At 69.0% G+C, this 458,677-nt stretch carries 432 protein-coding genes, 4 tRNA genes, 1 other RNA gene and 3 pseudogenes (2 of these 440 running past the window's edge); 277 read left to right on the forward strand and 163 right to left on the reverse strand.

Annotated elements, in window-relative coordinates:
* Positions 1-447, reverse strand: partial view of an iron uptake transporter permease EfeU gene (efeU, locus tag HD599_RS03870; protein WP_184233789.1) — the 5' portion only. The gene continues 417 nt to the left of window position 1, outside the view; 447 of the gene's 864 nt are visible here — the first part of the coding sequence; the start codon lies at positions 445-447; its stop codon lies beyond the left edge, outside the window.
* 88 nt (positions 448-535) lie between these two features.
* On the opposite strand from efeU, the gene HD599_RS03875 reads away from it, so the two are divergent.
* The 4 genes from HD599_RS03875 to HD599_RS03890 all read left to right on the forward strand — a co-directional run bounded on the left by HD599_RS03875 (position 536) and on the right by HD599_RS03890 (position 4,583).
* Positions 536-1,714, forward strand: coding sequence for a PIG-L family deacetylase (locus HD599_RS03875; protein ID WP_221420433.1), 1,179 nt, complete (start codon positions 536-538; stop codon positions 1,712-1,714).
* Positions 1,715-1,762: 48 nt separating this feature from the next.
* Positions 1,763-2,089 (forward strand): ferredoxin, encoded by a 327-nt coding sequence (gene fdxA, locus HD599_RS03880; protein ID WP_184233793.1) that lies wholly within the window; start codon positions 1,763-1,765, stop codon positions 2,087-2,089.
* A 1-nt stretch (position 2,090) separates the two neighbouring features.
* Positions 2,091-3,197, forward strand: coding sequence for a succinyldiaminopimelate transaminase (dapC, locus tag HD599_RS03885; RefSeq protein WP_184233795.1), 1,107 nt, complete (start codon positions 2,091-2,093; stop codon positions 3,195-3,197).
* A gap of 99 nt (positions 3,198-3,296) precedes the next feature.
* Positions 3,297-4,583, forward strand: a complete 1,287-nt coding sequence (locus HD599_RS03890) for a citrate synthase (protein ID WP_184240282.1) — start codon at positions 3,297-3,299, stop codon at positions 4,581-4,583.
* A gap of 87 nt (positions 4,584-4,670) precedes the next feature.
* Here the strand turns inward: HD599_RS03890 and HD599_RS03895 are convergent, their stop codons facing one another.
* Positions 4,671-5,117, reverse strand: coding sequence for a hypothetical protein (locus tag HD599_RS03895; protein WP_184233797.1), 447 nt, complete (start codon positions 5,115-5,117; stop codon positions 4,671-4,673).
* Between the two features lie 116 nt (positions 5,118-5,233).
* A complete protein-coding gene (gene dapD / locus HD599_RS03900; RefSeq protein ID WP_184233799.1) occupies positions 5,234-6,196 on the reverse strand; it encodes a 2,3,4,5-tetrahydropyridine-2,6-dicarboxylate N-succinyltransferase in 963 nt (320 codons plus the stop codon).
* 32 nt (positions 6,197-6,228) lie between these two features.
* Here dapD and dapE point away from each other — a divergent pair, with 32 nt between their 5' ends.
* The 3 genes from dapE to HD599_RS03915 all read left to right on the forward strand — a co-directional run bounded on the left by dapE (position 6,229) and on the right by HD599_RS03915 (position 8,821).
* Entirely contained in the window at positions 6,229-7,326 is a 1,098-nt protein-coding gene (dapE, locus tag HD599_RS03905; RefSeq protein ID WP_184233801.1) for a succinyl-diaminopimelate desuccinylase, read from the forward strand.
* A complete protein-coding gene (locus HD599_RS03910) occupies positions 7,308-8,567 on the forward strand; it encodes a hypothetical protein (RefSeq protein WP_343061870.1) in 1,260 nt (419 codons plus the stop codon). The genes dapE and HD599_RS03910 overlap by 19 nt, the downstream gene beginning before the upstream one ends.
* A gap of 80 nt (positions 8,568-8,647) precedes the next feature.
* Positions 8,648-8,821, forward strand: coding sequence for a DUF3117 domain-containing protein (locus HD599_RS03915; protein WP_184233803.1), 174 nt, complete (start codon positions 8,648-8,650; stop codon positions 8,819-8,821).
* A gap of 96 nt (positions 8,822-8,917) precedes the next feature.
* Here the strand turns inward: HD599_RS03915 and HD599_RS03920 are convergent, their stop codons facing one another.
* Positions 8,918-9,550, reverse strand: a complete 633-nt coding sequence (locus tag HD599_RS03920) for a class I SAM-dependent methyltransferase (RefSeq protein ID WP_184233805.1) — start codon at positions 9,548-9,550, stop codon at positions 8,918-8,920.
* A gap of 64 nt (positions 9,551-9,614) precedes the next feature.
* Between HD599_RS03920 and HD599_RS03925 the strand changes: the two genes are divergently transcribed.
* Positions 9,615-9,986: a twin-arginine translocase TatA/TatE family subunit gene (locus HD599_RS03925; protein ID WP_184233807.1), complete on the forward strand. Its 372-nt coding sequence runs from the start codon at positions 9,615-9,617 to the stop codon at positions 9,984-9,986.
* A 63-nt stretch (positions 9,987-10,049) separates the two neighbouring features.
* Here HD599_RS03925 and HD599_RS03930 read toward each other — a convergent pair whose 3' ends face one another.
* The 6 genes from HD599_RS03930 to HD599_RS03955 form a co-directional block, all read right to left on the reverse strand.
* Entirely contained in the window at positions 10,050-11,600 is a 1,551-nt protein-coding gene (locus tag HD599_RS03930) for a succinic semialdehyde dehydrogenase (protein WP_184233809.1), read from the reverse strand.
* Positions 11,601-11,644: 44 nt separating this feature from the next.
* A complete protein-coding gene (locus HD599_RS03935) occupies positions 11,645-12,574 on the reverse strand; it encodes a LysR family transcriptional regulator (protein WP_184233811.1) in 930 nt (309 codons plus the stop codon).
* A 316-nt stretch (positions 12,575-12,890) separates the two neighbouring features.
* Positions 12,891-13,406: a putative glycolipid-binding domain-containing protein gene (locus tag HD599_RS03940; protein WP_184233813.1), complete on the reverse strand. Its 516-nt coding sequence runs from the start codon at positions 13,404-13,406 to the stop codon at positions 12,891-12,893.
* Positions 13,407-13,441: 35 nt separating this feature from the next.
* Positions 13,442-14,560, reverse strand: a complete 1,119-nt coding sequence (locus HD599_RS03945; protein ID WP_184233815.1) for a P-loop NTPase — start codon at positions 14,558-14,560, stop codon at positions 13,442-13,444.
* Positions 14,557-15,072: a DUF1003 domain-containing protein gene (locus tag HD599_RS03950; RefSeq protein ID WP_184233817.1), complete on the reverse strand. Its 516-nt coding sequence runs from the start codon at positions 15,070-15,072 to the stop codon at positions 14,557-14,559. Before HD599_RS03950 ends, HD599_RS03945 begins: the two co-directional genes overlap by 4 nt.
* The gene (locus tag HD599_RS03955; protein ID WP_184233819.1) at positions 15,059-16,378 is read right to left on the reverse strand and encodes a magnesium transporter MgtE N-terminal domain-containing protein; all 1,320 of its coding nucleotides are present in this window, start codon (positions 16,376-16,378) and stop codon (positions 15,059-15,061) included. Before HD599_RS03955 ends, HD599_RS03950 begins: the two co-directional genes overlap by 14 nt.
* Before the next feature lie 36 nt (positions 16,379-16,414).
* Here HD599_RS03955 and HD599_RS03960 point away from each other — a divergent pair, with 36 nt between their 5' ends.
* The 3 genes from HD599_RS03960 (at position 16,415) to HD599_RS03970 (ending at position 18,044) form a co-directional block, all read left to right on the forward strand.
* Positions 16,415-16,912, forward strand: a complete 498-nt coding sequence (locus HD599_RS03960; protein ID WP_184233821.1) for a general stress protein — start codon at positions 16,415-16,417, stop codon at positions 16,910-16,912.
* An 11-nt stretch (positions 16,913-16,923) separates the two neighbouring features.
* Positions 16,924-17,487, forward strand: a complete 564-nt coding sequence (locus tag HD599_RS03965) for a TetR/AcrR family transcriptional regulator (RefSeq protein WP_184233823.1) — start codon at positions 16,924-16,926, stop codon at positions 17,485-17,487.
* Positions 17,488-17,684: 197 nt separating this feature from the next.
* Complete coding sequence (locus HD599_RS03970) at positions 17,685-18,044, forward strand: ArsR/SmtB family transcription factor (protein ID WP_184233825.1); 360 nt, start codon at positions 17,685-17,687, stop codon at positions 18,042-18,044.
* 51 nt (positions 18,045-18,095) lie between these two features.
* Here the strand turns inward: HD599_RS03970 and HD599_RS03975 are convergent, their stop codons facing one another.
* Both HD599_RS03975 and HD599_RS03980 read right to left on the reverse strand, forming a co-directional pair.
* On the reverse strand, positions 18,096-19,586 hold the full coding sequence (locus HD599_RS03975) for an aminopeptidase P family protein (protein WP_184233827.1): 1,491 nt from the start codon (positions 19,584-19,586) through the stop codon (positions 18,096-18,098).
* Between the two features lie 51 nt (positions 19,587-19,637).
* Complete coding sequence (locus HD599_RS03980; RefSeq protein ID WP_184233829.1) at positions 19,638-20,651, reverse strand: endonuclease/exonuclease/phosphatase family protein; 1,014 nt, start codon at positions 20,649-20,651, stop codon at positions 19,638-19,640.
* Between the two features lie 59 nt (positions 20,652-20,710).
* Between HD599_RS03980 and HD599_RS03985 the strand changes: the two genes are divergently transcribed.
* Positions 20,711-21,565, forward strand: coding sequence for a PHP domain-containing protein (locus HD599_RS03985; protein ID WP_184233831.1), 855 nt, complete (start codon positions 20,711-20,713; stop codon positions 21,563-21,565).
* Here HD599_RS03985 and HD599_RS03990 read toward each other — a convergent pair whose 3' ends face one another.
* Both HD599_RS03990 and HD599_RS03995 read right to left on the reverse strand, forming a co-directional pair.
* Positions 21,566-22,075, reverse strand: a complete 510-nt coding sequence (locus HD599_RS03990) for a DUF805 domain-containing protein (protein WP_184233833.1) — start codon at positions 22,073-22,075, stop codon at positions 21,566-21,568.
* A gap of 104 nt (positions 22,076-22,179) precedes the next feature.
* Complete coding sequence (locus HD599_RS03995; protein ID WP_184233835.1) at positions 22,180-23,610, reverse strand: DEAD/DEAH box helicase; 1,431 nt, start codon at positions 23,608-23,610, stop codon at positions 22,180-22,182.
* Positions 23,611-23,765: 155 nt separating this feature from the next.
* On the opposite strand from HD599_RS03995, the gene HD599_RS04000 reads away from it, so the two are divergent.
* Positions 23,766-24,482 (forward strand): ferritin-like fold-containing protein, encoded by a 717-nt coding sequence (locus HD599_RS04000; protein ID WP_184233837.1) that lies wholly within the window; start codon positions 23,766-23,768, stop codon positions 24,480-24,482.
* 50 nt (positions 24,483-24,532) lie between these two features.
* Here the strand turns inward: HD599_RS04000 and HD599_RS04005 are convergent, their stop codons facing one another.
* Both HD599_RS04005 and HD599_RS04010 read right to left on the reverse strand, forming a co-directional pair.
* On the reverse strand, positions 24,533-24,829 hold the full coding sequence (locus HD599_RS04005) for a hypothetical protein (protein WP_184233839.1): 297 nt from the start codon (positions 24,827-24,829) through the stop codon (positions 24,533-24,535).
* A gap of 2 nt (positions 24,830-24,831) precedes the next feature.
* Positions 24,832-25,056 (reverse strand): DUF3107 family protein, encoded by a 225-nt coding sequence (locus HD599_RS04010; protein WP_184233841.1) that lies wholly within the window; start codon positions 25,054-25,056, stop codon positions 24,832-24,834.
* Between the two features lie 131 nt (positions 25,057-25,187).
* Here HD599_RS04010 and HD599_RS18270 point away from each other — a divergent pair, with 131 nt between their 5' ends.
* Positions 25,188-28,367, forward strand: coding sequence for a PD-(D/E)XK nuclease family protein (locus HD599_RS18270; protein ID WP_184233842.1), 3,180 nt, complete (start codon positions 25,188-25,190; stop codon positions 28,365-28,367).
* On the forward strand, positions 28,364-31,588 hold the full coding sequence (locus HD599_RS18275) for a UvrD-helicase domain-containing protein (RefSeq protein ID WP_184233844.1): 3,225 nt from the start codon (positions 28,364-28,366) through the stop codon (positions 31,586-31,588). The genes HD599_RS18270 and HD599_RS18275 overlap by 4 nt, the downstream gene beginning before the upstream one ends.
* Positions 31,589-31,899: 311 nt before the next feature.
* Here the strand turns inward: HD599_RS18275 and HD599_RS04025 are convergent, their stop codons facing one another.
* Positions 31,900-32,898 carry a phosphotransferase gene (locus HD599_RS04025; protein ID WP_184233846.1) on the reverse strand — a complete coding sequence of 333 codons (999 nt, stop codon included), beginning with the start codon at positions 32,896-32,898 and terminating at the stop codon, positions 31,900-31,902.
* A gap of 67 nt (positions 32,899-32,965) precedes the next feature.
* Between HD599_RS04025 and nudC the strand changes: the two genes are divergently transcribed.
* On the forward strand, positions 32,966-33,895 hold the full coding sequence (gene nudC / locus HD599_RS04030; protein WP_184233848.1) for an NAD(+) diphosphatase: 930 nt from the start codon (positions 32,966-32,968) through the stop codon (positions 33,893-33,895).
* Positions 33,892-35,625, forward strand: coding sequence for an ATP-dependent helicase (locus HD599_RS04035; RefSeq protein WP_184233850.1), 1,734 nt, complete (start codon positions 33,892-33,894; stop codon positions 35,623-35,625). The genes nudC and HD599_RS04035 overlap by 4 nt, the downstream gene beginning before the upstream one ends.
* Positions 35,626-35,800: 175 nt before the next feature.
* Here HD599_RS04035 and HD599_RS04040 read toward each other — a convergent pair whose 3' ends face one another.
* Complete coding sequence (locus HD599_RS04040; protein WP_184233852.1) at positions 35,801-36,415, reverse strand: hypothetical protein; 615 nt, start codon at positions 36,413-36,415, stop codon at positions 35,801-35,803.
* Positions 36,416-36,484: 69 nt separating this feature from the next.
* Entirely contained in the window at positions 36,485-37,849 is a 1,365-nt protein-coding gene (locus HD599_RS04045) for a zinc-dependent metalloprotease (RefSeq protein WP_184233854.1), read from the reverse strand.
* 140 nt (positions 37,850-37,989) lie between these two features.
* On the opposite strand from HD599_RS04045, the gene HD599_RS04050 reads away from it, so the two are divergent.
* The 5 genes from HD599_RS04050 to HD599_RS04070 all read left to right on the forward strand — a co-directional run bounded on the left by HD599_RS04050 (position 37,990) and on the right by HD599_RS04070 (position 44,791).
* Entirely contained in the window at positions 37,990-39,102 is a 1,113-nt protein-coding gene (locus HD599_RS04050) for a PDZ domain-containing protein (RefSeq protein ID WP_184233856.1), read from the forward strand.
* 89 nt (positions 39,103-39,191) lie between these two features.
* Positions 39,192-42,101, forward strand: coding sequence for a UPF0182 family membrane protein (locus HD599_RS04055; protein ID WP_184233858.1), 2,910 nt, complete (start codon positions 39,192-39,194; stop codon positions 42,099-42,101).
* A gap of 4 nt (positions 42,102-42,105) precedes the next feature.
* Complete coding sequence (locus tag HD599_RS04060) at positions 42,106-42,939, forward strand: methyltransferase domain-containing protein (protein ID WP_184233860.1); 834 nt, start codon at positions 42,106-42,108, stop codon at positions 42,937-42,939.
* A gap of 67 nt (positions 42,940-43,006) precedes the next feature.
* Positions 43,007-43,080: transfer RNA gene (locus HD599_RS04065), tRNA-Met, on the forward strand.
* Between the two features lie 409 nt (positions 43,081-43,489).
* Positions 43,490-44,791, forward strand: coding sequence for a glycoside hydrolase family 30 beta sandwich domain-containing protein (locus tag HD599_RS04070; RefSeq protein ID WP_184233862.1), 1,302 nt, complete (start codon positions 43,490-43,492; stop codon positions 44,789-44,791).
* Positions 44,792-44,845: 54 nt separating this feature from the next.
* On the opposite strand, the gene HD599_RS04075 is transcribed toward HD599_RS04070, so the two are convergent.
* The 6 genes from HD599_RS04075 to HD599_RS04100 all read right to left on the reverse strand — a co-directional run bounded on the left by HD599_RS04075 (position 44,846) and on the right by HD599_RS04100 (position 53,263).
* Positions 44,846-48,133 carry a glycoside hydrolase family 3 C-terminal domain-containing protein gene (locus HD599_RS04075; protein ID WP_184233864.1) on the reverse strand — a complete coding sequence of 1,096 codons (3,288 nt, stop codon included), beginning with the start codon at positions 48,131-48,133 and terminating at the stop codon, positions 44,846-44,848.
* 193 nt (positions 48,134-48,326) lie between these two features.
* Entirely contained in the window at positions 48,327-49,004 is a 678-nt protein-coding gene (locus HD599_RS04080) for a cation efflux transmembrane domain-containing protein (RefSeq protein WP_184233866.1), read from the reverse strand.
* Positions 49,001-49,354, reverse strand: coding sequence for a Cd(II)/Pb(II)-sensing metalloregulatory transcriptional regulator CmtR (gene cmtR, locus HD599_RS04085; protein WP_184233868.1), 354 nt, complete (start codon positions 49,352-49,354; stop codon positions 49,001-49,003). Before cmtR ends, HD599_RS04080 begins: the two co-directional genes overlap by 4 nt.
* Positions 49,355-49,432: 78 nt before the next feature.
* Complete coding sequence (locus tag HD599_RS04090) at positions 49,433-50,005, reverse strand: NADPH-dependent F420 reductase (RefSeq protein ID WP_184233870.1); 573 nt, start codon at positions 50,003-50,005, stop codon at positions 49,433-49,435.
* Positions 50,006-50,128: 123 nt separating this feature from the next.
* Positions 50,129-51,193 carry an AI-2E family transporter gene (locus HD599_RS04095; protein WP_184233872.1) on the reverse strand — a complete coding sequence of 355 codons (1,065 nt, stop codon included), beginning with the start codon at positions 51,191-51,193 and terminating at the stop codon, positions 50,129-50,131.
* A 150-nt stretch (positions 51,194-51,343) separates the two neighbouring features.
* Positions 51,344-53,263, reverse strand: coding sequence for a BglG family transcription antiterminator (locus tag HD599_RS04100; protein WP_184233874.1), 1,920 nt, complete (start codon positions 53,261-53,263; stop codon positions 51,344-51,346).
* A gap of 163 nt (positions 53,264-53,426) precedes the next feature.
* Between HD599_RS04100 and HD599_RS04105 the strand changes: the two genes are divergently transcribed.
* The 10 genes from HD599_RS04105 to HD599_RS04150 all read left to right on the forward strand — a co-directional run bounded on the left by HD599_RS04105 (position 53,427) and on the right by HD599_RS04150 (position 62,995).
* Positions 53,427-53,780, forward strand: a complete 354-nt coding sequence (locus tag HD599_RS04105; RefSeq protein ID WP_184233876.1) for a PTS sugar transporter subunit IIB — start codon at positions 53,427-53,429, stop codon at positions 53,778-53,780.
* The gene (locus HD599_RS04110) at positions 53,773-54,036 is read left to right on the forward strand and encodes an HPr family phosphocarrier protein (protein WP_184233878.1); all 264 of its coding nucleotides are present in this window, start codon (positions 53,773-53,775) and stop codon (positions 54,034-54,036) included. The genes HD599_RS04105 and HD599_RS04110 overlap by 8 nt, the downstream gene beginning before the upstream one ends.
* On the forward strand, positions 54,033-55,733 hold the full coding sequence (gene ptsP / locus HD599_RS04115) for a phosphoenolpyruvate--protein phosphotransferase (RefSeq protein WP_184233880.1): 1,701 nt from the start codon (positions 54,033-54,035) through the stop codon (positions 55,731-55,733). Before HD599_RS04110 ends, ptsP begins: the two co-directional genes overlap by 4 nt.
* Positions 55,734-55,738: 5 nt before the next feature.
* On the forward strand, positions 55,739-57,289 hold the full coding sequence (locus HD599_RS04120; RefSeq protein ID WP_184233882.1) for a PTS mannitol transporter subunit IIBC: 1,551 nt from the start codon (positions 55,739-55,741) through the stop codon (positions 57,287-57,289).
* A gap of 56 nt (positions 57,290-57,345) precedes the next feature.
* Positions 57,346-57,780, forward strand: coding sequence for a PTS mannitol transporter subunit IIA (locus HD599_RS04125; protein WP_184233884.1), 435 nt, complete (start codon positions 57,346-57,348; stop codon positions 57,778-57,780).
* Positions 57,777-58,901 (forward strand): mannitol-1-phosphate 5-dehydrogenase, encoded by a 1,125-nt coding sequence (locus tag HD599_RS04130; protein WP_184233886.1) that lies wholly within the window; start codon positions 57,777-57,779, stop codon positions 58,899-58,901. Before HD599_RS04125 ends, HD599_RS04130 begins: the two co-directional genes overlap by 4 nt.
* Positions 58,902-58,941: 40 nt before the next feature.
* A complete protein-coding gene (locus HD599_RS04135) occupies positions 58,942-59,742 on the forward strand; it encodes a carbon-nitrogen hydrolase family protein (protein ID WP_184233888.1) in 801 nt (266 codons plus the stop codon).
* A gap of 59 nt (positions 59,743-59,801) precedes the next feature.
* Positions 59,802-60,845, forward strand: a complete 1,044-nt coding sequence (locus tag HD599_RS04140; RefSeq protein WP_184233890.1) for a response regulator — start codon at positions 59,802-59,804, stop codon at positions 60,843-60,845.
* Positions 60,846-60,872: 27 nt separating this feature from the next.
* Positions 60,873-61,250, forward strand: a complete 378-nt coding sequence (locus HD599_RS04145; RefSeq protein WP_184233892.1) for a response regulator — start codon at positions 60,873-60,875, stop codon at positions 61,248-61,250.
* Between the two features lie 68 nt (positions 61,251-61,318).
* A complete protein-coding gene (locus HD599_RS04150; protein WP_184233894.1) occupies positions 61,319-62,995 on the forward strand; it encodes a sensor histidine kinase in 1,677 nt (558 codons plus the stop codon).
* A 194-nt stretch (positions 62,996-63,189) separates the two neighbouring features.
* Here the strand turns inward: HD599_RS04150 and HD599_RS04155 are convergent, their stop codons facing one another.
* Positions 63,190-64,386, reverse strand: a complete 1,197-nt coding sequence (locus HD599_RS04155) for a pyridoxal phosphate-dependent aminotransferase (RefSeq protein WP_184233896.1) — start codon at positions 64,384-64,386, stop codon at positions 63,190-63,192.
* A gap of 168 nt (positions 64,387-64,554) precedes the next feature.
* On the opposite strand from HD599_RS04155, the gene HD599_RS04160 reads away from it, so the two are divergent.
* The 4 genes from HD599_RS04160 to HD599_RS04175 all read left to right on the forward strand — a co-directional run bounded on the left by HD599_RS04160 (position 64,555) and on the right by HD599_RS04175 (position 68,628).
* On the forward strand, positions 64,555-65,046 hold the full coding sequence (locus HD599_RS04160) for a hypothetical protein (protein WP_184233898.1): 492 nt from the start codon (positions 64,555-64,557) through the stop codon (positions 65,044-65,046).
* A gap of 35 nt (positions 65,047-65,081) precedes the next feature.
* On the forward strand, positions 65,082-65,903 hold the full coding sequence (locus HD599_RS04165; protein WP_184233900.1) for a PKD domain-containing protein: 822 nt from the start codon (positions 65,082-65,084) through the stop codon (positions 65,901-65,903).
* Between the two features lie 118 nt (positions 65,904-66,021).
* Complete coding sequence (locus tag HD599_RS04170) at positions 66,022-67,440, forward strand: S1C family serine protease (protein ID WP_184233902.1); 1,419 nt, start codon at positions 66,022-66,024, stop codon at positions 67,438-67,440.
* 138 nt (positions 67,441-67,578) lie between these two features.
* On the forward strand, positions 67,579-68,628 hold the full coding sequence (locus tag HD599_RS04175) for a glycosyltransferase family 2 protein (RefSeq protein ID WP_184233904.1): 1,050 nt from the start codon (positions 67,579-67,581) through the stop codon (positions 68,626-68,628).
* A 51-nt stretch (positions 68,629-68,679) separates the two neighbouring features.
* On the opposite strand, the gene HD599_RS04180 is transcribed toward HD599_RS04175, so the two are convergent.
* On the reverse strand, positions 68,680-70,200 hold the full coding sequence (locus HD599_RS04180; RefSeq protein ID WP_184233906.1) for a CDP-glycerol glycerophosphotransferase family protein: 1,521 nt from the start codon (positions 70,198-70,200) through the stop codon (positions 68,680-68,682).
* Positions 70,197-71,459, reverse strand: a complete 1,263-nt coding sequence (locus HD599_RS04185; RefSeq protein WP_184233908.1) for a CDP-glycerol glycerophosphotransferase family protein — start codon at positions 71,457-71,459, stop codon at positions 70,197-70,199. Before HD599_RS04185 ends, HD599_RS04180 begins: the two co-directional genes overlap by 4 nt.
* A gap of 97 nt (positions 71,460-71,556) precedes the next feature.
* Here HD599_RS04185 and HD599_RS04190 point away from each other — a divergent pair, with 97 nt between their 5' ends.
* Positions 71,557-72,849: a CDP-glycerol glycerophosphotransferase family protein gene (locus HD599_RS04190; RefSeq protein ID WP_184233910.1), complete on the forward strand. Its 1,293-nt coding sequence runs from the start codon at positions 71,557-71,559 to the stop codon at positions 72,847-72,849.
* A gap of 14 nt (positions 72,850-72,863) precedes the next feature.
* Here HD599_RS04190 and HD599_RS04195 read toward each other — a convergent pair whose 3' ends face one another.
* Positions 72,864-73,139, reverse strand: a complete 276-nt coding sequence (locus HD599_RS04195; protein ID WP_184233912.1) for a hypothetical protein — start codon at positions 73,137-73,139, stop codon at positions 72,864-72,866.
* Between the two features lie 99 nt (positions 73,140-73,238).
* On the opposite strand from HD599_RS04195, the gene HD599_RS04200 reads away from it, so the two are divergent.
* Positions 73,239-74,207, forward strand: a complete 969-nt coding sequence (locus tag HD599_RS04200) for a DNA topoisomerase IB (RefSeq protein ID WP_184233914.1) — start codon at positions 73,239-73,241, stop codon at positions 74,205-74,207.
* A gap of 3 nt (positions 74,208-74,210) precedes the next feature.
* On the opposite strand, the gene HD599_RS04205 is transcribed toward HD599_RS04200, so the two are convergent.
* The 4 genes from HD599_RS04205 to HD599_RS04220 all read right to left on the reverse strand — a co-directional run bounded on the left by HD599_RS04205 (position 74,211) and on the right by HD599_RS04220 (position 77,394).
* Positions 74,211-75,056, reverse strand: a complete 846-nt coding sequence (locus HD599_RS04205; RefSeq protein ID WP_343061873.1) for a hypothetical protein — start codon at positions 75,054-75,056, stop codon at positions 74,211-74,213.
* Positions 75,053-75,814: an ATP-binding cassette domain-containing protein gene (locus HD599_RS04210; protein WP_184233915.1), complete on the reverse strand. Its 762-nt coding sequence runs from the start codon at positions 75,812-75,814 to the stop codon at positions 75,053-75,055. The genes HD599_RS04205 and HD599_RS04210 overlap by 4 nt, the downstream gene beginning before the upstream one ends.
* A 21-nt stretch (positions 75,815-75,835) precedes the next feature.
* Positions 75,836-76,633 (reverse strand): ABC transporter permease, encoded by a 798-nt coding sequence (locus HD599_RS04215; protein ID WP_184233917.1) that lies wholly within the window; start codon positions 76,631-76,633, stop codon positions 75,836-75,838.
* Between the two features lie 68 nt (positions 76,634-76,701).
* The gene (locus HD599_RS04220) at positions 76,702-77,394 is read right to left on the reverse strand and encodes an NTP transferase domain-containing protein (RefSeq protein WP_184233920.1); all 693 of its coding nucleotides are present in this window, start codon (positions 77,392-77,394) and stop codon (positions 76,702-76,704) included.
* A 213-nt stretch (positions 77,395-77,607) separates the two neighbouring features.
* Between HD599_RS04220 and HD599_RS18280 the strand changes: the two genes are divergently transcribed.
* Genes HD599_RS18280 through HD599_RS04235 form a run of 3 tightly spaced genes read left to right on the forward strand, consistent with a single transcriptional unit; the run spans position 77,608 to position 81,106 of the window.
* Positions 77,608-79,266, forward strand: a complete 1,659-nt coding sequence (locus tag HD599_RS18280; protein WP_343061875.1) for an ABC transporter ATP-binding protein — start codon at positions 77,608-77,610, stop codon at positions 79,264-79,266.
* The gene (locus tag HD599_RS04230; RefSeq protein WP_184233926.1) at positions 79,242-80,810 is read left to right on the forward strand and encodes a hypothetical protein; all 1,569 of its coding nucleotides are present in this window, start codon (positions 79,242-79,244) and stop codon (positions 80,808-80,810) included. Before HD599_RS18280 ends, HD599_RS04230 begins: the two co-directional genes overlap by 25 nt.
* A 38-nt stretch (positions 80,811-80,848) precedes the next feature.
* A complete protein-coding gene (locus HD599_RS04235) occupies positions 80,849-81,106 on the forward strand; it encodes a DUF3039 domain-containing protein (protein WP_184233927.1) in 258 nt (85 codons plus the stop codon).
* Positions 81,107-81,189: 83 nt separating this feature from the next.
* Here HD599_RS04235 and HD599_RS04240 read toward each other — a convergent pair whose 3' ends face one another.
* Entirely contained in the window at positions 81,190-82,488 is a 1,299-nt protein-coding gene (locus tag HD599_RS04240) for a nicotinate phosphoribosyltransferase (RefSeq protein WP_184233928.1), read from the reverse strand.
* Between the two features lie 60 nt (positions 82,489-82,548).
* Here HD599_RS04240 and HD599_RS04245 point away from each other — a divergent pair, with 60 nt between their 5' ends.
* From HD599_RS04245 to rdgB, 4 genes are read left to right on the forward strand one after another with little or no spacing between them, the layout of a single operon-like run.
* Positions 82,549-84,018 carry a cryptochrome/photolyase family protein gene (locus tag HD599_RS04245; RefSeq protein ID WP_184233929.1) on the forward strand — a complete coding sequence of 490 codons (1,470 nt, stop codon included), beginning with the start codon at positions 82,549-82,551 and terminating at the stop codon, positions 84,016-84,018.
* Positions 84,019-84,029: 11 nt separating this feature from the next.
* Complete coding sequence (gene murI, locus HD599_RS04250; protein WP_184233930.1) at positions 84,030-84,887, forward strand: glutamate racemase; 858 nt, start codon at positions 84,030-84,032, stop codon at positions 84,885-84,887.
* Positions 84,884-85,609, forward strand: a complete 726-nt coding sequence (gene rph / locus HD599_RS04255; RefSeq protein ID WP_184233931.1) for a ribonuclease PH — start codon at positions 84,884-84,886, stop codon at positions 85,607-85,609. Before murI ends, rph begins: the two co-directional genes overlap by 4 nt.
* Entirely contained in the window at positions 85,606-86,187 is a 582-nt protein-coding gene (gene rdgB, locus HD599_RS04260; RefSeq protein WP_184233932.1) for an RdgB/HAM1 family non-canonical purine NTP pyrophosphatase, read from the forward strand. Before rph ends, rdgB begins: the two co-directional genes overlap by 4 nt.
* On the opposite strand, the gene HD599_RS04265 is transcribed toward rdgB, so the two are convergent.
* A complete protein-coding gene (locus HD599_RS04265) occupies positions 86,168-87,988 on the reverse strand; it encodes a hypothetical protein (protein WP_184233934.1) in 1,821 nt (606 codons plus the stop codon). The two genes, rdgB and HD599_RS04265, sit on opposite strands and share 20 nt — an antisense overlap.
* Positions 87,989-88,122: 134 nt before the next feature.
* On the opposite strand from HD599_RS04265, the gene HD599_RS04270 reads away from it, so the two are divergent.
* Genes HD599_RS04270 through HD599_RS04285 form a run of 4 tightly spaced genes read left to right on the forward strand, consistent with a single transcriptional unit; the run spans position 88,123 to position 91,593 of the window.
* Positions 88,123-89,055 carry a cation diffusion facilitator family transporter gene (locus tag HD599_RS04270; protein ID WP_184233936.1) on the forward strand — a complete coding sequence of 311 codons (933 nt, stop codon included), beginning with the start codon at positions 88,123-88,125 and terminating at the stop codon, positions 89,053-89,055.
* A gap of 36 nt (positions 89,056-89,091) precedes the next feature.
* Positions 89,092-90,339, forward strand: a complete 1,248-nt coding sequence (locus tag HD599_RS04275; protein ID WP_184233938.1) for an Nramp family divalent metal transporter — start codon at positions 89,092-89,094, stop codon at positions 90,337-90,339.
* Positions 90,339-91,025, forward strand: a complete 687-nt coding sequence (locus HD599_RS04280; RefSeq protein WP_246376084.1) for a metal-dependent transcriptional regulator — start codon at positions 90,339-90,341, stop codon at positions 91,023-91,025. The genes HD599_RS04275 and HD599_RS04280 overlap by 1 nt, the downstream gene beginning before the upstream one ends.
* A gap of 7 nt (positions 91,026-91,032) precedes the next feature.
* Entirely contained in the window at positions 91,033-91,593 is a 561-nt protein-coding gene (locus tag HD599_RS04285) for a HEAT repeat domain-containing protein (RefSeq protein WP_184233940.1), read from the forward strand.
* Positions 91,594-91,596: 3 nt separating this feature from the next.
* On the opposite strand, the gene HD599_RS04290 is transcribed toward HD599_RS04285, so the two are convergent.
* Together HD599_RS04290 and HD599_RS04295 are read right to left on the reverse strand one after the other, a co-directional pair.
* Complete coding sequence (locus HD599_RS04290; protein WP_184233941.1) at positions 91,597-92,328, reverse strand: VTT domain-containing protein; 732 nt, start codon at positions 92,326-92,328, stop codon at positions 91,597-91,599.
* A 180-nt stretch (positions 92,329-92,508) separates the two neighbouring features.
* Entirely contained in the window at positions 92,509-93,183 is a 675-nt protein-coding gene (locus tag HD599_RS04295) for a response regulator transcription factor (RefSeq protein ID WP_184233943.1), read from the reverse strand.
* 150 nt (positions 93,184-93,333) lie between these two features.
* Here HD599_RS04295 and HD599_RS04300 point away from each other — a divergent pair, with 150 nt between their 5' ends.
* Entirely contained in the window at positions 93,334-93,657 is a 324-nt protein-coding gene (locus HD599_RS04300) for a DUF7882 family protein (RefSeq protein WP_184233944.1), read from the forward strand.
* On the opposite strand, the gene HD599_RS04305 is transcribed toward HD599_RS04300, so the two are convergent.
* Together HD599_RS04305 and HD599_RS04310 are read right to left on the reverse strand one after the other, a co-directional pair.
* Positions 93,654-93,872: a hypothetical protein gene (locus HD599_RS04305; protein ID WP_184233946.1), complete on the reverse strand. Its 219-nt coding sequence runs from the start codon at positions 93,870-93,872 to the stop codon at positions 93,654-93,656. The genes HD599_RS04300 and HD599_RS04305 overlap by 4 nt on opposite strands.
* 121 nt (positions 93,873-93,993) lie before the next feature.
* Positions 93,994-94,075, reverse strand: a tRNA-Leu gene (locus HD599_RS04310).
* 152 nt (positions 94,076-94,227) lie between these two features.
* Here HD599_RS04310 and HD599_RS04315 point away from each other — a divergent pair.
* The 9 genes from HD599_RS04315 to HD599_RS04360 all read left to right on the forward strand — a co-directional run bounded on the left by HD599_RS04315 (position 94,228) and on the right by HD599_RS04360 (position 102,125).
* The gene (locus HD599_RS04315) at positions 94,228-95,466 is read left to right on the forward strand and encodes a hypothetical protein (RefSeq protein ID WP_184233948.1); all 1,239 of its coding nucleotides are present in this window, start codon (positions 94,228-94,230) and stop codon (positions 95,464-95,466) included.
* 83 nt (positions 95,467-95,549) lie between these two features.
* Entirely contained in the window at positions 95,550-97,403 is a 1,854-nt protein-coding gene (locus tag HD599_RS17895; protein WP_246376086.1) for a chaplin family protein, read from the forward strand.
* A 187-nt stretch (positions 97,404-97,590) separates the two neighbouring features.
* A complete protein-coding gene (locus HD599_RS04330) occupies positions 97,591-98,820 on the forward strand; it encodes a TadA family conjugal transfer-associated ATPase (RefSeq protein WP_184233950.1) in 1,230 nt (409 codons plus the stop codon).
* Positions 98,817-99,677, forward strand: a complete 861-nt coding sequence (locus HD599_RS04335; protein ID WP_184233952.1) for a type II secretion system F family protein — start codon at positions 98,817-98,819, stop codon at positions 99,675-99,677. Before HD599_RS04330 ends, HD599_RS04335 begins: the two co-directional genes overlap by 4 nt.
* Positions 99,674-100,612, forward strand: a complete 939-nt coding sequence (locus HD599_RS04340) for a type II secretion system F family protein (RefSeq protein ID WP_184233954.1) — start codon at positions 99,674-99,676, stop codon at positions 100,610-100,612. The genes HD599_RS04335 and HD599_RS04340 overlap by 4 nt, the downstream gene beginning before the upstream one ends.
* On the forward strand, positions 100,609-100,806 hold the full coding sequence (locus tag HD599_RS04345) for a hypothetical protein (RefSeq protein ID WP_184233957.1): 198 nt from the start codon (positions 100,609-100,611) through the stop codon (positions 100,804-100,806). Before HD599_RS04340 ends, HD599_RS04345 begins: the two co-directional genes overlap by 4 nt.
* A gap of 11 nt (positions 100,807-100,817) precedes the next feature.
* The gene (locus tag HD599_RS04350; RefSeq protein ID WP_343061876.1) at positions 100,818-101,219 is read left to right on the forward strand and encodes a TadE/TadG family type IV pilus assembly protein; all 402 of its coding nucleotides are present in this window, start codon (positions 100,818-100,820) and stop codon (positions 101,217-101,219) included.
* Entirely contained in the window at positions 101,194-101,691 is a 498-nt protein-coding gene (locus HD599_RS04355; protein WP_246376088.1) for a hypothetical protein, read from the forward strand. Before HD599_RS04350 ends, HD599_RS04355 begins: the two co-directional genes overlap by 26 nt.
* A complete protein-coding gene (locus tag HD599_RS04360; RefSeq protein WP_343061877.1) occupies positions 101,688-102,125 on the forward strand; it encodes a pilus assembly protein TadG-related protein in 438 nt (145 codons plus the stop codon). The genes HD599_RS04355 and HD599_RS04360 overlap by 4 nt, the downstream gene beginning before the upstream one ends.
* Before the next feature lie 121 nt (positions 102,126-102,246).
* On the opposite strand, the gene HD599_RS04365 is transcribed toward HD599_RS04360, so the two are convergent.
* The gene (locus HD599_RS04365; RefSeq protein ID WP_184233959.1) at positions 102,247-102,987 is read right to left on the reverse strand and encodes an SDR family NAD(P)-dependent oxidoreductase; all 741 of its coding nucleotides are present in this window, start codon (positions 102,985-102,987) and stop codon (positions 102,247-102,249) included.
* A gap of 333 nt (positions 102,988-103,320) precedes the next feature.
* Here HD599_RS04365 and HD599_RS04370 point away from each other — a divergent pair, with 333 nt between their 5' ends.
* From HD599_RS04370 to HD599_RS04395, 6 genes are all read left to right on the forward strand, one after another.
* Entirely contained in the window at positions 103,321-104,274 is a 954-nt protein-coding gene (locus tag HD599_RS04370; protein ID WP_184233961.1) for a phosphate/phosphite/phosphonate ABC transporter substrate-binding protein, read from the forward strand.
* A 66-nt stretch (positions 104,275-104,340) separates the two neighbouring features.
* Positions 104,341-105,165 (forward strand): phosphonate ABC transporter ATP-binding protein, encoded by an 825-nt coding sequence (gene phnC, locus HD599_RS04375; RefSeq protein WP_425489153.1) that lies wholly within the window; start codon positions 104,341-104,343, stop codon positions 105,163-105,165.
* On the forward strand, positions 105,162-106,853 hold the full coding sequence (locus tag HD599_RS04380; protein WP_221420437.1) for an ABC transporter permease subunit: 1,692 nt from the start codon (positions 105,162-105,164) through the stop codon (positions 106,851-106,853). The genes phnC and HD599_RS04380 overlap by 4 nt, the downstream gene beginning before the upstream one ends.
* Positions 106,850-107,998, forward strand: a complete 1,149-nt coding sequence (locus HD599_RS04385) for a TIGR03364 family FAD-dependent oxidoreductase (protein WP_343061878.1) — start codon at positions 106,850-106,852, stop codon at positions 107,996-107,998. The genes HD599_RS04380 and HD599_RS04385 overlap by 4 nt, the downstream gene beginning before the upstream one ends.
* 22 nt (positions 107,999-108,020) lie before the next feature.
* On the forward strand, positions 108,021-108,701 hold the full coding sequence (locus HD599_RS04390) for an HAD family hydrolase (protein ID WP_184233962.1): 681 nt from the start codon (positions 108,021-108,023) through the stop codon (positions 108,699-108,701).
* Positions 108,702-108,730: 29 nt separating this feature from the next.
* Positions 108,731-109,417, forward strand: coding sequence for an SDR family NAD(P)-dependent oxidoreductase (locus HD599_RS04395; protein ID WP_184233964.1), 687 nt, complete (start codon positions 108,731-108,733; stop codon positions 109,415-109,417).
* Positions 109,418-109,530: 113 nt separating this feature from the next.
* Here the strand turns inward: HD599_RS04395 and HD599_RS04400 are convergent, their stop codons facing one another.
* Entirely contained in the window at positions 109,531-110,811 is a 1,281-nt protein-coding gene (locus HD599_RS04400) for an MFS transporter (RefSeq protein ID WP_184233966.1), read from the reverse strand.
* 63 nt (positions 110,812-110,874) lie between these two features.
* Between HD599_RS04400 and prfB the strand changes: the two genes are divergently transcribed.
* The 5 genes from prfB (at position 110,875) to smpB (ending at position 114,673) form a co-directional block, all read left to right on the forward strand.
* A complete protein-coding gene (prfB, locus tag HD599_RS04405; protein WP_184233968.1) occupies positions 110,875-111,981 on the forward strand; it encodes a peptide chain release factor 2 in 1,107 nt (368 codons plus the stop codon).
* 5 nt (positions 111,982-111,986) lie between these two features.
* Positions 111,987-112,373: a RidA family protein gene (locus HD599_RS04410; RefSeq protein WP_184233970.1), complete on the forward strand. Its 387-nt coding sequence runs from the start codon at positions 111,987-111,989 to the stop codon at positions 112,371-112,373.
* A gap of 120 nt (positions 112,374-112,493) precedes the next feature.
* Positions 112,494-113,225 (forward strand): cell division ATP-binding protein FtsE, encoded by a 732-nt coding sequence (ftsE, locus tag HD599_RS04415; RefSeq protein ID WP_184233972.1) that lies wholly within the window; start codon positions 112,494-112,496, stop codon positions 113,223-113,225.
* Positions 113,222-114,139 carry a permease-like cell division protein FtsX gene (ftsX, locus tag HD599_RS04420; RefSeq protein ID WP_184233974.1) on the forward strand — a complete coding sequence of 306 codons (918 nt, stop codon included), beginning with the start codon at positions 113,222-113,224 and terminating at the stop codon, positions 114,137-114,139. The genes ftsE and ftsX overlap by 4 nt, the downstream gene beginning before the upstream one ends.
* 57 nt (positions 114,140-114,196) lie before the next feature.
* Positions 114,197-114,673 (forward strand): SsrA-binding protein SmpB, encoded by a 477-nt coding sequence (gene smpB / locus HD599_RS04425; RefSeq protein WP_184233976.1) that lies wholly within the window; start codon positions 114,197-114,199, stop codon positions 114,671-114,673.
* Between the two features lie 13 nt (positions 114,674-114,686).
* Here smpB and HD599_RS04430 read toward each other — a convergent pair whose 3' ends face one another.
* The 3 genes from HD599_RS04430 to HD599_RS04440 all read right to left on the reverse strand — a co-directional run bounded on the left by HD599_RS04430 (position 114,687) and on the right by HD599_RS04440 (position 118,837).
* Positions 114,687-116,444: an L-aspartate oxidase gene (locus tag HD599_RS04430; protein WP_184240300.1), complete on the reverse strand. Its 1,758-nt coding sequence runs from the start codon at positions 116,442-116,444 to the stop codon at positions 114,687-114,689.
* A gap of 165 nt (positions 116,445-116,609) precedes the next feature.
* A complete protein-coding gene (locus tag HD599_RS04435; protein ID WP_184233978.1) occupies positions 116,610-118,025 on the reverse strand; it encodes an HNH endonuclease signature motif containing protein in 1,416 nt (471 codons plus the stop codon).
* 140 nt (positions 118,026-118,165) lie between these two features.
* Positions 118,166-118,837, reverse strand: a complete 672-nt coding sequence (locus tag HD599_RS04440) for an SIMPL domain-containing protein (protein ID WP_184233980.1) — start codon at positions 118,835-118,837, stop codon at positions 118,166-118,168.
* A 123-nt stretch (positions 118,838-118,960) separates the two neighbouring features.
* Here HD599_RS04440 and ssrA point away from each other — a divergent pair.
* Together ssrA and HD599_RS04450 are read left to right on the forward strand one after the other, a co-directional pair.
* Positions 118,961-119,335: a transfer-messenger RNA gene (gene ssrA / locus HD599_RS04445) on the forward strand.
* Positions 119,336-119,634: 299 nt separating this feature from the next.
* Positions 119,635-121,818, forward strand: a complete 2,184-nt coding sequence (locus HD599_RS04450) for an acyltransferase family protein (protein ID WP_184233982.1) — start codon at positions 119,635-119,637, stop codon at positions 121,816-121,818.
* A gap of 49 nt (positions 121,819-121,867) precedes the next feature.
* Here HD599_RS04450 and HD599_RS04455 read toward each other — a convergent pair whose 3' ends face one another.
* From HD599_RS04455 to aroA, 3 genes are read right to left on the reverse strand one after another with little or no spacing between them, the layout of a single operon-like run.
* Complete coding sequence (locus tag HD599_RS04455; RefSeq protein WP_184233984.1) at positions 121,868-122,671, reverse strand: inositol monophosphatase family protein; 804 nt, start codon at positions 122,669-122,671, stop codon at positions 121,868-121,870.
* Between the two features lie 11 nt (positions 122,672-122,682).
* Positions 122,683-123,732: a ribosome small subunit-dependent GTPase A gene (gene rsgA, locus HD599_RS04460; RefSeq protein ID WP_184233986.1), complete on the reverse strand. Its 1,050-nt coding sequence runs from the start codon at positions 123,730-123,732 to the stop codon at positions 122,683-122,685.
* A gap of 4 nt (positions 123,733-123,736) precedes the next feature.
* A complete protein-coding gene (aroA, locus tag HD599_RS04465) occupies positions 123,737-125,158 on the reverse strand; it encodes a 3-phosphoshikimate 1-carboxyvinyltransferase (RefSeq protein ID WP_184233988.1) in 1,422 nt (473 codons plus the stop codon).
* A 122-nt stretch (positions 125,159-125,280) separates the two neighbouring features.
* On the opposite strand from aroA, the gene HD599_RS04470 reads away from it, so the two are divergent.
* Together HD599_RS04470 and HD599_RS04475 are read left to right on the forward strand one after the other, a co-directional pair.
* On the forward strand, positions 125,281-125,955 hold the full coding sequence (locus HD599_RS04470; RefSeq protein WP_246376089.1) for a sigma-70 family RNA polymerase sigma factor: 675 nt from the start codon (positions 125,281-125,283) through the stop codon (positions 125,953-125,955).
* Positions 125,952-126,191: an anti-sigma factor family protein gene (locus tag HD599_RS04475; RefSeq protein WP_184233990.1), complete on the forward strand. Its 240-nt coding sequence runs from the start codon at positions 125,952-125,954 to the stop codon at positions 126,189-126,191. The genes HD599_RS04470 and HD599_RS04475 overlap by 4 nt, the downstream gene beginning before the upstream one ends.
* A gap of 86 nt (positions 126,192-126,277) precedes the next feature.
* Here the strand turns inward: HD599_RS04475 and HD599_RS04480 are convergent, their stop codons facing one another.
* Entirely contained in the window at positions 126,278-130,156 is a 3,879-nt protein-coding gene (locus HD599_RS04480) for a multifunctional oxoglutarate decarboxylase/oxoglutarate dehydrogenase thiamine pyrophosphate-binding subunit/dihydrolipoyllysine-residue succinyltransferase subunit (RefSeq protein WP_184233992.1), read from the reverse strand.
* Between the two features lie 131 nt (positions 130,157-130,287).
* On the opposite strand from HD599_RS04480, the gene guaB1 reads away from it, so the two are divergent.
* From guaB1 to HD599_RS04495, 3 genes are all read left to right on the forward strand, one after another.
* The gene (guaB1, locus tag HD599_RS04485; RefSeq protein WP_184233994.1) at positions 130,288-131,727 is read left to right on the forward strand and encodes a GMP reductase; all 1,440 of its coding nucleotides are present in this window, start codon (positions 130,288-130,290) and stop codon (positions 131,725-131,727) included.
* Between the two features lie 113 nt (positions 131,728-131,840).
* Positions 131,841-133,169 carry a hemolysin family protein gene (locus tag HD599_RS04490; RefSeq protein WP_184233996.1) on the forward strand — a complete coding sequence of 443 codons (1,329 nt, stop codon included), beginning with the start codon at positions 131,841-131,843 and terminating at the stop codon, positions 133,167-133,169.
* Positions 133,166-134,206 carry a hemolysin family protein gene (locus tag HD599_RS04495; RefSeq protein WP_184233998.1) on the forward strand — a complete coding sequence of 347 codons (1,041 nt, stop codon included), beginning with the start codon at positions 133,166-133,168 and terminating at the stop codon, positions 134,204-134,206. Before HD599_RS04490 ends, HD599_RS04495 begins: the two co-directional genes overlap by 4 nt.
* A 52-nt stretch (positions 134,207-134,258) precedes the next feature.
* On the opposite strand, the gene HD599_RS04500 is transcribed toward HD599_RS04495, so the two are convergent.
* Entirely contained in the window at positions 134,259-135,335 is a 1,077-nt protein-coding gene (locus HD599_RS04500; protein ID WP_343061879.1) for an NADH:flavin oxidoreductase/NADH oxidase, read from the reverse strand.
* A gap of 49 nt (positions 135,336-135,384) precedes the next feature.
* The gene (locus HD599_RS04505; RefSeq protein WP_184234002.1) at positions 135,385-136,002 is read right to left on the reverse strand and encodes an HAD family hydrolase; all 618 of its coding nucleotides are present in this window, start codon (positions 136,000-136,002) and stop codon (positions 135,385-135,387) included.
* A gap of 23 nt (positions 136,003-136,025) precedes the next feature.
* Between HD599_RS04505 and HD599_RS04510 the strand changes: the two genes are divergently transcribed.
* Complete coding sequence (locus tag HD599_RS04510) at positions 136,026-136,847, forward strand: ADP-dependent NAD(P)H-hydrate dehydratase (protein ID WP_184234004.1); 822 nt, start codon at positions 136,026-136,028, stop codon at positions 136,845-136,847.
* Here the strand turns inward: HD599_RS04510 and HD599_RS04515 are convergent.
* The 3 genes from HD599_RS04515 to HD599_RS04525 are packed head-to-tail and all read right to left on the reverse strand — an operon-like array spanning position 136,844 to position 139,304.
* Positions 136,844-137,581, reverse strand: a complete 738-nt coding sequence (locus tag HD599_RS04515) for an ATP-binding cassette domain-containing protein (protein ID WP_184234006.1) — start codon at positions 137,579-137,581, stop codon at positions 136,844-136,846. The genes HD599_RS04510 and HD599_RS04515 overlap by 4 nt on opposite strands.
* Positions 137,578-138,447 (reverse strand): amino acid ABC transporter permease, encoded by an 870-nt coding sequence (locus HD599_RS04520; protein WP_343061880.1) that lies wholly within the window; start codon positions 138,445-138,447, stop codon positions 137,578-137,580. Before HD599_RS04520 ends, HD599_RS04515 begins: the two co-directional genes overlap by 4 nt.
* Before the next feature lie 26 nt (positions 138,448-138,473).
* Positions 138,474-139,304, reverse strand: a complete 831-nt coding sequence (locus tag HD599_RS04525; protein WP_184234008.1) for an ABC transporter substrate-binding protein — start codon at positions 139,302-139,304, stop codon at positions 138,474-138,476.
* Between the two features lie 95 nt (positions 139,305-139,399).
* Here HD599_RS04525 and HD599_RS04530 point away from each other — a divergent pair, with 95 nt between their 5' ends.
* From HD599_RS04530 to HD599_RS04540, 3 genes are read left to right on the forward strand one after another with little or no spacing between them, the layout of a single operon-like run.
* Positions 139,400-140,755: a glycosyltransferase 87 family protein gene (locus HD599_RS04530; RefSeq protein WP_184234010.1), complete on the forward strand. Its 1,356-nt coding sequence runs from the start codon at positions 139,400-139,402 to the stop codon at positions 140,753-140,755.
* Between the two features lie 2 nt (positions 140,756-140,757).
* A complete protein-coding gene (locus HD599_RS04535; protein WP_184234012.1) occupies positions 140,758-141,099 on the forward strand; it encodes a thiamine-binding protein in 342 nt (113 codons plus the stop codon).
* Positions 141,096-142,313: an MFS transporter gene (locus tag HD599_RS04540; RefSeq protein ID WP_184234014.1), complete on the forward strand. Its 1,218-nt coding sequence runs from the start codon at positions 141,096-141,098 to the stop codon at positions 142,311-142,313. Before HD599_RS04535 ends, HD599_RS04540 begins: the two co-directional genes overlap by 4 nt.
* 34 nt (positions 142,314-142,347) lie before the next feature.
* On the opposite strand, the gene HD599_RS04545 is transcribed toward HD599_RS04540, so the two are convergent.
* From HD599_RS04545 to HD599_RS04565, 5 genes are all read right to left on the reverse strand, one after another.
* The gene (locus tag HD599_RS04545; protein WP_184234016.1) at positions 142,348-143,016 is read right to left on the reverse strand and encodes a response regulator; all 669 of its coding nucleotides are present in this window, start codon (positions 143,014-143,016) and stop codon (positions 142,348-142,350) included.
* A gap of 66 nt (positions 143,017-143,082) precedes the next feature.
* A complete protein-coding gene (locus tag HD599_RS04550; RefSeq protein ID WP_246376091.1) occupies positions 143,083-144,351 on the reverse strand; it encodes a hypothetical protein in 1,269 nt (422 codons plus the stop codon).
* Positions 144,348-145,511: a sensor histidine kinase gene (locus HD599_RS04555; protein ID WP_184234018.1), complete on the reverse strand. Its 1,164-nt coding sequence runs from the start codon at positions 145,509-145,511 to the stop codon at positions 144,348-144,350. The genes HD599_RS04550 and HD599_RS04555 overlap by 4 nt, the downstream gene beginning before the upstream one ends.
* 225 nt (positions 145,512-145,736) lie before the next feature.
* Positions 145,737-146,942 carry a homoserine O-acetyltransferase MetX gene (gene metX, locus HD599_RS04560; RefSeq protein ID WP_184234020.1) on the reverse strand — a complete coding sequence of 402 codons (1,206 nt, stop codon included), beginning with the start codon at positions 146,940-146,942 and terminating at the stop codon, positions 145,737-145,739.
* Positions 146,943-147,080: 138 nt separating this feature from the next.
* Positions 147,081-148,487 (reverse strand): bifunctional o-acetylhomoserine/o-acetylserine sulfhydrylase, encoded by a 1,407-nt coding sequence (locus tag HD599_RS04565; protein WP_281381821.1) that lies wholly within the window; start codon positions 148,485-148,487, stop codon positions 147,081-147,083.
* A 60-nt stretch (positions 148,488-148,547) separates the two neighbouring features.
* Here HD599_RS04565 and HD599_RS04570 point away from each other — a divergent pair, with 60 nt between their 5' ends.
* Positions 148,548-149,117 (forward strand): PadR family transcriptional regulator, encoded by a 570-nt coding sequence (locus HD599_RS04570; protein WP_184234025.1) that lies wholly within the window; start codon positions 148,548-148,550, stop codon positions 149,115-149,117.
* Positions 149,114-150,616: an MFS transporter gene (locus HD599_RS04575; RefSeq protein ID WP_184234027.1), complete on the forward strand. Its 1,503-nt coding sequence runs from the start codon at positions 149,114-149,116 to the stop codon at positions 150,614-150,616. The genes HD599_RS04570 and HD599_RS04575 overlap by 4 nt, the downstream gene beginning before the upstream one ends.
* Here the strand turns inward: HD599_RS04575 and HD599_RS04580 are convergent, their stop codons facing one another.
* A complete protein-coding gene (locus tag HD599_RS04580; protein ID WP_184234029.1) occupies positions 150,617-151,762 on the reverse strand; it encodes an acyltransferase family protein in 1,146 nt (381 codons plus the stop codon).
* A gap of 32 nt (positions 151,763-151,794) precedes the next feature.
* Here HD599_RS04580 and HD599_RS04585 point away from each other — a divergent pair, with 32 nt between their 5' ends.
* Entirely contained in the window at positions 151,795-152,568 is a 774-nt protein-coding gene (locus HD599_RS04585) for an SDR family NAD(P)-dependent oxidoreductase (RefSeq protein ID WP_184234031.1), read from the forward strand.
* On the opposite strand, the gene HD599_RS04590 is transcribed toward HD599_RS04585, so the two are convergent.
* Entirely contained in the window at positions 152,543-154,024 is a 1,482-nt protein-coding gene (locus tag HD599_RS04590; protein ID WP_184234033.1) for an MFS transporter, read from the reverse strand. The two genes, HD599_RS04585 and HD599_RS04590, sit on opposite strands and share 26 nt — an antisense overlap.
* A gap of 58 nt (positions 154,025-154,082) precedes the next feature.
* On the opposite strand from HD599_RS04590, the gene HD599_RS04595 reads away from it, so the two are divergent.
* Genes HD599_RS04595 through HD599_RS04620 form a run of 6 tightly spaced genes read left to right on the forward strand, consistent with a single transcriptional unit; the run spans position 154,083 to position 158,405 of the window.
* Positions 154,083-154,628, forward strand: a complete 546-nt coding sequence (locus HD599_RS04595) for a phosphoribosyltransferase (protein ID WP_184234035.1) — start codon at positions 154,083-154,085, stop codon at positions 154,626-154,628.
* A complete protein-coding gene (locus tag HD599_RS04600) occupies positions 154,625-155,329 on the forward strand; it encodes a Type 1 glutamine amidotransferase-like domain-containing protein (RefSeq protein ID WP_343061881.1) in 705 nt (234 codons plus the stop codon). The genes HD599_RS04595 and HD599_RS04600 overlap by 4 nt, the downstream gene beginning before the upstream one ends.
* An 8-nt stretch (positions 155,330-155,337) precedes the next feature.
* Positions 155,338-156,015 carry a uracil-DNA glycosylase gene (locus tag HD599_RS04605; RefSeq protein WP_184234037.1) on the forward strand — a complete coding sequence of 226 codons (678 nt, stop codon included), beginning with the start codon at positions 155,338-155,340 and terminating at the stop codon, positions 156,013-156,015.
* A 40-nt stretch (positions 156,016-156,055) separates the two neighbouring features.
* Positions 156,056-156,961 carry an ATP-binding cassette domain-containing protein gene (locus tag HD599_RS04610; RefSeq protein ID WP_184234038.1) on the forward strand — a complete coding sequence of 302 codons (906 nt, stop codon included), beginning with the start codon at positions 156,056-156,058 and terminating at the stop codon, positions 156,959-156,961.
* Positions 156,958-157,785 (forward strand): ABC transporter permease, encoded by an 828-nt coding sequence (locus HD599_RS04615; RefSeq protein ID WP_184234040.1) that lies wholly within the window; start codon positions 156,958-156,960, stop codon positions 157,783-157,785. The genes HD599_RS04610 and HD599_RS04615 overlap by 4 nt, the downstream gene beginning before the upstream one ends.
* 41 nt (positions 157,786-157,826) lie before the next feature.
* Positions 157,827-158,405, forward strand: coding sequence for a GNAT family N-acetyltransferase (locus tag HD599_RS04620; protein ID WP_184240310.1), 579 nt, complete (start codon positions 157,827-157,829; stop codon positions 158,403-158,405).
* 19 nt (positions 158,406-158,424) lie between these two features.
* On the opposite strand, the gene HD599_RS04625 is transcribed toward HD599_RS04620, so the two are convergent.
* The 6 genes from HD599_RS04625 to HD599_RS04650 all read right to left on the reverse strand — a co-directional run bounded on the left by HD599_RS04625 (position 158,425) and on the right by HD599_RS04650 (position 162,385).
* Positions 158,425-158,751 carry a DMT family transporter gene (locus tag HD599_RS04625; RefSeq protein ID WP_184234042.1) on the reverse strand — a complete coding sequence of 109 codons (327 nt, stop codon included), beginning with the start codon at positions 158,749-158,751 and terminating at the stop codon, positions 158,425-158,427.
* Positions 158,751-159,557: an SDR family NAD(P)-dependent oxidoreductase gene (locus HD599_RS04630; RefSeq protein WP_184234044.1), complete on the reverse strand. Its 807-nt coding sequence runs from the start codon at positions 159,555-159,557 to the stop codon at positions 158,751-158,753. Before HD599_RS04630 ends, HD599_RS04625 begins: the two co-directional genes overlap by 1 nt.
* 48 nt (positions 159,558-159,605) lie before the next feature.
* Complete coding sequence (locus HD599_RS04635) at positions 159,606-160,235, reverse strand: hypothetical protein (RefSeq protein ID WP_184234046.1); 630 nt, start codon at positions 160,233-160,235, stop codon at positions 159,606-159,608.
* A 91-nt stretch (positions 160,236-160,326) separates the two neighbouring features.
* Entirely contained in the window at positions 160,327-161,106 is a 780-nt protein-coding gene (locus tag HD599_RS04640) for a hypothetical protein (RefSeq protein WP_184234048.1), read from the reverse strand.
* Positions 161,103-162,008, reverse strand: a complete 906-nt coding sequence (locus tag HD599_RS04645) for an ABC transporter ATP-binding protein (protein WP_184234050.1) — start codon at positions 162,006-162,008, stop codon at positions 161,103-161,105. Before HD599_RS04645 ends, HD599_RS04640 begins: the two co-directional genes overlap by 4 nt.
* Positions 162,005-162,385: a GntR family transcriptional regulator gene (locus HD599_RS04650; protein WP_184234052.1), complete on the reverse strand. Its 381-nt coding sequence runs from the start codon at positions 162,383-162,385 to the stop codon at positions 162,005-162,007. Before HD599_RS04650 ends, HD599_RS04645 begins: the two co-directional genes overlap by 4 nt.
* A gap of 59 nt (positions 162,386-162,444) precedes the next feature.
* Between HD599_RS04650 and HD599_RS04655 the strand changes: the two genes are divergently transcribed.
* Entirely contained in the window at positions 162,445-163,860 is a 1,416-nt protein-coding gene (locus HD599_RS04655) for an amidase (protein ID WP_184234054.1), read from the forward strand.
* Between the two features lie 22 nt (positions 163,861-163,882).
* On the opposite strand, the gene HD599_RS04660 is transcribed toward HD599_RS04655, so the two are convergent.
* Entirely contained in the window at positions 163,883-165,388 is a 1,506-nt protein-coding gene (locus HD599_RS04660) for an MFS transporter (RefSeq protein WP_184234056.1), read from the reverse strand.
* 101 nt (positions 165,389-165,489) lie between these two features.
* Between HD599_RS04660 and HD599_RS04665 the strand changes: the two genes are divergently transcribed.
* Positions 165,490-166,131 (forward strand): TetR/AcrR family transcriptional regulator, encoded by a 642-nt coding sequence (locus HD599_RS04665; RefSeq protein ID WP_184234058.1) that lies wholly within the window; start codon positions 165,490-165,492, stop codon positions 166,129-166,131.
* 38 nt (positions 166,132-166,169) lie between these two features.
* Here HD599_RS04665 and HD599_RS04670 read toward each other — a convergent pair whose 3' ends face one another.
* From HD599_RS04670 to HD599_RS04680, 3 genes are all read right to left on the reverse strand, one after another.
* A complete protein-coding gene (locus HD599_RS04670) occupies positions 166,170-166,697 on the reverse strand; it encodes a hypothetical protein (RefSeq protein WP_184234060.1) in 528 nt (175 codons plus the stop codon).
* Positions 166,698-166,770: 73 nt separating this feature from the next.
* On the reverse strand, positions 166,771-167,568 hold the full coding sequence (locus HD599_RS04675) for a hypothetical protein (RefSeq protein WP_184234062.1): 798 nt from the start codon (positions 167,566-167,568) through the stop codon (positions 166,771-166,773).
* A 129-nt stretch (positions 167,569-167,697) separates the two neighbouring features.
* A complete protein-coding gene (locus HD599_RS04680) occupies positions 167,698-168,747 on the reverse strand; it encodes an LLM class flavin-dependent oxidoreductase (protein ID WP_184234064.1) in 1,050 nt (349 codons plus the stop codon).
* An 88-nt stretch (positions 168,748-168,835) separates the two neighbouring features.
* Here HD599_RS04680 and HD599_RS04685 point away from each other — a divergent pair, with 88 nt between their 5' ends.
* Complete coding sequence (locus HD599_RS04685) at positions 168,836-169,192, forward strand: siderophore-interacting protein (RefSeq protein WP_184234066.1); 357 nt, start codon at positions 168,836-168,838, stop codon at positions 169,190-169,192.
* Positions 169,193-169,536: 344 nt separating this feature from the next.
* Here the strand turns inward: HD599_RS04685 and HD599_RS04690 are convergent, their stop codons facing one another.
* The 3 genes from HD599_RS04690 to HD599_RS04700 all read right to left on the reverse strand — a co-directional run bounded on the left by HD599_RS04690 (position 169,537) and on the right by HD599_RS04700 (position 172,480).
* Positions 169,537-171,057 (reverse strand): HNH endonuclease signature motif containing protein, encoded by a 1,521-nt coding sequence (locus HD599_RS04690; RefSeq protein WP_184234068.1) that lies wholly within the window; start codon positions 171,055-171,057, stop codon positions 169,537-169,539.
* 167 nt (positions 171,058-171,224) lie between these two features.
* Complete coding sequence (locus HD599_RS04695; protein WP_184234071.1) at positions 171,225-172,034, reverse strand: SDR family NAD(P)-dependent oxidoreductase; 810 nt, start codon at positions 172,032-172,034, stop codon at positions 171,225-171,227.
* Complete coding sequence (locus tag HD599_RS04700; protein ID WP_343061882.1) at positions 172,031-172,480, reverse strand: hypothetical protein; 450 nt, start codon at positions 172,478-172,480, stop codon at positions 172,031-172,033. The genes HD599_RS04695 and HD599_RS04700 overlap by 4 nt, the downstream gene beginning before the upstream one ends.
* A gap of 22 nt (positions 172,481-172,502) precedes the next feature.
* Between HD599_RS04700 and HD599_RS04705 the strand changes: the two genes are divergently transcribed.
* Positions 172,503-173,735: a glycosyltransferase gene (locus HD599_RS04705; protein WP_184234073.1), complete on the forward strand. Its 1,233-nt coding sequence runs from the start codon at positions 172,503-172,505 to the stop codon at positions 173,733-173,735.
* Between the two features lie 8 nt (positions 173,736-173,743).
* Here HD599_RS04705 and HD599_RS04710 read toward each other — a convergent pair whose 3' ends face one another.
* The 9 genes from HD599_RS04710 to HD599_RS04750 form a co-directional block, all read right to left on the reverse strand.
* Complete coding sequence (locus HD599_RS04710) at positions 173,744-175,177, reverse strand: dihydrolipoyl dehydrogenase family protein (RefSeq protein WP_184234075.1); 1,434 nt, start codon at positions 175,175-175,177, stop codon at positions 173,744-173,746.
* A gap of 66 nt (positions 175,178-175,243) precedes the next feature.
* Positions 175,244-176,044, reverse strand: coding sequence for a crotonase/enoyl-CoA hydratase family protein (locus HD599_RS04715; RefSeq protein WP_184234077.1), 801 nt, complete (start codon positions 176,042-176,044; stop codon positions 175,244-175,246).
* Between the two features lie 128 nt (positions 176,045-176,172).
* Complete coding sequence (locus HD599_RS04720) at positions 176,173-177,000, reverse strand: arginase family protein (RefSeq protein WP_184234079.1); 828 nt, start codon at positions 176,998-177,000, stop codon at positions 176,173-176,175.
* A complete protein-coding gene (locus HD599_RS04725; protein WP_184234094.1) occupies positions 177,001-177,651 on the reverse strand; it encodes an NADPH-dependent F420 reductase in 651 nt (216 codons plus the stop codon).
* Between the two features lie 62 nt (positions 177,652-177,713).
* The gene (locus HD599_RS04730) at positions 177,714-178,454 is read right to left on the reverse strand and encodes a PspA/IM30 family protein (RefSeq protein WP_184234096.1); all 741 of its coding nucleotides are present in this window, start codon (positions 178,452-178,454) and stop codon (positions 177,714-177,716) included.
* Positions 178,455-178,522: 68 nt separating this feature from the next.
* The gene (locus HD599_RS04735) at positions 178,523-180,535 is read right to left on the reverse strand and encodes a TPM domain-containing protein (RefSeq protein ID WP_184234098.1); all 2,013 of its coding nucleotides are present in this window, start codon (positions 180,533-180,535) and stop codon (positions 178,523-178,525) included.
* Positions 180,536-180,613: 78 nt separating this feature from the next.
* Entirely contained in the window at positions 180,614-181,381 is a 768-nt protein-coding gene (locus tag HD599_RS04740) for a hypothetical protein (protein ID WP_184234100.1), read from the reverse strand.
* Positions 181,371-181,898, reverse strand: coding sequence for a sigma-70 family RNA polymerase sigma factor (locus HD599_RS04745; protein WP_343061884.1), 528 nt, complete (start codon positions 181,896-181,898; stop codon positions 181,371-181,373). The genes HD599_RS04740 and HD599_RS04745 overlap by 11 nt, the downstream gene beginning before the upstream one ends.
* A 151-nt stretch (positions 181,899-182,049) precedes the next feature.
* Positions 182,050-183,897: a phosphoenolpyruvate carboxykinase (GTP) gene (locus HD599_RS04750; RefSeq protein WP_425489154.1), complete on the reverse strand. Its 1,848-nt coding sequence runs from the start codon at positions 183,895-183,897 to the stop codon at positions 182,050-182,052.
* Positions 183,898-184,008: 111 nt separating this feature from the next.
* Between HD599_RS04750 and HD599_RS04755 the strand changes: the two genes are divergently transcribed.
* Positions 184,009-185,439 carry a helix-turn-helix domain-containing protein gene (locus HD599_RS04755; RefSeq protein WP_184234104.1) on the forward strand — a complete coding sequence of 477 codons (1,431 nt, stop codon included), beginning with the start codon at positions 184,009-184,011 and terminating at the stop codon, positions 185,437-185,439.
* An 86-nt stretch (positions 185,440-185,525) separates the two neighbouring features.
* Here the strand turns inward: HD599_RS04755 and HD599_RS04760 are convergent, their stop codons facing one another.
* On the reverse strand, positions 185,526-186,632 hold the full coding sequence (locus HD599_RS04760; protein ID WP_184234106.1) for a glycerate kinase: 1,107 nt from the start codon (positions 186,630-186,632) through the stop codon (positions 185,526-185,528).
* Between the two features lie 36 nt (positions 186,633-186,668).
* Here HD599_RS04760 and HD599_RS04765 point away from each other — a divergent pair, with 36 nt between their 5' ends.
* Both HD599_RS04765 and HD599_RS04770 read left to right on the forward strand, forming a co-directional pair.
* A complete protein-coding gene (locus HD599_RS04765) occupies positions 186,669-186,842 on the forward strand; it encodes a hypothetical protein (RefSeq protein ID WP_184234108.1) in 174 nt (57 codons plus the stop codon).
* 208 nt (positions 186,843-187,050) lie between these two features.
* A complete protein-coding gene (locus tag HD599_RS04770) occupies positions 187,051-187,494 on the forward strand; it encodes a GNAT family N-acetyltransferase (RefSeq protein ID WP_343061885.1) in 444 nt (147 codons plus the stop codon).
* Here the strand turns inward: HD599_RS04770 and HD599_RS04775 are convergent.
* The 4 genes from HD599_RS04775 to HD599_RS04790 all read right to left on the reverse strand — a co-directional run bounded on the left by HD599_RS04775 (position 187,484) and on the right by HD599_RS04790 (position 189,415).
* Positions 187,484-188,254 carry a putative protein N(5)-glutamine methyltransferase gene (locus tag HD599_RS04775; RefSeq protein WP_184234110.1) on the reverse strand — a complete coding sequence of 257 codons (771 nt, stop codon included), beginning with the start codon at positions 188,252-188,254 and terminating at the stop codon, positions 187,484-187,486. The two genes, HD599_RS04770 and HD599_RS04775, sit on opposite strands and share 11 nt — an antisense overlap.
* The gene (locus HD599_RS04780; RefSeq protein ID WP_184234112.1) at positions 188,251-188,673 is read right to left on the reverse strand and encodes a VOC family protein; all 423 of its coding nucleotides are present in this window, start codon (positions 188,671-188,673) and stop codon (positions 188,251-188,253) included. Before HD599_RS04780 ends, HD599_RS04775 begins: the two co-directional genes overlap by 4 nt.
* Positions 188,674-188,754: 81 nt before the next feature.
* A complete protein-coding gene (locus HD599_RS04785; protein ID WP_246376093.1) occupies positions 188,755-189,153 on the reverse strand; it encodes a PPOX class F420-dependent oxidoreductase in 399 nt (132 codons plus the stop codon).
* A 25-nt stretch (positions 189,154-189,178) separates the two neighbouring features.
* Entirely contained in the window at positions 189,179-189,415 is a 237-nt protein-coding gene (locus HD599_RS04790) for a DUF1272 domain-containing protein (RefSeq protein WP_221420649.1), read from the reverse strand.
* A 157-nt stretch (positions 189,416-189,572) separates the two neighbouring features.
* Here HD599_RS04790 and HD599_RS04795 point away from each other — a divergent pair, with 157 nt between their 5' ends.
* Positions 189,573-191,339, forward strand: coding sequence for a S8 family serine peptidase (locus HD599_RS04795; RefSeq protein ID WP_184234116.1), 1,767 nt, complete (start codon positions 189,573-189,575; stop codon positions 191,337-191,339).
* A gap of 9 nt (positions 191,340-191,348) precedes the next feature.
* On the opposite strand, the gene HD599_RS18165 is transcribed toward HD599_RS04795, so the two are convergent.
* Positions 191,349-191,471 (reverse strand): hypothetical protein, encoded by a 123-nt coding sequence (locus HD599_RS18165; RefSeq protein WP_281381823.1) that lies wholly within the window; start codon positions 191,469-191,471, stop codon positions 191,349-191,351.
* Positions 191,472-191,587: 116 nt separating this feature from the next.
* On the opposite strand from HD599_RS18165, the gene HD599_RS04800 reads away from it, so the two are divergent.
* Positions 191,588-192,493, forward strand: a complete 906-nt coding sequence (locus tag HD599_RS04800) for an HAD family hydrolase (RefSeq protein WP_184234118.1) — start codon at positions 191,588-191,590, stop codon at positions 192,491-192,493.
* A 13-nt stretch (positions 192,494-192,506) separates the two neighbouring features.
* On the opposite strand, the gene HD599_RS04805 is transcribed toward HD599_RS04800, so the two are convergent.
* Genes HD599_RS04805 through HD599_RS04815 form a run of 3 tightly spaced genes read right to left on the reverse strand, consistent with a single transcriptional unit; the run spans position 192,507 to position 195,375 of the window.
* Entirely contained in the window at positions 192,507-192,899 is a 393-nt protein-coding gene (locus HD599_RS04805; protein WP_184234120.1) for an SHOCT domain-containing protein, read from the reverse strand.
* Positions 192,900-192,917: 18 nt separating this feature from the next.
* Positions 192,918-193,829, reverse strand: coding sequence for a formylglycine-generating enzyme family protein (locus HD599_RS04810; RefSeq protein WP_184234122.1), 912 nt, complete (start codon positions 193,827-193,829; stop codon positions 192,918-192,920).
* Positions 193,830-193,833: 4 nt separating this feature from the next.
* Complete coding sequence (locus HD599_RS04815) at positions 193,834-195,375, reverse strand: arylsulfatase (protein WP_184234124.1); 1,542 nt, start codon at positions 195,373-195,375, stop codon at positions 193,834-193,836.
* Between the two features lie 148 nt (positions 195,376-195,523).
* On the opposite strand from HD599_RS04815, the gene HD599_RS04820 reads away from it, so the two are divergent.
* On the forward strand, positions 195,524-195,949 hold the full coding sequence (locus tag HD599_RS04820; protein WP_184234126.1) for a DUF6325 family protein: 426 nt from the start codon (positions 195,524-195,526) through the stop codon (positions 195,947-195,949).
* Between the two features lie 11 nt (positions 195,950-195,960).
* Positions 195,961-196,275 (forward strand): SHOCT domain-containing protein, encoded by a 315-nt coding sequence (locus HD599_RS04825; protein WP_184234127.1) that lies wholly within the window; start codon positions 195,961-195,963, stop codon positions 196,273-196,275.
* 18 nt (positions 196,276-196,293) lie between these two features.
* On the opposite strand, the gene HD599_RS04830 is transcribed toward HD599_RS04825, so the two are convergent.
* Positions 196,294-196,704 carry a VOC family protein gene (locus tag HD599_RS04830; protein ID WP_184234128.1) on the reverse strand — a complete coding sequence of 137 codons (411 nt, stop codon included), beginning with the start codon at positions 196,702-196,704 and terminating at the stop codon, positions 196,294-196,296.
* 93 nt (positions 196,705-196,797) lie between these two features.
* Between HD599_RS04830 and HD599_RS04835 the strand changes: the two genes are divergently transcribed.
* Entirely contained in the window at positions 196,798-198,078 is a 1,281-nt protein-coding gene (locus HD599_RS04835) for a low temperature requirement protein A (RefSeq protein ID WP_343061887.1), read from the forward strand.
* Positions 198,079-198,160: 82 nt separating this feature from the next.
* On the forward strand, positions 198,161-198,814 hold the full coding sequence (locus tag HD599_RS04840; RefSeq protein WP_184234130.1) for a hypothetical protein: 654 nt from the start codon (positions 198,161-198,163) through the stop codon (positions 198,812-198,814).
* A gap of 16 nt (positions 198,815-198,830) precedes the next feature.
* On the opposite strand, the gene HD599_RS04845 is transcribed toward HD599_RS04840, so the two are convergent.
* Positions 198,831-199,700 (reverse strand): helix-turn-helix transcriptional regulator, encoded by an 870-nt coding sequence (locus tag HD599_RS04845; RefSeq protein ID WP_184234132.1) that lies wholly within the window; start codon positions 199,698-199,700, stop codon positions 198,831-198,833.
* Between the two features lie 101 nt (positions 199,701-199,801).
* Between HD599_RS04845 and HD599_RS04850 the strand changes: the two genes are divergently transcribed.
* Positions 199,802-200,494, forward strand: a complete 693-nt coding sequence (locus HD599_RS04850; protein ID WP_184234134.1) for an SDR family NAD(P)-dependent oxidoreductase — start codon at positions 199,802-199,804, stop codon at positions 200,492-200,494.
* Here the strand turns inward: HD599_RS04850 and HD599_RS04855 are convergent.
* Genes HD599_RS04855 through HD599_RS04865 form a run of 3 tightly spaced genes read right to left on the reverse strand, consistent with a single transcriptional unit; the run spans position 200,491 to position 202,548 of the window.
* Positions 200,491-201,480, reverse strand: coding sequence for a bile acid:sodium symporter (locus tag HD599_RS04855; RefSeq protein ID WP_184234136.1), 990 nt, complete (start codon positions 201,478-201,480; stop codon positions 200,491-200,493). The two genes, HD599_RS04850 and HD599_RS04855, sit on opposite strands and share 4 nt — an antisense overlap.
* A 9-nt stretch (positions 201,481-201,489) precedes the next feature.
* Complete coding sequence (locus HD599_RS04860; RefSeq protein ID WP_184234138.1) at positions 201,490-202,281, reverse strand: alpha/beta fold hydrolase; 792 nt, start codon at positions 202,279-202,281, stop codon at positions 201,490-201,492.
* A gap of 9 nt (positions 202,282-202,290) precedes the next feature.
* A complete protein-coding gene (locus tag HD599_RS04865) occupies positions 202,291-202,548 on the reverse strand; it encodes a hypothetical protein (protein ID WP_184234140.1) in 258 nt (85 codons plus the stop codon).
* A gap of 137 nt (positions 202,549-202,685) precedes the next feature.
* Here HD599_RS04865 and HD599_RS04870 point away from each other — a divergent pair, with 137 nt between their 5' ends.
* The 3 genes from HD599_RS04870 to HD599_RS04880 all read left to right on the forward strand — a co-directional run bounded on the left by HD599_RS04870 (position 202,686) and on the right by HD599_RS04880 (position 204,694).
* Entirely contained in the window at positions 202,686-203,294 is a 609-nt protein-coding gene (locus HD599_RS04870) for a hypothetical protein (RefSeq protein ID WP_184234142.1), read from the forward strand.
* Between the two features lie 246 nt (positions 203,295-203,540).
* Positions 203,541-204,161 carry a hypothetical protein gene (locus tag HD599_RS04875; RefSeq protein ID WP_184234144.1) on the forward strand — a complete coding sequence of 207 codons (621 nt, stop codon included), beginning with the start codon at positions 203,541-203,543 and terminating at the stop codon, positions 204,159-204,161.
* Entirely contained in the window at positions 204,152-204,694 is a 543-nt protein-coding gene (locus HD599_RS04880; RefSeq protein WP_184234146.1) for an RNA polymerase sigma factor, read from the forward strand. The genes HD599_RS04875 and HD599_RS04880 overlap by 10 nt, the downstream gene beginning before the upstream one ends.
* 483 nt (positions 204,695-205,177) lie before the next feature.
* Here HD599_RS04880 and HD599_RS04885 read toward each other — a convergent pair whose 3' ends face one another.
* A complete protein-coding gene (locus HD599_RS04885) occupies positions 205,178-206,125 on the reverse strand; it encodes an NADP-dependent oxidoreductase (RefSeq protein WP_184234148.1) in 948 nt (315 codons plus the stop codon).
* Positions 206,122-207,039, reverse strand: a complete 918-nt coding sequence (locus HD599_RS04890; protein ID WP_184234150.1) for an NmrA/HSCARG family protein — start codon at positions 207,037-207,039, stop codon at positions 206,122-206,124. Before HD599_RS04890 ends, HD599_RS04885 begins: the two co-directional genes overlap by 4 nt.
* A gap of 152 nt (positions 207,040-207,191) precedes the next feature.
* On the opposite strand from HD599_RS04890, the gene HD599_RS04895 reads away from it, so the two are divergent.
* Positions 207,192-207,800, forward strand: a complete 609-nt coding sequence (locus tag HD599_RS04895) for a TetR/AcrR family transcriptional regulator (protein ID WP_184234152.1) — start codon at positions 207,192-207,194, stop codon at positions 207,798-207,800.
* Between the two features lie 100 nt (positions 207,801-207,900).
* Here HD599_RS04895 and HD599_RS04900 read toward each other — a convergent pair.
* A pseudogene (locus HD599_RS04900) lies at positions 207,901-208,492 on the reverse strand (recombinase family protein).
* A 224-nt stretch (positions 208,493-208,716) separates the two neighbouring features.
* Between HD599_RS04900 and HD599_RS04905 the strand changes: the two are divergent.
* Positions 208,717-210,099, forward strand: a complete 1,383-nt coding sequence (locus HD599_RS04905; protein ID WP_221420439.1) for a DUF1214 domain-containing protein — start codon at positions 208,717-208,719, stop codon at positions 210,097-210,099.
* 567 nt (positions 210,100-210,666) lie between these two features.
* Here the strand turns inward: HD599_RS04905 and HD599_RS04910 are convergent.
* Both HD599_RS04910 and HD599_RS04915 read right to left on the reverse strand, forming a co-directional pair.
* Entirely contained in the window at positions 210,667-211,449 is a 783-nt protein-coding gene (locus HD599_RS04910) for an alpha/beta fold hydrolase (protein WP_184234156.1), read from the reverse strand.
* Positions 211,450-211,762: 313 nt separating this feature from the next.
* Positions 211,763-211,837: transfer RNA gene (locus tag HD599_RS04915), tRNA-Arg, on the reverse strand.
* 70 nt (positions 211,838-211,907) lie between these two features.
* Here HD599_RS04915 and HD599_RS04920 point away from each other — a divergent pair.
* Together HD599_RS04920 and HD599_RS04925 are read left to right on the forward strand one after the other, a co-directional pair.
* Complete coding sequence (locus HD599_RS04920; protein ID WP_184234157.1) at positions 211,908-212,567, forward strand: pyridoxine/pyridoxamine 5'-phosphate oxidase; 660 nt, start codon at positions 211,908-211,910, stop codon at positions 212,565-212,567.
* A 46-nt stretch (positions 212,568-212,613) separates the two neighbouring features.
* Entirely contained in the window at positions 212,614-213,408 is a 795-nt protein-coding gene (locus HD599_RS04925; RefSeq protein WP_184234159.1) for a transglutaminase-like domain-containing protein, read from the forward strand.
* A 21-nt stretch (positions 213,409-213,429) separates the two neighbouring features.
* On the opposite strand, the gene HD599_RS04930 is transcribed toward HD599_RS04925, so the two are convergent.
* Positions 213,430-214,041, reverse strand: a complete 612-nt coding sequence (locus HD599_RS04930) for an RAD23 family protein (protein ID WP_184234161.1) — start codon at positions 214,039-214,041, stop codon at positions 213,430-213,432.
* A 78-nt stretch (positions 214,042-214,119) separates the two neighbouring features.
* Between HD599_RS04930 and argS the strand changes: the two genes are divergently transcribed.
* The 10 genes from argS (at position 214,120) to prmC (ending at position 226,929) form a co-directional block, all read left to right on the forward strand.
* The gene (argS, locus tag HD599_RS04935; protein ID WP_184240323.1) at positions 214,120-215,778 is read left to right on the forward strand and encodes an arginine--tRNA ligase; all 1,659 of its coding nucleotides are present in this window, start codon (positions 214,120-214,122) and stop codon (positions 215,776-215,778) included.
* Positions 215,779-215,825: 47 nt separating this feature from the next.
* Positions 215,826-216,647, forward strand: a complete 822-nt coding sequence (locus HD599_RS04940; RefSeq protein ID WP_184234163.1) for an LmeA family phospholipid-binding protein — start codon at positions 215,826-215,828, stop codon at positions 216,645-216,647.
* Between the two features lie 49 nt (positions 216,648-216,696).
* Positions 216,697-217,500, forward strand: a complete 804-nt coding sequence (locus tag HD599_RS04945) for an LmeA family phospholipid-binding protein (protein WP_184234165.1) — start codon at positions 216,697-216,699, stop codon at positions 217,498-217,500.
* A gap of 88 nt (positions 217,501-217,588) precedes the next feature.
* Positions 217,589-219,052, forward strand: coding sequence for a diaminopimelate decarboxylase (locus HD599_RS04950; RefSeq protein ID WP_184234167.1), 1,464 nt, complete (start codon positions 217,589-217,591; stop codon positions 219,050-219,052).
* Positions 219,052-220,374 (forward strand): homoserine dehydrogenase, encoded by a 1,323-nt coding sequence (locus tag HD599_RS04955; protein WP_184234169.1) that lies wholly within the window; start codon positions 219,052-219,054, stop codon positions 220,372-220,374. The genes HD599_RS04950 and HD599_RS04955 overlap by 1 nt, the downstream gene beginning before the upstream one ends.
* Before the next feature lie 18 nt (positions 220,375-220,392).
* On the forward strand, positions 220,393-221,469 hold the full coding sequence (thrC, locus tag HD599_RS04960; protein WP_184240325.1) for a threonine synthase: 1,077 nt from the start codon (positions 220,393-220,395) through the stop codon (positions 221,467-221,469).
* Positions 221,466-222,419, forward strand: a complete 954-nt coding sequence (gene thrB, locus HD599_RS04965; protein WP_184234171.1) for a homoserine kinase — start codon at positions 221,466-221,468, stop codon at positions 222,417-222,419. The genes thrC and thrB overlap by 4 nt, the downstream gene beginning before the upstream one ends.
* Positions 222,420-222,620: 201 nt before the next feature.
* Entirely contained in the window at positions 222,621-224,867 is a 2,247-nt protein-coding gene (gene rho / locus HD599_RS04970) for a transcription termination factor Rho (RefSeq protein ID WP_184234173.1), read from the forward strand.
* 2 nt (positions 224,868-224,869) lie between these two features.
* Entirely contained in the window at positions 224,870-225,952 is a 1,083-nt protein-coding gene (gene prfA, locus HD599_RS04975) for a peptide chain release factor 1 (protein ID WP_184234175.1), read from the forward strand.
* 107 nt (positions 225,953-226,059) lie between these two features.
* Entirely contained in the window at positions 226,060-226,929 is an 870-nt protein-coding gene (prmC, locus tag HD599_RS04980; protein WP_184234177.1) for a peptide chain release factor N(5)-glutamine methyltransferase, read from the forward strand.
* Between the two features lie 9 nt (positions 226,930-226,938).
* Here the strand turns inward: prmC and HD599_RS04985 are convergent, their stop codons facing one another.
* Positions 226,939-227,553, reverse strand: a complete 615-nt coding sequence (locus HD599_RS04985; protein ID WP_184234179.1) for an HAD-IA family hydrolase — start codon at positions 227,551-227,553, stop codon at positions 226,939-226,941.
* Positions 227,550-228,161 carry an HAD-IA family hydrolase gene (locus tag HD599_RS18285; RefSeq protein ID WP_184234181.1) on the reverse strand — a complete coding sequence of 204 codons (612 nt, stop codon included), beginning with the start codon at positions 228,159-228,161 and terminating at the stop codon, positions 227,550-227,552. Before HD599_RS18285 ends, HD599_RS04985 begins: the two co-directional genes overlap by 4 nt.
* 75 nt (positions 228,162-228,236) lie before the next feature.
* On the opposite strand from HD599_RS18285, the gene HD599_RS04995 reads away from it, so the two are divergent.
* From HD599_RS04995 to HD599_RS05060, 14 genes are all read left to right on the forward strand, one after another.
* Positions 228,237-228,914 carry an L-threonylcarbamoyladenylate synthase gene (locus HD599_RS04995; protein WP_184234183.1) on the forward strand — a complete coding sequence of 226 codons (678 nt, stop codon included), beginning with the start codon at positions 228,237-228,239 and terminating at the stop codon, positions 228,912-228,914.
* Positions 228,905-230,086 (forward strand): MraY family glycosyltransferase, encoded by a 1,182-nt coding sequence (locus tag HD599_RS05000; protein ID WP_184234185.1) that lies wholly within the window; start codon positions 228,905-228,907, stop codon positions 230,084-230,086. The genes HD599_RS04995 and HD599_RS05000 overlap by 10 nt, the downstream gene beginning before the upstream one ends.
* Complete coding sequence (locus HD599_RS05005; protein ID WP_184234187.1) at positions 230,079-230,573, forward strand: Cg1360 family ATP-synthase-associated protein; 495 nt, start codon at positions 230,079-230,081, stop codon at positions 230,571-230,573. The genes HD599_RS05000 and HD599_RS05005 overlap by 8 nt, the downstream gene beginning before the upstream one ends.
* 185 nt (positions 230,574-230,758) lie before the next feature.
* A complete protein-coding gene (atpB, locus tag HD599_RS05010) occupies positions 230,759-231,571 on the forward strand; it encodes a F0F1 ATP synthase subunit A (protein ID WP_343061891.1) in 813 nt (270 codons plus the stop codon).
* Between the two features lie 53 nt (positions 231,572-231,624).
* Complete coding sequence (atpE, locus tag HD599_RS05015) at positions 231,625-231,855, forward strand: ATP synthase F0 subunit C (protein ID WP_184234189.1); 231 nt, start codon at positions 231,625-231,627, stop codon at positions 231,853-231,855.
* A 14-nt stretch (positions 231,856-231,869) separates the two neighbouring features.
* Complete coding sequence (locus tag HD599_RS05020) at positions 231,870-232,427, forward strand: F0F1 ATP synthase subunit B (RefSeq protein ID WP_184234191.1); 558 nt, start codon at positions 231,870-231,872, stop codon at positions 232,425-232,427.
* Positions 232,427-233,215 carry a F0F1 ATP synthase subunit delta gene (locus HD599_RS05025; RefSeq protein WP_184234193.1) on the forward strand — a complete coding sequence of 263 codons (789 nt, stop codon included), beginning with the start codon at positions 232,427-232,429 and terminating at the stop codon, positions 233,213-233,215. The genes HD599_RS05020 and HD599_RS05025 overlap by 1 nt, the downstream gene beginning before the upstream one ends.
* A gap of 41 nt (positions 233,216-233,256) precedes the next feature.
* On the forward strand, positions 233,257-234,894 hold the full coding sequence (atpA, locus tag HD599_RS05030; RefSeq protein WP_184234195.1) for a F0F1 ATP synthase subunit alpha: 1,638 nt from the start codon (positions 233,257-233,259) through the stop codon (positions 234,892-234,894).
* 48 nt (positions 234,895-234,942) lie between these two features.
* Positions 234,943-235,842, forward strand: coding sequence for a F0F1 ATP synthase subunit gamma (locus HD599_RS05035; RefSeq protein ID WP_184234197.1), 900 nt, complete (start codon positions 234,943-234,945; stop codon positions 235,840-235,842).
* A gap of 24 nt (positions 235,843-235,866) precedes the next feature.
* Positions 235,867-237,330: a F0F1 ATP synthase subunit beta gene (gene atpD / locus HD599_RS05040; RefSeq protein ID WP_184234199.1), complete on the forward strand. Its 1,464-nt coding sequence runs from the start codon at positions 235,867-235,869 to the stop codon at positions 237,328-237,330.
* 2 nt (positions 237,331-237,332) lie between these two features.
* A complete protein-coding gene (locus tag HD599_RS05045; protein WP_184234201.1) occupies positions 237,333-237,593 on the forward strand; it encodes a F0F1 ATP synthase subunit epsilon in 261 nt (86 codons plus the stop codon).
* 17 nt (positions 237,594-237,610) lie between these two features.
* Positions 237,611-238,171: a P-loop nucleotide/nucleoside kinase family protein gene (locus tag HD599_RS05050; RefSeq protein WP_221420441.1), complete on the forward strand. Its 561-nt coding sequence runs from the start codon at positions 237,611-237,613 to the stop codon at positions 238,169-238,171.
* Between the two features lie 6 nt (positions 238,172-238,177).
* A complete protein-coding gene (locus HD599_RS05055; protein WP_184234205.1) occupies positions 238,178-238,921 on the forward strand; it encodes a YaaA family protein in 744 nt (247 codons plus the stop codon).
* Positions 238,922-238,986: 65 nt separating this feature from the next.
* Complete coding sequence (locus HD599_RS05060; RefSeq protein ID WP_184234207.1) at positions 238,987-239,484, forward strand: DUF5684 domain-containing protein; 498 nt, start codon at positions 238,987-238,989, stop codon at positions 239,482-239,484.
* Positions 239,485-239,499: 15 nt separating this feature from the next.
* Here HD599_RS05060 and HD599_RS05065 read toward each other — a convergent pair whose 3' ends face one another.
* The gene (locus HD599_RS05065; protein WP_184234209.1) at positions 239,500-240,039 is read right to left on the reverse strand and encodes a CGNR zinc finger domain-containing protein; all 540 of its coding nucleotides are present in this window, start codon (positions 240,037-240,039) and stop codon (positions 239,500-239,502) included.
* A 122-nt stretch (positions 240,040-240,161) separates the two neighbouring features.
* Here HD599_RS05065 and HD599_RS05070 point away from each other — a divergent pair, with 122 nt between their 5' ends.
* Positions 240,162-240,803: a LysE family translocator gene (locus HD599_RS05070; RefSeq protein WP_343061892.1), complete on the forward strand. Its 642-nt coding sequence runs from the start codon at positions 240,162-240,164 to the stop codon at positions 240,801-240,803.
* Positions 240,804-240,877: 74 nt separating this feature from the next.
* Here the strand turns inward: HD599_RS05070 and HD599_RS05075 are convergent, their stop codons facing one another.
* Both HD599_RS05075 and HD599_RS05080 read right to left on the reverse strand, forming a co-directional pair.
* Positions 240,878-241,483, reverse strand: a complete 606-nt coding sequence (locus HD599_RS05075) for a DNA-3-methyladenine glycosylase I (protein WP_184240331.1) — start codon at positions 241,481-241,483, stop codon at positions 240,878-240,880.
* A gap of 58 nt (positions 241,484-241,541) precedes the next feature.
* Positions 241,542-242,075, reverse strand: a complete 534-nt coding sequence (locus HD599_RS05080) for a methylated-DNA--[protein]-cysteine S-methyltransferase (protein ID WP_184234211.1) — start codon at positions 242,073-242,075, stop codon at positions 241,542-241,544.
* A 114-nt stretch (positions 242,076-242,189) separates the two neighbouring features.
* On the opposite strand from HD599_RS05080, the gene HD599_RS05085 reads away from it, so the two are divergent.
* The 3 genes from HD599_RS05085 to HD599_RS05095 all read left to right on the forward strand — a co-directional run bounded on the left by HD599_RS05085 (position 242,190) and on the right by HD599_RS05095 (position 244,401).
* A complete protein-coding gene (locus HD599_RS05085) occupies positions 242,190-243,152 on the forward strand; it encodes an aldo/keto reductase (RefSeq protein ID WP_184234213.1) in 963 nt (320 codons plus the stop codon).
* 95 nt (positions 243,153-243,247) lie between these two features.
* Complete coding sequence (locus HD599_RS05090) at positions 243,248-244,258, forward strand: DUF4192 family protein (RefSeq protein WP_184234215.1); 1,011 nt, start codon at positions 243,248-243,250, stop codon at positions 244,256-244,258.
* Complete coding sequence (locus tag HD599_RS05095; RefSeq protein ID WP_184234217.1) at positions 244,243-244,401, forward strand: hypothetical protein; 159 nt, start codon at positions 244,243-244,245, stop codon at positions 244,399-244,401. Before HD599_RS05090 ends, HD599_RS05095 begins: the two co-directional genes overlap by 16 nt.
* A 16-nt stretch (positions 244,402-244,417) precedes the next feature.
* Here HD599_RS05095 and HD599_RS05100 read toward each other — a convergent pair whose 3' ends face one another.
* Complete coding sequence (locus HD599_RS05100; RefSeq protein ID WP_184234219.1) at positions 244,418-245,017, reverse strand: TspO/MBR family protein; 600 nt, start codon at positions 245,015-245,017, stop codon at positions 244,418-244,420.
* A 51-nt stretch (positions 245,018-245,068) separates the two neighbouring features.
* Entirely contained in the window at positions 245,069-246,157 is a 1,089-nt protein-coding gene (locus HD599_RS05105; RefSeq protein ID WP_343061894.1) for a hypothetical protein, read from the reverse strand.
* Positions 246,158-246,264: 107 nt separating this feature from the next.
* Here HD599_RS05105 and HD599_RS05110 point away from each other — a divergent pair, with 107 nt between their 5' ends.
* Positions 246,265-246,684 carry an NUDIX domain-containing protein gene (locus tag HD599_RS05110; protein WP_184234221.1) on the forward strand — a complete coding sequence of 140 codons (420 nt, stop codon included), beginning with the start codon at positions 246,265-246,267 and terminating at the stop codon, positions 246,682-246,684.
* Positions 246,685-246,817: 133 nt separating this feature from the next.
* Here the strand turns inward: HD599_RS05110 and HD599_RS05115 are convergent, their stop codons facing one another.
* The 4 genes from HD599_RS05115 to HD599_RS05130 form a co-directional block, all read right to left on the reverse strand.
* Entirely contained in the window at positions 246,818-247,150 is a 333-nt protein-coding gene (locus tag HD599_RS05115) for a YciI family protein (RefSeq protein WP_184234223.1), read from the reverse strand.
* An 88-nt stretch (positions 247,151-247,238) separates the two neighbouring features.
* Complete coding sequence (locus HD599_RS05120; RefSeq protein WP_184234225.1) at positions 247,239-248,585, reverse strand: FAD-dependent oxidoreductase; 1,347 nt, start codon at positions 248,583-248,585, stop codon at positions 247,239-247,241.
* Positions 248,586-248,592: 7 nt separating this feature from the next.
* Positions 248,593-250,005 carry an aspartate aminotransferase family protein gene (locus HD599_RS05125; protein WP_184234226.1) on the reverse strand — a complete coding sequence of 471 codons (1,413 nt, stop codon included), beginning with the start codon at positions 250,003-250,005 and terminating at the stop codon, positions 248,593-248,595.
* Positions 250,006-250,007: 2 nt separating this feature from the next.
* Positions 250,008-250,526: an Lrp/AsnC family transcriptional regulator gene (locus HD599_RS05130; protein ID WP_184234228.1), complete on the reverse strand. Its 519-nt coding sequence runs from the start codon at positions 250,524-250,526 to the stop codon at positions 250,008-250,010.
* 157 nt (positions 250,527-250,683) lie between these two features.
* Here HD599_RS05130 and HD599_RS05135 point away from each other — a divergent pair, with 157 nt between their 5' ends.
* From HD599_RS05135 to HD599_RS05195, 13 genes are all read left to right on the forward strand, one after another.
* Positions 250,684-251,322, forward strand: a complete 639-nt coding sequence (locus HD599_RS05135; protein ID WP_184234230.1) for an FHA domain-containing protein — start codon at positions 250,684-250,686, stop codon at positions 251,320-251,322.
* A 27-nt stretch (positions 251,323-251,349) separates the two neighbouring features.
* Positions 251,350-252,195 carry a protein phosphatase 2C domain-containing protein gene (locus HD599_RS05140; RefSeq protein ID WP_184234231.1) on the forward strand — a complete coding sequence of 282 codons (846 nt, stop codon included), beginning with the start codon at positions 251,350-251,352 and terminating at the stop codon, positions 252,193-252,195.
* A 53-nt stretch (positions 252,196-252,248) separates the two neighbouring features.
* Positions 252,249-253,733, forward strand: coding sequence for a protein kinase domain-containing protein (locus HD599_RS05145; RefSeq protein ID WP_184234233.1), 1,485 nt, complete (start codon positions 252,249-252,251; stop codon positions 253,731-253,733).
* A 10-nt stretch (positions 253,734-253,743) separates the two neighbouring features.
* Entirely contained in the window at positions 253,744-259,623 is a 5,880-nt protein-coding gene (locus tag HD599_RS05150; RefSeq protein WP_184234235.1) for an Ig-like domain-containing protein, read from the forward strand.
* Between the two features lie 16 nt (positions 259,624-259,639).
* Positions 259,640-260,611 (forward strand): AAA family ATPase, encoded by a 972-nt coding sequence (locus HD599_RS05155; protein WP_184234237.1) that lies wholly within the window; start codon positions 259,640-259,642, stop codon positions 260,609-260,611.
* Positions 260,608-261,963: a DUF58 domain-containing protein gene (locus HD599_RS05160; RefSeq protein ID WP_184234239.1), complete on the forward strand. Its 1,356-nt coding sequence runs from the start codon at positions 260,608-260,610 to the stop codon at positions 261,961-261,963. Before HD599_RS05155 ends, HD599_RS05160 begins: the two co-directional genes overlap by 4 nt.
* On the forward strand, positions 261,960-264,416 hold the full coding sequence (locus HD599_RS05165; protein ID WP_184234241.1) for a transglutaminase TgpA family protein: 2,457 nt from the start codon (positions 261,960-261,962) through the stop codon (positions 264,414-264,416). The genes HD599_RS05160 and HD599_RS05165 overlap by 4 nt, the downstream gene beginning before the upstream one ends.
* A complete protein-coding gene (locus tag HD599_RS18290; protein WP_184234243.1) occupies positions 264,413-265,171 on the forward strand; it encodes a zinc-ribbon domain-containing protein in 759 nt (252 codons plus the stop codon). The genes HD599_RS05165 and HD599_RS18290 overlap by 4 nt, the downstream gene beginning before the upstream one ends.
* A 92-nt stretch (positions 265,172-265,263) precedes the next feature.
* The gene (locus HD599_RS05175; protein WP_184234245.1) at positions 265,264-268,170 is read left to right on the forward strand and encodes an FtsK/SpoIIIE domain-containing protein; all 2,907 of its coding nucleotides are present in this window, start codon (positions 265,264-265,266) and stop codon (positions 268,168-268,170) included.
* Between the two features lie 225 nt (positions 268,171-268,395).
* Positions 268,396-269,604 carry an ABC transporter substrate-binding protein gene (locus HD599_RS05180; protein WP_343061895.1) on the forward strand — a complete coding sequence of 403 codons (1,209 nt, stop codon included), beginning with the start codon at positions 268,396-268,398 and terminating at the stop codon, positions 269,602-269,604.
* A gap of 26 nt (positions 269,605-269,630) precedes the next feature.
* Entirely contained in the window at positions 269,631-270,830 is a 1,200-nt protein-coding gene (locus tag HD599_RS05185) for an ABC transporter ATP-binding protein (protein ID WP_184234247.1), read from the forward strand.
* Between the two features lie 2 nt (positions 270,831-270,832).
* On the forward strand, positions 270,833-271,750 hold the full coding sequence (locus HD599_RS05190) for an ABC transporter permease (RefSeq protein ID WP_184234249.1): 918 nt from the start codon (positions 270,833-270,835) through the stop codon (positions 271,748-271,750).
* Positions 271,747-272,556 (forward strand): ABC transporter permease subunit, encoded by an 810-nt coding sequence (locus tag HD599_RS05195; protein WP_184234251.1) that lies wholly within the window; start codon positions 271,747-271,749, stop codon positions 272,554-272,556. Before HD599_RS05190 ends, HD599_RS05195 begins: the two co-directional genes overlap by 4 nt.
* Before the next feature lie 74 nt (positions 272,557-272,630).
* Here HD599_RS05195 and gabT read toward each other — a convergent pair whose 3' ends face one another.
* Positions 272,631-273,983, reverse strand: a complete 1,353-nt coding sequence (gabT, locus tag HD599_RS05200; RefSeq protein ID WP_184234253.1) for a 4-aminobutyrate--2-oxoglutarate transaminase — start codon at positions 273,981-273,983, stop codon at positions 272,631-272,633.
* Positions 273,984-274,047: 64 nt separating this feature from the next.
* On the opposite strand from gabT, the gene HD599_RS05205 reads away from it, so the two are divergent.
* The 6 genes from HD599_RS05205 (at position 274,048) to ispG (ending at position 280,481) form a co-directional block, all read left to right on the forward strand.
* Positions 274,048-274,521 (forward strand): OsmC family protein, encoded by a 474-nt coding sequence (locus HD599_RS05205; protein WP_184234255.1) that lies wholly within the window; start codon positions 274,048-274,050, stop codon positions 274,519-274,521.
* A gap of 57 nt (positions 274,522-274,578) precedes the next feature.
* Positions 274,579-275,595, forward strand: coding sequence for a DUF2330 domain-containing protein (locus HD599_RS05210; protein WP_184234257.1), 1,017 nt, complete (start codon positions 274,579-274,581; stop codon positions 275,593-275,595).
* 154 nt (positions 275,596-275,749) lie between these two features.
* Positions 275,750-276,715: an FKBP-type peptidyl-prolyl cis-trans isomerase gene (locus HD599_RS05215; RefSeq protein WP_343061897.1), complete on the forward strand. Its 966-nt coding sequence runs from the start codon at positions 275,750-275,752 to the stop codon at positions 276,713-276,715.
* Positions 276,716-276,792: 77 nt separating this feature from the next.
* Complete coding sequence (dxr, locus tag HD599_RS05220) at positions 276,793-277,875, forward strand: 1-deoxy-D-xylulose-5-phosphate reductoisomerase (RefSeq protein ID WP_184234261.1); 1,083 nt, start codon at positions 276,793-276,795, stop codon at positions 277,873-277,875.
* A gap of 52 nt (positions 277,876-277,927) precedes the next feature.
* Positions 277,928-279,292: a site-2 protease family protein gene (locus HD599_RS05225; protein ID WP_184234263.1), complete on the forward strand. Its 1,365-nt coding sequence runs from the start codon at positions 277,928-277,930 to the stop codon at positions 279,290-279,292.
* A 40-nt stretch (positions 279,293-279,332) separates the two neighbouring features.
* Complete coding sequence (gene ispG, locus HD599_RS05230; protein WP_184234265.1) at positions 279,333-280,481, forward strand: flavodoxin-dependent (E)-4-hydroxy-3-methylbut-2-enyl-diphosphate synthase; 1,149 nt, start codon at positions 279,333-279,335, stop codon at positions 280,479-280,481.
* A 205-nt stretch (positions 280,482-280,686) separates the two neighbouring features.
* Here ispG and HD599_RS05235 read toward each other — a convergent pair whose 3' ends face one another.
* Positions 280,687-281,562 (reverse strand): alpha/beta hydrolase fold domain-containing protein, encoded by an 876-nt coding sequence (locus HD599_RS05235; protein ID WP_184234267.1) that lies wholly within the window; start codon positions 281,560-281,562, stop codon positions 280,687-280,689.
* A gap of 64 nt (positions 281,563-281,626) precedes the next feature.
* Between HD599_RS05235 and HD599_RS05240 the strand changes: the two genes are divergently transcribed.
* The 11 genes from HD599_RS05240 (at position 281,627) to rbfA (ending at position 293,541) form a co-directional block, all read left to right on the forward strand.
* Positions 281,627-283,390 carry a proline--tRNA ligase gene (locus HD599_RS05240; protein ID WP_184234268.1) on the forward strand — a complete coding sequence of 588 codons (1,764 nt, stop codon included), beginning with the start codon at positions 281,627-281,629 and terminating at the stop codon, positions 283,388-283,390.
* Complete coding sequence (locus HD599_RS05245; protein WP_184234270.1) at positions 283,387-284,400, forward strand: AAA family ATPase; 1,014 nt, start codon at positions 283,387-283,389, stop codon at positions 284,398-284,400. The genes HD599_RS05240 and HD599_RS05245 overlap by 4 nt, the downstream gene beginning before the upstream one ends.
* 7 nt (positions 284,401-284,407) lie before the next feature.
* Positions 284,408-285,295 carry a DUF58 domain-containing protein gene (locus HD599_RS05250; protein ID WP_184234272.1) on the forward strand — a complete coding sequence of 296 codons (888 nt, stop codon included), beginning with the start codon at positions 284,408-284,410 and terminating at the stop codon, positions 285,293-285,295.
* Entirely contained in the window at positions 285,282-285,749 is a 468-nt protein-coding gene (locus HD599_RS05255) for a hypothetical protein (RefSeq protein WP_184234274.1), read from the forward strand. The genes HD599_RS05250 and HD599_RS05255 overlap by 14 nt, the downstream gene beginning before the upstream one ends.
* Positions 285,740-286,729 carry a VWA domain-containing protein gene (locus HD599_RS05260; protein WP_184234276.1) on the forward strand — a complete coding sequence of 330 codons (990 nt, stop codon included), beginning with the start codon at positions 285,740-285,742 and terminating at the stop codon, positions 286,727-286,729. The genes HD599_RS05255 and HD599_RS05260 overlap by 10 nt, the downstream gene beginning before the upstream one ends.
* Positions 286,726-287,772, forward strand: coding sequence for a vWA domain-containing protein (locus HD599_RS05265; protein WP_184234278.1), 1,047 nt, complete (start codon positions 286,726-286,728; stop codon positions 287,770-287,772). Before HD599_RS05260 ends, HD599_RS05265 begins: the two co-directional genes overlap by 4 nt.
* Positions 287,769-288,539, forward strand: a complete 771-nt coding sequence (locus tag HD599_RS05270; protein WP_184234280.1) for a tetratricopeptide repeat protein — start codon at positions 287,769-287,771, stop codon at positions 288,537-288,539. The genes HD599_RS05265 and HD599_RS05270 overlap by 4 nt, the downstream gene beginning before the upstream one ends.
* 91 nt (positions 288,540-288,630) lie before the next feature.
* Positions 288,631-289,635, forward strand: a complete 1,005-nt coding sequence (nusA, locus tag HD599_RS05275) for a transcription termination factor NusA (RefSeq protein WP_184234282.1) — start codon at positions 288,631-288,633, stop codon at positions 289,633-289,635.
* 191 nt (positions 289,636-289,826) lie between these two features.
* Positions 289,827-290,102 (forward strand): YlxR family protein, encoded by a 276-nt coding sequence (locus HD599_RS05280; protein WP_184234284.1) that lies wholly within the window; start codon positions 289,827-289,829, stop codon positions 290,100-290,102.
* 45 nt (positions 290,103-290,147) lie between these two features.
* A complete protein-coding gene (infB, locus tag HD599_RS05285; RefSeq protein WP_184234286.1) occupies positions 290,148-292,961 on the forward strand; it encodes a translation initiation factor IF-2 in 2,814 nt (937 codons plus the stop codon).
* Between the two features lie 76 nt (positions 292,962-293,037).
* Complete coding sequence (rbfA, locus tag HD599_RS05290; RefSeq protein WP_184234289.1) at positions 293,038-293,541, forward strand: 30S ribosome-binding factor RbfA; 504 nt, start codon at positions 293,038-293,040, stop codon at positions 293,539-293,541.
* Between the two features lie 83 nt (positions 293,542-293,624).
* Here the strand turns inward: rbfA and HD599_RS05295 are convergent, their stop codons facing one another.
* Positions 293,625-294,488: an HhH-GPD family protein gene (locus HD599_RS05295; protein WP_184234292.1), complete on the reverse strand. Its 864-nt coding sequence runs from the start codon at positions 294,486-294,488 to the stop codon at positions 293,625-293,627.
* Positions 294,489-294,521: 33 nt separating this feature from the next.
* On the opposite strand from HD599_RS05295, the gene HD599_RS05300 reads away from it, so the two are divergent.
* On the forward strand, positions 294,522-295,196 hold the full coding sequence (locus HD599_RS05300; RefSeq protein ID WP_184234294.1) for a nucleoside/nucleotide kinase family protein: 675 nt from the start codon (positions 294,522-294,524) through the stop codon (positions 295,194-295,196).
* A 22-nt stretch (positions 295,197-295,218) separates the two neighbouring features.
* On the opposite strand, the gene HD599_RS05305 is transcribed toward HD599_RS05300, so the two are convergent.
* On the reverse strand, positions 295,219-296,214 hold the full coding sequence (locus HD599_RS05305) for a ketopantoate reductase family protein (RefSeq protein WP_184234297.1): 996 nt from the start codon (positions 296,212-296,214) through the stop codon (positions 295,219-295,221).
* A 132-nt stretch (positions 296,215-296,346) separates the two neighbouring features.
* Between HD599_RS05305 and truB the strand changes: the two genes are divergently transcribed.
* The 4 genes from truB to HD599_RS05325 are packed head-to-tail and all read left to right on the forward strand — an operon-like array spanning position 296,347 to position 299,072.
* Positions 296,347-297,264: a tRNA pseudouridine(55) synthase TruB gene (truB, locus tag HD599_RS05310; RefSeq protein ID WP_184234300.1), complete on the forward strand. Its 918-nt coding sequence runs from the start codon at positions 296,347-296,349 to the stop codon at positions 297,262-297,264.
* Positions 297,261-297,629 carry a hypothetical protein gene (locus HD599_RS05315; RefSeq protein ID WP_184234303.1) on the forward strand — a complete coding sequence of 123 codons (369 nt, stop codon included), beginning with the start codon at positions 297,261-297,263 and terminating at the stop codon, positions 297,627-297,629. Before truB ends, HD599_RS05315 begins: the two co-directional genes overlap by 4 nt.
* Positions 297,630-297,639: 10 nt before the next feature.
* Positions 297,640-298,104: a hypothetical protein gene (locus HD599_RS05320; RefSeq protein WP_184234306.1), complete on the forward strand. Its 465-nt coding sequence runs from the start codon at positions 297,640-297,642 to the stop codon at positions 298,102-298,104.
* 2 nt (positions 298,105-298,106) lie between these two features.
* Positions 298,107-299,072, forward strand: coding sequence for a bifunctional riboflavin kinase/FAD synthetase (locus tag HD599_RS05325; RefSeq protein WP_184234309.1), 966 nt, complete (start codon positions 298,107-298,109; stop codon positions 299,070-299,072).
* Here HD599_RS05325 and HD599_RS05330 read toward each other — a convergent pair.
* The gene (locus HD599_RS05330) at positions 299,069-299,344 is read right to left on the reverse strand and encodes a hypothetical protein (protein ID WP_184234312.1); all 276 of its coding nucleotides are present in this window, start codon (positions 299,342-299,344) and stop codon (positions 299,069-299,071) included. The genes HD599_RS05325 and HD599_RS05330 overlap by 4 nt on opposite strands.
* 17 nt (positions 299,345-299,361) lie before the next feature.
* The gene (locus tag HD599_RS05335; protein ID WP_184234315.1) at positions 299,362-299,997 is read right to left on the reverse strand and encodes a hypothetical protein; all 636 of its coding nucleotides are present in this window, start codon (positions 299,995-299,997) and stop codon (positions 299,362-299,364) included.
* A gap of 42 nt (positions 299,998-300,039) precedes the next feature.
* Here HD599_RS05335 and HD599_RS05340 point away from each other — a divergent pair, with 42 nt between their 5' ends.
* Positions 300,040-301,284 carry an MFS transporter gene (locus tag HD599_RS05340; RefSeq protein ID WP_184234317.1) on the forward strand — a complete coding sequence of 415 codons (1,245 nt, stop codon included), beginning with the start codon at positions 300,040-300,042 and terminating at the stop codon, positions 301,282-301,284.
* Between the two features lie 192 nt (positions 301,285-301,476).
* On the opposite strand, the gene HD599_RS05345 is transcribed toward HD599_RS05340, so the two are convergent.
* Positions 301,477-302,436: an ROK family protein gene (locus HD599_RS05345; protein ID WP_343061898.1), complete on the reverse strand. Its 960-nt coding sequence runs from the start codon at positions 302,434-302,436 to the stop codon at positions 301,477-301,479.
* Between the two features lie 65 nt (positions 302,437-302,501).
* On the opposite strand from HD599_RS05345, the gene HD599_RS05350 reads away from it, so the two are divergent.
* Together HD599_RS05350 and HD599_RS05355 are read left to right on the forward strand one after the other, a co-directional pair.
* The gene (locus HD599_RS05350; protein WP_184234319.1) at positions 302,502-303,983 is read left to right on the forward strand and encodes an SDR family oxidoreductase; all 1,482 of its coding nucleotides are present in this window, start codon (positions 302,502-302,504) and stop codon (positions 303,981-303,983) included.
* 31 nt (positions 303,984-304,014) lie between these two features.
* Positions 304,015-304,719 (forward strand): CAP domain-containing protein, encoded by a 705-nt coding sequence (locus HD599_RS05355; RefSeq protein ID WP_184234321.1) that lies wholly within the window; start codon positions 304,015-304,017, stop codon positions 304,717-304,719.
* A 17-nt stretch (positions 304,720-304,736) separates the two neighbouring features.
* Here HD599_RS05355 and HD599_RS05360 read toward each other — a convergent pair whose 3' ends face one another.
* Positions 304,737-306,083, reverse strand: coding sequence for a M20/M25/M40 family metallo-hydrolase (locus HD599_RS05360; protein WP_184234323.1), 1,347 nt, complete (start codon positions 306,081-306,083; stop codon positions 304,737-304,739).
* A 73-nt stretch (positions 306,084-306,156) separates the two neighbouring features.
* On the opposite strand from HD599_RS05360, the gene HD599_RS05365 reads away from it, so the two are divergent.
* Positions 306,157-307,734 carry a stealth family protein gene (locus tag HD599_RS05365; RefSeq protein ID WP_184234325.1) on the forward strand — a complete coding sequence of 526 codons (1,578 nt, stop codon included), beginning with the start codon at positions 306,157-306,159 and terminating at the stop codon, positions 307,732-307,734.
* 23 nt (positions 307,735-307,757) lie between these two features.
* Here the strand turns inward: HD599_RS05365 and HD599_RS05370 are convergent, their stop codons facing one another.
* Positions 307,758-308,756 (reverse strand): phosphodiesterase, encoded by a 999-nt coding sequence (locus HD599_RS05370; RefSeq protein WP_184234327.1) that lies wholly within the window; start codon positions 308,754-308,756, stop codon positions 307,758-307,760.
* 166 nt (positions 308,757-308,922) lie between these two features.
* Between HD599_RS05370 and HD599_RS05375 the strand changes: the two genes are divergently transcribed.
* Together HD599_RS05375 and HD599_RS05380 are read left to right on the forward strand one after the other, a co-directional pair.
* A complete protein-coding gene (locus HD599_RS05375) occupies positions 308,923-309,273 on the forward strand; it encodes a DUF6804 family protein (RefSeq protein ID WP_184234330.1) in 351 nt (116 codons plus the stop codon).
* 201 nt (positions 309,274-309,474) lie between these two features.
* Positions 309,475-311,622, forward strand: a complete 2,148-nt coding sequence (locus tag HD599_RS05380) for a DEAD/DEAH box helicase (protein WP_184234333.1) — start codon at positions 309,475-309,477, stop codon at positions 311,620-311,622.
* Between the two features lie 50 nt (positions 311,623-311,672).
* Here the strand turns inward: HD599_RS05380 and HD599_RS05385 are convergent, their stop codons facing one another.
* Together HD599_RS05385 and HD599_RS05390 are read right to left on the reverse strand one after the other, a co-directional pair.
* A complete protein-coding gene (locus HD599_RS05385; protein ID WP_184234337.1) occupies positions 311,673-313,022 on the reverse strand; it encodes a DUF2510 domain-containing protein in 1,350 nt (449 codons plus the stop codon).
* Positions 313,023-313,145: 123 nt separating this feature from the next.
* Entirely contained in the window at positions 313,146-314,384 is a 1,239-nt protein-coding gene (locus tag HD599_RS05390; RefSeq protein ID WP_343061900.1) for a DUF2510 domain-containing protein, read from the reverse strand.
* 280 nt (positions 314,385-314,664) lie between these two features.
* Here HD599_RS05390 and HD599_RS05395 point away from each other — a divergent pair, with 280 nt between their 5' ends.
* Positions 314,665-316,188, forward strand: coding sequence for an aspartate ammonia-lyase (locus HD599_RS05395; RefSeq protein ID WP_184234342.1), 1,524 nt, complete (start codon positions 314,665-314,667; stop codon positions 316,186-316,188).
* A gap of 21 nt (positions 316,189-316,209) precedes the next feature.
* On the opposite strand, the gene HD599_RS05400 is transcribed toward HD599_RS05395, so the two are convergent.
* Both HD599_RS05400 and HD599_RS05405 read right to left on the reverse strand, forming a co-directional pair.
* Positions 316,210-316,860, reverse strand: a complete 651-nt coding sequence (locus HD599_RS05400) for a protoporphyrinogen oxidase (RefSeq protein ID WP_184234346.1) — start codon at positions 316,858-316,860, stop codon at positions 316,210-316,212.
* A gap of 31 nt (positions 316,861-316,891) precedes the next feature.
* Positions 316,892-319,348, reverse strand: a complete 2,457-nt coding sequence (locus HD599_RS05405; protein ID WP_184234349.1) for an ATP-dependent DNA ligase — start codon at positions 319,346-319,348, stop codon at positions 316,892-316,894.
* 76 nt (positions 319,349-319,424) lie between these two features.
* Between HD599_RS05405 and ku the strand changes: the two genes are divergently transcribed.
* Positions 319,425-320,321 carry a non-homologous end joining protein Ku gene (gene ku / locus HD599_RS05410; protein ID WP_184234352.1) on the forward strand — a complete coding sequence of 299 codons (897 nt, stop codon included), beginning with the start codon at positions 319,425-319,427 and terminating at the stop codon, positions 320,319-320,321.
* Here ku and HD599_RS05415 read toward each other — a convergent pair.
* Genes HD599_RS05415 through HD599_RS05430 form a run of 4 tightly spaced genes read right to left on the reverse strand, consistent with a single transcriptional unit; the run spans position 320,318 to position 323,581 of the window.
* On the reverse strand, positions 320,318-320,581 hold the full coding sequence (locus tag HD599_RS05415) for a DUF7218 family protein (protein WP_184234355.1): 264 nt from the start codon (positions 320,579-320,581) through the stop codon (positions 320,318-320,320). The genes ku and HD599_RS05415 overlap by 4 nt on opposite strands.
* 5 nt (positions 320,582-320,586) lie before the next feature.
* On the reverse strand, positions 320,587-321,600 hold the full coding sequence (locus HD599_RS05420; RefSeq protein WP_343061901.1) for a YihY/virulence factor BrkB family protein: 1,014 nt from the start codon (positions 321,598-321,600) through the stop codon (positions 320,587-320,589).
* Entirely contained in the window at positions 321,597-322,091 is a 495-nt protein-coding gene (locus tag HD599_RS05425) for a DUF6328 family protein (RefSeq protein ID WP_343061902.1), read from the reverse strand. The genes HD599_RS05420 and HD599_RS05425 overlap by 4 nt, the downstream gene beginning before the upstream one ends.
* Positions 322,088-323,581: a DNA-3-methyladenine glycosylase 2 family protein gene (locus tag HD599_RS05430; RefSeq protein WP_184234358.1), complete on the reverse strand. Its 1,494-nt coding sequence runs from the start codon at positions 323,579-323,581 to the stop codon at positions 322,088-322,090. Before HD599_RS05430 ends, HD599_RS05425 begins: the two co-directional genes overlap by 4 nt.
* 87 nt (positions 323,582-323,668) lie before the next feature.
* Between HD599_RS05430 and HD599_RS05435 the strand changes: the two genes are divergently transcribed.
* From HD599_RS05435 to HD599_RS05445, 3 genes are all read left to right on the forward strand, one after another.
* The gene (locus HD599_RS05435; RefSeq protein WP_343061903.1) at positions 323,669-325,060 is read left to right on the forward strand and encodes an FAD-binding oxidoreductase; all 1,392 of its coding nucleotides are present in this window, start codon (positions 323,669-323,671) and stop codon (positions 325,058-325,060) included.
* Between the two features lie 78 nt (positions 325,061-325,138).
* The gene (locus tag HD599_RS05440) at positions 325,139-325,900 is read left to right on the forward strand and encodes an MDR/zinc-dependent alcohol dehydrogenase-like family protein (protein ID WP_184234364.1); all 762 of its coding nucleotides are present in this window, start codon (positions 325,139-325,141) and stop codon (positions 325,898-325,900) included.
* Positions 325,901-325,953: 53 nt separating this feature from the next.
* A complete protein-coding gene (locus HD599_RS05445; protein WP_184234367.1) occupies positions 325,954-327,150 on the forward strand; it encodes a PrsW family intramembrane metalloprotease in 1,197 nt (398 codons plus the stop codon).
* A 3-nt stretch (positions 327,151-327,153) separates the two neighbouring features.
* Here the strand turns inward: HD599_RS05445 and HD599_RS05450 are convergent, their stop codons facing one another.
* The 5 genes from HD599_RS05450 to HD599_RS05470 all read right to left on the reverse strand — a co-directional run bounded on the left by HD599_RS05450 (position 327,154) and on the right by HD599_RS05470 (position 331,504).
* On the reverse strand, positions 327,154-328,245 hold the full coding sequence (locus HD599_RS05450) for a hypothetical protein (protein ID WP_184234370.1): 1,092 nt from the start codon (positions 328,243-328,245) through the stop codon (positions 327,154-327,156).
* 154 nt (positions 328,246-328,399) lie between these two features.
* Complete coding sequence (locus tag HD599_RS05455; protein ID WP_184234373.1) at positions 328,400-328,912, reverse strand: hypothetical protein; 513 nt, start codon at positions 328,910-328,912, stop codon at positions 328,400-328,402.
* The gene (locus tag HD599_RS05460; protein ID WP_221420443.1) at positions 328,905-330,209 is read right to left on the reverse strand and encodes a signal peptidase I; all 1,305 of its coding nucleotides are present in this window, start codon (positions 330,207-330,209) and stop codon (positions 328,905-328,907) included. Before HD599_RS05460 ends, HD599_RS05455 begins: the two co-directional genes overlap by 8 nt.
* Positions 330,206-330,847, reverse strand: coding sequence for a SipW-dependent-type signal peptide-containing protein (locus HD599_RS05465; RefSeq protein WP_184234376.1), 642 nt, complete (start codon positions 330,845-330,847; stop codon positions 330,206-330,208). Before HD599_RS05465 ends, HD599_RS05460 begins: the two co-directional genes overlap by 4 nt.
* A gap of 9 nt (positions 330,848-330,856) precedes the next feature.
* The gene (locus HD599_RS05470; protein ID WP_184234379.1) at positions 330,857-331,504 is read right to left on the reverse strand and encodes a SipW-dependent-type signal peptide-containing protein; all 648 of its coding nucleotides are present in this window, start codon (positions 331,502-331,504) and stop codon (positions 330,857-330,859) included.
* Between the two features lie 207 nt (positions 331,505-331,711).
* On the opposite strand from HD599_RS05470, the gene HD599_RS05475 reads away from it, so the two are divergent.
* The 3 genes from HD599_RS05475 to HD599_RS05485 all read left to right on the forward strand — a co-directional run bounded on the left by HD599_RS05475 (position 331,712) and on the right by HD599_RS05485 (position 335,996).
* Positions 331,712-333,949: a UvrD-helicase domain-containing protein gene (locus HD599_RS05475; RefSeq protein WP_184234382.1), complete on the forward strand. Its 2,238-nt coding sequence runs from the start codon at positions 331,712-331,714 to the stop codon at positions 333,947-333,949.
* A gap of 149 nt (positions 333,950-334,098) precedes the next feature.
* A complete protein-coding gene (locus tag HD599_RS05480) occupies positions 334,099-335,028 on the forward strand; it encodes a nuclease-related domain-containing protein (protein WP_184234384.1) in 930 nt (309 codons plus the stop codon).
* 50 nt (positions 335,029-335,078) lie between these two features.
* Positions 335,079-335,996, forward strand: a complete 918-nt coding sequence (locus HD599_RS05485; protein ID WP_184234386.1) for an NADP-dependent oxidoreductase — start codon at positions 335,079-335,081, stop codon at positions 335,994-335,996.
* Here HD599_RS05485 and HD599_RS05490 read toward each other — a convergent pair.
* The gene (locus HD599_RS05490) at positions 335,993-336,763 is read right to left on the reverse strand and encodes an SDR family NAD(P)-dependent oxidoreductase (protein ID WP_184234388.1); all 771 of its coding nucleotides are present in this window, start codon (positions 336,761-336,763) and stop codon (positions 335,993-335,995) included. The genes HD599_RS05485 and HD599_RS05490 overlap by 4 nt on opposite strands.
* Before the next feature lie 49 nt (positions 336,764-336,812).
* Here HD599_RS05490 and HD599_RS05495 point away from each other — a divergent pair, with 49 nt between their 5' ends.
* Entirely contained in the window at positions 336,813-337,919 is a 1,107-nt protein-coding gene (locus HD599_RS05495) for a Gfo/Idh/MocA family protein (RefSeq protein ID WP_184234390.1), read from the forward strand.
* Positions 337,920-337,922: 3 nt separating this feature from the next.
* On the opposite strand, the gene HD599_RS05500 is transcribed toward HD599_RS05495, so the two are convergent.
* From HD599_RS05500 to HD599_RS05525, 4 genes are all read right to left on the reverse strand, one after another.
* A complete protein-coding gene (locus HD599_RS05500; RefSeq protein WP_184234392.1) occupies positions 337,923-338,477 on the reverse strand; it encodes an HdeD family acid-resistance protein in 555 nt (184 codons plus the stop codon).
* A gap of 81 nt (positions 338,478-338,558) precedes the next feature.
* Positions 338,559-339,854 carry a BTAD domain-containing putative transcriptional regulator gene (locus HD599_RS05505; protein ID WP_184234395.1) on the reverse strand — a complete coding sequence of 432 codons (1,296 nt, stop codon included), beginning with the start codon at positions 339,852-339,854 and terminating at the stop codon, positions 338,559-338,561.
* A gap of 68 nt (positions 339,855-339,922) precedes the next feature.
* On the reverse strand, positions 339,923-341,230 hold the full coding sequence (locus HD599_RS17780) for a hypothetical protein (protein ID WP_221420445.1): 1,308 nt from the start codon (positions 341,228-341,230) through the stop codon (positions 339,923-339,925).
* A 138-nt stretch (positions 341,231-341,368) separates the two neighbouring features.
* Positions 341,369-342,556, reverse strand: coding sequence for a MarP family serine protease (locus HD599_RS05525; RefSeq protein WP_184234405.1), 1,188 nt, complete (start codon positions 342,554-342,556; stop codon positions 341,369-341,371).
* A gap of 270 nt (positions 342,557-342,826) precedes the next feature.
* Between HD599_RS05525 and HD599_RS05530 the strand changes: the two genes are divergently transcribed.
* Both HD599_RS05530 and HD599_RS05535 read left to right on the forward strand, forming a co-directional pair.
* Positions 342,827-344,122: a S1C family serine protease gene (locus HD599_RS05530; RefSeq protein ID WP_246376097.1), complete on the forward strand. Its 1,296-nt coding sequence runs from the start codon at positions 342,827-342,829 to the stop codon at positions 344,120-344,122.
* A 79-nt stretch (positions 344,123-344,201) separates the two neighbouring features.
* Positions 344,202-344,936: a dienelactone hydrolase family protein gene (locus tag HD599_RS05535; RefSeq protein WP_184234409.1), complete on the forward strand. Its 735-nt coding sequence runs from the start codon at positions 344,202-344,204 to the stop codon at positions 344,934-344,936.
* Positions 344,937-344,962: 26 nt separating this feature from the next.
* Here HD599_RS05535 and HD599_RS05540 read toward each other — a convergent pair whose 3' ends face one another.
* On the reverse strand, positions 344,963-345,421 hold the full coding sequence (locus tag HD599_RS05540) for a pyridoxamine 5'-phosphate oxidase family protein (protein ID WP_184234413.1): 459 nt from the start codon (positions 345,419-345,421) through the stop codon (positions 344,963-344,965).
* 222 nt (positions 345,422-345,643) lie between these two features.
* Here HD599_RS05540 and HD599_RS05545 point away from each other — a divergent pair, with 222 nt between their 5' ends.
* The 4 genes from HD599_RS05545 to HD599_RS18295 all read left to right on the forward strand — a co-directional run bounded on the left by HD599_RS05545 (position 345,644) and on the right by HD599_RS18295 (position 348,920).
* The gene (locus HD599_RS05545) at positions 345,644-346,546 is read left to right on the forward strand and encodes a nuclease-related domain-containing protein (RefSeq protein ID WP_184234416.1); all 903 of its coding nucleotides are present in this window, start codon (positions 345,644-345,646) and stop codon (positions 346,544-346,546) included.
* Between the two features lie 150 nt (positions 346,547-346,696).
* The gene (gene rpsO, locus HD599_RS05550) at positions 346,697-346,966 is read left to right on the forward strand and encodes a 30S ribosomal protein S15 (RefSeq protein WP_184234419.1); all 270 of its coding nucleotides are present in this window, start codon (positions 346,697-346,699) and stop codon (positions 346,964-346,966) included.
* Between the two features lie 81 nt (positions 346,967-347,047).
* A complete protein-coding gene (locus HD599_RS05555) occupies positions 347,048-347,839 on the forward strand; it encodes a fructosamine kinase family protein (RefSeq protein WP_184234422.1) in 792 nt (263 codons plus the stop codon).
* Between the two features lie 16 nt (positions 347,840-347,855).
* Complete coding sequence (locus HD599_RS18295; protein WP_184234425.1) at positions 347,856-348,920, forward strand: FUSC family protein; 1,065 nt, start codon at positions 347,856-347,858, stop codon at positions 348,918-348,920.
* Here the strand turns inward: HD599_RS18295 and HD599_RS05565 are convergent.
* Both HD599_RS05565 and HD599_RS05570 read right to left on the reverse strand, forming a co-directional pair.
* The gene (locus HD599_RS05565) at positions 348,883-349,530 is read right to left on the reverse strand and encodes a methyltransferase domain-containing protein (RefSeq protein WP_184234428.1); all 648 of its coding nucleotides are present in this window, start codon (positions 349,528-349,530) and stop codon (positions 348,883-348,885) included. The genes HD599_RS18295 and HD599_RS05565 overlap by 38 nt on opposite strands.
* Positions 349,527-350,471: an NAD(P)/FAD-dependent oxidoreductase gene (locus HD599_RS05570; protein ID WP_184234430.1), complete on the reverse strand. Its 945-nt coding sequence runs from the start codon at positions 350,469-350,471 to the stop codon at positions 349,527-349,529. Before HD599_RS05570 ends, HD599_RS05565 begins: the two co-directional genes overlap by 4 nt.
* A 66-nt stretch (positions 350,472-350,537) precedes the next feature.
* On the opposite strand from HD599_RS05570, the gene HD599_RS05575 reads away from it, so the two are divergent.
* From HD599_RS05575 to HD599_RS05595, 5 genes are all read left to right on the forward strand, one after another.
* Positions 350,538-351,128, forward strand: coding sequence for a helix-turn-helix domain-containing protein (locus HD599_RS05575; RefSeq protein WP_221420446.1), 591 nt, complete (start codon positions 350,538-350,540; stop codon positions 351,126-351,128).
* A 42-nt stretch (positions 351,129-351,170) separates the two neighbouring features.
* The gene (locus HD599_RS05580; protein ID WP_184234436.1) at positions 351,171-351,608 is read left to right on the forward strand and encodes a hypothetical protein; all 438 of its coding nucleotides are present in this window, start codon (positions 351,171-351,173) and stop codon (positions 351,606-351,608) included.
* Positions 351,609-351,738: 130 nt separating this feature from the next.
* Entirely contained in the window at positions 351,739-352,863 is a 1,125-nt protein-coding gene (locus HD599_RS05585; protein ID WP_184240347.1) for an LLM class flavin-dependent oxidoreductase, read from the forward strand.
* Entirely contained in the window at positions 352,860-353,489 is a 630-nt protein-coding gene (locus tag HD599_RS05590; RefSeq protein WP_184234439.1) for an FMN reductase, read from the forward strand. The genes HD599_RS05585 and HD599_RS05590 overlap by 4 nt, the downstream gene beginning before the upstream one ends.
* Positions 353,490-353,560: 71 nt before the next feature.
* A complete protein-coding gene (locus tag HD599_RS05595) occupies positions 353,561-354,415 on the forward strand; it encodes a fumarylacetoacetate hydrolase family protein (RefSeq protein ID WP_184234442.1) in 855 nt (284 codons plus the stop codon).
* 17 nt (positions 354,416-354,432) lie between these two features.
* Here HD599_RS05595 and HD599_RS05600 read toward each other — a convergent pair whose 3' ends face one another.
* The 3 genes from HD599_RS05600 to HD599_RS05610 form a co-directional block, all read right to left on the reverse strand.
* Entirely contained in the window at positions 354,433-355,251 is an 819-nt protein-coding gene (locus tag HD599_RS05600; protein WP_184234445.1) for an alpha/beta fold hydrolase, read from the reverse strand.
* A 26-nt stretch (positions 355,252-355,277) separates the two neighbouring features.
* The gene (locus tag HD599_RS05605) at positions 355,278-356,336 is read right to left on the reverse strand and encodes a glycoside hydrolase family 6 protein (protein WP_184234448.1); all 1,059 of its coding nucleotides are present in this window, start codon (positions 356,334-356,336) and stop codon (positions 355,278-355,280) included.
* 106 nt (positions 356,337-356,442) lie between these two features.
* Entirely contained in the window at positions 356,443-357,345 is a 903-nt protein-coding gene (locus tag HD599_RS05610; RefSeq protein ID WP_184234451.1) for a LysR substrate-binding domain-containing protein, read from the reverse strand.
* 80 nt (positions 357,346-357,425) lie between these two features.
* Here HD599_RS05610 and HD599_RS05615 point away from each other — a divergent pair, with 80 nt between their 5' ends.
* From HD599_RS05615 to HD599_RS05625, 3 genes are all read left to right on the forward strand, one after another.
* Complete coding sequence (locus HD599_RS05615) at positions 357,426-358,643, forward strand: MFS transporter (RefSeq protein WP_184234454.1); 1,218 nt, start codon at positions 357,426-357,428, stop codon at positions 358,641-358,643.
* Positions 358,644-358,918: 275 nt separating this feature from the next.
* Positions 358,919-361,198 (forward strand): polyribonucleotide nucleotidyltransferase, encoded by a 2,280-nt coding sequence (locus HD599_RS05620; protein ID WP_184234458.1) that lies wholly within the window; start codon positions 358,919-358,921, stop codon positions 361,196-361,198.
* Between the two features lie 225 nt (positions 361,199-361,423).
* Positions 361,424-362,389 carry an aldo/keto reductase gene (locus tag HD599_RS05625; RefSeq protein ID WP_184234461.1) on the forward strand — a complete coding sequence of 322 codons (966 nt, stop codon included), beginning with the start codon at positions 361,424-361,426 and terminating at the stop codon, positions 362,387-362,389.
* Positions 362,390-362,402: 13 nt separating this feature from the next.
* On the opposite strand, the gene HD599_RS05630 is transcribed toward HD599_RS05625, so the two are convergent.
* Positions 362,403-362,732, reverse strand: coding sequence for a hypothetical protein (locus HD599_RS05630; RefSeq protein ID WP_184234464.1), 330 nt, complete (start codon positions 362,730-362,732; stop codon positions 362,403-362,405).
* An 87-nt stretch (positions 362,733-362,819) separates the two neighbouring features.
* Here HD599_RS05630 and HD599_RS05635 point away from each other — a divergent pair, with 87 nt between their 5' ends.
* Positions 362,820-364,178: a M16 family metallopeptidase gene (locus HD599_RS05635; protein WP_184234466.1), complete on the forward strand. Its 1,359-nt coding sequence runs from the start codon at positions 362,820-362,822 to the stop codon at positions 364,176-364,178.
* Between the two features lie 35 nt (positions 364,179-364,213).
* Positions 364,214-364,816, forward strand: coding sequence for a histidine phosphatase family protein (locus HD599_RS05640; RefSeq protein ID WP_184234469.1), 603 nt, complete (start codon positions 364,214-364,216; stop codon positions 364,814-364,816).
* 61 nt (positions 364,817-364,877) lie between these two features.
* Here the strand turns inward: HD599_RS05640 and HD599_RS05645 are convergent, their stop codons facing one another.
* A complete protein-coding gene (locus HD599_RS05645; protein ID WP_184234472.1) occupies positions 364,878-365,372 on the reverse strand; it encodes a GNAT family N-acetyltransferase in 495 nt (164 codons plus the stop codon).
* 52 nt (positions 365,373-365,424) lie between these two features.
* Between HD599_RS05645 and dapB the strand changes: the two genes are divergently transcribed.
* Both dapB and HD599_RS05655 read left to right on the forward strand, forming a co-directional pair.
* A complete protein-coding gene (gene dapB / locus HD599_RS05650; protein ID WP_184234474.1) occupies positions 365,425-366,171 on the forward strand; it encodes a 4-hydroxy-tetrahydrodipicolinate reductase in 747 nt (248 codons plus the stop codon).
* Complete coding sequence (locus HD599_RS05655; RefSeq protein WP_184234477.1) at positions 366,168-366,614, forward strand: tetratricopeptide repeat protein; 447 nt, start codon at positions 366,168-366,170, stop codon at positions 366,612-366,614. Before dapB ends, HD599_RS05655 begins: the two co-directional genes overlap by 4 nt.
* Here HD599_RS05655 and HD599_RS05660 read toward each other — a convergent pair.
* The 4 genes from HD599_RS05660 to HD599_RS05675 all read right to left on the reverse strand — a co-directional run bounded on the left by HD599_RS05660 (position 366,601) and on the right by HD599_RS05675 (position 368,897).
* Positions 366,601-367,485 carry a TIGR01777 family oxidoreductase gene (locus HD599_RS05660; protein WP_184234479.1) on the reverse strand — a complete coding sequence of 295 codons (885 nt, stop codon included), beginning with the start codon at positions 367,483-367,485 and terminating at the stop codon, positions 366,601-366,603. The genes HD599_RS05655 and HD599_RS05660 overlap by 14 nt on opposite strands.
* Entirely contained in the window at positions 367,485-367,910 is a 426-nt protein-coding gene (locus tag HD599_RS05665) for an OsmC family protein (protein WP_184234482.1), read from the reverse strand. Before HD599_RS05665 ends, HD599_RS05660 begins: the two co-directional genes overlap by 1 nt.
* Before the next feature lie 66 nt (positions 367,911-367,976).
* A complete protein-coding gene (locus HD599_RS05670) occupies positions 367,977-368,465 on the reverse strand; it encodes a DUF4395 domain-containing protein (RefSeq protein WP_184234485.1) in 489 nt (162 codons plus the stop codon).
* 9 nt (positions 368,466-368,474) lie between these two features.
* Positions 368,475-368,897: a thioredoxin family protein gene (locus HD599_RS05675; RefSeq protein ID WP_184234488.1), complete on the reverse strand. Its 423-nt coding sequence runs from the start codon at positions 368,895-368,897 to the stop codon at positions 368,475-368,477.
* Positions 368,898-369,000: 103 nt separating this feature from the next.
* On the opposite strand from HD599_RS05675, the gene dapA reads away from it, so the two are divergent.
* The 26 genes from dapA to HD599_RS05805 all read left to right on the forward strand — a co-directional run bounded on the left by dapA (position 369,001) and on the right by HD599_RS05805 (position 399,562).
* Positions 369,001-369,978: a 4-hydroxy-tetrahydrodipicolinate synthase gene (gene dapA / locus HD599_RS05680; protein WP_184234491.1), complete on the forward strand. Its 978-nt coding sequence runs from the start codon at positions 369,001-369,003 to the stop codon at positions 369,976-369,978.
* A 64-nt stretch (positions 369,979-370,042) separates the two neighbouring features.
* Positions 370,043-371,719: a ribonuclease J gene (locus HD599_RS05685; RefSeq protein ID WP_184234494.1), complete on the forward strand. Its 1,677-nt coding sequence runs from the start codon at positions 370,043-370,045 to the stop codon at positions 371,717-371,719.
* A gap of 260 nt (positions 371,720-371,979) precedes the next feature.
* The gene (locus tag HD599_RS05690) at positions 371,980-372,909 is read left to right on the forward strand and encodes an efflux RND transporter periplasmic adaptor subunit (protein WP_184234497.1); all 930 of its coding nucleotides are present in this window, start codon (positions 371,980-371,982) and stop codon (positions 372,907-372,909) included.
* Entirely contained in the window at positions 372,906-373,631 is a 726-nt protein-coding gene (locus HD599_RS05695) for an ABC transporter ATP-binding protein (RefSeq protein ID WP_184234500.1), read from the forward strand. Before HD599_RS05690 ends, HD599_RS05695 begins: the two co-directional genes overlap by 4 nt.
* Entirely contained in the window at positions 373,628-374,977 is a 1,350-nt protein-coding gene (locus tag HD599_RS05700) for an ABC transporter permease (protein ID WP_343061904.1), read from the forward strand. Before HD599_RS05695 ends, HD599_RS05700 begins: the two co-directional genes overlap by 4 nt.
* A 62-nt stretch (positions 374,978-375,039) precedes the next feature.
* Entirely contained in the window at positions 375,040-377,835 is a 2,796-nt protein-coding gene (locus HD599_RS05705; RefSeq protein ID WP_184234503.1) for an FtsK/SpoIIIE family DNA translocase, read from the forward strand.
* Between the two features lie 57 nt (positions 377,836-377,892).
* Positions 377,893-378,492: a CDP-diacylglycerol--glycerol-3-phosphate 3-phosphatidyltransferase gene (gene pgsA / locus HD599_RS05710; RefSeq protein ID WP_184240362.1), complete on the forward strand. Its 600-nt coding sequence runs from the start codon at positions 377,893-377,895 to the stop codon at positions 378,490-378,492.
* Positions 378,479-378,967 carry a CinA family protein gene (locus tag HD599_RS05715; protein ID WP_184234506.1) on the forward strand — a complete coding sequence of 163 codons (489 nt, stop codon included), beginning with the start codon at positions 378,479-378,481 and terminating at the stop codon, positions 378,965-378,967. The genes pgsA and HD599_RS05715 overlap by 14 nt, the downstream gene beginning before the upstream one ends.
* Positions 378,968-379,111: 144 nt before the next feature.
* Positions 379,112-379,429 (forward strand): helix-turn-helix domain-containing protein, encoded by a 318-nt coding sequence (locus HD599_RS05720; protein ID WP_184234509.1) that lies wholly within the window; start codon positions 379,112-379,114, stop codon positions 379,427-379,429.
* Between the two features lie 155 nt (positions 379,430-379,584).
* Positions 379,585-379,809 carry a DUF3046 domain-containing protein gene (locus tag HD599_RS05725; RefSeq protein WP_184234512.1) on the forward strand — a complete coding sequence of 75 codons (225 nt, stop codon included), beginning with the start codon at positions 379,585-379,587 and terminating at the stop codon, positions 379,807-379,809.
* A 309-nt stretch (positions 379,810-380,118) separates the two neighbouring features.
* The gene (recA, locus tag HD599_RS05730) at positions 380,119-381,336 is read left to right on the forward strand and encodes a recombinase RecA (RefSeq protein WP_184234515.1); all 1,218 of its coding nucleotides are present in this window, start codon (positions 380,119-380,121) and stop codon (positions 381,334-381,336) included.
* 2 nt (positions 381,337-381,338) lie between these two features.
* Positions 381,339-382,181, forward strand: a complete 843-nt coding sequence (locus tag HD599_RS18300) for a regulatory protein RecX (RefSeq protein WP_343061905.1) — start codon at positions 381,339-381,341, stop codon at positions 382,179-382,181.
* A gap of 86 nt (positions 382,182-382,267) precedes the next feature.
* A complete protein-coding gene (gene miaB, locus HD599_RS05740; protein ID WP_184234518.1) occupies positions 382,268-383,902 on the forward strand; it encodes a tRNA (N6-isopentenyl adenosine(37)-C2)-methylthiotransferase MiaB in 1,635 nt (544 codons plus the stop codon).
* Positions 383,889-384,821: a tRNA (adenosine(37)-N6)-dimethylallyltransferase MiaA gene (gene miaA, locus HD599_RS05745; RefSeq protein ID WP_184234522.1), complete on the forward strand. Its 933-nt coding sequence runs from the start codon at positions 383,889-383,891 to the stop codon at positions 384,819-384,821. Before miaB ends, miaA begins: the two co-directional genes overlap by 14 nt.
* Positions 384,818-385,693 carry a diaminopimelate epimerase gene (gene dapF / locus HD599_RS05750; RefSeq protein WP_184234525.1) on the forward strand — a complete coding sequence of 292 codons (876 nt, stop codon included), beginning with the start codon at positions 384,818-384,820 and terminating at the stop codon, positions 385,691-385,693. The genes miaA and dapF overlap by 4 nt, the downstream gene beginning before the upstream one ends.
* A gap of 30 nt (positions 385,694-385,723) precedes the next feature.
* The gene (gene fgd, locus HD599_RS05755; RefSeq protein ID WP_184234528.1) at positions 385,724-386,743 is read left to right on the forward strand and encodes a glucose-6-phosphate dehydrogenase (coenzyme-F420); all 1,020 of its coding nucleotides are present in this window, start codon (positions 385,724-385,726) and stop codon (positions 386,741-386,743) included.
* 161 nt (positions 386,744-386,904) lie between these two features.
* Complete coding sequence (locus HD599_RS05760; protein WP_184234531.1) at positions 386,905-388,059, forward strand: LLM class flavin-dependent oxidoreductase; 1,155 nt, start codon at positions 386,905-386,907, stop codon at positions 388,057-388,059.
* A 56-nt stretch (positions 388,060-388,115) separates the two neighbouring features.
* Positions 388,116-389,747 (forward strand): ABC transporter substrate-binding protein, encoded by a 1,632-nt coding sequence (locus HD599_RS05765; protein WP_184234534.1) that lies wholly within the window; start codon positions 388,116-388,118, stop codon positions 389,745-389,747.
* Between the two features lie 21 nt (positions 389,748-389,768).
* Positions 389,769-390,740, forward strand: coding sequence for an ABC transporter permease (locus HD599_RS05770; RefSeq protein WP_184234537.1), 972 nt, complete (start codon positions 389,769-389,771; stop codon positions 390,738-390,740).
* Positions 390,737-391,657 carry an ABC transporter permease gene (locus tag HD599_RS05775; protein WP_184234540.1) on the forward strand — a complete coding sequence of 307 codons (921 nt, stop codon included), beginning with the start codon at positions 390,737-390,739 and terminating at the stop codon, positions 391,655-391,657. The genes HD599_RS05770 and HD599_RS05775 overlap by 4 nt, the downstream gene beginning before the upstream one ends.
* The gene (locus tag HD599_RS05780) at positions 391,654-393,297 is read left to right on the forward strand and encodes a dipeptide ABC transporter ATP-binding protein (protein ID WP_184234543.1); all 1,644 of its coding nucleotides are present in this window, start codon (positions 391,654-391,656) and stop codon (positions 393,295-393,297) included. The genes HD599_RS05775 and HD599_RS05780 overlap by 4 nt, the downstream gene beginning before the upstream one ends.
* The gene (locus HD599_RS05785; RefSeq protein WP_184234546.1) at positions 393,294-394,304 is read left to right on the forward strand and encodes an alpha-hydroxy-acid oxidizing protein; all 1,011 of its coding nucleotides are present in this window, start codon (positions 393,294-393,296) and stop codon (positions 394,302-394,304) included. Before HD599_RS05780 ends, HD599_RS05785 begins: the two co-directional genes overlap by 4 nt.
* Positions 394,301-395,698, forward strand: coding sequence for an FAD-binding oxidoreductase (locus tag HD599_RS05790; RefSeq protein WP_184234549.1), 1,398 nt, complete (start codon positions 394,301-394,303; stop codon positions 395,696-395,698). Before HD599_RS05785 ends, HD599_RS05790 begins: the two co-directional genes overlap by 4 nt.
* Positions 395,695-396,894, forward strand: coding sequence for an aminotransferase-like domain-containing protein (locus HD599_RS05795; RefSeq protein WP_184234553.1), 1,200 nt, complete (start codon positions 395,695-395,697; stop codon positions 396,892-396,894). Before HD599_RS05790 ends, HD599_RS05795 begins: the two co-directional genes overlap by 4 nt.
* Positions 396,891-398,300 carry an LLM class flavin-dependent oxidoreductase gene (locus HD599_RS05800; RefSeq protein ID WP_184234556.1) on the forward strand — a complete coding sequence of 470 codons (1,410 nt, stop codon included), beginning with the start codon at positions 396,891-396,893 and terminating at the stop codon, positions 398,298-398,300. The genes HD599_RS05795 and HD599_RS05800 overlap by 4 nt, the downstream gene beginning before the upstream one ends.
* Positions 398,297-399,562: an LLM class flavin-dependent oxidoreductase gene (locus HD599_RS05805; protein ID WP_184234559.1), complete on the forward strand. Its 1,266-nt coding sequence runs from the start codon at positions 398,297-398,299 to the stop codon at positions 399,560-399,562. The genes HD599_RS05800 and HD599_RS05805 overlap by 4 nt, the downstream gene beginning before the upstream one ends.
* Before the next feature lie 93 nt (positions 399,563-399,655).
* Here the strand turns inward: HD599_RS05805 and HD599_RS05810 are convergent, their stop codons facing one another.
* A complete protein-coding gene (locus HD599_RS05810) occupies positions 399,656-400,264 on the reverse strand; it encodes a class I SAM-dependent methyltransferase (protein WP_184234562.1) in 609 nt (202 codons plus the stop codon).
* 42 nt (positions 400,265-400,306) lie between these two features.
* Here HD599_RS05810 and hflX point away from each other — a divergent pair, with 42 nt between their 5' ends.
* The 4 genes from hflX to HD599_RS05830 all read left to right on the forward strand — a co-directional run bounded on the left by hflX (position 400,307) and on the right by HD599_RS05830 (position 406,210).
* Positions 400,307-401,830: a GTPase HflX gene (hflX, locus tag HD599_RS05815; RefSeq protein ID WP_184234565.1), complete on the forward strand. Its 1,524-nt coding sequence runs from the start codon at positions 400,307-400,309 to the stop codon at positions 401,828-401,830.
* Between the two features lie 220 nt (positions 401,831-402,050).
* Positions 402,051-403,004, forward strand: coding sequence for a methylenetetrahydrofolate reductase (locus HD599_RS05820; protein WP_246376098.1), 954 nt, complete (start codon positions 402,051-402,053; stop codon positions 403,002-403,004).
* 9 nt (positions 403,005-403,013) lie between these two features.
* Positions 403,014-405,347: a 5-methyltetrahydropteroyltriglutamate--homocysteine S-methyltransferase gene (gene metE / locus HD599_RS05825; protein ID WP_184234571.1), complete on the forward strand. Its 2,334-nt coding sequence runs from the start codon at positions 403,014-403,016 to the stop codon at positions 405,345-405,347.
* A 71-nt stretch (positions 405,348-405,418) separates the two neighbouring features.
* Entirely contained in the window at positions 405,419-406,210 is a 792-nt protein-coding gene (locus HD599_RS05830; protein ID WP_184234575.1) for a DUF4184 family protein, read from the forward strand.
* 7 nt (positions 406,211-406,217) lie between these two features.
* Here the strand turns inward: HD599_RS05830 and lexA are convergent, their stop codons facing one another.
* The gene (gene lexA / locus HD599_RS05835) at positions 406,218-406,922 is read right to left on the reverse strand and encodes a transcriptional repressor LexA (protein WP_184234578.1); all 705 of its coding nucleotides are present in this window, start codon (positions 406,920-406,922) and stop codon (positions 406,218-406,220) included.
* A gap of 300 nt (positions 406,923-407,222) precedes the next feature.
* On the opposite strand from lexA, the gene HD599_RS05840 reads away from it, so the two are divergent.
* The 7 genes from HD599_RS05840 to HD599_RS05870 all read left to right on the forward strand — a co-directional run bounded on the left by HD599_RS05840 (position 407,223) and on the right by HD599_RS05870 (position 412,140).
* Positions 407,223-407,603 (forward strand): hypothetical protein, encoded by a 381-nt coding sequence (locus HD599_RS05840; protein WP_246376100.1) that lies wholly within the window; start codon positions 407,223-407,225, stop codon positions 407,601-407,603.
* Positions 407,604-407,674: 71 nt separating this feature from the next.
* Entirely contained in the window at positions 407,675-408,082 is a 408-nt protein-coding gene (locus HD599_RS05845; RefSeq protein WP_184234581.1) for a phage holin family protein, read from the forward strand.
* 35 nt (positions 408,083-408,117) lie between these two features.
* Positions 408,118-409,206, forward strand: a complete 1,089-nt coding sequence (locus HD599_RS05850; RefSeq protein WP_184234584.1) for a histidinol-phosphate transaminase — start codon at positions 408,118-408,120, stop codon at positions 409,204-409,206.
* 76 nt (positions 409,207-409,282) lie between these two features.
* Positions 409,283-409,891: an imidazoleglycerol-phosphate dehydratase HisB gene (hisB, locus tag HD599_RS05855; RefSeq protein WP_184234587.1), complete on the forward strand. Its 609-nt coding sequence runs from the start codon at positions 409,283-409,285 to the stop codon at positions 409,889-409,891.
* Positions 409,888-410,523 (forward strand): imidazole glycerol phosphate synthase subunit HisH, encoded by a 636-nt coding sequence (gene hisH / locus HD599_RS05860; RefSeq protein ID WP_184234590.1) that lies wholly within the window; start codon positions 409,888-409,890, stop codon positions 410,521-410,523. Before hisB ends, hisH begins: the two co-directional genes overlap by 4 nt.
* A gap of 70 nt (positions 410,524-410,593) precedes the next feature.
* Positions 410,594-411,343, forward strand: a complete 750-nt coding sequence (gene priA / locus HD599_RS05865) for a bifunctional 1-(5-phosphoribosyl)-5-((5-phosphoribosylamino)methylideneamino)imidazole-4-carboxamide isomerase/phosphoribosylanthranilate isomerase PriA (protein WP_184234593.1) — start codon at positions 410,594-410,596, stop codon at positions 411,341-411,343.
* Positions 411,344-411,345: 2 nt separating this feature from the next.
* Positions 411,346-412,140: an SseB family protein gene (locus HD599_RS05870; protein ID WP_184234596.1), complete on the forward strand. Its 795-nt coding sequence runs from the start codon at positions 411,346-411,348 to the stop codon at positions 412,138-412,140.
* A 2-nt stretch (positions 412,141-412,142) separates the two neighbouring features.
* Here the strand turns inward: HD599_RS05870 and HD599_RS05875 are convergent, their stop codons facing one another.
* Positions 412,143-412,430: a DUF1129 domain-containing protein gene (locus tag HD599_RS05875; protein ID WP_184234599.1), complete on the reverse strand. Its 288-nt coding sequence runs from the start codon at positions 412,428-412,430 to the stop codon at positions 412,143-412,145.
* A gap of 47 nt (positions 412,431-412,477) precedes the next feature.
* Here HD599_RS05875 and HD599_RS05880 point away from each other — a divergent pair, with 47 nt between their 5' ends.
* The 7 genes and pseudogenes from HD599_RS05880 (at position 412,478) to HD599_RS05905 (ending at position 418,734) form a co-directional block, all read left to right on the forward strand.
* The gene (locus tag HD599_RS05880; RefSeq protein ID WP_184234602.1) at positions 412,478-413,425 is read left to right on the forward strand and encodes a CE1 family esterase; all 948 of its coding nucleotides are present in this window, start codon (positions 412,478-412,480) and stop codon (positions 413,423-413,425) included.
* Positions 413,418-413,897, forward strand: coding sequence for an NUDIX domain-containing protein (locus HD599_RS05885; protein WP_184234605.1), 480 nt, complete (start codon positions 413,418-413,420; stop codon positions 413,895-413,897). Before HD599_RS05880 ends, HD599_RS05885 begins: the two co-directional genes overlap by 8 nt.
* Positions 413,898-413,930: 33 nt before the next feature.
* Positions 413,931-414,004 (forward strand) — tRNA-Pro (locus HD599_RS05890).
* Positions 414,005-414,505: 501 nt separating this feature from the next.
* Positions 414,506-414,607, forward strand: a pseudogene (locus tag HD599_RS17910) (hypothetical protein); the annotation flags it as partial.
* A 320-nt stretch (positions 414,608-414,927) separates the two neighbouring features.
* Complete coding sequence (locus tag HD599_RS17915) at positions 414,928-415,455, forward strand: tyrosine-type recombinase/integrase (RefSeq protein WP_246376102.1); 528 nt, start codon at positions 414,928-414,930, stop codon at positions 415,453-415,455.
* Between the two features lie 798 nt (positions 415,456-416,253).
* Positions 416,254-416,517, forward strand: a pseudogene (locus HD599_RS05900) (helix-turn-helix domain-containing protein); the annotation flags it as partial.
* A 252-nt stretch (positions 416,518-416,769) separates the two neighbouring features.
* Positions 416,770-418,734: a hypothetical protein gene (locus HD599_RS05905; RefSeq protein ID WP_184234611.1), complete on the forward strand. Its 1,965-nt coding sequence runs from the start codon at positions 416,770-416,772 to the stop codon at positions 418,732-418,734.
* Between the two features lie 525 nt (positions 418,735-419,259).
* Here HD599_RS05905 and HD599_RS05910 read toward each other — a convergent pair.
* The 3 genes from HD599_RS05910 to HD599_RS05920 form a co-directional block, all read right to left on the reverse strand.
* Positions 419,260-422,313, reverse strand: a complete 3,054-nt coding sequence (locus tag HD599_RS05910) for a hypothetical protein (protein ID WP_184234614.1) — start codon at positions 422,311-422,313, stop codon at positions 419,260-419,262.
* Between the two features lie 109 nt (positions 422,314-422,422).
* Positions 422,423-423,424, reverse strand: a complete 1,002-nt coding sequence (locus tag HD599_RS05915) for a GTP pyrophosphokinase (protein ID WP_184234617.1) — start codon at positions 423,422-423,424, stop codon at positions 422,423-422,425.
* Positions 423,411-424,472, reverse strand: a complete 1,062-nt coding sequence (locus HD599_RS05920) for a nucleoid-associated protein (RefSeq protein ID WP_184234620.1) — start codon at positions 424,470-424,472, stop codon at positions 423,411-423,413. The genes HD599_RS05915 and HD599_RS05920 overlap by 14 nt, the downstream gene beginning before the upstream one ends.
* Before the next feature lie 648 nt (positions 424,473-425,120).
* Here HD599_RS05920 and HD599_RS05925 point away from each other — a divergent pair.
* Both HD599_RS05925 and HD599_RS05930 read left to right on the forward strand, forming a co-directional pair.
* Positions 425,121-425,441, forward strand: a complete 321-nt coding sequence (locus tag HD599_RS05925; RefSeq protein WP_184234623.1) for a nucleotide pyrophosphohydrolase — start codon at positions 425,121-425,123, stop codon at positions 425,439-425,441.
* Positions 425,428-427,188: a DUF2075 domain-containing protein gene (locus HD599_RS05930; protein ID WP_184234626.1), complete on the forward strand. Its 1,761-nt coding sequence runs from the start codon at positions 425,428-425,430 to the stop codon at positions 427,186-427,188. The genes HD599_RS05925 and HD599_RS05930 overlap by 14 nt, the downstream gene beginning before the upstream one ends.
* A gap of 341 nt (positions 427,189-427,529) precedes the next feature.
* Here HD599_RS05930 and HD599_RS05935 read toward each other — a convergent pair whose 3' ends face one another.
* Both HD599_RS05935 and HD599_RS05940 read right to left on the reverse strand, forming a co-directional pair.
* On the reverse strand, positions 427,530-428,213 hold the full coding sequence (locus HD599_RS05935; protein ID WP_184234629.1) for a GDSL-type esterase/lipase family protein: 684 nt from the start codon (positions 428,211-428,213) through the stop codon (positions 427,530-427,532).
* A gap of 159 nt (positions 428,214-428,372) precedes the next feature.
* Complete coding sequence (locus tag HD599_RS05940; RefSeq protein ID WP_184234632.1) at positions 428,373-428,777, reverse strand: hypothetical protein; 405 nt, start codon at positions 428,775-428,777, stop codon at positions 428,373-428,375.
* Between the two features lie 191 nt (positions 428,778-428,968).
* Here HD599_RS05940 and HD599_RS05945 point away from each other — a divergent pair, with 191 nt between their 5' ends.
* Both HD599_RS05945 and HD599_RS05950 read left to right on the forward strand, forming a co-directional pair.
* Positions 428,969-429,397: a DUF1801 domain-containing protein gene (locus tag HD599_RS05945; RefSeq protein ID WP_184234635.1), complete on the forward strand. Its 429-nt coding sequence runs from the start codon at positions 428,969-428,971 to the stop codon at positions 429,395-429,397.
* 117 nt (positions 429,398-429,514) lie between these two features.
* Positions 429,515-429,925 carry a hypothetical protein gene (locus HD599_RS05950; protein WP_184234637.1) on the forward strand — a complete coding sequence of 137 codons (411 nt, stop codon included), beginning with the start codon at positions 429,515-429,517 and terminating at the stop codon, positions 429,923-429,925.
* 2 nt (positions 429,926-429,927) lie between these two features.
* Here the strand turns inward: HD599_RS05950 and HD599_RS05955 are convergent, their stop codons facing one another.
* Together HD599_RS05955 and HD599_RS05960 are read right to left on the reverse strand one after the other, a co-directional pair.
* A complete protein-coding gene (locus HD599_RS05955) occupies positions 429,928-430,722 on the reverse strand; it encodes an MBL fold metallo-hydrolase (RefSeq protein ID WP_184234640.1) in 795 nt (264 codons plus the stop codon).
* A 63-nt stretch (positions 430,723-430,785) separates the two neighbouring features.
* A complete protein-coding gene (locus tag HD599_RS05960) occupies positions 430,786-431,844 on the reverse strand; it encodes a LacI family DNA-binding transcriptional regulator (RefSeq protein ID WP_184234643.1) in 1,059 nt (352 codons plus the stop codon).
* Positions 431,845-432,194: 350 nt separating this feature from the next.
* Between HD599_RS05960 and HD599_RS05965 the strand changes: the two genes are divergently transcribed.
* From HD599_RS05965 to HD599_RS06065, 21 genes are all read left to right on the forward strand, one after another.
* Positions 432,195-433,547, forward strand: a complete 1,353-nt coding sequence (locus HD599_RS05965) for an ABC transporter substrate-binding protein (protein ID WP_246376103.1) — start codon at positions 432,195-432,197, stop codon at positions 433,545-433,547.
* Between the two features lie 81 nt (positions 433,548-433,628).
* Entirely contained in the window at positions 433,629-434,585 is a 957-nt protein-coding gene (locus HD599_RS05970) for a carbohydrate ABC transporter permease (protein WP_184234646.1), read from the forward strand.
* Complete coding sequence (locus HD599_RS05975) at positions 434,582-435,499, forward strand: carbohydrate ABC transporter permease (protein ID WP_184234649.1); 918 nt, start codon at positions 434,582-434,584, stop codon at positions 435,497-435,499. Before HD599_RS05970 ends, HD599_RS05975 begins: the two co-directional genes overlap by 4 nt.
* 2 nt (positions 435,500-435,501) lie before the next feature.
* Positions 435,502-437,511: a beta-galactosidase gene (locus HD599_RS05980; RefSeq protein WP_184234652.1), complete on the forward strand. Its 2,010-nt coding sequence runs from the start codon at positions 435,502-435,504 to the stop codon at positions 437,509-437,511.
* Positions 437,508-439,643: a beta-galactosidase gene (locus HD599_RS05985; RefSeq protein WP_246376104.1), complete on the forward strand. Its 2,136-nt coding sequence runs from the start codon at positions 437,508-437,510 to the stop codon at positions 439,641-439,643. The genes HD599_RS05980 and HD599_RS05985 overlap by 4 nt, the downstream gene beginning before the upstream one ends.
* Positions 439,644-439,741: 98 nt before the next feature.
* A complete protein-coding gene (locus tag HD599_RS05990) occupies positions 439,742-441,148 on the forward strand; it encodes a glucose-6-phosphate dehydrogenase (RefSeq protein ID WP_184234654.1) in 1,407 nt (468 codons plus the stop codon).
* 206 nt (positions 441,149-441,354) lie between these two features.
* Complete coding sequence (locus HD599_RS05995) at positions 441,355-443,097, forward strand: collagen-like protein (RefSeq protein ID WP_184234657.1); 1,743 nt, start codon at positions 441,355-441,357, stop codon at positions 443,095-443,097.
* A gap of 193 nt (positions 443,098-443,290) precedes the next feature.
* On the forward strand, positions 443,291-444,268 hold the full coding sequence (mvk, locus tag HD599_RS06000; RefSeq protein WP_184234660.1) for a mevalonate kinase: 978 nt from the start codon (positions 443,291-443,293) through the stop codon (positions 444,266-444,268).
* On the forward strand, positions 444,265-445,260 hold the full coding sequence (gene mvaD / locus HD599_RS06005) for a diphosphomevalonate decarboxylase (RefSeq protein WP_343061908.1): 996 nt from the start codon (positions 444,265-444,267) through the stop codon (positions 445,258-445,260). Before mvk ends, mvaD begins: the two co-directional genes overlap by 4 nt.
* A complete protein-coding gene (locus tag HD599_RS06010; RefSeq protein ID WP_184234663.1) occupies positions 445,257-446,339 on the forward strand; it encodes a phosphomevalonate kinase in 1,083 nt (360 codons plus the stop codon). Before mvaD ends, HD599_RS06010 begins: the two co-directional genes overlap by 4 nt.
* Positions 446,336-447,379 (forward strand): hydroxymethylglutaryl-CoA reductase, encoded by a 1,044-nt coding sequence (locus HD599_RS06015; RefSeq protein ID WP_184234666.1) that lies wholly within the window; start codon positions 446,336-446,338, stop codon positions 447,377-447,379. The genes HD599_RS06010 and HD599_RS06015 overlap by 4 nt, the downstream gene beginning before the upstream one ends.
* Positions 447,376-448,539, forward strand: a complete 1,164-nt coding sequence (locus HD599_RS06020; protein WP_184234669.1) for a hydroxymethylglutaryl-CoA synthase — start codon at positions 447,376-447,378, stop codon at positions 448,537-448,539. The genes HD599_RS06015 and HD599_RS06020 overlap by 4 nt, the downstream gene beginning before the upstream one ends.
* A 176-nt stretch (positions 448,540-448,715) precedes the next feature.
* Positions 448,716-449,732, forward strand: coding sequence for a TerC/Alx family metal homeostasis membrane protein (locus tag HD599_RS06025; protein ID WP_184234672.1), 1,017 nt, complete (start codon positions 448,716-448,718; stop codon positions 449,730-449,732).
* Between the two features lie 95 nt (positions 449,733-449,827).
* Positions 449,828-451,291, forward strand: coding sequence for an HNH endonuclease signature motif containing protein (locus HD599_RS06030; RefSeq protein ID WP_184234675.1), 1,464 nt, complete (start codon positions 449,828-449,830; stop codon positions 451,289-451,291).
* Between the two features lie 121 nt (positions 451,292-451,412).
* Entirely contained in the window at positions 451,413-451,988 is a 576-nt protein-coding gene (locus HD599_RS06035; protein ID WP_184234678.1) for an HhH-GPD-type base excision DNA repair protein, read from the forward strand.
* Positions 451,989-452,054: 66 nt separating this feature from the next.
* A complete protein-coding gene (locus HD599_RS06040; RefSeq protein ID WP_184234681.1) occupies positions 452,055-453,497 on the forward strand; it encodes an ion channel protein in 1,443 nt (480 codons plus the stop codon).
* Entirely contained in the window at positions 453,494-454,873 is a 1,380-nt protein-coding gene (locus HD599_RS06045) for an ATP-binding protein (RefSeq protein ID WP_184234684.1), read from the forward strand. Before HD599_RS06040 ends, HD599_RS06045 begins: the two co-directional genes overlap by 4 nt.
* Before the next feature lie 280 nt (positions 454,874-455,153).
* A complete protein-coding gene (locus HD599_RS06050; RefSeq protein ID WP_184234687.1) occupies positions 455,154-455,816 on the forward strand; it encodes an ion channel in 663 nt (220 codons plus the stop codon).
* 91 nt (positions 455,817-455,907) lie between these two features.
* Positions 455,908-456,315, forward strand: coding sequence for a DUF7144 family membrane protein (locus HD599_RS06055; protein ID WP_184234690.1), 408 nt, complete (start codon positions 455,908-455,910; stop codon positions 456,313-456,315).
* Positions 456,316-456,350: 35 nt separating this feature from the next.
* Positions 456,351-457,448, forward strand: a complete 1,098-nt coding sequence (locus HD599_RS06060; RefSeq protein WP_184234693.1) for an SDR family oxidoreductase — start codon at positions 456,351-456,353, stop codon at positions 457,446-457,448.
* A 111-nt stretch (positions 457,449-457,559) separates the two neighbouring features.
* Positions 457,560-458,396 (forward strand): alpha/beta fold hydrolase, encoded by an 837-nt coding sequence (locus HD599_RS06065; RefSeq protein WP_184234696.1) that lies wholly within the window; start codon positions 457,560-457,562, stop codon positions 458,394-458,396.
* A gap of 52 nt (positions 458,397-458,448) precedes the next feature.
* Here the strand turns inward: HD599_RS06065 and HD599_RS06070 are convergent, their stop codons facing one another.
* Positions 458,449-458,677, reverse strand: the 3' portion of a protein-coding gene (locus HD599_RS06070; protein WP_184234699.1) for a DEAD/DEAH box helicase. The gene runs 1,565 nt beyond the window's last position; 229 of the gene's 1,794 nt are visible here — the last part of the coding sequence; its start codon lies off the right edge, out of view — the gene reads right to left on this strand; its stop codon occupies positions 458,449-458,451.

The following is a 458,677-nucleotide window of genomic DNA, read 5'->3' on the forward strand; positions in this document are numbered from 1 at the left end:
GAGCGGCAGCGTGGTCGACCCGCTCGCCTGTACGGCGGCCCAGATGAACAGGGCGGTCTCGATGCCCTCGCGGCCGACGGCGAGGAACGCGACCAGGACCAGCCCCCAGCCGGCACCTGAGAGGTGGCTGTCGATCTCGCTGCGAAGCTCGCGGGACAGCCCGCGGGCCGTGCGCAGCATCCAGAAGATCATCCAGGTGACGAACCCGGCCGCGACGATCGACAGCAGGCCGCCGATGAGCTCCTGCGCCTGGAACGAGAGCCCGTACGTGCCGAACGTCAGGATGCAGCCCAGAGCGAGCGACAGGAACACGGCGAGGCCGACGCCGAGCCAGATACGGGGGAGCACGTCGCGCCGGCCGATCTTGACGACGTACGCGATGAGGATGCCCACGACGAGCCCCGCTTCGAGGCCCTCGCGCAGGCCGATCAGAAAGTTTGCGAGCACGGGTCTTTTCCGGGAGAAATGAGGGGGAATTTGGTAAGGCTTACCTAAGAGATCTCACACTAATGAGCTTTGTCTAAGCTGTCCAGTGATGTCTGAGCGAACTGAACCGACCGAGGCACCGGAGCGCGTGCTCTTCGTGCACGCCCACCCCGACGACGAGAGCATCACCACCGGCGGCACCATCGCGACCCTCGTCGATGCGGGCGCGGTCGTCACCGTCCTCACCTGCACCCGCGGAGAGCAGGGCGAGGTCATCCCCGGCGAGCTGCAGTATCTCCTCGAGTCGCCCGACGCTCTCGGCGTCTACCGCGAGACAGAGCTCGCCACGGCCATGCACGCGCTCGGCGTCGCCGACCACCGGTTTCTCGGGGAGGCGAAAGCCCGTTGGGTCGACCTGCCCCCTCGCCGGTACGCCGACTCGGGCATGCGCTGGGGCGCCTCCGGAGCGGAAGCCCGCGACATCCTCGACCCCCGCTCGCTCTCGGCCGCCGCCCTCGCCGACGTGGCCGCCGATATCGCGGCCGTCATCGCCGACACGGGCGCGACCGCGGTGGTCAGCTACGACGGCAACGGCGGGTACGGACACCCCGACCACATCCGAGCCAGGGAGGCCGCCCAGCGCGCAGCCGAGGTGATGGGCGTCGATTTCTTCGAGATAGTGCCGGATGACGCGGGCCCCATCGTCGTCGACGTGGCACCGGTGGCCTCCCGCAAGAGGGCCGCGCTCGCCGCCCACGCGACACAGCTGACGATCGACGGCGACGAATTCGCCCTGTCGAACGGCGTCTCGCAGCCGATCGGCTCGACCGAGTCGTTCCGCCGGGTCGTTCCGGAGACCGACCCGCCGACGCTGCCCTTCCGCGAGCAGTCGGTTGCCACCAAGATCTTCGCCGGGGCCCTGGCCGTCGTCTTCGGCGCGCTCGTCGGCGCCCTGATGACGGCGGTGCACCAGTCGTCGGTCGTCGTGGGCGACATCGCCGTGCCGTGGGGCCTCGTGCTCGCGCTCGTCGCCACCACGGGGCTCATCGTGGGACTGCGCATCGTCACGCGCGGTCGCGTGCTGCCGATCCTCGCGGCCCTCGCGGTGATCGGCACCACGGCGATCCTCGCGTCGCCGACCATCGGCGGCTCGGTCATCGTGCCCGCCAACACCGCGGGCTACGTCTGGACTTTCGGCCCGTCGCTGCTCGTGCTGCTCACGATCGCCTGGCCGAACCTGCCGCAGCCGCAGGCGACGACGCGCGGGCACCGGACGTCCAGCAAGTGACGGCTAGAATTATCTAGTTATCGTGCAGTGAAAGGACAATCGACTCAAGTGACCTACGTCATCGCCCAACCCTGTGTCGACGTCAAAGACCGCGCCTGCATCGACGAGTGCCCCGTCGACTGCATCTACGAGGGCGACCGGATGCTCTACATCCACCCCGACGAGTGCGTCGACTGCGGTGCCTGCGAGCCGGTGTGCCCCGTCGAAGCCATATACTACGAAGACGACGTGCCCGACCAGTGGGCCGACTACTACAAGGCGAACGTCGAGTTCTTCAGCGAGGTCGGCTCGCCCGGCGGCGCTGCGAAGGTCGGAGTCATCCACAGCGACCACCCGCTCGTGATGGCCGAGCCCTTCAACGGCCACGCCGAATAGCATGGCGCGCACCCCGCTCGCGCTGCCCGACTTTCCCTGGGACGCGCTGGTTCCCTACGCCACGATCGCCAAAAAGCATCCCGGCGGCATCATCGACCTCTCCGTCGGCTCGCCCGTCGACCCGACGCCCGCGGTCATCCGCGACGCACTGAACGCCGCGACCGACGCGCACGCTTACCCGCAGGTCGCCGGCACGCCCGCCCTGCGCGAGTCGATCGTCGACTGGTACTCGCGCCGCCGCGGCGTGCACGATCTCACCGTCGCCAACGTCCTGCCGTCGATCGGCTCCAAGGAGCTCATCGCCTGGCTGCCTCTCATGCTCGGCCTCGGTGCCGACGACGTCGTGGTGCACCCCGCCGTCGCCTACCCCACCTACGCTATCGGCGCCGCGCTCGCCGGCGCCTCCGTCGTCGCGAGCGACGACCCCGCCGAGTGGCCCGAGAACACCAAGCTCGTCTGGGTGAACTCGCCCGGCAACCCCGACGGCCGCGTGCTCGACGTCGACGGCCTCAAGCGCGCCGTCGCGCGTGCCCGCGAGCTGGGCGCCGTGATCGCGAGCGACGAGTGCTACGCCGAGCTCAACTGGGAGGGCGACGAGCCCACCCCATCGATCCTCGACCCGCGCGTCATCGACGGCGACCGCAGCTCGGTGCTCTCGGTGTACTCGCTCAGCAAGCAGTCGAACCTCGCGGGCTACCGCGCCGGATTCGTCGCCGGCTGCAGCGATCTCATCGCCGAGCTGCTGGGCATCCGCAAGCACGCGGGCCTCATCCCGCCCGCTCCCGTGCAGGCCGCGATGATCGCCGCGCTCGGCGACGAGGCGCACGTGGCCGCGCAGCGCGAGCTGTACCGCGCGCGCCGCGACCGCGTGAAGACCGCCGTCGAGGCCGCGGGCTTCCGCGTCGACCACAGCGAAGCGGGACTCTACCTCTGGGCGACCCGCGGCGAGCCCTCGTGGCAGACCGTCGCCGCGTTCGCCGAGGTCGGCGTCCTCGTCGTGCCCGGTTCGTTCTACGGCGACAACGCGCCCGAGCACGTGCGCATCGCCCTGACGGTGACCGACGCCCAGGCCGAGGCCGCGGCGGAACGTATCGCGCAGTTGGCATAACCCCTCCCGAGGTTGGAGAAATCCTCCAACCTGTTTGGCGGGCATTTGGGCGATGCGGCGGTAGTGGCTCCTGCCTAATAGGCTGTAGGCGTGAATGACATGGCGCCAGGTACAGAAAAGGCCACGCTGCACTTTCCGGGGGGAACAGCGGAGTTCCCGGTCATTCGCGGCGTAGACGGCCGCGACAGCATCGACATCTCCACTTTTATGAAGCAGACGGGCTTTACGACGCTCGACCAGGGCTTCGTGAACACCGCCTCGACGAAGAGCGCGATCACGTACATCGACGGCGACGCGGGGATCCTGCGCTACCGCGGGTACCCGATCGAAGCGGTGGCGAAGAACTCCACCTACCTCGAGACCGCGTGGTTGCTCATCTACGGCGAGCTGCCGTCGGCGAGCGAGCTCTCGGAGTTCGACGAGCGGATCCGCCGGCACACGCTGCTGCACGAGGACCTCCGTCGTTTCTTCGACGCCCTGCCGCACAACGCGCACCCGATGTCGGTACTCTCGAGCGCCGTCTCCGCGCTCTCGACCTACTACGAGGGATCGCTGAGCGTCAAAGACCCCGAGCAGATCGAGATGTCGATCGTGCGCCTACTCGCCAAGCTCCCCGTGATCGCGGCCTACGCGCACAAGAAGAGCCTCGGCCAGGCGTTCCTCTACCCCGACAACTCGCTGAGCTTCGTCGACAACTTCCTCAAGCTCAACTTCGGCACGATGGCCGAGCCGTACGAGGTGAACCCGGTGCTCTCCAAGGCGCTGGACCGGTTGCTGATCCTGCACGAAGACCACGAGCAGAACGCGTCGACCTCGACCGTGCGGCTCGTCGGTTCGACCGAGGCCAACATCTTCGCGTCGGTCTCCGCCGGCATCAACGCGCTCTACGGCCCGCTGCACGGCGGTGCCAACGAGGCGGTGCTCAAGATGCTGCAGGAGATCAAAGACTCGGGCGACGACGTCACCAAGTTCGTCGAGCGCGTGAAGAACAAGGAAGAGGGCGTGCGCCTGATGGGCTTCGGCCACCGGGTGTACAAGAACTTCGACCCGCGGGCGACCCTCGTGAAGGAGAGCGCCGACGAGGTGCTCGAGGCGCTCGGCGTGCAGGACGACCTGCTCGACATCGCCAAGGAGCTCGAAGCCGTGGCCCTCGCCGACGACTATTTCGTCGAACGCAAGCTCTACCCGAACGTCGACTTCTACACGGGCGTCATCTACAAGGCGATGGGTTTCCCGCCGCGCATGTTCACCCCGCTGTTCGCGATCGGACGCCTGCCCGGCTGGATCGCGCACTGGCGCGAGATGAACCTCGACCCCGCCACCAAGATCGGACGCCCGCAGCAGCTGTACGTGGGCGAGCCCGAGCGGTCCTGGCCGGAGCGCTAGGGACGGGAAACGACCATCGGATGCCGCGGCCGGCGCCCTGCAAGGGGTGTCTGCCGCGGCATCCGGCGTTGACGATCGCTGCCGACGTCAGTCGAACTGCCGGGCGATGATCTCGGCGTTCCGGAAGCCGATGCCGATCTCGCCCTCGCCGTTCGGGATGCAGCGGATGCCGAGCGTCACCTCGGGGATGTCGTAGACGGCCGACGACCCGATGCGCGTCCAGCGACCGGTGGGCTCGACGGCAGAGACGATCTGGTCGATGTACCCGATGCGGCCGGTCGTGTCGACGAGACCGCACTCGAGCATCGCGGTCGGAGAGGTCGAGAAGAACTGCACGAGAGCGCCATAGCCGAGCAGGTAGCTGCCGGGCTCGACCGTCCGGGTCGCGAGCGTGATCCGCGACGGGGGACCGTAGTAGCCGACGATGAGCGCGGCGCCGGGGAGCGTCGGCTGCGAGTACGCCCACGACGCGCCCGCGACAGCGAGCGCCACGACCGAGGCCGCGGCGACGACCGCGGTCATGCGCCCCTGCATGCCCCGATCGTAGCGCCGCGACCCCGCACACTCGACAGGCCTGGATGTGCCTGTCGCCCGCTCGACAGGACGGATCGGCCGGCGGCCGGCGCGCGATCCTGTCGAGCGGCCGTGGTCTACGCGTGCAGGGCGGAGTTCAGCTCGATGCCTGTGCCGGAGCGGCCGAGAACCTCGACCGCGCCGGTGAGCGAGTTGCGGCGGAAGAGCAGGTTCGGCACACCGCTGAGCTCGGCGGCCTTGACGGTGCGCGGCCCGTTGACGGGGTCGGCGATCTCCGACTTGGGCGGCACGATGACGACCTTGGTTCCGGCCGTGACGTAGAGGCCGGCCTCGACGACCGAGTCGTCGCCGATCGAGATGCCGATGCCCGAGTTCGCGCCGAGCAGCGCCCGCTCGCCGATCTCGACGCGCTGCTTGCCGCCGCCCGAGAGGGTGCCCATGATCGAGGCGCCACCGCCGATGTCGGAACCGTCGCCGACGACGACGCCCTGCGAGATGCGGCCCTCCACCATCGAGGTGCCGAGGGTGCCGGCGTTGAAGTTGACGAAGCCCTCGTGCATCACGGTGGTACCGGGAGCGAGGTGGGCGCCGAGGCGCACGCGCGAGGCGTCGGCGATGCGCACGCGCGGCGGCACCACGTAGTCGAGCAGGCGCGGGAACTTGTCGATGCAGTGCGCGGAGATGCCGGCGCGCTGCAGCACGGGGCGCAGGCGGGTGAAGTCGTCGGGGTGCATCGGGCCGGCGGTCGTCCACGCGACGATCGGCAGGAAGCCGAAGATGCCGTCGAGGTTGATCGTGTTCGGGGCGACCAGCAGGTGGCTGAGCAGGTGCAGACGAAGGTAGGCGTCGGGGGTGGACGCGGGGGCCGCGTCGAGGTCGATCTCGACCGTGAGGAAGTCGACGCGCACGTTGCGGCGGTCGTCGGCACCGAGCAGACCCTCCAGCTCGGTGGGTGCGATGTACGGGTCCGTGCTCTCGGGGCGCGCGCCCAGCTGGGGAGTCGGGAACCAGGTGTCGAGGATCGTGGAGTCGGAAGCTGTCGTGGCGAGGCCGTAGCCCCAGGCGGCGCGAGAATTCATGCCTCCAGCGTACCGACCCTAAACTTGTCAGCATGCCCGAGACCCCCCTGACCCTGCCCGTTCTCGACCTCGGGCAGACGTCCATCGACATCACGCGCCAGCTGTGCGACATCGAGTCGGTCTCGGGCAATGAGAAGACCATCGCCGACGCCGTCGAGGCCGCTCTCGCCGGGGCCGCGCACCTCGAGGTCGTGCGCGACGGCAACACGATCGTCGCGCGCACGAACCTCGGACGCGAGCGCCGGGTCGTGATCGCCGGGCACATCGACACCGTGCCGCTCAACGACAACCTGCCCACCCGCTACGAGGAGATCGACGGCGTCGAGTACCTCTGGGGCCGCGGCACCGTGGACATGAAGGCCGGCGTCGCCGTGCAGCTCAAGCTCGCCGTCGAGCTCGCGGAGCCCGCGGTCGACGTGACCTGGATGTGGTACGACAACGAAGAGGTCGCCTCCGAGCTCAACGGCCTCGGACTGCTCGCGGCCACCCGCCCCGACCTGTTCGCCGGCGACTTCGCGATCCTCGGCGAGCCGACCAACTCCGACATCGAGGGCGGCTGCAACGGCACCGCCCGCATCGAGGTGCGCACGTTCGGTCTCCGTGCCCACTCCGCACGCGCGTGGGTCGGGCACAACGCGATCCACGACGCGGCGGCGGTGTTGAACATCCTCGCCGCCTACGAGCCGCAGCAGATCGAGGTCGAGGGGCTCGTGTTCCGCGAGGGGCTCAACGCGGTCGGCATCACCGGCGGGATCGCCGGCAACGTCATCCCGGACGAAGCGGTGGTGACCGTCAACTTCCGCTTCGCGCCGAGCCGCAGCGGCGACGAGGCCGTCGCGCACCTGCGCGAGCTGTTCGCCGGCTTCGACGTCACCGTGACCGACCTGGCCGAAGGGGCCCGCCCCGGGCTCGACGCCCCGCTCGCGCAGAACTTCATCGCCGCCGTCGGGGGAGAGGCCAAGCCCAAGTACGGCTGGACCGATGTCGCGCGCTTCTCCGCCCTCGGGGTGCCCGCCGTCAACTACGGTCCAGGCGACCCGCTCAAGGCGCACGCGGACGACGAGCGGGTGGCGCTGCACCAGATCACCGCCTGTGAGGACGGTCTGCGCGCGTGGCTGCAGACGGGCTGAGGTTCGACGCCCTCGTCGGGCCGCCCTCGACCGAGCGGCGCCGCCGAAGCGGCCTCGCCGTCTGGGCGGCGGTCCGCTACCGCCTGACCCCGTGGTGGGCGCGGGTGCTGGTGGTATTCGTGGCCTCGCGTGTCGTGACGACCGCGATCATGCTCTGGTTCGCCAGCCGCCAGCAGTACAACGCGTGGAGCGGCGCGCATCCGTCGTACCTCGAGTTCGCCAAGTTCTGGGACGGCAACTGGTACTACATCATCGCCGTGTCCGGGTACCCGGACGAGCTGCCCGTCACGGCGGAGGGCCACGTCTCCGAAAACGCGTGGGCGTTTATGCCGGGCTACCCGGCGGTCGTCCGCGGCCTGATGTTCGCGACGGGGCTCGACTACCGCACCATCGCCGTGGTCGTCTCGGTAGCCTTCGCCCTCGGCACCGCGTTGCTGTTCTACAGGCTGATGAACCTCGTGCTGCCGTCCGGCACCGCGCTGTTCGCCGTCGTGCTCTACTGCTTCGCCCCGCTCTCTCCGATGCTGCAGGTCGCCTACGCCGAGTCGATGCACGCGTTCTTCCTCACCCTCGCGCTCTACCTGCTGTTGAAACGCGACTATTGGCGGCTCCTCCCGGTGGTGGTCGTGATGTCGCTGACCCGGCCGAGCGGGCTCGCCTTCGCCCTCGCGATGGGACTGCACGTGGTGCACCGGTGGGTCACGCGCGAGCGTGATCCATTCGGTCGGCGCGAGGTCGCGGCATCCGTCACCGTCGTTCTGGTGAGCGTGATCAGTGGTTTCGCCTGGTTGCTGATCGCCGCGGCGGTCACCGGATCGTGGACGGCGTACACCGACACGGAACTGGCCTGGCGCGCCGCGTACATCGGCTATCAGGAGCTGATCCCGCTCACGCCGTGGATCCTCGGTGCGAACTGGTGGCTGCCGGGCGGGCTCGGCATCGTGCTCTTGGTGCTGCTCGTCGTCGCGTTCACGGCGTTCATGTTCTCGCCGTGGGTGAAGCGGCTCGGCCCCGACATCCGGTACTGGGTCGCCAGCTATGCGCTCTACCTGCTGGCCGTGTTCTTCCCGCAGTCGAGCACGTTCCGGCTGCTGATGCCGGTGTTCCCGCTGTGGGGAGCAATCGCCCAACCCCGGTCGTGGATCTACCGGCTCGCCGTCGTGCTGCTCTGTATCGCCGGTCAGATCGGCTGGATTCACATCGCGTGGTGGTCCGACGGGTATGACTGGACACCCCCGTAAACGTTACTCAAGGAGACCTCGGTTTTGAGAGACCGATTAATGGTCGATAATAGATACGTACCTACGAAAGGGGACTTCTCATGGCAGCCATGAAACCGAGGACCGGAGACGGCCCAATGGAGGCTGTGAAAGAAGGACGCCTCATCATCGTTCGTGTTCCACTCGAGGGTGGCGGCCGACTCGTAGTGTCGGTCAACGACGCTGAGGCAAAAGAACTTCACGATGCTCTCGCGGGCGTAGTCGCAACCGCGTAGCACCTCCACCAAAACCCGCGTGCAGCTATCCGGCGGCACGCGGGTTTTGTGTGCCCGGAAACGGGCGGGCCGACGCCCGCCCGCTCGCCGGAGAGCTCAGTCCGCGATCTTGGTGAGCTGCAGCAGCCCGTCGCCCACGGGCGAGAGCGAGCTGATGACGGCGGCCGAGTCGGCCACCTCGCGCAGAATCGTGCGGAAGTTCGTGACGGTGTCGTCGCGCTGCGCCGGGTCGGCCACACGGCCGCGCCAGAGGGCGTGGGCCACGACGACGGTGCCGCCGGTGCGGACCATGCGCAGGCCGTGTTCGACGTACTCGATGACCGAGTGCGGATCGGCGTCGACGAGCACGAGGTCGTAGCTCGACTCGTTCATGCGCGGCAGCACGTCGAGGGCTCGGCCGGCGATGAGCCGGATGCGGTTGGCCGGGATGTCGGCTGCCGTGAAGTTGACCTTCGCGAGCTGCTGGTGGTCGATCTCGGAGTCGATCGACGTGAGCACGGCGTTCGGGGCGCCCTGGAGCATCCAGAGCCCGCTGACGCCGAGACCGGTGCCGATCTCCATGATGTTCGTCGCCTTCGACGCTGCCGCGAGCACAGCCAACTGCGCACCGGTGGCGGGCGACACGGGTTCGACACCCACCTCGACGGAGTGTTGGCGCGCGAGCGCGATCTCCGGCCGCTCGACGACGAACTCTTCTGCGAACTTCCAGCTCGACTCTTTACCTGCCACCAAATACTCCTTGTTCCTCCCCACTGTAAGTCAGCCCACGGCAACGAGGGACTATTCTGAACGGGTGTCCTTTGGGTTGACGTTCGAGAAGCTGCTGATCATCGGGATCGTGGCTGTCTTTCTGCTCGGCCCCGAACGCCTCCCCTACTACGCCTCCCAGCTCGCGCGTCTGACGAAATCGTTGCGTGCCATGGCGAACGGTGCCAAAGAGCGCATGCGCGAGGAGATGGGCCCCGACTTCGACGACGTCGACTGGAAGAAGCTCGACCCCCGTCAGTACGACCCCCGCAGGATTATCCGAGAAGCCCTGATCGAGGATGACGCGGCCGCCGCTCCGGCACCGGTGATCAAACCCCCGATCGAGTCGGCGTACGCGCAGCGGCAGCGGTTCCTCCGTGAGGGCAAGCCCGCCCCCTTCGATACCGAGGCGACGTAGCACCGTCAGCTGATTGAGCTTGTCGAAATCCTGGTTTCGGGGTTTCGACGGGCTCAACCCGCTCTACTCGCGCCGCAGCGCCTTAAGCCCCACGAGCATCGCCACCATGACCCCGGTCATCACCGCGAACTCGGCACCCGTGCGCGGCAGCGTGATGCGCCCGGTCGACTCCGCGACCGTGCGGGCCTCGACGAAGCGCAGCAGCCCTTCCGGCCCGTTGCGGCGGCCCAGCCCCGAGTGCTTCATCCCGCCCATGGGCGCGTCGATGCTGCCGAAGCTCGCCCGGTAGCCCTCGTTGATGTTGACGCTGCCCGCGTCGAGGCGGTCGGCGACGCGGCGGGCACGAGCGACCGAGCCGCTGAACACCGACGCGTTGAGTCCGAACTCGGAGGAGTTGGCGGCGACGACCGCCTCGTCCTCGCTCTGCACGACGTGGATCGCGACCACGGGTCCGAAGGTCTCGCCGCGGGCGCAGAGCATGTCGTCCGTGACGTCGACGAGCACGGTCGGCTCGTAGAAGAAGGGTCCGAGGTCGGGGCGGGCGCGGCCACCGGTCAGCACGCGAGCGCCCTTGGCGACCGCGTCGTCCACGTGTGCGGAGACCCGTTCGAGCTGCGCGGCCGAGGTGAGAGAGCCGACGTCGGTGCTGAAGTCGAGCGCCGAGCCCTGCTTCAGCTGCGCGACGCGTTCGACGAACGACCGGGTGAACGAGTCCGCGACGGCGCGCTGCACGTAGATGCGCTCGATCGACACGCAGAGCTGCCCCATCGAGGAGTAGCACGAGTAGACCGCGTTGGCGGCGGCGGTGGCCGGCTCCACGTCGTCGAGCACGAGCAACGGGTTCTTGCCGCCGAGCTCGAGCGAGGCGCCGATGAGACGCTCGGCAGCGCGGACCCCGACGGCTGTTCCGGTTTTCGTCGAGCCCGTGAAGCAGACGTAGTCGGCGACATCCACCACCGCATTGCCGATCTCGGCCCCGTCGCCGGCGACGACTGCCCAGAGCGCGGCGGGTACACCGGCGTCGATGAACGCGCGGCGGGACGCGAGGATGCTCAGCGCGCCCTGGTTGTCGGCCTTTTGCACGACCCCGTTGCCGGCGGCCAGCGCGGGTACGACGTCCATGAGGCTGAGCGAGAGCGGGTAGTTCCACGGGGTGATGACGCCGACGAGGCCCTTGGGCTTGTAACTGACGCGCGTGCGGACGACGAGGGGGATGCCGGAGCGGCGACGGGCGGTGGCGAGCACCCCCGCGGCGGAGACCGCGTAGTAGCGCGTCACGCTCGCGCCGCTGAAGACCTCCTCGAACGCCTGACCGCGGGTCTTGCCGGTCTCGGTCTGCAGGATGTCCATGAGCTCTTCGCGGCGCTCCAGGAGCAGATCGTGGGCCTTGAGAAGCACGCGGCGGCGGTGGGCGTGGCCGGCGGCGCGCCAGGCGCGCTGTGCCGCGCGTGCGGTCGCCGCGGCATCCACGACGTCCTGGGCCGTGCCCTGCGGAAGGTCGTGCAGCACCTCGCCGGTAAACGGTGCGATGACGGGGATCGTGGCGGACGCATCGCCCGCGAGGTCGCCGACGAGGTCGGAGACGGCGGCGCGATCGGCGGTGAAGGCTGGCATGGCTACAGCCTATGACCGTGGCGGGCGTCGAACCCGTTTTGCGCTCAGGTTTGTGGCGACTCGGTCTTGTGCTCGGCGACGAAGCGCTGGGCCTCCGCGCGCAGGGCCTCTGCGACGAGCCGCACCGACGGCCGCTCGGCCCGGTCGGGACGCATCAGCGCGGAGATCTGACGGATGGCGCGGACCCCGGTGAGCGGGCGGGTGACGAGCCCGTTCTCGTGGTCGCGCGTCGTATAGCGCGGCAGGATCGCGATGCCGTGCCCGGCCGCGACCACCGACTCGACGATGCCGTTGTCGACGAAGCGCTGCAGAACGCGGGCCGGGGTGCCGTTGACGGTCTCGACCTGCCGCAGGATGCGGTCGAACGGGAATCCGACCGGCACACCGATCCACGACTCGTCGACGAGGTCCTTGGGGGAGAGCGTCTTCTTCTCCGACAGCGGGTGCCCCTCGGGCAGGGCCACGTCGAGCGGCTCGGTCATCAGGGGCAGCACGGCCAGGCCGCGCTCGCGCCACGACGGCAGGATGGCGGGCGCGTCGGCCACGACGATATCGAAGTCGGGGGTGAGGTCGGCGAAGTCGGGCAGCAGCGGATCCTGGTCGGAACACATCAGGGTGAGGCCCGGAACGTCCTCGATCGCGGCGAGCAGACCGGGCAGCAGCATCTGTCCGCCGGTCGGGAAGATGGTCAGCGACACGTCGCCGCTCGGTGCCTGTTTGAAGTCCTCCCACAGGGCGTCGGCGCGCTGCAGGGCGACGGCGACGTCGGTCGCGGTCTGCGCGAGCATGCGTCCCGCGCCGGTGAGCACGACGCCCCGGCCGCGGCGCTCGGTCAACGGGATGCCCGCCTCGCGCTCGAGCACCTTCAGCTGCTGGGAAACCGCAGATGAGGTGCGATTTGTGGCGGTCGCGACGGCGGTGATGCTGCCGCGCTCGGCCAGTTCACGGAGCAGTTCGAGTCGTCGCACATCCATGTAGCAACTCTACATATATGCACAAGCATTATGTGATTGTGCTAAACGGTTGTCGGTTGTTGAATTGATTCAGACCTAGAGAAAGAAACACCAGCCCATGCTCATCGAAATCGCCCTCATCGCAGCCCTGTCCGTCGCCGGAATCATCGGAGCCGTCATCGTCACGCTCCGCGACGGCTACCGTCGCGTTCCCACGCGTCGCGCCTGAGCGCCGCCCGGCGGGCCGAGCCCGCACCCCGAAGTGCAGTCGTATTCGCGACTGCACTTTCGTCGTTAACGGGGCGCGAGTCGTAAGAAGCGCGATGGATGCCGCGGCTCACGTCCGGCGGAACAGGCCCGGGTAGTCCAGCACGAAGCCGTCGTCGTCGACCTCGATCTCCCGCGTGAAGTCGGAGTCGAGCGACTCGTAGCGGTACAGGTGCTCGCCGAGGCGCGTGTACCGCTGCGGGTCGGACGCGGTCGTGAGTTCCGGCACCGCGACGTACGCCGTGACGATCTCCGCGCTCGTGCCGACGGGAAGGGCGAGCCGCGCGATCGCCAGGGTATTGGTGAGCGGGGTCGCGCTGATGTCTACGTCGAGGGCGCCGTCCAGGTGGGGGAGTGCGCGCCCCTCGCCGTCGCTCCAGCGGCCGCGGCCGTCGGCGAGCAGCTCGATCGACCGCTCCCTCGTCGCCACGCGCACCGCCCGGGTTGCCCAGCCCTCGTCCGCCGTCAGGGAGTAGCGCACGGCGGGCGTGCCCTCGACGAGCGCTTCGACGTGCCACCCGTCGGGCGATGCCGACACGACGGCGGTCTCGGTCGTCGTCTCGCTCGTCCAGCGCAGTCTCGTCATCCCACCGGTCTACCGCGCGGGGCGCGATCTCTCAATCAGTTGACCGTGAAGCCCAGCTTGCGGCCGGCGAGCCCGCGTGCGCGCACCCCGAGGCGCGCGGCGAGTGCGGCGATCGCCTGTGCCGCCGGGTCGTCGGGGGTGGAGAGCACGATCGGCCGGCCGGTGTCGCCGCCCTCGCGCAGGGCGATCGACAGCGGAATCGCGGCCAGCACGTCGACCGGCTCCTCGGGAGTGGAGAGGCGGGCCGCGGCATCCGCCCCGCCCCCGCTGCCGAACAGCTCGAGGACCGAGCCGTCGGGCTGCACGAGCCCCGACATGTTCTCGATCACGCCGATGACCTTCTGCCCGGTCTGGCGCGCGACGAGGGCGCTGCGCTCGGCGACCTCCGCCGCGGCGGGCTGCGGCGTCGTGACGACGATGATCTCGGCCTGGGGCAGCAGCTGGCCGATGGAGATCGCGATGTCCCCGGTGCCGGGCGGCAGGTCGAGCAGCAGCACGTCGAGGTCGCCGAAGTACACGTCGGTGAGGAACTGCTGGATCGTGCGGTGCAGCATGGGCCCGCGCCACGACACCGCCGTGTGCTCGTCCACGAACATGCCGATCGAGATGACCTTCACATCGTGGGCGAGCGGCGGCAGGATCATCTCGTTCACCTGGGTCGGCTTGGCGCCGGCGATACCGAGGATGCCGGGGATCGAGAACCCGAACACGTCGGCGTCGACGATCCCGACCCGGAGCCCGCGCTGCGCGAGAGCCACCCCGAGGTTGGCGGTGAGCGTCGACTTGCCGACGCCGCCCTTGCCGCTGGTGACCGCGTAGATGCGCGTGAGCGAGTCGGGGCCGAACTGGAGCGTCTTGGGTCGTCCGCCCCGCAGTTTGTCGGTCAGGGCGTCGCGTTCGGCGCGGGACATGATCCCGACGTCGACGCTCACCTCGTGAATACCCGAGACGGATGCCGCGGCCTCACGCACATCGCGTTCGATGGTGTCCGCGGCCGGGCAGCCCACGATCGTCAGCTTCAGCGCAACCGTGGCGGCACCGCCATCCACTCTGACGCCGGAAATCATGTCGAGGTCGACGATCGGCTGCCGGATCTCGGGGTCGATGACCCGGCGGAGGGCGGTGAGGACTGCGGCTTCGAGTGCCTCAGTCAATCCGCGGTCTCCTTGGTGCCGTCGCGCTCGTCGAGCTCGGCGAGCAACGCTCGCAGCTCGCTGCGGATGAACTCCTTCGACGCCATGTCCTTCATCGCGAGCCGCAGCGCCACGACCTCGCGGGCCAGGTACTCGGTGTCGTTGAGGTTGCGCTCGGAGCGCTGACGGTCCTGCTCGATCTGAACGCGGTCGCGGTCGTCCTGCCGGTTCTGCGCGAGCAGGATCAGCGGGGCCGCGTAGGAGGCCTGCAGCGACAGGATGAGCGTGAGGGCGGTGAAGCCGATCGCGGCCGAGTCGAAGCGGATGCCCACCGGAGCCAGCGTGTTGTAGAGCATCCAGATCACCACGAAGACCGAGAGGCCGAAGAGGAACCACGGGGTTCCCATGCCGCGGGCGATCGACTCGGTGAAGCGGCCGAAGCGGTCGCGGCTCTCGAACCGGAAGGCGGTGCGGAGACCCTTGGGGGAGTCGAGACGGGCGTCGGCCCGGTTGATCCGGTTAGTGCGTGCCATTGGTCGTCCTCCTTCCCTTTACAGGAATGCTCGAAGTGGTTGCGGGTACGGGTTCGAGATCGGGTATCTCGTCGTCGGAATCGGTACTTCGCCAGTCGTCGGGCAACAGGTAGTCGAGGACATCGTCAATGGTCACCACCCCGACCAGCCGGTGGTTCTCGTCGATGACGGGGACGGAGACGAGGTTGTAGCTCGCGAGGATGCGGGAGACCTCGGCGGCGCTGGCGCTCGCGAGCACGGGTTCCAGGTTCGTGTCGAGCAGCGTGCCGAGGCGCTCGTTCGGCGGGTAGCGCAGCATGCGCTGGAAGTGCACCATGCCCAGGTAGCGGCCCGTGGGTGATTCGAACGGCGGCAGCGTGACGCAGATTGCGGCACCGAGCGCGGGGGCGAGTTCGTGGCGACGGATGAGCGCGAGGCCCTCGGCGACGGTCGCGTCGGCCGAGACGATGATCGGCTCGGTGGTCATCAGGCCACCCGCGGTGTCGGGGGCGTAGGCGAGCAGGAAGCGCACGTCCTCCGCTTCCTCCGGCTCCATGAGGTCGAGCAGGGCCTCGCCGCGCTCGTTGCTGAGGTGGGCGATGAGGTCGGCCGCGTCATCCGGCTGCATCTGGTCGAGCACGTCGGCCGCACGGTCGTCGTCGAGCTGGTTCATGATGTCGACCTGCTCGCTCTCCGGCATCTCTTCCAAGACGTCGGCGAGGCGGTCGTCGCTGAGCTCTTCGGCGACCTCGTACATACGCTGCTCGGAGAGGTCGAGCATGGCGTTGGCGAGGTCGGCGGGCAGCAGGTCGGCGTAGCTCGCGACGAGCTGTGTGGCGGACTGGGCCTCGCCCGTGGTCTTCTCGCGGATCTCTTTCCAGCGGACGAAGACCGTGGCGCCCTTGGCGAACGGTGCGCCGGTGGTCTTGGGGAGGCGGCAGAAGAGCTGCGAGATCTCCCACTCGCCGAGACCGGTCTCCTCGATCGCGACGTCTTCGATCGTGGCGTCGCCGGAGCCGTCGGCCAGCGTGACCTTGCGGCCCAGCAGCTCGGACATGACCCGGATCTCGCCGCCGCGCTGCTCGAAGCGGCGCAGGTTGATCAGGCCGGTCGTGATGATCTGGCCCGAGCCGATGCTGGTGACGCGGCCGATGGAGAGGAAGACCTGCTTCTTTCCGGGCACCTCGACGATGAAACCGATGACGCGCGGGGGGAGATTATTGCGGTAGACGACGAGAACGTCGCGCACTCGGCCGACTTTGTCGCCGTTGGGGTCGAAAACGGAGCACCCGGACAGGCGGGCAGCAAAAACTCTCGTGGCGCTCACACTAAAACCCTACCGCCGCAATGGGACAATGGAATCGTGAGCAACGAGAGCGCATTCGGACGCAGACCCCAGGCCCAGCCGGCATTGCCCAAAGGCGATGTTCTCGGTACCTATGAGACCTACGTCGAGGCGCAGAGCATCGTCGACCGGCTCTCCAAAGCGGAGTTCGAGGTCAAGCAGCTCGTCATCGTCGGCAACGACCTGAAAACGGTCGAGCGGGTTACCGGCAAGCTCACCTACGGCCGAGCGGCGGCCACGGGTGCCGCGAGCGGAGCCTGGCTCGGACTGTTCTTCGGCATCCTGCTGTTCCTGTTCACCACCTCGCCGCAGATCGGATTCGTGATCGCCGCGGCGCTCATCGGCGCCGGGTTCGGCATGCTGTTCGGCATCGTGAACTACGCGCTCAATCGCCGGCGCCGCGACTTCACCTCGACCCACCAGGTGCTGGCGTCGAACTACCAGATCATCATCGATCCGGAGCTCACGGCAAAGGCCAATCAGGTGCTGTCTCAACCAGAGCATCCCTCGGTATAGTTCAGGCAATCATGGTTGACGCACGAATTCTCAATACAGAGGCCGCCCTCTCCTCGGCGATCATCTCCCTCGCATCCGCGACGCCCGTCTCACGGATCACCGTGTCGGACGTCACGCGCGAGGCCGCCATCAACCGCGCGACGTTCTACAGCCACTTCGCGTCGCCGTCGGAGCTGCTCGCGAGCGTGCTCACCGCGGACCTCAAACGCATCCAGGTGCTCGACCACGAGGCGCGGGCGAGTGGCGAGGAGCCGGCGCCCATCGTCACCCGCCGAGCGATCGAGAACTCGGCCAACCACATCGACCGCTATCTCTCGGTATACCGCCTGGCACTCAGCGACTCGACCGACGGCACCATCCACCACGTGCTCGGCACCGAGTTCATGCAGTCGTCGCTCGAGCACATCCTCAACTCGGTCCCGCCCGAGAAAGTGCCGGGCGACCCCCGTCTCGTCGCCGCCTTCGTGGGCTACGGCCTCGTCGGCGCGATCGAGTTCGCGGTCGCCTCGGACGAGTGGGACAAAGACCGCGTCGCCGACGTGCTGATGGCGATGCTGCCGTCGTGGTGGGACTGAGCACTCTCAGTTCGGCCCGGCTCTAACGCCGTTCGGCACTCGGGTCTCCGTTTTCCGTATGCCACGCTCAGGTGGCATAGCGAAATCGCAGATCTGTTCCGGCTGCGCCTCTCCTCCACCGTCTACCGGCGCGACGGCTCTTCCGCAGATCGCCGCTCGGGGCCTCGGTGATTTCCCTGACGGGTTACATATAGAAGATGAACTCGTTCGAGGTGCTGTCCCACCCGGTGAGATTTCGCATCGTCCAGATTCTCGCATCGGGCGAGCACATGTCGGGCGAGATCTCCGACGCCGTCACCGGTAACTACGGCGTCGGGCGCTCGGCCGTCTCGAAGCACCTCGCGGTGCTGCGCGACAGTGGCTGGGTCGACGTCCAGGTGGAGGGGCCGGTGCGCTGGTACAAGCTCAGAGACGAGTGGTGGCGGCTCGTCGACAGAGTCCTCGAGTGGCTCAGATACCTTTGGAAACGCCGCATCGGAACGCTGTCGAAGAACGACACCAACCCGGCATACGCCTCCACGGGAGACCCCTTCCGGCCGACGCCGCTGGACGGCTGACGCCACCGGACGAGTCAATACGAGCGACCGGCACGGAAGGGGCTGCGACGGCTAGCGCGCCAGCCAGGCCTCGACCTCGGCGACCGTGCGCGGGATGCCGGCCGACAGGTTCTCGGCGCCCGTCGCCGTGACGACGATGTCGTCCTCGATGCGCACGCCGATGCCGCGGTATTCCTCGGGAACGGTGAGGTCGTCGGGCTGGAAGTACAGGCCGGGCTCGATCGTGAAGACCATGCCGGGCTCGAGCACGCCGTCGAGGTAGAGGTCGCGGCGGGCGGCGGCACAGTCGTGCACGTCGATGCCGAGGTGGTGGCTCGTGCCGTGCACCATGTACCGGCGGTGGTACTGGTGGTCGGGCTCGAGGGACTCCTCGGCGGAGACGGGCAGCAAGCCCCACTCGGCCGTCTTGGCGGCGATGACCCGCATGGCCTCGGCGTGGATCTCGCGGAACCGGATTCCCGGGCGCACGATCGCGAGAGCGGCATCCGCTGCTTCGAGGACTGCCTCGTAGACGCGGCGCTGCACGTCGGTGAACGTGCCGCCGATCGGCAGCGTGCGCGTGATGTCGGCCGTGTAGTAGCTCTCGAGCTCGATACCGGCGTCGAGCAGGATCAGGTCGCCGGGCACGACGGGTCCGTCGTTGCGGGTCCAGTGCAGGATGCAGGCGTGGGGGCCGGATGCCGCGATCGTGTCGTATCCCACCGTGTTGCCGTCGGCGCGGGCACGGCGGTTGAACGTGCCCTCGACGAGTCGCTCGCCCCGCTCGTGCGCGACGATCTGGGGCAGGTCGGCGATGACGTCGTCGAATCCGCGCTTGGTCACGTCGACGGCGAGGCGCATCTGCTCGACCTCGTAGTCGTCCTTGACCAGGCGCAGCTCGCTGAGGTCGCGGGCGAGGTCGTCGTCCCCGCCGCTCTCGCCGTCGAGGACGTCGAGCGCGTCGGTCGCGGCGGAGAGCAGGCGGCGGCCGTCGACCTGGTCGGTGATGTCGCGGTCGGCCTCGCGCACGAGCAGCGTGTCGGCGTCGACGGTGTCGAGCACGGCGGAGAAGGCCTCGAGGTTCGCGGTGGCGAGGCCGAGGTCGGCGGCGACGTGGGCGAGCGAGGGACGCGGGCCGGTCCAGAACTCTCCGACGTCGGAGTTGGCGTAGAACTCGTCGGAATCACGGCCGGCCGCCTCGCGGAAGTACAGGGTGGCGATGTGGCCGTCGGCGGTCGGTTCGAGCACGAGCACGCTGCCGGAGACGGCGTCGGCGCCCCATCCGGTGAGGTGCGCGAACGCGGAGTGCGCGCGGAACGGGTAGTCGGTGTCGTTCGAGCGCACCTTGGCCGCGCCGGCGGGAACGATGAGGCGCTTGCCCGGGTGCAGCTCGGAGATGCGGGCGCGACGGGCCACGGCGAACGCGGACTGGGCGCGGGGTTCGGGTGCGGCATCCGCCCGCTCTGCCCAGCCGGACGAGATGAAGTCGGTGAACGCCGACGACTTGGGAGTGGTGGAACGGTTGGAGGTGGCGCGCGGGGCGTCGGAAGTCGTGTCAGCCATACCTCTATTGTGCCCCCGGACGGCTGGGCGGGGCGGTGACGATGAGTCGCGTCAGTCGGCGGGCTGCAGCTGCGCGACGATCGGGCGGTGGTCGCTGCCCGCGGTGTCGCGGTCCTGCAGCACGCGCATGCCGATGACGCGCCAGTTCTCGGTCGCCATGATGTGGTCGATCGGCGACCCGAGTAGCGCGGGGATCGTCGTCGGCCAGGTGCCGACGGCCGCGTTGCCGGTCGCGAGTGCCGTGTCGGCGCAGTCGCCGAGGGTCGTCTCCGCCGTCGTGCCGAGGCCGGTCATGTGGTCGAGGGTGGAGTTGAAGTCGCCCGCCATGATGACGTTGTCGCCGCTGCAGGCCGCGGCCAGCCAGTCGAGGTCGGCGCGCCAGTTGTCGAACTCGCCGGGAACGGGTGCCACGCTGTGCACGGAGATGATGGTGGGGCCGCTGCCGTCGTCGGGGCGCAGCACCACCGTGGGCAGGGTCGCGGTGTTGCCGATCTCGGTGTCTTGGGAGTACTCGCCGAGCTCGGCACTGGTCAACACCGACGTCGACCGGGCCTTGGAGACCTGGTCGAAGGCGACGGTATGCACCCACATCGGGCGCCCTTCGGCCTTCATCAGGATAGAAACCTCGAGCGCCATCGCCTCGGTCGTCTCCGGCAGCGTCACGATATCCGCACCCTCGTCGAGCGCGATCGTGGCGATGGTGTCGGCGCTCGGTACGTCGCCGAGGGTGTTCCACGACAGCACGGTGACGCCCGACTCGGTCTGCGTCTCGGCGCTCGCGTTGCCGAAGCCGCGCACCGACAGCACCGCGGTGTTGATCAACGCGAAGACCAGCAGCAGCACGGCGAGGCCGGCGAGGAGGCGCCGCGGGGTGTGGAAGAGGAGACCGATCAGGGTGAAGATCACCATCAGGCCGACCGCGACCACCGCTGCGACGGCGCGGAACGACACGACGTGGGCGACGCCCACCGCCTGCTGCAGGCCGAACAGCTGCGGCCACGCGAGAACGAGCAGCACGGCCGCGACCACGACGAGGACGACGGCGGCGAGGAGACGGCGAAACATGGCCCCTCACCATACCCGTTCGGGCTGAAGAGACTCCGCCGCGGCAATAGAGTTGCAGGATGCCTACCGGACCGATCGATCTCCACACGCACAGCAGCGTGTCTGACGGCACAGAGACGCCGGCCGAGCTGATCGGCGCGGCGGTGTCCGCGGGTCTCGGGACGGTGGCGTTGACCGACCACGACTCGACCGCGGGCTGGGCGGAGGCTGCGGCCGCGGCATCCGGCACCGGCTTGATGCTCGTGCCCGGCATGGAACTCAGCACCAACCAGGGGCAGGCGAGCGTGCACATGCTCGCGTACCTGTTCGATCCCGACGACGCGACGATCATGCGGGAGACCGCGCGCATCCGCGACGGCCGGCTGCACCGGGCCGAGCGCATCGTCGAACGCATCGCCCGCGACTACGCGATCACCTGGGACGACGTGCTCGCGCAGTCGTCCGACGGCGGCTCGCTCGGGCGCCCGCACATCGCCGACGCCCTCGTGGCCCGCGGCCACGTCGTCGACCGCAGCGCCGCGTTCGCGAGCATCCTGCACTGGCAGGGCGGCTACTACGAGAAGTACTACGCGCCGAGCCCGCTCGAGGGCGTGCGCATGATCGTCGCCGCCGGGGGAGTGCCGGTGCTGGCACACCCGGCCACCCACGATAAATACCGGCCCATGGATGACGGGACCATCGCGCAACTCGTCGACGCGGGTCTCGTCGGGCTCGAGGTCGACCACCGCGACAACACCGAGATCGGCAAGGATCGGCTGCGCGCGCTCGCCGCGCGCTTCGGGCTCGTGCTCACCGGGGCGAGCGACTACCACGGAACGGGCAAACCGAACCGGCTGGGCGAGAACACCACGAGCCCCGCGGCGCTCGAACGCATCCTCGCCGCCGGTACCGGTTCGGCGCCGTTCTACTCCTAGCTAGCGCGGCCCGTCGAAGCGCGCGCCCTCGGGCTGCGGCGGCAGCACGGCGAGGATCAGCATGATCAGGCTGCCCAGCGACGGGATGAAGTTGAGCAAGTAGAAGAGTCCCGACAGGTTCGCGTCGTGCAGGCGGCGCACGCTGAGCGCGATGAACGGCACGATGCTCGCGAGGGTGATCAGCAGGATCGGGATCACGAAGACGAGAATTGCGCCGCCCGGCTGGTACTCGCCGTACTGGTCGACCGTGCGCGTCGCTGAGCCGACGACTCCGGCGAGCACCGAGAGCACGATGATAACCAGGTAGAACGCGAGGGTGGTCCACCAGTACTCGGCGCGGCTGGCGCGGCCGGAGAACACGGCGTAATTCTGGAAGAAGCGCTTGACCGCCGTGACGGGGCCGGCGCCGTAGTAGGGCAGGGAGAGCGGATGCTCTCCCTCGGCGACGGGGGTGACCGGCGGCAGGGGCGGGGCGGTCGGAGGAGTGAAGCGCGCGTTGTTATCGGTCATCGCCCCATACTGTCAGTTTTCGAGTCAATGTCGAGTTCGACAGCCGGAAGCGACAAACGCCCCGCTCCGCCGAGGGGCGGGAGCGGGGCGTTCGGGGCGTGACGCTACTCTGCGGCCGGTGTCGACGGGCGGCGGGTGCGCGTGCGGTTGCGGCTGCGCGGGGGACGGGCGGTGCCGTCCGCCGCGGGAGCCGCCGCCGGCGCGCTGCCGGAGGAGTTCGAGCGGGCGGGGCGCTGGCCGCCACCGCTACGGTCGCCGCCACCGTTGCGGTCACCACCGCTGCGCTGGCCGCCACGGCCGCCGTCGCGTGAGCCCGACGCTGCCTGCGGCTCGCGCACGCGGGGCGGGCCCGCGGTCTTGAGCCGGCCCTTCGAGCCCTCGGGGATGTCGAGGTCGGTGAAGAGGTGCGGCGAGGAGGAGTAGGTCTCCATCGGCTCGGGGATGCCCATCTCGAGCGCCTTGTTGATGAGCGACCACTTGTGCATGTCGTCCCAGTCGACGAACGTCACGGCGATACCGGTCTTGCCGGCACGGCCCGTACGGCCCGCGCGGTGCAGGTAGGTGTCGTGGTCGTCGGGGATGGTGTGGTTGATCACGTGCGTGACGTCGTTGACGTCGATACCGCGGGCCGCGACATCCGTGGCAATCAGGATGTCCTTCTTGCCGGCCTTGAACGCTGCCATGGCGCGCTCGCGCTGGTCCTGGTTCAGGTCGCCGTGCACGGCGGCGGCGTTGAAGCCACGGTCGTTCAGCTCTTCGACCAGCTTGGCGGCGGCGCGCTTGGTGCGCGTGAAGACGACGGTCTTGCCGCGGCCCTCGGCCTGCAGGATGCGGGCGATGACCTCGTCTTTGTCGAGCGAGTGCGCGCGGTAGACGACGTGCTTGATGTTCTTCTGCGTGAGGCCCTCGTTGGGGTCGGTCGCGCGGATGTGGATCGGCTTGTTCATAAAGCGACGGGCGAGGGCCACGATCGGGCCGGGCATCGTCGCGGAGAACAGCATCGTGTGGCGGGTCGCGGGCGTCTGCGCGAACAGCTTCTCGATGTCGGCGAGGAAGCCGAGGTCGAGCATCTTGTCGGCCTCGTCGAGGACCATGACCTTGATGTCCTTGAGGCTCAGCATGCGCTGGCTCGCGAGGTCGAGCAGGCGGCCGGGGGTACCGACGATCACCTGGGCTCCGGCCTTGATCTGCTCGACCTGGCCCTCGTAGGCCTTGCCGCCGTAGATGGCGGCGACGGTGGTCGAGCGGTTGGATGCCGCGAGCGTGAGGTCTTCGGCAACCTGCACGCACAGCTCGCGGGTCGGGACCACGACGAGGGCCTGCACGCCGGGAGCCGGGTCGATGCCGAGTTCCTGGAGGAGGGGGAGACCGAAGCCGAGGGTCTTACCGGTACCCGTCTTGGCTTGGCCGATGATGTCCTGGCCGGCGAGACCCATGGGGATGGTCTGCTCCTGGATGGGGAAGGGCTCGACGATGCCCTTGGTTGCGAGTGCGTCGACCATGTCCTGGTCGATCTTGAGATCAGCGAATGTCAATGTACGTGTGCCCTTACGGTCGAGGTACGCCCGCTTTGTCCTGGGGCGCAGGGCCCCCGCCAGATATGGGGGGCATTATGCATAGTTTAGCGGTGCAGCCTGCGAAAGCGGCTCAGCCGCGCAGTGCGGGCGCCGGCGCCCCGTAAGCTGGGGTCGTGGTCAATTGGTTTTCGCGCAAGGGCAAGCGCGTCGAAGTCCCGCGTCTTCGTCCCCGGTCTGAGTCCGAACCGACGACCAAGGTGGACCTCGTCGAGCTCACCCCCGACCTGCTGACCTTCCTCGGCAAGGCCGCGTACCTGCAGCTGACGATCTTCGAGAACCTCGGTTCCGCCATCGCCTCCGCGCCCACGACCGACGCGAAAGAGCTGCTCGCCCGCGTCGCCGCACTCTCGCTCGCGAAGCACCACGGGCTCACCGCCGAGATCCGCCGCCACGGCGAGGAGCCGGGGGCCGTGATGGAGCCGTTCACCGCCGACATCGACGCGTTCCAGGCCACGACCCGGGGAGGCGACTGGAGCGAAGAGCTCGTCGCCTGCCACATCACCGCCGGATTCCTCGACGACTTCTTCGTGCGCCTCGCTGCCGGCCTGCCCGCCGACTACGCGACGCGCGTCACCACGGTGCTGCGCGCAGACTCGGGATCCGACCTCCTCGCCGAGGAGATCCGCGGCGTCATCGACGACGACGAGAAGCTCGCGTCACGACTGGCCATGTGGGGCCGCCGCCTCGTCGGCGACACCATGCTGATCGCCCGCTCGACGCTCGCGTCGAGCGCGAACAGCCTGTCGGACGAAGAGCGTATCGAGCCGGTGTTCACCGAACTGATCGCCTCGCACACGCGGCGCATGGACGGCCTCGGCCTTACCGCGTAGGCAGGCAAAAACCCCGCCGGCCGGGCCGACGGGGTTCTTGGAACGACAGGTCAGGCGCGCCCGCCCGACAGCTTGGTCAGCAGCGTGCGGTCGGAAGCGTAGCGGCGGGGCGGCACGATGAGCGCGACAGCCAGTGCCGCGAGCGAGCCGAGGACGAGGCTGATCAGCCAGATCCAGCCGCCATCGAAGGTGAAGCCCAGCCAGAGCAGACCCACCCAGACGACGGACGAGACCGCGGCGGCCACGGCCGCGGGGAGCACGATCCCGTAGGTCTCGCGGCCCTTCAGCACGTAGGGGAGGATGAAACCCACGCCGGCTGCGATCAGCACGACGAAGAGCAGCTCCATGGTTAGGCCACGAACCCGACGCGGCGGGTCGACTCGGAACCGACCTCGACGTAGCCCAGGTTGGCGACGGGGACGATGTAGAGCTTGCCCTTGCTGTCGACGAGCTTGATGAACTTGCTCTCCGACTCGAGCGCGGTCGCGATGATGGTCTCCACCTCGCTCGCCGTCTGCGACGACTCGAAGTTGATCTCACGGGGGCTGTTGGTAATACCGATGCGAATGTCCACGAGCCAAGATTACGACACCCGCCGGTCGCGTGGCCGACACGTTCGCCCGCGGCAGAACCGGGCGGCACCGACGGCGCGAACCGCGGCGGTGCTCGACGGCCGTGTCGGTGCCTGCCGGTACCGTTGAGGCCGTGACCATCCGCGGATTCCAAGCAGCGACGACGCGCGGTGCCGTCCCCGTCGTCGCGGCTCTCGACGACTCCCAACGCGCTGTTCTCGGGCTCCCCGACGGCGAATCGGCCGCGGTCATCGGGGCCCCGGGCACGGGCAAGACGACCACCATGATCGAACTGGTGGCCGACCGGGTGCTGGGCCGTGGCTGGACGGCCGACGAACTCGTCGTGCTGACTCCCAACCGTGCCTCGGCGACCCGGTTGCGCGACACCCTGGCGGTGCGCCTCGGCGTCGCCACCAACGGGCCGATCGCCCGCACCACCAACTCCATCGCCTTCGAGCTCGTGCAGCACGCGGCGACCGTGTCCGGTGCCGACCGTCCCAAGCTGCTCACTGGCGGGGACCAGGACCAGCTCATCAAAGAACTGCTGCTCGGCCACATCGAGGAGGGCACGGGGCCGGCGTGGCCGCCGATCCTCGCGCCCGAGGTGCGCCAACTGCAGGGATTCCGTACCGAACTGCGCGAGCTCATCATGCGCTCCACCGAGTTCGGCGTGACGCCCGACCGGTTGCGCGAACTGGGCGCGCGGCACGGCCACGAGGAGTGGACCGCGGCCGCCGACTTCGTCGACGAATACCTGCGCGTGCTCGGCTCCCTGCAGCACAACTCGCTCGACGCCGCCGAGCTGATGGCGTTCGCCACGGCGGCGCTCGACCCCGCGACGAACGACGGCGGCATCGGCGACAAGCTCGGCCGGCTGCGGCTCGTCGTCGTCGACGACCTGCAGGAGACCACCGAGGCCACCATCGGTATGCTGCGCGCCTTCGTCGCCCGTGGCGTCGCCGTCGTTGCCTTCGGCGATCCGGATGTCGCGACCAACGCCTTCCGCAGTGGCGAACGCGACGCGCTGGGAACCCTGTCCACGCGACTCGGGCTCCCGGGGCTGCGCACCTTCATCCTCTCGACGGCCCACCGGCAGGGCACCGAGCTGCGTGCCCTCACCAGCGCGGTCACGGACCGCATCGGTACGGCCGCCGCGGGGCGTCAGCACGCCGCGGTCGCGGGAGGCCCGTCGTACGAGCAGCCCGTCGTCACGGTGCGCGCGGCTACGCCGGCACGCGAGGTCGCCGCGATCGCGCGGCTGTTCCGCCAGCACCACCTGCTGCGAGGCGTGCCGTTCGGCCGCATGGCGGTCGTGGTGCGCACCGGATCGCTGATCCGCCCGATCAGCCGGGCGCTCGCGCTCGCCGAGGTGCCCACGCGTACCCTCGCCGGCGGCACGGCGCTGCGCGACGACCAGGCCGCCCGTGCGCTGCTGACCGTTGTCGACGTCGGGCTGGGCCGCACCGAACTCTCCCCGGCCCTCGCCACCGAGATCATGCTCGGCCCGTTCGGCGGCTTCGACCGGCTCGCCCTGCGCCGCCTGCGGGTGGCGTTGCGCGCCGAGGAGCTCGACGGCGGCGGCAACCGCGGCAGCGACGAGCTGCTCGTCGAGGCGCTGAGTGCGCCGGGCCGTTTCGCCACGATCGACCACCGCATCGGTCGCAACGCCGACCGCATCGCCCAGACCCTCGCTGCGACCGCCGAGCTCGCCGCCGACAACGGGTCGATCGAGCAACTGCTCTGGCTGGTCTGGGAGCGCTCGGGTCTCGCCAAGGTCTGGTTCGAGCAGGCGCTCGGCACCGGGCTCACCGCGGCCGACGCCAACCGCAACCTCGACGGCGTGATGGCCCTGTTCACCGCCGCCCGCCGCTTCGCCGAGCGCCGCCCGAACGACGGGCCCCGGCTGTTCATCGACGACCTGCTCGGAGCCGAGGTCCCCGAAGACACCCTCGCCCCGCAGACCAACGACGAGTCGGTGCTCGTCACCACCCCCTCCGGAGCCGTCGGCCTGGAGTTCGACGTCGTCGCCGTCGCGGGGCTGCAAGACGGCGTGTGGCCCAACCTGCGCATCCGCGGCTCGCTGCTCTATCCGCAAGATCTGGTCGCGGCATCCACGGGTCAACTCGTCGCGCGCGACGACGACGGCGCCTCGGCGGCCGACGACCGCAAGCAGGTGCTCGGCGACGAACTGCGCATGTTCGCGCTCGCCGTGTCGCGCGCGACCACGCAGGTGATCCTCACCGCCGTCGCCAACGAGGACGAGGCGGCGTCGGTGCTGTTCGGGCTCGTGCCGCCGGGCATCGGCGAAGAACTCGACGCGACCGAGTGGCACCCGCTATCGCTGCGCGGAGTCACGGGGCGGCTGCGGCGCGAACTCGTGCGCCCGCGGCCCGACATCCCGGCCGCGTTCGCGACGGCAGACCGGGCGGATGCCGCGGCCTCCCTCGCGCGCCTGGCCCGGGCCCGCGTGCCCGGTGCCGACCCCGCGGAGTGGCACGGACTGCTCGAACCGTCGACCACCGGCCCGCTGCACGACCTCGACGACCCCGAGGTGACCGTCGGCGTCTCGCCGTCCAAACTCGAGGCGTTCGAGGCGAGCCCGCTCAACTGGTTCATCGACGTGATGAGCGGCTCGCAGTCGAGCACCGCGATGGGCATCGGCACCATCGTCCACTGGGCGATGGAGACGGCCACCGACCCGTCGGTCGAGGCGCTCTGGGCGGCGGTCGAGTCACGCTGGAGCGAACTGCTCTTCGAGTCGCCCTGGCTCGCCGAGAAGCAGCGGCGCGCGGTGCGGGTGTTGACCGCGGGGCTGTCGGAGTACCTCACCGACTTCCGCGGCGCGGGCAAAGAACTGGTCGCGGCCGAACCGTCGTTCAGCGTCGTCGTCGGACGCGCAAAGCTCAACGGCAAGATCGACCGGGTCGAGAAGCACGACGACGGGTCGATCGTCATCGTCGACCTCAAGACCGGCCGGGCCGAGACCAACCAGGCCAAGATCGACGCCAACGCGCAGCTCGGCGCCTACCAGCTGGCCTACGACCACGGCGTGCTCGAAGAACTGCCCGAGGGGCATAAGGCCGGGGGAGCGAAGCTGCTCTACGTCGCGTCGGGCAAGGGCGGCAAGCTCTACCGCGAGGCCGTGCAGGGTCCGCTCGTGGGTTCCGAGCTCGACGAACTGCGCGCCCGCATCGAGCTGGCCGCGATCGGCATGGCGGCGGCCGAGTTCGCCGGTGTGCTCAACCTCGACGCGTACGGGCCGGGCAACGACCCCAAGTACCGCATCCACCTCGTGAAGGCGGTGACCGCGTGAGCATCGACCTTCAGGTGGGCGCGCGGGTGAGCGCGCTCGAGATCGCGGCGGCGATCGACGGCGATCCGCCCACGCCGCAGCAGCAGGCCGTGATCGAGGCCGACCTGGCGCCGGCACTCGTCATCGCGGGCGCGGGCAGCGGCAAGACCGAGACCATGGCCAACCGCGTGCTCTATCTGCTCGCCAACGGCATGGTGCAGCCGAGCGAGGTGCTCGGCCTCACCTTCACCCGCAAGGCGGCAGGCGAACTCGCCACGCGCATCCGGGAACGCATCGAACAGCTCGCGGCGGCCGGACTCGTCGGCGACGACTACGACGTCTTCGACGCCCCCACCGTGGCGACCTACAACTCGTTCGCCAATTCGATCTACCGCGACAACGCCGCCCTCATCGGGCGCGAGAGCGACGCGGCCGTCCTGAGCGAGGCATCCAGCTGGCAGCTCGCCCGCTCGATCGTGGTCGCGAGCCACGACGAACGGCTCGCCGACCTCGACAAGAGCGTCGACGTGGTGACCAAGGCGGTCATCAACCTGAACCACGAGCTCAGCGAGATCGAGCGCGACTCCGACGACGTGCGGCGCATGGTCGGCGAGCTCGGGTCGGTGCTGGAGCTGCCCTACGGCGGACGCTCGAACGCACGCTACCCCGAGGTGCGCAAGGCGATCGAGGCGGTGCAGGGTCTTCCGGTGCTGCTCGACCTCGCCGACGCGTTCGCCGCCGCCAAGGCGAACCGCGGCCTCGTCGAGTACTCCGACCAGGTAGCGCTCGCCCTCACGGCGACCGAGCGCGTGCCGAAAATCGCCGAAGAGCTGCGCACCCGTTTCGCCGTCGTGCTGCTCGACGAGTACCAGGACACCTCGGTCGTGCAGACCCGTCTGCTGCGACGGCTGTTCCGCGACCACGCGGTGATGGCGGTCGGCGACCCCCACCAGTCGATTTACGGATGGCGCGGCGCGAGTGCCGCGAACCTCGGCGGTTTCCCCGCCGACTTCAGCAGCGCGCCCGGCTCGGTCGCGAAGTTCGACCTGTCCACGAGCTGGCGCAACGGCCACGCGATCCTCGCGTCGGCGAACGCCCTCGTCGAGAAGCTCAACCTCGTCACCACCGTCGAGGTCGGGTCACTCACCGCGAGCCCGGCCGCGTCCGACGAAGACCTCTCCGTCGTCTTCGAGGAGACCGTGACCGACGAGGCGGCGGCCACCGCGGCCTGGCTCAAGGCGCAACTCGCCGTGCCGTCGAAGAAGGGCACGCAGCGCACGGCCGCGATGCTCATGCGCACACGGTCGACGATGTCGGTGTTCACGGCCGCGCTCGACGACGCCGGGGTGCCGTACCACGTGCTCGGAATCGGCGGCCTGCTGCAGGAACCCGAGATCGTCGACCTCGTGAGCGCGCTCTGGGTGGTCAATGACCCGACGGCCGGGTCGCAGCTGATCCGGCTGCTCACCGGGTCGCGCTGGCGCCTGGGCGTGCAAGACGTCAACGCCCTCAGCCGGCTCGCGTCGTGGTTGCGCGACCGCGACTACGCCCAGCAGCCGCTCGCCGACGACCTGCGCGAGGCGATGCGTGCCTCCGTCGCCGAGGCCGAGGGCGGTTCGATCGTGGAGGCGCTCGACTTCATTGCGCACACCCGCCGGGAGCACGGCGCGCTGAAGAACTTCAGCGAGGCAGGCCTCGACCGGCTGCGCGACGCGGGGGCCACCTTCGCGCGGCTGCGCTCGCGCGCCAACCTCGAGCTCGTCGACTTCGTCACGCTCGTCGAGCAGGAGCTGATGCTCGACATCGAGGTCGCCGCGAACGACCGGCTGCCTCTCGGCAACGCGAACCTCGAGGCGTTCTTCGACGCGCTCGGCGGCTACCTCTCCAGCGACGACCGCGCCTCGCTCGGCGGGTTCCTCTCCTGGTTGAGCGTCGCCGAGTGGCGCGACAGCCTCGGGCCTCGGCCCGAGGACCCCGAACCGGGCACGGTCCAGCTGCTGACGATCCACGGGTCGAAGGGGCTCGAGTGGGACATCGTCGCGGTGCCCCGCCTCGTGGAGGGCGAGCTGCCCGGCGCCGCGAAAGACGGCTACAACGGCTGGCTGTCACTCGGCGCTCTGCCGTACGAATTCCGCGGTGACGCGAGCGAGCTGCCGCTGCTGCGCTGGCGGGGCATCGAGACCCAGAAGGAATTCGACGACAACCGCAAACAGTTCAAGCTTGACCTCGAGACGCGGCACCGGCTGGAGGAACGCCGGCTCGCCTACGTCGCCGTCACCCGCGCGCGGCACTCGCTGCTGTTGAGCGGCTCGTTCTGGTCGAAGCAGTCGAAGCCGCGCAGCCCGAGCGAGTTCCTGCTCGACCTCGAGGCGTCCGGCGTGATCGGCGAGCTGCCGACCGAGAGCGAGCACGAGGAGAACCCGCTCGGTACCGAACCCGAGCTGCTGCTCTGGCCGGTCGACCCGCTCGGCGTGCGCCGCGGCCGGGTGGAAGCGGGAGCCGCCGCCGTGCGGGCCGTGCTCGACCGCGAACCGGCCGACGACGACCTGCCCGGCAAATGGGCCGACGACCTCACCCTGCTGCTGCGCGAACGCGAGCAGCGACTCGGCGCGAACGAGCTCGTGCCGGTGCCAGCGCGCGTGTCCGCCTCGCGGTTCAAGGACTTCGTCACCGACCCGGCGGCCGTCGCCTCGTCGCTGCGCCGCCCCATGCCCGAGCGCCCGTACAAGGCGACCCAGATCGGTACGCTCTTCCACGCCTGGGTCGAGGAACGCTACGGCGTCGGCGGCACGGGCGAGGAGCTCGACGCCTTCGCGCTGGAACTCGACGACGGCGGCCTCGACGGCGAGATCACCAGCGATGCCGAACTCGTGCGCCTGCAAGACACCTTCGCCCGCTCGGCGTGGGCCGGCCGCAAGCCGATCGACGTCGAACGCGAGATCCACCTGCCATTCGACGGCCGCGTCGTCATCTGCAAGATCGACGCCGTCTATTTCGACGGCGAACGGTACGAGGTGGTCGACTGGAAGACCGGCAAGGCTCCGAAGGATGCCGCCGACCTCGAGCGCAAGCAACTGCAACTCGCGCTCTACCGACTCGCCTACGCGCGCTGGAAAGGCATCGACCCGCAGCTCATCGACGCCGTGTTCTACTTCGTGGCCGACGACACAGTGGTCACGCCCGAGCGCATCTTCGACGAGGCCGAGCTGATCGCCCTCTGGCGCGCCAGCTTCGGTCGCTGAGCCTGTCGAAGCGCCCGGTCGCTGAGCCTGTCGAAGCGCCCAACCGGTCAGAATTACACGCGCAAGCATCCACCGGTGAAGATTCGCTTCGCCGAACACATCGACAGCATCGAGCAGGCATTCTTGCGCGAGAAGCAGGTTCAGGGCTGGAGTCGCGCAAAAAAGCTGGCGTTGATCAACGGGCGGCTGGGGGATCTGCCCGGGCTCTCTGTGACTGAGGTAGCTGGCCCTTCGACAGGCTCAGAGACCGGCAGTGTGACTGAACCGGGTGCTGGCCCTTCGACAGGCTCAGGGACCGGGGGTGGCGAGGGCTAGACCGCGCGCTCGGTGCGGTCGAGCAGCGCCTCGACCTCGTCGACCGCCATGACCTCCATGGTCTGCGGGTTGAGCGGGTTCATCACGTCGTTGAGCGTCGAGTCGACCAGCGCGCTGAGCATCTCGACAGCGTCATCCACGATCTCGGTGCTTCTCGTGTCGGTGCCGTGCAGCAGCCACTTGGCGATCTCCAGCTCCGCGTAGAGCTTGGCGCGCTGGCGTACGTGGCGGTCGCCCGAGCCGCGGACCGACTGGTACGCGTCGAACGCGCTGTCGGCGACGGCTTCGGGGGCACCGAGCAGCCAGGCGAGGTCGCGGGCGGGGTCGCCGACGCGCAGTTCCTGCCAGCCGAGCAGTCCGGTGACGATTCCGTCGGACGAGAGGAAGGAGTCGGCGCTCAGCGCGTTGTTGATCACGGTGGGCTGGAACTGCCAGAGCTTGCTGTCTTCGGTGGCGCGTTCCCAGCGGCTGAGCAGCTGCGGCGGCACCAGGCCGGTGGCGCCGGCGCGGTCCATCACCGAGACGGAGGCACGCAGCGCCTCGCCGGAGGAGAGCATGGGCAGGCCCGCGTCGGTGACGAAGCTGGTCGGCAGGTTGTGCACGGCGGCGATGCCCGACCCGATGGACGCTGCGAGACCGTTCGGCCCGGCGTCGAGACGGCTCAGGCCGACCTTGGTGCCGTAGACGAACTCGTAGATGATGGCGCGGGTGCCCGAGACAGGCACCTGGCCGACGTACTGCGAGACCGCGAACGGCAGGCGAGTGCGCACGCCGTTGCTGATGGCGCGCAGGGCGACCAGATCGGCCGACTGCTCGACTTCGGCGCGCTCGTTGCGGGGGACGCGGATGATGAGGTGGCGACCGTCACGGGCGGTCAGCAGGGCGGAGTCGAACTCGTTGTGCAGCGCAGAGCCGAAGCTCGAGGTCTCCACGAGGTCGAGGCCGTCGACGGCAGAGGTCGCGAGCGCGGCTAGAGTGAGGTGGGATCTGGCCATACCCAACAGGGTAGATCGCCAGTGCCCCGGTTTCCCCGAACGCCACGCACTTCTGATGGGTCGCAGCATGCCAGATTCTTTCCTCTCGCGACTTCCACTGTCTCGATTCGAGGTCGACCGCGACTACCTGACGAGAGAACGTCCGGATGTCGTCGCCGAACTCCTCGCGGACCCTGCGACGAGACTCCTCCCGATGTTCCAGGGCACCGCGCTGCTGTCGAGCCCGACGAGCCTCGCGCTCGTCCCCGTGTCGGCGGTGCCGCCGGCCGAACTGCTCGTCTACCTCGGCCGTTCCACGTCGACGACCAGTCCCGAGCCCGTCGGTACCCCGATCCTCGCCGCGGTGCTCGCCGACGCCGGGCACCTCGCCGAGTCGGACTGGGGCAATCTGCGCAAACTCGGCAGCGTGCTGAGCGACCGCGACACCGGGCTGTTCACCGAGGCCCTCGCGATCGTCAACTGGCACGAGTCCCACCTGTTCTCGCCGCGCACCGGCGTGCCGACCATTCCGGGCAAGGCCGGGTGGGTGCGCATCGACCCGACCACGGGCGCCGAGCTCTACCCGCGCACCGACTCGGCGATCATCGTCGGCATCACCGACGCCGACGACCGCCTGCTGCTCGGTTCGAACGCGCTCTGGGAGAGCAACCGGTTCTCGCTGCTCGCCGGTTTCGTCGAGCCGGGGGAGTCGCTCGAGGCCGCCGTCATCCGCGAGATCTTCGAGGAGTCGGGGCTCCACGTGGTCGACCCCGTCTATCTGGGCAGCCAGCCGTGGCCGTTCCCCGCCTCGCTCATGCTCGGCTTCACCGCGCGGCTCGACCCGTCGATCGAGGCCGACCTCACGCCCGACGGCAACGAGATCCTCGAGCTGCGCTGGTTCAGCCGCGACGAGCTCCGTGATCAGCTCGGCGACATCCTTCTGCCCGGGCCCACCTCCATCGCCCGCTCGATCATCGAACGGTGGTTCGGCGGCCCGATCGACGACGGCGCCGTATGAGCCAGACCGAGATCCGCAGCGCGGAGAGCCTGCTCGCCGGCCTCGACGACCAGCAGCGCGTCGCCGCCGAAACCCTGCTCGGCCCGGTCTGCCTCCTCGCCGGTGCCGGGACGGGCAAGACCCGCGCCATCACCCACCGCATCGCCTACGGTGTGGCGACCGGCGTCTACCCTCCCGGGCGCGTCATGGCACTCACCTTCACGAGCCGCGCCGCGGGCGAGCTACGCTCCCGGCTGCGCCACCTCGGGGCGGCCGGAGTCTCGGCGCGCACCTTCCACGCGTCCGCGCTCGCGCAGCTGAACTTCTTCTGGCCGCAGGTGGTCGGCGGCACGATGCCCCGGCTCATCGACAGCAAGGCCCGTCTGCTCGCGCAGGCCGCCGAGACGATCCGCCTCAAGCTCGACACCCCGACCCTGCGCGACACCGCGGCCGAGATCGAGTGGCGCAAGGTGTCGAGACTCAGCATCGAGCAGTACGGTGCCGCCGCGGCATCCCGGAATCTGCCCCCGGCACTGACGATCGACAAGGCCGTCGCCCTGCAGCAGGCCTACGAGAACCTCAAGGACGAACGCCGCCAGCTCGACTTCGAAGACGTGCTGCTGGCCACCGCCGGCATGATCGAGACCGAGGCGCGGGTGGCGCAGCAGGTGCGGGAGCAGTACCGCTTCTTCGTCATCGACGAATACCAGGACGTCTCGCCCCTGCAGCACGACCTGGTCAAACTGTGGATGGGGGAGCGCAACGACCTGTGCGTCGTCGGCGACGCCAGCCAGACGATCTACTCGTTCGCCGGGGCGACGCCCGAGTACCTGCTCGGATTCGCGAGCGCCTACGACGACGCGACCGTGGTGCGGCTGGAGCAGAACTACCGGTCCACCCCCGGCATCATCGAGGCCGCCAACCGCCTGATGAAGGGCCGCCCGGGCGCGCTCACCCTGCATTCGCCGCCCGAGACCGGCGACACCGTCGTGTCGCCCGCGGCCGCCCGCCCGCCGCTGGTCGACGGGTTCGACAGCGACACGAGCGAAGCGCGCGCTGTGGCAAAGGCAGTCGCCGACGAGATCGCCGGCGGCACCAAACCCGAGGACATCGCGATCCTGTTCCGCATCAACGTGCAGGCGGCCGCGATCGAGGCGGCGCTCAACACTCTCGGCGTGCCGTACCTGGTGCGCGGCGCGACCCGTTTCTTCGAACTGCGCGAGATCAAGGAGGCGCTGATGATGTTCAAGGGCGCCTCGGTCTCGATCGTCGGAGAACCGCTGTTCAAAACGGTGAGCGACGTGCTGCGCTCGCTCGGCTGGACGCAGGAGGCCCCCGAGGCCCGCGGCGCCGTGCGCGACCGCTGGGAATCGCTCAACGCCCTGATGGGACTGGCCGAGCAGACACCCGCCGGCACCACCCTCAAGGACTTCGTCGACGACCTGTTCGAGCGACAGGCCGCGCAGCACGAACCGACTCTCTCTGCCGTGACCATCGCCACCCTGCACTCGGCCAAGGGCCTCGAGTGGGAGTCGGTGCACCTCGTCGGCCTCAGCGAGGGTCTCGTGCCGATCACCTACGCCAAGACCGACGAGGCCGTCGACGAGGAGCGCCGCCTGCTCTACGTCGGCATCACGCGGGCACGGCGGAAGCTGAGCCTGTCGTGGGCGGCGACCGGGTCGAACTCCGGCGGCTCGTTCCGTCCCGGCCAGCGTCAGGCGAGTCGCTTTCTCGCCGAACTGCAGCGCTGACCTCGTCGTTCTGACAGCCGCACCCCGGGTGGGGCAGCCAGGCCGTCGTCGAGACGGCACCCGAGTCGGCCGCGATGGTCGTCGACACGTGGGCGGATGACGCCTTCCCGGCCGTCAGCCGGGCGAGAGCCAGGCGGCTCACGGTCGCGGCGACCTCGATCGATTCGAGCGGTGTCTACGTCGCGCCGTGGCGTCCCCATAGCTGCGCCGAGATCGCCGGCCACGCGGCATCCGCGTCGGTGCGGTAGCGCTGCAGGCAGTACAGACAGGGGCCCGACCCCGGTTCGACGACCGGCCCGATCTCGACGGTGGTGTCGGTGAACAGCACGGGCAGGTGCGGGATGTCGCGCCGCAACCACAGCCCGTGAAGCTCGGGCGCGAGCACGAAGTGGCCGACCGCGATGGCGAGGTCGCACCGTGACTGGGTCGCGGCCTCCTCCGCCGTCACCACCGTCACGGTGAGGCCGGCCGCGCGCAGCACGTCGGCGATGCGCGCGACGGTGGGCCCGCCGCCCACCACTGTCACGGACCACGGGGGAGCGGCGGTCCGTGGCGCGAGCGCCGGCGCGAGCTGGTCGAGCAGGGTCTCGACGGCCGAATCGTCCGCGCCCGCGGCGTGCGCGATCATCGTGAGACCGGGCTCGGTGACGCCCACGGTGAGTGCCGCGATCATGCGCTCGTCGGCCGAGGTCACGTCGCCGAGCACGACGACCGGCGCGGCAACACCGAACTGCAGGCTCGTGGGTGACCGCCAGACGAGCGGGTATCGCGGGTCGATTGTGAGAACCATGCCGAGAGGATGGCACGGGGCGTCGACACCGCGCGCAATCTATCCACAGCCCACTGGAAAGCGGGTGCGCTACTGCTCGGTCGGCCGCTCGCTCGTGTCGTCGTTGAGCAGGTCTTCGATCGCCTGGTCGATGTCGTCGGGCGCCGGGGTCCCCGCGGTGAGGCGGGCGACGAGCGCCGTCGGGTCGGTGATGTCCTCGGCGGTGGGCACCAGGTCGGGGTGCGACCACAGGGCGTCCCGCGCCTCGGCGCCCACGGCGTCGGACACGGCCTGCCACATCGCGGCCGCCTCGCGCAGCCGGCGCGGTCGCAATTCGAGACCGACGAGCGTGGAGAACGCGGACTCGGCGGGGCCGCCCGACGCGCGGCGGCGACGCACGGTCTCCGCGATCGCGACGCTGGAGGGGAGGCGCGAGGTGGCCTGGGCGGTAACGACGTCGACCCAGCCCTCGATCAGGGCGAGCATGGTCTCGAGGCGGCCGAGTGCGGCCAGCTGCTCCTCGGACTTCGGCGGGATCAGCGCACCGCTCGTCATCGCAGCGCGCAGCTCTTCGGGGTTCGACGGGTCGAAATCGGAGGCGAGCTCCTCGAGCCGGTCGGTATCGATGCGGATGCCGTGGGCGAACTCGGTGATCGAGGTCATGAGTTGCAGCCGCAGCCACTTCGCGTGGCGGAACAGACGGGCGTGGGCGAGCTCGCGCACCGCGAGGTAGAGCTGCACCTGGTCGACCGGCACGTCGAGACCGGTCGCGAAAGCCGCGACGTTCTGCGGGATCATCGCCGCGAACTGGTCGGATTCGCCGTGCTCGGACGCGCTGATCGCCCCGAGCAGCGGGATGCCGATGTCGCCGCCGGAGACGACCTCGCTCGAGAGCTGCCCGACGACCTGGCCGAGCTGCATCGCGAACAGGGTGCCGCCGACGTTGCGCATGAGCTGGCTCGCGCCGGCGATCATGTCGGTCATCTCTTCCGGTGCCTGGTCGCGCAGCACGCTGGTGAGCGAGTCGGCGATGCTCGTCGCGACGGGTTCGGAGAGCTGGATCCAGACCGGCATGGTCTCGGTGACCCACTCGGTGCGGCTCATCAGCCGCGGCTGCGAGGTCAGTTCGGAGATGTCGGTGGCCTCGGCGAGCCAGAGCGACGCGACGTGGAACGCCTGCTCGATCTGCGAGCGTTCGGCGGGAAGCGACACCACCGTCGACCGCGAGGCGAGCGATTTCGCCTGGTCGAGTGCGAGGCCCCAGTTGATGCCGTCGCCGCTCGACTGCATCGCACTCTGCAACTGCGCGATGAGCTGGGCGACCAGCTCGGGGTCGTTGGGCAGACCGGCCGCGCTGGCCAGTTTGCTCGGGTCTAGGTCGGTGTTCCCCGCGAGAAACGCGCGCAGCATCTCACGGAACTCCTCATCGGGCTCTTCCCGCGAATCTTCAGCCATGCAAACTACGCTAGCCGCTGCACGGTTGGCGGGGCTGGGTTTTCGCCTAGGCTGAACCGACTGGCTGTGCGCCCGTGGCGAACACTCTCCCCGGCTCGCCGCGCCAGCGGCGTTTCCCGCTTCGAACAACAAGGATTACCGTGGCGCTCTTCGCCAATTCAGACCTGCCCGCTGCCAGAAGGCGCTCCCGCGCGTCCACCGTCGGCTGGTCTCTTCTCGGAGTCTCCCTCGCCGTGACGGTCGTCGTGGCGCTCGTGCCCGCGCCGTACGTGATCGAGCAGCCCGGACCGGTCTTCGACGTGTTGGGCGACGTCGAGGTCGGCGGCGACACCGTTCCGCTCATCGACATCGCCGACGCCGAGACGTATCCCACCAGCGGATCGCTCAACATGCTTACCGTCTCGATCAGCGGCAGCCGCGAGACCCCGCTCAACTGGTTCCAGGTCGCCACCGCGTGGTTCGACACGAGCAAGGCCGTCGTTCCGATCGACAACGTCTACCCCGTGGGCGTGACTGTGGAACAGTCGAACGAGCAGAGCCAGATCGCGATGCAGAACTCGCAGCAGGAGGCCGTCGCCGCGGCGCTTACCGACCTCGACTACGACTTCACCACCAACCTCTCCGTCGCCGGCGTCAACGAGGGCAGCCCCGCCGACGGTTCGCTCGAGGCGGGCGACACGATCGTCAGCGTCAACGGAGAGACCTTCACCGACGTCACCGGCCTGCAGTCCACCATCGCCGCGAACGGCGTCGACAGCCCGGCGACGGTCGTGGTGACCCGGGACGGCGACGAGAAGACCTTCGAGATCACCCCGGTCATGAGCGAGGCGTCGACGCCCACCGCCATCCTCGGAATCACGGTCCAGGGCGACTTCGACTTCCCGATCGACGTCACGATCCAGCTCGAGAAGGTCGGGGGTCCGAGCGCGGGCCAGATGTTCGCACTGGGCATCATCGACAAGTTGACGCCCGGCGAGCTCACGGGCGGTCAGGATGTCGCGGGCACGGGCACCATCACCGGCGAGGGCGTCATCGGGGCGATCGGCGGTATCCGGCAGAAGATGTACGGCGCCGTGCGGGCGGGCGCGGACTACTTCCTCGCTCCGGCGTCCAACTGCGACGAAGTCGTCGGGCACGTCCCCGACGGGCTGACGGTCTTCGCCGTCGGCGAACTCTCCGATTCCATGGCGGTGCTCGACGCGCTGTCCACCGGCGCCTCCACCGATGACCTGCCCACCTGTACCGCGGAATAGCCTGTCAACCAATGTGACAGCTGTGGGCGGACTCGCAGTCCGCCCCGTTAAGATGACCGTGACCGACCACTAAGGCCAGGAGCAGTCGCTTGACTTCCACAGCAAACCCACCCGCCAGTAAGACGAGGGTCACCCTCGCGATCACCGCCGCGATCGTCGCCGTTCTGGTGGTGATCTTCTTCATCGTGGCAGGGCTCTACACCGACGTACTCTGGTTCGACCAGCTCGGGTTCTTGAGCGTCCTGACCACCCAGTGGATCGCGACCGCCGTGATGTTCCTCGTCGGATTCGTCGCGATGGCAGTCCCCGTCTGGGTCAGCATCGAGATCGCTTTCCGATCGCGCCCCGTGTACGCCAAGCTCAACTCGCAGCTCGACCGCTACCAGCAGGTCATCGAGCCGCTGCGCCGCCTCGCGATGTTCGGCATTCCCGCGGTCCTCGGCCTCTTCGCCGGCGTCTCCGCGGCCACCCGCTGGCCCGTCGTCCTGCAGTACTTCAACCGCACCCCCTTCGGCGAGACCGACCCGCAGTTCGGCCTCGACGTGTCGTTCTACATCTTCGAGCTTCCGTTCTTCCGCGGCGTCGTCGCGTACGCGTCGGCAATCGTGCTGATCGCCGGTATCGCGGCGCTCGCCACGACTTACCTGTACGGCGCCATCCGCGTCTCCGGGCGCGAGGTGCGCATCTCCAAGTCGGCGCGCATCCAGATCGCGGTCACCCTCGCGATCTACGTCGCCCTGCAGGCCGTGAGCATCTGGCTCGACCAGTACACGACCCTGACCTCGCCGAGCGCCGGATACCTGCAGACCGGTGCCGGCTACACCGAGGCCAACGCGACGATCCCCGGCCGCGCCATCCTCGCCGGCATCGCCGCCGTCGTCGCCATCCTCTTCATCGTGACCGCCGTCATCAAGCGCTGGCGCCTGCCGATCATCGGCACCGCGCTGCTGCTGATCAGCGGCATCGTGCTCGGCGGCATCTACCCGTGGATCGTGCAGCGCTTCCAGGTCGAGCCGAGCTCGCGCAGCCTCGAGGCCGACTACATCGACCGCAGCATCGAAGCCACCCGTGACGCCTACGGCGTCGACGAGGTGACCGAGCAGTCCTACAACGCGACCACCGACGCCGAGGCGGGCGCACTGCGCGCCGACGCCGAGACGACCGCGAACATCCGCATCATCGACCCCGCCCTGGTGTCGAACTCGTTCGCCCAGCTCGAGCGCGTGCGCCAGTACTACCAGTTCTCCCCGAACCTCGACGTCGACCGCTACGAGATCGACGGCACCGTACAGGACACGGTGATCGCGGTCCGCGAACTGGATCAGGAGGGCCTCGGCGACTCGCAGACGCCGTACTCCAACGCGTTCGTCTACACCCACGGCTACGGCGTGGTCGCCGCCTACGGCAACCAGCGCACGACCGACGGCCAGCCCGTGTTCCTCCAGTCCGGCATCCCGTCGACCGGCGCGCTGAACATCGACGAGCCCCGCGTGTACTTCGGCGAGTCGTCGCCGACCTACTCCGTCGTGGGCGCACCCGAGGGATCCACCGCGATCGAACTCGACTACCCGTCGGGCGACGAGGAGAACAGCGCGTCGAGCGCCACCACCACCTTCGACGGTGACGGCGGCCCCAAGCTCGACAACGTGTTCAACAAGCTCGTCTACGCGATCAAGTTCCAGTCGGAGCAGATCTTCCTCTCGAACGCCGTCACGTCGGAGTCGCAGATCCTCTACGACCGCGACCCGATCGAGCGTGTCTCCAAGGTCGCGCCGTACCTGACCCCCGACACCGACACGTACCCCGCAGTGGTGGACGGCCGGATCGTCTGGATCGTCGACGCGTACACGACCAGCGAGAACTACCCGTACTCGCAGGTCGAGACGCTGAGCGACACGATCGTCGACACCAACACGCAGGCGCTGCCCTACGCGGTGGACAACCTCAACTACATCCGCAACTCGGTCAAGGCCACGGTCGACGCGTACAGCGGTGAAGTGAAGCTCTACGCGTGGGACACGGAAGACCCGATCCTGCAGACCTGGCAGAAGATCTTCCCGTCGACGCTGCTCTCGGCCGACGACATGGACGCCGAGCTGCTCGACCACGTGCGCTACCCGTCCGACCTGTTCAAGGTGCAGCGCGCCATCCTCGGTTCGTACCATGTGACCGACGCCAACACCTTCTTCTCGGGCAACGACCAGTGGGTCACCCCGAACGACCCGACGTCGCCGGCCGCGAGCCCCACACTGCAGCCGCCGTACTACCTCACGATGAAGGTTCCCGGCACCGACGCTCCCGCGTTCACGCTGTACTCCACGTTCATCCCGCGTGCGTCGTCCACGTCCACCTCGAGCGTGCTGAGCGGGTACCTCGCCGTGAACTCCGACGTCGGGGAGGACTACGGCAAACTCACGCTGCTCACACTGCCGAGCGGGGATACCGTGCCCGGCCCCGGGCAGGTGCAGAACAGCTTCAACTCCGACACCGAGGTGGCGAGCCAGCTCGCGCTGCTGTCGCGCGGTGATACCGAAGCGATCCAGGGCAACCTGCTGACCGTCCCGGTCGGCGGGGGACTGCTCTACGTGCAGCCGGTCTACGTGCAGTCGACGAGTGGCACGAGCTACCCGCTGCTGCGCAAGGTGCTCGTCGGCTTCGGCGACCAGATCGCCTTCGAGGACACCCTCGACGAGGCGCTCGACGCGCTGTTCGGCGGCGACTCCGGAGCGGCTGCCGGTGACGGCGGAACCGTCGTCGACCCCGACCCGAGCACCGAGGTGCCCGACACCGACGTGCCGGACACGGACGTGCCCGACACCGAGGAGCCCGCCACCGGCACCGTCGACGAGACCGCGCTGGCCGAGGCTCTGGCCGACGCCAAGGACGCGCTCGACGACCGCGAAGCGGCCTACGCCTCGAACGACCTCGTCGCCGCAGCCGAGGCGGACAACCGCCTCACCGCCGCGCTGACCGCAGCACTCGCCGCCAGCGGCGAGTAGCACCGTGGTCGACCTCGGTTCAGGCGACTGGCTCGACGCCAACCGCGCGCAGTGGGACGAACGCGTCCCACTGCACGTGGCGAGCGAGTTCTACGACCAGTCGGCCCTGCGCGCGGGTCACGGCGCGCTCTACCCGATCGAGGAGCGCGAGCTCGCGGACTACTTCCCGGAGGGACTCGAGGGCAAGCGGATACTGCACCTGCAGTGCCACTTCGGTGCCGACAGCCTCGTACTCGCCCAGCGCGGCGCGACGGTGGTCGGCATCGACTTCTCGAAGCCGGCCGTCGTGCAGGCCCGGGCGCTCGCGACCGAGGTCGGTCTCGCCGACCGCGCCCGGTTCGTGAATGCGAACATCTACGACGCGCGGCACACCCTGCCGGAGCCGGAATCCTTCGACATCGTCTACACGACCTGGGGCACCATCGGCTGGCTGCCCGACGTCGCCGAGTGGGCGCGCATCGTCGAGTGGTATCTCAAGCCCGGCGGACGGCTGTATTTCGCCGACGGCCATCCCGCCGCCTGGACGCTCGACGGCGGCGAGAACGAACTGCCGACCCTGCAGTACGCCTACGAGACCGACGGTGTCGCCGACGTGATCGAGGACGACCAGGACTACGCCGTCGAGGATGCCGGTCTGACCAACACCCGCACGTACGAGTGGCCCCACCCGCTGAGCGAGACCGTCACGGCTCTGCTCGCGACGGGCTCCGCCTGGACTTCCTCCACGAGCACTACGAGATTCCGTGGAAGATGTTCGGCTCGCTCGAGCCCACGGACGATCGGCTGTTCCGGTGGCCGGATACCAAATGGATGCCGCTCGCGCTCAGTCTGGGACTGAGCAAACCGTCCGCCTGACGCACGGTGGTGAGGGCCTCCCGAATACCGTGCTACTGTTGATCTTGCAGCGCGGGGTGGAGCAGTTCGGTAGCTCGCTGGGCTCATAACCCAGAGGTCGCAGGTTCAAATCCTGTCCCCGCAACAGAGAAGAAGTCCCGGTCACTTGTGACCGGGACTTCTTGCTTTAACCGGCGGCCCTCGGTCATAGGCAGGATCGGCACGGGCTTGCCGCGCGGGACGCCCGTCGGCGACGATGGGACGACCACCGCGGCGTCGCCGGCTGCCCGACTCGCCGCGCCCCACCTAGGGAAGCTCAGGCCCCCGTGAGAACTCTCCTCGCCAACCGCCCCCGGCTGGCGCGATCACCGAACCGGCTCGTCTGCGTCACGGCAGCCGCCCTGGCGGTGCTGTGTGTCGCGGGCTGCACGCCGTCGGACGATTCAGACCGAAATCCGCCGCGATCCCGGGTGCAGGCATGGGTGACGACGGCGGACAGGGATCATCTGCTGGCTGAGCTCCCCGTCGTCACGGATGGCGACGCAGAGGACGTCGTGACCATAGACACAGACAGCGCTCGGCAGACCGTCGAGGGATTCGGCGCCGCCCTCACCCATTCGTCCGCCCGGCTGTTGACCGAGATGCCGGCTGCCGCACGGTCCGATCTGCTGCACGAGCTGTTCGCGCCCGACGGTCCGACCCGCTTGTCGGTGATCCGGGTGCCGCTGGGCGGCTCGGACTTCGTCGCGGAGCCGGCGTACACCTACGACGACCTCCCGGCGGGGGAGGAAGACTGGGATCTCGAGCGCTTCAGCACGTCGGCCGACGATGACGAGCTTCGCCCCGTTCTGCGGGAGATTCTCGACATCTCGCCGGAGTTGCGGATCGTCGCCTCGCCGTGGAGCCCGCCCGCGTGGTTGAAAGATTCGGGGCGTCTGGACGGCGGCCGGCTCCGCGACGACGACCGGGCCTACTCGGCCTATGCGGAGTATCTCGTCCGTGCGGTCGAGGAGTCCGCCGCGGCCGGCGTGCCGATCGACTACCTCACGGTGCAGAACGAGCCCCAGGCCCGGTACCCCGACGGCTATCCGGGCACCGACATGCCCGTCGCCGACCAGGTGCGGCTGATCGAGGAGCTCGGCCCGCTGCTCGAGGAGCGTGCGCCCGACGCCCGCATCCTCGCCTACGACCACAACTGGTCGCTGCACCCCGCGGACGCCGCGGACGGAGCGGCGACCGACTACCCGGCGGAGGTGCTCCGCAGCGGCGCGGCGCAGTGGGTCGCCGGTGTCGCCTACCACTGCTACGCCGGCGAACCCACGCGGCAGTCGGCGCTCTACGACGAGTTCCCCGCGGCATCCGTCCACGTGACCGAGTGCTCGGGCTCGCACGCCGAGGGAGACAGCCCGGAGAAGATCTTCTCCGACACGTTCGGTTTCCAGTCCCGGACGCTGCTGATCGGATCCCTCGGCAACTGGGCCAGCACCGTTCTCACGTGGAATGTGGTGCTGGATGCCGCGGGCGGGCCTCATATCGGCGGGTGCGAGACCTGCACCGGGGTCGTCACCGCCGGAACAGACGGCGGGTTCTCGCGGAACGCCGAGTACTACGTGCTCGCCCACGCCGCGAGATTCGTCCCGCCGGGGTCGACGGCGGTGAACACCGCGGGAGACGCCGGGTCCCCGCTCAGCCATACGGCGTTCCGGACGCCGGACGGCTCGATCGTCACGCTCGTATTCAACGATGCGACAGAGGCCCGGGAGACGCGGGTGGTCGCGGGCGAGACCGAGGCGACCGTCAGGCTTCCGGGGAGGTCGCTGGTCACGGTCGTGATGGCGCCGGCCGCGGCATCCTGAACTACCAGAAAGGCGGCGGCGGGATTCGCTCCCGCCGCCGCCTCTCCTCTCTGGCTACCGGGTGACCCGGATCGACGCCGAGCCCTTCGCCGGCTCCACCAGGTCGCTGCCCGAGTACGTCACCCTGATGCGGTGTGTGCCTCGGTCTTGCTCACCGATCGGGATGTCGACCGTGCCATTGGCGAGGGTCCCGATGAACCGCTGGCTGTCGACCCGGAGGGTCACTGTGCCTTCGGCGACGACCCCCTCCTGACGGGGCGCCACCGTGACGGTCACCGTGAACTCGGTGTCGGTGTCACCGCGCGCCGGGTCGGGGGTGACCGTCACCTCGGCATCGGTCCTCACCGTCACGGGCTCGCTGGCCGCGACGCCCGCGGGCCCGATCTCGGGCGTCGCGGTGACCTGGACGCTGAGCTGCGCGCCCCGGTCGGCCTCCTGCACGCGGTAGCGGTCGTCGTCGGCGCCGGGGATCGGCTCGCCGTCGCGCAGCCACTGGTAGGAGAAGTCGAGCGACTCCTGATCCCACACGCCGGTGTCGGCCCGCAGCCGCTTGCCGACCGTGGGGTCGCCCGTGATGGCCGGCAGCGTTGTCGCGACCGGCGCCACGGGCGTCGGGGCTGCCTGCAGTTCGCCGGTCAGCCGGATGTCGGACGAGGAAGTCCCCACGTAGAGCGGTACCGCACCCGCGGGTGTGACCCACGTGTCGGCGTCGACGTCCCAGTAGGAGAACGAATCGGGATCGAGTGAGACCTGGACCCGCTTCCGTTCTCCGGGCTGGAGATCGACCTGTGCCCAGCCGGCGAGCGACTTCGGAGCGGTCTCGACCGCGTCGGTCGGCAGCGGTCCCGCGTACACCTGGACTGTCTCGGTGCCGGCGACGTCGCCCGTATTCTCGACCCGCACATCGACGCTGTACCCCTCGCCCGCGGCGGCCTCCACGCCGTCACTGCGAACCCGCAGCCGCGAGTAGTCGTACGTCGTGTACGACAGGCCGTGGCCGAACGAGTACTGCGGTTCGATGCCGAACTGCTCGTAGCCGCGGTACCCGACGAAGATGCCCTCGGAGAAGGACTGGTCGAGGCCGGTGCCGGGATACTGGGCCGGCGAACTCACGGGGGTGCTCGCTTCGTCCACCGGAATGGTGATCGGCAGGCGGCCCGACGGGTTCACGTCGCCGAACAGGATTCGGGCGATCGCGTTGCCCTGTTCCTGTCCGCCGTACCACGACTGCAGCACGGCGGGGACACTGCCGTCCCACTCGCTGGTCTGCACGGCCGCGCCGGAGGTGAGCACCACGATCGTGCGCGGGTTCGCGGCCGCTACCTGCTGGATCAGCCTGTCCTGCCCGTTCGGCAGGTCGAGGCTCGGCCGGTCGGAGCCCTCCGAGGAGTAGTCGCGGGCGACCACCACGGCGATGTCCGACTCGGCGGCGAGATCGGCCGCCGCTTGGGCCTGTGGTGCGACCACGCCCTCCGGTGCGGTCCACGCCAGCTTCACCGCGGGTCCGGTGTCGGTCTCGGCCGGCACGTCGTTGACGTACTCGACGCGCAGGGTGTGCGATTCGCCCGCGACCAGCGGGATATCGACCGTGCGGATCTCGGCCGTGCCCGACGGGGTGGTGGTGAACACCGCCTCATCGTCGAGATAGACGGTGGTCGTTCCCTTCGACACCAGCGCCAGCTGGTAGGTGCCGTCGACGGGCGCCGTCAGGGAACCCGACCAACGGATCGAGAGGTCGGTGGTGTTGAGAGCGCCCGTCTGGAGCGGGAAGTGCGGGGACGACGAGTTGAAGCCCTCGTAGAGCAGGAACCCGCCGTTGACGCCGACGTACGGTTCGACCCGGTCCTCGGTCGGCTCTCCCGAGAAGTCCTGGTTTGCGAAGTACTCGGCGTAGAGACCCTGGCCCTCGCCGATCGACGGTGTCAGGTAGTCGGACGGAATCGGCTGGGGCCCGGGCAGGAGCGCGGTACCGGTCACGGGATCCGCGCCGGCGATGTGCGTCACCGCGACGTCGTCACCGGCCCGCTCGGAGATGCCCTGCAGCGGGCTCACCGTGTAGGTCGGCAGCACTTGCGAGCTGCCGCCGCCCTGCACCGCGACATCCGCATCCGCTCCGATCACGGCGATCGACGCGGCGTCTCCGGCCAACGGCAGGAGATCGTCGTTCTTGAGCAGCACCATTCCCCGTTCGGCGAACTCACGTGCCTGCGCTCCGTGCTCGGCCTCCGGCAGGGGCTGGACCACGGGACGCTGGTCGAACAGGCCCAGTGCGAACATCGGGCGCAGAATGCGCGTCACGGCATCGTCGACACGCGCGATCGGAACCTCGCCGGCATTGACGGCGTCGATCAGCGGCTGGCCGAAGAAACTGGTTCCCGGCTGCTCATCGGGGCTGAAATTGCCCGGCATCTCCTGGTCGAGACCGGCCATGATCGCGGCGGTGGTGCTGTGCGTCGCACCGTAGTCGCTCATCACCCAGCCTTGGAAGTCGAACTGCTCCTTCAGGATCGTCGTCAGGATGTCGGGACTCTCGCAGGCGTAGAGGCCGTTCACCTTGTTGAAGGCGCACATCGCCGAACCCGGATGCCCGCTCTCCACTCCGATGTCGAACGGGCGCGAGTAGATCTCCTGAAGCGTGCGCTCGTCGACGACCGCGTTGCCGCCGACGAGGCGGTTCTGCTCCTGGGTGTAGACGTTGTAGTGCTTGACGTCGCCGATCACCGGCTGGGACTGGATGCCCTGAAGGTTGTTGGCACCCATCGTGCCGGAGAGCAGCGGGTCCTCGCCGAACGCCTCGAAGGCACGGCCCGCGAGGGCGACGCGGGCGATGTCGACGGCGGGGGAGAGCAGCACGTTGTGGCCGCTGCTGAACGCCTCTTCCGCCGCGAGCTGGCCGTACTGCTCGCTCAGTTCTTCATCCCATGTCGCCGCCATGAGCAGCGGCGAGGGCAACTCGGTCGAACGCTTGCCGTTCACCTCGGGATTGGCGATGCGGGTACCGGCGGGGCCGTCGGCCATGGTGAGCGCCGGGATCCCGAGCCGCTCGATCGGCGCGTTGTAGAAGCCGTAGTAGTTGTTGAGCTCGCCGTGCAGCATGTCGACCTTCTCCTCGAGGGTCATCTGGGCGAGTAGCGCTGCAGCGCGGTCAGTGGCTTCTTGATTGTCTTCCCAACCGGTCGACGGCACCGCGGCTTGTAGCGAAACCTCGTCGCCAGCGACCGGGTCGTCGGGGTCGGTCGCTGCCGAGACAATGCCCGGCGAAGCGAGAAGAAGGGCGGCGGCGGTGACCGCCGCGAGCGAAATGCCGACCCGTCGGTATCCGGGACGTGAACGCAACATCATTGTTGGACTCCTCAAAATAGGTTGAGGTCCGCACGTGTTATCGGGAATGCATCGCGATCGGTCTGCGGGGCAACGACGTCGTAATGCCTGCACAACGGGCTTCTAATGAAACAAGTTCGTCACTGGACGCGAGCGGTGTCAACAAGTGTGAGACGCTCCTAATGAACGGGCAGCTCGTGCAGCGGTCGCGACGTCAGCAGCAGTCGCAGGCCTCGACCTCGCGCTCGCCGGTGAGAGCGGAGACCGGTACCGTGCAGGCCTCGCCCCGCCACGCTTCGAGACCCTCGCGCACGGCGAAGACGGCGATCACCAGTGCGGCGACCGAGTCCGCCCACGCCCAGCCCAGCAGCGAGTTGAGCAACAGTCCGACGAGCAGTGCCGCCGACAGGTAGCTGCAGATCAGGGTCTGCTTCGAGTCCGCGATTGCGGAGGCCGAGCCGAGTTCCCTGCCGGTGCGGCGTTCGAACCAGCTCAAGACGGGCATGACCGCGAGGCTCACCGCCGCGAGCGCGATACCGACCGGGCTGTGTTCCGCTCCGCGCGGACCGAAGAGCGAGAGGGCGGCGTCGACGACGACGTAGGCGGCGAGGCCGAAGAACGAGAACGCGATGACCCGCAGCGCTGCCCGCTCGCGCTTCTCGGGGTCGGGCGCCGAGAACTGCCAGGCGACTGCCGCCGCGGAGAGAACCTCGACGAGCGAATCGAGGCCGAACCCGATCAGCGCGGCCGACGAGGCGACACTGCCCGCGGCGAGAGCGACGATCGCCTCGACCACGTTGTAGGCGATCGTGATCCCGACGATGATGCGGATGCGGCGCTGGAGGGTTGTCTTGCGCTCGGCACCGAGCGGGCGCAGAGCCGTGGCGGTCACGCGGCGTCCCCGCAGCAGAACGGCACGTCGCAGTTCTCCTCCGTGCAGGCTTCCCCGTCGTCGACGGCGAGCACGACGTCGACCAGCGAAGCGAGAGCGCGGGTGAGGTGCGGGTCGGCGATCTCGTACCGCGTTTGCCGGCCCTCGGGCACCGCGGCGACGATGCCGCAGCCGCGCAGGCAGCTCAGATGGTTGGACACGTTGGTGCGGGTGAGGCCGAGATCGCGTGCCAACTGCGCGGGATACCCGGGGGCGTCGAAAAGACTCATCAGGATGCGCGACCGGTTGGGATCGGCCATGGCGCGGCCCAGGCGGTTCATGACATCGAGACGGCTCGCAATGGTCAGCATGCGCTGACTATACAGCGTACACTGACCCATCCACCAGCGACCCCGCTCCGACGAGCGGGGCCACGTGCGGTGACGGGGCTACTTGACGATGCCGAAGCCGCCGGTCCAGCTGATCTTCTCGCCGGCGGCGAGAGTCAGCTGGAGGAAGCCGATGGCCTCGAGCTCGTGCGCGCGCGACAGCGAACCGGCGTCGATGGCCTGGACTCCGCCGGCCTCGATGAGGCCCACGACGGTCTCCTTCGCCGCGGCGTCGTCGCCCGCGATGAGCACCGTCGTCGCGAGGTCGCCGACCTTCTTCGAGGCGAGGGTCGCGGCGAAGGTGGTGTTGAACCCCTTCAGGACCGTGCTCGAGGGCAGTGCGGCGGCGAGCTCGGCGGTGGCGGAGCTGCCGGTCGGAACGACGAGGCCGTCGAAGGTCGCGAAGTCGAGAGGGTTCGTTGTCTCGACGACGATCTTGCCCGCGAGCTGGTCGGCGTACTTCGCCGCGATGTCGGCGAGGGCGGTGTACGGCACGGCCAGGACGACGACGTCGCCGGTGATGGTGCCGGTCGCGCCGGTGCCGATGTGGTCGACGGAGGCGCCGCCCGAGGCGAGGACGCCCGCGATGGCGCTACCCATGTTGCCGGTTCCGAAGATGGTGACGGTGGTCATGTGATGCTCCTTGTCTGGGGCCCGGAGGGCCGGAATTCGTTCTACGAGCAACCTACGCCCATTTAGTTGTTGCGACAACCATTTCTCTGACAGCGAAACGACGTGGCAGGGCGGGCGTGCCCGTCACGTGCGGTCCGGGGGTGCCGCAGGCTTCGGCCGCGCCATCCGGGGGACCACCACCTCGTTGACGATGAGAACGACGGATGCCACGACCGGAATGGCCACGAGGGCTCCGAGTAATCCCAGCAGGCTGCCGCCCACCATCGCGCCGATGAGCACGAGCGAGGCGGGGATCGCCATCGCGCGGCTCATGATGCGCGGGCAGAGCACGTACGCCTCCAGCTGCATGTACGCGATGAGCGCGACGGCGGCGACGAGCGCGGCGGTGGGGGAGGTGAACAGGCTGATCGCCACGACGATGACCGTGCTGACTACGCTGCCGACGAGCGGGATCATCGTGATGATCAGGGCGAGCGCCGCGAGGATGCCGGCGAAGGGCACGCCGAGGATCAGCAGCAGCACGAGCGTGAACAACGCGTTGAGCACGCCCATCAGCGCCATGCCGCCGAGGTAGCGTCCGATCGACCGGGCGATGCGCTCGGCGAGCCCGACGAACGTGGGGCGGGAGTCGATCGGCACGAGCGAGTACACGGCGCGCGTGATCGCGGGAAGCGAGCCGAGGAAGAACAGCGTCAGCACGACGATGAAGATGCCGAGCACGGTGCCGTTGAGCAGGCCGATGCCGGCCTGCAGCACGCCGCCGCCCACCGAGAGCCAGGTGTCGGGGTGCCCGACGAAGTCGATCACCGCCGCCTCGATCGCGGTGAGCACGCCCTCGGTCGACTCGTCGAGCGCGATGAACCACGGCTGGCTGCTCAGTTCGCGCAGGTACGCGGGTGCGCCGTTCACGAGGTCGACCGCCTGCGCGGAGACGACGGGCACGATCGCCCAGCCGAGCAACGCGAGCACGGCCGCGAAGACGACCACCACGATCGTCACTCCGCCGGCGCGGGGGACGCCCCGCGCTTCGAGCCGGGCGACGAGGGGGTCGAGTCCGAGGCTGATGAACCCCGCGGCGGCGATGCAGGCGAGGATGCCGCCGAGACTCGCGGCCGCCAGCGCGAGGGCGATCGCGAGGAGGGCTCCGACCGTCGCGGAGAACCCGATTGTGAATGCCCGACCAGACATCGTCGCCATCCTCTGCAGTGAGGGCAGTGAAACGATCCCAGAGTAGACCCGGGCGGCCGCCCGCCGACAGGACGGAATCGTCCGGTCGGCCGCTCGACAGGACCAATCGGGCGGCGTGCGCCGCGGCATCCTGTTGGCCGACGAAGCGAGTTACTTGTCGATGACCCGCACGAGCTCTTCGATGAACTCGGTGAACCCGGTCGACCGGCGGATCAGCTCGAGCACGTCGGCGCGGTCGGCGAACACCTCGACGAACTGGTCGAACACGTTCTGGAACGACGCGCGCCCGCTCGACGAGAACGCGATGAGGGCGATCACGTTCACCCGGTTCTCGCCCCACGGCATCGCCGTCTCGTTCACCGCGATGGCGATCGAGGTGCGGGTGGCGCTCATGGCCATGGCGTGCGGCACGGCGATCGACTCGGTGAACGCCGTCGACGACAGGGCCTCGCGCTCGATGGCGCCCGTGATGTAGCTCTCGTCGATGATCCCGCGCTCGAGCATCAGGTCGCCGAGCTTGCGGATCATCGCAGCCTCGCTGTCGGCCTGCTCGTTGCGCAGGAACAGCGCCTCGTCGAAGTAGAGCAGCAGGTCGTCCTTGATGCGGATGCGGCGACGGTGGCGGCGCAGCTTCGAGATCGCGCGACGGATGTTCTCCACGTCGCCCTCGGTGAGGAACGGCTGGATGACCACGACGTTGTCGGCCGCGCCCTTCACCGCGATGGTGGTGAGCACCAGGTCGGTGACGAACTCGCTCCAGTTGACGTCGGTGCGGGTGACGACCACCTCGATCGAGACCTCGTCGCCGAGCGCCTTCTCGATGTGCTGGCGCAGGATGTCGTGCATGTCGTAGTAGCCGGGCGATACGATCGCGACCGTGAGGCGTTCTTCGCTGCGCGACTGCCGTTCGAGGTGTGAGCCGATGTGCATCGCGATGTACGAGATCTCGTCGTCGTTGATGGTGATCGACTTCTCGCGCTGGATCTGGCTCGCCATAAACACGGCGACGTCGTAGATCATCGGGTACGACGTCTTGATCGAGCGCACGAGCGGGTTGCGCGAGTAGGAGTTGTCCTGCGCCCGAGCGATGAGATTGCCGACGTGCAGCGCGAACCGCACCATAAACGCCTCGTCGTCGAGGTCGAGCAGGTACTCCTCGCCCACCTGCGCGACCACGCGGCGCACGGTGTCGAGGTGCTCCGGCACGACGTAGTTGTCGACGACCGACTGCACCGGCTCGTTCTGCCCCGGCGTGATGACGCGCGTCGTCAGCAGCTTCGCCAGGTACTCGATGTCTGTGCGGTCGAGCTGCACCCCGAAGTGATCGAGAGTGAGCTCGGAGAGCGCGGCGGTCACGGGTGCGTCCGGCTGGCTCGCGGCATCCGTTGCCGTCGACGGCGGCGAATTGGGGCGTCGGATGACGCGGTCCACGGCGATCGCGACGTGCAGCAGCACGCTGTTGACGCCGTATTCGTTGACGAAGTAGCCCTGGGAGTCGAGCATCGCGATCAGCCGGGTCTTGAAGACGCCGAGGTCTTCGGAGACGAACTCCTTCTGCACGGTCTCGAGCTCGAGGAAACCCTGCGCGCTCTCGCGGCGGAAGATCTTGCTGAGCACACGGCGGTACTCGGCCTCTGAGCCGGTCAGCGTCACGATGCTGCCCTGGCGGCTGAGGGTGAGCCCGGCGTCTTCGCCGAGCGCCTTCACCTTGCGCAGGTCGGTTTCGATCGTCGATTCGCTCACATAGAGGCTGTCGGCGAGGTCGTGGATGTCGAGGCCGCCGGGTGCGTCGGTGAGACGCCGCACCAAGTGGTGTACCCGGTCGCGCGGGGTCTCGCCCTCGTGGCCGCGACCGCCGGACGCGAACGTGGCGTAGGCCTCCCGGTTGAGCCGGTAGCCGTTGGTCGACGACGAGATGATGCTGAGCGGGTGGGCCGCGGCTTTGGCGGCGGTGACGTAGCTGCGCACACTGCGGGTCGTGACACCGAGGTGTTCTGCCAGCTCTGCCGCTGTCACCCGGGTGTCGCTCTGCGAGAGGTAGTCCAGCAGGCGCTCGTACTTATCGCTCATTTACAGCAACTTAACCATGTTCTTCGGGGGCGTCGCGCACGGGAAGCCCATCTTTCCGCGAGTGCGGAAAGGAAACTACTGGATCGCTGCGTTGATTAGTTCAAAGATAGAGGCCTAAGCACGTCGATTCGCTGTATCACCAGGGAACGCAAGGAGGCGATCCATGACTACCGTTCTGATCGTCTGCGGTGCCGGCGCTTCGAGTACCTTCCTCGCCAGCCGCATGCGCGCGATCGCCCGCACCCGCGGCGTCGACGTCACCGTCCAGGCCGCGAGCGACGACGAGATCGACGAGCGTCTCCCCTTCGTCGACGTGATCCTCGTCGGGTCGCACCTCTCCGGCAGCTTCGATGTCATCCGTACCCGCGCCGCCGAACACGGTGTGCCCGCTGGCCTCCTCGACGCGTCCGTCTTCGGTCCCACCGGCGCCGACGACGCCTTCGACCTTCTCTCGACGCTGGCCCCACACGGGCTGGCGGATTCCCGCACCCTAACAAAGGAAACTCCCCATGCCTGATCGCAGTGTCGTTATCGCCTCGGCCAACGGCCTCCACGCCCGACCGGCGTCGCTCTTCGTACAGGCCGTCGCGGCTTCCGGACTCGCCGTCGAGCTCACCCGGGGCGACAAGACGCTCAACGCGTCGAGCATCCTCGGACTCATCTCCCTCGGACTGCAGCACGGCGACGAGGTCACCCTGCACGCCGAGGGCGACAACGCGGACGCCGTCCTCGACGACCTTGCCGGCTTCCTCGGAACGGACCACGACGCATGAGCGACTCCGTCTCCCTCTCCGGCGTAGGAATCGGCCGCGGCCTCGCCCTCGGCCCGATCCTGCGCATGCCCGACCCGCTTCCCGAGCCCGCGGACGTCGCGAGCACCGTCGGCGCTGACGCCGAGAAGGTCCGCTCTGCCGGTGCCCTCGCGGCGACGGCCGCCGACATCCGTCTGCGCGGACAGCGCGCCGGCGGCGCGGCCAAGGACGTGCTCGACGCCCAGGCGTTTATGGCCGAAGACCCCACGCTCAAGGACGACGTCGACGCCCGCATCACCTCCGGCAAGACCGCGGAGCGCGCCGTCTACGAGGCGTTCGCCGCCTTCCGTGACCTGCTCACCAGCATGGGCGGCTACATGGGGGAGCGCGCGACCGACCTCAACGACGTCTCACAACGCGTCGTCGCCCACCTCCAGGGCGTCTCGGCCCCCGGCGTGCCGGATCCCGACTACAAGTTCGTCCTCGTCGCCCGCGACCTCGCTCCGGCCGACACCGCCCTGCTCGACCTCGACAAGGTGCTCGCGCTCATCACCAGCGACGGCGGACCGACCTCGCACACGGCGATCCTCGCCCGCGAGAAGTCGATCGTCGCGGTCGTGGGCGCAACCGGCGCCCTCGAGCTCACCGACGACCAGACCGTCATCGTCGACGCCACCACGGGCGCCGTGACCGTCGACCCGACCGACGAGCAGAAGGCAGCGGCCGAGGCGACCATCGCCTCCCGTGCCGCAGCCGCCGATGTGCCCGTCGGACCGGGCGCGCTCGCCGACGGCACCGCGGTGCCGCTGCTCGCGAACCTCGGCTCCGTCGACGGCGCCGAGCCCGCGATCGAGAAGGGCGCGGAGGGCGTCGGCCTGTTCCGCACCGAGTTCCTCTTCCTCGACGCCGACCGTGCCCCGACCGTCGCCGAGCAGCAGGAGAAGTACACCCAGCTGCTCACCGCGTTCGCCGGCAAGAAGGTCGTCGTGCGTGCGCTCGACGCCGGAGCCGACAAGCCGCTCAGCTTCCTCAACGACGCGCCGGAGGAGAACCCGGCCCTCGGGCTGCGCGGCATCCGCGCGCTCCGTGCCAACGAGCCGATCCTGCGCGACCAGCTCACCGCCCTCGCGAACGCCGACGCGGCCACCGACGCCGACCTCTGGGTCATGGCGCCGATGGTGTCGACCGTCGAGGAGTCGCGCTACTTCACCAAGCTGGCGAAGGAACTCGGCATCAAGACCGCCGGCGTGATGATCGAGGTCCCCGCGGCGGCACTGCTCGCCGACCGAATCCTGCCCGAGACCGACTTCGCGAGCATCGGAACCAACGACCTCACGCAGTACACCCTCGCGGCCGACCGCCTCCTGGGCTCGGTCGCCTCGTTCCAGGACCCGTGGCACCCCGCCGTTCTCCGCCTGGTCGGAGAAGTCGGCCGTGCAGGCGCGTCGCTCGGCAAGCCCGTCGGAATCTGCGGCGAGGCCGCGGCCGACCCGCTGCTCGCCGTCGTGCTCGTCGGCCTCGGAGCCACGTCCCTCTCGATGTCGCCCGCGGCTCTCGCCGACGTGCGCGCCGAACTGGCCCGGTTCAGCCTGGATCAGGCCAAGGAATTCGCCGAACTCGCACTCTCGGCAAATAGCGCAGTAGAGGCCCGCGTCGCCGTGGTCAACGCTGCGAACGCATTCACCACTTCCATCTCAACCATCACAGAATCGGAGTAAGACCCATGACAACGACGTCCTCACCCACGCGCGGATCAGCGAAAGTAGGTGTTCAGAAGTTCGGCACGTTCGTCAGTGGAATGGTGCTGCCGAACATCGCCGCCTTCATCGCCTGGGGCCTCATCACCGCCCTCTTCATCGAGACCGGATGGCTTCCGCTGCTCGGAATCGACGCCACCTGGGTACAGCAGCTCGGTGGCTGGAGCAGCGACCCCGACGTGGTGAACACGGGCCTCGTCGGCCCGATGATCACCTACCTGCTTCCCCTCCTGATCGCGAACACCGGTGGCCGCATGGTCTACGGTCTCCGCGGCGGTGTGGTCGGAACCATCGCCACCATGGGTGTCATCGTCGGAGCGGGCATCCCGATGTTCCTCGGCGCGATGATCGTCGGCCCCGGTGCCGCGTGGGTCATGAAGAAGGTCGACCAGCTCTGGGCCGGCAAGATCAAGGCCGGCTTCGAAATGCTCGTCGACAACTTCTCCGGCGGAATCGTCGGAGCGGCCCTCGCGGTGCTGTCGTTCTTCGTCATCGCCCCGGCGGTCACGGCGATCAGCAGCTTCCTCGAGTGGGTCGTCAAGATCCTGGTCGACACGTCGCTGCTGCCCCTCGCCAGCGTCTTCGTCGAGCCCGGCAAGATCCTGTTCCTGAACAACGCCATCAACCACGGTGTCTTCACCCCGCTCGGCACCATCGAGTCGGAGCGCACCGGACAGTCGATCCTCTTCCTCATCGAAGCGAACCCCGGCCCCGGCCTCGGCCTGCTGCTCGCCTTCGCCGTCTTCGGTGTCGGCCTGCTGCGCGCCAGCGCTCCCGGCGCGATCCTCATCCAGTTCGTCGGCGGTATCCACGAGATCTACTTCCCCTACGTTCTGGCGAAGCCGCTCCTCATCGTCGCCGTCATCGCCGGTGGCGCGAGCGGTGTGCTCACGAACGTGATCTTCCAGTCGGGACTGCGCGCACCCGCGTCGCCCGGCTCGATCATCGCGATCCTCGCCCAGACGCCTCCCGGAAGCTTCGTCGGCGTCATCCTGTCGGTCATCATCTCGGCCGGTGTCTCGTTCCTCGTGGCGTCCATCATCATCCGCGCGAGCCGTAAGACCGACCTCGAGGCCATCAACGCCGGCAACGACACCGCTCTCGCGGACGCCGTCGCCAAGAACGCCGCCAACAAGGGCCGCGACAGCCAGGTCGGTTCGCTCCTCGGCGACGCGGCAGCTGCTCCCGCCGCCGCGACCGCGACTGCCGCGACCAGCAACGCGCCGATCACCTCGATCGTCTTCGCCTGCGACGCCGGCATGGGCTCGAGCGCCATGGGTGCCACGGTCATGCGCAACAAGATCAAGAAGGCCGGAATCGAAGGGGTCACCGTCGTCAACCAGGCGATCGCGAACCTAGACGGCACCGCCGACCTGGTCATCACGCAGCGCGAACTGACTCCCCGTGCCACGGAGAAGTCGCCGAACGCGCAGCACGTCTCTGTCGACAACTTCATGAACAGCCCGAAGTACGACGAGGTCGTAGCGCTGCTCGAGTCCCAGAAGGCCTCGAAGTAACACCCACCACCAGCTCCACCAGCACCACCGAATAGCCAGGAAGAAAGAGGAATCGCATGAGCAACGTGCTTGAACTTGCACAGATCAATCTGCACGGGTCGGCCACGACCCCCGCGGAAGCGATCGACGAAGTAGGAAAGCTGCTCGTCGCCTCGGGCGCCGTGACCGACGATTACATCGCCTTCATGCACGACCGTGAAGCGACCGTATCGACGTACATGGGCAACTTCCTGGCTATTCCGCACGGCACGAACGAGGGCAAGGACACGATCTCGAAGTCCGCGCTCTCGTTCGTGCGGTACGACAACCCCATCGACTGGGGCGGCAACGAGGTGCGATTCGTCGTCGGCATCGCCGGCAAGGACGGCGGCCACATGGAGGTCCTGTCCTCCATCGCCATCGTGTTCAGCGAGGACGACGACGTGGCCAAGCTGCTCGCCGCCCAGACCCCCGAAGAAATCATGGAGATCCTCGGGGACGTGAACGCGTGAAGGCCGTACATTTCGGCGCCGGAAACATCGGCCGCGGCTTCGTCGGGCTGATCCTGCACAAGGCCGGCTACGAGGTCGTCTTCGCCGACGTCAACGCCGAGCTCATCGACGCCCTCGCGTCGACGCCGAGCTACGTCGTGACCGAGGTCGGCGACGGCGGCACCGAGTGGACCGTCGACAACTACCGCGCCCTCAACAGCGCCACCCACGAGGACGACGTCGTCGCCGAGATCGCGTCGGCCGACATCGTCACCACTGCCGTCGGACCGAACGTCCTACGCTTCGTCGCCCCGCTCATCGCGAAGGCGATCGAACAGCGCTCCGCCGACCTCGCGCCGCTCGTCGTAATGGCGTGCGAGAACGCGATCAACGCCACCGACCTGCTGCGCATCGAGGTCGAGAAGACCCTCCCGGGCGCGGGCGCCGTCTTCGCCAACACGGCGGTCGACCGCATCGTCCCCGGCCAGGACCCCGACGCCGGACTCAACGTCACCGTCGAGTCCTTCTTCGAGTGGGCCATCGAGAGCACCCCGTTCGGTGACTCGACCCCCGTGATCCCCGACGCCCACTTCGTCGAGGACCTCGCCCCCTACATCGAGCGCAAGCTCTTCACCGTCAACACGGGACACGCCACCGCCGCGTACCACGGCTTCGCGGCCGGAGTCGCGTCGATGTCGGACGCCTTCTCCACGCCGGCGATCGCCGACGAGGTGCGGGCAGTGCTCGCCGAGACCAAGGCCCTCCTCGTGGCGAAGCACGGCTTCGACCCCGAGGTGCAGCAGGCGTACATCGACAAGAACATGGTGCGTTTCGCGAACCCGCAGCTGAGCGACACCGTCGACCGTGTCGGTCGCCAGCCGCTGCGCAAACTGAGCCGCAACGAGCGCTTCGTCGGCCCGGCGGCGGAGCTCGCGGAACGCGGCATCCCGTCTGATGCCCTCGTGCGCACCATGGGCGTCGCCCTGAAGTTCGACGTGCCGGAGGACCCGCAGAGCGTCGAGCTGCAGCAGCTGCTCGCGACCGCGACCCCCGAGGAGTTCGTGGCGCAGGTCACCGGCCTCGACGAGTCGCACCCGCTCTACGCCGCCGTCGTCTCCGTCGTCCGTGCCCACACGAGCTGAGCCCACACGGCCCGCCCCACGCACGCCCTAGGCTGAGGGGATGAGCCTTCCCGAGTCCGCGATCGCCGTCGCCCAATTCGCGCCGGTCGCGGATTCGGCGGCGAACCTCGCCAGCATCCGCCTCCTCGCCGAACGCGCGGCGGGCAGGGGAGCGACGCTCGTCGTGTTCCCCGAATACTCGTCGTATTTCACGCCCACGCTCGATCAGGGCTTTGTGGATGCCGCGGAAGAGGTTGACGGCCCGTTCGTCACCGGGCTCGCCGCCCTCGCCGCCGAGCTGGGTGTACACCTCGTGGCGGGTCTCGTCGAGAAGACCGGGGAGGCGTCGCGGTTCTCGAACACCCTGGTCGTCCTGGACCCGGCCGGTCAGCTCATCGCGGTGTACCGCAAGATCCACCTCTACGACGCGTTCGGCGGCAAGGAGTCGGACTGGGTCGTCCCGGGGCCCCTCGACGCACCGCAGACCTTCGGATGGGGCGGCTTCACCGTCGGGTTGCAGACCTGCTACGACATCCGCTTCCCCGAAGTCACCCGCCGTCTCGTCGACGCGGGCGCCGACCTCGTGCTCGTTCCGGCCGAGTGGGTCCGCGGCCCGCTCAAAGAGCACCACTGGCGCACCCTGCTGACCGCCCGCGCCATCGAGAATACGGTGTACCTCGCGGCCGCCGACCAGGCGCCGCCGATCGGATCCGGCAACAGCATGGTGCTCGACCCGATGGGCATCGAACTCGCCACAGTCGGGGAATCCACAGATATAGCGGTCGCATGGGTCTCGCCGCAACGAATCGCCGAAACCCGCGTAATAAACCCCGCATTAGTTCTCCGACGCCTCGGTAAATGAACCCGGGGGCCGTCGCCGTCGAATAGAGTTAGCGAAGTACTTTCGGGGGAGGACCTGCCATGGCCGAGGCCTATCGAGTTGTGATCGTCGAAGACGACGCTGACGTCGCGTTCTACACCAAGACGGTGTTGGAGAAGCGAGCGGGATGCGTGGCGGTTACCGTCGCCGACCCGTTCCTCGCGCGCGCCGTCATCGCGGAGTTCGGTCCCGACGTCGTCGTGACCGACATCGAGATGCCCGGCATGACCGGCCTCGAGCTCATCCAGCAGATCCGGGCGGACAAGCCCGAACTGCCCATCATCGTGATGACCGCGCACATCTCGGTCGACTACGCCGTCGGCGCGCTGCAGGCCCAGGCCGACGAGTTCCTGCTCAAGCCGATCGGCGCGTCCGACCTGGTTTCCGCGGTCACGCGCCTCGCGTCGGAGGGCCGCCTCACCGAGGCCACCGACCGTCCGCGCCGCCACATCCTCGCCATCGGCGCCTACCCCGACGACGTCGAGATCGGCGTCGGCGGAATCCTCGCGGCCCACCGTGCGGATGGCGACACCGTCACCATCCTGACCCTCGCCCGCACGCGCGACGACGACACGATCACCGATTCGCAGCATGAGTCGCTGGCTGCGGCAGAACTGCTCGGCGCGCGTCTGTTCCTCGAAGACCTGCAGGGCGGCGACATCCTCAACGGCGCAGCCGTCGAACTCATCGAGCGTGTCGTCCGCGAGGTCGGCCCGACCACCGTGTACACGCACAGCCCGAACGACAGCGACCCCGTGCACCGCGCAGTGTTCGAGGCGGCGACGGTCGCCGCGCACACCGTGCCCGGCTTCGCGTCATTCCAGAGCCCCTCGGCCACGATCGACTTCCGCCCGTCGAAGTTCGTCTCGATCGACGGACACACCGACACCAAGCTCGCACTACTGGCGAACTACGCGTCGCAGGCCGACCACCGCGACTACCTCGAAGCCGAATCGGTGCTCGCCAACGCGCGCTACTGGGCCCGCTACGGTGACGGCGCGACCGTCGAGCCGCTCGAGGTCGTCCGCGAACAGTCCGACGAATCCACCTCGGGCCTCACGGCATCCGACGCAGCGCGACCGTAGGCCATCATTACCATTCACGACATCGCAATGACCGACAGCATCCACGACTCGCGCGTGCGGGTGCTGATCGTGGACGACAGCGAAGACCAGCGTCACCTGCTCCGCCGTTATTTCGAGCGCGCGGGCTGCACCGTGGTCGTCGCCGCCACGGCGGAGGACGCGATTGTCGCCTACGGCGAGGACATCCCCGACCTCGCGGTCATCGACCTGATCCTTCCCGGCATGGACGGATGGGAACTGACCCTGCGACTGCGCACGGACAACCCCGACTGCGCCATCGCCATCACTTCCGTGCTCGACGAAGAGGATTATCCGACGGCGCAGGCGGCCCTGCCGAAGCCCGTCACGGGCGCGCAGATTCGTCAGGTGCTACGCGACTGGGTTCCCAAGTGGACCGAGTCGTAAGGGCCTATCGTTTCGTCCGCGATTCCATCCGCGTCGACCAACCTTCCCCGTTCCTCAAGCAGGCACCGATGGCGGTGGCCTTCTTCGCCGCCGTCGTGCTCGTGCTGGTTTCGCCGAACATCGACTTCACCGTCTGGCCGGCTGCGCTCCTCGGCATGTGGGGCATCATCATCGCCACGGCGATTTCAGCCCTCTTCAGCTACCAGCCGTCGCTCAGCCGGCTCGCGATCCTCGTGCCGGTGCTCGACCTGCTGGCCCTCAGCCTCTTCCGTGCCGGTACGGGCGGCGGCGCGTCCCCGTTCAGCTCGCTCATCATCATCCCCGTGGTCTGGATCGCGGCCGAACACGGGCGCCGCTACATCTTCATCGCCGCGCTCGGCACCGCCGTCGCCCTCAGCGACCTGTTCGGGTTCGGCGCCACGGCGACCCAGAACGACCTCCTGCGGTCGGTCTTCGCCCCGGTCATTTTCGCCATGGCCGCGGCGATCATCAACGAGCTCTCCCGCCAGGGTCGCGTGCAGGTCGAATCGATCCGCCGACTCGCCGAAGAACGCGAGCTCATGCTGCGTGGGGCCGAGGACTACACAAAGCGCCTGCGCGAGAACGAGGCGCAATTGCGGGCTGCCGACAAGCTGACCCGCAGTGTGCTCGACGCCGTCACCGAGCAGTCGGTCATCGGTACCGATGTCACCGGCCGTATCGACGTCTGGAACCCGGGCGCCGAGCGTATGCTCGGCCTCATCGCCGCCGAGACCCAGAACAAGCGCTTCATCTACGAGTTCCATCTCGACGAGGAGCTTGACGAGCGCTCGCGCGAGTTGAACTACCCGCCCGGAGAGACCGTGCTCACCCCCGGCTTCTCGGCGCTGGTCGAATCGGCGCGACTCGGCACTCCCGAGGTGCGCCAGTGGACCTATCGCCGCACCGACGGCCTGCAGCTCGCTGTCGAGGTCGCCGTCACCCGCCGCGTCAACGACGCGGGCGAGACGGCCGGCTACCTGTTCGTCGCCACCGACGTGACCCAGGCGCTCGAGGTCTCCCGCCTCAAGGACGAGTTCGTCGGACTCATCTCGCACGAACTCCGCACGCCGCTCAGCTCGATCCTCGGCTACCTCGAACTCATGCGCGACGACGCCGACGATCCGCTCTCCGACGAGCAGATGATGTACCTCGGCATCGCGGAGCGCAACGCGCACCGACTGCTCCGCCTCGTGGGCGACCTGCTCTTCACGGCCCAGGTCGGTGCGAACTCGTTCTCCATCGATGTGGCGAGGCTGGATGTCGCACCAATCGTGCGCGCATCGATCGAGTCGGCGACGCCGGTGGCGACGGCCCAGAACGTGAGTATCTCTGCGACCGTTCTCGACGGCGTCGCGGTCGTGATGGGCGACGTCACGCGCATCGGCCAGGCGGTCGACAACCTGCTGTCGAACGCCATCAAGTTCACGCCGCGCGGCGGCAGCGTGGCGATCACGCTGACGTGCGACGGTGACAACGTCATCATCCGCCTCACCGACACCGGAATGGGCATCCCCGCAGGCGAGCTCGACCAGCTTTTCTCGCGCTTCTTCCGGGCCTCGACAGCGACGCGGGCAGCAGTCCCGGGAGTCGGTCTCGGACTGACCATCACCAAGGCGATCGTCGACGCGCACGGGGGAGACCTCGACGTCGAGAGCGAGGTCGGCGTCGGGACCACGTTCATCGTGCGCCTGCCGAAGGCCGCCGACGAGGTAGCCGCCGCCTGACCCGGCACCCCACGGTCATCGGTCGTCCGTCGATCACCGTGCGTCCGTTTGTGCGACGCTCAGCGTCGTCGAGCGCGCGGAGGTTTGTAGCGCGTCGGCTGAGGTTTGTGGCGCGCGCGGACGCACGAACAGGCGCGCCCGCGACAACGCTCCGCGCTCCGCGCGACGCGCGACGCGCGACCCGTGATATGGCGTCAGTGGGCGAGCGCTGCCAGCCGGCCGACTGCATCCTCGAGCACCGATTCGCGCTTGCAGTACGCGAATCGCACGAGGGAGGCGTACTCGGGACGGTTGTCGTGCCGCACGAACGCGCTGATCGGTACCGCGACGACCCCGGCCAGCTCCGGCATCCGGCGGCAGAAGTCTTCGGCGTCGGCGAAGCCGAGGGGTGCGGCATCCGCCACCACGAAGTAGCCGCCCTGCGGCTGGGTGACGGTGAAACCGGCAGCGACGAGGCCGGCCGAGAGCACGTCGCGCTTGTGCTTGAGGCTCGCGGCGACTCCGGTGAAGAACGAGTCGGGCAGGCCGAGCCCCACGGCGATCGCGGGCTGGAAGGGTGCCCCGTTGACGAAGGTCAGGAACTGCTTGACCGCGAGGATCGAGACGACGAGCTCCGGGGGAGCGACGATCCAGCCGATCTTCCACCCGGTGGTGTTGAACGTCTTGCCGGCGCTCGAGATGGTGACGGTGCGTTCGCGGGCACCCGGCAGGGTCGCGACGGGCACGTGCGGCGCGTCGAACACGAGGTGCTCGTACACCTCGTCCGTGACGATGACAGCGTCGTGCTTCGTCGCGAGTTCGACGATGAGCTGCAGGGTCTCCCGCGGCAGCACGGTGCCGGTCGGGTTGTGCGGGTTGTTGATCAGGATGAGACGGGTACGGTCGGTGATCGCCGCACGTAGGTCGTCGTGGTCGGGCTGGAACGCGGGAGCCCGGAGCGCGACGGTGACGTGCTTCGCGCCGCCGAGGCCGACGATCGCGCCGTAGGAGTCGTAGAACGGTTCGAGAGTGACGACCTCGTCGCCCGGTTCGGTGAGGGCGAGGATCGTCGAGGCCAGCGCCTCGGTCGCGCCCGCGGTGACGAGCACCTCGCGGTCGGCGTCCACGTCGAGCCCGTAGAAGCGCTTCTGGTGGTCGGCGATCGCGTGGCGTAGCACGGGCATCCCGGTGCCGGGCGGGTACTGGTTGATGCCGTCGCTGATGGCCTGGCGGGCGGCCTCGAGCACCTCGACCGGGCCGTCCTCGTCTGGGAAACCCTGCCCGAGGTTGATCGCACCCGTGCGAATGGCGAGTGCGGACATTTCCGCGAAAATCGTGGGGCGCAGTTGCCCGTCGGCGCCGAGGAGCATGGCTCCGCGTGCGGCCTGCTGCCAAGAACCGGAGACTGTCATCGTGCCTAAAAGCCTATCGACTCGGGCGATGGCCGAACGCCGCGTGCGGGCTGTGGATAAGTTCCGAGGCTCCCTCGCCGACTGATCTACCGTGATGGGATGCGACCCCTCGTACGCGCAGCCGGACTAGCACTCGTCATCGGAGCTGCGCTGTCGTCGAGCGCGTGCGTGACTCAGACGGAGCCACAGCCTGAGCCGTCGCCCACCGAGTCTCCGCTGTTCGCCTCGGACGAGGAGGCGCTGGCGGCGGCGGAGGAAGCGTATCGCGCCTATCTGGACGTGGAGAACGTCATCTTTGCAGAGGGCGGTGTGCAACCAGAACGCATTGAGGAGGTGGCGGTTCGCGAGGCGCTTCAAGCGGCACGTGAAGGGTTCGAGTCTATGAAAGAAAAGGGTTATCGCGCGATCGGTGAAGCAGCCTTCGATTCAGTTGAGCTGCAGCAGTACGCGTCCAGCCAGGCCAGCGAACAAGATTTGGTTTTCGTGTACATGTGTTTGGACTTTACAAATCAAGACGTTCTCAACCTCGAGAACAAGTCAGTCGTTAACCCCGATCGGCAAGATCGACAACCGGCTGAAGTTGGCTTTGACCGATCGGCGGATGGATCCGGCCTGATCTTGTCTTCAAGAAATCCGTGGACGGGAGAAGAGGTGTGTTGAATACATCCATCCGAAAAGGGGCAATTCCGTTTTTCGTGTCCACGCTCGCTTCGCTTGCACTCGCACCGGTCGACCCGGCTTTATGTGATGCGCTTGAATTCACCCTTGGGGATTGTTCCCCTGCTATCAATGCGAACACGAATGGCGACGCTGTCGACATCACCGCCACCGACAACAACAACGGCGGCTCCGGAACCCGTGGCGATTCCGGCGGCGGCCGCACCTACGTGCCCGCCGGCCCGCGCGTCCTCACCTGGGAGCAGATCCAAGACCCGGCGGTCAACGCCACGATCGAAGAGACACAGATGTATCTCGTTTCCCACGGCTACGGATCCGTGCGTGACGACTTCATCACCGTGTCGGCCCCGCTGCCCGAGCTCACTCTCAGCGATATCGCGAGCTTCGCGCCGGGCGTCGGCTCGCAGCACATGGAACCGAGCGGCTGGATCGTCACCGGGCTGCCCACCAACTTCTACTCCGACTCGACGAACAGCACGGTGACCGGCACCCTGCTCGGCTACGCGGTGGCGGTGCGCTTCACGGCTGCGGCCTGGCGCTGGGACTACGGCGACGGATCGAGCACCACCTCCTCGACACCGGGCGCGAGCTGGGCGGCTCTTGGGCTGCAGGAGTTCGACGCGACCGCGACCAGCCACGTCTTCGCGACGCCGGGCGCGTTCACCATCACGCTCTCCGTCGGGTTCTCCGCCGAGTACCAGTTCGCCGGGCAGCCGTGGAAGGCGATCGCGGGAACGCTGTGGGCCGATGCGCCGCCGCTGACAGCAGTGTCGGGCGACGCGGACACGGTGCTCGTGGCGCGCGATTGCCTCGCGAATCCGGGCGGTCCAGGCTGCTGACCAAGGCTGCCGCGGGGGTGAAAAACGGTTATTCTCACAGCAGAGGTTTGCTCCCAGCGCTCGCATAGACAACGTTCAGCTTCGCGCGCAATGCTTACTTCGCTGGAAGGAGCACCTCATGACCGACACCCCCGAGATTCCCGCAACACCCGTCAACGCAACACCCCCCGTACCCCCGCAGCCGCCCGTACCCCGCGCGCTTGCCGAGGCTCCTGCTGCACCCAGCGCTACGACGCTCGCGTACACCCAGCCTCTGAACGACGCACCTCCCGCGCCGCCGACGTCGCCGCCCGCCGCGCCCAAGAACTCCGGCGAATCGTTCCGCCGCACCCGCCCCGTCGTGCTCGTGGCGGCCATCGCCGTCGCAGCCCTCGTCGGCGGCGTCTCCGGCGCGGGCGTCACGCTCCTCGCCTCGAACAACAACTCCGGCTCGACGGTCACGGCGATCACCACGCCCGCCAACGTCACGGTCAACAACCCCGAGAACGCGACCACGGTCACCGGTGTGGCAGCGAAGGCTTCCGCGTCCGTCGTGACGATCTCCGCGACATCCAGCGACTCTGGCGGCACCGGTTCCGGCGTCGTCTTGAGCAAGGACGGCTACGTCCTGACCAACACGCACGTCGTGACCCTCGACGGTGCGACCGGCGACGCGACCATCTCCGTGCAGACCAACGACGGACGCCTCTTCACCGCGACCGTCGTCGGCACCGACCCGATCTCCGACCTCGCGGTCATCAAGCTCGACGGCGCGACCGACCTCCAGCCGGCTACGTTCGCCGACTCGAGCGAGCTCAACGTCGGCGACGGCGCGATCGCTATAGGCGCCCCGCTCGGCCTCTCCGGCACTGTCACCGACGGCATCGTGAGCGCGATCAACCGCAGCATCACGATTGCGTCCTCCGCGGCCCCGACCGAGACCCAGTCGGAAGACGACTCGACCACCCCCGGCGAATCCAGCCCGTTCGACTTCTACATTCCGGACGAGGAGAACCCGACCGCGCCGACCACGAGCTCGTCGACGATCTCCCTCGCCGTTATCCAGACGGATGCCGCGATCAACCCGGGTAACTCAGGTGGTGCGCTGCTCAACACCGACGGCGAGATCATCGGCATCAACGTCGCGATCGCCAGCGCGGGCGGCACCAGCGCCGCGTCGCAGTCGGGCAGCATCGGCGTCGGCTTCGCCATCCCGTCGAACCTGGCCGAGCGCGTCTCCAAGGAGATCATCGCCAACGGTTCCGCCACCCACGGCCTCCTCGGCGCCTCGATCGTCGACGTGACCGAGGACGACACCCAGACCGACAGCGCGACCGTCGGAGCGAGCATCCGTGAAATCTCGGCCGGTGGAGCCGCCGAAGCAGCCGGTCTGAAGGTCGGCGACATCGTCACCGGCATCGACGGCCTGCCCATCACCGGCAAGACGGACCTCACCGCCCAGGTGCGTGCCCTCGCCGGCGGCGCCAAGACGACCATCACCTACGTCCGCGACGGCAAGTCCGCGAACACCGATGTCACTCTGGGCACCCTGAGCTAGGCACGGCAGATCGCCACGAAAGGCACGGAGCGCATCGTCGCCCCGTGCCTTTCGGCGTTCCGCGACGTCGGCGTCTCAGGTGGCTCTGCCCCGGCTGATAGGCTCAACCGACCCACCCCAGCACGAGTATTGGATCACATGGCCGACACGGCAGACGCGATTTCCGGAGTGTCCTACGTGATGCCGGTTCTCAACGAGGCTCTCTACATCGAGAACGCCATTGAGACGGTTTTCAGTCAGGACTTCGGCGGCGAGAAGGAGCTCATCCTCGCTCTCGGCCCGTCGACGGATGGCACCGACGCGATCGTCGAGCGACTGGTCGCGGCCGACCCGCGCATCCGCACCGTGCACAACCCCGAGACCGACATCCCGGTGGGCCTCAACCTCGCCATCCGCGCCAGCTCGTACCCGATCATCGTGCGGGTCGACGCCCACTCCGAGCTCGAACCGGGATACACCCGCCGCGCGATCGAGACGCTCGCCCGCACCCAGGCCGCCAACGTCGGCGGCGTGATGCACGCGCGCGGCAAGACCCCGTTCCAGAGCGCCGCCGCCCGCGGCTACAACAGCCGCTTCGGCCTCGGCGGTGCCCGCTACCACTCCAGCGGCAGCGAGGGTCCGGCCGAGTCCGCCTACCTCGGCGTCTTCCGCCGCGAGGTGCTCGACGAGGTCGACTACTTCGACGAGACGCTGCGCCGCGGCGAGGACTGGGAACTCAACCTGCGCATCCGCGGGGCGGGACACACGGTCTGGTTCGATCCCGCGCTCAAGGTGACCTACTGGCCGCGCGAGAGCTGGTCCAAGCTCGCGCGCCAGTTCTGTGCGACCGGCATCTGGCGCGGCGAGCTCGTGCGCCGCTACAAGGGCCGCAACCCGTGGCGCTTCTTCGTGCCGCCGGTGCTCGTGCTGACCGTGCTCGCCACCCTCGTGGTGCTCGTTCTGCAGCTGACCGGTGTGCTCGACGGCTGGCTCAGCCTGGCGGCATCCCTTATCTACCTCGGCCCGCTCGCCTACATTCTGCTCGTCGCCTGGCTCGCCTTCGTCGCCGACCGGGGAGCCAGCCTGCTCGACCGCTGGTTCTTCCTCGTCGTGCTGCCGACGATGCACCTCAGCTGGGGCGTCGGCTTCATCCTCGGCCTCGTGCGCGGCGCGCGCGACTCCGTCGACACCTCGCGCACCGAGATCTAGCTAGCACCGAGATCTAGCTAGCACCGCGATCGGGCTAGTACCGGGATCTCGCTAGCCGACCGCCCCGCGCTTCAGCAGCCGGGCCACGACGCGCGCGGCCGAGCCGCCGTCGTCGCGCGGGTTGAACCGTTCGCGCCACGCGGCGTACTTCTCCGCATAGAGGCCGGATGACGCGTCCCGGTCCCGCACGAGACCGACGAGTTCCGCGGCGTCCTGCACCACCGGTCCCGGAGCGGCCGCGTCGAGGTCGAAGTAGAACCCGCGCAGCTGCTCGCGGTAGTGGTCGAGGTCGGGGGCGAAGAAGAACATCGGCTTGCCGGTGACGCTGAAGTCGAACATGACCGACGAGTAGTCGGTGATGAGCGCGTCGGCGACGAGGAACAGCTCGGTGACGTCGGGGTAGCCGGTGACGTCGAGGATGTTGCTCGCGCGCACGTCGCGCCCGGGGAGCAGCGTGCGGGAGTGGCCGCGGATCAGGGTGACGTAGCCCGGTCCGAGTGCGTCGGTGAACGCCGCGACATCCAAGTGGTCGATGTGTTCGGGCCGGTCGTCCCGCCAGGTCGGCGCGTACAGCAGCACGGTGACGTTACGGGGGAGCCCGAGGCGCTCGCGCACGGCGTCGGGGTCGGGGGAGACCAGGGCATCGTCGCGCGGATAGCCCTCCTGCCAGATCGGGCCGAGGAACGCGTAGGCGGAGCGGAAGACCGCCGTGCTGTGCGCGTTCTGCGACAGCATGATGCTCCAGCGGCCGCGTTCGCGGATGGTGGCGAGCGCGGTGCGCAGGCCGACGCCCGGGCGGCCGAGCGCGATCTTCTTGAGCGGGGTGCCGTGCCAGGTCTGCAGCACGGTCTGGAACCGGCGCCTGGCGAACCGGTTGCGCAGCCAGTCGTTGACGACGAGCAGACGCGCCGACCCCCGGATGCGCCACCACTCGGCGCTGCCCTCGATCAGCGCGACGGACCCCTCGGGGACCTCGACCGAGGCGTCGACGACGCTCCAGTAGCGGGCGATGTCGGGGCGCGTCGCCGCGAACTCGCGGTCGAGCGCGAGCGGGTTGCAGGTCGCGCTCTGGCCGTAGAAGCTCTCGAAGAAGACGGCGTCGAGCGGGGCGCGCTTGGCCGAGCGGTAGTCGTTCTCGAGGGCGGCCTGGTTCTCCCGGCCGCGTTCCGCGTCGGTGAGCGGCGGCACGAGCTCGAGGCGGAGGACGCCGTCCACGACGGCCGCGGTGGCGCGGAGCCAGCCGGGCACGAGGATGTCGTCAGAGGTCTGCTCCGCGGCGTGGAGGGGCGCGGCCGACCCGTCGTCGGCGAGCTGCACCGCGGTGTAGCTGCCCGAGGGCGCGGGCAGCAGGGCTCCGCGCCAGCGCGACACGAGCAGCGGGAACTCGGCCCGCCAACCGTCCCCGTCGACGATGACGGTACCCGGCAGGTCCTGGCGCGGACCGCGCAGCACGAGTGCGCCCGGGCGGCCGGTGCCGGACAGCGTGAGCGTCGGGCGTTCGCCGGGCACGAAGCGGGCGGACTCGACCGCCACGTCACGCGCAACCGGGCCGGCGGGAGGTGTCGCGCTCATTCGTGCTCTTTCAGCCGGGTGATGATCTGGGAATACACTCTGACAGTATTCTCGCCGTCCCGGAACGCGTGGTGCGCCGTGGCGAGCGCGTCGGAGTGGCGCTCGAGCCGAGCCCGGGCATCCGGCTCGTCGACGGTCGCGACCAGATCGAGCACCGCGCCCCAGTCGCGCACCTCGGCGCCGCCGCTGAACGTGTCGTAGGGCACGTAGAGCCCGCGGCTCGCCTCGTACGTCTCGACGTCGGGGCTGAGGAACAGGATCGGACGGCCGGTGAGCGCGAAGTCGAACGCGATGGACGAGTAGTCGGTGATCAGCACGTCGACGGCGGGAAGCACGGGGGTGACGTCGGTGCGCTGCTGCGCGCCGAGCAGGCGGATGCGCGGGCTGAGCGCGAAACCGTCCGCATAGTCGCCGACCCCGTGCGGGTGCGGCCGCACGACGAGCAGGGAGTCGGTGCGCTCGAGCACGCCGACGATGCGCCGCCACTCGTCGGCCGTCGGGATGCCGGGATCGATTTCGCCGTCGCGCCAGGTCGGGGCATAGAGCAGCACCCGCTGCCCGGTCGGCTCGAGCCCGAGGGAACCGAACAGCAGGGCGCGCGCTGTCGCGGTGCGTTCGGACTCGGTCCCGGCCACCATCACGTCGTCGCGCGGGTCGCCGGTGACGACCACGCGGTCGGCGGGCAGGGCGAAGGCGCTGCGCAGACGTGAGGCCGAGACGGCGGATGCCGCGGGCATCAGGTCGATCGCCCGGGCGCCGCCGCGGTACATGAACCGCATCAAGCGGCGCACGAGCGCGGAGTCCGGGAGCAACCGCGTACGCACCGTCGCGGGGGAGTCGAGGTTGATCAGCTTCAACGGGATGCCGTGCCAGAGCTGCACGACGAACGCGCCACGGATTCCGTACCGGTTCGCGTCGCCGAACCCGTGCGTCACCACCACCACGCGGGCGCGCAGGGTCGCCAGAAGTCCCTGCCGCGACGACTTCAGCACAGCGGGGATGCCGAGCGCCTCGGCGGCGTCGAGATCGCGCTCGTCGCGCGCGAGCCAGAGCAGGCTGAGCGACGGATCGGACGCGCGAACGACACGGTAGAGCGCGAGAGCCCCCTCGCCGATTCCCGGGCCGGAGCCGAACACCCAGAGGTCGCGACGGCGGGGAATGACACCGCTCGCCAGCGCGCCGAGAGCGTAGCCGGGGAGGGCGAGGATCTTCTTCGCGTTCCCCGCGGCGAAGGTGAATCCCGGCGCGGTCTGAGGCACGCCCTAGAGTAACAGCCGCCGGCTGGGCCGGTATCAGGTGGGTAACGGTGCGCCCCGCGTGCGGCACCCGTGCAGGGGGTACTGATTTAATCGGGGCGTGCCACTCCTCAAAGACGTCAGAGCCGCTCGACGAGTGCTCCTCAACATCATCCGTTCCCGCAGTTCCCGGGCCGAGCTCGCCCGACGCCTGCCGACGGTGCCGAAGCCCGAGAACGGCTCGGTGCAGGTCGTCGTCTACTTCGCCGACTCCCGCGTCAACATGTACCAGATCCGCCAGTGGTACGCGCCCCTCGCCGAGCTGGCGAAGACCCGGCAGGTGGCGATCATCGCGCGCTCTCCCGGCACGATGCTGACGCTGCTCGACGAATCGCCGGTCGCCGCCGTGTATCTGCGTCAGGTGGCAGACCTCGAGCGCTTCATCCACTCGCAGGACATCAAGATCGTCTTCTACGTCAACCAGAACGCCAAGAACTTCCAGATGTTCCGGTACGGCCGCATGTGGCACGTTTTCATCAATCATGGTGAGAGCGACAAGATGTACATGACGACGAACCAGTTCAAGGCGTACGACTACGCACTCGTCGCGGGGGATGCCGCGAAGGAACGTCTCGCGCGCAAGCTCTGGGACTTCGATGTCGAGCGCCGCGCCATCCCGATCGGACGCCCGCAAGCCGACCACTTCGCCGGCGCGCAGCCGTACCCGGCCGACGGCCGCACCGTCGTGCTCTACGCCCCCACCTGGGAGGGCGACCGCCCCTCCGCCGCCTACGGATCGATCGCCACGCACGGTGTCGCGCTCGTCGGCGCGCTGCTCGCCAGCCCGCAGCACCGCGTGGTCTACCGTCCCCACCCGCGCAGCGGCGTCATCGACCACGCGTACGGCGCGGCCAACCGGTCGATCATCGCCGCCATCGCCGCGGCCAACGCCGCCGACCCGGCCGCGCACCACGTGTTCGACGACGGCAACGAGCTCGGCTGGCAGCTGGCGGGGGCGGATGTCGCCATCACCGACGTTTCGGCCATGGTCTACGACCGGCTCGCCACCGGGAAACCGCTGATCGTTGCACGGCCCGTCTCGCCCGCCGCCGACGTGGACGAGTCGGGGTACCTCGGCGCCGCCGAGTGGCTCACCAGCGAGGCCGCCGGCGACATCGTCGCCATCGCCGACCGCGTTCAGCACAGCGCGGAGGCGCAGGAGAACCTGCACTTCTGGGTCGAACGCCACTTCGGCGACACCGGCCCGGGCGCCGCGACCGCGCGCTTCCACGCCGCCGTCGAGCAGCTCGTCGAGCGGTGGGACGAACACGCCGCGCTGCACGAGGGCGACGCCGACTCGAGCGAGGACCCGTTCGACGACGACGTGGACGAAGACGCCATCGGCGAGGACTGACGCCCGGCGTCGCATCAGAAGCTCACCCGCCAGAGGTACTCGTCGCCGTTCGGGCGGAACCAGCGCACGATGACGACCGAGTCGCGAGCGAGGTTCTCGCCGCGCGGCGCGAAGGCCAGAGCCGTGCCCGGTGCGAGTCGCCGTCGGCTCAGCGGCAGCAAGAAGCCGGAGCCGAGCAGACTGAGCCGGATTCTCTCCAGCGTCTCGTCGCTGTGGTTGACGAGGTAGTAGTGGTCGGGCGCGCGTGAGCGGTCGACGGCGAATGGAACGCGGTAGGCGAGTGGATGCATGCCCGCACGGTAGGCGGAGCCAACGACGCGGAACGGCCTCGTGTGCAAGCCCAAAACGCCGATTCGTCTGGGGAGGAGAGGCGGCGTAACGTCGGCCCCATGCCTCGACTACGCAGGAGCCAGCTCACCTCTCCCGGCTACGGCCGGATCCGCAAGGGAAAGGGCTTCTCGTTCCGGGACGCCGACGGCGACAAGCTCGACGACGACACCGTGCGCGCCCGCATCGACGCTCTGGCGATTCCGCCGGCGTGGACCGACGTCTGGATCGCACCCCACCCCAACAGCCACATCCAGGCCACCGGCGTCGACGAGGCCGGCCGGCGCCAGTACATCTACCACCCGTTCTGGCGGGAGAAAAAGGACAAGGCGAAGTTCGAGCGCGCCCTCGAGCTCTCCGGGTCGTTGCCCGCCGCCCGTCGACGCGTGACGACCGATCTGCGCGGCGACGGCCTGACGCGCACCCGCGTGCTCGCCGGCGCCTTCCGCATGCTCGACACCGGCGCGCTGCGCATCGGCTCCGAGCGCTACGCGCAGACCAACGGAAGCCACGGCCTGTCCACCCTGCTCTGCGCCCACGCGAAGGTGAGCGGCTCCACGATCACGCTCAAGTTCCCGGGCAAGAGCGGTCAGGAATGGAGTTCCGAGATCACGGACGTCGACCTCGCGGCCCTCCTCTCCGCACTCAAGCGCCGCGGCCCCACCGCGCGCCTGCTGGCCTACCGCGACGGCGACGACTGGCACCCGCTCGGCGCGGAGGAGATCAACGACTACCTGCGCGAGCGCACCGGGGGAGACTTCTCCGCCAAGGACTTCCGCACTCTCCGCGGCACGGTCGCCGCGGCCCTCAGCCTCGCGAAGAGCGGCAAGGCGCGCACGCGCACCAAGCGCACCCGCGCCGTCGCCCAGGCGATGCGCGACGCGGCGTCCGTGCTCGGCAACACCGCATCGATCGCGAAGAAGAGCTACGTCGACCCCCGGGTCGTCGACAAGTACCGCCGCGGCCAGATGATCGACGCCGCACGGCCCGATTCGGCCGAGGCGCAGGTGCGCGACCTGCTCGGAGCGTAGGGGCTACTCCGCCGGGTCGACGCGGAAGTCGCGCTGCGCCTTCTCGAGTGCCTTCTGCGCGCGCGAGGGCTTCGGCGTCTTCGCGCCGCGCAGTGCCTTCGGCGGGCGTTCCGCGCGCGGGAGCTTGGGCGCTTTCGGGGCCTTGACCCGGAGCGCGAGCGCGGGCGGGAATTCCGCGGGAGCGGCCCGGAACGCCTCGCGCGAGCTGCGGATGATCTGGCGGCCGAGCAGGTTGTTCCCGGCCCCGCCGACGACGGCGCCGATGCCGAACGGGATGGCGCGTCCGACGGCGTTCGTGCCCTGCGTGACGGCGAACCGCTTGATGAAGGTCTTCTTGAGGCGGTCGGCGATCTGGCCCATGGCCGCCTGCGGGAGGTTCTTGGTCACGAGCTCGCCCCAGAAGCGTCCGCGCTCGGGACCGGTGCCGGATACCTGGCCGGCGAGCTGCTTGACGAGGTCGCTGCCGGCGGAGCCGAGGATCAGCGTCATGACGAGCGTGCGGGCCCGGTCGGGGTCGTCGACCGCTATGCCGTGCACCTCGGTGACCGACTGCGCGAACAGCGCGCTCGCCTCGAGGAAACCGCCCGTCTCGACCGTCGACAGGGCGAGCGACGCGCCCACCCCGACCGCGGGGATGACGGCGCTGGCACCGACGAGCGCGCCGCCGGTGGTCACCGCCGCGAGGTAGCGCTTCTCGAGCACGCGGATGACCTCTTCGGGCGAGGCTTCGGGATGCCGCGACCGGATGCTGTGCAGGTGGGCGAGTACGACGGGCCGCTGCACGGTGAGCACCCGGTCGATTCCCGTCACGACGAACCTGTTGGACTGGGGAATCTGGGGACTGGTCACTTCACTCCGTAGTCGGCGTTGTAGCGTTCGAGGACCTCGGCGATGGGAGCGTCGAGGACGAGGCGGCCCTTGTCGAGGTAGAGCCCGCGCGTGCAGAAGCGGCGCAGGTCTTTCTCGCTGTGGGAGACGATGAAGAGGGTGCGGCCGCCGGCGAGCAGCTCGTCGATGCGGCGGTAGCACTTCTCTTTGAACGCGCGGTCGCCGACCGCGAGCACCTCGTCGACGAGGATGATCGGTTCCTCGAGCCGGGAGACGACGGAGAAGGCGATGCGCACCTTCATGCCGCTGGACAGATGCTTGTACGGGGTGTCGAGGAAGTCGCCGATCTCGGCGAACTCGATGATCTCGTCGAACTGCGCGGCGATGTCGGCCTTCTTCATGCCGTGCAGACCGGCCGTGAGGTAGACGTTCTCGCGCACCGAGAGATCGTTGACGAACCCGCCGGTGATCTCGATGAGGGGCGCGACGCCGCCGTGCACGCCCACCGACCCTTCGTCGGGCAGGACGACCTCGGCGACGAGCTTCAGCAGCGTCGACTTGCCCTGGCCGTTGCGGCCGACGACACCGATGGCCTCGCCGGGGAGAACGTCGAAGGTCACGTTCCTCAGCGCCCAGAACTCTCCGGGACGCGTCTTGCGCGCGCGGGCGCTGAACAGGTCCTTGAAGTTGCGGCGGGAGCGACGGTTGCGACGGTAGCGGATACCGGCATCCTTCACGGAGATCACGGCGGACCCGCTGTCGACGGCCGTCGTCTCCACTGCTTCACTCTGCGACACGGATCAGATCTCCTTCAGCACCGAGCGGATGCTGCGTTTGAAAACGAGGAGTCCGATGCACAGGATGACGATACTCATGCCGGCTGAGATTGCAACCATCGCCCAGTCGAGTTGCGCGGGGAAGAACGCCGACCTGTAGAGGGAGAAGATCCCACTGAGCGGGTTGAACGCGGCCCAGAAGTGCAGTTGCTCGGGGAGGTCGGTCACGCCGTAGATGATGGGCGACGCGTAGAAGAGGAAACGAAGCGCGAGCTTCACTGCGCGCTCGAGGTCACGGAAGAAGACGACGAGCGGGGCGACGATGAGCCCCACGCCGATCGTGAGCAGGGCCTGGATGGCGATGCCGAGCACGAAGAAGACGACGTTGCCGTTAACGCTGCCGTTGCCGAGGATGACGAAGAGCGCGAGCACCGGCAGGCTCGCGATGAACTCGATGCCCTTCGACAGCACGAGGCTGACGACCCAGATAGTGCGGGGGATCTTGGTCGACCGCACGAGCTTCGCCTCGCGGATGAACGCGCGGGTCGAGTCGGAGACGGCACCGGTGAACCAGGTCCACGGCAGGAGGGCCGAGAGCAGGAAGACGATGTACGGCTCTTCGCCCACCCCGCGGCCGAACACGACGGTGAAGACGAACCAGTAGATGCCGGCCATGACCAGCGGGTCGAGGATCGACCAGAAGTACCCCAGGGCGGACGTGGAATACCGCACCCGCAGATCACGCTTGGCGAGGAGCCAGAGGGAATGCCAATAACGGGAGACTGGCGACCGATACGCTCGCTCGGGTGGTGCAACGGTCACGTGGATCCTCTAGGGCTTCTGGAATGCTCCGTGGTGTCGACGCCCCCAGTGGCCCCGCTGACTAGCGATCAGACGAAAAGGTTCGCCCGCTCGAGGTCTTCAGCGAAGTCGATCTCCACAGCGTAGAGATCGGAGATGTCTACCGGCTCGATGTGCAGTTTGTCCTGCTCAATGGCCAACTCTATGCCACGTTCGAAGTAGTCCTGATCGGCGACGCGCTTGAGCTGGCGCAGCAGAACTGCCTTGTCGTCGCGCGAGATGTAGTTGATGCCGACGGCCTCGCCGAGACCGTTCTTCACGGTCTTCGAGAGCTCCTTGATGTAGCCCTCGGCGTCGGTCGTGTACTTGACCTCTTCGTCGGACACCTTGGCGGTGTTGACCGAGACGAAGGACTGGTCGCGGGCGACGAGCTTGGCGGCACGGACGAGAGCGGTGGGGTCGAAGACCACGTCGCCGTTCATCCAGAGCACGCCGCCGGTTGCCGATGCCTGCAGTGCACGCATGAGGCTCTTCGACGTGTTGGTCTGGTCGTACTGCTCGTTGTAGACGAAGGACGCCTCGGGGAACGCCTCGATGATGTGCTCGAGCTTGTAGCCGACAACCACGGTGACCTGGGCATCCTTGCCGAAGGCGTGGCGGATGTTGTCGAACTGCTGCTTCATGATGGTGCGTCCATCGGCGAGCTCGGTGAGTGGCTTCGGCAGCGAACGGCCGAGACGACTGCCCATACCGGCGGCCAGAATCACGATCTGCGTGGTCACGATGAGTCTCCTTGTTGACAATCTATTGCTCCAAGGCAACAACACACTGTGGCAAGTTTGCCTGTTGTTTACCTGAAGGTGAATATATGTACACGACCCTGTGTTCGAATCACCTTAGCCGCGGCCCCTGTCCGCGGGCCAGAGCGACCCGGTTGTTGTTGTCGTTTCGTGATGGAACCTCTGGGAGTCGTCGACGGTTGGTACGGTGGACTGGTGGATTCCGAACCCGACCTGCCAGAGGCCCAGCACGAGCCTCAGGCCAGCCCTCCGGCCGCGCGTAAAACGACAGCTCGGAAGCCCGCGACTCCGCGTTCCACGGCTGCGAGAAAGCCGAAAACGACGGGGGCGGATGCCGCGTCCGACGCCGCGCCCACACCCGGCGCCCCGGCCAAGACCCCGGTGAAGCGCACGCCGACGCCCCGCACGACGACGGCCTCCAGGGCTGCCGCCGGCGCCACCCCGGCCGCCGCGAAGCCCACGCCGTCTCCGCGCAAGCCCACGGCCGCGAAGCCGGCCGCCCCGAAGCCGACTCCCGCGAAGCCCGCGGCAGCGAAGACCGCCGCCGCGAAACCGACGACGGCCAAGCCCGCCGCGAAGCGCGCACCCGCCAAGCCACGCGGAACCGCCGCGCCCACCGCCGCCGAAGCCCGTGCGGCGACCGACGAGAGCGTCGCCGCGCTCTCGGTCGTCACGAGCCCGACGGTCGCGCCGTCCGAGCCCGTCAACGTCAGCGAGCCCGCAAACGTCACGGAGGTGCCCGAAGCCCCCGGGACGACGACGCCCCCACGCAAGCCAGCCACCAAGCGCACGACCACCTCCCGCTCCCGCACCCGTACCACCATCACGGCAGACCCGGTCGTCGAATCGGAGGCGCCCGCAAGCCAGCCCGAACCCGAGGTAGAGGTCACCGTGCCCGTGCCCGAGCCCGAGGTAGAGGTAGAGACAACAGAGCCCGAACCCGAAGCCGCAGAGGCCGTAGTGCTCGAGCCCGAGATCGTCGAGGCGATCGAGAACCTCGCGGTCGTCGAAGAGGTCGCGCCCGAGACTCCCGCCGCCGAGACCCCCGCCGCCGCGACTCCAGCAACCGATGTCGCCGTCGCCGAGACGCCCCGCGAAATCGTGCTGAAGATCACCGGTCTGGTGAAGCGCTTCGACGACACCACGGCGGTGGCCGGAATCGACCTCGACATCGCCGCGGGATCGTTCTTCGGCATCGTCGGACCGAACGGGGCGGGAAAGACCACGACGCTCTCCATGGTCACCGGCCTGCTGCGTCCCGACGCGGGCACCGTCACCGTGCACGGGGCCGACGTGTGGAGCAACCCCGTCGTCGCCAAGCGCACCATGGGCGTGCTGCCCGACCGTCTGCGACTGTTCGACCGCCTCACCGGCGCGCAATTGCTCTACTACTCCGGCATCCTGCACGGTCTCGACAAGAAGGTGGTGCGTAGTCGCAGCGCCGACCTCGCGGTCGCGTTCGGCCTCGAAGACTCCCTCGACCGTCTCGTCACGGACTACTCGGCCGGCATGACGAAGAAGGTCGCGATCGCCGCGGCGATGATCCACTCGCCGCGCCTGCTCGTTCTCGACGAGCCGTTCGAGTCGGTCGACCCCGTCTCGGCGGCGAACGTCGTCGAGATCCTGCAGAAGTACGTGGCGGCCGGCGGCACCGTCGTGATGTCGAGCCACACCATGAGCCTGATCGAGCGCATCTGCGACTCGGTCGCGGTCGTCGTGAACGGCGCGGTCCTCGCGACCGGAACCATGGACCAGGTGCGCGACGGCAAATCCCTCGAAGACCGGTTCGTCGAACTCGCGGGCGGTCGCAAAGCGGCGGAGGGCATGGAGTGGTTGCACAAATTCTCCGACTGAAGCTCCGGCTTCTCGGCAACTCGTTCCGTCGCAGCCCGTGGCAGCTTCTCGGCCTCGGTCTCGGTGCGCTCTACGGCTTCGGCACCGCCGTGCTCGTGCTGGGCGGGCTCGTCTCCCTGCGCTTCTTCGACGTCGACGTGGCGACCAGCGCGGTCGTCGTGCTCGGCTCCGTCGTGCTCGTGGTCTTCACGGTGCTCCCGTTGATCCTGGGCATCGACGACACGCTCGACCCGCGCAAGTTCGCGCTCTTCGGCATCCGCAACAACACGCTCGCGTTCGGTCTCGCCGCGGCATCCTTCATCTCGGTGCCCACGATCGTGGTCGCCATCATGGCGTTCGCGCAGATCGCGACCTGGAGCCGTGACGCGCTCTCGGCCGGCCTCGCCGTCGTCGCGGCCGTGCTGATCATCGTGACCTCGGTGCTGTCGGCGCGCATCTCGACCTCGGTCGCCGCGTTCCTGCTGGCCACCCGGCGGGCCCGCGACATCACCGCGATCATCGGCCTCGTCGCGCTCGTGAGCCTGTCGCCCGCCATCATCGCTCTCGTCTCGGTCGACTGGGCGAAGGACGGCCTCGACGTGCTCGCCAAGTTCGCGGGCGTGCTGAGCTGGACGCCGTTCGGTGCGGCGTGGTCGATACCGGCGGATGCCGCGGCCGGCGATCCCGGAACGTCGATGCTCAAGCTGCTCATCGCCGTCGCGTGGGTGGCGGTGCTCGCGCTCGGCTGGCGCGCCCTCGTCGCGGCGATGCTCGTGACCCCGCAGCGCCAGGCGCAGGCGAAGAAGTACTCGGGCCTGGGGTGGTTCGGTCTCGTCCCCGGCACGCCCACCGGCGTCATCGCCGCCCGCAGCATCACCTACTGGCTGCGCGACTCGCGCTACGGCACGTCGCTCATCGTGATCCCGCTGATCCCGCTGTTCATGGTGATCGCGCTCTCGATCGGCGGAATACCGCTCGCCCAGCTCGCGCTGCTGCCCGTGCCGGTGATCTGCCTGTTCCTCTCCTGGTCGGTGCACAACGACGTCGCGTTCGACAACACCGCCGTGTGGCTGCACCTCTCGGCGAGCACGAGCGGTCGCGCCGACCGCTGGGGCCGACTGCTGCCCGCGCTCGTGCTCGGCATCCTGGTCATCGGAATCGGCGGGGTCGTGAGCGCCGCCGTGTTCGGCGACTGGTCGGTGCTGCCGTCGATCGTCGGCGTGAGCACGAGCGTGCTGTTCACCGGGTTGGGACTGTCGAGCATCATGTCCGCGCGCTTCCCGTACCCGGCCGTGCGCCCCGGCGACAGCCCGTTCGCCCAGCCGCAGAGCGGAAGCCCGGCGGGACTCATCCAGGCGCTCTCCTTCTTCGCGATCCTCCTCCTCACCGCTCCCGCGCTCGTCGCGGCGGCGCTCGGCTTCCTCCAGGGCGGCCAGTGGCCGCTCGTGTCGCTCGCCGCGGGCGTCGTGATCGGTGTCGCCGTTCTGCTCGGCGGAGTCGCGGTCGGCGGCCGGGTCTTCGAGCGCCGCGGGTCACAGATCCTCGCGTTCTCGATGCGCAGCTAGGGCCAGCGCCCCGCCGCCCGAGAAACTACACTTGCGGCATGACTGATACCGAGCACACCGGCGGAGGAACCTCGACCCTCGATCGCGAACTCGAGGAACTGCTCAACAGCGAGCAGGTGGAAGAAGGCGACCACGAGCGCTTCTCCCACTACGCACCGAAGAACAAGATCATGGAGTCGGCACTGACCGGCAAGCCCGTCCGCGCGCTCTGCGGCAAACTCTGGACCCCGGGTCGCGACCCGCAGAAGTTTCCGGTCTGCCCGACGTGCAAAGAGGTCTACGAGACGCTGAAGTAGCGCGTCCTTCGCCTTCGCGGATTGAGCCTGTCGAAATCCTCAACGTCATCGCGTGCGGGGATTTCGACGGGCTCAATCCAGTCCTAGTTCGCGACGTAGACCGTCGGGATCGCCGGCTCGCCGCGTCCCAGCCGGAACGCCTGGTCGGACAGCTCCGCGATCGCCGCCGCGCGGTGCGTGCGCGCGACACCCGTGCCGTGGGCGCCGAGGTACTCGGCCACCGGTTCGCCGTCGACCATGAGCGGCACCAGCAGCGGCCGCTCGTTCGGCGCGGCGGCCGGCTCCTCGCCGACGTAGATCGTCTCGGCCACGGCCACGCCGTTCTCGAGGGTGCGCACGGGGTGCTTGCGTCCGCCGACGGTGGCCTTGGCCGCGGACTTTTTCGCGACCGAGACCCATTCGCCCGCGTCATCCCGGCGTGCCACCAGTTTGTAGACCATGGATGCCGCGGGGTGGCCCGATCCCGTGACCACCGAGGTGCCGACACCGTACGAGTCGACGGGCGCGGCGCGCAGGGAGGCGATCGTGTACTCGTCGAGGTCGTTCGTCACGGTGATCTTGGTGTTGACCGCGCCGAGCGAGTCCAGCTGCGCGCGCACCGCCGCGACCTGCGCGGGGAGGTCGCCCGAGTCGATGCGGACCGCGCCGAGACCGGTGCCGGCGACCTTGACCGCGAGGGCCACCGCCGTGGGCACATCGTAGGTGTCGACGAGCAGCGTCGTACCGGAGCCGAGGGCCGCGACCTGGGAGCGGAACGCCTCCTCCTCGCTGTCGTGCAGCAGCGTGAACGCGTGCGCGGCCGTGCCCATCGTGGGGATACCCCACTCGAGACCGGCCTCGAGGTTGCTGGTGGCGCCGAATCCCGCGACGAAGGCGGCGCGGGCGGCGGCGACGGCCGAGCGCTCGCCCGTGCGACGCGAGCCCATCTCGGCGAGCGGACGCCCGTCGGCCGCGGAGACCATGCGGGCGGCGGCACTCGCGATCGCGCTGTCGTAGTTGAGCACGCTGAGCGCGAGGGTCTCGAGGATCACGGCCTCGGCGAAGGTGCCGTCGACCACGAGGATGGGGGAGTTCGGGAAGTACACCTCGCCCTCGCGGTAGCCGGTGATCGTGCCGCGGAAGCGGTAGTCGGCGAGCCAGTCCAAGGTCGCGGTCGTGACGACGCCGTGGTCGCGCAGCCAACCGAGCTCCTCGTCGCCGAAGCGGAACTGGCGCACGAGGTCGAGCAGGCGGCCGGTGCCCGCGACGATGCCGTAGCGCCGACCCTCGGGAAGGCGGCGGGCGAAGACTTCGAACACGCACTCCCTGTCGTGCAGACCGCTGCGCATCGCTGCGTCGATCATCGTGAGTTCGTAGCGGTCGGTCAGCAGGGCGGTGCTCATACTCCGAGCCTATCGAGCGGAACGCGCCCGGACGTCGGAGGAACGGCCTACCGTGGGCAGATGACTCACGTGCGCTGGATTTTCGCCGGGCAACTCGGGGAGCTCTTCGACGACGGCGGCCCGATGCTGCTCGTCGAAGCGCGGTCGGTCTTCCGTCGTCGGCCGATCCACCGAGCCAAAGCGCACCTCATCCTGTCTGCGATCCGTCACCGCGCCGCCGAACTGGGCGACCGCGTGGAGTTCCACCAGGTCGAGCACTACTCCGAGGTGGTCGACGGACGCGACGACCTCGAAGTGATCGACCCCACCTCCTGGGCGGCGCGGAGGACGGTGCGCCGGCTGGGCGCACGCATCCTGCCGAGCCGCGGATTCGTCACGAGCGAGGAGGAGTTCGCTGCCTGGGCCGCGACCCGCGGCACCGGCCGGCTGCTGTTGGAAGACTTCTACCGCGACACCCGGCTGCGCACCGGCCTGCTGATGGAAGGACAGTCCCCGGCGGGCGGGCAGTGGAACTACGACCACGACAACCGGCAGCGGCCGCCGAAGAACGCGGTGTCGCTCGGGCTGCCCGACCCGCGCTGGCCGGTCGAGGACGACATCGACGCCGGCGTGCGCGCCGATCTCGACCGGTGGCAGGCCGCGGGCGAGATCAGGCTCGTCGGCGACGACGGGCCCCGCAGGTTCGCCGTGACAGGGGCGGAGGCGCAGGCGGCGCTCGACGACTTCGTCGAAACCCGCCTCGGCGACTTCGGCCCGTTCGAGGACGCGACGCTCACGGGCGACTGGACGATGGCGCACTCGCTGCTCAGCGTGCCGCTCAACCTGGGGCTGCTCGACCCGCGGCACGTCGTCGACACCGTCGCGGCCGAGTACGAGCGGGGCAACGCGCCGCTGTCGAGCGTCGAGGGGTTCGTGCGCCAGATCGCCGGGTGGCGCGACTACGTCTGGCACCTGTACTGGCATCTCGGCGAGGGATACCGCACCGGGCACAACACCCTGCGCGCCACGGTCGACCTGCCGCGCGAGTTCAGAGAACTCGACACCGACGCCATCGAGGCGAACTGCCTGCACCACTCGATCGGCGGCCTGCGCGAGCACGGGTGGACGCACCACATCCAGCGGCTGATGGTCATCGGCAACTGGGCGCTGCAGCGCGGGTACGACCCCGTGCAGCTCAACGACTGGTTCACCGACATGTTCGTCGACGGCACCCCGTGGGTGATGCCCGCCAACGTCATCGGCATGAGCCAGCACGCCGACGGCGGCATCGTCGCCACCAAGCCGTATGCGGCGGGCGGTGCCTACATCGACCGGATGACCGACTACTGCGGCGGATGCCGCTTCGACCCGAAGGTGCGGTTGGGGCCCGACGCGTGCCCCTACACCGCCGGATACTGGGCGTTCCTCGACCGGGTGGAGCCCGCGCTGCGCGGCAATCACCGCATGGCGCAGCCGCTCGCCGGCCTGCGCGGGCTCGTCGACCGCGAGGCGGTCGTGCAGCAGGAACGCGAGCGGGAAGGCTTCCACTAAACTCGACGCTTGTGACTGATGCGCCGATTGGAGTCTTCGACTCGGGGGTCGGCGGCCTGACCGTCGCCCGGGCCATCATCGACCAGCTGCCGCGCGAATCGATCACCTACGTGGGCGACACCGCGCACTCCCCGTACGGCCCCAAGCCGATCGCCGACGTGCGCCGCTACGCGCTCGAGGTGATGGACGATCTGGTCGCCCAGGGCGTCAAACTGCTGGTCATCGCCTGCAACACCGCGTCGTCGGCCATGCTGCGCGACGCCCGGGAGCGGTTCACCGGCGGGTACGGGATCCCGGTCGTCGAGGTCATCCAGCCCGCGGTGCGGGCCGCGGTGCGGCAGACCCGCAACAAACGCATCGGCGTGATCGGCACGGTCGGCACGGTGCAGTCGCTCGCCTACGAGGACGCGTTCGCCGCGGCATCCGACCTCAAAATCTTCGCCCAGGCCTGCCCCCGCTTCGTCGAGTTCGTCGAGGCAGGGGTGACCAGCGGCCCCGAACTGTTCGCCGTCGCCGAGGAGTACCTCGCGCCGCTCAAGGCCGCGGACATCGACACCCTCGTGCTCGGCTGCACGCACTACCCGCTGCTCGCCGCGGCGATCCAGTACGTGATGGGCGAGGATGTCACCCTCGTCTCGAGCGCGGAGGAGACCGCGTACGACGTCTACCGCATGCTCGTGAAACACGGCCTCGAACGCACCAGCGCCGCGGCGCCCGCCTACACCTTCGAGGCGACCGGGGGCAGCCAGCAGGAGTTCCTCACGCTCGCGTCGCGCTTCCTCGGTCCGGAGGTCACCCGCGTCGACCTCGTCGAGACCGGGACGATCCACTTACCACCACTCGCCCTACCGAAAGCAGACAGCAGATGACCCGCTCCGACGGACGTACCGCCACCGACCTCCGCCCGGTCACCATCGAACGCGGCTGGAGCGCCCAGGCCGAGGGCTCGGCGCTCATCTCGTTCGGCAACACCAAGGTGCTGTGCACCGCGTCGTTCACGAACGGCGTTCCGCGTTGGCTCAAGGGCAAGGGCACCGGGTGGGTCACGGCCGAGTACTCGATGCTGCCGCGCTCGACGAACGACCGCATGGACCGCGAATCGGTCAAGGGCAAGATCGGCGGCCGCACCCACGAGATCTCGCGCCTCATCGGCCGCAGCCTGCGCGCCGTCGTCGACATGAAGGCACTCGGCGAGAACACCATCGTCATCGACTGCGACGTGCTGCAGGCCGACGGCGGCACCCGCACCGCCGCCATCACGGGCGCGTACATCGCGCTCGCCGACTCGCTCGAGTGGGGCCGCGCCAAGGGCTTCATCGGCAAGAACTCGAAGCCGCTCATCGACAGCGTCGCCGCGGTCTCCGTCGGTATCGTCGGGGGAGAGCCGCTGCTCGACCTCGCCTACGTCGAAGACGTCAAGGCGGAGACCGACATGAACGTCGTCGTCACCGGCCGCGGCCTGTTCGTCGAGGTGCAGGGCACCGCCGAGGGCGCGCCGTTCGACCGCGACGAGCTCAACGCGCTGCTCGACCTCGCGCTCGGCGGCACCGCCGACCTGACCGCGATGCAGGTCGCGTCGCTGGCATCATGACCGTCCAGCTCGTCCTCGCGACCCACAACGCGCACAAGGTCGAGGAACTGCGTCGCATCCTCGGTGCGCAGCTCGACGGCATCGAGCTGATCGGGTACGACGGGCCGGAACCGGTGGAAGACGCCGACAGCTTCGGCGGCAACGCGCTGATCAAGGCGAGGGCCGCCGCCCTGCACACGGGTCTCGCCGCGATCGCCGACGACTCCGGGATCTCGGTCGACGCTCTGGGTGGTGCCCCCGGCATCCACTCTGCACGCTACGCGGGTCACCGCGACGACCGCGAGAACCTCGAGCTGCTGCTCGCCAACCTCGCCTCGGCGACCGACCGCGCGGCCCAGTTCACCTGCGCCGCGGCGCTCGTCGTCGGCGACTTCGAGCACGTGGAGCTCGGCGTCTGGCCCGGCTCCGTGCTGCGGGAACCCGCGGGTGCGGGCGGGTTCGGCTACGACCCCGTCTTCCAGCCCGAGGGGATCGACGTGAGCGCCGCGCAGCTGACGGCCGACGAGAAGAACGCGGTCAGCCACCGGGCGCGCGCCTTCGGGCAGATCATGCCGGTGGTCAGGGCGCAGCTGCTGTAGACGTGCCAGGTGTGGCTCCCACGACGAATCGTGCGGAGCCGCCCGCGCACCAGTCGTCGATGCCCGGTTCGAGCTCGGCGTTGTCGGTGTAGACCACGGCGGAGATGTCGGGGTCGCGCAGCACGGCGCACAACGAATTGGCCGCGTCCGGCCTGTGCTCGCCGAACTGGCGGAAGCCGGCGTAGTCGCGGAATGCGAAGCGGCGCAGCACCGGGTCTTCGCCGAGGGCGCCGCCCGCGGCATCCATCGCCCAGAAGTTCACGAACCCCTCGTCGGGGTTGTCGGTCTGCCAGACGATTCCGACCTCGTCGCGCTCGGCCAGCGCGAGGATGATCTTCACCGACTCATCGCCGTCGACCCAGACGTGGCCGCCGAGCATGCGGTCGACCGGCTGGCGGGCCTCGTACCCGACGGGTAAGCCGAGCGGGGCGAACGCGGCGATGGCGACGGTCCCGGCCGCGGTGATCGTGACTGCCGCCACGGCGACCGACCACGGGCGGATCCTCGCGAGGCAGCCGAGGGCGAGCGAGAGTGCAACGGGTAGGAGGATGACGCAGACGGTCCAGGCCAGCTTCACCGGATAGTACGCGGTCCACGGGTCGTACAGATCGCGGACGACGAACAGCATGAGCGCGATGCCGAGGTAGCCGGCCGCAATGAGTGCGACGATTCCGGAGAACACCGGCAGCGTCGACCGGGAGCGCAGGAAAGCGGCGCTCAAGAGCGCCACGACGATGCTCGGCAAGATGACGTACCAGGTCGAAGGGTAGCCCATGCTCGGCGCCTGGAACGCGCTCGACTGCACGAAGTAGGTAGGCACGGTGAGGAAGATCGTGTACATGAGGACCACCACGACCGAGGCGAGCGGTACCGCGAGCTCCCACCGGCGCAGGGTCAGGAATTCGCGGCGTTCGCGCACGACCACAATGACGCCGAGGAACACCGGCACGAGGATTACGGGGCTCCAAGTGACCAGCAGCAGCGTCGATGCGCCGACGAGCGCGACCGCCGCGGCGACCGGAGCGCGCGCGGACCCGATGTAGAGGAGCCAGCACGCCAGAGCGACCGGGATCACAAACGGCACATTGAAGAATCCGAAGTCGATCGGAAGTCCGCCGACAAGCCAGGTGAGCGGGAGCAGCGAGCCCATCGCGCTCGCGACGGCCACAAGACGCGGCTTCGCCGGGTCGATGGCGGATGCCGTGACCGCACCCATCGCCACGCACCCGATCGCCAGAACGACGAGCCAGCTCCAGCCGAATACCGCGATGTCGACTCCCAGCGCATCGCCGCCGGGCAGCAGCCGCTCGAGGGAGAGCGGGATGGCGAGTACCGCCGCCGGCAACGGCACCGGATTCTCGCCGGAACCGAAGAGCACACCGTGATCGGCGATGATCCTGCGGGCGAATCCCAGGGTGTTCGTCGAGTCGCCCTCCATTGTCCAACTCAGGTAGGCGGCCCCGGGCACGAACTGCGATGCCGCGCGGGCGGCAACCCACACGGTCGCACCGAGCAGGGCGGGGATCCAGATGGCGAGGGCGTGCACCGACGGCCGAAGACGAACTGCCGGATTCCGGACGAGGACGACGATGCCGAGGGCGCTCGCCGCGGCGAGGGCGCCAACGGTCGCGAGCCCGATGTCCACTCGGAACACCGGAGTGACGGCGAGGAGGAGAAGGAATCCGACCGCCGTGGCCACGGAGACGATCGGCACGGCCAGGAGACGTCCCCAACGGGAGCCGGCGATCGGTATCCAGACGAGGAGGCAGGTCGTGGCGAGCACGATGAGTACGGTGCTCACCGCTTCAGCCTAAGCGGGCCGTGCGAGCGTGGCGCTCCCCAGAACTGGGGCACCGGCGCTTGTCGATAACGCCCCTCATTCCTATCTAGCGCGAACGGCTAGTAGCGCACCGGAAGCCGACCTACGCTGTATCCGTGAGCAAAAACGAGGGGCACAATCACGACCACGCGGCGGGGATAACCAACCGTGCGCGTCTCGTCGTGGCGATCGCGATCGTCGGTGTCTTCCTCGTGGTCGAGGTCGTCGGCGCGGTGCTGTCGGGTTCGCTCGCGCTGCTCGCCGATTCCGGCCACATGCTCTCCGATCTGCTCGGTCTCGTCGTCGCGCTCGTGGCGCTGTCGATCGCGGCGCGGCCCGCCACCGACCGTCAGACCTTCGGATACCAGCGCGCGGAGGTGTTCGGCGCCCTGCTGAACGGCGTGCTGCTGGCAGGGGTCGCGATCTTCGTCGCCGTCGAGGGCATCGGCCGCCTGTTCCGGCCCGAATCCGCCGAGGTCTTGAGCGCACCGATGCTCGTCATCGCTGTCGTCGGACTGGCCGCCAACGTCGCGTCCCTGCTGGTGCTGCGCGGGGGTGTGGAAAAGGGCGGTTCCATCGGTATGCGAGGTGCCTACCTCGAGGTGCTCGGCGACCTGTTCGGCTCGGTCGCGACGATCATCGCTGCCGTGGTCATCATCACGACCGGCCTGGTGCAGGCCGACGCGGTCGCGTCCCTCGTCATCGCCGCCCTCATCGTGCCCCGCGCGTTCAGCCTGCTGCGGGACGTCTTCCACGTTCTCAGCGAGTCGGTGCCGACGCACATGAACATCGAGGAGATCCGCCAGCACCTGCTCGGCACCCCCGGCGTCGTCGACGTGCACGACGTGCACGTGTGGGCGATCACCTCGGGCGCCCCGGTCTTCTCCGCCCACATCGTCGTCTCGAAAGAACTGTTCGAGGCCGGCGGCGTCGGCGCCCTGCTCGACGAGCTGAGCGGGTGCCTCACCGGCCACTTCGATGTCGAGCACTCGACGTTCCAGATCGAACCGACCGAGCACGCTGCCCACGAGGACCAACTGCACCGTTAGATTTCGGCAAGCCGAAACTTTTGCTAAAGTTTCGGCATGCCTAAAAGTCCCGTCCTCCAGTCACGGGGCGCTCCCGCGCGGTCTTCGCTCTTCTTCCTCCTCGGTCCGGCCTTCGTCGCCGCCATCGCCTACGTCGACCCGGGCAACGTCGCCGCCAACCTGACGGCGGGAGCACGCTACGGCTACCTGCTGCTCTGGGTACTGATCCTCGCCAACCTCATCGCGGTGCTGGTGCAGTACCAGTCGGCGAAGGTGGGCCTGGTCACCGGGCGCAGCCTCGCCGAACTGCTCGGCGAGAAGCTGAAGACCGGACCGCGCCGCTTCTACTGGGGCCAGGCCGAACTCGTCGCGGCGGCGACCGACATCGCCGAGGTCATCGGCGGCGCGATCGCCCTCAACCTGCTCTTCGGGGTGCCGCTGCTGCTCGGCGGCGTGATCGTCGGCATCGCGTCGATGGTCCTGCTCGCCGTCCAGACGCGCAACGGCCAGCGCGCGTTCGAGGTGGTGATCGTCACACTACTCGCCGTCATCGTCGTCGGATTCGTCTCCGGCCTGTTCTTCAGCCACCCCGACCCCGCGCAGATGCTGGCCGGGATCGTTCCGCGGTTCGAAGGCACCGATTCGGTGCTGCTCGCCTCGAGCATGCTCGGCGCGACCGTGATGCCGCACGTCATCTACCTGCACTCGGCGCTCGCCCGTGACCGGCACGGGGTGACCGCGGACGCGGGACGCATCCGCCGACTGTTGAAAGCCACGAGATGGGATGTCGGCACTGCCCTGCTCATCGCCGGTGCTATCAACATCTCGATGCTGCTGCTCGCGGCATCCGCCCTTCGTGGGGTCGACGGCACTGACTCCATCGAGGGCGCACACGCGGCCATCGTCGACGCCCTCGGGCCAGCCCTCGGCGTCGTGTTCGCGGTCGGCCTGCTCGCCTCCGGCCTCGCGTCGACCAGCGTCGGCACCTACGCGGGCGCGTCGATCATGGGCGGCCTGCTCAAGGTGAAGGTGCCGCTGCTACTGCGGCGGGTGATCACTCTCGTGCCGGCGCTCGTCGTGCTCGGTGTCGGGTTCGATCCCACCCGCGCGCTGGTGCTCAGCCAGGTGGTGCTGAGCTTCGGCATCCCGTTCGCGCTCGTGCCCCTCGTGCGCTTCGCCAGTTCGAAGACGCTGATGGGCGAATTCGCCAACGCGGCCTGGCTGCGCTGGGTGAGCTGGATCAGCACCGGCGCCATCATCGCCATCAACGTCGTTCTCATCGTGCTCGTGATCGGAGGCAACTGATGCCCGCCACTCCCGCGACCTACCCGATGGCGTTCGAGGACTACGTCAAGGTCATCTACGCCCACACCGAGTGGCAGCCCGAGCCGATCACGAGTTCGGTGCTCGCCGGACGATTGGGTCTCGCCGCGTCATCCGTCACCGAAATGGTCAAGAAGCTCGGCGCCAACGGGCTCGTCGACCATGTTCGCTACGGCGCGATCACATTGACCCCGGATGGCGCGGCCCTCGCCCTGCGGATGCTGCGACGTCACCGGCTCATCGAGACCTGGCTCGTGCAGCACTACGGGTACGCCTGGGACGAGGTGCACGACGAGGCGGAGGTGCTCGAGCACGCGCTCAGCGACCGGCTGCTCGACAAGATCGACGACGAACTCGGCCGGCCGACCCGCGACCCGCACGGCGACCCGATCCCGAGCAAAGCGGGCGTGATCAGCCAGCCGGCCGCACTGCTGCTGCGCGACGCCGTGGTGGGGGAGCGGGTCGTGGTCGTTCGGATCTCCGACCGCGACTCGTTGCTGCTGCGCCACCTGGAGGCCGAGTCGGTCGTGCTCGACCGGGCGCTCGAGGTGCGGTCGCGCGACCCGTTCGTCGTGCAGCTCGAGGTCCAGGACGGCGAACGCACGCTCGCGCCGGACGCCCTCGTCTCGATCTGGGTGAGCCGCGAGGAGCCCAGCCGCGTAAAGTAGCAGCGCTATGACTACACACACTCCCAAGAACCAGCCCAACGACGATTCCCCCGCAGAGCGCATCGCGAAGGTCGTCGCCGAGCTGGGGGAGGACGAGGTGGTCGCGCGTGCGACAGCGCTCATCGCGGGCCTCAATGCCGGCGAGGAGTTCCTGCTCGCGGTCGGCGGGCGCCACGCGCAGGGCATCCTCGACGGAGCCCCGCCGCTGTACTGGCCCGAGGTATGGGGTGCCCGCACGTTCCTCTACATCTGGAACGACTCGGCGATCCCCGCCGTGCTCGCGGGCCTCGGCAATCAGGCCTGGCGCGTGCGCGAAATGAGCGCCAAGGTCGTCGCACGCCGCGAACTCGCCTACCCGGCCGAGGTCGCCCTGCTCGCGACCGACGAGGTCGCCCGTGTCCGTGCGCAGGCCGCCCGCGCGCTCGGCGAGATCGGCCGGACCGAAGACATCGACGTGCTGCGTTCGCTGTTGAAGGACCCCGAGATCGAGGTCCGTCGCGAAGCCGGCGGAGCGCTCAAGAAGCTGCGCGCGAAGGCGCCGACGGTCGAACCCTCCACCGAGGACTAGTCGCTACTTCGGGTCGTTGCTCTTGTCCTGGTCGAACAGGGTCTGATCGAGGACCAGGCTGCCGGTGTCGGTGGTCGCGGCGGCCTCGCGGTTCTTCTTGGCTTTCCGCATCGACTGGATGTAGTGGTAGGCCGTGGGGAGAAGCGTCACGGCGACAGCGCCGAGAAGGATGATGTCGATGTAGTGCGTCACGAAGTCGCGCAGCGGCGGGATGAACCCGACGATGTAGCCGACCATGGTGACGCCGATGCCCCAGGCGATCGCGCCGATCAGGTTGTACAGGCTGTACTTCTTGTAGTTCATGTGGCCGACGCCCGCGGCGATCGGAGCGAACGTTCGTACGATCGGTACGAAGCGGGCGATGATGACCGCGAGTCCGCCGAAGCGCTCGAAGAAGGCGTTGGTGCGCTTGACGTTCTCGACCGAGAACAGCCCGGACTCTTTACGCTCGAAGATGCGGGGGCCCGCCTTATGGCCGATGAAATATCCGACCTCACCGCCGACGAACGCCGCGAATCCGATAGCGAGGGCCACCCACCAGATGTCGATGTCGATGACGCCGGTGGCGACGAAGACACCGGTGATCACGAGCAGGGTGTCGCCGGGGAGCAGGAATCCGATCAGCAGGCCGGTCTCGGCGAAGACGATGAGGCAGACGCCGAGGAGGGCGAACGGTCCGAACCCGTTGATGAGGTTTTCCGGATCGAGCCAAGGGATGAGAGCGGACGAAAACACTGACAATTCTCCAGTCGTCGGTTGCCGTTGAGGTCAATCGGCGGCGGCCATGGTTATATCTGTTGTCAGGTTACTCGTTGTCGACACCCAGCTAGCTGCAAATCAGTCGGTTTCGCGAGACTTCATCCCAGCGACGTAGTACTGCGGGCCCTCCCCGGCAATGCAGGCCCGGTGACGGGGTCACAGGCTTCCGTGCGTCCAGTCGTCGATCCGGTGCTGGTTCGGCGAGAAGCCGTGGGCGACGCCCCAGAGCACGGCCTGTGTGCGGCTGGCCGCTCCGATCTTCCGGTAGATGTTGCGGATGTGCGTCTTGACGGTGTTCGGGCTCGTGTAGGTGATCGACGCCACCTCGGCGTTGGTCTTGCCCTGGGTGATCAGCGCCAGAATCTCCGACTCGCGGTCGGTGAATCCCTCGTGGCGCCCCGGCCAGTCGAGTCCCGATACCGCTCCGGCGCGGCGCGGCACGTCGCTCACGACGAACTCCCCGGCGTGGACGGCCTCGAGCGCCGTGACCAGATCGCGGGCGGGCAGCGTTTTGGACAGGTACCCGCTGATGCCGATCTTCGACGCCTCGGCCACGAGCTCGGGCTGGAAGTTCCAGGTGTAGACGACGACGTGGTCGGCCCGGCCGCTACGGACGAGCGCGCCGATCTCTTGGTGGTCGGTCTCGGGCTGGGCGAAGGAGTCATAGAGCGCGATGTCGACGTGCGCCTTCAGATCGGTGTTAACGTCGATCTCGGCGACCTCGATGCGGTCGGCGTAATGGTCGAACATGTGCGCGAGCCCCGCGAGCACCACGTCGTAGTCGTCAACCAGAGCGACACGGATCGGGCGTGCGTTCGGTGTCTGGCCCATGCCGTCCACGGTACAGGGCAGACGGGGGTGATTTCTCACCCCTAGGGGTGAAGAACCGCCCGTCGGCAATTGTTTGAATGGTACGTCTGCCGCTCGAGGTGTCTCTGCTCCTCCGAGGCCGCGCGGTGACGGATTGGATCTATACCGCCGATGGGCAAGCTTCTGTACGCCGGCGGGACGGCGAGTATCGAGATCGACGACAGGCCTCTCGCCCACATCCGTACGGTGATCCTGGCGAAGCTGCGGCGCAACGAGTCCCTCGCCTTCACGTGGGAATCGGGCTCCTACGGCCACCCGGGCAAGAGCACGATCTGGATCCACCCCGCGATGCCGCTGCAGTTCGACTTCTACGGCAGTCGCGAGGTCATGCTCAACCGGCGTTGGCTGGACGAGATGATGGCCTCGGCGAACAGCCACGCGGGACTATACGTGAGTGCGGAACCGTCGTTCGACGTGACCGTCGAGGAAGCCTAGCCGGCCGTATTCTCGCTGTAGAAGGCACGCTGGGTTGCCTCGTGCCACAGCAGCAGGTCCCAGACGCCCTCGGTTTCACCGATGCCCGCCACGATCGGGTCGATCAGGCGGTCGAGCGGACGTTCGTCGGGCTCGAGGTAGCGCACGAGCACCTGCCCGGTTGTGTCCCACAGCGCAGGATCCTCGACCACCGCCAGATATACCTCGGTACTCAACTGCCACGCTCCCTACTTCGGGGAACCCGGCACAGTGTCGACCGGGTTCCGTCACCTATAGGACGAGTGGCGGAGCTCATTCGTCACGAAATCGGTGACGGGTCGCAGTCGGAAAACGGAGTGCGGGAGAAGGGACTTGAACCCTCACGCCTTTCGGCACAGGTACCTAAAACCTGCGTGTATACCAATTTCACCACTCCCGCGAGCGCTCATAAGTGTAATGGCTGACGGCGACGCTCCCCGATCGGGCTGACTGGCCATCGCCTGAAAAGGATGGACAACCGGCATCCCGAGTGCTTCACTCAAAGTGAAAGCTTTTCTCTATCGAACGTAAGTCGAGGGGAGGTCGACGACGATGCATGCTTCACGAGCGCGCTCGCCCCTTGCCCTCCTGCTCCTCGCCGGAGTCGCCACGGCCCTCTGGTTCGTGCTGAGCCTCGTCTTCGCGAGTCCCTCCGCGTCCGCCGATTCGCCCGAGGACTCGCTCACCGGCGTTCTCGGTTCGACCTCGCAGACAGTGGCGGATGTCGCGGCTCCCGCTGTCGCTCCGGTTGCAGCCGTCGCGGCTCCCGTTGTGCAGGCGGTCGCGGCGCCGGTTGCCCCAGTGGTGGAACAAGTCGCGGCACCCGTTGCTCCCGTCGTCGCCCCGGTTGCGGCTCCCGTCGCGCCGGTTGTTGCCGTGGTCGCCGCCCCCGTCGCCCCGGTCGTGTCGGCTGTCGCCGCGCCCGCTGCACCGGTGGTCAGTGCCGCGGTCGTCCCGGTTGCCCCCGTCGTTTCCGTGGTCGCGCCGATTGCCCCGGTCGTGTCGGCTGTCGTGGCCCCGGTCGCGCCGGTGGTCGACGCGGTCGTGGCGCCGATCGCCCCGGTCGTCGCGCCCGTCGGAACGGTCGTGGCACCTCTCGTCCCCGTCGTCGACGCGGCCGTCGCACCGCTGACGCCGGTGGTCGACGCTGTCGTCACCCCGCTCGAGCCGGCCGTAGAGCCACTTGCTCCGATCGTCGACGCGGTTCTCCCCGTCGTCGAGCCTGTTCTCCCGGACGTTGTCCCGGTTTTCCCTGTTCTCCCGGGAGTCGTTCCTGGTCTCCCGGGTATCGTGCCGATTCTCCCGGGCATCGACTCGGTTCTCCCGGGAGGTTTGCCGGCACTCCCCGGGATCGATGTCTCCGTCCCGTCCGTTTCCGCACCCTCTGGCCCCGAGTCGCCGACCACCGCTGCCGTCGCCACTACCCAGCTTGTCGCCGGAACCTCGGTCGCCGCGGCGGGTGGCGCGGCAGCGGCCTCCGGCGCGGGTTTCGGAGGCGACTACCTTCTAGCGAGCGCTGCCTCGCGGGTCGCGGTCGGTGTGCCCGCGGCATCCATCGGTCGTCTCGACCGGGCGCCCGCCACGGGCGAGCCGCTATCGGCACCGGTCGGTCCCGCTGCGCCCACCGGATCGTCGGGCGGCGCTGCCGGAGCACAGACGGGCGGCGTTTCGGCGGGCGTCGTCGTCGGCGCGTTCGTGCCGTCGGCTGCCGCGTTCTTTACCGCGGCCACGGACTTCGACGACGACCTTCCGTCGTCCCCGACTTTCGAATCAGACGCGACTCCTGACTGAGTGAGGCCATCCCTGCGCGAGCAGGCACGGTCAACCGCTTCCGCCTGGAAGCACCCATTCACTCAACAAGGAGTACGACAACCATGTCAAAATCTGTCTCACGGGGTCTCTGCCTCGTGCTATTCACCGGGGGGCTCACGCTTCTCGGGGCGGGCATCGCGAATGCCGCCGACACAACGGGGGAGGACGGCGTGCTATCCGGCACGCAGGTCGTCGCCCCGATCAGCGCTCCGGTCACCGTCACGGGCAACGCGGTCAGCGTGCTGGGCGACGTCGTGGCGGCTCCGGCTGCTGCGCCCGCTGCGGCTCCGGCTCCGGCTCCCGCGCCGGCTCCGGTCAGGACCAGCGGCTCGGACTCGCTGCTCGGTGGCACGCAGGTGCTGCCGATGGTGAGCGTTCCCGTCACGGTGGGCGGCAACGCCGTCAGCGTGGTGGGCGATTCGGCGGCGGCTCCGGCCCCGGCCCCGGCGGCCGCTCCGGCTCCCGTTGCGGCTCCGGTCGCGGCGCCGACGACGTCGGGTTCCGACGGTGTCGCGGGCGGCACGCAGGTGCTGCCCGACGTCACGATCCCGGTGGACCTCGGAGGCAACGCGATCAGCGTCCTCGGCGATTCGTCGTCCGAGGGATCGGCCGCTGCCGCTCCGGCTCCGGCCCCCGCACCGGCCTCCGGTAGTGGGGCGACGACTTCCGGCAGCGACAGTGTCGCCGGCGGAAGCCAGATCGTCCCGGTCGTCGCGGCTCCCGTGACGGTTGGCGGCAATGCGGTCAGCCTGACCGGTGACTCGTCGTCGACCGGTTCGTCGACCGCGGTCACGCCGTCGTCGGGCGCCGGTTCTGGTGCGTCGACGTCCGGTTCTGACGGCATCGCCGGCGGCACCCAGGTGGTGCCGGATGTCGCGGCTCCCGTCACCGTCGGAGGCAACGCCGTCAGCCTGACCGGCGACTCGTCGTCCGAGGGCACCTCGTCGGAGGTCGTCTCGACTCCGGCCGCCGGTAACGGTGCGACGACTTCCGGTAGCGACAGTGTCGCCGGCGGAAGCCAGATCGCTCCGGCCGTGTCGCTTCCCGTCACCGCGGGTGGCAATGCGGTCAGCCTGACAGGCGACTCGTCGACAACCGGTTCGACGACCACGGCGACGCCGTCGTCGGGAACCGGCACCGGGGCATCCACTTCGGGTTCTGACGGAATCGCCGGCGGTACCCAGGTCGTGCCGGATGTCGCGGCTCCCGTCACCGTCGGCGGCAACGCAATCAGCATTCTGGGGGATGCTGAGTCCACGGGTACCGTCACCACCACCGCAACAGAGGGTACGAGCGGTGGAGTGACGACCGGGGACAGCGGGATTCTCGGCGGGACGCAGATCGTTCCGTCGATCCAGCTGCCGATCGTCGTCGGGGGCAACGCGATCAGCGTTCTGGGCGACTCGGAGGTCGAGCCGGTCGACGGTACTCCCGTCGATCCGACCGACCCGGTTCTGCCGGTCGATCCGACCGACCCGGTTCTGCCGGGCGATCCGACCGACCCGGTTCTGCCGGTTGACCCGACCGACCCGGTCGTGCCGGTTGACCCGACCGACCCGGTTGTCCCAGTCGATCCGACCGATCCGACCGATCCGACCGATCCGACCGCCCCGGTCGTCCCGGTCAACCCGACGACGCCGACCACCCCGGTCGACGGCACCGGCAACGGCGTCGGCAACGGCAACATCGACGGCAACGTCGACGGCACCGTGTCGATCGACGGCTTCCCGTCGACGATCGCTGCGGATGGCAGCGTCTCCGTCGCGGCCCGTGCCGGCGTGGCCTCGGCGGCGGCGATGTCCGTCGTGCGTCTCGCGTCGACCGGTCTCGAGATCGCACCGATCCTAGGAACGGTCGGCCTGTTGCTGGTCGCCGGTATCGCCCTGATGGTCCTGGGACGCCGCCACCACGCGTGACGGCAACCATGTACGACAGCGCGGAGAGATAACGCCTGGGCAGACCACCGCCTAGACGGCAGAACGCCGGGTGCCCCAGCGAGGCACCCGGCTTCGCCGCGCCGCGAATCGGCAGCGGTCGCAACCCCGCACCGTGCGCCTGTGGATAAGTTGCTCGTCGGCCGCGTCATCCGATCACAATGTGGGGATGTCGCACGCGGAGTCGATCATCACGGACCAGGTCCGTGAGCGCGTGCGCCGTGACGGCGTCGACCTCCGGGCCGACCGCGACCTCGCCGACCGTTACGTGCGCGACGCCGTGCAGCGCTACAGCGAGCGGGCGCTCGGCGGGTCGATGCCCCTGCTCGCCGACGAAGCGCACACCACCCGGCAGATCGTGGCGACGCTCACCGGATTCGGGGCCCTGCAGCCGTTCTTCGACGACCCCGAGGTCGAAGAGCTGTGGATCAACGGTCCGAACCGTGTCTTCATCGCCCGTAACGGCGTGCCCGAGTTGACCGGTGTCGAGCTGACCGACGGCGAGGTGCGCGATCTCGTCGAGCGCATGTTGCAGTCGTCGGGACGCCGGGTCGATCTGTCGTCCCCGTTCGTCGACGCGTCGCTTCCCGACGGGTCACGTCTGCATTGCGTCATCCCGGATGTCACCCAACGGCACTGGGCCGTCAACGTCCGCAAATTCACGAAACGCATCCGCGACCTGCAGATGCTCGTCGCGCTCGGCTCGCTCACGCACCAGTCGGCCGAATTTCTGCGCATGTGCGTGCTGTCGGGCCAGAACATCCTCGTCTCGGGCGCGACACAGAGCGGCAAGACGACGATGCTCAACGCGTTGCTCTCGAGCGCCCGGCCCACCGAGCGAATAGTCACCGTCGAGGAGACCTTCGAGCTCGACCTGAGCGCGCGCGACCGGGTCGCGATGCAGTGCCGGCAACCGAGTCTCGAGGGAACCGGCGAGATCACTTTGCGCCGGCTGATCAAAGAGTCCCTGCGAATGCGGCCCGACCGCCTCGTGGTCGGCGAAGTGCGGGAGGCCGAGTCGCTCGACCTGCTGATCGCGCTCAACAGCGGGTTGCCGGGTATGTCGTCGATCCACGCGAACAGCGCCCGCGACGCCCTCGCGAAACTGTCGACGCTGCCGCTGCTCGCGGGCCGCAACATCGACTCGGCGTTCGTCGTACCGACCGTGGCCGGATGCATCGACGTGGTGGTGCACTGCGAGATCGGCCGGCACGGCGCCCGCCGCGTTGTCGAGATCGTCACCCCGAGCGGCCAGGTGAGCGGATCGGTCATCGAGGCGAGCACGATCTTCGCGATCGACGCCGGGGTGCTGACGGCCACGGGCGGGTATCCGACCAAGACGGCCAAGTTCCGTACGGCGGGGTTCGACCCGGCCGCCATTCTCGGGGAGCGGCGATGACTCTCCTGCTCGGCGTGACCCTCGGCCTCGGGCTGCTGCTGGTGGTTGCTCCCGCGCTTTGGCCACGTCCGGCCCGCCTCCGGATCGAATCGCGGCTCGTCGACCTCGCCCGTGTGCGGCTCGTGCAGGCCGGGCTCGGCCGGGTCTCGGTGCCGACGTTCCTCGTGGTGTCCGCGCTGCTCGCTGTCGCGGCATCGGCCGTCGTTTTCACCCTCGTGCCCGTGGTGGCGCTGGCGATCGCCGCGGGAATCGTCGCGCTGGTGCTGCCGTTCGCGCTCGTGCGGTCGCGGGCGCGATCCCGACGGAGGGCGGCGCGCGTCGTCTGGCCCGACGTCGTCGACCACCTCGTGTCGGCGGTGCGGTCGGGCCTCGCGTTGCCCGACAGCGTGGTCACGCTCGCCCGCGCCGGCCCCGAGACGACCCGGTCGGCGTTCGCCGCCTTCGAGGCAGACTACCGAGCCACCGGCAACTTCTCGCTCAGCCTCACCCAGTTGAAGGACCGCCTCGCCGATCCCGTCGCCGACCGCCTCATCGAGACGCTGCGTATGTCGCGCGAGGTCGGCGGAAGCGAGCTGACCCATGTCTTGCGTAACCTCGCCGTGTATCTGCGGAACGAGGCGGCGATTCGGTCGGAGGTCGAGGCCCGGCAGTCGTGGGTGGTCAATGCCGCCCGGCTCGGGGTGGCGGCCCCGTGGATCGTGCTGCTCCTGCTCTCGACCCGGCCGGAGGCGGCCGCGGCCTACAACACAGCGGCGGGCGCGGTGCTGGTGACCGCAGGGCTCGCGCTGTCGGTCGTCGCGTACCGCATCATGATCGCGGTCGGGCGGATCCCCGAGCAGCAGCGGTGGTTCCGATGACGCCCGCGATCGCCTGGGCCGTGGTGTGCGGGCTCACGCTCGGCATCGGACTCTGGGCGCTCGTCAGCATGATGCCGCGCCTCAGCCGGCCGCGGCTCGTCGACCGGGTGGCGCCCTACGTGCTCGACGTCTCGGAGGGGGCCCGCGAACTGGTCGCCCGCCGCCCGGCCGACCCGTTGCCCGTGCTCGGCTTCGTATTCGCCCCGCTCGTGGGCGCCCTGCGACGGGCCCTCGGGGTGATCCTGGGCGGGCCGGATGCCACGGGCCGACGCCTGCGGCAGGCGGGCTCGGCGCTCTCCGTCGAGGATTTCCGCGGGAGGCAGCTCGTCTGGGGCGCGACGGGCGCTGGCATCGGAGTGCTCGCGGCGGCGGCCGCGGGCCGGGCCAACTCCCTGCCGCTGCTGGCGCAGCTCGGCATCGTGCTGGTCTTCGCCGCCGGCGGGGTCGCGCTGCGGGACTACCTGCTGCAGCGCGCCGCGAAGGCACGGCTCGCGCGCATGGCCGGCGAGCTGCCGACCGTGCTCGAGTTCCTCACCCTCAGCCTGTCGGCGGGGGAGGGCATCCTCGACGCGGTGCGCCGCATCTCCCGCATCAGCACCGGCGAGCTCTCGGGCGAACTCGGTCGCGTGGTCGCCGACGTGAACACCGGGCTGCCGTTCGCCGAGTCGCTCGACGGCGTCTCGCGCGATCTCGACCTGCCGCCGTTCACCCGGTTCGTCGAGCAGGTGACCGGGGCTCTGGACCGCGGCACCCCGCTCGTCGAGGTGCTGCGCGCGCAGGCGCAGGACTCCCGCGACGACGCCAAGCGCGAGCTGCTCGAGGTCGCCGGCAAGAAGGAGGTCGCGATGCTGATCCCGCTGGTCTTCCTCATCCTGCCGATCACGATCGCCTTCGCGATCTTCCCCGGCATCCTCGTCCTGCGGATGGGCCTATGACCGACAACCACACGAAAGAGAGGCACGACATGAACTGGAGAGAGCTGAGCACCGACGAACGCGGCGACGTGCCCGGGTGGGTTCTGATAACACTGATGACGGCCGGTCTGGTGATCATCATCTGGGGCCTCGCCGGGCCGGCGCTGAGCGAGGTGTTCCAGCAGGCGATCGACCGCGTGACCGGCTTCGAGTGACGCGGCTTCGAGTGACGCGGCTTCGACTGACCCGACTGCGCGACGAGCGCGGTTCGGCTCCCGCCGAGTTCGTGATGGTCGGTGCCCTGCTGACGATCCTCACGCTGTCGGTGTTGCAACTGGGGCTTGCCCTGCACGTACGCAATACGGTGCTGGATGCCGCGGCCGAGGGCGCCCGCTACGGCGCACTCGCGGACAACACCGGCGACGACGCGGTCGCCCGCACCCGCGACCTGATCACGACCGCGATCGGGGCCGGGTACGCGCGCGACGTGTCGGTCGGCATGGTCGACTACCGCGGACACCCGGCGGTCGAGGTGCGGGTGCGCACACCCCTGCCGTTGCTCGGCCTCGTCGGTCTCGATGACGGGCTGGAGGTGACCGGCCATGCCGCGGTCGAGACGCTGGACTGACCGGCGCTGCACCGGGCGGCCCCGAACTGACCTGGCGAGCGACGAATCCGGCTCCGCCTCGCTCGAGTTCATCACGACGGGGCTCATCCTGCTGGTGCCGCTCGTCTACCTCGTGCTCGCCATGGCGCAGCTCCAGGGCGGGGCGATGGCGGTCGAGGGGGCATCGCGGCAGGCGGCGCGGGTCTTCGTCGAGTCGCCGACCGCAGAGGAGGCGGTGCTGCGGGCCGAACGCGCGGTGGAATTCGCGCTCGCCGACTACGGACTCGACGCGGCCGACGTGGAGGTGACCGTCGAGTGCAGCCCACAATCCGCGCGGTGCCTCACCCGCCGCGGCTACGTGACCGTCACCGTGGCGAGCCGGGTCGCGCTGCCCCTCGTGCCGACGGTGCTCGACCTCGACGACCGGGCGAGCGTCGCGGTGCACTCCAGCGCCACCCAGCAGGTCTCGCGCTTCTGGAGCGCCGACCGGTGAAGCGCCTGCGCGACGACGAGTCGGGCTCGATCCTCCCGCTGACGATCTTCTACGGGTTCCTCGCGCTCGTGCTCATCCTGCTGGTGGTCGCCGCGACATCCCTCTATCTCGAACGCAAGCGCCTGTTCTCGCTCGCCGACTCGGCGGCGCTCGCCGGAGCGGAGGCGTTCACGCTCGAGGGCGTCGCGGTCACGGCGGGCGGTGCGCGGCCGTCCCTGCAGACTCCGGATGTCGCGTCCGCCGTCGACTCGTATCTCGATGCCGCGCCCACCGACGAGTTCACCGGCCTCGAGGTCGTCGAGGCCGCGAGTCACGACGGCCGCAGCGCCACCGTCACGCTCTCGTCGTCTTGGCGTCCGCCGCTCGTGACGCTGCTCGTGCCGGAGGGTCTGCGCATCGAGGTGACGGCCCGCGCGCGGTCGGTGTTCGGCTGAGCCCGGAAAACACGAACGCCCGACAGGCCGCGCCGCCTGCAAACGGGCGATACGTCCTGTCGGGCGTTCGAGGGGCCGCATCCGTCCTGTCGTAGGGGCGAAGCGGGGGATGTGGAGCTGCTTACGCGGCGGTGAATCCGCCGTCGACGGCGAACTCGGCACCGGTGATGAAGCTGGCCTCGTCGCTGAGGAGGTAGGTGACCATCGAAGCGATCTCCTCGGGCTTGCCGAGGCGCTTCATGGGGACGGTTGCGGCGAGGGCCTCGCGTGGGGCGCCCTCGAGGATCGGGGTGTCGATGAAGCCGGGGTGCACCGAGTTGACGCGGACGCCCGACTCGACCCACCAGAGCGCGGCGTTCTTGGTGAGGAGGCGCACGGCGCCCTTGGCCGCCTGGTACGCGGGGCCGGCGGCGGATCCGCCGACGAGGCCGTAGATCGAGCTGATGTTGACGACCGAGCCGTTGCCGGAGGCCTTGAGCGCGGCGCTGGAGGCCTTGAGGCCGAGGAAGACGCTGGTCTGCGTGACGGCGATGGTCTTGTCCCAGACCTCGATCGTGGTGTCTTCGATCGACCGGGCGTCGCCGATACCGGCGTTGTTGACGAGCAGGTCGAGGCCGCCGAAGGTCTCGACGGTGGTGGCGACCGCGGCGTTCCAGGCATCCTCGCTCGTGACGTTGAGCGAGACGAAGATCGCCTTGCCGCCGTCGGCGGTGATCTGGTCGACGACGGTCTGGCCGGACTCAGCGTTGATGTCGGCGATGACGACGGACGCGCCCTCGGACGCGAGACGCAGTGACGTGGCCTTGCCGATGCCGCTGGCGCCACCGGTGACGATGGCGGTCTTTCCCTGGAAACGGGACATGGTTGTGCTCCTAGTTCGTGAGTATGGTGAAGTCCCGCGGAAACGGGGCACACAAGGGACACACGGGTCGGATGCACGTCACGATTCGATAATCGGAACTCTTTATAACTTACACCTGTTGGATAGGCAATAGTCCGTTGGACCCCGATCGATACGCCTTCTGCGACGGCCGATGCGCCAATCCCCGCTGTTCACTCGCGATCAACCACGAGGTCGTCTCGCGTCTATTCGACCCTTCTAGCCTCGTCAGCGTCTGGACCCCGGAACGCTTCTGCGCGCCTCGCCCGGTCCGGCGAATTCCTTCGAACGCCAGCCATGAAAGGCCACGCTCCCATGAAGTCCGCAATCACCAGAGGCATCGCTGTCACAGCAGCACTGACCATCGCGCTCGGCCTCGCCGCCTGCGCCACCGAGACCGACGCGGCCAGCACCGACGCCGACACCGTCTCCGAGACCGGCACCTACGCCAAGGACGAGAACACGCTCGTTATGGGCATGGTCCCCGATCAGCAGTCGGTCGAGAACAACTTCCAGCCGCTCGTCGACTACATCGCCGCGAAGTCCGGCAAGGAGGTCGAGGTCATCGAGTCGACCAACTACGCCGCGCTCGTCGAGGCTGCGATCGCCGGCCGCATCGACATCGGCAGCTTCTCCGGCTTCACCTACGTCGCCGCCACGAACGGCGGCGCCGGCCTCACGCCGATCGGCGTCCAGGTCACCGAGGAGGGCGAGGAGCCCGGCTACGAGTCGCTCGCCGTCGTCCCCGCCGGTTCCGACATCGCCTCGATCGAGGACATGGCCGGACACAACATCTGCTTCGTCGACCCGGGTTCGACGTCCGGCTACCTCTACCCGAGTGCCGAACTGCTCGCCGCGGGCATCGACCCCGAGACGGACATCACGCCCGTCTTCGCCGGCGGTCACGACGCCTCGGCTCAGAAGACCGCCCAGGGTGTCGAGTGCGACGCCGGATTCGCCGAGGACGCCGTCGTCGAGCAGACCGGTGTCGAGCAGGGCCTCTTCGCGGATGGCGACCTCGAGGTCATCAACCGCGTCACCGTGCCCGGTGCCCCCGTCGTGATGTCGACCAACCTCCCGCAGTCCGTGCAGGACGAGCTCCTCGCCGACCTGCAGAACATCACCATCGACGACATCGAGGCCGAGGGCGTCGACGTCACCGACGCGTTCCGCGCCTACTTCTACGAGATGGTGCCGGTCGAGGACTCGTACTACGACTCCGTGCGCAAGGTGTGCGAGGAGACCGGCGCCGCCCAGTGCCAGCCGTAACCCTCGAGCACTGACCAGTAGCAGTACAAGAACACAGGGATAGGTGTTGTGAGCTCCACTTCGGTAGTGACGTTGACCGACGTCAAGAAGAACTTCGGAAAGACCCGCGCGCTGCAGGGTGTGTCGCTGACCATCGAGCAGGGGGAGATCGTCGTGCTTCTCGGCCTCTCCGGCTCGGGCAAGTCGACGCTGCTGCGCCACTTCGACGGCCTCGAGACGCCGACCTCCGGGTCGGTCGAGGTGCTCGGCGAAGACGTTTCCGCACTCCGGGGCAAACCGCTCCGCCAGCTGCGCAGCCGCGTCGGGTTCATCTTCCAGCAGTTCGAACTCGTCGGTTCACTGTCGGTACTGGAGAACGTGCTCACGGGAGCCCTGGCGCGACTCACCGGCCCGCGCCTGGGGCTCCCCACCTATCCCGCCGCCCTGCGCTCCACGGCCTTCGACCTCCTCGAGGAAGTCGGCCTCGGAGCGCAGGCCTTCCAGCGCGCCGACACGCTGTCGGGCGGCCAGCAACAGCGCGTCGCAATCGCCCGCGCGCTGATGCAGGACCCCGAGATCCTGCTCGCCGACGAACCGGTCGCCTCGCTCGACCCCGAGTCGAGCGAGCAGGTGATGAACCTCATCCGCGAGATCGGCATGAAGCGCAACCTCACGGTCATCTGCAGCCTGCACCAGGTCGAGCTCGCGCTCTCCTGGGCCGACCGCATCGTCGGCCTGCGCCACGGCCAGGTCGTGCTCGACACCCCGTCGGCCGGGCTCAGCAAGCAGCAGGTGATGGAGGTCTACGGCCGCGTCGCCACCTCGACGAGCGAGATGCAGGCCGTGGCCGTCGAATTGGCGGATGCCGTGGCCGAACTGCACGCGATGGCCGAACTGGACTCCGACCGGTGACGACCCTCACGCCGGCACCCCCGCGTCAGAAGCCACCCGTCGCGCCCGTCGCGCGGCGGACCCTCGCCGCCCCGTCGCGCAACACGGTCACCGCCACCGTCATCCTGCTCGCCCTGCTGGCGTTCTCGGCCTGGTCGCTCGGCGAGATGGATCTGCGGATCGACTTCAGCTACGCGCTCTCGTTCCTCGAGCGCACCGTTCCGTTCGTCTGGCCGTCGGTCGGCGACATCCTCTGGTTCTCGGTCCTGACGCTCGCGATCGTTATCAGCGGCACGGTCATGGCGGCCGCTCTGTCGGTTCCCGTCGCCTACCTCGCCGCGCAGAACACGACGCCGTTCCGGGCGACCCGCTGGCTCGGACGTTTTCTCAGCGTGACCTCGCGCGCCGCCCCCGACGCGATCATGGCGATGATCTTCGCCCTCGTGATCGGACAGGGCGCGCTCGCCGGCGTGCTGGCTCTCGGCCTGCACTCCGTCGGCATGATCAGCAAACTCACCGCGGACGCGATCGAGCAGATCGACGAGGGCCCCCGCCTCGCCCTGCGCGCCGCGGGCGCCACCAAGGGGCAGGAATTCTGGGGCGCCGTCTGGCCCCAGATCATGCCGTCGTTCGTCGCCACGGTGCTGCACCGCACCGACATCAACCTACGGGTCTCCGTCATCCTCGGCTTCGTCGGGGTAAGCGGACTGGGCTACGAACTAAGCCACGCCTTGAACACTCTGAACTATCGCGAAGCGATGCCATGGGCCATCATCATCTTTGTGCTCTGTGTCGGATTCGAGGTGATCTCCTCGGTCGTGCGCAAGACGCTACTCGGGGTGCAGCCCACCGGCCGTGGACTCGGCGACCGCATCGTGCGGCGCGCATCGGGTGTCTCGCCGACCGTGCCTGCGGGGCCGGTCGTGCACAGCCGGGTCCGCCCGTGGACCCGTGACCGCGTCACTACGACGTCGTTCGCCTGGATCGCGGTCGTGGCCGTCGTCGCCTCGGTCTGGATCTCCGCGACCCAGGGCAGCAACTTCACGAACTTCTGGCTCAACGCCGGCATCGCGTTCAACCGGCTCTGGCCGCCGGCACTCGCCGAGAGCAACTGGGAGGCCACCGCCGAGAAGCTGTTCGAGACCGTGCAGATCGCCGGAGCCGCCACGCTGCTGGCGCTCGTCTTCTCGATCATCATCGGCTCGTTCGCCGCCCGCAACGTCGCCCCGAACGGTGCGGTGCGCACCGGTTTCCGGTTCTTGCTCGTCGGAATCCGCGGCCTTCCCGAGCTGCTGCTCTGCATCTTCTTCATCATCCTCACGGGCCTCGGCCCCGGTGCCGCCGTGATCGCGCTCGGCATCGGCGGCGTCGGCCTGCTCGGCAAGCTGATGGCCGACTCGCTCGAAGAGGTCGACCCGGGACCGGAGCACGCGCTGCGTGCCACCGGCGCGACCCGCGCGCAGATCTTCGTCTCGGCGACCCTGCCGCAGGCGGCGCCCGCGTTCGTCGGGCACGCGCTCTACCTGTTCGACACCAACATCCGCGCCGCGACCATCCTCGGCATCGTGGGAGCCGGCGGCATCGGCTACATGCTCGCGGGAGCGGCGCGCATCAACCAGCACGAGCTGCTGGTGCTGCTGCTCTGCGTGCTCGTCATCGTGTTCGTCGTCGAGGCGATCTCGTCCTGGGTGCGGCAGCTGATCAAGTGAGCTCCGATTTTTCCCCGGTGGCGGCGAACCCGGTGACCACCCACGACTACGACCTGATCGTCGTCGGTGCCGGCATCGTCGGCTTGGGCGCGGCTCTCGAGGGCGTCGACCGCGGGCTCCGGGTCGCGGTCGTCGAGCGGGCGGCGGCGATCACCGGTTCGTCGGTGCGCAACTTCGGGCACATCGGTGTGACGGGGCAATCGGGCGCGGCCCTCGAGTACGCACTCGAGACGCGGTCGCGGCTGCTGCGGCTCGGCCGCGAGGCCGGATTGTCGGTGTCGCAGCGCGGCGCGACCATCGCCGCGCGCGGCAGCGACGAGCTCGCGCTGCTCGCCCTGCTCGCCGAAGAACGGGGGAGCGACCAGGTCGTGCTCGCGACGGCGGCCGAGTTTGCCGAGACCACCCCCGTGCGCGACCCGTCGCTCAGCGGCGGGGCGTACCTGCCGCTCGACCTGCAGGTCGACCCGCGTACCGCGGCACCGCAACTGGCGGCCTGGCTCGAGGAGCGCGGCGTGACCTTCCACTGGCGCCGCGCCGTGCTCGGCATCGAACCGGGAACCGTGCACACCGCCGCGGGCGAACTGCACGCCGAGCGCATCGTCGTCGCGGTCAACTTCGACGTCGACCAGTTCTTCCCCGAGGTCGCGGCCGCCGCGCAGCTGCGTCGCTGCGGGCTCGACATGCTCGCGCTCGACTGGTCGGGCCGCCGTCCGCTCGACCGGCCGCTGCTCACCGGCTCGTCGATGCTGCGCTACTCCGCCTTCGCGCAGCTCGACGGGTACGCCGCGCTGCGCGACCGCTACCGCCGCGATTTCCCGGCCGTCGTCGACCTCGATATCAATCAGATGTACACGCAGCGGCCCACCGGGCAGCTGATCGTCGGCGACACCCACTACCGCGGCGACGCGATCCTCCCGTTCCAGGCCGAATCGTCGTTCGACGAGCTGCTCGCCCTGACCCGTGGGCTGTTCGGCGTCGACGACCTGCGCGTCGTCGAGCGCTGGCAGGGCGTCTACGCGAGCGCCCCCGACGAATTCCTGCTGCACTCGCCCGGCGACGGCGTGCGGGTCGCGTCGGTCACGACCGGCATCGGTATGACGACCGGGCTCGGGCTCGCGGCATCCGTCGTTCGAGAACTTCTCTAAACACCAAGGAAAGGCACCACCCATGACCGACATCACCCTCGCCGTCCTCGACATGGCCGGAACCACCGTGAGCGACGACGGCGTGGTCGAGCAGTCGTTCGCGGATGCCTACGACGCGACGCCGGTGCTGCACGGCTTCGGCACCCGTGACGCGGTGCGCGCCTACGCGAAGGCGACCATGGGCCAGTCGAAGATCGAGGTCTTCGGCGAGCTCACCTCGAGCTACGACGACGCGGTCGTGGCGAACCTCGCGTTCGAGAAGGCCTTCGCCGACCTCGTCGCGTCGGGCGCCTGCACCCCGTTGCCCGGAGCGGTCGAGACGATCACGCGGCTCCGCGACTCGGGCATCGCCGTGGTGCTCACCACCGGGTTCTCGAAGCAGACGCAGGACGCGCTGATCGACTCGCTCGGCTGGGGCGACCTTGTCGACCTCGCGCTCTGCCCCGCGGACGCCGGCCGCGGACGCCCGTTCCCCGACCTCAACCTGACCGCGCTCATCCGCTCGCGGACGCTCGGGGTGCAGAACATGCTCGTCGCCGGCGACACCTCGACCGACATGCTGAGCGCCACCCGCGCCGGAGCCGCCTACGCGGTCGGCGTGCTGAGCGGCGCGCACGACGAGGAACTGCTGCGCGCGAACGGGGCGACCGACATCCTGGCGGGCGTCGCCGGGATCCCCGCGCTGCTCGGCCTCGACGGCTGATACGGCTGACACGGCCATAGGGTGAGGTCATGACGGATCTCGCCGGAAAGAACATCCTCGTCGTCGGCGCCACCGGGGCTCTCGGGTCCCGGCTCGCGCGACGGCTGGCCGACGCCGGTGCCACGCTGGTGCTGACCGGCACCGACAGCTCTCGCCTGGCACAGCTCGACGTGCCGGGCCGACGACTGGTCGTCGATCTGACCGACGGGCCGGATGCCGCAGCGACACTGGCCGCGGAATCCCTCGGGGGTCTCGACGGCGTCGTCGTCGCGGCCGGCGTGGTCGCCTTCGGCCCCGCGGGCGCGCTCGACCCGGCGACCGTCGCCCGGCTCTTTGCGGTGAACGCGGCGGGTCCGATCGCGCTCATCGCCGCGGCTCTGCCGCTGCTCGCCGAGTCCGCCACCGAGGCGCGGGAGCCCTTCGTCGTGACGATCAGCGGCGTCGTCGCGGAGTCGCCGACAGCGGGTCTCGCGGCTTACTCCGCGTCAAAAGCGGCGCTGGCGGCGTTTATGGCCGCGGCGTCCCGGGAAATGCGGCGCAGCGGCATCCGTCTGCTCGACGCGCGCCCCGGGCACATCGAGACCGGCCTGGCGACGCGGGCGATCGCGGGCACCGCGCCCGCGTTCCCCACCGGACTCGACCCGGACGCGGTCGCCGACCGAATCGTCGCCGCCATCGAGGGCGACGAAAAGGACCTGCCCAGTACCGCTTTCTGACCCCCGCCGTGCACCGCGGTCGACAGGATCGCCCGGCTCCCAGAAGCCAATCGGTCCTGTCGAGCGCGTGGCCCGACCGGATGATCCTGTCGAGCGGGTGGAGCAGGGGGTCGCTACCGCAGATTCCGCGGCACGTGTGGCGCATACCGCGGCACGTAGCGCAGCAGGATGCCCGCGCCCACGAGTCCGAGCACGCCCATCACCCCGGCGGCCGCCGCGATCGAGACCGCACCGGTGATGCCCGCGATCAGCAGCGGACCCGTCGCGCTGCCGAGGTCGCCCGTGAAGCGCCACGCCCCGAGGAACGGGGCGGGGTTCTTTTTGTCGGCCAGGTCGGCACCGAGGGTCATGAGGATGCCGCTGCCGACGCCGTTCGCGAGTGACATGAACATCGCGGTCGAGATGAACCAGACGACCGTCGAGGGCAGATCGTGGCTGAACGCCAGTGCGAGGTGCCCGAGGCCGAGCCCGACCATCGACGGCACGGCGCTCCAGAGCCGGCCGAAGCGGTCCATGATCTGGCCGCTCGCGTAGAACAGGGCGAAGTCGATTCCCGCGGCGATGCCGATGATGAGGGCGGTGTTCGGCTCGCTGATGCCGATGCTGACGGCCCAGAGGGGGAGGATGATCATCCGGCTGGCGCGCAGCATGCCGATGAGTGCCGCTCCCGTGCCGAGCTTGGTGAGCACCGCGCGGTTGTCGTAGATGGTGCGGAACAGGCCGCGTGCCTCCTGCTCGACGAGCGCCTCGCCCTCGCGCAGCTCGGCGCCCCGTGCGACGCCCGCCTCGCCGCGCACCTTGCCGACCGAGCCGAACGACGCGGTGGGGTCGCGCAGCAGCATCAGGCTGACGGCCGCCGCGAGGCAGCAGACGATGTGGATCCAGAACGACGATGCCGCCGTTCCGGTCAGGTGGATGACCGCGGCGGTGATGAACGGGCCGACGAAGGCACCGGCGCGGAAGGTGCCGCCGAGGGTGGAGAGTGCGCGGGCCCGGTAGGCGACCGGCACGAAGCTCGTCATAAACGCGTGCCGAGCGAGGGCGAAGACCGCGGTCGCGAGCCCGACCAGGAAGATTCCGAAGCCGAGCGCGACCGGGTTCGGCGCGATCACGCAGACCACGAGTCCGACGATCGACAGCAGCGCGGCGCCGATCATGGCGGGGCGTTCGCCGACCCGTGCAACGAGCCAGCCGCTCGGGATGTCGCCGAGCAGCTCGCCCAACATCAGCAGGGCCGCGACGAACCCGGCGATCGCGAGAGTCGCGCCGAGGTTGCCGGCCACGATCGGGATCATCGGGATGATCGCACCCTCGCCGATCGAGAACAGCAGGGTGGGGAGGAGCGCCGGAAGTGCGATCGATCGCCAACGGAACGGTTGCTCGGCGGTAGTCACTCGTTCGACTGTACTCCCGCGCGCGGAAGGTCCCCGACGGGCAGCGGGTAGACTCGCACCGACATGGACGAGCTGGATTTTTCTGTAGAGATTGCTGCCCTTCGATCGACGTTCGCGGATATCCGCTCGGTCGTCGGCGTTGACCGACTCGAGGCGGAGATCGCCGACCTCAGCGAACAGGCCGGTGTCCCCGACCTCTGGGACGACACCGACAAGGCGCAGAAGGTCACGAGCGACCTGAGCCACCGCCAGGCCGAGCTCGCCAAGATCGTGAGCATCGCCTCGCGTCTCGACGACCTCGAGATCATGGTCGAGCTGGCCAACGACGAGTCGGATGCCGCGGCCGCCGACGAGGCGAAAGCCGAACTGAAGTCGATCGAGAAGATCCTCGGCGACCTCGAGGTGCAGACGCTTCTCGACGGCGAGTACGACGCGCACCCCGCGGTCATCACGATCCGCGCCGGAGCCGGGGGAGTGGACGCCGCCGACTTCGCCGACATGCTCTTCCGCATGTACCTGCGCTGGGCCGAGAAGCACGGCTACTCCGCCACCGTCATGGACACGAGCTACGCCGAAGAGGCCGGCATCAAGTCGGCCACCTTCGAGATCGACGCGCCCTACGCGTTCGGCACCCTGAGCGTCGAGGCCGGCACCCACCGCCTCGTGCGTATGTCGCCGTTCGGTGCGGCCGGCAAGCGTCAGACCAGCTTCGCCGCGGTCGAGGTCATCCCGCTGCTCGAAGAGGCCGTGGCCATCGACATCCCCGAGAACGACCTCCGCGTCGACGTCTTCCGTTCCTCCGGCCCCGGCGGCCAGTCGGTCAACACCACCGACTCCGCCGTGCGCCTCACCCACATCCCCACCGGCACCGTCGTCTCGATGCAGAACGAGAAGAGCCAGATCCAGAACCGCGCCGCCGCCATGCGCGTGCTGCAGTCGCGACTGCTCATCATCCAGAAGGAACAGGAAGCCGCGACCAAGAAGGAGTTCGCCGGTGTGATCACCGCGAGCTGGGGCGACCAGATGCGCAGCTACGTGCTCGCCCCGTACCAGATGGTCAAGGACCTCCGCACCGAATACGAGGAGGGCAACCCCTCCAAGGTGTTCGACGGCGACCTCGACGGATTCATCAACGCCGGCATCAAGTGGCGTAAGAGAGACAAGGACTAGACAGCATGCGCGAACTCATCACCTCCGGTTCCCCGTGGGAGGCGAAAATCGGGTACTCGCGTGCCGTCGTGGTCGGCGACACGATCTACATCTCCGCGTCGGCCGCGACCGGCCCCGACGGAAAAGTCGTCTCGCCCGAGCTCTACGCGCAGACTAAGCACGTGCTCGGGATGCTGTCCGGCATTCTGGATGACGCGGGCTTCAGCATCGCGGACGTGGTGCAGAGCCGCCTCTACGTCTCCGACTTCGAGAACTGGTCGGAGGCCACCCGCGCCCACGGCGAGGTCTTCGGCGACATCCGCCCCGCGTTCGCGCTCGTGCACGCCTTGCCGTTCATCGACCCCGAGATCCTCGTCGAGGTCGAACTCACCGCGGTCCGCGAATCGCTCTAGCCGTCGGCATCCGTCGTTCGTATAAAAACGCGCCGCCGACGCGTCCGTTCCTGTGAACGTTGCATTCCCGGGGGTGTCGCTAGAGGCATCCGCCGATCGCATGCCTAGGCTCATCACGAAATGATTCGCTTTGATTCCGTCTCCAAGTTGTACTCGGGGAACACTCGTCCGGCGCTCAACAACGTCAGCCTCGAGGTTCTCAAGGGTGAATTCGTCTTCCTCGTCGGCGCGTCCGGGTCGGGCAAGTCGAGTTTTCTGCGTCTCGTCCTGAAGGAAGAGAAACCCTCCCAGGGGCAGATCCACGTGCTCGGGCAGCAGCTCGGCACCATTTCGAACCGCAAGGTTCCCTACTTCCGCCGCAACCTCGGGGTCGTCTTCCAGGACTTCCGTCTGCTGCCGCAGAAGACGGTCTTCGACAACGTCGCCTTCACCCTCCAGGTGATCGGCAAGAGCCGCGGATTCATCCAGGAAGCCGTCCCCGACGTGCTCAAGATGGTCGGACTCGCCGGCAAGACCGCGCGCTTCCCCCACGAACTCTCCGGTGGCGAGCAGCAGCGCGTGGCGATCGCGCGCGCGATCGTCAACAAGCCCGCCATCCTGCTGGCCGACGAGCCGACGGGAAACCTCGACCCGGTCACCAGCGCGGGAATCATGACGCTGCTGCAGCGCATCAACCTCGGGGGCACCACCGTCATCATGGCAACACACGACGCGGGCATCGTCGACCAGATGAAGCGCCGCGTCATCGAACTCACCAGCGGCCAGATCGTGCGCGACGAGCGGGAGGGCGGCTACCAGACCCAGGCCATCCCCGTCCAGCAACTCGGGCTCGAGGGTGAGGCCGCACGATGAGGCTCGGACTCGTTCTCGGCGAGGCGGCGAGCGGCCTGCGCCGCAACGTCTCGATGGTCATCTCCGTCGTGCTCGTCACGTTCATCTCGCTCACCTTCGTCGGTGCGGCGATCCTGCTCCAGATGCAGATCGGCGAGATGAAGGGCTACTGGTACGACCGTGCCCAGGTCGCCGTCTACATGTGCACCGCGACCGACAACACCGGCAACTGCGCACAGCAGGAAGCGACACAGGAGCAGATCGACCAGGTCGAGGCGCAGCTGGAATCACAGACCCTCGCCCCGTTCATCGACCGCTTCGAGTACGAGACGCACGAGCAGGCGTTCGCCAATTTCCAGGAGCAGTTCTCCGACAGCCCGATCACCGGGTTCGTCACCGCGGAGATGCTGCCAGAGAGCTTCCGCGTCAACCTCAACGACCCGACACAGGCCGACATCCTCATCGAGAGCCTGTCGTCGAGCGCCGGGGTGCAGGCGGTCGAAGACCAGAGGCGGTACCTCGACTCGATCTTCGCCGTGCTCAACGCCGCCAGTTTCACCGCCATCGGTCTCGCGACGCTCATGCTGATCGCGGCCGTGCTGCTCATCGCCACGACCATCCGGCTCAGTGCCTTCTCGCGCCGGCGGGAGCTCGGCATCATGCGGCTCGTCGGTGCGTCGAACCGGTTCATCCAGACGCCGTTCATCCTCGAGGGCGTCTTCGCGGCGCTCATCGGATCGGTGCTCGCCGGCGGTGCCGTGCTCGCGATCGTGCAGTTCTTCGTCAAGGGGTATCTCGCCGAAACGCTGGGCAGTACCACGACACTCGTCGGCCTCGACGAGGCCATCATCGTGGTGCCGATACTCATCGTCGTGGGCGGTGTGCTTGCCGCGGCATCCGCCGGATTTGCCATCAGCCGCTACCTCAAGGTCTAACCGGGGCTAGACTGAACGGCTGCGCCCAAGTCGGGGCGCACTGATAGGGACGAAAGCATGCCACGCGAAAAGGGCCAGAAGGTTGTTGCCAGCAACAAGAAGGCGCGCCACGACTACCTGATCGAAACCACGTACGAGGCCGGACTGGTCCTCACGGGGACCGAGGTCAAGTCGCTGCGTGCCGGTCGGGCGACCCTTGTCGACGGCTACGGCTTCATCGAGAGTGGCGAGGCGTGGCTCGACGCGGTGCACATCCCCGAGTTCAACCACGGGTCGTGGAACAACCATCCCGTACGGCGCAAGCGCAAGATGCTGCTGCACAAGGAGCAGATCCTCAAGATCCATAACAAGATCAAGGACGGCGGATACACGCTGATCCCGCTCTCGATCTACTTCTCGAACGGCAACGCCAAGGTCGAGATCGCGATCGCCAAGGGTAAAAAAGAGTACGACAAGCGCCAGACGCTGCGCGAACGCCAGGACAAGCGCGAGTCGGACCGCGCCATGTCGGCCCGCCGGCACCTGGGCGACTGACCCGTTTCGCCCGCTACTCCAGCAGCTTTCCCGCCACCGACACCTCGTCGCGCATTAGCTCCGCGATCTCGGCGGGCACCTCGGGGATCGCCTCCCGGGCCACCGTGCCGTCGAGCGACCAGACCAGGTTGACCTGCAGCGACGGGTCGAGCTCCGGGTAGTCGCTGCGGTTGTGCGCGCCCCGCGTCTCGCGACGCTCGAGGGCGGCCTGCAGCGTCGCCCGTGCGGCGATCGCGGCGGCCTTCAGGTCGAACGCGTGGGCCAGATCCTGGAACCCTGCGACATCCGGGTGGATGCCGAGCCCGGCGAACCTCGCTTCGATGGCGTCCAGCTCGGCCAGGCCGGCGACGAGGCCCGCCTCGTCACGCACGACTCCAGCGTGCTCGGTCATGGTGTTCCGGATGGCGCGCTGGAGGGCCCGCACGTTCTCTTCGCCGTCCGCGGCGAGCAGCCCGGCGATCTCGGCGCGGGCCTCGTCGACGGCCTCGGGGGAGCGCTGCTGGCTCAGCAGGCCGGCGCTGTACTCGGCAGCGGCCTCGCCGACGATACGGCCGAAGACGAGCAGCTCAATGAGCGAGTTGCCGCCGAGCCGGTTGGCTCCGTGCAAGCCGCTCGACGCTTCGCCGATCGCGTAGAGGCCGGTGACGTCGGTGGAGTGGTCGTCGGGGCGCACCCACACGCCGCCCATCGAGTAGTGCGCGGTGGGCGCGATCTCCATCGGCGTGGTCGTGACGTCGAGCATCTGCAACTCGAGCATCGTCTGGTAGACGCGGGGGAGTTTCGTCATGATCGTCTCGCGCGGCAGGTGCGAGATGTCGAGCAGCACGGCGCCTTTCTCGGTACCGCGCCCCTCTTTGATCTCGGTGTACGCCGCGAGGGCGACCCGGTCGCGCGTGGATAGTTCCATGCGCTCGGGGTCGTACTTCTCCATAAACCGTTCGCCGAGCGAGTTGTACAGGTGGCCGCCCTCGCCGCGCGCCGCCTCGCTGATGAGGGTGCCGGCGGCGTTCTCGGGTTCGATGATGCCGCTCGGGTGGAACTGCACGAGTTCGGGGTCGCGGATGCGGCCTCCCGCGAGCACCGCGAGGCGGAACGAGTCTCCCGTATTCTCGTCGCGGCGGCTCGACGTGCGGCGCCAGATGCGGTTGTGGCCGCCGGCCGCGAGGATGACCGCGTCGGCGTGGATGAGCACGCGCGACCCGTCGTTGAGGTTGAAGCCGTAGGCGCCGAAGACCACGTTGTCCTTCACGAGGATGCGGGTGATGTACACCGAGTCGAGGATCGGGATGTCGAGCTGCGTCGCACGGTTCACGAGTGTGCGCTGGATCTCGAGGCCGGTGTAATCGCCGGCGAACGCGGTGCGGCGGTACTTGTGCGCGCCGAAGAAGCGCATGCTGATGCGGCCGTCTGCCTCGCGGGCGAACGGCATGCCGTAGCGCTCGAGGTCTTCGATGCCGCGGCGGGCGCCCTTGGTCACGATCTCGACGGTGTGCGGGTTGGCGAGCAGGTAGCTCTCCTTGATGGTGTCCGCGGCGTGCTGCTGCCAGGAGTCCTCGGCGTCCATCGTGCCGAGAGCCGCGTTGATGCCGCCGGCGGCGAGCGACGTGTGTGCGTCGTTCTTCGGCCGCTTGCCCACCGCGAGCACGTCGACACCCCGCTCCGAGAGCTCGATCGCGGCACGGAGCCCCGACCCTCCGGTGCCGATCACCAGGACCGAGGTGGAGATGCGGCGTTCCGGCGTAGCGTTCCGGTTCGCTGCCTGCTGGTTCATTGTCTGCGCTGACACGGTGTTGCTTCCTTTGTTCGGGGTTAGGTAGACCTAACTCCGACGGTACGCGCGCCTCGTCGGGGCAGACAGGGACTTAAGTCCCGACTGGCTGGCAATCGGGTGTGCACCCGTTGCCCCGGCCGCGGTCGGCCAGCGTCGAGACGGCTGCTACTCCAACCGCCGCTGCAGCGCCAGATTGACCCCGATACGCGACCGCCCGACCAGAATGGGCGTCCGTTGCTCGTCGATGAACGCGGGCGGCACCAGGTGCGGGCGTCCGCCGATCATGCGCATCTCGAAGTCGGAGCGGTGCAGCATGCGGTGGTGGTGCGGGCAGAGCAGCACCCCGTTGTCGATGTTCGTGGGTCCGCCCTTCGAAAACTCGACGACGTGGTGGCCGTCGGCCCACGCGGCAGGGGAGTGGCAGCCTGGCCACACGCAGCCGCCGTCGCGCACCGCGAGGGCCCGCATCTGCTGCTCGCTGAAGTACCGGCGTCCGCGGTACAGGTATAGCGGCTCCCCGTTCTCGCCCATCACGACGAGCGACATCCCGTTGGCGCAGACGAGTTCCCGCACGGTCGACGCCGCGACCGGCTCGTCTGCTCCGTCGATCCAGCCCACGCCGACTCCCCGTTCGAGTTCTTCGAGCGTGATGACGGCCGACACGTGGGCGGTCGACCGCATGTCGACGGGAGCGTTACCCGAGGCCCGCACGCCGGCCGTGATGAGCCCGGCGAAGATGTCGTACCGACGCTGGTCGCGCGTGCGCCCGTCGACGATCTCGGTCGTCGGTTCGCCGTCGTCGCCGGTCACGGTGCGGATGCCGCGGGCTTCGTCGCCCTCGGCGAGGAACCGGGGCGTGGTGCCCGGCTTCTCCGCTTCGTCGAACGCCGCCTGCAGGAGCGCGGCGTCGACGCCCACGAGGGTGCCGTGGAAGGAGCGCATGCCCTCGGTCTCCCGCCCCAGGATGAACGACCGCCGGCGGTAGATCTGTTCGTCGCGCGGTTCGGCGCCGTCGGGGTCGAGCGCCTCGCGCCAGGCGCGGGCCTGCACGGCGACCTCGTCCGCGGGCGCGTGCCGCGCGGTCTCGACGAGCTCGCGCTCCGCGACGTCGCGGTTCCCGGCCGCGTCGAGCGAGCTGCCCGCGCGCTGCGCGGCCTGGTCGAGGTTGCGGACGATCGCCTCTGCGGCATCCACCCCTATCTCGCCGGCTTCCAGGGCCGAGCCGACCCGCGGGTGCTGCGCCGAGAGCAGCACTCCGTCGAACCCGCGGTCGCGGCGGATCGACTCGCCGAGACGGATGCGCCGGGCCGCCTCCCGCGGCGACACCAGCGTGAGCGCCTCGACGAGCATGGCCGCCTTACCGTGACCCAGCCGGAACGCGAGCGATTCGTTGCCGAGCCCGAACCGCGAGCGGTGCGCGAGCTCGGCGGCGACGCGGAGGCGGGCGGTGTCCATTAGGCGGCCGGCTCGCTCCAGTTCGACCGCGGCCGCGCACAGCTGCTCGTCGCTCATCCCGTCGAGGGGCGCGCTGGCGAACGTGTCGCTGTCGAGCGTCGCGCTGCTCGTGAACACGGTGTCCATAGACACACTGTGACCCCCACCACCGACACTGCTGTTATTGCTGGTCAGAAGGGGTTTTAGCCGTGGATAACCGCATCGAGTTGCCGTCTGTGGAGGACACGGCGGGGAGGGTGCGGGGCTGGTCTATCGGTGGGCTGCCCTCACCGCGCCACGAACCGCGCGTCCACCACCGCTGACACCTCGATGTCCTCGGGCTTGAGCGACAACTCGGGTTCCGAGCCGCCCGACGCCTTCATCGCCCGCATGGAGCCGGCGTCGGTCAGGGACTGCCCGTGCACCTGGTCCCCGAGCATCCCCGGGTCGGCGATCGCGACAGCGGTCACCGTGCCGAGCCCGATGCTCTGCGCGTACACGCTCGCCTTGGCGACCGCGTCCTTGACCGCGCGCGACCGCACCTCCGCCGTCACGCCCGTGCGGCGCGCGTCGGTGAGCGCCCACGCGATCGATCCGACCGAGACGCTGTCGGTCGCGGACACCGCTTCGATCCAGCGCGCGAGCGCCTCGAAGTCGCTGAACTTCACGGTGAACCCGATGCGCGCGTGATAGACGAGCGGAAGCTGCTTGCCCTCGTTGTTCCACGGCTTCTCGGTCCAGACCTGAATGCTGTCGCTGGCCCACCAGGTCACCGGCCCCGCCGCGGGGTCGTGCAGCGCGACGATGCTCTCGCGCACGGTCGTGGACGCGGCCAGGGCGCCGGCGAACGCGGGCTCGCGCTTGGCAGCCTCGCGGTGCACCGAGACCGAGACGGTCGCGCGCTCGGCGGGGTAGAAGGCCGAGAATTTTCCCTGCACCGTGATGATCGTCTCGCTCATTTTTTCCTCTCGGGACTGCGCAGCGCCGCATGCGTGTTCTAGAATAGAGGGCTGCATCCGATGGAAGCAGCTTTGATAACTCAACAGCGCGCGACAGTGCCACACTCTTCACAGGGTGAACATGGGGATGATCGGTTTCGACATTGCCTGCAAAACTGTGAGAAGCGGGTCGAGGATGCAGGCTTATCTCGTAAACGATGTCTGCAAACTATAAGTGCCGATTCCAAGCGCACTGACTTCGCCCTCGCTGCCTAAGCGAGCGCACTAAAGAAGTCCGTCAGTCCGAGGATGCTCTCTACTCGGGGGCTGGCGTAATTTAGAGAGATTGCTGCGTGGTTACGCCTTAGGGCTACGCGGGACTTGAACTATGGCTGGGCTCGTTGACCTAGATGCTCGCAGCAAAGGTCAGAGCCAAGTAGAACGTCTTTGCGAGCTACACCCGTAGAAGGCACAGAATTACAGCAGTGGACCGGGGTTCAATTCCCCGCATCTCCACCATGGGCGCTGTCGCGCGTTGTTGATCACACTCGCGTTGTCGATCAGACTCCGGGATGCCGCGGCGCAGGGCCCCGCCCGAGAGCACTTTCCCGTCCCGTGCGGCCCGCCGCCACCGGCATCCATTCGGCTATTTAAATTTGTACCCCCCACACGGGGTACAACCCGGCTATCATTTCACAATCACCTCTTCGCGTAAGCGAGAGCGTCGGTCACAGGCTGGACACCGTGCCGTCGACGAGAGGATCTTCCGCATCGACGCGGCCTCACCGACCACGCCCCTCCAGTGCAAAGGCCCTCCAATGACCGATGTCATCCGACCGACCCGTTCCGACGGAACGCCCGCGGACAACCACACCGACGACCGCCCCCACGCCCTCGCCAACGACGAGCAGGGCCGCCCGGTCTTCGTCAAGACCGGCGAGCCCGAGCGGCCGAAGTCGGTGCTGCGGCCCGAGATCCAGGCGTTGCGGGCCGTCGCCGTGCTCGTCGTCGTGGTGTACCACCTGTGGCCGGGCACCCTGACCGGCGGTTTCGTGGGCGTCGACGTATTCTTCGTGATCTCCGGATTCCTCATCACCGCGCACCTGCTGCGCGAGGCCGACCGCACCGGACGCATCTCGTTGCCGCGCTTCTGGGCCAGGCGCATCCGCCGACTGCTCCCGGCCTCGCTCACGGTGCTCGCGGCATCGGCGGCGGGCGTCGTGATCCTCGTGCCGCAGATGTACTGGGCGCAGTTCTTCAAGGAGATCGCGGCGAGTGCCGTCTACGCGCAGAACTGGGTGCTCGCGGCCAGCAGCATCGACTACCTCGCCGCGGAGAACGTGGCGTCACCCGTGCAGCACTTCTGGTCGCTCTCGGTCGAGGAGCAGTTCTACCTCGTCTGGCCGATTCTCATCGGCGCGGTCGTCGTCATCGCGCACCGGCTGGGAAAGACCACCCGGCGCTGGCTCGTCTTCGCCGCGCTGGCGGCCGTCGCGGCCGCATCGTTCTACTTCTCGGTGAACTACACACAGAGCAACCCCGGCGAGGCGTACTTCGCCACCACCACCCGGGCGTGGGAGTTCGCCGCCGGCGGCCTGCTCGCCGTCGTCGGCACCGCGACCCTGCGCGCCGCGAGCCCCGTGCGCACACTGGTCGCCTACGCCGGCTGGGTAGGCATCGCCTACGCCGTCGTCACCTATTCGGGCGCGACGCCGTTCCCCGGGTCGGCCGCCGCCGTTCCCGTGCTCGCCACGCTGGCGGTCATCTGGGCGGGCGCCCCCTCGTCGGCGCTCTCGCCGAACCGGCTGATGGGCACGCCGCCCGTGCAGTTCGTCGGCGCCGTCTCCTACTCCGTCTACCTCTGGCACTGGCCACTGATCGTCTTCTTCACTTTCGTCTTCACCGAGCTGGAGGACTCGACCCGGATCGCGATCATCGTCGCCTCCATCGCCCTCGCCTGGCTGACGACCGTGCTGATCGAGAGCCCGGCCCGCAACCGGAAGACCCTCGTCGGACGCAAGCCGCGCTGGACGCTGCTCGCGATGGTGCTCGCGGTCGCGCTGGTCGCGGTCCCCGCCGTCCTGGGCGCACGGGCGATGGTCGACCAGGCGGCCGCCGACACCGCCCGGGCGGCGACCGCCGTCGCGTCGGCGGACGAGTGCTTCGGCGCGGCGGCCTTCGCCGTGCCCGAGGGTGCCTGCGACGGCGTCGAATACGAGACTCTCACCCCGTCCGCCGCGTTCGCCGCCGACGACGAGGCGGAGGTGTACACCAACGGCTGCTACTCCGACCTCGTCACCCCCGACCTCAACACCTGTGTGGTGGGGGATGCCGCGTCCGACGTACGCGTCGCCCTTATCGGGGATTCGCACGCCGCGTCGTGGTACCCGGCACTGAAGACGATCGCCGAAGAGAATTCCTGGTCGCTCTCGCCGTTTATGAAGTCGGCCTGCCCGATGTCGACGGCGACGAAGCAGGATGACGCGGCCGAGACCGAGCGCTCCTGCTCGACCTGGAACGACTCGCTGGCCGAGGAATTGGCCGCTCAGGCCGAGCCCTTCGACGTCGTCGTGCTCGCCCACAGTGCGAGCGGGGACGGCAAGTACGACTCCGACGCCGCCGCGATCGAGGGCTTCCGCGAGGCGTGGGCTCCTCTCGTCGAGAGTGGCACCCCGGTGGTCGTGATGCGCGACATCCCGCAGCTGACCGAGGAGACCAACCTCTGCGTCGCGGAGACCTCGGGGGAGGACGGGGCGTGCGACGTGCCGGAGAGCGACGCGCTGAACGGCGACCTGCTCGTGGAGGCGGCGGAGGGCGAAGAGGGCGTCACCGTCGTCGACATGAACGACTTCTTCTGCCGCGACGGGTCATGCACTCCGGTGGTCGGCGGAGTCGTCGCCTACCGAGACAGCCACCACGTGACGGCGACGTACGCGGTGACGATGGCGCCGTACCTGGACGAGCGGCTGCTGGGGGCGGTGCCCGCGCTGGCGGCGCGGTAGTAGCCGGTCGCGCCCTGCTGTCCGTGGCGCCCTGGTCGCCGGCGGTGCCTCAGGCGTTCTGGTCGGTCGACTCCAGCAGGTGCAGCACGGCCTCGTGCAGCACGCCGTTGGTGGCGAGGGCGTTGCCGTGCCACGGTCCGGGTTCGCCCGTGACCGAGGTGAACGTGCCGCCGGCTTCCTGCACGATCGGGATCAGCGCCGCCATGTCATACGGCTGCAGGTCGAACTCTCCGACGATGTCGATCGCGCCCTCGGCGAGCAGCATGTACGCCCACATGTCGCCGATGGCGCGGGCACGCCAGACGCTGCGCGACAGGGCGAGCACCGATTCGAGGCGGCCGGCGCCGTCCCAGCCGGTGATGCTGTTGTAGCTGAGCGCCGCGTTGTCGAGGGAATCGATGCCGCTCACCCGGATCTGTTTCGCTTCCTCGCCGTGCGCCTGAGCCCAGGCGCCGTGGCCGGTCGCCGCCCACCAGCGCTTGCCGAGGGCGGGGGAGCTGACGACGCCGACCACGGGGACGCCGTCGATCGCGAGCGCGATGAGCGTGCCCCAGATCGGCACGCCGCGCATGAAATTGGTGGTGCCGTCGATCGGGTCGATGATCCACTGGCGCGAGCCGGTGCCCTCGGTGCCGTACTCCTCGCCGAGGATCGAGTCGTGGGGACGGGCGGCGAGGATGCCGGAGCGGATGGAGCGCTCGACCGCCTGGTCGGCGTCGGTGACCGGCGTGCGGTCGGGCTTCGTCGTCACGACGAGGTCGAGCGAGGTGAACCGGTCGTGCGAGATCAGGTCGGCGTTGCCGGCGAGGGCGAGGGCGAGGCTGAGGTCGTCGGCGAGGCTGTAGTCGTTCATCGGGCTCCAGGCTAGAAGGCGGTGTTTTTGGCGGCGAGCATGGTGAGCAGGCGTTGCAGGCTGTCGAGGCGCAGCACGCCCATCTCGCCCAGGTCGCCGGCCTCGACGTGCTCGATGATGGCGCAGTCGGGCGAGTCGGGGAGGTGCGTGCAGCCGCGCGGGCACTCGAGCGACAGTTCGGCGAGGTCGGTGAACGAACCGAGGATGCTCGCCGGGTCGACGTGGCCGAGCCCGAACGAGCGCACGCCGGGGGTGTCGACGATCCAACCGCTGCCGATGCGCAGCGACACGGTCGACGACGAGGTGTGCCGGCCGCGGCCGGTCACGTCGTTGACGCGGCCGATCGCACGGTTCGCCTCGGGCACGAGCGCGTTGACGAGCGTCGACTTGCCGACGCCGGAGTGGCCGACGGCGACCGTGGTGTGGCCCTGCAGCGCCTCGGTGATCTCCTCGATCGGGAAGTCGTCGTCGCGGCTCTGGAACACCCGGAACTCGAGTCCCGCGAAGTTGGCGAGGAACTCGGCCGGGTCCGCGAGGTCGGTCTTCGTGATGCACAGGATCGGCGTGATGCCGGCATCGAACGCGGCGACCAGGTAACGGTCGACGAGCCGGGTGCGCGGCTCGGGGTTCGCCGCGGCCACGACGATGAGCATCTGGTCGGCGTTCGCGACGATGATCCGCTCGACGGCGTCGGTGTCGTCAGCGCTGCGGCGCAGCAGCGTGGTGCGCTCCTGGATGCGCACGATGCGCGAGAGGCTGCCCTCGTCGCCGCTCGTATCGCCCACGAGATCGACCCAGTCGCCGGTGACGACCGACTTCTTGCCGAGTTCGCGGGCGCGCGTCGCGACGAGCTGGCGTTCCTCCGGCGTATTCTCGGCGACCCAGACGCCGTAGCGTCCGCGGTCGACGCTGAAGACGCGGCCGCTGACCGCGTTCTTGTGCTCCGGGCGGATCTTGCTGCGCGGCTTGTTCGCCTTGGGGTTCGGGCGCACGCGGATCGACGATTCGTCGTACTCGGCGTAGTCGCCGTCGTCTTCGTCGGGGTCGGACATCCAGCTCATGCGGTCACAGCAGCAGGGTGTCAGTGGTGACCGTGGTGACGATCTCGTCCGGATCGCGCACGAGCGCGGCCCACAGCTCGGGGAACTGCGGGAGCGTCTTGGCGGTGGTCGCGATGTCGTCGACGAGCACGCCGTCCACCGCGAGTCCGACGATGGCGCCGGCGGTCGCCATCCGGTGGTCTTCGTAGCTCTTCCACTCGCCGCCGTGCAGCGCGCGCGGCTCGATCGACAGGCCGTCTTCCAACTCGGTGACGGCACCGCCGAGGCCGTTGATCTCGGCGGCGAGGGCGGCGAGGCGGTCGGTCTCGTGCCCGCGCAGGTGACCGATGCCGGTGATGCGGCTCGGGCCGGTGGCGAGGGCGGTGAGAGCGACGAGGGCCGGGGCGAGTTCGCCGCCAAGGCCCAGGTCGATGTCGACGCCGGGCAGCTCTGCACCGCCGCGGATTCCGACGCCGCCGTCGACGACGAGGGAGTCGCCCTGCCGGGTCGCCGTCGCGCCGAAGAGCGGGAGCAGCGTCTCGAGGTGGGCGCCGACCTGGGTGGTCTCCCACGGCCAGCCGCCGATCGACACGGTGCCCCCGGCCACGAGGGCGGCGGCCAAGAAGGGTGCCGCGTTCGACAGGTCGGGCTCGATGTCGACCTCGATGCCGCGGATCTCGGCGGGCGGCACCACCCAGACGCCGGGCTCGGGGCTCTCGACCACGACGCCACGCGCGGCGAGGGTGGCAATGGTCATCTCGATGTGCGGCATGCTCGGCAGCTTCTCGCCGGTGTGGCGCAGCGTGAGCCCCTCGGTGAACCGGGGTGCCGCGAGTAGCAGGCCTGACACGAACTGGCTCGACGCGGAGGCGTCGATGGAGAGTTCGCCGCCGCGCACGGCGCCCGTCGCGTACAGGCTGAAGGGAAGCGCGCCGCGGCCGTCGTCGTTGACCTCGACACCGAGTCCGCGCAGGGCCTCGATCGTGGTGCGCATCGGACGGCGTCGGGCACCCTCGTCACCGTCGAACGCGACCGGCCCGAGGGCGAGAGCGGCGACGGGCGGCAGGAAGCGCATGACCGTGCCGGCGAGGCCGCAGTCGATCGACGATCCGCCGAGCAGCTCCTCGGCCGGGGTGATGCGCAGGTCGGGGCCGTAGCCGCCGGTGCCGGGCACTTCCTCGATGACGGTACCGAGGGCACGCAGCGCCTCGATCATCAGCGCGCTGTCGCGGGAGTGCAGGGGAGCACGCAGCAGCGACGGGCCGCTGGCGAGCGCGGAGAGCACCAGTTCGCGGTTGGTGAGGCTCTTCGACCCGGGCAGGCGAACGGATGCCGCGAGGGCACGCTTCGCGACGGGAGCGGGCCACGCGCCGGGCTCGCCGCCCACGATGAGCCCTTCGTCTCCGTAAGGGTTGAACTCTGGCTTGGAATACTTGGATACCAACATCGGTTACCAGAGTATCGGCAGTTTCGGCCGATCGATTGGAGACAGGCATGACAGTGCTTGAAGCGATACCCGAGAGGGCGATTCGGGAGCAGCGGACGCTGGGCGATCTAGAATTGGCCCTGATGACTACCGACATGCCAGAAGAGCAGACGACCCCCGACGAGACGCCCGCGGATCAGGCGCCCGTCGAGCACTCTGACGAGCCAGAAGAGACGGGCGACGTGCGCGCGCTGTTCGAAGAGCAGGCCCTGCAGTACATGGACCAGCTCTACGCCGCCGCGATGCGCATGACCAAGAACCCCGCGGACGCGGCCGACCTCGTGCAGGAGACGTTCGTCAAGGCGTATACCGCCTTCGGCCAGTTCCAGCAGGGCACGAACCTCAAGGCCTGGCTGTACCGCATCCAGACCAACACCTTCATCAACAACTACCGCAAGAACCAGCGCAACCCGTACCAGGGAACCATCGACGATCTGGAGGACTGGCAGCTCGGCGGCGCCGAGTCGGTCACCCAGCACACGTCGACCCGGTCCGCGGAAGCCGAGGCGATCGACCACCTCCCCGACAGTGCTGTCAAGGACGCCCTCCAGTCGATCCCCGAAGACTTCCGTCTCGCCGTCTACTTCGCCGACGTCGAAGGCTTCTCCTACCAGGAGATCGCCGACATCATGAAAACCCCCGTGGGAACCGTCATGAGCCGCCTCCACCGCGGCCGACGCCTCCTACGGGGCCTACTAGCTGAATACGCGAGCGACCGAGGAATCGCCGCCGCGCCTGCCACAGGGAGAACGAAATGACCGATTGCGGTTGCGACAAAGCGAAAGCCGAGCTCGAGGAGTACATCCACAACGAGCTGACAAAGGGTGAAGCGGCGGATATCGCCGAGCACATGGCCACCTGCACCGACTGCTCCGGCGAACACCTCGTCGGACTCACCCTCACCGCAAAGGTGCGCGAGGCGTGCAACGAGAAGGCGCCGGCCGATCTGCGCAACGAAGTGCTACTCAAGCTGCGCGAGATCCAGTCGGTCTGACCCGTTAGTCGAGTAGGTCGCTCAGCGACCGTATCGAGACCAGGTTTCGATACGGCCGCGGGCGGCCTACTCGACCACCGCTGTCGCTACAGCGTCAGCGCCTTGGCGATCAGGTCGACCTGCTCCTGGCCGCTGCGCTTGTTCGAGCCGGTCGCGGGCGATGCGGAGGCCGGACGCGACGACACCTTGATGGTGCGTCCCTGGAGATGCTTCGCCAGTTCGAGCGACATAAACGGCCACGCGCCCTGGTTCTCGGGCTCGTCCTGTGTCCAGACCAGGTCGGCGTTCGGGTAGTTCGCGAGGATGCCGTTGATCTCGGCAATAGGCAGCGGGTAGAACTGCTCCATCCGCACGACCGCGATCGCCTTCTCCTCGCGCTTGTCCAGTTCCGCGATGATGTCGTAGTAGATCTTGCCCGACGTGAGCACCACGCGCTTCACCGCCGCCTTGTCGGCCACGCGGCTGTCGTCGATCACCGGCAGGAACTTTCCGCTGGTGAAGTCGGCGATCTCGCTCGTCGCACCGCGCAGTCGCAGCATCGCCTTCGGCGTGAAGACGATGAGCGGGCGGCGGGGACGCGCGTACGCCTGACGGCGCAGCAGATGGAAATACGACGCGGGCGTCGACGGACGAGCCACGGTCATGTTGTTCTCGGCGCACAGCTGCAGGAAGCGCTCGATGCGGGCCGACGAGTGGTCGGGACCCTGGCCCTCGTAGCCGTGCGGCAGTAGCATGACCACGCTCGAGCGCTGGCCCCACTTCTGCTCGGCCGACGAGATGAACTCGTCGACCACGGTCTGCGCGCCGTTGGCGAAGTCGCCGAACTGGGCTTCCCAGAGCACGAGCGCGTCGGCGCGCTCGACCGAGTAGCCGTACTCGAAGCCGAGTGCCGCGTACTCGCTCAGCAGCGAGTCGTAGATCCAGAACCGGCCCTGGCCCTCTTTGAGGTTGCCGAGGGGGAGCCACTCCTGGCCGTTCATGCGGTCGTGCAGCACGGCGTGGCGCTGCACAAAGGTGCCGCGGCGCGTGTCCTGCCCGGCCATGCGCACGGGGGTTCCCTCGAGCAGCAGCGAGCCGAGCGCGAGCAGCTCGCCGAAGCCCCAGTCGACGCTGCCGGAACGGCTCATGTCGACACGCTTCTTCAGCATCGCCTGCAGTTTCGGATGCACGCTGAAGCCGGCAGGCGGGTTGTTGTGGGCGTCGCCGATGAGCTGGATGACGCCCTCGTTGACACCGGTCGACTCGGGTTCGCCCACGAGGTCGTCCTGCTGCGATTCCGGGCGTTCCAGATCCGATACGGCATTCGCGTCATCCGGAATCACGGCGATCGAGCCGGTCTGGGCGGCGTGGGTCTCCGCGAAGGCCCGCTCGAGGCGGTCCTGGAAGTCCTGGTGGCTCGCCTCGTACTCCTCGGCCGTGATGTCGCCGCGGCCGACGAGGCCCTCGACGTACAGCGTGCGCACGGAACGCTTGGCCTCGATCAGGTTGTACATGAGCGGCTGCGTCATCGAGGGGTCGTCGCCCTCGTTGTGGCCGCGTCGGCGGTAGGAGACGAGGTCGATGACCACGTCGCGGTGGAATTCCTGACGGTATGCGAGGGCCAGCTGCGCGACGCGCACCACAGCCTCGGGGTCGTCGCCGTTCACGTGGAAGACCGGAGCCTGGATGGTCTTGGCGACGTCGGTCGAGTAGATCGACGTGCGGCCCTCGCCGGGAGGCGTGGTGAAGCCGACCTGGTTGTTGACGACGATGTGCACGGTACCGCCGGTGCGGTAGCCGCGCAGCTGCGACATCTGCAGGATCTCGACGACGATGCCCTGTCCGGCCATCGCCGCGTCGCCGTGCACCATGACGGGCAGCACGCTGTAGCTGCCGATCGGGCGGCGGTCCTGCTTGGCGCGCACGATTCCCTCGAGCACGCCGTCGACGGCCTCGAGGTGCGAGGGATTGGCGGCGAGGTAGACGGGGATGGTGGTGCCGTCGGCGGCGGTGAACGTTCCCTCGGTGCCGAGGTGGTACTTCACATCGCCGGACCCGTGCACGGTGCGCGGGTCCTGCGTGCCCTCGAACTCGCGGAAGATCTGACCGTAGGTCTTTCCCGCGATGTTGGTCAGTACGTTCAGCCGGCCGCGATGGGCCATGCCGATCGCGACCTCTTCGAGGCCGTCCTCCGCGGCACCCTGCAGGATGGCGTCGAGTACGGCGATCGTCGACTCGCTGCCCTCGAGGCTGAATCGCTTCTGCCCGACGTACTTGGTCTGCAGGAAGGTCTCGAACGCCTCGGCCTCGTTGAGCTTGCCGAGGATGCGCATCTGCTCGTCGTGGCCCGGCTTGGTGTACGGGCGCTCGACGTGGTCCTGCATCCACTTGCGCTGGGCGGGATCCTGGATGTGCATGTACTCGATGCCCACGGTGCGGCAGTACGAGTCACGGAGAAGACCGAGGATGTCGCGGAGGAGCGCCGAACGCTTGCCGCCGAAGCCGCCCGTGACGAACTCGCGGTCCAGGTCCCAGAAGGTGAGGCCGTGGCTCTCGATGTCGAGGTCGGGGTGCGTGCGCTGCACGTATTCGAGCGGGTCGACGTCGGCCATGAGGTGGCCGCGCACGCGGAACGAATTGATGAGCTCCTGCACGCGGGCGGTCTTGTCGACGTTGTCGGCGACGTCGACGCTGATGTCCGCGGCCCAGTGGATCGGGGCGTAGGGGATTCGCAGCGCGGCGAAGATGTTCTCGTAGAAGTCGTGCTGGCCGATGAGGCGCTCGTGGATCTTCTTGAGGAACTCGCCCGAACCGGCACCCTGGATGACGCGGTGGTCGTAGGTGCTCGTGAGCGTGATGGTCTTGCCGATACCGAGGTCGGAGAGGACCCGGGTCGACGAGCCCTGGAACTGGGCGGGGTACTCGAGCGCACCCGCGCCGACGATGGTGCCGGCGCCGCGCATGAGCCGCGGTACCGAGTGCTCGGTGCCGATGCCGCCCGGGTTGGTCAGCGAGATCGTGTTGCCCGCGTAGTCCGCGGCGGTGAGCTTGTTGTTGCGGCCGCGGAAGACGACGTCTTCGTACGCCGCGAGGAACTCGCCGAATTCCATCGTGTCGCAGCGCTTGATGCCGGGGACCACGAGCGAGCGGCTGCCGTCGGGCTTGGGGATGTCGATCGCGATGCCGAGGTTGATGTGCGCCGGGGTGACGACCGACGGCTTGCCGTCGACCTCATCGTAGAAGACGTTCTGGCTCGGGAATTCCTTGAGGGTTTCGACCATGGCCCACGCGATGAGGTGGGTGAACGAGACCTTGCCGCCGCGGGCGCGCTTGAGGTGGTTGTTGATGACGATGCGGTTGTCGATCATCAGCTTCGCCGGGATCGTGCGCACGCTCGTCGCGGTGGGCACCGTGAGGCTCGCGTCCATGTTGGCGGCGAGGGCCTTCGACGCGCCCTTGAGCACGGCGGTGACGTTGGCGTCCGGGGCGGGAGCCTCGGTGTCGACCTTCGACGGGATCGGGCTCGTGGCGTTCGACGGGGCCTGAGCCGGAATCGGCTGGGGCTTGGCCGCGATCGAGGTGGTGCGCGCGGCGGGCTGGCTCGAGGTGGTGACCGGCACCGGTGCCGCGACCTCGGGTGACGCCGTGACCTCGTCGGGGATCTGCGCCTCGCCGCCGGTCTGCGACTCGGCGGCGGGAGCCTTCGGCTCGGCGGCGGGCGCCTGCTCGGGAGCGGCGTCGGGGATCACGGTGATCGCGCTGGTCGGCGTCGGATCGGTGTGGGGGGTGTCAGCGGGCGGGGTGTCCGTGCCGGTGGGCTCGAAGCTCTCGGGCTTGTAATTGTCGAGGATCGGCCACCACGATTCGTCGACCGAGTTCTTGTCGATCACGTACCGTTCGTACATTTCGTCTACGAGCCATTCGTTGGCCCCGAACTCGCCAGAAGATCCGTCTTCTGCTGCAAGTCCGGTCACTTGGCTTGACACAGCCGACCGCCCACTCTCAGTTCACTAGTTTCGCTTCACGGTAGTAGCGACCGTCACTGGTCGTACCAATGACAAGCGTAATCACATTCTTAACCGCCTGCGGGCACACTCGAAGGTCTAACGTGAAATTTATGGAGTTCTACGAGACAACGCCGCGGCACGACCTGACATATTCCGATGTGTTCCTCGTTCCGTCGAGGTCGGGAGTGAAAAGCAGGCTTGACGTGTCGCTGGAACCGCGCGATGGAACGGGCGCCACGATCCCGATCGTCTCGGCCAACATGAACTCGGTGACCGGCCCGCGGCTCGCCGCGGCGCTCGCTCGGCGCGGCGGCATCGGCGTGCTGCCGCAGGACATGCACCTGCAGGACCTCGACGCGGCGATCCGCTGGGTGAAGGCGCAGCCCGTCGCGTGGGACACCCCGCTCGAACTCGGCGCCGACGACACCGTCGCGACCGCGCTGACCCTGTTGCCGCCCGTCGCCGGCCAGGGCATCGTCGTGCGCGGAGACCGTAACGAACTGCTCGGCTTCGTGCCAGCCGTACGCCTCGCGACCGCCCTGCCCGACGCGCGCCTCGGCGACCTGCTGCACGGCGCCCTCGCCTCGCTCGACGCCGACGACATCGACAGCCCGCGCGCCGCCTTCGACCTCATGGTCGCCGCCGACCTCGACTTCGCGCCCGTCCTGCACCACGGCAACCTCGTCGGAACGCTCAGCCGCACCGGAGCACTGCGCTCGACGATCTACGACTCCGCGGTCGACGGAGACGGCCGGCTCGTGGTCGGCGCGGCCATCGGCATCAACGGCGATGTCGCCGCAAAGGCCATCGCCCTGATCGCGGCCGGCGTCGACGTGCTCGTCATCGACACGGCGCACGGACACCAGCGCGGCATGGTCGAGGCGATCGCCGCCGTCGCGAAGCTCAACCTCGGCGTGCCGATCGTCGCCGGCAACGTCGTGACGGCCGCGGCGGTGCGCGACCTCGTCGGGGCCGGTGCCACCATCGTGAAGGTGGGCGTGGGCCCCGGCGCCATGTGCACCACCCGCATGATGACCGCGGTCGGCCGCCCGCAGTTCTCCGCCGTGCTCGAGACGGCGGACGCGGCCCACGACATCGGCGCGCACGTCTGGGCCGACGGGGGCGTGCGTTACCCGCGCGACGTCGCCTTGGCGTTGGCCGCGGGTGCGGCATCCGTCATGATCGGTTCTTGGTTTGCCGGGACGATCGAGGCACCCGGCACTCTCGCGACCGACTCGGCCGGGCGGCTGTACAAAGAGAGTTGGGGGATGGCGTCCACCAAAGCCGTGCAGGAACGTTTCGACCGGCTCGATCCCTACGAACTCGCGCGCAAGACGCTCTTCGCCGAGGGCATTTCCAGCTCGCGCATCTACCTCGACCCGCTGCGCCCGTCGGTCGAAGACCTGCTCGACATGATCACCTCCGGGGTGCGCAGTTCGCTCACCTACGCGGGGGCCCGCTCGCTCTCCGAGTTCCACCAGCGCGCACTCGTCGGGGTGCAGTCGGCGGCCGGCTACGAAGAGGGCAAGGCGCTGCCGGTCAGTTGGTAGGGCGGTTTCGCGCAGCCCGCAGAAATACTGGCAATCGCTCGATATACTCGATCAGATAATGGACGACCCCCCTTCACATCAGCCCGCCGCCCCGTCACTCCTAGTCAGCCGCCATGTCTGAGTGGATCCTTCTGGGTATAGGGCTCATCCTGACCGTCGGAACCGGCCTCTTCGTCGCCTCCGAGTTCTCCCTCGTCAACCTCGACCGTTCCGACCTCGAAGTGCGGCAGTCGAAGGGCGAGAAGGGCCTCGGTATGTCGATCAGCGCTCTCAAGCGCACGTCGACCCACCTCTCCAGCGCGCAGCTGGGCATCACGCTCACCACGCTGCTCACCGGCTACACGCTCGAACCCGCGTTCAGCATCTTCCTCGCGCCGCCGCTCACCGCGATCGGGCTGCCCGAGGCCGCGATCCCGACCACGGCGTCGATCGTCGCCGTCGTCGTCGCGACCCTGCTGTCGATGATCATCGGCGAGCTCGTGCCCAAGAACTTCGCGCTCGCCCTGCCGTTGCGCACCGCGAAGCTCGTCATCCCGTTCCAGATCGGGTTCACCGCCGTGTTCCGTCCGGCCGTCGCGCTGCTCAACAACACGGCGAACGCGATCATCCGCTCGTTCGGCATCGAGCCGAAGGAGGAGCTCTCCGGCGCCCGCACCGCGGAGGAGCTCTCGTCGCTCGTGCGCCGCTCGGCCCGCGAGGGAAGCCTCGAGACCGACACGGCGACGCTGCTCGCGCGTACCCTCGCCTTCTCCGACCTCACCGCGCAAGACGTGATGACGCCCCGGCCGCGCCTGAAGAGCGTGGACCGCACCGACACGGCTTCCGACGTCATCGAGCTCGCCCGCACGACAGGGCTCTCCCGGTTCCCCGTGCTCGACGACAGCATCGACGACGTCGTCGGCATCGTGCACGTCAAGCAGGCGGTCGCCGTGCCGCGCGAGAAGCGCGGAGACGTGCCCGTGTCGGCGCTGCAGTCCGAACCGCTGCGTGTGCCCGAGACGATGAAGCTCGACTCCCTGCTCGCCGAACTCCGCGGCCGCGGCTACCAGATGGCGGTCGTACTCGACGAGTACGGCGGAACCGCCGGTGTCGCCACCCTCGAGGACCTCGTCGAGGAACTGGTCGGCGAGGTCTCCGACGAACACGACCGCACTAAGGCCGACGTCGTGCGGTCGCGGGACTGGTTCACGTTCCCCGGCAGCCTCCGTCCGGACGAGCTGCTCGAACGCACCGGAGTGCTGGTGCCGGAAGAAGGGCCGTACGAGACCGTGGCCGGCTGGCTGATGAGCGAGCTCGGGCGCCTCCCCGTCGTCGGCGACGTCGTCGACACGGAACTCGGCCGGTTCCGCATCGAACGGCTCGACGGCCGCCGGATCGACCGCGTGCGCTACACCCCGATTCCCCAAGAGACGACCGAGCAGAGCGAGGTGAGTGCCCGATGAGCGAGTCTCTTCCCGGCATCCTCTGGCTGGTCGTGCTGTTGCTCGTCAACGCCTTCTTCGTCGGCGCCGAGTTCGCGGTCATTTCCGCGCGCCGGTCGCAGATCGAGCCCAAGGCGGAGGCGGGTTCGCGAGCCGCGAAGACGACGCTCTGGGCGATGGAGCACGCGACGCTGATGCTGGCGACCAGCCAGCTCGGCATCACGATCTGTTCGCTGCTGATCCTCAACGTCTCCGAGCCGGCGATCCACCACCTGCTCGAGGTGCCGCTGCACGCCACCGGCATCCCGGAGGAGGCGAGCGGCGTCATCGCTTTCGCCATCACGCTGCTGCTGGTGTCGTTCCTGCACGTGATCATCGGCGAGATGGTGCCGAAGAACCTGTCGTTCTCCATGCCCGACCAGGCCGCGCTGCTGCTGGCGCCCCCGCTCGTCTTCGTCGGCAACGTGTTCAAGCCCGTGATCGTCGCGCTCAACGCGACCGCCAACGGGGTGGTGCGCCTGTTCGGCGTCACCCCGAAGTCGGAGGCGACGAGCGTCTACACGCTCGGCGAGGTCGCGAACATCGTCGCGCAGTCGACCAAGGAGGGTGTGCTCACCGACTCCACGGGTGCGCTGCTCGCCGCGTTCGAGTTCACCGAGAAGAAGGTGCAGGACATCGCGATCGGTCTCGACGCGCTCGTCACGCTGCCGGAGGACGCCTCGCCGTCCGACGTGGAGCGCGCCGTCGCCCAGCGCGGGTTCTCGCGCTACATCCTGGTGAACGACGAGGGCGAGCCGACCGGCTACCTGCACCTCAAGGACGTCATCGACCTCGACGAAGACGAGTTCACCGAACCCGTGCCGCCGAAGCGCATCCGCCAGCTGATCTCGATCTTCCGCAGCACCGACCTCGAGGACGCCCTCGCCACCATGCGCCGCTCCGGCGTGCACGTGGCCCGCGCGTTCGACGAGAACGGCGCGACTCAGGGTGTGCTGTTCCTCGAGGACATCATCGAGGAGCTCGTGGGCGAAGTGCAGGACGCGACGCGGCGCAACTAGCGACGGCGGGTCGAGCCTGTCGAAACCCGGGTTTCGACAGGCTCAGCCCGCTTCACCGCCATTTGGCACGCGTGTACGCCTCCGGCCAGTAGTCGAGCTCGACGCCCAGTTCGTGCGCCGCCCGTAGTGCGAAGTGCGGGTCACGCATCATCTCGCGGCCGAGCATCACGGCGTCGGCCTGTCCGGTGGCGACGATGCGCTCGGCCTGTGCCGCCTCGGTGATGAGTCCCACCGCGTTGACCGGCACACCGGCGGTCTCGCCGACGAACTCGGCGAACGGCACCTGGTAGCCGGGACCCAGCGGGATGGTCACGCCGGCGATGTTGCCACCGGTCGAGATGTCGAAGAAGTCGGCGCCGGCCTCGTGCGCCCACGCGGCGACCGTCGCGGTGTCCTCGCGGTTCCAACCGCCCTCGGCGTAGTCGGTGGCGGAGAAACGCACGAAGACCGGAACCTCCTCGCCGACCGCCGCACGCACCGCGCGCACGATCTCGAGCACGAAGCGGGCGCGGTTCTCGAGACTTCCGCCGTAGCCGTCGGTACGCAGGTTCGACAGCGGGGAGAGGAACTGGTGCACGAGGTACCCGTGCGCGGCATGGATCTCGACCAGGTCGAAGCCGGCTTCGACCGCGCGGGTGGCCGCCTCGGCGAACTCGCCGACGACATCCGCGATCTCGTCGGCCGTGAGCTCGCGCGGTGTGGCGTAGCCGTCGAACGCGACCGCGGACGGCCCCACGGTGGGCCAGCCGCCGTTCGCGGCCGACACCGAACCGGTCTCCGCGTCCCAGCCGCGGTGCGTCGACGCCTTGCGGCCGGCGTGGGCCAGCTGGATGCCGGCGACGGCGCCCTGCCCGTGCAGGAACGCGGTGATGCGCGACCACGCCGCGACCTGCTCGGCGTTCCAGATGCCGGTGTCCTGCGGCGAGATGCGGCCGACGGGGGAGACCGCGGTCGCCTCGGTCATCACGAGCCCGGCGCCGCCCATCGCGAACGCGCCGAGGTGCACGAGGTGCCAGTCGGTGGGCACGCCGTCGCGCTTCTCGACCGAGTACTGGCAGAGCGCCGGCACCCAGAGGCGGTTACGGAAGGTCGTCGAGCGGATGGTGAGCGGTTCGAACAGGGCAGACACGGATCTCCTGGTGGTGCGAGGGGTGGGGCGAGGGGCGGGACGCGCGTGCTCAGTCAGCCAGCGCGGTGAGGAAGTCGCGGAGCCCGGCGACGGTGGTGAAATGATGAACGGTCGCGCCGAGTGCCGCCGCGGCATCCGTATTGATCTTCTTGTTGTCGATAAAGACCATCTGCGCGGGCGTTATTCCCAGCTCGTCGGCCACCTCGAGGTAGATCGAGGGGTCGGGTTTGAGGTCGCTCATCTCGGCGCTCACGAACATGCGCTCGAAGAACTGAGCCATCGGCGAGAAGCGGAAGGGACCGGCGAAGTCGAATCCGGCATTGGAGAGCAGCGCCACCCGCGTGCCGCCGGCGTGGAGTTCGGCGATGAGGTCGATGGTGCCGGGTTCGACCGTGATCCAGCTGGTGAAGTCGGCGGCCCAGAGGCGCTGCACGGTGGATGCCGACCAGTCGGCCCCGGTGTCGGCCGCGATGAGCGCCCAGTATTCGACGACGCTCACCGTGCCGCGGTCGAGACCGTCGCGGTGCGACCAGTAGCTGGCCCAGAACCGCTCGGCGTCGACCTCAGCGATGCCGACGAGTCTGGCCCGGTCGTGCTCGTTCGGCGACACGGAGATCACCTCGCCGTAGTCGAAGACGACAACCCGGTCGGAGATTCGCAACGTCATGTCCCCACGTTAGCCTGAACGATATGACCGACTTCAAAGCGTGGGCTGCGGATGACGCGGCGCGACACATCCGGATCCCCGACGAGAGCGACGACAAGTATTCCCGCGGCGTGCTGGGCGTCATCACCGGCAGCGACCAGTACCCCGGTGCCGCCGTGCTCGGGGTCGAGGCGGCGCTGCGCACGGGCGTCGGTATGGTGCGCTACCTCGGCGGCGAACGGGTCTCGTCGCTCGTGCTGCAGCGCCGGCCGGAAGCGGTGGCCAGCGAGGGGCGCGTGCAGGCGTGGCTCATCGGCTCGGGAACCGACCACGCCAACCGCGAGGACGCGGCGCACGCCCTCGCCGCCGTGGCGATCGCCCAGGCGCTGCCCACCGTGCTCGACGGGGGAGCGCTCGAACTGCACGACGGTGCCACGGGGCCGGTGGTCATCACGCCGCACTACGGCGAACTCGCGCGGGTGCTCGGCGTGCCCAAGGACGACATCGTCGCCGACCCCGCGGTCTGGGCCGTGCGCGCCTCCGAGGAGCTCGGCGTGACCGTGCTGCTCAAGGGGCACCGCAGCTACGTGGCGGGCGGAGGGGTGGCGCTCGTCGCCGCGTCGGCGCCGAACTGGCTCGCGACCGCGGGCGCGGGGGACGCGCTCGCCGGTATCCTCGGCGCGCTCGTCGCCACGCACACCGCGGAAATCGCGTCGGTCGAGACCACGCTGGCGCGGCTCGCGGCGTCGGCCGCCGTCATCCACGGTCTCGCGGCGCACCGCGCGAGCGCGGGCGGACCGCTCACGATCCTCGACCTCGCCGAGGCCGTGCCCGGCACGATCGCCGGGCTGTTGCGGCACGGCTAGGCCAAGAACCGATCCAGGAACTCTTTCGCCCGCTCCGTCGTCGGCGCCGTGAACATCGTCGCCGGCGGTCCCTGCTCGGCGATCACGCCGGCGTCGAGGAACACCACGTGGTCGGCGACGTCGCGGGCGAACGCCATCTCGTGCGTCGCCATCACGATCGTGGTGCCGTCGGCCTTCAACCGGCGCACCAGGTCGAGAACCTCCCCGACGAGCATCGGGTCGAGCGCGCTGGTGATCTCGTCGAGCAGCAGCAGTTCGGGGTCGGTCGCGATGGCGCGCACGATCGCGACGCGCTGCTGCTGGCCGCCGGAGAGCCGGTCGGGGTAGTCGCGCGCCTTGTCGGCGAGGCCGACGCGGTCGAGCAGCTCGACGGCGCGCTGCTCGGCGAGCGTGCGGTTGACGCCGAGCACCCGACGCGACGCGATCGTCACGTTGTCGAGCACCGAGAGGTGCGGGAACAGGTTGAACTGCTGGAATACGACGCCGATGCGTGCCCGCACCGCGTCGACCTTCGTGGTCGGCGTACTGATGTCGACGCCCCGCAGCCAGATCTGGCCGTCGTCGAGCCGCTCGAGCAGGTTGACCGTGCGCAGCAGCGTCGACTTGCCGGAGCCCGAGGCACCGATGAGGGCGACGACGTCGTGCGCGTGCACGGTGAGGTCGATGCCGCGCAGCACCTCGGTGCCGCCGAACGACTTGTGCACGTTCTCGAGCTGGAGGACGACCTCGTTCACAGCACCGCTCCGATCTGCTCGCGGGCACGCAGCCGCGCGGTGTACCAGTCGGTGAGTCGGATCAGCGGCAGGGCGAGCAGCACGAACAGCAAGCCTGCCACCACGTACGGCGTGAAGTTGAACGCGGACGCCGTTTCGATCTGCGCGGCGCGCACCGCGTCGACGGCTCCCAGGACGGAGATCAGTCCGACATCCTTCTGCATGGCGACGAAGTCGTTCATCAGAGCGGGCGTCACCTTGCGCAGCGCCTGGGGCAGCACCACGATGCGCAGCGTCGTGCCGTGGCTGAGGCCGAGCGAGCGGGCGGCGAGGATCTGCGACGGGTGCACGGCCTCGATGCCGGCTCGCCAGACCTCGGAGACGTACGCGGAGTAGGTGAGGATCAGCGCCACGGTGCCGAGCGCCTCGGCGGGGATGCGGTCGTCGGTGAGCCGCAGGCCGGGGATGCCGTAGCCGACGAGATAGAGCACGATGATCAGCGGCATGCCGCGGAAGAGGTCGGTGTAGCCCGCGACGAGGGCGCGCACCGGGAAGAAGATCGGGCCGCGCAGCGTGCGCAGCGAGGCGAGCACGAGGCTGACCACCAGCACGCCGACCGCGGCGAAGAACAGCACACGCAGGTTCAGCAGGAAGCCGTCCCAGACGCGGGGGATCGCGGCCACGAACGTGTCGGGGTCGAAGAAGCTCTGCTGCACGCGGGCCCAGCCCGGCGTGTTGACGACCGTGAACCAGATGACCACGGCGAAGACGACGGTGCTGACGATGCTGATCAGCACCGAGCGGCTGTTCTGCCGTCGACGGAACGCGCGGCGGCCGAGCTCGATCTCGCTCGGCTGCCGCGCGCTCACGACGTCGCTGGAACCCACCCCTGAACGTTAGTTGACGGTGCGCGCTACTCGAGCACGGGCGCGCCAGCGTCGGCGCCGAGCCACTCGTCGGTGATCTCCTGCAGGGTGCCGTCCTCGCGCAGAGTGTCGACGGCGGCCGAGACCTCGTCGGTCAGCGGGCTGTCCTTCTCGAGCACGATGCCCCACTCGTCGGCGATGCCGCTCACCGGCAGCTGCCCGATAAGCACGCCGCCCGTGAGCTCGACGCCGGTCAGGTAGTAGGCGGTGGGCAGGTCGACGACGATCGCGTCGACCGTGCCGTTCTCGAGGGCGAGCTTGGCGTCGTCGTTGCTGTTGAAGGCCTGGGCGGCGGATGACGGCTGGATGACCTCCTCGATGGTGGTGAAGCTCGTGGTGCCCGTCGCGGCACCGATCAGGTAGCCCGAGAGGTCGGCGATCGAGGAGGCCTCGGCCGCGGGCGACCCCTCGACGGTGATGACGGCCTGCGGCGTGGAGTAGTACGAGGACGAGAAGTCGACGGCGTCGCGGCGCTCGTCGCTGATCGTGAACTGCTGCAGGTTGACGTCGAAGTCCTTGGCGCCGGGCGCGATGGCGGAGTCGAAGGTCGAGCGCACCCAGACCACGTCGTCCGCGGCGAAACCGAGCTCGTCGGCGACCGCGTAGGCGACGGCGGACTCGAAGCCCTCGCCGCTCTCGGGCTCGTCGTCGATCACGTAGGGGTAGTAGGCGGGCTCGCCGGTCGCGACGGTGAACTTGCCGTCGGTGACGTAGTCGGACTCCGACTCGGGCGCCGCGCCCGAGGCACAGGCCGCGAGCGCCGTGACGACCAGGATGGCGCCGGTGGCGGCCGCGGAACGGAACAGGGTGCTGGGCATGATTACTCCTCGGGTGTGCTGTACCCCCATTGTCGCGCAGCGCCCGTTTCGGGCGTGTGACGGCGACGAATTGTTACCGCGTTAGCCTTGGCCCCATGAGCGAGACGGCCGGCACACCCCGCGTCCGCGGGTTCCTCGGCAACCGCGTCACGCTGTGGACCGCGTTTGTGCTCGCCCACCTCTGGCTCGGCATGCTCGGCCTCTACGCCACCGGCGACTCGCTGGGCGACGTGAGCGTCGTCTACAAGGGCTGGACCGACCAGGTGGTCTACGCCGGGTTCTGGCCGGGCATCGACACGTCGTGGGTGTATCCGGTGCTCGCCATGGTGCCCATGCTCGCGGCTCGCGCTCTCGGGCCCGCGCTGTACACGAGCACCTGGCTCAGCCTCGTGATGCTGCTGAACGCCGTCGCCTTCGCCGCCATCACCGGCTGGTTCGCGTCGCGCTACCGGGCGGCCGTCGCCTGGTGGTGGATCGCCTTCCTCGTGCTCCTCGGCCCGATCGCGCTCGGCCGCATCGACGCGGTCACCGTGCCCGTCGCCATGGTCGGGGTGCTGCTGCTGGCCGCCCGCCCGACCGCCGCCGCGGTTCTGCTCGCTCTCGCGACCTGGATCAAGGTCTGGCCCGCCGCTCTGATCGCCGCGATCCTCATCGCGTCGAGAAGGCGCGGCGAGGTGTTCGCGGCCGTGATCGGCACGACCGTGGCGATCGTCGTCATCGCGGTCGCGTTCGGCAGCGGCACGAACGTGTTCAGCTTCATCACCGAGCAGACCGGCCGCGGGCTGCAGGTCGAGGCGCCGGTCACCATCCCGTGGCTCTGGCTCGCGGTCGCGCGGGTGCCGGGGGTCAGCGTCTACTACGACACCGACATCCTGACGTTCCAGGTCACCGGCGACAACGTCGACCTGGTGGCAGCGCTGATGACCCCGGTACTCGCCGTGGTCGCGCTCGCCGTCGCGGCCGTCGGGGTCTGGGCGGTACGGCGAGGGGCTCGCGCCGCCGGACTCCTCGCGCCGCTCGCCCTCGCCCTCGTCACGGCGCTGATCGTGTTCAACAAGGTCGGATCGCCGCAGTTCATCGCCTGGCTGGCGGTGCCGGTCGTGCTCGGTCTGGCCGCGCGCACCGCGGGTCTCGGCGGGTCGTTCCGGGTGCCCGCCGTGCTCGCGCTCGTGCTGGCCGCGCTCACCCAGCTGGTCTACCCCCTGTTCTACTCGGCGCTGCTGTCGGCGGTGCCGGCCATGGTGCTGGTGATCACGGTGCGCAACCTGCTGCTCGTGGTGTTGCTCGTCTGGGCCGTGCGCGCCGTCGTACTCGAGGGACTGCGGGCCGCCCGCGCGACGCGCGATAATGAGTACGGCCACGATGACGACGCCGACCGCGCTCACGCCTGGCCGTCGCCGCCCGCGCACAGTTCCGGGCCAGCCGACACCACCCCGCTCTCAAAGGATTAGCCATGCTCGTCGCCTTCTCGGTCTCTCCCGTCGGCGCTGCCGGCGACGACGGTTCCGTGCACGACGCGGTCGCCGCCGCCGTGCGCGTCGTCCGCGCTTCGGGCCTGCCCAACCAGACCGACGCCATGTTCACGACGATCGAGGGCAGCTGGGACGAGGTCTTCGCGGTCGTCAAGGAAGCGACCGAGGCCGTCGCGGCCTTCGGGCCGCGGGTATCCCTCGTGCTCAAGGCAGACATCCGGCCCGGGTATTCGGGAGAACTGACCGGCAAGGTCGAGCGGGTCGAGCGCGCGCTCGCCGAGACCGCGCCGAAGCTCGAGACCGGTGCCGGGGCCGCCGAGTGAACACGCTGTCTCCCGCGCGCGTCCGGCTCGCGCTCCTCGCTCTCGCGCTCGGCGGCTTCGGCATCGGTTCGACCGAGTTCGTGGCGATGGGGCTCCTGCCCAACCTCGCCGCCGACCTCCTGCCGCAGGTCTGGGCGACCAGCCAGGAAGACGCGATCGCACAGGCCGGCTGGCTGATCTCGGCCTACGCCCTCGGCGTCGTGGTCGGAGCGCCCACGATCGCGGCGCTCGCCGCTCGCTTCCCGCGCAAGCAGCTGCTGCTCTGGCTGCTCGCCGCCTTCACGATCGCCACGGTGCTCTCCGCGGTGCTGCCGAGCTTCGGCCTCGTTCTCGTCGCGCGCTTCATCGCCGGCCTGCCGCACGGCGCCTACTTCGGCATCGCGACCCTGGTCGCCGCCTCGCTCATGGGCGAGGGCAAGCGCGGCAGGGGAGTGGCCCTCGTGCTCTCCGGCCTCACGATCGCCAACGTCATCGGCGTTCCGCTCATCACCCTGCTCGGCCAGTCGGCCGGCTGGCGCATCGCCTACCTCGCGGTCGCCGCGATCTTTGCGATCACCTTCGTCGCGGTCGCGCTCGCCGTGCCGTTCCAGGCCGGCGACAAGGAGGCGACGCTCAAGCGCGAGCTCGCCGCGTTCTCCCGGCCGCAGGTCTGGCTCGCCCTGCTCACCGGTGCGATCGGCTTCGGCGGGTTCTTCGCCGTCTACAGCTACGTCGCACCCGTCGTGACGAACGTCACCGGCCGCGACGAGACCTTCGTGCCGATCGCCCTCGTGGTGATCGGTCTCGGAATGACCATCGGCAACCTCGCGGGCGGCCGGGCCTCGGACCACCACGTGATGGGCACGATCTTCGTCTGCTTCGGGCTGTTCGTGCTGTCGCTCACGGCGTTCGCCCTGACCGCGCACACGACCGTCGGGCTCCTGGTCTCGCTGTTCTTCGTGGGAGGGGCCGCGTCGGCCCTCTCGCCGGCCGTGCAGTCGAGACTGATGGATGTCGCGGGGGACAGCCAGACGCTGGCTGCCGCCGCCAACCACGCCGCACTCAACATCGGCAACAGCCTGGGCGCCTACCTCGGCGGAATCACGATCGCGGCCGGCCTCGGCTACCTGTCGCCGTCGGTCGTCGGACTCGCGTTGTGCATCCCCGGTATCGGGCTCGCGCTGTGGAGCGTGTTGCTGCAGCGTCGTCGCCCGTTGCGGGCTTCGGGGCTGTAGCCCCTGGTGTAGCGGGCCCTGTCCGGCCGGACCGCTACAGCGCGCGCGGCAGGTCGCTCTCGATCAGGATTCCGTCTTCGATGGCGCGCTTGCGCAGGGCGACTTTGGTGCCCACGTCGAAGCCGGCGACGCGGTACTTCTCCCGGATGCGCTTGAGGTACGACTTGGCCGTCTCCTCGGAGATGCTGAGCTGGAAGGCGACGGCCTTAACCGGCTCGCCGCCGCCGTAGAGCGCCATCACTCGGCGTTCCTGGGCGCTGAGCTTGGGGGAGCCGCCGACCTCGCCGGCGTTGAGCGCCAGGTCGAGCTCGGCCGAGACGAAGGACTCGCCGATCGACGCCGCACGCAGCGCCTCGATGATCATGCTGGCGTCCTCGCTCTTGACGAGATAGCCGAGCGCGCCGGCCGCGAGGGCCTCGCGCACGACGTTCGGCTCGGAATAGGTGCTCATCAGCACGACCTTGACGGCCATTGTCTTGAGCGTCGAGATCTTCAGCGAGATCGGGATGTTGTCTTTGAGGTCGAGGTCGAGCAGTACGACGTCGACGGGGAACGCGGAGTTGGTGAGCAGCTCGGGCCAGCTCGCGACGGCGGCGACCATGTCGATGTCCTGCGCGGAACGGATCCACTCGGTGAGTGCTCCCAGGAGCATCCGATGGTCGTCTACGATCGCGACGCGGATACGGCCTTCTGGGTCAGTCACAATGTGTCCCTCTGTTCTTCGTTCGTGCTGGTCGAATGTCGTGCTGGTCGGCGCTGGTGCGCCGGATTACAGGTCTGCCGGGTTGTCGACGAAACACTCGATCTCGACCCGCAGGCTCGCGTTCTGACTTGAGTCACTGTAGCGGCCCACACGCCGGATGGCGTTCCACGTCGACGGGTCGACGCGATTCCGTGGCACTCCCGTGGTCGTGATGACCACCGGCACCCTCAGTTTATGGCCGGGCACGACGGGGGTCACGGGCACGATCGGTCCGACGTCCACCTGCACCGTGCGTACGGTCGTTTTCTTCGCGTGGTCGTTGACGAGCAGCCAGATCGCGGCGAGCAGGCCGTCGCGCTGGTTGGCGTCGAGCAGGCCGGCGAGGCTGCCCTTGTCGGTCAGAGTGACGGAGCGGCCGAGCAGTTCCGACTCGGTGATGGCGTGGTACAGCCAGGTCTCGCGGCGGCCCTCGATGAGGTGCAGGCGCAGCTCCGTGGCGAGCGACGCGGCGACCGACGCGGTCTTGGGCCGTAGTGGCAGAGCGATGCGGCCGGTGGCGACGGAGTCGAGCAGTTCCTCCGCGGCGAGGTCGAGGCGGGCGAGCTCCTCGGACGCGAGCATGCCGACCGCGAATCGTGGTGCCGACACGGTGCTCTGCACCAGGACGCGGTCGAGCTCGACCTGCACCATGCTGCGGAAACCGCGCACGATCATCACGCCGATCACCACGGGCAGCACGGCGAAGGCGAGCGAGGTGATCTGCGCCGGCAGGTTCTGCGGGGTCAGGTCGGTGTTGACCAGGATGATGATGAGCAACGAGACACCGATGGCCCCGATGGAGATCAGGATCTCGGCACCGCGCCGCAGCGTGATCACGAGCAGCAGAGCCATCGCGGCGGTGAGCGAGGCCGTGGCGTGCCTGCCGAAGTCGTGCAGGTCCCAGACGGCGACGACGTCGAGCACGATGACGGTGGCGAGCAGGCCGAGGAACAGCGAGAACATCCAGTCGGGCAACCGGTCGCCGACGATGCTCGACGTCACGAACGCGGTGGCCAGCACGACGATGAGCAGTATCCACGCAATCAACGCCGGCACGGGGTTGGGATAGGTCGGCCAGTAGGCGACGAACCAGCTGAAGCCGTAGATGGCTCGGATGCCGCAGACGAGCGAGGCTCCGATACCGATGAAGGCGGTACCCAGGCTCGCCCGATGCGGGTTCTCGGGGCGCACGAGGCGCCGCGCGCCGCCGACAAGGCCGCGGCTGGCCCGCACGTCCGCGAGCAGCCCGAGGGTGTTCTCGCCGATCGCGGCGTTGGTCGCGTTCGAGTTGCTCATCGGGGAACCTCCAACACCACGGTCGTGCCGGATCCCGGCTCGGAGAACAGGCGAGCGTGGCCGCCCACCTCCTTGAGACGTCCGACGACGGATTCTTTGAACCCGAGCCGCGCCGAGTCGACGTCGTCGAGAGTGAATCCGACGCCGGCATCCGTGATCATCGCCCGCACGGTCGTGGCGTCGTCGACGATCGTGACGTGGGCCTCGCGGACCCCGGAGTGCCGGCGCACGTTCTCGAGGCACTCGGCGAGGGCGAGCAGGAACGCGTCGAGCACGTCGCTCGGCAGCAGCACCTGGCCGGTGCCGTGCCAGCTGACCTCGAGTCCCATACGGCCGAAACGCTGCTTGACCGACTCGAGGGTCGTGCCGAGCACGGTCTCCTCCACCGGTTCGAGGTTGTAGCCGCCGGAGGACTGGGGAGCGGGCGTGGCCCCGAGCCGCAGTTGCCGCAGCAGCTTGGCGTCGTCGGCCGACTGCTGCTGGAGCGCGGCGGGCGCGACGCCGACGCCGGAGTGGGCGAGGAGGGTGAGGGTGGCGAGCACGGTGTCGTGCAGCAGACGCGCGCCCTGGCGGCGCTGGGCCTCGATCTCGCTGGCCTGGCGTTCGGCGCGGTGGGCGCGGCCGATGCTGGCGATGCGCCTGGCCGCCTGGGGGACGCCGGCGTTGATCCAGACCCCGACCACCGTGGCGATCGCCCAGCCGAGGGTGAGCAGCCCGGCCGTGATCAAGGGTGCCTGGGAGGATGCCGTGGCCGCCGTGGTGACGCCGACGACGGCCACGTAGATGACGGCGAGCACGATCAGCCGGAGGCGGTCGCTCGTGAGCACGAGTGCGACGGACGGGAGGGACGCGGCCATCAGCTGGGCGATCGTCGAGACAGCGCCAGCGGTCAGTGGTTCGGTGTTCAGTTGGGCGATCAGGGCGACCGCGGCGAGGGCCGCGACGGTCTGGATCGCGACCCAGGCGAACGAGCGGCTGACGCCGATGCGGTACTGGCTGAACGCGATCACGACGAAGAGCGGGACCGCCGCCGCGTAGGTCGTGGGGGTGACCGCCTCGGGCACGCAGAAGCAAAGGAACGCTACCGCGGTGAAGCCCAACCCATAGATGCGGGAGGTGCGTTGCAGCAGCCTGTCCCGCTCTTTGAGTATCTGATCCATCCGGGTCCCCGCTGTCATGTGCGCACCGACCGGGAGCGCACCACCTGATGCATGTTCCCACAGATTGCCACCACAAGTGGGGGTGCCCTGCCACTCTGTGGGGCACAAACCGCGGGGTACAGTCTCAGTTAGAGGGGCACGTCCGGGGGATGCTGGGGCCGCAGGGAAACCTGCGGCCCCCGCTCGTTTCCGGACTTAATCCTAGCGAACGCCGGTGAGCAGATTTCACTGCTCGAGCAGCCGCCGTAGGTGGGTGCCGACGACCTCGTCCTCGATCAGGAAGCCGTCATGGCCGAATCCGCTCTGGATGATCGTGGCCTCCGTGCCGTCGATGTTGTTCGGAAGGTGGCGCGCGATCAACACCTGGTTCTCGATCGGGAACAGGCGGTCGCTGTCGATTCCGAGCACGAGCGCCGTGGCCGTCGCCCGCTTCAGCGCCGCGACGATTCCGCCGCGGTCCCGCCCGATGTCGTGCGAGTTCATCGCCTCGACGAGGGTGATGTAGCTGTTCGCGTCGAACCGACGGGTGAACTTGTTGCCGTGGAAGTCGAGGTAGCTCTCAACCGCGTAGCGGCCGCCGCCGCCGAGCGGGCTGAGGTCGCTCTGCCAGCTGCGCTCGAACCTGTCGTTGAGCTCGGAGGGTGAGCGGTAGTTGAGCAGCGCCATCCGGCGGGCGAGGGCGAGCCCGCGGTGCGGGCCGTCGCCCTCCGCGGCCTCGTAGTAGTCGCCGTCCGCGAACGACGGGTCCATCCGCACGGCCTCGATCTGTACCGAGTTGAGCGCGATCTGGTCGGCGCGGCTCTCCGCCGGCGCGGCGAGCACGGCGACGCGGTCGAGCCGGTCGGGGTGGCCGACCGCCCACTCGAGCGACTGCATCCCGCCCATCGACCCGCCGATGACGGCCGCCCAGCGGTCGATGCCGAGGCGGTCGGTCAGCGCGACCTGCGCCGAGACCTGGTCGCGGATGGTGACGAAGGGGAAGTCGGAGCCCCATTCCCGGCCGAGGGGGGAGTGCGAGGCGGGACCGGTGGTGCCCTGGCAGCCGCCGAGCATGTTGGGGGCGACGACGAACCACTCGTCCGTGTCGACCGCTTTGCCCGGACCGACGTTGCCCATCCACCATCCGGCGGTGGGGTGTCCGGGACCGGGGAGACCGGCGACATGGCTGTCGCCGGTCAGGGCGTGCAAGACGAGGACCGCGTTGCTCTTCGCCGCATTGAGCGTGCCCCAGGTCTCGTAGGCGACGCGCACGGAAGGGAGGCGGCCGCCACGCTCCAGATCGAGCGCGCCGACGGACAGGAACTGCCGGTTGCCGACCGGGTGGCCTTCGAGCCATGCACCGGTCGCCGGCGGCTTGCCGATGACGGATCGGGTGTCGGCCTCAGTGATGAATGCCGAGGGAACGGTGTCTTCGGGTGTCTGCCAGTCCATATCTAAGCAAGTATCGCCAATAAACCTGACGGCTGTCGTTGTGTTACGCGCGCCCGGTCCCTGAACCTGTCGAAGGGACGCCCGTCGAAGCGAACCGCCACGATGGCGGGCGCTTCGACGGGCTCAGCGACCGTGCGGTTACGCGTGCGCGTTCGCCGCCACCGCCGCGCGGGCGGCGTCGAAGCCGGCCTGCAGGTCGGCCAGGATGTCGTCGATGTTCTCGATGCCGACCGACAGGCGCACGAGGCCCGGGGTGACGCCCGACGTGAGCTGCTGCTCGGGGGTGAGCTGCGAGTGCGTCGTGGACGCGGGGTGGATGATCAGGCTGCGCACGTCGCCGATGTTCGCGACGTGGCTGAACAGGCTCACGCTGTCGACGAGCGCGCGGCCGGCGTCGACGCCGCCTTTGAGCTCGAACGACAGCACACCGCCGACGCCCTTCGGCGCGTACTTGTTCGCCGCCTCGTACCAGGGGCTGCCGGGCAGGCCGGAGTAGTTGACCGACGCGATGTCGTCGTGGTTGTCGAGCCACTCGGCGACCGCCTGCGCGTTCGCGACGTGGCGCTCGACGCGGAGGCTCAGCGTCTCGATGCCCTGGATCAGGCTGAACGCGCTGTCGGGCGAGATGGACGAGCCGAGGTCGCGCAGCAGCTGCACGCGGGCCTTGATGATGTACGCGATGCCGTCGCCGACAGCGGCCGTGTAGCTCGCGCCGTGGTAGCTGGGGTCGGGTTCGGTGAGCCCCGGGAACTTCTCGACGTTCTTCGACCACTCGAACGTGCCGCCGTCGACGATCACGCCGCCGATGACGGTGCCGTGGCCTCCGAGGTACTTGGTGGCCGAGTGCACGACGATGTCGGCGCCGTGCTCGAACGGACGGATCAGGTACGGGGTGGCGATCGTGTTGTCGACGATGAGCGGCACGCCGTGCTCGTGGGCGACGCCCGCGACGAGTGAGATGTCGAGGATGTTGATCTTCGGGTTGCCGATGGTCTCGGCGTAGAAGAGCTTGGTGTTCGGGCGCACGGCGTCGGCCCAGGCCTGCGCGTCGTCCTGGTCTTCGACGAAGGTCGTCTCGATGCCGAGCTTGGCGAGCGTGTACTTGAACAGGTTGTAGGTGCCGCCGTAGATCGACGAGGAGGAGACGATGTGGTCTCCCGCCTGGGCGATGTTGAGCACCGCGAACGTCTCCGCGGCCTGGCCCGAGGCGACGAGGAGGGCGGCGGTACCGCCCTCGAGCGCGGCGATGCGCTCCTCGACGACCGCCTGGGTCGGGTTCTGGATGCGGGTGTAGATGTTGCCGAACTCGGCGAGGGCGAACAGGTTCTTGGCGTGCTCCGCGCTGTCGAACACGTAGGAGGTGGTCTTGTAGATCGGTGTCGCGCGGGCCTTCGTGACGGGGTCGGGCGCTGCTCCCGCGTGGACCTGCTGGGTTTCGAACTTCCAGTCGCTCATCGGGCAACCCTTCTTCCGTGAATGTTTCACGCTGGTACACCCGGCGTGTGGGACGAGCCTACGAACGGTGCGTGGGGGCGGCAACGGCATCCGACACACGACGTAACCGAACTCTTGCAATGCGTGACTACTCGTGCGAGAGTAGTGGCCATGTCTTCTGTCCGTCTGTACATCCTCGGCGCGCTCGCGGCGGAGGGTCCCATGCACGGCCACCAGCTGCGGCTGCTCGCCGAGCAGGAGCACGTGCACTACTGGACCGACGTCTCGGTGGGTTCGCTCTACGGCGCGATCAAGCGTCTCGCGGCGGAGGGACTGATCACCGAACTCCGGGTGGAGCGCGAGGGCAACTATCCCGAACGCCAGGTGTACGCGCTCTCCGAACAGGGAACGGCGGCGCTCGCCGACCTGCGCCGGGAGGGCCTGAACACGGTGGTGTTCAAGCCCGACCCGTTCGACCTCGCCATGTCGAGACTCGACCCCGACCGTCTCGACGACGTGGCCGGGGCCTTGGGTTCCCGGCTGGTCACCCTGCGCACCCTGCTCGCCGAGAGCGAGGCCCAGCGCGACGTGGCCGACAAGTACCTCACCGTCAACGAGAGATTCATCCTGTCCCACAAGTCGGCGCGACTCCGCGCCGAGATCGAGTGGCACGAAGCGCTCGTCACACAACTTCCCATCATCCTCGCCGACGAGTCGGCACGAACGAAAGCTTCCTCATGACCAACACCGCAGCCGCCACCAGCGCGGCACCGCCCATTCCGCGCCGAGCCTGGCAGGCGCTCGTCGTGCTGCTCGCCGGCATGTTCATCGCCCTGCTCGACACCACGATCGTCAACGTCGCGCTGCCCAGCATCCGCACGTCGCTCGACGCGTCGGAGGCGACGCTCTCCTGGATCATCTCCGGCTACGCGCTCTCCTTCGGCCTCGTGCTGATCCCCGCCGGCCGCCTCGGCGACCGTATCGGGCACAAGTGGGTATTCTTCACCGGTCTGGCGCTCTTCACCGCCGCGAGCCTCGCCTGCGGCCTCGCGCAGAACGACGTGCAGCTGATCATCGCCCGCGTCGTGCAGGGCTTCGCCGGCGGCATCTTCCTGCCCGCCGTCACCGCCTTCATCCAGCTGCTCTTCCCCGCTCAGTCGCGGGGCAAGGCGTTCGCGATCATGGGCTCCGTGATCGGCGTCTCGACGGCCCTCGGCCCGATCGTCGGCGGTCTCATCATCGAGGCCTTCGGCGAGGAGAGCGGCTGGCGCCTCGTCTTCGGCGTCAACTTGCCGATCGGCGTCGTGGCGCTGATCGCCGCCGCCATCCTGCTGCCGAACGGCGCCGACGTGAAGGCCGCGAAGTCCGACGCCAAGTCGGGAATCGACGCGATCGGCCTCGTGCTGCTCTCCGCGGCGCTCATCGCGCTGCTCGTGCCGCTCATCGAGGGCGAAGACCAGGGCTGGCCGCTCTGGACGTTCCTCACCCTCGCCGCCGGCGTGCTGCTCATCGTCGCCTTCGCCTTCTGGGAGATCGCGTACACGAAGCGCGGCAACAGCCCGCTCGTGCCGCCGCACCTGTTCAGCCACCCGGCCTTCACCGGCGGAACGATCCTCGCGCTCGTCTACTTCGCGGCCTTCACCAGCATCTTCTTCGTGATCTCGCTGCTCTGGCAGTCGGGCCTCGGGCACACCGCGCTCGAGTCCGGCCTCGTGTCGATCCCGTTCGCGATCGGCTCGATCATCGGGTCGTCGCAGAGCAACCGCCTCACCGCACGGCTCGGCCGCAATGTGCTGATCATCGGTGTCGCGCTGCTCTCCGCCGGCCTCATCGCCGTCTTCCTATTGCTGCTCACCGTGCCGGGCGCCGACCTGACGAACTGGATGCTGCTGCTCCCGCTGCTCTTCGCCGGGCTCGGCAACGGCCTGTTCATCGCCCCGAACGCCCAGTTCATCGTGGCGACCGTCGACCGCTCCGAGGCGGGCGGGGCGAGCGGCGTCATCGGCGTCATGCAGCGGATCGGCAGCGCCGTCGGTATCGCGGTGGTCGGAAGCGTGCTGTTCGCGGGAATCGCGAACGCCGACATCCGGGGTCCCGGCGACGTGGCACAGGCCTTCACCGACGCCGCCTCGTGGGCCATCGGATTGAGCGCGGCGCTCAGTATCGTGGCGCTGGTTCTCGTCTTCGCGCTACCGAAGTCCGTGTCATCCGGCCACGCCCCTGTGGTGTCGGAGGGATAGTTACGACCGTCGCGAACCCGTGGGGTCGGTGCGTGAGGAACGCATCGGCCCCTCCGGCTGTTCGACGAACAGCCAGCGCGGCTTCGGTTCGATGATCGGCCGGAAGATGCGGCGCACGAGCGGCGACGAGAGCGCGATCGAGATGGCGATGCAGGCGAGGATCATGCTGAGCAGCCAGGTCGCCGACGCGTGTTCGTCCTTGAGGATCCCGGTCTCGCGCAGCGGGTAGAGGATGAAGCTGTGCAGCAGGTACACGTACATCGTGGCCGAGCCGAAGCCGGTGATCCAGGTGTCGCCGCGGGGGATGAGCATAAAGAACGCCGCCGTCAGCAGCACGGCGAGCCCGATCAGCCCGAGCCGCACGAGGCCAGCCCACCACTGGTCCTCGCCGAGCGCGGTGTACGAATCGTCGTAGAAGAACCAGAAGCGCAGGTCGATATCGCGCCAGAACTGGATGTTGACGACCACGACGACGAGCCAGGCGCCGAGCACCGCCGCGGCGACACCGCGGAGCCACCAGGTGTGCTCCACGACTCCGCGCCAGCGGTCGACGATGCCCCACTCTTTCGCCTTCCAGCCGAGGATGAAGAAGGGCAGGATGCCGATGGCCCGGGAGAGCGAGAAGGTGCTGTCCACATTGCCCAGATAGCCGACCCCGACCGAGGCCGCGAGAGCGATGAGCAGCGGGAATCTCAGCAGGGCCAGATACGGCAGGATCAGCCGGAAGATGCCGAGCGCCAGCAAGAACCACAGCGTCCAGCTCGGCTGCGTCGGGTTGAACTCGCGCTTGCCCTCGACGAGGTACTGCACGAGCGTCCAGATCGACTCCATGATCACGTACGGCACGATGATGTCGGTGATGACCTTGGTCATCTGCCGCACGCCGGGCGGGCCGGGCTTGGAGAAGTAGCCGCTGATGATGGCGAACGCCGGCATGTGGAACGCGTAGATGAACAGGTAGACGATGAGCGCGTTGTTCGAGTCGGAGGTCAGCCGCTGGATGCCGTGGCCGATCACGACGAGAGCGACGCAGAGGAACCGGGCGTTGTCCCAGAACGGCACCCGCTCCTTCGCCGCCGTCTTCGCCTTCGGGGCGGTTCGAGGCGCTGCGGGCGCGGCCGTCGGGGGCGGGGTCACGGCTGTCATCCGTGCCAGTGTACCGACGGTACTTTTAACGCATGACTTCTCGACGCGTTGTAGTGACCGGTGCTAGCTCAGGAATCGGCGCCGCCAGCGTCCGACTCTTCCGCGAGAAGGGCTGGGACGTCGTCGGTGTCGCCCGCCGGGCCGACCGGCTCGAGGCGCTCGCCGCGGAGACCGGCGCCGACACCTTCGTCGCAGACCTCACCGTGCAGGCCGACGTCGACGCCCTTCGCGACTACCTCGCCGAGCTCGGCCCCGTGCACGCCCTCGTCAACAACGCGGGCGGAGCCTTCGGCCTCGCCTCGGTCGAGGAGTCGGACCCCGAGGACTGGCTGCGGATGTTCGCCGTCAACGTCGTGGCGGTGAAGCGTGTCACCTCCGCGCTCCTGCCCCTGCTGCGCCTGGCCGCCGCGGACGCCGGCGGTGCCGACATCCTCACTGTCACGTCGATCGCGGGTCACGTCGCCTACGAGGGCGGCGGCGGGTACAACGCCGCCAAGTTCGGTGCGCACGCCGTGATGGAGGTGCTGCGCCTCGAGCTCGCCGGCGAGCCGATCCGCGTGATCGAGGTCGCGCCCGGAATGGTCAAGACCGAGGAGTTCTCCCTCGTGCGCTTCGGCGGCGATCAGGCGAAGGCCGACGCCGTCTACGACAACGTCGCGAATCCGTTGATTGCCGAGGATGTCGCAGAGGCGATCGTCCACGCGATCGAACTGCCCGCGCACGTCAACCTCGACCTCGTCACGGTCAAGCCGGTGGCGCAGGCCGCCCCGCACAAGGTCGTCAGGGGAGAGCTGGCGCCTCGCTAGCCGCGACGTCGTCCTCGATCACGACGTCCGCGTCGGCGAAGGCGAGCTTCGGCACGAGGAACAGCAGCACGGCCGCGACGAGCGCGCCGACGCCGCAGATCGTGAACACGGTGAGGTAGCCGAACAGGCTCGACGCCGTGCTGCCCGCGATCTGTACGGTGCCCGCCGCCAACAGCACCGCGAATACCGACGACGCGAACGAGCCGCCGATGGTCTTCGTGGTGTTGGTGAGCGCGGTGGCGATGCCGGTCTGCCCGCGCGGGGCCGCCGCTGCCGCGGCCGCCGGGAGTGCCCCGACGAGCGCGCCGGCGCCAATGCCCGCCACGATCATGTTCGTGAAGACGTGCAGCGTCGTGTCGTGGAACGGCAGGAACAGGAAGTACCCGCCGGCGACGAAGAACGCCGCGATGATCAGTGCGATGCGGGGCGTCGTCAGCCGGGAGACCAGCGGGTAGAGCAGGGCGCCGACGATGAGCGACACGAGGTACGCGCCGATCAGGTACGAGATGTTCGACGCGTCGAGGGAGAGGCCGTAGCCCACCTCGTCTCGCTCGGTGCCCGCGAAGGTGGAGAGCGGCGCCTGTGCGCCGAGCAGGCTGATGCCGATGAGGCCGGCCGTCAGCTGCACCGGCCACATGTTCGGTTGGCGCAGCACGCGCAGGTCGATCGCCGGGTCTTTCTGCTTCAGCTCGTAGCGGCCCCACGGGATGAAGACCAGCACACCGGCGACCATCAGTACGTAGACCCACCACGTGCCGGCGCCGTTGATGCGCAGGAAGGTGAGGCCCGAGGTGATGAGCAGCAGTCCGATGCTCAGCACGCTGAAGCCGACCACGTCGAGCGAGCGGCCGGGCAGCGGCTCGGACTCGGGAACGCCGAACATTATGACGAAGAACGCGAGCGTCACGGCCACGGCGGGCACGAATAGCGTGAGGGTCACGTCGCCGCCGAGCGCGGTGAAGATGCGTCCCCCGGCGAGCGCGCCGACGATGGCGCCGGTCTGCAGGGCGACGACGAGGAAGCCCGCGGCCTTGCGGGTGGCGGAGGCCGCGGTTCCGGTGCGGCGGCCGCGGTCGAAGATGAGCGCGATCTCGAGGGGGAGCCACACGGTCAGGAAGCCCTGCAGCGACCACGCGATGAGGAAACTGGTGAAGTCTCCGGTGAACGCGAGCCACCAGGTGGCGCCCGCGGTGACGACGGTCGACGCGAGCAGGATGCGCTTGTGGCCGTACATGTCGCCGAGCTTGGCGAGAATGGGCACGCAGAGCGCTGCGACGAGCAACTGGGCGGCCTCGAACCAGTTGAAGTCGGCGTCCCTGATGCCGAGGTGTTCGACCAGGTCGGGGATCAGCGGGATGTAGAAGCCCTGCATGATGCCGCTCACGATCTCGACCACGAAGAGATACCCGATGAGACCGAAAGTGACCGCGCCAGCCCTGCCCCGAAGTTTCGTCATGAACGGATGCTAGCGGCTCCGTCCCCCGCGGGCTTCCGTGGCGGGATACCGTGTCTCTATGACTTTCCTCGCATCCGATGTTCCTCCCGCGCCCGAACTCACACCCGACCGGGAGGTGCTCACCTGGGACCAGTTCGGGGTGGCGTCACGTGAGCTCGGACGCGAGGTTCTGACGAGCGGGTTCGTGCCCGACGTCGTGGTCGCCATCGCCCGCGGCGGACTGCTGCTGGCCGGGTCGATCGCCTATGCGATCGGCGCCAAGAGCTGCGGTGCGATGAACATCGAGTTCTACACCGGTGTCGGCGAGCGCCTGCCCGAGCCGGTCATGCTCGCGCCCATGTTCGACGACTCCACCCTCTCGGGCAAGAACGTGCTGCTCGTCGACGACGTCTCCGATTCCGGTCGTACCCTCGCCATGGTCGACCAGCTGCTCAAGGCGAGCGGCGCCGAGGTGCGCACCGTCGTGCTGTACACGAAGCCCGGAACGGTGCACGTGCCGAACTACAGCTGGAAGACCACGGACCGCTGGATCAACTTCCCCTGGTCGGTGCTTCCGGTCGTCGAGGTCGAGGGCATCGTCCCCACCCGCGGGGCGGACGCGTGAGCATCCACCTGGTCGGCGGCGGCTGGGCCGAGGACTACGACGGCGAGGTCTACGTCGACTTCATCGCCGAGGCGTCCGCTCGGGCCGCGGTCAGCGGCCGCACCCGGGCGCGCATTGCCGTACTGCTGGTGGGCGCGGACGGCGACGACTACGCCCGACTGCTCGCCCGGGTCGCGCCGTGCGAACCCGTCGTGACCGCGGTCGCCGAGGGCGAACTCTTCACCTCTACCGTGCTCTCCGACATCGACGGACTGTTCATCGGCGGCGGACTCACTCCGGCCTACCTCGACGCCGTCGCACCCCTGGTCGATGAAATCCGGATGCTCGTGGCCGACTCCCTGCCGTACATCGGCTTTTCCGCCGGGGCCGCGATCGCCGCGGACACCGCCGTCATCGGCGGCTGGAAGATCGGCGACATCCCCGTCTGTGCCGAGAGCGCGGGCGAAGACCTCGAGGACGTCACCGTCGCCCAGGGTCTCGGTCTGGTCGACCTCGCCATCGACGTGCACGCCGCACAGTGGGGAACGCTCTCGCGTCTCGTCGCCGCGACCGAGGCCGGCCTCATCGACGGCGGTATCGCGATCGACGAGTACACCGCGCTGATCGTCGGCGACGACTCGCTGCGGGTCGTGGGTGCTGGCAGCGTCTGGCAGGTCAACCAGCACGACGACGGCGTACTCGTCTCGACGCTCGGCGCCTGAGTCACCGCATGACTCCGCACCCCATCGCCGAGCTGATGGACCCGGGCTGGGCCGACGCACTGGAACCCGTGGCCCCGCGCATCGCCGAGATGGGCGACTTCCTGCGCGCCGAGACGGCGGCCGGCCGCGGCTACCTGCCGGACGGCAACCACGTGCTGCGCGCCTTCACCCGCCCGCTCGCCGACGTGCGCGTGTTGATCGTCGGCCAGGACCCGTACCCGACGCCCGGGCACCCGATCGGGCTGTCGTTCGCGGTCGACCGGCACGTGCGGCCGGTGCCGCGGAGTCTCGCGAACATCTACCGCGAGCTGCGGGACGACCTCGGCATCCCGACGCCCGAGCACGGCGATCTGGGCTCGTGGGCGGACCACGGGGTCATGCTGCTCAACCGCGTGCTCACGGTGCAACCCGGGGCCGCGGCATCCCATCGTGGGAAAGGCTGGGAGCAGGTCACCGACGCTGCCATCGGGGCACTGGTCGCCCGGCGCAGCCCGCTCGTCGCGATCCTGTGGGGGAGGGACGCGCAGGCGCTCGCCCCTCTTCTCGGCGATACCCCCGTGATCGCCTCGGCGCACCCCAGCCCGCTCTCCGCCTCGCGCGGGTTCTTCGGGTCGCGGCCGTTCTCCCGGGCGAATGCCGCGCTCGAGGCCCAGGGAGCGGAAGCGGTCGACTGGAGCATCGGCTGAACCCTTGTTGAGCTTCGCTCGACGGGGTACCTTCGGTGCCATGGCTGCCGCAACCACCATCGATGTCTCGCGCCTGTCGAAGTCCTTCGGCCAGGTGAACGCCGTCTCCGACCTGTCGTTCCGGGTGGAGCCCGGGCAGGTCACCGGGTTCCTCGGTCCGAACGGGGCAGGCAAGACCACGACCCTGCGCACGCTGCTCGGGCTCGTCGCGCCGAGTTCCGGAACCGCCACCTTCGGCGGGGTGCCGTACCGTGACCTGCCCGACCCGCTCGCCACCGTGGGGACCGCGCTCGAGGCATCGAGCTTCCACCCGGGGCGCACCGCCCACGATCACCTCGCGGTCTACGCGCGGTCCGCGGGCGTCGACCGGTCCCGGGTCGACCGCGTGCTCGCGCAGGTCGGGCTGACCGCCGTCGGAAAACGCCGCGTCGGCGGGTTCTCGCTCGGTATGCGCCAGCGGCTCGGCCTCGCGTTCGCCCTGCTCGGCGACCCGCGGGTGCTCGTGCTCGACGAACCGGTCAACGGCCTCGACCCCGAGGGCATCCGCTGGATCCGCGGCTTCCTCCAGCAGCTCGCGTCCGAGGGGCGCACCGTGCTCGTCTCCTCGCACCTGCTCAGCGAAGTGCAGCAGAGCGTCGACCGCGCCGTGATCATCTCGAAGGGGCGTCTAGTCTACGAGGGCACGCTCGCAGGTCTCGAGACCGGCACGCGGGTCGCCGTCGACGCCCCCGACCGAGCCGCCCTGCTCTCCGCACTGCTCGCGGCCGGCGCCGACGTGCAGCAGACCGCCGACTCGCTCGTGGTCACCGGGGCCGACGCCTCCCGGGTGGGAGAGATCGCCCAGCACGCGGGCGTGCCGCTCAGCCACCTCGCCGCGGAACAGGCCGGGCTCGAAGAGGCATTCCTGAGACTGGTCGGCAGTGACACCCCGGGGAGCCCGTCGTGATCGGCGCCGTCCGGGCCGAACTGGCCAAGGTATTCACGGTGCGGCTCTGGTGGATCCTGCTCCTCGTCCTGTTCGCGTACGTCGCGGTGGTCGCCGGCGCGCTCGCCGGCGTTTTCGGAACCATCGCGGGCGACATCCAGGACAACGGCCAGGGGCCGCAGGCCCCGCCCGTCGACCTCGGCGACGTGCATCTGATCGTCTACAGCACGGCCACCGCCATCGGCTACGTGTTCCCGGTGCTGCTCGGCGCGCTCGCCACCACGAGCGAGTTCCGGTACCAGACGCTGACGCCGACCTTCCTCGCCGACCCGCGCCGCGGACGCGTGCTCGCCGCCAAACTCGTGGCCATGGTCGTCGTCGGCGCGCTCTACGGGGTGGTCTCGCTCGTCGCCTCGATCGGCGTCGGTGCGGCGGTGCTCGAGGCGGTGGGGCAGGATTCGCGACTGGACGACAGCAACACGTGGGTGCTGGCGGCCCGCGTGATCCTGGCGATGGTGCTGTGGGCGGTCATCGGGGTGGGGCTCGGCTCGATCGTGCCCAACCAGGTCGCGGTCATCGTGATCGTGCTCGCGTTCACCCAGTTCGTCGAACCGCTGCTGCGCTCGGTGTCGTCGATCTGGGAGTGGACGGCGCGCGTGGGGCAGTTCCTCCCCGGGTCGGCGAGCGACGCCCTCGTCGGCTGGAGCGTCTTCACCTCCCTCGGCGCGGCCACGACCGAAGTCGTCGAACTCGAATGGTGGCAGGGGGGCCTGGTGCTGCTCGGCATCGCGGCGGTCGCGGCGGGCATCGGCTACCTCACCACCTGGAAGCGTGACGTGACCTGAGCCTCGATCTGGTTGACTTGTCCTGAATGGAGGGCGCCACGATGCTCGAAGAGGAATACCAGCCGCGACGCGTATTGCCGCCGCACCTCAAGAAGGCACCGGAGCCCGTGCCCACGTTCGAGTACACGATCCGTCCCGCCGAAGCCGCCGATCTCCCGCACATCCGCGAGATCTACAACCACTACGTGTTGAACTCCACCGTCACCTTCGACGAGAAGCCGATGACACTCGTCGCGCTGCGCAAGAAGTTCGCGGCGGTCGAGAAGCTCGGCTACCCGTACATCGTCGCGGTGAGCCCGAGCGGCCAGATCCTCGGCTACGCCTACGTGTACCCGTGGAAGGAGAAGGCCGCCTACCGCTTCACCGTCGAGAACTCGATCTACCTCGGCCCCGCCTCGACCGGCAAGGGCCTCGGCAAGGTGCTGCTCGGCGAGCTGATCACCCGCTCCAAGGCGGCCGGCGTGAAGGAGATCATCGCCGTCATCGCCGACAAGGGCGCGGAGGGGTCGGTGAAGATCCACAAGGACTTCGGCTTCAAAGACGTCGGCCACATGGGCAAGGTCGGGTTCAAGTTCGGCCGCTGGCTCGGCACCTACATGATGCAGAAGAGCCTGAAATAAGGGCTCGGGATGACGCGGGTCAGTGTTTCCCGCCGAGTTCCAGCAGCGTGACCCCGGCGACCACGAGCACCATGCCGGCGATCTGCGTCCAGGTCAGCGTCTCGTGGAACACCAGCCAGCTGATCGCCGCGACCAGCACGACCCCCACTCCTGCCCAGATCGCGTAGGCGATACCGAGCGGCACCCCCTTCGAGAGGGTCTGGGCGAGCATGGTGAACGCGAAGACGTAGCCGACCGCCACGATCGGGTACGCCCACCACACGGCACGTTCGCCGCTCGTGAGTTTGAGGAACGTGGTGGCGATCACCTCGCCGACGATGGCCAGCGCGAGGAACAGGTAGCCCATCAGTCGTCTCCCTGCCCGAGCCGGCCGACGGCGCGCACCACGAGGCCGCGCGGTACGAAGCCGACGGCGGCTGCCTGTACCCGGTTCATCAGGCCGCTCACCGTGCTCGGGGGAGTGCGGCGTCGGTCGAGCGCGGCGAACGCGGTCTGCACCACCTGTTCGGCGGTCTCGAAGGCGCCCACCGCGGCATCCTGATTCTTAGCGACGTCGAAGAACTCGGTGGACGCGGGTCCGGGGCACAGCGCCGTGACCTTGAGCCCCGTGGCGAGCGTCTCGTACCAGACCGCCTCGCTGAAACTCAGCACGAACGCCTTCGTCGCGCCATAGACGGCCATACGCGGCACCGGCTGGAACGCGGCGTTGCTCGCGACGTTGACGAGGGCGGCGCTGCCGGCGCGGAGTCCCGCCGAGGCGACGAGGTCGGGCAGGAACTCGTGGGTCAGGGCCACGAGTGCCTGCACGTTGACCTCGATCTGCTCGCGCTCGCGGGCGGCGTCGGCGCGGATGAAGTCGCCGTGGGTCCCGAAGCCCGCGTTGTTGACGAGCGTGGAGACGGTCACGCCGTCGAGCGCGTCGCGCAGGTCGGTCGCGGCGGTCGGCAGCGAGAGGTCGAGCGGCACGGTGGTGACGGCGACGCCGTGGCGCGCCCGCAGCTCGTCGGCCAGCGCGGCGAGGCGGTCGGCGCGACGGGCGACGACCACGAGGTCGGCTCCGCGGGCGGCGAGACGCCGGGCGAATTCGGCACCGAATCCGCTGCTGGCGCCGGTGACGATCGCGGTCGTGCCGCGGGGATCGAATTCAGTCATCCGCCGAGGATAACGGTGCCGGGCAAACGCCGGGTGACGTGGGCGACGCTAGTTCACCGTGTAGACCTGCGCGTACACCTCGTCGGCGATCGCCACGGCCTCGGCGTAGGCGGTGGGGCCGCCGATGGTCTCGATGACCGAGATCCAGCTCTCGCCGCGCAGCGCGTTGATGATGGCGGGGTCGAGCGTGCGGTCGCCCTGCACGCCGAAGGTGGTCGCGTCGCCGACGACTTCCTCGTTGAGGCCCTGGTTGTCGAAGCTCGCGACGACCGCCGGACGCACGGCGGCGGTCAGCGGGGCGACGGAGATCGTGACGCTGCTGACACCGCTGTCCGCGAAACCCCAGATGCAGCTGATGCCGCCGGCCGTCTCCTCGGGGGTCGCGTCGGCGAGGTAGTCGGTGCCGTACGTGCCGCCGGGGCCGCCGAGCAATTCGAGGCCGGACGCTTCGAAGGCGTCGATCCGGGTCTGGGGTACCACCGTGGTGCAGGTGGTCGGCAGGGTGAAGGTCGCGGGCGCCACGGTCTCGGTGGCGGTGGGGGTCTCGACGGGAGCGGGGGCCGCGGACTCCGTGGCCACGGGCTCGGCTGTGCCGGTGCTGCACCCGGCGAGCGCACCGACGGCGAGGGCGGCGGCGAGCGCCAGCGGCAGGACCGCCAGTGATTTCAATGAGCTCATTGGTGCCCCCTTCGTCTGAAAGACCCTAACAGCCGCCGCGGATGCCCGGTCGTCGAGGGGTGACGGCCGGGCATCCGTTACGTAACAATGGTCAGCTCCGCGGTGTGGCCTTGCGCAGCACGAGGTAGCCGACGAGGGCCGAGAGCACCGTGGGCACGAGTGTCCAGGCGATCACCCCGTTCGCCCCGTTCGAGACGAACCAGTCGCCGACCGCCGGCCAGCTCGACGTGACGGTGATCAGGGCACCGGCACCGACGATGAGCACGGTGAGCGCCGCGAAGAAGATCAGGATGCCGTTCGGACGCCAGCGCACGTACACCGTCGCGACCGCCGCTCCCACGAAGAAGAAGAACAGCAGCAGGGTCGTGTAGGTGGCGAACCGCACGTACCACTCGCCGCCGCCGAAGTAGACGGAGGTGAACATGCGGCCGCCGAGTCCCCACCCGTCCGTGGCGTCCTCGATGGACGCGAGCGCGGTGAGCAGCGCCCCGTAGCCGACCGAGAGCGAGACGAAGGCGGCCGACGCCCCGAGGTAGAAGTCCCGCCGCGTCACGCTGAGGCTCTGCGCGTACGGGAACGTGAGGTTCATCGATTGCACGGCCACGACCATCATGTAGACGTAGATGTAGAACGAGGCGCCGCTCCACTCGAGCCCGGCGCGGGTGTCCGCCCGGTCGGCGGGATCGGTGACGTTGGCGAAGATGATCACCCAGACGGCGTAGTTCACAAGGAAGATGAACGCCATGATGAGCAAGGGCACCACGACGGTCGACGTGGGGCTGACGTAGTAGAGACGTAGTACCGACAGAATGCGGTGCGGTGCTACCCGGCGGGCGGATGACGCGGTGTCGTCCAGCGCGATGGTGGTCATGCGCTCTGCTTCCTTTCCGAATCGGAGCTGGTGGTCGGGGGAGCGGTGGTGAGCCGCACGATGAGCTGTTGCAGCGAGACGGGCGCGAGCTCGAGACCGGCGGCCCGCGCATCCGCCTTCTCGTCGGCGTCGAGCCGGCCGACGGTGACCGAGGCGAGCCCGCCCAGGTCGTCGCGGTGCAGCACCTCGCGTCGGGCGACGAACGCGTCGACGGCGGCGCGGGAACCCGCGACGGTGGTCGCGGAGCCCCGGAGGTCGTCCGCGGTCTCGTCGACGATGATGGCGCCGTCGTCGATCACGAGCACCCGCTCGAGCAGGTTGCTGACCTCGTCGATCAGGTGCGTCGAGAGGACGACGGTGCGCGGGTGTTCGGCGTAGTCCTCGAGGAGCCGGTCGTAGAAGGTCTGCCGCGCCACGGCGTCGAGGCCGAGGTAGGGCTCGTCGAAGAACGTCAGCGGGGCACGTGAGGCGAGGCCGACGATGACGCCGATGGCCGAGAGCTGGCCGCGGGAGAGCTTCTTGATGCGGCGGTCGACCGGCAGCCGGAAGTCGTCCACGAGCCGTGCGGCGTACTCGGCGTCCCAGTTGGGGAAGAACCACGGCGCGCTGCGGAGCACGTGCTTGGGCTTGAACTCGTCGGGGTAGCGCTGGCTCTCCTTGACGAAGCAGACCCGGGAAAGCACACCCGAGTTCTCGACCGGGTTCTGGCCGAACACGCGGATGCTGCCGGTGGTGGCGAAGTCCTGACCGGTGATGAGCTGCATCAGGGTGGTCTTGCCCGCGCCGTTGCGGCCGAGAAGGCCGTAGATCTGGTTCTCTTCCACCCGGAAGCTCGCGTCGTCGACGGCGGTGAGCGAACCGAATTTCTTGGTGAGGCCGGAAACCTCGATGACGTCTATCATTCCGCCGTCTCCTCTCGGATCATGTCGGCGAGCGCCGCCGCGGAGATGCCGAGCTTTCCGGCTTCCGCGACGAGCGGGCGCACGTACTCTGACTGGAACTGGTCCCGCCGTTTGGCGACGAGCCGGGCCCGGGAGCCCTCGGCTACGAACATGCCGATACCTCTTTTCTTGTACAGGATTCCGTCGTCGACGAGGATGTTCACGCCCTTGCCGGCTGTGGCGGGATTGATGCGGTAGAACGCGGCGAACTCGTTCGTCGACGGCACCTGCGACTCTTCGGCCAGGGTCCCGCCCAGGATGTCGTTCTCGATCTGTTCCGCGATCTGCACGAAGATCGGCCGCGACTCATCCACGGGTCCGCTCCTTCGTTGGTTCATTACTCATGTAACTAACCAACCAGCCCCGACGTTCCGTGTCAAGACCTAGGCTTACGAGAATGTTCGAACTTCACCATCTGACCGCGCAGGAGCAGGCCGACTGGCTGCGTCGCGGCGACGTCAGCCCGACCGAACTCACCGAGCACTACCTCGCCCGCATCGAGCGTCTCAACCCGTCGCTGGGCGCATTCACCACGGTCACGGCGGAAGCCGCACGTGCCCGTGCCGCGCAGGTCGAGGCGGGCGTGCCGCGGGCAGTGGCGCTCTGGGGTCTCCCGCTCGGCGACAAGGACCTGAACGCGCGAGCCGGGGTGCGCACCACCTACGGCTCCCGCCTGTTCGAGCACTACGTGCCCGAGGAGTCGGACGAGATCGTGCGCGTGCTCGATTCGGCCGGCGGCATCAGCCTGGGCAAGACCAACGCTCCGGAGTTCGGCATGCCGAGCTACACCGAGTCGCTCGTGGCCCCGCCCGCCCGCAACCCCTACGACCTCGACCTCGGCGCCGGCGGCAGCAGCGGGGGAGCGGCCGTCGCGGTCGCCGCGGGGCTCCTGCCCGTCGCGCCCGGTTCCGACGGCGGCGGGTCGATCCGTATCCCCGCCGCTGCCACGGGTCTCGTGGGGCTGAAGCCGTCGCGCGGCCGGGTGCCGTCGCACGCCGGCTTCGCTTCGCTCGGCGGTCTCGTCGCGCCCGGGCCGATCGCGCGCACGGTCGCCGACGCGGCAATGCTGCTCGACGCCATGGTGGAGGGCGGCGACTACCAGTACGCGACGCGTGCCCCCTCATGGGACGGCGGAGCACTGCTCAACGCCGCGGTGCGCGGCGAAGGCCGCTTCGAGATCGGCGTGATGACGACCTCGCCGTGGGATTCCGCCTATGAGATCTCGCTCTCCGACGAGGCGCGGGCGGCGCTCGCCGTGGCCGTCGACGAACTCGCGGTGCTCGGGCACGGCATCGAGGAGCTCGCGCTCGAACCCGACGACACCTACGGGCCGGCATTCCGCACGATCTGGCAGGCGGGCGCCGCGAATATCCCGGCGGACGGCGAGCAACTGGAGTTGCTCGAACCCCTTACGCGCTGGCTCGTCGACCGCGGACGGGGGCTCGGCGCCCGGGAACTCGGCCAGGCGCTCTCGACACTGACCGCATTCGAGCGGAGCGTCATCCGTCAATTTTCACGCGTGGATGCCGTGATGACGCCGTCCCTCGCCCTGACGCCGCGTCCCGTGGGGTGGTACTCCGCCGACGACCCGGAACTCAACTTCGCCCAGCAGGTGCAGTACACGCCATACACGTCGTTCGCGAACGTGAGCGGGCTGCCCGCCATCACGCTGCCGGTCGCCGTGACCGAGACCGGCCTGCCGATGGGCGTGCAGCTCATCGGCAGGCCGGGCGGGGAGCACACGCTGCTCGCGATCGGTGCCCAGTTGGAGCGGCGGTTCGCGTGGCAGCGCAGGCACCCGCCGCAGTGGTGATCGAGGCAGTGGTGACCGACCGCTAGCCCGCCAGCACCGGCTCCGCCTCCGGCGCCGGAGCGTGGCTGAGATTCAGCCCCTGGCTCTTGCGGCGGAACAGGAACGTGGCCAGAACCGCGCCCGCGGCGAAGAATCCGGCACTCCACCAGTAGGCGGTGGTGTAGCTCTGAATCGCGGCCTGAGCCGCGACATCCGCCGTCGCCGGCAGGTTGTCGGCCACGTAGTTGGACGCCGCCGTGGCGGCGAGCGTGTTGAGCAGCGCGACGCCGATCGATCCGCCGACCTGCTGGCTGGTGTTGACCATCGCCGAGGCGACGCCGGCGAACTCGCGGTCGACGCCGAGGGTCGCGGTCTGCATCGCGGCCGGCATCGTCGACCCCATGCCGAAGCCGATGATCATGAGCGGGATCAGGATGTCGGGCGCGTAGCTGCTGCCGAGGTCGAGGCGGGTGAGCAGCACCATGCCGATCGCGGAGACCGACATACCGAACGGCACCATGATCTTCGGACCGAAGCGCGGCAGCAGCAGGTTGGTGCCGAGCTGGGCGGCGACGACGAGCATGCCGATCATCGGCAGGAACGAGAAGCCGGTCTGCATCGGCGAGTACCCGAGCGAGGCCTGCAGGTAATAGGTCACGAACAGGAAGATGCCGAACATGCCGGCGCCCGCGATGAGCACCGAGGCGTAGGCGGCGGCGCGGTTACGGTCGAGCACGATCGACAGCGGCAGCAACGGGTGCGCCGCGCGGCGCTGCCAGAGCACGAACGCGGTCATCAGCACGACGAAACCGGCGAGCATGATCCAGGTGAGCGGCGAGTCCCAGCCGTCGGTCTCGGCGTTGGCGAGACCGTAGACGAGGCCGAACAGGGCGCCGGAGACGAGGACAGTTCCGGGGATGTCGAGCTTGGGGCGCGGGCCGGTGCGGTGCGTGTTGGTCACGAAGACGATGGCGCCGGCGATCGCGATGATGGCGATCGCGACGTTGATGTAGAGGTTCCAGCGCCAGTCGAACTGCTCGGTGAGGAATCCGCCGAGCAGCAGGCCCACGGCGCCGCCGGCTCCCGCGATCGCGCCGAAGACGCCGAACGCGCGCGCCCGCTCCTTGGGGATCGTGAAGGTCGTGGTCAGCACTGCGAGAGCGGTCGGGGCGAGCAGCGCGCCGAACGCTCCCTGCAGTGCGCGTGCGCCGACGAGCAGTCCGAAGCTGTCGGCCGCACCTCCGAGGGCGGATGCCGCGGCAAAACCGATCAGGCCGATGATGAACGTGCGCTTGCGGCCCATCAGGTCGGAGAGTCGGCCGCCGAGCAGGAGCAGGCTGCCGAAGGCGAGGGAGTAGGCGGTGATGATCCACTGGCGGTCGCCGTCGGAGAACCCGAGGTCGGCCTGGGCGGCGGGGAGCGCGATGTTCACGACGGTCGAGTCGAGCACGACCATGAGCTGGGCGAGGCCGACGGTGATCAGCGTCCACCAGCGGCGGGAGGAGACGGGCGCGGCGACGGCGCTGCCCGAGGGGGAAGGAAGAGTCATGTCCGTCACTATATACGGAACTAACCAGTTCCGGATATTAAAAGTTCCGGAACAATTCGTGACCTATAATAAGGGGAACACGAGGTGAAGGGATAGCGGCAATGACGCAGCTAGACGACCCCGCGCAGCTCCGCGAGCCGAAGAAGCTCGGGCGGAAGCGCGACCACACGCGCGATCCCGAGATTCTGGATGCCGCGCTCGAGGTTCTGGCCGAGACCGGGTACGACGGCATGACGATCGACATGGTCGCGGCCAAGGCCAAAGCGGGCAAGGCGACGCTCTACCGTCGGTGGGCGTCCAAGGGCGAACTCGTCATCGAGGCGGTCGCCTGCATGAAGCAGGTCGATCCCGAGGACGTACCCGACACCGGCACCCTGCGCGGCGACCTGGTCGCGATGATCAAACCGCCCGCGATTCACGATGCCGAGCGGAAGGTGCGCGTTATGGCCGGCCTCACCTCGATGATCTCGCGTGACCCCGAGCTCGCGGACGCCGCCTACGCCGCGATCGTCGAACCGCGGGCCGCTGTCAACCGGCGACTCCTGCGGCGCGCGATCGACCGCGGCGAGATCCCGGCCGGCACCGACATCGAGACCGTGTCGCTCATCAGCCAGTCGATGGCCACTTACCGCGCGGTTATGTTGCGCAAGCCCGTCGACCGGGAGTTCCTGCTCTCGGTGATCGACGGCGTGCTGATGCCGCTGTTGGGGCTCACGCCCGGCACCGGCGAGCGGCGCTCGTAGCTGTCGCTGCCCGAGTCCCCGGTTATCCGGCGCTGTCGCTAACCGACGTCCAACTGCGCCCGGATCCGGTCGGCCGCTTCCGGCGTGTTCGCGTAGAACCAGTGCCCGCCGCTGAACAGGTAGGTGTCGCTGCCGCCCGTCGGGTCGGGCAGCGCATAGCGGTCGACGCCGTTGTGCTGGTCGAGGGTGAAACCGTCCGCTTCGAGCCGCGCCCTCTCGGCCGCCGCCTGCTCGTCGGTGATCGGCGATGCCGCGAGCACGTCGGCGAAATCGGAGGCGGGCGGTCCCCACATGCACAGGGCGCCGCCGTACTCGACGAAGGCGATCCGCGGCGAATCGCTCTCGGTCTCGCGCTGCACGAAATCGGCGATGAGTTCCCACCCGGCATCCGTGTACTTCGTCACGTCGGCGTCGGACACCAGGTCGTCGCAGCCGACCGCCCCGGTCTCGGTCGGGACGCTGTTCTGTTCTGCTGCGGGTGCAGGGTCGGCGGGGCCAGCCGTGCAGCCGCTGAGCAGGAGCACGGCGAGAGCGCTGCCCGCGAGGGCGGTGCGGGCACGGTTCATGGTCGAGACTTTATCAATTCGTCTCGGGCGCCGGGTCTCGACTCGGTAACAGCACGGGGCGCTGACGCCCTGGCTACGGCCGGTTGACCGGATCGCCCTCCCACGACAGGTCGGCGTCGGCGTCGATTTCCGCGGCCTCCAGCCCGGACGCGAGCACCCGGTCGACCAGCTCCCGCGAGCCGCCGACGACCGTCGAGTCGAAATCGATCTCGCTCGCCACAAACCACGAATGGTCGTCGGGCCAGGCGAGGTTGAGGGTGTCGCGCCAGCGCCAGGCCCAGCCGCTCTCGCGCCGCCAGTCCGGATCGGCGAGCATCGACAGAGTGCCGCGGAAGAGCCCGTAGCTCCTCCCGGGGAGTTCGAGCGTGCGGCTCGACGGCAGGTCCACGCCGAATGTCGGTTCCCAGCCGTCGCGCGACGACGGCTCGGGCTCGGGTGCCGAGCCGTCGGACGACATGAACGACACCGTGCCGGTGGAACCGGAGTACTGCCCGTACCCGACCCAGACGCCGATCGTGATGGGGGAGTCGCCGCCGATCGCCGTCGCGAGGGTCGCGAGGCTGCGCTCGTCGAGCGCTCCCTCCGGAGGTTCGCCGCCGTCCCAGTCGCCGAACAGGCGGGTGCCGTGTAGCTGCCCGGAGATGCGACCCCACTGCATCAGCGGGTGCACGGTCGTGCCGGTCGCGGCGGCGACGTCGGCCCAGGTCAGGCGAGTGGATGCCGCGTCCTGCGTCTCCACCGGATGGAACACCCGCGCGTACGCCTCGTACCCCGTCGGGCAGACGAGTCCGGCGGCGCCGAATTTTCCGCGCAGGCGCGGTGCGATCCAGCTCCCGGAGGCGGTGTCGGTGGTGTGCTCGAATCGGGCCATGGGGTCAGCGTAGCGAGGGCGGCGGGCTCGCCGGTGGCGCTGGCGGGGGCGAACGCTTCGACGGGCACGGCGACCGGGTGCTTCGACGGGCACCGCCCCCGGGCGCTTCGACGGCTCGGCGACCGGGCGTCAGGCGGCGAGGGCCTTGCGCACCCGCGGTGCGACCTCGTTCGCGAACAACTCGATCGACTCGAGCATGAGCGACTGGGGCACGCCCGACCAGTCCATCTGCAGCCCGATCCGGTCCATGCCGAGGTGGCCGTGGACGTAGACGATCTTGTCCGCGACTTCCTGCGGGTCGCCGGCGAAGATCGCCCCGCGCTTGTCGACCATGTCCTCGTACGTTTCCCGGTTCGGGGTCGGGAAGCCGCGCTCGGCGGAGATGCGGCTCATCGAGTCGATCCAGTAGTTGTAGAACGTGTCTTTGGCGATGCGCGAGTCCGTGCCGATGAAACCGGGGGCGGCGACGGCGGTCCGGAGCGTCGACGGGTCGTGCCCGTGCTGGGCGGCACTGCGACGGTAGAGGTCGAAGAGGGGCGCGAACCGTTCCGGGTGTCCGCCGATGATGGCGTAGCTCACCGGCACGCCGAGCGCACCCGCACGAGCGGACGACTCGGGATTGCCGCCGGTGGCGATCCAGATGTCGAGCTTGCCCGGGAAATCGCCGGCATCGCTCGGCCGAGGGAGGATCTGCTGGTTGTCGAGTGACGGGCGGAAGTGACCGGTCCAGGTGACGAACTCCGACTCGTTGAGCTGGAGCAGCAGGTCGAGCTTCTCGGCGTAGAGCGAGTCGTAGTCGTTGAGGCTCGCGCCGAAAATCGGGAACGACTCGATGAACGAACCGCGGCCGGCGACGATCTCGGCGCGGCCGTGGCTCAGCAGGTCGATGGTCGCGAACTGTTGGAAGACGCGGACGGGGTCCTCGGTGCTGAGCACGGTCACCGCGCTGCCGAGCTTGATGCGCGACGTGACGGTGGCGGCCGCTGCCAGGACCGTGGCCGGAGCCGAGATCGAGTAGTCGGGGCGGTGGTGCTCGCCGAGTCCGAAGTAGTCGAGGCCCGCGGCATCCGCGGTCTTGATTCGCTCGATGGTGTCGGCCAGGTTCTGCTCGACGGAGACGCGGTCGCCGCTCGTGGGGTCCTGGTGGATGTCACCGAAGCTGTAGATTCCGAATTCCATGTGTATGCATACAATCTGATTGCTGGGAGTATTCCCGGGAGGCGGCCGGGGCTGTTGGCATTAGGTAAGGCATGCCTATACTGAATGCATGACATACATCGACGAGAGCACCGCGTCGATTGGGTGGAACCCTGACGCTGCCGACAGAATCCTCCTCGCCGGCGATGAAACTGCGCTCCCCGTCATTCAGACCATTCTCGCAACCCTTCCCGCCAGGGCGCGAGGTCAGGTCTTCGTCGAGGTGCAGAGCGAGGGCGACATCGTCGAACTCGCCGCTCCCGGTCGCTTCGCCGTGTGCTGGCTGGTTCGCGACCGCGGACAGGTGCTGCGCCGCACGGTCGACGCCTGGTTGAGCGAGATGCTCCCGACGAGCGCGTTCGACGACCACCACGTCTACGCGTGGATCGCGAACGACGGCGCCGCGCGCACGCTCAGCTCGAACTAGAGCGCACCCGGCTCGAACTTGGAGCGCGGATTTCTTGCGCTCGCTGGAACCCGGGCTTGTAGGTCGCTGAGCCTGTGGTCCCTCATCGAGGGTTGGCAACAGTGTTCGTAGGGGGAACTGCCAGTCGTGTGAGTCTTAGTAGCCGCGAGCCGCGAGCCGCAAGCCGCGAGCCGCGAGCCGCGAGCCGCGAGCCGCGAGCCGCGAGCCGCGAGCCGCGAGCCCCGAGCCGCGACCCGCGTTCCATCTACATGTCACCGGTGACGCCTCCGCATAGGTCGCGGTGGGCGGTAGCGGTGATGACTACGCAGTGCGGCGGTTGCCCGATATCGGTGATCGGTGCTCGGCTAGAAGGGCATGTCGTTCCCTTCGTCGGTGAGTGGGGTGTCCCAGTTCTGCGGTGTCTCGTCTGTGGTCGCGCTAGCTTTCTTGGTGGCTTCGAGGAAGCCGGGTGCGAGGCGGCGTTGGGGTGGGATGACGTACCGGCGCCCGCAGGGGCTGATCCATTCTTTGTCGCCGTCGGGGAGCCGGTTCATCAGCCACCGGGTGTTGTGGATGAGCCGGTGGTCGGGTGCGCATGCCAAAGCCGAGTTGGCGAGGGAGGTGTCGTGGCTGTCGGACCATTCGACCGGGTGGTGACCGTGGGATTCGTTCGCGGTGGCGTCGCACCACGGTCCGGTGCATTTGCCGTCGATGAGTCTCACCGCCCTCCGGAGGGAGGGCGGGAGGTGTCGGAACCGGTCGTCGAAGGAGACGATGCTGCCGGTGACCGGGTCGGTCAGCAGCCGGTAGAACCCGGGTGCGTCCGCGACGAGGGTGCGGGCGGTGGCGGGGTCGACCGGGATGCTGCCCTCCAGGGTCGCCGGCGCGGTGTCCTTGCCGAGCAGGGTGAGGATGGGGATCTCGATGTGGATCTGGGCGACGACGCCGTGGCCGAGGCGCTTCCCGTCCTTGCCGGTGCCGTCAAGCGCCGTCTCAGGGTCGCCGGCGGCCCCGTCGCCGCACAGGTCGCCCTTCAGCAGGATCTCCGTCGCGACATCCGCCCGCCGTTGGGTCAGGGTGCGGTTGTCGTCGGCGGTTTTGGGGAGGGCGATGTCGGTGATCCGGTTGTAGATCCCGGCCAGGTCCTCGTTGGCCGCGTGCAGGGTGAGGTAGCCCATCCCGTTCTCGCCCGGGTCGAAGATCAGAGCCCTGGAGACGACGGCTTTCTGGTGCCGTTCGTCCAACGTCTGCTGGTGCAGGCGTTCCTTCACCTGGACCGCCCGTTTGCGGAATGTCGGGACGATCATCCGTCCGGCGAGCGGCACCAGTTCCCGCTCGAACACGGCCCGGGTGGGGGCGTCGAGGTCGGCGGCGGTGGAGGCCATGACTTTCGCGTGCTCGTACCGCATCGCCCCGGCCGCCAGCGCGTCCAAGGTGAGGGGCAGGCCGGTGACGAGGGTCTTCGACTCGACGACCAGGTGCTCGGCCATGGTCCGGGTGAGGGTGAACGCGGCCGCGATCTCGGTCGCCAGCTCCGCCTGGGCGCGGTGCTTCACCGTCCAGCCGGAATCGGTCCGGCGGGGACGCCCGAACGCGGCCCTGCGCACGCTTTCTTCTTCGGCTTCTTCGGCGGCGATCTGCTCCGACAGCACCCGCAGCTCGTCGATCCTGCGGGCCCGCCGGGCCGCCGCCACGGCGAGCTGCCGGTCTTCCGTCTCGGCGTCGTCCAGGTAGAGGCCGAACAGGGCCTGCCGGCGCTCCACCGGCGACAGGGACGCATCCAGCAGGGAGGTGTCGACCAAATCCGACGGGAGGACCGTCAGCGGGTCGGGCGGCGGCTCGAACAACAGCCCGCCGGGCGGGTGGAACGTGTCTGAATTGCTCATGGCAGAACTCCAATCCCACCCACCGACATCGGGGCGCACCACGACGGCCGGCTGTGGAGAACCGGCCCGAACGAAGATTCCGGACGCCCTGTGGAGGAGAAGAACCAGCCCCGAGACCCGAGACCCGAGACCCGAGCCGCGAGACCCGCGAATGAAAGCCGAGCCCCCTACAACCCCACCAACTGCCCGCTCTTGATCCACAGCCCGGCGGCGAGATCCGTGTCGTCGGCCTGCTTGCGGGTGCGCCCGAACGGCTTCAGCTGGTCGTAGTACGTGCCGCTCGGAGCGGGCGACCCCGCCCCGGTCGCCAGCAGCACCAGCGGCTCGGCGCCCTGCGTCGCCGGAATCCCGAACCCGCCCGGCTTGATCGCCTGCGAGACGCGCATCAACCGGTCCTGGGCGCCGAAACCGGTCGACACATAGCCCGGGTGGAACGAGTACGCGTCGAGTCCCGTGCGCTTCGCCAGTTCCCGCGTGAACAGCACCGTCGCGAGCTTGCTGGTGCCGTAGGCGCGCCATCCGCCGAACCACGGCCGTTTGGTCCATTCCATGTCGTCGAGCCGCACGTCGCCCACCAGATTCATCAGGCTGGAGGTCGAGACGACACGCGCCCCGCTCTCGAGCAGGCGCGGCAGCAGCAGGTTCGTCAGCAGGAACGGCGCGAGGTGGTTGTGCTGGATCGTCCGCTCGTGCCCGTCGGCCGTGACGCCCTTCTCGCTGATCAGTCCGCCCGCGTTGTTGGCGAGCACGTCGATGCGGGGATACCGGTCGAGCAGGGCCGTCGCGAGCGCACGCACGTCGTCGAGACGGTCGTAGTCGGCGATAAACGGCGTGCCGCCGACGGATGCCGCGACCGACGCCGTCCGCTCCGGATTGCGCCCCACGACCGCGACTTCCCAGCCCTCGTCCGCGAGCCGCCCGGCGGCGACAGCGCCGATGCCCGAGCTGGCTCCCGTGAGCACGATTGTTTTCGTCATGAATAGCCGCCTTTATGCAGTCCTGCTTCGACCTCGAAGCGATTGGTTCGCGCGTCGGGTCCGGCGGCGATGTAGAGCGGGATAAAAGCGAGCCCGTACTTCTTCCACTGTGCCCGATGAACAGCCTCGTGTTCGAGAACCGCGGGCGTGAGGTTGCTGTGAGTCAGGTAGACGGCACCGATCGTGGTGCCGCCGCGTCCGAACGCCCAGCGGGGGCAGCGTCGCGCCACGATGACACCCCCGGCGGCACGGATGCGGCCGAGACTGAGCGCGGTACCCCAGATGAGGCCGGCGCCCGTGGCGATCCAGTACCCCGGCCGCGCGACTGCGGGGTGCAGCAGAAACCGTTTCAGCGGCGCGACGCCTGCCGCGGCATCCGACAGTCTCTGGAAAAGCCGCACGACGCCGGAGGGGTCGATCGGACGCACGGGACGCACGGGCTTCATACGCGCAGAATACAGTGGCTGTATGGCGGACGACGTGCGGCGAGTGGCGATGGTTTCGATGCACACGTCCCCGGCGGCGACTCCCGGTCAGGCGGATGCCGGCGGGATGAACGTCGCGATACTGGGGCTCGCGCGCGAACTCGCCGGACGTGGCATCGCCGTCGACCTGTTGACACGGTCGTCCGGACAGTCGACCGTGACCGACATCGCCCCCGGAATCACGCTGCACGAACTCGAGGCCGGGCCGCCCGGCATCGTCGCCAAGGAGGACCTCTCGAGCGTCGCCGACGAATTCGGGGAGGCCGTCGCGCGCCTGGCCGGCCGCGAATCGGGGCGGTACGACGTGATCCACGCGCACTACTGGATCAGCGGAATCGCCGCGCTGCCCGTGGCGATCGAGCTGGGCATCCCGTTCGTGCAGAGTTTCCACACGCTGGGCGACATGAAGCACCGCGCCATGATCGACGAGGTGCCGACCGAGCCGCAGCGACGGGTTCGCAGCGAGTCGTTCCTCGCGAATCAGGCCGACGCGGTGATCGCGAGTTCGACCGCCGAGGTCGACGCCCTGCTCGAACAGGTGGGTGCGCCGGCCGAACACGTCTGGATCATGCCCCCGGGCGTCGATACCGGGCTGTTCGCTCCGCGCCCCGAGGCCGGCGCGGCCGTGCGGGAGGCGCTCGGCATCGAGGCCGACCGACCGGTGATCGCCGTCGTCGGACGCGTGCAGGAGCTCAAAGGCCAGCGGCTCGCGGTGCGCGTGCTCGCTGCCCTGCCCGAACCGCGTCCCGTGCTGGTGATCGCCGGGCGACCGACGCCGGGCGCCGAGAGCTACTTCCTCGCGCTGCACGAGCTCGCCGCCGAACTGGGGGTCGTCGACGACCTGAGGTTCACCGGTGCGCTCGAGCGGGAGGCGGTGGCCGAGCTGTTCGCGGCCGCGACCCTCACACTGGTGCCGTCGCACTCCGAGACGTTCGGGCTCGTCGCGCTGGAGTCCGCGGCGAGCGGCACGCCCGTGGTCGCGCAGCGGGTGTCGGGCCTGGTCGAGTCGGTCTCCGACGGGGAGTCGGGCCTGCTCATCGACTCGCGCGACCCGGCTGACTGGGCGCGCGCGATCGGCGTGCTGCTCGACAACCCCGCCGCCTACGCCGAGCTCGCGCGGTCGGCGCGCGCGTTCGCGGAGGGGTTCAGCTGGGAGACGTCCGTCTCGGTGCTGCTCGACGTGTACGAGAGCGTGGCGGCGCGGCCGGTGTTGTAGCGGGCACGCTACGGCCGCCCGTAGGTCTCGAGCAGCCGCAGCCAGATCTCGTTCATCGTCGGGTAGGCGGGAACGGCGTGCCAGAGCCGGTCGATCGGCACCTCGCCGACGACCGCGATGGTCGCGGCGTGGATCATCTCGCTGACGTCCTGGCCGACGAAGGTCAGCCCCACGATGACCTTGCGCTTCTCGTCGACGACCATGCGCGCCCGGCCCTTGTAGCCGTCGGCCTGCAGGCTCGCGCCGGCGACCGATCCGAGTTCGTAGTCGACCACGCGGATGTCGTAGCCGGCCTTTCGCGCGGCATCCGAGGTGAGCCCGACCGAGGCCACCTCCGGGTCGCTGAACGTCACCTGCGGCACGGCGGCGTGGTCGGCGGTCGCGGCGTGCGCGCCCCAGGCGCCGTCGTGCACCGCCTTGCTCTGCGCGCGGGCCGCGATGACGTCGCCGGCGGCGCGCGCCTGGTACTTGCCCTGGTGGGTGAGCAGCGCGCGGTGGTTCACATCGCCGGTCGCGTAGAGCCAACCGTGCTTGTGGTTGGTGTCGGCGCGAACGAGCAGCGTGTCGTCGACGTCGAGCCAGTCGCCGACGGCGATACCCACGGTGTCGAGCCCAATGTCGGTCGTGCGAGGCTGGCGTCCGGCAGCGACCAGGACCTCGGCGGCGAGCACGGAGCTGCCGTCGGAGAGTTCGAGGGTGACGCCCGCGTCGTCGCGGCTCGCCGAGGTGGGGGAGACGCCCGTCGTGATGGTGACGCCGAGGGCGCGCAGCGATTCGCCGACGAGTTCTCCGGCGAAGTCCTCCTGGGTGGTGAGCAGTCCGCTGCGGGCGATGATGGTCACGTCGCTGCCGAAGCTGGCGTACGCGGTGGCCATCTCGACCGCCACGACGCCGCCGCCGACGATGGCGAGGCTCGCGGGGATGATCTTGGCGCTCGTCGCCTCGCGCGGGGTCCACGGCTGCACGTCGGCGATGCCGGGGATGTCGGGCAGCACCGGGTCGGAGCCGGTGGCGACCACGACGGCGTGCCGCGCGGTGAGCTGCGTGTGCGATCCGTCGCCGTGCTCGACCGAGACGGTGCGCACGCCGGTGATGCGGCCGTGCCCGCGCACGAGCGCGATGCCGGCGCTCTCGACCCAGTCGACCTGGCCCTGGTCGTCCCAGTTGCTGGTGAACGAGTCGCGGCGCGCGAGGGTGGCGGCGACGTCGAGCTCGCCGGTCACGGCCTCTTTGGTGCCGCCGACGTTCTGTGCGGCGCGCAGCGCGATCCCGCTGCGGAGGAGGGCCTTCGACGGCATACACGCCCAGTAGCTGCACTCGCCGCCGACGAGCTCGCTCTCGATGAGCACCGCCGTGAGGCCGCCCTGCACTGCGCGGTCCGCGACGTTTTCGGCGACGGCGCCAGCGCCGATAACGATGAGGTCAAATTCGGTGTCGGTCATTCTGCGAGGCTACCGGGCGCGCCTGACAAGAACTAGGACGAGGGCGGATGACGCAGCGCCCGACTCTCAGCGCCCGACGAACTCGGCCGGCGTGCGCGACAGGAACGCCCGCATCCCGATCGCCGCGTCCTCGCTGGCGGCGAGCCGCACGAGGTCGGGCTGGAGCGCGGCCTCTGCCGCGGCATCCGAATCTCGGACGGCCAGCCGCGCGTTCGCGAGGGCCGCCTGCACGGCCAGCGGCGCCTGGGCGGCGATGCGGCGCGCGAGCTCGAGGCCGCGCGCGTACTGCTCCCCGTCGGGGACGACCTCCTGCACGAGGCCGAGGCGCAGCGCTTCGGCGGCGTCGAACAGGTCGCCGGTGAGGATCCAGCGCATGGCGTTGCCCCAGCCGACCGCACGGGGGAATCGAATGGTCGCACCGCCGAACGGCAGGATGCCGCGGGCGACCTCGAGCTGGCCGAAACGGGTCGACGCGGCCGCGACGACGATGTCGGAGGCGAGCATCAGCTCGATGCCGAGCGTGAGGCACGTGCCCTGAACGGCGATAACGACCGGCTTGGTGAGCGAGACGCCGGAGACCTGCCACGGGTTGATGCCGCCCTCGGCGGTGATGTCGAGCCCGTCGGCGCCGATGCGCGGGCCGACGTCGGCGAGGTCTAGTCCGGCCGTGAAGTGGTCGCCGTGGGCGAAGACGAGGGCGACCCGCAGCTCGGGGTCGTTCTCCAGTTCGGCGTAGGCGAGCGACAGTTCCTGCAGCATGCGGAAGTCGGCGGCATTGCGCTTGTCGGCACGGTCGAAGCCGATGAGCAGCACGTGGCCGTCGCGCTCGGTGGTGATGCGGGGCTGGTCGTCGCTACTCTGCGTCATCCGGCCAGCCTAGGGAGTGCGACCGCCGGGTCCGAGCCGTTCGACAGGATGCCACGGCTCGGGGCGCGCAAACGGCCCTGTCGACCGTGCGAACCTACAAAACCGTCCTGTCAGGCGGCGGTGGGAGGCTACGCCGTCAATGCGCCGATCAAACGCAGGATCGTGGGCAGATCGTCGGTCGCGGCATCCGGCGACGAGGGGGAGAAGCCCGCGATGCTCGCACCGACGACGGAGAACTCGGCTGACACGGCGCGGATGCTTCCCGCGAGCGTGGCCGCATCGACACCGAACGGCACCGGGTCGCCGACACCGGTGATGTCGGCCGGGTCGAAAACGTCGAGGTCGATGTGGATGAAGACGGATGACGCGCCCGTCGCCGTCACTGCCGCGACGAGCGTCGCGGGGTCGGCCAGCTGCTCCGCTCCGACCCGGGTGATGCCGGACGAGACGATGTACTCCTCCTCGCCCTCGTCGGTCGAGCGCGTGCCCGCGAGCACGACGGAGGAAGGCGAGACGGTGCGGGAAGGCACGAGGCCGGCCACGCCGTCGCCGAGCAGAGTGCGCAACACCATCCCGGAGAATGCTCCGGACGGCGAGGTGGCGACGGTGTTCAGGTCGGGGTGGGCGTCGAACCAGAGAACGGCGACGCGCTCCTCCGTCGTCGCGACGACGTGTTCCACCGCGGCGAGGGCGATGCCGCAGTCGCCGCCGATGCTGATCGCCCGGTCGGGCACGGTGGCGAGTTCCGCGAGCATACGGTCGCGCACGAGCTGCAACGACCCGAGCCGCGGCAGCCCGGAGCCGAGTTCGTCGCCGGCCTCCATCGGCACGTCGACGACGCGGGTGAAACTGGCGGGCAGGTCGCCCCGGATCGCCTCGGCGCCGTCTTGCAGACGGAGTGCGCGCGACGAGCCGGAGCCCTGCCACTGGGGGACGACGAGAAAGGTGACCGGCACCTACTCAGTATCTACGTTCCGAACCGCGAGGGCGAGGAATGTCGTCATGGCGGCGGCGTCGCCGGCTTTGCCGTAGCCCGGCATGTCGCGCTCGATGCGCCAGCTCTCGCTGAGCGGGCCGGCGTTGACGGTGTCGAAGCCGAGGTCGTCGTAGAGCGTCGTGACGAGCGCGGCAGCGTCGTCGTGGTCGCTCGCCGTGACGAGGGCGCGACGGTTCGCGGTGCCGGCGGGAGTCCCGTCCGTGGTGATGGCGCCGAAATCGATGGCGTTGAAGCCCTTCGCGACGTGGCTCTCGGGCAGGTGCTCCTGCAGCAGGCCGGTCACGGTGGCGGATCCGTTATCGAGCTCGGGGATGTGGCCGTCGCGCTCGAAGTAGTAGTTGTTCGTGTCGATCACGATCTTGCCGGCCAGTTCGGACACCGGCACCTCGCGGTAGTTCTTGAGCGGAACGGTCACGACGGCGAAATCGCCGGCCGCCGCAGCCTCGGTCGCGGTGGCGGCACGGGCGGTCGGGCCGAGCTCTGTTACGAGGTCGGCGAGCGTCTCGGGTCCGCGCGAGTTGCTGATCACGACGTCGTAGCCGGCCTTCACCGCCCCGCGCGCGATCTGGCTGCCAATGTGTCCTGCACCGATGATTCCGATTGTTGTCATGGTGGGGGCAACGAGGGGCCGGCGGGGATGATTCCCGCCGGCCCCTCCGCATCCGCTGGGAGTTACTGCGAGATCGACCCCTGCGAGCCGCCGGCGCCGAGCTTGAGCGCGGCGAGACGGGCTTCGATCTCGGTCTGCTTGTCGAGGTCCTCGAGGCTCTCGAACTGGGCGTCGAGGCTGGATGCCGCGAGCTCCTGCTGCCCGAGGACCTTGGCCTCTTCGCGGCGGATCTTGTCTTCGAAGCGGCTGATCTCGCTCGTCGGGTCGAGCATGTCGATCGAACCGATGGCCTCCTGCACCTGGCGCTGGGCGTCGACCGTCTTCGAGCGGGCGATGAGTTCGTCGCGCTTCGAGCTGAGCTCGCCGAGCTTGGTGCGCATCGAGTCGAGGCCGCCCTTGAGCTTGTCGACGACGGCGGTCTGCGAGGTGATGGTCGGCTGCGCGTCCTTCGCCTCCTTCTCGGCCTGGAACTGCTTGCCGAGGGCGACCTTGGCGAGGTTGTCGAACTTGTCGGCGTCGACGGTGTTGCCGCCGGCGCGCAGTTCGTCCGCCTTCGAGCTCGCCGCCAGAGCCTTGCGGCCCCAGTCGTTGGCGGCCGCGACATCCTCGGCGTAGTCCTGCTCGACGAGTCGCAGGTTGCCGATGGTCTGGGCGACGGCGCTCTCGGCCTCGGCGATGCTGTTGGTGTAGTCGCGAACCATCTGGTCGAGCAACAGGGCGGGGTCTTCCGCCTGGTCGAGCAGCGCGTTGATGTTGGCCTTGGCCAATTGGGTGATGCGGCCGAGGATGGACTGCTTAGCCATGGGTGCTGCCTTTCGTTGGGTGTTGTGGATACGGGCCTGAAAAGATCACGAGTTCGGAAGCTGAGGCATCAGAATCGGCCCCCGCCGCCACGGCGACCGCCGCGGGAGCCGCCGCTCGATCGCCGGGAACCGCCGCTGGAGCGCCGCGAGCTGCCGCCATAGCTGGTGGAGCGCCGGCTACTGGAACCGCCGCCGGACCAGCTGCCGCCGCCACCGCCCGACCAGCCTCCGCCGCCCTGCAGCAGGCCCCCGAGGATGCCGCCGAGGATCGAGTCGGTACTCATCGATCCGCCGAGGCCACCCGAGTAGCCACGGTCGGCGTTCGAGCGCTCGAAGTAGTCGACCTCGCCGCGGGCGAGATCGGTGCCCTGCTGGGCGAGGCTCGAGGCGCGGTGTGCCGACGAGAGCGCGCCGACCGGATCGGTCGCGGCGAGCGACTGCGCCTCGTCGAGGGCCTGGCGCGCGGCGGACAGCCGGGTGCGGGCGTCGGTACCGACACCGCCGCGCCGCGTGGTGAGGAACTCCTCGCCGGTGGCGATCTGCGTGCGGGCCGACGCCAGCACGCGGTCGAGCGACGAGCGGGCGCTCGCCTCTTGCGCCTGCCGGTCGCGCACGGCCGCGAGCGCCTGGCCCAGGGTCTCGTCGAGCCGCTCGACCCGTTCGATCGCGTCGAGCGGGTTCTTCTCGCTGCCCGGCAGCACGGCTGCCAGACCGGCGGATGTCGCGGCGATCACACTCTCGAGCTCGGCGCCGGGCACAGCACGGGCCTCCGCGAGATCGCGGTTCGTCTCCGCGACGGCCTCGTCGAGGTCGCGCACGGCGCGGTCGAGCGCGGCGGCCAGCGAGTCCACCGCGTCGAGCAGTTGGCCGGCCTGGGCGACGCCGGCCTGCGCGGCGCGCACGGGCACCGCGGGCGAAGCGACGGTCTGGCCGTTCTTCGAGCCGCCGGCCGGGGCGATCGCGGCGCGGGCCGTCGACGACGACGCCGCGGCGAGCTGCAGCAGGGTGCGCGCCCGTGCCACGTTGTCGACCACGGTGGCGATGGCGGCGGGGGAGAAGCGGCCGGCGAGCTGCGCGACGGTGGCCTCGGTGGCGCGCACCCGGGCGTCGAGGGCGCCGGCCGCGGCATCCACAGAGTCGAGGATCGACGCGGCGTTCTTCTCGACCTCACGGAGGGCGTCGAAGGCATCGGCCTGGGCGTCGAGGGCCGTGTCGGCCGACTCGGCGAGACCGATCAGCTGCAGGGTGAGCTCGCGCTTCTGCGCGGGTGTCTCGGGGAAGGCGTCGTCGAGCTTCTGCCGGATGCCGAACGCCTCGGCGACGTGGGTCTTGGCCGTGGCGAGGGCGGCGGCGAACTCGCGCGTGGCTTCCTCGCCGAACTGGGCGACAGCGAATCCGAGTTCCTGCTCGCTCGTGCGCAGCGAGTCGTCGATCTCGACGAGCACAGTGCCGGCGCGCTGGTCGAGCTCTTTCTGCGTGGGTTCGCCCGACGCGAGCTTCGATTCCCCGGCCGCGGCCCGGCGTGCCCGGCGGGTGAAGAGATAGACGAGTACCCCGACGAACGCGGCGACGAGCAGCAGGATGAACGGCCAGACCGGCAGGGATCCGGACCCGTTGCCCTCGCCGCGCAGGCCGTCGGCGAAAGCGATCGCCCCACCCTCCCAGTCGTCGTCGCGCAGCTCGGGCACGAGCCGGTCGGCCTCGATGTCGGCGAGGTCGGAGTCGCTGAGCGGGAAGTCCTCGGCGACGGAGACCTGGTAGACGCGGTCGTCGGTCGCGATGGCGAGCAGCGCGTCCGTCGCGCCGAGACCGCTGATCTCGGCGGTGGTGTCGGCCCACTCGGCCGACGAGTCGGCACCGTCGAAGCTGTCGACGTAGACCACGAAGAGCTGGATGCCGGCCTCGGCGTACAGGGTGTCGAGCGCGGCCTCGATCCCGGAGGTGTCGCCGTCCAGCACGCCGGACTCGTCGAGCACGTAGGCGCCGGCCAGATCGACCGGGTCCTGCGCGTGAGCGGCGGTCGGAACGACGGCGAACAGCCCCGCCAGAAGGGCGGCGCCCACCACGATCCGTGACCTCATCGAACCACTCTCCTCGCTGGCACCGCGCCGGTGAAGAGATTCTATCGACTTGTCATCAGCCGCTCCCTGAGTGTTCGGCTACCCGATGCGCACCGTTTGCGCGGGCCCCGTGACGAGCTCGGCGTTGTCGTCGACCGTGATGTCGGCGGCGGCGGACAGCTGGTACTCGCCGGCGGCGACGGCGGGCAGATCGGTGTCGAACGCTTCGGCCAGATCGTCGTCGACCGTGCAGACCACGGGGGTGAAGGATGCCGCGAGCTCGAGCGATTCGCCCGGCGCGAGGTCCACGTCCTGGATCATCATGATCGTCGGACCGTTGCTGTGCCAGAGCACGATGCCGTTCTGCGAGAGCGTGATGGCGGGTGTCGGCGAGGTGTAGCCGGTCACCGCGGTCGTGCCGGTGTTGGTGAGCGTCACGGTGCCGACAACGGGGTCGGTGCCGACGGGCGCGTCGGGGAAGCTCGCGGTCAGCACCAACCCGGTCTGGCTCGGGGCGACCTCGGCGAGGGTGCCGCCGCACAGGTTGATGCGGTCGGCCGGGGCACGCTTGATGCCGTCTGTGCTGGCCTCGGAGCCGCCGTCTGTCTCGGCGAAGGTCTCCGGCGTCGAGCGGGGCTCGTCGGCCGCCGACGAGATCGCGCTCGAGTCGGAGGCGGACTGCGACCCGCCGACCGCCTGGATGCCGGCGACACCGAGGCCGCCGATCGCGAGCGTGAAGACGCCGCCGATGCCGATCTGCGCGGGCAGGCGACGGGCCTTGCTGCGGCGGATCACCTCTTTGGTGTCGATCGACCGGCCCGGCTCGGTGCCGCGGAACAGGTCGCGGAGGTTCGGTTCACTTGCCATTGCGTGCTCCCAGGGTGGTGATCGTTGCGTCGGGTGATTCGTCGTCGGTGTCCTCGGCGAGCGAGACGGCCATCTTGGAGAGGCCGTCGCTGAGGTAGCGCTTCACCGCGCCGGAGCTCAGTTCGAGGGTGGCCGCGATGTCGTCGACCTTGAGGTCCTCGTAGTAGCGCAGCACGAGGCAGGCGCGTTCGCGCGGCGTGAGCTTGCGCAGTTCCTCCTGCAGGTCGATGCGCGACTCGGAGTCCGCGGAAGGGGAGTCCGCGACATCCGGCACCGCCGTCAGATGGGCGATCCTGCGCCAGCGCGAGGTGCGACGGCCGCGGTCGATATAGGTGTTGAGGATGGCGCGGCGCACGTATCCCTCGGCGCTGGCGACGGAGAACCCGTTGCGCAGACGCCCGAAGGTCTTCACGAGGGCGTCCTGCACGAGGTCGGCCGCGTCGTCGCGGCTGCCGCAGACGAAGTAGGCGTAGCGGGTGAGCGCGTCGCCGCGCTCCGCGACGAGTCGTTCCACCACCTGTTCCCAGTGTGGTGAGCTGTGTGCCTGCGCCACGGTGTCCTCCCGATCGTTGTCTCTATCTTCTAAGACGCTCGAACGGGGAGTTTCGTTGGGCGGGTTTCGACAGGCTCACATGCCGGAGCGGGGTGAGCCGGTCGAAGCGCGTCGGTCAGCGCAGCCGGGAGCGCAGCCCGTCGAGTTCTGCCTCGAGCTCGGCGGGCACCCGGCCGTCGAATCCGGCGAAGAAATCGGCGACGCCGTCGGCCTCGCGCAGCCACGCGTCGGCGTCGATGGCGAAGAGTTCGCGCCAGGTGTCGTCGCCGAGGCCGAGGCCCGAGGTATCGAGATCGTGGCGGGAGGGGATGACGCCGAGCGGGCTCTCGAGGCCGGATGCCGAGCCGTCGACGCGGTCGAGGATCCAGGCGAGCACGCGCGAATTCTCGCCGAATCCCGGCCAGAGGAATCCGCCGTCGCCGCCCTTGCGGAACCAATTCACCTGGAATACCGCCGGCGGATGCGCGAGCCCCGACCCCACCGAGAGCCAGTGCGCCCAGTGGTCGGCCATGTTGTAGCCGCAGAACGGCGCCATCGCGAAGGGATCACGACGCAGTTCGCCGACGGTGCCCTCGGCCGCGGCGGTTCGTTCGCTCGAGATCGTCGCACCCAGGTAGACGCCGTGCGTCCAGTCGCGCGCCTCGAGCACGAGCGGCACATTGCTCGCGCGGCGGCCGCCGAAAACGATCGCGTCGATCACGACGCCCTCGGGATCGTCCCAGCCGTCGGCGATCGTCGGGCACTGACGGGCCGCGACGGTGAACCGCGAGTTCGGGTGTGCGGCCGGGGTGTCGGACGCGGGCGTCCAGTCGTCGCCCCGCCAGTCGACGAGATGAGCGGGTGCCTCGTCGGTCATGCCCTCCCACCAGACGTCCCCGTCGTCGCGCAGGGCCACGTTGGTGAAGATCGTGTTGCCCCACAGGGTGTCGATCGCCACGGGGTTGGTCGAGACCCCGGTCCCCGGCGCCACCCCGAAGAAGCCGGCCTCGGGGTTGACCGCCCGCAGGCGTCCGTCGGCGTCGGCCCGTAGCCAAGCGATGTCGTCGCCCACGGTCTCGACCGTCCAGCCGGGGATCGTCGGCTGGAGCATCGCGAGGTTGGTCTTGCCGCACGCGCTCGGGAACGCCGCTGCGACGTGGAAGACGCGGCCGGCCGGGTTGGTCACGCGGATGACGAGCATGTGCTCGGCGAGCCAGCCCTCGTCCCGTGCCATCACCGATGCGATACGCAGAGCGAACGCCTTCTTCGCGAGCAGCGCGTTGCCGCCGTAGGCCGATCCGTACGACCAGATCTCGCGCGACTCCGGGAAGTGCGAGATGTACTTCGTCGCGTTGCAGGGCCACGCGGCATCCGGCCCGCCCCCGGTCAGCGGTGCGCCGACGGAGTGCACCGCGGGCACCCACTCGGTGTCGTCGTCGATCAGTTCGAGCGCGCCGGCGCCCATGCGGGTCATGATGCCCGTGGAGACCACGACGTACGGCGAATCGGTGACCTGCACGCCGAGCTTGGCGAACGGCGATCCGAGCGGTCCCATCGAGAACGGCACGACGTACATCGTGCGACCGCACATGCTGCCCGCGAACAGCGGTCGCAGGGTCGCGCGCATCTCTGCCGGGTCGCGCCAGTTGTTTGTCGGACCGGCGTCCTGCTCGGTCGCCGAGCAGATGAACGTACGGTCCTCGACCCGGGCGACATCGTCCGCATCGCTGCGGGCCAGGAAGCTGTTCGGGCGCAGATCGGGATTGAGCCGGGTGAGCGTGCCGGTCTGGAGCATCAGTCCGATCAGCCCACGATTCTCGTCGAGGGAGCCGTCGCACCAGACCACGGCCTCGGGAGTGGTGAGAGCAGCGATCTCTGCGACCCAGGACGCGACGGATGCCGCGGTGCCGGCCGGTGCTGCGACCGGTACGGGCGTCGGGGGCGCAACGGACAGCGTGGGGGTCAGGGTGCTCATCGTGCTCATCGGCGCTCCTCGTCGTAAGTTCGTCAGTACTTACATGCTGATTCGACCCGTACCCGGCGATCTAGGGTGCGACCGTAGAAAGATCCACTGTTCTTTCGCTAATGTCGCGTAATGAAGGATCTTGCGACTCTCGGCCACCGCGTCCGCCATTTCCGCACGGCCGCCCGACTGACCCTCGACCAGCTCGGACAGGCGGTCGGCGTCGCCGGCAGCCAGCTCTCGCTCATCGAGAACGGTCGTCGGGAACCCCGGCTGAGCCTCATCGGCGAGATCGCCGGGGCCCTGGGAGTGACCGTCGGCGACCTGCTCGACGACGCGCCGCCCAGCGAGCGCGCCGGTCTCGAGATCGAGCTCGAGCGGCTGCAGCGGGGCAACGTCTACGCTGCGCTGGGTCTACCCACGGTGCGTCCGGCGAAAGGCATGGCCGACGAGACGCTGACCGCGCTCGTCGGCCTGCACCGCGAGCTCGCCCGGAAGTCGAAGGAGGCTGTCGCGACCCCCGAGGAGGCCAGGCGGGCGAACACCGAGCTGCGCCAGCGGATGCGGTCGTTGGACAACCACCTCGTCGACATCGAGCGGCTCGCCGAGGACGAGGTCGTCGCGGTCGGCCACGTCGGCGGGGCGCTCACACACCGCTCGGTGACGCGTATGGCCGAGCGGCTCGGCTTCGAACTGGTGCACGTGGGCGACCTGCCACACTCGGCCCGCTCGGTGACCGATCTCGACCACGGCCGGATCTACCTCCCGCCCGCATCGATCCCCGGCGGCCACGGGCTGCGCTCGATGGCGCTTCAGGCCATGGCGCACCGGCTGCTCGGACACCAGGAACCGGCCAGCTACGCCGAATTCCTGCAGCAGCGGCTCGAGATCAACTACTTCGCGGCGGCCTGCCTTATGCCGCGCACGCAGGCCGTCGAATTCCTGGCCCGTGCCAAAGCAAACCACGACATCGCCGTCGAGGATTTCCGCGACGCTTTCGGCACGACGCACGAGAGCGCAGCCCTGCGCTTCACCAACCTGGCGACCGCGTACCTCGACATGGAGGTGCACTTTCTGCGCGTGGGCGACGACGGCGCGGTGGCGAAGGCATACGAGAACGACGGCCTGCGCCTGCCCGTCGACGTCACGGGGTCAACGGAGGGGCAGTTCGTCTGCCGGCATTGGAGCGCGCGGGTCGCGTTCGGCCGCACCAACCGCACGACCGAGTTCTACCAATACACCGATACCCCCGAGGGCACGTTCTTCGACTCCACCCAGACCGGCACGACGAGCGCGGGAGAATTCTCGATCTCGGTCGGGGTGCCGTTCGTGCACTCCACCTGGTTCCGGGGTCGCGAGACCGAGAACCGGCTGGCTTCGTCATGCCCGGATGACGCGTGCTGCCGCCACCCGGACGCGCGACTATCCGAGCGCTGGCGGGGCCGGGCCTGGTCGAGTGCGAAATTGCACGCGCACATCCTGTCGCCGCTTCCGTCGGGCACGTTCCCCGGTGTCGACGACCAGGAGCTGTACGAGTTTCTCAAGCGTCACGGCGGCGATTGAGGGTGCTGGTCGAGCGGGCCGCCCGCAGCCGTTTCGAAACCACGGTTCGAGGCCGTGGTTTCGATATACGCCATTGACGGCGTTACTCAACCACCGAAGTGGCGCGCCGCCGCCGCACCCGCCTCGCGCAGCCAGTGCGCGGGCTCGGCGATCGCGGCGTCGAGCGATCCGGCGATGTCGACGAGGGCGCAGGTCCAGACCGGTTCGCCGCCGACGACCGCGGTCGCGGCGACCTGCCCCGCGATGACGCCCGGCCGCACGCCGTGCGCCTCCGCGCGCTGCAGCAGCTGGCCCACGACCTTGCCGCCGAGCGACTGGGTGTCGAAGCGGCCCTCGCCGAGCAGCAGAACCTGCGCGCCGTCGACGGCGGCGCCCAGCCCGCCGAGACCCGCGAGGTAGTCGGCACCCGATTCGATGCGCGCACCCCAGGCGGCCTCGAAGCCGTAGCCGGTGCCGCCGGCCGCACCGGTGCCGGGCAGCGCGGGGTCGCCGCCGAGCACGGAGGCGAGGGTCGCGAGCGCGGCGTCGAGCTGCGCGACCTCGACCGGTCCCGCGCCCTTCTGCGGTCCGAACACCGCGGCCGCGCCGGCCGGGCCGAGTAACGGCGCCGTCACGTCGCTGAGCAGCAGAACGCCGCCGGGCGGCGCCGGGATCAGGGCGGCGTCGTCCACCGCGGCGAGCCGGGCGAGCGCGGCGCCGCCGTCGGCGAGTGTCGCGCCCGCGGCATCCGTCAGTCTGAGCCCCAGGGCGGAGAGTGCCCCGGTGCCGCCGTCGGTCGAGGCCGAGCCGCCGAGGCCGATCACGAGCGACGTCGCGCCCGCGTCGAGCGCCGCGCGGATGACCTCGCCGAGACCGCGGGTCGTCGCGCCGAGCGGGTCGAGCGACCGCATCAGGGGGAGCCCGCTCGCCTGGGCCAGCTCGACGACGGCCACGCCGCCCGGCAGCTCGAGCCATTCGCCGGGGGTCGGCCGCCCGTCCGGACCGGTGACGAGACCGGCGCCGCGACGCACGGAACCGGGCACCGCCGCCTCGACCGCGTCCAGCGTGCCTTCGCCACCGTCGGCCTGGGGCACGAGGGTGAGGGAGTCGTGCGGGCGGACGCTGCGCCAGCCCGCCGCGATCGCGTCGGCCACGTCCCGGGCGGAGAGCGAACCCTTGAAGGAGTCGGGGGCGATGACAATCGACAGTGACATGTTCGTCAGCGTATCGCGAGCCGCTAGAATCACAGCATGAACGTCATCGCCTTCGTCGTGTCCCTGGGTCTCTTCGTCGGAGGAATCCTGCTGATGGGCTACTCCTTCACCATCGAAGGTTTCGAGCTGCTGAGCTTCTTCGCCGGCCTGCTCATCACCTCGCTGGGCGTCGCAGTCCCCATTCACGTACTGAAGCGTATCGACGGCTAACGCACCACCTAATCGAGGGAGTCACCATGGCTGACAAATCACCCAAGAAGTCGACGGCAAAGACTGCCGCCTCCAAGTCGCTGAAGGAAAAGCGGGCCGACAAGAAGGCCAAGTCCGACTCGAAGGACCGCTAGACCGCTCGGAATGCCCGGCACCACACTCGCGTGAGGTGCCGGGCATTTCTGTGCCCGGGTGTTTGGATAGACGGGTGACAGACTTCCTCCTTCGGCAGAGCACCGACGAAGATGCCGCGTGGATCGCCGAACTGCGGGCGGTCGTGATGCGCCCCGACCTCGAGCGCCTCGGGGTGTTCGACCCCGTGCGGGTGCGCGAGCGCTTCCTCGGCGGGTTCGACCCGGCCCGTACCCTCGTGATCGAGGTCGAGGGGCGGGGTGCCGGTTCGATCGCGATCCGCCGCGAGGACGCGGAGACCTGGATCGAGCACTTCTACCTCGCGGAACACGCGCAGGGGCGCGGCATCGGCGGCGCGGTGCTCGCCCGCGTGCTGAACGAGTACGCCGACGGCAGGCCGTTCCGTATCAACGTGCTGCGGGGCAGCGCCGCCTCCCGCCTCTACGCGCGCCACGGGTTCGTCGACGAGAGCGACGACGGCGTCGACCTCTACCTGGTACGGGACGCGCTCACGGCCTGAGCCTGCCGATCACGGCGGTGCCGTCGAGACGCGTCGAGCGGGCGAGCCGGGCGTCGAAGCCGGCGGCGTCGAGGATGGCGCGGCTGAGGTTGCCCTGACGCACGCTGGTCTCGAACAGCAGGTGGCCGCGCGGCACGAGCCAGCCGGGCGCCTCGGCGGCGATACGTCGTTGCACGTCGAGGCCGTCTCCGCCGCCGTCGAGTGCCACCGCGGCCTCGTGCTCGCGCGCTTCCGGAGGCATCAGGGCGATCTCGCCGGTCGGCACGTACGGGGCGTTCGCGACGACCACGTCGATCCGCCCGCGCAGGGAGGCGGGCAACGGCGCGAACAGGTCGCCCTCGAGCACGGTGCCGGCGGCGCCCACGTTGCGGCGCGCGCTGTCGAGCGCGGCGGCGTCGATCTCGGTGGCGTACAGCTCGATGCCGGGTTTTGTGGCGGCGAGGGCGGCCGCGATCGCGCCCGAGCCGCTGCACAGGTCGACCACGACGGAACCCGGAACGAGCAGCGCGGCCGCCTCGTTCACGAGGTGTTCGGTGCGCCGTCTCGGCACGAAGACTCCCGGGCCCACCGCCATCCGGGCCCCGTGGAATTCGACCCAGCCCAGGATGTATTCGAGGGGTTCACCTGTCTCGCGCCGGGAGACGAGGGATTCGAGCGACGCGGGGGAGTCGGCCGCCTCGGCGAGGAGAGCGGCCTCCTCCTCCGCATAGACGCAGCCCGCGGCGCGCAGTCGCGCGACCGTGGCCGCGGTCGACGTCACTCAGCCGCAGCGGGCGTCGCGATGCTCACCATCCAGCTGACGCCGAAACGGTCTTTCACCTGGCCGAAGACGTCGCCCCACGGAGCCTGGTCGAGGGGGAGCGTGATCTCGCCGCCGTCGGCCAGGTCTGCCCACAGCTTGCGCAGCGTGACGTCGTCGTCGCCGCTGAACGAGAGCGAGTAGCCGGCCCCCGGCTGGAAGCCCATCGCTTTCGGGGTGTCGGAGGCCATCAGCACGAAGCCGAGGTCGGCGGTGAGCTGCGAGTGCATCACCTTGTCCTTTTCGGCCGGGTCGTCGCTCATGCCGAATTCGCCGAAGGTACTGATCTCGAGCTTTCCGCCGAACACCGAGTGGTAGAACTCCATCACCTGCCGGGCGTTGTCGTCGAAGCTGAGATACGGATTGAACAACACGGTCATACGAAACTCCTTCGTTGTCGGTTCCCCGTCTGATTATGGAGCAGACACGGGATGCCGCACGAGGGCCTGTTGCGAACGGGTTCAGTCGGCGCGGAGGCCGCTCGAGGCGAGCACCCTGTCGACGTCGAAGCGGATGACCACGCGCTCCGGGTTCGGCTGCGGTGCGCGGTAACGGGCCGAGTACAGCTCGACGGCGTGCGCGACGTCGGCCGGGTCGCGCTCGATCACGGCCCTGCCCGCGAAGCTGATCCAGTGACGTCCCTCGACCTGGGCGACAGTGGCGTGGCCGTTGCGTTCGATGTTGCGGATCTTCTGCCGTCCGTCCGTCGTGATGATGCGCACCACGCCGTCGTGCAGGGTGAAGCCGATCGCGGTGACGTGGATCGACCCGTCCGGCGAGAGGGTGGACAGCGTGGCGAGGTGCCGCTCGGCGACGAAGCGGGCGCCCTCGTCGGTCAGCATCGTGGTGGTCGGGCTCATTCGACGAGCCTATGCGGAGTCGCGGTCAGCGCGTCGCCACACAGTCCTCCGCCAGCACGCGGACGGTCGATGCGGGGTTGTCCGCCAGCTTCTCCGGAGACCGGGTCGGTCGGAGGGTGAGGGAGCCGCCGCAGTTCGGGCAGGCACGGTTCTCGAACCCGTCGACGCACGCCGGGCACCACGTGCACTCGAACGAACAGATGTACACGTGCGCGTCGCCGGGGGAGAGGTCTCGGTCGCAGCACTCGCAGTTGGGTCGCATTTCCAGCACGGCTCAATTCTGGCCCGACGGCGCTGCCACCCGCCGTCGAAATGGTGCCAAGTACACCCGGTGCCGTCGCGGCCGCAACCCCTCGGCCGGGGTCTCGCGCGGGCGTGCCAGTATCGGCGCACACACTGACAGGGAAGCTGGATCCGACATGTCGAAATTCGTCTCCGCCGCCGCTATCGCCGCTCTCGTCGTCACCTCGTTCGTGGTGTCCGGCCCCTCGACCGCACTCGGGGCGACCGCCGTCGAGGCGCCCGGCGAACAGGAATTCGTGGTGCTGTACGTGGCGGGCACCGCCCCCGCTGCCGCGCACGCCGCGATCGCCGCGGCCGGCGGCACGATCGTCGAGGAGAACACCGACGTCGGCGTCGCCACGGTGGTGACGACGAACGCCGGTTTCGCGGCAGCGGCCGACGCGCAGCCGGTCATCGAGGGCACGGCCCGCAACCGGATCATCGGCGACGTGCCATCGAACCGCCGGGCGAACGGCGACGCCGAGAAGCTCGACCCGGCGGAGTCCGAGGCGCGCGGGGCCGCGGCCGTCGCCGCGCAGAGCAAGCGGCCGAAGCCGACCACGCCGACCGACGAACCGCTCGCCAGCCTGCAGTGGGACATGCAGCAGATCGGCGCGACCAGCGCGGGGTCCTACCGCTACGAACCGGGCAAGAAGGGTGTGCTCGTGGGCATCCTCGACACCGGCGTCGACGGCACCCACCCCGACATCGCGCCCAACTTCGACGCGGCGCTCAGCCGCAACTTCACCACCGACATCCCGGTCGACGCGAACGGGGACTCGATCGACGGGCCGTGCGAGGAAGAACCGGACCAGTCCTGCGAGGACCCGGCCAACGTCGACGAGGACGGACACGGTACGCACGTGGCCTCGACGATCGCCTCGCCGATCAACGGCATCGGCATCGCGGGCGTCGCGCCCAACGTCACCATCGTGAACCTGCGCGCCGGCCAGGACTCGGGCTACTTCTTTCTGCAGCCCTCCCTCGACGCGCTCACCTATGCCGGCCGCAACGGCATCGACGTGATCAACATGAGCTACTACGTCGACCCGTGGCTGTTCAACTGCAGCAACCACCCGGCCGACTCGCCCGAAGACCGGCAGGAGCAGATCACGATCGTGCGCGCCATGCAGCGGGCCCTCGACTTCGCGCGCAACCGCGGGGTGACGCTCGTCTCGGCGGCCGGAAATGGCGCGACCGACTATACGAAGCCCCTCACCGACTCGTCGAGCCCCGACTTCGCCGACGTACCGGGCGAGGTGGCGTACACGCGCGACCTCCTCGACCCGGCCAGCTGCACGTCGATGCCGTCCGAGGGCGCCGGGGTCGTCTCGGTGAGCAGCACGGGGCCAAGCCTGCGCAAGGCGTACTACTCGGATTACGGCAACGGGTACATCGACGTCGCGGCTCCCGGCGGCGACGCGTACGACACCCCGACCGGCGATCTCTCCTACCCGACGCAGATCCTCGCGGCCTACCCCTCGTCGCTAGCCGTCGCGAACGGCGAGGTGGACGCGGCCGGCAACCCGACCGTGCCGTACGTGCTCAAGAGCTGCAACGCCGCCGGGACGACGTGCGGGTACTACCAGTACCTGCAGGGCACCTCGATGGCGTCACCGCACGCGGCCGGAGTCGCCGCCCTCATCGTGAGCCACTACGGCCTGCCCGACTGGAAGCGCGGCGGACGCACCCTGCCGGCCCGGGCGGTGGAACTGGCACTCAAGGCGAGCGCGACGCGCTCCGCGTGCCCGCAGCCGCCGACGATCACCTACACGCGCCGGGTGCCGCAGCCCGACGGCTCGATCATCGTCCGCACGTCGACGGCCACCTGCGAGGGGTCGCGGTTCACGAACGGGTTCTACGGCTCGGGCATCGTGAACGCGCTGCGGGCGGTGGGGCGATAGCGCCGGAGGCTAGAACTGCGAGTCGACCGACGGCAGCACAACGAACAGCAGGAACCACGTCCCGATGCCCTGGGCGACCACAGTCGAGACGAGCCGGCGTACCTCGCGGGCGGCCACCACAAGTTTTCCCAAACCACATGACAGTTGTTCGCGAATTCGGGCGGTAACTACTGATTGATTACGGGGGATTCGGGCACTCACCCCGGCGGGGTGGTGCACGGGCACGGGGCCGCACCCAGTGTGTGGGGATGACCGAACTCCCGTCGTGGCGTGACGGGGCCGCGCGCTCCGCCATCGTGTCGTTCGTCGAGGGTGTCGTCGCGCACGGCCTGCCGCCGGTCGAGCGCGTCGCCGTTTTCGACAACGACGGAACGCTCTGGACCGAGAAACCGATGCCGACCCAGTTGCACTTCCTGGTGCAGCAGTGGGCGGCGGCGGCGCGCGCAGACCCGACGCTCGCCGACATCCAGCCCTATAAAGCGGTCGTCATGAACGACCTGGGCTGGATGGGAAGCGCGGTCGACAAACACTACGCCGGCGACGACAGCGACCTGGGGGTGATCATCGCGGCGATCCTCCGTTCTACGGAGGGCGTCAGTGTGGACGACTACGAGGAATCGGTGGCTGCGTTCTACCGGGACGCACAGCACCTCACGCTGAAGCGTCCGTACAGCGGAGCGGTGTTCCAGCCGATGATCGAACTGCTGCGCTACCTCGAGGGGAACGGGTTCACCTGCTACATCGTGTCGGGCGGCGAGCGCGACTTCATGCGGCCGATGACGCTCGACTACTACGGCATCCCGCCCGAGCGGGTGGTCGGCTCGGCGTTCGGGCTCGAGTACGCCGACGGCGAGGTACGGTACGGGAAATCCCTCTCGTTTTTCGACGACGGGCCGGAGAAACCGGTGCGCGTCTGGAGCCGCATCGGGCGGCGGCCGATCCTCGCCGCGGGCAACTCGAACGGCGACCTCGAGATGCTCGAGTACGCGGCGGGCAATAACGGACTCGGCCTCCTCGTGCGGCACGACGACGACACCGGCCGCGGCGACCCGCCGTACGACAGGGGTGCCGAGCGGGCGCTGGAGCGGGCGGCGGCGGGGGAGTTCACCGTGGTCAGCGTCAAGGACGACTGGGACGTGGTCTTCCCCGAGTGACCGGAATGACCGGCTAGAAGCGGTTGCCGAGCGCCTTGCTCTTGAGGGCATCGAATTCGCCCGCGGTGATGACGCCCTGGTCGAGCAGTTCCTTGGCCCGGGCGATTTCGCTCGCGGGCGCGGCCATCGGCGCCGGAGGGTCGTAGGTCTCGGCCGCGGCGCGCTCCTCGCTGTCGCCGAGCCGGTCGACGATGCCGGGGCCGCGCGCGATCACGTAGACGAGCACGGTGAGGAACGGCAGGAAGACGAGGAAGAAGATCCACACCGCCTTCCACCACCCGTTCAGCCCGTGGTCGCGGAACAGGTCGCCGAGCACGACGACGACGGACACGAGGTAGCCGAGGAGCGCCACGCCCCAGAAGCAGAGCCAGAGGACGTTCCAGAGGCTGCTGAAGAGATCGTTCATCACGGTGTCCTTTGTTGGTCAGCCGGCACAGCGGAAGCCGAGGTGGCTCATGCCGGTGTCGATCATCTGCGGCCGGCGGGCGGCGGGCCGGTAGCGCCGGCAGTAGCTGTCGGCGCACAGGAACGAGCCGCCCTTCACGACCTTGCGCGGCATCGCAGGTTGCCGCGGGTCGACACTCTGCTCCCTGCTCCCGCCAACCGGGTTGGCCGGGGCACAGCAGCCGTCGGCCGGCGACGGCTGCGAGTACCAGTCGCTGGTCCACTCCCAGACGTTGCCGGCCATGTCGTAGAGCCCGAACCCGTTCGGCGCGAACGACCCGACCGGCGTCGTGGCGCCGTAGCCGGGGCGCGCCCGCCACGGGAAGTCGCCGTGCCAATAGTTGGCGCGCGGTTCGCCGTCGGTCTCGGCATCGTCGCCCCAGGTGTACTCGGCGTGCTCGAGGCCCCCGCGAGCCGCGAGCTCCCACTCGGCCTCGGTCGGCAGGCGGCGTCCCGCCCAGACCGCGTACGCCTCGGCGTCCTCGTAGGCGACGTGTACCACCGGGTGCCGGTCGAGACCGCGAACCGAGGAGGCCGGGCCGAACGGTCGACGCCACGACGCCCCCGGTATCCATGCCCACCACTGGCTGAGGTGCCGCAGGTCGACGGGTCCCGGCGTGCCGGTGAACACCATCGAGCCGGGCTGCAGGTTCTCGGCGGGAGCGCCAGGGAAGTCGGCGGGGTCCAGCGGCCGCTCCGCGACGCTGATATAACCGGTGTCCGTCACGAATTCGTCGAATTGCCGATTGGTGACGGATGCCGCGTCCAGCCGGAACCCGTCGACGGACACCCGGCGCGCGGGAGCCTCCTCCGGGTAGTGGGAGTCCGAGCCCATCGTGAACTCGGCGCCGTCGATCCAGACGGAGGTGTCGAGCGCGGCCAGCTGGTCCATCCCGTCAGTCCCCGCCGGAGAGGAAGGCCCGCAGCTTGTCGACCGCCTGGTCGATGCTGAACGTCGCCGCCTTCTGTCGCGGCGGGAACTCCTCGAAGGTCGCGAGGAACTGGGCGACCAACCCGGTAGCCGCGAAGACCAGGTAGGCGTTGTCGAACAGCCAGTCGAAGTAAGTGTTGGACGTCACGTCGGCGCGTTCGAACGGGTCGGTGCGCAGGTTGTAGAGCTTCGGCACCCGCAGCGGGACGAACGGGTCAAACCAGACCTGTAGGGTGCCCTGCACCCGTTGCTCCATAAAGACGACCTTCCAGTTGTCGAAGCGCAGCGCGAGCACGTCGCCGTCGTCGGAGAAGTAGACGAGCCCCTTGCGCGGGCTCGTGTCGACCTCGCCCGTGAGATACGGCAACAGGTCGTAGCCGTCGATGTGCACCTTGTAGGTGCGCTCGCCGATGGTCTTGCCCTTCTTGAGCTCCTCGACGGTGTCGGGGGCGCCCGCCGCGGAGAGGAACGTCGGCAGCCAGTCGTGGTGCTGCACGATCTCGTTCGAGACGACACCCGCGGGGATGTGGCCCGGCCAGCGGATCATCTCGGGGATGCGGAAGGCACCCTCCCAGTTCGTGTTCTTCTCGCTGCGGAACGGCGTCATTCCGCCATCCGGCCACGTGTTCATGTGGGGCCCGTTGTCGGTCGAGTAGATGACGATCGTGTCGTCGGCGATATCGAGCTCGTCGAGGCGGTCGAGCAGGGTGCCGACCAGGGCGTCGTGGTCGATCATCGTGTCGTGGTACTCGGACTGCCAGCGTCCGGACTGCCCGATGCTCTCGGGCTTGGGGTGGGTGCGGAAGTGCATGTGGGTCGTGTTCACCCAGGTGAAGAAGGGCGTGCCGGAGTCGACGGCCCGGCCGATGAAGTCGCGCGCCGCCTCGACCACCACGTCGTCGATGGTCTCCATGCGCTTCTTGGTGAGCGGCCCCGTGTCCTCGATACGCTGCTTGCCGCGCGGCCCGTACCGCCCGTCGACCGTGTCGTCGAACTCGTCGGTCGCCCACGAATGGATGACACCGCGGGGGCGGGCCATCTCGTCGAAGTTCGGGAAGTCCTCCTTCGGCGGCCAGTTCGCGGCCTCCGGTTCCTCCTCGGCGTTGAGGTGGTACAGGTTGCCGTAGAACTCGTCGAAACCGTGCACCGTCGGCAGAAACTCGTTCTTGTCGCCGAGGTGGTTCTTGCCGAACTGCCCCGTCGCGTAGCCGAGCGGCTTGAGCAGCTCGGCGATCGTCGGGTCTTCGGCGCGCAGGCCGAGGTCGGCCCCGGCGATGCCGACCTTGCTGAGGCCGGTGCGGAAGACGCTCTGCCCGGTGATGAACGACGAGCGGCCGGCGGTGCAGCTCTGCTCGCCGTAGGAATCGGTGAAGCGCATGCCCTCGTCGGCGATGCGGTCGATATTCGGGGTCCGGTAGCCCATGAGGCCGTCGCTGTAGCAGCTGAGATTGGTGATGCCGATGTCGTCCCCCCAGATGACGAGGATGTTCGGCTTGCCGTTGGGCATGAATGCTCTCCTTGGTCGATACGACGGGTGACTCATCGATCCTGATGCGCCGGGGATGGCGGTTCGTCACCCCCGCGGGGTGAGGAACCGCGCCCGACCCCGGCACACAATCGACGGGCCCCCAGAGACCGACCGGTAGGAGTCACCGATGTCCGAATTCGACTACGGCCCCGTTGAGCTGCTGCTCGTCGCCTTCCCCGCAGGCGGACCGACACCGGCCGTGCTCGAGGCGATCAGCGAGCTGATCGAGTCCGAGACGATCCGGCTGCTCGACCTCGTCATCGTCTCCCGCTCGGCGACGGGCGAGATCACCGCCGTCGACATCGAAGACGTCAGCGACGAGTACGGGTTCGGCACGGTCGAACTCGAGGCCAGCGGGTTGGCCTCGGACGACGACATCCGGGAACTCGCCGAGGACCTGCCGCTCGGCTCGTCCGCCGCACTGCTGGTGGTCGAGATGCTCTGGGCGAAAAAGCTGGCGAACCGGATGTCGGATGCCGGCGGTTTCGTCGTGCACACCGACCGCATCCCGGCCCTCGTCGTCAACGCGGCGCTCGCCGCGCTCGCAGAGTAAGGAACCACGCCATGCCCCTCTTCCGACGCGTCGGACGCCCCGGACTCCTCGGCCTCGCCGCCCGCACCGCGGTGGTCGCCGGCACCGCGACCGCGGTGAGCGGCGGCATGCGGCGCCACCAGCAACAGCGCGCGACCGAGCAGTGGGAACAGCAGCAGTACGAGGCGGAGCAGCAGCAGGCGGCGGCGCCGGCCGCGGCATCCATCGCTCCTGGCACTGCAGGCGTCGATCTCGTCGGCGAACTGCAGAAGCTGGAGTCGCTGCACGCGGCCGGGGCGCTCTCCGACCAGGAGTTCGCGGCGGCGAAAGCGAAGCTGCTGGGCTGACGCGGCTGGTAGGCCGACCTAGGCGGCCGGCGCCTGCGTGATGCGCACGGTGTTGCCCGACGGGTCGCGGAAGGCGCAGTCGCGGGGTCCCCACGGCTGGTCGATCGGCTCCTGCAGCACCTCGGCGCCCGAGGCACGCACGCGCTCGAACGTCGCGTCGAGGTCGTCGGCGCGGAAGATCAGCATGGGCAGCACGCCCTTGGTGAGCAGCTCCTGCAGGGCGTCGCCGTCGGCCTGCGAGCGGCCGGCGTGGGGCACCGAGATGACGATGTCCACACCGGGCTGCGCGTCGCTGCCCAGGGTGACCCAGCGGTAGGGGCCGGCTGGCACGTCGTTGCGTACCTCGAGCCCGAGAGCGTCGGCGTAGAAGGCGATCGACTCGTCGACGTCGTTGACGGTGATGTTGATGTACTGGAGTGCGACTGTCATACCGGCAATGTATTCCGGGGAGTGCGGTGGCGCTTCTCGGATCCTGCTCGATCGGCTAGACGGGCGCGACCCGCGCTCACTAATCTGTTTGCCGTGTCTGGGCCGGATACCACCGTCGAGTTCGCGAGACCGCACGGCCTTCGGCGCATGATCGGCCGCGATCCGGGGGAGCGCCACCGCACGACGACCCCGTTGGAGCTTCTCTTCGACCTGACCTTCGTGGTCGCGTTCGCGCAGGCCGGCGACGAGCTCGCGCACTTCACCGCCGAGGGCCGTCTGTCGACGGCGGTGTGGGGGTTCCTCTTCGTCGTGCTGTCGGTCTGCTGGGCCTGGATCAACTACACCTGGTTCTCGTCAGCGTACGACACCGACGACTGGGCGCAACGGCTGCTGACGATGGTGCAGATGGTGGGCGTCATCGTGCTCGCGCTCGGTATTCCCGCGGTATTCGAATCGCTCGACTCCGGGGAGCCGTTCGACTACCGGGTCGTCGCGGTCGGCTACGTCGTGATGCGCACGTCGCTCATCGCGATGTGGGCGCGGGTGGCCAAGCAGGACCCGGTCAGCAGGCGGGTGGCGCTGCGCTACGTCGGGTACAACGCGGCCATCCAGGCGGCCTGGGTGACAGTCGCGTTTATGCGCATCGAGAGCGTGCCACTGCTCGCCGCGATTCTCTCCCTGCTCTGGATCGCCGAATTCGTCGGTCACACCTACGCGACCCTGGACGCGGATGTCGCGAGCGATTCCTGGCAGGGAACACCGTGGAACGCGCATCACATCGTCGAGCGCTATGGGTTGCTCGTCATGATCACCCTCGGCGAGGGTGTGCTCGGCACCATCGCCGCGGTGAGCGCCGTGGTCGCGCACCTCGGGTGGACCGGCGAGGCCGTGCTCATCGTGATCGCCGGCACCGGCCTCACCTTCGGGCTCTGGTGGACCTACTTCATCGTGCCGTCGGCCCCGGTGCTCTCCCGGCACCGCCGGCGCAAGTGGGTGTGGGGCTACGGGCACATCCTGCTGTTCGCCTCCGTCGCGGCCGTCGGCGCCGGGCTGCACGTGGCCGCCTACGCGGCGGAGGGCGAGACCTCGATCGGCACGGTCGGGGTCGTGCTGTCGGTGGCGATCCCGGTCTTCGTGTTCTGCATCGCCTACTTCGTGCTGTACTCGGTGCTGTTCCGCGCGGTGGACCCGCTGCACATCGTCTTGGCGGTCGGCATGGTGGTGTTCCTCGTGCTCGCGGTGGCCTTCGCCGGGGCCGGGCTGCCGCTGGGTTGGTGCCTGATCGTCGTGATGCTGTCGCCGTTCGTGGTGGCCGTCGGTTACGAGACCGCGGGGTACCGGCACGTCGAACAGGACGTGCGGCGGGAAAGCTGACGGGCCGTTACTCGCAGACCGGCCCAAGGAGAGTAGCGTCAGGCTTCTGCACGTCGAGCCTTTCCGACCGAAACGAGTTGCCGTGCACATCCCCGCATCCGCCCGACTCCTCGCGCTCGCCGTCGTCGGCGTCGTGCTGGTCAGCGGTTGCACCGACGCGCAGGCGCCGGCCGCGGCATCCAGCATCGAGATACCCGACCTCGGACCCCTTCCCGCATCCGACGTCCTGACTCCCGACCAGATCGAGCAGGAGCGCCTCGCCGGAGTGGAGGCGAGCTGGCTGCAGGTGACGGGGTCGTATCCGGATGCGGTGAGGCCGGATGCCGCGTTCGTCGGTTTCACGCCCGGATACACCTACGTCGACGCGCTCGACGAGTGCTACATCGACAGCGGTCTCGCCCTCGACCGCAAGACCGACGAGGTCGGGGTCTCCCGCCGCACCGGCACGACCGTGCGCAGCGAAGCGGACGCCGTCGCGGTGTACCTGTGCCAGACCGCGGTGGTCGTCTCCCCGCCGCCGATGAACGCGGCGCAGATCGGGTATTACTACGACTACCTCACCGAGTTCCTGGCCCCGTGTTACGCGGCCAACGACATCGGCAATGCGGCGGCCCCGGAGCGCGAGACGTACATCGCGTCCTGGCCGTCGACCGGCTGGTTCCCGGGCCTCGGCGACCTGTACGGCACCGCGGCCGCGGCCGCGGTGATCGACGCGTGCCCCAAGCCGTTCAGCTGATCGTCACCGCTTTGCTCTAACGGGCGCGGGACACCGCGGCGACCGCGGAGACGCGCAGGAAGTCGAGCTTCTCGGCCGCCTCCGACCCCGTCGCCGCCGTGTACGCCACGATGCGCAGGTCGGTGCCCGCGACGGTGAACACGTCGCAGTCGACCTCGACGTCGCCGACGATGTCGCTGTGCACCACTTTGCGCTCGGACTGGTGCTCGGCCACGTCCCCGCTGTCCCAGAGCTCCCGGAATCTCCGGCTCGACTCCGTGAGCTCGGAGACGAGGGCGGTCACCCCGAGGTCCGCGGGATAACGCCCGTGGACACGACGCAGGTCGGCGACGAGCGAGGCTTCGAACGCGCCCGTGGATCCGGAGCGGCTGACCAGCTGCATTTCGTCGTGGCCGAGTCCGGTTCCGCCGAAGTGCGCGCGCAGCAGGTTGGGCCGCTGCGTGCCGGTCGTGGCCGGCGTGCCGAGCAAGGCCGCCCAGAGCGGGCTCCACGTCAGCAGATCCCACGCCGCGGTGAAGACGGCGATGGGTGTTTCGCCCAGCCGCGCCACCATGCGCTGCACGCCGGGCGGGATGTGGCTGGGCACGTCGGTCGGCGTCGGCGGCAGCAGCCCGGCCACCACGAATAGGTGGTCGCGCTCGGTATCGCTCAGCTGCAGGGCCCGGGCGAGCGCGGCGGCGACCTGGGCGGAGGGCCGGCGGGCGCGGCCCTGCTCGAGACGCACGATGTAGTCGACGCTGAGGCCGGCCAGCATCGCGAGCTCCTCGCGGCGGAGCTCGACCGCGCGGCGCGAATCTCCCGCGGGGAATCCGACGTCGACGGGGGAGAGGCGGTCGCGCCAGGAGTGCAGCAGTGCGCCGAGGTCGCCGTGGGGATCGGGGGTCATTTCTCCAGTGTGACAGCGGACGCGGCATCCTGACTGGTACTGCCAGTCCTCATGCTGAGGCGGGCCACGACACGGGCGGCGGCCCGGCGCAGACTCGGCACATGACAACAACACTCATCACCGGGGCCAACAAGGGCCTCGGATTCGAAACCGCCCGCCGACTCATCGAAGCCGGCCACACCGTCTGGATCGGCGCACGCGACGACGAGCGCGGCACCCGCGCCGCCGACACGCTCGGTGCCCGCTTCGTGCAGCTCGACGTGACGAGCGACGCCTCCGTCGCCGCGGCCGCCCAGACGGTCGCCGCCGAGGGAGGCCTCGACGTGCTGATCAACAACGCCGGCATCATCGGCCCGCATCGTGCAGTCGAAGACCTGACGGCGGATGACGCACTCGAGGTCTTCGGCACGAACGTGATCAGCGTCGTGCGGGTGACCAGCGCGTTCCTCCCGTTGCTGCGCGAATCCAGCGCCCCGACCATCGTCAACGTGACGAGCGGTCTCGGCTCGTTCAGCTCCGTGCTCGACGCCGACCGCATCGAGTCGCAGATCGTCGCCCCTCTCTACACGTCGTCGAAGTCGGCCGTGACAATGCTCACCGTGCAGTACGCGAAGGCGTTCCCCGAGATCCGCATCAACGCCGCGGACCCGGGCTACACGGCCACCGACCTCAACGGCCACAGCGGCACGCAGACCGTGACGGAGGGCACCGACGCGATTGTCGAGCTCGCGACGCGCGGCGGTTCGGGCGCGACCGGCACGTTTATCGACCGCGCGGGTATCGCCGCGTTCTAGTCCCGGCGCGCTGGCTCCCGGCCTTTTCGGCCGGGAGTCAGCCACGGCACCAGGCGCACGAAGACGACCATCCCGACGAGTTCGACCAGCGTCTGGGTGACGACGGCGAGCGGCGCGAGGCCGAGTGTCGCGGGCAGCGCTAGGGCCAGCGGAAGCACGACCAGCGAATTGCGGGTCGCGCCGCTGAAGACGACGGCGCGCACCGCCGGCACGTCGAGACGTGCCACCCGGCCCGCGGCCAGACCGACCACGGCCATGATCGTCAAGAACGCCAGGTAGATCGGAACGAGCCGCAAGAGCGCGGTCGCCTGGGCGCCGACCGCAGCGATCTGGGACCCGACGACGACCGCGAGGGTCAGCATCATGAGCGGCACCATCGCCCCGGCCATGACTCTGACCAGGAGAGCTGCCGCGGGGAACCGGCGCGCGAGCGCCTGCACGACGGCGGCGCCTGCCAGCGGCGCGACGATCAGCAGCAGGAGCGCCTCGACGAACGGGCCGATCTCGATCAGCCCCGCGGCCTCCTCGCCGAGGAAGAGCAACAGGTAGAGCGGCAACAGCAGCACCTGCGCGAGCATCAGCAGCGGTGCCGCGGCCAGCAGCCGGGTCTTTGCGCCGCCGGCCAGCCCGGTGAACACGATCACGTAGTCGACGCACGGGGTGAGCAGCACCAGCAGCACGCCGATCACCAGCGCGCGGTCGTCGGCGACGAAGCGGGAGAGAGCCCACGCCACGACCGGGACGACGACGAAGTTCACGACGAGCACCGTGCCGACGAAACGCCGGTCGCGGAAGGCCCGGCCGACCTCGATCAGCGGCACGGCGAGAAACGTGGCGAACAGCAGGAGCGCCAAGACCGGGTAGACGGCGAGAGTCAGAACCGGGGCGACGGATGGCGCGCCCATACCGACCGCGGCGCCGAGAAGGATCGCGGCGAGATAGAGCACGACCTGCCGGCGCTCCCACCAGGCGACGACGGTGCTCATCCGCTCAGCCTAGGGGCGCGGCTCCCGACGCATCCGCTGCAGCCAATCGGTGACGAGGGCGGAGCACAGGCCCGCCTGCTCGATGACGACGTTGTGGCCGGCCGCGTCGAGCGTGGCGTAGGTGGCGCGGGGGTAGTGGTCGATGCGGTTCCACGCGTCGGAGTAGCCGACGACGTCGTCCTGTCGGCCGGTGAGATGCAACGTCGGTTGCACGAACGGTTTGGGGTGCGCGTCTTCGGGTTCGAGGTCGAGCGCGTAGTGCGCTGCGATGCGGTCGATCGCCTGTGCGTCGGCGCCCTCGATGCCGGGCAGGATGTGCGCCAAGAACGCGCGGGCGTCGTCCGTCGATTCGACGACGGCGTCTTCGCGATACTGGTCGAGGGCTGCTCCGAGGAGCGGTTCGATGTCGGGGTCGCGGTGCAGCACGGTGCGCGGCGGTACGGTGCGTTGCGGGTGTGGGGCGACGAAGACGCCGGCCAGGGTCGCGAGCCCGAGAACCTGCGGGCGGAGTTCGTGCGCGACGTGGCGCGCGATCATGCCGCCGAACGAGTTGCCGAGGACCGCGAACGGCTCGTCGCCGAGGCGGGACGTGATTTCGGCGACGACGGCGTCCGCGACATCCTGCGTGCTCTTCATGCCTGTCGCCGGCGATCGGGTCGCACCGGGCAGATCCAGGTAGATGCGCCGCCAGTCGCCGGAACGCTCGAACGTCGGGTCGAGGGGGAGCAGGCTGCGGTGGTCGAGGCCGAAGCCGTGGAGGAGGACGAGCGGGGTGCCGGAGCCTGATTCATGTGCAAACACGGTGCGAGGCTACCGGGAGGCACCGTCATCATCCGGCCGTTCGGAGCCGGGGACGTCGCCGGAGAAGAAGGTGACGAGAATGGCCACGGTCGCGACGACGGGAAGGAACCAGAGCGCTGCCGGAAGGAATCCGAGTCTGAACGGGCCGCGTACGCCCTCATCGGCCCACACGAGGTACCACCAGCCGTCGAGCAGGGCCGCCGGTACGAAGATGACAGCGAGCGCGATGAGCGTGACCTTCGTCGCGTACGACCAGCGCTTCGGCATGGTGTGACTCTAGCCGCGTGGGCGGTGACGGTGCCCGGTCCTCGCGCTCGGATGCGGCACGGATATCATCCGCACGGTCGGACAGGGCCGACGAGCGGATGACGCGCCCGCGGGCTCGCTGCTCCTAGCCTCGGAACATGACGGACAACAGCTCGGCGCAACCGGTGGTGACGGCCGCGCGAGACATCGGGTTCCGTTTCGTCCTCAGCGCGGCCTTCGCCGTCCTCACCCTGTCGGGCGGGTACTTCCTCAGTTGGATGGGCTCGCGAAGTGCCAACCAGTTCGTCCTGGTGGACGGTTCCGGTGACGAGGGAGCGCAACTCGGCGTCGCCTTCGGAGTGCTCACGGGTGTTCTGGTTTTCGGAACGGGAATGCTCTGCTTCATCCGGGTGGACACCTACCGCTACGCGATTCCCGGGTGGGTCGCACAGATCGTGGTTATAGCGCTCGGTTTGTTCTCCCTGCTCCTTGGCTTCCTCTTCGGACTCGGAGGACTGGCAGGGCCGCCCGCGGACCAGAGCTGGCAGGCGGAGTACGCGCGTTCCCTGCGGGGATGGCTGCCGCAGTTCCCGCTTCTCGGAGTGGTCGCGATGGTCGAGACCGCTCTGATCTTCCGCACCCTGCGGCTGGAAGGGCGGACGCCGGGATGGCGCGTGCCGCTGGTCTTCGCCGCGGTGATTATCGCCGCAGTGGTGGTGCTCGTCGGCATCGCGTGGGGGATTTCACCTCGAAGTGTGGGCACTTAGGACGTTTCTTGGTGTGCCGGACATGTACGTAGTACGTGGCCGCAATCGACCGAACGGACAGCATGCCAACCTCGACCGACACCACCCTGTTGAGCATCGACGAATACTCGACGGTTTCCGTCGACATGACCCATATACTCGTCGCGATGCTGGAGGGGCGTTCCGAATGACCGTCCGACGTACTCTCGCGGCGCCGAACATTCTCGGACTCGACGGCACACTCATGTGCCATCCCGAGGTGTCGAAGTGATGCCGCCCGAGTCGATGCTCCGCGACGCGCTCCGCGAGCCAGTAAGTACGGTCGTGCATCAGGCGCTGATGGACGCTTCCGCTGAGGCCGAAGTCATGGCCGGTCGTGGCCGGGGCGGTCTGCTGTTTCGACGTCTGAGCCGCCGGGCGGCGGCCGTGATCGCCGCAGTCACCCTATCCAGTGCCGTGGTCGCAGCGGCCGCCATCCCGTTTGCCCTGGACGTGCTCTTCCCGCCTCCGGTGTCGACGTCGTTCACCTTCGAATCCGGAGTCGTCTGCGACATCGACATCAAGGTGACCCCGGACTTCGCGTCGAACAGACATCCCGAGGCGTCAATGGATGTGGCACAGAGATTCGTCAGATCTCTCGACATTGCTGCACTGCCGATCCAACACGCGATCGACCATCCTTCCGGAGAACGGTCAGCCATGGCCCTCGCGGAAGAAGCAGCGAAGGCTGCTCGAGAAGCGGCCGGATTGCCGGAACCCACCCCGGACCCGCACTGGGCCGAGGCCGAAGCTGTCTCCAGCGCTGTCACGGCAGCGATCAGGGCGGAACTGGCGGACAAAGGCATGGAATACGGCGTCTCCATCGAGACGGGGACCCAATGCAGGTAGGCCTGCGGGAACGGATCAGCGCGCTCACCGAGACGAATGTGGACGACCTGTTCTCCTACTTCGCTCGCCGAGTAACTCCGCGCGATGAGGCGGCGGACCTCGTAGGGGAGACGATGCTCGTCGTCTGGCGGAGGGCCGGAGACGCGCCGACTGACGATCTCCGGGCGCGCATGTGGATTTTCGGCATAGCCCGGCACGTCTTGATGAACCACGAGAGAGGTCGTCGGCGGCGGATCGTGCTTACCAGCAGGATCCGTGACGACATCGTGGCCGGCACGACTTCGCCCGATGCCGACGGCGAATCCGTCGAACTGCGGCTCGCTATCCGCCGACTCCCGCCGAAGCAGAGAGAGGTCATTTTCCTCGTCTACGGAGAAGGCTTCACGCTCGTCGAAGCCGGCAAGATCATGAACGTGTCAGCGTCCACAACACGATCTCGCCACTCATATGCCCTGAGCGCGCTCAGGTCCCACCTGAGCCCGGTCGATGGCATCGATCACGCCCTCTCGTCCGCGACCGTCGTCGAGGGCTGAACTCCACGCGTTGGTCTAGTATCCGCTGCGCAGGTGACTACTTCCTGCTGCCAGACCCAACCCCGCACCGATCGCGTGGACGGGTGGGTTCGGGATATCACCAGGCCCAACCCGCGAGAGATGTATGGTACCGCCCGGCAGATTCGAACTGCCGCCCCTGCTTCCGGAGGGCGGAAGGAGCCCCTGAAATGGTGCCATTCACTGGCAACTTCCGCGTGAATTCAGTCTTTTCGGGTCATCCTGGATCGCTTCGAATCGGATCGTTTTCCGCGAAGTGTTGCCATTCTGTTGCCACGGCTGAGTCATCTGTCCCGCCCTCGCGTTGCCGGATCGAGCTCTGCGCCAGCCGAAACGGGATATGCAACTAAACCTCGCTGCGCGGACGGTGAAGTTCGTGGAGTCAGGTGCCCGCTGGACGATCGCCTATCGGGCACTCGCTTTGGCTAGTTGCGAGACCGCGAAGCCAGTGTTGATCGCGAGCCGTTAGAACACCAACACGGGACGGCCCCGTACTCCGCCTTCCTCGACGAGTCGTTGGGCTTCGACGACCTGTTCGAGCGGGTAGGTGCCGGCGACGCGGAGCGTGAGCGCTCCGGACTCGGCCTGGTCGCGCAATCGCGTGAGGGCTGCTGTGTCCCGGATGCGGTCGTAGACGAAGACGGGGAACCAGCGGACACCCCGGTCGGTGTCGCCGGAGAATCCCTTGAAGGTGGCGATGGCGCCGCCGTCGCGCACCGCGGCGGCGATCGAGTCGCCGACTGATCCGCCGTCGATGACACCATCCACGCCCTCGGGGAGGAGCTGGCGAACGGCGGCGGGGAATTCGGTTCCTCGCGGGAGTACGTGATCGGCTCCTAGGCTCTTGACCAGGTCGCGATCTTTCTCTGCTGCGTCGGCGATGACTGTTGCGCCGGCCGCTTTCGCCAATTGGACCGCGTATCCGCCGATTCCGCCGGCCGCGCCGGTCACTGCGATAGTTGCTCCGGGAGTCAGCGCCAGCGCGTCCATACCCATCTGTGCGGTCAGAGCGCTCATCAGCAGGGTCGACGCTGCCGTGAGGTCGATTCCCTTCGGTGCGAGGACGACCGATTCCGCCGGGACGACGACGTACTGCGCCTGCCCGCCAAGATTCAGCTTCGGCTCTGTGATGGCGATCGCTTCGACGTCAACGCGCAGCTCGGGGCGCACGCCGTCGCCGACCTCATCGATCGTGCCGGCGATTTCCCACCCGACCACATACACGTCAGACGGCGGGTTCGATTCCGGGTCGTACTGGGCAGAGAGGCCCTTACGGATGTTGGCGTCGGCCGGGTGCACGGCAGCGGAGGCCACCTTGATCCGCACTTGCCCGGGGCCGGCATGAGGTTCGGGCAGCTCCAGCACGCGCATGACCTCGCGGCCACCGAATTCGGTGAACCCTACGGCCTTCATCGCGCGCCCTCGCTCTCAGCACCCGCGAGCCGCCAGTCTTGTCGTGCAGACCACTGTTTCAGAGTCGTGGTGCTCAGCCCGTAATGCGCGGCATGGTGAGGACGCGCCGGGTAGCCGACAACGTCGTCCCAGTGTCGGCCTTCCGCATAGTGCGTCCCGGTGACCTGCTCCCACTCCTCGGGAGCGTGGAAGACGGCCGTGATCTGTCGGTTCGCGGCCGCGGAGACAATCTCTGCAATCTCGCGAAAAGTGAGCACGTCGCCGGCGAACTCGATCTCGGCCTCGTGGAACGTGTCGGGGTCGGCAACGGCGGCCGCGACGGCAGCCCCTAGGTCTTCCGCATTGATCAGAGCCATCGCGGTCTGCGGTCCTGTGGCCGTCATGAGTTTTCCCTCGGGAAGGTCGGGGAACATGTCGAGGCGTTTCCCGGGGAGCACGTTGTCCATGTACCAGGCCGGCTTGAAGATCGTCCAGCGGTCGATGCCCGACTGGCGTACCGCGTCCTCCGCTCCCTCTTTGTTGTCCCAGTACGCCCGGAACAGCCCGTCCTGCCGGTAATCCGGGTAGCGGCTACGCCACCCGGTGCCCGATACGGACGTGTGGATGAGCTGGGAGACGCCGGCTCGCTTGGCTGCCGTCGCGATGTTCCGGGCCTGTTCCTGCTCGGAGTCGCCGTACAACTGCACGGAGAACACCGCGTCATGCCCGGCGCTGGCCGCTTCCAGGGACGCCAGGTCATCGAGGTTCCCGGCCGCCAATTCGACGCCCTGCTGCGTGAGCGCGCGGGCGGGCGCTGATTCGGGATTGCGCACGAACCCCGTCACTGAGTGGCCGCCGCGCAGGAGTGCTTGAACAACCGCACCACCTTGCATACCCGTGGCTCCGGTTACCAGCACCTTCTTGAACCTCACCATCGTGTCTCCTTCATGAGTGGACGCACATCGGAAGTGCGCGAGAAACTGATACTATACCGTATCGAAACAAGATCGTATCGAAACGGGATAGCTTCACCCAGATCACATTTCGGACGACCGCCCGACACCCCACCGGTATTCTGGAGAACACCATGACTGTCGATTCCCCAGCCTCGCTGCGCCAGCGCCCCGCCGGCAACGTAGGACGCACGCGAGACCTCGGGCGCGATACAAGGATCCTCGACGCCGCCCTCGACCTGATTAGCGAGCAAGGCCCCGGGGCGATCAGCATGGAAGCGATCGCCGCTCGCGCCGGCGTCGGCAAGTCCACCGTCTACCGCCGCTGGGGAAACCTCCCCGACCTGCTGGCCGACGCAGTCGATACGATCACCTTCGCCAGCGTTCCCACTGCGACGGGAAACGTCCGCGATGATCTCCTAGAGGGCATCATCGCGGCGTCGGGGTGCATGGACCCGCGCCGCCAGCGCATTATCAGCGCCCTTCTGAGTGCCGGCATCGATCAGACCGAACTCGTCAGAGCACTGCGAAACCGATTCATCGACGCGACCGCAGCAGCGATGAGGGTGGCCGTTCCCGAACGGGCTGACCCCGAGTGGCCGATAGGGTCAATTGAGCTCGCCGCCGTCATCGGGCTCCTGACCGGCCTGCCCCACATCACCGGCCATCCCATCGATCGCGCCGACTTCGAGCGCATCGTCGACGAGGCCCTGCTCCCTTTGCTGGCGCGCCACTCCCGCTAGGGTGCTAGCTCGCGGCATACGACCGAGAACAGAATGATCGCGAACGGCAACGGCCTCTCGATCGCGCGGGGACTGTCTGTTTGAGGGTCCCTGAACGGGTCTATTTCCCGGCCTTCGCGCCTTCCTGCCGCTGGACTGTTCGATAGACAGTTGACCGGGCGACGTTGAATAGTTCGGCCAACTCTGCCGTCGTGTGCGTCCCTGCTCGGTAGACCTCCATCAGGTGCCGCTGCTGTGGCAGAGACAGCTTGGGTTGCTTTCCGCGAAGCTGGCCCTTCGCCTTGGCGATCGCCATGCCTTCCCGCGTTAGCGATCGAATGAGGTCGGACTCGAACTCGGCGACCATTGCGAGCACGTTGAACAGCAAGCGGCCGACCGGGTCTTTCGGGTCGTGGACCGAGCCGCCGATGCTCAGCTTCACCCCCTTTGAGGGTGAGTTCGTCGACGATGTCGCTCGCATCGCGGAGGGACCGTGCCAAGCGGTCGAGCTTGGCAACGACGAGCGTGTCGCCAGTGCGACACGAGGCAAGCGCGACCCGCAGTCCAGGGCGTTCTCGATTGGTGCCAGTCAGGCCGTGATTGGTGTAGATGTGACTGGGGTCGACTCCAAGCTTCGCAAGAGCGAGTCGTTGGGCGGTGAGATCTTGATCAGCTGTGGACACGCGTGCGTATCCGATTAGTAGTTCATTCATGCCCGCAATCTCGTCCGCTTACGTCACCGAAACAACCACCGACCCCAACCGCCCTAGTCTCGGATCGGGATCCCTCAGCGCGCAGGAGACCTGTCGGCTCCGCGGTTCCGGCAAATCCGCTGAATGCAGGGCGCATCCTCACGCGATGGATGACGCAGTGGCCACCCCGTCAGGGTGACCTATTTAGGTTTCATGTCGGTGATTGTGAGGGTATGACTGCTTCCTTGACCACTTCCACGAAATACGATTTCGTTCGCGGCTTTCCCACTAACGAGACGGTGACCCGCGCATATGATGCGGCGGACTTAATGCGAGCCGTGATGGTGTACAAGCACTTCTTTCCGGCCGTGTCGGGCATGGCGATCTTCACTGGGACCCAGGCCGCAGGCATCAGGACGAATCGCGTTTTTGGCACGATGGACACCCGTCCGGGGCAGGTCGGTTTCACCCTCAACTCTGACACCCCCTACGCGCCAGTGCTTCTTGATTTGAGCGAGGGGCCGATCGCAGTTGACGTTCCGGCCGGCCCGATCGTCGGTGCCGCGCTGAACGTCGACCAGAGTTGGATCGCCGACCTCGGCATTCCCGGTCCCGAGGCGGGGAAGGGGGCGCGACACGTCTTCGCGGCGGCAGGATATGACGGCGAGATACCCGACGAGGGGTACGTGCACCACACATTCGGCAACCGGGTGGTCGTCGGCCTTCGGGCCATTCCCCGGGACGGAGACGTGACGGCAGCGCTGGAACTGCTTCGCTCGGTGAGGGTAGTTCCGGTGGACGGCCGTCCCGGATGGGAAGAGCCGAAGTGGATCGATTTGACCGGTTTACCGCAGGACACCACCCCGCTGGGTGTTGAGGGAACCCTTGACTACTGGCGTCTTCTGCACGAGTACGTGGATACCGAACCAGTGCACGAAGCAGACCGCGCTTATCTGGGAGAGCTTGCGGCCCTCGGAATTCGCACCGGCGCACCTTTCGAACCGGATGCGCGAATCGAGCGAATCCTTGCGGAAGCGGCGATCGAGGCGAATGCGCAGCTTCGAGTACAGTCGCTGGCCGATCGCCGCACCGACCGGGTGGTCTGGGCCGGCCAGCAATGGGAATGGGTCACACTCCGTCCCGAGAACGCGAACTTCGAGATCGATTCCCGCGTCGATGTGGAAGCACGAGAGACATGGTTTTACCAGGCGATCGCATCCTCGCCGGTGATGTTCAGACGTCAAGCCGGGAGCGGTTCCCTGTACTGGTTCGTAGCCCGCGACTCTGAGGGCAAATATTTAGACGGAGGCAGGTCTTACGCGCTCGACGTCCCGCTTCCCGTGCCTGCTGGGCTTTTCTGGTCTCTCACCGTCTACGACGCCTCGACCCGCTCCCAGATAGACACCGATCAAGGAGTCGCCGCGGTCCGGTCGATGTTCGAGCTGGACGGCAAACTCGACTCCGACCGCATCTCTATCGCCTTCGGCCCGGAAAGACCCTCAGGCGACAATGCGGCATGGGTGCAGACGATCCCCGAGCGCGGATGGTTTGCATATTTCCGAATCTACGGCCCCACGGTCGCCGCATTCGACGCCACCTGGATACTCAACGACATCGTCGCGAGCTAGTGACTCAGAGGCAAAGGCAAAGGCAGAGCAGTACTTGCCGGGGCGCCGGGATCGCGGCAATGACGGAGTAACGAGGCGCACATTCGATGCCTGTCGCGGCTTTGTAGCGTGCGCCTCGACGGGCAACTCTGACGTTGGCTGACCGCCTCGAGGCCTCAATGAACCGCCAGCTCTGCGTGTCTCGAAAAACAAAAATTTCTCCGAGACACGCAGAACTGGCGTTGCGTTGAAACAGAGTCGGCGGGGTTCCGCGGGACCACCTCTCTCAGAAGTACGTCTCACCGTTTTCGGTTTCATCGATCTGACCACAGGGCTTTTCGAGACTGCTGTCTAAAGGTCCGATAGTCGGTGGTCTTACGGACGTGGGATGCGACGGAGATCCGCACTGAGATCAGGCTCGGTGGAACAGAACTTGCGTTCTTGCGCGGCGACCGAAATTCATCTTTCGCCCCACGGCCGACTCGGGGTCGTTTGGAGCGAGCTCCGCTTGACGGCCGGAACGCCAGTCCGATTGCCGAACCGCCTGCGTCGATGGTGCTTTCGTCGGCTGGGCAGAGTAGCCGACTCTTAATCGGTGCTGTCGAGAATGAGTTGAGTCGCTTCGGCCGGTGCGTCCCATTGAGGGAAGTGACCGCACCGCCCGAACCAGTGCAGCACGGCGTCGGGAAAAAGTTCCGCGGCGCGAGCGGCCTGTCGAGGCACGGTCACCAAGTCGCGCCGCCCCCAACCGATCGTGACTCGGCCGGGCACTGTGCCGGCCGGAGCGCCCTGTTGCTTGGGTCCTTTAGTGAGGGCGTTCAGAGCGGCGCCAGTCGCCGGGGAATCAGCCAGTCCGCGCACGTCCGGCAGCACGGTCTCCTCTGAGAGCGCCCAAGGCCGCGCTGACAGCTGCGCCAGCAGCAAAGTCCTTCCGACTGAGCTGCCGAGCAGGGCTGGCAGCCTGCCTCGCAGCGCGCGGACCAGAGCGATCGACGGCCGCAACGTCGCGCCGAAGACGAAGAGCTCGCGTCGGTTCCAAAAGCCTCCCGGGTCCAACGCCACAGTGTCGCCGCCGACTCCCCGCCGTGCGAGCTCCAGCACAATTCGGCCGCCCATTGACTGGCCGACGGTCGAGACCCCTTCCAGTCCCTGCTCGCGGATGAAGTCCGCGACGGAGTCGGTCAGTCTGGCGATCGAGACCTCGCCGGTCAACGGCGCCGTCTCACCGAACCCTGGTAGGTCGACAGCGATGATCTCACGGTGCTCAGCCAGTTCGTCGAGGATCGGGGACCACGATTGCCACCCTGCGCCCAGACCGTGTACTAGCAGCAGCGGTCTACCACTTCCGCGTCGAATATGATTTAGCTTCACACCCTCAACGCTAACTGACGCGGATCTTGGCAGCCTGTGAGTATCTCCCTGCCCTGCTGGCCGCGGTAAGAGCGCATGAGGCCAACCCCGATAGACGGTCGCTGAGCGATCACGGTTCGCTCGGCCGTTGCCATCGAACCACGCCTGCGAAAAAATGATGCCCGGTTGCCCCGCCCGGCGAATTTGCCCACGAAGGTGCCCTATCTGCAAGGCGAGTATCGCGTGTCCCAACCCAAAGGACTTGCAGATGAGAGGCCCTTCGACAAGGTCAGGGACCCGTGGGTTTCGACAGGCTCAACCCGCGCGAGAAGTGTGGTGCCCCCAGGCAGATTCGAACTGCCGCCCCTGCCTCCGGAGGGCAGTGCTCTATCCCCTGAGCTATGGGGGCCCGGGTGCTTCACTAGGGTAGCAGCCTGTCGGCGCAGCTCTGTCGCCGGTGGCGTAGGTAGGCTGGAATGATGACCGAAACATCGTGGCGTGACACCCTCAGAGCTCTTCCCGTCTTCTCCGGCGACCTTCCGGACTTCGACACGGCTGCGGCCCCGCAGACCCCCGTCGAACTCCTCGAGGAGTGGGTACGTACGGCGATCGACAGCGACGTTTCGCAGCCGCACGTGATGACGCTCTCCACCGCGACGACCGACGGAGCACCCTCGGCCCGATCGCTGATCCTCAAAGACATCACCGACGAGGGACTCTGGTTCGCCTCGCTCGACTCCGGGCCCAAGGGCCGCGAGATCGCCACGAACCCGCGCGCCGCCCTCACTCTGTACTGGCGCGAGCAGGGCCGCCAGATCCGCGTCAGCGGGTCGATCGAGAAGGGGCCGCGCGAGGTCAGCGAGCGCGACTTCCTCGCCCGCAAGCCCGGCGCACGGGCCGCAGCCATCGCCGGCCCGCAGAGCGAGGTGCTGGCGAGCAAGGAGAAGTTCTCGCAGCGGGTCGAGGAGGCCAAGGCGATCTTCGAGTTCCGCCCCGACTTCGTGCCCGACGAGTGGACCGCGTACCTGGTGCGCCCCGAGTCGGTCGAGTTCTGGCAGGCCTCCCGCGACCGAGACCAGATCCGTCTGCGGTACTCGCGCGACGGCGGCGGATGGGCCAAGAACCTGCTCTGGCCGTAGACCGCCGGGGAAATCTGGGCGCAACAATCGCGTGACAAGATCAAGCATGCAGCGTTCCGTATCGGCCCACCTCGAACTCGATATCTCCGGCAGAACGGACATGGTGTTCAGCCTCGCGGTGAGCGCCAACTCCCTGTTCAACCGGGAATCCCTCTCGATCACGCTCGACGGCGAACCGCAGGTCCCGACCGAGCTCGTCGACCGCCACGGCACCCGGCTGCACCGTCTCATCGGTGGGGCCGGGCGCATGGTCGTCGACTACAGCGCCGAGGTCGAGGGCCGCTCGCAGCCGGCACCGGTCGACGAGATCGACCTCGTCACCTACCTGCGTCCGAGCCGCTACTGCGAATCCGACAGCCTGCTGCCGACCGCGCGCAGCGAGTTCGCCGGTCTCAGCGGCCACGCCCTGCTCACCGCGGTCACCCTGTGGGTGTGGGAAAAACTGAGCTACGTGCCCGGATCGAGCCTGGTGACGGATGGCGCTGCCAGAACTCTGATGGCCCGACGCGGTGTCTGCCGCGACTACGCCCACCTCGTGATCGCCCTTCTGCGTGCCCTCGACGTTCCGGCCCGCATGGCCGCCGTCTACGCGCCGGGTCTCAGCCCGATGGACTTCCACGCGGTGGCCGAGGCGCACATCGACGGGCAGTGGTGGGTCGTCGACGCCACCCGTCTCGCCCCGCGCCAGAGCCTGCTACGCATCTCGACCGGACGTGACGCGGCCGACATCGCGTTCCTCACGAACCACTGGGCCGACCTGATGCTCACCAAGCTCGATGTGCTCGCGGTCGCCGACACCCTGCCGTTCGACGACGGGCAGCAGCTGCTGCAGCTGGGCTGACGACCTCGAAGGGCGGAGAAGCTACTCGGGCTGCCCGAGACCGGCGAGAGCCGCCTCGATGATCGGCAGCGCATCGCCGGGCTCGAAGAACGCGTCCGAGTCCGCGGAGATCCAGTACGGTCCGCTGAACACGTCGGCGTGGCCGAAGGTCTCACCAGGCTGGAAGTAGCCCTCGACCTTGAGCGGGTCTCCGTAGGTCGGCACCGACGGCACCTCGAGAACGAACGCGTTCTTGAGGGTGGTCAGCTCCTCCTCGGGAAGGCTGGCCACGGCGACCTCGACGATCTGGCCGCTGGTCTGCTGCACCCACGCGCAGGCGATGCCCTGGTCGTCGACGATCGTCGCCGCATCCGAGCCCTCGACCGGCTTGTAGGTGGTCTGCGGCACGAAGTTCGGGTCCCAGTCGTACAGTTCCTGCGCGGTGATCAGGGTCTCGCAGCCGATCGTCACCGGGGTGCCGACGGGCTCGGCCGTCGGGGTCGCCGTCGGTTCCGCTGACTGGGTCGGGGCCGGTGTGGCGGCGCTGGAGTTCGTCTCGGTGGGGGTCGCCACGGTGTCGTTCGCGCACGCGGAGAACCCCGCGACGACGACTCCGGCGATGGCAAGCGAGATGAGAACGCGCGAAGCAGGCATAACGACATTGTCGCCTACTCCGTCGCAAAGCCCCTCATAGGCGGTGAGCGCACAGCGGCGACGATAAGCTTGACCACCGTGAATCCTGCCGATCTTTCCGCGTCCCTGCTCGCCATCGTCAACACCGTGGTGTCGAGCCGCGGTGGAGCGCCCGTCACCATCGACGACGTCGTGCTCGAGCGCCCGCGCAACCGCGACCACGGCGACTGGGCGTCGAACATCGCGATGAAGACGGCGAAGGCCGTCGGAGCCAACCCGCGCGAGTTGGCCGCGGAGATCGCGGAGGCCCTGACGGGCGTCAAAGGTGTCTCTGGCGTGGATGTCGCGGGCCCCGGCTTCATCAACATCACACTGGACGCGGCCGCAGCCGGCGCCCTCGCCAAGACGGTCGTCGAAGCGGGCGACTCCTACGGCCAGAACGACTCGCTCGCGGGCCAGACCATCAACCTCGAGTTCGTCTCCGCGAATCCCACCGGCCCGCTGCACATCGGCCACACCCGCTGGGCCGCGCTGGGCGACTCGCTCGCCCGCGTGCTCAAGGCCAGCGGTGCGACCCTGGTCAGCGAGTTCTACATCAACGACGCCGGCAACCAGATGGACAACTTCGGTGCCTCCATCCTCGCCGCCGCCAAGGGGCTGCCCACTCCCGAGAACGGCTACCCGGGGGAGTACGTCACCGAGCTCTCGGTGCGCGTGCTCGAACTCGTGCCGAACCTGCTCGAGCTGCCCGACGACGAGGCTCTCGCCATCGCCCGCGAGACCGGATACCAGCTGCAGCTGACCGAGATCAAAGAATCGCTCGCCCGGTTCAACGTGCACTTCGACGTCTGGTTCAGCGAGCGCGAACTGCACGCCCTCGACCCCGCGACCGGCCGCAGCGCGATCGACACCGCGATCGACCGCCTGCGTGCCCAGGGCCACGTCTACGACGCGGACGACGCCGTCTGGGTGAAGACCACCGACTTCGGCGATGACAAAGACCGCGTCATCCGTCGTGGCAATGGAATCTTCACCTACTTCGCGGCCGACGCGGCCTACTACCTGAGCAAGGGCGACCGCGGCTTCGCGCACAAGATCTACCTGCTGGGCGCCGACCACCACGGCTACGTGCACCGCCTCAAGGCTCTCGCCGGTGCGGCGGGCGACGACCCGCAGAAGGACATCGAGGTACTCATCGGCCAGCTGGTCAGCATCAACGGCGCGAAACTGTCGAAGCGCGCCGGCAACATCATCGAGCTCAACGACCTGCAGTCGTGGCTCGGCACCGACGCGCTGCGCTACTCGCTCGGCCGCTACCCGGCCGACTCGCCACTGACGCTCGACCCCGAGATCCTGCAGAAGCGCACCAACGACAACCCCGTCTTCTACGTGCAGTACGCACACGCCCGCACGCACTCGGTCGCCCGCAACTCGGCGGAGTCCGGCGTCACCCGCGAGGTGTTCGACGCGAGCCTGCTCACGCACGAGACCGAGAGTATCCTGCTCGGCACCCTCGCCGAGTTCCCGCGCATCGTGCGTCAGGCCGCCGAACTGCGCGAGCCGCACCGCGTCGCGCGCTACGCCGAGGAGCTCGCCGGCGCGTACCACCGCTGGTACGACAACTGCCGCGTCACCCCGATGGGCGACGAAGAGGTCACCGACGTGCACCGCACGCGCCTCTGGCTCAACGACGCCACGGGCATCACGCTGAAGAACGCCCTCGGGCTGCTCGGTGTGAGCGCGCCCGACCGCATGTAGCCGTCCACTTTCGAACGAGCCCGAGCCACGACGAACGGATGCCGCGGATGACAGACAACACGACGCTCGAGCTGCCGGAACCGGTCGACGCCGCGCCCGCCGAACCACCGCGTCGTCGCCGGCGCTGGATCGGCTGGGTCGTCGCCGCGGTCGTGCTCGTCGTGCTGCTCGTCGTCGGGTACATCGTGGCCGAGTCCGCGGCGCGCAGCTACGCCACGGGGCTCATCCGGGACGAGCTCGGCGCGGCGCTGTCGCTCGACGCCGACCAGCCGATGGCGATCGACCTCGGCGGGGGATCGCTGCTGATGCAGGCGGCGGGCGGCTCGATCGACCGGGTGACCGTCGACGTCGACGACGTGGCGTTCGGCGACGTGACCGGCGATCTCAGCCTGGCCGCAACCGGTATCCCCATCGACGGCGAGACGCCGGCCGACAGCCTCACGGGCAGCGCCACGATCGACGCCGACAACGTGCAGAAGCTCCGCAGCTACATCAGCGCCATCGACCTCGACGCGATCACCCTCGGCGACGGGGTGGTCGACGTGTCGACGACCGTTCCCGTGCTGGTCTTCTCGCTTCCGGTATCGGCCTCGATCGCGCCATCCGTCGACAACGGCGACCTGCTGTTCTCGCCCGTCTCGGTCACCGTCAACGGCGCGGAGTTCTCGCTCGCCGAACTGCGCGAGGGTCCGTTCGGAGACATCGCCGACCGGGTCGTCGCCTCCCAGTCGTTCTGCGTCGCCGAATACCTGCCGGCCTCGATCGTGCTGACCGGCGTCGACGTGACGCCCGAGCGGCTGCGGCTCGACGTCACCGGCGACGACGTCGTGATCGGCTCCCAGCTGTCGGCCATGGGCACCTGCGACTGAGTCCAAATGTTTACACGGCACCGGCCGCCCCGCGGTTAGGCTGTCGAACATGAGCAATGGTGCAGGTATTGAGTGGACGTCAATCGACGCGCCGAAAGGCCTCCCGCCCCGGTTCCGCTGGATCGGTCTGGTCATCGCCCTCCTGGTGGTCGGCGGGCTCGTCTACTTCGCCGTGGTCGAGGGTGACAAGATCGCCCGGGATGTCGCACGCGACGTCGTCAAGACCGGGGTCACCAGCGCCCTGCAACTCACCGACGGCTCCGAGGTCGAGGTCGACCTCGGCGACGGGCTGCTGCTCGCGCAGGCAGTCACCGGCTCGATCGACGACGTGACGATCACGGTTCCCCGCGTATCGTTCGGCACCGCCGTCGGCACCCTGCGTATCGAGGCCTCCGGTGTGCCGCTCGACCCGCGCGGACCGGTCGACACCCTCGTCGCGACCATGCTCGTCGACGAGACCAACCTCGTCGCCTACAGCCCCCAGCTCACCGGGGTGCCGCTCACCCTGCTCACCATGGCCGACGCCGACATCACGATCGGCGCCGACATCGGGGGAGTGCCGGTGACGGTCGCGCTCGCCCCGTCGCTCAACGAGACCGGCGGCGTGCTGTTCACCCCCGGCGTCGTCACGGCCGGCGGGGTCGCGACGACGGCACCCGAGATCCTGGCCGGTCCGCTCGCACCGCTCGCCGCGCCGATGCTCACCTCGCCCGGCATCTGCGTCGCCGACTTCCTGCCGGCCGACCTGTCGCTGACCTCGGTCGCCGTGGTCGACAGACAGTTCGCGGTCACGGCCGAGGGGAGCGGTGTGCGGCTCAGCGCGCTGGGCGCGAAGGGCACGTGCGAGCCATAGCCCGCGGCACCGATAAGATGTAAACGGCTTCAGGGACCAAGCCGGGTTCGCTCGCCTCACTCAACAATAAATTCCGTGAGGTTCATCCGTGTCTGAAAATCCGCTCGCCCCCTCGTGGCTCGAGCTCCCCGCCGACGCCAACGCTCTCGCCTCCGACGTGTGGTCGCGCAATTCCGCGCGTTCCCCCTCGGGCGAGATCGCGATCGCGGGCGTCGCCTCCACCGAGATAGCCGCGCGCTTCGGCACCCCGGTCTACGTGATCGACGAGGACGACGTGCGCACTCGTGCCCGCGGCATCCGTGAATCGTTCGACCGTGAGTTCGGGCGGGTGGGGTCCTCCGTCAAGGTCTACTACGCCGGCAAGGCGTTCCTCTCTACCCAGGTCGCCGACTGGATGCTGCGCGACGGCCTCAACATCGACGTCTGCAGCGGGGGCGAACTCGCCGTGGTGCTCGCCGCCGGCGCGGACCCCGCTCGCCTCGGCCTGCACGGTAACAACAAGAGCCTCGCCGAGATCGACCGCGCCGTCGGCGTGGGCATCGGCGCCATCGTCATCGACAGCCTGATCGAGATCGAGCGGGTGGCCGAGGCCGCGAGCCGCCACGGACGCGTGCAGCCCGTGCGCCTGCGGGTCAACAGTGGCGTACACGCCCACACGCACGAGTACCTGGCGACCGCCCGCGAGGACCAGAAGTTCGGTATTCCCCTGGTGGATGTCGCGGCCGCGGTCGCGCAGATCCGCTCGCACGCGTCCCTCGGGTTCCTCGGACTGCACTCGCACATCGGCTCGCAGATCTTCGAGACCGACGGTTTCGCCGAGGCGGCCCGCCGCCTGTTCGCGGTGCACGTCGAGCTGCTCGCCGGGGGACCGGTGCCCGAGCTCAATCTCGGCGGCGGCTTCGGCATCGCCTACAACAGCTCCGACGTCGCGTTGCCGATCGACGTGCTCGCGGCGAACCTCGCCGACAGCGTCGCGCGGCTCGCCGCCGAGTTCGGCGTGGCCGTGCCGGTGATCGCGATCGAGCCCGGCCGTTCCATCGTCGGCCCGTCGACCACGACGCTGTACACGGTCGGCACGATCAAGGACGTGCTGGTGACGGACGATACGGTCCCTGAGCTTGTCGAAGGGCGCGAACTCGTTGAAGGTCAGGGCGCTTCGACAGGCTCAGCGACCGGCTCCGTGCGCAAGTACGTCTCCGTCGACGGCGGCATGAGCGACAACATCCGCCCCGCGCTCTACGCCGCCGATTACTCGGTTCGCATCGCCAACCGCGTCTCCGACGCCGACGCCGCACTCGTGCGCATCGCCGGCAAGCACTGCGAGAGCGGCGACATCGTCGTGCACGCCGACTACCTTCCCGGCGACGTGACCCCCGGCGACCTCGTCGGCGTCCCCGCCACCGGAGCCTACGGCTGGGCCATGGCCAGCAACTACAACTACCTCGGACGCCCTCCCGTCGTTGCCGTGCGAGACGGCGAAGCCCGTGTCATCGTGCGCGGCGAGACCGAAGACGATCTCCTCAGCCGTGACGCTGGATTGGAACAGAACTGATGATCGAATACCGCAACCTCCGCGTCGCCCTCCTCGGCGGCGGCAGCGTCGGCGCCCAGGTGGCCGCGCTGCTGCTCGAGCACGGCGACGAGCTGGCGAACCGCTCGGGTGCCGGGCTCGAACTCGTCGGTGTCGCCGTGCGCGACCTCGACGCCGAGCGCACCCCCGCGATCCCGAAGCACCTGCTCACGACGAACGCCGAAGAGCTGATCCTCGGGGCCGACATCGTCGTCGAGCTCATGGGCGGCCTCGAGCCGGCGCGCGAGTACATCCTGCAGGCGATCAACTCGGGTGCCGACGTGATCACCGCCAACAAGGCGCTGCTCGCCACGCACGGGCCCGAGCTGTTCGAGGCGGCCGAGCAGGTCGGTGCGCAGCTCTACTACGAGGCGGCCGTCGGCGGCGCCATCCCGATCATCCGTCCCCTGCGCGACAGCCTCGCCGGCGACCGGGTCACCCGAATCCTCGGCATCGTCAACGGCACCACCAACTTCATCCTCGACCGCATGGACGTGCACCACGACACGCTCGAGGCCGCCCTCGCCACCGCTACCGAGCTGGGCTACGCCGAGGCCGACCCCACCGCGGACGTCGGCGGCTACGACGCCGCCCAGAAGGCCGCGATCCTGGCGAGCCTCGCCTTCCACACCACGGTGCCGCTCGAGGCTGTGCACCGCGAGGGGATCACCGAGATCACCGCCGAGCAGGTGGACGCCGCACGCAAGGCCGGCTACGTCGTGAAACTGCTCGCGATCTGCGAGCGGATCGCGATCGAGGGGCGTGACGGCGAATACGGCGTCTCGGCGCGTGTGCACCCGGCTCTCGTGCCGGTAGCCCACCCGCTCGCCGCCGTGCACGGCGCGAACAACGCCGTCTTCGTGCAGGCCGAGGCCGCGGGCGACCTCATGTTCTACGGCGCCGGCGCCGGCGGCCGCGAGACCGCCTCCGCGGTGCTCGGCGACCTGGTCTCGGCCGCCCGCCGCCACGTCATCGGCGGCCCCGGCATCGCCGAATCCACCCACGCCACCATCGAGGTGCTGCCGATGTCGAGCGTGCGTACCCGGTACCAGATCACCCTCAGCGTGATCGACGAGCCCGGCGTCCTCGCCACCATCGCGAGCCTGTTCAGCGAACACGGCGTTTCCGTCGAAGCGGTGTCACAATCGGTAAGCGACGGTAAGAACCTCGCGTCGCCCACCGCTACCCTTGTAATCGTCACCCACGAGGCAACCGAGTCGTCACTCGCTACAACAGTCGCGGCACTCGGGAGCAACAGCGTCGTGAGCAGCGTGGTGTCCGTACTGAGAGTTGAGGGTGTGTAAGTGCCAAACAGCAAAGTGATCAGCCGACAGTGGCGTGGTGTGCTCAATGAGTACCGCGATCGCCTCGACATCACCGATGCCACGCCCGTCGTGACCCTCGGCGAAGGCGGAACCCCGCTGCTGCCCGCCCCCGCGCTCTCCGCCCGCACCGGCGCGACCGTCTGGGTCAAGTACGAGGGCATGAACCCCACCGGGTCGTTCAAGGACCGCGGCATGACGATGGCTATCTCGAAGGCCGTCGAGCACGGCGCGAAGGCCGTCATCTGCGCCTCCACCGGCAACACCTCGGCCTCGGCCGCCGCCTACGCCACCCACGCCGGCATCAAGGCCGTCGTGCTCGTGCCCGAGGGCAAGATCGCGATGGGCAAGCTCAGCCAGGCCATCGCGCACAACGCCGAGCTGCTGCAGGTACAGGGCAACTTCGACGACTGCCTCGACATCGCCCGCGACCTCTCGGCGAACTACCCGGTGCACCTCGTCAACTCGGTCAACCCCGACCGCATCAACGGCCAGAAGACGGCCGCGTTCGAGGTCGTCGAGGTGCTCGAAGACGCGCCCGACATCCACATCCTCCCCGTCGGCAACGCCGGCAACTACACCGCCTACACCCGCGGCTACACCGAAGAGCTCGAGCGTGGCGCCACCACGAAGCTGCCGCGCATGTTCGGCTTCCAGGCCGCCGGCTCCGCGCCGTTGGTTCTGGGCCACGTCGTCAAGCATCCCGAAACCATCGCCAGCGCCATCCGTATCGGCAACCCGGCATCGTGGGATCTCGCACTCGCCGCCCGCGAGGCGACCGACGGCTACTTCGGCGCCATCGACGACGAGCGCATCCTCGAGGCATACCGCATCCTCGCCGGAGAGGTCGGCATCTTCGTCGAACCCGCCTCGGCGATCAGTGTCGCTGGGCTGCTCGAGCGCGCCGACGCGGGGGAGATCCCGAAGGGCTCCACCGTCGTCCTCACCGTCACCGGCCACGGCCTCAAGGACCCGCAGTGGGCGCTCCGCACGGCCGACGGCTCCGAGATCGCGCCGACCATCGTGCCCGTCGACACCGCGGAAATCGCCGGTGTGCTCGGACTGAGCAAGGCATGAGCCTCGTGGCCGCCCCCGACCTGACCGGGCGCTCCGTCACGGTCAAGGTCCCCGCGACCACGGCCAACCTCGGCCCCGGTTTCGACACGCTCGGACTCGCGCTGTCGCTGTACGACGAACTGCACGTCTCCGTGCGCCCCGAACCTGGCGTCTTCGTCGACGTCCACGGCGTCGGGGCCGGCGAGGTTCCGACCGACGCGTCGAACCTCGTGGTCACCGCCATCGCGCACACCTTCGCCGACTTCGGCTTCGAACTGCCGAACCTCAACCTCGAGGCGCACAACGTCATCCCGCACGGCCGTGGACTCGGTTCGTCGGGCGCGGCGATCGTCTCCGGCATCATGGCCGCCAAGGGCCTCCTCGACGGCATCGTCGAGATGGACGCCGTCACGCTGCTGCGACTCGCCACCGAGATGGAGGGGCACCCCGACAACGTGGCGCCCGCCCTCTTCGGCGGCCTCACCATCGCCTGGGTCACCCCCGAAGGACCGCAGCACAAGAAGCTCATCGTGCACCGCGGCGTCTCGCCGCTCGTCTGCGTGCCCGAGACCACGATGTCGACCGCGCTCGCCCGGAGCCTGCAGCCGTCGTCGGTGCCGCACGAGGACGCGATCTTCAACGTCTCGCGCTCGGCGCTGCTCATCGCGGCGCTCATCCAGAGTCCCGAGCTGCTGCTCGCCGCCACGGAGGACAAGCTGCACCAGAGCTACCGCGCGAGCGCGATGCCCGAGACGGACGCCCTCATCCAGGTGCTGCGCGCCAACGGCCTCGCCGCCGTGGTGTCCGGCGCCGGACCGTCGCTCCTGGTGCTCTGCAGCGACCCCGCCCAGCGCCTCGCCGCCGCGCAGATCGTGGCCGACAACGCCGCGACACCCTGGAAGTCGCTCATGCTGGCCGTCGACTTCAAAGGTGCTACAGTGATTTCGCACCCGGTAGAAGCGGTGGCCTAGCCTCCGCTCATAGCTTCACTGGATTCGACAAGCACTTCGAGCCACTGCAAGCAACGGAACTGCTCGCCAGTTCTGGTACCGCCCGGGTTGTACCTTCACCCGCATCGCCCCAGTAGATTCCTGTGCAGCCGCACAGACACGGGTCGATCTATCACCTCTCCACCGCCATTTCTTTCGCGGTAGGGGAAAGGAACCCCAGTAGTGACTGACGTCAATGTCCGCGCAAACGCGGACGCACCTTCGAACCTCGCCGCCCTCCGTCTTCCCGAGCTGCAGGCGCTTGCCGCCGAGCTCGGACTGAGTGGCGCATCCAAGCTGCGCAAGGGAGAACTCGTCACGGCGATCTCCGCCATCCAGAACGGCGCTGCACCCGCAGAGGTCGCTCCGGAGGCCGTCGCACCGGTCGCCGAGACCGTCGAGGCGCCCGCTGCCGTCGACGCTCCCGCTGCCGTCGACGCTCCCACCGAGGCGCCCGCCACCGAGGCGCCCGCCGCCGCGACCGCTCCCGCCGCGAAGAAGCGCGTCTCCCGTCGTGCCACCACGGCCGACGCGGAAGCCATCGCCGCCGCGGCAGCCGCCGCCGCCGCGACCATCACCGAATCCGCCACCGCGGCCGCCGACAGCATCGTCGACGCCCCGCGCTCGGCCGCCTCGCACGTCAACCAGGCCGAGTCCGGCCTCGAGACCCCCGCCGTCGAAGAGCGCCCGCTCTACTCGCGCGAGCCGCAGCAGAAGACCGGCACGCTCGACCGCGAGCCGCGCCAGCGCCGCCAGGGCGGCCGCGCCAAGGCCGCAGCCCCCACCGCCGAAGAGAAGGCCGAAGCGCTCAGCTCGATCGAGCTGCCCGTCGCCGAGTCTCCCGCCTCGAACAACAACAACAACAACGGCGACGCAGCCGAGTCCGACGAGCGCACCGACGGAGCCCCCCGCGAGGGCGGCTCGTCGCGCAACCGTAACCGCAACCGCCGCGACCGCCAGCAGGCGCGCAGCGAGCAGGGCGAGCGCCAGCAGCAGCAGGACGGCGAGCAGAACGACGGCGCGCAGCAGCAGAACGAGCAGCGCGAACCCCGCCAGGGCCGCCAGCAGAACAACCGCCAGCAGGGCGAGGGCAACCAGCAGCGCGACAACAACCGCGCCGCGAACAACGAGCAGCGCGGCAACGACCGCAACGACGGCCCCGACCGCAACGCGCCCCTCGACGACGACGAGCGTGGCGGACGCAACCGCTACCGCGACCGCAAGCGCGGCCGTGGCCCCGTGGGCGACGACTTCGAGCCCGAGATCACCGAGGACGACGTGCTCATCCCGGTCGCCGGTATCCTCGACGTCCTCGACAACTACGCGTTCGTGCGCACCTCGGGCTACCTCCCGGGCAACAACGACGTCTACGTCTCGCTCGGCCAGGTCAAGAAGTACAACCTGCGCAAGGGCGACGCCGTCGTCGGCTCCATCCGCCAGCCGCGCGAGGGAGACCAGGGCCAGGGCCGCCAGAAGTACAACGCGATCGTCAAGATCGACTCGATCAACGGCCTCTCCATCGAGGAAGCCGCGAACCGCGTCGAGTTCGGCAAGCTGACCCCGCTCTACCCGCAGGAGCGCCTCCGTCTCGAGACCGAGTCGGCCAAGCTGTCGACCCGCATCATCGACCTCGTCGCCCCGATCGGCAAGGGCCAGCGCGGCCTCATCGTCTCGCCGCCCAAGGCCGGCAAGACGCTGGTCCTGCAGGCCATCGCGAACGCCATCGCCAAGAACAACCCCGAGGTCCACCTCATGGTCGTCCTGGTCGACGAGCGTCCCGAAGAGGTCACCGACATGCAGCGCACGGTGAAGGGCGAGGTCATCGCCTCCACCTTCGACCGCCCCGCCGAAGACCACACCACGGTCGCCGAGCTGGCCATCGAGCGCGCCAAGCGTCTCGTCGAGCTCGGCCACGACGTCGTCGTGCTGCTCGACTCGATCACCCGCCTGGGCCGTGCGTACAACCTGACCGCTCCGGCATCGGGACGCATCCTCTCCGGAGGCGTCGACTCGGCCGCCCTGTACCCGCCGAAGCGTTTCTTCGGTGCGGCACGCAACATCGAAGAGGGTGGCTCGCTCACCATCATCGCGACCGCTCTCGTCGAGACCGGCAGCAAGATGGACGAGGTCATCTTCGAGGAGTTCAAGGGCACCGGCAACATGGAGCTCCGCCTCTCGCGCCAGCTGGCCGACAAGCGCATTTTCCCCGCCGTCGACATCAACGCGTCGGGCACCCGCCGCGAAGAGATGCTGCTCGGCGCCGACGAGGTCAAGGTCACCTGGAAGCTGCGTCGCGCCCTCGCCGGGCTCGACCAGCAGCAGGCGCTCGAGATCGTCCTCGGCAAGCTTCGCGAAACGCAGTCGAACGTCGAGTTCCTCATGCAGATCCAGAAGTCGCTGCCGAGCGCGTCGAGCACCAAGGAAGACTAAGCGTGTTCGAGTCAGTACAGAGTCTGCTGGCCGAGCACGAGTCGCTTCAGGAACAGCTGGCTGATCCGGAACTGCACTCGAATCCGGCCCGCAGCAAGAAGGTGAACCGGCGCTACGCCGAGCTCAGCCGGATCGTCGCGGCCTATCACGAGTGGCGCCAGCTGACGGACGACCTGGAAGCCGCGACCGAGATGGCCGCGGAAGACGAGTCGTTCGCCGCGGAGATCCCCGGCATGACGGAGACGCTCGCGGAAGCGGAGGAGACCCTGCGTCGCCTCCTCATCCCGCGCGACCCAAACGACGGCCGCGACATCATCATGGAGATCAAGATGGGGGAGGGCGGTGCCGAGTCGGCGCTGTTCGCCGCCGACCTCCTGCGCATGTACCTCCACTACGCGGAATCCAAGAAGTGGAAGACGGAGATCATCACGTCGACCCAGAGCGATCTGGGCGGCTACAAGGATGTCCAGCTCGCCATCAAGGGATCGTCGACCGACCCCGCCGAGGGCGTGTGGGCGCACCTGAAGTACGAGGGCGGTGTGCACCGCGTCCAGCGGGTGCCGGCGACCGAGTCGCAGGGGCGCATCCACACCTCCGCCGCCGGCGTGCTCGTCTTCCCCGAGGTCGACGAGCCCGAAGAGGTCGAGATCAACCAGAACGACCTCAAGATCGACGTCTACCGCTCCAGCGGCCCCGGCGGCCAGTCGGTCAACACGACCGACTCCGCCGTTCGCATCACCCACCTTCCCACCGGAATCGTGGTCGCGATGCAGAACGAGAAGTCGCAGCTGCAGAACCGCGAGGCCGGCATGCGCGTGCTGCGCGCACGCATCCTCGCGCGCTACCAGGAAGAGGCGGACGCCGAGGCGTCGGTCTTCCGCAAGAGCCAGATCCGCACCATGGACCGGTCCGAGCGCATCCGCACCTACAACTTCCCCGAGAACCGCATCGCCGACCACCGCACCGGCTACAAGGCCTACAACCTCGACGCCGTGATGAACGGCGCTCTCGAGCCCGTCATCCAGTCCTGCATCGCTTCCGACGAAGAGTCGCAGCTGGCCGACATCGGCAACGACGACGCGTAGTACGCACTAGCGGATCGAGCCTGTCGACATCCTCCCGGGGGTTTCGACAGGCTCGACCCGCCGCCGAAATCGCCCGCCTCTTTCATCTGACAACCCGAAGAAGTCACATGTCCGACAGCCCCACAGTGCAGACGGTCCTCACGAGCGCCGTCTCGCAGCTGACCCTCGCGGGAGTGCCGAACCCCCGCGTCGACGCCGAACTGCTCGTCGGCCACGTGCTCGACCTCAACCGGGGCCAGGTGCAGTCCAAGGCGATTACGGATGCCGCGATCGACGCCGCCCAGGCGACCCGGATCGCGGAGTTGGTCGAGCGCCGCGCGGCCCGCGAGCCGCTGCAGCACATCACGGGGCGCGCCCCGTTCCGCGCGCTCAACCTCGCGGTCGGCCCGGGTGTCTTCGTGCCCCGCCCCGAGACCGAGCAGGTCGTCCAGTTCGCGATCGACGCCCTGCGCGCGACCGCCGCCGAAGCGCCCATCGGTATCGACCTCGGCACAGGCAGCGGGGCGATCGCGCTCGCCATGGCGACCGAGGTCCCCCACGCCCGCGTCTACGGCGTCGAGGTCTCGCCGCTCGCTTTCGTCTGGACCAAGCAGAACTTCCGCGAGTTCGGCGGCGACAACGCCACCCCGATCTTCACCGACCTCGCCGTCGCGCTCCCCGAGCTCGACGGCACCGTGTCGGTCGTCATCTCCAACCCGCCGTACATCCCGCGGGCCGCGATCCCGCGCGACCCCGAGGTGCGCCTGTTCGACCCCGAGATCGCGCTCTACGGCGGCGACGACGGGCTCGACGTCGTGCACCAGGTGTCCGCGACCGCGTGGCGGCTGCTGCACAGCGGCGGAACCCTCGTGATGGAACACGGCGAGCTGCAGGCGGCCGAGATCGCCGCCCTGCTGCGCGCGGACGGCTGGACCGCCGTCGCCTCGCACCGCGACCTGCTCGGCCGCGACCGGTCCACGACCGCGCTCCGCCCGTAGCCGCTTCACTTAGCTGCGCGCGGCCGCGAACTCCTCGATCGCCGCGAGCATCGCCTCGGGCGACTCGTAGAGGTGCGCGGTGATGCCCACGCTCGCGGCGCCCTCGATGTTCTCCGGCATGTCGTCGGCGAAGAACGCGCGCTCGGCGGGGACCCCGTACGACTCGAGCACGCGCTCGTAGACGAGCGGGTCGGGCTTGCGGGCACCGTAGTCGCTCGACGTGAACAGGTGGTCGCCGAACAGGTCGACGAGTTCGGGTGCGACGGTCGGCAGGTGCGCCCCGAGCAGCACGCCGTTGTTGGTGAGCAGGGTCACCTGCCCGAGTTCGGCGGCCCGGCGAACGGCGGCGATCGAGCCGGGACGCACGGTCATCGCGTCGCCGCGCACGCGCACCCACTCCGCCTCGTCGACGTCGCAGCCCAGCGCCGCCCGTAGAGCGGCGAGATAGTCCGCCCCCGTCGCGAACCCGCCGGCCTCGGCGGCGAACTCGCCCTCGGCGGTCCACCAGCGCTCGCGCAGTTCCTCGAGCGACAGCCCGGTCATCCGGGTCATGCCCGCCATACGGGCGCGCCAGTCGTAGTCGTAGAGCACGTCGTCCATGTCGAAGATGAAGAGCAGGGTCACTGGTGTCGCTCCGAGAAGGTGGTGATCGCGGCATCCAACAGTTCTGGAGTCGTGAAGAGGTGGGCGTGGATCCCGACGGCCGCGGCCCCGGCGACGTTCTCGGCGTTATCATCGGTGAAGAAGGTGTCGGCGGCGTCGGCCCCGTAGCGCTCGAGGGCCAGGCGGTAGACGAGCGGGTCGGGCTTCCGCACGCCCAGGTCGGCGCTGATCAGGCGGTTCTCCCCGACGATCGCGCACACGTCGGGCGCGATGAGGGGGAGCGCGGCGGCGAAGACCGACGGGTTGTTGGAGAGCAGCGACACGGTGCCCAGCCCGCTCGCACGGCGCAGGGCGTCGACGCTGCCGTCGATGCGCGTCATCGCGAGAGCACGCGCGTGCGCCCACTGCTCGAGCGTGAGTTCGGCGCCGGTGACACGGCCGAACTCGGCGAGGTATTCGTCGGCGGTCGGCCACTCGCCGGACTCGGCGCGGGTTTCGTACCCGGCCGCCCACCAGGTGCTGGCGAGGTGGTACTGGCTCTCGCCGCCGAGGCGGGCGAACTCCGGAAGCCGGAGCCGGAAGTTGTAGGCGTACAGGGTCTTGTCGAAGTCAAAGAGATAAAGGTCCACGAGAGTACCAACGCTACCTCGCGACGGCCACGCCGTGGCGGTTCTCAGGGTGAGGGCCGGTATCATGAACGAGACATGGCCCCCATCTACGATTGCTCGGTTGATACAGAGCTGCTCACCGGCATGCGGCTCGCTCGATTGGCTCTTGGCAAGGGAGAACTCGTCGTCCTGCCGACGGACACCGTCTACGGTGTCGCGGCCGACGCGTTCCAACCCGCCGCCGTCGCGCGCCTGCTCGCCGCGAAAGGCCGTGGACGCCAGTCGCCGCCGCCCGTGCTCATCCCCGGCATCCCGACCCTCGACGCTCTGGCGGAGACGGTGCCCGACGAAGTGCGCGCTCTCGTCGCCGCGTTCTGGCCCGGCGGACTCACCGTCATCCTGCCCGCCCGCTCGTCTCTCAACTGGGACCTCGGCGAGACCGCGGGAACCGTCGCCCTGCGGATGCCGTCGAACCGCGTCGTGCTCGAGATCCTCTCCGAGACCGGCCCCCTCGCCGTCTCCAGCGCCAACCTCACCGGCCAGCCCGCGGCGATGACCGCGGCCGAGGCCGAGGCCATGCTCGGCGACTCGGTCAGCATCTACCTCGAAGACGGACTCGCGGGGGAGACCTACCCCGACGCCGACGCCGCCACGGGATCGACGATCGTCGACGCGACCGGACTGTTGACTCCCGAGGGCAAGCTGCGCATCGTCAGACACGGCGTGATTTCGGATGACGCTATCCGGGAGATTGTCGGCGACCGATGCGAATAGTCCTCTACGTCCTGGTCACCGGGGCCTCGGCCGTCGTGACGTTCGGGTTCGCGTGGGTCATCCTCAAGCTGAGCCTGAAGTACCGCCTGTACCCGAAGGTGCGCGAGCGCGACGTGCACTCGCGCCCGACGCCGCGTCTCGGCGGTATCGCCATGTTCCTCGGCATCGTCGTCGCCCTCGGCGTCGCGTCGCAGGTGCCGGGGCTCAGCCTGATCTTCTCCGAGCCGCTCAAGGTGTGGGGGCTGCTGGCGGCGTCGCTCATCATCGTGCTCATCGGTGTCGCCGACGACATCTGGGACCTCGACTGGATGACCAAGCTCTCCGGTCAGATCATCGCCGGCGGGGTGCTCGCCTGGTCCGGCATCCAGATCTACACGCTGCCCATCGGCGGATACCTCGTGCCGCCGCCCATGGTGTCGCTCGTCATCACCGTGCTCGCCGTGGTACTCGTGATGAACGCGATCAACTTCATCGACGGGCTCGACGGGCTCGTCGCCGGCGTCGCGATCATCGCGAACGGCGTCTTCTTCATCTACAGCTACGTGCTCGCCACCTCCCAGGGCCAGTCCGAGTACTTCAACCTCGCGTCGCTCATCACCGCCGTGCTCATCGGTGCGTGCGTGGGATTCCTCCCGTTCAACTTCCACCCCGCGAAGATGTTCATGGGGGATGCCGGTGCTCTCCTGGTCGGCCTGCTGATGGCGGCATCCGCTATTTCGGTCACCGGCCAGGTCGACCCGGGCTTCCTCGACCAGCCCGACGTCTTCAGCGCCTACCTGCTGCCGGCCTTCATCCCGATCCTGCTGCCGTTCGCCGTGCTGCTGATCCCGCTGCTCGACTTCGCCCTCGCCGTCGTGCGCCGGCTGAGCAAGGGCAAGTCGCCCTTCTCGGCCGACCGGCTGCACCTGCACCACCGGCTGCTCGACATGGGGCACAGCCACCTGCAGTCGGTGCTGATCTTCTACGGCTGGACGGCCGTCATCGCCGTCGGCTGTCTCTCGTTCATGTTCCTCCCCTTCGTCTGGGCAGCACTCCTCGTGTTCCTCGGACTCATCGCCTGCAGCATCGTGACTTTCGGTCCGCTGCGTCACAGCAGGCGGTCCCGCACTCTCGTCGCGGCCGGTGTCACCGTGCCCGACGATTCCGCCCAGAAAGGCACCTCCCATGACTGAACCGACCCGTGAGTCGCGCGCCCAGGCCGAGACGAACTGGAGCTCGAGCGCGCTCAGCGCCACCGAGATCTTCACGCGCGTGCTGCGCTACACCGGTCTGCTCGCGATCGCGCTCATCGTCGTCGGGGGACTGGTCGGCTTCCTGGTCGCCGGAACCAACGGGCTGTGGAGCGCCGTGAGCGCCGCCGTAGTGGCCGTGATCTTCTCCGCGATCACCGTCGTGAGCATGATCACCGCGATCAAATACTCGCTCAACGCGTTCTTCGCGATCGTGATGGGGTCGTGGCTGCTGAAGTTCGTCGCCTTCGTGGTGGTGCTCCTCGTGTTGCGCGACCAGCCGTTCATCGACCCGATCGTGTTCTTCCTGACACTGGTCGTCGCGCTCGTCGGAACCGCCGTGATCGACGCGATCGTGGTCATGCGCTCCCGCGTGGCGTATGTCGACCAGTCGATTCTGCCGAAGCCTCCCGTCGATCCCGCCGAATAGCGCGGTTAAAAGGTTGCAGCGCATGCATGTTCCCCGTTCGGGTCATCGGCACGTGTCAACTATTGGTATTGTTTTAGAGATCGATCCGAGCGCTTCACCGCGCCGGTTGCGTGTCACCACTGTCCCTTCCGCCTCTGCTCGCGCATGCGCCCCACAAACAGGAGATAGCGCTGTTGTATAACGCTGTGAACCTGCTGCTCCCATTCGCCGAACACGGCGAAAGCGACGGCGCTTTCCATGCCCCCGGTATCGAGGAGTTCCTCGGCCTCCCGGCCCTGTTCTTCGAAGGCACACCGTTCGAGATCAACCGCATCATCCTGGTCAGGCTCTTCGCAGTCGCCGTGATGATCGTGCTGTTCTACATCGCGCTGCGTAAGGCGAAGCGCGTTCCCGGCCGTGGCCAGGGTGTCGCCGAGATGGCCCTCGACTTCGTCAAGGTGCAGATCGTCGACCAGGTGCTCGGCGAGAAGCTCGGCCGTAAGTACCTGCCGCTGCTCGCCTCGATCTTCTTCGCGGTCATCGCGATGAACATCACCGGCATCATCCCGGGTCTTAACATGGCCGGCACCGCGACGATCGCGATGCCGCTCGTCCTCGGGCTCGTGGCCTACGTCACGTTCATCTACGCGGGCTTCAAAGAGGTCGGCCCCGGCAAGTTCTTCAAGAACGCGCTGCTGCCCTCCGGCGTGCCGATCCCGGTCTACCTGATCCTGACCCCGGTCGAGTTCATCAACATCTTCATCGTGCGTCCGATCTCGCTCGCACTGCGACTCCTGCTCAACATGATGGTGGGCCACCTCCTCCTCGTGCTGTGCTTCTCGGCCACACACTTCTTCTTCTTCACTGCCGACGGCTGGTTCAGCCTGTTCGGCGTCGGCACCCTGCTCGGTGGATTCGTCTTCACCCTCGTCGAGCTCGCGGTCGCCGTACTCCAGGCGTACATTTTCACGCTTTTGACCTCTGTCTACATTCAGCAGTCTGCGGCAGAAGAACACTAGAGAAGACGGCTTCGCCAACCGGCGGACGCTGCCCTACCGAAAGGAAACACCAAGTGGACACCACCATTCTCGCCGAGGTCTCCGGCAACATCGCGACCGTCGGTTACGGCCTCGCAGCGATCGGCCCCGGCATCGGTGTCGGTATCGTCGCGGGCAAGACGGTCGAAGCAATGGCACGCCAGCCCGAAATGGCCGGCCGCCTGCAGACCACCATGTTCCTGGGTATTGCATTCGCCGAGCTCCTCGCGTTCATCGGCGTTGCGACCTTCTTCATCTTCGTCTAAGGCCGGTCCAGTAGATGATCAGCATCGCGACAGCGGCGGGTGATTCGGGTACGGAGACGAACCCGTTCATCCCCGCTATCTACGACATCGTTTGGTCGATCATTCCGTTCGCGATCATCGTCGCGTTCTTCGTGTTCTTCGTCATCCCGACGTTCCGCCGCATTCTCGACGACCGCGCCAGCGTCATCGAGGGTGGAATCGCCAAGGCCGAGTCCGCTCAGGCCGAGGCCGCGGCAGCGCTCGAGCAGTACAACGCTCAGCTCGCCGAGGGTCGCGCCGAAGCATCGCGAATCCGTGAGCAGGCGCGCCTCGAAGGCGCCGCCATCCTCGCGGAGTTCAAGGAGAACGCGTCGGCTGAGGCCGCACGTATCACCGCAAACGCGCACGTTCAGATCGAGGCGGAGCGCCAGGCTGCAATCCTGTCGCTGCGTTCAGAGGTCGGCTCGCTCGCGATCGACCTCGCATCGGGCGTCATCGGCGAAAGCCTGGCTGACGACACGAAGGCTTCGGCCGTCGTCGACCGATTCCTCGCTGAGCTCGAAGCATCCGAAAAGGTTAAGGCAGGCAAGTAGTGGGTTCGGCAACGAGAGAAGCACTCTCCAATTCGCGTTCGGCACTGGCCGGACTCGGTGGCAAGGCGCAACTGGCGACGGGCGAACAACTGCTCGCCGCCGGTCGTGTGCTCGGCACATCCTTCCAGTTGCGTGCTGCTCTCGCCGATCCCTCCGGTGACCGCGACGCCAAGCTGTCGATCGTCAACGCGGTATTCGCGTCGATCGACGCTTCGGCTCGCGAGTTGTTGGGCGTCATCGCGACGAACGTGTGGTCGTCGGAAGACGACCTCCTCGCCGGGGTGGAAGAGATCGGGATCCGGGTTCTCGCCCAGTCCGCGCCGTCGTCGGACATCGAGGCGGAACTCTTCGCCTTCGGTGCCGTCGTGCAGTCGGACTCCCAGCTCGAACTCGCGGTCGGCAGCAAGCTCGGTTCCGACGAGTCGAAGGCAGCGCTCATCGAGCGTCTCCTCGGCGCGAAGGCCAGCAAGCAGTCCGTCGCGATCGTGTCGCACCTCGTGCAGCAGCCGCGAGGCCGCCGCATCGGCGAACTGTTGAGATTCGCCACCAGCGTCGTCGCTGACGAGGCCGGACTCGCGGTCGCCACCGTCACGACCGCCTCGGCCATCTCGGCCGAGCAGCTCACGCGCCTGACGGCGGCCCTCTCGGCCAACTACGGCCGCGGACTGCGAATCAACCACGTGATCGACCCGTCGCTCGTCGGCGGAGTGCGCGTGCAGTTGGGCGACGAAGTGATCGACGGCAGCGTCGCGTCCCGACTCAACGAACTCAGGCTTCAGCTCGCCTAGGGGCGGCTGCACAGACTTTCCACCAGAAGAGGAAAAAGAAGATGGCAGAACTAACAATCAGCCCGGATGAGATCCGCGACGCGCTGAAAGACTTCGTCAAGGCTTACGAGCCTGGCGCATCCGCCACCACGGAGGTCGGCTACGTCGTCGACGCCGCTGACGGCATCGCCCACGTCGAGGGTCTCCCCGGCGTGATGGCCAACGAGCTCATCAAGTTCTCCAACGGCGTCCTGGGCCTCGCCCAGAACCTCGACGAGAACGAAATCGGCGTCGTCGTGCTCGGCGAGTTCAACGACATCGTCGAGGGCATGGAGGTGACCCGCACCGGCGAGGTTCTCTCCGTCCCCGTGGGCGACGCCTACCTCGGTCGCGTCGTCGACCCGCTCGGCACCCCGATCGACGGTCTCGGCGAGATCGTCGCGGAAAGCCGTCGTGCCCTCGAGCTCCAGGCTCCCGGCGTTATGCAGCGCAAGAGCGTGCACGAGCCCATGCAGACCGGTATCAAGGCAATCGACGCCATGATCCCGATCGGCCGTGGACAGCGCCAGCTGATCATCGGCGACCGCCAGACCGGTAAGACGGCCATCGCGATCGACACGATCATCAACCAGAAGGCCAACTGGGAGTCGGGCGACGTCAACAAGCAGGTCCGCTGCATCTACGTCGCCATCGGCCAGAAGGGCTCCACGATCGCCGCCGTCAAGGGCGCGCTCGAGGACGCCGGAGCCATGGAGTACACGACGATCGTCGCCGCTCCCGCCTCCGACCCCGCCGGCTTCAAGTACCTCGCTCCCTACACCGGTTCGGCCATCGGCCAGCACTGGATGTACTCGGGCAAGCACGTCCTGATCATCTTCGACGACCTGTCGAAGCAGGCAGAGGCCTACCGCGCCGTCTCCCTCCTGCTGCGTCGCCCGCCGGGACGCGAAGCGTACCCGGGTGACGTCTTCTACCTGCACTCGCGTCTGCTCGAGCGTTGCGCCAAGCTCTCCGACGCCCTCGGCGCCGGATCGATGACCGGTCTCCCGATCATCGAGACCAAGGCCAACGACGTCTCCGCGTACATCCCGACCAACGTGATCTCGATCACCGACGGCCAGATCTTCCTGCAGTCCGACCTCTTCAACGCCAACCAGCGTCCCGCGGTCGACGTCGGAATCTCGGTCTCGCGAGTCGGCGGCGACGCCCAGGTGAAGTCGATCAAGAAGGTCTCGGGAACGCTCAAGCTCGAGCTCGCCCAGTACCGCTCGCTCGAGGCATTCGCGATGTTCGCATCCGACCTCGACCCCACGAGCCGTCGCCAGCTTGCCCGTGGCGCCCGCCTCACCGAGCTCCTGCGCCAGCCGCAGTACTCGCCGTACCCCGTCGAGGACCAGGTCGTCTCGATCTGGGCCGGAACGAACGGCAAGCTCGACGAGGTCCCCGTCGAAGACGTTCTCCGCTTCGAGCGCGAACTGCTCGACTACCTCGGCCGCAACACCGAGATCCTCACCACGCTTCGCGAGACGAACCTGCTGAGCGACGACACCGTTGCAGCTCTCGGTGAGAGCGTCGACAAGTTCAAGCTCGAGTTCCTGACCGGCGAGGGCAACCCGCTCCTCTCCGTCGGTTCCGAAAAGTTCGACGAGCTCGCCAAGGAAGACGTCAACCAGGAAAAGATCGTCAAGCAGAAGCGCTGAGCGCCCCTGTCACCGACCATCGATTACTGAAACAAAAGGAAGAAAGACATGGGAGCGCAACTTCGGGTCTACCGGCAGAAAATCAAGTCTGCCCAGACGACCAAGAAGATCACTCGGGCCATGGAGCTCATCTCCGCTTCGCGCATTCAGAAAGCGCAGCAGCGGGTTGCAGCCTCGGGGCCGTACTCACGCGCCGTGACGCGTGCCGTGTCGGCGGTTGCCACGTTCTCCAACGTCGACCACATTCTCACGACGGAGCCGGAGAAGATCGAGCGCGCAGCGATCGTCATCTTCGCCTCCGACCGTGGTCTCGCCGGCGCGTTCAGCTCGAACGTGCTGCGCGAGGCCGGTGAGCTCGCAGCCCTGCTCACGAGCCAGGGCCGCGAGGTCGTCTACTACCTCGTCGGACGCAAGGCGATCGCGAACTTCGCGTTCCGCAAGCGCGAGTCGGAGCAGGTCTGGACGGGTTCCACCGAGAAGCCGGTCTTCGAAACGGCACAGTCCATCGGAGAGGCGCTCGTCGCGAAGTTCATCCAGCCCGCGAGCGAGGGTGGCGTCGACGAGATCCACATCGTGTACAACCGCTTCGTCAGTGTCGTCACCCAGGTGGCCGAGGTCGTCCGACTTCTTCCCCTCGAGGTCGTCGAAGGTGTGGAGGCTCCCGACGAGTCCGAACTCCTGCCGCTGTACGAGTTCGAGCCCGATGTCGGGAACGTGCTCGACGCGCTGCTCCCCGTCTACATCGAGAGCCGTATCTTCAACGCCATGCTGCAGTCGGCTGCTTCCGAGCACGCCGCCCGCCAGCGCGCGATGAAGTCGGCGAGCGACAACGCGGACAAGCTCATCAAGGACTACACCCGGCTTTCGAATAACGCTCGTCAGTCCGAGATCACCCAGCAGATTTCCGAGATCGTTGGCGGCGCAGACGCCCTCAGCTCGGCGAAATAGAACCACAGGAGAATAGGGAAGCCAATGACTACCTCAGCCCCCGCTGCCACGCCGGATGTGGAGACGCCCACCGGCGTCGGACGCATCGCGCGCGTTACCGGCCCCGTCGTCGACATCGAGTTCCCGCACGACTCGATCCCCGGCATCTACAACGCTCTCAAGACGACGATCACCATCGGCGACGAGACCAACGAGATCACCCTCGAGGTCGCCCAGCACCTCGGCGACGACCTCGTCCGCGCCATCGCGCTGAACCCGACCGACGGACTCGTCCGCGGCCAGGAAGTCCGCGACACCGGCGAGTCGATCACGGTCCCCGTGGGCGACGTCACCAAAGGCAAGGTCTTCAACGTCATCGGCGACATCCTCAACAACGAGGGCAACGAGCCGATCGAGATCACCGAGCGCTGGTCCATCCACCGCAAGCCGCCAGCATTCGACCAGCTCGAGTCGAAGACCGAGCTGTTCGAGACCGGTATCAAGGTCATCGACCTTCTGACGCCGTACGTGCTCGGCGGAAAGATCGGCCTCTTCGGTGGTGCCGGTGTCGGTAAGACCGTCCTCATCCAGGAGATGATCCAGCGCGTCGCGCAGGACCACGGTGGAGTTTCCGTGTTCGCCGGTGTCGGCGAGCGCACCCGTGAGGGCAACGACCTCATCGCCGAGATGGAAGAGGCCGGCGTCTTCGACAAGACCGCCTTGGTCTTCGGCCAGATGGACGAGCCGCCGGGAACGCGTCTCCGCGTCGCCCTGTCGGCGCTGACGATGGCGGAGTACTTCCGCGACGTGAAGAACCAGGACGTCCTGCTCTTCATCGACAACATCTTCCGCTTCACGCAGGCCGGTTCCGAGGTGTCGACCCTTCTGGGCCGCATGCCTTCCGCCGTGGGTTACCAGCCGACCCTCGCCGACGAGATGGGTGTGCTCCAGGAGCGCATCACCTCGACGCGTGGTCGCTCGATCACCTCGCTGCAGGCCATCTACGTGCCCGCCGACGACTACACCGACCCCGCGCCGGCTACGACGTTCGCCCACCTCGACGCCACCACTGAGCTCAGCCGCGAGATCGCGTCGAAGGGCCTCTACCCGGCCGTCGACCCGCTCACCTCCACGAGCCGCATCCTCGACCCCCGCTACCTGGGTGCCGACCACTACCGCGTCGCGACCACCGTGAAGGCGATCCTCCAGAAGAACAAGGAACTCCAGGAGATCATCGCGATCCTCGGTGTTGACGAGCTCTCCGAAGAAGACAAGATCACAGTGTCGCGCGCACGCCGCATCCAGCAGTTCCTGTCGCAGAACACCTACATGGCGAAGAAGTTCACCGGTGTCGAGGGTTCGACCGTCCCGCTCAAGGACACGATCGAGTCGTTCGACGCGATCACCAAGGGTGAGTTCGACCACGTCGCAGAGCAGGCGTTCTTCAACGTCGGTTCCATCTCCGACGTCGAAGAGCAGTGGGCGAAGATCCAGAAGGAGAACGGCTAACCATGGCCGAACTCAAGGTCAGCGTCGTCTCCGCGGACAGCGAGGTATGGTCCGGGCTGGCGAAGCGCGTCGTCGCACGCACCACCGAGGGTGAGATCGGAATCCTTCCCGATCACGAGCCGATCCTGGCGATTCTCGGTGCGGGCGAAGTCCGCGTCACGGCTGTCGACGGTTCTGTGATCAAGGCGAACGCCGAAGACGGCTTCCTCTCGGTGGAGAACAACTCCGTGACCATCGTCGCGCGTAACGCGGAACTGGTCTAACGACGGTGCTCGTGGCGATGGCCGGTCTTCCGGGAACCGGAAAATCGGCCATCGCCGAGCTCGTCGGTGCGCGGCTACTCAAGCCGGTTGTGTCGGTCGATCCCATCGAGTCCGCGATTCTGCGGGCCGGGATCGACAACGACCAGCCGACGGGGCTAGCCGCGTATCTCGTTGCCGAGACTCTCGCCGACTCCGTCCTCCGGTCGGGCCACGGAGCGATTGTCGACGCGGTGAACGCGGTCGATCCGGCCCGCGAGCAGTGGGTCGCCCTCGCGGCCCGGCACAACGAACCCCTCGTCTTCATCGAGGTCGTCTGCTCCGACCTCGCGCTCCACCGCTCCCGGCTCGAAGCCCGGGAGCGCAACCTCCCGCACGTCTCGGAGCCCTCGTGGTTTGCGGTCGAGCAGAGCCTCGACGAGTACTCCGTCTGGTCCGGCACCAGCGGCTCGGTGCCGCGGCTCACGCTCGACTCGGTCGAACCGCTCGACGCGCTCGTCGACCGGGCCATCGAGTTCATCGTCACCGCTCGCGGCTACACCGCACCGGGTCCGGGCCGTTCCGGTACCCCCACTACTTAGGACCCGATGTTCGTACTGCTTCCCCCGTCCGAGACGAAGCGGGACGGCGGATTCCCCGGAGCTCTCGAGCTGTCGACGCTGCGGTTCCCGCACCTCGCCGGCGAACGCCGTTCGGTGCTCGACGCCGTCGCAGAGCTGTCGCTGGATGTCGCTGCCGCTTCCACCGCACTGGGACTCGGTCCCACGCAGGCCGCCGAGGTCGAGCGCAACCGGCGCATCCCGTCGGCGCCGGTGATGCCGGCGATCGAGCGATACACCGGAGTGCTCTACGACGGACTCGAGACCTCGCGGCTGAGCGTGGGGGAGCGGGCCTGGGTCGACCGCCACGTGCTCATCAACTCCGCCCTGTTCGGGCTGATCGGTGCCGGCGACGCCATCCCCGCCTACCGGTTGTCGCACGACTCGCGCCTGCCCGGTCTGCCGCTGAAGAAACACTGGCGTCGTTCCCTCCAGGCCGTGCTCGCCGACGAGCCCGGTCTGCTGCTCGACCTGCGTTCCGAGTCCTACTCGGCGCTCGGACCGCTGCCGGCACGCGACGACGCGGTCTACCTGCGCGTCGTGACGCAGACCGCGACCGGGCAGAAGAAGGCGCTCACCCACTTCAACAAGAAGGGAAAGGGCGTCTTCGTGCGGCAACTGGCCGCCGCGGGGCTCGACCACGGCAGCGTCGACGAGCTCCTCGAATGGGCGTCGGCCAGCGGCATCCGTCTCGACCGGGGTGCACCCGGCGAACTCGAGCTGACGGTCTGAGCCCGGGTCGCGGGTGCGCCGTTTAGAGTGAGCGGACGCGACATCCGGAGCAGTGCGGGGGACCCATGACGACCTATACCGACTACGGCAGCGGCGACGGGGTAACGTACGGCGCCATCCTCGCGGTCTGGGCGATCGTGCTCGTGTCGTCGCTCGTGTTCGCGGCGATCATCTACGTGCTGATCGCCATCCCGCTCGCCGCGCTGTTCGCGAAGGCGGGGGTCGAGCCGTGGAAGGCGTGGGTGCCGTTCTACAGCACCTACACCTGGCTTCAGCTCGGCGGGCAGAACGGCCACTGGGTGTGGCTGAGCCTCGTTCCCTACGGCAGTGTGGTGACCTCGGTGTTCCTCTACATCGGGATGTACCGCACGGGAATCGCCTTCGGCAAAGACTCCGGGTTCCTCGTGCTCGGTATCGTGCTGCCGGTCGTCTGGCTGTTCATCCTCGGGTTCGGCAAGGACGAGTACCGTCCCGACCGCATCGCCCAGGCCGGCTACGGCGGACCGCTGGTCGGGTTCGGTGCCGGTGACGGGTCGCCGGTGCCATACCGCCCGACAGCCTGACCGGGTTCTCGCGGGTCAGTCGGGCTGTCGCTGGGGCGGTCGCTGCCGGGCGCGGTGCCGACGCACGGCGTCCCTGCTCGCGCAGCGCGGCGAGCAATAGCGCTGCGTGCCGGTGCGTGACGTGTCGACGACGACCCGGGTGCACGGGCTCGCGGCGCAGCGGCCGAGGCGCCCCATTCCCCGTGTCGTGAGGTGCAGGGCCGTTCCCACGCTGAACACCGCCCGCAGCACCCGCGGCAGATCGTCGTCGACGTCGCGGTAGTGCAGGTGCCACCCCTCGCCATCGTGGTCGGTCAGGCGCGGGAACGCGGTGGCGGCCGCCATCTGCTCGTTGAGGAGCGACGCGCGCTCGGCGGGATCGGTGGCGTCGACGATCCCGAGCCAGTCGTCGAGGACCGCGCGGCACCGGGCGTGGTCCTCGGGCCGCTCCGGGAACGGCATGGTCATGCCGAACTCGCGCGTGCGGGCGACGATCCCGTCGCGGTTGTCCGGCCAGTCGTCGGCCAGCGAGCGGGCGAGGTGCACCGCGTACTCGCCGTAAGGGTTGAGCTGCATAAGGGTATTACATCAGGGTTGGCAGTATGCCGCTCTTCTCGATATCGCTGCCTGTCTCGTTGTCCGTGCCCGTGTGGTTGTCTTTGCCTGTCTCGTTGTCCTTGCCCGTCTCGTCCTTACCCGTGTCGGGAACCTCCGTCGTCGGCATGGCGCTGACCGCGCTGGTGATGGTCCTGACGCCGGGGCCGAACATGATCTACCTGGTCTCGCGCAGCATCGGCCAGGGCCGGAGCGCCGGATTGATCTCGCTGGCGGGCACCGGGGTCGGATTCCTCGTCTACCTGGTGGCGGCGAACGTCGGCCTCGCGGTCGTGTTCGTCGCCGTGCCCTGGCTGTACATCGGGTTGAACGCGGCCGGCGTGGTCTACCTGGGCTATCTCGCCTGGCAGGCGCTCCGCCCGGGCGGACGGGGAGTCTTCGACGTTCGGGATCTGTCCGGCGACAGCCCGGCCAGGCTGTTCCGGATGGGACTGGTCACGAACCTGCTCAACCCCAAGGCCGCGATCATGTACCTGACGCTCATCCCACAGTTCGTCGACCCCGGCCGCGGCTCTCCAGTGGCGCAGGGATTGGTGCTCGGCGGAATCCAGATCGCCATCAGCCTCACCGTCAACGCCGCGATCGTGGTCGCTGCCGGCACCGTCGCGACGTTTCTCGTCCGACGACCGCGCTGGGCGCGCTGGCAGAGACGCGTCACCGGCACACTCCTCGGCGCGGTCGCGCTGCTGCTCGCCCGCGAGGTGCCGGACCGGGCGAGAGTGTGAGGCGCCGGGTTCGACCGCGCCGCGGCCCGGATGCCACCGGGCGCTGGCCGGGGTGCGGTCGCGCGCCGGCCCGACTAGGCCGCGCCGACTGCCCCGGCCTCGGCGGCGCGGAAGCAGCCCGCGACGTGGTCGTCGACCATGCCGCTCGACTGCATCAGGGCGTAGAGAGTCGTCGGCCCGACGAACCGGAACCCCAGCGCGCGCAGTGCCCTGCTCATCGCCGTCGACTCCGGCGTCACCGCCGGGATGTCGGCGAGCGTGGCCGGCGGCGCCGCCCGGGGAGACGGTGCGAAGCTCCAGAGCAGCTCGTCGAGCGCGCCGGGGTGGTCGCGCACGAGACCGAGCGTGATGGCCGCGTTGCCGATCGTGGCCTCGATCTTGGCGCGGTTGCGGATGATTCCCGTGTCGAGCATCAGCTCGTCGGCCTCGGCGGGGGTCAGCGCAGCGACCCGGGCGATATCGAAGCCGTGGAACGCGGCGCGGAAGTTCTCGCGGCGCCGGAGGATCGTGATCCAGGAGAGCCCGGCCTGGAAGCCCTCGAGACTGATCTTCTCGAACAGCGGCCGGTCGCCGTGCAGGGGAGTACCCCACTCCTCATCGTGGTACCGCGTGTACTCCGCGTCGGTACCCGCCCACCCGCAGCGGGCCACGCCGTCGTCGCCGGTGACGACGCTCGCCAGCTCGCGGATGGTGCGGGAGGGCGGTACCGCGACCGCGCGTGCCGCACTAGCCGGGGACTCAGACACCCGCGGCCACCACGGTCTTATGCACGATGCCCTCGTGGTCGAGCAGCCACACCTTGGTGGGGATGCCGTTGCCGCCGCTGTAGCCGGTGATCTTGCCGTCGGTCGCGAGTACCCGGTGGCACGGCACGATGATCGGCACCGGGTTGGCCCCGACCGCGCCGCCGACCGCGCGCCCGGCGGTGGGCCGGCCGGTCGCGAGACCGATGCTGCCGTAAGAGGCGACTTCGCCCCACTCGAGCGCACTGAGTTCGTTCCACACAGCACGCTGGAAATCGGTGCCGGCGACTTTGAGCGGCAGGTCGAAGTCGCGCCGCTCGCCCGCGAAGTACTCCGCCAGCTGTGCGGCCGCCTCGTCGAGCACGGGGGTGCTCTTCTCGGGCAGGCCCTCCAACGGCAGGTGGCCGTCGCGCTCGATGCTGAGCGAGGTGATCGCCTCGCCGTCGCTCGTGACCTCGAGCATGCCGATGGGACTCGGCACACGGACGAGGTAGTCCGGGAGGGATATGGTGACTGGTCGATTGGTCATACAGCGACTGTATCCCGGGGCCCCGACGCGCCACTGGCACTTTTCGGACATGGGGAGAACGCGCTGTCGAACCCGCCCTGGGGAGGACAGGAGGCCAGCCGATAGCATCGACCCATGGCATCCATCGAGTACCGCAATCTCGGCCCGAGCGGCCTCCGCGTCTCCACGATCGGCCTCGGCTGCAACAACTTCGGCCGCGCCGGAACCACGACCGAGAGCCAGGACGGCACCGACGCCGTGCTGCACACGGCGATCGACGCGGGCGTGACGCTGTTCGACACCGCGGACATCTACGGCGCAGAACGCGGCCTCAGCGAGACACTGATGGGCAACTCGCTCGGCGCCCGCCGCCACGGCATCGTGCTGGCCACGAAGTTCGGCATGGACATGGGCGGCGCGAACGGTCCCGACTGGGGCGCACGCGGATCGCGGCGCTACGTGCGGCTCGCAGTGGAGGCGTCGCTGCGCCGCCTGCAGACCGACTGGATCGATCTGTACCAGCTGCACCAGCCCGACCCGCTGACCCCGATCGAGGAGACGCTCAGCGTGCTCGACGACCTGATCACCGAGGGCAAGGTGCGCTACATCGGCCACTCCAATCTCGCGGGCTGGCAGATCGCCGAGGCCGAATACGTGGCGACCCTGTCGCGTCATCCGAAATTCGTCTCTGCCCAGAACGAGTACAGCCTGCTCGTGCGCGATGCCGAGCTCGAGGTGCTGCCGGCGGTCAACGCGTACGGGCTCGGATTCCTGCCGTTCTTCCCGCTCTACAACGGCCTGTTCAGCGGCAAGTTCAGCCGGCAGGGCGGCCCCGCCGACAGCCGCATCGTGCGCACCAAGTCGCACCTGCTCGCCGACGTGCCGTGGGACACCGTCGAGGCGTACGAGGAATTCTGCTCCGCGCGCGGGGTGACGATGCTCGAGGCGACGTTCGCCTGGCTGCTCGCGCAGCCGGGGTTGACCAGCGTGATCGCCGGCGCGACGAGACCCGAACAGATCATTCAGAACACGGATGCCGCGGGCTCCTGGTCCGCGACGCCCGACGACATCGCGGAGATCTCGGCGCTGTTCGCCTGAGGTCTCGCCCGGCGCCCGGTTTCCACAGGCGCCGGTTCTCCACAGAAGAGCACCGCCGGCGCCCGGCGGGGTGTTCGACGGCCGATGCTGTCCGCATGACAATTGTGGTGAAGGCATCCGAACCCCACGACTTCCTCGCGCTCGTGCCGCGGCTCGTCGGGTTCCACCCGCAGAACAGCATCGTCTTCGTGGCGTTCCGCGGCACACGCACGTGCGGCGCGATGCGCTACGACCTGCCGAGCGCCGGGGTCGCGACGGATTCCCGTCACTTCCGCCGGATCGCCACGACCCTCGTGGGAATGTTCAGCAAGCTGCGGGGAATCGACGCCGTGGTGCCCGTGGTCTTCACCGACGAAGGGTTCGAGACACCCGACGGCCCGGTGTTCGGGGACTTCGTCGACGCCGTCGTCGACCGGTTCGAGTTCTCCGGGTTCCGGGTGCGCGACGCGCTGTGCGTCGCGGCCGACGGTTGGGGGTCGTATTTCGACGCGGGTGTGCCGGCCGCCGGCCACCCGCTGGGGTTGATCGAGGATTCGACCGTGCACGCGGGCCTGCCGCGCGACGCCCCCGGGCTGGGCGACATCGACGACTGGGTGCGCCTGCCCCGGGTGGACGCCGCGACGGTGGAGCGGGTGGCGCGCCGGCTCGACGCACTGCGCGACGCCCACGCCGCGGGGCAGCTCCACCCGCGGTCGAACCTCTTCGACGGCGTCCAGCGCCCCGACGCGGCCCCGACCTGGCTCGATCTGTACCGCCTCGCCGACCTCGTCGGGTTCATCGAGGCGGGGCTCGATCCCGAGCCCTCGGAGATCGGCGACAGCGCCGCGGCCCTGTTGATCTTCATCGCGGCGTCGCCGTCGCTGCGGGACGTCGTGCTCATGCAGTGGGCCTTCGACCGGGAAACGGGGGAGCGTGTGTACGACGACGCGGTCAGTTTCGGTGCGGGGAAGCCGGCGGACTCGCTCGACACCGCACGGCTCATGCTCGGCGAGGGCCGCGACCCGATCCGCACCGCGTCGAGGCCGCGATCGACCTGCTCAAGGAGATCGTCGCACGGGCCCCGCTCGACGACCGGCCGCCGCTGCTGTGCATGCTCGCCTGGCTGAACTGGGCTCTCGGGCGCAGCAGCGTCGCGCACCGGTTCGTCGTCGCCGCCGCCGAGATCGACGACGAGTACGGGCTGGTGGAGATCATCTCCACGATGCTCGACCGCGGATTCCTGCCCGAGTGGGCGTTCGATGCGCGTTAGCCGCGGGCGGTCGGCCCTAGGAGTTCAGCAGGGCGAGGGCCGCGTTGAGCGTCGTGGCGTAGAGCACCCAGGCCCAGTACGGTACGAGCAGCCACGCTGCGACTTTGCTGACCCGCCAGAACGCGAGCATGGTCAGCAGCACCGCGATGTCGAGCGCGAGGATGATGGCGAGCGCGATCCAGAGCGCGGCCGGACCGATCGTGGGATACAGCCCGAAGAACACCGGCGTCCAGATCGCGTTGAGCACGAGCTGGGCGACGTACAGTCCGAGGGCACGGCGCACCGCGGCGCTGGTGCTGCGGAGTCCGACCGGCCAGTCCTCACTGCGGCGCTTGCGCCAGACCAGCCAGGCGGCGACGCTCATCAGCGTGTAGAGCAGTGTCCAAGCCGGGCCGAAGACCCAGTTCGGCGGGTTCCAGAACGCCTTGTCGGCGTCGGCGTACCAGCCGTCGACGTTGCCGGCGGTGGCGATCGAGCCGAGCGCGGCGACCCCGAACGAGATCGCGAGGAACGCCACGAGCACGAGGGCGGATTTCACGCGTCCGGCCGTCCGGCGCCCGTCACCGTCGGCGGCGGGAGGCTGGGTCGTCGGTTGTGGGGTCGTCGGCAGTTCCATCATCCGACGATACGCCGCGGGGCGCCGTCTGGCGAAGTCGGCTGGGCGGGGCTAGTCGAGCCCGCCGCCCGTGCGCGGCTCGATGTTGAGGCTGGTGGTGAGGTCGAGAGTCTGCGCGTTGAGCGACTCGAGTTCGGCGATCTTCGCGTTGAACGTCTCCACGCGCTGTTCCGCCGAATCGAACATGGCGTCGAGCGCGCTCTGCCGGGCGACCAGCGCGTTCTTCTCCCGCTGGAACTGTGCGTTGGAGGCGAAATCCCCGCTGTCGGCGCGCTCGTTGAACCGTGCGATGTCGCCGCTGAGCGCGTCGTACCCGGCGTTGTAGGCCGCGTAGTCGCTGTCGATCGACGCGCGCAGGGTATCGAGTTCGGCGGAGAGGGCGTCGGACCGCGCCTGCAGGTCGACGAAGACGGCATTCGACGCGACGTGCAGGGCGATGAGAGCCTGGCGGTCGGTGAAATACCTCGCGTAGTAGGCCTCGAGCTCGGGCGAGAGGGTGCCGACCTCGGTGCCGATGATCGAGTGCAGTTCGTTGTGGTGCTCGCCGGGCTCCAGCGATGCGTACAGTTCCATGCGTGCGACGAATTCCGCGTCGCCCGCCAGAGCCGAGGCCTCGGCGCTGAGCAGCGGCTCGAGCCGGGCCTTCTCGTCGTCGCCGAGCCGGTCCCATGCCGCATGCAGCATCTCGTGGGACGCGACGACCTCTTCGATGCCGTCCAGCTTGTCGTCGGTCACGTCGTAGAGCACGATCTCCTGGGTGCCGGGCAGATAGCAGCCGAGGATGCCGGACCCGGCCTCCGCGCTCCCGCAGACCGAGTCGAAGCCGTCGGTGCCGTCGACCCTCGGGCGGCTCGCTTCGAAGATCAGCGCGGCGTGGTCGGTCATGGTCGACCGCTCCTCGTAGGCGGTGATCGTCGGACTCGCCTCGAAAGTCCACGCGGCGAGCTGGTCGGCGATGAACTGCCGGTTGCCGAACGCCCACACCGAACCGGAGACGAGCAGCGCGAGAACGAGGCCGATCGCGATCCCGCGGCCGCGCCGGCGGGGCCGTCGGGGCAGTTCCGGGTAGTACTGCAGGTCGAAGATCGTGGGCGGTGCCGTGCGCACGTCGGGCCGCGGAGAGTACGTCGAATCGTCCACGCCTCGTCCCCTCTGCTCCGACCCGTGCGATGGGTGGAGGAAACCCTATCAGCGGGCCCCGTCCCGCGGCGGGAATCCGGCGGGAGAGGGGGTGACATGATGGGAGGGTGAAGCCTGACGATCCCGCGCCGCCCACGGTCATCGTGATCGTCGCCGCGATCATCGAAGACGAAGACGGGCGCCTGCTGCTCGTGCGCAAACGCGGCACCGACCGCTTTATGCAACCGGGCGGCAAGATCGACCCCGGTGAGACCGCGGCCGAGGCGCTCATCCGCGAGTTGCGCGAGGAGCTCACGCTCGTCGTCACGCCCGCCGACCTCGTCTACTTGGGACGGTTCGACGCACCGGCGGCCAACGAGGCCGGGCACGTCGTCGACGCCGAGATCTTCTTCGTCACGGCGGGGGGCCAGGCCGTGGCCTCCGCGGAGATCGAAGAACTGATCTGGATGTCGCCCGCCGACGCCGCCTCGGTGGCGCTCGCACCGCTCACCGTCGACGTGCTGATGCCGGTGCTCGCCGCGCGCTGACGCGCGCGTGCTGAAGCCGGTCGTCGCGCGCTGACGTGCGCGTGCTGAGGCCGGTCGTCGCGCGCTGACGTGCGCGTGCTGAGGCCGGTCGTCGCGCGCTGACCTGGCGCGCTGTCGCGTCGAAGACCGGGTATTACCGCTTGGTATGCGGGTGCTTGTTGTGGTGGTGCTGCGGTTTGGGCGGATCCCCGGCGAGGAACGCGATCGCCTCGTCGACCGAGGTCGTCTCCGCCGGCAGACCGTCGTCGAGCTGGGTCGGCTTCCAGGCGAGGATCACGTCCTGCCCGGCTTCGAGGTAGCCGACGGTGTTGCCGTCGGAGAGCACCTGCCAGTCCAGCTTGACGTCGGGCACGCCGAGACCGAGCCGGCGCGTCTTCGCGGTCGGCATAATCGTGACGGTGTGCCCCACGGCTGAGAAGTCGATGCCTTCCGGGCGCAGTGCATAGAGTTCGTCGAGAGTAACCATGCCGCCACCCTAGGACGAGCCGCGCGCCGAAGCCAGAGGCGGCGGACCGGCCGGCGAACCGGCCGGCGGATCCGTCGGCGGGCCCCGGTCAGTGCCCGACGAGCGGAGCCATCAGGCGCGCGGCGAGCGACGGCCGGCCGGTCGTGCGCTCTTCGGCATCCGCGACGGCCATCGCGGTGAGCCCGAGGTTGGCGCCGACGAAGCGCAGCGGCTCGGGCTCCCACCGCGGCGACACGTGGTTCACCCACGGCAGCGTCGTCAGGTCCGAGTCGGCGCCGGTCAGGAGATCGGCCAGGGTGCGCCCGGCGAGGTTCGTGGTGCTGAGCCCGTCGCCGACGTAGCCGCCCGCGCTCGCGATGCCGGTCTCCGGATCGTACGACGCCGACGCGTGCCAGTCGCGTGCGACGCCGAGCGGACCGCCCCAGCGGTGCGTGACCGCGGCGCCCGCCGCCTGCGGGAACAGTTCGACGAGGCTCGCCCGCAAGTGCTCGAACACCCGGCCGACCCGGTCGTACTCCGGCCGGATGCTGCTGCCCCAGTGGTAGCGCGCCCCGCGTCCGCCGAACGCGAACCGGTTGTCGGCGGTGCGCTGCCCGTAGACCAGCAGGTGCCGGAAGTCGGTGAACGTCTGACCGTGCTCGATGCCGATGTCGTCCCAGACCGCGTCGCTCAGCGGCTCGGTCGCGATCATCAGCGAATACAGGGGCAGGATGCCGCGGCGGCTCTTCGGCAGCGTGGCACCATACCCCTCCGTCGCCAGCACGACGGTCTCCGCGGCGACCGTGCCGCGGGCGGTCTGCACCGTGCGCGGCGACCAGTCGAGCACCTCGGTGTGCTCGTGGATCGTCACGCCGCGGCGCTCCAGCACCCGCGCGAGCCCCCGGACCAGAGCGGCCGGGTGCAGGCGCGCACACGCCGGATCGAACGAAGCACCGAGCGCGCCGCCGACCGCGGTGCTCAGGAGCGAGAGGTCGTCGACGCCGTAGGAGAGCGCTTCGGCGACCTCGGCGTGCGCGGCAGCCAGCTGCAGGGGCGACCGGGCGAGGCTGAGGGTGCCGCCCTTCACGAAGTCGCAGTCGATTCCCTCGGCCGCGGCGACCCGGCCGACCTCGTCGACGGTCGCGACCATTGCGCGGCGCATCGCGAGCGCGGCTTCGGGACCGTGCGCGCGGCCGAGCGTGGCGGTCGACGCGGGGAACAGCGCGCTGCACCAGCCGCCGTTGCGGCCGGACGCCCCGAACCCCGCGATGTGCTTCTCCAACACGGTGATGCGCAGCGACGGGTCGCGCTCGAGCAGGTAGTACGCGGTCCACAGCCCGGTGAGCCCGCCGCCGACGATCGCGACGTCGGTCGCAATGTCGCCGGGAAGCGGCGGCCGCGGGTCGAGCGGGTCGGCGACCGAGTCGTGCCAGTAGCTCAGCGAGCGGTAGTCCACGCCGGCGCTACAGCTTCGTCCAGGCCTCGGTCAGCACCGAGCGCAGGATGCCCTCGATCTCGTCGAACTCGGCCTGCCCGACGGTGAGCGGGGGAGCGAGCTGGATGACGGGGTCGCCTCGGTCGTCGGCCCGGCAGTAGAGCCCGGCCTCGAACAGCGCCTTGGAGAGGAATCCGCGCAGCAGCCGCTCCGACTCCTCGGCGTCGAAAGTCTCCTTCGTCACCTTGTCCTTCACCAGTTCGATGCCGAAGAAGTAGCCGTCGCCGCGCACGTCGCCGACGATCGGCAGGTCGAGCAGTCTCTCCAGCGTCGCCCGGAAGGCGGGCGAGTTCTCCCGCACGTTCTCGAACAGCTTCTCCTCCTCGAAGATGTCGAGGTTGGCGAGCGCGACGGCCGAGGAGACCGGATGCCCGCCGAAGGTGTAGCCGTGGTAGAACGCGGTGTCGCCGTGTTTGAACGGCTCGTAGACGCGCTCGTTGACGACGGTCGCGCCGATGGGGGAGTAGCCGCTCGTCATGCCTTTGGCGCAGGTGATCATGTCGGGCTCGAAGCCGTAGGTCGTCGAGGCGAACATGTTGCCGATGCGGCCGAAGCCGGTGATGACCTCGTCGGCCACGAGCAGCACGTCGTACTGGTCGCAGATCTCGCGCACCCGCGCGAAGTAGCCGGGAGGCGGCGGGAACGCGCCGCCCGAGTTCTGCACCGGCTCGAGGAAGACGGCCGCGACCGTCTCCGGACCCTCGAAGAGGATCATCTCCTCGATGCGGTTGGCGGCCCACTGGCCGAACAGCGCCGGGTCGTCGGCCGGGGCGCCCATTTCGGCGGCGCGGTAGAAGTTGGTGTTCGGCACGCGGAAGCCGCCGGGCGTGACCGGTTCGAACATCTCCTTCATGCCCGGGATGCCGGTGATGGCGAGTGCCCCCTGCGTGGTGCCGTGGTACGCGACCGAGCGCGAGATGACCTTGTGTTTGGTGGGGCGGCCGTGCAGTTTCCAGTAGTACTTGGCGAGCTTGAAGGCGGTCTCGACCGCTTCGCCGCCGCCCGAGGAGAAGAAGACCCGGTTGAGCTGGCCGGGGGCCGCCGCCGCGAGCCGGTCGGCGAGTTCGATCGCGGCCGGGTGCGCGTACGACCAGAGGGGGAAGAAGGCGAGTTCCTCGGCCTGCTTCGCCGCCGCCTCGGCGAGACGCTTGCGGCCGTGCCCGGCGTTCACCACGAAGAGCCCGGAGAGGCCGTCGAAGTATTTCTTGCCCTGGTTGTCCCAGATGTGGTGGCCGCTGCCCTTGACGATGATCGGTACCCCGCCGCCGTCCTCCATGACGGACTGCCGATTGAAGTGCATCCAGAGGTGGTCTTTCGCCTTCTGCTGCAGCACGCTGTCGTCGACGCGGGAGGGCTGGACGGGCTGCTCCGTGGTGGTCATCGCTATCTCGTTCCCCAGTTGTAGAACTGCTTGAAGAGTTTCAGGTAGACGAACGTCTCGGTGGACTGCACGCCGTCGATGGCGCGGATCTGCTTGTTGAGCAGGTCGATGAGGTCGTCGTCGTTCTCGCAGACGACCTCGGCCATGATGTCGAAACTGCCGGCGGTGAGAACGACGTAGTCGACGGCGGTGAGAGCGCCCAGCGCCTCGGCCACGATCGTCGTGTCGCCGGAGACCCGGATGCCGATCATCGCCTGCCGGTAGAAGCCGAGCTGCATCGGGTCGGTCACGGCGACCACCTGCATCACTCCCGACTCTGTGAGCTTCTGCACCCGTTGCCGCACGGCCGCTTCGCTGAGTCCGACGGCCTTGCCGATTTCGGCGTAGGACCGACGACCGTCTTCCTGCAACTGCTCGATGATCGCCTTCGAGACGGCGTCGAGCTGCAGCGGCTTCGCCCTGTCCGCGACGGACTTTCCCGCCGACGGAGCAGGAGTGGCGGCCTTACCGGCCGAGATCATCCGCGAGTTCCGTTCATGGGTTGATTGTGTCAGCCGAGGAGGTTGCATACAAGCGATTCCGCACGCTGGACTCACAAAGTCCACTGAATCAGTCGAAACCGGGCGGTACTGCCGATCGCCGACGCCCAGACCGACGGGCGCGCCTTAAGCTTGACGGGTGGACCCCGATCTCGATGACACCGTCGCCGCTCCAGGTCGGACTCGTGCGCATCGACCGGCCGGCGCTCTCGACGACGACGCGGTCGGCATCGGCGATCTCGACGACACCGTCGTGCGCGGCACTCTGCCTCCGCTGGCGTCGGCTCCGCCATCCGCCCCGCTCATCGACACGCCTCTCATCGACACGCCTCTCATCGACACCGCGGCGCAACAGATCGGCGACACCGCTCCCATGCCCGACTCGGTCGTGGTCGAGCCGCTCGCGGCCCGCTACGGGTTCCGCGTCGGCGAGTCCGGCCGCACGGTGTTGCTCGACGCCGTCGTCTACCTCGGGCGTGCGCCGACGTCGCCGCGCATCCAGCACGGCCTGATCCCCAAACTCGTGCGGGTGCCGTCGCCCCGCGGCGAGGTCTCGGGAACGCACCTAGAGATCCGCCAGCTGGGCGCCTCGATCGTGGTCACCGACCTGCGCTCGACCAACGGATCCGTGGTCGCCGTGCCCGGCAGTGTCGCCCGGGCGCTGCGTCAGGGCGAGTCGATGGTCGTCACCCCGGGTACGCTCGTGGACATCGGAGACGGCAATGTCATCGAGATACTTCCATTACAGCGGCAACTCGGGGGATTCGGTTATGCGTGAGTTCGCACCAACGGCAGCGGTCACCCCGTGACCGAGATCGGCGCGAGCACGCCCGAATTCGCGATTCCCCTGCCCGGAGACGAGGGCACCGACCGCGGTGAGATCCGTCTCGCGTGGGCAGCGGTGACGGATGTCGGACGCCGGCGTGCCGCGAACGAGGACAGCTTCATCGCCGCTCCGCCGATCTTCGCGATCGCCGACGGTATGGGCGGCCACCTGGCCGGCGACCGGGCGAGCGCCGCCGTGGTCTCCCGGCTGGCCGAGGCGCGCGAGAGCGACTTCCTGCCGCCCGAGGCGATCGAGCGAGCGCTCGAGAAGGCCACCGACGACATCGAGATCATCTCCGACGGTAGCGAGCTCGGGGTCGGCACGACCGTCACCGGCGCCGTGCTGACGATGCTCGACGGCGACCCGTACTTCGCGATCTTCAACATCGGCGACAGCCGCGTCTACCGTTTCGAACGCAACGAGCTCGCGCAGGTCACCGTCGACCACTCGCTCGTGCAGCAGCTGGTCGAACAGGGCGTCATCACGCAGGCGCAGGCGCACAACCACCCCGACGGCAACGTCATCACGCGGGCCGTCGGATTCCAGGCGCAGCCCACCCCCGACTACTGGCTGCTGCCGCTGCAGGCGGGGCTGCGGCTCTTGGTCTGCTCCGACGGGCTCACCGGCGAGCTCGACGACGACCGGATCCGCCTGCACATGGCCGCCGGCCTCTCCGCCGACGAGACCGCGGGCGCCCTCGTCGACGCCGCGCTGGCATCCGGCGGCCGTGACAACGTCACGGTGCTCGTCGTCGACGTCATCGCGGTGCCGCTGAGCGCCGATTTCGGGCAGACCGCGCCGCGGGCTACCCATAGAGTGCTCTGACACAACCTGCTTACAATGGTGGGCATCTTGTCCACGGCTAGAGGGGGTCTTCTGTGGCGCGTCGCCTGCCCTCGCAACCCCCCACGCTGCCCGGGTTCTCCTACATCCACGTGCTGGGCTCGGGCGGTTTCGCCGACGTGTTCCTGTACGAGCAGAACATGCCGCGCAGGCAGGTCGCCGTCAAGGTGATGCTGGCCGAGGTCGTCAACGACCAGGTGCGTCAGATGTTCCAGGCCGAGGCCAACCTGATGGCCCAGCTCAGCTCGCACCCGTCGATCCTCACGGTGTACCAGGCCAGCGTCTCCTCCGACGGCCGGCCCTACCTCGTGATGGAGATGTGCTCCTCGGCGCTGAGCCAGCGCTACCGCACCGAGCGGATCCCCGTCGCCGACGTGCTCCGCATCGCGGTGAAGATCGGCAGCGCGATCGAGACCGCGCACATGGCCGGCGTGCTGCACCGCGACATCAAGCCCTCCAACATCCTGCTCACCGCCTACGGCCACCCCGTGCTCTCCGACTTCGGCATCGCGGCGACGCTGAGCGAGTCGAACACGCAGGAGGCCGTCGGGATGTCGATCCCGTGGTCGGCGCCCGAGGTACTGATGGACGAGACGGCCGGGTCCATCGAGTCGGAGGTGTGGGCGTTCGCCGCCACCGTCTATTCGCTGCTCGCCGGGCGCTCGCCGTTCGAGATCCCGGGGGAGTCGAACACCTCCGTCGACCTGATCTCCCGTATCAACCGGGCCAAGGCCCAGCCGATCGACCGCGCCGACGTGCCGACGAGCCTCGAGCGCACGCTCGCGAAGGCGATGTCGAAGAACCCGAAGAGCCGGCCGGCGAGCGTGCTCGAACTCGTGCGCGAACTGCAGTCGGTCGAGGTCGAGCTCGGCGTGGCCCAGACGCCGGTCGAGGTCGCCATGGACGACTGGGCCCTCGCGACCGTCGCCGACATGGAGGACCGAACGCGCGTCCGCGGCGTCCAGGGTGGCGCCGCCGTGTCCTCCTCGCGACGTCGGCGCCGTCGGGCGGCGGCGGCGCAGGAGAACTACGACGCGGTCGGCACCCTCGTAAAGGAGAGCGCCGACCTCGGCACCCGCGGCTCGCGGGGCCGACGCGGCACGAGCGGGCGCGCCCGCAGCGTCGCCCGCCGGTCGGGCGCGACGACCACCGCACCGGGCGGCAAACCGGCGCAGCTGCTCGCCTGGATCCTCGTCGCCTGCTCGGTGCTCGTGATCGCTCTCGGCGCGACCGCGACGTTCGTGCTCGTCCGCGCGGGTTCCGACGACATCCCCGTCGTGAGCGACATCTCCGCCTCCCAGTCCGGCGGCAGCGTGACCTACACCTGGAACGACCCCGGTATCGACGAGCGAGACTCGTATCAGATCCAGCTCGACGGCCAGCAGTTCGGCCTGCAGAGCCGCACCGAGTTCGTCGCCGACGGCGACCCGGGCGACCACATCTGCCTCTCGGTGAGGGTGAGCCGCAACGGCACCCTGGGGGACGAGAGCAACCCCAAGTGTGTGGATGTCGCCGAATGACGAGCCTCCCATGATCAGACGGTGGATCGCCGGCCACAAGTCGCTCGTCGCAACCGCGACGAGCGCTTCTGTTGTTGCCGTCCTCGTAGCGACGGTCGCGCTCGTGTCGAGCGGGTACACGGCGCAGCGCCTCGACCTCAACGACGCCTCCGTCTGGGTGTCGAACGGTGCGGAACGGTTCGTCGGGCGCGCGAACACCGAGGTCTTCGAACTGAACAGCGTCGTCGCCGGCGAGGGTGCGGAACTCGACGTCGTGCAGCGCGGCTCGACCGTGCTGCTGTTCGACCGAGGCGACGCGACCCTCGACATCGTGGATGCCGCGACCTCGGCCATCACCGACCGGGTGCCGTTACCGCCGTCCGAGCCCGGGGTGTTCCTCGCCGGCGACAACGCGGTGCTCTACTCGGGCGGATCCGGCGAGGTCTGGATCCTCCCGGTCGCCGAGCTCGCCGACTTCGACACCGGTCAGGAGCCGACGCTCAACCTCGGGCCGGACGCCGTCGTGAGCGTCGACGAGAACGGGCTGCTGTTCGCCTTCTCGCCCGACACCCAGCGCGTGTACAGCGTCAACGCCGCCCTCACCACGAGCGTCGACTCGTCCGAGGCCACGGAACTCGGCGGCACCTCCGGCGACTACGCGGTCACCTCGGTCGGCGGCCGCTGGGCGGTGCTCGACGTCGACGGTGAGCAGCTCGAGACGGGCGGCCGTGTCGTCGACCTCGCCGACCTGCTCGACGGCGCCGAGCCCGTGCTGCAGAACGCGGCCGCCGCGGGGTCCTCGGTCCTGGTCTCGTTCGCCGGCGGTCTCGCCTCGGTGCCGCTCGGAAAGGGCGACCCCGACCTCCTCTTCGCCGGTGGCGCCGGCACCACGACGGCGCCGGCCGTGGTCGACGGCTGCGCCTACGCGGCCTGGTCGAACGGGCAGTCGTGGCGGCAGTGCGGCATCGACGACGCCGCGGGGGCCGACGAGGCCGACCTGCAGCAGCTGCTCGACGTGCCGAGCACGGCGGCGCTCGACTTCCAAGTCAACGGCTCGCGGATCGTGCTCAACGACGCCGGCGCCGGCGCGTCCTGGGCGGTGGCGGACCAGGGCCAGATCATCGACAACTGGGACGACCTCATCACGGTCGACGAGGACCAGGAACAGGTCGAGCAGAACGCCTCCGACACCCCTCCCGAGGTCGAGAAGGACCAGGTGCCGCCCGTCGCGGTCGACGACCAGCTCGGCGCCCGTGCCGGCCGTTCGAGCGTGCTGCCGGTGCTGCTCAACGACTACGACCCCAACGCCGACGTCATCGTGATCAGCGCGGTGACGGCGATCGACCCGTCTCTCGGCCGGATCGATGTGATCGAGAACCGCCAGATGCTCCAGATCTCGTTGGACGAAGCGGCATCCGGGGTCATCTCGTTCGGGTACACCATCGACGACGGCCGGGGCGGCAGCGCGAGTGCGACCGTCGAGGTCACCGTGCGCTCGCCCGAGGAGAACTCCCCGCCGCAGCAGGTGCGCACGACAGCACTCACCCTCGAGTCGGGCGGCCAAGAGACGGTGCCGGTGCTCGACGACTGGGTCGACCCCGACGGCGACCCCTTCTACCTCGAGTCCGCCACCGCTGGCGAACCGCTCACGGTCAGCTACAAGCCCGAGGGGTCGGTCATCGTGACCGACTCGGGGTCGGACACCGGGTCGTCGGTCGTCTCGCTCGTCGTCTCCGACGGCTCGGCGTCCGCGCCCGGGTCGCTCGCCGTGTCCGTGATGGCGCCCGGCGAGGTGCCGATCGTCGCCGACCCGTTCGTCGTGCTCGCGTACGCCGGTCAGGAGAAGTCGATCTCGCCGCTCGACCACGTGCGCGGCGGCAACGGCTCGGTGCGGCTGAACGCCGTGCCCGCCAAGGCCGGGGTCACGATCACGCCCAGCTACGAGACCGGCACCTTCCAGTTCTCGAGCGACCTCGTGCGCTCGCACTACCTCGAGTACGTCGTCACCGACAACGACCAGACGGTCACGGGGCTGGTGCGGGTCGACGTCGTCGCGCCGCCGGACGCGAACACCGCGCCCATCACGCGGCCCAAGACCGTGTTCGTGCCCACCCTGAGCAGCCGCACCGTCGACATCTCGTCCACCGACGAGGACCCGGCCGGCGGCGTGCTGCTCGTCACGGGCGTCGTCAACGTGCCGAGCGACTCCGGCGTGCGCGCCGAGACCCTCGAGCAGCGCTCGGTGCGGGTGACCCTGACGGGACCGCTCGCCGGCCCCGTGACCTTCGGCTACCGGGTGACCAACGGCCTCGCGCAGGCGGAGGGCACGATCACCGTGATCGAGGTGGCGCCGCCCGACCAGCGGCAGCCGCCGGTCGCCCGGGACGACACCGCCACGGTGCGCGTCGGCGACGCGATCATGATCGACGTGATGGCGAACGACGAGCAGCCCGACGGCGAGCAGATCACGCTCAACCCCGAGCTCGTCGACGGGCTGACCGGCGACTCCGGACTGCTCTTCGTCTCGGGCACCACGCTGCGCTACCTCGCCCCGCAGACCGCGGGCAACTACTCGGCCGTGTACGAGATCATCGGCCCGCTCGGTCAGACCGCGCAGGCGCAGGTCAACATCGAGGTGCGCGAACCGAACCTCGAGACGAACCACGCTCCCGTGCCCGTGACCGTGACCGCGCGGGTGTTCGCCGGCGAGAGCGTGCGCATCGACATCCCGCTCGACGGCATCGACCCCGACGGCGACTCCGTGCAGCTGCTCGGGCAGGAGACCAGCCCCGAGAAGGGCGGCGTCGTCGCCGTGGGCGCCTCGACGATCGACTACAACGCCGGCGCCTACTCGGCCGGCACCGACACCTTCACCTACACGGTGATGGACTCGCTCGGCGCCCGCGCCACCGGCACCGTGCGCGTCGGCATCAGTCCGAAGCTCGAGGGCACCCGCAACCCGGTCGCGATCGAAGACGAGGTGACGGTGCGGCCCGGCACGACGGTGCTCGTGCAGGTGCTCGCCAACGACTCCGACCCCGACGGGGGAGCGCTCTCGGTCACGGACGTGCAGCCCAACGACGAGAACCTCACGGCAGAGATCGAGGATTCGACGCTCGTGCGCATCACCGCGCCGAACAGCCCCGGCAACTACGGCCTCGTCTACACGATCGCGAACGAGGTCGGCGGCTCGAGCTCCAACTTCGTCACCGTCGTCGTGAGCAGCGACGCTCCGCTGTCGTACCCGCTCGCCCGGGACACGGTTCTCACCCTCACCGACGTGCTGGACCGCACTTCGATCGACGTCGACGTGCTCGCCAACGTGTTCTTCGCCGACGGCGACGCACGCGACCTCGACCTCTCGATCGTCTCCGGCTACGGCGACTCGGCCGTCGTCACCGCGAACAAGTCGGTGCGCGTGACCATCGGCGACTCCCGCCAGATCATCCCGTTCGCCGTGTCGCGTCCCGACGACAGCTCGGCCGTCTCCTACGCCTTCATCTGGGTCCCCGGCTTCGACGACGCGCTGCCGCAGCTCAACCGCGACGCCCCGGCGCTCGTGGTGGAGAGCGAGGCGACGATCCGCATCGACCTCAACGACTACGTCGTGGCCGTCGGCGGCAAGCAGGTGCGCCTGACCGATTCCAGCACCGTGCGCGCCACGCACTCGAACGGGTCGTCGCTCGTGGTCGACGCCGACACCCTGAGCTTCACCTCCGCCGACCTGTACTTCGGCTCGGCCTCCATCTCGTTCGAGGTGACGGACGGCGACTCGGCCACCGACCCCGACGGGCACACGGCCAACCTGGTACTGCCGATCACGGTGGAACCGCGCGAGAACCAGCCGCCCGTGTTCACCGGCGCGACGATCGACTTCGAACCGGGCGAGGAACGCACGATCGACCTCACCGCCCTGACGAACTACCCGTACGAGGACGACCTCGACGAGCTCGCCTACACGGTCGGATCGCCCGCGCCCGACGGCTTCACCGCGACGCTCGCCGGCCAGTCGCTCGTGTTGCGCGCGAGCGACGACGCGGTGAAAGGCTCGTCGACAGCGGTCTCGCTCGGAGTGAGCGACGCGCTGTCGTCCGGCCAGGCCGGCCGCATCCAGCTGCAGGTGGTGGCGTCGACGCGTCCGCGCGCGGTGCCTGCCGAGGACGCCGCGATCGCGCAGCGCGGCCAGACGACCGTGGTCGACGTGCTCGCCAACGACGAGGCGACCAACCCCTTCCCCGGGCAGCCGCTGCGCGTCGTCGCGGTGCGCGGTCTCGACGGCTCCACCCTGCCGGCCGGCGTCTCGGTCACCGCGAGCGAGGACAACAGCCGGCTCACCGTCTCGGTCGCGGGCAACGCGCTGCCCGCCGACGCCACCCTCCAGTACCAGGTCGCCGACGCGAGCCGCGATCCCGACCGGTACGTCTGGGGCGCCATCCGGATCTCTGTGCAGGACGTCCCCGACGCCCCCGTGATGCCGACGCGCCAGGCCGCCACCTTCACGGCGGGGGAGATGACGCTGCGGCTCACCGCACCGCAGCAGAACAACTCGGCCATCACGAACTACCGCGTCTCGAGCGGCGGCTACAGCCACGACTGCGGCACGACACTGATCTGCACGCTCCCGGGCCTCGAAGTCGGCAAGGCCTACTCGTTCCAAGTCGTCGCGGTCAACGCGATCGGCGACTCGGCGCCGAGCCCCGCGAGCGCGCCGTACACGATCGACTACCTGCCCGCGGCACCCGTCGCCAAGGTCGTGCCGACCGACCCCGACGACGCGCCGACCGGCGGGGCGCTCACGGTGACCTGGCCGTTCGTCGGCGACCCCGACCCCGGAACGCGCATCGTCGACTACGTCGTCGAGCTGACCGGACGCGCCTCCGTCGTGGTGCCGCGCACCGCGACGTCGACCACGATCACCGGGCTGCCGACCAACACCACCTACGAGGTGCGGGTCTACGCGCGCAACAGCGCGCAGGTCACGACGGACGCCGAGTGGGTGCGCAGCGGCACGGTGAGCGCGACCACCGTCGGTCCGCCCATCGTCGGCACACCGGCGCCGGTCGCTGTGAACGACGTCGACGGCAACATCACCGTCACCTGGGGCGCGTTCGGCGAGAACGGCGGAGCCCCGGTCACCTACGACATCCGCAAGGTCGAAGGCGAGGTGACCGTCGCCGACTGCGACGCGGCGCCGAGCCTGCGCGACGTCACCTCGCCGTGGGTCGATGAGAACGCGGTCGACGGGACCGCCTACAGCTACGTCGTCTACGGCGACAACGGGTCGTACTGCACGCCCGTCTCGACGGGTGCGACGACCAGCCTCGCGGCCCCCGGATTCGCGCGCGCCGAGGTCGGCATCGAGGTCCGGCCGACGACCCCGACGGTTCTCAACGAAGTCACGGGCGACGACCTGACCACCGGCCGCTACGAGATCCGCGTCGGCACGAACCTCCGGGTCGCCTCGGGCACCGCAGAGCGCTACGAGTACCGCCTGAACGGCGGCGCGTGGGCGCCGACGGTCGCCGGCCAGTGGCTCACGTCGGCCGCGGACACCCGGGTCTACGGCGTGCCCCAGGTCGTCGAGTTGCGGGGATGTCGCGACGCGAGTCAGACGTACTGCGGACCGGCGAGCGACGCGGTCACGCTCACCCCCGTGAACGCCCGTGGCTCGGTGCGCACCTGCATCGCCGACCGGCCGCTCGACTACGCCACCCCGGCGAACGGCAGCGGGGCCACGACCACCGTGCTGATGTCGTACTACACCCTGGCCAACCCCACCTGGTCGCCGTTCTACTTCGACTCCGACGACGCTGTACCGTTGACCGCGACGGGAGTGCGGCTCAAGGTCGCGGTCACCGTGGGGGGAATCACCTACACCGATCCGGGCTACGCCGAGGGCACGTGTCGATAATGAGAGAGACAAACGCATGACCATGACACCCGAGCAGGCCGGCTGGTTCTCCGACAACTTCACGCGGCTCGTCGCGAACGTCGAGACCGTGCTGCTGGGTAAGACCTTCGTGATCCGTCTCGGCTTCACCGCGCTGTTCAGCGAGGGCCACCTGCTGCTCGAGGACTTCCCGGGCACCGGCAAGACCTCGTTCGCCCGCGCCATCGCGCAGAGCGTCGACGGCACGAGCAACCGCGTGCAGTTCACCCCCGACCTGCTGCCCGGCGACATCACCGGCGTCAGCATCTACGACCAGCGGTCGGGCGCCTTCGAGTTCCACCGCGGACCGATCTTCGCGAACGTCGTGCTCGCCGACGAGATCAACCGCGCGAGCCCGAAGACCCAGTCGGCTCTGCTCGAGGTGATGGAGGAGGGCACCGTCACCGTCGACGGCGTGACCCATCCCGTCGGCGCCCCGTTCATGGTCATCGCCACCCAGAACCCGATCGAGCAGGCCGGCACCTACCGCCTTCCCGAGGCCCAGCTCGACCGCTTCATCATGAAGACCTCGATCGGCTACCCCGACCACAGCTCCACGCTGCGCATCCTCGAGGGCGCCGGAACCCGCGCCCACGACGTGACCGTGCCGGCGATCGCCAGCGCCGAGGTCATCAACGAGATGGCCCGTCTCGCGCGCACCGTGCACGTCGACCCCACCATCAACGACTACGTCAGCCGCCTCGTCGACGCCACCCGCTCGGCCGACGAGGTGCGCCTCGGCGCCAGCGTGCGCGGCGCCCTCGCGCTCGTCCGCACCGCGAAGACCCTCGCCGCATCCAACGGCCGCCACTACGTCATCCCCGACGACGTGAAGGCCCTCGCCGAACCGGTGCTCGCCCACCGCCTGGTGCTCGACCCGGAAGCCGAGTTCGACGGCGTGACCGGCACCAGCATCATCAGCCAGCTGCTCATCGAGACGCCCCCGCCGAGTGATCGGCAAGCCGTGTGACCCTACGGCCCGATTCCCAGTACCCGACGGCGACCGAGGGGCTCACCAACGCACGCACGCGCCTCGTCGGCAATCGCACCGGCATCGTCGCCGACACGGTCATCGTCGGAGCGCGGTTCGCGCGTGCCCTGCGTGACGTCGTCGGTCTCGTCGCCGTGCGCGCCGCCTCCGTGGTCACGCCGCTCGGCTGGTTCGTGCTGGCCTCCATCCCGCTCTCGCTGCTCGTCGGCTACGGGCTCGGCTGGATCGAACTCGTCGTCGCCGGATTCGCGGGCCTCGTGCTCGTGGCGGTGGCGATCCTCTACCTCGTCGGCCGCAACGCCGTCGCGATCCGCCTCGACGTGACGCACAGCCGCGTCGTCGTCGGGCAGAACGCGACCGGCCACGTGGTCGTGCGCAATCCCGGCAGCCGCCGCACCCTCGGCATCACCGTCGAGGTGCCCGTCGCCCACGGTCTCGCCGAGCTCGCCGTGCCGAGCCTGCCCCGCGACGGCGAATCGGTGCAGGAGTTCTCCATCCCCACCCGCCGGCGCGGCGTCGTCGCCGTCGGCCCCGTGCGCACCGTGCGCGCCGACCCGATCGGGCTCGTGCGCCGCGAGCTGGTCTGGACGGACACCCAGGAGCTCTTCATCCACCCGCGCACCATCGGTATCCCGAGCATGAGCGCCGGACTGGTGCGCGACCTCGAGGGCCAGCCGACGCGCGACCTCTCGAGTTCGGACATCGCCTTCCACGCGCTGCGCGAATACCTCCCGGGCGACGAACGCCGCAACATCCACTGGAAATCGACGGCGAAGACCGGCACCTACATGGTGCGGCAGTTCGAACAGACCCGCCGCAGCCACATCGTGATCGCCCTCAGCCTCGCGACCGTCGACTACGCCTCCGACGAGGAGTTCGAGATGGCGGTCAGCGTCGCCGGATCGCTGGGGTCGCGGGCGATCCGCGAGATCCGCGAGGTGTCGGTCGTGGTGAGCGAGAAGACCCCCGAGTTCGCGGTGCGCAAGGTGTTCGCCGTGCGGGCGCTCTCCACGCGCAGCCGCACGAAGCTGCTCGACGAGCTGGCCGTCGTCGAGTCCGCCGAGACCGCGATCGCGATCACCGACGTCGCCCGCGTCGCCGGAATGCAGGTCGCGGGCGTCTCCGTGGCGTTCCTCATCTGCGGCTCGGCCGTGACACCGGCCGACCTGCGGGCCGCGTCGACGAAGTTCCCGGCCGGCGTCGAGGTGATCGCGGTCGTCTGCGACCCGGATGCCGCACCCCGCCTGCGATCAGCCCCCGGCCTCAGCGTGCTCACCATCGGCTATCTCGAGGACCTGCCCAAGTCGCTGGCGCGGGTGGTCGCGGTATGAGCGCCGTCGCCGAGGTCGCCGAGGTCGCCGCGCCGCTCGCGGGTGCCGGAACCGGTCTGCGCCCGCGCCGGGCGCCGCGCATCCGCGTCGGATTCGTCGTCGCCAACACCCTGTTCCTCTGGCTGACCATGGGCATCGCCTCGGCCGCTCTGTGGCCGATCTACCAGAGCCCCGCGATCGTGCTGCTCGTCGTCGTCACCACGGTGGCCGGCTCGGCGATCGCGATCCTCGGCGCCGTGTTCCGCTGGTCGTCGGCGATCGTGTTCATCGCGACCGTGGCCGCGTTCCTGATCCTCGGCGTACCGCTCGCCGTGCCCCTGCAGGCGCTCTACGGCGTGCTTCCCACGCTCGACGGCCTGTGGCAGCTGGTCTCGTCCGTCGCGCTCGGCTGGAAGCAGCTCGTCACCATCACGCTCCCCGTCGGCAACTACCAGGGCCTTCTGGTACCCGCGTTCGTGCTCGTGCTGCTGGTCAGCGTGACCTGCCTCTCGACGGCGTTGCGTTCGCGCCGGGGCGCCCTCGCGGCCGTGGGCCCCGTGGTGCTGTTCGTCGTCGCGACGATGCTCGGGCCCGACTACGCGTCGTGGCCGTTCGTGCTCTCCACCGCCCTCTTGGTCGCGTCCCTCGTCTGGCTCATCTGGCGCCGCTGGTACGCGCGGCGGGCGGCGATCCGGGCCCTCGCCGTCGAGGCCCGGTCGGCCGACGGTACCCAGGCCGTCGTGCCGTCGGAACACCGGCTCTTCGGCGTCCGCACCATCGTGGCCGCCACGCTGATCCTCGCGATCGCGAGTGCCGCCGGCGTGACGGCCGCCACTTTCGCGCCCCCGGCTGGCACGCGCGAGGTGCTGCGCACGAGCGTCGAGCAGCCGTTCGACCCGCGCGAGTACGTGAGCCCCCTCTCCGGGTTCCGGCGCTACCTGCAGCCGGGCTCCGCCGACGAGACGCTCTTCACCGTCGCCGGCCTCCCGGAGGGCGCGCGCATCCGCATCGCCACCCTCGACAGCTACGACGGCATCGTCTACTCCGTCGGCAGCTCCGAGGTGACGAGCGAGTCGGGCGACTTCACCCGCGTGCCCTACCGTTTCGACCAGTCGGCGCTGACCGGCGAGCAGGTCGCTCTCGACGTGACGGTCGACGCCTACGAGGGCGTCTGGGTGCCCAGCATCGGCCAGCTCGAGACCGTCGAGTTCGGCGGCAGCCGCGCGACGACGCTGCGCGACGAGTTCTACTACAACGACACGGTGGCCACGGCCGCGGTCGTCGGCGGCATCGAGTCGGGCGACCGCTACCGGATCACCGCCGTCGTACCCGACCAGCCCTCCGAGTCTCAGCTCGCCGCCGTCACCCCCGGCGCGGAGATCGTGCCCGAGATCTCGGTGCTGCCCGACGAGACGCGCGTGGTGCTCGACCGCTACGTCGAAGGGGTGAGCGGCGCGGGCAACCGTCTCGCGGCGATGCTCGACGGCCTGCGCACCGAGGGCTATGTCAGCCACGGGATCTCCGCCGACGAGCCCGCGAGCCGGTCCGGGCACTCCGCGGACCGCATCACCCAGCTGCTCACCGACCAGCGGATGATCGGCGACGCCGAGCAGTACGCGGTCACCGCGGCGCTGATGGCCAGCGAACTCGGCTTCGCCTCGCGGGTCGTCTTCGGCTTTGTTCCGGATGTCGCGTCCGACGGTTCGTCGGACGCGACATCCACCACCACAGCCACCGCCGTCACCGGAGCCTCCGTGTCGGCCTGGCTCGAGGTCGACACCGCCGAGTACGGCTGGGTGGCCGTCGACCCGACACCCGAGGTGCGCGAGATCCCGGAGGAGGTGCCGGAGGTACCGACATCCGTCTCCCGACCCCAGTCGGTGATCCCGCCGCGCACGACCGAGCCCGAGCGGCAGATCGAGCAGTCGCCGCAGGAGACCACGCAGGACGACCAGGACGACCTACCCGAGTGGCTCGCCATCGCGCTCGTCGTGGCGCAGATCGCCGGGTGGGCGGCGCTCACGATCGCCGTGCTGGTGTCCCCGTTCCTCGTGATCATCGGGGCGAAACTGCGCCGTCGCCGGCGCCGCAGGCGCGCGGCCGACCCGCTCGCCCGCATCAGCGGCGGGTGGGACGAGTACCGGGACGCGATCGTCGACCACGGAGGGACGCCGCCCTTCGCCGCGACGCGACGCGAGGTCGCGGCATCTGTCGGGGGCACGCAGCCGGCAATTCTCGCCGCCATCGCCGACCGGGCGATGTTCGCGCCGCGCGCGCCGAGCGACGAGGAAGCCGACAAGGTCTGGAAGGCGGTCACCGAGCTGAGCGCCCACCTCGGCAGCGGTGCCACGCGCTGGCAGCGGCTCAAGGCGCGCGTGTCGACGCGGTCCTTCGGACGGCGCGACCGGCTTGATACTCTTGACGGCGGGGGCCGCAGATCGCGGCAAGCGAAACGTCAGGGGGCGACCCCGTGAATTGCAGGAACTGCGGCACCGAACTGCCGCCCGGCGCCATGTTCTGCGGCGAATGCGGTACGACCGTCGCCGTGCCGAAGGGCGGCGCCGCACCGAAGCTGGTCGAACCGTCGCGGGCACGGCCCGGGGACACCGCGGTGATCCAGCCGCTCGTGCCGAGCGCGCGGACGAGTCCGGCCGGGAGTGTGCGGGCCGCGGTGCCTGCTGTCGCTGATACGCCGCCTGCCTCGCCCGCGGTCGAGCCCGCTCCGCCCACGACTCCGATTCCGCGCATCACCGTGCCGCGGGTGCTGCCGATGCCGCCGACCGCTGCTGCGCCCGCGGATGCCGCCGTTCCGACTCCGCCCGTCCCTGTCCCGGCTCCCGCCGAGGCCGACGACGAGCACGAGGACGTCGAGGCGACCCGCCTCGTGCGTAACCGCACGGGCGGCGAACGCTTCGTGCTGCAGTTCAGTACCGGCGAGAACTCGACGGTCTACGGCACCGGCCTGATCGGCCGCAACCCCGTGCTGCAGCCCGGGGAATTCGTCGACCAGCTGGTCACCATCGTCGATCCCGGCAAGTCCGTGTCGAAGACGCACCTCGAGTTCGGGCAGACCTCCGGCGTGTTCTGGGTGAGCGACCGCTTCTCCGCCAACGGCACCGTCGTGCGCCAGCCCGACGCGCGTCCGCAGCGGCTCGACGCGGGCAAGCGCCAGCCCGTGGTGCGCGGAACGCGCATCGACATGGGCGAGCAGTTCTTCGTCGTCAGCTAGACGACTCCCTCCCCGGCAACGACAGCACACGCTTCTCCACGAGCCTGACCGCGAGGGCGGCGACACCGCGCCCCGCATGGTGGTCTGGTGCCGTGAAAGACAGCACCCAGAGCATCCCGGCGCCCGAACCACCCGCGGCACCCGCCCCCTACAGCTTCCCCCTGCTCGCCACGGTCGCGCCGGTGGTGGTGAGCATCGCGATCTGGCTCATCACCCAGTCGGTGTTCGCGCTTGTCTTCGCCGCCCTCGGTCCGGCGGTCGCCGTCGCGAGCGTGGCCGACGCCCGGCTGCAAGCACAGCGGCGTGGACGACGCGAGACGGCGCGCTTCGAGGCGGAGCTCGCCGAGGCGCGCGCCGAGATAGCGGCGGCGCACGGCCGTGAACGCGACACCCTGGTCGCCGCCTCGCCGTCGGCGTCGCGGCTCGTCGACGGCGGGTGGCCCGAATCGGAGCACTGGCTGGGGTCGCTCGACGCGGTGGTGCCCGTGTCGCTCGGGCGGGCCGAACGGCCGAGCGCCGTCACGCTCGACGCGCCGGCGTCGCGCGGCAGGACCGCCGACCACGACCGCCTGCGCGCGCTCGTCGCCCACGCCGCCCGCCTGCCCGACGCCCCCGCGATGGTCGACGCGCGCCTCGGCATCGGCGTGGCCGGGCCGGACCCGCTCGCGACGGCGGTCGCGCGCGGGATCGTGCTGCAGCTCGCGGCCTCGCTCTCGCCGCTCACCCACTCGTTGACCCTCGAGACCGCGGAGGCATCCACGGCGCGGGCCGAGTGGCTGTGGCTGGACGAGCTGCCGCACGACCTCGTGCTCGTGGACGGCGGCGAGACGGTGCTCCGCGTGCAGTCGCGGCAGCCGCCCGGCGTGGCCGCCACCCGCGGGCCGGAGTCCGCGGCCGTCGCCGTCGCGGGCCGGCGGGAGGCGCTGCCGCGGTTCGCCCGGGTCGTGGTGTGGGCGGGCGACGGGCAGTCGCGGCTCGTGCAGCACCCCGATCTCGCCGAGCTCGGTCCGCTGCGGCTCGAGCCGGTCTCGCGGGAGCAGGCGCTGCTCGTCGCCCGGGCCATGACGGCGCACGCCCGGCGGGCGCGGCTGGTCGGCGGTGTCGCCGCGCTTCCCGCGGAGCTCGCCTTCGACGAATGCGGCGGTCGGGAGACGGGGGAGCGGCCGGCCGGACTCGACTGCGTCGTGGGCGTCACCGCGGCCGGCCCGCTGCGGCTGGACCTCGCCGCCCACGGCCCGCACGCCGTGGTCGGCGGGACGACCGGCAGCGGCAAGAGCGAGCTGCTCGTCGCCTGGGTGCTCGCGATGGCGCGGGCGCACCCGCCACGCGCGGCGAGCGTGCTGCTCGTCGACTTCAAGGGCGGCTCCGCCTTCGCCGCCCTCGCCGCTCTGCCGCACTGCGTCGGCGTCATCACCGACCTCGACGAGACGGGTGCCGCGCGGGCGCTCGAGAGCCTCGCCGCCGAACTGCGCCGCCGCGAACGGGTACTCGCCGCCGCCGGCGCGAAGTCCGTCGATGCTCCGGGAACGGGCGGCGCCGTGGCCGACCTGCCGCGGCTCGTCATCGTCGTCGACGAGTTCGCCGCAATGGTCGCCGGCTTCCCCGAGCTGCACGCGCTGTTCGGCGACGTCGCCGCCCGCGGCCGGTCGCTCGGCGTGCACCTCGTGCTCTGCACCCAGCGGCCCGCGGGGGTGATCCGCGACGCGGTGCTCGCCAACAGCGGGCTGCGGGTGTCGCTGCGGGTGAACAACCGCGGCGACAGCGTCGCGGTGATCGGCAGCGACGAGGCGGCCGCGCTCCCGTTGTCGCCGCGCGGCCGGGCCTGGGTCGCGGCCGACGGCGACGCACCGGTGCTCGCGCAGTTCCCGCTCGTGGCGCCGCAGGACATCGACGCGGTCGCGCGACGCTGGTCGGCCGACTCTTACCGTCCGCACCGGCCCTGGCTCGACCCGCTGCCCGACCTGGTGCGGCCCGGCGACCTCGCTCCGGGGGAGCCGGGCGGCATCCCGGTCGGCCGCCTCGACGATCCCGCCCGGCAGAGTCAGCCGACCGCGTTCTACCGGCCGGCCACCCACGGCAACCTGCTCGTCGTCGGGGGAGCGGGCGCGGGCAAGACCGGCGTGCTCGACACTCTCGCCGCCGCCGCGTCGCCGATCCGCGTCTCACGGGTGCCGCACGACATCGAGGGCGCGTGGGACGTGCTGACCGCGACCCTCGCGGCCGTCCGTGGCGGGGACGTGGCCGGGAGCACGCTCGTGCTGCTCGACGACCTCGACACCCTCGTCGCGCGGTTTCCCGAGGAATACGAGGGCGCCGTGCTCGAGCTGGTGACGCAGGGTCTGCGCGAGGGGCCGGGACGCGGCATCCACTGGGCCCTCACCGCGCAGCGGTTGACGTCGGGGCTGCACTCGGTCGCCGCCCTCTGCGGCAGCCGGCTGCTCCTGCGTCTGCCGTCCCGGCAGGAACACGTGCTCGCGGGCGGCGACGGCGAGCACTTCTCGTCCGCGCTGCCGCCGGGTGCGGGCCGTTGGGAAGGACTGCGCGTGCAGATCGCGCACACGGAGGCGGAGCCGCGGCCACACCCGAGCCGCCCGGCACCGCCCGTCCTCGACCTCTCCCGGCCGCTCGCCGTCGTCACCCGGCGCCCCGCGCAGTTCGCGGACCGGCTGCGGCGCAGTGTCCCCGCGCTCAGCCGATCCGGAGCGGTCTCGGTGCTGGGCGCGGAGGGGATCGGCGTCTCGACCGGCGGATCCGCCGCGGTCGTCGGCGACGCGCAGGCCTGGCTCTCGAGCTGGGGATCGATCGCCGCGCTGCGGGCGACCCATACGCTCGTGGTCGAGGGCTGCGGTGCCGCCGAGTTCCGCAGCATCACCCGCGTGACCGAGCTGCCCCCGCCGCTCGCCCCGACGCCGGGCGGCGGCACCCCCGCGGCCTTCTGGGCACTCGACCCCGACGGACGGATCACGCGTGCGACGCTCCCGCGCGCACCCGGGCCGTGACCCCGCACACTATGGAATCCGCAGGATTCCGTCCGTTCCGCCACTGATGCGCGTGAAATTCTTGTTACAAGGTGACGATTTGCCTAGTTCTTTACTGGTCGCGGTCGCTCCGTTATGCAAGTATCGGAGCACGGCGCAGGAGGCATCGGCGTCAGGCAGAGCGTCCACATCGATCACACGACACCAAGCGAACCACCCGACGTCAGAAAGCACCGAGGAGCCCCCGTGAACAGAGCACTTCCCGAAGACCCGATGATCCGCCGGCTCGTCCAGCAAGCCCGTCAGTCGCAGGTCTCCCGCCGTGCTCTCCTCGGAACGGGTGGCGCGGCCGCCACGGCCCTCGCCCTCGCCGCCTGCAGCACCCCCGCCGCGTCGAAGCCGACGGCGGCCCCCGACGAATCCGACACCGACAAGACGCTCAACTGGGCGAACTGGGCCGCCTACATCGACGAGGCCGACGACGGCAGCTACCCGACCCTCGACCGCTTCCAGGAGGAGACCGGCATCGCCGTCACCTACCTCGTCGACGTCGACGACAACAACTCGTACTACGGCAAGGTCAAAGACCAACTCGCCCTCGGCCAGGACATCGGCGCCGACACCGTCTGTCTCACCGACTGGATGGTCGCCCGCCTGATCAACTTCGGCTACACGCAGGAACTCGACCACGCCAACATCCCGAACATCTCGAACCTCATCGCCAGCCTGCAGGAGCCCGACTTCGACGCCGGCCGAAAGATGTCGCTGCCGTGGCAGGGCGGGTTCGCCGGCATCTGCTGGAACAAGGAGAAGCTGCCGAACGGCCTGAAGAGCGTCAACGACCTCTGGGACCCGGAACTCAAGGGCCGCGTCGGCGTGCTCTCCGAGATGCGCGACACCATCGGCTTGATCATGCTGCAGGAGGGCATCGACATCTCCGGCGACTTCAGCGACGCGGATTTCTCGAAGGGCGTCGACATCTTCCGCGAGCAGGTCGAGTCGGGCCAGATCCGCAACGTCAAGGGCAACTCGTACCTCGAGGACCTCACCAACGAAGACACCCTTGCCGCGATCGTCTGGTCGGGCGACATCACCGTCATCAACGCCGAGGCCGGCGACAAGTGGGAGTTCGTGATCCCCGAGGCCGGCGGCACGATCTGGAACGACAACTTCGTCGTGCCGATCGGCTCGCGCCGCAAGGCCAACGCCGAGAAGCTCATGAACTACTACTACGAGCCCGAGGTGGCCGCCGAGGTCGCCGCGTGGGTGAACTACATCACCCCCGTCGAGGGTGCGAAGGAAGCGATGGAGGCGATCGACCCCGAACTGGCCGAGAACCAGCTCATCTTCCCGAACGAGGAGACCCTCTCCACCGTCAAGCTGTTCCGCACGCTCACCTCGGCCCAGGAACAGACCTACGGCGCCGAGTTCCAGAGCGTCCTGCTCGGCGTCTGAACCACCGGCACCGGAGGAGCACCACAATGGCACAGGGTTCATTCGCCGAATCGGGCGCCGACCTCGAACTCGTCGGAATCACCAAGCGGTTCCCCGGGTTCACGGCGATCGAAGAGCTCAACCTCACCATCCCTGCCGGCTCGTTCTTCGCGCTGCTCGGACCCTCGGGCTGCGGCAAGACCACGACCCTCCGGCTCGTCGCGGGACTCGAGGAAGCCACCGCGGGCCGCATCCTGATCGGCGGCAAGGACGTCACGACCACCAAGTCGTTCCAGCGGCCGGTGAACACGGTGTTCCAGAGCTACGCGCTGTTCCCGCACATGAGCGTGCTCGAGAACGTCGCGTTCGGTCTGAAGAGACGCAAGATCACGGATGCCACGGCGAAAGCCCACGAGGCCCTGCGGCTCGTCGAGCTGGACCACCTGGCACAGCGCAAACCCCAGCAGCTCTCCGGCGGACAGCAGCAGCGCGTCGCCCTCGCCCGTGCCGTCGTCAACCGTCCGGCCCTCCTCCTGCTCGACGAGCCGCTGGGTGCCCTCGACCTCAAGCTGCGTCGCCAGATGCAGATCGAGCTGAAGACGATCCAGCAGGATGTCGGGCTCACCTTCCTCCACGTGACACACGACCAGGAAGAGGCCATGACCATGGCCGACACCGTGGCCGTGATGAACAAGGGGCAGATCGAGCAGATGGGCGCCCCCGAAGAGCTGTACGAACTGCCGAAGACCGCGTTCGTCGCCAACTTCCTCGGCCAGTCGAACCTGTTCACCGGACCCGTCGTCTCCTCCAGCAGCGAGTCGATCGTCGTCGACGTCGCCGGCCGGTCGATCGAGATCCCGCGGGAGCGTGCCCAGCGCCACGCGGGAGAGGTCACCGTGGGCGTCCGCCCCGAGAAGCTCATGCTGCACACGTCGGCGCCCCAGAAGGCCGCCGGCACGAACATCATCGGACCGGGCCGCGTCACCGACGTCTCGTTCAGCGGCGTCAGCACGCAGTACCAGGTCGCCGTTCCCGGTCTCGGCTCGATCGTCGTCTTCGCGCAGAACATGGTCTTCGGCCCGGTGGTCTCGCTCGGCGCGGAGGTCTGGCTGAGCTGGACCGTCGACCACGGCTTCGGTCTCGCCGACGACCCGGCCGACTCGCCGCGCTTCGCGGCCGATACCGACACGCAGTCTCTCGCCGCCCAGAAGCGCGAGAAGCTCGAGGCGGAGTTGGAAGAGGCCTAGGGATGGCCTTCGGAGCATTCGCCGGCGCCGCCGCCGCGCCGGCCGAACCGGCGATCCGCAAGCGCAGCAAGGTCGCGTTACTGCTGCTGCTTCCCGGCATCCTGTATCTCGCCCTGTTCTTCCTCGCACCGCTGCTCTCGCTCGTCATCACGTCGTTCCAGGCGCCGGTGGAGTTCGGCGACATCGGGCAGTACCAGACGGCGTTCAAATGGGAGAACTACACGACCGTGCTCGGCACCTACGGGCCGCACATCGTCCGCTCGTTCGTCTTCGCGGCGACCGCCACCGTGCTCGCGCTGCTGTTCAGCTTCCCGCTCGCCTACTTCATCGGCGTGAAGCTGCGCCGCTTCCCGTTGCTGCAGGCGCTCGGCCTCACGCTGGTGATCGCGCCGTTCTTCATCAGCTTCCTGCTGCGCACCCTCGCGTGGAAGCAGCTGCTCTCCGACGAGAGCTGGTTCGTCTCCGCGTTGCACGGCCTGCAGCTGCTGCCGCCCGGCGAGCACGTCACCGGCACCGCGTTCTCGGTGATCTTCGGCCTCACCTACAACTTCATCCCGTTTATGACCCTGCCGATCTATACGTCGCTCGAGAAACTCGACCTGCGCTACGTCGAGGCCGGGGGAGACCTGTACGCGAGCCCCGCGTCGACGTTCTTCCGGGTGACGGTGCCGCTCGCGGCGCCGGGCATCATCTCGGGCTCCCTGGTCACCTTCATCCCGGCGGCGGGCGATTACATCAACGCGAGCCGCGACTTCCTCGGCAGCACCGACACGGCGATGATCGGCAACGTGATCGAGGCGAACTTCCTCGTGCTGCAGAACTATCCGGCGGCGGCCGCGCTGTCGCTCATCCTCATGGTGGCGATCCTGATCCCGGTCAGCGTCTACGTCGTGAAAAGCGGAACGGACGACCTGCTGTGAACGCCTTCTCCCGCTGGTTCGGCCGCTACGCGCTCTGGATCTACTCGGTCCTCGCCTTCGTGTTCCTGCTCGTGCCCATCGCGTACACGATCATCTTCTCGTTCAACGACTCGCGGCGCTCGAACATCGTCTGGCGCGGGTTCACCCTCGACAACTGGACCCAGGTCTGCCAGTCGCAGGGCGTGTGCGAGGCGTTCGGCAACAGCCTCGTCGTCGGCGTGATCGCGACCCTGCTCGCCACGACCCTCGGCACCATGATCGCGATCGCCCTCGTGCGGTTCCGCTTCCCGTTCCGCAACTCGACCACCCTGCTGCTCTTCCTGCCGATGGCGACGCCCGAGGTCGTGCTCGGCGCGGGACTCGCGGCCGAGTTCCTCACGGCCGGCGTGCAGAAGGGCATCGTTACCGTCATCCTCGCCCACACCATGTTCTGCATCAGTTTCGTGGTGGTCACGGTGCGCGCCCGCGTCGCGAGCCTCGACCCGGCACTCGAGGAGGCGGGACGCGACCTCTACGCCTCGCCAGCCCAGGTCTTCGCGCGCATCACGTTCCCGCTGCTGCTGCCCGGCATCATCGCGGCGGCGCTGCTGAGCTTCGCGCTGAGCTTCGACGACTTCATCATCACGAACTTCAACTCGGGGTCGTTCGTGACGTTCCCCAAGTACGTCTACACGGCGGCGGCGCGCGGCATCCCCGCCGAGGCGAACGTCATCGCGTCGGCGGTGTTCATCATCGCGATCGTGTTCGTGGTGACCTCGCAGGTCAGCGCCGCGGCGAAGCGGAAGCGGCTGGCGCGCGAAGGCTAGACGGTCCCTGAGCGTGTCGAGCGGCGAGTGACCGCTTCGACAGGCACTGCTTCGACAAGCTCAGCGACCGCGGGTCACAGGCGCGCGAAACCCTCGGCGATGACCGAGAGCGCGTCCGCGAGCAGCTCGTCGCTGATGGCGAGGCTCGGGAGGAAGCGCAGCACGTTGCCGTAGGTGCCGGCGGTGAGCAGCAGGACACCGTTCTGTGCGGCGTACGCGGAGAGGGCGGCGACCGCCTCGGGGTTCGGGTCCGTGGTGCCGGGCTGCACGAGCTCGATCGCGATCATCGCGCCGATGCCGCGCACGTCGCCGATGACCGGGTAGGTCTTCTGCAGCTCGAGGAGTCCGGCCGTGAGGGTCGCGCCGATGCGCGTTCCCTCGGCGAGCAGGTCGTTCGACTCGATCTGCTCGAAGACGGCGACGGCGGCCGCCGCGGCGACGGGGTTGCCGCCGAAGGTGCCGCCGAGTCCGCCGGGCTGGGCCGAGTCCATGATCTCCGCGCGGCCGGTGACGCCCGCGAGGGGTAGACCGCCGGCGATGCCCTTGGCCGAGAGCACCATGTCCGGCACGACGCCGAAGTGCTCGCTGGCCCAGTACTTGCCGGTGCGGGCCATGCCGCTCTGGATCTCGTCGGCGATGAAGACGATGCCGTTGGCGGTGCACCAGTCCTGGAGCGCGGGGAGGTAGCCGTCGGCCGGGACCATAAAGCCGCCCTCGCCCTGGATGGGCTCGACGATGAGGCAGGCGAGATCGGATGCCCCGACCGTCTTCTCGAGGTAGGAGATCGTGCGCTTCGCCGCGTCGGGGCCGCTCAGGCCGTCGTGGAACGGGTAGGAGCTCGGCGCGCGGTAGACGTCGCCGGCGAACGGGCCGAAGCCGGTGCTGTAGGGGGAGGCCTTGAAGTTCATGGCCATGGTGAGGTTGGTGCGGCCGTGGTACGCGTGCTCGAGCACCGCGACGCCGTAGCGGCCGGTGTGCTTGCGGGCGATCTTGACGCCGTTCTCGACGGCCTCCGCGCCAGAGTTCACCAGCACGGTCTTCTTGGCGTGGTCGCCGGGGGTGTGCTCTGCGAGCAGCTCGGCGACGCGCACGTAGCTCTCGTAGGGCGTGATCGTGAACAGCGTGTGCGTCACGTTGTTCAGCTGCTCGGTCGCGGCGGCGACGACGGCGTCGTTGGTGTGGCCGATCGTGGTCACGCCGATGCCGGCACCGAGGTCGATGAACTGGTTGCCGTCCACGTCGACGACGATCGCGCCGTGGGCCTTCTCGATGTAGACCGCGAGGGTCGTTCCGACACCGGCCGGGACCACTGCGAGCCGACGCTCGTGCAGGGCCTGCGACTTGGGACCGGGGACGGCGGTCACGACGCGGCGCTCCTGGACGATCGAAGCGGCGGAGGTCGTGGTTTCTGCGAGCAAGTCAGTCATGATGGAGTCAAGATTACTCTTCCGGCGCTGATTGCTCGGAAGCCCGACCGGGACGAAGGCAAGAATGAATCTCGAGCACCACTACGCGACCTCGATCGAGTGGGCCGGCAACCGCGGCACCGGCACGAGCGCCTACAAGGCCTACGGTCGGGAGACCGTCATCTCGGCCGCGGGCAAGGAGTCGATCGACGGCTCGAGCGACCGCGTCTTCCACGGCAATCCCGAGCGCTGGAACCCCGAGGAACTGCTCATCTCCGCGCTCAGCGAGTGCCACCTGCTCAGCTACCTGCACGTCGCCGCGACCAACGGCATCGTCGTCACCGCGTATACCGACGACGCGACCGGTACCCTCGTGCAGACCGCCGATGGCGGCGGCCACATCAGCACCGTGACCCTGCGACCGCGCGTCACGATTTCCGGCGGGGACGCCGAACTGGCGCTCGCACTGCACGCCGAGGCCCGCAAAAAGTGCTTCATCGCGGCATCCGTGAACTTCCCTGTGCTGCACGAGCCCGAAATCCTCGTCGTTCCGGCCTAACTGTACAAACGCGGGCCCGCACTGTGACACGATGGAAAAATGAGGCGTTTCTGGGCAGTGGCACTCCTGAGCGCGCTGTTCCTGATGACCGCCGCCGTCGCGCCGGCTGACGCCGTCGAGAACGTCGCCGCCTGCGGTTGCGGCGCTGTCGTTCCGGCACCCGGCACCACCGCCGAGGTCACCGGCGAATCCGCCATCGTCAGTCTCCAGGGCGGCGTCGAGACCATCGTGCTCTCGCTCGGGGTGAACAGCACGCTGCCCGGCGTCGGCCTCGTCGTGCCGACTCCCACGCCGGCCAGCGTCGTCCCCGGCGATGCGGCGCTGTTCGACGCGCTCGACGCCCAGCTCGAGCCGGCCCCCCGGTACGTCGACGACTGGTGGGGCAACCTCGCCCAGCCGGCGAGTGCGGAACCGACCGTGCTCTCCCGCGTGCAGGTGGGGGACTACGAGGCGACGTCGCTCGCGGCATCCGACTCTGCCGGTCTCAACGCCTGGCTGTCGGCCCACGGCTACGCACTCCCGCCCGAGACCGCGGCACTGCTCCAGGGCTACGTCGCCAAGAACTGGTACTTCACGGCCATCAAGCTCGCGAACGACGCGGGCGGCAGCGGCGCCGGGATCGACGGCCGGGTCGACCCGATCCAGATCTCCTTCCCCTCCGAGACGATGGTCTACCCGCTCGGCCTCGCCAAGTCGGCGCTGACCGAGCAGTCCCTCCGGCTCTCCGTCATCGGCGGCACCCGCGCGGACCTCGTGCAGGCCGGATCGCCGAGCACGCCGCTCAACGCCGCCGAAAAGGTGGTCTGGGCCGGCCCGGTCACCGAGGAGGCCCTGCTGCCGCTCGGCGGCTACCTCACCGTGGTCGACCTGACGTTCGACTCGCCCGCGACCCAGATCATCGAGGACATCGGCATCGTCGCCGCGCCCAACGACGACGTGGTCGCGCCGACGACCCTGGTGGTGCGGCCCGTGACACTGCTCGGCTTCCCGCTGGGCACGCTGCTCGTCGTGTGGGCGGGGCTCGGCCTGCTCGCCGCGGTGGCGGCGGTCGTCGCCCGTAGCAGACTCCGTTAGGGACGCAACTCGGCCAGCTGCCACCGCCCGCACAGGTTGGCGGCGCGGGGATAGGCGACAATAGTCCCTGTTCCCTGCACAGGAAACACAGACTCCCCAGCCAGGGACACACATCAGAAGGGTGCGGAATTTGCGTCGCACAGCATTGTCACTCGTGGTCGTTCTCGGCCTCGTCGGTTCCCTCGCGGCCTGCACCACCGCGGACGCCCCCGAGGAGAGTGCCGACTGCACTCCCACATCGGCGGGCACCGAGTCCGACAGCGTGACGGTCGACGGCGACTTCGGCGCTGCGCCGACGGTCACCTTCGAGACCCCGCTGACCACGGAGGAGACGCAGCGCACCGTCGCCATCAGCGGAGACGGCACGGTCGCCGAGGAGGGCGACGTCGTCACCGTCGACTTCCAGCTCTACAACGCGACGAGCGGCGAGCAGGTCTCCGGCACCGAGTTCGCCGAGGGCTCCACCACGACGTTCTCCGTCGACAGCGAGGCGTACCTCACCGGCATCGTGAAGACCCTCGAGTGCTCGGCCGTCGGCTCGCGCGTCGTCGGCGTCATTCCCCCCGCCGACTCCTGGGGCGACACCGGAGCCACCGACCTCGGCGTCGCGGCCACCGACACGATCGTCCTCGTGATGGACATCGTCGACGTGACCACGCCGGTCACCACCGACGAGACCCTGCCCAAGGCCGACGGCGAAGACCAGGAACTGCCCGAGGGCTTCCCGGCGATCGGCGTCACCCTCGCCGAAGACGGCACCCCGACACTCACCCTCCCGGGCGGTGACGCCCCCACCGAGCTGCAGCTCGCCGTGCTGAAGAAGGGCGACGGGCCCGAGGTCGCCACCGGCGCCGACGTGCAGGTGCACTACGTCGGTATGAAGTGGTCGGACGGCACGGTCTTCGACGAGAGCTGGTCGAGCGGCACGCCCGTGTCGTTCAACACGGCCGCCGTCATCCCCGGATTCACCCAGGCGCTCGAGGGCCAGACCGTCGGCTCGCAGGTGCTCGTCGTGATCCCGCCGGCACTCGGCTACGGCGAGGCCTCTGCCGACAACACGAACGCCCTCGCCGGCGAGACCCTCGTGTTCATCGTCGACATCCTCGGTCTCGGCACCTAAGCATCACTTCGCGGGTTGAGCCTGCCGAAACCCCTCTTCCGGGGTTTCGGCAGGCTCTGCCCGTTTAAGCTGTCACCGTGCGCACAGTCATCGTCCTCGGGTCCACCGGGTCCATCGGAGTCCAGGCCCTCGAGGTCATCGCCGACAACCCCGACCGCTTCCAGATCGTGGGGCTCACCGCCGGCACCAGTGCCGAGAAGCTCGCCGAACAGGCGGCGGCGTTCGATGTCGAGCACACGGCTCTAGGGGCGGATGCCGCCAGCGAGCTGGTCCGCTCGGTGCCGGCCGATGTCGTGCTGAACGGTATCACCGGCTCTGTCGGCCTCGGACCGACCCTCGCCGCGCTCGAATCGGGCGCCACCCTCGCCCTCGCCAACAAGGAATCCCTCATCGTGGGCGGCGACCTCGTCAAGCGTCTCGCGGCACCCGGACAGATCGTCCCGGTCGACTCCGAGCACTCGGCGATCGCGCAGGCCCTGCGCTCGGGCACCGCCGCCGAGGTGCGCCGCCTCGTCGTCACCGCGTCGGGCGGCCCGTTCCGCGGCCGCTCCCGCGAGTCCCTCGTAAACGTGACCCCGCGCGAAGCCCTCGCGCACCCGACCTGGGACATGGGGCTCGTGGTCACCACCAACTCGTCGACCCTCGTCAACAAGGGGCTCGAGGTCATCGAGGCCCACCTGCTGTTCGACGTGCCGTACGACGACATCGCCGTCACCGTGCACCCGCAGTCGATCGTGCACTCCATGGTCGAGTTCGTCGACGGCTCGACGATCGCCCAGGCCAGCCCGCCCGACATGAAGCTGCCGATCTCGCTCGGCCTCGACTGGCCGAACCGGGTCGCGGGCGTCGGAGTGGCGCTCGACTGGACCACGCCGAGCGCGTGGACCTTCGAACCGCTCGACAACGACGTGTTCCCCGCGGTCGAGCTCGCCAAGACCGTGGGCCGGCTCGGCGGGACCTTCCCCGCGGTGTTCAACGCCGCGAACGAACAGGCCGTGCTCGCCTTCCACGCCGGTCGCATCGGGTTCCTCGACATCGTCGACACCATCACCCGCGTGGTCGAGGCGCACGAGGCGGGGGAGCTCTCGCTCGACGGCGTCTACGAGGCCGAACGCTGGGCACGGGAGACCGCCGACCGGCTGCTCGGAACCCGCTCTTAGCGTTCAGCCGGCGCACAGCAGAATCATGGCTGGCCGCCGGTACTCTTAGCGCGTGGAAACCGTGCTGCTCTTCATCCTCGGCGTCGTCATCGTCGTCCTCGGCCTCGCCGTGTCCATCGGCCTGCACGAAGTCGGCCACCTCCTGCCCGCGAAGCTGTTCGGGGTGAAGGTCGGGCAGTACATGATCGGCTTCGGCCCGACGCTGTGGTCGAAGAGATTCGGCGAGACCGAATACGGCCTCAAGGCGATCCCCATGGGCGGGTACATCTCCATGGCCGGTATGTACCCGGTCGCCAAGGGAGACACCGCGCCGCGCGACTCCAGCACCGGGTTCCTCGAGGTGCTCTCGCAGGACGCCACCACCAGCACCCTCGTCGCCGACGCCACGGGCAGCACGGCCACCAGCACCGTGCCCGTCGAGGCCGTCGACGAGAACCGGTTCTTCTACAAGCTCTCCGCCTGGAAGCGCATCATCATCATGCTCGGCGGGCCGGTCATGAACCTGCTCATCGGCATCGTGCTCTACGCGATCCTCCTCTGCGGTTTCGGCGTCGCCCAGTCCTCGACCACCCTCGGCCAGGTCGACGAGTGCGTCGTGCCGGCCACGAGCGCGAGCCAGGAGTGCGCGGCCGACGACGCCCAGGCACCCGGCGCCGCGGGCGGCCTGCTGCCCGGCGACACGCTGGTCAGCCTCGGCGGGACCGCGATCACCTCGTGGACGCAGGCGACCGAGATCATCCGCGAGTCCGCGGGCGACGACCTCGCCGTCGTCGTCGAGCGCGACGGCGAGAACGTCGACCTCACCGTCGTCCCGCTGCTCACCGAGCGCTACGTCTACGACGACAACGGCGAGATCCTCGAGGACGAGAACGGCACCGCGGTCACCGAGAAGGTCGGCTTCCTCGGCATCGGTCCGGCCACCGAGACCGTGCAGCAGCCGATCACCGCCGTGCTCCCCGCGGTCGGCGACAACATCACCCGCGTCGGCACGATGATCCTCAACCTCCCCGACCGCCTCGTCGACGTCGTCAACGCCGCGTTCGGCACCGAGGAACGCGACGTCAACGGCCCGATCAGCGTCGTCGGCGTGGGCCGTCTCGCCGGGGAGATCTCCAGCCTCGACACCATCCCCGTCGTCGACAAGGCGGCCAGCCTCATCGGCCTGCTCGCCTCGCTCAACATCGCCCTGTTCGTCTTCAACCTGGTGCCGCTGCTGCCGCTCGACGGCGGACACGTCGCCGGCGCCGTCTGGGAGACCATCCGCCGGTTCTTCGCGAAGCTGTTCAAGCGCCCCGACCCCGGCCCCTTCGACATCTCCAAGTTCGTGCCGGTCACCCTCGTCGTCGTGGTGCTCCTCGGCGCGATGAGCGCCCTGCTCATCTACGCCGACCTGGTCAAGCCGATCAGCATCCTCTAGCTCCAGCGCATCCTCACCCGCCGAAAGTAGAATCGATACCGTGCCTGCCATCAATCTGGGAATGCCCAAAGCCCCCAACGTCCTGACCCCCCGCCGCCAGACCCGCCAGATCAAGGTCGGCAAGGTGGGCGTGGGCAGCGAATCGCAGGTGAGCGTGCAGTCGATGACGACGACGCAGACCACGAACATCAACGCCACGCTGCAGCAGATCGCCGAGCTCACGGCCACCGGCTGCGACATCGTGCGCGTCGCGGTTCCGCACCAGGACGACGCCGACGTGCTTCACATCATCGCCGCGAAGAGCCAGCTGCCGATCATCGCCGACATCCACTTCCAGCCGCGCTACGTCTACACGGCGATCGACGCGGGCGTCGGCGCCGTGCGTGTGAACCCCGGCAACATCCGCAAGTTCGACGACCAGGTCGGCAAGATCGCCGCGGCAGCCAAGGCCGCCGGCGTCTCCATCCGCATCGGCGTCAACGCCGGTTCGCTCGAGCCGAGCCTGCTGCAGAAGTACGGCAAGGCCACCCCCGAGGCGCTCGTCGAGAGCGCCGTGTGGGAGGCCAGCCTGTTCGAGGAGCACGACTTCCACGACTTCAAGATCTCGGTCAAGCACAACGACCCCGTCACGATGGTCAAGGCGTACCGCCTGCTCGCCGAGCGCGGCGACTGGCCGCTGCACCTCGGGGTGACCGAGGCCGGCCCCGAGTTCCAGGGCACGATCAAGAGCGCGACCGCGTTCGGCCTGCTGCTCGGCGAGGGGATCGGCGACACCATCCGCGTCTCGCTCTCCGCGCCGCCCGCGCAGGAGGTCAAGGTCGGCCTGCAGATCCTGCAGTCGCTCGGCCTGCGCGAACGCAAGCTCGAGATCGTCTCCTGCCCGAGCTGCGGCCGCGCCCAGGTCGACGTCTACAAGCTCGCCAACGACGTCACCGACGGTCTCGAGAAGATGACCGTGCCGCTGCGCGTCGCCGTGATGGGCTGCGTCGTCAACGGTCCCGGCGAGGCCCGCGAGGCCGACCTCGGCGTCGCGAGCGGCAACGGCCGCGGCCAGATCTTCGTCAAGGGAGAGGTCATCAAGACCGTGCCCGAGGCCGACATCGTCGCGACCCTGATCGAAGAGGCCAACCGCCTCGCGGCCGAAATGCCCGTGGGCGCCACCGGTTCGCCGGTCGTCGTCACCGCGTAGCTGTCCGAACTGTTGCGCCTCGCGGCGGTTTGTCGCGCACGCGCCCGTTCGTGCATCAGCGCACGCCACAAACCTCAGCGTGCGCGACGACGCTGAGCGTCGCAGGCTCTGCAAACCTCAGCGTGCGGGACGACGCTGAGCGTCGCAGGCTCTGCAAACCTCAGCGGGCGCGACGACGCTGAGCGTCGCATATGTGCGCGCAGGCTCAGGCGCGCAGCACCCGGCCGATCGAGCGCAGCGTCGCCCGGGCCTCCGGGGTCCAGGGTGCGCCGACGTAGTCGTGGAACGCGCCCGGCAGGTACTCGAGAGAGACGTCGTTGCCCGCCTCACGCAGGCGGGACACCAGCGACAGGGCATCAGGGGCGAGGATGTCGCGGCCGCCCTGGTGCACGGAAACCGGCGGCAACCCGTCGAGACGGCCGTACAGCGGGCTGACGAGCGGCGACCGCGGGTCGGCCCCGTTCGCCCACCACGCGCCGGCGGCGACGAACCCCGCGACGCCGAGCATCGGGTCGCGCGGCTCGACCGCCCGGATGTCCGGGTTCGCCATGGTCACGTCGACCCACGGCGAGATCAGCACGACGCCCGCCGGAGCGGGCAGCCCCACGTCGCGGTAGCGGAGTGCCTGACCGAGTGCGAGACCGCCGCCCGCCGAGTCACCGGCGAGGAACACGGGGGAGCCCGTGGCGGCCAGCCCGCGGTACACCCCCTCGAGCAGGGCGTACGCCTCGTCCACGTGGTGCTCTGGCGCCAGGCCGTAGAGCGGCACCGTGACGGTCGCCCCGCTCTCGCGCATCAGCGTCGCGATGATGCGCCAGTGCACGGGCAGCAGCGGGAAGACGTAGCAGCCGCCGTGCGTGTAGAGCAGCTGTGTGCCGGTCGTCCCCTGCTTCGGCGTGAGCGTGATCACGTCGCGACCGCCGATGCTGCGCGTCGTCATGTGCGCCACGCGCAGTAGCGCCGGCGGGACCGGGGCCGCGGGCGGGTGGTCGCGCGCCACCCGCTCGACCGAGGCGGCGCTGCGCGTCGACGTGGGCTGGAGGCGGAGCAGCAGACGGGTGACGGCCATGGCGAGCGACATCCTGAAAAACTATCGTGCCCCGCCACACACCTGCCGGTCGATCTCTCTCACCTAGAATCGTCGGGTGTCCACTCGTCTTTCGCAGCTCTTTGTCCGTACCCTCCGTGAAGACCCCGTCGATGCCGAGGTAGCGAGCCATCGCCTCCTCGTGCGCGCCGGCTACATCCGCCGACAGGCCCCCGGCATCTACGCCTGGCTGCCGCTCGGCCTCAAGGTCAAGCGCAAGATCGAGGCCATCGTCCGCGAGGAAATGGAGAACGCGGGCGCGCAGGAAGTGCACTTCCCCGGGCTGCTCCCGCGCGAACCCTACGAGGCGACCGGCCGCTGGACCGAGTACGGCGACAACCTCTTCCGCCTGCAGGACCGCAAGGGTGCCGACTACCTGCTCGCGCCCACCCACGAGGAGGTCTTCACGCTGCTCGTGAAGGACCTGTACTCCTCGTACAAGGACCTGCCCCTGTCGATCTACCAGATCCAGGACAAGTACCGCGACGAGGCCCGTTCGCGCGGCGGTCTGCTGCGCGGGCGCGAGTTCACCATGAAGGACGCGTACAGCTTCGACTACACCGACGCCGGGCTCGACATCAGCTACCAGGCCCAGCGCGACGCCTACGAGCGCATCTTCACACGCCTCGGCCTCGAGTACGCGATCGTCAAGGCCGACGCCGGCGCCATGGGCGGCAGCCGCTCCGAGGAATTCCTGCACCCCACCCCGGTCGGCGAAGACACCTACGTGCGCACCGACGGCGGCTACTCGGCCAACGTCGAGGCGTTCACCACGGTCGTTCCCGACGCGCTCCCCATCGAGGGACTGCCCGCCGCCACCGTGTTCGACTCGCCCAATACGCCGACGATCCAGACCCTGGTCGACCTCGCCAACGCAGAGCAGCCCCGCGCCGACCGCCCCTGGACCGCGGCCGACACGCTCAAGAACGTCGTGCTCGCGCTCACCAACCTCGACGGCAGCCGCGAACTGCTCGTCGTCGGGCTCCCCGGCGACCGCGACGTCGACCTCAAGCGCGTCGAGGTGGCCGTCGCCCCCGCCGACGTCGAGGCCGCGAACGAGGGCGATTTCGCCAAGCACCCCGCGCTGGTCAAGGGCTACATCGGTCCGTGGTCTCCCGAGGGACCCGTGCTCGGCGCAGAGTCGAGCAGCGGCATCCGCTATCTCGTCGACCCCCGCGTCGTCGACGGCACCCAGTGGGTCACCGGCGCGAACCTCGCCGAGAAGCACGTATTCGGCCTCGTCGCCGGCCGTGACTTCATCGCCGACGGCGTCATCGAGGCCTCCGACGTGCGCGCCGGCGACCCCGCGCCCGACGGTTCCGGCCCGGTCGAGATCGCCCGCGGCATGGAGATCGGCCACGTCTTCCAGCTCGGCCGCAAGTACGCCGAGGCGCTCGGCCTCAAGGTGCTCGACGAGAACGGCAAGCTCGTCACCGTGACCATGGGCTCGTACGGCGTCGGCATCACCCGCATCATGGCGGTCATCGCCGAGAGCACCAACGACGGCAAGGGCCTCATCTGGCCCGCCAACGTGAGCCCGTTCGACGTGCACGTCGTCGCCGCCGGCAAGGAGCCGGTCGTCTGGGAGACCGCGGAGGCGCTCGTCTCCGCGCTCGAGGCGAGCGGCAGGGACGTGCTGTTCGACGACCGCCCCAAGGTCTCGCCCGGCGTCAAGTTCGGCGACGCCGAGCTGCTGGGCGTGCCCCTCATCGTGATTGTCGGCCGCGGAGCCGTCGACGGCAACGTCGAACTCTGGGACCGCCGTACCAACGAGCGCACGCCCTACACGGTCGCCGAGCTCGTCGAGGTGCTGTCGAAGTGACCCGGATCACGGCGGACGAGCTCGCACGCGCGAAGTCCATCCTCGAGACCATCACCGAGTCGTACGAGCACACCGTCGTCGGTCAGGCCGGCCTGCGCCAGAGCCTGATGATCGCCCTGATGACCGGCGGGCACATCCTGCTGGAGAGCGTTCCCGGGCTCGCGAAGACCACCGCCGCCAAGGCGCTCGCCGACTCGGTGAGCGCGAGCTTCAAGCGCATCCAGTGCACGCCCGACCTGCTGCCCAGCGACATCATCGGCAGCCAGGTCTTCGACTACGCCACGTCGAGCTTCTCCACCCAGCTCGGCCCCGTGCACGCCAACTTCGTGCTGCTCGACGAGATCAACCGCTCGAGCGCCAAGACGCAGAGCGCCATGCTCGAGGCCATGCAGGAGCGCCAGACGACGATCGGCGGCGAGGTCTTCGCCCTGCCGCACCCGTTCCTGGTGCTCGCCACGCAGAACCCGATCGAGCAGGAGGGCACGTACCACCTGCCCGAGGCGCAGCTCGACCGCTTCCTGCTCAAGGAGGTGCTCGACTACCCGGCGTTCGCCGAGGAGATCGAGATCCTCGGCCGCCTCGAGTCGGGCGTCTACGACCTGCCCGACGACCGCGACCCGTCGCAGCCGGTCGACGTGGCGCCGTCGGTCACGATCGACGACGTGCTGTTCCTGCAGGCGATCACCAAGCGCGTCTTCCTCGACGACTCGATCACCAACTACATCGTCTCCGCGGTCTACGTGACCCGTCACGCCGGCCAGTACATCGGCGAGGAGCTCGCGGGCTGCATCGAGTACGGCGCGAGCCCCCGCGCCAGCATCGCGTTCAGCCGTGCCGCCCGCGCCAGGGCGCTGCTGTCGGGGCGCGACCACGTGCTGCCCGAAGACGTCAAGGCGCTGCGCCACGTCGTGCTGCGCCACCGGATCATCCTCAACTTCGAGGCCATCGCCGACAACATCGTGCCGGAGACGGTCATCGACGCGGTCTTCGACGCCGTGCAGGCCCCGTAGGCACCGTGTGACTTCGCTGCTGCGTCGCGTCAAGTCGACCCTCTCGATCCGGGCACACCGCCGGGTGCGCGGTTTGCTCGAGGGGGAGTACACCTCGGTCTTCCACGGCCGCAGCATGGAATTCGACGACCTCCGCCCGTACGTGGCGGGCGACGAGGTGCGTGACATCGACTGGAAGGCGACGGCGCGGCTGCGCACGCCGATGACGAAGCGGTTCATCGCGGCGCGCAAGCACACCGTGCTGGTGATCGCCGACACCGGCCGCAACATGGCGGCCCTCGCCGAGCACGGCGAGACGAAGCGCGACCTCGCGGTGCTCGCTGCCGGCACAGTCGGCTACCTCGCGATCCGGCACGGCGACCGGGTCGCGCTCGTCGCGGGAGACGCCGAGCACACGGTGTTCGTCGAACCGGCCTCGACCGAGGCCCACCTCGAACGGATGCTGCAGAAAATCCACACCAATACGACGACGGATGCCGCGGCGAGCAACCTCACCGCCCAGCTCGAGTACGCCGCCCGGGTGTTCCGTCGCCGCATGATCGTGTTTGTCATCGCCGACGACCGCGAACTGAGCGCACCCGAGCGGCGTCTCGTTCGCCGGCTCTGCGTGCAACACGAGGTGCTCTGGCTGCGTGTCGGCGACGCGGACCTGATGCGCCCCGAGTGGAGCGGCTCCGTGATGCACGACGTGCACGACTCCGCCACCATCCCGAGCTTCGTGCGCGACGACCCCGCCCTGCGCGCCGAGTTCCGGGCGGCGGTCGCCGAGAGCTCGGCCCGCAGCGAAGACGTCTTCGAATCCGTCGCCGTGTCGAGCCAGCGGGTCAGCCGCGAGGCCGACGTGGTGCCCGGCCTGTTCCGGCTGCTGGAGGTGCATCGTCATGCAAGGCGGTAGCGGCTTCTTCCCGCCCGTGCAGTACTCGCCGGTGTGGCTCGTCGTCGGAGTGGTGATCCTCGCGGTCGTCGTCGGCTGGTACGTGTTCGTGCTGCTGCTCACCCGGCGCAGGCCCTCGCCGGTCGACCTCGTCGCGCCCGTTCCCGGGCTCACGGTGTCGGTGCGCGACGCGTACCTCAACCGCATCAACGAGGTGAGCTGGCGGTACTCCCACGGTTCGCTCGGCTTCAGCGACGCGCACCACGAGCTCAGCGCGCTGGTGCGCGGTTTCGCGGCGGAGGCACGCGGCATCCGGGCTCAGTACATGACCCTCGACGACCTGCGTTCCACGCCGCACGCCGACCTCGCGGCGACCATCGAGGCGCTCTACCCCGGCGCGTTCAGCGGCGGCACCACGGGCAGCATCGACGACGCGACCGCGCGGGCCAGAACGCTGGTGAGCACGTGGAACTGATCCTCTGGTGGCTGATCCCCGTGTGGATCGCGGTGGTCGCGGCCGTCGTCGTCGCGGTCGTGCTGCTGCAGCGCCGTCGCCGACGTGAGACCGCCGCCGACTCCCTTCCGATCGCCCACCGCGACCGTCTCACCGCGCTGCCGGGATACGCGCGGGCGCTACGCCGCTACCGCACGCTGCTGCTCGGCGTCGTGGCGAGTCTCGCGGTCGTGCTGGTCGCGGCCGTCGGGCTCACGGCGCGGCCCGCGACCGTCGCCTCCGTGCAGCCCGAGCTGAGCAACCGCGACATCGTGCTCTGCCTCGACATCTCCGGCTCGATGGTCGAGTACGACAAGGAGGTGCTCGACGTGTTCGTCGACCTGGCGAAGGAGTTCACCGGCGAACGCATCTCGCTCGTCGTGTTCAACGCCTCGGCGGTCACCCGCTTCCCGCTGACGAGCGACTACTCCTACGTCGAGGCGCAGCTCACCGAGCTCCGCGCCGAGTTCGACGCGGGCGAGGACGAGTTCTACCGCGGCACCCTGTTCGGCAACGGCTCCTCGCTCGTCGGCGACGGTCTCGCCTCCTGCGCCGTGCGCTTCGACTCGCCCGACGCCGACCGCAGCCGCTCGGTGATCCTCGTGACCGACAACCTCATCGCCGGCGAACCGATCTTCACCCTGCAGCAGGCCGGTGCGCTCGCCACCGAGCGCGGCGTGCGGGTCTACGGCATCAACCCCGGCGACACCGAGGCGAAGGCGTACATGGCCGATCTCGCCGAGGAGTTCCGCAGCGTCGTCGAGACGACCGACGGCGCCTACTACGCGCTCGAAGACCCGGACGCGATCCCGTCGATCGTCTCCGAGATCACCGCGCAGCAGGCGGACGCCATCGACGCCGACCCCGAGTTCGTGCTCACCGACCAGCCGGGCCTGCTCGCGATCCTCGCGTTCCTCGGCCTCGGCGCCTTCTTCGTGCTGGCCTGGCGGGTGAAGCGATGATCCTCGACCCCGTCCTCCCGATCTGGCTGCTCGCCGTGCTCGGCGCGCTGCTCGCCGGCTTCGCCGTGTGGCGCCTCGTCGACTCCGACACGGGCCGGGCCCGCCTGGCCTGGTCGCTGCGCGTGCTCGCCGTGCTGCTGCTGATGGTGGTCGCGCTGCGGCCCGTGCTGCCCGCCGAGGTCGAGCAGCCGCCCAGCGTCTCGGGCGGCCTCGAGGTGTACATCGTCGTCGACACCACGAGCAGCATGGCGGCCGAGGACTGGGATGCCGCGTCGGGCGACGACGGTCTCGCCGCCACCCGGCTCGACGGTGTGAAGGCCGACATCGCCGCGATGGCGGAGACACTCACCGGTGCCAGCTTCTCGCTCATCACCTTCGACGCCGAATCCGTGCAGAGGGTTCCCCTGACCTCGGATGCCACGGCACTGCGCTCGGCGGGCGACGTGCTGCAGCAGGAGATCACGGCGTACTCGCAGGGCAGCACGGTCTCCGAACCGGTCGAGCTGCTCGAATCGGTCATCGGCGCCGCCGCCGACGAGAATCCCGCACAGGAGCGGGTGCTGTTCTACCTCGGCGACGGCGAACAGACGGCGGCCACCGCGCCCGAGTCGTTCGAGGCGCTCGCGCCGCTCATCAGCGGGGGAGCGGTGCTCGGCTACGGCACCGCGGAGGGCGGCGAGATGCGCCAGTTCAACGGGTACGACCGCCCCACGGTCGACAGCCCGTACATCGACGACTACAGCTCGGGAACCCCAGTTCCCGCCGTCTCGCGCATCGACGAGGAGCAGCTCGAGACCATCGCCGGGCAGCTCGGGGTGCGCTACCTGCACCGCGACGCCGCGACCTCGATCGACTCCCTGCTCGACGGGTTCGACGTCGGCGACGTGACCGTGCGCGAGGCCACCCGCGGCGCCCGCGTCGAGTTCTACTGGATCGCCGCCATCCCGCTCGGACTCATCGCCCTGCTCGAACTGGCGGCCCTGAGCGGCGCCGTCGTCGAACTGCGCGCGGCCCGCCGCCCGACCGAGAGGAACGGCGCATGACCCGGCTGTCGCCCGACCCCACCGAGACCGACCCCGCACGCTTCGGCCCGGGCACAAACGGACCCCGCGAGGCCGCCACGCGCGCCCGGCGCCGGCGCCGGGCCAAGTACCTGCTCTGGTCGCTCCCGGTCGTGATCCTGCTGCTCGTCGTCGCGACGAAACTCATGGGTCCCGCGATCGTCAACCAGCCCGCGCTCGACCGCTTCGACTCCGGCGCGTACGAGTCGGCGGGGGAGAGCTGGACGTCGCTGATCGAGGGCGACAACATCGTCGAGCCCTATCTGCCGTGGTTCAACCGCGGCGACTCGCTCGCCGCCCGCGAGGACTACACGGCCGCGGTCGACGACTTCGAACGCGCGCTCGAGCTGGCCCCGGCCGACCGCGCGTGCGACGTGCGCGTCAACCTCGCCCTCAGCTGGGAATCGCTCGGGGACATCTACGTCGCGGGCGGATACTTCCAGGGCGCCATCCAACTCTACGAACAGGCGAAAGCCGTCATCGCCGAGGGGGAGGACTGCGACCCGCTCGAGCCCTCGGGTCAGGCGCTGGCCGAGGCCGGGCCGCGCGTGCAGGCCAAGATCGACCAGTCCGAGCAACTGCGCGACGCGCTCGAGCAACAGCAGGGCGAAGGGCCGGGCACCCAGCAGGAGCAGCTCGACCAGCTCGGCCAGCAAGAGCAGCAGTCCGAGCAGGAAAAGGCGACGGGGGATGCCGCAGACCGGGGTGAAGAGGGCGGCCAATCGGGCTACACGGAGAAGCCCTGGTAGCACGAGGGCCCGACGCTCGGGTAACTTAGTCTGAGGTATTCGCGACCCAGAGGCCGCGAACCTACAGAAACCTGAATAGTGGAGGCCCTCAGTGGACATCGATCTGAGCGTGCTGCGTCTCATGGAACGAGAGCGCGAAATTCCCTTCGAGGAACTCGCGCACATCATCGAGCAGGCCATTCTCACGGCCTATCTCAAGCACTCCGAAGAGAGTGAGCAGACTCCCGGCGAGGCGTTGCCATCACAGGCGCGCGTTCACCTGGACCGCAAGACCGGACACGTGAGCGTGTTCGTGGCAGAGCGCGACGACGAGGGAAACGTCGTCGGCGAAGCAGAAGACAGCCCGAGCGACTTCGGCCGCATCGCCGCCTTCGCTGCCAAGCAGGTCATCAACCAGCGCCTGCGCGACATCGCCGACGAGCACATCCTCGGCGAGTTCCGCGGACGCGAAGGCGACATCGTGGCCGGCATCATCCAGCAGGGGCCCAACCCCCGCATGATCCACGTCGACCTCGGCACCATCGAGGCGATCCTGCCTCCCGAGGAGCAGGTGCCGAGCGAGTCGTACGCGCACGGCAGCCGCCTGCGCGTCTACGTGACGAGCGTCGCCAAGGGGGCGAAGGGCCCGCAGATCACCGTGAGCCGTACGCACCCCGCGCTCGTGCGCAAGCTCTTCGCACTCGAGGTGCCGGAGATCGCCAGCGGACTGGTCGAGATCACCTCGCTCGCCCGTGAAGCGGGACACCGCACCAAGATGGCCGTGCGTGCCACCGAGGCCGGCATAAACGCCAAGGGCTCGTGCATCGGCGAACTCGGACAGCGCGTGCGCGCGGTCTCGGCCGAACTGGGCGACGAGAAGATCGACATCGTCGACTACTCCGAAGACCTGGCCACGTTCGTCGCCAACGCGCTGTCGCCCGCCCGGGTCACCAGTTCGTACGTGATCGACGAGTCGACGAAGGCCGTTCGCGCCCTCGTTCCCGACTACCAGCTGTCGCTCGCGATCGGCAAGGAGGGCCAGAACGCCCGCCTCGCCGCGAAGCTGACGGGCGCGCGGATCGATATCCAGCCGGATTCGATTCTCGAAGACAACTAGACGATCGGGCTGGATCTCGACCCGCGCGCAGTACGCGAGACGCGCCAGCGTCGCAGCGGCTGGACTATCACCCAGCATCCAGCCCGATTCGATTCTCGAAGACAACTGATCGCGAGGTCGCTGGGCCTGTCGAAGCGCCGCTTCGACAGGCCCAGCGACCGAACAGGTCCGACCGCCAAACAGGGGGTAGTATGGATCCCGTTAGAACTTGCCTCGGCTGCCGAGCGCGCGCCGACCGATCCGCACTACTGCGGGTAGTCGTGCGCGATGGCGTTGTGGTCGCTGATCCGTCGGCGATACTTCCCGGCCGAGGTGCGTGGGTCCATCCCACGGTTCAGTGCGTAGAAGCCTCAGTGAAACGCAAGGCCTTTGGCCGGGCGTTTCGTTCGAGTGTCGCGGTCGATACCGCGCAGCTTCTCGCAGTTGGAGGAGTCTCACCGAGACTCCATGAAGAACAGGCTGATTGACCTATGGACAACTAATGAGCGGCTCGAAATGAGTTCCGTCCACTAATGGTCTGCCCCTGTCCGGGTGCAGACCCAGACAGGAGAATTGTGGCTGCCAAACCACGCGTACACGAAATCGCCGCCGAACTCGGCGTCGACAGCAAGATCGCCCTCGACAAGCTCAAAGAAATGGGCGAATACGTCAAGGGACCGTCGTCCAGCATCGAACCCCCCGTCGCGCGCCGCCTGAAGGCCGCGCTCGAGGCTGAGGGAATCAAGCCGGCTCCGGCCGCGCCCAAGCCGCCGGTCAAGGCCGCGGCTCCGCGTCCCGCCGCACCCAAGCCCCCGGTATCCGAGACCCCCGAGGTCGCACCGGAACCCGTCGCAGCCGAGCCCGTCGTCCAGACGCCCGCTCCTCTGACGGTCGCCGAGCGCCAGGCGCAGGCCGAAGCGGCAGCTGCCGCAGCGGCTTCCGCTCCCGCAGCCCCCGCAGAGGGCGCTGCTCCGGCCGCCAAGCCGGGTGCATCGAGCATCCCGCGCCCCGGCGCACCCCGACCGGGCAACAACCCCTTCGGTAGCAACCAGGGCATGCAGCGTCCCGGCGCCGCCCGCCCCGGCAACAACCCCTTCGCGAGCAACCAGGGCATGCAGCGCCCCGGCGCTCCGACGCCCGGTGGCACGTCCAGTGCTCCCGGGATCCCGCGTCCCGGCGCTCCCCGTCCCGGCGCCCCGCGTCCGGGCGGACCCGGCCAGGGTGCACGTCCGCCGGCATTCGGCGCACGTCCCGCTGGAGCGGGTGGACGTCCCGGCGGCGCCGGCGCGCGTCCGGCCGGTGGCGGTTTCCGTCCCGGTGGAGCCCCCGGCTCGACCCCCGGCACCCCCGGCTCGAACTTCGGCCCGAACCGCCCCGCAGGCGGCGGCGGTCGTGGCCGCGGTCCCGGCGGCGGTACCGCCGGTGCCTTCGGCCGTGGTGGCGGAAAGAGCAAGGCCCGCAAGTCGAAGCGTACGAAGCGCGCGGAGTTCGAGCTTCGCGAAGCTCCGTCGCTCGGTGGCGTCAGCGTTCCCCGCGGCGACGGCTCGACCGTCATCCGCCTCCGTCGTGGCGCGTCGATCACCGACTTTGCCGACAAGATCGACACGAGCCCCGGAAACCTCGTCACCGTGCTGTTCCACCTGGGACAGATGGCGACCGCGACCGAGTCCCTCGACGAGGCCACCTTCGGCATCCTCGGCGACGAGCTCGGCTTCAAGATCGACATGGTCTCGCCGGAAGACGAAGACCGCGAGCTGCTGAGCGGCTTCTCGATCGACCTCGACCAGGAGCTCGAAGACGAGAACGACGAAGACCTGGAGATCAGGCCCCCCGTCGTCACCGTCATGGGTCACGTCGACCACGGTAAGACGCGCCTCCTCGACGCGATCCGCAACGCGAACGTCGTGGCGTCCGAGGCCGGCGGCATCACGCAGCACATCGGTGCGTACCAGGTCGTCGCCGAGCACGAGGGCATCGATCGCAAGATCACCTTCATCGACACCCCGGGCCACGAGGCGTTCACCGCCATGCGCGCCCGTGGTGCCCAGGTCACCGACATCGCGATCCTCGTGGTCGCGGCGGACGACGGCATCATGCCGCAGACGGTTGAGGCTCTCAACCACGCGCAGGCAGCCGGCGTTCCGATCGTCGTCGCGGTGAACAAGGTGGACAAGGTCGGCGCAAACCCGGCCAAGGTCCGCCAGCAGCTCACCGAGTTCGGCCTCGTCGCGGAAGAGTACGGCGGAGACACGATGTTCGTCGACGTCTCGGCGCTCAACAACGTCGGTATCGACAAGCTGCTCGACGCCGTGCTGCTCACCGCAGACGCCGGCCTCGACATGCGTGCCAACCCGAACAAGGACGCCCGCGGTGTCGCGATCGAAGCGAAGCTCGACAAGGGTCGCGGTGCAGTCGCCACCGTGCTCATCCAGTCGGGAACGCTCGAGGTCGGAGACCCGATCGTCGCCGGTACCGCGTACGGCCGAGTCCGCGCCATGTTCGACGAGAACGGCGACTCCGTGGAGTTCGCGACGCCGGCCCGCCCCGTGCAGGTGCTCGGACTCACGTCCGTCCCCCGCGCAGGCGACACGTTCCTCGTGACCGACGACGACCGCACCGCCCGCCAGATCGCCGAGAAGCGCGAAGCAGCAGAGCGCAACGCCCTGCTCGCCCGTAGCCGCAAGCGCATCAGCCTCGAGGACTTCACCAAGGCCCTCGAAGACGGCAAGGTCGAATCGCTCAACCTCATCATCAAGGGTGACGTCTCCGGTGCTGTCGAAGCACTCGAAGAGTCGCTGCTCAAGATCGAGGTCGACGACTCCGTGCAGCTGCGCATCATCCACCGCGGTGTCGGTGCTGTCACGGAGAGCGACGTCAACCTCGCCACCGTCGACAACGCCATCATCATCGGCTTCAACGTTCGCCCCGACCCGAAGGCGCGCGACCGCGCGTCTCGCGAGGGTGTCGACGTGCGGTTCTACAGCGTCATCTACGCGGCTCTCGAAGACGTGGAGAACTCGCTCAAGGGCATGCTCAAGCCGGAGTTCGAAGAGGTCCAGTCGGGTGTCGCGGAAATCCGCGAGATCTTCCGCTCCTCCAAGTTCGGAAACGTCGCCGGTGTCATCGTGCGCTCGGGAACGATCACGCGAAACGCCAAGGCACGCGTCATCCGCGAGGGCGTCGTCGTCGGCGACAACCTCGCCATCGAGTCGCTGCGTCGCTTCAAGGACGACGTCACCGAGGTGCGTACGGACTTCGAGGCCGGTATCGGTCTCGGCAAGTTCAACGACATCCAGATCGGTGACGAGATCGAGACGATCGAAATGAAGGAAAAGCCGCGGGTCTAGTACCCCGGTGAGAACGTCGATTGGGCAGGTCGCTTGCGGCCTGCCCAATCGGCCCTTAACTATCAAGGAGCTCCACATGGCCGACCAGGCTCGCGCCGCCAAGATGGCGGACCGCATCAAGGTAATCATCGCCAAGGCCCTCGAGCGCGGCGTCAAGGACCCGCGTCTCGGCTTCGTCACCATCACCGACGTGCGCGTCACCGGCGACCTCCAGCACGCGTCCGTGTTCTACACGGTCTACGGATCCGACGAGGAGCGCGCCGACACGGCCGCGGCCCTCAAGTCGGCCACCGGCATGCTGCGCAGCGAGGTGGGCAAGAACATCACCGCCCGTCTCACGCCGAGCATCGAGTTCATCGCCGACGGTATCCCCGAGAACGCCGCGCTCATCGAGAGCCTGCTCAACGAGGCCCGCGAGCGCGACGCCGAGTCGACGACCCTCGCCCAGACCGCGCAGTACGCCGGCGACGAGGACCCCTACGTGAAGCCGCGCCCGTTCGTCGGTGACGACGAGGACCTCGCGGACGACGACGACGACGACGACGACGACGCGGTGTTCGAAGCGGGACCCCGCCCGTAACGTCGCGCCCGTACAACCGTGCTGCTGAACCGGCGCCGCGCTGTCGGATAACCGACAGGGCGGCGGCGATCGCGCAGCGGGGGTCAGCGGGGCAGCTCGTACGCGCCGTCGACCGCGACGACGAGGCCGTCGGCGAGCAGGCCCGCCAGCGCGCGCTCGCGCTGCTCGTCGATCGCCCACACCGCGCGCACCTCGGTGGCGGTCACGGGGATGTCGCTCGCCCGCAGCTCGGCCATGATCAGCCCGCGCACCTGTCTGTCGGACCCCTCGAACTTCTTCTGCGTCGCCGCGCGCTTGCCCTCGTAGGCCGGGTAGCCGGCCGCGCGCCAGGCGCACTGCGCGGCGATCGGGCAGGAGTCGCACTTGGGCGAGCGGGCCGTGCAGACCAGCGCCCCGAGCTCCATGATCGAGATGTTCGCGAGCCGGGCCTCGGCCACCGACTCGGGCAGGACCGCCTCCATGTCGACGAGGTCGCGCTTGGCGGCGGGGCCGGCCTCGCCCTGCCCCAGCACGGCACGGGCGATGACCCGCCGGATATTGATGTCGACGACCGGATGCCGGTGGCCGAACGCGAACACCGCCACGGCGCGCGCGGTGTAGTCGCCCACCCCCGGCAGGGCCAGCAGCGACGGCACATCCTCGGGCACGACGCCGCCGTGCCGCTCGGTGATCGCGACGGCGGCGGCGTGCAGGTTGAGCGCGCGCCGCGGATAGCCGAGACTCGCCCAGGCGCGCACAGCGTCGCCCGACGGGGCCGCCGCCAGGTCGGCGGGGGTTGGCCAGCGTTCCAGCCACTCTTCGAGCCGAGGGATCACCCGCACCACGGGCGTCTGCTGCAGCATGAATTCGCTCACCAGCGTGCCCCACGCCGAAAAACCGGGCCGGCGCCACGGAAGGTCGCGGCCGTTGTCGACGAACCAGTCGCTGACTGCGGGTGCGATGCTCACACCCCCACTCTAAGCTCGGCGTAGGCTGGCCGAATGACCACATGGGCGCCCCAGAAGAAGGACACGCTCGCCGCCCTCGCCGACGAGATCCTGCACAACTACGGCCGCGGCCGCGCTACCGTCGCGGTGGACGGCACCGACGTCGCCGGGACGACGGAATTCGCCGACGAACTGGCCGCCGCCATGCGGCTCAAGGGCCACACTGTCTTCCGCGCGTCGATCGAGGGCTTTCACCGTCCGCGCGCCGACCGCTACGCCCGCGGGCGCGACTCGGCCGAGGGTTTCTACCGCGACTCCTACGACTACCTGACCTTCCAGCGCACGCTCATCGAGCCGTTCCGCATGGCGGGCAGCACGGGCTTCGTGCCGGCCGCGTTCGACGTGCGGCGCGACGCGCAGATCGAGCCGACGTGGCTCACCGGCCCGGCGGACGCGCTACTCGTCGTCGACGGCAACTTCCTGCAGCGTCCCGAGTTGCGGGGTCTCTGGAACTACTCGGTCTGGCTCGACATCCCCGACTACGTCGCCGACGACAGACGCGCCGCCCGCGACCTCGCCGACCCGAATCCCCGCCCCGAGCGCAACCTGCGCTACAGCGGCGCCCAGGAGCTCTACCGGGCCGAATCCCACCCGCGCCGCAGCGCGACAGCGATCATCAACAACGCCGACGTCGAGCACCCGCGACGCGTGTTCGCCGACAGTTGCTAGAGAGCCGACAGCTGCTGACGGGTCACTCGCTCGCCGTCGCCACCCGCGCCACGACGACCTCCGGTACGAGGAACGCCTTGCTGGCCTCCACCTCGTGCACGAGCCGCACGATGAGCGCGTTGACCGGCGTCGGCACGCCCGCGCGCAGGCCGGCGGCCACCACGGCGCCGTTGAGGTAGTCCACCTCGGTCGGCTGGCCGCGGCGCAGGCTCTGCAGCGTCGACCCCGGGTTCGGCGTCGTGCCCATGCGGCGGCGCATCAGGCGGGGGAGCGCCTCGGCGGCGCCGATCGGCAGGGCCGAGAACAGCCCGAGCCGGGCGCGGCCGAGACCGCCGAGCGAGGCGAACCGCACGCCGAGCGCGTTCGCCACGTCGACGCTCTCCCGCATGCTCGTGGTGAGCACGCGGCGCAGGCCGCGGTGCGCGATGGTGTCCTGCACGCTGAGGCCGGTGACCGCCGGCAGGGCGTTGATCTGGTTGACCACGAGCTTGGTCCACTGGGCGCCGGCGAAGTCGTCGACGCGGGTCACCGGCATCACCGCGCCCAGCACCTTCGCCACGGCCTTGACCACGGCGGCATCGTCGCCGCCGAGGAACGTCGGGTTGGCCGTGGTGATGGTGACCTCGCCGGGGGAGAGGAACGACGCGGCGAACATCGCCAGCCCGCCGACCACGGGGGAGAGCGGCGCGGCCAGGCGCGCGATGGCGATGCCGTCGAGGCCGTTCTGCACGACGAGGATGGGGGCCTCCCCGATGACGGAGAGGTTCGCGGTGATGGCGGCCGCGGCATCCTGCGCCTTGGTCGTCACGATCACGAGCTCGGGAGCGACCGTCAGCACCTCGCCGGCGGCGACCGGCGCGACGTGGGAGCCCCACGCCCCGCCCAACCGGATGCCCGATTCGCGGATGGCGTCGAGGTGCGCGCCGCGCGCGGTCACCTCGATCTCGTGCCCGCCTCTGTGCAGCAGGGCGGCCATGGCACCGCCGACGGCGCCAGCCCCGATTACCGCAATTCGCATGCTCCCAGCCTACGTGCCGCTCCCGTGCGTCGGCTGCGGGCGCGCCTCCGGCTGATACCCTCGGGATGCTGAATAAACGACGTGATCGGCCAGAAAAATGAACGACGACAACCAGACAGAATCGACGAGAGCATGAAGCCGCCGACGAACCCGGCAAGCGGCATCCTGCTGGTCGACAAGCCGCAGGGCCTCACCAGCCACGATGTCGTCTCCCGCACCCGCAAGCTCGCGGGGACCCGCAAGATCGGCCACGCCGGAACCCTCGACCCCATGGCCACGGGCCTGCTCGTGCTCGGCATGAACTCGTCGACCCGCCTGCTCACCTACGTCGTCGGACTCGGCAAGGAATACTTCGCCACGGTGCGTCTCGGGCAGTCCAGCGACACGGATGACGCGGAGGGCACCCTCGGCGAGGCGGCCGACGCCGTGCAGCTCGCGGGGCTCGACGACGAGGCGGTGCGCGCCGGCATCGCCGCGCTCACCGGGGAGATCCAGCAGGTGCCGTCGAGCTTCAGCGCCATCAAGGTCGACGGCAAGCGTGCCTACGCCCTCGCCCGGGCCGGCGAAGAGGTCGAACTCGTCGCCCGCACGGTGACGATCCACGCCTTCGAGGTGCTCGAGATCCGTCGCGACGCCGGATTCGTCGACGTCGACGTACGGGTCGAGTGCTCGAGCGGCACCTACATCCGCGCCCTCGCCCGCGACCTCGGTGGCGACCTCGGCGTGGGCGGACACCTGACCGCCCTGCGCCGGTCGAAGGTCGGCCCGTTCGACGTGACGGATGCCGCGACGCTCGAGGACCTCGTGGTGGACGACCGACTGCTCACGCCCGCGAGCGTGGCGACCGCGCTCTTCCCGACCCGCGCGCTCGAGGAGCAGGACGTCGTCGACCTCGTCCACGGCAAGCGCGTGCAGCTGCCCGACCTCGAGGGCACCGAGGGGCCGATCGCCGGTCTCGCCCCCGACGGCCGGCTCGTCGGGCTGCTCGAGATGAGGGGGGCTTCCGCCAAGCCTCTCGTCAACTTCCCGACCGACGAGGTGCTCGCGTGATCGAGTGGTTCCTCTGGGCCCAGCTCGTCGTCGGAATCCCGGGCGGCCTGCTCTGCATCGTGCTCGGTCTCGCCGGCCGCAAGCCGGACGACCTCACCATGGGCGCCGCGGCGCTCGTGACCGTGCTGCTGCTCGTGCAGATCGTGATCTCCGCGCTCGCGCCCCTGTTCGGCAACGCCCCGACGGGCAACGCGCTCGAGTTCTGGGTGTACCTGGTCACCGCGTTCATCATCCCGCCGCTCGCCATCGTGTGGGGTCTCGTCGACCGCTCGCGCTGGAGCACCGTCGTGCTCGGGGTCGCCATTCTGGCCGTCGCCGTCATGCTCTACCGCATGTATCAAATCTGGTTCGTCCAGACCGCGTAATCTGTACTCAATGACCACCACGACTCCCACGCGCTCGACCGGTCTCGGGCGTGTCCTCATCGCCGTCTACGGCCTCCTCGCGCTCGCCGCCACCGGACGGTCGGTCTTCCAGATCCTGGACGACTTCGACCAGGCACCCGTGGCCTACGCGCTCTCCGCGCTCGCCGCCGTCGTCTACATCGTGGCGACCGTCGCGCTGATCGTGCCGGGCGACACCTGGTACCGCGTGGCGTGGATCACGATCGGCTTCGAGTTCGTCGGCGTGATCGTCGTCGGCCTGCTCAGCATCTTCGACCCGGTGCTGTTCCCGGCGAAGACCGTCTGGTCGATGTTCGGCCGCGGCTACGGATTCGTGCCGCTCGTCCTGCCCGTGCTCGGCATGGTCTGGCTGTACCTGCGCCGGCCGCGCGCGGCCACGTCCACGCCCGCGTCTGCGTCGCCCGGAACCACGTCTCCCGGCACCACGGCAGCCTGACCGTGGAGTTCTACGACTCGCTCGCCGACGTCCCGGCGGGCTTCGGACCGAGTGCCGTGGCGATCGGCAAGTTCGACGGGGTGCACGCGGGCCACCGCCGCATCATCGGCGAACTGCGGGCCGTCGCCGATCGCGACTCGCTCGAGGCCACGATCGTGACCTTCGACCGTCATCCGCTCGCCCTGCTGCGTCCCGAGTCCTGCCCGCCCCCGCTGGTCAGCAACGACCAGAAGGTCGCCCTGCTCGCGGAGACCGGCGTCGACGCGACCCTGATGCTCGCCTTCGACCGTGCTTTCAGCGAGCAGTCGCCCGAGGAGTTCGTGCAGCGCATCCTCGTCGACGCCCTGCACGCGCGCGTCGTGATGGTCGGCGCCGACTTCCGCTTCGGCTCCAAGGGCAGCGGCACCGTCGCCGTGCTCACCGAACTGGGGCGCGAGCACGGCTTCGAGGTGCTCATCATCGACGACGTCGTCTCGCCCGAGGAATCGCACACGCGTCGGGCGTCGTCCACCTGGATCCGCGAGCTGCTCGCCGAGGGACGGGTCGCCGAGGCGGCCGTCGTCCTCGGGCACGCGCCGGTCGTGCGGGGCGTCGTCGTGAAGGGCGCACAGCGCGGCCGCGAACTCGGATTCCCGACCGCGAACCTGTCGCCGCGCAACGAGGGTTTCATCCCCGGCGACGGCGTCTATGCCGCATGGTTCACCGTCGACGGCGTGCGCTACGCCTCCGCAGTCTCGATCGGCAACAACCCCACCTTCGCCGGGGTGCCCGAGAAGCAGGTCGAGGCGCACCTGCTCGACGAGACGATCGACCTGTACGGCAAGCTCGTCGAGGTCGCGTTCGTGGAGTACATCCGCGGCCAGGTGAAGTACACGACCATCGAGGCGCTCATCGACCAGATCGCCGACGACGTCGCGAAGGTGCGGGTCGTGCTCGGCCAGCCGGCGCCGGCCGTCGCTCCGGGCTAGGTCCGGATCAACCGCGCGAGCGGCACCTTGACGCCCTTCTGGATCTTGTCGATCACGTCGTCGGGGATCGTCTTGACGAGGGGCAGTTCGAGCTCCTTCGCCCACGACCCCACGGTGTCGACGATCTGATCGGTGTCCATGCCCCTGAGGTGCGGCTGTACCTGCGCCCAGAGCGGCTCGAGCGCCTTGATGTCGAAGTGCTTGCCGCCGAAGAGGTCGCCGACCACGCCGCCGAGGGCTCCGAGGTCGAATCCGCCGTTCTTGTCTGCCATGGTGGGCTCCTTCGTTCCTACTCCGCGGCCGGTTGCGGCCGCTCTCCATTATCGGCCGGCCGGTGCGACGGGAGCCCCGTGCGCCCGGCGAGGAAGAGCACGATCTCGGGGCCCGGTGCGTCGAGCGGGATGCCGCGGCCGACGGTCCACTCCCCGTCGGTGGCGCGCAGCTCGCGGCCGGCCAGCACGGAGCGGATCGCCAGGGGAGCGGTGAGCGCCCGGTGCACCGCGACCGCGCCGAGCGTGATGGGGTCGAGGTCGACGTCGACGCCCGCGCTCGTCGCGATGTCGAGGGTCGCGACGACGGCCGCGTCGAGGTCGCCGATCGCGCGCTTGCGGGGCTCCGCGGAGACCTCGCGCAGTGCCCCGATCGGGTCGGCGACGGGCTGCGTCGGCCGCGGCATCCCGAGCCTGCTTCTCAGCCGTTGTACGCGGGTCGAGCGCAGCCGCGTCACGAGGTCGACCGTGCAGCTGCGTACGTCGACGCCGGTCTGCAGCGTCGGCGCGTCCCAGAGGACGGGGTCGGCGTGGTCGAGCGTGTCGACGAGCCGCGCGACGACCGCGGACAGCCGCGGCGCCCAGTTGCCGTCGACCCCTGACTCGTCGCCGCCGCGTCGCTGGCTGAGGGGGAGATACTTCGACACATCGCTCACGAGCCAACCGTAGACCACCCCCGGCCGCCGTAGACTTGGCCGGTGCAATCCCCGCGTCCGCTCCCGCTCTGGGGAGGGCGCACCCTCGCTCTCGTCGGCATCGTCACCCTCGCGCTGAGCCTGCGCACCGCCGTCACCGCCATCTCGCCGATCATCAGCGAGATCCGGCAGGACATCCCGCTCACCGGCGTGGGTATCGGCCTCATCGGCATGCTGCCGCCGATCTTCTTCGCGCTCTCCGGCATCATCGGCCCGTGGCTCTCGCGCCGGGTCGGGCTCGACGGCGCGATCGTGCTCTCGGTCGCCGTGATGATCGTCGGTCACCTCGTGCGCGCCGCCTCGGGATCCTTCCCGGTGCTGCTCGTCGGCAGCGCGGTCACGCTCGTCGGCGTGGGCATCTGCAACGTGCTGCTACCCCCGGTGGTCAAGAAGTACTTCCCCGACCGCATCGGCTTCGTCACCGCGACCTACGTCACGATCATGTCGATCAGCACGGCGTTGCCGTCGCTGCTCGCGGTGCCGATCAGCGATTCGATCGGCTGGCGGTACTCGCTCGCGATCTGGGCCGCGGTCGCCGGCACCGCGCTCGTGCCGTGGCTGCTGCTGCTCACCCGGCACCGCCGGGACACCGCCGCCGCTCTGCTCGGCGAGCCCGATCCCTCCGACGTGGTGGAGACGCCCGACGCCGCGCTCGAGGGTCGTCTCGTCCGCTCGCCCATGGCGGTCGCCATCGCGGTGACGTTCGCCGTCTCGACGATCAACGCCTACGCGTCGTTCGCCTGGCTGCCGCAGATCCTCGTCGACCTCGTGCACGTCACGCCCGCGGCCGCCGGCACGCTGCTCGCCGTCTACTCGATCGCGGGCTTCCCGGGGTCGATCGTCGCGCCCATCCTGGTCAGCCGGCTGCGCAGCCCGTTCTGGGTGATCGTCGCGGGGGTCGCGTTCTTCGTCACGGGCTACCTCGGGCTGTTGCTGGTTCCCGGCACGCTCACCGTGGTCTGGGTGCTGCTGATCGGATTCGGCCCGATCCTGTTCCCCGTCTGCCTCGTGCTCATCAACGCGCGCACCCGCAGTCACACCGGATCGGTGGCTCTGAGCGGATTCGCGCAGGCAATCGGCTACACGGTCGGCGCGTTCGGACCGCTGCTGCTCGGCGTGCTGCACGACGCGACCGGCGGCTGGACGGTGCCGCTGCTGTTCCTGCTCGTCGTATCGTTCGCGGGCGTCTTCGGCGCGGTCGTGCTGGCGAAGCCCGGCTACGTCGAGGACCAGCTGGCGCGGCGGTAGGCGCGGGTGCGGGGCGCGCAGCGCGCTCGCGGGGCGCGGGGCGCGCTCGCGGGGCGCGCTGAGTTGTGTCGCCCACGCGCAGGTTCGTGCGTCAGCGTGCGCCACAAACCTCAGCGGAGCTCGCGCAAACCTCAGCGCGCGCGACGACGCTCAGCGCCGTACACGGGAGGGTCGGCGCCGTACGCGGGCGGGTCAGGCGACGAGGTCGGCGCGGTGCACGAGCGCCGCGGAACCGATGAGCGGCCCGGCGTCCGAGAGCGCCGACGGCACGACCTGCACCTTGGTGACGAAGTCCCAGTCGCGCTTGGCGATCGCCTCGCGGATGAAGCGGAACAGATCGGGCGTGACGCGCGAGAACCCGCCGCCGATCGCGACGATGTCGAGGTCGTTGAGCGCCGTCGCCGAGGCGATGGCCTGCCCGATGGCGCGGCCCGAGCGCTCGACCGCGGCGATGGCGATCGGGTCGCCGGCGGCGTAGGCGACCGCGAGGTCTTCGCCGGTCGCGCCGACCCAGCCCTGGCGGTTGGCCCAGGCGACGGTCTTCGGTCCGGAGGCGACCGCCTCGACGCAGCCGATGCCGCCGCAGAGGCACGGGTCGTCGAACCCGCCGACCTCGACGTGGCCGATGTGGCCCGCATTGCCCGACGGGCCGGCGATGGCCGAGCCCTGCAGGATGAGCCCGCCGCCGACGCCGGTGGAGACGATCATGCCCATGACGTTCTGGTAGCCGACCGCGGCGCCGACCCAGTGCTCGGCGAGGGCGATGCACTCGCCGTCCATGCGCAGGGTCACCGGCACGCCGGGCACGGCGTCGATGACGAGCTGGCGCAGCGGGTAGTCGCGCCAGACCGGGAGGTTGAGGGGGGAGACGAGGCCGTCGGCGACCGAGATCGGTCCGGCCGAGCCGATGCCGACCCCGAGCAGGGTCGCGTCGGCGGGCAGGGCGGCGAGGGCGCTGCCGAGCACGGAGAGGACGGCGGCGGCCAGATCGTCGGATGACGCGGTGGGACCGGTCGGCCGGCGGAACCGGCTCGCGGCGAGCACGACACCCGCGTCATCCACCAGTGCGGCCTCTGCCTTGGTGCCGCCGATATCGATCGCGAGGGCGAGATTCCGTGTCGTCGTTTCGCCGGCCGCAGTCGTCATCGTCATGTCGCATATTCTACCGGCGCTGTCGAGGCCGAACGTTTCCCAGCGTGCGCGCGTACGGTGGCGGAATGGCGACTCGAGTGTTGGTGACTGGTGCAAGCGGCTACATCGGCGGGCGGCTGGTGCCGCGGTTGTTGGAGGCCGGCTACGAGGTACGCGTCTCGGTGCGCGACCCGCAGCGGCTGCGCGACTACCCGTGGGCCGACAAGGTGGAGATCGTCACCGCCGACCTCACCGACGCGGACGCGGTGCGCTCCGCCGTGCGGGACATCGACGTGCTGTACTACCTCGTGCACGCGATGGGTGCCGGCGGGGACTTCGAGAAGTCCGAGAGCGTGGCGGCGACGGTCGTCGCCGACGCGGCCGCACAAGCCGGCGTGTCGCGCATCGTCTACCTCGGCGGGCTGCACCCCGACGGCCCGCTCAGCCCGCACCTGCGCTCGCGCGCCGAGGTCGGCCGCATCCTGCTCGCCTCGGGTGTGCCCACGGTGGCGCTGCAGGCCGGAACGGTCATCGGCTCGGGGTCGGCCTCGTTCGAGATGATCCGTCACCTCACCGACGTGCTGCCGTACATGCCCGCGCCCAAGTGGGTGCGCAACTTCATCCAGCCGATCGCCGTGCGCGACGTGCTCTACTACCTGGTCGAGGCGGCCGAGCTGCCGCCCGAGGTCAACCGCACCTTCGACATCGGCGGGCCCGACGTGCTGCGCTACGGCCAGATGATGAACGGCTACGCCGTCGAGGCAGGGCTGCCGCAGCGTCCCATCGCGCCGCTGCCGGTGCTCACGCCGTGGCTCGCCTCGCAGTGGGTCAACCTGGTCACCCCGATCCCGCGCGCCCTCGCCGTGCCGATCATCGCCTCGTTGCAGTACGACTGTGTCGCGCGCGAGAACGACATCGACGACGTCATCCCGCGCCCCGAGGGCGGTCTCACCGGGTACCGCCGAGCGGTCAGCCTCGCGCTCGGCAAAGAGCGCGCCGGCGAGGTCGAGACCAGCTGGCAGGACTCCTCGGTGTTCGGCGCCCCGAGCGACCCGCTGCCGAGCGACCCCGAGTGGTCGGGGCACACGGTCTTCACCGACCTGCGCGAGAAGCATTCTGCCGCGAGCCCCGCCGAGCTCTGGCGCGTCGTCGAGAGCATCGGCGGCGACAACGGCTGGTATTCGTTCCCGCTGGCCTGGGCGGCGCGCGGCTGGGCCGACAAGCTCGTCGGGGGAGTGGGCCTCCGGCGCGGACGCCGCAACCCCGACCGGCTCAACCTCGGCGAGGCGCTCGACTTCTGGCGGGTCGAGGAGATCGACCGCGGCCGGTTCCTCCGTCTGCGCGCCGAGATGCGGGTGCCGGGCGCCGCGTGGCTCGAGCTCACCGTGACGCCCGAGGGCGAGGGATCCCGCTACCGCCAGCGCGCCGTGTTCTTCCCCAAGGGGCTCGCCGGTCGGCTCTACTGGTTCAGCATCCTGCCGTTCCACGGCGTGATCTTCGCCGGCATGGTGGAGCGCATCACGGCCGCCGCGGTGCGGGCGACCGCGAAGCAGAAGGCCGCCGAATAGGCGCAGCGCCCGCGAGGGCCTACGGTCAGGCATGACGACTACCAGCGTTAGCCTCGCCCGCCGCTCCCTGACAGCGCTGTTGGCGCTGATCGCGGGCCTCGCGCTCGTCGCCGTCTCCGCGGCCGGTCCCGCCCGCGCGGCCGACACCGACGACATCCTCTCGGGTCTGAATTCCGCCCGGGGCACGGCAGGACTCGCCCCGGTCGTGCGGGACTCCCGGCTCGACACCGTCGCCCTCGACTGGGCCAAGCGGATGGCGGCGGCAGGCACTCTGTCGCACAACCCCGACGTCGGCACGCAGATCCCCTCGGGGTGGAACGGCTACGGCGAGAACGTCGCGCACGGGTTCGCCACCGGCGACGACGTCACCGCGGGCTGGACGGCGTCGCCCGACCACTACGCGAACATGGTCGGCGCCTACACGAGCGTGGGGATCGCGTTCCTCCCGGCCGACGGCAGCACCTGGGCGGTCGAGGTGTTCGCCGACTACGCGGGGACGGCGGCCGTGGCAACCGTCGAGACCGCGCCGACGGGTGACGCTGCAGCGGAGGTCGCACCGACGCAGACGTCGGCCGCGACCCCGGCCCCGGGCGAGATCGTGGTCACGGCGACGGCCGAGCCCGCGTCATCCGTCTCGCCCGTCGTCTATCTGGCGGCCGCAGCCGTCCTGCTCGTGCTGCTGGTCATCGGCGCGACCACCCTCAACCGCCGCCGGGGGCGACGCGGCCGCGCCTGACGCCCGCGGGCCAGGGACTACAGGCTGCCGATCAGCCGGCGGTAGAAGCCGACGCCGCGCAGCCAGGTGTCGACGCTCATCCGCTCGTTCTTGGCGTGCAGGGTGGCCCGCTGCTCGCCGGTCATCTCGAACGGGCTGAAGCGGTACACGTGGTCGCTGATGCGCGTGAAATGCCGGCTGTCGCTCGCGCCGAGCTGGATGTACGGGGTCACGATGACGTCGTCGAAGGTCTCGTCGATCGTGCGCGCGAGCAGGTCCCAGGCGCGGCCGGTCGTCGGCGAGACGGGCGACGGCTCCGAGGGGTGTTGCACGTCGATGCGCACGGCGTCGTCGCGCAGGGCGGTGCGCACGTGGCGCACGCTCTCCTGCACGGTCGAGCCGACGGCGACCCGCATGTTCACGGTCGCGACGGCCCGCTCGGCCAGCGCGTTCGCGGCGAGGCCCGCGCTCAGCTGCGTCACCGCCTGCGTCGTGCGGATCATCGCGTTGGTCTCGTCGCTGAGCCGGCCGAACAGGCGCAGCAGCAGGGGCCGGGTCAGCCAGAGGTTGGTGAACGCGAACCGGATGGGCCCGCTCGCGTGCGCGCCGACCGTGCGCAGCATCTCCAGGTTCGTGGGGGTGAACCGCGCGGGAAACGGCGACGCGTTCAGCCGAACGATCGCCCGCGACAGACGCGCCGTGGCGGTGAGCCGCGGGGGAGTCGAGGCGTGCCCGCCCTCCTGCTCCACGGTCAGGGTCAGGGTGGTGATGCCCTTCTCGCTCACCCCGACGACCGCGGTCGGTTTCGCCACCCCGGGGAAGACCCCCTCGACGACGGCACCACCCTCGTCGATCACCAGGGCGGGCCGGATGCCGCGTGCCTCCAGCAGCGCGACGACGGCCTGTGCGCCCCCGCCCGTGGTCTCCTCGTTGTGCCCGAAGCTGAGGTAGACGTCGCGCGCGGGCACGAAGCCCTCCGCGGCCCGGGCCTCGACCGCCTCCAGGATGCTCACGAGCGCTCCCTTGTCGTCGAGGGTGCCGCGGCCCCAGATCAGCTCGCCGTCGGGCGAATCCACCCGTTCGGCGGCGAAGGGCGGGTGGTCCCAGCCCTCGTCGGTGGCAGCCACCACGTCGTAGTGCGCCATCAGCACCGTGGGCGCACCGTCGCCGGAGCCGGCCCAGCGGTAGAGCAGCGAGTGCCCGTCGACGAGCTCGCGGTCGAGGGCGGCGTGGAGAGCCGGATAGAGGCCGGGGAGGGCCTCGACGAACTCGTCGAACCGTGCCCAGTCGGTCTGGGACTCGTCGAGCCGGGATACGGTGGGGATGCGGAGAAGGGCCTGGAATCGGGCCAGCGAGAGCTCGTCGTCAGAGGTTCGGGCGGTCATGATCCGACTCTAGGGGCATAGCGCACGCGCAAGGACTCGGCCGACCCCCTGCTCCCTCGACTACAGTAGCCCGATGAGCAAACTCAGTGGGGGAGAAGTAGCGCCGGTGCCGTCGTCCTGGCCGCGCACACTGTCGCGCAGCGATGTCGTCCTGCACAAGGGACAGCTGACGCTCGTGAACTCCCAACTGACGCCGACCGAGTCGATGGTCGAAGACCTCCTCTTCGTGCGCCGCGTGCTCGACGACGCCGGGCTCGAGTACCTGCTCGTGCGCGGCAACGACGAGCGCCCCGTGCTCGCTGTCGACTGGAAGCAGCGTGCCGTCCTGCAGGAGGCACTGGCCACCGCGATGGCGACGGAGCCCTTCTACTCCAAGACGATCGATCCGCACGCGGGTCCCGCCCTGTTCATCGCCGACGGCCGCCTCTCCTCCGACGAGAAGGCGCGCGTCTTCCGGCTCTTCCGCCCGCGCGTCGAGCCGGTCGGCCGCCTCCGCTACGGAGCCTCCACCGGAGTGCAGCTCGAGCTCTGGTCGTTCACCGAGGACGAGATCATCGCTCCGGTGGAGAACTCGCTCACCCGCCGCACGATCCCGCGTCACGAGCTGGTCGAGTCGACCGTCGAGCGCTACGGCATGAGCTGGCGCACGGCCGAGCCGATGTTCGACCGTCTCGCCTCCGACATCACGTTCGACATCGACATCGTCTTCTCCTGGGTCGACGGCACCGACCTGGAATTCCAGCGGGCCCGCGCGCGTCGTATGCAGAGCTACGTGGTGGGCGAGGGCGACGACCACGAGGCACGCTTCCGCCAGATCGACGAACTGCGCTACGCACTGCGCAGCGTCTACGTCTTCGCGCCGTGGATCCGCCGCATCTTCATCGCGACCGACTCTCCGACCCCGCACTGGCTCGCCGACCACCCCAAGGTGACCGTCGTGCGCAGCGAAGAATTCTTCTCCGACCCCTCCGTGCTGCCGACCCACAACTCGCAGGCGGTGGAGAGCCAGCTGCACAACATCCCGGGGCTCGCCGAGCACTTCCTCTACTCCAACGACGACATGTTCTTCGGCCGCCCGGTCACCCCCGACATGTTCTTCTCGCCCGGCGGCATCACGCGCTTCATCGAGGCGGAGACCCGCATCGGCCTCGGCGGCAGCACCCCCGAGCGCAGCGGATTCGAGAACGCCGCCCGTGTCAACCGCAACGTGCTGCTCGAGCGCTTCGGCGTCACCATCACCCGCCACCTCGAGCACGCCGCGACCCCGCTGCGCAAGAGCGTGCTGGCCGAGCTCGAGCGCGAGTTCCCCGAGGAATTCACCCGCACGGCGGCCAACGCCTTCCGCAACCGCGAGGACATCTCGGTCACCAACTCGCTCTACCACTACTACGCGCTCGTCACCGGCCGCGCGGTCGCCCAGACCGACGCCAGGGTCAAGTACGTCGACACCACGACGCGCGCCGGACTCAAGGTCATGGACGGCCTTCTGAAGAAGCGCTCGTACGACATGTTCTGCCTCAATGACGGCAGCTTCCCCGAGGTCGACGGCGAGACGCGCACCGTCGCGGTGAAGAGTTTCCTCAACCGCTACTTCGCGATCGTCGCCCCGTGGGAGAAGCCCGAGCGCGTCGTCGGCGAACAGGCGGGCTGACCCGCCCGTCCGGCCTCGCCGGTCTAGCCGACGCGTTCCTGACGGACGCTTTCCTGACCGGCGGTGACCGCGCGGATGATGTCGATCGGCACCGTCAGCAGGGTGTCTTCCTCGACGGCCGTCGCGGTGGACGGCGCGATGCGCACGCCCTCGCGCCGCAGGATCGCCGCGGTCTCCTCGGCGGAGACGTAGCTGACCTCGGCGTACGTGCCGAGCGGCACGACCGAGTGCAGCACGGTGTCGCGGTAGACGTGCACGAGGTTGAACGCCTGGGCACCGTCGCGGGCTTTGGTGCCGCCGACCGGCACGTTGAGGTCCTGCGTGTAGCAGGTGGCCGAGGCGACGGAGACGGGGATGCCCGCGAATGTCGCGGTCGACGAGTAGTGCAGGTGTCCGGCGATGATGCTGCGCACGTCGGAGCCCTGCAGCACCTCGGCGAGGCCGGCCTGGTCGCGCAGCTCCACCATCACGGCGAGGTCGAGCACGCTCGGGACCGGCGGGTGGTGCATGGCGAGGATCGTACCGTGCAGCGACGGCACGCTGAGTTCCTCGGCGAGCCAGTCGAGCTGGGCGTCGCTGATCTCGCCGTGGTGGTGGCCCGGCACGGTCGAGTCGAGGGAGATGATGCGCAGGCCGTTGACGTTGTAGACGCGGTCGATCGGTGCGGCCTTCTGGTCGGGGCCGAGGTGGGTCTGGCCGAGCAGCCCCTCGCGGAAGTTGCCGCGGTCGTCGTGGTTGCCCATGACCCAGACGACCTGCGCGTCGAGCCGTGCCGCTGCCGGTTCGACGATCGCCTTGAGCTGCTCGTACGCGGCGGGATCGCCCTTGTCGGCGAGATCGCCGGTGATGACGATGGCCTCGGGGCGTCCGCCCGATGCCTCCAGCTCGTCGAACAGCTGGCGCAGATTGCGCTCGCTCTCGACCGTGGATCCGTAGAGGGGGCCTTCAGCGACGAAGTGCGTGTCGCTCAGGTGGAGAATGAAGTGGTCCGGCCGAGAGTACTCCGCCGTTCTGGGGCTCATAAATCCATTCCACCAGACTTTGGCTGGACGGTGGGTAAACGCCCCCTTGCGAGTCGGCAAATTTCGTAAAAAACTATAACTTCGCGCTTTCTTGCACCCCGGTAGGCGTGGCCGGGGTACAGGGCCGGGATTTCTCCGGTGGGCGCTCGGCTAGAATCGGTGATCGATGAGCGCCACGTACCCCACACCCCAGTTCCGGCGCACGGCGCTCGCTCCCGGCATCCTCGGAGCCATCGTCCTACTCGCGGGAATCGGGCTCCTCGGCTCCGACGGCCACACGGTGATCCTGTTCGCCGTCGCCATCCTCGCGCTCATCATGTGCGTGTTCGCCTGGCAGGCGAAGCAGTGGTGGTGGATCATCGGCTTCGCGCCGATCGCCGTTGTCTGGAACCCGATCTACCCGCTCGGCCTCGAGGGCGACATCTGGCTCGGCGCCCAGTACGTGGCCGCGCTGGTCTTCATCGCCGCCGGCATCCTCATCAAAATCCGCAACCCCGAGGACCGTAACCGCCGCTGATACACGGGTTTGCCTCGTAATCGCATAGAATAGGGCCAACGCCACTTCAGCCCACCAGCCGCATCGCGACTGGGTCTGGACCACTGGATCGGCGCCGTTAGTCGCCAGACGAACATGGACCACCATGGACGCGGGGCAATACCGTCCCACGACCTTTCTGTACCCGCACCGGCAACGACCCGCTGGAGCACGAGGAGAACAATGGCCGAACAGGGCCAGCGCCAGAGACGCCACACCGGTGGCGGTCAGTCCGGCGGAGCAGCGACACAACGTCGATCGACCCAGCAGCGCCGCTCCCGTGGTGGCGACGACGCGGGAGTCATCCCGGTCCTCGCCCGCGCGGCCCGCGAGGTCGAGACTGCCGTGCAGAAGGGCCCGCTCAAGCCGGCCAACCGCGCCCGGTTCCAGGTCGCGGCCCTGCTGCTGCGTGAGGAGCGCGCGCGGGTCAAGAAGGACCCGACGCTCACCGAGGCCGAGCGCTCGAACGAACAGAAGCGACTCGACGGCCTGGCCGGCATCCTCGCCAAGACCGCCGCCCGCGACACCAGCCTCATCGCGATGCTCGCCGAGGACGCCCCGGTCACCGCCGCCGCCAAGGCGCTGCGTCGCGACCTCCTGCTCGCCGCCGGTGTCGAACTCAGCCCCGACGAGCTCATCATCACGACCGAGCCGAAGCCCGTCGACAAGACCATCGAGAAGCAGGTCGTGCCGCAGTCGGTGCGCCAGATGCAGATGTCGAATCCGTTCCTCGCTCCCGACTTCAGCGCGCTGCAGCCGAAGCCCGTGCAGGTCAACCGCCTCGGCAACTGGGAGCTCATCGAGCCCCTGTTCCGCGCGTTCGAGTACGGAGCCGGCGGGGGAGCGGCCAGTATGGATCTCCCCGAGGCCCAGAGCCTCACCACCCCCGGCGGTACCGAGCTGATGCGCCACCAGGCGCGATTCGTCGAAGAGGTCAAGCGCGGCCACCGCACGTTCCTGCTCGCCGACGAGCCGGGACTCGGCAAAACCGCGCAGGCCCTGCTCGCGGCATCCGTCTCGCACTCCTACCCCCTGCTCGTGGTCGTGCCGAACGTGGTCAAGACCAACTGGGCGCGCGAGGTGGAACTCTGGACGCCGGGACGCACCGCCACGGTCGTGCACGGCGACGGCAAAGACGTCGACGCCTTCAGCGACGTCGTCATCGTCAACTACGAGGTACTCGACCGCCACGTCGGCTGGCTCTCCCGCTTCGGTTTCAAGGGCATGGTCGTCGACGAGGCGCACTTCATCAAGAACATGAAGAGCGAGCGCAGCAAGAACGTGCTGTCGCTCAGCCGGAGCATCCGCGCCGCCCAGCCGCGCGCCCTGATGATCGCGCTCACCGGTACGCCGCTGATCAACGACATCGACGACTTCCGCGCCATCTGGCAGTTCCTCGGTTGGATCGACGACAAGAAGCCGCTCTCGCCGCTCATGGACAAACTCGAAGACACCGGCCTCACCCCGGCCGACTTCGGCTTCTTCGCCGAGGCCCGCCAGGCCGTCGTCGACATGGGCATCGTGCGTCGCAAGAAGGTGGATGTCGCGGCCGACATCCCCGCACGCCGGGTGGCAGACATCCCGGTCGAACTCGACGACGACCTCGGACGGACCATCCGTGCCGCCGAAGCCGCGCTCACGGCCCGCCTGATGGCGACCTACCGCCGCGTGCGCGCGCTCAAGCCCGACGCCGACGTGGAAGACCTGATCCGCGTGGTCGCCCACGCCGAGCTCGACGAGTCGAAGGGCGCCAAGACCGGCGACAACGTATTCACCATGGTCCGCAAGATCGGGCAGGCCAAGGCCGGGCTCGCCGCGGACTACACCGCGCAGCTCGCCCGCAACGTGGGCAAGGTCGTCTTCTTCGCCAAACACATCGACGTGATGGATGCCGCGGAGGCACACTTCGCCAAGGCGGGGCTCACCAGCGTCTCGATCCGCGGAGACCAGTCGCCGAAGGCCCGTCAGGCCGCGATCGACGCGTTCGCGAGCGACCCCGAGGTCTCCGTCGTGGTGGCCTCGCTGACCGCCGCCGGCGTGGGGCTCAACCTGCAGGCCGCGTCCAACGTCGTGCTCGCCGAGCTCAGCTGGACCAGCGCCGAGCAGACGCAGGCGATCGACCGCGTGCACCGCATCGGCCAGGCGCTGCCCGTGACCGCGTGGCGCATAATCGCCGCCCACACGATCGACGCGCGCATCGCCGAGCTCATCGACAGCAAGGCCGGTCTCGCCGCCCGCGCTCTCGACGGTTCCGACGAGGAGATCACCGCCGAGTCGAACATCCAGCTGCAGGCTCTGATGAGCCTGCTGCGCGACGCGCTCGACGACTGAGCCGCGTACTCACACGGCTGACCCGCCCGTGAGGCGGCGGCGGGGAGGCGCTACGCGAACAGCGTCGCGATGCGCTCCGCCATCGGCGTGACGTAGTACGCGGCGACCGCCGCGGCCGCGACGACGGCGAAGACGAGCAGCGGCGCCCAGCTGGCGCCGGCCCTGCCCGTCTGCCCCGTCGTGCGCACGGCGCGCGCGAACAGGTAGACGGCCGGCGTGAAGACGATCCAGAACGGCGACGCGGTGACCGTGTGGCCGCTCTGCGTCAGCTGCCGGCGGTCGGCGAAGGCCAGGGCGATCGCCGCGATGACGAGCACGAATGCCGTGCCGCCCTGCGAGAACGGCGTGTAGAACTCGGGCAGGTAGGTCGCGATGCCGAACTCCACGCCGACGAACACGGCCGGCAGCAGCGAGAACAGCCACGCGGCGGCGGTGGAGACGGTCGTGGGCGGAGCCAGGGTGCCCGTGCGGATCGTGGGCGTCATGCCGAACGGGTGATACTGGTCGACGACCGGGGTGGCGAGCGCCTGTGCCGCGGCAGCGGCCTGGGCGGCGCGTTGGACCGCCGCTTGCTTGACGCGCTCGGCCCGCTCGATGAGCAGCGCCTCTTCGGCGCGCGCCGCGATGCGGGCGGCGTCGATGCGGGCGGCTTCGGCCCGGACGGCCTCCGCGCGCTCGGCCTCGGCGCGTTCGGCGTCCAGGCGCACCGTCTCGAGGCGCTGTGCTTCGAGTTCCGCCGCGCCGAGTTCTGCCCGGCGCAGCGACTCGGCGCGCTCGCGTTCGGACCGCTCGACGTCGGCGCGCTCGCGCTCCGCGAAGGTGTTGGCGCTCACGGGTGCCGCGGCGGGCACCGGAGCGAAGGTCTGTGCGAACGTGTGCACCGGGGCCTCGGTGACCGGGGCCGGAGCGATGGTGGACACCACGCTCGAGTCGATGACCCCGGCCGGGTCCTCGGTCATCTGCGGGTGTGTCGGTGCGTCATCCGTCGTCGGGTCTGCCGCCGTCGCGAACTGCTGCGCGGCGAACGACGACTGCGGCTGCTGGGTCGCGGTGACCTCGGGACCCATCGAGTACGCGGGCGCCTCTCCGGCGAACTGCCGCTGGATTTCCGAGACGGCTGCGGCGTCGCGCAACTGGCGGCGGGTCGGCAGGGAGGTGTCGGGCACCGCGTCGCCGACGATGGCCCGGCGCACGGTGGGCGCCGACGGCGAGGGCGCGCGGGAAACGGTGGGCCCGGGCAGGTTGGCGTAGCCGGGAGTGACCGGCGGCGGGGTCTCGAGCGCGTGGGTCCAGGCGTTCCCGTCCCACCAGCGGCGCTGCGTCGACCCGCGCGGGTCGGGGTACCAGCCGGCGGGGATGGCCGTGGGCCGGGGCGGTTGGGCGAGCGGGTTCTCGGTCATGTCGGGTTCACAACACTTTCAGGTTTCGGGTTCCTCGAAAGGCGCTAGGGAGTGCGGTGTGCACAATGGCGCACGGGCCGAAGCCCGCGCGCCATTGTCATATCCATCGTGGTGGCTGTCCGGTTACCGGTCGATGCCCCAGACACCCCAGTCGAGTACCTGCCAGGCGATCCAACCGTTGGACCGCTCGAGGCTCACTGAGATGTCGGAATTCTTGCCGCTGGCGCTGACGGCCTGGCAGACCGTCTGCTCGCCGAACAGCACCGGGGGTGCGACGGGGCAGGTGACGCTCATCGATGCGCCGCTGATGAGCAGCGCGTCGCTCTCGACGGACGCCTCCAGCTGCGACACGAAGATGTTCGGCAGGATCGCGATGATGAGGCCGGGGATGGCCACGACCGAGACCAGGTGCAGGGTGCCGAGACCGAACCAGACGAGCACGGGCGCGATGCCGTGGCCTGACTCGCGGATGACGTTGCGGGCGCGGGCCAGCAGATAGATCGGGGCCGATAGGAAGGCCCATGCCCAGTGCGCGGGACGCTCGATGCCGCGGGCACGGAGCATGCGCGAGTCGGCGAAAGCGAGCCCGATCACGATGAAGTACGGCACGACGAGGATCGCTGCGAAGACGACGACGTTGCTGCCCATGCCGAGGGCGGTGAGCAGGAGGAGGCTCAGGACCAGCTGGAACAGGGGGATCATCGCGATGATCCAGGAGGGTGCGGTGCTGACCATCGGTCCGCCGTCGCGCATGGCCGACTCCGTCGGCACGTTGAGCGTGGATCGGCGGCCGCTGGGGCGGCCCTCGGTGCGCCTGGCCTCGGCACGGGTGCCGAAGATCGAGTCGATCGACTCGTCGGCGGCGGTTCCGCCGGCGGGAGCGTTGTCGAAGAGGGAGTCGAAGGAGGGCGTCGGCCTCAGCGGTTCGCCGTAGCCGGCGGGGTTCGCATAGCCCGTCTGCGTCGAGTGGTCGCCCTGTGCGGCGTACTCGGTGCGGGGCGTCTCGGTGAAGGACGTCTGCTGCGGCTCGTACGGGTCGTGGGCCTCGTCGCGGGGAGCAGGGGTGTCGTTGATCTTCGTAAAGGCGCGGGGAGGCTCGAGTTCGCGGAGGGTCGCAGCGGTGGGCTTGACCGGCTCGGCGGGCTTGCGCTCGTCGCGCTGGCGCTCACGCTCGCGTTCTTCGCGACGCGTGGGGAGTTCGTCGTCGGCCCAGGCGAACTTGGTGTCCTGCATAACCATCGGCTGGCGGGCGGCAGAGGTCTGCTCCGTCCACGCGTGGTTGTTCCACCATCGCAGCTGGGGCAGACCGAGCGGGTCTGGGTACCAGCCCGCGGGCGCCCCGAACAGATCGTCTTGTGACACGTGTGATTTCCCCTTTTCGAAAGCTATTCTTCCGACTTCTTCCCGAGTATAGGGAAGCGATAACCACAAGCGCATCATTTCTCACGTTGTCCACGCACCCCCAATGCCGGGGGTGTCCGGCCCGGAATGCGGGGCGGATCGGGGGCGCCCGCCGCGAATTCGCCGGCGGGACATTTTCGGTATACGCCGCGTTCACCGTTGCCGCCCGCCGGGCCGGGGCCTATACCCTTGGAGCACAGTCGACGACGACTGACCGATGACAGACCCGTCTGGAGCACCGATGTCACAAGCATCCCCGTCCGCCCGTCCAGTAGGAGAGGCCGGCACCCCGGCCACCCGCGTCGAAAGCGACTCCCTCGGGGTGCTCGACATCCCCGACTCCGCCTACTGGGGAATCCACACGGCGCGTGCGCTCGAGAACTTCCCGATCACCCGCCGGGCCATCTCCAACTACCCCGACCTCATCCGCGCGCTCGCCCGGGTCAAGCAGGCCGCGGCGCGTGCCAACGCCCAGATCGGAGTGCTCTCGCAGGAGAAGGCGGACATCATCGACCGCGTCTGCGAGGAGATCGTCGGCGGTGCGCTGCACAAGGAGTTCTGCGTCGGCGTCATCCAGGGCGGCGCCGGGACCAGCACCAACATGAACACCAACGAGGTAATCGCCAACCGCGGCCTCGAGCTCATGGGGTACGAGCGGGGCGACTACCAGCACCTGCACCCGATCGACGACGTCAACCGCAGCCAGAGCACCAACGACGTCTACCCGACGGCGATCAAGCTCGCCATGGTCTTCGGCATCCAGCGGCTGCTCGCCGAGCACCGTCTGCTCACGGCCGCGTTCGCCGCGAAGGGCGTCGAGTTCAACGACATCCTCAAGGTCGGGCGCACCCAGCTGCAGGATGCCGTGCCGATGACACTCGGGCAGGAGTTCCGCGGGTTCGCGCACACCCTCGCCGAGGACTACGACCGGCTAACCGAGACCATCAAGTGGCTCAACGAGATCAACATGGGCGCGACCGCCATCGGTACCGGCATCACCGCCGACCCGCGCTACGCCGACGCCGTGCGCGAACACCTCATCGCTGTCACCGGGATCCCGATGGAGACGGCCCCCGACCTCATCGAGGCGACGAGCGACGCGGGCATCTTCATGACCGTCAGCGGCACCCTCAAGCGCGGCGCGGTCAAACTGTCGAAGATCTGCAACGACCTGCGCCTGCTCAGCTCGGGACCGCAGGCCGGGATCGGCGAGATCAATCTGCCGCCGCGGCAGGCCGGCTCGTCGATCATGCCGGGCAAGGTGAACCCGGTGATCCCCGAGGTCGTCAACCAGGTCGCGTTCAGCATCATCGGTGCCGACGCCACCGTGACGGCCGCGGCGGAGGCCGGACAGCTGCAGCTGAACGCGTTCGAACCGGTGATCGCGCACTCGATCCTGCAGTCGATCTCGTGGCTGACGAAGGCCTGCTACACGCTGCGGGTCAACTGCGTCGACGGCATCACCGCCAACATCGCGCGGCTCGCGATGCAGGTGGAGTCGTCGGTCGGCGTGGTCACCGCGCTCACCCCGTACATCGGCTACACGGCGTCGGCGGCGCTCGCGCACACGGCGTTGACCACCAACGCGTCGATCGCCGAGCTCTGCGTCTCCGCCGGCCTGATGACCGAGGAGGAGGTGCGCCGCGTGCTGTCGCCCGAACGCCTCAGCGGCATGGTGCCGATCACGTCGTCGATCGCCGTCGTCGAGCTCGAGCGCGAGGCGCGGCCGACCGAGGAGAGCCCGCTCTCGCCGTCGACCCCCTAGCGGCGCCGAGCCGTAGGGAGACTACTTGGCGGCGGGCGCGTCCTCGTCGTCGTCTTCGTCGGGCTCGTCCTCGAGGGCGCGGTCGCGGGCCTCGCTCACCGTGAGAGCGACGCGCTCGACCGCCTCTTCGCCGCGGTCCTTGAGGTCGGTCGCGGTCTTGACGACCTGACCGCGCACGTCGTCGGTCACGTCGGTGACCTTGCCCGCGACATCCTTCGCCGTGGCCGCGGTCTTCTCGGCGACGTCCTTGGCGGTGGCGGCGGTCGTGGCGGCGACGTCCTTGGCGGTGGCGGCGGTCTTGCCCGCGACGTCCTTCGCGGTGGCGGCGGTCTTGCCGGCGACGTCTTTCGCGGTGGCGCTGGTCGTGGCGGCGACGTCCTTGGCGGTCGTGGCCGTCTTGCCCGCGACATCCTTCACCGTCGTGGCGGTCTTGTCGGCGATGTCCTTCGCGGCGGCCGCGGTCTTGCCGGCCGCCTCCTTCGCGGTGTCGCGGATGATCGGCGCCTGCGTGCGGGCGTAGCTCTCGAGGTCGGTGCGGGCCTTCGCGACCCGCGGGTCCTGCCAGTACTGCTCGGCGGTTGCTTTGAGCCTGTCGTACTTCTCACGGCCGGCGCGCGCGCCGAGGACGTAACCGATTGCCAGACCGAGGACCAGGAGGAGTTTGCGCTTCATGCCCCCACCATAGCTTTACGACCTGACATCGCTATCGTTCTACCGCGACATCCGACGGGGACTTATCCTCCCGCCAGCCGCGCCAAGTGGGTTGGCGTAGCCGCCGCGACGGCGTCCACTCCGCGAACTCGACCTCGCCGACGAGCCGCGGCGACACCCAGACCGCGTCCCGCGCGTCGGCGGACGGCACGTCGGTGACCGCGCTCGTCTTGCGGGCGAGCTTCTTCAGCCGGGGCAGCATCTCGTCGAGCGCGCGCTCGTCGAAGCCGGTGCCGACCCGGCCGGCGTAGCGCAGCCCGTCGCCCTCCGGCACCGCCATCAGCAGCGACCCGACGCGCTTGGCACGCGTGCCGTGGCCGGGCCGCCAGCCGACGATCACGACCTCCTGGGCGCGGTGGTGCTTGATTTTGATCCAGGTGCGGGAGCGCGCGCCCGGGGCGTATCTGCCGTCCCGTTTTTTCGCCATCACGCCCTCGAGTCCGAGGCGCAGGCTGCTCTCCATCGCCGACTCGAGGTCGCCGTCGAACGACGGAGGCACCTGCACGACGTCGCCCGCCGTCACCACTTGCTGGAGCACCTCCCGGCGCTCGGTGTACTCGGTGGCGCCGAGAGAGTGTCCGTCGCGTTCGAGGATGTCGAAAACCATGAACTTGACCGGGATGTCGCGCACGGCCTTTCCCACGTCGGAGGGTTTGCGCAGGTGCATGCGGCCCTGCAGGCGGCCGAAGTCGGGGCGCCCCTTCGCGTCGAGCGCCACGATCTCGCCGTCGAGCACCGCGTCGCCGTCGGTCGCGGCCACGAGCTCGTCGAGTTCGGGGTAGCCGGCCGAGATGTCGACGCCGTTGCGGCTGAACAGCCGCACGGTGCCGTCCGCGACCCGTGCGACGGCGCGCACGCCGTCCCACTTCATCTCGAACGCCCACTCGTCCTCGTCGTCGATCGTCGAGACGTCGCCGAGCGTCGCGAGCATCGGGGACGGCGGGCGGTCGGTCCCGCGGCCCGGCGCGGGTTTCGCGGACGGCTTCTCCGCTTTCTTCGACTTCTCCGCGGGCGCGGACTCGGCTGCCGGCTGCTCCTTCATCAGGTGGATGAGCCAGTTGTTCTCCGCGCGCTTCGAGTCGCCGGCGCCGCCCCCGCTGTGGATGAGCGCGTAGCGGTGCGTGCCGTGCTTCTCGCCGTGCAGCACGACGATCACTTCTTCGCCGTCGCGCCACTTCTCCAGCTCGTAGTCGCCCGAGTCCCAGATCGTCACCTCGCCGGCGCCGTACTCGCCGGCCGGGATACGCCCCTCGAACGAGCCGTACTCGAGCGGGTGGTCCTCGGTCTGCACGGCGAGGTGGTTCGTGGCGGTCTCGGTGGGCACGCCCTTCGGCAGCGCCCAGCTGACCAGCACCCCGTCGTGCTCGAGCCGGAAGTCGTAGTGCAGCCGGCGGGCGTGGTGCTCCTGGATGACGAAGGAGTTGCCGGCCGGGGCGTCGGCCGCGGCATCCGGCACCGGCTCTGGCGTTTTGCTCGCGTCCCTCATGCTGCGGTATTTCTCGAGCCGGTCGAAGCCGGCCATCCGCTGCGGCGTGGGTTCGAGCGACTCGAGGTGGCCGACGGTGACGGCCGCGAGCGGATCGCCGCGCCGGGCCACCCGCGCCAGCACCTCGGTGTACTCGAGCTGGGCGAGATTCTTGCTCGCGAGCTCCCGCCAGGTGCGCGGTGCAGCGACCGTGGGACGCGTGCGTCCGCGCAGCGAGTACGGGGTGATCGTCGTCTTGTTGCCGTTGTTCTGGCTCCAGTCGACCAGCACCTTGCCCTCGCGCAGCGACTTCTTCATGTCGCTCACCACGAGATCGGGGAGGTCGGCTTCGAGGGCGCGGGCCAGCTCGTGGGCCACCTCGCTCACCTCGTCGCTCGTCTGGGTGCCGTCGATCGCCGCGTAGAGGTGGATCCCCTTGCTGCCGCTCGTGACGGGGAGCGGGTCGAGGCCCATGCCGGTGAGGATGTCGCGGGCGGCTCTCGCCACTTCCGCGCACTCGAGCAGGCCGACGCCGGGTCCCGGGTCGAGGTCGAGCACGAGGCGGTCGGGGTTTTTGCGGGTGCCGGTTCGGCCGAACCGCCACTGCGGCACGTGGATCTCGAGCGCGGCGATCTGCGCGAGCCAGGTGAGAGTGGCGAGGTCGTTGACGAGCGGGTAGTCGTTGCTGTGGTCCTTGTGCTCGATCGGGCGGCGCTTCACCCACGACGGGGTCGAGTCGTCGAGGTTCTTCTGGAAGAAGACCTGTCCGGGCTCGTCGTCGGTGCCGACGCCGTGCACCCAGCGCTTGCGCGTGGCGGGACGGTATTCGGCGTGGGGGAGGAGCACGGGGGCGATGCGGGCGTAGTAGTCGATGACGTCGCCCTTGGTGGTGCCGGTCTCGGGATAGAGCACTTTGCCCAGATTGGTGAGTTTGATGCGGTGGCCGTCGACGGAGACGACCTGATCCTCGGTGCGGGAAGCCATTGCACAATCGTGCGGGAAAGATGAGCCCACGACCAGCTATTGCCCCGGGGACTGCCGGTGTGTCTACTTGGTTGGCATGAGAGCGATTTGGAAGGGTGCGATCACCTTCGGCCTGGTCAACGTGCCGGTCAAGGTGTACAGCGCCACGGAAGACCACGACATCCCGCTGCACCAGGTGCACGACAAGGACGGCGGGCGCATCCGGTACCAGCGACGGTGCGAGATCTGCGGCAAGGTCGTCGATTACGAGCACATCGACAAGGCGTTCGACGACGGCGAGCAGACCGTGATCCTCACCGCCGAGGACTTCGGCTCGCTGCCCCAGGAGCGCAGCCGCGAGATCGACGTCGTCGAGTTCGTGCCGAACGAGCAGCTCGACCCGATCATGTTCGACCGCAGCTACTTCCTCGAACCGGACTCGTCGTCGAACAAGGCGTACGCCCTGCTGCGACGCACGCTCGAGGAGACCGAGCGCACGGCCATCGTGCACTTCGCGCTGCGCCAGAAGACGCGGCTCGGCGCGTTGCGGGTGCGCGGCGACGTGCTGATGCTGCAGACGCTGCTCTGGGACGACGAGGTGCGCGAGGCGAACTTCCCCGCGCTGGACGAGAGGGTGCGCATCTCGGCGCAGGAACTCGAGATGTCGCACTCGCTGGTCGAGTCGTTCGAGTCCGACTTCTCGCCGTCGAAGTTCTCCGACGACTACCAGGACGAGCTGCGCCAGCTGATCGACGCGAAGCTCAAGAAGGGCGATGCGGTGAGTACCGAGGAGACCTTCGGCGAGCAGCCCGAGGAGAAGCAGGGCGAGGTGCTCGACCTCATGGAGGCGCTGCGGCGGAGCGTCGAGACGTCGCGGTCGAAGAAGAAGCCGGCGGCGGCAGCTGCGAAGAAGCCTGCAGCGGCGAAGAAGCCCGCCGCCGCGGCGAAGCCCGCTGCGAAGAAACCGGCCGCCAAGAAGAGAGCGGCGAGCTAGCTGTTGCGCAGCGCCTCGATGAGCTTCGCCTTCGTCAGCCGCGAATAGCCGGTCAGGCCGATCTCCTTGGCGCGGCCGCGCAGGTCGGCGACGGTCCAGTCGTCGTAGTCGCCGGCCGCTCCGCCCTTCCGGCCGACGGCCGACCGGCCGCGGGCCGCGGCGGCGTTGCTGATGCGTGCGGCCTTCTGCTTGCTGTTGCCCTCGTCGACGAGCTTCTCGTAGAGCTCGGGGTCCTTCAGGGTCGGATTGTCCTCCGGCACGATGTCTATCCTTTCTCCGCGTCCTCGCGGATCTCGATACTGCCATGCACGTCCGACGCGCGCTGGCGGGCGAGCAGCAGGTTGCGCGCGGTGTCGCGCAGTGGCAACTGGATGACCTCCTCGGCGGGGATGCCGACCGAGAGCTGGCGAAGTCGAACGACCTCCGCGTCGACCTCGGCGCCGAGCACGAGCACCAGGTTGCTGATGTACAGCCAGAGCAGCAGCACGATGCCGCCGCCCAGCCAGCCGTAGACGCGCTCGTACTGGCCGACCGTCGCCACGTAGACCGCGAACCCGGCAGCGGCGAGCGCCCAGACCACGATCGCGAAGACGGCGCCCCACGACACCCAGCGCAGCCGGGAGTGGCGCACGTTGGGCGTGAAGTAGTAGAGCACCGCGACCACCAGGACCGCGAGCACGGCGAGGAGCGGCCACTTGCCGACGTTCCAGACGCTCATCCACGGCTCGGAGAAGCCGTAGTCGTCGCCGATCGCGTCGATCACGCGCGGGGTGACGAGGAGGATGACGATGATCGCGCCGAAGGCGACCATCAGCACGAGCGTGACCAGCATCATCAGGCCGCGGAACTTCCAGAACTGGCGGCCCTCCTGCACCTCGTACACCGAGTTCATCGCCCGGCCGAACGCCGTGGCGTAGGCCGACAGCGTCCAGAGCAGCAGGAGCAGCCCGGCGGCGAGGGCGATGCCGGGGTTGGTGAGGCTGAGGAACTCGTGCAGCGGCGCCCGCAGGGTCTCGACGGTGGAGTCGGTGCCGACGTCGCCGACGACCGCGAGGATGCTGTCGACCGCGCGCTGCCGGTCGCTCGAGATGGCGAACGCGGAGACCACGACGAGTGCGCCCGGGAAGATCGCGAGGGTGGCGAAGTAGGTGAGCGCCGCCGCCGAGTCGATGCCGCGGTGGAGCATAAAACCGTGCCAGGCCCGCGTGGCCGCGTGACGGAACGCCGCCCGGGGCAGCCCGCGGCTGGTGGGGTGGTCGCCACCGCCGTCGATGGTCACCGGTGCTTCCGGTCCGGGTGCACCAAGAACGGGATGACGAGCCAGACGCCGGCGATGAGGAGGAGCGAGACGCCGCCGGCCACGTACCCGGCGACCGGCGAGACGACGACGTCGAAGATGAGCAGGATGGTGCCCGACAGCACGAACGCGACACCGAGCAGGGTGAGCTTGAGGATGCGGTTCGCGATGCGCACGATCTCCTCCTTCGCCCCCTCGCGGAACAGCGTGCGGTGCAGGCTCACGGGGGCGAGCGCCAGCGCGGTGGTCAGGGCGGCGAGCACGACCAGCACGAGGTACACGTCTACCTGGATCTGCGTGAGGTCGGCGAAGCGCGGCTGGAACGCGAGGGTCAGCAGGAATCCGGTGAGGATCTGGGTGCCGGTCTGCGTCACGCGCAATTCCTGCAGGATCTCCGACCAGTTGCGGTCGAGGCGCGCCCGGTCCGTCTCGGGTTCGGTGCTGGCGGGGGTGGCGGCGGGTTCGGGAATCACCCCATGATCGTAGGCGGCAGCGCGGCGATGGGCGAACGGTTGCGCCACAGGTGCAGCGTGGCGTAGCTGCGCCACGGGGCCCAGCGTGTGCCGCGGGCGGCGAGATCTCGGGCCGAGGAGGGCAGGCCGATCCGGGCGGCGCTCTGCAGCACCACCAGGTCGGACGCCAGCAGCACGTCGGGATTGCCGAGGATGCGCATCGCCAGATAGCCCGCCGTCCACGGGCCGATCCCGGGCAGGGCGACGAGGCGCGCGGTGAATTCGTCGACCGGCGTCGCCACGTCGAGCGACAGCGTGCCGTCCGCCACGGCCTCCGCCGCGCCGAGGATCGTGCGCACGCGCGACGCCGGACCGCGGATGACACCCGTGCTGCCCGCGATCTGCCCGGCGGTGGGGAACAGCCCGTCGCCGCCGAGCTCGGCCGTGATGCGGCCGAGCACCGTGCGGGCGGCCGGCACCGAGATCTGCTGGCCGACGAGCGTGCGGAAGAGCGTCTCCTCGGCGTCGAGGCTGCCGGGGAGGCGCAAACCGGGGCGTGCGCTCACGAGCGGGGCGAGGGCGGGATCACCGGCCAGAGCGGAGTCGATCGCCGCGGAATCGGCGTCGAGGTCGAGGAAGTGGCGGATGCGCGCGACGAGCGTCGCGACATCCGAAATCCTGTCGATCGTGGCGTCGCACCGCACTCCGGCGTCGCCGTCCAGGCTCAGCCGCACGGTCGCACTGCCGTGGGGGAGCCGCACCCGGCGTTCGAAGCTGTCGTCGTCGCCCGTCTCGAGACCCGCAACAGCGTGGTCGGCCAGGAAGCGCAGCAGGCCCGCGCCGTCGAAGGGCGCGCGGGCCGGGAGGCGCAGGCTGATGGCCGTGCCGTCGCCCGCCGGCTCGTCGGGCGTAGCGACCAGGCCGCCCGCGCGTCTCGTGGCGCGCAGCTGGCTCGGGGTGCGCTCGTAGACCGCGGCGATCGTGTCGTTGAACTGGCGGATGCTGGAGAATCCCGAGGCGAAGGCGACGTCGGCCACGGACAGGTCCGTCGAGACGAGGAGGGTGCGGGCGCTCTGCGCGCGGTGGGCGCGGGCGAGGGCCAGCGGACCGGCGCCGAGTTCGGAGACGAGCACCCGGGTGAGGTGCCGCGTCGTGTAGCCCAGACGGGCGGCGAGACCCGGCACGCCCTCACGCTCGACCACGCCGTCGGTGATGAGCCGCATGGCGCGGGAGGCGAGGTCGTCGTGGGTGTTCCAGTCGGGGGAGCCGGGCACGGCGTCGGGAAGGCAGCGTTTGCAGGCGCGCAGGCCCGCCTCATGGGCCGCGGCGGCGGTGCGGTAGAAGGAGACGTTCTTCGCGTGCGGGGTCACGGCCGGGCAGCTCGGGCGGCAGTAGATGCCGGTGGAGTGCACGCCGGTGATGAACTGGCCGTCGAAGCGCGCGTCGCGCGACGACATGGCCCGGTAGCGCTCCGCGAACAGGTGCCCTGCCGTCTGCTTGTCTGCGTGCATTTCTCCACGATCGCACTTTCGGCCGCGTTGCACTAGCGGTAATCGGACATGACCGCCCCGCGCCCGAGGCCGCTTAGGCTGGCATCCGTGAACAACGTTCTGGAACTCCTCAAGGCCGAGCTTCCCGCCGCCCTCTCCACCGACCCGGCGGCGCTCGCCGCGTGCCGGCTCGACAAGTCGGGGCACGAGTCGTCGACGCCGCCCCTCGCGATCGTCAACGCCACGACGATCGCCGAGGTGCAGGCCACGATGCGGATCGCGACGGCCACCGGCACCCCGGTCGTCGTGCGCGGCGCGGGAACGGGACTCGCGGGCGGAGCGATCGCCGGCGACGGCGAGATCGTGCTGTCCACGCTCGGGATGACGCGGATCCTCGAGGTATCGGAGGACGACGAGCTCGCCGTCGTCGAGCCGGGCATCATCAACGCCGACCTCAACACCGCCCTCGCCTCCACGGGCCTCTGGTTCGCCCCCGACCCGGCCAGCCGCGCCATCTCCACCGTCGGCGGCAACATCGCCACGAACGCGGGCGGTCTGCTCTGCGCCAAGTACGGCGTGACCCGCGAGGCCGTGCTCGGCCTGAAGATCGTGTTGGCCGACGGACGCCTGATGACCCTCGGCCACCGCACCGTCAAGGGCGTCACGGGGCTCGACCTCGTCGGGCTGCTGATCGGGTCGGAGGGCACCCTCGGCGTCATCGTCGAGGCCACCGTCAAGCTGCGTCGTCTCCCGCAGGGGACCCCGTCGACCATCGGCGCCTACTTCTCCACCGTGGAGGACGCCGCCCGCGCCGCATCCGTGATCAGCGCGTCCGGACTGCGCCCCGCCATCATGGAGCTGCTCGACCCGCGGGCGATGACGTCGATCGCCGACTACCTCGGGGTCACGGTCCGCGCCGAGTCGTTCCTGCTCGTGCAGACCGACGGCGGGGGAGCCGAGGGCGAGGCGACGGCAGCGCTCGCGATCATCCGCTCGCTCGGCGGCGACGCCACGCTGACCACCGATCCGGAGGAGGCCGCGCGGCTGATGGCGCTGCGCCGGTCGTTCCACCCCGCCATGGAGAGCCGCGGCACCGTGCTCATCGAGGACGTCTGCGTGCCCCGCAGCACGCTGCCCGCGATGTTCCACGCGATCGACGAGATCGCCGCCCGTCACGGTGTGACGATCGCCACGGTCGCGCACGCCGGCGACGGCAACCTGCACCCGAACTTCGTCTACGAGGGTGCCGAGGTGCCGGAGGCGGTCTGGGCCGCCGCCCACGAGATGTTCCAGACCGCGCTGCGCCTCGGCGGCACGCTCACCGGCGAGCACGGCGTCGGCCTGCTCAAGAAGCGCTGGCTGCGCGACGAGCTCGGCGACGACCAGGTCGACCTGCAGCGCGACATCAAGCGGGTGTTCGACCCGAGCGGCATCCTCAACCCGGGCAAGCTGTTCTCCGAGGCCCCCGACACCGTGCGGGCGTCGGCGCTCGCCGAGTAAAAGCAGGACCGGTACCCGCACGACCCTGCGCGGACGGCAATTCAGGAATACCATGGCGCGCCGCGGTGTTATGCCGATATGACCCTGGTTAGCGACTCCACAGCGACTCCTCGCCGCACCCCCGATACCCGTAACAGCACGCCCCGCAAGTCCACCGCGCGTCCGCGCACCCGCGACGGGCTCGCCCGTCCGAAGACCGGAGAGGTGCGCGTGCGCGTCGGCGCGCTCGGCCTGAGCTCTCTCGGCATCCAGGCCGCCGGTCTGATCTCCGCCGTCGGCCCCGAGGCGGGCGGATTCGCCCCCGGGGACCGCGTCTCGTACCGCACCGACCTCGACGCTTCCGACTACAACGCCCTCGGCACCACGCCGACCGGGTTCAGCATCGTCGTGCCCGAGCGCGACCTCATCGGTTTCCCGAAAGACGTCGCGGTCGAATCGGCCGCGTCCTACCTGCCCCTCGGTCTCGTCGCCCGAACCGTGGTGAAGCAGCTGCACTCCGTCGGCCGCGGCAACCGTGTCGCGATCGCACCCGACCCGTCCGGAGCCGACGCCTTCGTCGCGGCCTGGGCGGTCGACCTCGGTGCGACGGTCGTCGACGCGGGCAGCAACCTCGCGGACGTCGTGGTGACCGAGGCCGACTACGAGGCGGCACGACGCTGGCGCTACGGCAACGGCCTCGCGCAGATCGCCGCGGCCGACGTCTTCGCCGAAGTACGCCGCGGCATCTTCGACGACATCGCCGTGACCACCTACGCGTTCGCCGACGCCGACCGTGCCCACGCCGACCTCTCCGAGCGCCGCGCGGCGAGCCCGATCCTGCTGCTGCCCGTCGCCGCGTAAAGCGGGCCGCGTCGCGCCCGCACGAGGGCGCGACCGCCCGCTAAGGTTCGTGCATGACTCTGACTGATCCAGCCGCGCCGGGCCAGGCGCCCCTCGAGGTGCGGCAGGCCGCCGCCGTCGTCACCGGTCCGGCCGCGAACGCGCCCGTGCGACGCAACAGCGGCCTCACCGCGCTCGGCATCGTCGGTATCGCGATCGCGGCACTTCTCGCCCTCGCCGTCGTCGCGTACCTCATCGCCGGCCTCGGCCCGGTGGCGTTCGGCGTCGGCGGCATCATGGCGCTCGTGCCGCTCGCGATCGTCTTCTTCGGCGTGCACTGGATCGACCGGTGGGAACCGGAGCCCCGCGGCATCCTCGTCTTCGCATTTCTCTGGGGCGCCGGCGCCTCGGTGGCTGTCGCCCTCATCGTGGGAGCCCAGCTGACCGGCGTGATCTCCGCGATCACCTCCGACGTCGGCGCGGGCGAGTTCCTCTCCGCCGTCGTGGAGGCTCCGCTGGTCGAGGAGGGCGCGAAGGCCCTCGGCCTGCTGCTCATCTTCCTGTTCGCCCGCAAACACTTCGACGGCCCGATCGACGGTCTCGTCTACGCGGCCTGGGTCGCCGGCGGCTTCGCGTTCACCGAGAACATCCTCTACTTCGGCGTGCAGCTGCTCACGGTCGGCACGCTGGACGGCGGACTCGCCGAGATCTTCCTCGCCCGCGGCCTGATGTCGCCGTTCGCCCACGTGATGTTCACCGCCTGCACCGGTATCGCCCTCGGCTTCGCCGCGCGACGCACCAACGCCGTCGCCGCGGTCGGCGTATTGCTGCTCGGGCTCGTGCCGGCGGTGCTGCTGCACGCGTTCTGGAACGGTTCGCTGTACTTCGTCAGCGACTTCTACGCCTACTACGCGGTCGTGCAGTTCCCGCTGTTCGCCGGAGGGGTGCTCATCGTGCTGTTCCTGCGCCGCCAGGAAGCGGCACTCACCCACGAGCGGCTGAGCGAGTACGCCGCCGTCGGCTGGTTCAACCGCGACGAGGTCAACTCGCTCGCCACGGGTGCCGGACGCCGCCGCGCGCAGTCCTGGGCCAACCGCCGCGGTCTCGGTGCGGTCATGCGCCGGTACACGCGCGACGCCACCCGGCTCGCGTTCACCCGGCAGCGCATCGTGACGGGCCGGGCGAGCATCGGTGCCGAGGCGGATGAAGCGGCTCTGCTGGCCGCGATCGTGGCATCCCGCGCGGCCCTCGTATCGTCGGCTCCGCGCTAGGGGTCAGTTCAGCAGCCCGCTGACGACCGACCAGCCCCACAGCACGACGAAGACCGCGACGACGAGGATCGCCACACCGGGGAACCTTGTTCGCAGCCGCCGACCCTGCGGCGCGACGACGAAGGCCGGGGTGCCCGCGGCGAACCGGTCGTTGACGTAGCCGCCCGAGGCGAAGCGGTCGTCGACGTACCCGTCGCTCTGGGCGAGGGTCTTCGCGCCCACCGTGTCGACGATGCGCAGCAGCCGCTGGTACGTCGCGGGGTCGGCGAGCGGGAACACCCGAGGCGAGTAGAGGAAGAACCAGTCGTCGACGATCTCGATGTCGAAGGCCGCCGCCTCGTCGATCAGCAGCGCCATCAGGTCGGGAGTGAAGACGTAGAGCGCGTCTCTCTCGTAGGCGCGAGGGCAGTACAGGGTGAAGTGCCGGTCGAAGTCGCCCTCGAGCGACAACACCTGGTCCTTCGCGAGGCTGCCGGGCAGCGTCGAGCCGAAGATGCCGTTGTTCGCACGGGCGTCGAGCACCATGTGCGGCAGGTTGCGGTCGAGCTTGAGCGCGAGGAAACCCCACGCGTGCCGCTGCTGGTTCTTGCCGCTGCCCGTGACGTAGTGGAAGTTGCCGAAGTCGAGGAAGCGCCCGGCCGCCGAGCGGAAGTGGTCGCGGGCCTCGCGCGCCCGGCCCCGGGTGAAGATCGCACCCGGGTAGGCGGGTGCGGCATCGCGCGGCGAGAAGACGAGCCCGTTGGCGGCGGCGAACCGGTCCATGCGCATCAGGCGCTCCCAGCGCCGGTTGCCGAACAGCGAGCGCAGGATGACTGCGACGGAGCCGCCGAGCACGAGCAGCACGGCGAGCGGCGCGACGACCGTGACGAGGTCGCCGCCGCCGAGGGCCGAGTCGATCAGGATGCCGGCGAGCGAGAACAGCGACGACACGAGCACGAGCGCGACGACCGCGCCGATGAGCGCTCCCGATACGAGCTGGGCGACGCTGAACGCGCCCCAGTTGCTGCCGCGCGAGCGTGCGGCCGTGCGGAACGCCCGGATCTCCGGGCCCGTCACCGCACCGAGCAAGGGCGTGTAATCAATCGTTCTCGACATGGCCTCAGCTTGGCACGGTCGGGACGGAACCGGGCCGTTAAAGACTCATCGCCCAGTGGCGCGGCAATGCCTGCGGCTCTTTTCTGGGCGATGAGTTGTTCTGGCTAATATCGTGGCCCTGCCGCGGGCAAAAGGCAAGCAATTTCTGCCGAGGTTACGGGTTCGCCTCGGTGGCGCAGGTGTAGCTGACGATGATGCCGGCCACACCGAGGCTCACCGTGACGCGCAGCCTCTGCGTCGAGACGGGCGACGACCACGCGATGGCTCCGCTGCTGGTGGTGTAGTTGGCGACGACGGTGACGAGGAAGGTGCCGCCGATGGTCAGCAGTACCCCGCCGAGGGAATAGGTAGTGCCCGTGACAGTGGTCGAATTAGTCAGACTGCCGGATGTCGCGGTGAGGGTGTAACTGTCGGGGGACGGTCCCGTGCCGGTGAGTGCCGGTGCCGTCCAGCGGATCGGCACCGAAGTCACGAGGGTGCCGCTCGCGGTGTCGCAGGTGATCGAGGTCACCGGGTTGAGCTTCACCGTCGACAGTGTCGTCGTCGCATAGCCGTCGGTGCGCCACGAGGCGACGGTCGGCTCGACCCGGGCCGCGGTGACGGAGACGGCGAGCAGCCCGCCGACGGCGAGAGTCGCCGCGGCCAGTCGCAGCAGCCGGCTATTCATCGTCGCGCCGCCCGATCAGCCGCGTGAGCTGGGCGATTCCGGCCAGCGCGAGCCCGGCGAGCACCGCCGCGACCGCGAGGGCGAGCGCGGGCACCTGCGTGATGCCGCCCGTCGAGGCGAGGAAGCCCTGGCTGGCGCTGTCGGCGGTCATCGACCCGTCGCCCAGCTCGCCGCTGCCGCCCCAGGCGTGGATCGCGATGGTGGCGTCCATGCCGGGGCGGGCCGCTTCGGGCAGGCTGACCGCGACCTGCAACCAGACCTTGTCGGTCGAGTACATCGACCCGATCTCGCGCGATCCGTTCACGTTGGTCGGCACGGTGGCCGCGGCGAGGTCCTGCTGCGGCAGCCAGACCGTGTCGCCCGTCCCGCAGACGCCGGCCACCCACGCCTCGGCGCACTCCCGGATCTCCACGTCGAGCGTGCCCGGCTTGGACAGGGTGCCCTCGGCCGAGATGCCGAGCCGCACGATGCCCGGTTCGGGGGCGCGCACCGAGACGCCGACCTGCCAGGGCACCGGGCGTCCCGGCGTGAGGCTCCCCATCGCCTCGTCGTCGGCGAGCGACTCGAGGGTGAGGTACCTGCTGTGGACGACCGACCACTCGGGAGCGTCGGCGTGCGCGGGCGGCGCGGACGTGACCGAGGGGACGACCACCAGGGCGACCGCCACCGCCGCCGCGCCGCCGGTGGCGCGGTGACGCCGACGTTTCTCTGCGCGCGGCCAGAACGCCCAGGTCACGAGCAGCGCGGCGCCCAGGGTGATGCCGCCGAGCACCAGCGGATGAGAGAGCGCGATGATCACCGCCGCGAGCCCGGGCACCGAGTAGACCACCGTGCGCACGGAGTCGACGATGTAGGGGGCCGGGTCGTCGGCGGTGTTGGCGTCGCCGCGCATCGTGATGCTCGTCTGCCCGTCCGTCGTGGTGGAGACGGCGACTACGCGGTGGGTGATCGGCAGCTGGTCCTCGCGGTCGACCGTCACGATGTCGCCGACGCGCACCTCGGTCGCGGGGATCTCGCGCACGACGGCGAGCGATCCCGCCGGGATGGTGGGGCTCATCGACCCCGTCTTGAACATGATCAGGGTGATGTCGAACACCGTCGCCATGATGACCGCGATGATGCAGACCACCCCGCCGAGGGCGGCGACCGTGAGCAGCAGGTCGACGGCCCGCATCGACACGCTCCGGGGTTCCGGGCGGTCGTCGACGCGCCGCCCCTCGGGATGCCGCGACCCCGCGCCGCGCCCCTCGGGACGCGCGTGCGCCGGCGACCGGTTCTCCCGGGTGGCGAGGGTCATGACGAGGTCGCCACGAAGCGCCAGGTGGCGGTCGACACCTGGTTCTGCACGCCGATGGGAGCGGTGTCGAGCAGCGTCATCTCGAAGCACAGCCCGGTCGCGGCGCTCGGCAGCGTCGGGGTCGCCGCGGGCAGCGAGATCGTCACGCCCGCCTCCTGGCCGGCGGTGAGCGCGCGCTTCGTGGTGCCGTTGCCGACGACCCAGACCGGCGACGTCGTGAAGGCGGCCGCGTTGCAGGTCGCCGTCGTATTGACGACCCGGTAGACGAAGTACGGGCTCAGGGTCGCGGTATTGGCCCCGCCGAGCACCGGTGCCGGCACGCTGAGCGTCCCCGGGATCGACTTCGCCTTGGTCCGGGTCAGGATATTCCAGTACTGCACGTCGCCCGGGGCGAACACGGCGCCGCTGAAGGTCACCGAGGGCCCGGGGGAGACCGCGTTGTCGGCGTAAGCCGCGCCGTTCACGCTCGACTCGGTATTGAACACCGAGGTCGAGAGCGTGGTCGTGGCGTATTCCGAGTCATTCCAACTCGCGAGAGTCATCACGGCACCCAGTCCCAGTACGAGGCCACCGGAGAGCAGCGCTCGCAGGCGCAGGAACGGAAGCCTCCTGCGCCGGCGAGTTGCGTCGCCAGCCATGATCGGCGGCTACTGCGACGTCGCGAGGAACTGCCAGGTGGCCGTCGCCGATGCCGACTGGGTCATCACGGCGTTCGCGGTCACCTTGAAGCAGAGGTGCGTGGCGGTTCCGGCCGCTCCACCTGTGCCGATCGGCAGGGTGAAGGTGGTGCTGCCGGGCACGGTGCCGAGGGCGGTGGCGGCCGGGATCAGCGCGGTGCCCGTGGTCGCCGCCGTGCAGGTGGCCGTCGTGCCGGTGTCGAGCACCGTGTAGGTGAAGTTGCTCAGCGCGCCGGTGTTGGCTCCGGCCGGCGCCGAGATGGTGACGCTCGCGGGGGCGGTGCTCGGGGCGGTGAGGCGCACCGCGAACGGGGCCGCCGACACGTCGCCCGGGGTCATGCCCGCCGTGTACACGGTGAACGGCAGCGTCGCCGCGGTACCGAGGGTGGCGTGGTCGCTGAAGGTCGTGCCGTCGGTGCTGCCGACCATGTCGAAGGCGCCGGTGGTGAACGTGCCGGTCGCGAACTCCGAGTCGTTCCACGCCGCCAGGGTCATCGCGGCGCCGACGCCGAGGACGAGGCCGCCGGCGAGCAGGGCTTTCACCCGTCGTCCGCGCGAGCCGCGCGGGATGGCCGGCGCGGGCGCCGGGGCAGAGGTCGTAGCGGTGCTGAGCGTCATGGGATCCCCCTAGTAATGGCCCCCGTGCTGGACGTCACGGCGGTCGCTCCAGACAAGTTATCCGCGGGCCCCGCGGCGGGTAACCGGGAGGGATACTGAAAAACTACCCACGCACTACGGATGTCGAGGCCCGCGGCGACCGCGCGGTGGAAACGGAGCGCCCGCAAACGACGTAGGCTGGATACCCTGATTTCGAGGGGTGTGGACGTGGCTTCAGCCGATCTGACAAGCGAGCGCGAGTACGTAGCGGCCCTCTATGCGAGGCTCGACGAACTGCGCGACGACGCGAAAAACCAGCTCGAGACTGTGCGTCGCACCAACCAGGGCGGCACCCATCAGAACCGGTCGGAGCGCGACGCCTTCGCCCGCATCTACGAGGACCGGGTGAGCCAGCTCACCGAGATCGACGAGCGCCTGGCGTTCGGCCGCCTCGACCTCGTGCCCGTCGACGACGAGCCGACGCTGCGCTACATCGGCCGCATCGGCCTGCGCGACGAGAATCTCCAGCCGATCCTCCTCGACTGGCGGGTGCCCCAGGCCCGCGCCTTCTACCAGGCCACCGCCGCGACCCCGCTCGGCGCCCGCGCCCGCCGCCACATCACCAGCAAGGGCCGCGAGGTCGTGCGCGTCGACGACGAGATCTTCGACCAGTCGATGCTCGAGGGCGACACCAGCAACCTGCAGGGCGAGGCGGCGCTGCTCGCCACCCTGACCGCGCAGCGCACCGGCCGCATGGGCGACATCGTCGCGACCATCCAGGCCGAGCAGGACCGCATCATCCGCTCCGAGCTGCGCGGCGTGCTGGTCGTGCAGGGCGGTCCGGGAACCGGCAAGACCGCGGTGGCCCTGCACCGGGCCGCGTACCTGCTCTATTCCTACCGCGACCGGCTCGCGACATCCGGTGTTCTCATCGTCGGCCCCAGCCGGTCGTTCCTGCAGTACATCGAGGCGGTGCTGCCGTCCCTCGGCGAGACCGGGGTGGTGCTGTCGAGCGTCGGCCAGCTGTACCCGGGGGTCGACACCGCCATCGACGATGCCGAGGATGTCGCCGTCGTGAAGGGCTCCATCGAGATGGCCGCGCTGCTGGCGCGCGCCGTCAAGTCGCGCCAGGTCGTACCGCGCGAGCAGCAGACGCTCGAGATCAACGGCGAGTACCTCACGGTGGAGCCGCAGCTGATCCAGAACGCGATGCACCGCGCGTGGGAGACCCGCAAGCCCCACAACGTCGCCCGTGCCACCTTCAACAAGGCGGCGATCAAGGCGCTCAGCGTGCAGCTCGCCGCCCAGCTGCGCGACCACGGCAACACGATCGAGGACAGCGACCAGGCCTGGCTGCGCGAGGACATCCGCACCGCCGAGGACGTGAAGGTCGCACTGAACACCGCGTGGATCCCGCTCACACCGCAGAAGCTGCTGCAGGACATCTACGCTCGCCCGCAGTGGCTCGCCACCCTCACCCCCGGCTGGACCGACGCCCAGCGCGCGCTGCTGCGCCGCGACCGCGACGCGCCGTTCACGGTGAGCGACGTGCCGCTGCTCGACGAGGCCGCCGAGCTGCTCGGCGCCGTCAGCGGCGGGGGAGACGCGGAGAAGCGCGAGCGCAAACAGCAGCGCAAGCGCGATATCGAGAACGCCGAGCAGGCGATCCGCAACATGGGCGTCGAGGGCGTCGTGCACGCCGAAGACCTCGCCGACGGCTTCGAGGCCGCGGTGGAGCGCGGGTCGACGGCCGACCTCGCGGCATCCGACCGCACCTGGGCGTACGGGCACATCGTCGTCGACGAGGCGCAGGAGCTCTCTCCCATGCAGTGGCGGGTGCTGATCCGGCGCAACCCGCAGAAGTCGTTCACGATCGTCGGCGACGTCGCGCAGGCGAGCGCCGCCGCCGCGTCGTCGAGCTGGGCCGACGCCCTCCAGCCGCTCATCGGCGACGACTGGCGTCTCGAAGAACTCACCGTCAACTACCGCACGCCGGCCCAGATCGCCGAGACGGCCGAGTCGATGGCCATCGCCCACGGGTTGTCGATCACCCGCTCGCGCTCGGTGCGGTCGAGCGAATGGCCGGTGGCCGTGGTGCAGACCACCGACACCCTGGCGGCGGTGGAGGACACCGTCGCGGCCGACCGCGCGATCGACTCGCTCGGCACGATCGCGGTCATCGCGAGCGAGTCGCGCGTCGCCGCGATCACCGAACGCCTGAGCGCCCGGTTCGGCGCCGACGTCGGCCGGGGCGCGGCCGGTCTCTCCCGGGCCGTCGCCGTGCTCACGCCGCAGGAGTCGAAGGGGCTCGAGTTCGACGCCGCGATCGTCGTCGAGCCGCAGACGGTGATCGACGAGATCGCCCGTGGCGCGGCCGCCCTGTACGTCGCGATGACCCGGCCCACGCAGCGGTTGCACCTCGTGACCAGCACCCCGTTGCCGGCCGGAATCGACCTCCCGGCCTGATCTGCGGCCGCGGCATCCGGCTTTCATTCCGTAACAGTTTTTCATTTATTCACCTCCGATCTGGGGGTAGTGCGCGTCCGCGAAGCACGGGAGAGTAGAAAAAGACGGATGACGGTGGCGGGGCCGCTCGCTCGCGGATGAGGACGAACATGACTGAGGGCGACGTGTCCGCGCGCGAGCAGGAGACCATCTCCGCCCGCCGCGCCGTCGGAGCGCCCCGCGGGTCCCTCGCCGACAACGTGCCGGGCCAATGGGCGATCGTCGAACTGTTCCGCGCGCAAGACGTGGCGGCCGAGAGATCGCGTTTCGCCCGGCTCTTCGGCATGAGCCCGCTGACCACCGAGTCGAAGCCCTGGTACGACGCCGCCGTGAGCGAGATCGCCGTCGGTACGGAGCTCGGGCGGCTGAGCGAAGACTGGGTCGTGCTGCACGCCCTGCCGCTCGGTACGGGCGCCACCATCGACCACCTCGTCGCGGGTCCGGGCGGCGTCTTCATCATCAACACCCGCCACCACCCGGGGCAGACGGTGTGGGCCTCCCAGCGCGCCTTCCTGGTCGCGGGGATCCGGCACCCGTACATCCGCAACATGGAGTACGAGATGGGGCGGTCCGAGCGGCTGCTCAGCGCGGCCGTGGCGAAGCGCGGGCATCCCGTGCCCGTCGAGGTCGCGGGCATCCTCGCCGTCGTCGCGGCGAAGAACATCACGGTGCGCGAGAAGCACCGCGACGTCACCGTGCTGCCCACGACCGCCGTCGTCAGCTGGCTGACGAACCGCGAGACCGTCCTGTCGCCCGCCGACGTGGTCGAGATCGGGCGCGCTGCGCAGCTCTGGAGCACCTGGAACCCCGGGGGCCAGGTGGGCGCCGACGTGACGGGCGGCATCGCGCTGCCGCAGACCGTCGCCGGCGACCGGGAGGCCCTGGGCGAACGGTTCCTCGCCCTGCGCGCCGAGGTGCGGTCGGCCTGGCGGCTGCAGGTGCTCTGGGCGACCGTCACCACCCTGATCGGGGCGGGCGGCTTCGTGCTGATCACCTACTCGATCCTGGTGAACGCTCTGGCGTCGCTCGCCACCCGTTAGCCCGCCGCTGCCCTGACCCGACGCTCACCGCCGGGCGATAGGCTCGGCAGATGTCCCGCGCGGTGAAGTACAACGAATTCGGTCCGGCCTCCGTCCTGCGGGTGGAGAACCTCGACGCCCCGAAGCCCAAGGCCGGCAAGGTGCGCATCGCGGTCAAAGCCGCGGGGATCAATCCCTCCGACTCGAAGACGCGCGAGGGCGTGATGCACGGCCCGAGCTTCACCTTCCCGGCCGGAACGGGCCGTGAGCTCGCCGGGATCGTCGAGTCCGTCGGCGAGGGTGTCGGCGAGCTGTCCGTCGGCGACGAGGTCTTCGGGCTCGTCGCGAGCGGTGCCGTCGCCGACCTCGCCGTGACCAATCCCGCGAACCTCGCCCGCAAACCGGCCGGCCTCGACTGGGCGACCGCGGGCGCCCTCTCGCTCGCCGGGCAGACCGCCTTCAACGCGGTGCGGTCGCAGAGCATCACCGCGTCCGATGTCGTGCTCGTGAGCGCGGCGACCGGCGGGGTCGGCGTCATCGCCGCCCAGCTCGCCCGCCTCGCCGGTGCGACCGTCATCGGCACGGCCAGCGAGGCGAACCATGAATTCCTCGAGAGCCTCGGCGTGATCCCCGTCTCCTACGCGGATGCCGCGGGCACGACCCTCGCGGACCGGGTCAGGTCCGTCGCCCCGGGGCCGGTCACCGTCGTACTCGACCAGCACGGTCGTGACACCATCCAGGCCGGGTTCGACCTCGGGGTAGCGCCCGGACGCATCAACACGATCGCCGCCGACGCCGCGGACTACGGCGTCGAGGGGGTCGGCCGGGGCCCCATCGACACCGCGACGCTCGCCACCCTCGCCGGTCTCGTCGTGGACGGCTCGCTCGTCGTGCCGATCGCGGCGACGTTCCCGATCGAGGAGACCCGGGCCGCGTTCGAGCTGCTCGACGGCGGGCACGTGCGCGGAAAGGTCGTCATCGTCTTCTAGCGCGGCTTCAGCTCGCCCAGCGCGGCCAGCCGGTCGGGCAGCAGCGAGACGGCCGCGACCAGCAGCTTGTAGCGCAGCGTCGGGATCGAGACCGCGCGGCCGCGGGCGACGTCGCGCAGCGCCAGCCGCACCAGCGTGGGGGCGTCGAGCCACATAAACCGGGGCACGGCGGTCGTCTGCACCGCCATCCGGTCGTGGAATTCGGTGCGGACGAACCCGGGAGCGACCGCCGTCACCGTGATGCCGACGGGCCGGTAGTGCAGGTTCGCCCACCGGCTGAAACTCAGAACCCAGGCCTTCGCCGCGCCGTAGCTGCCCCGCGGCGTGAAGCCCGCGACGCTCGCGATGTTGACGATCGTGCCGCTGCGTCGCGGCAGCATCTGTCCGAGGGCCGCGTGGCTGAGCCGCATCGGCACCGTCACGAGCAGGTCGAGCAGCCCCAGTTCGTCGTCGAGGGCCGTCTGTTCGAAGTCGCCGCGCAGGCCGAATCCGGCGTTGTTGACGAGGACGTCGACGGGGTGCTCACGATCGGCGACGCGCTGCTGCACGACGGCGATGCCGTCGGAGCTGGTGAGGTCGGCGGCGATCACGTCGACAATCACGCCGTGGGCGCTGCGGAGTGCGGCCGCCGTCGCCTCGAGCCGGGCGGCGTCGCGGGCGACGAGCACCAGGTCGTTGCCGGCCACGGCCAGTGCCCGGGCGAACTCGGCGCCGATACCGGCCGTGGCCCCCGTGACGAGGGCGAGGGGTCGTCGGGTTCCGGTCATGCGCTAACGCTAGCCGCTGATCGCGCTAGCCTGTTCCCGAGGGGGAGCAATGACGACGACCCAGGGTCACCAATCACAGGCGCGCATCGGACTGGTCGGCGCGGGCTGGCGCGCGGAATACTTTCTGCGCATCGCCCGCGAGCTGCCGGATAGGTTCGAGATCGCGCGCGTCCTCGTCCGCACGGCGGAGTCCGCGGCATCCGTCGCCCGGGCCTGGGACGTGCCGTCGACCACCCACCTCGCCGACTTCCTCGCCGACCGCTACGACTACGTCGTGGTCTCGACCCCGCCCGACGTCGCCCGCGAGTTGATCGAGGCGCTCGTCTCCGCGGGAGTGCCGGTGTTGACCGAGACCCCGCCGGCGGTGGATGTCGCGGCTCTCCGCTCGCTCTGGACCGCCGTGGGCGGCGCGCCGGTGCAGGTCGCCGAGCAGTACCACCTGCAGCCGCACCACGTTGCGCGCCTGGCCGTAGCGCGCTCGGGTCTCGTCGGCGAGGTGTCGAGCGTGCGGGTGTCGACCGCCCACGGGTACCACGGCATGAGCCTCGCCCGTCGAGCCCTCGGTATCGGGTTCGAGCCGGTGAGCGTCTCGGCGAACACCGTGCCCGATCCGACCCTCGCCTTCCGCGGCAGGAACGGCTTCTTCGACACCCTCGAGGAGGTGCCGAACGAGCGCACGATCGCCCTGCTGCGGTTCGACGGGGAGGGACCCCGCACCGCGGTCTTCGACTTCTCCGAGCAGCAGTACTGGTCGCCGGCCCGCTCGCGGCACCTCGGGATCCGCGGCACCCGCGGCGAGATCGACGACGACGACGTGCACTACCTCGCCGGTCCGGCCAACGCGGTGACCGCGCGGCTCACCCGCGAGGCGACCGGCATCGACGGAGACCTCGGCGGCAGCCATCTGGTGCGGATCTCGCTGCACGGCGACATCCAGTACGGCAATCGTTTCGCTCCGGCTCGGTTGAACGACGACGAACTCGCGGTCGCGGAGACGATGCACCTGATGGCGCGGTTCGTCGTGACGGGGGAGCCGTTCTACGGTCTCGCGGAGGCGAGCCACGACCACTACCTGGGGCAGCTCGTGCAGGCGGCGGCGACCAGCGGCACCGTGCTGCACTCGTCGCCGATGCCGTGGCAGGAGGCCGGGCTCTGAGCGTTACGTCGTCGCGACGGTGTTCTTGCGCGGCAGGGTGAGCAGCGTCGAGATGCTGACGATGATCAGCAGTACGGCGCCGAAGGCGAGGAAGGCCGTGACCGCGAGAGTCGGGAGCGTGAAGACCACGATGCCCGCGACTATCGAGACGACGCCGCTGAGGATGGCCAGCCAGCGGGGCGACACCACGCCCTGGATGCCGGCCATCAGGTCGATGATGCCCTCGGCGATCCAGCCGAAGCCGATCACGAAGGCGAGGACCACGAGCGAGCGCTCGGGACTGGCCAGGCAGTAGACGCCGGCGGCCAGCACGAGCGCTCCGAGGATGCCGGTGAGCCAGCGAAGGCCGGTGCCCGCGTCGTGGGAGAGGAACGCCGCGGTGATGCGGAAGATCCCGGACGCGATCAAATAGATGCCGAAGATGATGGCGACCGTGATCAGCGTGGCGCCCGGCCAGATCAGGGCCACGACGCCGAGAACGATGCCGACGACCGCCAAGGCGACGATCTCGCCGCGGTGGACGGTGATGAATCCGGTCGGTCCGATACTGGTGGTCATGCTTGCTCCCTCGTTCGTGACGTGGTCCGTGACATGTCCCGACCATGGTGGCACTCGCGGAGCGTCGGGGGAAGCGGGCGGTCAGTTCTTGCGCAGGCTCTCGACCAGCGACGTGATGCGCGGTGTCGGCTCGAGGCCGAGCACGCTGGCGAGCAGCGCGCGGTAGCGGTCGTAGACGCGCAGCGCCTCTGACTGGTTGCCCTCGGCGAGGTGCACGCGGATGAGGCTCGCGTGCGCGCTCTCCCGCAGCGGTTCGACCTTCATCGCGGCCCGCGCCGCGCCGGCGGCCTCGGCCAGTCTGCCGGCGTCGGTGAGGTACACGGTCTGCGCCTCGAGAGCGCTCATGCGCAGCTGGCGCCAGTCCTCCGCTTCGGCGAGCACCCAGTCGTCGTACCAGTCGGGGAGAAGTTCGAGCGAAAGCAGGGAGACGGCGGCGGGGGAGACGTCGGCGTCGCGCAGTGGCTCGTCGGAGCGGAGTAACCTGTGCGCCAGGGCCTGGCCTTCGCGCAGGTCGACCACGACGGCCTCGGCCAGGCTGAGGCCGGGGGCGGCGGAGAGGATCGCGTCGCGGGTGGCGGCGTCCAGCCGGGAGAGGGCGGAGCGCAGGCTGATTCCGGCCCGTTCGTCGGAGACCTCCGGCCACATGGCGCCGGCCATCGCGATGCGGGCCACCGCGCGGTCGTGCAGGGCGAGGAAGGCCAGGAGTCGCTGCGACCCGACGGCGAGCGACGCGACGCTCGCGCCGCCCACACGCAGGTCGAAGCTTCCGAGAAGGGAGATCTCGATGAGCACACGGTCGGGGCCACTGATCGCCTTGATCGCGTCGGCCCGCATGGCCTCCGGATCGCGCCCGGTCGCCGTGGCGCGCATCGACCCGATGTCGACGGGCGGTGCGACGGTGTCGGGCACCAATACGGCGATGGCAAGGTCGGCGCCCGACAGGTCGGTCTCCGGATCGGCGGCGATCGGATCGGTGATCGCCAGTTCCGTCACCGGCGACGCCGCCCACCCGTCGGCCCACGTGCTCAGCGCGATGATCACGGGTTCGAGGTTGCGTCCGTTGCGGGTGAGCAGGTACTCGAGCTCGTCGTCGGGCTGGACGCCGTCGCGGGGACGGCTGTTCCAGACGACGGGCCGGCTGGTCATCAGCCCGGCCCCGACGAAGTTGTGGAGACGAGCGGCGAGGATGTCGCTCTCGACACCCACTCGCCGCTCGAAGTCGGAGAACCGTGTCACGTCGTGGAAGACCGCTTCGCGCATGATCAGCAGGCTCCACCGTTCGCCCACGGCCTCGAGAGCCCGTGACGGTGTGAAATTCGCGCTCGAGCCGGAACTCTGACGTTCTGGCTCCTCAGCCGCGGCGCGGACAAGGTTCATTAAGGTGACTCCGCTCCCTGCGTATCGCAAGGCTACCTTTATTAGCGAATCCTTGTCACTCACCAGCATCAGTTGCGGCGGCCATAGACTCCGCGTCGCAGAAGTGCTACGAGTGCCATGGCACCGCCGATGGCGATGGTGAGCAGCCCGATCACGGTGGGGAATACCACGTCGATGCCCGTGCTGGCGAGGGTGTCCCGCTCGGCTTCGACCGCGGGGGTCACCGGCGTGACCGGCGTCACGACGTTGGGAGCGACCTGGACGGGAGTGCCGGGGGTCACGACGGGCGTCGTCGGTGTCGCGGGCGTGGTCGGGGTTCCGGGGGTGACCGGTGTCGTCGGGGTGCCGGGGGTGACCGGTGTGACAGGTGCAGTCGGGGTGCCGGGAACGACCGGTGTGCCCGGGGTTCCGGGAGTGACCGGTGTGACCGGTGTGCCCGGGGTTCCGGGGGTGACGGGCGTGGTCGGTGTTCCGGGGGTGACCGGGGTCGTCGGCGTGCCGGGGGTGCCGGGTGTGGTCGGCGGGGTGACGACCGGGGGAGTCGTGGGAGTGGGGGTCGGCGCGGGCACGGTCGGAGTCGGCGTCGGAGTCGGCGTCACTATCTGCGACGGCAGCAGGCGGTTGGTCAGGTTCGTCGAGCAGGTGACGGTGTCGCCTCCGCCGTACGCGCTGCCGTTGCACTGGTTGACCAGGATCGGGATCACCGAGGTCTGCGTGGACGAGCCCACCCGGCAGGTGACGCGGTAGTCGCCGCCGCCGCCGTTGCCCGAGCCGTTGCACTGGGTGATCGTGGCGTTGGTCGCCGACTGGTACAGGTCGCAGTTGAGCGCAGGAGCGACACCGCCGACACCGATGCCGCCGCCGGTACCGGAACCGACGCACTGGTTGACGGTCGCCGGGGCGGCCGACGACGTCGCGCCCACCACCGTGTTCTGGATGTTGACGTTGCAGCGGATCGTGCTGCCGCCCGCGATCGCGTTGCCGTTGCACTGGGTGACCGAGGTGGTCAGGGTGTTGCTCGTGGTGGTGACGGGCGGGGAGCAGAGCGTCGCCGCGGGTGCGCCGATACAGCGGCTGACGGTCACCACCGACAGCTCGGTGTCGGAGTCGAGGTTGAGGGTGTTGACGATGGATACCCGGCACTCGATCTCGGTTGCCGAGGCGTTGTTGCTGTAGACCGGGTCGTTCGCGTTGCACTGCGAGATGGGGGCCGCGGCGTAGGCCGGGGTCGCGGTGGCGAGGGGGCTCAGTGCGAGCGCGGATGCGAAGACCGCGGCGCCCAGGAGCATGAGCGCGGTGCGGGCACGCGTCGTGGTCGGAAGGTGCATCCGCGAACGGATGCCTCGGCCAGGCTGCCCGGTAGTCGTAATCGTCATGCTGATCCCCTCGGTTGTAGCTGCAGCTTGACCCGGGGGTCGTGACCGGCGCGTCACCGGGGCGTTACAGGGGCGAATGCAATTCGGAAAGTGCTGGTCGAGAGGCGAAAAAGATGCGAAAAACTTTTCTGTCAGGTGTCAGCCGCTGATGCAGGTGCCGGACGCGACGGTATCCGTCAGCGTCGGAGCCTGCGCGGCGACGGGTTCGAGTTCCGTCATCGTGAGCGCGTAGCCCACATTCTCGAGCTCGGCGCTCTTCGCGAAGACGACGCCGGCCACCGATCCGCTCTCGGTGAGGAGGGGGCCGCCGGAGTTGCCCTCGCGCACGTCGGCGGCGAGCGTGTAGATCTCGCGGCTGCCGTTCGCCCCGCCATAGATGTCGTCCACGCCGCTCGTGGTGATCGAGAGGACGCGGGCGGGCTCGGTAGTGAACGGTCCGCCGTACGGGTAGCCGTCGACCACGCCGGTCGTCTCGGGGGCGAGCAGCCCGGAGAGAGGCAGCGGCGCGGTCTCCATACCGGCGACCGCGATCACCGCGAGGTCCTTGACCGGGTCGAAGTAGACCACCTGTCCGGCGAGAGCACCGCCGCCGGGTAGCTCGACGATCGGCTCGGTGACGCCGGCCACGACGTGCGCGTTCGTGACGACGCGGTCGGTCGCGACGACGAAGCCGCTGCCCGTCTGGTTCTGCCCGCACTCGTAGGCGTTGCCGGTGATGCGGACCACGGACGCGGCCGCGGCGGTCAGCGCGGGGGTGCCCGTCTCGACGAGGGGGAGTTCGGGCGAGGTGGTGATGCCCCCGAGCGCTTCGGTAATGAGCGGCAGTCCTCCGTCGACGACCGCCGAGCGCAGCTGGGCGAGCAGCGCCTCGACCGGGTCGGGGGTGACGTCGTCGATCGTGCGCAGCACGGTGGACGAACCGATCGCCTGGGACACGACAGGGATGCCGAGAGCGGTCGCGCTGAGCGCGAGGAGAGAGGCGATGAGGGCGGATGCCGCGAGGTTGACCGCCGCGCCGAGGATCCGGTCCACGACCCGCAGGGGCGATTTCTTCAGCGTGGAGCGCGCCGCGCTGCCGATGCGCGTCCCGACCGAGTGGCCGAGCAGCACCAGGGTGATGGCGACGAAGACGGTGGCGACGATGCGCCACATCGGCTCGGGCACGAGAGAGCCGACGAGCGGGACGGCGAAGTAGGCGGCGACCGCGCCGGCGAGGATGCCCGCGATCGACGCGACGCTGTGCAGGATGCCGCGGCGGTAGCCGGCGACGACGTACGCCGCGATCAGGATCACGAGGAGCAGGTCGAGGAGCCAGGACTCGGTCACTCGTCTCCTCGGTATCTCGGCGCTGCCGTTCTGCGCTGCCGTTCTGCGCTGCGGTTATGCGCTGTCGGCCGCGCACCCGGAGGCCACATTACGGTGCGTGGCCGACAATCCGCCGGTGCGTCGGGTGTTCGGGCACTGGCAATTCACGGGCGCCGCCCGGTGCGGTCTCGGCCCCCGCATCGGGTTCGCATAGGAACCGACGGTGTCATTGACCCACGTTGCGGTCCGCCGGCAGCGGCACCGCATCCCATCACGATCGCAGGAGACACCATGGACACCACCCCGAACGACGGCCCCCTCACCCCCGTCTACGTCGTCACCTCCACCGAGCCCGTGGCCGGCGTCCAGGCGGCGCGGAAGAAGCGCCGCACGATGTTCTTCGTCATCGGCGGAGCCACCGCGCTCGCCCTCTGCATGGGCGGGGGCGGAATCGCGCTCGGCGCGAGCATCACCGCGGCGAACAATGCCGACGCGATCGCGGCGAGCGGGACCACCGACACCGTCCTGCCGGGGGCGTACCAGCCGACGTCGCCCTTCGGCGGCGACAGCAACACCTACGGGGGCGGGCAGTCGTACTCCGGCGGCACGGGGACAGACAGCGGCACGGGATCCGGCACCGGAAGCCCCAGCTCGTCGACGGCGACCGAGTCCACGGCCACGGCAGCGACGGTGGACCAGAAGCTCGGCGTCGTCACCATCGTCTCCGACCTGTACTACAGCGAGACCTCCCAGTCCGCGGGAACCGGCATCGTCCTGACCTCGGACGGGCAGATCCTCACGAACAACCACGTCATCGAGGGATCGACCAGCATCGAGGTCACGGTCGAGTCGACCGGCGAGACCTACCAGGCGACGGTCGTGGGGACCGACGCGGTCGACGACGTGGCCGTGCTGCAGCTCGTCGACGCGAGCGGGCTCACCACAGCGACCATCGACGAGGACGCGCTCGCCGTGGCCGACGCGGTGACCTCGGTCGGCAACGCGGAAGGCACCGGCGACCTCGTGGCGGCCGCGGGCACCGTGACCGCGCTCGACCAGGACATCACCGTGGGCAGCGAGTCCACGGGCACCTCGGAAAGCCTGACCGGTCTCATCCAGATCGACGCCGACGTTGTCTCGGGCGACTCGGGCGGCCCGCTCGTCGACGCCGAAGGCGAGGTGACCGGGATCGTCACGGCGGCATCGTCGGGCACCGCGGATATCGTCGGCTACGCCATCCCGATCGACACTGCCCTGTCGATCGCGACGCGGATCCTGTCCGGCGACGAGTCGGGCAACGTCTCGATCGGCGCGCCGGCCTTCCTCGGCGTGCAGCTCGCGACCGAGCAGACGGCCGCCGGCGTGATCCTGGGCGGCGCGATCGAGGGCACGCCCGCGGCATCCGCCGGACTCGTCGCCGGCGACGTCATCACGGCCTTCGACGGTGTCGCCGTCACCACCGTGGACGAGCTCAGCGCCGCCGTCGCCCTGCACGAGGTGGGCGACTCCGCCACCGTCACCTATACGTCCGCCGACGGCACGTCGCAGACCGTGACCGTGACGCTCATGGCCGGTCCCGCCGCCTGATCCACCGCACCACCCGCCGACCGGCCCGACGCCGGCGCCGCCTCAGCGGCGCCGGCGTCTCGTGCGCGAGGATGGGCGTATGGGATCCATGATCGAACTCGCCGACAACCTGACCGCCTACCGCGCCGAACCCGTCGGGGAGGTCCGGGGCGGTCTCGTGCTCATCCACGAGATCTGGGGGCTCGTCGCGCACATCACCGACGTCGCCGACCGATTCGCCGCGGAGGGGTACCTCGTGCTCGCACCCGACATCCTCGGGCCGACGGGGGTGAGCGCCGAGGTCGGCGACGAACTGCAGCGGCTGCTGTTCAACTCCGACGAGAAGACCCGCACCGAGGCCCAGCCGATCCTGCGGGAGAAGCTCGCGCCGTCGAACGCCCCCGAATACGCGGCGTGGGCCGTCGGCGCCCTACGGTCCGCCGTCGACTACCTCGACGCCCAGCCGGGTGTCGACGGACGCATCGCCGTCACCGGTTTCTGCTTCGGCGGCGGGTACAGCTTCGCCCTCGCCGCGGCCGACCCCCGGGTGCGCGCCGCGGTGCCGTTCTACGGATATCCGCCGACCGCCGTCGACACCATCGGCTGCCCCGTGCTCGCCTTCTACGGCGACGAGGACGAGCGGCTGATGACGTCGCTGCCCGCGCTGACCGCGACCATGGCCGATGCCGGCGTGACCTTCACGGCGCAGACCTACGAGGGAGCAGGGCACGCCTTCTTCAACGACACCAACGGCATGACCTACAGGCCGGATGCCGCGGCCGACGCCTTCGCCCGGGCGCTGGCTTTTCTGCGCACGACGCTGTCGCGCGACTGAGGTCGCTGCGGAGGACCGTCGCCGCGCTAGCGAGGCGGGCGTGCCGTCGCAGCGCCGTGTTCGCCGGTCACGGCCGACGGCGTGATCCGCACGAAGACGGGCGCGACGGGAGCGGTCCATTCGTCGAGGGGGAGCCGCTCGGCCAGAGCTATCTCGAACGGGTTGGTGATGATCGCGGCCCTGCCGGTGACGACGACGCTCCAGTTGTCGCCGGGGACCAAGGCGCCCGGAAGCGAGTCGGTCGACACACTGTCGTGGAGCAGAGCCTCGTCGATCTCCACGGTGACGGGGCTGTCGTGCGCGAGACGGAGCAGCGGCCAGTCCGGGGCGGTGCGGAAGACCAGGGAGTCGACGTCCACGACGAAGTTGACGGTGAAGGTGCGCGTGGCCCCCGACGACGACGTGGCCAGCCGGCCGACGCGCGCGTGCCGGAGCAGCTGCCACGACTGCGCGTCGGTGATCGGCGTTATCGGTGAGGTGCTCATTCGAACTCCCGTGCATTGACCCAGCGCTGGCGAAAGCCCGTCGCGCCCCGATCGGAGCCCGCGTGCGCCCGGGCAAAGGGAGGAACTTTCAGGATGAAGTGTAGCTCTTTTGGGGGTCGCGCTACCCCGAACCGGATACGCAGTTTGTCACAGTGTCGTCACCCCGTTCGGGGTCTGCCGTCGCCCGACCGGCAGCCCTATGGTCGGCAGCTATGAGAAGCAATGACTGAGGTCGCGGGCGTGATGCGGCAGCAAGCGATGCCGGCGGTCGTGCCGGAGCCGACGGTGCCCGTGCACAGCGAACTCACCCTGCGCACCCGCATCCCCGCATACTCGGTCATGGACGAGTGCCTGCGCCGGCAGGCCGAGGCGGCTCCGCGCGGTGCGGTCGCCCGGTTCTTCGGCCGTGACCCGCTGCATCCCGACGCGGTCAGCTGGTACCGCGGCACCCTCGGCGAGCTCGAGGTCGCCCGCGTCCTGGCCCGCCTCGACCCCGCCTGGGTCGTCCTCCACGCGGTGCCGGTGGGCTCCAGCGGCGCGGACATCGACCACATCGTGATCGGACCGGGCGGCACGTTCACGATCAACACCAAGAATCACGGCGGTAAGAAGATCTGGGCCAGCGGCAACGGGTTCATGGTCGACGGACAGAAGCAGTCCCACATCCGCAACTCGCTCTTCGAGGCCGAGCGCGCCTCGGACCTGCTCAGCGCCGGCGCCGGATTCCCCGTCGCCGTCACGCCCGTACTGGTCGTCGTCCGGCCGCAGTCGATCGCGAGCACCACGCCCGCCGTCGTCGTGATGGCGTCGACCGACCTGTTCCGCTGGCTCAAACGCCGGCCGCGGATGCAGACCGCGGAGGCGATCCGACAGATCGCCGCCGCCGCCGAGCAGCGTTCGACCTGGTGCACGGGCCAGCCGCGCACGCCGACGACCGAACAGGCGCTCGCCGCGGCCAACGCGCAGCGGTTCGCCGCGCTCCGCGCCGACGTCGACGTCGCCCATGCGCGCCGGCAGGGCTGGTCGCTCGTCGGAGCGTCGCTGTTCCTCGCCGTCGTCGTCGGCGCCGCACTCGCGTTGCTGCCCTTCGTTCCCGCCATCCTCGCCGCCATGATGGCGAGCTGACGACCGACGTCCGTCCGGTGCGCAGCCCCGGAGTCCCCGCCGTGAGCCCCAAACCTGCTAAACTCCCAAGGTTGCCGTCAAACGGCCGCGGATAAAGAGAGCTGGCACATCCTGTGACCGGCACCGCGCAACGAGGGAAAGGGGTCATCTATGCCTTTAGCACCAGATGCCAAGAAAGCAATCATCGACGAGTACGCCACTCACCCAGGTGACACGGGAAGCCCCGAAGTGCAGGTCGCAATGCTGACCGCACGTATTTTGGACCTCACCGAGCACTTGAAAGAGCACAAGCACGACCACCACTCGCGTCGTGGCCTGCTTCTGCTGGTCGGCCAGCGTCGTCGCTTGCTCGGCTACCTCTCCGACGTGAACATCGAGCGTTACCGCTCGCTGATCGCACGTCTCGGACTGCGCCGCTAGTTAGTTCCGATCAGGAGCGAAACAGTTCTTGGTGCGGAAGCCGTCATCCTCCGGGATGGCGGCTTTCGTCTTTAATAGACCATGCCCAGTTTCAGCAAGCGCGATACGGATGCCCCGGCCGGCTTCTTCGAGGCGGAGGCGGCGGGCCTGGCCTGGCTGGCCTCCGCGCCCGGCGGTGCCCGAATCGTCGGGGTCGAGCGCGTCCTCCCGGACGGAATCGATCTCGAGCGCGTCGACGAGGTCGCGCCGACGCCGGCAGCGGCCCAGACGTTCGGTGCCGCCCTCGCTCGCACCCACGCCGCGGGGGCCGCCGCCTTCGGGTCTCCTCCCGACGGCGCCGACGGCCGGCCGTTCGGCGGGCAGCTGTACATCGGCCGGCGGCCGCTGGTGTCGGCGAGGCAGACCGGGTGGGGGCAGTTCTACGCCCGCGACCGCGTGCTGCCGTTCCTCGAGATCGCCGTGCGGGCGGGCACGGTGCGGGCCGGGGAGGAACGCGACATCCGCCGGGCCTGCGCCCGCATCGCCGAGGGCGACTTCGACGACACCGAGCCGCCCGCCCGTCTGCACGGGGATCTCTGGACCGGCAACGTGCTCTGGTCGGCCGACGGCGTCGTACTGATCGACCCCGCCGCACACGGCGGACACCGCGAGACCGACCTCGCGATGCTCGCGCTCTTCGGCTGCCCGTACCTCGACCGGATCGAAGCCGGGTACGAGACGGCGGCCCGAGACGTCGGGATGCCGCTCCGGGACGGGTGGCGCGACCGGGTGCCGGTGCACCAGCTGCACCCGCTCGCCGTGCACGCCGCCGGGCACGGCCGCTCGTACGGCCTCGCCCTCGCGGATGCCGCGGAGCGGACGCTCGAACTGTAGCGATACCCTGAGTCGAGTGAGTATCCGCACCGACATCCGCAGCCTGTTCGAATTGCGGCCGAGCCCCGTGCGCTGGCCCATCGCCCTGCAGGCCGCGGTCGCCGTCGGCATCCCGACCGTCGGGTTCTCTTTGGCCGGCCGGTCCGACCTCGGGCTGCTCGCCAGCACCGGCGGATTCCTCGCGCTGTACCTCACCGGCCGCAGCCGGCAGGAGCGCGCCGCGAAACTCCCGTTCGTCGCCGCCGGACTCGTCGCCTCCGCCGCACTCGGTGTGCTCGCCAGCGGGAGTCTGCTCGGCTCGCTCCTGGCCGTCTTCGTCATCGCCGCGGTGAGCGCCACACTCTGCCTCGGATTGGCCGTCGGCCCGCCCGGCGCCCTGTTCTTCGTGCTCGTCGGCGGTGTCGCCACCCACCTCGCCGGTCCCACGAACGTGGGCGGTGCCGGAATCGACGGCGCGCTGATCATCGGGCTGCTGGTGCTCGGCTGCGTCGTCTCCTACGCCGTGGTGCTCAGCCCGCTGCTGCTGCCGTCGGTGCGCCGACGCGACGCCGCGGTGCACGAGACCCGGGTGCCGATGCGTTTCGTGTTCGACGGCATCAGCCGCGTCATCCTGACCCGTCTGGTTCTGGCGAGCGCCCTCGCCGTCGCGGTCGCCGTGCCGCTCGGCCTGCCACGCGCGTACTGGGTCGTGCTCACGGTCGTGGTCATCCTGCAGAACGGGCACACGGTGCGGCTCTCGGCGCTGCGGGCCGTGCACCGCGTGCTCGGCACCTTCGTCGGGCTCGGGCTCTTCGCGCTGATCGCGCTGTTCGCCCCCGAAGGTCTGTGGCTCGCGTTCGTGCTGATGGCGCTGCAGTTCGTGACCGAGACGGTGATCGTCCGCAACTACGGCCTTGCGCTGATCTTCATCACTCCGCTGGCGCTGCTGATCAGCACGCAGGGCGGCCACGTCGACGAGATCATCGCCGACCGCGTGCTCGACACCCTCGTCGGCACCGCCATCGCGCTCGTCGTGCTGATCGGCGCGGTCGCCCTGCGACGGATCAGGCCGGCACGGGACGCTCCCGGCGCCGCAGCCTGAGCACGCTGTCGACGATCGACGACGCGCTGCCGTCCGGAGCCGTGACGGGCCGCTCGGCGAGCGACGCGGTCACGACGTCCCACTCGCCCGGGGCGAGTTCCAGCGACGCGAGCATCTCGTCCGGCGTCGGCAGGTCCTGCGCGTCGTGGGCGTGCTCCGTCGCCCAGTGCGGCGCGCCCGCGTGGCCGACGACGAGCAGCTGGCCGCCCGGGGAGACCGCCGCCGCCGCCCGACGGAGGATCGCCTCGCGGGGCAGCTCGACGGTGGAGTGCAGGAAGCTCGAGGTCACGAGGTCGTAGCTGGCCGGCGGCTGCCAGTCGGCGAGGTCGGCGGCGACCCAGGTGATGTCGTCGCCCGGGCGTTGTGCCGCGGCTCCGACGGCGAGTGCGGACGGGGCGATGTCCACCGCCGTCACCGACCAGCCGTGGGCCGCGAGCCAGAGTGCGTCGCCGCCCTCGCCGCAGCCCAGCTCGAGCGCCGTGCCCGGGGCGATCCCGGTGATCTCCCGGGCGACCGCGGCATTGACGCGTCCGCTCCAGGTGCGACCGTTCTCCCGGTAGCGGTTCTCCCAGTACTCCGCGGCAGCGCCGGCGGGCAGGCCGGCGGTCACGCGGACACCGTCGCGGCCACGGCGGCTGCGACATCCTCGGCCACCAGCGACGCGTTGATGGTGGTCGCCGCCGTCACTCCGGCCGCGGACGCGATCGGCACGAGTGCCGCCGGGTTCGCGATGTTGCCGACCGCGTACAGCCCGGGCACGCTCGTCTGGAACGTCGCGTCCACCACGGTCCACGCCCCGAACGGCGTCTCCGACTGCTCGGCGCCGAGCTGGCGCAGCAGGCCGTCGAGCGGCACCATGCGCGGGTCGGCGAAGAGCGTGTCGAACGCCGTCACGCTGCCGTCGGCGAATTCGACCCCGGCGAGCGCGTCTCCGTCGGAGACGACGCGGGCGACCGGCCGGTCGTCGACGCGGATGCCGCGGGCGGCGAATCCCTCGAGGACGTCGGCCGGCAGCTCTCCGGCGAATGCCGTGAGCACGGTGACATCGGGGGAGTAGGCACGTACGAGCTGCACCTTGAACGCGGCCAGCGGCGATCCGAGCAGCACGCCGATGCGCCCTCCGCGCGACTCGTAGCCGTCGCAGTACGGGCACGCGACGACGCCGCGGCCCCACTGCTCGGCGAGTCCCGGGAGGTCGGGCAATTCGTCACGGATGCCGGTGGCGACGACCACCCGGCGTGCGGCGATGAGCGCGCCGTCGTCGGTCACCAGCGCGAAGCCGTCGGCCGTGCGGGCGATCTCGGCCACCCGCGCGGTCTCGACCACGCCGTCGGCGGCACGCACCTCGCGGCGCCCGTCGGCCACGAGGTCGAGCGGGGAGTAGCCGTCGCGGCTCAACACGCCGTGCATGTGCGGGGCGAACCGGTTGCGCGGCTCGCCGCCGTCCAGCACGAGGACTCGGCGTCGGGCGCGGGAAAGGATGAGGGCGGCGCTGAGGCCGGCGGCACCGCCGCCGACGATCACCACGTCCCAGGGGGTTGTCTCTGTCATGGGACCACCCTGCGGCACGTGCTACCGTTGCGGCAAATATCCATGCCGAATCAGCAAGGGGCAGCGATGGCGGACCATACGCTCGACCAGATCGGACCGCGGCTGAAGAGCTGGCGGCAGAAACGCGGCCTCACGCTCGACGAGCTCTCCGCGCTCACCGCGATCTCGTCGAGCACGATCTCCCGCCTCGAGGCTGGCAAGCGCGCGCCCAACCTCGAGCTGGTCGTCCCGCTCGCGCGGGCGCTGCGGCTCGAACTCGACGATCTCGTACCGCCCGTCGTGCCCGACCCCCGCGTGCCACGCGTCACCAAGCGCATCGACCAGGTGGTATTCGAACAGCTGTCGCCGGAATCGTCGCCGAGCCAGGCCGCACGCGTGACCTTCCCCACACCGGAACCCGGCGTCGTTCCCGACCCCCGGGTGCACGACGGCTACGAGTGGCTCTACGTGCTGAGCGGGCGACTGCGGCTCGTGCTCGGCGACCACGACATCGTGATGGGTGCGGGGGAGGCCGCCGAGTTCGACACCCGCACCCCGCACTGGCTGCGGTCGGCCGGCCCCGGCCCCGCCGAAGTGCTCGCCATCTTCAGCAAACAGGGCAAGCGCATCCACCTGCGGGCCAAAACGACGGCGCCGACCGGCACAATGGGGGAGTGAAGCCCCGGGGATGGCGCGGAGCCGCGGCCGCGGCATCCTCCCGTGGTAGCGCGTGAAGAGGCGATCGCCGAGGACACGTGGGCGGCCACCTACGTGCAGTGCATGGCGGACTCCGGGTACACCAACTACAAGGCGGAGCAGGGCGGCTATTCGGCCTGGTCGGAGGGCACGGGGCCGTCCGTCGAGGAGCAGGTGGCGAGCTATGTCTGCCAGATTCGATTCCCCTGGGCTGCCGACCCGCGGTTCGTACTCAGCGACGCCCAGCGGGAGTATGTCTACACGTACTACGCAGGGTTTCTCATCCCGTGCTTGGAGATACGCGGGCACGCGGTCGTCGACGTTCCGAGCAGGGACGAGTTCCTCGACATCGAGATGGGCGTCTGGAATCCGTACTACGTCGTCGAGCTGCCGCGGGACCGGGCGGACGACGAGAGGCTCCGCGCCGAGTGCCCGGAGATGCCGGTAGGACTGCGCGAATGACGGGGGAAGGACCCGGGAATACTTTCGCGGCATCGTTCGTTGTGACCATTACATGCAAACGCATAGACTTGCAGGCAGCAGATCAACCCGGGAGGGCACAGGAATCATGAGCACAGTCGACAGCACTGGAATGCAGTTCGGAATCTTCACCGTCGGAGACGTGACGACGGACCCCACCAACGACACCACGCCCACCGAGCATCAGCGCATCAAGAACATCCTGACGATCGCGCAGAAGGTCGAAGAAGTGGGCATGGAGGTCTTCGCCCTCGGCGAGCACCACAACCCGCCGTTCGTGCCCTCGAGCCCGACGACGATGCTCGGCTACATCGCGGCCAAGACCGAGCACCTCATCCTGTCCACCGCCACGACGCTCATCACGACGAACGACCCGGTGAAGATCGCCGAGGACTACGCGATGCTGCAGCACGTGGCCGACGGCCGCGTCGACCTCATGATGGGCCGCGGCAACACCGGGCCGGTCTACCCGTGGTTCGGCAAGGACATCCGCGACGGCATCCCGTTGGCCATCGAGAACTACGCGCTGTTGCAGCGTCTCTGGCGTGAGGACTTCGTCAACTGGGAGGGCAAGTTCCGCACGCCCCTCCAGGGCTTCCAGTCGACTCCGCGCCCGCTCGACGGCGTCGCGCCCTTCGTCTGGCACGGCAGCATCCGCTCTCCCGAGATCGCCGAGCAGGCCGCGTACTACGGCGACGGGTTCTTCGCCAACAACATCTTCTGGCCGAAGGAGCACTACATGAAGCTCATCAGCTACTACCGCCAGCGCTTCGAGCACTACGGCCACGGCGCGGCCAGCGAGGCGATCGTCGGACTCGGCGGCCAGGCGTTTATGGCGAAGAACTCGCAGGACGCCGTGAAGCAGTTCCGCCCGTACTTCGACAACGCCCCCGTCTACGGCCACGGCCCCTCGATGGAGGACTTCACCGCCCAGACACCGCTCACGGTCGGCAGCCCCCAGCAGGTCATCGACCGGTACGCGTCGATGCGCGACTACTACGGCGACTACCAGCGCCAGCTGTTCCTCATGGACCACGCCGGCCTGCCGCTCAAGACCGTGCTCGAGCAGCTCGACATCCTGGGCGAAGAGGTCATCCCCGTGCTCCGCAAGGAATTCGCGAAGGACCGCCCGGCGAACGTGCCCGACGGCCCGACGCACGCGGCGCTCGTCGCCAAGCGCGACGCGGCCCTCGCGTCGTCGGTCGCCGAGCCGGTCGATGCGGAGGTCTCGGCATGACCACCCGCACGATCGCGGTCATCACCGCGGGCCTGAGCCAGCCCTCGTCGACGCGGCTGCTCGCCGACAGGCTGGCGGATGCCGTCACGAGGCAACTCGACGCACTGGGTGTCGACGCCGAGGTGTCCATCGTCGAACTGCGCGACACCGCGCAGGACGTCGTGAACAACCTCATGACCGGATTCCCGAGCCCCAAGCTCGAGGCCGTCATCGACACCGTGACGAACGCCGACGCGCTCATCGCCGTGACCCCGGTCTTCACCACGAGCTACAGCGGGCTGTTCAAGTCGTTCATCGACGTGCTCGACCCGCAGTCGCTCACCGACATGCCCGTGCTCATCGGTGCGACCGGCGGCAGCGAGCGTCACTCGCTCGCCCTCGACTACGCGATGCGCCCGCTCTTCACCTACCTGCACGCGGTCGTCGTCCCGACGAGCGTCTACGCGGCGTCGAGCGACTGGGGAACCGGCGGCGACACCGCGGCGGGCGCCCTGCCCGACCGCATCGAGCGCGCCGCCCGCGAGCTCGCCACGCTCGCGAAGGACTCCGACCGCTCCAGCCGCGTGGTCGACCCGTTCGCCCTGCCCGCCGGGTTCAGCCCGGTGGGCGGGTACGGCGCTCAGTAGAACCGGGCGACGACGACGCCCGCCTCCCCAGGGAGGCGGGCGTCGTGTGCGTTGTCCCTAGTATCGGAAGCATGACGAAGTTTCTGAGGCTCGGACCTGTCGGCAGCGAGATCCCCGCGGTCGAGACCGCGGACGGGGTCGTACACGATCTGCGCCCGCTCACGACGGATATCGATGGCGCCTTCCTGCGGGACGACGGTCTGCGCGCGGCGCGGGACGCGGCATCCGGCCTGCCCGTCCTCGACGGAGCCGCGGGCCTGCGGGTCGGCGCGCCGATCGCCCGCCCCGGCGCCGTGCTCTGCATCGGACAGAACTACGCCGCCCATGCCGCCGAGTCCGGCAACGGCGCGCCCACCGTTCCCATCCTGTTCTTCAAACACCCGAACACCGTCGTCGGCCCGTTCGACGATATCCACGTGCCGCCGCGTGCCGCGAAGGTCGACTGGGAGGTCGAGCTCGGCGTGGTCATCGGCCGTCGCGCCCGCTATCTGGAGTCGGTCGACGACGCCCTCGACCACGTCGCCGGGTACGTCGTGAGCCACGACGTGTCGGAGCGCACCTGGCAGAAGGACGAGTCGGGCGGCCAGTGGTCGAAGGGAAAGATCGCCGAGACGTTCAACCCGGTGGGCCCGTACCTGGTGCCGGCCGACGAGGTCGACCCGCAGAACCTGCGGCTGTGGTCGACGGTGAACGGCGAGGCCCGTCAGGACTCGAGCACCGCCGACATGGTGTTCTCGGTCGCCTTCCTCGTCTGGCACCTGTCGCAGTACGGCGTGCTCGACCCGGGCGACCTGGTCAACACCGGAACGCCGGAGGGCGTCGCGATGTCGGGGCGGTTCCCGTACCTGGCCGCGGGCGACGTGGTCGAGCTGGGCGTCGAGGGCCTCGGCGTGATGCGGCAGACGCTGGTGCCGGCGCCGCGGTAGGGGGCCGCGACGGGGCGCTACAACCCCGCGACGAACCCCAACAGCACCCGGTTGAACTCGTGGTGCTGCTCGATGTTGGTGGCGTGCCCCGCGTTCGCGACCACCGCCGACGTGGCGAGGGGGTTGAGCGCTGCCGAGGCCTCGGCGTGGGCGGCGGGCCAGAACTCGCTCTCGGCACCCGCCACGAACAGCGCGGGCACGGTGAGCCGGGCGATCACGTCGCGCCAGTCCTGCAGCGCGTGGTCGTTCAGCAGCGCGATCTCGTTGCGGTCGAGCGGTACGGGCTTCGCGCTGCCCGGGCGGATCTTCACGGCGCGCACCAGCCGCACGAGCCGCATGCCGCGCTTCATCATCGGTGTGCCGACGCCGGTGTCGGGCACCCCGTGCTCGAAGCGGCTGCCGAGGGTTTCCCGGGTGTAGCCGTAGAAGCCCTGTTTCCAGTCGTCGTCGTTGAGCATGCGCGGCGTCTGGTCGATGCTGACGATCCCCGAGACGCGCGAGGCGTCGAAGAGCCCGAGGTAGGACCAGATACTGCTCGCGCCCATCGACTGGCCAACCAGTACGGCGTCGCGCAGGTCGAGCGCCTCGAGCAGGTCGCCGAGGTCCTTGCCCCGGCGGGCCATGCGGTAGCCGTGGCCCGGCTTCTCCGACTTGCCCTGCCCGCGGGCGTCGAACGCGATCACCCGGTAGCCGGCGTTCGCGAGTGGCGCCGTCTGGAACATCCACGACGTGGCCGCGGCCATAAACCCGGCGATGAGCACGACCGGGCGTCCGGCCGGATCTCCGGACTCGGAGTATTCGAGGCGTACCTGGTCGCTGCTGGTGATCGAGGGCATGCTGTCGAGCGTAATTGACGCCGTCGCTAGCGGGCGTTGTCGACGAGGTCGATCGCGTACTCGTGCCACCACAGGCCGGCCCGCGGGCCGCCGTTGCAGGCGCCGTCGCTCGCGCCCGGGTGTTTGATCCAGAGCAGCGCGTCGAGGTGCGAGTCCTTGCCCTCCGCGATGCGCGGGGACTGTCCGAGCGCCGCACCCTGCGGGTTGCACCAGTCGCCCTGCCAGCCGTTGCCGTTGCGCGACACGTCCGTCACGAACCGTTTGCCGTGGAGCAGTGCCGAGAGCGCCTCGCCGTACTCGCGTTCCTCGTCGACCCCGTAGAAGTTCGAGACGTTCGTGAAGAACCCGCGCGCGTTCTGCACGCCCGCCGCCGTCAGCAGCTCCGCCATCCGCTCCTCGGGCACCCAGTTGTTGTTGCCGGCGTCGAGGTACACGGTGAGCCCCGCCGCCGAGTAGATGTCGACCGACTCCCTGATCATCGGCAGCCGGCGCTCGGCCTCGCCCGCGCACTTCTCGCTCTCGAGCATCGCGAGCGAGTCGGGCTCGACGATGAGCGCCGCACCGCTGCCGGCCAGCAGGTCGGCGACCGTGCGTACCCAGTCGAGGTACTGGTCGCCGTCGAGCCCGCCGGCCGAGAGCCCGCCGCAGTCGCGGTTGGGGATGGCGTACATCACGAAGACGAGCGTGGTGCCGTCGGCCTCCGCCTCGGCGCGGTACTGGGCGAGCATGCCCGGCAGTTGGTCGGAGGCGATCCACTCGCCGAGCCAGATCGCCGTCGGCTGCTGGCTGATCTTGGCGATCTTGTCGGCCTCCTCGATCTTCCCGGCCTCGCGCAGCGCGGTCTCCTCGTACATCGCCTCCGAGCGCCGGTCGAGGAACGGCCCGCCCGGGTAGAGCTCGGCGGGCGTCGGCAGGGCCGGCTCGGTCGGGGTGGGCGTCGGTGTCACGGTGCTCTCCCGGGCTTCCTGGTCGGCGGATGCCGCGGGCGCGGGCTGCTCGGACGGCGACGTACAGCCCGCCAACGTCACCGCGAGCACCGCGGCAGCGGCGAGCGCCCGGAAGCACGTGATGCGTGTCTTGCCCATCCGTCGCCCCTTGCAGTCGGTTCAAGGGTGACACGGCAGCCCGGCGGGGGCAATGTCGCCCAGCCGATACGGAGGTCGCGGCAACGCCCCCGAAATCCCGGTCGGGTCAGGCCGCACCGAGGTGGCGGGAGAAGAGGGCGAGCAACGCGGAGACGGCCGGGCTCGGGGTGGGGCGGCTCACGACGCTGAGCTGCCAGTCCACGTCGGGATCGACGAGCGGCACGACGACGACTCCGCCGTCGACGCCCGCGGCACCGGCCCGGGGGAGGGCGAGCGACGGCACGACGGCGATGCCGAGGTCGGCGGCGACGAAGCGCGGTACCTCGCCCAGGTCGCTCACCTGGGTCGACACCGTGCGCGTGATCCCGGCCTCGGCGAATGCCCGCTCGATGACGATGCGGTTGCCGAAACCGGCGGGGGTGTCGACGAACCGCTCACCCGCGAGGACGCGCATGGTCAGAGTCGGCCGGGAGGCGAACGGGTGACCGGGCGGCAGCACGACGACGAACGGCGTCGTGACGAGGGGGAGTACCTCGAGCCCGGCGAGGTCGCGGTCGGGAAGGCCCATGAACGCGACATCCAGCCGCCCCCGACGCACGTCGTCGGCGAATCCGGTCGAGCCCGCGGCCGACGCTCCCAGCTGCAGGTCGACGAGCGGGTGGACCGCGTGGAACTCGCCGAGGACCGCGGGCAGGTCGATGACGTCGAGGTTGGAGAAGATGCCGACGCGGAGCCGGCCGCGGATTCCCGCGCTCGACATAGCCGCGGCGCTGCGCACCCGGTCGACCGCCTCGAGCGCCGCGCGGGCCTCCGGCAGGAGCACCTCGCCGGCGGGGGTCAGCGCCACCTGCTTGGTCGAGCGGGCGAAGAGGGTCGCGCCGAGGTCCTTCTCGAGCGCGCGGATGCCGGCCGAGACGGTCGACTGCACCGCGTAGAGGCGCCCGGCGGCGCGGGTGAAGTTCAGTTCCTCGGCCACGGCCACGAAGTATTCGAGTTGTCGGGTGTCCACGCGTCATTATCGTTTGAAACGATTACTGCAAGCAAGATCAGTCGTTGGACACGATCAATCGCGAGGAGCATCGTGGGCGTATGACAACCCTGGCTCCCACCCGCACCACCCGATTCCGGCTGAACCACGGCACCGGATTCTGGATCATCGCCGCCGCGTTTATGACCGTGATGGCCTTCTCCACGATCCCCACCCCGCTGTACGCGCTCTATCAAGAGCGCGACGGCTTCGCGACGTTCCTCATCACCGTGATCTTCGCCGCCTACGGGCTCGGCGTGATGGCCAGCCTCTACCTCGCCGGACACGTGAGCGACTGGCTGGGGCGCCGTCGCATCATCCTGATCGCCATCGTCGTCGAGATCGTCGCCGCCGTGGTCTTCCTGCTCTGGCCCGAGGTGCCCGGTCTCATCGTCGCCCGGTTCGTCAACGGCGTCGGCGTCGGAATGCTCACCGCCACGGCGACGGCGCACCTCAGCGAACTGCGCGCCGTCGCCAGGCCCGACGAGGGTCCCGCGACGTCGGGCACGGTCTCCAGCTTCGTCAACATCGGAGGCCTCGCCGTCGGCGCCCTCATCTCGGGTTTCCTCGCCCAGTTCGTGGTCGCGCCGCTCGTCGTGCCGTACGCGCTCTTTCTCGTGTTGCTCGTGCTGGCTGCCGTCGCGGTCGCCGTCGTGCCCGAGACGGTCGAGCGGCTCGAAGAGCGGCCTGCCTACCGCCCGCAGCGCGTCTCGCTGCCGACCGCGTCGCGGTCCACCTTCGTCGCGGCCGGCGCGGGCGCATTCTCCGCGTTCGCGATCTTCGGCCTGTTCACGTCGCTCGCGCCGAGCTTCATCGCCGGAACGCTGCACGAGCCCTCGCGTCTCGTCGCCGGCGCGGTGACCTTCGGGGTATTCGGCGCCGCCGCCGTCGCGCAGGTGCTGTCCGTGCGGATGCCCGCCGTCGCCCAGCTCCGCCTCGCGGTCGCCCTGATGGCCGCGGGCCTCGTCGCGATGGCCGTCGGCGTCCTGGTGGTCAGCCTGCCCGTGTTCGTCCTGTCGGGCATCGTCGCCGGTGCGGGCGTCGGCATCCTGTTCCGCAGCTCGCTCGGCGTGGCGGCGTCCCTCGCCAGCGGGCCGTCGCGCGGGGAAATCCTCGCCGCGACCTTCCTCATCGCGTACGCGGGCATGACGGTTCCCGTGCTGCTCATCGGACTGGCGCTCGCCTTCCTGCCCGGCACCGCCGTGCTCGTGACGTTCGACGCGATCGTGCTGGTCCTCGTCCTGGTCTCCGGCAGCCGCATGATCGCCACCCGCAAATAGCGGCAATCCGGGCATTCACGCCCCCGGCTGTTACTCTGGTAACGCAACACAACGGAGCAGGCAGGCACGACGCTGGTCAGTAGTGGTGAGTTTCCGGTGAAGCGATGGGTTCCACCCGCGACATCCGCCCGGCGATTTTCTACTGTTGACCAGACATGCGCCCCACTCTGGGGATAAGCGCGCGTACATATATCTGTATGTCTAACGGCCCCTGCTCCTCGACGAGTCCATTCCATACGGGAACGGACGTAAAACAAAGAGGAGAAACCCCCACTATGGAGGGTCCAGAAATCAAGTTCGCCGAAGCCGTTCTCGACAACGGCAAGTTCGGCACGCGCACCGTGCGCTTCGAAACCGGTCGTCTCGCACAGCAGGCCCAGGGCGCGATCGCGGCCTACCTCGACGAAGACACCATGCTGCTCAGCGCGACCAGCGCCGGCAAGCACCCCCGCGAGGGATTCGACTTCTTCCCCCTCACGGTGGACGTCGAAGAGCGCTCGTACGCGGCAGGCAAGATCCCCGGCTCGTTCTTCCGTCGCGAAGGCCGCCCGTCCACCGAGGCCATCCTCGTCTGCCGTCTCATCGACCGCCCCCTGCGTCCGACCTTCGTCGAAGGCCTGCGCAACGAGGTCCAGGTCGTCATCACCGTCCTGAGCATCGCTCCCGACGAGTTCTACGACGCTCTCGCGATCAACGCCGCGTCGCTCTCCACGCAGATCTCCGGTCTCCCGTTCTACGGACCGATCGGCGGCATCCGCCTCGCCCTCATCAACGACCAGTGGGTCGCCTTCCCCAAGTACAGCCAGCTCGAAGACGCCGTCTTCGACCTGACCGTCGCGGGCCGCCTCATCACCAACGAGAACGGTGAAGAGGATGTCGCGATCATGATGGTCGAGGCAGAGGCAACCGAGAACAGCTGGGAGCTCATCAAGGCCGGCGCCACCAAGCCCGACGAGACCGTCGTCGCACAGGGCCTCGAGGCGTCCAAGCCGTTCCTCAAGCAGCTCATCAAGGCCCAGCTCGAGGTCGCAGCGCAGGCTGCCAAGCCGATCGCCGCGTACCCGGTCTTCCCGCCGTACCAGCAGGCCACCTACGACGCCGTCGCCGGATACTCCTACGACGAGCTCAAGGGCGTCTACCAGATCGCCGACAAGGTCGCCCGCCAGGACGCCGACGACGAGCTGAAGGACCGCGTCAAGGCGCACATCGCAGCAGAGATCGAAGCCGGCCGTCTCGACGCCAGCGCCACCTCGGAGATCTCCGCGGCGTACAAGTCCGTTTCCAAAAAGGTCATGCGCACCCGCGTGCTGACCGAGGGAATCCGCATCGACGGCCGTGGCCTGTCCGACATCCGTGCGCTCGACGCCGAGGTGCAGGTCATTCCCCGCGTCCACGGTTCGGCGATCTTCCAGCGCGGCGAGACCCAGATCCTGGGAGTCACCACGCTGAACATGCTCAAGATGGAGCAGCAGATCGACTCCCTCGCGCCGGTCACCAAGAAGCGCTACATGCACCACTACAACTTCCCGCCCTACTCGACCGGTGAAACCGGCCGCGTGGGTTCGCCGAAGCGTCGCGAGATCGGGCACGGCTTCCTCGCCGAGCGCGCCATCGCCCCGGTGCTGCCCGACCGCTCCGAGTTCCCCTACGCGATCCGCCAGGTGTCCGAGGCTCTCGGCTCCAACGGTTCGACGTCGATGGGTTCCGTCTGCGCCTCGACCCTGTCGCTGCTCAACGCCGGTGTGCCGCTGCGCGCACCCGTCGCGGGTATCGCCATGGGCCTCATCTCCGACGAGATCGACGGTGTGACGCGCTACGCGGCACTCACCGACATCCTCGGCGCTGAAGACGCTCTCGGCGACATGGACTTCAAGGTCGCCGGTACCTCGGAGTTCGTCACCGCGATCCAGCTCGACACCAAGCTCGCCGGACTCCCGTCCTCCGTGCTCGATGGCGCGCTCAAGCAGGCCAAGGAGGCTCGCACCGCGATCCTCGCCGTGATCAACGCCGCTATCGACGCGCCGGACGAGATGGCGCCCACCGCGCCTCGCGTGATCTCGGTCCAGATCCCGATCGACAAGATCGGCGAGCTGATCGGCCCGAAGGGCAAGACGATCAACCAGATCCAGGACGACACCGGAGCCGACATCTCGATCGAGGACGACGGAACCGTGTACATCGGTGCTGTCGACGGTCCGTCGGCCGAGGCCGCCCGTGCCGCCGTCAACGCGATCGCCAACCCGCTCAACCCCGAGGTCGGGGAGCGCTTCCTGGGAACGGTCGTCAAGATCGCGACCTTCGGTGCGTTCGTCTCGCTCACCCCGGGCAAGGACGGTCTGCTCCACATCAGCGAGGTGCGTAAGCTTGCCGGTGGAAAGCGTGTCGAGAACGTCGAAGACGTGCTCGCCGTCGGCCAGAAGATTCAGGTCGAAATCACCAAGATCGACGACCGCGGAAAGCTGTCGCTCGCTCCTGTCGAGGACGAGACCGTCGGTGGAGACACCGAGGGTAGCGCTGCCGCCAGCGAGGGCCCCGAGGCCCCCGCGGAAGGCTGAGTCGCCCGCATAGATCTGCTCGAGGCCTCTCGCCAGGCGCTCGAGTAAGACGGAGAAGCCCCCACCGCAAGGTGGGGGCTTCTTTGCGTTTCGGGGTACAAGAAATCCCGCACATATCCGGCAGAAGTCGGATCGGCTACGGGCTGATAACAATTGCCGTGTCGGCGCCGAAATGTCGGGGGCGCGCCATATTCTCGTGTCAAGACGAGCAAGGAGCGGGGCGAGATGACGACAGCGATCGACACCGATCGACCGCAGGCGAGCGCACGCTCGCTGCACCGCCGGGTCGGACTCTCCGACCTCCACGTCTTCCCCCTCGCGATCAGCGGCAACGTGTTCGGCTGGACCTCCGACGTGATGGCGACCAACGGCGTCCTCGACGCCTACGCCGACGCGGGCGGCAATTTCGTCGACACCGCCGACTCCTACGCCGCGGGCCGCAGCGAGATCATGATCGGCAACTGGATGCGCGACCGGCGCAACCGTCCCGACATGGTCGTCGCGACGAAGGTCGGCAAGAGCGGCGACAACCCGGGCCTCTCCGCCCGCGCGGTGACCGCCTCCGTGCACGCCTCGCTCGAGCGCCTGCGCACCGGCTACATCGACCTCCTCTACCTGCACATCGACGACGACACCGTGCCGTTCGAAGAGACGCTCTTCGCCGTCGACGAACTCATCCGCGCCGGCAAGGTGCGGTACTTCGGCGGGTCCGACCACACAGGCAACCGCCTCATCGAGGCGCGCATCGCCGCGGCCCAGATGGGTCTCGCCCCGATGGTCGCGCTGCAGAACCACTACAACCTGCTGCACCGCACCGAGTACGAGGGCGATCTCGCCCGCGTCGCCGACCGTCAGGGACTCGGGGTCATGCCGCGGTTCGCCCTCGGCAGCGGGTTCCTCACCGGCAAGTACCGCTCACGCGCCGACATCGCCAAGAACGAGCGCGGTGCCGAGGCGGCCAAGTACTTCAACCGGCGCGGTCTCCGCGTGCTCGCCTGCCTCGACCGCATCGCGGCCGCGCAGCAGAGCTCGCCCGGGTCGATCGCTCTGGCGTGGCTGCTCAGCAAGCCGCACGTGGTCGCGCCCGTCGCGTCGGCGAGTCACCCCGAGCAGGTCGCCGACCTCGTCGCCGCCGCCCGTGTGCAGCTCACCCGCACGCAGGTCGCCGAGCTCGACAAGGTCAGCGCGTAGCGGGCTCCGGCCTCTAGATGAAGCCGGGGATGGTCAGCCATCCGATCGACGCCAGGATCACGATCGCGTTGGCGATCGCCGCGATCACGGTGAGCAGCTTGCGCCCGCGGCCTCCGGCGACGAGCGTGATGACGAGCACCACCTCGAGCACCACGGCGATCGTCAGGATGCCGAGCGGCAGGGCGACGAAGAAGGTCAGACCGAGGGCGATCGAGAAGACGAGCTCGAGCACGGCGAGCAGCGTGTTGCTGCCGCGGCTGCGCAGGCGCTGGATGCCGTCGACGATGGCGAGGACCGCGGTGACGGCAATCAGCACGTTGAGCACGGAGAGTGTGAAGGTCATGGTGTGGCCTTTCCGGGGGAGTCGGGTAGGGCACAAGGGTAGCGGCAATAGTGGCGGCCCCGTCGCCATAAAGTAGGCTCGACGGTGATGACCGGCGCAGTGCAGTTACCCCTCGACCTGGCAGAACTCTCTTTCACCGCAACCGGCGATTCGCTCGTGCGGCGCAGTGTGCTGCCGAGCGGTGTGCGCATCCTCAGCGAACGCGTGCCCGGCGCGCGCAGCGCCACGATCGGCTACTGGGTCGCCGTCGGTTCCCGCGACGAGACGCCCTCTACCTACGGCTCGACCCATTTCCTGGAGCACCTGCTCTTCAAGGGCACCACCACGCGCACCGCCCTCGACATCGCGGTGAGCTTCGACGCCGTCGGCGGCGACCACAACGCCATGACGGCGAAGGAATACACCTGCTACTACGCGAAGATCCGCGACCAGGATCTTCCGATGGCCATCGACGTCATCTCCGACATGCTCACGTCGTCGCTGCTCGACCGCGACGAGTTCGAGACGGAGCGCGGCGTGATCCTCGAAGAACTCGCCATGGCCGACGACGACCCGGGCGATGTCACCAGCGAGCGCTTCTTCGAGGCGGTGCTGGGCGACCACGCCCTCGGCCGTCCCATCGGCGGTAGCCCCGAGACGATCCAGGCCGTGAGCCGCGACGCCGTCTGGGACCACTACCGCGCCAACTACCGCGCGCAGGACCTCGTGATCACCGTCGCGGGAGCCGTCGACCACGACGAGCTCGTCGCCGGCGTCACCGCTGCCCTGCGCCGCGCCGAGTGGAACCTCGACGCCGCCGCGACGCCCGTCTCGCGCCGCAACGCGAGCGGTGACCTGATCGAACGCGGCAGCCCGCTCGTCGTCGTCCAGCGCCCCATCGAGCAGGCCAACATCCTCCTCGGGGTCGAGGGCCTCGCGGCATCCGACCCTCGCCGGTCGACGCTCGCCGTCCTCAACTCGGTTCTGGGCGGCGGCATGTCCAGCCGCCTGTTCCAGGAGATCCGCGAGAAGCGCGGCCTGGCCTACTCCGTCTACTCGTTCTCGCCCAGCTACTCCGACGCCGGCCTCTTCGGCATCTACGCGGGGTGCTCGCCGTCGAAGATCGGGCAGGTGACCGAGCTCATGCTCAACGAGTTCCACTCGCTCGCCGCCACCGGCGTCACCGCCGACGAGCTGCGCCGCGCGAACGGGCAGTTGAGCGGTGCGTCGGCCCTCGCCCTCGAAGATTCCGATACCCGGATGTCGCGGCTGGGGCGTGCGGAACTGACCATGGGCGAGTACGTCGACCTCGACGAATCGCTCCGACGTCTCGACCTGGTGACCGCGGACGGTATCCGTGAACTCGCCGAAGAACTCGTGTCGCGGCCGCTCTCGGTGGCCGCGGTGGGCACCATTGACGAGAACGCCTTCGAGGGCCTCACGGAAGTGCCCGCACCGGCAGCGTAGACAGACAACGCGAAGACGAACAACGGGGATCAGCTATGTCGCACTTCATCTACCTCGTCCGCCACGGCGAGCAACAGGATGCCGAATACGGACTGCCCGACGGACCCCTGTCTCCGCGCGGCCGGCGCCAGGCGCAGGCCATTGCAGAGCGGCTGAGCGGGGTGCCGTTCACCGGCGCCTGGCACTCGCCCCTGCAGCGCGCGGCCGAGACCGCCAAGATCATGCAGGAGCGTATGCCCGCGATCGACTCGCAGCCGTCGGCGCTGCTGTTCGACTGCTACCCGAGCGGCCCGACGCCCGACATGCCGCGGTCGTTCGAATCGTTCTTCGGCGGCGTGACCGAGGAGGAGATCGACGCGGGCCAGGCGCAGATGGCCGACGCCACCGCCGAGTTCCTCGCGCCTGCGCCCGGCGACCGCCACGACCTGCTCGTGACCCACAACTTCGTCATCGGCTGGTTCGTGCGCGAGGTGCTCGACGCCCCCAACTGGCGCTGGCTCGGCATCAACCAGGCCAACTGCGGACTGACGATCATCCGCGTGCGCACGGCGAAGCCGCCGGTGCTCGTGACCCACAACGACCTCGGCCACCTGCCGGTCGAGCTGCGCACGGGAATGCCCGACGACTGGCCGGTGTAGCCCGCAACACGGATTGAGCTTGTCGAAATCTGAGCTCGTCCAAATCCTGGTTTCGACAGGCTCAACCCGCCGAGAGCCGCTTCGCGTACCAGTGCGTGGCGTTCGGGTTGTCGTTGTACGGCTCGACGCTCTCGAAGCCCGAGGAACGGTACAGGCCGCCGGCCGCCTCGAGGCTGGCGTTCGTGTCGAGCACGAGCTCGTCCGCGCCGAATCCGCGGGCGCGCTGCTCGAGCTCGGCGAGGAGCGCGCGACCCAGGCCGAGTCCGCGCGTGTGCGGCTGCAGCCACAGGTGCTTGACCTCGTAGCGCACCGCGCCGTCGGTCGAGTCCCCGATGCGGCGGATACCGCCACAGCCGACATCCGCCGCCTCTCCGGCCAGGTCCTCGCCCTCGACGACGAGGAACACACCCCGCGGCGGTACGAACTGCTCGGGCGTGGGGAAGGTCGTGCGGTAGCCGTGCTCGCCGGTGAAACCCAGCTCACGGCTGTGGAAGTACTCGGTCAGCAGCGCGTGAGCCGCGGCATCCGTCGTCGCTGTTTCTCGCCAAGTCGCCATGCAACCAGCGTAATCGGGCGGGGGAGCCCTGGTTGCTTGGTAGATTCGAACCATGACTACGAAGGTCGCCGTCGTCGGCGCATCCGGCACCATGGGGCGACTCGTCTCCCGTCTCGTCGAAGAATCGGACGAGTTCGAGCTCGTCGCCTCGCTGGGGTCGAAAGATCCGCTCAGCGACATGCTCGGCGCCGACGTCGTGGTGGACGTGACGCTGCCCGCGGTCTCGCAGAGCGTCGTCGACTTCGCGGTCGCCAACGGCCTCAACGTGCTCGTCGGCACGTCCGGCTGGTCGAGCGCGCGCATCGTCTCGCTCGAGCACCTCGTCGCCGACCTGCCCGACGTCGGAGTGGTCATCATCCCCAACTTCTCCATCGGCTCGGTGCTCGCGACCTCGTTCGCCGCCCTCGCCGCCCGGTTCTACGAGTCGATCGAGATCATCGAGGCGCACAAGTCGTCGAAGATCGACTCGCCCAGCGGCACCGCCGTGCGCACCGCCGAGCTGATCGGCAAGGCCCGGGCCGCGATCGGCCCGGTCATCGCGCCGCACGCCGACCAGCGCGCCCGCGGCCAGCAGGTCGCCAGCGTGCCGATCCACAGCCTGCGCATGCAGGGCGTCGTCGCCAAGCAGGACGTCATCTTCGGCGGAACCGGGGAGACGCTCACCCTGAGCCACGAGACGCTGTCGTCGACGTCGTACGAGTCGGGCATCCTGCTCGCTCTCGCGGCGGCCCGCACCGCGACGGGCGTCACGGTCGGCCTCGACAAGATCATCGACCTCGCGCCGCCGACCTCGTCATGAGAGCCCGCGTCGCCGCCATCGCGATGGCGGTCATCCTCGTCATCTACCTGGTCTTCGTGGTGCAGTACTCGTTCGTGCTGATCGGCACCGGTGTCGGCGTCGCGGTCGCCATGGGCATCGCGCTGCTCGTGCTGCCGCTCATCGGCGCCTGGCTGCTCTGGCGCGAGATCCACTTCGTGCTGCGCGGCGAACGGCTCGTGCGCATCCTGGGCGCGGCGGGCGAGCTGCCGGTCGACGACCTGCCCCGCCTGCCGAGCGGCCGCGCGGTCGCCGAGGCGGCCGACGCCCAGTTCCCGGCCTACAAGGCGGCCGTCGAGGCGGATCCGGGCTCGTGGCGCGCCTGGGTGCTGCTCGGCCTCGCCTACGACGCCAGCGGCGACCACGCGCGTGCCCGCTGGGCGACGCGCGAGGCCATCAAGCTGGAGCGCGTCAGCGCCAGATAGCACCGATCGCGGCCTCGACCGTCGGGTAGCGGAACTCGAACCCGTCGGCGACGAGCTTCTCGGGCACCATCTTCTGGCTCGCGAGCAGCAGTTCGCGACCGGGCTCGCGCATGGCGAGCTGCACGATCGGCTCGGGGATCGCCCACGGGTGCCAGCGGTGCATGGCGTCCGCGAGCGACGTGGTGACCGTCTCCGCGCTCGCGGGCGTCGGGCCGGCGAGATTGACGGGGCCGCTGAGTGTCGAGGTGAGCAGGTGACGCACGGCGGCGGCCTCGTCGTACAGGCTGATCCACGGCCAGAACTGCGAACCAGCGCCGATGGTGGCGCCGAGGCCGAGCTTGGTGAGCAGCCCGAGCGGGGTGAACGCCCCGCCCTGGCCGACGACGACGCCCGTGCGGAAGGTGACCACGCGGCTGGAGTGCACGGCGAGGTTCGCCGCCTGCTCCCACGCGTCGGTCACGTCGGCGAGGAAGCCCGAGCCCCGGGACGACTGCTCGGTCAGGGTCTCGCCCGGGCGGTCGCCGTAGTAGCCGACGGCGGAGGCGTTGAGGAAGGCCGCGGGCGGGTCCTCCGAACTCACGATCGCGTCGGCGAGTGTGCGGGTCGCGTCGATGCGCGAGCGGAGGATCTCGCGCTTGTAGCCGGGGGTCCAGGGCAGCCGTCCGATGGACGCGCCGGAGAAGTTGACGACCGCGTCGACCGAGGCGATGAGCCCGGGGTCGACGACGCCCGCGGTGGGGTACCAGCGGTACTCGTCGGAGGCCTGTCGCTCGCGGCGCACGAGCTTGAGCACGTCGTGCCCGTCGGCCTCGAGCTGGCTCACCAGTTCGGAGCCGATCAGTCCGCCGGCGCCGGAGATCAGGACGCGCATCAGGCGAGGCTCGCTTCGAGGGTGATCGGAATTCCCGCGAGAGCACGCGACACCGGGCAGTTCTCCTTGGCCTCGGCGGCGAGGCGCTCGAAGTCCTCCTCGCTGATGCCCGGTACCTTGGCGCTCACCAGCAGGTGGCTGCCGGTGATGCCGGTGCCCGGGTCGAACGTGACGGCGGCGGTGACCTGCAGGCTCTCGGGGGCGTGTCCGGCCTCGGCGAGACCGTTGGCGAACGCCATCGAGAAACAGGCGGAGTGGGCCGCGCCGAGCAGCTCCTCCGGGTTGGTCTTACCCTGGACGCCCTGCGAGCGTGCGGCCCAGGAGACCGGAAACTCCGCGGCATCCGAAGAATCGAGCGACGTGGTACCCGATCCGCTCGGCAGATCGCCGAACCACAGGGTTGTTGCTTCGCTGGTGACTGACATGGAATTCTCCCTTTCGTCAGTCCTCACCCTATTCGCTGAGCCTGTGTCGAAACTAGGCGGCCCGCGTCAGGCGCGGATGACCCGCGCCCGCACGAGCAGCAAGTACAGCTGGCACCCGAGGCAGTAGGCGAACACCGAGTTGAGGAACGCGGCGACGAAGGCGGCACTCGCGGCGACCACCAGGCCGAACGGCACCCCGGCGAGGTGCAGCACGACCCCGGTCAGCGACACGGCGAAGCCGACGCCCTGCGCGAAAGTGGGAGGGGCCGTGTCCTCGAGTTCGGCGGGCGGTGCGAGCCGCGGGCGTACGAGAGTCCGGAAGAGCCATCCGTACGGATGCCGCGCGACACCCGCGAACGCACCCCAGGCGAAGAGCGCGGTGAGCACGACGAAGAGCAGGAAGGCGGGCTCGGTGGCCCGGTCGGCGAGCGACGACGGAGGAGCGGCGGCGGTGCCGAGCGCCAGGCCGATCACGACGAGGAGGAGCACGGCGGTGATGCCGGCGCTCACGCGGGGTCCGCGCGGGTCGATCCGGGCGGGGCGGGTGGTGGACATCGTTTCTCCTCAGGCGGTCGGGAGCAGGTCGAGGTGGGCGCGCACGTCGGCCGCGCGGGCCGCCCCGCCGATGCGGGCGCGCACGGCGCCGTCGCGGTCGAGGATCAGGGTCGTCGGAGTCTGCAGGATGCCGAACCGGTCGGTGAGATCCGGAAAACGCGTGATGTCGAGCTCGACGTGCGCGACGCCCGACGACTCGGCGGCGAGCGACTCCAGAACCCGGTGCGTCGCCCGGCAGGGTGTGCAGAGTTCGCTCGAGAACTGCAGGAGCGTGGCGTGGCCGCCGAGAGACCCGTGGATGTCGCCGGGCGCGACGATCTCGGTGCCGGCGGCCGTGCGCAGGCGTCCGTTCTGCCAGCGCCAGAGAAGGCCGAGCGCCGTCGCGAGCGCGACGAGTCCGACGAGGACCGCGGTGGTGGCCAGGGGAGTCATAGTGCGACCATAAGGCCCCGGTACACCCGGAGTTCGGCGTGTGACCGCCTATTACGTGGGAAGCGTTCACTCGCGGTTGTCCACTCGCGATAGCCTGTAACTCGTGTCTACTACGTCTAATCCCTTCGGCCAGGTGCTCGTCGCCCTGGTGACCCCCTTCACGCCCGACGGCGAAGTGGACTGGTCGGACGTCGAGAAGCACATCGACCGCGTCATCACCGACGGTGCGGACGGCATCGTCGTGACCGGGACGACGGGCGAGACATCCACGCTCACCGACCCGGAAAAGCTCAAGCTCGTCGAGGTCGCCAAGTCCGTGGCCGGCGGCCGGGCGAAGATCATCACCGGCGGCGGTTCCAACGAGACCGCGCACGCGATCGAGCTCGCCAAGAAGAGCGAGAAGGCCGGCGCCGACGGCAACATGATCGTCACGCCGTACTACAACAAGCCCACGCAGGCCGGCGTGCTGACGCACTTCCGAATGATCGCGGACGCCACCGACCTTCCGGTGATCCTCTACGACATCCCGGGCCGCACGGGCATCCCGATCAAGTACGAGACGATCCTGCGCGCCTCGAAGCACCCGAACATCGTCGCGATCAAGGACGCCAAGGGCGACCTCTCCGAGGTGAGCCGCGTGCTCAACCAGACCGACCTCATCTACTTCTCGGGCGACGACGCCAACGTGCTGCCGAGCCTCGCGATCGGCGTCTCCGGACTCATCGGCGTGACGGCGAACATCGCCCCCACCCCGTACCGCCACATGATCGACGCGGTCAACGCCGGCGACCTCGCCACCGCGACCGCCGCGCACAAGGCCCTCGAGCCGCTCGTGCGCGCCATCATGACGCACGTGCCCGGCACCGTCTCCACCAAGTACGTGTTGCACGGCCTCGGCCGTATCGGTTCGCCCCGCGTCCGCCTGCCCCTCGTCGGGCCGGAGGAGTGGGAAGCCGCCCAGATCGAAGACGAAATCGACCTCGTCAAGAACATCGCCGGCGTCGACTTCGGCAACTTCCGCCCCGACCGCAACGCGGCCGCCGGCGGAGCACTGCCCAAGGTCGCCGGCACTACCCGCTGACGCCCGCGCGTCACGAGAACTTCACCCGGGGGCGAGAGGCCCCTCAGCCACTAATAAGGACCGAATGCCCTCCACCATCTACACGCCAGCCAAACTCAAGCCGGGGACCCTCCGCATCATCCCGATCGGCGGTCTCGGCGAAATCGGCCGCAACATGACCTCCTTCGAGATCGACGGCAAGATCCTCATCGTCGACTGCGGCGTGCTCTTCCCCGAGGAGCACCAGCCCGGCGTCGACCTGATCCTCCCCGACTTCAGCCCGATCAAGGACCGTCTCGACGACGTCCTCGGCGTCGTGCTCACGCACGGCCACGAAGACCACATCGGCGCGGTGCCCTACCTGCTCAAGCTGCGTCCCGACATCCCGCTCATCGGCTCGACCCTGACGCTCGCCCTCATCGAGGCGAAGCTCAAAGAGCACCGCATCGTGCCGTACACCCTCACCGTCGCCGAAGGCGACAAAGAGCACATGGGACCGTTCGACCTCGAGTTCGTCGCCGTCAACCACTCGATCCCCGACGCCCTCGCCGTGGTCATCTCGACCAAGGCCGGCACCGTGCTGCACACCGGCGACTTCAAGATGGACCAGCTGCCGCTCGACGACCGCATCACCGACCTGCGCGCCTTCGCCCGCATCGGCGAGGCCGGCCTCGACCTGTTCATGTCCGACTCGACCAACGCCGACGTCCCGGGCTTCACCCCGAACGAGCGCGACATCGGACCGGTCCTCGAATCGCTCATCGCCCGCTCGCCGCGTCGCGTCATCGTCGCCAGCTTCTCCAGCCACGTGCACCGCGTGCAGCAGGTGCTCGACGCCGCCCACGCGAACGGCCGCAAGGTCGTGCTCATGGGCCGCTCGATGATCCGCAACATGGGCATCGCCTCCGACCTCGGCTACCTGCGCGTGCCCGAGGGCGTGCTGATCGACGCCAAGAAGGCCGTCAACCTGCCCGACAACAAGCTCGTCTACATGTCGACCGGCAGCCAGGGCGAGCCCATGGCCGTCCTCTCGCGCATGGCGAACCAGGAGCACCAGATCGTCATCGGCAAGGGCGACACGATCATCCTCGCGTCGAGCCTGATCCCCGGCAACGAGAACGGCGTCTACCGCATGATCAACGGGCTGATGAAGCTCGGTGCGAACGTCGTACACAAGGGCAACGCCAAGATCCACGTCTCCGGCCACGCCGCCGCGGGCGAACTGCTCTACTGCTACAACATCCTCAAGCCCCGCAACGTGCTGCCCGTGCACGGCGAGCAGCGCCATCTGGTCGCGAACGCGAATCTGGCAATCCAGACCGGCGTGCCCGAGGAGAACACCTTCATCGCCGAGGACGGCACCGTCTTCGACATGCGCGACGGCTACGTCGCCAAGGTCGGCCAGCTCGACCTCGGCTTCGTCTACGTCGACGGATCCAGCGTCGGCGAGATCACCGAGGCCGACCTCAAGGACCGCCGCATCCTCTCCGAAGAGGGCTTCATCTCCATTTTCGTCGCGGTCGACAAGCAGACCGGCAAGGTCCTCGTCGGACCCGAGATCCAGGCGCGCGGCTTCGCCGAGGACGAGGCAGTCTTCGACGCCGTCATCCCGCAGGTCGTCAAGGCCCTCGAGGATGCCGCGAAGAACGGTACGCAGGACGTCGTCGCGCTGCAGCAGGTCGTGCGTCGCACGGTGGGCCGTTGGGTCAACACCCAGCACCGCCGCAAGCCGATGATCGTTCCGGTGGTCATCGAGGCGTAAGCCCGATCCGCGGACTCGAGCCTGTCGAGACCCCGCCCGGAATACCGGAAGGGGGTCTCGGCAGGCTTTCGTCGTCACCCCGACCTGACGCGCGGGTGTCGCCGAACGTTGGGTTGCATCTCATCCGTTCGACTGATTCCGTAGTCCCAGGGCCCGAACTACAGTTGCGAGGGTTGTTCGACTAGCAGGGGGTTGTGGTGGGCGTTGCACGCAAATGGGTTTTCCCGATACTCAGGCTTCTCATTTTCGCGGCGATCGCCGTGGCACTCGTGAAGGTGGCGTTCTTCGCCGATACGTCGGCTGAAACCGCGGATCCCGCGTTCCCGACCGGGCAGATCGTCGAACCGCAGACCGCCGTGACGCTCGGTACCGTCGAGAACAACGTGACCCTCACCGGCACCGTCGCCGCCGACGCCGCCGTTCCGATCAAGGCCACTCTCGCGGGCGAGGTGCGCAAGCTCCTCGTGACGCCCGGCCAGGCCGTGGCCGCCGGGACGCCGATCCTCACCCTGCGCGCCGAGACCCCGAACGCCGACGGCACCGCCATGATCACCAAGACCGAGACGGTCGTGTCGCCCGCGGCCGGAACGCTCTCCAGCCTGCCGGCGCTCGTCGGCCAGGTATTCGCCGTCGGCGACGCGGTCGGCCAGGTCGCACCGCCCACCTTCGGCATTACCGGCACACTCCCCGCCGAGCAGCTCTACCGGCTGCTGAACCAGCCGACCGAGGCGCAGGTGACGATCGCCGGCGGGCCCGCCCCGTTCGCCTGCACCGGCCTGACCATCACCAGCCCGCTCGCCGGGGCGACGCCGGAAGACGGCGCCACGGCCGACAGCGGCCCCACCGTGCACTGCAACGTGCCGCCCGAGGTCACCGTGTTCGCCGGGCTCTCCGCCGACCTCGTGATCGGCGGAGGAACCGCCGAGAACGTGCTCGTCGTGCCGATCACCGCGGTCGAAGGTACAGCCGGCACCGGCAACGTCTACTTCGTGCTCGAGAACGGCGAGACCGAGGTGCGTCCCGTGACGCTCGGTCTGAACGACGGCGTCAACGTCGAAGTACTCAGCGGGCTCGCCGAGAACGACATGATCCTGCAGTTCGTCCCCGGCGCCACCGCTCCCGGCTGCACCGTGCAGCCCGACGGGTCGGAGTACTGCGAGGGTGGCGGCGGCGCCATGGTCGGTCGATGAGCCTGTTGAGGCTCGAGGGCGTCACCCGGTCGGTCGAACTCCCCGACGCTCCGCCGCTCGAGATCCTCAAGGGCGTCGACCTCGAGGTGTCGGTCGGCGACCACGTCAGCATCGTCGGCCGGTCCGGTTCGGGCAAATCGACCCTGCTGAACCTGCTCGGCATGCTCGACAACCCGACCAGCGGCAGCATCTACTTCGACGACGTGCCCCTGCGCTCCTACGGCTCCGGTGCCCGTGACCGCAAGCGCGGCAGCGACATCGGCTTCATCTTCCAGCAGTTCAACCTGCTCGGCGGGCGCACAGCCCTCGAAAATGTGATCACCCCGCTGCTCTACGCGACCGGCAGCCAGTTCTGGAAGCGTCGGCAGATCGCCACCACGATGCTCGAGCGGATGGGCCTCGGCGAGCGGTTGAACTCGATGCCGGAGCAGCTCTCCGGCGGCGAGCAGCAGCGCGTGGCCATCGCCCGCGCTCTCGTACGCGGGCCACGGCTCATCCTGGCCGACGAACCGACGGGCGCCCTCGACATCGACACCGGGGCATCCGTCATGGCGCTGCTCGACGAGGTCGCCGAACAGTCGGGCGCCGCCCTCATCACCATCACCCACGACGCCAACGTCGCGGCCCTCGCCCGCCGGCACTACCGGCTCGACCGCGGCGTGCTCAGCGAGGTCGACGTCAACCGCGTGCTCGCACTCTCCAGCCCGGAGGTGACCCTGTGAGCGAGAACGAGAGCCCCGGCACCGAGGTCGCCCAGCGCGAGACCCGCGTCGTCAAGCGGTCGCGGGTCAAGGAACCCCGCATCACGGAACCCCGGGTCGGACACCCCCGAGACCGGATGCCGCGCGGCAGCTGGTTCTCGGGACTGGTCGGGGCCGTCGTCGAGGCCTGGGCCGAGCTCCGTATTCACAAGACGCGGGTGCTGCTCAGCCTCATCGGGGTCGCCGTCGCCGTGACGGCGATCACGGCCGTCGTCGGGGTCGGCGCGATCGCCCAGCAGGCGCTCACCGAGACCAGCGAGCGCCAGAGCGGCCGTCCCGCCCTCATCAGCGTCAGCGCCTACAACGAACAGACCGGCGCGACCCCGACGACCGAGGAGATGACCGCGGCGTTCGGCAGTACCGCCGAACGGTACTCGGTCGACTACGTCAGCCGCGTCGCCTACTCGAACCTGCGCGTGCAGTTCGTCGACGGCGTGCAGGACGTGCAGGCTCAAGCCGTCGACGTGCCGTTCGCCACGATGCACCGCCTCACCATCGACAACGGTTCGTGGTTCACCGACGCCGACGAGGAGCGCCTCGCTCCCGCGGTGATCGTCAACGAGAACTTCTGGCAGCGCCTCGGCTCGCCCGACCTGCGCACGCACCCCACCGTCGACCTGCTCGGCGACGGCACCACCACCGCCGTGGTCACCGGCGTGCTGCCTGTTCAGCCCTACGACGACTACCCGCGCATGATGATCCTGTTCTCCGCGTTCGAGCGGGTCGGCACCCTGGACCCGGAGATGGGCGGCTCGGTCAACTACGAGCTGTGGGTGCCGCCGGAGATCTCCGACGAGCTGACCCCGCTGCTGCAGCGCGATGTCCAGGGCGCCCTCGGGGAGGGCTACACCGCCCAGGCCTACCGGAACGACTACCTCAGCTACGAGACCGGCGACCCGCTGCTGCCGTTCAAACTCGTCATCGGGGGAGTGGCAGTGCTCGTGCTGTTCCTCGGCGCCCTCGGGCTCGTGAACATCTCGCTCGTCACTGTGCGGCAGCGGGTGCGCGAGATCGGTATCCGGCGCAGTTTCGGGGCGACAGCCGGGCGCGTGTTCTTCGCCGTGATGATGGAGAGCGTCGTCGCGACCCTCGCGGCGGGCGTCGTCGGTGTCACGCTCGCCATCCTCATCGTGCAGAATCCCTGGGTGCGCGAACAGGTCGGCCAGGGTGTGGAAGACCTGCCCGCGTTCCCGATCGAGGCGGCCATCATCGGCCTCGCGGCGTCGGCCGGAGTCGGCGCCCTCGCGGGCCTGCTGCCGGCCCTCGTCGCCGTGCGGGTGAAGGTCATCGACGCGATCCGGTACTAGGCCCCCACAACACGCGCCCGCGCTAACACTTGGATGACGGTCGTCGGCGGTACCGTGAACGCATGGCTACGAGTACCAAACCGACTTCGCGTGCGCGCACGACGACGTCGCGGGCGCGACCCGCAGCATCCGGTTCGAAGAACGCGCCGACCAAGAAGCTCCCCGCTTCCAAAGTCGTGCCGAAGAGCGACGAGCCCGGACTCCTGACCAAGGCGTGGCTCGGCCTCGCCCACGTCGTCGGCGGTGCCGCCCGCGTGCTCGGCAAAGAGACCCTCGCCAAAGACGAACGCCGCGACGGCTTCCCCTTCTTCCTCTTCGTGCTCGCCGTCGTCGGTGCGGTCATCGAGTGGTTCAACCCGCTCGACCCCGTAGCGATCGCGCTCGACGCCTACACGTTCGGCGGGCTCTTCGGCCGCGTCGCCTTCGCCCTGCCCGTCATCATGCTGGTGTTCGCGGTCTGGCTGTTCCGACACCCGGCGAGCGTGCACGACAACGGCCGCATCGGCATCGGCCTCACCCTGTTGCTGACCTCGATCAGCGCGCTCTGCCACATCTTCGGCGGGCAGCCCGGCTGGCCGCTCGTCTCCACCGAGATCGCCGCCGCGGGCGGAGTGCTCGGCTGGCTGCTCGCCGCGCCGTTGCTGCTCGCCACCGAGTGGGTGGCGGTGCCGGTGGTCGTCGTGCTGCTCGCGCTCTCGCTCTTCATCATTACCAAGACCCCGCCGAACCGCGTGGGCGATCGCATGCGCGAGCTCTACTCGTACCTGTTCGGCGCCGAGCTGGCCGAGCGCGAGGCCAAGCCGGCCGCCCCCGAGAAGCCAGCGAAGGAGCTCGGCTCCCTCGACGACCTCGGGGTCGACAACGACTACCGCGCCGAAGAAGAAGACCCGACCACGGTCCCGTGGTGGCGCCGCAACAAGGCCGAGGCCCGCGAAGACCAGGCGTTCGATTCTCCGGTCGTGGGTAAGGATCAGACCGAGATCATCGACCGCGCCACCCCGAACGACAAGGGCGAGTTCGGCATCGAGCTGCTCGAGGAGCTCGTGCGCGCCGAAGACGCCGTCAAGCGCTTCACCGGCGAGGTTGAGACCGGCGTCGCCAACGTGCGCGAGATCGGACTGCGCGAAGACGGCCCCGTCGTGCCGCTCCCCGGTTTCCCGGTCAAGACGAGCGAGAAGGGGCACGCGGGCGAGTTCGAGGGCGAAGATTCGCCTCCACTGCGCACGCCTCAGGCGCGCCCGTCCTCCGGTCCGTACCGGCTGCCCGCGGCATCCATGCTCACCCCCGGCACCCCGCCCAAGTCGCGCAGTGCGGCCAACGACGAGGTGGTCGCCTCGATCACGGAGGTGCTGCGCCAGTTCCAGGTGGATGCCGCGGTCACCGGGTTCAGCCGCGGCCCCTCGGTCACCCGCTACGAGCTCGAACTTGGACCCGGCGTCAAGGTCGAGCGCGTCACCGCGCTGGCCAAGAACATCAGCTACGCGGTCGCGAGCAACGAGGTCAACATCCTCTCGCCGATCCCGGGCAAGAGCGCGATCGGCGTCGAGATCCCGAACAAAGACAGGGAGATCGTGTCGCTCGGCGACGTGCTCACCTCGGGTGCCGCGAGCAAGAGCACGCACCCGATGACCATCGGGCTCGGAAAAGACGTCGAGGGCGGCTTCGTCGTCGCGAACCTCGCCAAGATGCCCCACCTGCTCGTGGCCGGTTCCACCGGTTCGGGTAAGTCGAGCTTCGTCAACTCGATGATCACCTCGGTGCTCATGCGGTCGACGCCGGCCGAGGTGCGCATGGTGCTCATCGACCCCAAGCGGGTCGAGCTCTCGATCTACGCCGGGGTGCCCCACCTCATCACGCCCATCATCACGAACCCGAAGAAGGCCGCCGAAGCGCTGGCCTGGGTCGTGAAAGAGATGGACATGAGGTACGACGACCTCGCCAGCTTCGGTTTCCGGCACATCGACGACTTCAACAAGGCGGTCATCGCCGACGAGATCGTGCTGCCGGTGGGCAGCGAGCGCAAGCTCTCGCCCTACCCGTACCTCCTGGTCGTGGTCGACGAGCTCGCCGACCTGATGATGGTCGCCCCGCGCGACGTCGAAGACTCGATCGTGCGCATCACGCAGCTCGCCCGTGCGTCCGGCATCCACCTCGTGCTCGCCACGCAGCGTCCCTCGGTCGACGTCGTCACGGGTCTGATCAAGGCCAACGTGCCGTCGCGGCTCGCGTTCGCGGTGTCGAGCATGACCGACTCCCGCGTCATCCTCGACCAGCCGGGCGCCGACAAGCTCATCGGACAGGGCGACGCGCTCTTCTTGCCGATGGGAACCTCCAAGGCCATCCGCGTGCAGGGCGCCTGGGTGCAGGAGAGCGAGATTGCCGACGTCGTGCAGCACGTCATCGCGCAGGCCCAGCCCGACTACCGCGAAGACGTCGCGGTCACCGTCGAGAAGAAGGTGGTCGACGCCGACATCGGCGACGACCTCGAACTGCTCCTCGCCGCGACCGAGCTCATCGTCAGCACCCAGTTCGGGTCGACGTCGATGCTGCAGCGCAAGCTGCGCGTCGGCTTCGCCAAGGCCGGACGCCTGATGGACCTGCTCGAGAGCCGCGAGATCGTCGGACCGTCCGAGGGTTCCAAGGCCCGCGACGTGCTCGTCACGGTGGAACAGCTGCCGGCCGTCCTGGCCCGCCTGCGGGGCGGCGACGTGCCCGCCGCGGCACCGGCCACTCCGGCGGCGACCCTCGCCCCCGACAGCCTGCTACGTCGCGATCTCGTCGAAGAGAGTTTCGACGGTTACGATGAGGTCGAGGCGCCGTCGGACGAAGACGCCTGGAACCTGACTGACCGGGAGTAACGCGTGTCGACTGAACCGGTGAACGGCACCACTCCGCACGCCCCGCGAAAGTCGACGATGAGCGGCCGGGTCTTCCGCGCCGGCGACGGCCCCGCCAGCAACGGCAACATCGCCAACATCATCACGGTCGTGCGCATCCTGCTCGCGCCGGTGTTCGTGTGGCTCCTGCTGCTCGACAACGGCGAGATGGGCGCGGTGCGCTGGATCGCCGCCATCCTGTTCATCGTCGCGATCGCCACCGACGGCATCGACGGCTACCTCGCCCGCCGCAACAACCTCGTCACCGACCTCGGCGTGCTGCTCGACCCGATCGCCGACAAGGTGCTCACGCTGAGCGCCCTCGTCGTGCTGTCGATCCTCGGCGAACTGTGGTGGTGGGTCACCATCGTCATCCTCGTGCGCGAGCTCGGCATCACTGTCTACCGGCTCGTCGTGGTCAGCACGGTCGTCATCCCGGCCTCCAAGGGCGGCAAGCTCAAGACGCTCATGCAGGCCATCGCTATCTCGCTCTTCCTCGTGCCATTCGCGTCGCTGCTCGGCGACTGGGTTCTCTGGATCAACTGGGCCGCGATGGCCGTCGCCTTCGTGCTCACGGTCTACAGCGGACTCGACTACGTCTACCAGGCGATCAAGGCCAACCGGAATGCCGCCCGCTGACACAGGGCTCATCGCCCTCCTCGCCGAGCGCGGCCTCACCGTCGCCGTGGCCGAGTCGCTCACCGGCGGCCTGCTCGTCGCCGAGTTCATCGGCACACCGGGCGCCTCCGCGGTCGTCACCGGGGGAGTGGTGGCGTACAACACCGCGATCAAGCACAGCGTGCTCGGCGTCGACGCCGACCTGCTGCGCGAGCACGGAGCGGTGCACCCCGAGGTCGCCCGGCAGATGGCGACCGGCGTGCGCCTCGCCCTCGCCGTCGACGGCCGTCCCGCCGACATCGGCATTTCGACCACCGGCGTCGCCGGCCCCGCACCTCAGGACGGACAGCCGGTCGGCACCGTTTTCGTCGGCATCGCGATGGGCGACGACGTGCGCAGCTACCCCCTCGAACTCTCGGGCGACAGGGCCACCATCCGAAAGGCCGTCGTCTCCGAATCACTGGTACTGCTACGCGAGCTGATGCGCCGGGAATAGACGGCGTTTCTATCTCGTTACAGATAACGGATTAACAAGCGCCATACAGAATGCTCTGGTTAGAGTAATCACGTAGAAGCGGTTGTAGTGTTACTGCTCCAACACTTTGTGGGTCAGGGCAACAAGTCTTAGAGGAGGGGTCCAATGGTTCTAGTTCGTCAAGAAATCGGTGACGTGCTCCGCGACTTCCGTTTGCAGAAGGGGCGCACCCTTCGCCAGGTCGCGAGCAAGGCGAGTGTCGCGCTCGGATACCTGAGCGAGGTCGAGAGAGGTCAGAAGGAGGCAAGCTCCGAGATCCTTGCCTCGGTCGCCGAAGCTCTCGAGACGCCCATCTCGGTCATCATGCGCGAAGTCGGTGATCGCCTCGCGATCATCGAGGGAGTTTCCCTCACGACGACCATCCCGGACACGCTCCCGGATGAACTCGTCGCAGAGTTCGACGCGAACCTGGTGTCGCGCTAAGCACCCCCTCCTTCCCTGACTCCACGAACGCCCCGGTCTTCCGCCGGGGCGTTCGTCGTTTAACTATTCGACCGATGGATGCCGCGGGCGTCCGCCCCGGCCGGGGACACTGCACGCGGCCGACGTCACGGCCGCGCGGCGGTTAGGGTTGTGCAGTGCGACTGAGCGAATTCCGGATAGCGGTGACCGACGAGTTCGGCGACGCCTACGGGCGCGTCCTCACCCGCGACCTGGTGCTCGGCGCCGTCGGCGGACTCACGGCGGACCAGGCGATCAAGGCCGGCGTCGCGCCGCGCGAGATCTGGAATGCGCTCTGCGACGCGAGCGATGTGCCCCTCGAACGCCGCTACGGCGTGGGGCTGCGCGAGCCGCGCAACTAGCGTCCGGCGTCATCCCGCCCGCTCTCTGTTCGCCTGTCGTTCGTCGCAGTGTTCGACACGCGGGGAAGAATCATTCGAACACTCGTTCGTATCTGAGTAGACTCCTTCATAGCCCCTCATCGGGTCAGGTTATCCACCGGTCGCGAGCCGGTACGACGCAATGTCGTACCCCACGCCTACGGTGAGATCAACTGAAACCAGCCTTTGTCGGGAGGCTGCGGACCTTGCATCACCGGTCCTCAGCGACACGACAGCCTATGGGCAGCAACCGATCGGCCCACCGCCGACATCACTCCGAGGAGACACACAATGGCATCAGCAGCAGACCGCGAAAAGGCACTCGACACCGCCCTCGCCCAGATCGACCGCCAGTTCGGCAAGGGTTCCGTTATGCGTCTCGGGAGTGACGAGCGCGCACCCGTCGCCGTGATCCCCACCGGGTCGATCGCCCTCGACGTCGCGCTCGGTATCGGCGGACTTCCCCGCGGCCGCATCGTCGAGATCTACGGACCGGAGTCGTCGGGTAAGACCACGCTGACCCTCCACGCCATCGCCAACGCGCAGCGCGCCGGCGGCATCGCGGCGTTCATCGACGCGGAGCACGCCCTCGACCCGGAGTACGCGCAGAAGCTCGGTGTCGACATCGACGCGCTCCTCGTCTCGCAGCCCGACACCGGCGAGCAGGCCCTCGAGATCGCCGACATGCTCGTGCGCTCGGGGTCCATCGACCTCGTCGTCATCGACTCCGTAGCCGCTCTTGTTCCGCGCGCCGAGATCGAAGGCGACATGGGCGACTCGCACGTCGGCCTCCAGGCCCGCCTCATGTCGCAGGCACTGCGCAAGCTCACCGGTGGCCTCAGCCAGACCAACACCACGATGATCTTCATCAACCAGCTGCGCGAGAAGATCGGTGTCTTCTTCGGCAGCCCCGAGACCACCGCCGGAGGTAAGGCGCTCAAGTTCTACGCGTCGGTGCGCCTCGACATCCGCCGCATCGAGACCCTGAAGGACGGCACGGAGGCCTACGGCAACCGCACGCGCGTCAAAGTCGTCAAGAACAAGATGGCACCGCCGTTCAAGCAGGCCGAGTTCGACATCCTCTACGGCGTCGGTATCTCGCGCGAGAGCAGCCTGATCGACTTCGGCGTCGAGCACGAGATCGTGCGCAAGTCGGGCGCCTGGTACACCTACGACGGCGACCAGCTCGGCCAGGGCAAGGACAACTCGCGCAAGTTCCTGCTCGAGAACCCGGCCGTCGCCGCCGAGATCGAGGCGAAGATCATGTTCAAGCTCGGCATCGGTGCCGAAGGCAAGGCCGCGAAGGATGTCGCCGACAAGGCCGCCGCCGCGGAGCGTGCCGAGGCGAACGCCGCCAAGCTCGCCGCCACGGCGGAGAAGCAGGCGAAGGCCGCCGCCGGTGCGGCACTCAAGGTGGGCGCGGGTAAGACCGCGGCCGCCAAGGGCGACGCGGCCAACAACATCGCCGCCCGCGCCGACGCCGAACTGCTGAAGGCAGTCGGGGAGTAATCGTGGAGCGTTCCGACGGCCGTCTCGCGACGGTGAGCTATCTCTTCGGTGCACCCGAAGCACCCGCAGAGCAGCCCACCGTCGACGAGACGCCGGCGGAACGCGCGCCCGACCTGGCTGCTCTGCCCGACTTGGCGGCTCCGGCCGCCGACGGTCGCACCGCCGCCTCCGGGTGGTACTTGGAGCCCGGCGCCGTCGACGAGAGCGAGCCCGACGAGGTTTCCGAGCCCGAGGTCGAAACGGAGGCGCCCGCCTTGGCGGAGGCCCGCCGGTTCCTCTCTGCCGTCAAAAAAGACGCACCCGCCGCGACCTCCGGTGTGCGGTTCGTGGAGGAGCCCGACACCCTCGAGAGAACCGATCCGGCGGAGGCCAAGCCGCCCGTCGTGCGCAAGGCCAGCATCAACGCCCTCGCGCGCAAGGGAATGTCGAGCGCCGAGATGACGACCCTGCTCGAGAACCGCGAGATCGACCCCGACGAGGTCGCGGCCGAGGTCGAGCGGCTCGAGGCCGCCGGACTCCTCGACGACCGCGTGCTCGCCGACGATCTGGTGCGTACGCTGCGCGACCGCAAGGGGCTCGGCAAGTCGGCGATCACCGCCGAACTCCGCCGCCGCCAGGTCGACCAGGCCGCGATCGACGAGGCGCTCGAGAGCGTCGACGTCGACGACGAACTGGAGCGCGCCACCGAGGTCGCGATCAAGCGCGCCGGGCAGCTCAGCTCGTACGACCGCACCACCGCCGAGCGCCGACTGAGCGCGTTCCTCCAGCGCCGCGGCTACTCCGGCACGGTCGTCGGTGCCGCGGTGAAGGCGGCTCTCGGGCCCGCCGGTCCGCGGTTCCGCTAGGTCTCACCGGCCGTCGCCGACGCGCCCGCCGCTGAGGTCACCCTTCGGTGAACCGGCCGCCCCGGAGTCCTACACTGGACACCACTATGACCCTCGTCGCACCCTTCTCTCCCGCGCCAGAAGCCGACCGCGTGCGCACCTACGAGGTGCGCACCTACGGCTGCCAGATGAACGTGCACGACTCCGAGCGGTTGAGCGGATCGCTCGAGGCCGCCGGGTACGTGAAGGCGTCCGAGGGCCAGGCCGACATCGTCGTGATCAACACCTGCGCCGTGCGCGAGAACGCCGACAACAAGCTGTACGGAAACCTCGGAATCCTCGCCTCGATCAAGAAGCAGCACGAGGGGATGCAGATCGCGGTCGGCGGTTGTCTCGCGCAGAAGGACAAGTCCGTCATCCTCGAGAAGGCGCCGTGGGTCGACGTCGTCTTCGGCACCCACAACATGGGCTCGCTGCCCACCCTGCTCGAGCGGGCGCGGCACAACGAGGAAGCGCAGATCGAGATCCTCGAGTCGCTCGACGTCTTCCCCTCCACACTTCCCACCCGACGCGAGTCCACCTACAGCGGCTGGGTGTCCGTCTCCGTCGGCTGTAACAACACCTGCACCTTCTGCATCGTTCCCGCCCTCCGCGGCAAAGAGAAGGACCGCCGTCCGGGCGACGTGCTCGCCGAGATCCAGGCGCTGGTCGACGACGGCGCGATCGAGGTCACGCTGCTCGGCCAGAACGTCAACTCGTACGGTGTCGAGTTCGGAGACCGTCAGGCGTTCGGCAAGCTGCTGCGCGCCGCCGGCCAGATCGAGGGTCTCGAACGCATCCGCTTCACGAGCCCGCACCCCGCCGCTTTCACCGACGACGTGATCCACGCCATGGCGGAGACTCCGGCCGTGATGCCGCAGCTGCACATGCCTCTGCAGTCCGGGTCGGACCGCATCCTCAAGGCGATGAAGCGCAGCTACCGCTCGGAGAAGTTCCTCGGGATCCTCGACCGGGTGCGCGCCCGCATCCCGAACGCCGCAATCAGCACCGACATCATCGTCGGGTTCCCCGGCGAAACCGAAGAGGACTTCCAGGAGACCCTGCGCGTCGTCGAGGCCGCACGGTTCGCCTCCGCCTTCACCTTCCAGTACTCGATCCGGCCCGGCACTCCCGCGGCGACCATGGACGACCAGGTGCCGAAGGCCGTCGTGCAGGAGCGCTACGAGCGCCTTACCGCGCTGCAGGACCACATCTCGCGCGAGGAGAACCAGAAGCTCGTGGGCGAGGTCGTCAACGTCCTGGTCTCCGCGAGCGACGGAAAGAAGCACGCCGAGACCCACCGCCTCTCCGGCCGCGCCGAGGACTCCCGCCTCGTGCACTTCGACGTACCGGTCGGCAGCGAGACCCCGCGCCCCGGCGACGTCGTGACGGTGCGCATCAGCGAGGCCGCATCGTTCCATCTGGTGGCGGATGCCGCACCCGGCGAATCGCTCATCATCCGCCGCACCCGCTCGGGCGACGCCTGGGACCGCGCCGAGGCCGAGTCGTGCGGCGTCCCCGCGCCCGCCGGTGCCGCGAGCGAGCCGGGCCGCGTCTCGCTCGGGCTGCCCAGTCTGCGCATCGGTACCGGCAGCATCGGTCCGGGTTCGCCCCTGCCGCTCACCGCCGTTCGCCGCACGACACCGGCGACCCCGCAGGTCTCCACCGTGCCGATCTACGACGTCACCGATGGCGAGCGCTGACCCCGCCGGTCGCCCGCTGATCGTCGTCGTCGGCGCCACCGGCACCGGAAAGAGCGGCCTGTCCCTCGACCTCGCGGAGGCCCTCGCGGCGCGGGGGCAGGCGACCGAGATCGTCAACGCGGACGCCATGCAGCTGTACCGCGGCATGGACATCGGGACTGCCAAGCTGCCGCAGGCCGACCGCCGCGGCATCCCGCATCACCTGCTCGACGTGCTCGACGTCGGCGACGAGGCGAGTGTCGCCGACTACCAGGCCGAGGCACGCGCGGCCATCGACGGCATCGTCGGGCGGGGCGCCGTGCCGATCCTCGTCGGCGGGTCGGGGCTGTACGTCTCGAGCGTCATCTACGACTTCCGGTTCCCCGGCACCGACCCCGTGATCCGGGAGCGGTTGGAGGCCGAGCTCGTGGCCAGCGGCCCCGGCATGATGCACCGCCGGTTATCCGCGGTCGATCCCGTCGCGGCCGACGCCATCGGCCCGAGCAACGGGCGCCGGCTGGTGCGCGCCCTCGAGGTGTTCGAGATGACGGGCGAGCCGTTCGGCGCCGGACTGCCGAGCGACGAGGCGCTGTGGCGGCCGAGCACGATCTTCGGGGTGCGCGCCCCGCGCGAGCAACTCGTGGCCAGGCTCGACGAGCGCGTCGAGCAGATGTGGCGCGACGGACTCGTCGCCGAGGTCGAGGGGCTGCTGCCGCGCGGCCTCGGAGTCACCGCCGCCCGCGCCATCGGCTACGCGCAGGCCGCGGCGCAGGTGCGCGGCGAGCTCACCGAGCGCGAGGCGATCGAGCAGACCGCCGTCCTCACCCGCAAGTACGCGCGGCGGCAGGTCGGCTGGTTCCGCCGGTACGAGGCGATCAACTGGCTCGAGTACGACGACCCGCAGCTTGTGTCGAGCGCGCTCGATAAGCTGAACCCGTGACTAATCTCCACTTCACCAAGGGCCACGGCACCGGCAACGACTTCGTGCTCTTCTCCGACCCGGATGGCGCGATCGACCTGACTCCGGCCCAGGTCGCGGCCATCGCCGACCGCCACTTCGGTGTGGGCGGCGACGGTGTCCTGCGCGCGGTGCGGTCGACGCACATCGCCGAGGGCGCGGAAGCCCTCGCCGAAGACGACTCCGCCGAGTGGTTCATGGACTACCGCAACTCCGACGGCAGCATCGCGGAGATGTGCGGCAACGGCATCCGCGTCTTCGCCCGTTACCTGATCGAGAACGGTCTCGCCACGCTCGAGCCCGGCGACACCCTCGCCATCGGTACGCGCGCCGGCGTGCGCGACGTGCAGCGCAACCTCAGCGGTTTCCAGGTCGACCTCGGGCGCTGGTCGCTCGAGGGCGGCGAGCCGCTCGTCCGCGCGAAGGACCTCGCGGTCGCGCGCCCCGGTCTCGGCATCAACGTCGGCAACCCGCACGTCGTGGTGGCGCTCGCCAGCTACGACGAGCTCGAGAGCGCCGACCTCTCCTACATCCCGCAGCTCGAGCCCGAGGCTCTCGACGGCGCGAACGTCGAGTTCGTCGTGCCCGCCGACCCGATGATCAAGGACGGCGTCGGCTACATCCGCATGCGCGTGCACGAGCGGGGCAGCGGCGAGACCCTGTCCTGCGGCACCGGCGCGGCCGCGGCCGCCCTCGCCACTCGTCACTGGGCGGGCGCCGGCGCTCCCAACCAGTGGAAGGTCGAGGTGCCCGGCGGCACCGTCGGCGTGCGGATGTTCCCGACCGAGGACGGCGAGCACGTGTCGCTCAGCGGACCGGCCGACCTCGTCTTCGAGGGCGAACTGCGCTTCTAATCCCTGTTTGTCGAACGAGATCGGATACCCATGCTTCCCCTGAAACTCGGTTACAAGGCTTCGGCCGAACAGTTCGCTCCGCGGGAGTTGGTGGAGATTGCGGTGCTGGCGGAGAAGCACGGCATGGAGTCCGTCGCGGTGTCCGACCATTTCCAGCCGTGGCGGCACACCGGCGGGCACGCCCCGTTCTCGCTGGCCTGGATGGCAGCGGTCGGCGAGCGCACGTCGACGGTGCAGATCGGCACGTCAGTGATGACGCCGACGTTCCGCTACAACCCTGCGGTGATCGCGCAGGCGTTCGCGACCCTGGGCTGCCTGTATCCGGGCCGCATCATGCTCGGTGTGGGAACGGGGGAGGCTCTGAACGAGATCGCGACCGGGTTCCGGGGTGCGGGGGAGCAGGACTGGCCGGAGTTCAAGGAACGCTACGCCCGCCTCCGGGAGGCCATCAGCCTGATGCGTGCTCTCTGGTCGGAGGACAAAGTGAACTTCGACGGCGAGTACTACTCCACGCACGACGCCTCCATCTACGACCGTCCGGAGGGCGGCATCCCCGTCTACATCGCCGCCGGCGGGCCGCTGGTCGCCGGGTACGCGGGCCGGGCGGGGGACGGTTTCATCTGCACCTCGGGCAAGGGAATGGACCTGTACACGGAGAAGCTGCTGCCCGCGGTCGAAGCCGGGGCGGAGAAGGCGGGGCGGGACTCGGCCGGGATCGACCGGATGATCGAGATCAAGCTGTCTTACGACACGGACCCGGAGAAAGCTCTGGAGAACACGCGGTTCTGGGCTCCGTTGTCGCTGTCGAAGGAGCAGAAGCACGACATCACCGACCCGTCGGAGATGGAGAAGGCCGCCGACGCGCTGCCGATCGAGCAGGTCGCCGAGAGGTGGATCGTCGGTTCGGACCCGGAGGAGACGGTGGAGGCGATCGGAAAGTACATCGACGCCGGATTCAACCATCTGGTCTTCCACGGTCCCGGACACGATCAGGCCCGGTTCCTGGAGCAGTTCGAACGCGACCTCGCACCCCGGCTCCGCGCCCGTTGACCCTTAGCCGAATCGGCGGTCGGCGGCCACTGATTTTGACGATGTGAAGCAATATGACCGACCGTGACCTCGGCTTACCGCCGGGTAGACAGTCTCGGAAAAGACCCGAATAGCGTCGAAGGCGTCGGGGAATCGCCCCGATCCAGACTTCGGGGGTTCGTATGTCGACGCACGGCGGCGGTCACGAGGGCATTGCTCTCCACTGGTATCTGCCGACGGCCGGCGAGTCCCGGTCGTTCCAGAACGGCGGCACGAACGTCCACGTCCCGGTCGAGCTGCAGACCGACGCCGGATTCCGCGCTCCGAGCCTGAGCTACCTCTCGCAGGTCGCCCTCGGACTCGAGGAGACCGGCTTCGAGTCGGTGCTGGTACCGACCGGCTCCTACTGCGAAGACCCGTGGGTCGTGGCATCCGCCCTCGTCGCCCGCACGAGCACGCTGCGGTTCCTCGTCGCCCTGCACCCCCGCACGACCACCCCCGCGCTCACCGCCCATCAGGCGGCGAGTTTCCAGCGCCTCTCGGGCGGCCGGCTCGCGCTCAACGTCGTCACGGGAGAGCCTGGCGCCGAGGCCCGCCGCCACGGCGACACCGGCGATAAGACGGCGCAGTACAAGCGCACCGACGAGTTCCTCTCCGTCGTGCGGGCCCTCGGTGCCGGCGAGACCGTCGACGTCGTCGGCGAGTACTACTCGGTCGAGGGCGCGACCATCGCCAGCGCCCGTCGTCCCGCTCCCGCCGTCGCCCCGGAGGTCTGGTTCGGCGGCTCCTCCGACCAGGCGCTGCCCGTCGCCGGCGCCCACGCCGACGTCTACCTCTCCTGGCTCGAGCCTCTCGACCAGCTCGCCGAGAAGATCGACCGCGTGAGATCGGCCGCCGCCGCGTTCGGCCGCGAACCGCGCTTCGGCGTGCGCTCCTGGGTGCTCGCCCGCGAGACCGACGACGAGGCCTTCGCCGCGGCCGAAGACCACCTCGCCGGCCTCGACGACCAGCGCCTCGCCGCGACCCGCCCGTTGTTGCTCGGCCGCCAGTCCGTCGGACAGCAGCGCGGCCAGGCGCTGCTCGAGCACGCCGACCACCGCGACCCGCAGAGCCTGCGAATCGCCCGCAACCTGTGGGGCGGCTTCGGCCTGCTCGCCGGCGGACCCGCGCTCGGCTTCGTCGGCGGCTACGCGGCCATCGCCGACCGGTTCGAGGAGTTCGCCGCCCTCGGCGTCACCGACTTCATCCTCTCCGGCTTTCCCAATCTCGAGGAATCGCGCTGGGTCGGCGAGGGGATCATCCCCGAGCTGCGCCGCCGCGGCCTCTCCCGCCACTGACCAGCCCACCACCGACCACACGATCACAGCCCACCCGATCACAGCAAAGGATCCCCATGAAGCACCACCGTCTCGCCCTCCCGGCCATCGCGGCCGCCGCGGCGCTCGCGCTCAGTGCCTGCGCCTCCGGCCCCGCCGCGACCACCGACGACAACGCCGAACCCGTCACTGGCGGCAGCCTCACCTGGGGCGTCAGCGTCGAGCCCGTCTGCTACAACCCGCAGCGCTCGGGCCAGCAGAACTCGTTCCCGATCATCCGCAACTTCGCGGAGTCGCTCGTCGGCAAGGACAGCGACGGCGAGTACACGCCGTGGCTCGCCGACTCCTGGGACATCAGCGAGGACGGCCTCACCTACGACCTCCACCTGCGCGAGGGAGTCGAGTTCACCGACGGCACGGTCTTCGACGCCGAGGCGGTCAAGACCAACCTCGACTTCGTCGCCGACCCGGCCAACGCCACGGCGGCGGGAACCGGCCTCACCAACTTCAGCGGTGCCACCGTCATCGACGCGAACACGATCGAACTGACCCTCAAGACGCCGGATGCCGCATTCCTCGACACCCTCGCCTCGATCACCACCTCGATCCTCTCGCCCGCCTCGCTCGCGCTGCCCGACAACGACCTCTGCGCCGCGACGTCCGACCTCGTCGGCACCGGCCCGTTCATCCTCTCCGACTACCAGGCCGGCCAGGAGATCACCTTCACGGCGAACGAGGACTACGACTCGGCGCCCGGGTACGCGGCCCACACCGGCCGCGCCTACCTCGACTCGGTGACCTACCGTTTCCTGCCCGAGGCGACGGTGCGCACCGGCGCTCTGAGTTCCAACCAGGTCGACATCATCGAGGGCGTGCAGGTCACCGATACCACGCTGTTCCAGGACCAGCCCGGCTACGTCTACGAGACCGGCCCCTCGACCGGCACCGCGTTCAGCCTCAACGTCAACACCCGCATCGCCCCGGCCGACGACGCGCGCGTGCGCCAGGCTCTGCGCGACGGCTTCGACCTCGACGCCCTCGTCGAGAACCAGTACCTCGGTACCGTGCAGCGCGCGTTCTCGAGCATCGGCCCGGACAGCCCGTTCTACGACGAGTCCCTCGAGGGTTCGTGGGGCAATGACGTCGACGGCGCGAACGACCTGCTCGACGAGGCCGGCTGGACCGAGCGCGACGGCGACGGCTACCGCACGAAGGACGGCGAGCGCCTGACGATCGTCGTGGGCTACCCGGAGCCGTACATCCGCGACCAGCGCGACGTGCTGCTCCAGGCGATCCAGGCCCAGGTCAAGGAGAACATCGGACTCGACCTCGACGTGCAGAGCATCTCGTCGGCCCAGTTCACGGACGAGCTCGCGACGTCGAGCTGGACGGTCTACCCGAACACGCTGCCGACCTCCGACCCGTCGATCCTGTTCCGCAGCCTGTTCGGCAGCGAGGGCTTCCTCTACGCCAAGGACACGGCGGCGTCCCTCGACGAGCTGATCGCGCAGAGCCGCCAGACCTCGGTCGCCTCCGAGCGCAAGGCGGCGTTCGACGAGATCCAGCAGACGGTCGTCGACGACGCCCGCTATATCCCGCTCTACCACCCGGTCTACACGGTCGCCTCGACCGATCTCGTGCACGGCATCTCGTTCGAGCCGCAGCTCAACTCGCCCGCGAGCTCGTACGACCTGTGGACCACGAAGTAGCCAGTCAGTAGGGGAGTGAAGATGGCGATCGCACTGAACGTAACGGCCCAGCGCCCGAGGGCGGGAGTGCTTCCGTGGCGCCGCATTCTGGCGCGACTCGTCTCCGGGGTCGTCGTGCTCTGGGCGGCAGTGACGATCGCCTTCTTCACCCTTCAGGCGATCCCCGGCGACATCGCCGACATCCTCGCGGGGGAGCAGACCTACCCGGGGCTCAAGGAGGCGATCGCCGCCGAGTGGGGCCTCGACCGCTCGGTCGGGGAGCAGTACCTCGCGTTCCTCGGGCGACTGGTGAGCGGCGACCTCGGCACGTCGTACGTGCAGCGGCAGCCGGTCGCCGACCTGCTGGCCGCGCAGGTCTGGTCGACCGTGGAACTCGCGGTCGTGGCCGGAGTCGTCGGCGCCGTGCTCGCCGTCGTGCTGGCCGTCGTCTCGATCGGGCGCTCGCGCGTCGTGCGGTCGGCCATGTCGACGCTCGAACTCGTCTTCACGTCCGTGCCGACATTCTGGGTCGGCATCCTGCTCCTCATGGTCTTCTCGTTCCAGTGGCGGCTGTTCCCCGTCGCCGGGGCGAACGGCTGGCAGTCGCTTGTGCTCCCCGTGATCACGCTCGCGCTTCCCACCGCCGGCTTCCTCGCCCAGGTGATCCGCGAGTCGATGGAGCGCACGCTCACCGAGCCGTTCATCGTCACGGTGCGGGCGCGCGGTGTCTCCGAGTCCCTCGTCCTGCTGCGCCACGCACTCGGTCATGCCCTGCTCCCCGTCATGACGCTCGTCGGCGGCGTCATCGGGGCGTTGCTCGGCGGTGCCGTCATCACCGAGACGGTGTTCGGCCGACCCGGCATCGGAACCATCACCCTCAACGCGGTGACGAGCAAGGACATCCCCGTCGTGATCGCGGTCGTGCTCTTCGCGGCCCTCATCTACGTGGTCGTGTCCACCCTGCTCGACATCCTCTACACCCTCGTCGACCCCCGATTGCGAGCACAGCGATGACCAGCCTTCTCGACAAGCAGCGGACGGATGCCACGCCCACGCCGGCGGCGCCCGTCGCCTCCCAGCCCGCCCGGCCCCGTCGCCGTCGCCGACCGAGCCCGTCCGTGCTCGTCGCGGGCGTGTTCGTCGTCGTGCTGCTGGTCGCGGTCGCCGTGCCGCAGCTCTTCACCGCCGTCGACCCGTACCGCACGGTGCCGACCGACGGCCTGAAGGCGCCGAGCGCCGAGCACCTGTTCGGCACCGACCGTCTCGGTCGCGATATCTTCTCCCGCGTCATCCACGGCGCCCGGTATTCGATCCTCATCGGCCTCTCCGCCACGGCGATCGCCGTCGTCGCCGGCAGCATCCTCGGCCTGATCTCCGGGCTGTCGGGACGCCTGATCCCCGGGCGGCTGGGCCTGCTCGTCGACGAGGCCCTCGGCCGCGTCTTCGACGTCATCTCGTCGTTCCCCGGCGTTCTGCTCGCGATGGTCGTCGTCACCTTCGCGGGACCCGGCGTGCAGAACATCGCGGTCGCGATCGGCATCGCGTCGATCCCGATGTACGGCAGGGTCGTGCGCAGCCAGACGCTGCTCGTCACCCGCGCCGACTTCGTGACCCACGCCGCGGTCTACGGCCGCACGCGTTCGCGCGTCGTGATCGAGCACGTGCTGCCCAACGTCCTCGTGGCGATCCCCGTGCTCGCCGCGATCGACGTGGGAGCGTCGATCCTCGCCGTCTCGGGACTCAGCTTCCTCGGTCTCGGCCCGCAGGCGCCGATCCCCGAGTGGGGCGTGATGCTCGCCGAATCCCGCGACGTGCTGCGCATCGCCTGGTGGGGCGGGCTCTTCCCCGGGCTCTTCATCACCGCGTCGGTCATCGCCCTGACCGTGCTCGGCCGCGCACTCCAGCGCCACATCGACGGGAGAAACTCATGAGCAACCGCGAACTCGTCCGGGTCGAGAACCTCAGTGTCTCCTTCGGCGGGGTCCCCGTCGTGCACGACGTCTCGTTCAGCGTGCACGCGGGCGAGTGCGTGGCCATCGTGGGGGAGAGCGGATCGGGCAAGAGCGTCACCGCCCGCACCCTGGTCGGCCTCACCGGTGCGAACTCCACCGTCACCGCCGACGCCCTGCGCATCGACGGCCGGGACGCCCTCGGTCTGACCACGCGCGAGTGGCGTCGGCTGCGCGGCGGCTTCGCCGGGCTCGTGCTGCAGGACGCGCTGGTCTCGCTCGACCCGCTGCGCTCCATCGGTGCCGAGATCCGCGAGGTGCTGCGCACCCACCACGTGGTACCGCGCCGTGCCGAGACCGACCGGGCCATCGAGCTGCTCGCGAGCGTCGGGGTGCCGCAGCCCGAACTGCGAGTGACCCAGTACGCCCACCAGCTCTCCGGCGGACTCCGCCAGCGCGCCCTCATCGCCTCCGCCCTCGCGGCCGACCCCGCCCTCGTGATCGCCGACGAGCCGACGACCGCCCTCGACGTCACGGTGCAGAAGCAGATCATCGGGCTGCTCGGCGCCCGGCTCGACGACGGCAAGGGCGTGCTGCTGATCTCGCACGACCTCGCCGTCGTCGCCGACATCGCCGACCGTGTCATCGTGATGAAGAACGGGCGGGTCGTCGAAGAGGGCACCACGGACGCCGTCCTCGGCTCCCCGAGGGAGGCGTACACCCGCACACTGCTGGCCGCGATCCCGTCCGCGTCGTCGCGCGGGACCTACCTGTCGCGCGCCGCCTCCGGCACGGCGACTACCGCGGAGCGGGTTCCGCTGCCCGCCCGTGCCGTCGACGCCGGCCGCGTCATCCTCTCGGCCAGTGGTCTGCACAAGACCTTCACCTCCGCGAAGCGCGGGTCCGAGCTGCACGCCGTCGACGACGTGTCCTTCGAGCTCGCCCGCGGCGAGGTGCTCGGCATCGTCGGCGAGAGCGGCTCGGGCAAGAGCACCGTGGCGAACATCGTGCTCGGGCTGACGAAGCCCGACGCGGGCGAGGTGCGTCTCGACGGCGAGCCGTGGTCGGCGCTCACCGAAGGCCAGCGACGCCCGGTGCGCAGCCGGCTGCAGTTCATCTCGCAGGACCCGCTGTCGTCGTTCGACCCCCGCTGGACCGTCGAGCGGGTCATCGCCGAGTCGACGATCTCGCTCGGCCTCGAGCGCGGCGAGGCGCGGGAGCGTGCGGCTTGGCTGCTCGAGCGAGTCGGCCTCGACACTGCACTGCTCGGCCGTCACCCGCGCACGCTCTCGGGCGGCCAGCGCCAGCGCGTCTCGATCGCCCGGGCGCTCGCCCCCGAGCCCGAGATCATCGTCTGCGACGAGCCGGCCTCGGCCCTCGACGTCTCGGTGCAGGCGCAGGTGCTCGACCTGCTCGCCGAGATCCAGGCCGACCGCGGCACCAGCCTGCTCTTCGTCTCGCACGACCTCGGGGTCGTGCACCACGTCAGCGACCGGGTGCTCGTGCTCAAGGACGGACGCGTGGTCGAGAGCGGCCCGGTCGACGACGTGTTCTACCGCCCGCGGGCCGACTACACGAAGCAGCTGCTCGCGTCGCTGCCGCAGGCGGTGAGCGCCGCGTGACCGCGTCGGCCCAGACCCTCGACCGCCTCGATCCGCGTGTCGTGCGCTACATCGATGCGGGCGCCGGCAGCGGCTCGACGGTCACCGACAACGTGGCGGCGTGGAACCGCTGGAAGCTGCGCCCGCGCGTGCTGCGCGACGTGAGCGACGTGCAGACTGCCACCGAGGTGTTCGGCATCCCGCTCGCGGCACCCGTGTTCGCCGCGCCGTGGGCGGGCCACTCGCTCGTCCACGACGAGGGCGAGGTCGCGACCGCGCGCGGACTGCGCGCCGCCGGCCTCGGCTTCGGCGTCTCGTCCGGCGCCTCGACGCCGCTCGACGCGGTGGGGGCCGAGAGCGGGCCCTACCTGCAGCAGCTCTACCTCCCGGAGGACCGCGACCTCGTGCGCGGCTTCCTCGCGCGCACGGTCGCCGCCGGGGCCGCCGCGATCGCGCTCACCGTCGACCACCCCGCGGTCGGCAACGGCTACGGGTTCCGTGCCGGTCTCGCCGGGCTGCCGTACCGCCCGTCGCCGAACTTCGACGGCGTCGACCAGCGTCTGCTCGGCACCGCGCGCACGCTGGGGCCCGCCGACATCGCCTGGCTCGCCGGGGCCGCGGGTATCCCCGTGCTCGTCAAGGGCGTGGTCCGCGGTGACGACGCGCTCGTCGCCCTCGACGCGGGCGCCGCCGGCATCATCGTGTCGAACCACGGCGGCCGCCAGCTCGACGGGTCGATCACGACCGCCGAGGCGCTGCCCGAGGTCGTCGGGGCGGTCGCCGGCCGCGTCCCCGTGCTCGTCGACGGCGGCATCCGTCGCGGCGAGGACGTCATCCGCGCGCTCGCCCTCGGTGCCGCCGCCGTGCTCGTCGGCCGGCCGTTCGCCTGGGCCCTCGCCAACGGCGGCAGCGCCGGCGTCCAGGCCCTCGCCGACGACCTCGTCGCCGGCACCCGCATCGCCATGGCCATGGTCGGTGCCTCCCGCCTCGACCACCTCACACCCGACCTCCTCCGATGGGAATCATGACCACCGTCATCGACACCGCCACCAGCACGGACGTCCCAGCCGCGCTGCGCGACCACCTCCCGGCGCACGCCGTCGACACCGCCCCCGAGCTCCTCGAGGCGTACTCCACCGACTGGACCCGCATCCTGCCGCCGTCGCCCGCCGCGGCCCTGGTGCGTCCGTCCACCGTCGAGGAGGTGCAGGCGACGCTGCGGGTCGCGCACTCCCTCGGGGTGCACGTCGTCGTTCGCGGCGCCGGCAGCGGTCTCGCCGGGGGAGCCTCGGCCATCGCGGGCGGCATCATCCTCTCGACCGAGCGGCTGAACCGCATCCTCGAGATCAGCCCCGGCGACGAGCTCGCCGTGGTGCAGCCCGGCGTGATTACCGCCGACCTCGACCGCGCCGCGGGCGAGTTCGGCCTGCGCTACGCCCCCGACCCCGCCTCGAGCGAGGTGTCGAGCATCGGCGGCAACATCGCCACGAACGCGGGCGGCCTGCGCTGCGCCAAGTACGGCGTCACCCGCGAGTCGGTGCTGGCGCTCGATGTCGTGCTCGCCGACGGCACCCTCCTCTCGGTGGGGCACCGCAGCATCAAGGGCGTCACGGGTTTCGACCTGGTCGGCCTGTTCGTCGGCAGCGAGGGCACCCTCGGTGTCGTCGTCGGCGCGACCCTGCGGCTGCGTCCCCTCCCGGTGCGCACCGAGACACTCGTCGTGTTCACCGACTCGCTCGCGGTCGCGGGCGCCGCCGTCGAGGCGATCGTGCTGAGCGGCGTCCAGCCGTCGATCGTCGAGCTCCTCGACGAGGCCACGCTGCACAACATCGACGCGCACTCCGGCAGCGATCTCGCCGCGCACGGCAGGGCGCTGCTGCTCATCCAGACCGACGGCTACGGCGCCGACCGCGAGGCCCAGCGCCTGCTCGAGGTGACCGCCTCGGTCGGCGCGCACGGGCGCCGGGTCGAGGGCGCCGAGGCGGAACGGTTCGTCGAGCTGCGTCGCTCCGGCCGCGGACCCCAGCCCGAGCTGTGGGGCATCGGCGAGGATGTCGCGGTGCCACGCTCCCGGCTGGTGGAAATGATCCTCGCGATCGAGGAGATCGGCGCGCGCCACGGCCTCCTCGTCTCCACCGTCGCGCACGCCGGCGACGGCAACCTTCACCCCGGGCTCTCGATCGCCAAGCGCCCCGGCGAGACCGGGCCGCCCGCCGTGCTCGAGACCGCCGCCGACGAACTGGTGCGGGCCGCCCTCGCCCTCGGCGGCACCCTCACCGGAGAGCACGGCGTCGGCCTGGTCAAACGCCAGTGGCTCGCCGCCGAGCTGGGCGAGGAACAGCTCGCCCTGCAGCGCTCCCTCAAGCACACCTTCGACCCGACCGGCGTCTTCGCCGCCGGCTTCCTCCAGGAGATCCGATGACCACGACCACCAGCCTGCCTCCGGCCCTCGCCGCCCGGGTGACCGACCTCCGCTCGCCGTCCGCGTTCGGTTCGGTGCTCGGCGACGTCCGCTCCGACGCGATCGCCCTCACCGGCGGATCGCCTGCCCTCGAGGCGCTGCCGCGCGAGGCCCTCGTCGCCGCGACGGCGACCGTGCTCGCCGACGCCCCGCGCGCCGCCCGAGCCCTCGACTACTCCGCGCACCAGGGCCACGCCGGCCTGCGCGAGTGGATCGCCGCCCGCGAGGGCGTCGATGCCGGCCGGGTCGTCATCTCGAACGGCGCGCTGCACGCGCTCTCGCTGACCTTCCTCGCGACGGTCGACCCCGGCGACACGGTCGTCGTGGAGGACCCGGTCTACCCGCTCGTCGCCAAGGTGCTGCAGCTCGCCGAGGCCCGGGTCGAGGCCGTGCCGGTCGACGCGGACGGACTCGACGTCGCCGAACTGGAGCGCCGCCTCGAGGCTGGCCTCCGCGCACGCGCGCTCTACGTCGTCCCCGACTTCCACAATCCCACCGGCCGCGTGCTCTCCGCCGGGCGCCGCGAGCGCCTCGTCGAGCTCGCCGAGCTCTACGGTTTTCTCGTCGTCTCCGACAACCCGTACGTCGAGCTGCGCGGCACCGGCGACCGGCTTGCCGACCTCGATCTGTCGAGCGACCGGGTCGTGCACGTCAACACGTTCTCGAAGACCCTCGGCCCCGGCCTGCGACTGGGCTGGGCGGTGCTCCCCGCCGCCGTCGTGCCCGGGTTCCTCGACCTGCGGTCGCGCCTCGACCAGCACGCGTCGAGCCTCACGCAGGAGATCGTGGCCGAGTACGTGGGCGGTGGTGCCTTCGACGAACTGGTCGCCGCGGCATCCGCCCTCTACCGTCGCCGGGCCGTGACCTTCACGGACGCGCTGTCCGAGGCGCTCGGCGACGCCGTCGCGGTGTCCGCCCCCGACGGCGGTGTCTTCGCCTGGCCGCGCCTCGTCGACGACCGCGTGAGCGTGGCCGACTTCGCCCGGTCCGCCGCCGCGAACGGCGTGCTCGTGATCCCCGGCGAGCAATTCGCCGTCGACAGCCCCGACGCCGCGCGGCACTTCCGCGCCTCGTTCGGGCAGCAGAATAAAGAGACGCTCGTCGAGGCGGCAGCACGCCTCGGCACCGCCTACGCCGAACTGGAGACGACCGTATGACCATCGAGATCCGCGAATCGCACTGGGACAGCCCCGAGGCTGTCGGCCTGCGCCGCGAGATGGACGCCGAGATCCACCCGCGCTATGCGGACCTGTTCGAGGGCACAGACGCGCCGCCCGCCGTCGACACGGCGGCGATCGTGTTCACCCTCGTCGCGTTCGACGGCGACCAGCCCGTCGCGACCGCGTCGCTCAAGAACACGGACGGATTCTCCGAGGTCAAACGCGTCTTCGTCGCCGGGTCGCACCGCCGCCAGAACCTCGCGGCCCGGATCCTCGCCGCCGTCGAGCAGCGGGCCCTCGCCCTCGGGGTGAGCGACCTCGTGCTGCAGACCGGCCTGCGCCAGCCCGAGGCGATCGCGCTGTACGAGCGCGAGGGGTGGATGCTCATCCCGCCGTTCGGCCCATACGCTCACGACACGGTCGTCAGCCGCTGCTTCGCCAAGCCGCTCGCCCCGCTCGTCGTCGCCGTCGAGCTGCCGGCCGTCGGAGCCGCCGCGACGCTCGTTCCGCAGACGCTCGCCGCCCTGAGCGGGTTCGCCGACGCCGGCGTCGACCTCGCGATCATCGCCGACGACCTGCGCGCCCCCGCCGACGGTCTCGCCCGGGTCGATGCGGCCACCCTCGCCGCCTTCGCCGCCCCCGTCGTGCCCCGCATCGGACTCGCCCCGGCCATCCCGACCACCCACTCCGAGCCCTTCCACCTCTCGAAGGCCGTGCAGACCCTCGACCACGCCTCGCTCGGTCGAGCCGCCTGGCAGGTCACCGTCTCCACCTCCGCCGAGGAGGCCGCGTTCTTCGGCCGCAAGGCGGCGGTCGACGAGGACGAGGCGTGGGCCGAAGCCGAGGAGGCCATCGAGGTCGCCGAGCGGCTCTGGGACTCCTGGGAGGACGACGCCGAAATCCGGGATGTCGCGAGCGGCCGTTTCATCGACCGGGACAGGGTGCACCACATCGACTTCGAGGGCCGCTTCTTCTCGGTGCGCGGACCCTCCATCGTGCCGCGCAGCCCACAGGGGAGGCCCCCGATCGTGATCTCCGCGACGAGCGCGGCGTCGCTCGACGTCGCGGCCCGTCGCGCGGACGTGATCCGCGTCGAACCGTCCCGCGTCGCCGCGGCCCGTGCCGCGGTGGCCGAGGCCGGCCGGGCCGGGGCCGTGACGGTCCTCGTCGACGTGGCCGTGGCATCCGGCCAGTCGACCGCCGTGCGTGACACGCTCGCCACCCTGCGTCACCACACTGGCGCCGACGGTGCCGTGCTCGTCTTCGCCGACACCCCCACCGACGACCTCGCACCGGCGATCGCGCCGTTTACGCGCGAGGCGACGGGCACCCTGCGCGACCGGCTGGGCCTCGCGCGGCCGGCGAGCCGCTACATCCGTACCCTCGAAGGAGCAGCACTGTGAGCACCGCCAAGAAGCAGATCCACCTGGCCGCGCACTTCCCGGGAGTGAACAGCACGACTATCTGGTCGGATCCCGCCTCGGGCAGCCAGATCGACTTCTCGTCGTTCGAACACTTCGCGGCGACCGCGGAGCGGGGCAAGCTCGACTTCCTGTTCCTCGCCGAGGGCCTGCGCCTGCGCGAGCACAAGGGCGAGATCCACGACCTCGACGTCGTCGGCCGCCCCGACACCCTCACCGTGCTCGCTGCTGTCGCGGCGATCACGGAGCACCTCGGCGTCGTCGGCACGATCAACACGACGTTCAACGAGCCGTTCGAACTCGCCCGCCAGCTCGCCTCGCTCGAACTCGTGTCGGGCGGACGCTCCGGCTGGAACATCGTCACCAGCAACGACGCGTTCACCGGCGAGAACTTCCGCCGCGGCGGATTCCTCGGCAACCCCGACCGGTACACGCGCGCGGCGGAGTTCGTCGACGTGGCCACCGCGCTCTGGCAGGGCGCGGGCGTCGAGCACCACGGCGAGTTCTTCGACGTCGTCGGACCGCTTTCCGTTCCGGTTAGCCCCCAGGGCAAGCCCGTCATCCTGCAGGCCGGCGTCTCCGACGAGGGCCGCGACCTCGCCGCCCGCTACGCCGACGCGATCTTCTCGCCGTTCGCCGACCTCGCGAAGGGCCGGGAGTTCTACGCCGACATCCAGGAGCGGCTCGCCCGGTTCGGCCGCGCGCCGGACTCGCTGAAGATCCTGCCGGGCGCCAGCTTCGTGCTCGGCGACACCGAGCGGGAGGCTACCGAGCGCTACGACTACGAGCGGCGTGCCCAGGTCAGCGCCGCCACGGCGATCCGCACCGTGGAGGCCGTGTGGGGCCGTGACCTGTCGGAGTACGACCCCGACGGTCCGCTTCCGTCGATCGACCTCGTCGTCGACGAGGACATCACCGCCGGGCGGGCCAAGACCCACCGCGACAGCCGGGGCACCGCGCAGCAGTGGCTCGACCGTGCCGAGGCCGAGGGGCTGACCCTCCGCGAGGCAGTGATCACCCAGCAGAGCAGGGGAGTGCTCGTCGGCACACCCGAGCAGGTCGCGGACCGCATCGACGAGTTCGTGCAGACCGAGGCGAGCGACGGATTCATCCTCGTGCCGTCGATCACGCCGTCGGGACTCGACGAGTTCGTCGACAAGGTGATCCCGCTGCTGCAGGAGCGCGGGTCGTTCCGCACCGACTACGAGGGAGCGACGCTGCGGGAGAACCTCTTCGCACACTAGCGGGTCGAGCCTGCGCGGTGGAGCTATGGGAATCGCGCCAGCGATTCCGCGACCCCAGCGCCGACTGAGCCTGCGAAGGAGGGAAACGAGGAACTACTTTCGCCGCACCCGCAGGATGCGATACCCCTTGTTCGTCGCCGTGCGCACGAACGTGAACTCCTCGGGGAACGTCGCCTGCATCCAGCGGTGCAGCGAATCCGAACCGAGGTTGCGCTGCACCACGAGCCAGCCGTCCGACCCGAGGTCGAGACGGGGCAGCCACTTCTCGAGCAGCCCGTGCAGTTCGTTCTTGCCGACGCGGATCGGCGGGTTCGACCAGATGGTCGTGAACGTCACGTCGTCGGGCACTTGGTCGGGCGTGACCGCGTTGATGTTCGTGGCGCCCACGATCTCGGCGTTGCGGCGCACCAGGTCGAGCGCGCGCTCGTTGACGTCGACAGCCCACACCGTGCTGCGCGGAGACTCGAGCGCGAGGGTCAGGGCGATCGGACCCCAGCCGCAGCCGAGGTCGAGGACGTTGCCGCCCGGGGGCGGGGCCGGGACGTTCGAGAGCAGCACCTGCGTGCCGGTGTCGATGTGTTCGGGACTGAAAATGCCGTTGGAGGTCTGGAGTTCGTAGAGTCTGCCGGCGATGCGGGCGTGAATCGTACGAAGTTTGAGTTCACTCTCCGGGGACGCGGCGAAGTAGTGCTCATTTGACATGCACCGAACCTACCGAAGTCCGGGCGAGTAGGGTTAATGATAATGAGCGAAAAAGTAGACACCCCGGTAGACAACGACGACGTGGTATCGCGGGTTTTGGCCAATGCAACCGGGCCGAGCGCCAGCCACACGGTTTTCGGTTCCGGCAGCGCACAGGCGCTGCAGAACGGATCCGACTATTCGGTGAGCCGTGACGGCGAACAGTTCGACCGCGAAGACCGCCAGGCGCTGCGCCGGGTCGCCGGACTCTCCACCGAACTCGACGACGTCACCGAGGTCGAGTACCGGCAGCTGCGCATCGAGCGCGTCGTGCTGATCGGTATCTACACCCAGGGCACCACCGTCGACGCCGAGAACTCCATGCGCGAGCTGTACGCCCTCGCAGAGACCGCGGGCGCCGTCGTCCTCGACGGCCTGCTGCAGCGCCGCGCGACCCCCGACCCCAGCACCTACTTCGGCAAGGGCAAGGCCGAGGAGCTGCGCGACATCGTCGCGGCCAACGGCGCCGACACCGTGATCGCCGACACCGAGCTCGCGCCCAGCCAGCGGCGCGCACTCGAAGACGTGGTCAAGGTCAAGGTCATCGACCGCACCGCCGTCATCCTCGACATCTTCAGCCAGCACGCTAAGAGCCGCGAGGGCAAGGCGCAGGTCGAACTCGCCCAGCTCGAGTACATGCTGCCGCGACTGCGTGGTTGGGGTGAGGCGCTCTCCCGTCAGGGTGGTGGCGCCGGCGGTTCCGGCGACGGCATGGGCAGCCGTGGCCCCGGTGAGACGAAGATCGAACTCGACCGTCGCCGCATCCACACCCGCATGTCCCGACTGCGCAAGCAGATCAAGGGCTTCGCGCCCGCCCGCGAGGCGAAGCGCGCCAACCGCAACCGCTTCGAGGTTCCGAGCGTGGCGATCGTCGGCTACACCAACGCCGGCAAGTCCAGCCTGCTGAACCACATCACGAGCGCCGGTGTGCTCGTAGAGAACGCCCTGTTCGCGACCCTCGACGCCACGGTGCGCAAGTCGGTCACCGCCGACGGCCGCCCGTACACGCTCACCGACACCGTCGGCTTCGTGCGCAACCTGCCCCACCAGCTGGTGGAGGCGTTCCGGTCGACGCTCGAGGAAGTCGGCGAGAGCGACGTCATCGTGCACGTCGTCGACGCGTCGCACCCCGATCCCGCCAGCCAGCTCGCGACAGTGCGCGATGTGATCGGCGAGGTCGACGCGCGCGACATCCCCGAGATCGTCGTCTTCAACAAGGTCGACCTGCTGCAGGACGACGACCAGCGTCTCCTGCTGCGAGCCCTCGAACCGAACGCCATCTTCGTCTCCGCGCGCACGGGCGAGGGCGTCGCCGAGCTGCAGGCACGCATCGCCGAACTCGTACCCAGCCCGAACGTGCGCGTCGAACTGCTCGTGCCGTACGACCGCGGCGACGTGGTGGCGAGCCTGCACGACCGCGGCCGCATCCTCAGCACCGAGTACGTCGAGGGCGGTACCCACGTCACGGCGATGGTCAACGCGATCGACGAGAGCGCGCTGCGCGAGTTCGCCGTCGTCACGGCCTGAGTTCGCGGCTTTCCCGCGAAAAATCTGACAACTGTCGCGTAAAACCGCCACCTCGTAACAGAACGCAACCTCCCTCCCGGCGGCTCCGAGCCGCCGCTAATCTGATCTCGTCGCCGCAGCGTGTGCGGCGCGGAGCGACAGCCGAGCCCGGCACCCGCCCACACCGAATCAGATAGTTGTGACCGGAGGGCCAGGTGAATTCAGTATGTCCGTCGCGCCATTGACAGCACTGCAGACGCCGACATTCTCGTTCGAGCTGTACCCGCCGCGGTCCGCTGCCGCCGAGCAGACGCTCCTCCGGTCGATCGAACACCTCGTCGCCGCCGGGCCCGAGTTCATCTCGGTCACCTACGGCGCGAACGGGTCGTCGCGAAACTCGTCGCTCGCGGTGCTGCTGCGCCTGCTCGAGCAGACCGACGTCAGCGCGATGGCGCACCTCACCTGCGTCGGCTCGTCCTACGCCGACGCGACTCGGCTCATCCGCGAGTTCCTCGACGCGGGCGTCACCAGCTTCCTCGCCCTCCGCGGCGACCCGCCCGCGGGCGCGGTCGAGGGCGACCGCTTCCTCGGCGACCTCGGCAGCGCGGGGGAGCTCGTCCAGCTCATCCACCGGGTGCAGGCCGAGCGCGACCAGTTCAGCCTCAACGACATCCCGGGCTTCCCCGGCGCCAAGCGCCTCAGCAGCGGCCACAAGGTCACCATCGCCGTCGCCGCGTTCCCGAACGGCCACCCGCGGTCGCGATCGGTCGAGCAGGATCTCGACACGCTCCTCGCCAAGGAGGCGGCGGGAGCGAACCTCGCGATCACGCAGCTGTTCTTCCACGCCGACGACTACCTCGGCTTCCTCGACAAGGCCAGGGCCGCCGGCGTGACCATGCGCATCCTGCCGGGAATCATGCCGGTGCTGAGCCCGCAGCGGCTGCGGCGCATCGTCCAGCTCACCGACGAGACCCTGCCGACCGACCTCCTCCGCCGGCTCGAGGCCGAGCGGACGCCCGAGGGCCAGGCGGCCGTCGGCATCGAGCACGCCATCGACCTCGGCAGCGCCGTGCTCGAGGGGACGGGCGGCGACAGCCCCGGCATCCATCTCTACACCTTCAACCAGCACGAGGCGGTGCTCGACGTCCTCCGAGGATGCCGCCTCCTCGAACCCGTCACCACCGAACACAACTAAGGAAGCACCATGAGCACCCCTTTCCCCACGGGCACGATCCTCGGCTACCCGCGCATCGGCCGTCGGCGCGAGTTGAAGAAGGCCGTCGAGTCCTTCTGGGCCGGCCGCATCACCGCCGACGAGCTGGAGGCGGCTGCCGCAGAGCTGCGCGCCGTCACCCGTGAGCGCCTCGTCGGGCTCGGCCTCGGCGCCACCGACTCCTCGATCCCCGAGGCCTTCTCCTTCTACGACCAGGTGCTCGATGCCGCGGTGACCGTCGGCGCCGTGCCCAGCCGCTTCCAGCGTCTCGTCCGCGAGGACGGCACCCTCGACCTCGCCGGCTACTTCACGATCGCCCGCGGCGAGGGCAACGACGTCCCCGCCGAGATGACGAAGTGGTTCGAGTCCAACTACCACTACCTCGTGCCCGAGATCGGGCCCGAGACCGAGTTTCACCTCGCCTCGGACCGCCTGCTGCGCGAGGTCGCCGAGGCCACCACCTCCGGTTACCGCACGCGCCCGGTCATCGTCGGCCCGATCACGTTCCTGCTGTTGAGCAAGCCGAGCGAGGGCGCGCCGGCCGACTACCGTCCACTCGACCGCCTCGACGACCTGCTGCCCGTCTACGCCGAGCTCATCGCGGGCCTCACCGCCGTGGGCGCCGAGTGGGTGCAGTTCGACGAGCCCGCGCTCGTGAGCGAGTCGATCGAGGTCGACCGTGCCACCGTGCTCGAGGCCACCGCCCGTGCCTACGAGCTGCTCGGCGCGGTTCCCGCCCGCCCGCAGATCTTCGTCGCGGCTCCGTACGGTTCGCTCGACGACGCCCTGCCCGTGCTGCTCGCGTCGCCCGTCGAGGCCGTGGGGCTCGACCTGGTGAAGGGTTCGGTCCCTGAGCTTGTCGAAGGGCGCGCTTCGACAGGCTCAGCGACCGAGAAGACCCTCGTCGGCGGAGTCGTCGACGGCCACAACATCTGGCGCGGCGACCTCGATGCCGCATTCGCCACGCTCGAGTCGCTGCGCGCGCTCTCGCCCAACGTCGCCGTGTCGAGCTCGACCAGCCTGTTCCACACCCCGCACTCGATCACCGACGAGCCCGCGCTCGACAACCGCCTGAAGAGCTGGCTCGCGTTCGCCGACGAGAAGGTGGCACAGATCGCCGCGCTCGCGACGGGTCTCGCCGAGGGGCGTGACGCCATCGCGGAGACGCTGGACGCGGCATCCGTCGCCCTGAAGGACCGCCGGGACGCCCCCGGCGTGCGCGACGGAGCCGTGCGTGCGCGTGCCGCCGCCCTCACCGACGCCGACTTCCACCGTGGAGACTACGACGAGCGCCAGTCGGCACAGGATGCCGCTCTGGGACTGCCCTTCCTGCCGACGACCACCATCGGATCGTTCCCGCAGACCGGCGACATCCGCAAGGCGCGCGCCGCCAACGCCCGCGGCGACATCAGCGATGCCGAGTACACCGAGTTCCTCAAGGCGGAGATCAAGAGCGTCGTCGACCTCCAGGAGGAGATCGGCATCGACGTCATCGTGCACGGCGAGCCCGAGCGCAACGACATGGTGCAGTACTTCGCCGAGAACCTCGACGGGTTCGCGGTCACCCAGAACGGCTGGGTGCAGTCGTACGGCAGCCGCTGTACGCGTCCGTCGCTGCTCTGGGGCGACGTGTCGCGCCCGGCGCCGATCACGGTCGACTGGTCCGCCTACACGCAGACGCTCACCGAGAAGCCGGTCAAGGGTATGCTCACCGGCCCCGTGACGATCCTCGCCTGGAGCTTCGTGCGCGACGACCAGCCGCTCGCCGACACCGCGAACCAGGTCGCCCTCGCGCTGCGCGACGAGATCACCGACCTCGAAGCCGCCGGCATCGGCGTCATCCAGGTCGACGAGCCCGCGCTGCGCGAACTGCTGCCGCTCAAGCTCGCCGACCAGCCGTCCTACCTCGACTGGTCGGTCGGATCCTTCCGCCTCGCCACCTCGGGCGTCGCACCGCGCACGCAGATCCACACGCACCTCTGCTACTCGGAGTTCGGCGTCGTCATCGACGCGATCAACCTCCTCGACGCCGACGTGACCTCGATCGAGGCCGCCCGCTCGAAGATGGACGTCGTGCCCGAGATCAAGTCGTCGGGCTTCGGCCGCGGCATCGGCCCGGGTGTCTACGACATCCACTCGCCCCGGGTACCGTCGGTCGACGAGGTCACCGAGCTGATCGACATCGCGCTCGGGTCGATCCCGAACCGCCAGGTCTGGGTCAACCCCGACTGCGGCCTGAAGACGCGCGGCTACACCGAGACGGTCGACTCGCTGCGCAATGTCGTGGCCGCGACGAAGGCCGTGCGGGAGCGCGTCGGCGCGTAAGCGCTGTATCCCACTCGTGGGCCGGGCGGCAAGGGTCGCCCGGCCCCGCGTGGCAGGGCCAACAATGGGCCATGCCCTTCACGCCGAGCCACGTGGCCGCGGTGCTGCCGTTCGCTCGGACGCCGCTTCTGCCCGCCGGGCTGGTGATCGGCAGCATGGTCCCCGACCTGTTCTACTTCGTTCCGGTCGACATCCCGCGGGAGTTCTCCCACTCGCCGCTCGGCGCGGTCACCCTCGACCTGGGCGTCGGGGCGCTGCTGTTCGCGCTCTGGCGGTGGATCTTCCGCCGACCGGTCATGGATCTGGCGCCGCTCTGGGTGCGCGGGCGCTTCGCGACGGCCGAGATCGGCCTGCGTGGCAGGACAGGTGAGGGCGGGATGCCGTGGGCCGGCTTCTGCCTGCTGCTCGCGTCGTCCTTGCTCGTCGGCATCGCCAGCCACCTGCTCTGGGATGCGGCGACCCATCGCGGCCTGATCACCGACGTGTTCCCGCTGTTGCTGAGCGAGGCCGGACCGATGCGCCTCACCGCCTGGCTGCAGCACGGGAGCAGCGTGCTGGGCACGGTCGTCGTGCTGGTCTGGATCGGGTGGTGGGCCAGTCACACGCCGCTCGGGGAACCGGCGCCCAGCCGGCTCACGACCGCGGGCCGGGCGATCGCGGTCGCCGGGCTGGTGGCCGTGGGGCTCGCTCTCGGCGGGTACTACTGGGTCGCCGGCATCCGGACCGGCCTGTCGCCCGTCGACTCGACGCTGGTGTTCCGGTCGGTGCGGCTGACGATCGGCGCCGCCGGATTGTTCGCGGCGCTGCTGTCGCTGATCTGGTGGACGCTGCCCGGCTACTCGCGGGCGCGGTCGGCCGCCTAGGACTCTTCTAGACCGAGCGGAGGACCGCGACGACCTTGCCGAGCACCTCGGCGTAGTCGCCGAGGATCGGGGCGAACTGGCTGTTGCGGGGGAGCAGCCAGGTGTGGCCGTCGCGCTGCTGGAAGACCTTGACCGTCGCCTCGTCGTCGAGCATCGCCGCGACGATATCGCCGTTCTCGGCGTTCTTCTGCTGACGTACGACGATCCAGTCGCCGTCGCAGATCGCGGCGTCGATCATCGAGTCGCCGACGACTTTGAGCATAAAGAGCTCGCCCTTGCCGACGAGCTGGCGGGGGAGCGGGAAGACCTCGTCGATCTGCTGTTCGGCGGTGATCGGGATGCCGGCGGCGATACGTCCGACAAGAGGCACCATCGCGGCATCGCCCACCGAGACGGTGCTGACCGGTTCGTCGGGTTCTTGGCTCGGCGTCTCGATCAGGATCTCGAGGGCGCGCGGACGCTTGGGGTCGCGGCGGAGGTAGCCGCTCAGCTCGAGCTGGTTGAGCTGGTGGGTGACGCTGGAGAGGGAGGAGAGCCCGACGGCGTCGCCGATCTCGCGCATGCTCGGCGGGTAGCCCTGGGTCTGTACCGAACGCTGGATGACGTCGAGGATCGCGAGCTGCTTGTCGCTCAGGCTCTTGCGGCGACGGGTGCCGGGTTTGTCCGCGCCGAGCCTGTCACCACCGGTGCGTCCGGTCGTCTCGTCGCTCATGTGCACTCCAATGTCGGTGGCTGGTGATTGCCTCTTCTTAGACATTCGAAACAGTATCCGCAATAACCGCCCAAAACAAACACCTATTCGAGTGTGTCGCGAAAAGATTCGTCTACATATTCGAATAATCGCTTGCACGAGTCTTAATTCGAATGTATGTTCGGAACAAAGCTTCGTATCCGGCATTCCCGGCCGAGTGTCGGATACGAAACCCTCACGGGACACAGCATCCCGGTTGGTGCGGCACCCAGTAGGTACGGCACCCAGGTCGGCAGGCGAATGAACGAGAAGGAGCAGCACATGAGTACAGCAGTCATCACCACCACCGTTACGGACAACAGTGTCGCTCCGCTCGTTCGGGTCGGGCAGCCGCGACTGCGCCTCACCAAGCGCGGCCGTGCCGTCTTCACCGGCCTCGCCGCGACCCCCGTGGTCGTCGCCGTCATGCTGCTCGCCCTCAACGGCGGCGGCGCCACCGCGACCTCCGCCGACGGGGGAGCGCTCGAGCAGGTCACCCTGCAGGCCGGACAGTCCCTCTGGGACCTCGCCGAAGAGATCGCACCCGGCACCGACCCGCGCGACGTGATCAGCGACATCCTCGCGGTCAACGACCTCGGCGGCGGCAGTGTTCAGGCCGGCCAGCGTCTCGACCTCCCGGCCGAGTACAGCAGCGTCGAGTAGGTCGAGTAGCACCTCCCGTCTCACCCGGGGCGCGCGAGTCGCGGCTGTCTCGCCGCCGCTAGCGTTCCGGCATGCTCCGGATACTGCTCCGTGTTCTCGTATTCCTCGGCTCTGCCGCCCTCGGGCTGCTCGCCGCTGCCTGGCTGATCCCGGCGGTCGACCTGTCGCCCGTCGGCTTCGTCACCGCGGTCCTCGTGTTCGCCCTCGCGCAGAGCCTGCTCGCGCCGGTCGTCTCACGCATCGCCGCGAGGGCCGCACCCGCGTTCCTCGGCGGCATCGGGCTTGTCTCGACCGTGGTCGCCCTCTTCGTGGCGACGCTCTTCCCGAACGGCCTGCACATTACGGGCTGGCGCGCCTGGGTGCTCGCACCCGTGATCGTCTGGCTCGTCACGGCTCTCGCGACCTTGGTGCTGTCGCCGTTCGTGCCGCGGCCCGGGGGCGAGGCGAAGCCGTCGGCGCGCGGCCGCCGTGCACGGTGAAGTCGCGGGTTTCGACGAGACCCTAGGCTAGACGGGTGGCCCAACTCTCCGATCTCCCCATCCGCGACGACCTCCGAGGACAGACACCGTACGGTGCTCCCCAGAAGGCGGTGCGGGTCGCCCTCAACGTCAACGAGAACTCGCACCCGATCCCGGCGGACGTCGCCGTCGACATCGTCGAGTCGCTGGCCGCGGCCATCCTCTCGGTGAACCGCTACCCCGACCGCGAGTTCACCGAGCTGCGCGAGAGCCTCGCGGCCTACCTCAACTTCTCGGTCGAGCCTGCGACGCGCCTCACCGCCGACAACATCTGGGCGGCCAACGGGTCGAACGAGGTGCTCCAGCAGATCCTGCAGGCCTTCGGCGGCCCCGGGCGCAGCGTGCTCGGATTCCCTCCCACCTATTCGATGCACTCGATCATCGCGAACGGCACCGGCACGCGCTGGATCGCCGGCGAGCGGGACGCCGACTACGAGCTGTCGCCCGAGACCGTCACACGCTGGATCGAGGAGACCCAGCCCGACGTCGTCTTCCTCTGCTCGCCGAACAACCCGACCGGCACGCCGCTCTCGATCGAGACGATCGAAGCCGCCTACGCGGCATCCAGCGGCATCGTCGTCGTCGACGAGGCGTACGCCGAGTTCGCGCCGGAGGACGTTCGCAGCGCGGTCACCCTGCTCGACGGCCGCGATCGCCTGCTCGTCTCGCGCACCATGAGCAAGGCCTTCGCCTTCGCGGGTGCGCGCGTCGGCTACCTCGCCGCCGACCCCGCCGTCACCGACGCCCTGCGTCTCGTGCGTCTGCCGTACCACCTCTCCGCGCTCACCCAGGCCGCGGCCATCGCCGCCCTGCGCCACGCTCCCGAGATGCTGGCGATGGTGGACAACATCCGCGACCAGCGCGACCGTCTGCTCGTCGAGCTGCCGAAGCTCGGCTACCCGGTGCTCAACAGCTGGGCCAACTTCGTGATGTTCGGCGGCGTCGCGGACTCGCACGCGCTGTTCGAAGCGCTGCTCGAGCAGGACATCCTCGTGCGCGACGTCGGCATCCCGAACCACATCCGCGTGACGGCCGGAACGGAAGCGGAGACCACCGCGTTCCTCGCGGCCCTCGCCGCTCTGTAGACCGGCCACCCGGGGCCGCGCCGTGCCCGCACTGCACGGCCCCGTGGCATCCGCCCACTCTCGATAGAATCGACCAATGAGTACAGAACCCCGCACCGCGAGCATCACCCGCGAAACGAGCGAGTCCAGCATCGAACTGTCGATCAACCTCGACGGCACCGGTGTCTCCGACATCCAGTCGTCCGTGCCGTTCTACGACCACATGCTCACCGCGTTCTCGAAGCACTCCCTGATCGACCTGACCGTCAAGGCCACGGGCGACACCCACATCGACGTGCACCACACAGTCGAAGACATCGGCATCGCGCTCGGCCTCGCCCTCAAGCAGGCGCTCGGCGACAAGGCCGGCATCTCGCGATACGGCGACGCCCTCGTGCCCCTCGACGAGGCGCTCGTGCAGGCCGTGGTCGACATTTCCGGCCGCCCCTACCTCGTGTACACCGGCGAGCCCGAGGGCTTCGAGATGCACCTCATCGGCGGGCACTTCACCGGGTCGATGGTGCGGCACGTCTTCGAGGCCATCACCTTCAACGCCGGACTGACCGTGCACGTCACCGTGCTCGGCGGCCGCGACCCGCACCACATCGCCGAGGCCGAGTTCAAGGCGTTCGCGCGCGCCATGCGCAAGGCCGTCGAACCCGATCCCCGCGTCACCGGCATCCCGTCGACGAAGGGCGCACTGTGAGCGCCGCCCCGTCCGTCGTGGTGCTCGACTACGGGTCGGGCAACGTCCACTCCGCCGCGAAGGCGCTCGAGCTCGCCGGCGCCCGCGTCGAACTGACCGCCGACCGCGGCCGTGCGCTGGCGGCCGACGGCCTGTTCGTGCCCGGTGTCGGCGCGTTCTCCGCCGTCGCCGAAGCCCTGGCCAAGGTCGGCGGGGGAGCGCTCATCGAGAAGCGACTCATCGCCAACAAGCCGGTCATGGGGATCTGCGTCGGTATGCAGGTCATGTTCGAGCACGGCACTGAGCGCGGCAACCAAGAGCCGGGTCTCGGCGAATGGCCGGGGTCGGTCACCGAGCTGGACTCGCCCGTGCTCCCACACATGGGCTGGAACACCGTCGACGCGCCCGAAGACTCCCGGCTCTTCGCCGGAATCCGCGACGAGCGCTTCTACTTCGTGCACTCCTACGGGGCGCAGCAGTGGGAACTCGACCCGCAGCCGCCGTTCACCGCGCCGCTGGTGACCTGGGCCGAACACGGCTCGCGGTTCATCGCCGCCGTCGAGAACGGGCCGCTGACCGCGACCCAGTTCCACCCCGAGAAGTCGGGTCAGCCCGGCATCCGGCTTCTGACCAACTGGCTCGAAACCCTCTAAACCGGGCCCGAGAGTACTATCGAGTGTTTGCGCGCTTCCACCGCGAACATCTCCCGAAGAAAGAACGGCAATGAGCGAGTTCAGCACCACCCCGAAACTCACCCTCCTCCCCGCGGTCGACGTGGCCGACGGCAAGGCCGTGCGCCTGACCCAGGGCGAGGCCGGCTCGGAGACGAGCTACGGCGACCCCATGGATGCCGCTGACGAGTGGATCTCGCAGGGTGCCGAGTGGATCCACCTCGTCGACCTCGACGCCGCCTTCGGCCGCGGCAACAACCGCCACGTGATCGAGAAGGTCATCAAGAACTCCCCGCGCAGCGTGAACATCGAGCTGTCGGGCGGCATCCGCGACGACGCGAGCCTCGAAGCCGCCCTGCAGACCGGCGCCAAGCGCATCAACCTCGGCACCGCCGCGCTCGAGAACCCCGAGTGGGCGGCCCACGTCATCGCCGAGTTCGGCGAGGCCATCGCCGTCGGCCTCGACGTGCGCGGCACCACGCTCGCTGCCCGCGGCTGGACCCAGGAGGGCGGCGACCTCTGGACCGTGCTCGACCGCCTCGAGAAGGCCGGCTGCAGCCGCTACGTCGTCACCGACGTCACCAAGGACGGCACGCTGCAGGGCCCGAACCTCGAACTGCTGTCGCAGGTCATGGAGCGCACCCACAAGCCCGTCATCGCCTCCGGCGGCATCTCGAACCTCGACGACATCGCCGAGCTGCGCGCGCTCGTGCCCCAGGGCCTCGAGGGCGCGATCGTCGGCAAGGCGCTCTACGCGAAGGCGTTCACCCTCGCGGAAGCGCTCGACGTCGCCGGCGACTGATCATGTCTGACCACCACGACCACCACCGCCCCACACCGGGCGGTGGGGGAGTCGACTCCGCCGGCACGCCGTGGGAGGGTCGCCACTTCGAACCGAACACCAGCGCCGACGACGACGGCTCCGCCCCCGAACGCCTGATCGAGGCGCTGCGCCGGTTCTCGAGCCGCGAGCTCGGCGAGGCCGACGTCGTCGACGCGCTGCGCGACTCGCGCCTGCTCATCCCGCTCGTCGCCCACCTGGGCGAGGCGGGCCAGAACGAGCACGGCCAGCTCGTCGACAAGACCCAGGAACTGTCGATCATCACTGTCTCCGGCCCCGACGGCCGCAACGTGCTGCCGGTGTTCACCTCGGTCGACGCGATGAGCCACTGGAACCCGAAGGCCCGCCCCGTGCCCGCGACCGCGGTGCGCGTGGCCCTGGCCGCCGCGAACGAGCAGACCGACCTCGTGGTGCTCGACCCGACCTCGCCGACCGAGTTCGTCATCCGCCGTCCCGCGCTCTGGGCGATCGCGCAGTCCCTGCCGTGGACCCCGAGCTTCCTCGACGAAGAAGTTCTCGATGCTTTCGCGGATGCCGCGTCCGGCGAACCCGCCGTGCGATCGGTCGCGCTGGCCTCGGGCGATCCGGACTCCCGTCTCGCCGGGCCCGAGCTCGTCGTCCAACTCGCGCTGGCCGACGGCCTCAGCAAAGAGGATCTCTCCGCGGTCGTCGGCCGCATGCAGGCGAAGTGGGTCGAGAGCGAGACTATCTCGCTGCGCGTCGACTCGATGCGCGTGCAGCTGGTGAGCGCGTCCTAGGTCTACGCCTCGTCGAGGGGTGACTTCGGCGACTTCGGGGTCGGCTTGAACGCCGCGCCGAGCAGGCGCCGTAGCGCGCCGCCCTTCGTCGTCGGGCTGTTGCGCACCGGGAACTGCGACGCGAACTCGGCGGGGGTGCCGAACGCGTCCTCGATCGGCTGTCCCGACTTCTTCGCGTAGGCCCGCGTCTCGGTGATCGCCTGCGCGATCTCGGTCTCGGGAACGCCGCGCATGCGCAGCAGGATCACGAGTTCGCGCTCGTACTTCTGGGTGGCCGCGGTGTCGCTCATGCCCCCATTGTCGCAGGATCGAAACATCGTGTGCCTAGACTGAGTCGATGACATCCCGCGGCACGACCCGACTCGCGTCGCTGTCTGCGCTCCTCGTCGCCGGCCTCGTGCTGAGCGGCTGCGCATCGACGTTCGCGGCCGCGGAGGACACCACGGTCGACGAGGTCGACACCTCCGACATCCACACGCTTGAAATCGACGGCGTCAACCGCAACTACATCGCCCACGTGCCCGACGGCGCCGCGATCGGTGCCCCGCTCACCCTGCCGGTGCTCGTCGTGCTGCACGGTGCAGGCAGCAACGCGCACAAGATGGAGACCGCCACCGGTCTCTCGGACCTGGCGACCGCCGACAACTTCATCGTCGTCTACCCGAGCGGTACGCAGGCCGCCGACATCCCCGACCAGCGGGCCTGGAACGCGGAGGGCTGCTGCGGGCTGCCGGTGCGCGCGGGCGTCGACGACGTCGAGTTCATCACCGCGGTGCTCGACGACGTCGAAGAGCAGTACGCCGTCGACACGTCGCGCATCTTCGTCGCGGGCTTCTCCAACGGCGGCATGATGACGTACCGGCTCTCCTGCGAGCTCGGCGACCGCATCGCGGGCATCGCTGTCGTGGCGGGCGCCTTTAATCTGACGGGCTGTGAGTCGGATGCCGCGACGGACGCTCTCATCGTGCATGGCACGGGCGACCTGACCGTGCCGTATCTGGGCGGGCCGACGAACCCGCGCACCGCCGCGCGCTTCGGCCAGTGGACCAACGCGTCGTTCGCGACCGCCCGCGCGACCTGGATCGAGCGCGACGGCTGCGAGGAGACCCCCGAGACCGAGGTGAGCGCGCCCGTGACGATCGAGACGTTCACCGACTGCGACGACGACACGAAACTCGAGGCTGTGACTATCGCCGATGGAACCCACGTCTGGCCCCTCTCGCCCACGGGCGGATTCGACGCCTCGCAGGCGGTCGTCTCGTTCTTCGGACTCGGCGATGAGTAACGTGCCGCCGCCGTTCCCGGGCGTGCGCGACAGCGGGGACGCGTGGGTCTACGGTCCCGACGGTTCGCGCTTCTGGGGCCGCTACGGCGCGGCCGGCCTGCTCGTCTGGCACCCGGTCGCGGGCGTGCTACTGCAGCACCGCATCGCGTGGAGCCACCATGGGGGAACGTGGGGCTTGCCGGGCGGAGCGCTCAAGGAGGGCGAGTCGGCCGTCGACGGTGCGCTGCGCGAGGCGAACGAGGAAGCGGGGGTGCCCGCGGACCTGCTCGAGGTACTTTTTTCGTCCGTGTTGGAGCTCGGTTTCTGGCGCTACACGACCGTCGCGACGCGCGCCCGCGAAGAATTTTTGCCGGTCATCGGCGATGCGGAAAGCGAGGCCCTGGCCTGGGTCGCGCTCGACGAGGTAGAAAATCTGGAACTTCATCCCGGCTTTGCGGCCGCGTGGCCTGAACTACGTTCTCGGCTGCGCTAAGCTATTCGAGTTGCCTTTCGAGGTGACAAGCCACGGGCTGTGGCGCAGCTTGGTAGCGCACTTGACTGGGGGTCAAGGGGTCGCAGGTTCAAATCCTGTCAGCCCGACAAAAATGTCTCGGAAACTCACGGGTTTCCGAGACTTTTTGGTTAAGAGATTGCACCGACTCCTGGGGCCTGGAACCGCTCATGGACGTCGCCGAGCTGGCGTCGTACCTCGGCCTGCCCGTCTCCTCCGTCTACGACTGGCGGCTGCACGGCAAAAGGGCCGGCCGCCTGCCAGTTCGGCAAGCACCTGAAGTTCGCCGTCTCCGACGTGCGGGCGTGGATGGCGGAGCAGCGCGAAGCCTCCGACCGGCGGTGATCTGATGTCGCGGCCCCGGCTGACGATCGGCACTGTCGGCGAGATCGCCGTCCGGAAGGTGGAGTCCGGCCGCTTCGAGGCGCGCACCCGGTACCGCGACTGCGACGGCAAGACGCGGCAGGTGCAGAGTTCCGGCGCCACCGCCACCGCCGCGGCCGCCGAGCGCGGGCTGAAGGCGAGGCTAGTCGAGCGATCCGAGCTGCAGACGGCGGACGCTGACGCCGGACAGCCTGTTCACCGACCTCGTGGCGTACTGGCTGGCGGACATCGACGCGGAGGGCCGCATCTCCCGCACCACCCGCAACCTGTACGAGCGCAACATGCGCACCCTGGTCTCCCCGGCGTTCGACAGCCTGACGCTGCGCGAGATCGGAGTCGCCCGCTGCGACCGGTTCATCAAGGAGCTGGGAAAACGGTCGTACAACCGGGCCAAGCAGGCCCGGGTCGTGCTGCGGCTGGCGCTCGAGCTGGCGGTGCGGGCACGAGGTGCTGGCACGCAACCCGATGGACCACGTCTCCCGCCTCCACCGCGAGCCGCACATCCCAGACGCGCTCACAGCCCCCGAGGTGAACGTGATCCGCGCCGCGATCGCCCGCTGGGAAAGCGGCAGCGGACCACGTCTCCGGCCCGCTGCCGGACGGGCAGCCCGGCGCGATCGTCGAAGTCATGTTGGGCACCTCGGCCCGGATCGGAGAGGTGCTCGCGATCCGCCGCCGGGACGTCGACATCACCAGCGCCGTGCCGTCCATCCGTCTCGCCGGGACGATCGTCAGCCGCAACGGCGAACAGACCTTCCGGCAAGACCACCCGAAGACCGCCAAGTCCCGGCGGATCGTGGCGCTTCCCACCTTCGCGTCTGACGCTGTGCGGCGGCGTCTCGCCAACGCCGGCCGCCTCGAGCTGGACGCGCTGCTGTTCCAGTCGCGGGACGGCACGCCGCTGACCACCGGGAACGTGCGCCGCCAGTTGCGCCGGGTGCTCGGGGGAGCGGGGATTGCCGGTGTGACCCCGCACATGTTCCGCCGCACGGTCGCGACAGCGGTCAACGACAACGCCAGCGTGGAGCTCGCGGCAGAGCTGCTCGGACACACGGACACGAGGGTCACGGTGATGCACTACATCCAGCGCAGGGAGCTGGTGAACCCGGAGACCGCGGCGCTGCTAGACCGGGCGTTCAAGAGGGACGGGGACTAAATGCGGTGCTGCCATTGTGGCAGGACCGCCTTGCCATCACCCGGTCCATCATCCTCGCGGGACCGTGGATGCGTTACTCAGGTCCGTTCTATACCGCGGTCGAATCATACGCAATCGGCTCCGGAGCCTCCACCGGCGGCAAGTCAACTATCGAATGCGTTACAACGTCGCTGGGAACAGCGGCTAGATACAACTGAATCGGCTGGCCGCCGCATCATGCTGGCGGGGGATATCTTGCCATCGTCGAGTCTGACGACACGTCGCGCAATCTATCGGTTATCAGGCGTCTCGCCGGCTGAACCTGCGGTCACCTGAATGGTGATTTCTAGCGCGCGATGGCAGATTTTGGAGCGATTTCAGCTCGGCGATCGGGCCTGTCCCAATTCAGTCCAGCGCTGGAGGCCGCGATGGCTGAACTCCTGCGCCATCAAAACGTCCGCGCTCTACGGCGCGAAGATGATCTTTGGACCAGCCCAGGTAGCGAGATTGTGCAACCAAACTCTGGGCACACCCGGGGCTCTTTTGTGCGCCTAAATCTCAGACACTGATAGATGCTTCCGGATCGCTCGAGATAGAGTATTGGTCGCTATTCGCACGTTTCGATTAGCTTCGTTTAGTCGCGCGTGAGTGTCCTTATCGGCGTCAGAGTTAGCAGCCTCAGCCAGCGCACCTACTGCATCCCTAATCGGCTTCGGTGCAATGAGTTCAACGCTTGCCCGCAGAGTTGCTATTTGGTCCCAATTCTGATCGATGCGCTGAAGTATTTCTTTCACGAAGGGCGCATCCCGCCCGTGATTGCCGATGGGCGCGATGCTCTTCACGATCATGGCGGCACTGGCTCAGATGGAACTCGAGATCAAACGTGAGCGTGTCCTCGACTCCGTTCATAAGCGGCGAGAGGCCGGAAAGGATCTCGGCGGGCGTAGGCAGTCGATCAGCGAAAGCCAAATCAAGAGCGCTCTGCGGCTAGTTGACAGCGGCGAACCGGCTGCTCAGGTTGCGCGCGACTTGGGAATGTCGCGCGCGACTTTTTATCGTCGTTCTCGAAAGCTTCGGAGTTGAGCTCGCTGCCGACCGATTGCCGATTTAGTTTTGTCTGCCTCAATAGGGGATCGTCCTCACCGAAGGCGAGCAGCTCCACGGCTTTCGGCTCAACCGCGTGTGGTAGGACGGTTCACGAAGGTGCCACCGTATCTAAATGCGGCCGGACGTGGCACGCCTATCCTGCGAAAGTTGGAATCGAACCGAGTTGCTTTCAATACGTAGCAATCGGAGACCAAGAGAACGTTAGGTACGCAACGGAACGGAGCTTCGGTGATCGGGCAGGAAGATGAGCTAGAACGAGTTCGTTTCTATGGCGCGCACGATCTGGCGTCTGGCTGGCATGCCCCGCGGGTAGCGGAGATCGCCGATCGGTTTGATCCCGCGGATCCGCCGAAAAGCGTAATGGATGTCCTCGAGCTCCACAATGTGCAGCAATACCTCCAACATCGGATGCTGCCAAGGTCGTGTCCTGAGGAAGATGTGGAAAGGCTCGTGGCGCTAGTGCCGCAGATTCGAAGCGCCGTCGCCAAGTTTTTTGGCGCGGTCGATGGTTCGAACTTTGCTCAGCTGGTCGCGGACGTTGACCTCGAATATGGCGAGGACCTTATAGAGGTCCTTGGCCGGAGCAAGGCCTTCGAGCGCATACCAAGCGGCTCTGCGTTGCCTGCACTGACGAGCGCGGGCTTCCACGTCGGCCAATTGCTGACGAACAAGAAATTGGTGCAGGCCTATGACACTGAAATGCGAAACGAGCTTCTAGCCTTGCCTCGAGGCGCCGAACTGCTCGTCCGGAAGTATCTAGAAAAAGACCCGCGTGGAGCCATCCAACTTCCCGCAAGTTTCACCCCGGCGGACTGTCGTGACCTTCTAGAACGCTACATTGACAGCGAAGACGCCAACCTCAACTATGTGCGGCTCATTGCGTCCGCGAACGACAACGCGCAGATCGGTATCGACGCGAAGCTGAAGCTCCGAGCCAAACGGCGCGCTAGCGAACTCAACGCCAAGCTATTCGAAGAGAACAAAGGATTCAAAACCGGATGTGAGGTAAGCATCTCTGACGACCAAGACGAACCGGTGCGGCTCAAAGTAGACACATCCGAAGGGTCGATTCGGAAGTATGTCTACAGCAAGCGGTGGCTGGAAGTCGCTTCCAGTAACGCGAGCGTTCTAAACAACTTCCAGCATCTGTTCGAGTTTGCCGATCAACAAGTCCTTCTGACGCTTCCGTCTTATCGAGCGAACTTTGGAGTCCTCGAGCGCACCATGGGCCTCACCGGGACTACCGAGTACAAGGTGGGATCAAATTTTCAGGCCGCGGACGCGCGGACGCTGCTCCAGACCCGCATGTACCGTCAGTTCCTACTGACCCAAGAAGTCGACTTGGAGCGCGTCATAGCTTGGTTCTTTCAAACATATCTCGTTGAGGAATTTGGAGCCACGGGCTTTTCCTTTGCTCCGTCAGCCGGCGATAGGTCGTACCTTCAGAAAGTTCGACACCTATTTGCTGAAATGGAGAGCGTGGCGAACCAATTCACCCTCTTTGCTGAGAACGGTGAATTGGACCGCGACCTGATGACAATGAGCGCCGAGCAGGTTCGATACAAAACGATACCTAGCCTGCTCGATGGCAAATACCTCTATCCGTCCGAAAGCGAGGAAATTGCCGGCGTCCTCCATCTGCTTTTTTCCGACCAATCGAGGCTGAAATACATTGACGAAACGCTCAGAGCTGAGAACACCGTAAAGCTCCTCCTCACCCGCGAAGTGGCATACGAGGATTTCCGCGAATACCAGAGGCCGTCCGTCGACCATCTGATCCAGCTTGGCGTTCTGAGAAACACAGGCACACGCGTACAGCTAACCAATATGGAGCAAACGCTGATCCTTAGCTACTTCAACAACACCGAGGCGGCGAATTACCACCATCTGTCGATCACAGGCCGCGTAGAAGCGGACGCACTAGTTGCACGAGGGTGGGCAACGCGACGTTCATCTCTATTCACCGACGCTGAAGGCGACTACTTCAACTACTTTCTCAACAAGGTGGGATTCAGCAACGGACCGAACCTGCGCAATAGGTACTTGCACGGGTCGCAGACCGGTGCAGATGACGAGTCCACGCATTTCAATACTTATCTCGTCGCCTTGCGTTTGATCACGGCGCTTGTGATCAAGATCAACGACGACTTTTGCCTTGCCAACGTCAATTCCTCCACGACAGAACGCAGCTAGTGCAATCGAGCGCGTAAGAGCTCTGCTAAACCAACTAGCCGGTGCGTTGGGGTTGAACTCACATGCCTTGAGGTGGCGAGAGTAAGGCGCAGAAGAACAATTTCCGAGCGCGCTTACGGAGGCTAGTCGGGCGTTCGCGCCCCGCATGTTTGGGTCTCATAGTGCTCTTCTCGCCGCGTGCCGTTTTCGACGACCTGATGCTGGTCGTCGATTCGACCGCAGCGGCCATCCGAAATAGAGACTTCGCGGCGCCATTCGGCTACCTGGCGAAGTTCTGAACAGCGGTCGGGTTCATCCTTGCCGCCATTGTCGCGGCAACCAAATTGCTTAACCTGCCCGCCAGTCGCCGACTCTCTGCACACTGCTTCCGCGTACAAAGTGGCGACTCCACTGCTAGGACTCACACCCGTGGCAGCAGTTAGTGGACGCGTAATGGCGCTGACCGGCGAGAATTATCAGGCTTTCTGCCACTCGAAAAGCTACGTCGTGAGCCAGTGCGCTGACAATTTGTCCCCGCTAGAACCGCTACGCAGGCTCGTCAAGAAGCGGGTCGTGAGGAGTGTCGTCGTTCCAGTAGCGATACCTCTCGCCAAGAAACTCTAAAATCGCATCTGTCGGTACTGAGCCTGCATGGATGGTCAGACCAATGCTAGCTACGCCAGAAGCGGCGGCCGAAGCCAAGTGGAATCGGAGCTCATCTTCGTCGAAAATCTCGGGCGGGAGTACTGGGTCCGTCGCGAGGGCGGGCGTATGAGCTAGGTCGATAAAAGCTTGCCGTTGTGTGTCTGTCATCTGCCGTGTCAGGGCCATTCCTCGGGAGACGGCACGGCGGTTTATGACGATATTGACAATGGCGATTAGCAGGTGCCAGTCGAGCCATCCTTCGGACTTTAGGACTCGCGCGGTACTTGTGAATTGGGCGTTCTGCAGCAATGATGCGAGGGTTGGGCCGATTACTGAGGGAATTGTCTCGTATCGGTAGGCGATGTTCTCCAAGATCTGCGCGCGGTTCTTCTTATATGTCGAAGCGAGGCTCTTGCGTGGCTGCAAGTCCGGACTCGGGTTGATCAAGCTGGGTGTCGAACTCCACCCGATGCATAGCTCGGGCCGCGCAGACATCACTTGGAGCTGCTCGGTCGTGATGAAGTCAGCCAACTCGTCGTAGGGGCGGACAATTGTGGACTTATGCATTAGACCGCCAGCGAAAGTGGTCTCCATCAGATCAGAGAAGTCCTGCTGGGAGAGCAAAGACTGAGTCACCAGGAAATGCATGACCGCGCCAATGGTCTCGAGGTGCAGTGCGTCGAGGTCACACCCGGCGGCGGGCGTGAGGTGCAGTCTCCATACTCCACCCGAAGAGCGCTCGACTGAGTTCACGCCGCCTTGGCCGTTCGTCGCGTCCGCTCGGATCTCGATCTCGAGAGTCCCGCGGATGAAATGTGCATCGTGTCGTGCGAAGTCCGCGAGGACGACTTGAGCAGCGGCAATGAAGCGTTCAGTCGTGAGAACTGCGACTCGTTCGTTTGCGCATCGTACTGACCAGGTCAGTCCAAGAGCGCTCCAGCTGTAGTTGCGATGGGCCCCCACGTCGCTGAAGAGACGACCCATCCCTGACTTGTCGGTGATCTCAGCAATTTCGTTCTCTGTCGACGTGGGCAGTTCGCTCACGGCTTCGAGCATGGCTGTTATCGAGGGCATCACCCCTGCAGGTTCGAGAATCGATTCGAGGAGCGGCACGAGGGTCGGGCGAACAGTGTGGGCCGCTCGGAGGATGTGACATTGGTCCTGGAGCATGTTCAGTAGCGTCGAGTCGCTATCCGAATCCATCGGATTTTCGACGTATGCACGTTGGGCCAGCACACCGAGGCAAAACGTATGCGTTGCGGTCACGGATTGACCGGCGTGGTGGTCGCAGGTCGCTGCGATCAAAAAGCCCTCGGCGACATAGTGCTTCAGCGCCGGATCGCTCGCGCCACGGGCCACGACGGAGGCCGCCAGGGCATATTGCTTCGCTGCGAGCGGCAGGTTCAGCTGGTAGTAGATCTTTGCGACGAGCAGCAGCATATTGATGGCGCCGTCCAGGGTGTCGCCATGCCACCAATTGATCTTCGCTGTGTGAATCTCGTGGAGCGCGTCGAGCAGCCGGCCTTCGCTGTTGAACTGGAAGGCGCGGTCAAGAGCTCGATTGCCACGGGCCGCTTCCCCCTCTATGCGCTCGACGGCCGCGTCAAGGCCATCGCGCACATGTTCGTAGGAAGGATGGTCGGCCAGTTTGGTCGTGTACAGGCCGAAGATGTCCGCGGTGTCGCCCACAGGGAAGAGAGGTGTGTCTTCGAGAGCGTCGACGAGCGTGCGCAGCGCGTTCATACCTTTGTCGACGTCTACTAGCTCGATGCCGGCAATGCTAGGCAGACCGCCAGTACGGACACGATTCCGGACCGCGGCGGCCGTTTCCGGCAAGGAAAGAACTTCGCCTTTTTGGGGGAGGAGGTCGGACGGGTACTTCTGATGCAGTGCTAGGTAAGCTTCGAGCGATAACAAGAGCGCCCGAGTGTTGGGGTACGGGTCTTCCGCAAGTTGGCTGTCGATCTTGTCGACGAGCGTCTCGTGCCAAGTCTCCAACTCGGCCCGTGGGATCCCCGTCACTTGGCGCAGCATCGCTGCGTAGCCGAGGTCGAGCAACATCGTCGCATCGCGCAAGATTCCGGGGTCGTCCAACGACTCGGGAACGAGCGAGAAGAACGCCCTCACATGTTCGTCGGCGGGGCGGAGAGTCTCAGTGCCGCGCATCGTTGCCCAAGCGATCTCGAACTGAACCCGGACGGCTATTTCGTCCGTAGCAGCGTTCTCGCGGAGTGCCTCTGCCATTCTGAGCCATTCAGGCAGGTCTCTAGCAAGCGACGCGTCGTTGCTTGCGAGGCGGAGCCCGTCTCGCAAGTCGACGAGTTCTCCCAGAGTCGACGCTGGAAGTGCCTTCGCTCGCCACCGAGCGAGATCGTTCTCGTACCACTCAGGTCGCGACGTGAGGGACACCGGTCGTTCGGGCGCCAGCTCGGCCGGCAAATGAAGGTAGTCAACGGCGAGATAATACAAGTCGTGCTCGGCGAGTTCTCTAGAGATGGCGAGGGCATCCCAGATGTCGAGGGCGACGCTGTGATTCGCGCGTGCGTGTTCTTGAAGTTCGTGACGCTTCCCCACAGGAACTGGGGTCAGCGTGAAATACACGACACGGTCGACCGGTTCTCCGCGACTACAAATCGATTGCAAGTCCGCCCGAATCTTGCTCGGGATGTCAGCTTGCTGAGTGGTGCAAGCAAGGACAACGTTCTCGTCTGTTGCGCCGACGACAAAGAGCGAACTTGGCGCCCCCTCGTTGGTGAGGTTGGTCCAGTAGCTTTCCGCGTCTCGTCCTTGGTCACCGCCCGCGGCAACAGGTCCGGTTGCTGGCATGAGGTTTGTGGCGATTCGCTTTCGAGCAAGGCCCAGGCTGATGGTCTCGAAGTCGTGATGCGAGTTGGTCTCGGTGAGGGTGCCCAGCCCAAACCGAATACTCCTCTCGAGTTCAGTTGGACTTGTCATTGTTCAATCATCCCCTGCTCCACAGACACAGTTTCATTGGCATGACACGATTCGCCCATTTGACACGGGTCTCCGAATTCGCGCCGCAAATTTGCGCCCAGAGTCGAACTCAGGCTCGCAGAAATCCAGGGTGATCACTCCAGATCGCCAAGGGCTCGACGAAAGTGAATAAGTCGCTACCGTCTAGTGCGTTGTGTAACTGATATTCATCGTCGTCTAATAGCGCCAACAACAGGATCACCTCGGGCTGAGACGTAATCCAATCGGAGTCAATGTCGAAGCCCTCGCTTCTCGGCCCATGCTTGTCGAGCAACTCTTCCAACGAGGCCCTATTGCTTCCCAAAAACTTGTCCACTGTCTCGCGCAGTTCCTCGATGGTGTGGCCGCCTGCGACATGAACGTGCTCGACGTTCTCGAGGGTCAAGTCACTATTGCCGGGAAGACCAGTAAGCGACTGGAACTCTGCACTCAAGTGTTGCGCAAGGCTGAACTGCCCGAAGCTAGGTTCTAGCTTCACCATGTCAACTCCCTTCGCCAACTCCTGATCGAATAGCTCTATCAGCACCAACAAGCGACTGAACACGCGTCGAGTTTCAGCAGAAAGCTTGCTCGACTTCTTGTAGATGTACTTGTGCTCAGTTTGCGCCCAGCTGTCCTCCGCTGCAGTACGAATCTGGACTTCGCAGCGTATTGCACGCCCGCGACAATCTTCGACGCCTGGTGCACGGAGGTGAACATGTAGGCCGGCGTATCTAAGCGCGTCGGGGGAAGCGTCCGTGCGCTGATCCTCGATCTCGAATATCTCGAGTTCGGCCGATGCTTTCAGGGCGTCTACTACCACTTGTTTGTCGGTAACTATCGGCACGATCACTCGGGCGCCGGCGAGGTCGGGACAATCTATCCAGGGGTTGGAATACCCCTTTTTTCGTTGTTTGTTATAGAGCTCGACCGGATCTTTATGACGAGCTGAAACAGTTCCGCCAACGTCAGAAGCGCTTAGGACTCTCTCGATGATCTTTCTGAATTCATCCGCCGCGTTTATGTAGGACTGAACGTCTTTGCGATACGCCTCGTAAACCTGGCTTGCGCTGGGGCTGCTAGCGGCTGCCATTTCCTTTTACTTTCACTAGTTTGCCGCCTGTTATGACGACGGTGTCTGTTCCTTCCTCATCCCCTTCTCCCGCGATAATCTGGACGGCCTTGCCATCCCCGACGGCTTCTGGAGGCGCAATCACGTGAATGTCGTTGGACAAATCTAGACGCAAGCGTTTCAACTGGGACTGGACCCGTGTTGTGTCTTTGGGGAACACAACTAGTGGCACGTGGAGGTCCGCGGCAATCGCTGCGATTTCGCTTTGCGCGCCTTGCGGCACGTGGTTCTGGATGAACGACTGGGGATCTAGCTGACGAGCGTTTGACGCGACTTCCGCAACTAACGCCGACTGGAGGTCCAGCCGAGCTTCAGAGACGAGCGAACTCTTATTGATGGCAGTCGTCATTCGCTCCAAGAAGTGTTGCGTAAGCACAGCAGGCTCTTCGCGCAGCTTCATGCCCATGAACTTGCCCAAGAAATACGCCGCGAAACCGCTATTTTGATCGTCAACGACTTCGCCAGAGACAAGGCCCGCAGCGGAAGCTGCTTTCGAAAGAATCGCGATCTTGTAGATGCGAGCGGCGTCGCCAAAAACAAGTTCCTTGAGACGCTCTATCGAGAAGATTCGCTCGCCATTCTCATTTACTTGCGCTTCGATTCGCATGGCGTCTTGGTGTTCAACCTTCGCAACGAGTAGAGCCGGTCCGGAGCTCAGCTGGACCTCTGCGAGCACAAGGAGGCCAGCCAGCGCCGTTCCGGGTTGAAGCTGCGCCAGATCCTCCGCCATACCTTGTGACGTCACCACTAGGTCGTCACGGTCGCTCCAAAAGGCTCGTACTCGGTCCGGCGTTGGCGAACCGACTTGTTTGTCTTCGACAATTGGAAGAGCCCTCTGAGAAAGAGCTTTTATGAAACGTTGCTCAAGAAACGATCGATTGGGTCCGGACAATACAACAGGCATGTCCGTGATTTGCAAGGAAAAACGCGGTCCAGATGACCCCGAATTGCGGACTACTTGGTGCATCATCACGTCCTTAAGGACGAGTGTGCTGAAATTGGTAGACATTCATCTCCATTCGCGAGCTATGGCCACCGTAACCGCCTACTCCCTCCTAGACGACGAAACCTCATCGCGGCACGCCGCAAAAGCGAAGCAGACTAGCCGTGCGCGGGAGCATTGATGCGGTTTTCCTCTGACGTCTGTTCAATCCGGTTGCTGCTCAGAACCTACGTCGGCAGCCCAAATCGTCCGGGGTTGCCGACGCTATCTGCTTAGCGAGGTAGATGGCTCGCGAAAGAGGTGTCGGCGGTGCCGCCAAAAACACGCACCGGACTGGAAGAAGGCTCAAAGGGGGCGCACCTCGGCGCACTTGACATAATCGCCATTGTCGGCAATGGCGGCGGCCCGCAGCAGGTGATGTTCATCTCAGCATCGCGATCACGCAATACCGTGCGCCTATGCTCGCCATTTCGATTGTCTGCACGCTGATCTTTCTCGGCTAGCTTGCCACGCGTCGCAACGCGGGGGGAGTGGGAGTTGCAGGGAAGATCCACGCGCTATCGGTTAAGGCTGACGAATGTTCTCTTGCCGAGGAGATGACGCGAGGTCTTCCGACCGCCCTATTGCGTCCAGCTAGGGCGCCGCATCCGGTTCTCTGTTAACACGGACAACACACGGTCTATGCAAAAGTTCGGTTCCTGATACGTTGACCGAATGACCGATCCTCTAGTCCGTGACGCGCTTCGCGCTTTTGTCGCTGAACGCGAGTGGGCACAGTTCCACACTCCGGAGAATCTTGCGAAAAGCATTTCGATCGAGGCTGCCGAGTTGCTCGAATGTTTCCAGTGGAACGCAGACGCGGACACGGATGCCGTGAAGGAGGAGTTGGCTGACGTTCTCACATACTGCCTGCTTCTCGCCGATCGACTCGGCGTCGACCCCGACCAGATCGTGCTCGACAAGCTCGAGCTGACACGGACGAAATATCCGGCGGATAGAGCGCGGGGACGCAGTACAAAATATGACGCCCTTTGAAATAGACCGGATTCCATTCAGCAAGGAGTCCGTCACGGCGTGGGCCGCACTAAATCGTCGGCACACCGACTGGCCCGTGGTCTACGTCCTGGACGGAACGAGCACGGTGACGGGTGCTTCGACGAGCAGTGACGTATACGTGGGGGAGTCGCGGAACGCGGCGGCACGGATGCGTCAGCACCTCGAATCCGCCGACAAGCAGCACCTCGGCACACTTCGGGTCGTGCTCGATGAGAGGTTCAACAAGTCGGTGTGTCTGGACTTGGAGTCGTTCCTCATCCGGATGCTCGCCGGCGACGGCGCATACCGGGTGCTGAACCGCAACGACGGCATCACCGAGGGCGACTACTTCGATCGGGACCTTTACCGCGGTACGTTCCGAGACGTCTTCGATCATCTCAAGGACGACGGTGTCTTCACCCGCACCATTCCGGAGATCGAGAACAGCGACCTGTTCAAACTGTCCCCGTTCAAAGCTCTGACGACCGACCAGGGCGTGGCGGTCGAGAGCATCCTCGAGGGCTATTTCGAGGACCGCAAAGCCGGCGTGGGCAGCACAATCGTCGTGCAAGGCGAGCCGGGAACGGGGAAGACCGTAATCGGCATCTACCTGTTGAAGCTGATATCGGACATTGCGACGTCCCAGCAGCCAGAAGACCTCGACAGCGACTCGATGTTCGCCGACTTCTTTGCCGCCGGCTACCCGGAGCTCCTCGCCGGTCTGCACATCGGCCTCGTCGTTCCCCAGCAGTCGCTAAGGAACTCAATCAAGAAGGTCTTCAAGAAGACCCCTGGTCTGTCGCCAGACATGGTGATGACCGCCTTCGACGTCGGCGCATCCGACATCAAGTTCGATCTCCTGATCGTGGACGAGGCGCATCGCCTCAACCAGCGCGCTAACCAGCCGTCGGGTGTACAGAACAAGAAGTTCATCGACATCACCACGAAGCTCTTCGGAGTCGACGACAAGACCAAGACGCAGCTCGACTGGATCCGCGAAAGAAGCCACCACCAGATCCTCCTGCTCGATGCGGCCCAGAGCGTTCGCCCGGCAGACGTGCCACCCGAACTACTAAACGCGCTTGTGGCCACGGCGAAATTGGAAAACCGCCACTACCCGCTGATCTCGCAGATGCGGGTGAAAGCCGGCACCGACTACGTCTCCTACATCAGGCAGATGCTCGGCACACCCGCACCCTCGAGCGTTCCGACCGCCTATTCCGCCGAGGCTTTCGGCGACTACGACCTCCGCATGTTCGACAGCATCACCGAAATGCGCGACGAAATCCGGGAGCGCGACGCAGAATCAGGGCTGTCGCGCCTCATAGCCGGATACGCGTGGCCGTGGAAAACGAAGACGGACAAGACGATGTACGACATCGAAATCGACGGCACCTCGTTCCGGTGGAACAGCACCCAATCGGACTGGATCGCTTCGCCGAAATCCATAGACGAAGTTGGCTCCATCCACACCGTGCAGGGCTATGACTTGAACTACGCAGGCGTCATAATCGGCCCCGACCTGCGATTCGACCCCCTGGAAGGTCTGGTCATCGACCGCGCTTCGTACTTCGATGCGAAGGGTAAAGAGAACAACAAGACATCGGGCAAGTCGTACTCCGACACCGACCTGCTGCGGTTCATCAGAAACATCTACGCGGTCCTGCTCACTCGCGGCATTCTGGGTACATACGTGTACGTCAGCGACCCTGCACTCCGCGAGCACCTCCGACCCTTCTTCCCGTAACATCCGACCAAGGTGCATAGCGCGGTCCCAATTTTAGACGCGGCCGTGCATGAGGGGGCCTGATGGACGCCCGGTAGCGCCAAAAGCGGTTCAAATGGCCATCATTTACCCATCAAAAACGCCCGTAATCGACTCGACGCGACCGCGTACAATCGAAGACAGCAACCGCCCGGTTCCCTGTCAATACAAGGGAATCCGAGGGTTTTCGGAGGCATTCGGTAAGGATCAAAAACAGCGCCTGAACCCCCAAGGGGTCGCAGGTCCAAATCGAGAGCAGCGGACACTTGTCGCGGTCGGCCACAGCGGGCGCTCCGGCCGCGCCAGAACGGCAACCATCGTACTCAGAGCCGTCGCGGAGTCCGGGAGCCTCCTTCGTCAGCCCTGACAGCGGCGACGAGCGGTGCGATCGCGGGTGCGAATTCCTGTGCTCGGCTCTTGTAGAGGCCCGCGGAGCCGAAAGGCTGGCCCTGCTCGAAAGCCGCGGGCGGCAACGGGTAGAACTCGGTCTTGCTGTCCGACGCGGCGATCGCCCGGGTGATCAGGTTTAGCCGGGTGGCGTGGCGGTCTGCGACGCCACCGAGCGCGGAGTCGAGGGTGACGATAGAGCGCAGGGGTTGTATCCCCGCCAACAGGAATCGCGCGGCGGGCTTCGTCCGCTGTCGGAGATCCGTGAGGAGCTCATCGAGTGCCTCTGTCCACTGCTGTTCCGACGTGAGCTGCACGGCGTCGCTCACTCCGACGACAACGAGCACCACGTCGTAGACGCTCGCATCGTGGTCGGATAACCACTGCCGCGTGGAGGAGACGTCCATCGACTCATCCCCGATGTAGTGCACGTGGCACTCGCGTCCTGTCACACGCTCCATCTCACGGGAGAGCTGGCCGGGCAGAGCCAGCTGGTACGTGGTGACGCCCCATCCGTGGGCGGTTCCATTGCCGAGGATGAGGACGAGGTCGGGGTCCTCCGACGCCGGGCGAATCGTCGGCTCGTCGCTAGGGGACGGGACGATCGGGGCGCGGAGCATGAGCTGATGGCGCCAGTTCCGCATAAAGAAACGACCTATACGCCCGGGCATTGGCGCCCCCTCTTGTTCTGGAACTCGAGAGGTATTTTCTCACGGGGTCGCGTCGCTCGAGAAAAGCGTGTCGACGCTTCTTCGTCAGCGACGTCCTGACGGCTGACGTCACGAACCGAAAAAGCCGACAGCAGAGCCGATGAGTTCGCTGATGAACGGAATGATCTCGTCGGCTTGCTCGGCGCCCGCAACCGCGGCGGCGACGACCGGGTAGAGCGAGACGATCAGCGCGGCGACGGCGGCGGCCACCGCGAGTATCCAGGCGGCCGGACCCCGTCGTGTGCGGAGGATGAGAGCGAGCAGTCCCGCGGATAGAAGATAGCCGGCGAACACAGCGACCGTGATCCTGTCGAAGGGGACGCGCACGAACCACGCCGCTCCGCTCGCTGTTCCGATCACGGTCAGCAGCGGGATCAGGACGGTGAATGCGATGAACATCACGGCGGTTATGCCCGTGCCGAGGGCGAACCAGACAGCGCGTTGGCGGTGTGGGGCGAATCGTGATCTGGGCATCGGTTCCTCCGTTTCGAGAGTTCTCACCAGTAGGACGAGCCGCGGACCCTGTTCGTCACGCGCGGGGCGAACACAGGCCTGACCCCGCGGCCGTGTGTCGTCGCAGCCCAGGGGTCGCGACGACGTCTTGACCAGCGGTCCGAGCAGGATCGGAGAAGCCTCCCGCCGCCCGGACTTCGTACACTGGGCGCATGGTCGAAACGAAGAGCTCGGAAGTATTCAGCCCCGAAGAGAAGAAGGCGATGCGCGCCCGCGCGAAGGAGCTGAAGCTCGCCGCCGACAAGGGCAACGACGCGGCCGCGAACGACGAAGCGGTCGCCAAACTGCCCGACGACGAGCGCGAGCTGGCCGAGCGTATCCGCGCGATGGTCGTGGCCGCGGCCCCGCAGCTGGACCCGAAGACCTACTACGGATTCCCGGCCTGGGCGCGCGACGGCAAGGTCGTCTGCTTCTTCAAGCCGAAGTCGAAGTTCAAGGTGCGCTACTCGACGTTCGAGTTCGACACCGCCGCCTCCCTCGACGACGGCGCGGTGTGGGCGACGGCGTTCGCCGTGCACAACGAGATGACCGAGGACGACTTGGCGATGCTCGCCGCGCTGGTCACTAAAGCCGCCGGCTGACGGCAGCGCTGGTCGGCCCGAGTGCGAGGGGCGTGGATGACGCGGGCCAAGCGCCCGCGTCATCCGGCCCCTATCGTGGTCTGCCTGAGGTATCCTCCGATAAAGAATCGAGGATCCATGCGAATCACGCCGATCGTTCTCGCCGCAGGGATGCTCCTGCTGACGGGCTGCACGTCCCCGACGAGCGCCATGCTCGCGGCCCCGACCGCCCGGCCCACCGCGACCGCCGAAGAGGACTGGACCGAGCCGCTCCCGCCCGGGGACGAGATCGCCCTCGGGCTGACGCTGCTGGCCGCGCAACGCTCGTGCGACACCGGCGGTGTCATGAACTACGAGAAGTACGAGATGCACTGGGACGACGACGCATCGACCGCGGAGGCCGTGGGGGAGACCGTCGTGCTGACCTACGACGCGACCGTGGTGGACGGCATCGGGGCGCCCACCCGCGACGTGATCATCGAGTGCACGATCTCGGAGACGGTGCCCGGACAGCACGGCGCATTCGACATCTGGTCGAAAGAGATCTGAGGCTAGGCACCGCTGAGGCGCTGTACCTGCCAGTCGTGCACCTCGGGCAGCCAGTAGAGCGGCGCCGACGGGCCGACGCGGTAGTCGTCGGTGGGCAGGCCGGCGCGCACGGCCTCCAGGTAGGCGCGATCCTGGCTGATGCGGGCGCGCACGTCGTGGCCGACGGAGCCGTGTCCCGGGACGACGACGTTGACCTGATCCGCGACTTCGTCGAACAGGGCGAGTGCGGCGAGATAGTCCCCGACCGGGTCGTCGGTCTGCAGGTCGAGAAACGGTATGAGGATGTCGGACAGCATGTCGCCGGCGACGAGAACTCCGCGGTCCTCGACCAGCAGTGCCGCGTGCCCCTCGGCGTGGCCTCGGTGTTCGATGATCCGTACGGCGGGGTCGTCCCACGGGAGGTGCGTCGCGTCGACGGGGAGACCGGTGATCTGGCCGAACAGATCGGTCGGGATCTCGTCGGCGAGCTCGGGCGGGAGCCCCTCGGCGACCTCCGACCGCCAGTCGGGATGGGTCAGGACCTCGTTGATGAAAGCAGCGCCGCGAGCCGTGCCGTAGCGGGGCACCTCGCCGAGGTCGGGGTGCCAGAGCACGTGGTCCCAGTCGGGGTGCGTCGAGAAGCCGGCGACCACCGGCTGCCCGAGTTCGCGGATGTCGTCGGCGAGGTCGGCCAGTTCGGCGTCCGTGATGCCGGGGTCGACGACCAGCACCCCGTGCCGGCCTTGCACGACCGTCGTGTTGCTCTGGATGAACTCGCTCTCGTGCACGTAGACGCCATCGGCGACCTTGTTCAGCATGGGCGTCCTCCGTTCAGGTGAGCGCGGGCTCGTCGCGACGATATTGCCCGGAGTTGCCGCAATTCAAGGGCTGGTCGGCACCGGCCCCGACGACCGCCGCACGATCAGCAGCGGCGTCGGCGCCACGGGGCGGGGGAGTTCCGTGTGTTCGATGCGCGCCAGCAGCTGCCGCATCGCCGCGCGCCCCTGCGCGTCGAAGTCGTTGCGCACGGTCGTCAGCGGGGGATCGAGGTAGGCCGCCTCGGGGATGTCGTCGATGCCGACGACGCTGATGTCGTCGGGGATGCGCAGGCCCGATTCTTTGAGGGCGAGCATGGCGCCGAGCGCCATCTGGTCGTTCGCGCACACCACCGCCGTGGCACCGGGCAGCGCGGCGAGGCCGGCCACGGCGCGGTACCCCGACTCGGCCGACCAGTCGCCCTGCAGGGTGCCGACGGAGTGGACGCCGTTCGCCGCGATGGCGTTCTCGTACGCGCGGATGCGGTTGCGGGCCGCGGACCATTCCGTGGGACCCGCGATGTGCACGAAGTGCCGGTGTCCGAGTCCGGCGAGGTGCGACACCACTGCCGCGAGGCCCAGACGGGAGAGGGCCGCCCGCGGATCGTCGGCCAGGTTGTCGGATTCGGCGGCGACGTAGGCGGGCACCCGGAACGCGGTGGCCTCGAACGCGTGCGTCATGCCGTCGGTCACACCGAGCGCCAGCACGCCGGCGAGATCATGCTGGGTGATCAGCGCGAGCGACTTCTCGATGGCGCTCGGGTCGCGGGTGTCGAGCGAGACGATGTCGAGCACGTAGCCGGCCTCGCGGGCGGCGGCACTCGCTCCCTCGACGATGCGGGCGGGTCCGACGTGGGCGATCTCGTGGGTCAGGGCGCCGATGCGGTGCGACCGTCCCGACTTGAGGCTGCGCGCCGTGAGGTTGGGGCGGTAGCCGAGTTCGTCGAGGGCCAGTTCGACCCGGTCCCGGGTCTGCGGGCGGATGCCCTCGTAGCCCTTGAGGAACCGGCTCACGGTCTGGTGCGAGACGCCCGCCGCCTTCGCCACGTCGTAGATTGTCGCGGCCTTGGGTGGAGCCGACGACGGCGCGCGGGCGATCTCGGATGACTCTGCTGTGCCGCTCATACCCATTCCTTCCGCTTCATCCCCGCGCAGAAAGCTGTGCACGAAAACTGACTCTTGACACCGTGATGTTATCGGCAACATTATGGCCTCGTGCAAATGTTATCGACAACATTTGCCAACGATCTCTCGTCCTGACGCTCACAACGGAGTCTGCCTCAGATGATTTTCTCGAACCGAGTACCGCGCCCGTCCGCATCGCCGACGCCCGCGGCATCCATCGCCCTCATGCCCATCTCGGACGTCTCGAGGGCCACGCACGTCTCACCGGTCGCGCGGTCAATGCCGACCCGCCCCAGCCGGTGAGCACCCAGGGATCCTGCGATCCGACACACCCACAAGAAAGAGTCACCATGAAGACAAAGACACGGAGAACAGCACTGGCGCTGGTTGGCGGCGCCGTGTCCATCGGACTGCTCCTGACCGGTTGCTCGCCGAGCTCGGGCGGCGGCGGCACACAGGGCCCGGTCAGCCAAGACGACATCGACGAGGCGATGACGACGCCCACCAAACTCACCTTCTGGACCTGGGTGCCCGACATCGAGAACGAGGTCGAGCTCTTCGAGGAGAAGTATCCCGCCATCGACGTCACCGTCGAGAACGTGGGCCAGGGTCTTCCGCACTACCAGAAGCTGAGGAGCGCCATCGAGGCGGGCGAAGGGGCCCCGGATGTCGCACAGATCGAATACCAGTACATTCCGTCGTTCGTGCTGAACGAGTCCCTGCTCGACCTGACCGCGTTCGGCGGCGACGACCTCGCCGGCGACTACGTGGACTGGGCGTGGAACCAGGTGTCGCCCGACGACGAGGTCTGGGCGATCCCGCAGGACGTGGGCCCGATGGGCAACCTCTACCGCGAGGACATCCTCGCCCAGGCCGGGATCACGACCCCGCCCGCGACCTGGGACGAGTACGCCACCGCGGCGCAGACGGTGAAGACCGCGACCGGCTCGTACATCTCGAACCTCGGCGCGACCCAGGCCGGGCAGATGATCGGCTTCTTCTGGCAGGCCGGTGCCAAGCCGTTCGGCTACGACGGCGGCGAGACGGTCACCATCGACGTCAACAGCGAGGAGGCGAAGAAGGTGGCGGCGTACTGGACCGACCTGATCCAGAAGGACCTGGTCTCGACCGACGTCGACTTCCAGGACGAGTGGTACCAAGGCCTGGCGAGCGGCAAGTACGCGGGCTGGCTGACCGCCGCGTGGGGGCCGATCTTCCTGCAGGGCACGGCCGAGGACACGTCGGGTCTCTGGCGCGCGTCGAGCCTGCCGCAGTGGCAGGCGGGCGACGAGATCTCGGGCAACTGGGGCGGCTCGTCCGACGCGGTGCTCGAGTCGAGTGAGAACCCGATCGCGGCCTACGAGCTGGCGAAGTTCATCAACAACGACGAGGAGTCGGCCATGCGGCTGGCGACGGAGCAGTTCCTGTTCCCGCCGCAGGTCTCGGTGCTCGAAGACCCCGCGTTCGTCGACCAGGAGTCGGAGTTCTACGGCGGCCAGAAGGTGAACCAGCTGTTCGCCGAGATCTCGGACACCGTCGACACCGACTTCCAATGGCTCCCGTTCATGGACTACGTGTACTCCACGTACGAGGAGACCATGGGCACGGTGATCGCGGACAAGGGCGACATCTCCGCGGCGCTCGACGACTGGCAGGACCAACTCGTCACCTACGCCGAAGACCAGGGATTCACCGTCGAGTGAGGCCCGCCGGGCGCCGTCCACGAGCGGCGGCGCCCGGCATCCCGGCTCGGCCGACCCCGTCACCCCAGAGAAGGAGCTGCAATGACGCACGCCCCGGCGCTCAGTGGAGAGCGCACAATCACCCCGTCGCCCCCGCGACGCACGAACCTCGCGAAGCGCAAGCAACGCCTCGCCGCCTACCTGTTCCTGCTGCCGTTCTTCGTCGTGTTCGTCGCGATGCTGGTCGTGCCGCTCGTCTACGCGGGCTACCTGAGCCTGTTCGAGAGCAAGCTGATCGGCGGCGAAGTCTTCGCCGGCTTCGCCAACTACGCCCGGGCCATCACCGACCCCGCGTTCCTCGGCGGGCTCGGCCGGGTCGCCCTGTTCTTCGTCGTGCAGGTGCCGATCATGCTCGGCCTCGCGCTGTTCTTCGCCCTCGCGCTCGACAGCGCCCGGGCGCACGGCTCGAAGGCCGTGCGCATGCTCATCTACATGCCGTACGCGGTGCCCGCCGTGGTCGCGACGCTGATGTGGGGCTACCTCTACGGCCCCGACTTCGGCCCGATCGCGCAGATCGCCCGGGCGGTGGGCTTCGGCACCCCCGACTTCCTCGCCCCGGAGAGCATCCTCGGCGCGATGATGAACATCGTCACGTGGGAGTTCGTCGGCTACAACATGATCATCATGTACGCGGCCCTGCGGTCGATCCCCGCCGAGCTGTACGAGGCGGCGGAGATCGACGGTGCCGGGCAGTTCCGCCTGGCCTGGAGCGTGAAGATCCCGGCGATCCGCCCCGCCATCCTGCTCACGGTGATCTTCTCGGTCATCGGCTCGTTCCAGCTGTTCGCCGAGCCGAGCCTGTTGAACGCGATCGCCCCCGACGCGATCACCAACGCGTTCACGCCCAACTACTACGCGTACAACCTCGCGTTCATCAACCAGGAGCTGAACTACGCGGCCGCCATCGCCTTCCTGCTCGGGATCGTGATCGCCGTCGTCTCGTACGTCGTGCAGCTCGGCGAGCAACGCCGCGAGCGGCGTGAGATGAGGATGTCATGACCGCCCTCGACAGCCGCCCGACGGATGCCGCCATCGTGCCGCCGCGCACCGGCCGGCGGTACAACCCCGACAAGCGGCGCAGCATCCTGCTCACCGTGCTGCTCTGGCTCTGCGTGCTCTACTTCGTGCTGCCGATCTGGTGGCTGCTGGTGTCGTCGACGAAGGACAACTCCACCCTGTTCTCGACCTTCGGCCTCTGGTTCGGCGGCGACTTCTCGCTGTTCGAGAACCTGCAGACCCTGTTCACGGTGCGCGACGGCATCTTCGTGCGCTGGCTGGTGAACACGCTGGTCTACTCGGTCTCGGCGGCGCTGGGCGCGACGGTGCTCGCGACGATGGCGGGCTACGCGTTCGCGAAGTACGACTTCCCGGGCAAAAAGGCTCTGTTCAGCGCGACCCTCGGGGCGGTGATGATCCCGCTCACGGCGCTCGCCCTGCCGACCTACCTGCTGTTCTCGCAGGCCGGCCTGACGGACACGCCGTGGGCCGTCATCATCCCGTCGCTGGTGAGCCCGTTCGGGGTCTACCTGATGCGGGTGTACGCGGCCGACGCCATCGACGACAGCCTGCTGGAGGCCGCCCGTGTCGACGGCGCCGGCGAGTTCCGGATCTTCCGGCAGGTGGGGCTGCGCCTGCTCGGCCCCGGGCTCGTCACGGTGTTCCTCTTCTCGCTCGTCGCGACCTGGAACAACTACTTCCTGCCGCTGATCATGCTGAACAGCTCCGACCTCTACCCGATCACGGTGGGGCTGGCGCAGCTGCAGGCGGCGGCGAGCGCGGGCGGCGGATCGCAGGCGCTGTTCTCGACGGTGATCACGGGGTCGTTCGTGTCGATCCTGCCGCTGGTCATCGCGTTCCTGTTTTTGCAGCGGTACTGGCAGTCCGGTCTCGCGAGCGGCGGAGTGAAAGGCTGACGATGACGATCTGGTACGGAGGGGACTACAACCCCGAACAGTGGCCCCGCGAGGTCTGGGACGACGACGTCAGACTGATGGATGCCGCGGGCGTCTCGCTCGCGACCGTCGGAGTCTTCTCGTGGGCACGTCTCGAACCGCGTCCCGGGGAGTACGACTTCGCCTGGCTGGACGAGGTGCTCGACCTGTTGCACGCGGGCGGCGTGCGCGTCGACCTCGCGACCGCGACCGCGTCACCGCCGCCGTGGCTGGCCGTGCGCCATCCCGAGACCCTGCCCGTCACGGAGGACGGTGTGCGGCTGTCGGTCGGCAGCCGGCAGCAGTACTGCCCGAGCTCGCCGGTGTACCGGGAACACGCCGCGGAGCTGGTGCGACGACTGGTCGAGCGCTACGCCGACCACCCGGCGCTCGAGCTGTGGCACGTGAACAACGAGTACGGCTGCCACGTCAGCCGGTGCTACTGCGACGTGTCGGCTGTGGCGTTCCGCGCGTGGCTGCGGGCGAAGTACGGCTCGGTCGACGAGCTCAACCGGGTGTGGGGCACGGCCTTCTGGTCGCAGCGCTACGACTCGTTCGACGAGGTGACGCCGCCGCGGGCCGCGCCGAGCTTCCGCAACCCCACCCAGTTGCTGGACTTCGACCGGTTCTCGAGCGACGAGCTGCTCGACTGCTACCGGGCGGAGGTCGCGATCATCCGCGAGCGGTCGACGGTGCCGATCACCACGAACTTCATGGGCTTCTTCAAGCCGGTGGACTACTGGAAGTGGGCGGCCGAGGTCGACATCGTGAGCGACGACACCTACCCCGACCCCGTCGACCCGGATTCGCCGGCGTACGCGGCGATGGTGCGCGACCTGATGCGGTCGCTCGGCGGCGGCAAGCCCTGGCTGCTGATGGAGCAGGCGCCGAGCGCGGTCAACTGGCGGCGGAGGAACGCCCCCAAGGCGCCCGGCCAGATGCGCGCCTGGTCGTACCAGGCGGTGGGCCGCGGGGCCGACGGCATCCTCTTCTTCCAGTGGCGGCAGTCGGCCGCGGGCTCGGAGAAATTCCACTCCGGCCTCGTGCCGCACGCCGGCACCGACACCCGCGTCTGGCGCGAGGTCGAGCAGCTCGGGCGGGAGCTCGCGGCTCTGTCGGACGCGGTCGCGGGGAGCCGCGTGCCCTCCGACGTCGCGATCACCCTGGACTGGGACAGCTGGTGGGCGGTAGAGCAGCCCGCGTCGCCCACGGACGTGCCCTACCTCGGCATCCTCTTCGCCTGGCACCGCGCGCTGACCTCGCTGGGCCTCACCGTCGACTTCGTGCGGGCCGACGCCGACCTGTCGCGCTACCAGCTGGTCGTCGTGCCGGCCCACCTCGCCGCGAGCGACGCGGCCGTGCAGAACCTCGCGTCGTACGCGGAGACGGGCACGCTCGTGGTCGGCTTCGGCACGGCGGTCACCGACGAGAACCTGCGAGTGCGGCTGGGCGGCTACCTCGGCGAACCGCTGCGGCGCGCGCTCGGGGTGTGGATCGAGGAGTTCGCCCCGCCCGCCGGACCCGACCTGCGGGCGACCGGGATCGCGGACGCTCCGTCTCTCGCGCTCGCCGGGGAGGTGGTCGGCGGCGATGCGGCCGGGCACGTCTGGGGCGAATACCTGAGGGTCGAGGATGCCGCGACGCTGGCGACCTTCGCGGCGGGCGACCTCGCCGGATGGCCGGCCGTCACCCGGCGTTCCACCGGGGGAGGCTCCGGTTGGTACGTCGCGACGCTGCCCGACCCCGCCGCACACCGCCGGCTCGCCGAGAGCATCGTCGCCGACGCGGGCATCGCGCTGCCCGACCCGGTCGCGACGGGGGAGCGGGTCGAGGCCGTGCGGCGGGGTACCGCGCTGTTCGTGATCAACCACGGCGCCGACCACGCCGAACTGCTCGCCGACGGCGTCGACCTGCTGAGCGGATCACCCGCGAAAGGTCTCCGGCTCCCGCCCCAGGGCGTCGCCGTCGTCGTCGAATCCACCACCACCGATTGAGCAAGGACACCATGCAGCACCTCACCGACCGCATCCTCTTCGGGGCCGCGTACTACTACGAATACCAGCCGACCCGCGGGCTCGCCGAGGACATGCGCCTCATGGCGGAGGCCGGCTTCTCCGTCATCCGGGTCGGCGAATCGGTCTGGTCGACCTGGGAGCCGGAGAACGGCCGCTTCGACCTCGACTGGCTCCAACCCGTGCTGGATGCGGCGCACGAGCACGGCATCCGGGTCATTCTCGGCACACCCACCTACGCGGTGCCGCTGTGGCTCGCCCGGCTGTACCCGGAGGTCAACGTGCAGCGCCGCTCGGGACAACCGATGGGGTGGGGCGCGAGGCAGGAGATCGACTACTCGCACCCCGCGTTCCTGTTCCACGCCGAGCGGGTGATCCGCCGGATCGTCGCCCGGTACGCCGAGCACCCCGCGGTCATCGGGTACCAGGTCGACAACGAGCCGGGCAACGAGATCTTCGCCAACCCGCAGGTGTTCCAGCGCTTCGTCGACTGGCTCCGCACCAGGTACGGCAGCGTGGAGTCGCTCAACGCGGAGTGGGGGCTGACCTACTGGTCGCACCGGCTCTCGACCTGGGCCGACCTCTGGACGCCGGACGGCAACGCACAGCCGCAGTACTCGCTGGCCTGGCGCACGTTCCAGGCGGAGCTCACCACCACGTTCATCACCTGGCAGGCGGACATCGTGCGCGAGTACGCGCGGGACGACCAGTTCGTCACGACCTGCATCTCGTACGAGCGCAAGACGGTGAGCGACGAGCTGCTGACCGTCGGACTCGACATCACCGCCGGCAACCCGTACTACCGCATGCAGGACAAGCTCGCCCTGCCGTCGGCCGAGCCCTACGACCAGCACTGGACGACGACCGGCACGTGGGCGCTCTACGCGACCGCCGACCGGATGTACGGCTCGAAGCAGGCGCCGTTCCTCGTGACCGAGACCGACGCGCAGGCCATCGGCTTCCCGTGGTCGAACGAACCCGGGTACGACGGGCAGTGGCGTCAGGTGGCCTGGGCACTCGTCTCGCGCGGCGCCACCATGATCGAGTACTGGCACTGGCACACCCTGCACGCCGGCACGGAGACCTACTGGGGCGGGGTGCTGCCGCACAGTCTGAAACCGGGACGCGTGTACGCCCAGATCGCCGCACTCGGCGCCGAGTTCGCGGCGGCGGGGGACCGGGTGACCGAGCTCACGCCCGACAGCGACGTCGCGATCCTGTTCTCCAACCCGAGCAAGTGGGCGCTCGAGGGGTACCCGAACCTCTCCGACGCCGGGGCGCCCGAACGCCGCTCCTTCCAGACGGTCTTCGACGCGTTCGCCCGTGGGGCGTTCGACGCCGGCCTGCAAGCCAACACGGTCCACCCCTCGCAGCTCGCCGCGGTCGACCCGGCGGAGTTCGCCCGCACGCGGCCGGTGCTCGTCGCTGCCGCGTTCACGATCGCGACCGACGACGACCTGCGCTGGCTCGAGGCCTACGCCGCCGCCGGCGGACACCTCGTCGTCGGGATCCGCACCGGGTACGAGGACCACGAGGCCCGGGCGCGGGTCGAGCGCAAACCGGCGTTCCTCGCCGAGGCCGCCGGCGTCTTCTACGACGAGTTCAGCAACCTCGAGAAACCGCTGCCCGTACGCGAGGGGGCGGATGCCGCGGCCCACGGCTTCTCGCTCGCACCCGGGTCCACGGCCGCACTCTGGGCCGACGGCGTGGTCGCGGGGGACGCGGACGTGCTGGTCTCGTACGAGCACCCGCACTTCGGGCGCTTCCCGGCCGTCACCACGCGTCGCCACGGTGCGGGACGGGTGACCTACGTGGGCACGGTGCCCGATCTGCCGCTCGCGACCGCACTGATGGACTGGGCCGCGCGGGTCGGCGCGGGCGAATCGGGCGGTTGGCGGCCCACGGCGCCGTCCCAGACCGTGACGGGAGCGACCAACCGTGCCGGCGAGAGGATCCGCTTCGTGCACAACTGGGCGTGGGAGGAGAGCGTCTTCGAACTGCCGGCAGCGGTGACGGATGTCGTCGACGGCACGGCTTTCGCCGCCGGGGACACCGTGACGCTCGGCGCCTGGGACGTGCGGGTGTTCGCGGAGGGCACGCCCGGCCGGGAGTGAGCGTGCAGTAGCGCCGGGTAGCCTTGCGGGACGTTTCGCCCGACGCGGGCCGGGGACCCCGGTCAGCCGATCGGCGCTCCGGCTACGAAGGAAGACACATGAGCCAGCACACCGGAATACCCACCGCGGAGGGGCTCGCGTCCACCGCCCGCACCTTCGCCATCCTTGGCGCCAACGGCGACCTGACCGAGCGGCTGCTGATCCCGGCCCTCGGACAGGTGGTCGACGCGGCCCGCGAGCGCCGCAACCCCGTCGCGCTGAGCATCGTCGGCGCCGCGCGGTCGCCGCAGCCGACCGACGAGTGGCGCGCTCTCGTGCGCCAGAGCCTGGGCGACGCCGGGATCTCCGCCGCGACGGTCGACGAGCTGTCGTCGACCGCGCTGTTCGTGCCGACCGACGCCTCCGACCCCGAACAGCTCGCCGCGCTGCTCGCCGCGTGCGAGTCGTCGCCCGTGCTCTACATCGCCCTGCCGCCCGCGATGGGGCTCAAGGTCGCCGCCGCGCTCGCCGAGCTGGACCTGCCCGACGACCTCGTCGTCGCCATCGAGAAGCCGTTCGGCGAAGACCTCGAGCAGGCCGTCGCGCTCAACGAGGCGCTCGCCGCGGTGATCCCCGAGGACCGCCTCTGGCGCATCGACCACTTCCTCGGCAACGCCGCGACGTACGGCCTGCTCGGACTGCGTTTCGGCAACCGGCTGCTCGAGGCCGGCTGGGACGCCGAGAGCATCGAGAAGGTCGAGATCGTCTACGAGGAGGAGCTCGGCCTCGAGGGCCGCGCCGAGTTCTACGACGGCACGGGCGCGCTGCGCGACATGCTGCAGAGCCACCTGCTGATGGTGCTCGCGTTCGCGGCGATGGAACGTCCCGATTCCGTCGACGCGACGGCGGTGCATGACCGGATGGCGGAGGTGCTGGGAGTCACGCGGCTCTGGCACGACGATCCCGCCACGGCCAGCCGCGCCCGGTACACCGAGGGGCGCGTCGACGGGAAGTTCTTCCCCTCCTACGTGGACGAGTCCGGCGTCGACGCCGAGCAGGGGACCGAGACCCTCGCGCAGTTGCTGCTGCAGGTCGACACCCCGCGCTGGGCCGGTGTGCCGTTCGTGCTGCGGTCGGGCAAGGCCATCGGTTCGCCGCGCACCGAGGTCGCCGTGCACTTCCGGCGGGCGGAGGTGCCGACGGGGCTGAGCGCCGGCTCCGACGACGGGGTGCTGCTCGTCTCGCTCGAGACGGGCGGCGTCGGCCTCGACATCCTCGTCAACGGTTCCCGCGACAGCGGGAGCCTCGAGAAGCTAGGTCTGGACGCGATCCCCGACGAGGTCGAGCTCGGCGCCTACGCCCGGGTGCTCGCGGGCATCCTGCACGGCGACACCCTGCTGTCGGTGCGCGGCGACATCGCCGAGCAGTGCTGGCGCATCGTCAGCCCCGTGGTCACGGCGTGGGCGGACGGCGTGACGCCCCTCGAGGAGTACGAGGCGGGGAGCAGCGGTCCCGCGGGGTGGTGAGCGCGCTACTCGGCGCGGGGCGTGCGTCCCTCCGACATCCGCTGGACCGACCTGCCCCCAGTTCGGGTCAACGGCACCGCGGCCCGCCCAAAAAACCCGACAAAGCGTTGCGTTCATGATCTAATTGGCCGACGTTGTTGACGACGGAGCGATGGATGCTGCCGTCGGCGGGCCCCATGCGGGCGACATCCCGGAGGATACCGACCATGAAGCTGCCCTTTTCCCGCTGGAAGCACCCCCGCGCCGCCCGTGCGCTCGCCGTCGTCGCGGTCGTGGCTCTCGGCTCCGTCGGGGCGATCGCTGTCGCCGCTCCCGCGCAGGCCGTGTCCCAGCCCGGGTGCTACAACGCCTCGACGGGTGTGCTCCGCACGGTGACCTCGACGGCGCTGTGCAAGGCGACGACCGAGATCGCCGTGAAGTGGGTCACCAACACGGGTGCGACCGGGGCGAGGGGCGCAACCGGGGCGACCGGGGCGAAGGGCGCCACGGGTGCGACAGGCGCGAAGGGCGCGACCGGCGCCACGGGCGCGAAGGGGGCAACCGGCGCCACGGGTGCGAAGGGTGCGACCGGCTCAGCAGCCTGGTCGTCCGTGACGCCGTGGCGCTCCACGACCGCGTACACGGCCGGACCGCCCTCCAGCGTCGTCGCGCACGGCGGAGGCGTCTACGTCGCGGTCGCCGGCAGCACGGCGGTGACGCCCGGCTCCGACGGCACGAAGTGGGTGCAGATCGCTGCTCCGGGCGCCGCGGGGCCGCAGGGGATCGCCGGCCCGCGGGGTCTGCAGGGAATCCAGGGCGCGACCGGTGCCGTGGGCGCCGCAGGAGCCGACGGGGCGACCGGCGCGGCAGGCGCGACCGGCGCCACCGGCGCGACCGGGCCGCAGGGCCCGAAGGGCGACACGGGCGACACCGGTGCCACGGGCCCGCAGGGGCCGGCGGGGCCGGCGGGGCCCGCGGGCGAAGCTGCATCCGCCGTCGACCCGGCACAGGGCTTCCCCGAGGGCTGCACCGCAGAGGCTTCGCCGCTCGTGACCTTCACCTTTGCCGGCGGCACGACTGCCGCGGTCGACGGCGTCGGGTTCTGCGTGATGAGCACCGCGAGCGCGTCCTACACGAATAGTTCGATCCCGAACGTGTCGGCCGTGACCTGGTCCGACGCGTACCTCAACCTCGACCCCTCCGGCATCGCCACCCGGCTGTCGAACGCGAAGTTCACGGGCTCGAAAATCACCGGCATGCGCGTGCAACTCGGCGAGTCGGCCGCCGGCGCGACCTGTGACGCGGCCGCCGCGCAGCCGTCCGGGTGTGCCCGGGCCACCGGGTCGCTGGTCTACACCTTCGGCAACCTCGGAATCGACGCGCTGAACCTGCCGATGTCGGGCAGCGGCAGCGCGTTCGTCGCCCTCCCGTGGGAGACCCTGTCCGTCACCGCCCAGGGCAGGTCGACCGTGTTGGTGTCGGCGACCGCTGATCTGCTGGCGGGCAACAATGCCCCTCTCGCCGACGGCCGCTGCGCGACCCCCAAGGGCAGCGTGCAGGTCGCGACGATCGACGGGGCTCAGGGACCGTCGGCCACCCTCAGGGAAGCGTTCGACCTTTCCGCCCCGGTCTGCCTCGACCTCGAGGCCGCCGCGGCCGCGCGCACCTCGATCCGACCGCTGCGGCTCGACATCGCGAACTCCGGCCTGGCCGCGCTGGTCGGTATCGTCGACGGGCGGGAGCGCAAGCTGACGATCGCGACCTACGACGCCTCGAAGCGCGTGGTCGGCTCGGTCGTGCTCACCGGCCTCTTCACCTCGACGACGACCGGTAAGGGCTCGGCGGGGTCCTCCGCGGCGCTCGAGTTCACCGTGGGAACGATCGCCGAGACGTTCTCGGCCTTCGCCGCAGACGGCACGAAGACGACTACGACCTTCGGCTGGAGCGTGGCGGATAACAAGGCGCGGTAGCGCGGCTCGTCGCGCCTCGACCGGCGAGCGTCACGCGCTTTCGCCCTACGCCTTGTACGATCGCGGGCGTGCGTAAAAAAATCGGCGGCCCGATCCTGGACCGTCGTTGCCGTGAATCCGGAGCTTTTTGATGACCTCACACTCGCCAGCCGGCGCTGGACGGCTGGTCGCCGCTATCGATCCCGCTGTCGATGTGTCGGCGACCGACGAGAGCGGAGCGGACGGCTTCCTCCGCGATGACGAGGGCACCGGCTCCGCCCACGCGAAGTTCATCCTGCTCGGCGAGCACGCCGTCGTCTACGGCCGTCCCGCCATCGGCATGCCGCTGCCGCGCATGTGGGTTCGTGCCGTCGCGCGCGTGACCGACGGGCCGCTGCTGCTCGAGACCGACATCTACACCGGGCCGCTCGCCGAGGCCCCCGCCAGTTTCGACGCCGTCGGTGCCGCGATCCGCAACGCCCTCGTGCACTTCGGGCAGCCCGAGTCGCACGTCGAGGTGTGCGTGCACGGCGACGTGCCGATCGGCCGTGGCCTCGGCTCGAGCGCCGCCGTGGCCCACGCCATCGTCGAGGCCATCCGCGAGCTGTTCGGTGGCACCCTCGACGACGACGAGCGCTTCGAACTCGTGCAGTCGGCCGAACGGGTCGCCCACGGCAACCCCAGCGGTCTCGACGCCCGCGCCACCCGCGCCCCGGCGCCCATCCTCTTCGAACAGGGCGCTGTCACGAGCCTCGACGTCGCGTTCGGCGGCGTGTTCGTCATCGCCGACACCGGCATCCGCGGCTCGACCAAGATCGCCGTCGGCGACGTCGCCGCCTACGGGGTCGCGAACCCCGAGCGTTCCGCCGCCCTGCTCGACCAGCTCGAGCAGCTCACCCGTGACGCTGCCGTCGACCTCGCCGGCGACCGCCGCAAAGAACTCGGGGGCCGGATGTCGCGAGCCCACGCCATCCTCACCGAGCTCGGTGCCGGGCACGAGTCGATCACGCGCCTCGTCGACGCCGCGGTCGGCGCGGGTGCCCTCGGCGCCAAGCTCACCGGCGGGGGACAGGGCGGCTGCGTCGTCGCCCTCGTCGCCTCGTCGGCCGACGCCGCGGGCGTCGTCGACGCCTTGACCGCCGCCGGCGCCGTCAACTGCTGGGTGGTCACGGCCGCCGGGCAACGACCGTGACGGCCGTGCCGGCTGTGACGGGCACCGCGACGGCGGAAGCCAACCCGAACATCGCCCTGATCAAGTACTGGGGCAAGGCCGATGCGGCCTACAACCTCCCGGTCACGGGAAGCCTCTCACTGACCCTCGACACCGCGCCCACGCGCACCACCGTGACCCTCGACGACACCCTCGCGGCCGACGAGCTCGTGCTCGGCGGCGTCGTGCAGGCCGCCCGGCCCGCCGAACGCGTGCGGGTCTTCCTCGACCTCGTGCGCGCTCTCAGTGGGCGCACCGAGCGCGCCCGCGTCGACTCGGTCAACCTGATTCCCACCGGCGCCGGTCTCGCCTCCTCGGCCTCCGCGTTCGCCGCCCTCGCCGCCGCGGCCTCTGCCGCCTACGGCCTCGGCCTCGACGACCGCGCTCTTTCCCGTCTCGCCCGCCGCGGCTCCGGATCGGCCTCCCGGTCGGTCTTCGGCGGCATCGTCCGCTGGTACCCGGGCGACGACGCGTCGTCCTACGCCGAACCGGTGCCCGCCGACCTCGACCTCGCGATGGTGGTCGCGATCATCGACGCCGGGCCGAAGACGATCTCGAGCACCGTCGCGATGAACCGCACGACGGCCACCTCGCCGTTCTACCCCGCCTGGGCCGAGTCGACCACCGCGCAGCTCGACGAGATGCTCGCCGCGCTCGACCGGGCCGACTTCACCGCGGTCGGCGAGCTGGCCGAGTCGAACAGCCTGCGCATGCACGCGACCATGGCCGGTGCCTGGCCGCCCGTGCGCTACCAGACCGCCGCGAGCATCGCGCTCGTCGACGCCGCCGGCGAGCTCCGCGCCGCGGGCGTCGAGGCCTACGCCACCATGGACGCCGGCCCCAACGTCAAGTTCCTCTGCCGCCCCGACGACGCGGACCGCGTCGCCGCGCACCTCGCCACCGTCGACCCGGGCGCCCGCTTCCTCTCCGCCCGCGCGGGCCGGGGAGTGCGTCTCCTCGGGTCGTCCGAATGATCGAGACCCGTGCCCCCGGAAAGCTGTTCGTCGCGGGGGAGTACGCCGTCGTCGAGCCGGGCGGCTCGGCCGTGCTCGTCGCCGTCGACCGCTTCGTGCGGGTGCGGGTGAGGGATGCCGCGGCGAACACCCTGCGCTCCGACCACTACACCGAGCCGCTGACCTGGCGGCGCGACGGCGAGGGCGTCGCGATCGACGGTGCGCGCGAGCCCGACGTGGTGGGCGCGGCCCTCGACGTCGTGGAGGCGCTGGCCGCGGCATCCGGCCGGCCCGAACTCACGCTCGACATCGCCGTCGAGAGCGACCTCGACCACGTCGACGGCGCCAAGTTCGGCCTCGGCTCGAGCGGCGCGGTCGTCGTCGCCCTCGTGCATGCCCTCGCCACCGCCCACGACCTGCCCCTCGACGACCAGACACTGCTTCGCCTCGCCCTGCTCGCCACCTGGCGCATCAACCCGTCCGGTTCGGGCGGGGATGTCGCGGCGAGCACCCTCGGCGGCTGGCTCGCCTACCGTTCCGCCGACGCCGCGGCGGCGCTCGCGCTGCGCGACCGGGTCGGTGTCGCCGCCGCCGTCGCCGAGCCGTGGCCGGGCCTCCTGGCAGAACCGCTTCCCACCCCGGGCGCTCTGGCGTTGCTCGTCGGCTGGACCGGCTCGCCCGCCAGCACCGCCGCGCTCGTCGAACGATCGCGCCGGTCGCGCGCCGCCTCCGACGCCGACTTCCGTTCCTTCTTCGCCGCGAGCGACGCCACCGTCGCCTCGCTCGCCGACGCGATTCGCGCCGACGACACCGCCCGCATCGAAACGGCGATCCGCTCGGCCCGGGCCGGGCTCGGCCGGTACGCCGCGCTCTCCGGCATCGAGATCGAAACGCCCGCGCTCACCGCGCTGTGCGACCTCGCCGAGGCGCGCGGCGCCGCTGCCAAGAGTTCCGGCGCGGGCGGAGGGGACTGCGGCATCGCGCTCGCGGGTCCCGACGTCGACCGCGCGGCCCTCGCGGCCGACTGGTCGGCCGGCGGCATCCGCCCGCTCGACCTCGCCGTCGTGACCAGACCAGACACTACAAGGAGCACCCCGTGACCGATTCCTTTGCCGCCGTCCCCCTGCGTTGGGTCGGACCGCTGCTGCTCAGCGGCAACGTCGTCGAGGGGGAGCAGGAGGTGCCGCTCGCGACCTACGAGACCACGCTCTGGCCGTCGGTGCGCCGCGGCGCCCGCATCTCCACGCTCATCGAGGGCGGTATCCGGTCCACGCTCGTCGACGAGCGCATGACGCGCTCGGTCTACTTCGAGCTGCCGCACGCGGGCGAATCGCTGCGCGTGCTGCGGGAGGTCGAGGCGCGCATCGACGAGCTGCGCGCCGTCGTGGGCCAGACCAGCCGCTTCGCCGAACTGCTCGGCATCAACAGCCAGATCGCGGGGCGCCTGCTGTTCCTGCGGTTCGAGTTCCGCACGGGCGACGCCGCCGGGCACAACATGGTCACGCTCGCCTCCGACGCGCTCATGACCCACCTGCTGCACACCTGGCCCGAGCTGCGCTACGGCTCGATATCGGGCAACTACTGCTCCGACAAGAAGGCCACCGCGGTCAACGGCATCCTCGGCCGCGGCAAGAACGTGATCACCGAGGCGATCATCCCGCGCGAGGTCGTCGAGCGCCGCCTGCACACGACGCCCGAGAAGATCGCCGAGCTCAACACCCGCAAGAACCTCGTCGGCTCGATCCTCGCCGGCAGCCTGCGCTCGGGCAACGCGCACTACGCGAACATGCTGCTCGCCTTCTACCTCGCCACCGGCCAGGACGGCGCGAACATCGTCGAGGGCTCGCAGGGGCTCACCCAGGCCGAGATCGTCGACGGCGACCTCTACTTCTCCTGCACCCTGCCGAACCTCATCGTCGGTACCGTCGGCAACGGCAAGGGACTTGGCTTCGTCGAGGAGAACCTGCAGCGCCTCGGCTGCCGCGACGACCGGCCCGTGGGCGACAACGCCCGCCGCCTCGCCGTGCTCGCCGCGGCCAGCGTCTGGTGCGGCGAACTGTCGCTGCTCGGCGCACAGACCAACCCGGGCGAGCTCATGGCCGCCCACCTCAACTTCGAACGAAACGGCACTTCAGCGTGACTCTCTCCATCGGCATCCACGACATCGCCTTCGCCACCGGCAGCCACCGCATCGACCTCGCCGAGCTCGCCGCGCGGCACGGGGTCGAGGCGAACAAGTACTACGTCGGACTCGGGCAGAGCGAGATGAGCGTTCTCGCGAACGACGAGGACGTGGTGACCATGGCGGCGACGGCCGCGAAGCGCATTCTCGACCGGGGCGACTCGCGCGCCATCCGCACCCTCATCTTCGCCACAGAATCGGGCATCGACCAGTCGAAGTCGGCCGGCGTCTACGTGCACCGGCTGCTCGGCCTCGGCTCGGACGTGCGCGTCGTCGAGGTGAAGCAGGCCTGCTATTCGGCCACCGCCGCGCTGCAGTTCGCGACGGCGCTCGTCGCCCGCTCGCCCGAGGAGGCCGTGCTCGTGGTCGCGAGCGACGTCGCCCGCTACGAGCTCGACTCGAACGCGGAGGCGACGCAGGGCGCCGCGGCAGTGGCGATGCTCGTGACCGCCGACCCCGCGATCCTCGAGATCGAGCCGATCACCGGGCTGTACACCGAAGACGTGATGGACTTCTGGCGTCCCAACGACCACACCACCGCGATCGTCGACGGCAAGCTGTCGATCACGGCGTACATCACCGCGGCGATCTCGGCCTGGCAGGACCTCGCCGGCCGCGGCGGCCCCGCCTACGACTCGATCGAGCGGTTCTGCTATCACCAGCCGTTCACGCGAATGGCGGTCAAGGCGCACCGCAAGCTCGCGGCATCCGTCGCGGGGCTGGACGACGAAGCGGCCGACGCGCAGGTGGCCGGAACGCTCGAGTACAACCGCCGCATCGGCAACAGCTACACGGCGACGATCTATCTCGCGCTCGCCACCCTGCTCGACGGCGACGAGGACCTCGCCGGCAAGCGCCTCGGGTTCCTCAGCTACGGGTCGGGCGCCGTCTCCGAGTTCTTCACCGGCATCGTGCAGCCCGGCTACCGTGAGCGGTCGCGGGCGGCGGAGAACCTCGCCCTGTTGGACGCGCGGACGGTCATCGGCGACGAGCGGTACCTCGAACTGCAGCGATTCAGCCCCGAGGATGTCGCGAACTTCGTCACCGCGCGCGAGACCACGGGCCCGTTCCGCTTCGGGGGAGTCGACGGCTACAAGCGGGTGTACGAGGCCGTCTAACGGTCGCGGTGCGGCTCCCCGCGTCATCCATGCTAAATTCGTAGGCATAAGGGGAGTAATCCACCACGTACGCTTCGTCAGTACGGACCCATCGAAGAGTTCCGGAGCTACGGTCACTGGTTTGCAGTGGCGGATGAGACTTTAGTTTCTGTCTCAACGACCCCTTGGAGTCTCACGTGAACGTGACCCTGACCACCTGGCTGATCACCATCGCCGTGACCATCGCTTTCTTCGTCTACGAATTCTTCGTGCACGTGCGCAAGCCGCACGAACCGTCGATCGCCGAGTCCGCCCGCTGGTCGGTGTTCTACATCAGCCTCGCCCTGCTGTTCGGCGTCGGTATCGGTATTTTCTCCGGCTGGGGCTTCGGCGGAGAGTACTTCGCGGGCTACCTGACCGAGAAGGCGCTGTCGATCGACAACCTGTTCGTGTTCCTGATCATCATGACCGGGTTCGCGGTGCCGAAGGCGTTCCAGCAGAAGGTGCTGATGATCGGCATCATCATCGCGCTGATCCTGCGCGGAATCTTCATCGCGGTCGGCGCGACGCTCATCTCGAACGTGTCGTGGATCTTCTACATCTTCGGCGCGCTGCTGCTCGTGCTGGCCTGGCGCCAGGCGTTCAGCGACCACGAGAGCGACCCCGCCAATGGCAAGGTCGTCAAGTTCGCCCGCCGCATCCTGCCGATCACCGATGACTTCCACCGCGACCGCATCACGGTGAAGATCGACGGCAAGCGCTTCTTCACCCCGATGCTGCTGACGATCGTCGCGATCGGCTTCGTCGACCTCGTCTTCGCCGTCGACTCGATCCCGGCCATCTACGGGCTCACGGAAGAGGCGTACATCGTCTTCACCGCCAACGCGTTCGCGCTGATGGGTCTGCGCCAGCTGTTCTTCCTGATCGGCGGACTGCTCGAACGCCTCGTCTACCTCGCACAGGGCCTCGCCGTCATCCTCGCCTTCATCGGCGTCAAGCTGGTGCTGCACGCGATGCACGTCAACGAGCTGCCCTTCATCAACGGTGGAGAGAACATCCTCTGGGCCCCGGAGATCCCGATCTGGTTCTCGCTGCTCTTCATCGGACTCACGGTCGCCGTGGCCACGGTGCTCAGCCTGCGCAAGACGCGCAATCAGGACCTTGAGGCGAAGAGCGCCACGGAGACCGACCCGGAAGCTGTCGAGAAGCACTAGGGCTCTTGTCCTGCACATGCGCCCTCTAGCCGGGGGTTGTGCACCAACTCGCTCGTTCGCCATCGAACGTGTCTTGGGGCTGGAAAAATTGATGCATGTCATCGACGCTCGCAGCCCAGTTCGCCACCGCGGTGGCGGCTGTGGCTGCGGTGCCGACTTCCGTCTCGGTTTTCAGTGCGCTGGATGACGCGGCTCTCGTCTCGCTCGGTCGCATGGCCGCGCAGGAGAAGCAGCTGGCCGACGCCCACCTCGCGCTGATCGCCGGGGAGATCGCCGCGCGGTCGACGCGCTCGCATGGGCACGACGGGCTCGCGCAGCGGGAGGGGTACCGGTCACCGGAAGAGTTCGTCAAAGCGACCACCGGAGCCACCGGGCGGGAGGCCGTGACCGCGGTGCGGGTGGGGCGGATGGTGCGGGAGGCGGCGCTCTCGGGCACGCCCGACCCGGCGACCGGTTCGCTGTGTACGTCGTCGGAGCCGTGGCTCGCGCCCGTGGCTACCGCGGTCGCGGCCGGCACACTCTCGGTGGCTGGCGCGGATGCGATCCGGGCGGGGCTCGGGGTGCCGACCGAGAACGTGCCTTCCGCGGCCCTCTCCGAGGCCGCTTCGGCTCTCGTCGCGGAGGCCGCGACTCTCGACCCGGACCGTCTGCAACGACGCGCCCGCGAACTGCGCGACGACCTCGACGAGGCGGGGATCGCCGACCGGGAACGGGAGCGGTTCGAGAAACGGTCGCTCAAGCACTACCGCCTGTCGAACGGCATGGGCCGTCTGGTCTGGGACCTCGACCCCGAGTCCTACGCGGTAGTCACCGAGCTCTACGACCGGGCGACGTCGCCGAAACGGGGCGTCCGGTTCGTCAGCGGCCCGCATCAGGAGACCGCCGACCGCATCCTCAACGACCCACGCAGTATCGAGCAGCTCGCCTCCGACACGATGCTCGGCCTGCTGCAGGCCGGCGCCACCGCCGACCCGACCGAGCTGTTGGGAGACGGCGGTGCGGCGATCCGGGTCCTCGTCACCGCTCCCACTCTGGATTCCCGCACCGGTCACGGGCGCATCGAAGGCTCACCCGACCCGGTCTCGATCGAAACAGTGGAGCGTCTGGTCTGCACCGGGACCACCACGGAGGTGGTCTTCGACGACACCGGGCAGGCCCTCGACGTCGGCCGCGAACAACGGTTCTTCACCCGGAAACAACGCATCGCCCTGACGGTGAGAGACGGCGGCTGCCGGTTCGGGGCCTGCGACCGGCCGCCGTCGATGGCCGAGGCGCACCACATCCACCACTGGGCCAGAGACGGAGGACGGACCGACATCAAAGACGGGATCCTGCTGTGCAAGTTCCACCACCTGCTGATGCATAATAACGGCTGGGAGATCGAACGGGAGGGGTCCGACTACTACCTGATCCCGCCCACCGACGTCGACCCGCAACAGCGCCGAGTCCTGATGCCCTCGAAGAGCGCCGCCATGCGCGATCTGCAACGCGAACTTGCGGCGCCCGCTGCCCAACTGGAACTCGCGGCGCCCGTGCTGGCCGTGCCGACCGGCACCTGATGACTCGTCGATCGCTCCGGTAACGGGATCAGGAGATCGGGTTGCTTCGTTGCTTCTGTCGGATTCACGGCCAGAGCGCCAGCGCTTTCGGGAAATCGGGGACCCGTGACACCATCGAGATATGAACGCGAACCTGCACATCACCGACGATGCCGACGCCGACAAGCTTCTGTCGACCAGTCCGCTCGCCCTGCTCATCGGAATGTTGCTCGACCAGCAAGTCCCGATGGAGACCGCGTTCGCCGGCCCCGCCAAGCTGCTCGACCGTATCGGCACCCTCGACCCGAAGAAGATCGCGGACTACGACGCCGACGAGCTCGAGGCCGTATTCCGCATCACACCGTCGATCCACCGCTACCCCGGATCGATGGCCGGGCGCGTCCAAGCACTGACCGCGGAGATCGTCGAGACCTGGGGCGGCGACGCCTCGGCCATCTGGACGAGCGGCGACCCCGACGGCGCGGAAATCCTCAAGCGCCTCAAGGCCCTGCCCGGCTTCGGCGAGCAGAAGGCCAAGATCTTCCTCGCGCTGCTGGGCAAGCAGTACGGCGTCACCGCAGACGGCTGGCGAAAGGCCGCCGGAGACTACGGCACCGAGGGTTCCTACCGGTCCGTCGCCGATATCGTCGATCCCGGATCCCTCACCAAGGTCCGCGAGTTCAAGAAGGCGGCGAAGGCCGCGGCCAAGAAGGGCTGACCGCGTCCCGAATCGTCACCTCCGCGGGGTGAGGAACGGGCTACCCGACCACGGCACAATCCGCTCATGGAGCCGGCCGGCGTAGTTCCCGTGGACCGCCCGTCGACATCGACGGTCCGGACGCTGCTCACGCTGTCGCTTCCCGCCATCGTCGTGGGCGTGGTCTCGGCGCTGATGCTGTTCGCCGTCGAGTGGGTCGTGCACGAGCTCGAGAACGGCGTGTGGGAACTGCTGCCGCACGCGCTCGGGATCGACGCGTCATCCGGCTGGTGGATCTTCGGCGTGCTCACCGCGACGGGCCTGGTCGTCGGGCTGGTCGTCTGGCTCGTGCCCGGCCACGGAGGCCGCGATTCGGCGACCGTCGAACTGATCGCCCCGCCGCTGCCGTTGAGCACGCTCCCGTCCTTGGCTCTGGTCGCGGTCGTCGGGTTCGCCGGGGGAGCGAGCCTCGGCCCCGAAGCCCCCGTGATCGCGATCAACACGGCCCTGCTCGTCGCCCTGATCCGGAAGCTGTGGCCGGCGATCCCGGTCGAATCGGTCGTGATGGTGACGGCCGCCGGCACGATCGGAGCCCTGTTCGGCACGCCGGTGGCCGCGGCACTCGTCTTCACCGGACTGGTCGGGGCGCGCTCGGGACACAACGCGCACGGCGGCGACGCCCTCTGGGACCGGCTGTTCCTGCCGCTCCTCGCCGCCGCGTCCGGCGCGCTGACGACGTCGGCACTCGCGACCCCGAGCTTCTCCGTCGACCTCCCCGCCTACGTCGAGGTCGCCCCGGCCGACCTGCTGAGCGCGAGCGTCGTCGCCGCGATCGGGGCGCTTCTCGGACTCGCGGCCGCTGTCGCGATGCCGAGGGTGCACCGGCTGTTCCGACTCCTGCGGAACCCCGCGCTGTACATCACCCTCGGCGGAGTCGTGCTCGGACTGCTCGGCGCCGTCGGCGGCGAGATCACGCTGTTCAAGGGGCTTTCCCAGATGGGCCGGCTCGTCGCCGAACGCGACGCGTTCGACGCTGTCGCCGTCGTGCTGATCGTCGTGGTCAAAGTGCTCGCCCTCGTCGTGAGCGCTGCCGCGGGGTTCAGCGGCGGCCGGATCTTCCCGGCCGTGTTCGTCGGCGTCGCGCTCGGCGTGTTGGCGAACGACCTGCTGCCGGGCATCCCTCTGGTCGTCGGAGTCGCGGGCGGCGTGCTCGGCATGGTGCTCGCCGTCTCCCGGGACGGCTGGATCTCGCTGTTCATCGCGGTCGCCGTCACGGGCAGCATCACCGTGCTGCCGGTGCTGTGCATCGCGGTCTTGCCGGCGTGGCTGATCGTCTCCCGCGGCCCGGAGATGATCGTGCACTCGACCGAGACGCACGAACCGGCGGCAAACGCGGCGGCGACAGAGAACTCGGCACACCGGGCGGCGGCAGAGAACTCGGCACACCGGGCAGCGACTGAGAACCCAGCACACCGGGCGGCGACGGAGAACCCGGAACACCCGGCCGCCACAGACGGGAACCGGCAATGACCCAGTCCACCGCCACATCGCCCGACGGCCGGCTGTTCCGGTTCGACGACGTGCTGACGCCCGCCGTCGAGCCCGGGGCATTCGTGACGCTCCACCACGACGGGATCGCCCAGCTCGGGCAGATCGACGACGTAGATCATCCGGGCGGTGCGGGAGCGCATGGCGCGGGCCGCCTGCTCGGCGTCGTGTCGCCCGACGGCAACGTCGACACCCGAGACACGAGGGCGTTCCGTGCGGCGGACCTTTCCGACGCGTTACCGACGACCGTCGAGGCGTTGCAGGCGAGCGCCGGCGCGACCCTCGGCATCGGGACGTACCTGTCGGGGCCGAAGACTCAAGCCGCGATCGCCGCCCACCGGTTCAACCGGCACACGTTCTGGTGCGGGCAGAGCGGATCCGGTAAGACCTACGCGCTCGGCGTCGTGCTCGAGCAACTGCTCATCCACACCGCTCTGCCGATGGTGATCCTCGACCCGAACGCGGACTTCGTGCGACTCGGCGACGGCGACGCGCTGGCCGGCCGCGACATCCGGATTCTTCGCCCGTCTTCGCCGGACCCGGATTCCCTGCGGGTCCGCTTCGTCGACCTCCCGACGCGGTCGAAGGGCGCCGTGCTGCACCTGCACCCGCTCGACGACCGGGCCGAGTACAACGAGCTCATCCACCTCGAGGAGACCTTGGGAGGGCTCGCGCCCGAGGCGATCGTCCCGGCACTACGCTCCCGCGGCACGCAGGCCGCCGTCGATCTCGCCGCCCGTATCGAGAACCTCGGCCTCACCGGGTGGCCGGTCTGGGCCGGCGGCCGGGCGACAGCGAACGAGATCGTCGAGTCACGGCCGGACGCCACCGTGCTCGACCTCGGCGGGTTCGCCAACCCCGACGAGCACCTCGTCGTGGCGATGGCCGTGCTCGACGACCTCTGGGCGCGGCGCGAGAGCCGTCGGCCGATCCTGATCGTCATCGACGAGGCGCACAACCTCTGCTCGCCCGAACCGGCCGACCCGCTGCACACGGCGGTGCGGGACCGAATCGTGCAGATCGCGGCCGAGGGGCGCAAGTTCGGGCTCTGGTTGCTGCTGTCGACCCAGCGGCCGTCGCGGGTGCACCAGAGCATCGTCTCGCAGTGCGACAACCTCGCCCTCATGAAGATGACGTCGCCGCTCGACCTCGACGAGCTCGCGAGCATCTTCGGCTTCGTGCCGCCGTCGATGTTCGCCCGGTCGCCGCGGTTCCGGCAGGGGGAGGCCCTCTTCGCCGGCGGTTTCGTCGCGGCGCCCGCGCTCGTGGCAATGGGCACGCGGCTGACCCCGGAGGGCGGCGCCGACGTGCGGGTGCCCGTGCGCGATTCCCACGGCGGAGGGCAGGGCGGCGGATGACGCGGCAGGGGCGGCGCGGGCCAGCGCCGGTGTATCTCCGGGGCGTGCCGGGGCGTGTCTGGGAGGGACGGGGCACTTCCCGGAAATGCCGGGGGGTCTCCGGGGAATGCCGGGGAGGGACGGGGCAATTCCCGGAAATGCCGGGGCGTATCCGGGGGAATGACGGGGAATTCCGGGGAATGCGGGGGTGTGCCGGGACGCGTCCGGCAAGGACCGGGGGATTCCGGGTGCCGCCGGAACGACTCCGCGGAACGTCCGAGTCGTTCCCGGAAGCGCAACGATGACTAGGCGACGACCGCTCTGGCGCTCCGAGTACTGGTTCGTGCTCGTGCTCATCGCGGTCTCGTACACCCTCTGCGCCCTCCAGACCGGGCCCAACCCCAGCGGAGTCGCCTTTCTCGTGCAACTCGCGACGGTCGCGGTCATCCTGTGGGTCGCGGAGGTGCGGCCGCGGCTCCGCCGGATCGGCTGGATCGTGCTCGCTGTCGCCGGTATCGCGACGGCGGGTACGAGCCTCCTCGGCGCGAGCGGCTTCTACCTCGATGTGGTGCTCGCCGCGGCATCCGCCCTCGCCTATCTCGTCGCGCCGATGGCGATCATCGCGCACATCGTGCGCCGGGACCGCGTCGACGGTCAAGCACTGCTCGCGGCGATCGCGGCCTACATCCTGGTCGGCATGTTCTTCACGTTCGTGTACAACGTGATCGCGCTCGTCTCGTCCGTCGCGACGTTCGGGCCGGACCAGCCGGACTCGCTGACCACCCAGCTGTTCTTCTCGTTCACCACCCTGACCACGACCGGGTACGGCAACATCGTCCCCGTGAGCGCCGGCGTGCAGAGCGTCGCCATCGCCGAGGCGATCACGGGGCAGCTGTTCCTGGTGATCGCGGTGGCGCGGGTGGTCTCGGGGTGGACGCGGCGGACGAACGGGGCGGCGGGTTAGAAACCGCCGCCGCCGCTCATCCACAGCGGGTGAACCGGGTGCCCGTGGCACGCACGACAATCGCGGCAGATCGGAAGAAAGCGGTGACAGCATGAGCGCGTCGACATCCACGAGGACCGGCTGGGCAGGGTGGGTCGGATTCGCGTCCGTCGTGCTGCTCATCAACGGATTCTTCGGCGTCATCCAGGGGCTGGTGGCGATCGTCGGGCCCGACACATACTACGCGGCACTCGACGGCGAGCTGTTCCTGTTCAACGCCGCTGGCTGGGGCTGGTGGAACCTGATTATCGGTGTGCTGCAGATAGCCACCTCGATCGGACTGCTCAGCGGAGCGACCTGGGCGCGGCTGAGCGCGGTTCTCCTCGCGATCGTGAGCGCCGTCGTGGCGCTGGTGCTCGTTCCCGCGCAACCGTGGTGGTCGTTCTTCGTGATCGCGATCGACATCATCGTGATCTACGCGTTGATCGCCCACGGCGACGAACTGCGCAACGGCGGTTAGGAATTAGTGCGGCGCGACAAGTGTTGCCCACGGTAATGACTTCTGCACCGCTCGACCTTACGTCCACTTCCCGCACCGCCCTCGTCGTGGGAGCAACCGGCATCGGCGGCTCCGCGCTCGTCGACCAGCTCGTGAGCGAGGGCTGGCAGGTGCTGGCCCTCTCGCGCCGCCCCGGCGCCGCCCGCGACGGCGTGGAGTGGATCCCCGCCGACCTGCGATCCGCCGACGACCTGCGCCGGGCGCTCGGGACGCGGCATCCGACCCACGTCTTCTTCACCGCGTGGGCACGCCAGGCCACCGAGCAGCTCAACATCGAGGTCAACGGCGGGATGGTGCGCGACCTGCTCGCCGCCCTCAGTCACGCCCCCGTCGAGCATGTCGCGCTCGTGACCGGCCTCAAGCACTACCTCGGCCCGTTCGAGGCCTACGGGCAGGGACCGATCCCCGAGACGCCGTTCCGCGAGGACGAGCCGCGCCTCGACGCCGCCAACTTCTACTACGCGCAGGAGGACGAGCTCTTCGCCGCCGCCGCTCGCGACGGTTTCACCTGGTCGGTGCACCGCTCGCACACCGTCATCGGCCACGCGGTCGGCAACCTGATGAACATGGGGCTCACCCTCGCGGTCTACGCGTCGATCTGCCGCGACCTCGGTCTGCCGTTCGTCTTTCCGGGCAGCGAGACCCAGTGGAACGGGCTCACCGACATGACCGACGCGACGATCCTGGCCGACCAGCTGGTCTGGGCGGCGACCCACGAGGCCGGACGTGACGAGGCATTCAACGTCGTCAACGGCGACGTGTTCCGCTGGCGCTCCATGTGGGCGCAGCTCGCGGACTACTTCGGCCTCGAGCCGGTCGGCCCCGGTGCCGAACCGCAGACCCTCGAGACCCAGATGGCGGGCATGGATGACGCGTGGGCACGCATCGCCACCGAGCACGGGCTCGTGGAATCCAACCTGTCCCGTCTGGCCAGCTGGTGGCACTCCGATGCCGACCTCGGCCGCCAGATCGAGGTCGTCGCGGACATCAGCAAGTCCCGCCTCGCGGGCTTCGGCACGCACCACCGCACCGTCGACTCGTTCACGGCGCTGTTCGACCGCTACCGCGCCGACAAGCTGATCCCGGCCGCGTAGCAAAAGACGCGGCAGAACGACAGCCCCCCGGGCACGCCCAAACTGCCCGGGGGAACGGTCCGAACCACTGTCGACGCCCCGCCACCGGCGCAGGGCCGAAAGGACAGCGAGATGACCGAGATAACCGCCCACCACGGAATTTTCAGAGACACCGAGCTCCACGTCGACGACACCGGCGGCTCCGGCCGCGCGGTCGTCCTGATCCACGGCTGGCCGCTCTCGGGGGAGTCGTGGTCCGAGCAGGTGCCCGCGTTCCAGGCCGCCGGCTACCGCGTGATCACCTACGACCGCCGCGGCTTCGGCCGCAGCGACAAGCCGCTCACCGGCTACACCTACGACACCCTCACCGAGGACCTGCACACGCTGCTCGTCGAACTCGATCTCGACGACGTCACGCTCGTCGGCTTCTCGATGGGTGGCGGCGAGGTCGCCCGCTATTTCAGCAAGTACGGACACGAGCGCCTGCACAGCGTGGTCTTCGCGTCCGCCGTGCCGCCGTTCCTGTTGAAGACGCCGAGCAACCCCGACGGCCCGCTCGAGGCCCCCGAGGCCGCGAGGATGACGGCCGGACTCACCGCCGACCGCGAGGCCTTCTTCGAGGACTTCACGACCCAGTTCTACTCGGTCGACGGCGTGCTCAAGGTCACCGAGGCGCAGCGCCAGGAGGCCCTCGCCCTCGCAGCCCAGGCCAGCAAGCTCGCCGCGCTCGAAAGCATGGCGGCATTCGCGTCGACCGACTTCCGCGACGACCTCGCGCTCGTATCGGTGCCGACCCTCGTCATCCACGGCGACGGCGACGGAACGGTTCCCTTCGAGGGTTCCGGCGCGCGCACGCACGAGGCGATCCCCGGCAGCGAACTCGTCGTCATCGCGGGTGCTCCGCACGGCGTCACCGTGAGTCACGCCGCCGAGTGGAACGCGGCAGTGCTCGAGTTCCTGGCGAAGTAGGCGCGAAAGAACCCCCGGAAATGACGATTTCCGGGGGTTCTGTCCTGCGTGCCTAGTACTCGCGGCGCGGCTGGCGCGGCGGGCGGTCGCTATACGACTCCCGGCGCGGTGCCCGGTCGGGCTTGATCTCGATCAGCTTGCCGCTGATGCGGGTGTCGCTGAGCTTGTCGAGCACGTCGCGCGACAGGTCGGCCGGCAGCTCGACGATCGAGAAGTCGGGGCGGATGTCGATGTGCCCGAAGTCGTCGCGGCTGAGGCCGCCCTCGTTCGCGAGTGCTCCG

Origin of the sequence: Conyzicola lurida (assembly GCF_014204935.1) — a bacterium.
Lineage (GTDB): Bacteria > Actinomycetota > Actinomycetes > Actinomycetales > Microbacteriaceae > Conyzicola > Conyzicola lurida.

Bases quoted from the DNA above. Each gene is read 5' to 3' on its own strand.
- HD599_RS05125 (WP_184234226.1), bottom strand. From the start codon at position 250,005: ATGACCACCACGGAGCAGCCCGTCCAGCCCTCCCGCGTCGACGACAGC.
- HD599_RS04675 (WP_184234062.1), bottom strand. From the start codon at position 167,568: ATGGCCCGATTCGAGCACACCACCGACACCGCCTCCGGGAGCTGGATC.
- nudC (WP_184233848.1), top strand. From the start codon at position 32,966: ATGCCAGATTCTTTCCTCTCGCGACTTCCACTGTCTCGATTCGAGGTC.
- HD599_RS04795 (WP_184234116.1), top strand. From the start codon at position 189,573: ATGTCGAAATTCGTCTCCGCCGCCGCTATCGCCGCTCTCGTCGTCACC.
- HD599_RS04640 (WP_184234048.1), bottom strand. From the start codon at position 161,106: ATGACCACCATCGCGCTGGACGACACCGCGTCATCCGCCCGCCGGGTA.
- HD599_RS04245 (WP_184233929.1), top strand. From the start codon at position 82,549: ATGACTCACGTGCGCTGGATTTTCGCCGGGCAACTCGGGGAGCTCTTC.
- HD599_RS04805 (WP_184234120.1), bottom strand. From the start codon at position 192,899: ATGAACGATCTCTTCAGCAGCCTCTGGAACGTCCTCTGGCTCTGCTTC.
- HD599_RS04870 (WP_184234142.1), top strand. From the start codon at position 202,686: ATGACGGACAACAGCTCGGCGCAACCGGTGGTGACGGCCGCGCGAGAC.
- HD599_RS04790 (WP_221420649.1), bottom strand. From the start codon at position 189,415: ATGCGACCCAACTGCGAGTGCTGCGACCGAGACCTCTCCCCCGGCGAC.
- HD599_RS03975 (WP_184233827.1), bottom strand. From the start codon at position 19,586: ATGGCTGACACGACTTCCGACGCCCCGCGCGCCACCTCCAACCGTTCC.
- HD599_RS04390 (WP_184233962.1), top strand. From the start codon at position 108,021: ATGACCGACATCACCCTCGCCGTCCTCGACATGGCCGGAACCACCGTG.
- HD599_RS05455 (WP_184234373.1), bottom strand. From the start codon at position 328,912: ATGAATAGCCGGCTGCTGCGACTGGCCGCGGCGACTCTCGCCGTCGGC.
- HD599_RS05320 (WP_184234306.1), top strand. From the start codon at position 297,640: ATGACCACCACGACTCCCACGCGCTCGACCGGTCTCGGGCGTGTCCTC.
- HD599_RS04690 (WP_184234068.1), bottom strand. From the start codon at position 171,057: ATGAGCAATTCAGACACGTTCCACCCGCCCGGCGGGCTGTTGTTCGAG.
- HD599_RS04895 (WP_184234152.1), top strand. From the start codon at position 207,192: ATGACTGTCGATTCCCCAGCCTCGCTGCGCCAGCGCCCCGCCGGCAAC.
- HD599_RS05115 (WP_184234223.1), bottom strand. From the start codon at position 247,150: ATGGTTACTCTCGACGAACTCTATGCACTGCGCCCGGAAGGCATCGAC.
- HD599_RS04235 (WP_184233927.1), top strand. From the start codon at position 80,849: ATGACTGATACCGAGCACACCGGCGGAGGAACCTCGACCCTCGATCGC.
- HD599_RS04450 (WP_184233982.1), top strand. From the start codon at position 119,635: ATGACCGATGTCATCCGACCGACCCGTTCCGACGGAACGCCCGCGGAC.
- HD599_RS04200 (WP_184233914.1), top strand. From the start codon at position 73,239: ATGCCTCGACTACGCAGGAGCCAGCTCACCTCTCCCGGCTACGGCCGG.
- HD599_RS05300 (WP_184234294.1), top strand. From the start codon at position 294,522: ATGACCACATGGGCGCCCCAGAAGAAGGACACGCTCGCCGCCCTCGCC.
- HD599_RS04800 (WP_184234118.1), top strand. From the start codon at position 191,588: ATGACCGAACTCCCGTCGTGGCGTGACGGGGCCGCGCGCTCCGCCATC.
- HD599_RS04315 (WP_184233948.1), top strand. From the start codon at position 94,228: ATGCATGCTTCACGAGCGCGCTCGCCCCTTGCCCTCCTGCTCCTCGCC.
- HD599_RS05970 (WP_184234646.1), top strand. From the start codon at position 433,629: ATGACGCACGCCCCGGCGCTCAGTGGAGAGCGCACAATCACCCCGTCG.
- HD599_RS04240 (WP_184233928.1), bottom strand. From the start codon at position 82,488: ATGAGCACCGCCCTGCTGACCGACCGCTACGAACTCACGATGATCGAC.
- HD599_RS05980 (WP_184234652.1), top strand. From the start codon at position 435,502: ATGACGATCTGGTACGGAGGGGACTACAACCCCGAACAGTGGCCCCGC.
- HD599_RS04815 (WP_184234124.1), bottom strand. From the start codon at position 195,375: ATGCCCAACGGCAAGCCGAACATCCTCGTCATCTGGGGGGACGACATC.
- HD599_RS05995 (WP_184234657.1), top strand. From the start codon at position 441,355: ATGAAGCTGCCCTTTTCCCGCTGGAAGCACCCCCGCGCCGCCCGTGCG.
- HD599_RS04725 (WP_184234094.1), bottom strand. From the start codon at position 177,651: ATGACAACAATCGGAATCATCGGTGCAGGACACATTGGCAGCCAGATC.
- HD599_RS05205 (WP_184234255.1), top strand. From the start codon at position 274,048: ATGAATCTCGAGCACCACTACGCGACCTCGATCGAGTGGGCCGGCAAC.
- HD599_RS06045 (WP_184234684.1), top strand. From the start codon at position 453,494: ATGACCCAGTCCACCGCCACATCGCCCGACGGCCGGCTGTTCCGGTTC.
- HD599_RS05685 (WP_184234494.1), top strand. From the start codon at position 370,043: ATGCCCTCCACCATCTACACGCCAGCCAAACTCAAGCCGGGGACCCTC.
- HD599_RS05965 (WP_246376103.1), top strand. From the start codon at position 432,195: ATGAAGACAAAGACACGGAGAACAGCACTGGCGCTGGTTGGCGGCGCC.
- HD599_RS04945 (WP_184234165.1), top strand. From the start codon at position 216,697: ATGAGCAATGGTGCAGGTATTGAGTGGACGTCAATCGACGCGCCGAAA.
- HD599_RS05155 (WP_184234237.1), top strand. From the start codon at position 259,640: ATGACCATGACACCCGAGCAGGCCGGCTGGTTCTCCGACAACTTCACG.
- HD599_RS04825 (WP_184234127.1), top strand. From the start codon at position 195,961: ATGCCCCTCTTCCGACGCGTCGGACGCCCCGGACTCCTCGGCCTCGCC.
- HD599_RS05945 (WP_184234635.1), top strand. From the start codon at position 428,969: ATGGTCGAAACGAAGAGCTCGGAAGTATTCAGCCCCGAAGAGAAGAAG.
- HD599_RS05915 (WP_184234617.1), bottom strand. From the start codon at position 423,424: ATGGCAGCCGCTAGCAGCCCCAGCGCAAGCCAGGTTTACGAGGCGTAT.
- HD599_RS04470 (WP_246376089.1), top strand. From the start codon at position 125,281: ATGACTACCGACATGCCAGAAGAGCAGACGACCCCCGACGAGACGCCC.
- HD599_RS05365 (WP_184234325.1), top strand. From the start codon at position 306,157: ATGAGCAAACTCAGTGGGGGAGAAGTAGCGCCGGTGCCGTCGTCCTGG.
- HD599_RS04865 (WP_184234140.1), bottom strand. From the start codon at position 202,548: ATGCCGAAGCGCTGGTCGTACGCGACGAAGGTCACGCTCATCGCGCTC.
- atpA (WP_184234195.1), top strand. From the start codon at position 233,257: ATGGCAGAACTAACAATCAGCCCGGATGAGATCCGCGACGCGCTGAAA.
- HD599_RS05000 (WP_184234185.1), top strand. From the start codon at position 228,905: ATGCGAATAGTCCTCTACGTCCTGGTCACCGGGGCCTCGGCCGTCGTG.
- HD599_RS04650 (WP_184234052.1), bottom strand. From the start codon at position 162,385: ATGAACCAACGAAGGAGCGGACCCGTGGATGAGTCGCGGCCGATCTTC.
- HD599_RS04025 (WP_184233846.1), bottom strand. From the start codon at position 32,898: ATGGCCAGATCCCACCTCACTCTAGCCGCGCTCGCGACCTCTGCCGTC.
- HD599_RS04535 (WP_184234012.1), top strand. From the start codon at position 140,758: ATGCTCGTCGCCTTCTCGGTCTCTCCCGTCGGCGCTGCCGGCGACGAC.
- HD599_RS05615 (WP_184234454.1), top strand. From the start codon at position 357,426: ATGACAACCCTGGCTCCCACCCGCACCACCCGATTCCGGCTGAACCAC.
- HD599_RS04090 (WP_184233870.1), bottom strand. From the start codon at position 50,005: ATGACCACCGTCACCATCTTCGGAACCGGCAACATGGGTAGCGCCATC.
- HD599_RS05505 (WP_184234395.1), bottom strand. From the start codon at position 339,854: ATGAACCTTGTCCGCGCCGCGGCTGAGGAGCCAGAACGTCAGAGTTCC.
- rbfA (WP_184234289.1), top strand. From the start codon at position 293,038: ATGGCCGACCAGGCTCGCGCCGCCAAGATGGCGGACCGCATCAAGGTA.
- HD599_RS04665 (WP_184234058.1), top strand. From the start codon at position 165,490: ATGACGCAGCTAGACGACCCCGCGCAGCTCCGCGAGCCGAAGAAGCTC.
- HD599_RS05570 (WP_184234430.1), bottom strand. From the start codon at position 350,471: ATGACAGAGACAACCCCCTGGGACGTGGTGATCGTCGGCGGCGGTGCC.
- HD599_RS04175 (WP_184233904.1), top strand. From the start codon at position 67,579: ATGGCCGACACGGCAGACGCGATTTCCGGAGTGTCCTACGTGATGCCG.
- HD599_RS05625 (WP_184234461.1), top strand. From the start codon at position 361,424: ATGACGACAGCGATCGACACCGATCGACCGCAGGCGAGCGCACGCTCG.
- HD599_RS05940 (WP_184234632.1), bottom strand. From the start codon at position 428,777: ATGCCCAGATCACGATTCGCCCCACACCGCCAACGCGCTGTCTGGTTC.
- HD599_RS04140 (WP_184233890.1), top strand. From the start codon at position 59,802: ATGGCCGAGGCCTATCGAGTTGTGATCGTCGAAGACGACGCTGACGTC.
- HD599_RS04195 (WP_184233912.1), bottom strand. From the start codon at position 73,139: ATGCATCCACTCGCCTACCGCGTTCCATTCGCCGTCGACCGCTCACGC.
- HD599_RS04995 (WP_184234183.1), top strand. From the start codon at position 228,237: ATGGCCCCCATCTACGATTGCTCGGTTGATACAGAGCTGCTCACCGGC.
- HD599_RS06065 (WP_184234696.1), top strand. From the start codon at position 457,560: ATGACCGAGATAACCGCCCACCACGGAATTTTCAGAGACACCGAGCTC.
- HD599_RS04820 (WP_184234126.1), top strand. From the start codon at position 195,524: ATGTCCGAATTCGACTACGGCCCCGTTGAGCTGCTGCTCGTCGCCTTC.
- HD599_RS04410 (WP_184233970.1), top strand. From the start codon at position 111,987: ATGCGCGAACTCATCACCTCCGGTTCCCCGTGGGAGGCGAAAATCGGG.
- HD599_RS05045 (WP_184234201.1), top strand. From the start codon at position 237,333: ATGGCCGAACTCAAGGTCAGCGTCGTCTCCGCGGACAGCGAGGTATGG.
- HD599_RS05960 (WP_184234643.1), bottom strand. From the start codon at position 431,844: ATGAGCGGCACAGCAGAGTCATCCGAGATCGCCCGCGCGCCGTCGTCG.
- HD599_RS04655 (WP_184234054.1), top strand. From the start codon at position 162,445: ATGTTCGAACTTCACCATCTGACCGCGCAGGAGCAGGCCGACTGGCTG.
- HD599_RS05190 (WP_184234249.1), top strand. From the start codon at position 270,833: ATGGCCTTCGGAGCATTCGCCGGCGCCGCCGCCGCGCCGGCCGAACCG.
- HD599_RS04610 (WP_184234038.1), top strand. From the start codon at position 156,056: ATGGCTGCCGCAACCACCATCGATGTCTCGCGCCTGTCGAAGTCCTTC.
- HD599_RS04700 (WP_343061882.1), bottom strand. From the start codon at position 172,480: ATGAAGCCCGTGCGTCCCGTGCGTCCGATCGACCCCTCCGGCGTCGTG.
- HD599_RS04120 (WP_184233882.1), top strand. From the start codon at position 55,739: ATGACAACGACGTCCTCACCCACGCGCGGATCAGCGAAAGTAGGTGTT.
- HD599_RS04620 (WP_184240310.1), top strand. From the start codon at position 157,827: ATGCTCGAAGAGGAATACCAGCCGCGACGCGTATTGCCGCCGCACCTC.
- lexA (WP_184234578.1), bottom strand. From the start codon at position 406,922: ATGAGCGACGAGACGACCGGACGCACCGGTGGTGACAGGCTCGGCGCG.
- HD599_RS05535 (WP_184234409.1), top strand. From the start codon at position 344,202: ATGGGATCCATGATCGAACTCGCCGACAACCTGACCGCCTACCGCGCC.
- HD599_RS05470 (WP_184234379.1), bottom strand. From the start codon at position 331,504: ATGACGCTCAGCACCGCTACGACCTCTGCCCCGGCGCCCGCGCCGGCC.
- HD599_RS05595 (WP_184234442.1), top strand. From the start codon at position 353,561: ATGACGAAGTTTCTGAGGCTCGGACCTGTCGGCAGCGAGATCCCCGCG.
- HD599_RS04530 (WP_184234010.1), top strand. From the start codon at position 139,400: ATGAGCGAGACGGCCGGCACACCCCGCGTCCGCGGGTTCCTCGGCAAC.
- HD599_RS04155 (WP_184233896.1), bottom strand. From the start codon at position 64,386: ATGACAGTCTCCGGTTCTTGGCAGCAGGCCGCACGCGGAGCCATGCTC.
- HD599_RS05495 (WP_184234390.1), top strand. From the start codon at position 336,813: ATGACGACGACCCAGGGTCACCAATCACAGGCGCGCATCGGACTGGTC.
- HD599_RS05760 (WP_184234531.1), top strand. From the start codon at position 386,905: ATGTCGACGCACGGCGGCGGTCACGAGGGCATTGCTCTCCACTGGTAT.
- HD599_RS05080 (WP_184234211.1), bottom strand. From the start codon at position 242,075: ATGACCAATCGACCAGTCACCATATCCCTCCCGGACTACCTCGTCCGT.
- HD599_RS06035 (WP_184234678.1), top strand. From the start codon at position 451,413: ATGAACGCGAACCTGCACATCACCGACGATGCCGACGCCGACAAGCTT.
- HD599_RS04100 (WP_184233874.1), bottom strand. From the start codon at position 53,263: ATGAGCGATAAGTACGAGCGCCTGCTGGACTACCTCTCGCAGAGCGAC.
- HD599_RS04045 (WP_184233854.1), bottom strand. From the start codon at position 37,849: ATGGCTGAAGATTCGCGGGAAGAGCCCGATGAGGAGTTCCGTGAGATG.
- HD599_RS03895 (WP_184233797.1), bottom strand. From the start codon at position 5,117: ATGCAGGGGCGCATGACCGCGGTCGTCGCCGCGGCCTCGGTCGTGGCG.
- HD599_RS05445 (WP_184234367.1), top strand. From the start codon at position 325,954: ATGACTCTGACTGATCCAGCCGCGCCGGGCCAGGCGCCCCTCGAGGTG.
- HD599_RS05630 (WP_184234464.1), bottom strand. From the start codon at position 362,732: ATGACCTTCACACTCTCCGTGCTCAACGTGCTGATTGCCGTCACCGCG.
- HD599_RS04585 (WP_184234031.1), top strand. From the start codon at position 151,795: ATGACTTCTCGACGCGTTGTAGTGACCGGTGCTAGCTCAGGAATCGGC.
- HD599_RS05370 (WP_184234327.1), bottom strand. From the start codon at position 308,756: ATGAGCCCCAGAACGGCGGAGTACTCTCGGCCGGACCACTTCATTCTC.
- rph (WP_184233931.1), top strand. From the start codon at position 84,884: ATGACCCGCTCCGACGGACGTACCGCCACCGACCTCCGCCCGGTCACC.
- HD599_RS04930 (WP_184234161.1), bottom strand. From the start codon at position 214,041: ATGCCTGCTTCGCGCGTTCTCATCTCGCTTGCCATCGCCGGAGTCGTC.
- HD599_RS04885 (WP_184234148.1), bottom strand. From the start codon at position 206,125: ATGAAGGCCGTAGGGTTCACCGAATTCGGTGGCCGCGAGGTCATGCGC.
- rdgB (WP_184233932.1), top strand. From the start codon at position 85,606: ATGACCGTCCAGCTCGTCCTCGCGACCCACAACGCGCACAAGGTCGAG.
- HD599_RS04645 (WP_184234050.1), bottom strand. From the start codon at position 162,008: ATGATAGACGTCATCGAGGTTTCCGGCCTCACCAAGAAATTCGGTTCG.
- HD599_RS05095 (WP_184234217.1), top strand. From the start codon at position 244,243: ATGCTCGCCTGGCTGAACTGGGCTCTCGGGCGCAGCAGCGTCGCGCAC.
- smpB (WP_184233976.1), top strand. From the start codon at position 114,197: ATGCCACGCGAAAAGGGCCAGAAGGTTGTTGCCAGCAACAAGAAGGCG.
- HD599_RS05280 (WP_184234284.1), top strand. From the start codon at position 289,827: ATGGATCCCGTTAGAACTTGCCTCGGCTGCCGAGCGCGCGCCGACCGA.
- HD599_RS04395 (WP_184233964.1), top strand. From the start codon at position 108,731: ATGACGGATCTCGCCGGAAAGAACATCCTCGTCGTCGGCGCCACCGGG.
- HD599_RS05450 (WP_184234370.1), bottom strand. From the start codon at position 328,245: ATGTCGAGAACGATTGATTACACGCCCTTGCTCGGTGCGGTGACGGGC.
- HD599_RS05035 (WP_184234197.1), top strand. From the start codon at position 234,943: ATGGGAGCGCAACTTCGGGTCTACCGGCAGAAAATCAAGTCTGCCCAG.
- HD599_RS05655 (WP_184234477.1), top strand. From the start codon at position 366,168: ATGAGAGCCCGCGTCGCCGCCATCGCGATGGCGGTCATCCTCGTCATC.
- HD599_RS05485 (WP_184234386.1), top strand. From the start codon at position 335,079: ATGTCCCGCGCGGTGAAGTACAACGAATTCGGTCCGGCCTCCGTCCTG.
- HD599_RS05355 (WP_184234321.1), top strand. From the start codon at position 304,015: ATGACGACTACCAGCGTTAGCCTCGCCCGCCGCTCCCTGACAGCGCTG.
- HD599_RS04295 (WP_184233943.1), bottom strand. From the start codon at position 93,183: ATGGGCCAGACACCGAACGCACGCCCGATCCGTGTCGCTCTGGTTGAC.
- HD599_RS05800 (WP_184234556.1), top strand. From the start codon at position 396,891: ATGACCATCGAGATCCGCGAATCGCACTGGGACAGCCCCGAGGCTGTC.
- HD599_RS05780 (WP_184234543.1), top strand. From the start codon at position 391,654: ATGAGCAACCGCGAACTCGTCCGGGTCGAGAACCTCAGTGTCTCCTTC.
- HD599_RS03890 (WP_184240282.1), top strand. From the start codon at position 3,297: ATGGCGCCAGGTACAGAAAAGGCCACGCTGCACTTTCCGGGGGGAACA.
- HD599_RS05090 (WP_184234215.1), top strand. From the start codon at position 243,248: ATGACAATTGTGGTGAAGGCATCCGAACCCCACGACTTCCTCGCGCTC.
- HD599_RS03965 (WP_184233823.1), top strand. From the start codon at position 16,924: ATGGTTGACGCACGAATTCTCAATACAGAGGCCGCCCTCTCCTCGGCG.
- HD599_RS04490 (WP_184233996.1), top strand. From the start codon at position 131,841: ATGTCTGAGTGGATCCTTCTGGGTATAGGGCTCATCCTGACCGTCGGA.
- HD599_RS05925 (WP_184234623.1), top strand. From the start codon at position 425,121: ATGACCGATCCTCTAGTCCGTGACGCGCTTCGCGCTTTTGTCGCTGAA.
- ftsE (WP_184233972.1), top strand. From the start codon at position 112,494: ATGATTCGCTTTGATTCCGTCTCCAAGTTGTACTCGGGGAACACTCGT.
- atpD (WP_184234199.1), top strand. From the start codon at position 235,867: ATGACTACCTCAGCCCCCGCTGCCACGCCGGATGTGGAGACGCCCACC.
- aroA (WP_184233988.1), bottom strand. From the start codon at position 125,158: ATGTTGGTATCCAAGTATTCCAAGCCAGAGTTCAACCCTTACGGAGAC.
- HD599_RS04755 (WP_184234104.1), top strand. From the start codon at position 184,009: ATGAAGGATCTTGCGACTCTCGGCCACCGCGTCCGCCATTTCCGCACG.
- HD599_RS05880 (WP_184234602.1), top strand. From the start codon at position 412,478: ATGACATCCCGCGGCACGACCCGACTCGCGTCGCTGTCTGCGCTCCTC.
- HD599_RS04365 (WP_184233959.1), bottom strand. From the start codon at position 102,987: ATGTCCCGTTTCCAGGGAAAGACCGCCATCGTCACCGGTGGCGCCAGC.
- HD599_RS05065 (WP_184234209.1), bottom strand. From the start codon at position 240,039: ATGCAGCTCAACCCTTACGGCGAGTACGCGGTGCACCTCGCCCGCTCG.
- HD599_RS04300 (WP_184233944.1), top strand. From the start codon at position 93,334: ATGGGCAAGCTTCTGTACGCCGGCGGGACGGCGAGTATCGAGATCGAC.
- HD599_RS04660 (WP_184234056.1), bottom strand. From the start codon at position 165,388: ATGACTCTTCCTTCCCCCTCGGGCAGCGCCGTCGCCGCGCCCGTCTCC.
- HD599_RS04890 (WP_184234150.1), bottom strand. From the start codon at position 207,039: ATGGTGAGGTTCAAGAAGGTGCTGGTAACCGGAGCCACGGGTATGCAA.
- HD599_RS05330 (WP_184234312.1), bottom strand. From the start codon at position 299,344: ATGGCAGACAAGAACGGCGGATTCGACCTCGGAGCCCTCGGCGGCGTG.
- HD599_RS05130 (WP_184234228.1), bottom strand. From the start codon at position 250,526: ATGATCTCGGCCGGTAAGGCCGCCACTCCTGCTCCGTCGGCGGGAAAG.
- HD599_RS04285 (WP_184233940.1), top strand. From the start codon at position 91,033: ATGACTACACACACTCCCAAGAACCAGCCCAACGACGATTCCCCCGCA.
- HD599_RS04955 (WP_184234169.1), top strand. From the start codon at position 219,052: ATGATCGAATACCGCAACCTCCGCGTCGCCCTCCTCGGCGGCGGCAGC.
- HD599_RS05055 (WP_184234205.1), top strand. From the start codon at position 238,178: ATGTTCGTACTGCTTCCCCCGTCCGAGACGAAGCGGGACGGCGGATTC.
- HD599_RS04670 (WP_184234060.1), bottom strand. From the start codon at position 166,697: ATGAACCGTGCCCGCACCGCCCTCGCGGGCAGCGCTCTCGCCGTGCTC.
- HD599_RS05360 (WP_184234323.1), bottom strand. From the start codon at position 306,083: ATGACCGCCCGAACCTCTGACGACGAGCTCTCGCTGGCCCGATTCCAG.
- truB (WP_184234300.1), top strand. From the start codon at position 296,347: ATGAAGCCGCCGACGAACCCGGCAAGCGGCATCCTGCTGGTCGACAAG.
- HD599_RS04125 (WP_184233884.1), top strand. From the start codon at position 57,346: ATGAGCAACGTGCTTGAACTTGCACAGATCAATCTGCACGGGTCGGCC.
- HD599_RS05950 (WP_184234637.1), top strand. From the start codon at position 429,515: ATGCGAATCACGCCGATCGTTCTCGCCGCAGGGATGCTCCTGCTGACG.
- HD599_RS05795 (WP_184234553.1), top strand. From the start codon at position 395,695: ATGACCACGACCACCAGCCTGCCTCCGGCCCTCGCCGCCCGGGTGACC.
- HD599_RS04580 (WP_184234029.1), bottom strand. From the start codon at position 151,762: ATGACAGCCGTGACCCCGCCCCCGACGGCCGCGCCCGCAGCGCCTCGA.
- HD599_RS04475 (WP_184233990.1), top strand. From the start codon at position 125,952: ATGACCGATTGCGGTTGCGACAAAGCGAAAGCCGAGCTCGAGGAGTAC.
- HD599_RS03930 (WP_184233809.1), bottom strand. From the start codon at position 11,600: ATGCCAGCCTTCACCGCCGATCGCGCCGCCGTCTCCGACCTCGTCGGC.
- HD599_RS05585 (WP_184240347.1), top strand. From the start codon at position 351,739: ATGCAGTTCGGAATCTTCACCGTCGGAGACGTGACGACGGACCCCACC.
- HD599_RS04850 (WP_184234134.1), top strand. From the start codon at position 199,802: ATGACAACAACACTCATCACCGGGGCCAACAAGGGCCTCGGATTCGAA.
- HD599_RS05920 (WP_184234620.1), bottom strand. From the start codon at position 424,472: ATGTCTACCAATTTCAGCACACTCGTCCTTAAGGACGTGATGATGCAC.
- HD599_RS05460 (WP_221420443.1), bottom strand. From the start codon at position 330,209: ATGACCCTCGCCACCCGGGAGAACCGGTCGCCGGCGCACGCGCGTCCC.
- HD599_RS05395 (WP_184234342.1), top strand. From the start codon at position 314,665: ATGTCACAAGCATCCCCGTCCGCCCGTCCAGTAGGAGAGGCCGGCACC.
- metE (WP_184234571.1), top strand. From the start codon at position 403,014: ATGAGCACCCCTTTCCCCACGGGCACGATCCTCGGCTACCCGCGCATC.
- pgsA (WP_184240362.1), top strand. From the start codon at position 377,893: ATGAGCGGCCGGGTCTTCCGCGCCGGCGACGGCCCCGCCAGCAACGGC.
- HD599_RS05380 (WP_184234333.1), top strand. From the start codon at position 309,475: ATGGCCGAACAGGGCCAGCGCCAGAGACGCCACACCGGTGGCGGTCAG.
- HD599_RS04035 (WP_184233850.1), top strand. From the start codon at position 33,892: ATGAGCCAGACCGAGATCCGCAGCGCGGAGAGCCTGCTCGCCGGCCTC.
- rpsO (WP_184234419.1), top strand. From the start codon at position 346,697: ATGCCTTTAGCACCAGATGCCAAGAAAGCAATCATCGACGAGTACGCC.
- HD599_RS04565 (WP_281381821.1), bottom strand. From the start codon at position 148,487: ATGCCGTTGCCGCCCCCACGCACCGTTCGTAGGCTCGTCCCACACGCC.
- HD599_RS05885 (WP_184234605.1), top strand. From the start codon at position 413,418: ATGAGTAACGTGCCGCCGCCGTTCCCGGGCGTGCGCGACAGCGGGGAC.
- dapC (WP_184233795.1), top strand. From the start codon at position 2,091: ATGGCGCGCACCCCGCTCGCGCTGCCCGACTTTCCCTGGGACGCGCTG.
- HD599_RS04635 (WP_184234046.1), bottom strand. From the start codon at position 160,235: ATGAGCTCATTGAAATCACTGGCGGTCCTGCCGCTGGCGCTCGCCGCC.
- rsgA (WP_184233986.1), bottom strand. From the start codon at position 123,732: ATGAGCTGGATGTCCGACCCCGACGAAGACGACGGCGACTACGCCGAG.
- HD599_RS04275 (WP_184233938.1), top strand. From the start codon at position 89,092: ATGCCTAAAAGTCCCGTCCTCCAGTCACGGGGCGCTCCCGCGCGGTCT.
- metX (WP_184234020.1), bottom strand. From the start codon at position 146,942: ATGGACTGGCAGACACCCGAAGACACCGTTCCCTCGGCATTCATCACT.
- ptsP (WP_184233880.1), top strand. From the start codon at position 54,033: ATGAGCGACTCCGTCTCCCTCTCCGGCGTAGGAATCGGCCGCGGCCTC.
- HD599_RS05620 (WP_184234458.1), top strand. From the start codon at position 358,919: ATGGAGGGTCCAGAAATCAAGTTCGCCGAAGCCGTTCTCGACAACGGC.
- HD599_RS04335 (WP_184233952.1), top strand. From the start codon at position 98,817: ATGACTCTCCTGCTCGGCGTGACCCTCGGCCTCGGGCTGCTGCTGGTG.
- HD599_RS04735 (WP_184234098.1), bottom strand. From the start codon at position 180,535: ATGAGGTCACGGATCGTGGTGGGCGCCGCCCTTCTGGCGGGGCTGTTC.
- HD599_RS04760 (WP_184234106.1), bottom strand. From the start codon at position 186,632: ATGTCACTGTCGATTGTCATCGCCCCCGACTCCTTCAAGGGTTCGCTC.
- HD599_RS03915 (WP_184233803.1), top strand. From the start codon at position 8,648: ATGGCAGCCATGAAACCGAGGACCGGAGACGGCCCAATGGAGGCTGTG.
- HD599_RS05050 (WP_221420441.1), top strand. From the start codon at position 237,611: ATGGCCGGTCTTCCGGGAACCGGAAAATCGGCCATCGCCGAGCTCGTC.
- HD599_RS05085 (WP_184234213.1), top strand. From the start codon at position 242,190: ATGGCATCCATCGAGTACCGCAATCTCGGCCCGAGCGGCCTCCGCGTC.
- HD599_RS04920 (WP_184234157.1), top strand. From the start codon at position 211,908: ATGACCGAAACATCGTGGCGTGACACCCTCAGAGCTCTTCCCGTCTTC.
- HD599_RS05715 (WP_184234506.1), top strand. From the start codon at position 378,479: ATGCCGCCCGCTGACACAGGGCTCATCGCCCTCCTCGCCGAGCGCGGC.
- HD599_RS05930 (WP_184234626.1), top strand. From the start codon at position 425,428: ATGACGCCCTTTGAAATAGACCGGATTCCATTCAGCAAGGAGTCCGTC.
- prmC (WP_184234177.1), top strand. From the start codon at position 226,060: ATGTCCGACAGCCCCACAGTGCAGACGGTCCTCACGAGCGCCGTCTCG.
- HD599_RS04505 (WP_184234002.1), bottom strand. From the start codon at position 136,002: ATGACGTTGCGAATCTCCGACCGGGTTGTCGTCTTCGACTACGGCGAG.
- gabT (WP_184234253.1), bottom strand. From the start codon at position 273,983: ATGACTGACTTGCTCGCAGAAACCACGACCTCCGCCGCTTCGATCGTC.
- ku (WP_184234352.1), top strand. From the start codon at position 319,425: ATGAGAGCGATTTGGAAGGGTGCGATCACCTTCGGCCTGGTCAACGTG.
- HD599_RS05405 (WP_184234349.1), bottom strand. From the start codon at position 319,348: ATGGCTTCCCGCACCGAGGATCAGGTCGTCTCCGTCGACGGCCACCGC.
- HD599_RS06040 (WP_184234681.1), top strand. From the start codon at position 452,055: ATGGAGCCGGCCGGCGTAGTTCCCGTGGACCGCCCGTCGACATCGACG.
- HD599_RS04630 (WP_184234044.1), bottom strand. From the start codon at position 159,557: ATGACTGAATTCGATCCCCGCGGCACGACCGCGATCGTCACCGGCGCC.
- HD599_RS05705 (WP_184234503.1), top strand. From the start codon at position 375,040: ATGGCTACGAGTACCAAACCGACTTCGCGTGCGCGCACGACGACGTCG.
- HD599_RS04880 (WP_184234146.1), top strand. From the start codon at position 204,152: ATGCAGGTAGGCCTGCGGGAACGGATCAGCGCGCTCACCGAGACGAAT.
- miaA (WP_184234522.1), top strand. From the start codon at position 383,889: ATGGCGAGCGCTGACCCCGCCGGTCGCCCGCTGATCGTCGTCGTCGGC.
- dapE (WP_184233801.1), top strand. From the start codon at position 6,229: ATGCCCGAGACCCCCCTGACCCTGCCCGTTCTCGACCTCGGGCAGACG.
- HD599_RS05540 (WP_184234413.1), bottom strand. From the start codon at position 345,421: ATGAGCACCTCACCGATAACGCCGATCACCGACGCGCAGTCGTGGCAG.
- HD599_RS05350 (WP_184234319.1), top strand. From the start codon at position 302,502: ATGGCGACTCGAGTGTTGGTGACTGGTGCAAGCGGCTACATCGGCGGG.
- HD599_RS05305 (WP_184234297.1), bottom strand. From the start codon at position 296,214: ATGCGAATTGCGGTAATCGGGGCTGGCGCCGTCGGCGGTGCCATGGCC.
- HD599_RS04765 (WP_184234108.1), top strand. From the start codon at position 186,669: ATGAACGTCATCGCCTTCGTCGTGTCCCTGGGTCTCTTCGTCGGAGGA.
- HD599_RS05590 (WP_184234439.1), top strand. From the start codon at position 352,860: ATGACCACCCGCACGATCGCGGTCATCACCGCGGGCCTGAGCCAGCCC.
- HD599_RS05605 (WP_184234448.1), bottom strand. From the start codon at position 356,336: ATGGGCAAGACACGCATCACGTGCTTCCGGGCGCTCGCCGCTGCCGCG.
- HD599_RS04005 (WP_184233839.1), bottom strand. From the start codon at position 24,829: ATGGAGCTGCTCTTCGTCGTGCTGATCGCAGCCGGCGTGGGTTTCATC.
- hflX (WP_184234565.1), top strand. From the start codon at position 400,307: ATGAGCGAAAAAGTAGACACCCCGGTAGACAACGACGACGTGGTATCG.
- HD599_RS05255 (WP_184234274.1), top strand. From the start codon at position 285,282: ATGCAAGGCGGTAGCGGCTTCTTCCCGCCCGTGCAGTACTCGCCGGTG.
- HD599_RS05100 (WP_184234219.1), bottom strand. From the start codon at position 245,017: ATGGAACTGCCGACGACCCCACAACCGACGACCCAGCCTCCCGCCGCC.
- HD599_RS04040 (WP_184233852.1), bottom strand. From the start codon at position 36,415: ATGGTTCTCACAATCGACCCGCGATACCCGCTCGTCTGGCGGTCACCC.
- HD599_RS03950 (WP_184233817.1), bottom strand. From the start codon at position 15,072: ATGGCACGCACTAACCGGATCAACCGGGCCGACGCCCGTCTCGACTCC.
- HD599_RS04575 (WP_184234027.1), top strand. From the start codon at position 149,114: ATGACCAACACCGCAGCCGCCACCAGCGCGGCACCGCCCATTCCGCGC.
- HD599_RS05935 (WP_184234629.1), bottom strand. From the start codon at position 428,213: ATGCTCCGCGCCCCGATCGTCCCGTCCCCTAGCGACGAGCCGACGATT.
- HD599_RS05440 (WP_184234364.1), top strand. From the start codon at position 325,139: ATGACCCTGGTTAGCGACTCCACAGCGACTCCTCGCCGCACCCCCGAT.
- HD599_RS04750 (WP_425489154.1), bottom strand. From the start codon at position 183,897: ATGAGCACGATGAGCACCCTGACCCCCACGCTGTCCGTTGCGCCCCCG.
- HD599_RS04145 (WP_184233892.1), top strand. From the start codon at position 60,873: ATGACCGACAGCATCCACGACTCGCGCGTGCGGGTGCTGATCGTGGAC.
- HD599_RS04785 (WP_246376093.1), bottom strand. From the start codon at position 189,153: ATGAGCCCGACCACCACGATGCTGACCGACGAGGGCGCCCGCTTCGTC.
- HD599_RS05875 (WP_184234599.1), bottom strand. From the start codon at position 412,430: ATGAGCGACACCGCGGCCACCCAGAAGTACGAGCGCGAACTCGTGATC.
- HD599_RS05530 (WP_246376097.1), top strand. From the start codon at position 342,827: ATGGACACCACCCCGAACGACGGCCCCCTCACCCCCGTCTACGTCGTC.
- HD599_RS04830 (WP_184234128.1), bottom strand. From the start codon at position 196,704: ATGACAGTCGCACTCCAGTACATCAACATCACCGTCAACGACGTCGAC.
- HD599_RS04695 (WP_184234071.1), bottom strand. From the start codon at position 172,034: ATGACGAAAACAATCGTGCTCACGGGAGCCAGCTCGGGCATCGGCGCT.
- HD599_RS04780 (WP_184234112.1), bottom strand. From the start codon at position 188,673: ATGACCGTGTTGTTCAATCCGTATCTCAGCTTCGACGACAACGCCCGG.
- HD599_RS04590 (WP_184234033.1), bottom strand. From the start codon at position 154,024: ATGACGAAACTTCGGGGCAGGGCTGGCGCGGTCACTTTCGGTCTCATC.
- HD599_RS05765 (WP_184234534.1), top strand. From the start codon at position 388,116: ATGAAGCACCACCGTCTCGCCCTCCCGGCCATCGCGGCCGCCGCGGCG.
- HD599_RS04705 (WP_184234073.1), top strand. From the start codon at position 172,503: ATGGCGGACGACGTGCGGCGAGTGGCGATGGTTTCGATGCACACGTCC.
- HD599_RS06010 (WP_184234663.1), top strand. From the start codon at position 445,257: ATGATCGAGACCCGTGCCCCCGGAAAGCTGTTCGTCGCGGGGGAGTAC.
- HD599_RS05375 (WP_184234330.1), top strand. From the start codon at position 308,923: ATGAGCGCCACGTACCCCACACCCCAGTTCCGGCGCACGGCGCTCGCT.
- HD599_RS17915 (WP_246376102.1), top strand. From the start codon at position 414,928: ATGTTGGGCACCTCGGCCCGGATCGGAGAGGTGCTCGCGATCCGCCGC.
- HD599_RS04455 (WP_184233984.1), bottom strand. From the start codon at position 122,671: ATGAACGACTACAGCCTCGCCGACGACCTCAGCCTCGCCCTCGCCCTC.
- HD599_RS05270 (WP_184234280.1), top strand. From the start codon at position 287,769: ATGACCCGGCTGTCGCCCGACCCCACCGAGACCGACCCCGCACGCTTC.
- HD599_RS05640 (WP_184234469.1), top strand. From the start codon at position 364,214: ATGTCGCACTTCATCTACCTCGTCCGCCACGGCGAGCAACAGGATGCC.
- HD599_RS05500 (WP_184234392.1), bottom strand. From the start codon at position 338,477: ATGACCACCAGTATCGGACCGACCGGATTCATCACCGTCCACCGCGGC.
- HD599_RS05770 (WP_184234537.1), top strand. From the start codon at position 389,769: ATGGCGATCGCACTGAACGTAACGGCCCAGCGCCCGAGGGCGGGAGTG.
- HD599_RS04555 (WP_184234018.1), bottom strand. From the start codon at position 145,511: ATGGATCAGATACTCAAAGAGCGGGACAGGCTGCTGCAACGCACCTCC.
- HD599_RS05830 (WP_184234575.1), top strand. From the start codon at position 405,419: ATGCCCTTCACGCCGAGCCACGTGGCCGCGGTGCTGCCGTTCGCTCGG.
- HD599_RS03935 (WP_184233811.1), bottom strand. From the start codon at position 12,574: ATGGATGTGCGACGACTCGAACTGCTCCGTGAACTGGCCGAGCGCGGC.
- HD599_RS04845 (WP_184234132.1), bottom strand. From the start codon at position 199,700: ATGACCCCCGATCCCCACGGCGACCTCGGCGCACTGCTGCACTCCTGG.
- HD599_RS05600 (WP_184234445.1), bottom strand. From the start codon at position 355,251: ATGCCCTCGATCACCAGCAGCGACCAGGTACGCCTCGAATACTCCGAG.
- HD599_RS03980 (WP_184233829.1), bottom strand. From the start codon at position 20,651: ATGTTTCGCCGTCTCCTCGCCGCCGTCGTCCTCGTCGTGGTCGCGGCC.
- HD599_RS05910 (WP_184234614.1), bottom strand. From the start codon at position 422,313: ATGACAAGTCCAACTGAACTCGAGAGGAGTATTCGGTTTGGGCTGGGC.
- HD599_RS05235 (WP_184234267.1), bottom strand. From the start codon at position 281,562: ATGTCGCTCGCCATGGCCGTCACCCGTCTGCTGCTCCGCCTCCAGCCC.
- HD599_RS04075 (WP_184233864.1), bottom strand. From the start codon at position 48,133: ATGATGTTGCGTTCACGTCCCGGATACCGACGGGTCGGCATTTCGCTC.
- HD599_RS04170 (WP_184233902.1), top strand. From the start codon at position 66,022: ATGACCGACACCCCCGAGATTCCCGCAACACCCGTCAACGCAACACCC.
- HD599_RS05695 (WP_184234500.1), top strand. From the start codon at position 372,906: ATGAGCCTGTTGAGGCTCGAGGGCGTCACCCGGTCGGTCGAACTCCCC.
- HD599_RS05265 (WP_184234278.1), top strand. From the start codon at position 286,726: ATGATCCTCGACCCCGTCCTCCCGATCTGGCTGCTCGCCGTGCTCGGC.
- HD599_RS04925 (WP_184234159.1), top strand. From the start codon at position 212,614: ATGCAGCGTTCCGTATCGGCCCACCTCGAACTCGATATCTCCGGCAGA.
- HD599_RS04095 (WP_184233872.1), bottom strand. From the start codon at position 51,193: ATGTCTGGTCGGGCATTCACAATCGGGTTCTCCGCGACGGTCGGAGCC.
- HD599_RS04110 (WP_184233878.1), top strand. From the start codon at position 53,773: ATGCCTGATCGCAGTGTCGTTATCGCCTCGGCCAACGGCCTCCACGCC.
- HD599_RS04340 (WP_184233954.1), top strand. From the start codon at position 99,674: ATGACGCCCGCGATCGCCTGGGCCGTGGTGTGCGGGCTCACGCTCGGC.
- HD599_RS06055 (WP_184234690.1), top strand. From the start codon at position 455,908: ATGAGCGCGTCGACATCCACGAGGACCGGCTGGGCAGGGTGGGTCGGA.
- dapB (WP_184234474.1), top strand. From the start codon at position 365,425: ATGACTACGAAGGTCGCCGTCGTCGGCGCATCCGGCACCATGGGGCGA.
- HD599_RS04280 (WP_246376084.1), top strand. From the start codon at position 90,339: ATGCCCGCCACTCCCGCGACCTACCCGATGGCGTTCGAGGACTACGTC.
- HD599_RS04710 (WP_184234075.1), bottom strand. From the start codon at position 175,177: ATGACCGACACCGAATTTGACCTCATCGTTATCGGCGCTGGCGCCGTC.
- HD599_RS04730 (WP_184234096.1), bottom strand. From the start codon at position 178,454: ATGGCTAAGCAGTCCATCCTCGGCCGCATCACCCAATTGGCCAAGGCC.
- HD599_RS05545 (WP_184234416.1), top strand. From the start codon at position 345,644: ATGACTGAGGTCGCGGGCGTGATGCGGCAGCAAGCGATGCCGGCGGTC.
- HD599_RS05955 (WP_184234640.1), bottom strand. From the start codon at position 430,722: ATGCTGAACAAGGTCGCCGATGGCGTCTACGTGCACGAGAGCGAGTTC.
- prfB (WP_184233968.1), top strand. From the start codon at position 110,875: ATGGACGAGCTGGATTTTTCTGTAGAGATTGCTGCCCTTCGATCGACG.
- dapD (WP_184233799.1), bottom strand. From the start codon at position 6,196: ATGAATTCTCGCGCCGCCTGGGGCTACGGCCTCGCCACGACAGCTTCC.
- HD599_RS05385 (WP_184234337.1), bottom strand. From the start codon at position 313,022: ATGACCGAGAACCCGCTCGCCCAACCGCCCCGGCCCACGGCCATCCCC.
- HD599_RS04105 (WP_184233876.1), top strand. From the start codon at position 53,427: ATGACTACCGTTCTGATCGTCTGCGGTGCCGGCGCTTCGAGTACCTTC.
- HD599_RS05060 (WP_184234207.1), top strand. From the start codon at position 238,987: ATGACGACCTATACCGACTACGGCAGCGGCGACGGGGTAACGTACGGC.
- HD599_RS05645 (WP_184234472.1), bottom strand. From the start codon at position 365,372: ATGGCGACTTGGCGAGAAACAGCGACGACGGATGCCGCGGCTCACGCG.
- HD599_RS05400 (WP_184234346.1), bottom strand. From the start codon at position 316,860: ATGAAGCGCAAACTCCTCCTGGTCCTCGGTCTGGCAATCGGTTACGTC.
- HD599_RS05005 (WP_184234187.1), top strand. From the start codon at position 230,079: ATGACTGAACCGACCCGTGAGTCGCGCGCCCAGGCCGAGACGAACTGG.
- HD599_RS04370 (WP_184233961.1), top strand. From the start codon at position 103,321: ATGAAGTCCGCAATCACCAGAGGCATCGCTGTCACAGCAGCACTGACC.
- HD599_RS05810 (WP_184234562.1), bottom strand. From the start codon at position 400,264: ATGTCAAATGAGCACTACTTCGCCGCGTCCCCGGAGAGTGAACTCAAA.
- priA (WP_184234593.1), top strand. From the start codon at position 410,594: ATGAGCGAGTTCAGCACCACCCCGAAACTCACCCTCCTCCCCGCGGTC.
- HD599_RS04605 (WP_184234037.1), top strand. From the start codon at position 155,338: ATGACTCCGCACCCCATCGCCGAGCTGATGGACCCGGGCTGGGCCGAC.
- HD599_RS17780 (WP_221420445.1), bottom strand. From the start codon at position 341,230: ATGACGATTACGACTACCGGGCAGCCTGGCCGAGGCATCCGTTCGCGG.
- HD599_RS06060 (WP_184234693.1), top strand. From the start codon at position 456,351: ATGACTTCTGCACCGCTCGACCTTACGTCCACTTCCCGCACCGCCCTC.
- recA (WP_184234515.1), top strand. From the start codon at position 380,119: ATGGCATCAGCAGCAGACCGCGAAAAGGCACTCGACACCGCCCTCGCC.
- HD599_RS05720 (WP_184234509.1), top strand. From the start codon at position 379,112: ATGGTTCTAGTTCGTCAAGAAATCGGTGACGTGCTCCGCGACTTCCGT.
- HD599_RS06050 (WP_184234687.1), top strand. From the start codon at position 455,154: ATGACTAGGCGACGACCGCTCTGGCGCTCCGAGTACTGGTTCGTGCTC.
- cmtR (WP_184233868.1), bottom strand. From the start codon at position 49,354: ATGCTGACCATTGCGAGCCGTCTCGATGTCATGAACCGCCTGGGCCGC.
- HD599_RS05465 (WP_184234376.1), bottom strand. From the start codon at position 330,847: ATGGCTGGCGACGCAACTCGCCGGCGCAGGAGGCTTCCGTTCCTGCGC.
- HD599_RS17895 (WP_246376086.1), top strand. From the start codon at position 95,550: ATGTCAAAATCTGTCTCACGGGGTCTCTGCCTCGTGCTATTCACCGGG.
- HD599_RS04855 (WP_184234136.1), bottom strand. From the start codon at position 201,480: ATGAGCACCGTCGTCGCCTGGTGGGAGCGCCGGCAGGTCGTGCTCTAT.
- HD599_RS05870 (WP_184234596.1), top strand. From the start codon at position 411,346: ATGTCTGACCACCACGACCACCACCGCCCCACACCGGGCGGTGGGGGA.
- HD599_RS05555 (WP_184234422.1), top strand. From the start codon at position 347,048: ATGCCCAGTTTCAGCAAGCGCGATACGGATGCCCCGGCCGGCTTCTTC.
- HD599_RS03875 (WP_221420433.1), top strand. From the start codon at position 536: ATGTCTGAGCGAACTGAACCGACCGAGGCACCGGAGCGCGTGCTCTTC.
- HD599_RS05665 (WP_184234482.1), bottom strand. From the start codon at position 367,910: ATGTCAGTCACCAGCGAAGCAACAACCCTGTGGTTCGGCGATCTGCCG.
- HD599_RS05990 (WP_184234654.1), top strand. From the start codon at position 439,742: ATGAGCCAGCACACCGGAATACCCACCGCGGAGGGGCTCGCGTCCACC.
- HD599_RS03940 (WP_184233813.1), bottom strand. From the start codon at position 13,406: ATGACGAGACTGCGCTGGACGAGCGAGACGACGACCGAGACCGCCGTC.
- HD599_RS03970 (WP_184233825.1), top strand. From the start codon at position 17,685: ATGAACTCGTTCGAGGTGCTGTCCCACCCGGTGAGATTTCGCATCGTC.
- hisB (WP_184234587.1), top strand. From the start codon at position 409,283: ATGAGTACAGAACCCCGCACCGCGAGCATCACCCGCGAAACGAGCGAG.
- HD599_RS04940 (WP_184234163.1), top strand. From the start codon at position 215,826: ATGACAGACAACACGACGCTCGAGCTGCCGGAACCGGTCGACGCCGCG.
- HD599_RS05840 (WP_246376100.1), top strand. From the start codon at position 407,223: ATGAGTACAGCAGTCATCACCACCACCGTTACGGACAACAGTGTCGCT.
- HD599_RS04440 (WP_184233980.1), bottom strand. From the start codon at position 118,837: ATGAGCGAGACGATCATCACGGTGCAGGGAAAATTCTCGGCCTTCTAC.
- HD599_RS04810 (WP_184234122.1), bottom strand. From the start codon at position 193,829: ATGGACCAGCTGGCCGCGCTCGACACCTCCGTCTGGATCGACGGCGCC.
- HD599_RS04150 (WP_184233894.1), top strand. From the start codon at position 61,319: ATGGCGGTGGCCTTCTTCGCCGCCGTCGTGCTCGTGCTGGTTTCGCCG.
- HD599_RS05675 (WP_184234488.1), bottom strand. From the start codon at position 368,897: ATGACTCCCCTGGCCACCACCGCGGTCCTCGTCGGACTCGTCGCGCTC.
- guaB1 (WP_184233994.1), top strand. From the start codon at position 130,288: ATGGAGTTCTACGAGACAACGCCGCGGCACGACCTGACATATTCCGAT.
- HD599_RS05575 (WP_221420446.1), top strand. From the start codon at position 350,538: ATGGCGGACCATACGCTCGACCAGATCGGACCGCGGCTGAAGAGCTGG.
- HD599_RS05670 (WP_184234485.1), bottom strand. From the start codon at position 368,465: ATGTCCACCACCCGCCCCGCCCGGATCGACCCGCGCGGACCCCGCGTG.
- HD599_RS04525 (WP_184234008.1), bottom strand. From the start codon at position 139,304: ATGCCCAGCACCCTGTTCCGTTCCGCGGCCGCCACCGGCGCCATCCTG.
- miaB (WP_184234518.1), top strand. From the start codon at position 382,268: ATGACCCTCGTCGCACCCTTCTCTCCCGCGCCAGAAGCCGACCGCGTG.
- HD599_RS04355 (WP_246376088.1), top strand. From the start codon at position 101,194: ATGCCGCGGTCGAGACGCTGGACTGACCGGCGCTGCACCGGGCGGCCC.
- HD599_RS05020 (WP_184234191.1), top strand. From the start codon at position 231,870: ATGATCAGCATCGCGACAGCGGCGGGTGATTCGGGTACGGAGACGAAC.
- HD599_RS04435 (WP_184233978.1), bottom strand. From the start codon at position 118,025: ATGGACACCGTGTTCACGAGCAGCGCGACGCTCGACAGCGACACGTTC.
- HD599_RS04550 (WP_246376091.1), bottom strand. From the start codon at position 144,351: ATGAGCAACTCGAACGCGACCAACGCCGCGATCGGCGAGAACACCCTC.
- HD599_RS04680 (WP_184234064.1), bottom strand. From the start codon at position 168,747: ATGGAATTCGGAATCTACAGCTTCGGTGACATCCACCAGGACCCCACG.
- HD599_RS05185 (WP_184234247.1), top strand. From the start codon at position 269,631: ATGGCACAGGGTTCATTCGCCGAATCGGGCGCCGACCTCGAACTCGTC.
- HD599_RS05775 (WP_184234540.1), top strand. From the start codon at position 390,737: ATGACCAGCCTTCTCGACAAGCAGCGGACGGATGCCACGCCCACGCCG.
- HD599_RS04625 (WP_184234042.1), bottom strand. From the start codon at position 158,751: ATGGGCTACCTGTTCCTCGCGCTGGCCATCGTCGGCGAGGTGATCGCC.
- HD599_RS04345 (WP_184233957.1), top strand. From the start codon at position 100,609: ATGACCGACAACCACACGAAAGAGAGGCACGACATGAACTGGAGAGAG.
- HD599_RS04135 (WP_184233888.1), top strand. From the start codon at position 58,942: ATGAGCCTTCCCGAGTCCGCGATCGCCGTCGCCCAATTCGCGCCGGTC.
- HD599_RS05480 (WP_184234384.1), top strand. From the start codon at position 334,099: ATGACTGAGGGCGACGTGTCCGCGCGCGAGCAGGAGACCATCTCCGCC.
- HD599_RS04685 (WP_184234066.1), top strand. From the start codon at position 168,836: ATGACATACATCGACGAGAGCACCGCGTCGATTGGGTGGAACCCTGAC.
- HD599_RS05660 (WP_184234479.1), bottom strand. From the start codon at position 367,485: ATGCGCGTCCTGATCTCCGGCGCCGGCGGACTGATCGGCTCCGAACTG.
- HD599_RS05845 (WP_184234581.1), top strand. From the start codon at position 407,675: ATGCTCCGGATACTGCTCCGTGTTCTCGTATTCCTCGGCTCTGCCGCC.
- HD599_RS05430 (WP_184234358.1), bottom strand. From the start codon at position 323,581: ATGCACGCAGACAAGCAGACGGCAGGGCACCTGTTCGCGGAGCGCTAC.
- HD599_RS04570 (WP_184234025.1), top strand. From the start codon at position 148,548: ATGTCTTCTGTCCGTCTGTACATCCTCGGCGCGCTCGCGGCGGAGGGT.
- HD599_RS04715 (WP_184234077.1), bottom strand. From the start codon at position 176,044: ATGACGCAGAGTAGCGACGACCAGCCCCGCATCACCACCGAGCGCGAC.
- HD599_RS05790 (WP_184234549.1), top strand. From the start codon at position 394,301: ATGACCACCGTCATCGACACCGCCACCAGCACGGACGTCCCAGCCGCG.
- HD599_RS03990 (WP_184233833.1), bottom strand. From the start codon at position 22,075: ATGACCGATAACAACGCGCGCTTCACTCCTCCGACCGCCCCGCCCCTG.
- HD599_RS05150 (WP_184234235.1), top strand. From the start codon at position 253,744: ATGATCAGACGGTGGATCGCCGGCCACAAGTCGCTCGTCGCAACCGCG.
- infB (WP_184234286.1), top strand. From the start codon at position 290,148: ATGGTCTGCCCCTGTCCGGGTGCAGACCCAGACAGGAGAATTGTGGCT.
- HD599_RS05975 (WP_184234649.1), top strand. From the start codon at position 434,582: ATGACCGCCCTCGACAGCCGCCCGACGGATGCCGCCATCGTGCCGCCG.
- HD599_RS03985 (WP_184233831.1), top strand. From the start codon at position 20,711: ATGCCTACCGGACCGATCGATCTCCACACGCACAGCAGCGTGTCTGAC.
- ftsX (WP_184233974.1), top strand. From the start codon at position 113,222: ATGAGGCTCGGACTCGTTCTCGGCGAGGCGGCGAGCGGCCTGCGCCGC.
- HD599_RS04510 (WP_184234004.1), top strand. From the start codon at position 136,026: ATGACCGACTTCAAAGCGTGGGCTGCGGATGACGCGGCGCGACACATC.
- fgd (WP_184234528.1), top strand. From the start codon at position 385,724: ATGCTTCCCCTGAAACTCGGTTACAAGGCTTCGGCCGAACAGTTCGCT.
- thrB (WP_184234171.1), top strand. From the start codon at position 221,466: ATGAGCCTCGTGGCCGCCCCCGACCTGACCGGGCGCTCCGTCACGGTC.
- HD599_RS04180 (WP_184233906.1), bottom strand. From the start codon at position 70,200: ATGAGCGCGACACCTCCCGCCGGCCCGGTTGCGCGTGACGTGGCGGTC.
- HD599_RS05490 (WP_184234388.1), bottom strand. From the start codon at position 336,763: ATGACCGGAACCCGACGACCCCTCGCCCTCGTCACGGGGGCCACGGCC.
- HD599_RS05345 (WP_343061898.1), bottom strand. From the start codon at position 302,436: ATGACGATGACGACTGCGGCCGGCGAAACGACGACACGGAATCTCGCC.
- HD599_RS05635 (WP_184234466.1), top strand. From the start codon at position 362,820: ATGACCGGCGCAGTGCAGTTACCCCTCGACCTGGCAGAACTCTCTTTC.
- HD599_RS05165 (WP_184234241.1), top strand. From the start codon at position 261,960: ATGAGCGCCGTCGCCGAGGTCGCCGAGGTCGCCGCGCCGCTCGCGGGT.
- HD599_RS04495 (WP_184233998.1), top strand. From the start codon at position 133,166: ATGAGCGAGTCTCTTCCCGGCATCCTCTGGCTGGTCGTGCTGTTGCTC.
- HD599_RS06030 (WP_184234675.1), top strand. From the start codon at position 449,828: ATGTCATCGACGCTCGCAGCCCAGTTCGCCACCGCGGTGGCGGCTGTG.
- HD599_RS04330 (WP_184233950.1), top strand. From the start codon at position 97,591: ATGTCGCACGCGGAGTCGATCATCACGGACCAGGTCCGTGAGCGCGTG.
- HD599_RS04595 (WP_184234035.1), top strand. From the start codon at position 154,083: ATGACTTTCCTCGCATCCGATGTTCCTCCCGCGCCCGAACTCACACCC.
- HD599_RS04740 (WP_184234100.1), bottom strand. From the start codon at position 181,381: ATGGCAAGTGAACCGAACCTCCGCGACCTGTTCCGCGGCACCGAGCCG.
- HD599_RS04430 (WP_184240300.1), bottom strand. From the start codon at position 116,444: ATGAACCAGCAGGCAGCGAACCGGAACGCTACGCCGGAACGCCGCATC.